A 336,318-nucleotide genomic window follows, 5' to 3' on the forward strand; every position below is an offset into this window, starting at 1 on the left:
CGCGGGTCGAGACGCTGTCCGAGGGGTCGTTCGCCGGGCGTGCCCAAGAGCTGCTGGCCCTGGTCGCCGACCATCCCAACTCCCTCGCCGGAACGTTTCCCGGGGATCCGCACGCCTTCACCGCGATGATGGCCCAGCGCCGGGGCCGGCAGGTGCTCTGGCGCACCTGGCACGCGTACCCGCAGGAGGGGCGGATGGTCGTCACACGGACCCGGGTCGGGGTGGCCGCCCGGGGCGCGGAGGTCGCCTGCTGCCCCGAGCAGGTGCTGCTCTGACCGCAGACACCGCAGACACCGCAGACACCGCGGAGCCACGGAGGCGCGGAGGTTCGGGGCGCGGAGGCGCCGGGACCGGGACCGGGACCGGGACCGCGGAGGCTCGGGCCCGGCGGCGCGTTCGTACGAGGAGCCGGTCACGGGTGTGGCGGCGGGCGCGTGCCGGTGTTGTGCGGTCGTAGTGCGGTCGTAGTGCGGATCCGTCCGGAGTGCGCGGCCCTCGCGCGCGCTCTTACCCGATGAGCCGGGAGCGCGAAAGACGGCGGGCCGCGTCCGTGCGCCGGATGCACACGTGTGGGTGACAGGATGCGCGCGATACGTGACGTAGCGTTACTGCATGATCGACCGGTCACCGCAGTTGTCCCCGCCGACGGCGGCACTTCCGCTGCCGGTGCGCCCGGACGCCGGCCGGTTCCTGGTGCTGCTCGGAGTCTTCGTCTGCGCCGCCTGCGGTCTGGTGTACGAGCTGGAGCTGGTGGCCCTCGCCTCGTATCTGATCGGCGATTCCGTCACCCAGGCTTCCGTGGTGCTGTCCCTGATGGTGTTCGCGATGGGGGTCGGCTCGCTGCTCGCGAAGCGGCTGCGCTGCCGGGCCGCCGTCGGCTTCGGTCTGCTGGAGCTGGCGCTCGCGCTGGTCGGCGGCTGCTCGGCGATGGTGTTGTACGCGACGTTCGCGTGGCTCGGCGAATCCCGGATGGTCCTGGTCGCCTTCTCCCTGGCCATCGGCGTTCTGATCGGCGCCGAGATCCCGCTGCTGATGTCGCTGATCCAGCGGATCTCCCGCCGGGACGCGGAGGGGACGGTCGCCGACCTGTTCGCCGCGGACTACGTGGGCGCGCTGGTCGGCGGGCTGGCCTTCCCGTTCCTGCTGCTGCCGTGGCTCGGCCGGCTCACCAGCGGACTGCTCACCGGCGCGGTCAACGCCCTGGTCGGCGGGGCCCTGGTGCTGTGGCTCTTCCGCCGCGATCTGACCCGCCGCTCCCGGAACTGGCTGCTGTTCGCCAACGCCCTCGTCCTCGCCCTGCTCGCCACCGCGACCGCCCTGGTCGGGGATTTCGAGCAGGCGGCCCGGCGGGCGATGTACGGGGACCGGGTGCGGGTCGCCGTACAGACAGGTGTCCAGGAGGTCGTGCTGACCGGTGACGGCGCCCGGCCGCTCGACCTCTTCCTCGACGGACGACTCCGGGTCAGCGGCGCCGACGAGTACCGCTATCACGAGGCCCTGGTCCACCCCGCGATGAACGGCCGCCACCGCCGGGTGCTGATCCTCGGCGGCGGCGACGGGCTGGCCGCCCGGGAAGTGCTGCGCCACCCCGGGGCCGACTCGCTGACGATCGTGGAGCTGGACCCCTGGATGGTCCGGCTCGCCCGGACCGACGCCGGCCTCTCCGCGCTCAACGACCGGGCGTACGAGGATCCGCGGGTCCGGGTGGTCACGGCCGACGCCTTCGCCTGGCTGCGGGACCCGGACAGCGCGGTGCCGGGGGGTTACGACGTGGTGATCGCCGATCTGCCGGACCCCGGCTCCACCGAGGGCGGCAAGTTCTACTCGCAGGAGTTCTACGGGCTGGTCGCCGGGATCCTGGCCCCCCAGGGGCGGCTGGCGGTCCACGCGGGCCCGCTGGAGGGCCGCCGCCGGGCGTTCTGGACGGCGGAGGCCACCCTGCGCGCCGCGGGGTACGGGACGAGCCCGTACCGCGTGGGCCCGGCCGATACCGCAGGCTCCGCCTCCTCCGGCGGCGGCCGGGACGCCCGGCTCAACGAGGACTTCGAAACGCTGGGCGCGGAGTCGGCCCCCGAGGACTGGGGGCTGCTGCTGGCCGCCCCCGGCCGGATCCCGCCGCTCGCCCTCGACCCGGACGCGCCCCCGCTGCGCTCGCTGACGGACATGCTGCTCGTGGCGGACGCCCGCGACGCCGAGCGGACCCGGATGACCGGTCTTCCGCCGTCGACGCTCGTCCATCCGCGCTACCCGGACTGATGCGACCGGCGCCCTGTGCGAACGGAAAGCCGCGGGTGGGGAGACGGTACGGGGCGCCCTGGGTAGGCTCGGTTGTCATGGACCATGAGGTGTTCGTTCCGGTTCCGGTCGAGTCCGTACGACGGGTGCTCAGGGACCCCGTACGGGCGGCCCGTTGCGTTCCGGGTCTCCAGCTCGACGCGGCCGGGGAGCCGGGAGAAGCCGGGAAGTCCTCGGAGTCCGGTGAGTCCGGTGAGTCCGGTGAGTCCGGTGAGTCCGGTGCGCCGGTGACGGGTCGGCTGAAAATCAGGGTCGGCAACCACACCATCACCTACCGGGGGCGGCTCTGGACCGTGGAGCGTGACGGCGTCTTCACCGTCGAGGGCGAGGGCGTGGAAGCGCGCGGCCCGGGTTCGGTGAAGGCCGCGCTGACCCTTCGGGTACGGGGCGATGCCACGGGCGGTACGACGCTGGACTTCACCGGTACGGCGCAGGCGGAGGGGCGGCTCGCGGGGCTGCCGGGCACTTCGAGGGAGCAGTCGGCGCGCCGTCTGCTGGACCGTTTCGCCGAGGCGCTGGCGGCGTACGCGGCCGAGGGCGCGGAGCATGCGGAGCACGCAGACGGCACAGAGGGCACAGACGGCACAGAGGGCACAGAGGATGACGAGGTCGACGAGGTCGACGAGGTCGACGGTGACGGCGAGGCGGAAGGGGCCGTATACGACTCGCCCGTACTGCCGCCGGGGTTCGGGGACGGCTTGGACGGACTCGACGCATTGAGCGGCTTGGACGGCTTGGGCGGCTTGGACGATGCGAGCGGCCTCGGCGGACCGGGCGCACCGGGCGTACCGGCTGCCGGGTCCGGTGACGAGCCGCCCGCGGAGGCGGCCCATGCCCGGCGCACGATGATCGGCCGCAGCGCGGAAGAGGTCGACCACGCCCCGCCGAGAGGCCGGTACGCGCCCCGCCCCGCACCCGACACGGGCGTCCGGAAGGTGCCGGTCCGCTGGGTCGCGGGTGCCGCGGCCGTGGGCTCCGCGCTGCTGCTGGCCCGTGCCCTGCGCCGCCGCCGGACCTGATCCGGCCGGCGGGCCCCGGGCCCGGTTCCGTACCCCCGCGGCGGTACGGCCTGCGGCGCCGTGATCGCCGCGCTCCCGTTAGGGTCGGGGCGTGAGCAGCAGCAAGGGCAGCGAAGAGGGCGTACGGCTCCGGGCCGGGGACGCCGAGTTGACCGTACGGCCGGACCACGGATGCCGGGTGTCGAGCCTGACCGTCGGGGGCACGGAGCTTCTCCGCCAGGGGGAGCGGTACGGCTCGTTCCCGATGGTCCCCTGGTGCGGGCGGGTGGACCACGGGCGCTTCCGGGACGGCGCCGTACAGCATCAGCTCCCCGTCAACGCCGATCCGCACGCGATCCACGGCACCGGCCGCGACACCGTCTGGCGGACCCGCAGGGCCGACGAGAGCGAGGCGGTGTTCACGTACGAACTCGGTGAACCGTGGCCGTACCCGGGTCTGGTGACCCAGGTCTTCGCGCTGACGGAGTCCTCCCTCACGCTGACCCTCGCCGTCGAGGCGCAGGAGGACTCGTTCCCGGCCCAGGCGGGCTGGCACCCCTGGTTCCTGCGGAATATCGGCGGCGAGGACGCCGTACTCGACTTCGCCCCCGCCTGGCAGGAGGAGCGCGGCGACGACCATCTGCCGACCGGGCGCCGGATCGACCCCCGCCCCGGCCCCTGGGACGACTGCTTCGGCATGCCCGACGGGGTCGCCGCCACCCTCACCTGGCCCGGACAGCTCGAACTGGAGATCACCGGCTCGGGCGAGTGGGTCGTGGTCTACGACGAGCAGCCCGAGGCGATCTGCGTCGAACCGCAGTCCGGGCCGCCGAACGGGCTGAACACCCTCCCCCGGCTGGTCACCCCGATCGACCCGCTGGAGACCTCGACGACCTGGAGCTGGCGCCGCCTGTGAGAGACGGCCGGTGGGGGTTCTAAGCTCGTGGGTATGACTGACGTACGCGCTGACCTGCTCCAGCAGATCAAAGACAAGGCCGTGGTGCACGGCAGGGTGACCCTCTCCTCGGGCATCGAGGCCGACTACTACGTGGATCTGCGGCGGATCACGCTCGACGGCACCGCGGCCCCTCTCGTCGGGCAGGTCATGTCGGAGCTGACCGCGGACCTCGACTTCGACTGCGTCGGCGGGCTCACCCTCGGCGCGGACCCGGTCGCGACCGCGATCCTGCACTCCGCGGCCGCGCGCGGCCGGAGCGTGGACGCGTTCGTCGTCCGCAAGGCCGCCAAGGCCCACGGTATGCAGCGCCGGGTCGAGGGGCCGGACATCAGGGGCCGCCGCTGTCTGGTCGTCGAGGACACCTCGACCACCGGCGGTTCGCCGCTGACCGCGGTCGAGGCGGTGCGCGAGGCGGGCGGCGAGGTCGTCGCGGTGGCGACCATCGTGGACCGGGCGACGGGCGCGGGCGAGAAGATCAGCGAGACGGCCGGGGTGCCGTATCTGTACGCGTACTCCCTCGACGAGCTGGGCCTGGGCTGACGGCACGGGCGGGGGACACCCCGTACGTATGCCCGCAGACCGGACGGCCGGGCCGGCCGGGAGGTCTGCGAAGATAGGGGCCGACGATGACGTCGCCCCAAGGTCAGGGCCCGTACATATCGCAGAACCGCAGACACGAGGAGCGGACAGATGCCCATCGCAACCCCCGAGGTCTACAACGAGATGCTCGACCGGGCGAAGGCAGGCAAGTTCGCCTACCCGGCCATCAACGTGACCTCCTCCCAGACCCTCCACGCCGCGCTGCGCGGCTTCGCGGAGGCCGAGAGCGACGGCATCGTCCAGATCTCCACGGGTGGTGCGGAGTTCCTGGGCGGCCAGCACAGCAAGGACATGGTGACGGGCGCGGTCGCCCTCGCCGAGTTCGCGCATATCGTGGCCGCGAAGTACGACGTCAACATCGCGCTGCACACGGACCACTGCCCGAAGGACAAGCTGGACACGTACGTCCGTCCGCTGGTGGCGATCTCCGCCGAGCGCGTCGCGGCCGGGCGCAACCCGCTCTTCCAGTCCCACATGTGGGACGGTTCGGCCGAGAACCTGGCCGACAACCTGTCCATCGCGCAGGAGCTGCTGCCGCTGGCCGCCGCCGCCAAGATCATCCTTGAGGTCGAGATCACCCCGACCGGCGGCGAGGAGGACGGTGTCACGCACGAGATCAACGACGAGCTGTACACCACCGTCGAGGACGCGCTGCGCACCGCCGAGGCGCTGGGTCTGGGCGAGAAGGGCCGTTACCTCCTCGCCGCCTCCTTCGGCAATGTCCACGGCGTCTACAAGCCGGGCAACGTGGTGCTCCGCCCCGAGCTGCTGAAGGACCTCCAGCAGGGCGTCGGTGAGAAGTACGGCAAGGCCGCGCCGTTCGACTTCGTCTTCCACGGGGGCTCCGGCTCCACCGCCGAGGAGATCGCGGTCGCGCTCGACAACGGCGTGGTGAAGATGAACCTCGACACGGACACGCAGTACGCGTTCACCCGGCCCGTCGTGGCGCATATGTTCCAGAACTACGACGGCGTCCTGAAGGTCGACGGCGAGGTCGGCAACAAGAAGGCGTACGACCCGCGGACCTGGGGCAAGCTGGCCGAGGCGGGTATGGCCCAGCGCGTGGTCGAGGCCTGCACGGCGCTGCGCTCCGCGGGCACGAAGCTGAAGTAGTTCCCCGGCCGGTCCATGCGGGCCGCATGGACTTGTGGTGGCCGGTGTTTTTATCGTACGGCGTCGTGGCGCGGGAGCGCCGCGGCGCCGTACGGCTTTCCGGCCGCCCTTCCGCGGTCCGGTGCCGCGTTGTCCACAGGCGGTTGTCCACAGGGGTCGCCGGGTCGGGGGTGCGCTGGGATCATCCCCTTATGGACGCGGATACGGGGGATACGGCCGCCGGAGGCGGTGCGAGGGGCCGGGACGGCCCGGAGACCGGCCCTGCAACGGGCACGGGCTCTGCGCCGGACACCGGGCCTGCGCCGGACACCGGTCTTGCAGCGGGTACGGGCTCCGCAACCGGCGCGGGCCCTGCGCCGGACTACGGCCCCGCGACGGGCGCGGGCGGCGGCTCGGGGCCCGGTCCGGGGCCGGGTTCGGATGCGGGTGGTGGGGTCGGACTGGCTTCCGCCACCGGGCGGTGGGTCGTGTTCACGACCGTGCTCGGCTCCAGCATGGCCCTGCTCGACTCGACGGTCGTCAATGTCGCCCTGCCGCATATCGGTGAGGATCTCGGCGCCGATCTGGCCGACCTCCAGTGGACCGTCAACGCCTACATGCTGACCCTGGCCGGGCTGATCCTGCTCGGTGGGGCGCTCGGCGACCGCTATGGACGGCGCCGGATCTTCGTCGTCGGGGTGGTGTGGTTCGCCCTGGGCTCCCTGCTCTGCGGGATCGCGCCCAACGCGGGGGTGCTGATCGCGGCCCGTGCCCTCCAGGGCATCGGCGGTGCGCTGCTCACACCGGGATCTCTGGCGATCATCCAGGCGAGTTTCCATCCCGACGACCGGTCGCGGGCGGTCGGGCTGTGGTCCGGATTCGGGGGCGTCGGCGCGGCGATCGGGCCGTTCGTCGGCGGCTGGCTGGTCGACGGACCGGGCTGGCGCTGGGTCTTTCTGATCAATGTGCCGCTGGCCGTGCTCTGTGTGCCGGTCGCCCTGCGGTACGTCCCGGAATCCCGGGATCCGGCGGCCCACGGCGGGCGCTTCGACATCCTGGGCGCGGTGCTGGGGGCGGGCGCGCTGGCCCTGGTGACCTATGCGCTGATCGCGGCGGAGTGGTGGCCCGGGGTGATCGGGGTACTGGTCGCGCTGGCCTTCGTGGTGGTCGAACGGCGGAGTCCGGATCCGATGCTGCCGCTGTCGATCTTCCGGTCGCGGATGTTCACCGTGGTCAATGTGGTGACGCTCTGTGTGTACGCGGCGTTCGGCGGATTCTTCTTCCTCGCCGCGCTCCAGCTCCAGGTCGTCTCCGGTTACTCGGCTCTCCAGGCGGGGCTGGCGCTGTTGCCGACGACGCTGCTGATGCTGCTGTTCTCGGCGGCGTCCGGCCAGTTGGCGGAGCGTACGGGGCCGCGGCTGCCGCTGACGGTCGGACCGCTGCTCTGCGCGGGCGGGCTGCTGCTGATGCTGCGGGTCGGGCCGTCCCCGTCGTACTGGGCGGATGTGCTCCCGGCGCTGCTGGTGCTGGGGGCCGGGATGGTGGCCCTTGTCGCGCCGCTCACGGCGACGGTGCTGTCGTCGGTGCCGACGGCGCGGGCGGGTATCGCCAGCGGGGTGAACAACGCGGCGGCGCGGGCGGCCGGTCTGGTGGCGGTGGCGGCGCTGCCGCTGCTGGTCGGGATGGGCCCGGAGGCGTACCGCTCGGCGGCGCAGTTCGATGCGGCCTTCGACCGGGCGATGCCGATCTGTGCGGGGGTGCTGGTGGTGGGTTCGCTGGTGGCGGCCGTGTGGATCCGGCGCCCGGGGGCGCCGTGCGCCGCGCCGGAGTGCCGGGTGAACTGCGGGGTGGGCGCGCCGCCGCTGGAGGCGGGGAAGGGTGGTGGGCGGTGAGCCGGAGCGGCACCGCCGCCGCTGATACGGGGCGGTGCCGAGGCGACCGGAACCGTGCCGCCTGCGGTGACCGGTGTTGCGGCGCGGTCGAGGGTGCGCCGTTGCTGCCGGGGTAACCGCACGGTCAGCGCTTCGCCTTGGCGGCGGCGGCCTGGTCCTTGGCGCGGGCCTTGTGCTGGCCGCTGTCGAGGAAGGTGACCACGGCCTGGCGGGTGCCGGCCTTGAGCGCGGCGTTTCCGGCGGCCTTCACGTACGTGCCGCCGTAGGAGACGATCCGGGCGACGCTGTTGCGGTCGTCCTTGTTGCGGGCGTTGTGCTGGCCGAACTCCAGGAAGTCGGCCAGGGCCTGGTGGCTGTCGGCCTTGAAGGCCGCGATACCGGCGGCCTTCAGCTTGGGGCCGCCGGAGGAGAAGATCTGGACGGTACGGACCCGGTCGTCCTCGTACTGGGCCTTGTACCGGCCGCTGTCGATGAAGTCGATCAGTGCCTGGTGGGTGCCGGCCCTCATGGCGGCCTTGCCGTCGCGCTGCACGGCGGGGCCGCCCCCGGAGATGATGCGGGCGACACGGACGCGGTCGTCCGTCTCCCGCTCCTTGTACTGGCCCTTCTCGATGAACTCGACCAGCGCCTTGCGGGTGTTGGCGTCCAGGGCCCTGTTGGCGCCGTCCTGCACTCCCCGGCCGCCCGTACCGATGAGCCTCGCGACGTGAACCCGGTCGTCGTCCATCCGGGCCTGGTGCTGGCCGGCGTCGAGGAAGCGCGCCCGGTCCTCGGCGGTGCCGTCCAGGGCCTTCTGAGCACCCTCGCGGACGCCCAGGCCCGACCGGGGATCGGCCAGGAGCTTCTCGATGGCGGCCCGGTTGGCCTCGTCGGAGGCGCCCTGGGCGGCCGTGGCCGCCGGAGCCTCGGCCGTGGCGGGGGAGGCGGAGGTGAGGGAGAACACCAGCGCCGGAGCGACGGCCAGGGACATGGCAATCGCGGACATGCGTATGAGCTTCAAAGAGAATCCGCCTTGCGGGAGAAAGTACTTGCTTGCAAGGTGCAATTTTACTGACGGCGGCCTTGTATGTCGCACTGATTGATGGTGATACGCGGTGATGTCCGGAGAGTTGACTGCCGATGTGCCGGAACCGGATCGCCATGGCGGCCCGGCACTTCGGCCGGCGCCTTGCCTGATCCGGGCCCCGGGGCACTGCGGGCGTTCCGGCGGCCGGCCGTGGCGCCGCCCCGATGGGGGAGACTGGGCGCATGTCCATTCATGAGAATCTGCTCGGGGGACCGCCCCCCACGCATCTGCCCGACGAAGCCGGACCGCGGGAGGCGCTCGCCGCCGGGCGCAGCGCGACGGAGGTCGCCGCCCAGTACCCCACCTCGTCGCTGGCCTGGGCGCTCCTCGCCGACGAGGCGTTCGAGGGCGGGCGGACCGTCGAGTCGTACGCGTACGCCCGTACCGGCTACCACCGCGGTCTGGACGCGCTGCGCCGCAACGGCTGGAAGGGCCACGGCCCGGTGCCGTGGGAGCACGAGCCGAACCGCGGCTTCCTGCGCGCCCTGCACGCCCTCGCCCGCGCCGCCGGGTCGATCGGTGAGAAGGACGAGTACGAGCGGTGCTCGACGTTCCTGCGCGACTCGTCGCCGCTCGCCGCCGACACCCTGGGCTGACGGACCGCTCGGCCGACGGACCGGCCGGGCCCGTCGTCGACGACGCCCGTGTCCCCTGGTGCGGATGTACCTGGAGGGGACACGGGCCTCGGTCTACTATGCGCGTGGGGACCGGAGCTCCCACCCACCAACAGGAAGGGGCGGACCGCTACCCGGACACACATCGAGGAGACGAGATGTCCCAGTCCGCTGCGCACGATTCCCCGGCGCGTGAAGCCACCGCGCCGCCCGCGGACCCCGCGGATCCCGCGCGCCCCCACACCGCCGGGCAGAGCGCCGAGCACGCCAGGCCCGCCGACGAGGCCCCCGACGCGCCGACCGTCGACTTCGCCGGCACCACCCCTTACGAGGACTACGTCCAGGCGGATGTCCTCACCCACCTCCAGCGGCCGCTCTCCGACGACCCCGGGGAAATGGTCTTCCTCGTCACCACCCAGGTGATGGAGCTGTGGTTCACCGTCATCGTCCACGAGTGGGAGACCGCGGCCGAGGCCCTGCGCCGCGACGACATCCCCGTCGCCATAGCGGCCCTGAAACGCTCGGTGCGCGAGCTGGAGGCCCTCAACGCCTCCTGGCGGCCGCTCGGGCAGCTCACCCCCGCGCAGTTCAACTCCTACCGCGGCGCGCTCGGCGAGGGCTCCGGTTTCCAGTCGGCGATGTACCGCCGTATGGAGTTCCTGCTGGGCGACAAGTCGGCGTCCATGCTGGTCCCGCACCGCGGCGCGCCCCGGGTCCACGCCGAGTTGGAGCGGGCGCTGGCCGAGCCGAGCCTGTACGACGAGGTGCTGGCGCTGCTGGCCCGCCGCGGCCGGGCCGTTCCGGAGGGCGTACTGCGCCGCGATCCGTCGCTCCGGTACGAGCCGGACGAGGGCGTCGAGGCGGTCTGGTCGGAGATCTACGGCGATCCGGACCGGGACGAGGAGCTGGTACGGCTCGGAGAGGCCCTGACCGACGTCGCCGAACTGGTGTGGCGCTGGCGCAACGACCATCTGGTGGCGACCCGCCGCGCGATGGGCGCCAAAACCGGTACGGGCGGTTCCGCCGGGGTGGCCTGGCTGGAGAAGCGGGCCCGCCGCAATGTGTTCCCGGAGCTGTGGACGGCGCGCAGCCATGTCTGAAGCGTCCGAGGCGTTCGAAGCGTCCGAAGCGTTCGAGACGTCCGAGGCATGGGAGGCATCCGAGGTGTCAGTGATGTCAGTGGTATCCGGTTTGCGGGCCCGCGCGGCCGCCCTCGACGCGGGCGACGCGCTCCGGCCCGTCCGCGGCCGCTTCACCCTCCCCGAGGGCGTCGTCTATCTCGACGGCAACTCCCTGGGCGCGCTCCCCGCGCATGTCCCCGGCCGGATCGCCGATGTCATCGGCCGCCAGTGGGGCGAGCTGGGGATCCGGTCGTGGACCGAGAGCGGCTGGTGGGAGGCGCCGGAGCGGATCGGGGACCGGATCGCGCCCCTGGTCGGAGCCGGGCCCGGACAGATCGTCGTCGGTGACTCGACGAGCGTGAACGTCTTCAAGGCCGTGGTCGGAGCGGTCCGGCTGGCGGGCACGGGGCGTACGGAGATCCTCGTGGACGCCACGACCTTCCCCACCGACGGCTATATCGCCACGTCGGCGGCCCGGCTGACCGGCTGTACGACGGTGCCGGTCGACCCGGCCGACGCGGAGTCGTTCCGGGCCGCGCTCGGGCCGCGGACCGCGGCCGTACTGCTGAACCACGTGGACTACCGCTCCGGCCGGCTCCACGATCTGCCCGCTCTCACGGCGGCCGCGCACGCCGCGGGCGCGTTCACGGTGTGGGACCTGTGCCACAGCGCGGGCGCGCTGCCGGTGGGGCTGGACGCGCACGGCGTGGACCTGGCCGTCGGATGCACGTACAAGTATCTGAACGGCGGCCCCGGCGCCCCCGCCTTCCTGTACGTCGCGGAGCGCCACCAGGCGGCCTTCGACTCACCGCTGCCGGGCTGGAACTCGCATGCGGAACCCTTCGCGATGGAACCGGAGTACGCGGCCGTGGCCGGGGCCCGGCGCGGCCGGGTCGGGACGCCCGACATCCTGTCCATGCTGGCGCTGGAGGCGGCGCTCGACGTGTGGGACGGGGTGGGCATCGAGGCGGTACGGGCGAAGAGCCTGGCGCTGACCGACTTCTTCCTGGAGTGCACGGCGGCGTACGCGGGGCTCGACGGGCGTCCGCTGACCCTGCTGACACCGGAGCGGCACCAGGAGCGCGGCAGCCAGATCGCGCTGGGGTGCGCCGGCTCCGCGGGGCCCGTGATGGAGCGGCTCATCGCCCGCGGTGTGGTGGGGGATCTGCGCAGGCCCGATGTGCTGCGGTTCGGATTCACCCCGCTGTACACGGGCTTTGCCGATGTGGAGCGCGCGGCCGCGGTCCTGGCCGAGGTGCTCGTGGAAGTGGGAGCGGGAGCGCCGGTGGAGCCGGGTTCGCGCTGACGTGGATCGGCGGGGGCGGTGTCCTGGTACCGTCCCCGCTGATCAGGTTGTTGCCGCGGGCAATTCCGCGCTTCCTCGGGAGGGTTGGAACCGCATGGCGGAACCCAGCGTGCCGGAATCTCAGGCTTCGGGTGCTTCGGGTGCTTCGGGTGCTTCGGGTGTTGCGGGTGTTGCGGGTCGGGCCGCCGGCGCACCGGCCCCGGGGTGCCTCGGGCTGCCGGTACCGGACTTCAGGGCCACCGCACTTCCGGACCCGGACCCGGATCGGGACGGGGGCTCGGTGCCGGACGCCTGCGCCGTCGCACGGGACGCGGCCGAGGAGGAGGCGGCGTTCGCGCACCCTCCCGTGGCGCCCGATACGACGTGGGCGTACGGCGACCACCCGGACCAGGTCGTCGACTTCTATGCGCCGCGCGGCCCGGAGGGGGAGAGCGCGCCGCTGGTCGTGGTCTTCCACGGGGGCGCCTGGCGGGCCCCGTACGACCGTGTGCACATCAGCCCGTTCGCTGACTTCCTCGCGCGGCGGGGTTTCGCGGTGGCGAGCGTCGAGTACCGCCGCGGCCGGGACATCCCGCAGCCGCGTGCCTCCGCCTCCGGCACGGCGGACACCGCCGCGCCGGTCGCCGGGCGCTGGCCGGAGACCTTCGACGACGTGGCGGCGGCCATGGACGCGCTGCCGGAGGCGGTGGCGCGGCTGCTGCCCGGCGCCGACCTGCGGCGCACGGTTCTGACCGGCCACTCCGCGGGCGGCCATCTCGCGCTCTGGGCTGCGGCCCGCCATGTCCTTCCCCGGGGCTCCGCCTGGCGTACCGAAGCCCCCGCGAATCTGCGCGGGGTGGTGGCGCTGGCCCCTCTCGCGGATCTGGCCAGGGCCGCGGAGCTGGGGGTCTGCGGTGGCGCGGTACGGCAACTGCTGGGCGATACAGCCGGGTTCGCGGAGCGCTGCGCCCAGGCCGATCCGGCGCAGCTGCTGCCCACCGGGATCGCGACGGTCGTGGTCCAGGGGCAGCAGGACATCGTCGTACCCCCGGCGGTGGCGGACGCCTACGCGGAGGCGGCGGCGAAGGCCGGGGAGGCGGTGGGGCTGACCCTGCTGCCGGAGGTGGGCCACTTCCCACTGATCGACCCGGGGGCGGATGCCTGCGCGGTGGCGGTGGAGGAGATCGCGCAGCTCGCGTGGTGAATCAGGAATCAGCATGCCGGTCGGCTTGCGGACCGTAACCGTCCGCAAGTCTCCGTACCTTCTGAGCCATGACGAACCTCGTAGCAGGAGCAACCGGAACCGTCGGCCGCCGGATCGTGGCCGAACTGCTCGACCGGGGCCGGGCGGTCCGCGCCCTGACCCGTGATCCCTCCACCGCGGACTTCCCCGAGGGCGTGGAGGTCTTCGAAGGCGATCTGACGGATCCCGAGAGCCTGGTGGCCGCGTTGCAGGGGGTGACGGGTCTCCACCTGATCACCTTCGGCGGCCCGTACTTCACGCCCCTGGAGACCGGCCCCCGCATCCTCGCACTGGCCCGGGAGGCGGGCGTCCGCCGGATCACCGTCCTCAACGGCGGCGGGGACACCCCGCTGGAGACCGCGGTCCGCGAATCGGACTTCGCGTGGACCGTGGTCATGCCGGTCGAGTTCATGGCGAACGCGCTGTCCTGGGCGGATGCGATCCGCGAGAACGACGAGGTGCGCGAGCCCTTCGTCGACCGGCTCAGCGCGATGGTCCACGAGGGCGATATCGGCGCGGTGGCGGCGGTGGCACTGACGGAGGAGGGCCACGCCGGGCAGACGTACCTGCTCAGCGGCCCGGAGGTGCTGACGGTCAGGGACAAGACATCGGCGTTGGCCCGCGCGCGCGGCCGGGATATCGCGCTGGTGGAACTGAGCCGGGACGAGGCGGTCGCGCAGTGGCACGAGGCGGGACAGCCGGAGGACGTCATCGACTTCCTGCTGGAGGTGTACGGGAACACCCCGGAGGCCGGCCGCACCGTGAACGACACGGTGCAGCGGGTCACCGGCCGTCCGGCCCGCACGTTCGACGAGTGGGCGAGGGACCACGCGGCGGCGTTCACGGCGTGATCCGGGACGGGGACGGGGGCGGGGACGGGCGGCGTTTTCAAGGCGCCGCCACTCTGTCCGGCCCGACCTCGACATCGTTCGACGCCCGTGGCCGAGGGTGCCGGTGCCGCATGAACCAGAGAGTCGAGACGATCGTCCTGGACTGCCTCCGAGCGCCCCACTGCGAGGCAGACGGCGCGAGCCCTCCCGCTGCCCCTTACAGCTCCACCGGCAGTGCGTGGACGCCCCTGATCACATAGCCCGGCTTCCACTCCGGCTCCCCCGCCAGGCGCATCGTCGGGGCCTCGCGGAGCAGTTCGCCGAAGGAGGCCGCCAGTTCGATCCGGGCCAGCGGGGCGCCCAGGCAGAAGTGGATGCCCGCGCCGAAGGTGATATGCGGATTGTCGGTACGGGACAGGTCGAGGCGGTCCGGATCGTCGAAGCGCGCCGGGTCGCGGTTGGCCGAGCCGAAGAGCAGGGCCAGTTCGGCGCCGCGCGGGACGACCGTACCGCCGATCTCGATATCGTCGAGGACCCACCGCTCGAACATCTGGAGCGGGGTGTCGAACCGCATCAGCTCCTCCACCGCCGTCGGCAGCAGCGCATGGTCGGCGCGGAGGGCGGCGAGCTGCTCCGGGTGGCGGAAGAGCGTCCACCAGCCGTTGGCCGTGGTGTTGACGGTCGCCTCGTGGCCCGCGTTCAGCAGCAGCACACAGGTGGAGATCATCTCCTGTTCGCTGAGCCGGTCGCCCTCGTCGTAGGCCGCGATCAGCGCCGAGATCAGGTCCTCGCCCGGGTCGGTGCGCCGCTGGGCGATCAGCGTCCGCAGATACGCGGAGAATTCGGCCGACGCCGTCACCGCCTTCCGCGCGGTCTCCTCCGACGGGTTCAGCTCGAACATCCCGCAGATATCGGCGGACCAGGGCCGCAGCAGATACCGGTCCGGTTCCGGAATGCCCAGCATCTCCGCGATCACCGCGACCGGCAGCGGTTCCGCGACGTCCGCCAGCAGATCCCCGCCGCCGTCCTTCTTCAGCCCGGCGACCAGCTCCGCCGCCAGCCGCCGCACGGTCGGCTCCAGCGCGGCCACCGTCCGGGGTGTGAACGCCTTGGTGACCAGCCGCCGGATCCTGGTGTGGTCGGGGGCCTCCAGATCGAGGATCCCGTTGTCGTTGAGGGTGTGGAACGGCTCGTGCTCCGGCGGCGGGGCCGTCCGGCCGAACTCCTCGTGGCTGAAGCGGTGGAGATACGTCCGCCCCAGCCTGCGGTCCCGCAGCAGCGCCGACACATCGGCGTAGTGGGGGACCAGCCACTGCCGCGTCGGCTCGAACCAGTGCACCCGCCCGTCGGCCCGCAGCCGCTCGTAGGCGGGGTACGGATCAGCGACGAAAGCGGGTGACCATGGCTCGAAAAGTGCGTCCATAATCGGACGTTAACCGCCGGTAGGGGGTTCTGGCCAGGCCCCCACCAGCACGGATGCCGAAAAGCTATGAAGGTGTGACAAGCCGCGCCTCGTAGGCGAATACAGCGGCCTGGGTCCGGTCCCGCAGCCCCAGCTTCACCAGGACCCGGCTCACGTGCGTTTTGATCGTCGACTCGGCGACCACCAGATGCTCCGCGATCTCCGCGTTCGACAGCCCCTGGGCGATCAGTACCAGGACCTCCGTCTCCCGCTCGGTGAGATCACCGACCTGGGCCACGGCGCCCGCCTTCGGCGCCTGGGTGATCCGGGAGAACTCGGTGATCAGCCGGCGGGTCACGGTCGGCGCCAGCAGCGCCTCGCCCGCGGCGACGACCCGGACGCCGTCCGCGAGCTGCCGGGCGGAGGCGTCCTTCAGCAGAAACCCGGACGCCCCCGCGCGCAGCGCCTGGTACACGTACTCGTCCAGGTCGAACGTGGTCAGCACCAGCACCTTGGTGTCGGCGGACGAGGCGACGATCTCACGGGTGGCTTCGATCCCGTTCAGCTCCGGCATCCGGATGTCCATCAGGACCACATCGGGCGCCAGCTCGGCGACCTTGGCGACCGCCTCGCGGCCGTTGACGGCCTCGCCGACGACCTCGATGTCCGGCATGGCGTTGAGGAGGACGGAGAAGCCTTCCCGGACCATCATCTGGTCGTCGCAGATCAGGACCCGGATGGTGGAGGCGGTCACGAAGGCTTCTCCTCGGTGCTGGCAGGCGTGGTGGGCTTCTCCAGGATGACGGTCCGCCGCTCCGTCCCGTCCGCCGGGCCCGTACCGGGAATGCCGGGGTTCCCGGTGGCACGCGCCCGCTCCGCTCCCGCCGTCCCCTCCGGCTCGGGTGTCCGGCCCTGCTCCGGCGCCTGTTCCCGCTCCGTGAGCGCGACCGGGACGAACACGGTCACCTCGTACCCGCCGTCCTCCGTCGCCCCCGCCGTCAGCTCGCCGCCGAGCATCGCGATCCGCTCCCGCATCCCGGTGATCCCGTGCCCGGCGCCCGGCGACGGCCGCACCTGGCCCTGCGGCGCGGTGTTCACCACCCGCAGCCCGAGCCCCCCGAGGACATAGCTGACCTCCACCCGGGCGGTCGCGCCGGGAGCATGGCGCAGCACGTTGCTCAGCGCCTCCTGCACGATGCGGTACGCGGACAGCTCGACGCCCTGGGGAAGGGGCCGGACCGCTCCGGTGACGATCTTCTCCGCGTCGAGACCGGTCTCCCGGACATTGGCGACGAGGCTGTCGAGGTCGGCGAGGACGGGCTGGGGCGCGTCGGGCGCCTCGTAGTCCTCCGCGCGGACGACTCCGAGGATGCGGCGCAGTTCGGTGAGGGCGGAGACGGCGTTCTCGCGGATGGTGGCGAAGGCCTTCACCAGCTCCTCGGGCGGGTTCTCGACTCGGTAGGGCGCGGCCTCGGCCTGGATGGCGACCACGGACATGTGGTGGGCGACGACGTCGTGCAGTTCGCGGGCGATGGTGGTGCGCTCCTCCAGCACGGTCCGCTTGTCGCGCTCCACGGCAGTCACGGTCCGCTCGGCACGCACCTGCTGGTCGGCGGTCCTGCGGACACTGATCGCGACGGCCACCACGAGCACCATGGCCGAGCCCAGGAACATCTGCGGATTGTTCTGGAAGTAGTAGTCGCCGATGACGACCTCGGCGCCGACGCTGCTGATGGTGGTGAGCAGCCACATCCAGGCCGCGGCCCTGGGCCGGGACCGGACCGCGACCACGAACATGATCAGCAGATGGGCGACGAAGGCGCCCGGCAGCCAGTGGTAGGAGTCGTAGTAGCCGGTGAACAGCGAGGTCCAGGTGGGCGCGGTCAGGGTGAGCCAGAAGGCGCCGACGGGCCGGATCACGGCAAGGGCGATCAGCGCGGCCGGCAGCATGTTCTCGAAGAACATGTCGGCGTTCAGACCCTGGTAGACGAGTCCGGCGCCGCCGATGACGGCCGCGACGAAGAGCATGAAGGCGTGCGGTATCCACTGCACGCACTTCCGTATCGGGTCGGGCAGCCCTCCGAGCAGGGCCCCGTCGGTCCGCATCGGCGACAGGGGGCGGTAGGCGAAGGCATCGTGGATGAGGTCCTCGCGCAGGCCGTGGAGGACCCCGACGGCCAGGCGGAATTCGGGGCTGCGGTTCGTCTCGGTCACGACCATGACGGTACGGGGGCCGACCAGGCACGTCGTCCGTACGGATACGGATCCTGCGGTGTCCGCCTCAAGGACTACGGCCCCCTCCTCAGGACGGGCAGGCGCCCCGTGCCGTCAGGCACAGGGGCCTGGGGGCACTCCCCCTGGGCTTCGCCCGGAGGCACCCCCACCCACGCCGCCAGGCGTAGGGGTGGGGGTACCACCCACGCCGCCAGGCGTAGGGGGAGGAACTGCGCGCTCAGCCACGGACTGCCCGCAGTCGGCACCATGACAGCAACCCGCCCCCACCTGACCCGCCCCCCCCACCCCGCCGGACGGCTCACGGCAGGGTCAGGCCCCACGCCCCCGCCCTCAGCACCCACGTCCTGGTCCTGACCGGGCCCGTGACCGTGGTGTCCGCCCGATAGCGGAAGTCCGCTCCGGAGACCGTCACCGTCGACGCCTTCACGGTGACCGGCGGGCCCGGCGCGGGATGGTGCACGGTGACCACCGCACGGCCGTGCGCCGTACGGAGAGTGACTCCGGCCACTTCCTCGTGGAGATCGCACAGCAGCGCGCCGTCCGCCTCCACCCGCAGCCGGTGGCCGGGACCGGGCTCGGGAGCGGGTGCGGCCCGGCGCGCCCCCCGCCGCCCCCGGAACAGCGCCCGCCACGCGCCCCGCAGCGCCGTCCCGGCCCCGCCGCGGCCGCCCGGCGGCGCCGGGATCGCCACATCGCCGACCACGATCCCGTCGCTCTCGTCGACCAGCAGGTCGAACCGGCGCACCACCCCGTCCAGCACCGCACGCGCCGCCGCGACCGGCCCCGGCGGCACGCCCAGGGAGTGCGCGAGCCCCACCCCGGGCCCCACCGGGACCAGGGAGAGCGTGCCGTCGCCCGGCGGCCGGTCCCGGTGCAGCAGGGCGACCGCGCGCAGCAGCGCCCGGTCGTCACCGACGATCACGGGCCGCCGGGAGCCCCGCCTGGCCAGCGCCCTGGCGAACTCCTCAGGACTCTCCGGAAGGCAGATTTTCGCCCGCGATCCACCGCACAGCACATCTTTCGCGATCCGCACGGACTCGCCGTCATTACGGCGGGCGACCGGGTCGATGACCACCAGGAGCTGGTCGTGAGCCGACACCTCGGTCCTTCCTCGGGTAGCATCTTTGTGCAAGAGCCCCTTGCGCGATTGCGCCAGGGGCTTCGTCTATTCCGGGGCAACCGGTCCAATGGATCCAGGACGAACGAGGGACGCACTGATCCCCCTGACCTTGGACATGCCCCGCCCGGAAGGGGTGTACGCCTGTGCCCGCACTTGTGCTGCTCGGTGCTCAGTGGGGTGACGAGGGCAAGGGGAAGGCCACCGACCTCCTCGGTGGATCCGTCGACTATGTGGTGCGTTACCAGGGCGGCAACAATGCCGGCCACACGGTCGTCGTCGGCGATCAGAAGTACGCGCTGCACCTCCTCCCCTCCGGGATCCTCTCACCGGGGTGCACCCCGGTGATCGGCAACGGTGTGGTGGTGGACCCGGCCGTCCTCCTCTCCGAGCTGAGCGGGCTCAATGACCGGGGCATCGACACCTCGAAGCTCCTGATCAGCGGAAACGCCCATCTGATCACCCCGTACAACGTCACGCTGGACAAGGTGACGGAACGGTTCCTCGGAACGCGCAAGATCGGCACCACGGGCCGTGGCATCGGCCCGACCTACGCCGACAAGATCAACCGTGTGGGCATCCGGGTCCAGGACCTCTACGACGAGTCGATCCTGACCCAGAAGGTCGAGGCGGCGCTGGAGGCGAAGAACCAGCTCCTCGCCAAGGTCTTCAACCGCCGGGCCATCGAGGCCGAGCGGATCGTCGAGGAGATGCTCCAGTACGCGGACCGGATCCGGCCGTACGTCGCGGACACCACGCTGATCCTGAACAACGCCATCGACGAGGGCAAGGTCGTGCTCTTCGAGGGCGGCCAGGGCACCCTGCTGGACGTCGACCACGGCACGTACCCCTTCGTCACCTCGTCGAACCCGACGGCGGGCGGCGCGTGCACGGGTGCGGGCGTCGGCCCGACCAAGATCAGCCGGGTCATCGGCATCCTCAAGGCGTACACGACCCGTGTCGGCGCCGGCCCGTTCCCGACGGAGCTGTTCGACGAGGACGGCGAGGCGCTGCGCCGGATCGGCGGCGAGCGGGGTGTGACCACCGGCCGTGACCGCCGCTGCGGCTGGTTCGACGCGGTGATCGCCCGTTACGCGACCCGGGTCAACGGTCTGACGGACTTCTTCCTCACCAAGCTGGACGTCCTCACGGGCTGGGAGCAGATCCCGGTCTGCGTGGCGTACGAGATCGACGGCAAGCGGGTCGAGGAGCTGCCGTACTCGCAGACCGACTTCCACCACGCCAAGCCGGTCTACGAGATGCTGCCGGGCTGGTCGGAGGACATCACCAAGGCGAAGACCTTCGCGGATCTGCCGAAGAACGCGCAGGCGTACGTGAAGGCGCTGGAGGAGATGTCGGGCGCGCCGATCTCGGCGATCGGTGTCGGCCCCGGCCGTACCGAGACCATCGAGATCAACTCCTTCCTCTGATGCGTGACCCCGGGCACTGAGCCCGGGGGCCGGAGTGCCGGACGGCGCCCCGGGCGGGACCCCGCGGTCCTGCCCGGGGCGCCGTCGTATGCGCTCCGCGTACGCCCCGGGTGTGCTCATCCGTCTATTGGCGCGTTGCAGCGACACCCCGCATGACCGCCCCCACCGCAGGTTACGTATGGCGACGATCAGTAACCCACTGTGAGTGAAGGGATGGTTGTCCGATGCGTTCTGTGCTGAAGGCGAGTGCCGCTGTTGTCGCGGCTGCCGGTGCGCTGGCCCTGGGGATGTCCGGTACGGCGGCGGCGGGTGCGCCGGTGCCGGTGACGGAGGGCGCCGCGGCTGCCGCGGTGAACGTCCAGAGGGTCACGCTGCGGCTGGCGAGCGACCCGGGCCAGACCGCCGACGTCAGCGGTGCGTCCACCCAGAACGGCGCGAACGTCATCCAGTGGGCGCTCTCGCGGAACGCCAACCAGCTCTGGGAGCCGGAGGCGGTCGGCGGCGGCTACTACCGCTTCAAGGCGGTCCACAGCGGGCTCTGTCTCAACGTCCGCGGCGGCGGCAACCAGGACGGCGCGGAGATCATCCAGTACACCTGCGGCAACGCCGCCAACGAGCAGTGGAAGTTCGTCGCGAAGGGCACCGGCTACCAGCTCGTGGCCCGCTCCAGCGACAAGTGCCTCAACGTCCGGGGCGGGGTCGGCCAGGGCCGCAACCTCATCCAGTACACCTGCACGGCCGACGGCGCGGCCAATGACGTCTGGCTGCCGGTCTGGGAGACCGTCTGACGGTGACGGCGGGGGCTGCGGCACCCGTCTTACGGTGACGGCCGGGGGCCGCCGCCGGGCGCTCGGCCCCGGCGGCGGCCCCGCGGGCGTTCTGGGGGGGGCGCCCCCGACCGGTGTGGACGAGCCCCGCTCGGTGACGGCCGGGCCCAGCCCGCCGCCCCCGCCCCGGGAGCCCCTCGGCCCCGGGCAGCCCCCGGGAACCCGGCAACGACCGGGCGTCTCTAGACCGCCGCCCGCGCCCCGTCCCCCGCGAAGCCGTCCGTGAATCCTTCCGCGAGGCCCTCCGCGAGGCCTTCCGCGACGTTCTCCGCAAGGCCCTCCGCGCCGCTCTCCGCGAACTGCGTGTCGTGCAGCTCCGCGTACCGGCCTCCCGCCGCCAGCAGCGCATCGTGCGTCCCTCGTTCCACCACCCGGCCGTCCTCGACCACCAGGATCTGGTCCGCCGCCCGGACCGTGGACAGCCGGTGCGCGATGACCAGGGCCGTACGGTCGGCGAGCGCCTCCGCGAGCGCGGCCTGGACCGCCGCCTCCGAGGTGTTGTCGAGGTGCGCGGTCGCCTCGTCGAGGATCACCACCCGCTGCCGGGCCAGCAGCAGCCGGGCGATGGTCATGCGCTGCCGCTCGCCGCCGGAGAGCCGGTATCCGCGTTCGCCGACGACGGTGTCGAGACCGTCCGGCAGGGCGCGTACGAGCGGGGCCAGCCGGGCCCGTTCCAGCGCGGCCCACAGCTCGTCCTCGGTCGCGTCCGGCCGGGCGAGCCGGAGATTCGCCCGTACGGACTCGTGGAAGAGGTGCCCGTCCTGGGTGACCATGCCGACGGTGGCCCGCAGCGATTCCGCCGTCAGCTCGCGGACGTCGACCCCGCCGATCCGGATCGCCCCGGAATCCACGTCGTACAGCCGCGGCAGCAGTCCCGCGATCGTCGACTTGCCCGCGCCCGAGGTGCCGACGAGGGCGATCGTCTGCCCCGGTTCGGCGCGGAACGAGATGCCCTTGAGGACCTCGTCGCCGCCGCGGGTGTCCAACGCGGCGACCTCCTCCAGCGAGGCGAGGGAGATCTTGTCGGCGGACGGGTAGCCGAAGCGCACCTCGTCGAACTCCACCGACAGCGCGCCACCGGGCGTCCCGCGGGCGTCGTCCGCCTCTTCGATGAGCGGTTTGAGGTCGAGTACCTCGAAGACCCGCTCGAAGCTGACGAGCGCGCCCATCACCTCGACCCGGGCGCCCGCCAGCGCGGTCAGCGGGGCGTAGAGCCTGGTCAGCAGCAGGGCGAGGGCGACGACGGCCCCGGGTTCCATGCTGCCGCGCAGCGCGTACCAGCCGCCGAGCCCGTAGACCAGGGCCAGTGCGAGTGCGGAGACCAGGGTCAGCGCGGTGATGAAGACGGTCTGCGCCATCGCCGTACGGACACCGATATCCCGTACCCGGCGGGCCCGTTCGGAGAACTCGCGCGACTCCTCATCGGGCCGTCCGAACAGCTTCACCAGGGTGGCCCCGGGCGCGGAGAACCGTTCGGTCATCCGCGTACCCATCTCCGCGTCGAGCCGGGCCCCTTCCCGCTGGAGGGCGGCCATCCGGGTGCCCATACGCCGCGCGGGCAGCACGAACACCGGCAGCAGGACCAGCGCGAGGAGGGTGATCTGCCAGGAGAGGGTGAGCATCACGACGAGCGTGAACAGCAGCGTCACCAGATCCCCGGCGACCCCGGACAGGGTGGTGCTGAAGGCCCGCTGCGCGCCGATGACGTCGTTGTTGAGCCGGCTGACCAGCGCGCCGGTACGGGTCCGGGTGAAGAAGGCGACGGGCATTTTCTGTACGTGGTCGAAGACGGCCGTCCGCAGGTCGAGGATGAGCCCCTCCCCGAGCCGTGCCGACAACAGGCGCTCGACCAGGCCGAGTCCGGCCTCGGCGACGGCGATGACCGCGATCAGCACCGCGATCTTCACGACGGTCCCGGTGTCTCCGCCGCTGACGATCGTGTCCACGACCCGCCCGGCGAGTACGGGTGTGGCGACGGCGAGCAGCGCGGTGGCGACGCTGAGCGCGAGGAACTGGACGATCCGTCTGCGGTGCGGCCGGGCGAACTCCCCGATCCGCCGCAGGCTCGCGCGGTTGAAGGGACGCCGGTCCTGTTCGGCGTGCATGGCGCGGTAGGCCTGCACCCAGGCCGTGGTCTCCATACTCATAACGGGAACCGTAGAACCTCAACCAATCTTGAGGTCAACTGTGGCGGCGGCGTCCGGCCCGGCGGTCCCGGACGGGCGCGACGCGCGGGGCGGGGACGAAGGGCGTCGACGCGGAGGTGTCCCCGATGTCAGCATGTGCCGCATGACGAATATCCCCAAGGGCGCGAATGTCCATGTGCCGCATGCGCCGTTGCGTGTCCTGATGGGGTACACGCCCACTCCGGCCGTTCCCGTCATCGAGTCGCTCGCGCTGCTGCTGGACGCCGGGGACCGGGCCCGCTCGCGGTACGACCTGCTCCATATACCCGACCAGGCCCGGCACCCCTCGGGGGCGGTTGCACACCTCGGGCGGACGAATGTCCTCGGGATCCTCGGCTACGAGGACCAGGTCGTCCAGTGGGATGTGATTCTGCCGGTCGTGGAGCCGGAGGTGGGACGCATCCTGATCCTCGCCACCGCGGACGGGCTCTCCGGCGGCCCGGTGCTCGGCCAGGTGCCGGGGCTGTACATCCAGGTGCGGACGGTGGAGGGGGCCCCGGTCGCGCGGTACGACGTGACCGACGCGGGCAGCGAGAAGGTGCTGCTGATGGGCGAGTTCTACCGGCGGGACGGCGGCTGGAAGTTCCGGGCGGTGGGGCAGGGGTACGCCTCCGGGCTCGCGGGGATCGTCGCGGACTACAAGCGGCTGGGCGGGGACTCCGGGGCGGCCCCGGCCGGGGGTTCCGTACCGCAGTTCGCGCCGCCGCCGTACCAGGCGCCACAGCAGATGCCGCAACAGGTGCCGCAGCAGCAACAACAGCACATGCCTCCCGGCCCGTACCACCAGCAGTACGGGACCCAGCACGGGCAGCAGTCCGGGCAGCAGTACGACCCCTACGCTCCGCCCGCCGCACCTCAACAACCCGCTGTCACAGGACACATGAGGGCACCCCTGCCCGGACGCTCGTACGCCCCCGGCCATCGCATCGTCGACCCGGTGGCCCCGGCGGCGGCGCCCGCTCCGGCGCCCCCGTTCCAGGTCCCGCAGCCGCCCCACCAGCATCAACATCAGCAGCCTTACCAGCACCAGCACCAGCACCAGCACCAGCCCCCGGCTCCGTACCCGCACGACCCCTTGTTCGGACCGGTCGCGGATCTCTACCGGGCCCAGGCCCAGCAGCCCCCGGACCCGACCGCCCACGACACCGCCCCCGCCGACCCCTTCGCCCGCTTCCCCGCCTTCGCGCCCCAGTCCGTCCGCGGTTCGGGCGACGGCGCCCCGCTCTTCCCCGGCCCCTTCCCGCCCGGCCCGATCCTGCTGGAGATGGTCTTCCGCGACCGGGACACGGACTGGCCGGTGGTGCATCAGCTCAACCAGCGCCGTGAACCGGCGAATCTGCTGCTGGGCGGCGAGTGCGAGGGCGAACTCGTGGCCCGGGCGCCCGCGGTGGCGCCCGACAGCTACCCCCTGGGCGTCAAGGTCATGTCCTCCGCGGCCTGGACGATCACCGCGCTCCCGCTCTCGGGGACCCGGCGGCTCGGCGCGCGGGTGCCGGCCCACGGCGAAGGCTCGGACGTCCTCTCGTACCACGGCCCGGAGGCCCGGCTGGAGATCGACTACCGGGCCGATCCGCGCGACCACGAATCGTCGATGAGCCTGATCGCGATGGGCCTCGACGAGATCGACATGGCCGAGGCGGACTTCGTCGATACCGACTACCTCCTCACCTCGGCCGTCGGCCCGTTCCGGCAGACGGTTCATCTGCCCGGCGGCACCCGGCTGATCCAGGTATCGGCCAAGGGGGGATGGACGCTCACGGCCCACCCCCACCACTGACCCACCGGTACCAGTACCGGGTACCGCCGCCCGCGGACCGTCAGTCGGCGTAGGCGTCGGCCGCCGAAAGCGCTGCGTCCAGCGCCTCCAGACCCTCCTTGGCCTCGGCCGGAGTGATGGTGCACGGCGGCACCACATGCGTGCGGTTCATGTTGACGAACGGCCAGAGCCCGTTCGCCTTGCAGCCCGCGGCGAAGCCCGCCATGGCCACGTTGTCGGCCGGACTCGGGTTGTACGGCACCAGGGGCTCCCGGGTCTCCTTGTTCCGTACGAGGTCGAGTGCCCAGAACACGCCCGTACCGCGGACCTCGCCGACGCTCGGATGCCGTTCGGCCAGTTCGCGCAGGCCCGGTCCGATGACGGTCTCGCCGATCGCGGCCGCGTGCTCGACGACGCCTTCCTCCTCCATCACCCGGATCGTGGCGACGGCGGCGGCGCAGGCCAGCGGATGGCCGGAGTAGGTGAGCCCGCCGGGGTAGGGGCGCTTGTCGAACGTGGCGGCGATCTCCGCGGAGATCGCGACCCCGCCGAGGGGTACATAACCCGAGTTGACGCCCTTGGCGAAGGTCAGCAGATCGGGTACGACGCCGAAGTGTTCGGCCGCGAACCACTTGCCCGTCCGTCCGAAGCCGGTCATCACCTCGTCGAGGACGAAGACGATGCCGTGCCGGTCGCAGAGTTCGCGGACGCCCGCGAGATAGCCGGGCGGTGGAACCATGATCCCGGCCGTGCCGGGGATGGTCTCCAGGACGATCGCGGCGATCGTGCCCGGCCCCTCGAAGGCGATCGTGTCCTCCAGATGCTTCAGCGCGCGGGCGCACTCCTCGGCCTCGGTCACGGCGTGGAACGGGGAGCGGTAGAGGAACGGCGTCCAGAAGTGGACGACCCCGGCGGTGCCGGTGTCGGACGCCCAGCGGCGCGGATCGCCGGTGATGTTGACCGTGGTGTGGGTGCCGCCGTGGTACGAGCGGTAGGCGGCGAGGACCTTGGGGCGGCCGGTGTGCAGCCGGGCCATCCGTACGGCGTTCTCGACCGCCTCCGCACCGCCGTTGGTGAAGAAGATCTTGTCGAGGTCGCCGGGGGTGCGCTCGGCGATCAGCCGGGCCGCCTCGGAGCGCGGTTCGACCGCGAAGGCGGGGGCGAAGGTGACGAGCTTCGCGGCCTGCTCCTGGATCGCGGCGACGACCTTCGGGTGCTGGTAGCCGATGTTGGTGTAGACGAGGCCGCTGGTGAAGTCGAGATAGCGGCGGCCGTCGTAGTCCCAGAAGTACGAGCCCTCGGCACCGGCGACGGCGAGGGGGTCGATCAGGCCCTGGGCGGACCAGGAGTGGAAGACGTGCGCCCGGTCGGCGGCCTTCACGGCGGCACCGGCGGCCCGGGACACGGCCGCGAGGGTGTCGTCCTGGGTGCCGTCGGTCGGGGAGGAGGCGGTGGTTCGAGGGGTCATGCGCGTCAGCGTAAGGAGGGACTGCCCCTCCCCGGCAGCGGCACGTTGTCTGCGATGCGCCCCTGAGCTGCGGCGTTCTGTCGCTCCGACGGGGTTGTCCATCAATTGATTGACAGCATGCTGTCATCATGACAGCTTTCTGTCATGACAGCGGCCAGGGAGCAGCAGAGCAACGGCAAGGGCACCGACCGGACCGGTGGCACCGACCGCATCGTTCACCTCGCGGTCTACGACACCTGGGCGGACTGGGAGACGGGCCATGCCGCCGCCGTCCTCGCCCGGCACGGCTGGACCGTGCGCACGGTGGGCCCCACCACCGATACCGTCACCACCATGGGCGGCCTGAGGGTCCGGCCCGATCTCGCCCTCGCCGATCTCGCCCCGGCCGACAGCGCGCTGCTGATCCTGGCGGGCGCGGGAGCCTGGGACGCGGGCGACGCTCTCGCGCCGTTCGCCGCCAAGGCGCGGGAGTTCCTCGGCGCGGGCGTGCCGGTCGCCGCGATCTGCGGAGCCACGGCCGGGCTCGCCCGCGAGGGGCTGCTGGACGACCGGGACCACACGAGCGCGGTCTCCTTCTATCTTGCGGCGACCGGCTACGGGGGCGGGGAGCATTACCGGGAAGCGGACGCGGTCACGGACGGCGATCTGATCACGGCCGGTCCGACCGAGCCCGTCGCGTTCGCCCGGGAGATCCTGGCCCGGCTCGGGGTCTACGAGGGCGAGCAGCTCGACGCCTGGTACCGGCTCTTCCACGACTCCGACCCCTCGGCGTACGCGGTCCTGGAAGGCGAGCCGGCGTGAGCGGCCCCGGCGATGCGGCGGAGACCCCGGACGAGCGCCGGCGGCGGCTGGAACAGCAGGCGCTGCTGACGCGTACCGCGCTCGGGGTGTTCCGGCTCAACGGCCACTTCATCGCGGTCTCGGAGCGGATCGCGAAGGCGGGCGGGCTGACGGCGGCCTCGTGGCAGGTGCTGGGCGCGGTGGCCCGGGTCCCGCAGCCGGTCTCGGCGCTGGCCCGCGCAATGGGCCTGACCCGCCAGAGCGTCCAGCGGACGGCGGACCTCCTGGTCGACCAGGGTCTGGCGGTCTACCGCCCCAACCCGGCCCACCGCCGCGCCAAACTCCTCTCGGCCACCGCCGAGGGCCGGGCCGCCCTGGGCCGTCTGGGCCCGGGCCACGCGACCCTGGCGTCCCATCTGGCGGAAACGCTGGGCCCGGAGGCCTTCGCGGAAACGGCCGAGGTCCTGGAACGCCTGTCGGAGGCCATGGCAACGGCGGAATCACCGGACACCTGACAGGGGCGGTACGGGCGGGAAGGGGCGCTGGGGGCACTCCCCCTGGGCTTCGCCCGGAGGCACCCCCACCCACGCCGCCAGGCCTAGGGGTGGGGGTACTTCCTACGCCGCCAGGCGTAGGGGTGGGGGTACTTCCTACGCCGCCAGGCGTAGGGGTGGGGGCACCTCCCACGCCGCCAGGCGTAGGGGGAGGCTGCGCGACCAGCCGCCCGCAGACGGCCCGCGTTCGGCCGCGCATCCGCCACCACCACCAACGGCGCTTCCCGCACCCCTTCCCCGGGCCCCGAGGCCCTACGGCTGAAGACGTTCGATGGCGAACGTCTGGCTCTCCTTCGCCAGCTCGCACTCCGTCTGCACGATCGGCGCCCCCGCCGCCTCACTCCCGCCCTTCACATCCAGGCACTTCCCGGCGAACGTCTCGATGGCATAGCCCTCGCCGCCCGGCACCACACGGAACCGCTGGTTCGGCTGTCCGCCGCACTCGTAGCCGATGACCGGCGCGTCGGCCGCGGTGCTGGCTTCCTTGACGTCGAGGCACTGGTTGGTGCCCAGTTCCCGGATCTCGTACGCGCCCCCGCCGACCGACTTGAACTCGAACTGCTGGTCGGCAGCGCCCGTACAGTCCGACTGGACCAGCAACTTGTCGGCGGCCCGGAGTTCGAGGCAGAGGCCCGCGAACGATTCGGCCGTGTAGAGGGTCGCGGCCGCGGCGGCCTGGGCGCCGGGCGCGCCGAGCAGTCCGGTCGCCGCCGCGCCCGCGATCACCGCGGCCGCCAGGGTCTTCTTCCCCGCACGCACAAACATGGGAGCACCTTTCGAGAGTTTCGGGCGTCGCGCTGGAGGCGACAGGAGGGGGCCGGGGCAGTGCCCCGGCCCGCCCAGTCTTCGGCCGCGCGAGATCACCGGGAAAGGGCGACCGGCGATCTTCCCGCCTTCGGGTGAACCCCGGCGCACGCCCGTGACGCCGGTCGGCGCAACCCCCGCCCCGGCCGCGGTCCGCAACCGCTCCCGGCGGGTGGTCAGGGGCGGGGCACGGCCTGTGCCGGGCGCGGCCTATCCTCATGGAATCCAGCGACGGGGATGACGGGGCCAGGGGGAACGATGGAGATGCTGGCGCCTGGGGATCCGCGCCGGATTGGCTCGTACCGGCTGCTCGCCCGTCTCGGCGCGGGCGGTATGGGCCAGGTGTATCTGGCCCGCAGCGACCGGGGCCGTACGGTCGCGGTCAAGCTCGTCCGGGCCGAACTCGCCGCCCAGGAGTCCTTCCGGGAGCGCTTCCGGCTGGAGGTGAACGCGGCCCGCCGGGTCGGCGGCGAGTGGACCGCGCCCGTTCTGGACGCGGACACCGAGGCGGCCGTGCCATGGGTGGCCACCGGCTATGTCGCGGGCCCGTCGCTGAGCGACGTGGTTGCCAAGGGGCACGGCCCGCTGCCGGAGCGTTCGGTGCGCATTCTGGGCGCCGGTCTGGCGAACGCCCTGCGCTCCATCCACGGCGCGGGTCTGATCCACCGCGATCTGAAGCCGTCGAACATCCTGGTCACCATCGACGGCCCGCGGGTCATCGACTTCGGCATCGCGCGGGCGCTGGAGGCGGCGGACGCGGGTATCACCCGTACCGGGGCGGTGGTCGGTTCGCCCGGTTTCATGGCGCCCGAGCAGGTGCGGGGCCTGCGGGTGACGGCCGCGAGCGACGTGTTCTGCGTCGGCTCGATCCTGATGTTCGCGGCGACCGGACGGCTGCCGTTCGGCGGTACGGAGAACAGTCACGCCGTCATGTTCCGGATCGCGGAGGAGGAGCCGGACCTCGGCGGGCTCCCGGCCGGTCTCGTGGAGCTGGTACGGGACTGTCTGCACAAGGACCCGGTGCGGCGGCCGTCGCCGGACGAACTCCTCGCCCGGACGGCGGGACCGGCGGCGGAGTCGGACGGCGAACCCTGGCTGCCGGGGGCGCTGGTGGCACAACTGGGTCGGCACGCGGTCCGGTTGCTGGAGGTCGAGCACAGCACGGGTCCGCAGCCGCGGGTCTCGCTGCCGCAGCCGCCTGCGTACGGCCGCCACGGGGCACCCGCCCCGGCCACGGCGGTGGCGCCGGCCCCACCGGCACCACCGGCACCGGTGGTGCTCACGACCGCGGCGCAGCCCCCCGCTCCCCGGCGCCGCCGGATCGGAACCTATCTGGCCCTCGCGTTCGTCCTGCTGGTCGCCGTCCCCGTGGTGGCCGGACTCGTCTACACGAATTTCCTGGCGGACGACGGCGACGACGGCGCGAAGGTCTCGGGCCGGGAGACAACACCGGTTGCCACCGGCCGGAACTCCCCTGCGCCGGAGGGAGACGGGCAGCTGAAACCCGGTGATATCACGCGAGATAACGGAAACAGCGTGCCGGAGCCATATATTGGCACGTGGCGTGCGACATCCACGTCTGCGCAGGGGGAGCGCGTGCACACGATGACCATCGAAGGCGGTACGTCCGGCGAGAAGGTCATGAGACTGGTTGAGACAGCGCCCGAGTACGAGTGCGTCTGGTCGGCCACGCTGAAATCCGCGGGCACTCCGCTCGAACTCGGCCCCAGCAGAGTCGAATCGGGGGAAGCGAAGTGGTGCGGGCCGGGTGCGTGGAGCAGGCTGGAGATGCCCGGCGGCTCGACGATCGTCCGCGAACTGGTCGGATCGGATAAAACTCCGCTCCGGTATACGAAGCAGTAGCAGTATGTCCCGCGGCGGCCCGCCGGCCGCCGCAACCCTGTAACGCCTGTCATGTCCCGCCCATTCCTCAAGGAAGCCTTTTCATGCAGACCGCCATTGTCCGCCGTGGTGCCGTTGCCGCGTCCGCCGTCTCTCTCGCCCTGCTGCTCGCCGCCTGCGGCGGGGAGGACGGGACGAAGGACTCCAAGGGGGACAAGGCGGGTGGTGAGGGGACGAAGCAGTCGGCTCCGGCCAAGTCGCAGGCCGAGCTGGACAAGCTGATCGTCGCGCAGACGGATCTCAAGGGCCACAGCGTGAAGACCCCGCTGCCCGCCGAGCTGAAGGACGCGAAGACCGCCACGGTCGACAAGAACGAGTGCGCGCCCCTGAACGAGGTCCTCGTCATCGGCGCCCCCGGCACCGAGGGCGCCCTCGCGGCCCGGCAGACGTCGCGGATGCCGGGAGAGAAGCCGACGTCCGGCACCGAGGACGAGAAGGCCCAGGCCGCGCTGGAGGCACTCAAGAGCGCGTCCATCAACCTGCTCACCCTCGGCTCGTACGCGGACGCCGACGCCGCCGGGAAGGCCATGGCCGACCTCAAGAAGTCCGCGGAATCCTGCGCCTCGGGCTTCACCAACACGGTGACCACCGAGAAGACCAAGTTCACCAAGATCGCCCCCGGCTCCTACAAGGGCGGCGACGAGGCCCTCGCGTACACCGTCACGGCGGAGACGGGCGAGGGCCCGGTAGAGAGCGAGGTCGTCGTGGTCCGCAAGGGCACGGAGATCGTCTCCGCACACTCCGTCAGCTTGAGCGGCAAGGCCGCACAGCCGCTGGACATTATCGAAGCCCAGCTCAAGAAGCTGGGCTGACCCGGTCCGGGTCGGCGGGTACGGCGGGCAACAACCGCCGTACCCCTTCCTTCCGCCCCCTCGGTGGGGCCGCGGCGGGACCGGTTCCCACCGGCGGATCAGGGCGCGTACCGGGTTCTCCCCGGGGGTGCCCTGATCCGCCGTTTGCGTGGTGGTGGCATCCTTGCCCGGTGTCCTCATCCGATCATGCGAGCGCGGTGTTCTTCGATGTCGACGGCACCCTCGTCGCCACACGAGTGGGGCCGGATCCCCGCTCTTGCGGAGCTGTCGGGGACAGCCGCTCCGACTTACCGCTGTTCGCTCCCGTCGGGTTGAGTGTGGCGTTCAACGCTTCCGCGGGAGCGCCCGAGACGGCCACTGTCGCCGTCGACGGTGACGATCTGCGGAGCGTGCTTCCGTTCCTGAGCCGTCTGGTCGCATCCACTCTTTGACGGCCACCACGAGAGGGCGCCTCGCGCCCGTGAGCGGGTTCGCCGCGTGCCGACGCGCGGACACCGGCGGCATCGTACGGCCGCACCGCTCGAAATCCGGAGCTGCCCGAGGCCTCGACGGTCGTCCGCGAACCGGTCGGGTCGGGGGAACTCCGCTCCGCTCCACTCAGCAGTAACAGCAGGTCCCGTGGCGGCTCGTCCGTCCCGGCCCTGTACCGCAACTCATGCCCAGCCATTCCTCAAGGAAGCCCTTTCATGCAGACCGCCATTGTCCGTCGTGGTGCCGTTGCCGCGTCCGCCGTCTCCCTCGCCCTGCTGCTCGCCGCCTGCGGTGGTGACGACAGCAACAAGGACACCAAGGGGGAGAAGGGCGGAAAGGAGGAGGTGAAGCAGTCGGCTCCGGCCAAGTCGCAGGCCGAGCTGGAAAAGCTGATGTTCGCCAAGACGGACCTCAAGGGGTACGAGGTGGATACTCCGACTCCCGCGGAGCTGAAGGATGCGAAGGCCGCCACCGCCGACAAGAAGGAGTGCGCGACGCTGAACGAGGCCCTCGCCGTCGGAGCCCCCGGCCCCGAGGTCGCCTTCGCCGCGCGCCAGGTGGCGCACTCGCCGGGTACCCCCGAGAAGGCGACCGGCACCATCGACGAGAAGACCGAAGCAGCGATCCAGGCCATCAACAACGTGACGGTGAACCAGCTCTCGCTGGGTTCGTACCCGGACGGCGAGGCCGCCGGGAAGGCCATGGCCGAACTGAAGAAGTCGGCGGAGTCCTGCGCCTCGGGCTTCACCAGCACGGTGGCGGCCGACAAGACCAAGTACACCAAGGTCGCCCCCGGCTCCTACACCGGCGGCGACGAAGCCTTGGCTTACACCGTCACGATGGAACTCGATGGCGAGCCGATGAAGAGCCGGCTCGTCGTGGTCCGCAAGGGCACGGAGATCTTGAACTCCCACAGCCTGACGTTCAGTGGCGAGCCCGCGCCGTCGAAGGACGTCATCGACGCCCAGCTCAAGAAGCTCGGCTGACCCGGTCCGGGTGACCGGATCCGGCGGACAGCAACTGCCTTAGCCCGTCTCACCCACCTGACCAGCCGGATGTCCGGCGGGGGCCTGGGTGACGACCCCTTTCAGCATCCGGGCCGGAGCCCCGGGGCCGCGCCTTTCGCGTGGTCACCCGGGGCTCCGGTGGGTCAGCGTTCGAGGAGGGCGATGCGGATGGCGCGTTCGACGTGGGCCGCGGTGTTGGCGTAGCCGGCGGCGTTGGGGTGGACCAGGGTGACGCGCTTGCCGATGAGACCGCAGTTCAGCAGCGTGCCGGGAAGGCTCTTGGGCCAGTAGTCCGCGGCGGTGCCGCAGAGCCCCTCGACCCACTTGGTGTCCGCGGGCTGGCAGGCGTCGTGCCCGATGCTGGAGGAGTAGACGTCGGTGTACCGGTCGCCGAAGAAGTCCGTGACGCGCTTGATGGTGCTGTTCAGCGGCTTGAGGACGTCTTCACGCAGCCAGTCGATGTCCGCGTGGTTGATCGGACCCAGCTCGGTGAGGGAGAGGCGGTTGCATTCGCTGCCCGTCTCCGGCAGGACGGCCGGGTAGCCGACCGTGATCACCTTGGCGTTGGGTGCGGCCTGGTGCACCTTGGCCAGCATCTCGATGTACTCGTCCTGGACGCGGGCGAGCTTGTCCTGGATGCTCTCCTCGCCCTCGGGCGGGTTGGTGTAGAAATCGCGACAGTTCTTGCCCACCGCGCCCTGTTCCAGGCACTTGAGGAGAATGCCGCCGAAGGGCAGGCTGTTGCCGCCGACGCCGACGGTGACGACGTCGGTCCCGTCGCCGAGCCGGGCCCGCTGGATCTGCGGGTCCACCGCGGGCCAGCCGTCCGCGGGAGGCTCGACCGGGCTGATCGGCTTCTGCTTCTCGTTGGCGATATCGGCGATGGTGGCATTGCCGCAGCTGACGTTGGTCAGGTTGACGGGCTTGCCGGGCGGGAACTCGGCCAGCTCGCGGTCGACGACGTCGGGGTAGGCGTTGGTGGTGCGGTCGCAGCCGTCACGTGAGGGGTCACCCAGCGGGGGCTGCGGGTCTCCGACGAAGCCGCCGGCGGTGTACGAGTCGCCGAGCGCGGCCCACTCGTACTGGTCGGCCGCCCCGACGGACCCGGAGGGCACCAGTACGGACGCCGCCAGCGCGAGCCCGACGGCCAGTGCGCGCATACGCGGGCGGGAGACAGGGTGTCGCATGAATCCTCCGTGATCTGGGGGAAGGCGCCCGGGGCCGGAATGCGGCCCCGGGTGGAAGGGCACCTCGCCCAAGATCATCTACGCTGCCACCCCGCATTTCCGAGGGATCGGACCTACCGCCTCCGATTGGGGTAAATGGTCAGATCTATCGTGTCCCCGCGCTCCGGCGCCACGGGTGGATGTCAGTGGCAGCGGGGAGCATGGGCGCCATGACCGACGAACGGCTCTCCCGGCTCGCCGCCGAACATCTGCCCGCTGATCTCGCCGAGCGGTGGATCGCACTGCTGCGACCGTGCATACGTCTGCGCCGGTCCGCCCGGGGCGAGCGAACCGCCGCCGCCCTCGGCGGTGTACCGGAACTGCCCGCCGGGGTCGGCTGGCCCGAGTGGCAGGGGCACGGACCGCTGTCCTTCGTCGCGTCGGTGCGGTGCGCGGAGCTGCCGCACGAGGGGCTGGCCGAGGAGTTCCCGTACGACGGGACCCTGTTCTTCTTCTGCTACGACGGCTGGGCCGACACCGACGGCGAAGGGGCCTTTGTCTCCGTCTACGACCCCGAGTCGCGGCCCGGGGCCCAGGTGCTGTACGTCCCGGAAGGCACGCCGGTCTCCCCGGCGGAGGCACCGGAGGGGCTGAATCCCTACCCGCGACTGGACCTGACCGCGGCCCCGGAGCCGAGTGCCCCTGACCTCTGGCTGCCTCAGGTCCGGGAAGCCCTGCTCGGAGACCGCAGACCGTGGCCCGAACTGCGTGAGACCCCCGCCGGGATCCGTTCGTTCCGCCGTGCTTTGATGCGGTTGAACGACCGAGCCGGCCACCGGATCGGCGGCCACGCCGTACCCGTCCAGGGCCCGGTGGAGTACGAGGTCGCGAACGCGGAGACCGGTGTCGAACGCCCCTGGGGTGACGCACTCCTGGACGAGGAAGCCGGACGCTGGTTGGTCCTCGCCCAGTTCGACAGCGACAGAGAAGCGGACATGGTGTGGGGCGACGAGGGCACCCTGTACTGGCTGATCCGCCCGGAGGACCTGACCGCCCGGCGCTTCGGCGAGGCCCGACTCGTCATCCAGTGTTAGAGGGCTGGACGGGTATGGACCTCGGGGTGGCAGCCCGCAGCCTGAGCACCATCACCGCGTACACGGGAGAGTCCTCGGAGGGTTGTGCCTCGTCATACTTTACGTAACCCCACTTCTCGTACAGTGCCTGCACCTTGAGGTGGGCGGAGTCGACGAGGAGCGTTGCGAAGTCGGCGTCGGCCGACTGGATCAGCGCATCGTGAATCTGCTGTGCCCGTCCGGTGCCCTGCCACTGGGGGACCACCATGAGTTCGGACAGCGCGAAGATCCGGCCGCGCACGCTCCGGGGGCCGAACCGACCCCTTCCACCAGCCTCCGGGTTTGAACGCGGAGCCGTACGCGTACCCGGCCGGAATGCCGCTCTCCCATCCCGAGACACACCGCCAGTCCGGACGTCCGGACCACAGTTCGACGAAGTACGAGAATCTCTCGCGAGAGTGGAACGGGTCGGGATCGCCCTTGTACACCTCATCGTGCAGGTCCAGAAGCAACGAGCGCACGTCCCGGGCATCTGCGTGCGTGTACCACTTCAGGTCCATCGGCGGGACTCCTCGATCCAGCGCACAACGTCAGGTGTCTTTTTCCCCGAGGTTCGACGACATATCGCGTTGCGGGACCTGTTGGCTCCCGCACTGTGATGTTTGCGCTGTGTACAAAGGCTGGCAGAGGTACCCGTCCGACCCGTTGCCTGAACATGTGTGGGTCCCCTCCGGATGGACAGTGCGGCCCCGGGTACTTCGCTCAGACCGGTGGCGTGCCGGGTGGGGACTTGGGAGTGGGCTTGGGCGGATGGGGCCCGGGGTCCGGTGGGAGTTGAGGCTTGGGCTTTCCGTGTTTGCCCATGTCGAGCCGGCGCTCGGTAAGCCGGTAGATCCCCAGAGGCGGGAAGAGCACGACCCTGGGAGGGTTGTCGGCGAGCGCGCACGGCGTGCAGAGGAGGTCGCGTCCTTCGGGGGTGATGCGCGCGGTGGTGACGGGCTCGCGCCAGCAGGCCTCGCAGTGAGTGACGTCGGTGGGGCTGCGCGGTAAGTCCAGGCTGAGGATCATGTCCGGTCTCCGAGTGGGCTGAGGGCGTCGGTGATGTGATCGGGGCAGGTGATCTGCCCGGGGTGCACCTCGACGGGCGCGGCCGTGTTCCGCCCGCAGATGCAGCAGTGGGCGGTGACGGTCTCCGGGGCTCGGACGAGGAGTCCTTCGAGGGTCACCCGACCCACGTCCAGGCAGGTCCGGGCCGGGAGGCGCGTACGGCGACGGGCTGAGCGAGCCGGATCCCGTACGGCGCGATGACCAGCCGCCGCCGGGGTGGGCGCGGGGTGTTGGCCTGGTCCCGGAGGATGGCCTGGGCCTGTTCCTTGGTGGGGCTGGTCCAGGGCCGGGTCCACGGATCCGGGCGAGCCGGTGCGGCCACCAGGACGACCACGGTCCGATTCGGGCGCCGGTCGAGGAAAGCCCAGAGACGGGCGAGGGCCGTGACGATAGGGTTCCGCATACGACGGATCAGCTCCTCTGCAAGCTGGTCGGTTGAGCCCCGACGGACCGTTGCACCGGTCTCTCGGGGCGTTTGTGTCTACGTGGCTTGGGTGGTCCCGGCCCCGTGCCGGGGGTCGTCTGCGAGGCCGGGACCGGTGTCCCGTACGCGGGGCATTTGGGGCTGCGGCGCGTACGGGAGCCTTCAGCGCCTCGCGCGAACTCTGCGGGGGCGGGGGCACTCGGGGTGCGCATACAGGGAGGGCCGCGCGCCGGACGCGGAGAACCCGAGCATCACGAGGTTCTCCTCGGACCGCTCGACCGGCCGGTCGCAGTAGACGCAGTACTCCGACATTGAACCGGGCACGGAGCCCGGACTATTGGCCATGATCGTTCCCGTTACCGGGGCCGCTGCCGGTACACCGGTTCGGGGCGTGCGACGGAGGCGGCGATCGTGGAAGGCGCAGGCACCTCCACCGCCGGCCCGGGGGGTGTTTCGGTGCGAATCGGGTCCGGGCATACCGGCCGGCCGCACTCGCACGGCGGCCAGGCTTCCACCGGAGCGGCCGGGTCCAGCGTCACCCCGGGGCCGGGACTGCTCAGCCCGGTCCGGTCGTCAGTACGATGCATGCGTCGACTCCGTTTCAGTCGGCCAGACCCCCGAGCCCTGCACGGCTGCGGGGGTCTCGCATTGTCTATATATACCGCAGTTCACCGCGGTTAACCGCAGTTAATGGCAGTCGACCGCGGTCGCGCGGTCTGCTGCGGTTACCTAGCGTCAAGTACATGAAGCACGAACTTGATCGCACCCGGCCCATCTGGAGACAGATCGCCGAGATCATCACCGACCGGATCGCGAGCGATACCTATCCGGTCGGAAGCCGAGTGCCACCCGTCGTCGAACTGTCTGCCGAGTTCGGAGTGGCCACGTCGACCGTGCAGAAGGCGTTCCTTCACCTGAAGCAGGAGGGGATCCTGCGGGGCGAGGTCGGGCTCGGCACCTTCGTGACTGCCCTGCCCGAAACCCCGGGCCGCTGACCGGACGAGGTCGATCAGTGCGGTGCGGCGGGCCGAAGAGCCCGTCGTATGGCGCAGGTACCCATGGGCATGGACCTCACCGGCCTCACGATGCTCCGTGATGCGTTGTTCCATGCACTGAGCGTCCCGGCAACCGCGCGGCCTCGAAATGACCTTCTGTTGCACTTTCGTTGCACTTCCAGCCCCTCAGGTACGCCCGGCGTGCTTCGATACGCGACGGAGGGAGGCAGCCCGTGGTCAGTGTGCAGCAGTGGACCGGCCGAGAGGCCAAAGCTCTGCGCTCGGCACTCCGGATGAGCACCCGTGCCTTCGCGGAGCATCTGGGCGTGGCGCTGCGTACTGTGGCCAAATGGGAGAAGCACGGAGCAGACACCCACCCGCGCCCAGACACGCAGGCCATCCTCGACACGGCTCTCGCTCGCGCCGACGAGGCTTCGCACGCGCGCTTCGAGGAGGCGTTGCACGGTCGGCGGAGTATCCCTTCCGTCGACCACGAGGCATGGGCAGAGGATCTCGACCGTGCCATTGTTTGTCTTAGTCACCAGCGGTTCGCCTTCGCCTCGGAGCTGCTGAACCGATGGCTCAGCCGTCACGATCCGCGCGTCCTCGACGACAAGGATGTCTATCTCTACGGCCGTTCTCTCGTCCTCTTGGGAGACTTACAACGCGACCAGGGTGCCATCTTCGGTCCGCTCTCGGCACGCCAGTCGTACCTGCGCGCGCACAGCCTGTTCCTTGACCTGGCCATCCCCCGTCGTACGGCTCAGGTTGAGCTCTCCCTCGCCGTGGTTACGGAAATGGCCGGACAGCTTGAAGCCTCGGCCCGCCAGTACGAGCAGTTGGCCACGGACGAGCGCCTCAGCCACCGAGACCGGGCCCGCGCCCGTCTCTGGGTGGGAACGGCCCTCAGCAAACGCGGCGACAACAAGTACGCCACCCAGGTCATGCAATCCGCTATCAGGGACTTTGAGGAGCTGGGAGAGCCCGAGGACTGGTCGGTCGCCCACCAGAAGCTCGCCCTCGCCCATCGTGGGGTGGGCGACCTCGGCCAGGCCCTGCACTACATCGACACCGCCCGCTCGACTGGATCCGTCGACTCCCCCATGCAGCGCGTCAGGCTGGACACCGCGTTTTCGCACATCCTTCTGTCCGACCCGGCCACCCGTGATGATGGGCTGACCGTCCTCGACAACGCGGCGTGCATGGCATCCCAACACGGCCTGAGCCACCAGTTCCGCAGTATCGAGGGGATCCGGCGGTCCTACGACGACCCGCGGGCCCTCGTGTCGAGGCGAAGGCAGCCATGACCGAGGGAGTCCCCGTGCCGGACCGCGCAGAGCGCACCATCACCGACGAGCAGTGGAACGACGCCGTGCTGATCTGGCGCTATCACCTGATGGGCCACGAGGTCCGGCCCTGCTCGGCGGCCATCGGCCTGGGCAGCCATGACCTCGGTGTCGCCACCGCCACCGCCGGCCTCTACCGCGCCGGCCTCTTCCCCGTCGTCGTCTTCAGCGGCGGAAACAGCCCGACCACGGCGGCCCGTTTCCCGCGCGGTGAGGCAGTGCACTACCGGGAGCACGCTCTCGACCTGGGTGTTCCCGACGCGGCGATCCTGCTGGAGCCCAGGGCCGGGAACACCGGCCAGAACATCGCCCTGTCCCGCGAGGTGTTGTGCAAGGCCGGTGTGGAGGTCGAGTCGCTGCTCCTGATTTCCAAGCCGTACATGGAGCGCCGGTCCTACGCCACATGCCGCAAGCTCTGGCCGGAGGCCGAGGTCGTCTGCGCCTCCGAGCCGCTGGAGTTCGACGACTACATCAAGTCCATCGGGGACGAGAAGCTCGTCGTCGACATGCTCGTGGGCGATCTGCAACGGGTCATCGAGTACCCGGCACTCGGCTTCGCCGTCGAGCAGGAGGTACCGGGAGATGTCCATGATGCGTACGAGCGACTCCTGCGCGCCGGCTTCGACAGCAGGCTCATCGGCTCCTGACTGCCGCCCCACCAGGAACGGCTACCCGTCCCCCAGCTCCTCCTCCAAATACCTCTGCACCGGCTCGAAGAGGCCGTACGGGACGTACTCCGGGATCTCCTTCAGGCCGACCCACGCCAGCTCCGCCAGGTCCTCCGGGTCGCCCACGCGTTCCGTGCCGCCCAGGACGCCGCAGGCCGTGTAGGTCATCAGGCGGCCCGTCGCCGGGTGGACGCGTTCGCCCAGGGGGTGGAGTGCGGAGACGTCGAGGCCCGTCTCCTCGCGGGCCTCGCGGAGGGTCGCCTCCGTGGGGGATTCGCCCGGTTCGATCTCGCCGGCCGGGAACTGCCAGGACAGCGAACCCTCACTTCGGCGGCGCCTGACCATCAGGACCCGGCCCTGGTGGACGATGACCGCCGCCGCGATGCCCGGTCGGATATCGGGCTCCTGTTGCGTCATTTCGGTTCCTCCAGGACGGCAAGAACGGGTGGGAAGATCGTATGGGCGGGAATGAACCGGGGCACTGAAATGATCGGCACCCACATGACGTCGACGTTTTCGTCGGCGTCGGAGTTCGTGGCCTCGCCCGCCAGATATTCACAGAGGAAGTATTCACAGAGCACGCTCGTCACGGGATGCAGCCGGTCGCCGAGCCGTCGGCGGACCGCGCAGTGCACTCCCGTCTCGTCGAGTGTTTCCCGTACCGTCGCCGTCTCCGGACGTGCTCCGGGTTTGACGACACCCGCCGGGAATTGCCAGGTGATACCACTCGCATCCGTGTCCCTCCGGCAGACCAGCAGTACCTCCTGATCGCGAATGACCACCGCGATCGCCACCCGCAGCGCCTGCGCCCCGGAAGGGCCCGGCACATGGCTGCCACGTTCCCGGGAGATCAGCAGGGCAAACCGCTGCCGCACAGTCGATACGGCCTTCTCGTGAACCGTGTCGAGAAGCTGCTGCATTTCCCGGCGGGGTACCACATGGGGATCCGAATGCCAAGAGGCCACCGTCCGCACGCCGATGCCCAATTGCGCGGCGAACTGCTCATTCGTGAGCCTCAGTGACGCCTGTAAGAGACAGGCGTACCGGCCGTTCCAGACGTCGATCACATCCATCGCCGCCCCCTCCGCCCCCTGGGTGTTCCCGCTGCGGGAACATCCGCACTGAAGGTGCACTACGGCTGCACCGGCGCTGCATGGTGGGGCCGGAGGCGTATCGGGAAGAATGGCGGTCAGCGGGACGGGTGATCGTGTGGGATGCCCGTCCTGGAAACCCTCCGGAAGATCTTCCCCAAAGCGAACAAGAACGCCTGGCGGCCTGTAACGCCAGTAACGGTAAAGAGTTTAAAGGAGTACCCATGGACGGTGGCCCGTCCGGTGCACAGTGGCCGGAACGGGCTCCCCGTTCGCTCCGGTATTCCACTGCTTCGATCATGGGATATCGCGCGAACGGGTGTTGACTCGGTCGACAGTTCGGGTGAGGTTCCGCCGGTAGCCTCGATACCGGACGGTCGTCCTCCGGCCGTCATCCGCAAGGTGCTGGAAATCGAAGGGACACCCATGCCCCAGGATCGGGAACATTCCGTCGAGCGCACACTCGTTCTGCTCAAGCCCGACGCACTCGCACGCGGAGTCGCGGGACGCATCTTCGCGCGATTCGAGGACGCCGCATTGAAGATCGTGGGCACCAAGATGGTCTGGATGGACGAGGAGTTCACCCGTCGCCACTACTTCGACCTGGAGGAACGGCTCGGCCCCGAGGTCTACCGGCTGACCGATGCCTTTATGCGGCAGGGGCCGGTGATCGCCCTGGCCCTCGAAGGGTTCGACGCGATCGCCACCGTACGGAAGCTCGTCGGAAGCACTTACCCGAACGAGGCGCCCGCGGGCACCATCCGCGGCGACTTCTCGCACTACAGCTCGGCCGCCAGCATCGCCTCCGGAAAGGCCGTGGCCAATCTCGTGCACGCCTCCGGCAACAGGGCGGAGGCGGAGCAGGAGGTCGCCCTCTGGTTCGGGAAGGAGGAGCTGCACGACTACCGGACGCTGGCGGAGATCTACACGTACTGACCGGTCGCCTCCGGCCGTCACCCCCGGGGCGCCGGAGCGTTGAGCCGCATCGGTGAACACCCCCGCTGACGTCCGAGAGGGACCATGAGCGACCAGAGAAACCGTCCGGCCTCCACCGCCGGGCTGGAGGCCGTCTTCCGGCGCGAACTGCCTGCCGACCGGTGGGCCGCGGCCGAGACCGCCTACGCCCTGGCCGTGCTCCACCGCGAGCAGGGCGACTGGGCCGCGTCCCGGACATGGGTACGTCAGTGCCTGAGGCTGCTGGACGGCTTCCCGGAGGAGACCGAGGAGCAGATCGCCACCCGCCGGACCGCGGTCGGCGGCGTACCGCTTCCCGGTCTTCTGCACGAGGGCGTGGTCCGGGCCCGCTTCGGCGACCCGGACTGACCCCGCGTACGACCCGTACGACACAGCCCCGCCCCGCCCGACGCACACCCGCCGCACCACCCCATTGGCGCCTGCCGGACCGGCTCCGGACCCCGCACCACCCCCGAGCCGGCCCGGTGGCCCGTCATGCCCCAACGAGGAGGCGATCACACCGTGCCCGTCGAGATCGAAATGCGCGCCCGCTTCAGCCCCCACGCCCATGACCGGCTCGTCGGCCGGCTGCGGCGCGACGGCGAGGATCTGGGCCCCGACGACAAGCGCATCCACTTCTACGTACTCCCCGACCGGCTGCTGAAGGTCACCGAGAACGTGTCCGTCCGCACCGCGAAGGTGAGCCTGAAGGACAGCCGGATCGGCCGTGGCCCCGCCTTCACGGAGACCGAGTTCGCCATCGCCCCGGCGGACGTGGACACCGCCGTACGCCTGCTCGACGGCCTCGGCTTCGCCGCCGCACGGCACGAGGCCTTCACCCGGCGCCACAACTTCCGCTACGACGGCGTCGAGATCGCGGTCAAGTGGAGCGAAGCGTGGGGGCATCACGCCGAGTTCGAGGTCCTGCTCGAAGACGACGCGCCGGAGGCCGCCCGTACCGCGGCGGTGGAGCGCATCACGGGCGTGGCCGCCGGACTGGGCGTCGAGCTGATGACCGAAGCAGAACTGGCCGAGTTCACCGCCGCCTTCGAGGCCCGGGAGCAGGAGCGCAAGGAGAGCGAGCGGTGGCCCGCAGGCACCTGACGACCGACCCCACGACCGCGTACGACCACCGCGAGGGTACGCCCGCCGGGGCACCCGCCTCACCGGGCCTCCGGGAGGGTACGCCCGCCGGGGCACCCGCCTCACCGCCCGACAGCCTCGTCGCCCTCGCCGCCCGCGGACAACTGCCCCCGCACCAGTACCCGGACCGGCCCACGCTCGACTGGATGGCCGCCCACCGGCCCCGCCCCGGCCCGTCGTCCCACCCGGTGCCGCGACCCGCGACCCGGGCCCTGATACGGCGGTCGGCGACGCCCCCGCACTGGACCGCGGAACCCCGGCTCGCCGACTCCCTCCACGGCATCCGCCACGCCATGCGGACCGCGGCCATCGCGGGCGTCCTCGCCGAGGCGAACGGCCTGGACGCCGCCGATACCGCGATCGCCGTCGTGGCCGCCGCGGTCCACGACTGCCGCCGCCGCCACGACCGGGACGACCCCGGGCACGGCGAGCGGGCGGCCCACTGGCTGACCGCCCGCGCCGGCGAGGTGTGGGCCCACTTCGGCCTCCCGGCCCCGGCGCCGCACGCCGTCGTCCGGGCCGCCACCGCCGTACGGCTGCACGACGTCCCGTACGAGGACTTCGCCCCCGGAAGCGGCGACAGCGGCCGGAGCCCGTACAACAGCACCCCGTACGAGGAACACCGCGCCGTCTGCGACCTCGTCAAGGCCGCCGACGCGCTCGACCGCTACCGGCTGCCGAAGGCCTCCTGGTGGCCCGACACCCGCCGGGTCCGGCAACCCGCCTTCGACACCTTCCGCGCCCTCGCCTTCGATCTCGTCATCGGCTCCGAACGGGCCCGGCTCGCCGGAGCGGACAGTGCCGACGCCGTCCTGTCCGTGCTCGCGGAGAAGGACATCGCCTGATATGACCGACTCCACGATCAGGACCATGAAGAAGACGACGCATACGGACCCGCACCCGGCGGCCGGGCCGGAACTCCTGGACGCCTACCGGCCGTGGGCCGATGCCCACGTCTTCTTCGACGCCGCCGGAATCCCCTTCACCGGCCCGGTGGACGGCCCGCTCGCCCGCCGGTCCGCCGCCTGGGAGCGGCGGCTGCACGAAACACCCAACGGCCATCTGCTCCGCCGGAACGCACTCTTCGACGCCCTGCGCGGCAGCAGCCGGCTGCATCTCCTCCACGTCACCCACGCCCTGGAACAGATCAGCCGCCAAGGCGTCCTCTACCCGTCCGGCGGCTGTCTCGTCGGCAGCGTCTACTGCGCGCCGCTCACCCCAACCGATCGCGGTTACCGGATGCACAACCTCGCCGAGTACATCCTCACCAAGGAGGCGCCCGCCGGACTCGCCCGGCTCGGCGTCACCGACCGGGCCCCCACCCCGCTGATCTTCGAAATCGACCTGCCCCCGCAGGCCTACCGGGGGCTCGCCGGGGTGGACTACCTCCGGCTCGGCCTGATCCATCTGGGGATCTACCGGCATCTGGAGTATCTGCTGAGCGCCGCCGAACGACACCGGCTGCGGGACGCGGTGGTCGCCCGGGTCCGTAACTCCGCGGTCTTTCTGGCCACCGCGGCGGCCGTCGCCCACCAGGGGTTACGGATCGGTGCGGCACCGTTTCTGCGGATGCTGGTCGACGCCGTACCGCGGCTGCCCATCCTCGGCTACCTCTACTTCGAGGCGCTGTCGGAGTATCTGATGCTCCACTCGACGTCCCGGCAGACCCGGCACCTCGCCGACCTCGGCGAACTCAACAACCGGCTCTACAAGGACGTCCTGTTCGCCTCGTACCCGGGCACGGCCGGGAAGTTCGACCTGGCCGTCTTCCACCCCGGGCCGGAGCAGCTGCCGGGTCTGCTCCGCCCGATCGACCCGACCGTCGACCCCGGCCACGCCGCCGACTACCTCGTCGAACGCATCAGCCATCTCGTCGCGGCCCGGCTGATCGCGCCCGGTGAGGTCCCCGGCGCCTGGCACCACACGCGCTGGGAGTTCGACGCCCTCACCCCCCGCTTCGGTCCGCTGCTGGGCCATCTGATCCACCGCGAGCTGCGCACCTTCGGCCGCTATCCGGACTTCTACTTCTACTTCGACCAGTACAAGGCGCTCCAGGCCTGGAACTACTGGAACCACATGGACATCGTCGCGCCGTTCAACGGCACGATGCCCAAGGGGGAGGTGGGCATCAATCCGGCCTACCCCCACCTCGGCCACCGCGTCTGGCGGGCCGAGCGGGACGACACCGGGCACGTGCATCCGGTCGAACAGCTTCCGCTGACGATCGCGCCCCGGCTGGTGGACATCAAGTACACGCTCATGCGGAACAACCAGTGGGCCGCTCCGGCGTCCAGCGCGGCCTGAGAACACGGCGCCGTCCGCAGCCGAGAGCCCCGGCGCGCCCCGGCACCGCCACATACCGGCACCTTCACCCACCGGCACCTTCACCCACCGGCACCTTCACCCATCGGTATCGACTCCTTCCGGGAGAACCCTCATGCGCTCCTTCGGCACACCCGCGGCCGACGGCCTCGGCGAACAGATAGCCGCCACCCTCGCCGACCCGGCCACCACCCACGGTCTCGCCCGCGCCCTCCGCGCCACCGCCCGCGAGCTGGAACTCCACCGCCACCACCTCGCCGGACGCCGCTCCCGGCCCGACGGCCGGATCGCGCACCGGCCCGCCCGGGTCCAGATCGGCGGCGGCGGACACCGCATCGGGGGCTTCTTCAACATCGACGCGGCCCCGCCCGCCGATCTCCTCTGGGACGTCCGCGAAGGGCTGCCGCTGTACGACGACTCCGTCGAGCTGCTCTTCTCCGAACACTTTCTGGAGCACATCGACTACCCCCGCTCGGCCAAGCGCTACGCGGCGGAGGCGCACCGGGTGCTCGCGCCGGGCGGGCGGATCGTCACGGGGGTCCCGGACGCGGCGTTCGCGCTCGGCGGCTACTACGGGCCGCTGGACCCGGTGGCGGAGACCATGCGGCGCTGGTACGGCCGCCGGGACTGCCGGCCGCATATCAACACCCGGCTCGACCTGGTGAACCTGGTCTTCCGCGATCAGGACGACGATCCCCACTACACCCCGCATCTGTGGGCGTACGACCACGAGAAGCTGGTGCAGCTCTTCACCGAGGCCGGGTTCGGGGCGGTGGAGCCGTGGGACTTCGACGAGGCGCTCGCGAATCCCAAGCGGCGGTGGGGGAGCGTGTATGTGACCGCGACGAAGTAGCGGTACGGGGCGGGGGCCGCCCCCTCGGCTCCGTACCGCTCCCTCGGCTCCGTACCGCCCCTTCGGCACACGCTGCTACCCGAGCGGTTCCACCTCCACGAACCGCCGCCCCCGCTCCCCTCGGTACAGCAGCGCGTCCCAGCCGCCCGCCGCGTCCAGGGCCGCCACGCAGGCCCGCAGCCGGGCGCCCGCCTCCGTCGGGGCGCCGCTGCCGGGCGGGCCCAGCCACTCGATGTGCGCGGTGCCGGGGCGGGGGCCGGACGAGACCCGGTAGCCGGTGGCGGCGCGCTCGCCCGCGGGGGTCAGCGCGGACGGCGGGATCCCCGCCGCCTCCAGGGTCAGGGCCACGGCCCGGACCGGCTGCCCGCGTTCCCAGGCGGCCGGGGCGGAGCCGCTGATCCGGCGGATCTGGAGCAGCCCCGCATAGGCGGTACGGACCTCCTCGGCCCGCGCCACCTCGGCATTCGTACCGCCGGCGGTTCCGGAAGCCACGACGCCGTCACCGGTCGCCGGTTCGAAGACCTCACCCATCGTCCACCACGACCCGCTCACCTCTTCCTCACCCGGGGCTGGCCTATCGTTGCCGCAAACCCCCGTGAAGGAGAAGCCCACGATGCCCGGTTCCGGCGGCACCCCGGTCACCCGCAGCACCCTGCGGCAGCAGATCGCGGACGCGTTGCGCGACGAGGTGCTCGCCGGACGCCTTCAGCCGGGGCAGGAGTTCACGGTCAAGCAGATCGCCGACCAGTACGGAGTCTCCGCGACGCCGGTACGGGAGGCGCTGGTCGACCTGTCGGCGCAGGGGCTGCTGGAGTCGGACCACCACCGCGGTTTCCGGGTCCACCAGTTCACCGTCGACGACTACCGGGACATGGTGGAGACCCGGTCGCTGGTGATCGACGGGATAGTCCAGCACGCCCGCCGCGCGGGCCGTACCCGGGTCAACGCGGCGACCGTCGCGCCGGTGCGGCGGCGCGCGGAGGAGGCGGACCGGGCCGCCCGCGGCGGGGATCTCGACATCCTGATCGGCTACGACCTCCGGTTCTGGCGTGAGCTGGGCACAATAGTTTCCAACCGCTACATTTCGGACTTTCTTCACCAGTTGCGGGTGCAGATCTGGGTCTTCGCGATGCCGCATCTGCGCATCGAACCCGAGGTCCGGCGCTGGCTGTTCACGGGGTACGAGGAGTTGGTCGACGCGCTGGTCTCGGGGGAGGTCGACGCGGCCCGCGAGGTGCTGTGCGCCTACAACGACCTGTCGCTGAGCTGGGCGGCCCGGTTGGACGAACGGTTGTCGTCATGAAGGACAGCGCGAGGGACGGTACAAGGGACGACAGCGCGAGAGGCATCGAAAGAGACAGCGCGAGGGACAGCGCGAGGGGCATCGATAAAAACAGCGCGAGGGACAGCGCGAGGGACGGTGTGGTGACCGCCGCCGAGGGGCCCCGCGACACCGCCGCCGACCGTGGAACGCTGCCCGCCCAGGGCCGGCGCAGCGCCGACGGCGGGATCCGGCTCAGCGTCGTCGTCCCCGCCTACAACGAAGCCGAACGCCTGCTGCCCACCCTCCACGCCGTCCGCGACCATCTCGACGCCGCCCCCGGCCGCTGGGGCTCCTGGGAGCTGATCGTCGTCGACGACGGCTCCACCGACGACACCGCCGCCGTCGCCCGCGAAGCCGCCGCCGGCGACCCCCGCATTCATGTCGTCACCAGCCCCGAGAACCGCGGCAAGGGCCATGCCCTGCGCCAGGGCGTCCTCGCCTCGTACGGCAGCCGGGTCCTCGTCACCGACGCCGATCTGGCCACCCCCGTCGAAGAACTGGACCACCTCGACACCCTGCTCACCGACCGGGACGCGTCCGCGGTCATCGGCTCCCGCGCCCATCCCGACTCCCGGATCGACGTCCACCAGTGGCGCGGCCGCGAGTGGCTCGGCCGGGCCGGGAACCTGCTGATACAGGCCGTCGCCGTACCCGGGCTGCGGGACACCCAGTGCGGCTTCAAGCTCTTCGACGGCGAACGTGCCCGCGCGGCCTTCGCCGCCTCCGTACTCGACGGCTGGGCCATCGACGTCGAAATCCTCCGCCACTTCCGCCGCTCGGACTGGCCCGTGGTGGAGGCGCCCGTGCGCTGGTCGCACCGGCCTGGATCCAAGGTGCGGCCGCTGGACTACGCCCGGGTCCTCGGCGAACTCGTCCGGCTGCGGGCCGCCGCGCCGGACCGTACCGGCCTCCGTACCGACTCCCGTACCGGCCTCCGTACCGGCCTCCGTACCCGTCTCCGCACCCACCTCCGCACCGACCTCCTCATCGGGCTGCTGTTCTGCCTGGTGTCCCTGGTCCTCTACCAAGACCTCTGGGCCGATCTCGACCGCGGCTATCTCGCGGACGCCGGCCAGGACCAGAACCAGTGGGAGTGGTTCTTCGCGGTCACCGCCGACAACGTCGTCAACCTCCGCAACCCCCTTTTCAGCCATGCCCAGAACGCCCCCGACGGGGTGAACCTGATGGCGAACACGGTGATGCTCGGTCTCTCCCTGCCGCTCACCCCCGTCACCCTCCTGCTCGGCCCCACCGTCACCTGGGCCATCGTCCTCACCTTCGGCCTCGCCGCCACCGCCATCGCCTGGTACTGGCTGATCGTCCGCCGGATCACGGGACCCGCGGCCAGAGCCCGGTCCGGATACCGGGCGGGTTCCCGGGAATCCCGGGCGGGTTCCCGGGAATCCGGGGCGGGTTCCCGGGAATCCGGGGCGGGTTCCCGGGCAGGGGCACAGGGAGCAACAGGAGGGAACGGCCACCGCTGGGCCGCCGCCCTCGGCGCCGCCGTCGCCGCCTTCGCGCCGCCGATGATCTCCCACGGCAACGCCCACCCCAACTTCCTCGTCCTGTTCGTGATCCCCCTCCTCATCGACCGGGCGCTCCGGCTATGCGAGGGCCGCCGGGTGGTCCGCGACGGGATCGTGCTCGGCCTGCTGGCCGCGTACCAGATCTTCATCGGCGAGGAGCCGCTGCTGCTCGCCGCCATGGGCATGCTGCTCTTCGCGCTCTTCTACGCCCTGCTGGACCGCGAGGCCGCCCGCCGCTCCTGGCGCCCGCTGCTGCGCGGCACCGGGATCGGGCTCGCGGTCTGTCTGCCGCTGGTCGCCGGGCCGCTGGCCTGGCAGTTCTTCGGGCCGCAGAGCTATTCGGGGGTGCTGCACGGCTCCGAGACGTACAACAGCCCCCGCGCCTTCCTCGAATTCGCGGGCCGTTCGCTGCTCGGTACGGACGAGCGCGCCGACCCGCTGGCGATGAACCGCACCGAGCAGAACGCCTTCTACGGCTGGCCGCTGATCGCGCTGATCGCGGGCATCGTGATCCAGTGGTGGCGCCGCACCCTCGTCGCCGCGCTCGCCCTGACCGCAGGGGCCGCGGCGCTGCTCTCCCTCGGCGCGGAGATCCCGGTCCCGCTGACCGACCACACCGTGCCCGGCCCGTGGACACCGCTCGGCAAGGCACCGCTGTTCGAGGCCGTCATCGAGTCGCGGGTGGCGATGATCTGCGCGCCCGTGCTCGGCATGATCCTGGCCGTCGCGGCCGTACGGCTCGCCGGGCAGCCCCGCCGGGCGGTACGGATCCTGGGCGCGGCGGCCCTGGCCGCGGCGCTGCTCCCCATCGTGCCCACCCCCTATCCGGTACGGGAACGGAACACCGTCCCCGCCTTCGTCACCGACGGCACCTACCGCGACTACCTGGGGCCCGGCGAGTCGATGGTGATCGTGCCGCTGCCGAGCCCGGGGGATGCCGACGCCCTGCACTGGCAGTCCACGACCGGCTTCCGCTTCCCCATTGCCGGGGGCTACTTCATGGGTCCCTGGGGCCCGGACGACCTCGGGATCTACGGAGCCGTACCCCGCCACACCGCCAACCTCCTGAGTGATGTGCGCCATTCCGGAAAGATCCCGGACATCGGACCGCTCCAGCGCGAACAGGCCCGCGCCGATCTCCGGGACTGGCGGGCGGGCGTGGTCGTCCTGCCGCCGCAGTACAACGAGGATCCGCTCCAGGAAGCGCTGGAGACGCTGCTGGAACGGCCCGGCCGCTGGGTCGGCGGAGTGCTGGTGTGGGATGTGGGAGACCTGGTGCCCGGCGGACAGCGGCCCGGCTGAACGGGCCGGTGCGGCATGAGTGGGGGAGCGGGCGGGTACGGACTCGGTCCGGGGTACGGTTCCCGGCGGCCCCCGGGGCTCCGGCTCCGGACCGGTCCCGGGGCCGTACTGCACACCGGGCCCGGCGCCGCATAGTCTGGTGCGCCGCGCCGCCCCCGTTGTCTCTCGTCGTCCCTATCGTGGAGAGCGAGCCCTTCCTTGGCCTGTGACCTGTGGCTGGTCCCCCTCGTCGACGTGCTCTGTCACAGCCCCGACAACCCCTTCGCCGAAGAGCTGGCCTCGTACGACACGGCGCTGGCGGAGGCGGGGCTGCCGACCGTGCCGGTATTCGCGTATATGCCGGGGCTCGCCGGAGACGTCGCCCCCGTCGCCGGATTCGACTACGACGCCCTGCACTTCCTGCGCCGCGCCTATCTGCTCCAGCTCTGCGGACTCGCCGTCACCCCGGTGGACGAACTCGGCGGCGACTACGAACAGTTGCTGGAGATGTTCGAGCCGACGGCCCGGCAGTCGCATCTGGTCTGGCACTACGACCACGCGGGCGCCTATGTCCCGGTCGACTTCGCCGCCCCGCTGTCCACCGACGAACTCCTCGCCGGCGGGGGCCCGCTGGGCTCGTCGCAGGGGCTGCTGCGGGAGCTGGAGTACGTCGCCCCGGCGATCGGCATCGACCCGGCGAACCCGCCCGCCGCGCCCCGGGCTCCGGAGCGGGGCACGGAGCTGGAGGAGCCCGCCGGCCCGATTCCGTACGACGAAAGCCCCTTTGCGCGCGAGCGGTACGTCTGGCTGGGACTGCACGCGGCGGCCACCCGCAGCCTGGGCCAGGGTTCGATGATCGTCTTCAGCTAGGCCCGGTCCTTGCGCGGGTCCCTGCGCGGGTTCTTGCGCGGGTTCTTGCGCGAGCCCCGGAGCGGGTCCCGGAGCCGGCCTGTGAGCCGGTTCAGCGGGGCGGCTCCGGCGGGCGCTGGCGCGGCATGTTGGGGCGGGTGCCCGGAGGGAGTGCGGTACGGAGCCCGGGGGCGCCCGGCTCCGGACCGCGCGCCGAGGCGGTGCCGGGGCCCGGCAGCATGCCCGACTGGAGCACCAGTGCGTCCAGACCGCCGTGGAACGAGCGCATCCAGTCCGCGGTCTCGGCCCGTACCAGCTCCTGGATGTCCTCCGAGAAGCGCCGCAGCACCGCGAGACAGCGCTCAGCCGCCTCGCTCGCGGTGCCGTCGGTGGGGCCGAGGATCTCCCGTACGCTCTCCGAAGCCCAGTCGAATTGCAGTATCTGCAATCGCCGCTGCACGGCCTGCGCGGTCGCCATATTCCGCATCCACCCCGCGGTGACCCCGAAATAGCGGTCGCAGGCATGGCAGGCCGCGCCCAGGAGCAGCGAAAGATAACCCCACCCCGCGGCGCCCGCCAGCCGGCCGGTCAGATCCAGCAGGGGGAGGGCGGCCCCGGCGATGGTGCCCAGGGCCGTACCGAGCCGCAGCAGCCGTCCCGTACGCCGCTTCCAGACCCGGTCCGCCAGATACCAGTCCACCGTCCTCAGCGCGGCCGCCTCCACCCAGCGGTACAGCTCGTCGAGGCGTTCGGCGGGCTCGCCCCAGTCGCCCAGCGGGAAGGGCCGGCCGGTCAGATCACCGCGCGGCGGCTCGCTCCGTTCGCTCCGCTCCTCCGGGGCCGGGCCCCCGGGCTGCATCTCCGGCTGACTCACCGGGACACTCCTCTACGACGTGTACGGCGTTGCTCTGGGTTGCTCGGGTTGCTCGGGTTGCTTTGGGTTGCTTTGTTGCTCTGGTTTTCTCTGGCTCTGGCGCTTTTCAGGCTCTTGCGGGTGCTGCTGCCGTGGCCGGCGGCGTTCCCGTGTGCAGTGTTCCCGTATGCGGTGCGGTGCGGTGCCGTGCGGGCTGCGTGCGCGGTGATGCGCCTGCATACGGGAACGACATGTCCTTTCCTACCGCCGAATGGGTGGCCGTGTGGGGGAAATCCCGGTATTTCCGTCGGCGGAAGGCCCTGGCGAGGGCCCTGATCGGAAGACGGGCCCCGCAGCCTATCCCCTCCGGCGGCCGGACCGCCGCTCGGTGCGGCGCTCCGAACCGGGACCACGTAGGCTCGACGGAGTACCCGTTGTGATGTACGGCGTACCCGTTTGTGATGCCGAGATGCCAGGAGTGACCGTGTTCCCCGGTGGTGGCCAGCCCAATATGCAGCAGCTCCTCCAGCAGGCCCAGAAGATGCAGCAGGACCTTGCGCAGGCCCAGGAAGAGCTGGCGCGTACCGAGGTCGACGGGCAGGCGGGCGGCGGTCTGGTCAAGGCCACCGTGACCGGCTCCGGTGAACTGCGTGCCCTGGTGATCGACCCCAAGGCAGTCGACCCCGAGGACACCGAGACCCTCGCGGACCTCGTGGTCGCCGCCGTACAGGCCGCCAACGAGAACGCACAGCAGCTCGCGCAGCAGAAGCTCGGCCCGCTGACGCAGGGGCTGGGCGGGATGCCGGGTCTGCCGTTCTGATCCGGCATCCGGGCTGCTTCCGGGCATCCGGTCTTCTGGACGGGGCGGCTCAGCCACTACGGTGAGACGGGCCGCGGGATCCCGGGGCGACCGGTCGGCCGGGTGGCCGGGGTGCCCGGCGGCCGGTATTCCGGTCGTAGAGCAGTGGCCAGGAGCAGAGGAAAGGCAGTCCGTTGTACGAAGGCGTGGTTCAGGATCTGATCGACGAGCTGGGCAGGCTGCCCGGCGTCGGTCCCAAGAGCGCGCAGCGGATCGCCTTCCATATCCTCCAGGCCGAGCCGACCGACGTCCGACGCCTCGCCCACGCCCTGCTGGAAGTGAAGGACAAGGTCCGCTTCTGCTCCGTCTGCGGCAATGTCGCCCAGCAGGAGCAGTGCAATATCTGCCGCGACCCGCGCCGCGACCCCGCCGTCATCTGTGTGGTGGAGGAGTCGAAGGACGTCGTGGCGGTCGAGCGGACCCGTGAGTTCCGGGGCCGCTACCACGTACTCGGCGGGGCGATCAGCCCCATCGAGGGCGTCGGCCCCGACGACCTGCGGATCCGGGAGCTGCTGGCGCGGCTCGCGGACGGCACGGTCACCGAGCTGATCCTGGCCACGGACCCCAATCTGGAGGGCGAGGCCACGGCCACCTACCTGGCCCGGATGATCAAACCCATGGGTTTGAAGGTCACCCGGCTGGCCAGTGGTCTCCCTGTGGGGGGAGACTTGGAATACGCCGACGAGGTCACGCTGGGACGTGCCTTCGAGGGGAGACGACTTCTCGATGTCTGACGCCATGCTGCACGCCGTGAACCAGGACCCCGCCGATTTCGCGGTCCAGATCGCAGACTCGGTCGAGTCCTTCATCGTTGCTGTGACGGAAGTCGCGAAAGGTGACGAACCGGATAGCGCCGTACCGTTTCTGCTGCTGGAAGTCTCTCAGTTGCTGCTGACCGGTGGCCGACTGGGCGCACATGAGGACATCGTTCCCGACGAGCGGTACGAACCGGATACCGGGCCGGAGCCGGACGTGGACGAGCTGCGGGAGCGGCTCGCCCGGATGCTGGAACCGGTCGATGTGTTCTCCGAGGTCTTCGACCCCTACGAGCCCCGCAAGGCGCCCGTTGCGTTCCGTATCTCGGACAATGTCGCGGATATCGTCACCGATCTGCGGCACGGCCTCGCCCACTACCGGGCCGGGCGCACCACCGAAGCACTGTGGTGGTGGCAGTTCTCGTACTTCTCCAACTGGGGGCCGACCGCGTCGGCGACCCTGCGGGCGCTCCAGTCGCTGGTTTCGCACGTCCGGCTGGACCAGCCGCTGGCCGAGCTGGACGGGCTGGACACGGACGAGGACCTGGCCGAGGAAGCGCTGGCGGAGGAGGCCGGCCGGGTGATGGCGGCCGAGATCGCCGCGCCGCTGGGGCTGCGCAGCCCCTGACCCGTACCGCGGAACCGGTGGCGGCTTCGGCGGGACACGGCGCGTCCGTTCCTGTGAGGCCGCCCACATGGTGCGTACCGAGGTCCTCTCCGGGGCAGTAGGCCTGCCGGGCGGAACTGTTCATCAGGCGAGCCGGGCATCTCAGCATGTGATGTGCCGGAGGCCGGACCGGGGCCGCTCGTTAAACTGGGCCGACCGCAGACCACAGGACTGCGGCGGAAAGAAACCGAGCGAGGAGCGCACGTGGGCCTTGTCGTGCAGAAGTACGGCGGCTCCTCCGTTGCCGATGCCGAAGGCATCAAGCGCGTCGCCAAGCGGATCGTGGATGCCAAGAAGGACGGCCACCAAGTGGTCGTCGTGGTCTCCGCGATGGGCGACACGACGGACGAGCTGATCGACCTCGCGGAGCAGGTGTCGCCGATTCCTGCGGGCCGCGAGTTCGACATGCTGCTGACCGCGGGGGAGCGGATCTCCATGGCCCTGCTGGCCATGGCGATCAAAAACCTGGGCCACGAGGCCCAGTCCTTCACCGGCAGCCAGGCCGGCGTCATCACCGACTCGGTCCACAACAAAGCGCGCATCATCGATGTCACGCCGGGCCGGATCCGTACCGCGCTGGACGAGGGCAATATCGCCATCGTCGCGGGCTTCCAGGGTGTGTCCCAGGACAAGAAGGACATCACCACGCTCGGCCGCGGCGGCTCCGACACCACCGCCGTCGCCCTGGCCGCCGCGCTGGACGCCGAGGTCTGCGAGATCTACACGGATGTGGACGGCGTCTTCACCGCCGACCCCCGGGTCGTCCCCAAGGCCAGGAAGATCGACTGGATCTCCTTCGAGGACATGCTGGAGCTGGCCTCCTCCGGCTCCAAGGTGCTGCTCCACCGCTGTGTCGAGTACGCCCGCCGCTACAACATTCCGATCCATGTCCGCTCGTCCTTCTCCGGGCTGCGCGGCACCTGGGTGAGCAACGAACCGCAGGGAGACCAGCAGATGGAGCACGCCATCATCTCCGGAGTCGCCCATGACGTCTCCGAGGCCAAGATCACGGTCGTCGGGGTGCCCGACAAGCCGGGCGAGGCGGCGGCCATCTTCCGGGCGATCGCGGACGCCGACATCAATCTGGACATGATCGTCCAGAATGTGTCCGCGGCCACCACCGCTCTGACCGACATCTCCTTCACGCTGCCCAAGACGGACGGCGCCCGGGCTCTCGAAGAGCTGGAGAGGGCCAAGGGCCGCATCGGCTTCGAATCGCTGCGCTACGACGACCAGATCGGCAAGATCTCCCTGGTCGGCGCCGGTATGAAGACCAATCCGGGGGTCACGGCCTCCTTCTTCGAGGCGCTCACGGACGCCGGGGTGAACATCGAACTGATCTCGACCTCCGAGATCCGCATCTCGGTCGTCACCCGGGCCGACGACGTCAACGAGGCGGTGCGTGCCGTGCACAGCCGCTTCGGTCTGGACAGCGACACCGACGAGGCCGTGGTCTACGGAGGCACCGGCCGATGATCCGCAAGCCGGCGCTCGCGGTCGTCGGAGCGACCGGAGCCGTCGGTGCGGTGATGCTGGAGCTGCTCTCCCGCAACGAGGACGTCTGGGGCGCGATCCGTCTCGTCGCCTCCCCGCGCTCGGCCGGCCGCAAGCTGGCCGTGCGCGGGGAGGAGTGCGAGGTCGTCCCGCTGACGGAGGAGGCGCTCGGCGGGATCGACGTGGCGATGTTCCTGGTGCCCGCGGAGGTGTCCGCGCAGTGGGCGCCGGTCGCGGCCGCCAAGGGCGCGGTCGTGGTGGACGCGTCCGCGGCGTTCCGGCTCGATCCGGACGTGCCGCTGGTCGTCCCCGAAATCAATCCCCACGCGATACGGGTACGGCCACGGGGCATCGTCGCCGGACCCCATGACACCACCCTCGCGATGCTCCCGGCGGTGGGGGCCCTGCACGCCGAGTTCGGGCTGCGGCAACTGGTCGTCGCCTCGTACCAGGCCGTCAGCGGTGCGGGCCGGGACGCCGTCGCCGTACTGCGGGCGCAGACCGCGCTGGTCGCGGGGACCGGGCTGGGCGAGACGCCCGGGGACGTACGCCGCGCCGTGGAGGCGACGGCGGGCCGCGGCGCGGGCGGCGCGGACCAGGGTGTTCCGGGTGCGGGCTTCGGCGGCTCGGGTACGGGCCGCAGCGCTTCGGGTACGGGCTTCGGGGTGCCGGGTTCCGGGGCTCCGGCCACCGGTTTCGGGCCCTTCCCCGCGCCCGTCGCCCTCAATGTCGTGCCCTGGACCGGCGAACCCGCCGAGGACGGCTGGTCCTCCGAGGAACTGGGGCTGCGGGCGGAGGTCCGCAAGGTCCTCGACCTGCCGGGGCTGCATGTTTCGGCGACCTGCGTCAGGGTCCCCGTACTGACCGCGCACTCCCTCGCCGTGCACGCGCGCTTCGAATCGGAGGTGACGGTCGCACGGGCCCACGAGATCCTCGCGACCTCGCCCGGTGTGGTCCTCTTCGACGATCCGGCGGCCGGGGAGTTCCCGACGCCCGCCGATGTGGTCGGCACCGATCCGACCTGGGTGGGCCGGGTGCGGCGGTCGCCGGACGACCCCTGCGCCCTGGAACTCTTCGTCTGCGGGGACAACCTCCGCAAGGGCGCGGCGCTGAACACCGCGCAGATCGCCGAGGCCGTCGCACAGTCGCTGATGCCCTCCCACCCCGTCCCATGATCGGTTCGCGGCTTATTTCGGGCCCTTCGACCTGTCTAAATGGTGCCTACACTTTGTAGGATCTGTGAACGCCCCGTGAGTGCACCGCAGGTCAGTACCGGCTCGGCTCGGGTGCGAAGATGACCAACGGTTCCCTACTCCCTTACTGCAACCGTCAGTTGGGCGGGGAGCGTCTTTGCGGGCACCGCCGGTCGGCGCCGCGAAACAGGGGCATTGGGGAAGAGCGACGACGCATGGCTGCAGAGAAACCACGGTCGGAAGCCGAAGCATGCGCGTACAACCCTGAAGGGCGGACGCGGGTCCAACAGACGTGGCAGAGGTACTCGACTTCGCAAGGGTGGCGGCACCCGGTGTCTCGGTACGCCCTTTCCGCAGGCCACGCCTGCCGGGGGGCATGCCGGTGATCGCGCCCGTGCCGTCCACCCCCTCGACGCCGCCCGGAGCGGCGCTCTCCCCGGGCATCCCCGCGCAGCGGGAGAACGCCGCGGCCACGGCACCGGCCGTGGCCCTCGGCACGACCGTCGACCATCTGACGGAGACCTACCGCGCGCACTACCGCTCCCTGCTGGGGCTGGCCGCGCTGCTCCTCGACGACACCGCCTCCTGCGAGGACGTCGTCCAGGAGGCCTTCATCCGGGTCCACTCCGCGCGGAACCGGGTCCGCGACCCCGAGAAGACCCTCGCCTATCTGCGGCAGACCGTCGTCAACCTCTCACGCTCGGCGCTGCGCCGGCGCATCCTCGGCCTCAAGCTGCTCTCCAAGCCGATGCCCGATATGGCGAGCGCGGAGGAGGGGGCGTACGACCGGCTGGAGCGGGACGACCTGATCAAGGCGATGCGCGGCCTCCAGCGCCGTCAGCGCGAGGTCCTCGTCCTGCGGTACTTCGCGGATATGACCGAGGCCCAGGTCGCCCGGACGCTGGGCATATCCCTCGGCTCGGTGAAGGCGTACGGCTCCCGGGGCATAGCGGCCCTGCGGGTGGCCATGGGGGCCACGAAGTGAGCGGCGGGCACGGCAAGAACCCGGGTACCGGGCAGAACGAGCAGCCGGAGGGGCAACCGGACGGGCCGCTCGACAACCGGACGGAAAACGGAAACGTGAACAACAGGCCGGACAACGGATACGGCGCGGATGCGCCGGAGCCCTCGGAACAGCGGAACCCGCGGCCCGGACACCACGCTGCCCCGGGTACGGGCTCCGGACCGGGCGCGGGTACGGGTTCCGGACCTGGCGCGGGTTCCGGACCTGGCGCGGGCGCGGGTGCGGGCTCCGGCTCCGGCGGTGTACCGGATCCCGGACCGCTTTTCGGAGCGGCTTCCGGACCGGTCCCGGGACCGGACCGCGGCCCCGGCGCCGCCCCCGGATTCGACCTCTCGTCCGATCTGGGGCAGCTCTTCCACCACGCGGTCGACGGGCTCCAGCCCTCCGACGGCGCCCTGGACCGGCTGCGTACGGCCGTCCCCGCGCGGCGTGCCCGCAAGCGGCAGATGCTGGTGGGCGCGGTCGCCGCGGTCGTGCTGACCGGGACCGCGGTTCCCGCACTCGTCCATGTGGCCCGCTCGGGCAGCACCACCAGCACCAACACCGCCAACGCCGGACACGATCAGCCGACCGGCGGCGAGGGCGAACTCTCCGGTATCTCCGGCGGCCCGGACAATGCGGAGCGTCCCCGGCCGGGTTCCGGCAAGGGCCCGGACAACGAGACGGGCACCCGCTCCGGCGGCCCCTCGTCGGCCCCCACGCCCGGCGCCGACACGGCCAAGAACCCCGAGGCCACCGGTGGCAGCGGCGATGCCCCCGCCGACTCCTCCCCGGCCTGTGAATCCGCCCAGCTCGACGTCGTCTCGGCGGCGGCCGAGGCACCGGACGCGGACGGCAGGGTGTACGGCGCGTTCCGGGTCGCCAACGTCTCCGACAACGAATGCGCGGTCAAGGGCGAGGGCACGATCGCCTTCACCGTCAGCGGCGCCACCGACGAGTCGAAGATCAACGTCGTCGACCACACCGGCGGCGACGCGGCCCCGGGCCTGCCCGCCCCCGCGAGGGAGAAGCAGACCCCGCTGGTGCTGAAGCCCGCCTCGGCGTACGAGGTGCGGTTCGCGTTCGTCCCGGACGAGAGCTGTCCCACCGGCCAGCCGTCCCCGGACCCCTCCGCCACGGAGGGCACGACCAGCGGCGGCACCGGCAGCCCCGCGGGCCCGCCGCCCACCGGGACCGAACCGCAGCTGAGCGGCTCCGACCCGGCTTCCACCGAAGGCAGCGTCTCGGTCACCCACACCGCCGACCCCGGCGCCCCCACGGCCGAGGCCACCATCCCCAACGCCTGCTCCGGCACGATCTACCGGACCGGCGTCCTGGGCGGCTAGGTCCCGTCCGGGCGATCTTCGAGGATCAGCCCGCGGCGTCAGATGCACCGCACCTGGGGGCCCCACCCGGCCGCAGGGCCGGGGGAGCCGCGGGCCCACGGCAGACCTTTCCGGTCACAGCACTGGCAGCGGAGCGGACGGCTTCTCGACGACGGACGGCCGCCGGGTGAAGGGCGGATCATGAGGGAAGGACGGATCATGGGTGACGGGCTGCCCGCGGAAGACGCACCCTCTGCGGATGACGGTACGGAGACGCTCCGCGGCTATCTGCAAGGGTGTTGCGAGCGCGCCGACCGGGTCGGCTTCATGCTCCACGACGGCCGTCATTTCCAGGGCTGGGTTGCGGACCTCCACCCGTCCCCGGCCGGGGACGGCGAGGCCGGCGAGACCGATGACCGCGACCCGGACCTCCCGGAGCGCCCCGCGTCCATGACCGGTCCCTGCGCCCTGCTCAGCTGGGCCCCCAGCCCCTTCCACGTCCAGGCCTCCGCCGACGGCTCCTGGGCGCCCGACGACGAGTGGATCCCGCTGAGCACCGTCGTCCCGGTCTCCGCGTCCCGCTCCACCCGTACCACTCCCGGCTGGATTCCCTACCCCGGCTGAACACCGGGGCACACCGACCGGTCACCGGCAGGGCAGCGGTACGGCACCGGCAGGGGCGGCCGTGGGCGCCCGCGGGATCAGACCGAGGTGCGCCCGGCCGCCGATCCCGTACCCGAGCCTTCGGCCCGGCCCTCCGCACCGCCGGACCCCGGCACCGCGGCCACAGCCGCAGCCACGGGAGCCGCATCGGCTGCGCCCGCCGCATCGCCATCGACGGCACCGGCATCCCCGCCGCCTGCCACCGCCCCCGTCTCCGCTTCCAGGGCCGCACCCAGCTCCGCGTCCTTCAGCATCTCCACTTCACGCCGGAACAGCCGGACCCACATGAAGAGGATGAACGCCACGCCGGCGAACCACTCGCCCGAGTACCCCAGGTTCTGGAAGGCCTTCAGGTCCAGCCCGGCACCCTCCGGCAGGGTCGCCGGTACGGGCCGCAGGCCCGCGTCCGCCTCGGTGAGGGTGACCCACCCGTCGTACACCTGGTCCGGGACCACATTGACCAGCGACGCCGCACTGATCATGGCCAGCTGTCCCCGGGGCAGCCCGCCCGCCGCGTGCACCCCGTCCTTGCCGACGGTCTCGGACGCCTGGAGGGCACCCGCGACCGAGACCCGGCCCGCCGGTGCCGCGGGCGCCGCGGCCCCCTCCGGAAGCCAGCCCCGGACCACCGGGAGGGCCCGGCCCCCGTCGGTCTTCAGCAGCGTCAGCACATAGGAACCGGTCCGGCCCTCCAGCTGCCGCCCCGGGACGAGGAACTGCTCGCCGTAGCTCCCGGAGGCCGTCGCCGTCCGGCCGGACGTCTCCTTGTCGACGGGCAGCAGCTCGTCCAGCGGCGTCGGCTTCAGCTCCTCCGCCGTCGGCGCCCGCTCCGCCTCCTTCTGGGCCTCGGCGCGATCCTCGAACCGGCCGAGCTGCCAGGTCCCCATGAAGATGCACAGCGGGATCGCCAGCGCGACGAAGACATTGATGCCCCACCAGCGGGGCGTCAGCAGGAACCTGTACACCCCTCCACGGTACGGAACGTCCTCCGGCTACTGCTGCGCGCCCCCCTCTCCGGCCGGGCCGTCCTGGCGCCCCGCGCCGCCTTCCGGGACCGGCAGATGCGCCGCCGCGAACGCGATCTCCATCGCCACCTGCTTGATTCGCTCCTCGACCACCAGAGAGCCGTGCCCCGCGTCGTACCGGTAGACCTCGTGGACCGCGCCCCGCGCGGCCAGCCGGTCGACGTAGTTCTCCACCTGGCGGATGGGGCAGCGCGGGTCGTTCACCCCCGCCGAGATATAGACCGGCGCCCGCACCGCGTCCACATAGGTCAGCGGCGACGACGCCGCGAACCGCTCGGGCACCTCCTCCGGGGTCCCGCCCAGCAGTGTGCGGTCCATCGACTTCAGCGCCTCGATCTCGTCGTGGTACGCCGTGACGTAGTCGGCGACGGGCACCGCGGCCAGACCCAGCGCCCAGTCCTCCGGCTGGGTCCCCAGCCCGAGGAGGGTGAGATAGCCGCCCCAGGAGCCGCCCGCCAGGATCAGCCGCTCCGGATCGGCCAGCCCCGACGCCACCGCCCATGCGCGGACCGCCGCGATGTCCTCCAGCTCGATCAGCCCGACCCGGTGCTTGAGCGCATCCGTCCACGCCCGGCCGTATCCCGTCGAGCCGCGGTAGTTCACCCGCACCACCGCATAGCCCTGATCGACCCAGGCCGCGGGGCCCGCCGCGAAGGAGTCGCTGTCGTGCCACGTCGGGCCGCCGTGGATCTCGAAGACCGTCGGCAGCGGACCCTCCGCCCCCGCGGGCCGCTGCACCAGCGCATGCACTCTTCCGCCCGGCCCTTCCACCCAGACGTCCTCCACCGGCACCGACTCCGGCGCCTTCGGACCCGGCGGGTCCAGCACGATCCCGCCCGCCGTCGACCGCACCTGCGGCGGCAGCGCCGCCGACGACCACAGATACTCGACCTCGCCGTCCGGGCGGGCCGTCGCCCCCGAGACCGAACCGGCCGGACTGTCGATCCGGGTCAGCCCGCCCGAAGCCAGGTCGTACCGCCACAGCTCACCGCGGGCCTCGAAGCTGTGCGCGATCAGCAGCCCGGAGCCGTCGGGATACCACTCGGCGTTCACATCGCCCGGCAGGTCGATCGCCAGCGGGGTCTCGGCCCCGGAGGCCACGTCCCAGATCATCGGCTCCCAGCGGCCCCGCCGCTGATGCCCCACGAGCAGCCGGGTGTCCCCGTCGACCGGAGCGAAGCCGAGGACCTCCAGCCCCAGCTCCTTGGTGCCGCCCTCGGTGTCGTCCAGCTCGGCGACCGTCTCACCGCCGAGGCCGACCACCCGCAGCGCCGAATGCATCGCATCGCCGTGCTCGGTGTGCTCGACGGCGATCAGCGTCCCGTCCCGGGACAGATCGCCCACCCCGGCCGACTCCCGGTGCCGGTAGATCTCCACCGGCGGACTGCACGCGGCCGCGTTCCGGACGATATGAATCGTCGTACCGTCCTCGTCGGTGGATCGCCCGATCACCGCGACGCCGTTCCGGCCGATCGCCAGCCCCGCCGGATACGACGGATCCAGCCCCGGCGCGGCCGGCACGTCCGGCCCGCCGCCGAAGGGCTGCCGCAGCCATATGCCGAACTCGTCCCCGTCCTTGTCCGAGAACCACCAGATCCACTCGCCGTCCGGGGACAGCACCCCGTCGGTCGTGCCGTTCGGCCGGTCGGTGACCTGCCGCTGCTCGCCGCTCGCCCGGTCCCACGCGTACAACTCGTACGTCCCCGTGGCATTGGAGACGAAGAGCGAACGGTCCGGAGCGTCCTGGGCCCAGTCCGGAAGCGAGACACGCGGCGCCCGGAAACGCTGCTCCCACAACGGGGACGACCCCTGAGCCGAGGGCCCTTGAGCCGAGGACCCCTCTGGTGAGGACCCCTGTGGTGAGGACGGCGACGAATGCTCCGGCGACTCCGGCGACTCCGTCAGGTCCGGCTGTGTGTTCTCAGTCATGACCCCATTCTGCGCCGGACGCCGACAAACCGTTCGCGCTGTCCGCAGCCTGTGGATAACGTCGGGAATCATGTACCTGCGCGAGATCCCCGAAGGCTGGCAAGAGACCAATAAATCCAACTGGGACGAGCGCGTCCCCATTCATATGACCGGCGACTTCTACGAGATCGACGCCTTCCTCGCGGGCAAGGATCTGCTGCGCGATTTCGAAGTTGCGGAGGTCGGTGACGTCAGCGGGCGCAGCCTGCTCCACCTCCAGTGCCATATCGGTCTCGACACCCTGGGATGGGCACGCCGCGGCGCCTCGCGCGTCGTCGGCCTCGACTTCTCCGCACCGGCCGTCCGGAGCGCCCGCACGCTCGCCGCGAAGATCGGCCTGGGCCCGGAGCGCGCCGCGTTCGTGGCCGCCGATGTGTACGACGCCGCGGAAGCCGTGCCCAAAGGGCCGTACGACATCGTCTACACGGGCGTCGGAGCCCTCAACTGGCTTCCCGACATCAAGCGCTGGGCCGAGACCGCGGCGTCCTTCGTGGCGCCGGGCGGATTCCTCTACCTCGCGGAGTTCCACCCGATCACCGATGTCCTCGACGACGAGACCGGTTCGCGTGTCGTCCACGACTACTTCGCCCGCGAGCCGTGGCTGGAGGAGGAGTCCGGAACGTACGCCGACCGGTCCGCCGAGACCGTCCACAACCGCACGGTGGAGTGGCAGCATCCGATCGGTGAGGTCGTCTCGGCGCTCTGCGCCACCGGGCTGCGGCTGGAGTTCCTTCATGAGCACGACGTATCGCTGTTCGACCGCTTCGACGCCCTGGAGAAGCGGGACGGCTACCTCCGCTTCCCGGCCGGGCAGCCGAGGGTCCCGCTGATGTACTCCCTGAAGGCGAGCAGACCCGCTGCCTCCTGACAACCGGCCGACCCGCCGGTCCCGGGTGCCCGCCCGCGGTCGCCGCGGGCGGGCACCGTACGGCTGCGAACGGTCCCGGCCGGCCCGGTGGGCAGGTGCGTACCGCCGTGATCCGTCTCAGCGGGTGCTGCCCCCGGCCGCCGCGGGCGGCAGCCGTACCACAGCCACCCCGCCGTCGAGATCCACGACGGAACGATTCGGCGGAGCGCCGTCCTCGTCGTCGTCCTTCATCAGCAGCGAACTCTGCCGCTCCTTCAGCTCCGTCGCCTTGCCCGGGGAGAAGGACGCGTGCAGTTGCTCGAAGCCGGTCGCGGACACCCGCCCGGTCCGTTTGCCCCGGCCCGTCGCCCGCATCAGATAGTCGACGAGGGCTATGACGGTGAGCAGGATCACCAGCCCCGGAAGCGTCATGAAGATGATGAACTGCATACGTCAGGCTCCGTGGGCGTCGGGGGACGGGCCGGGGGTTCGCGCAGTCGTTCCCAGCACGGCGACGGCGGCCGCATAGCCGGTCCCGGCGGGGAGATCGGTCAGGGCGCAGGGGAGTCCGGCCCCCATGGGCCGCTGCTGCGGCACCGGTCCCGCGCCTACGTGAATGCCGCTCACTCCTTCGCCCAGTCCGGCGCCGGTCGCCTTCAGCACGGACTCCTTACGGGTCCAGCAGCGGGCGAAGGCGAGTGGCCGGTCCGCCGGATGCAGCGCGTCCAGTTCGGTCCGCTCATGGGGGTGCAGCTGGCGGCTGACCTCGGCGACCGTCTGTTCGCCCGGGACCACTTCGACATCCACCCCCACCGCGGTGCGGGCGAGCGCGATCAGGACTCTGCCGTCCGTCGTACGGCTGGTGTGCGAGAGGGAGAAGTGCACCCGGTCACCGGGGATCGCGGGCCGCCCGTGGGGGCCTCCGCAGCGGGAGCAGGGGCGGCGCTCCATGGCGACGGCGCCGGGGGCGATGCCGAGATGTGTGCCCAGCAGCCTGCGCAGGGCCACGTGTGCCACCGCATAGGCATGGCGGTCCTTGGGGCGTAAAAAGGCGTCCAGCCGGGACGACTCCTCCGCGTCGAGGAGATGGCGGTGGGCCAGCGCCTCTTCGGTCAGCTCGGCCACTCGGCCGTACCAGACCAGGTCGACGCCCGGGGGTGGTGCGAGGTGCTCGGCGGTCGTGGCCATGTAAACCTCGTCTTGTCGCGGTTCTTCGGTTGTAGGGCAGAGCTGCGCGGCTGTACGGCGGAACGGCTGTGCAGCCGGGGGACGGCGTCGCCCGTCCGGTGTGCGCCGCCCGGTCCGCGTGGCGGGCCGGTACGGAGCCCGGCCGCTGATCCGGCGCCGGTCCGGGCCTCCAGTGGATCACCCGCTCCGGGAACCGGCAAGGGTCCGCCGCCCGAAGGCAGCGGACCCTGTGCAATCAGCGCGTCGGCACCGTCAGATGTTGACGCCGAAGTCCTGGGCGATACCGCGCAGGCCGGAGGCGTAGCCCTGGCCCACGGCACGGAACTTCCACTCCGCGCCGTGGCGGTACAGCTCGCCGAAGACCATCGCGGTCTCGGTCGACGCGTCCTCGCTGAGGTCGTAACGGGCCAGCTCGGCGCCGCCGGCCTGGTTGACCACGCGGATGAACGCGTTGCGCACCTGGCCGAAGGACTGGCCGCGGCTCTCGCCCTCGTGGATCGAAACGGGGAAGACGATCTTCTCGGCGTTGGCCGGGACGGCGGCCAGGTCGACCTTGATCTGCTCGTCGTCTCCCTCGCCCTCGCCGGTGAGGTTGTCACCGGTGTGCTCGACGGCACCCTCGGGGCTCTTGAGGTTGTTGAAGAAGATGAAGTGCTGGTCGGAGAGGACCTTGCCGCTGCCGTCGATCAGCAGCGCGCTCGCGTCGAGGTCGAAGTCCGTCCCGGTCGTGGTGCGGACGTCCCAGCCGAGGCCGACGATGACCGCGCTAAGGCCAGGGGCCTCCTTGGTAAGCGAGACATTGCCGCCCTTGGAGAGGCTGACACCCATGGAAATCCCTGCCCAATCCGGCGCGGGCCGCGCCTTTCTTGACGTTTCCTTTGCCCAATATGCCCAACGAGCCGCCCCCGGGTCCGGTTCCCGGATACGACAAAGACTTCTTGTCGGGTTAGTTCCCGGAAGGCCACCGCAGCGACCGCGACACCGGCTGCGATCCAGGCTGCGACCCCAGCCGTGACAACGGCTACCGGGAGGGCCCGGCCCTGTTTCGTACCCCTCCGGCCGCACCAGGGTTCACGCCCTCCCGACAACTTCCCCCGCGTTCCCCTCCTTCTTTCCCTTCCTCTCCTGCCTCCGCCTCGCGCTCTCCAGCAGATGCGCCGTCACGAAGCCGACGACCGCGCAGACCGCGATCAGCGGCATCTGGTTCGACGCGTCCGGCCCGAGCAGCAGCGCGGCCAGCACGGCACTGGTGACGGGCAGCCGGGTGACCACCGCCGTCGCGGTCACGATTCCGAGCGCGAGCCCCGCGGTCGTCCCGAGCCCCGGCAGCCCCGAGCAGGCCACCCCCATCGCCGCCCCGAGCAGCACAGCCGGGAAGATCGGCCCGCCCCGCAGCCCGCCGAGCGCGATGCCCCAGGCCAGCCCCTTGCAGACGACGAGCACCAGGAGCGCGGCGACCGGCCAGGCGCCCGGATCGGCGGCGAGCGCCCCGAGCGTGGTCTGCCCGGAGAGCGCAGCCTCGGCCGGGGACCGGCCGGTGATCAGGGCGTACGCGGCGATGAGCACCCCGACGGCGACGGCGCAGGCCACCGTGCGGGGCCCGGTGCGCAGCGCGGTCCACCGGGCGGTGACCGTACCGATCCGGTGGGCACAGAACACGATCACGGCGATCAGTACGGCGATGGGCAGGCCCCACAGGAAGTCCCCGGCGTCCGGCGTGGCGTCCGGCGGTACGGACGGCAGTTCGAGCGCGCCTGTGGAGAAGCCGGTCCACCTGCCGAAGCCGGTGAAGACGAGCGCGCCGACCCCGCTGGCCAGCAGACAGGGCAGCAGCAGGACGAAGAGCTGGGTACCGGCCAGCCCCGCCGCCTCGACGACCATCACGACCGCGACCAGTGGCCCGCCGAAGATCGTGGAGATCGCGGTGGTCGATCCGCTCATCGCCAGCACCAGTCCGGCCTTCGGGTGGGCGGAACGTTTCACGGCCCCGAGGGCGAGGAGGGCGAGACCGCTGCCGAGTGCCATCAGCGGGGCCTCGGGACCGAGCACCACGCCCAGCGGCAGTGTCGCGAGCGCCGCGATCACGACGCCCGGCAGGGCCGACGGCCCGAGCGGCGGGCCGCCGAGCCCGTCCACCGGGTGGTGACCGCCGCCGCCGGGGAGGCGGGTGACGACCGGCGCGAGGATCAGCCCGGCCAGCAGCAGCGCGGGCAGCGGCCACCACCAGGGGGCTTCGGTGTAGCCGACGGCCTCGGGCAGATCGGTCCAGACGGCGCGCTGGAGTTCGTGCTGAAGGCTGACGAAGAGGAAGGCGAGAAAGGCGATCGGGGCGCCGAGGACCGCCGAGAAGAGCAGCAGGGCCAGATAGCCGCGGCTCCGGAGAATGTCTCCCAGCGGCACCGCGCTGGCCGTCCCGGGCCCACTGGGCGCGGCGCCCCGACTCTCCGCGCCCGCACCCTGCCCCTCCGCCCCTGCTGCCCCCTGCCCACCCTCCGTCCCAGCGACTTGCCTCCCCGCGCCCTGTGCTTTCCCGCCCTTCCCCGGCGGCCCTCCGGCGGTGGATCCGGAACCGGAGTCGCCGCTCCCGCCCGGTGCCGCGCTTCCCTCGTCCGTACCCATGCCCCCACTCAAAGCCCCGCCGGTGCCGCCTGCGCGGGGACGGGCCCGTACGGGTGAGCTGGTTCCCGTACGGACCAGTGCGACTCGCCCGCGCGCCGCACCGCCGGTTCGCTGGCTGCACCGGTCCGTCCCGGCGGTGCGGCGCCGCGGCCGGACACAGGCCCTCGTACCCGGCACCCGGTACGACGGCGGCGGAGAGCGACAGCAACAGCGACAGCAACAGCGGCGGAGGCGGCGCATGGCACAGGAACCACCGGACGCCCCCGGCCCGTCCGCCGACCCGCCGGACGACCCCGGCAAAGTCCCGTCCGTCGACCCGCCGGACGACCCCGGCAAGGTCCCGCCCACCGGTCCGTCCGACGACTCGCCCACCGGTCCGTCCGACGGCCCCCGCAAGGCCCCCGGCCCCGGCACCCACACCCCCGATGAACTGAATCGACTGCGGGAGCGCGTCGCAGCGCTGGAGAGCGCGCAGCAGACCGCCGTACGCCCCGCACATCACCGGGCCCGCGCCTTCTTCTCCGCCCTGCTGATCGTCGTCGGCTGTGTGCTCGCCCCGCTGAGCGTGGTCGCCGCCTGGGCCGCCCAAGAGGTCGGGAACACGGACCGGTACGTGGCGACCGTCGCCCCGATCGCCTCCAACGGCGATGTGCAGAACGCGGTGGCGAACCGCGTCACCGACGCGGTGATGCAGCACATCGACCTCAACACCCTCCTGGAGGGCGTCGCTCCGGCCGACCGGCCCCGGCTGACGGCCGCGCTCGGCAAGGTGGGCGGCGCTCTGGAGAACGCACTCAGGAGCTTCGTCCACGACAAGGCCGAGCAGGTCGTCGCCTCCGACCGCTTCCACACCTTCTGGACGGAGGCGAACCGGAAAATCCACAGCGCTGTGGACAAGGCTCTGACCGGCAGCGGCGGGGGAGCGGTCAAGCTCACCGACAACGCCGTCCAGATCGACCTGGCGCCCGTGATCGACCAGCTCAAAGAGCGTCTGGTGGCCGATGGGCTGACCGCGGCCGGCAAGATCCCCGAGATCCACACCGAGTTCACGGTCATCAAATCCGATGACATCGGAAAGCTGAAGACCGGGTTCCGGCTGCTTCAGCTGGCCGGGTTCTGGCTGCCGGTCCTGGCGATCGTGCTGGTCGCGGCCGGAGTGCTGCTGGCCCTGCGCCGCCGCAGGGCCCTGGTCGCCGCCGCGCTCGGGGTGGCTTTCGCGACCCTGGTCCTCGGTCTGGGCCTGACCGTCTTCCGGGCGGTCTATCTGGACGCTCTGCCGGCGTCGGCCTCCCAGCCCGCCGCCGGGGCCGTGTACGACGCGCTGGTCAGGCTGATGCGTACGACCATCCGCATGGTCGTCGTCCTCGGGATCGTGGTCGCGCTGGCCGCCTGGCTGACCGGACCGGGCCGCCGCGCCGCCCTCGTACGGCGGCTCTGGCACTCCGGTATCCGGTCCGTCCGGTCCACCGCCGACCACTACGGCATGCGTACGGGCCCGGTCGGACCGTGGATCCACCGCCACCGCCGCTGGATCGTCTGGGCGCTGGTCGCGGTCGCGCTCGTCGTCTATCTGGTGTGGAGTTATCCCACGGCATGGGTCGTGGTCGGTATTGCCCTGGCCTTGCTGCTCGCCTTCGCGATCGTCGATTTCCTCGACGAGGACCCGGCTGCGGACATCACCCGAACGGGTGCATCCGAATAGCGGTACGAGAGGTCCGGTCCGACGCTCGAATCCGGACCCCGTATGCGTCGGGCGTACGGGACGACGAAGGAGAGTCCCATGACCCAGGCACCACAGCCGACCGGGACCCCGCCGCACAGGTCCGGGGCCCACGGCACCGGCCCCGGTTCATCGGGCAACAGCTCATGGGCGGTCGGCGGGGTCGTTTTCGCCGGGGTCCTGATGCTGTGCAGCGGTGTTCTCGCGATCCTCCAGGGCATCGCGGCCATCAACAAGGACGTGATCTACGGAACGGTCGGGGACTACGTCTACCGGATCAACCTCACCGGCTGGGGCTGGATCCACCTGATCATCGGCGTTCTGCTGGTGATCGCCGGCTACGGGGTGCTCAAGAACATGGAGTGGGCGCGCTGGCTGGGCATCTTCCTGGCCTCCATCAGCCTGATCGCCCAGTTCCTGTTCCTCCCCTATCTGCCGGTCTGGGCCCTGATCGTGATCGCGATCGACGTGTTCATCATCTGGGCACTGGCGGTGTACCGCTCGGAGGACAGGGAAGCCCCGCTGCTCTGATCCTTCCGCCGGTCACGGCGGTGGGTGCCCGCCCGGCACCCACCGCCGCTCCCTGCCGACCGGCCCTTGCCGGCCTCTCCCCCGCCCTTCACCGGGGCCGGGGCGTGCCGACGCTGAGGACATGCGGATCGGTGAGCGTGTACTGCGCCGAACTCGCGATGTGCACCGTCGTACCGTGCCGGGCCAGTGCCGTGGGATTCTGCAGCCCGTCCTCTTCGTCCAGTACGGGAACCCCCTCGCCGTCGCGGACCAGCAGCACCCGGCTGTCGGTGACCCCGGCGACCAGCAGGGCGTCGCCGTCGCCGGTGAACACCAGATCGTCGATCTCGCCCAGCCCCTCGGCCACCGTCTCGGGCCGCCCCGCGAGCGGCGCCGACCGCGGTCCCGTCACCGGAAACCGCAGCACGGTGCCGCGGTCGTGGTTGGTGACCCAGACCGCTCCGGCGTGCACCCTGATCCCGTTGGCCCCGGCGAAGCCCTCGGCATGGCGGGCGAGCAGCGGATCGGCGCTCCACACCACGGCCGGACCCCCCGCCGACGGCGCCCGCCACACCCGTCCGGCGAAGGAGTCGGTGATGTAGAGCTGCCGGGACCGGGCGTCCAGGGCGATCCCGTTCGGCAGACCCCCGCCGGGCAGTGCGACGATCCGGCGCGGAACGCCCCCGTCCGCCGCCACTCGCCAGACACCGGTGAGATCGTCGGTGCCGGTGGCGTACGTGACGTACAGCGTCCCGTCCTCGGACCGTACGATTCCGCCCGCGTACGGCTCACCGACCGCGGGCGTTTCGGCGTGCGGCGGCGGAGCCGGCAGTGTGGCCAGGACGCGCAGTTCGCCGGACGGGGTGATCCGGACGATCTGGCGGGTGGGTGCGAAGGTGACGACGACCGAACCGTCCGGTTCGGCGACGATGCCCTCCGGCTGCTGCCCGGAGTCGATGTTCAGCCGTGCGGGCACCCGGACCGGCGCGGCCACCCCTTCCGCGCTTTCCCTCGGGGCCTTCCCGTCGCCCGACCGCACGGAGGGCTCACCGGTATCCGCCGAGGGTACGGTGGCGACCCGGGTGGATGCCTGGGGCGCCGCCCCGGCCTGGGCGACGTACAGAGCGGTCAGAACGACGAGCGCGGCTGCACCGGTGAACCTGCGCGACGACGACGGGGACTTGTTCACGTGGGTCTCCAGAGCGGGAGCGCAGCTGCGGCGCACCCCCGGGGGAGGAGCGCACCGGACCGGCCAGAGGCGTCACCCTATGAGCTGATCCTGTGCGGAGCGCCCCAACCGGCCGAAGAACTCGTGGTTTTCCGCGCGTACGGTCCTTCCCCCGGCCTGCTTCCCGTCCCCTTCGCCGCCAAACCCGGACGCGTCCCCGTCCCCTTCGCCGCCAAACCCGGACGCGTCCCCGTCAGCGCCGAGGCTCTTCGGTTTCGTCGCTCCGCCGGTCGTGGTGGTCCAGCAGCCTGGCCAGAAGGCCGGTCAACTGCTGCCGCTCCGCGGACGACAGCGGCGCCAGCAGCGCGTCCTGGGCTTCGGCCAGGGGCTTCTCCAGCCGCCGGAGCTGCCGTCCGCCCTCGGCGGTCAGCGAGATGATGTTGCGCCGCCGGTCGGAGGGGTCGGGGGCCCGCTCGACCAGTCCGCGTCCGGCGAGTTCGTTGATCGCCGCGACCAGGTCGCTGACATGGATGCCGCTACGGCGGCTGAGCCCGGCCTGGCTGAGCGCGAGCACTGGCGCACCCGCTACGACTGGCGCGAGCACGAGAAGAGACTCAACGGACTACCGCACTTCACCACCGAGATCGACGGCCAGAACATCCACTTCGTCCATGTCCGGTCCGCCGACCCCGATGCCCTCGCGCTGATCCTCACCCACGGCCGGCCCGGCTCGTTTCTGGAACCGCCCGCCGTACCAGGCTCTCCAGGCCCTCACCCCGCAGACCATCGGCTACGCACTGACCGACTCGCCCGTCGGCCAACTGGCGTGGATCGCGAAACGCTTCGCCCAGTGGACCCGACCCCCGCGCCCCGATCGACGACGAACGGATCCTCACCAACGTCTCGCTGTACTGGCTCACGGCGACCGCCGCCTCCGCCGCCCGCCTGCACCACGATGCCCCGCGCCGGGCCGAACCGTGCCCCGTACCGCTGGGGGTGGCCGTCTTCGCGCACGACATCACCCGGCCGGTACGTCCCCTGGCCGAGCTGCGGTACGACATCAGGCACTGGTCGGAGTTCGACCGCGGCGGCCACTTCGCCGCCATGGAAGTGCCCGGACTCCTCGTCGACGACATCCGGAGCTTCTTCCGCGCCCGCATCGCGCCGCGGAGCGCGCACGGACCGGAACGACCCCGCGGCTCGTCGGGCACCGCCCCGGGAAGCCCGTTGCCACCGATGATCCCCGCTGGTTAGGTTCGGCCTCATGTCCGATGACGAACCCACGCGTGCAGCGCGACTGTTGAGTGCCCAGACGAAGGCGGTACGGCTCTTCGAGGCCATCGAGGAACGCGGTCTGGTCGCCCCGGGGCAGGGGGAGCGGGCGGTCAGCGACCGTATCCGCGATCTGGCGAACGAGCTGTTCGGCACCACCCGGCACTGGCACAAGAGGATCGTCCGCTCGGGACCGAACACCCTCATGCCCTACAAGGAGAATCCGCCGGACCGGATCATCGGCGCGGACGATATCGTCTTCGCCGACTTCGGTCCGATTTTCGAGGAGTACGAGGCCGACTTCGGCCGGACGTTCGTCCTCGGGGACGACCCGGTCAAACACCGGCTCTGCGCGGACCTGCCGAAGGTCTTCGCGGCGGCCAAGCAGCACTTCGCACGGCACGGCGACATCACGGGCAGACAACTCCACACCGAGGTGGCCCGGCTGGCGGGCGAGGCCGGCTGGGAACTGGGCGGATGGCACGCGGGGCACCTGGTCGGAGAGTTCCCGCACGAGTCGATCGAGGGTGCGGACATCGAGTCGTACATCGCCCCCGACAACGGAACCCCCCTCCGTCGCACGGACAAGGCCGGCCGCACCTGCCACTGGATTCTGGAGATTCACCTGGTACACGGAGAAGGAGAGTTCGGAGGCTTTTACGAGGAACTCCTCACCCTCGGCTGACCCGTCCCGGGTCCGCGGCACCCGGCCGACGGGACCGTACGCTGCTCAGCGTAGTTCTCCGGCTGCCGCCAGCCGGGAAATCTCGGCGGCCACGGCCTCAGGGGTCGGCGGTACGGTTGCACGGGCGACCCCGTCCAGGCCGGGATGCGCCCCGACCCGTACCGAATGCCGGGCACCGCGCAGCAGCTCCAGATCGTTGATGTCGTTGCCGAAGGCGTTGTACTCGTCGATCCCCAGCGAAGCCAGCGCCTCCCGCTTCGTCGTCGTACCCGGGGCGAAGTCGATGACGGCCTCGTCGAGGTGGTGGTTCACGGTCATCCCGAGCGCCCGCCCGGCCTCGGCCAGGGCGGCCATATCGGTGGCGTCGACGACCAGGAACTTCACCACCGCGGGCAGCTCGCCCAGCTCGACTCTGCGGGCCAGACCGCCCTGGTCGACACGGTTCAGAATGGGGTGGCCGGCGGGCCCGGTGTAGGCGTAGTCCCAGGGCCCGTCAGCCAGAAACCCGGCCCGGTACCGCTCGACCTCGCCCAGCAGCAGAGCCAACTCCGCACCCCCGAAGGCGGCCCGCGCCCGGACCCGGCCACCGACCGACACAAGACTTCCGTTCCCGCCGATCAACGTGGCGGAAGGAAAGGCTCCACCGAGCACGGGCAGCAGGTCACGGACGGGCCGTGCGGAGGCGAACACCAGCTCGTGCCCGGCACGCTCGCAGTCCCCGATCGCGGAGACGATCCGCTGGTCGATGGAGCGCCCGTCGAAACAGAGCGTGCCGTCGATGTCGAAAACGGTCGTACGCACGCTGGAACTGATCATCATCGGATGATATCCAGCCCCTTTATGCCTCCGAAGGGCCGCCCAGTGACCGCGCCGGTGGTGGCATCCAACCGAGACGGGCGGAACCGCGGCCGAGCGGACGATTCACGAGTCCAGCGCGGCAGCAACCTGCCGTGCCCTGTGCCGGGCGGGTTCGATCCGGGGGTCTTCCGGGTGGGCGCCCGGCCCGAGGATCTTCGAACAGACGAAGAGCGTCATCAGCTTGCCGTCCCGGCTGCCGAAGTCGTGCCGCCGCTCGCGTCGTACCCGGTCGGCCAGTGCGGGGACGGCGAGGGAGGCGGCCCAGAGGGTAGCGGCGTCGAGCCCCCGGGGAGCGTTCCCCCAGTCCTCCCAGTCGAAGAGGGAGAAGGCGGGCCCGCTCATATTGGCCCAGTTGAGGTCGGCGTGGGCCGGCACCCATCGTTCCACGGTGGTGTCGGTCACCTCGGGGAACACGCCCCGGATCGACGCGCTGACCAGCTCCTGCGTGATCGTGACGGTGTCCGGAGTGGCCACGCGCCCGGTGGTGTTCCGCGCGAGGGCATCGAGGGAGGCCCCGAGGCCTCGCCACCACTCCCCGGGCAGCGCCGGCTCCTGGCCCAGTACGGCGGCCCCGATCGGCGTACCGGGAAGGAGTCCGGTCTCGTCGGCCCGCCACATCACGGACCCGCCCGGATCCCGCCAGACCACGCACCCCTGCCACACCGGCTGAGCGACGCCTTCCAGACGGGCCGCGCTCTCCGTCCCGTTCCACCCCTGATCGTTGATCTTGCCAATCGGACGCCGCTCCACCCGCACCCAGGTGCCCCGATCCGTCCGGCCCCCTACGGACCGACGTTTGCGCACCACGGTCCCCGGATCCACCAGTGTCCCAAGAGCACGCTCGACCCGATCAAGAACCTTGTCGACCGGCTCGACCCGGAGATCGACAGCGCGAACAGCGGAGGCCGACTGCGTCATGCGGGGACCGTAGCAGCAGCCCGGAACACCACGGGGACGATGAGCGGCTACCGGACCCCGGCGGGCGCGGTCGGGCTACTGCACTCCGCTGCTGTACGGACACGCAGATGGCCCGGTGAGCAAGCTCACCGGGCCATCTGACCAGCGTCGGGGTGGCGGGATTTGAACCCACGACCTCTTCGTCCCGAACGAAGCGCGCTGCCAAGCTGCGCCACACCCCGATGTCGCCACGATCGCGGCGACATCGCTAACTTTAGCCCACCCGCGCCCCCACGCGAAATCCGCTTTCGGCCCGGTCGCTAGGGCCGCTCGACCAGGGTCAGGAGGGTGGCTTCGGGCGGGCAGGCGAAGCGGACCGGGGTGTAGCGGCTGGTGCCGCAGCCCGCGGAGACGTGGAGGTAGGAGGTGTGGTCCGCGGCGGTGTGGGTGGAGAGGCCCTTGACGCGGTCGGTGTCGAGGTCGCAGTTGGTGACCAGGGCGCCGTAGAAGGGGATGCAGAGCTGGCCGCCGTGGGTGTGGCCCGCGAAGATCATGGGGTAGCCGTCGGCGGTGAAGGCGTCGAGGGCGCGCAGGTACGGGGCGTGGACCACGGCCAGGGAGAGGTCGGCGGCCGGGTCGGGGCCGCCCGCCACGGACTCGTAGCGGTCGCGCTTGATGTGGGGGTCGTCCAGACCGGTGAAGGCGATCTCGCCGGCGTCGAGCTTCAGCTTGCCGCGGGTGTTGCCGAGGCCCACCCAGCCCGCCGTGTCGAAGGCGTCGCGCAGCTCTTCCCACGGGTTGTGGACCACGCCGACCGCGGGTGCGTTGCCGTTGAGGCCGTGGCGGCCCTGGGCCTTCTCCAGCAGATAGCGGGCGGGATTGCGGAGGGTGGGGCCGTAGTAGTCGTTGGAGCCGAAGACGTAGACGCCGGGAAGTTCCATCAGCGGGCCGAGCGCGTCCAGCACCTCCGGGACGCCCTCGGGGTCGGACAGGTTGTCGCCGGTGTTGATCACGAAGTCGGGGCGCAGGCCCGCCAGCGACTGGAGCCAGGCGCGCTTCTTGCGCTGGCCGCTGACCATGTGGATATCGGAGACCTGGAGGACTCTGAGGGGGCGCATGCCGTGCGGGAGTACGGGGACGGTCAGCCGCCGGAGGCGGAAGGAGCGGGCCTCGAAGGCGGCTGCGTAGGCGATTCCGGCGGCGCCGACCGCCGTGATGGCCAGGGGGACTCCATAGCGTGCGCGCATGGGTCCATCGTCGCAGACCCGCCGCGGGGTGCGCGTGGCGGAGTGATCATGAGGGGGCAATCGGCGGATTCATCCGGTGATGACCGTGGCGCGGAGGGTGACGGGCGGGCGAAATCGGCGGGCAGGAGCGGACCCGTACCTGTCACACTCTCTCTATGACCACGCTCAAGGCCAAGCTCAAGGACGACCTCACCGACGCGATCAGGGCGCGTGACGAACTGCGCTCGTCGACGATCCGCCTCACCCTCGCGGCCGTCTCCAAGGAAGAGGTCGCGGGCACGACCGCCCGTGAGCTCTCCGACGACGAGGTGCAGAAGGTCATCGCCCGCGAGGCGAAGAAGCGGCGCGAGGCCGCCGATGCCTTCAGCAAGGGCGGCCGGGCCGAGCAGGCCGAGCGGGAGCTGGCCGAGGGCGCGCTGCTGGACGAGTATCTGCCGCAGCAGCTGTCGGACGGTGAGCTGGAGGCGGTCGTGGCCGAAGCCGTCGCCGAGGCGAAGGCCGCCGGGGCCGAGGGGCCCCGGGCCATGGGCGCCGTGATGAAGATCGTGAATCCGAAGGTCGCCGGGCGGGCGGAGGGCGGCCGGGTGGCCGCGGCCGTGAAGCGGTTGCTCGCCGGCTGAGACCAGGCGAACACGGTCAAGAACACGGTGGGGAACACGGATAAGAGGAAGAGACAGTAAGCAGTGGAAGAGGGACCCGGGGCGGCGCGCCCCGGGTCCCCTCTTTCTGCTGCTTCAGGAGGTTCGTCGGTCAGGACTGGCCGGGTCCGCCGGGTCCCTGGCCCCGCTGCCCGCCGCCTCCGATGACACCCGGCGCCATGGAGATACCGGGGATCGGGGTGCCACCCGCGTCACCCTCGCCGCCGCCGTTCCCGGAGCCGCCGTCGCCACCCCAGCCACCGTTGTCCCCCCAGTTGCCGCCGTCTCCTCCGTCGTTCCCGTTGTTGCCGTTGTTGCCGTTGCCTCCGGTGTTGCCCCAGGAACCGTTGTCCCCACCGTCCCCGTTGTCCCCGTCACCCGGGCGTTCCCGTTCACCGTTGCCCGGAGTCTCGCCCGGTTCGGGCTTCTTCACATCCGGAATGGTGACCCGGTTGAACCTCGGGGCCACCTTGCCGTCCAGCGCACCGGTCATCGCCTTGCGCCAGATGGAGCCCGGTACCTCACCGCCGAAGACCTTCGGCTTGTACCGGCCGCCGATGGTGATGTTGAACATCTTCACCTGCTGGGTCGGGCTGCCGACCCAGACCGCCCCCGCCATGTTGGGGGTGTAGCCGACGAACCAGGCGTTGCGGCGGCCGTCCGTGGTACCGGTCTTGCCCGCGTTGTCCCGCCCCGCGAGCCCCGCCTTGGCACCCGTACCGGCGTCGGAGACCACCCCGCTGAGCAGTGAGCTGATGCTGTCGGCGGTGTTCTGGCTCATCGCCCGCCGGCAGGTGCTCTCCGGCACCTCCAGCTTGCGCCCGTCGGCCGTCTTGATGGACTCGATGGCGACCGGGGTGCAGTAGGTGCCCCGGTTGGCGAAGGTCGCATAGGCCGATGCCATGGTCAGCGGGGACATGCCCTCGGAGCCCAGGGTCATGCCGGAAGGGGTGAAGGCGAGGTTCTTGCCGTTGCCCACGATCAGGCCGAGCTTGTCGGTCATCTCCTTCACCGGGCAGAGCCCGATGTCCGCGACCATCTGGACGAAGTAGGTGTTGACCGACTTCTCCATCGCCTCCTTGAAGCTGTACGGACCGACCTCCGACTCCATCTCGTTCTCGACCTTGTCGTTCTCGGCGTTGACCCAGGGCTTGCCGTCACAGGTCTGGATGGGGCTCGGATACGGCATCTCGTACGGCGAGGGGTACGTCTGCGACAGCGGCGTTCCCTGCTCTATGGCCGCCGCGGCGACGAACGGCTTGAACGTCGATCCGACCGGGAAGCCGAAGTTCGACCCGTCCATCCTCTTGTCGACGGAGTAGTTGATCTGGGTCTCGTTCTTGCCGAAGCCGTACGGCCTCGACTGGCCCATCGCCAGGATCTTGCCCGTGCCGGGCTCGACCATGGTCACCGCGGTGGCGACCTTGTCGCCCTGGTAGACGTACTCCTTGATGGAATCCTGGGCGGACTCCTGCGACTGGGGGTCGAGGGTGGTGCGGATGGTCAGACCGCCGTGGTTCCACAGCTTGGCCCGGTCCTCGCGGGTCTTCCCGAAGACCGGATCCCCGAGGAAGACGTTCCGGACGTAGTCGCAGAAGAACCCGGCGCCGCTGACCGCGGTGATGCAGCCGTTCTTCGGCGTGCTCACCCTCAGCGCGACGGGGGTGGCCTTCGCCCGGTCCGCGTCGGCCTGGGTGATGTCACGGACGTCCGCCATCCGCTGGAGGACGATGTTCCGGCGCTTCTTCGCCTCTTCCGTGTCGTTCACCGGGTCGTAGCGGCTGGGGGACTGGACCAGTCCGGCCAGCAGGGCGGACTCCTGCAGATTGAGGTCCCTGGCCGCTTTGGAGAAGTAGCGCTTGGACGCGGCCTCGACGCCATAGGCCTGCTGTCCGAAGAAGGTGATGTTGAGGTAGTTCTCCAGGATCTTCTTCTTGCCCAGCTCCTCCTCGACCTGGATGGCGTACTTCAGCTCCTGGATCTTTCGGCCGAGCGTCTGCTGGGTGGCCTGGGCGACCTTGTCGGGGTCGTCGCCGGCCTCCTCGACGAAGACGTTCTTCACATACTGCTGAGTCAGGGTCGACGCGCCCTGGGCGACGCCGCCCGACTGGGCGTTGCGGTTGAGTGCCCGCAGCACGCCCTTCATATCGACCGCGCCGTGCTCGTAGAAGCGCGAGTCCTCGATGGCGATGATCGCCTTCTGCATGTACGGGGAGACGGCCGTGAGCGGGACGACGGTACGGTCGCGCGAGTAGACCGTCGCGATCGCGCCGCCCTCGGCGTCGAGGATGGTGGTCCGCTGACTGAGCGGGGGAGTCTTCAGATTCGCGGGGATCTCGTCGAACCCTTTGACGGTGCCTTTTGCGGCCAGTCCCAGCGCGCCCGCAGCCGGCAGGGCGATGCCCGCCAGTACGGCTCCGGCGAGCACACTGACACCGAGGAACTTGGCGGCTTGCTGGGTCCCTGACAGACCACCGCCGGAGCGGGTCTTTGGCATGGAGTCAGCCTACGTTCTCAATTGCCGGACACGGGGGCAGCCGTTGGCCTAAGCTGCTCCCAACTGTCACAGCAGTGCGGTTTTGCAACAAGGCAATCATGGATCGTTCCCGGAATTCACCGGAACTCCCCAACCGTCTTCCTGGCGTGTCCCGTAGTCATCGGGGCCTGGTGAACGAGAAAGTGGAGTTCGGCATTCCAGGACTGGCCGCTCGGCGGGCCGTCCGAAATCTTGCCGAATCTTCCCTATGTGCCGCGCATCGGCCCTGATGATCTGATGGTTCTGTCCCGGTTCGAGGGGTTGGGTTTATATGTCCCCGGCTCACTCCCCTGGGTGATCTGCCGCGTACGCATAGTCCGTTCGGGCCATTCGAGATTGGGCCCGCAGGGGGTGTTGCGCCGCGCCCGCCTTCCGTAACGTCCTCAACTGGCAGCGGTGAATATGCCGCTGCCGCCGTGGGGGAGCCTCGATTCGGGAGAGGACGGCAGCCGTGATGGGCTGGGTAACCGACTGGAGTGCGCAGGCAGCCTGCCGCACTACCGATCCGGATGAACTGTTCGTACAAGGGGCAGCGCAGAACAGGGCCAAAGCGGTCTGCACCGGATGTCCGGTGCGAACCGAATGTTTGGCCGATGCCCTCGACAATCGGGTGGAGTTCGGTGTGTGGGGAGGAATGACCGAAAGGGAACGGCGCGCGCTGTTGCGCAGGCGCCCCACGGTCACCTCTTGGCGCAGGCTTCTGGAGACCGCGCGGACAGAGTACGAGCGCGGCGCGGGCATGCTGCCGGTCGGGCTCGACGACGACGAGACGTACGCCGCGTACGCGGCCGTCGGATAGCCCCTCGCTCGCGAGCCGTATCACTCCACTGCTACGCCCCGGGGGTCCGCGTCCCCACGGTTACTGCCATGGGTGCCTTCCGTGATGCGTCCATGGCGGCGGATCCAGATGCCACCGTTCACCGGCGGACTTGCCGGGGCCGCAGCGGGAAACCTCCCCGCCTGCGGTGGAGCGGTCCGTTCGGCCCGTGGAGGACCGTCGCGTTACTGCTGCTGTATGCCCGCCGGGCCGGCGGCCTGCGTCGACGGTGGTACGGCACGGAGGGCCGCGCGCGTGCCTTCCCGCCAGCCGGTGCGGCCAGGTCCGGTGCGGCTAGGTCGCCGACCGCCGGTTGCCCGCGTCACCGGCCGCCAGCTGCTCACCGATCGCCCGCAGTCCCGCGAGATCATGGACATCTCCGGGCAGTGCGGCCACATGAGCCACCGCCACCTCGGGATGAAGCGCGGTGAAACGGTCCCGCATGCGCTGCTCACGCGCGAGCACCTGCATCCGTTCGGCATGCAGGCGCAGCAGACCAGCCGTCAGTTCTTCCGTGGTGTGTTCGTGGTGTGCCTCAAGAGGGGTGGGGTGCTCGGGGGCGTGGTCCACGGGCGGGGATTCGGGAGAGGCGCCCGTGGCCTCACGAACACCAGTCTTCCCTGCCCCATGATCCACAATGCGGGCCTCGGCAAGATTTTCTGAGGATTCCACCGGCAACTCATCCGACTGATCCGACTCATCTGATTCGTCGGACTCCTCCGACAGGTCCGGCGCATCGGATTCGTTCGACCCGCCGGAGTCGCGTCCCTCGCCGGGCCCGGGGGTGTCCCCGTACTCGTCGTGCTCGTCAGGCCCGTCGTGGTCGGGGCATTCCGTGCATTCTGTGTCGTCTGTGTCTTCCGTGTAATCCGGTTCCAGCGCTTCCGCCGCCGCCAGGGCGCGCTGCGCCGACAGCCTGGCGGCCCCGCTGCCGTGGACCCGGTTCAGCACCAGCCCAGCCAGCGGCATCTCCTCCTCCGCCAGCCGTTCCACGAAGTACGCCGCCTCCCGCAACGCGTCCCGCTCCGGCGCCGCCACCACGAGGAACGCCGTCCCCGGGGCCTGAAGCAGCCGATAGGTGGCATCGGCCCGGGTGCGGAAGCCGCCGAACATGGTGTCCATGGCCGTGACGAACGTCTGGACGTCCCGCAGCAACTGGCCGCCCAGCAGTTTGCCGAGGGTCCCTGTCATCATCGACATGCCGACGTTCAGGAACTTCATCCCCGCCCTGCCGCCCATCTTCGCGGGGGTCACCAGCAGTTTGATGAACTTGCCGTCGAGGAAGGACCCCAGCCGCTTGGGCGCGTCCAGAAAGTCCAGCGCGCTGCGCGACGGCGGAGTGTCGACGACGATCAGGTCCCACTCGTCCCGGGCCCGCAACTGGCCCAGCTTCTCCATCGCCATGTACTCCTGCGTACCGGCGAACCCGGCCGACAGGGACTGGTAGAAGGGGTTCTCCAGGATCGCGCGGGCCCGTTCGGCATCCGCATGGGCCTCGACGATCTCGTCGAAGGTCCGCTTCATGTCCAGCATCATGGCGTGCAGCTCGCCCGCCGGGCCCGTACCGTCCGGCTCTATGCCCTTCACCCGGCGCGGTGTGTTGTCGAGTGAGTCGATGCCCAGCGACTGGGCGAGCCGGCGGGCCGGGTCGATGGTGAGGACGACGACCCGCCTGCCGCGCTCGGCCGCGCGTACCCCGAGAGCGGCCGCGGTCGTCGTCTTGCCGACGCCACCCGAACCGCAGCACACGATGATGCGGGTGTTCGGGTCGTCGATGAGGGGGTCGACCTGCAGGGGGTCGGCCGCTGCGTCCAGGCTCATGAACCGGCTCCCGTTCCTTGCTGCTGCTGCTGTTGCTGGACGCGCAGTTCCTTCGAGAGCCGGTAGAGCCCGGCGAGGTCGACGCCTTCGCTGAGCAGCGGCAGTTCGTACGAGGGCAGCTCAAGACCGGCCAGCGCGGCCCGCTGCTCCCGCTCCAGCTCCACCCGCCGGGCATGGTCGGTCGCCTGCTCCAGCAGCGGGGTGACCAGGGAGCGCGCACCGCTGACCCCGGCGGCCGTGAGCGCCGCGGCGATCTCCGTACGGCGTCCGTCGGCGGCGCCCCGCACCGCCGCCTCGTCGAGCACATGGGGGCGGACCATGTTCACGATGACCCGCCCGACCGGAAGATCCGCCGCCCGTAGCTCGGCCACACCGTCCGCGGTCTCCTGGACCGGCATCTCCTCCAGCAGCGTGACCAGGTGGACCGCGGTCTGGGGGGACTTCAGCACCCGCATCACGGCCTGGGCCTGGTTGTATATCGGCCCGATCTTGGCGAGCCCCGCCACTTCGTCGTTCACATGGAGGAACCGGGTGATCCGGCCGGTCGGCGGCGCGTCCATGACCACGTAGTCGTAGGCGTACGCGCCCTGCTTCGTACGGCGCCGGACGGCCTCGCACGCCTTCCCCGTCAGCAGGACGTCCCGGACGCCGGGTGCGATGGTCGTCGCGAAGTCGATGGCGCCGAGCTTCTTGAGGGCCCGTCCGGCGCTGCCGAGCTTGTAGAACATCTGGAGGTAGTCGAGGAGTGCGCGCTCGGCGTCGATGGCGAGGGCGTAGACCTCGCCGCCTCCGGACGAGACGGCGATCTTCCGCTCCTCGTACGGCAGCGCTTCCGTCTCGAAGAGCTGTGCGATGCCTTGCCTCCCCTCGACCTCCACAAGGAGTGTCCGCTTGCCCTCGGTCGCGAGGGCGAGCGCGAGGGCGGCGGCGACCGTGGTCTTACCGGTTCCGCCTTTGCCGCTGACGACCTGGAGCCTGCTCACGCTTTCGAGCCTAACCAGTCGGACCGTGCCCTACGCACGAGGTCGTGTGCGGGCTGCGTCACGTGCCCACGGGACAGGTGTACGAGTACGGGTGGGAGACGGCGGGAGGTGCCGGGTGGATCCGGGTGGCCCCGGCGGGGCGGATACAGTCGGCTCCATGACCAAGAAGTGGGAATACGCCACCGTGCCGCTCCTCGTGCACGCGACCAAGCAGATCCTGGACACCTGGGGCGAGGACGGGTGGGAGCTCGTCCAGGTCGTTCCGGGCCCCAACCCCGAGCAGCTCGTGGCGTACCTGAAGAGGGAGAAGACCTCGTGACGACCGCCGGTGGCGGTGCCGTCGAGGCACGGCTGGCGGAACTGGGGCTGACGCTGCCGGCGGTCGTCCCGCCGCTGGCCGCGTACCAGCCCGCCGTCGTCTCGGGGCCGTACGTCTACACGGCGGGCCAGCTTCCGATGGTGGACGGCAAGCTGCCGATCACCGGCAAGGTGGGGGCCGAGGTCACCGCCGAGGAGGCCAAGGAACTGGCCCGGACCTGTGCGCTCAACGGCCTGGCCGCCGTGAAGTCGGTCGTCGGCGACCTGGACCGGATCGCCCGTGTGGTGAAGGTCGTGGGCTTCGTGGCCTCGGCGAGCGACTTCACCGGGCAGCCCGGTGTGGTCAACGGCGCGAGTGAGCTGCTGGGTGAGGTCCTCGGCGAGAAGGGCGTCCACGCGCGGAGCGCGGTGGGTGTCGCGGTGCTTCCTCTGGACGCGCCGGTCGAGGTCGAGTTCCAGATCGAACTGGTGCAGGACTAGAGCCTTTCTTTCGGATCGGGCCGGAGGCCGGCGGGATCCGAAAGGGAGGCCCGGCACCATCCGGCACCGGCGTTGCCGAGCAGGCGCGCCGGTGCGTGTGCAGGGATGGGAGCGGCCGGCGCGAGAACGCTCGTACGGTCCGCTCCGCTCCGCCACCGCCCGTCGCCGGAACGGTCCGGTGGTCCGCCCACCGAGGGCTGTTTGTGCCCGTGGCCGCTGCGTTCGTGGTCCGCTGCGTTTGTTCCGCCCGGGGCGGTGCGCAGGTGCGGACGGCCTTCGGGACGAGCGCACCCGCAGCACGGGCCTGTGGCCGCGCCCGGAAGCTCCGGCGGCCCCCGTTGGTCCGGTGCCGCCTCCGCGTCCCGCAGAGCGGCCGCCAGGTCCCGTGTAGGGGCCATCTTCGTTCCACGTGAAACAGCCGCCCCGCCCCCGGCGCCTCTCGAACATCCCGTCCGATCCGCATAGCATCCGGCCATGCCCGATGGTCAGTGGTACCCCCCGGAGTGGCCCGAGCGGATCCGCGCACTCGCGGCCGGTGAATTCGTCCCCGTCGTGCCCAAGCAGGCCGCAACCGTCATGTTGCTCCGCGATACCCCGGACGGCCCCGCCGTCCATATGCTGCGCCGCAGGGCCTCCATGGCCTTCGCCGGAGGCGCCTACGCCTATCCGGGCGGTGGGGTCGATGCCCGGGACTCCCGGCCCGTCGGCTGGGCGGGTCCGCCGGTCGCCGAATGGGCCCACCGACTCGGTACGGACGAAGCGACCGCCCAGGCCGTGGTCTGTGCCGCGGTACGGGAGACCTTCGAGGAGTCGGGGGTGCTGCTCGCCGGACTCACCGCCGATACGGTGCTGGGCGCCGTGGGCGGGGACGAGGTGTCCGCCCCCGGGGACGGTGGCGGCTGGGAGGCCGACCGGCAGGCGCTGGTCGACCGCGAACTGGCCTTCGCCGACTTCCTGGAGCGCCGGGGGCTGGTGCTGCGCTCGGATCTGCTGGGTGCCTGGGCCCGTTGGATCACACCCGAGTTCGAATCCCGCCGCTACGACACCTGGTTCTTCGTCGCAGCCCTTCCCGAGGGCCAGCAGACCCGCAACGCCTCCACCGAGGCGGACCGTACGGTCTGGATCCGGCCCGCCGAGGCGGCCGCCGGATACGACCGCGGCGAACTGCTGATGATGCCCCCGACCATCTCCACGCTGCGCGATCTCGGCCCGTACGAATCGGCCGCCAAGGCGGTTGCCGCGGCCGACGGCCGCGATCTGGCCCCGGTCCTGGCCACGGCCCGCTGGGAGAACGGCACCCTCGTACTGAGCTGGCCGGGGCACGAGGAGTTCACCAAACACATCCCTGCCTCGGGAGGTACCCGATGACGGAGGCGGCGGCCCTGCCCGGACAGCCCCGGGGCGGAGTGCTCTCCGGACCCGCCACCGCCCGTGCCGTGAACGTTCTCGCGCCCAACGCCTCGGCGATGACCCTCGACGGCACCAACACCTGGATTCTCGCCGAGCCCGGCTCCGGGCTCGCCGTGGTGGTCGATCCCGGCCCGCTCGACGAAACCCATCTGCGCCGGGTGATCGACAGCGCCGAACAGGCGGGACAGCGCATCGCCCTCACCCTGCTCACCCATGGCCACCCGGACCACGCAGAAGGCGCGGCCCGCTTCGCGGAACTCACCCGGACGAAGGTCAGGGCCCTTGACCCCGCCCTGCGGCTCGGTGACGAGGGGCTCGGCGCGGGGGACGTGATCGGTGTCGGCGGCCTCGAACTGCGGGTCGTACCCACCCCCGGCCACACCGCCGACTCCCTCTGCTTCCATCTGCCCGCCGACGCCGCCGTGCTGACCGGCGATACCGTCCTCGGCCGGGGCACCACGGTGGTCGCCCATCCGGACGGCCGTCTCGGTGACTATCTGGACTCCCTGCGCAGGCTGCGCTCCCTCACCGTCGACGACGGGGTGCACACCGTGCTGCCCGGCCACGGACCCGTACTGGACGACGCCCAGGGTGCGGTCGAGTTCTATCTGGCCCACCGGGCCCATCGGCTGGCCCAGGTCGAGACGGCCGTCGAGAACGGCTACCGCACCCCCGGGGAGGTCGTCGCCGCGGTGTACGCGGAGGTGGACCGCTCACTGTGGCCCGCGGCGGAGCTGTCCGTACGGGCGCAGTTGGAGTACCTGCGCGACCACGGGCTGATCTGACACCCGGACCGGCCGGTCGGGAGGGGCTGGTCGGGAGCGGCCGGCCGGGAGTGGTCGGGAGCGGTGGGTCGGTCGAGAGCCGGTCCGTGGCGAACCGGACCCTGCGAACCGGTCCGTGGCGAACCGGTCTGTTGGAGAACAGCGGAAGGGGCGTCCGGAACCGAACGGTTCCGGACGCCCCTTGCCGTGTTGCGAGTACCTCGTACGGCTCCGGGCCTCAGCGGGAGCGCTTCGCCAGCCGCTCGACGTCGAGCAGGATCACGGCACGCGCCTCCAGGCGCAGCCAGCCGCGCTGGGCGAAGTCGGCCAGGGCCTTGTTCACGGTCTCGCGGGAGGCGCCGACCAGCTGGGCCAGCTCTTCCTGCGTCAGGTCGTGGACGACGTGGATGCCCTCGTCCGACTGGACGCCGAAGCGGCGCGACAGGTCGAGCAGGGCCCGCGCCACCCGGCCCGGCACATCGGAGAAGACCAGGTCCGACATCTGGTCGTTGGTCTTGCGCAGCCGGCGGGCGACGGCACGCAGCAGCGCGGACGCCACCTCGGGCCGGGCGTTCAGCCAGGGCTGGAGGTCGCCGTGGCCCAGACCGAGCAGCTTGACCTCGGTCAGCGCCGTCGCGGTCGCGGTACGGGGACCGGGGTCGAACAGTGACAGCTCACCGATCAGCTCACCGGGGCCGAGGACGGCGAGCATGTTCTCGCGGCCGTCGGGCGAGGTCCGGTGGAGTTTGACCTTGCCTTCGGTGACCACGTACAGGCGGTCACCGGGGTCGCCCTCGTGGAAGAGCGCGTCACCTCGGGCGAGCGTCGCCTCACTCATCGAGCCGCGCAGCTCCGCCGCCTGCTCGTCATCGAGCGCCGCGAAGAGCGGGGCGCGCCGCAGAACGTCGTCCACGAGTTCTCTCCTTGTCGACCTGCTCAGGGACCGTGGTCCCCCATGATGCCGGACCGCACCGTGCCCGTCCGGGGGACACCGCGGGCGGGACGCGTAGGACAGCTTCGCCGCGGCGGACCTGGCAAGTAAATATTCGTGCGATCAATCACAACAAGTTTGACGCACTGGAGCAGGTGTTCGTGCTCCAGGGGCCCGATTGGGTCCGGATCGGCGGTGGCCGGGGCGGAGGAAGGTGGTGGACCGTAGGGTGGCCGGGTGTCCAAGTCGCCGGTGACAGCGCAGGCCAAGGGGGCCGGAAGAGTGTCCGGAAAGCAAGATTCCGCTATGGGCGAACAAGCTCCCATCGATACCCGAAATGCCGCAAAGTCGGGCAAATCCAAGGGTGGGGCTGCTGCGCCGGGAGCGCGGAAGCGCACCGCGCCCGGAGCCGGAACCCGGACCGAGTCCCGGCTCGCCATGGTCCGCCGCGCCCGCCGGATCAACCGCGAGCTGGCGGATGTCTATCCGTACGCCCATCCCGAGCTGGACTTCCGCAACCCGTTCGAGCTGCTGGTCGCCACCGTGCTGTCGGCCCAGACGACCGATCTCCGGGTCAACCAGACCACGCCCGCGCTCTTCGCCGCCTACCCCACTCCGGAGGAGCTGGCCGCGGCCGTTCCCGAGGAGCTGGAGGCGATCATCCGCCCCACCGGCTTCTTCAGGGCCAAGGCCCGCTCCCTTCTCGGGCTCTCCGCCGCACTCCGCGACGTATTCGGCGGAGAGGTGCCGGGGCGGCTGGAGGACCTGGTGAAACTGCCGGGAGTCGGGCGGAAGACCGCCTTCGTCGTCCTCGGCAATGCCTTCGGGGTCCCCGGCATCACGGTCGACACCCATTTCGGGCGGCTCGTCCGCCGCTGGAAGTGGACCGAGCAGGAGGACCCGGAGAAGGTCGAGGCGGAGATCGCGGAGATCTTCCCGAAGTCCGAGTGGACCATGCTGTCCCATCGGGTGATCTTCCACGGGCGCCGGATCTGCCATGCCCGCAAGCCCGCGTGCGGCGCCTGCCCGATCGCCCATCTCTGCCCCTCCTACGGCGAGGGCGAGACCGATCCGGAGAAGGCGAAGAAGCTGCTCAAGTACGAGATGGGCGGTCAGCCGGGGCAGCGGCTGAATCCGCCCGCGGACTATCCGGGCACCCCCGCGCCGCCCCTCGGTACCTCCGGACAGGTCTCCGCATAGGTGCCGGCCCTCCGGTCGCGGCGGGCTGGGACCGCCGGGGTGCTCACAGGGACGCCCCGCGGACGGTCCGGCGTTTTCGGATGGATCCGATGGTTTCAGGCGGGTTCGGTGGTACGGGGCCGGACGGGACGGATCGGGTTGGCCGGGTATGCGTTACGGGGGCCGGCCGGGCGTCCCCGACCGGTGTCCGTCTGCCGTGGAGCGGTCGGAACGATCCGTGCGGCCCGGTGCGTTGTGAGACGAGGGGGTGCCCATGCGCGCACAAGAGACGAGAACCGGCGGTGGCGGTGAGGCCGAGGTGCACAACGGTCAGCCGGACGGCGACGGCGCGGCCCGCCCCGGCCGGTTCCCGGGCGGGTACGGCAGCGACGATTCCGCCCGGACCGGCCGTATGACCGGCCGTGACGGCTCCGAAGACCCCGGGCGGTCCGCTGCGGGAGCCGCAGGCGGTTCCGGCGGTCCCGCCGGTCGAGGTAGGGCCCGGGGCCCCGCCGACCGCGCTGCGCCCGCCGGTATCGATGGTGTCGGAGATGTCAGTGGTCCCGGAGGCGCCACCGGGACCGTCACCGTCTCGACCAGCGGCCTGCCCGGTTGGCTGGATCCCGTCGTCACGATCCTGGACACCGTCCAGGGCCGTCAGCTCAGCCGGTTCCTGCCGCCCGCCGGCGGCCGCGGCAGACCGTCGGCCGTCCTCGTCCTCTTCGGGGAGGGCGCGACCGGCCCCGAACTGCTGCTCATGGAGCGCGCGGGTGGTCTGCGGTCGCACGCCGGACAGCCTTCGTTCCCCGGCGGCGCCCTCGACCCCGAGGACGGCGATCCGGAGACCACCGGTCCGCTGCGCGCCGCGCTGCGCGAGGCCGAGGAAGAGACCGGACTCGACCCCGAGGGCGTCCAGGTCTTCGGCACCCTGCCCAAGCTCTACATCCCCGTGAGCGGTTTCGTCGTCACCCCCGTCCTGGGCTGGTGGCGGGCGCCCAGCCCGGTCGGCGCGGTCGACCCGGCCGAGACGGCCCGCGTCTTCACCGTCCCCGTGGCGGATCTCACGGACCCGGCCAACCGGGCCACGGCTGTTCACCCGCGCGGCCACCAAGGCCCCGCATTCCTGGTCGAATCGGCCCTGGTCTGGGGTTTCACGGCCGGGGTGATCGACCGCATCCTGCACTTCGCGGGCTGGGAACGGCCCTGGGACCGGACCCGGCAGGTCCCCCTGGACCGGCGCGCATGACAGGCTGATTTCTTCGCGCCCGATGCGCCGACCCCGTACCCCCCCGGATGCCCCGGACACCCCGGACACCTTCCGACCCCAGCGGCCCCGATCCGACCGAGCGGAGCCGGAGCCGAGACAGCGACTGCGAGGCAAATGACGGTGAACGTGCTGGACATCCTGCTGCTGGTCGCGGCCGTATGGTTCGCGATCATCGGCTATCGGCAAGGTTTCGTCGTCGGCATCCTCTCCGTCATCGGCTTTCTCGGCGGTGGCCTGGTCGCGGTCTATCTGCTGCCCGTGCTCTGGGACGAGCTGATGAACGGGACCGAGGCGTCCACCACCGCGATCGTCGTCTTCGTCGTGGTCGTGATCGTCTGTGCCTCCGTGGGCCAGGCCTTCACCACCCATCTCGGCAGCCGGCTCCGCCGCCAGATCACCGGGGGAGCCGCCCGAGCGCTGGACGCCACCGGTGGTGCCCTGGTCAATGTGGTCGCCATGCTCCTGGTCGCCTGGCTGATCGGCTCGGCGCTCACCGGCACCACGCTGCCCACGCTCGCCAAGCAGGTCCGGACCTCCCAGGTGCTTCAGGGCGTCGACCAGGTGATGCCCGAATCGGCTTCCGTCTGGTTCAACGACTTCTCGGGAACCATGGCGCAGAACGGCTTCCCGCAGGTCTTCAGCCCGTTCTCGAACGAGCCCATCAAGGAGGTCCGGCCGCCGGACCCGGCGCTCGCCGGCAGCCCGGTCGTCGCCCGCGCCAAGAAGTCGATCGTGAAGGTCGTGGGTACGGCGGACAACTGCGGAAAGGTCCTCGAAGGCACCGGCTTCGTCTTCGGCGAGCGCCGCGTCATGACCAACGCCCATGTCGTCGGCGGTGTCGACGAGCCGACCGTGCAGATAGGCGGCGAGGGCAAGCTGTACGACGCCACGGTCGTCCTCTACGACTGGCGGCGCGATATCGCCGTACTCGACGTACCCGGACTCGACGCGCAACCGCTGCAGTTCGCCGACGCCGACGCGCGCAGCGGGGACAGCGCGATCGTCGCAGGCTTCCCGGAGAACGGCGCGTACGACGTCCGCTCCGCGCGCGTCCGGGGCCGTATCAACGCCACGGGCCCCGATATCTACCGCCGCGACACCGTCCACCGCGATGTGTACTCGCTGTACACAACGGTCCGTCAGGGCAACTCCGGCGGGCCGCTGCTCACCCCGGACGGCAAGGTCTACGGCGTTATCTTCGCCCGCTCCCTCGACGACAAGAACACCGGCTACGCGCTGACCGTCGACGAGATCGCCGACGACATCACGACCGGCCTCGCCGCCAACCAGGAGGTCAGCACGGAGAGCTGCGCGCTCTGACCGACCCGTACGGACACTGTCCCGTAAAGACCTACTGGCCCCGGACCGACCGTCCCGGACCGGCGCCCTCAGAGGGCGACCGTCACCGACCGGGCGCCAGGGGCGCAGGCCGGCACGGGCCTCCGCGGCAGGAAGCGGCCGGTGTCAGCCGCGGGTGTGCCGGAGCCGGGCCGACACCCAGCGCGCCCGCCGCCGCAGGATCCGGGGAATCCCGATGCCCTGCCCCGAGTGGTCATGGCTCCGGCCCCGGGGGCCATCGCCGTCATGAGAGCCCGGCCCACTGGCCGGGCGGCGGTCACGTGCCACGTCGCCATAGTCGTACGTCCAGCCCATACCGGGACGTCTGCCCGGGGCCCAAGGTCGGTAACCGTACGGAGGGCCGCCAATTGGCCTATGCGCCGGGCACATGGCCGTTCCCGTACTTTTCGTACAGAACAACCGTGCCCCACGACCGGCGGTCACCGCACTAGCGGTCCGGTTCCGGGTCCTTCAGCCAGTTGATCAGCTCCGCGGAGAAGGCCACCGGGTCCTCCTCGTGCGGAAAGTGGCCGAGCCCGTCGAACAGGCGCCAGCGGTACGGTGCCTCCACGTACTGACCGGAACCCGCCGCGCTGCGCGTCCGCATCGCCGGATCGAGCGACCCGTGCAGATGGAGTGTCGGCACCCGCAGCGGGCGCTTCATCCGGCGGTTGAACTGGATACCGTCGGGCCGGGCCATCGACCGCACCATCCAGCGGTACGGCTCGATGGAGCAGTGCGCCGTCGACGGGATGGACATCGCGCGCCGGTACGTCTCCAGAACGGTCTCGTCCGGCGGCTTCGGCCCCCACCAGTCGCTGATCAGCTCGCCCACCAGCGCAGCGTCGTCCGCGACCAGCCTGCGCTCCGGGATCCAAGGGCGCTGGAAACCCCAGATGTACGAACCGGCGCGGGTCTGGGCGAAGTCGGAGAGCATCGCCGAACGCCACCGCCGGGGGTGCGGCATCGAGGAGACCGCCAGCCTACGCACCAGCTTCGGCCGCATCACCGCGGCCGTCCACGCCAGATATCCGCCCAGATCGTGTCCCACGAGGGCGGCGTCGGGTTCGCCGAGCGACCGCACCACACCGGTGATGTCGAGCGCGAGGTTCGCCGGGTCGTAGCCCCTCGGCGTACGGTCGCTGCCGCCCACCCCTCGCAGGTCCATCGCCACCGCACGGAAACCGGCGTCGGCGAGCGCGGGCAGTTGATGCCGCCACGCCCACCAGAACTGCGGAAAGCCGTGCAGCAGCAGCACCAGGGGACCGTCGCCCATCTCGGCGATGTGGAAGCGCGCGCCGTTGGCCGCCACATCGCGGTGGGTCCAGGGGCCGTCGATGCGTACGGGGCTTCCGGAGCCGGGGCCGGAGTCAGGGGCCGTCATGTTCACGAGCGTGCCATACCGGCCGCGGTGGTGCGGCCCGCGGTCATCACTCGTACGGGTGTACGGGGCAGGGGAACCGTTTCCGTGACGGCCCCTGCCGGAGCCCGGCGTCCGGCCGCACCGGGACCGGAGCCTCCGGGTCCGGCACCCCGGCGCCCCGAACCGCCGAACCGGATTCAGCGCTGCGACAGCTCGCGCTCCACGGCCGCCGGAAGCTGCGGGCGCCGGTCGGCCTCCGGACGGGGGTGCGGTTTGACGTTCTGAAGGACGGCCGCCGTCTGCTTGGCCGACGCGATCGTCTTCTCCGGCGGCTTGACCTTCTTGAACTTCGCGATCGCCAGCACCGACAGCAGTGCCGCGAGGACGACGAACGCCCCGCCGACGATCAGGAACGACCAGGCCAGCCCCAGTCCTAGATTATGGATGCCGTACGCCGCGGCGAAGCTGAACACGGGCAGCGAGAACAGCAGGAAGACACCGGCGATGACAAAGGCGATGGCGCCGGTGGCGCCGCGCTTCACATCCTGGCGGAGTTCCGCCTTCGCCAGTGCGATCTCATCGTGCACCAGCGCCGACATCTCCGCCGTCGCCGATGCGACCAACTGGCCGATGCTGCGCTCGGCACCGCTGCCGGGGTCGCTCATGGCTGCTCCCTCTCGTACTTCCGTGTGTTCCCGGATGTCCGGACCGGGGACCGGACCGAACCAGGCCGAACCGGACCGGATGGTTCGGGCCGGGCCGGATCGTCCGAACCGGACGGGACCCGGGCCGGATGGTCCGGGGTCCGCCATCAGATCATGCCGGACCCCGGCCGTCAGTGCGCGACGCCCCCGTCGGTGCCCCGGTCGGCGCCCTGCGCGGCGGTGACCGCCAGCTTCCGGTGTTCGGCGGCCTTCCGCTCGTAGATCTCCGCCATCCGCAGGTGGTACGCGGGGTTGTCCTGCTCGTAGACATCCGGGATGCCGTCCTGGTCCTCGTCGCGCTCCTCCTCCTCGTACAGCGCCTGGTACCTGCGGACCCGCAGCTTCAGCAGGACACCCGCGAGGACGGCGGCTATCAGCGAGCCGACCAGTACCGCTGTCTTGACCGAGTCGGTGAGCGCCGGCTCGTCGGCGAAGGCGAGTTCGCCGATGAGGAGGGAGACGGTGAAGCCGATACCGGCGAGCGTGGCGACGGCGAACACATCGGGCCAGGCCAGCTCGTCGTTCAGCTCCGCGCGGGTGAACCTGGCCGCCAGCCAGGTGCCGCCGAAGACACCGAGGGCCTTGCCGAGGACCAGCCCGAGGACCACTCCCAGGGCCTCCGGCTCGGTGAATACCCGGCCCAGGGCCCCGCCCGAGACCACGACCCCGGCCGAGAAGAGGGCGAAGAGGGGAACGGCGAGACCGGCGGACAGGGGGCGTACGAGGTGTTCGATGTGCTCCCCGGGGGACTGCTCCTCGCCCTCGCGGCGGGTGCAGCGGAGCATCAGACCCATGGCGACACCGGCGATGGTGGCATGGACACCGCTGTTGTACATCAGGCCCCAGATCACCAGCGCCAGGGGCACATAGACGTACCAGCCCCGAACCCCCTTGACCAGCAGCAGCCGGAAGACGACAAGACCGATCACCGCACCGGCCAGCGCGGCGAAGTTCAGTTCACTGGTGAAGAAGATCGCGATGATCATTATCGCGAAGAGGTCGTCGACGACGGCGAGCGTCAGCAGGAAGGCGCGCAGGGCCGAGGGCAGCGAGGTGCCGATGACCGCGAGGACCGCGAGGGCGAAGGCGATGTCCGTGGCGGTGGGGACGGCCCAGCCCTTGGCGGAGCCGCCGCCGATGGTGACGGTCGCGAAGTAGACGAGTGCGGGGACGGCCATACCGCAGATCGCGGCGATGACGGGGAGCGCGGCGGCCCTGCGGTCCCGCAGCTCACCGGCGACGAGTTCCCGTTTGAGTTCGATACCTGCGACGAAGAAGAAGATCGCGAGGAGTCCGTCGGCGGCCCAGTGCTGAATCGACAGGTCGAGGCCGAGGGACGCGGGGCCGAGATGGAAGGAACGTATCGCCTCGTAGCTGTCCCGCAGGGGCGTATTGGCCCAGATCAGTGCGATCACGGCGGCGAGCAGCAGCAGGACGCCGCCGACCGTCTCGGTACGCAGGGCGTCCGCCACGAAGGTGCGCTCGGGCAGCGAGAGCCGTCCGAGGAACTTACGGGGCGTGGATACGGGCGCGGGCATGGCGGGAAACCTCCGGCGGTCGGTCGGGCAGGGCGAAGCACATGCCGACCAGACTTCCCGGCGCACCTAGGTTTTCTTGTTGCGTCTTTGACGCGGTCCTTACTTTACCTAAGTGGGCAAGGGGGCATCCGGCGTCCTCTCACTCTAGGACCTCGCGGACTTTTCGCATGTCGGAGGGGGTCGGGGCGGACCGCAGGGGGAGAAGCGGTACGGGCGGTGGCCCGCGCCTCACCGAGAGGCGCGGGCCACCGCCCGTACACATACCGTGGGGGGAACGGTCCGGGACCGCCCCCCTTCCGGTCAGTCCTCCGAGGCCGCGCTGGGCAGCTTCGACTGGATGAGGTCCATGACCGAGGAGTCGGTCAGGGTGGTGACATCACCGAGCTGACGGTTCTCGGCGACATCGCGGAGCAGCCGGCGCATGATCTTGCCGGAGCGGGTCTTCGGCAGCTCGCCCACCGGCAGCACCCGCTTGGGCTTGGCGATCGGGCCGAGGGTCGTTCCGACGTGGTTGCGCAGCTCGGCGACGAGATTCTCGTCCTCGGACGCCGAACCCCGCAGGATCACGAAGGCGACGATGGCCTGGCCGGTCGTCTCGTCCGCTGCGCCCACGACCGCCGCTTCGGCGACCTTCGGGTGCGAGACGAGGGCGGACTCGACCTCGGTGGTGGAGATGTTGTGACCGGAGACGAGCATGACGTCGTCGACCCGGCCGAGCAGCCAGATATCGCCGTCGTCGTCCTTCTTGGCGCCGTCACCCGCGAAGTACTTGCCCTCGAACCGGGACCAGTAGGTGTCGATGAAGCGCTGGTCGTCGCCCCAGATGGTGCGGAGCATCGACGGCCACGGCTCGGTGAGCACCAGATAGCCGCCACCGCCGTCCGGCACCTCGTTCGCCTCGTCGTCGACGACGGTCGCGGAGATACCGGGCAGCGCGCGCTGCGCGGAACCGGGCTTGGTCTCGGTGACACCCGGCAGCGGGGAGATCATCATCGCGCCGGTCTCGGTCTGCCACCAGGTGTCCACGATGGGGGCCCGGCCGCCGCCGATGTGCTCGCGGTACCAGATCCACGCCTCGGGGTTGATCGGCTCGCCGACCGAGCCGAGGACCCGCAGGCTCGACAGGTCGAACTTGGCGGGGATGTCGTCGCCCCACTTCATGAAGGTCCGGATCGCGGTCGGCGCGGTGTAGAGGATGGTGACGCCGTACTTCTGGACGATCTCCCAGAACCGGCCCTGGTGCGGAGTGTCGGGCGTGCCCTCGTACATGACCTGCGTCGCACCGTTGGCCAGGGGGCCGTAGACGATGTACGAGTGGCCGGTCACCCAGCCGATATCGGCCGTACACCAGTAGACGTCGGTCTCGGGCTTGAGGTCGAAGACGGCGTGGTGGGTGTAGGCCGCCTGGGTGAGATAGCCGCCGGAGGTGTGCAGGATGCCCTTGGGCTTCCCGGTGGTGCCGGAGGTGTAGAGGATGAACAGCGGCTGCTCGGCGTCGAAGGCCTCGGGGGTGTGCTCGGCCGACTGGCGGTCCACGATGTCGTGCCACCACACGTCGCGGCCCTCGGTGACGGCGGTGTCCTCGCCGGTCCGCCGGACCACCAGCACATGCTCGACCTGCGGGCACTTGGTGAGTGCCTCGTCGATGGCGGGCTTGAGCGCGCTCGGCTTGCCGCGGCGGTAACCGCCGTCGGCGGTGATCACCAGCTTGGCGTCCGCGTCCTGGATCCGGGAGGCGACCGCGTCGGCCGAGAAACCGCCGAAGACCACGGAGTGGGCGGCGCCGATCCGGGCACAGGCCAGCATCGCGACCACGGCCTCGGGGATCATCGGCAGATAGACGGCGACCCGGTCGCCCTTGCCGACTCCCAGCTCGGTCAGCGCGTTGGCGGCGCGGGAGACCTGGTCCTTCAGCTCCGCGTAGGTGACGCTGCGGCTGTCGCCGGGCTCGCCCTCGAAGTGGATCGCGACCCGGTCCCCGAGGCCCGCCTCGACATGGCGGTCGACGCAGTTGTACGCGACGTTGATCCTGCCGTCCGCGAACCACTTGGCGAAGGGCGGGTTGCTCCAGTCCAGCGTCTCGGTCGGCTCGGTGGCCCAGGTGAGCCGGCGCGCCTGCTCGGCCCAGAAGCCGAGCCTGTCGGCCTTCGCCTGCTCATAGGCGTCAGCCGTGACATTGGCGTCCGCGCTCAGCGCGGCAGGCGGCGCGAACCGCCGCTCCTCCCGCAGCAGGTTGGCCAGGCTCTCGTTGCTCACGACATCTCCCTTTCCCAGGGCGTCCTCAATACCTGTGTGTCCCGGGCCATAGCTCATCAGCCGGAGGCCCGGGTGACAAGAGCCTTCGGGTAAATGGTTTAGACCTGTCGTGGGTTTTGCCCCGTGATGGTGAACCGCTGCGGCTGTCGGGGGAGAAGTACCAGGTGGCGGCGGGCGTGTCGGCTGGTTTCCGGACGGTCCCTCCTCCCCGGGCGGCGGGGAGGAGGGACCGTCACCCCTTTGCACGGGCCCCGGACGGCTTTGGTTCACCCCGTCTTTGCGGTGGGTGTTTCCGGCTTGGGGCCCGGGCCCGGACGGATCGGGTGCCGGACGGCGGAACGGTCAGCTCCGGGCTCGGACGGACCGGGCGCCGGACGGCGGAACCCGGTGGAAGACCAGGCCGAACGCGGGCCCCGCAGCCGTATCCGGCTCTTCGTCCGCCCTTCCTTCCGTCCTTCCTTCCGTCCTTCCGCCCGGCTCTCTGTCCGGCTCTCTGTCCGGCTCTCCGTCCACGGGCTGTTTCCCCGCCGGCTGCCCTTCGAGCCGCCCGGACGGCTCCGGCTGTGCCGGTCGCGCGGGGCCGCCGCCCGTTCGGCCGTCCTCCTCCGCGAGGAGATAGGCCTGGGCCTCTCCGACGTGGAAGTACATGCCGTGCAGCTTCAGGGTGCCGTCGGCGAGTCTTCGGGCCACCGTCTCGTACGACCGCAGATGCTCCAACTGCTGCACCACATTGGTCAGACAGAGCTGCTCCACCGCGTCCTTCGGCGGCCGTCCCGAGAGGCGCGCCATGGCGCCCCGGCCGTCGGCCATCCGCTCCAGGCTCGGCAGCCCGTGTCGCAGCCACCGCCGGAGCGGGGTCTGTTCACCGTCGGGCTCCAGCCCGATCAGGGACTGCATCGCACCGCAGCCCGAATGCCCGCAGACCGTGATGGAGCCGACGCCGAGCACCTCGACCGCGTACTCGATGGCTGCGGCGACCGAATCGTCGCCGCTCTCCTCGCCGGGCAGGGGGACCAGATTCCCGATGTTCCGTACGGTGAAGAGGTCGCCGGGGCCGCTGGCCGTGATCATGCTGGTGACCAGGCGGGAGTCGGCGCAGGTGAGGAAGAGCTGGGAGGGGCGCTGCCCCTCGCGGGCCAGCCGCGCCAGCTCGTCACGGACCAGCGGAGCCGTATCGCGCTGGAAGGAGCCGAGGCCGTCGGCCAGCTCCCGGCCGGACCGCTGTCCGGGGGAGCTGTGGCAGTGATGATTGCGCCAGGGGGTCCAGGGGCGGCAGCAGTTCTGCGACTCCGAGGCGGGCCCGCTGATCCTGCCGCCCGCCCGGCCGGTGAACTCCACCGTCCCACCGTGGGCCACATGCGCGACCTGCCAGTCGTGCAGCGCCTCGTACGCCGCATGGTCCATAAAGGAGCCGTCCAGCTCGACCACGCAGTCCGCACCGCGGGGAACCAGGCCGAGCGCCCGGGTCAGCCGGGGCACCGCGAGGAACGTCAACTGGCCGCGCACCCGCACCCGGCGGACGCCGTCGTACTCCTCCTGGGAGATCCGGGTCCTGGTCAGCCGGTGCAGGGAGACGGCGACCGCGGCGGCGATCCCGATGGCCACGCCTTGCAGCACGCCCGTGGCGACGACGGAGAGCAGGGTCACCGCGTAGACCAGCATCTCCCGATTCCGCCGGACGGTCCGCAGATGGGTGATGCTCACCATCTGCACGCCGACGACCATCACCAGGGCGGCGAGCGCCGCCAGCGGGATGAGGTCGAGCAGCGGAACGAACAGCAGGGCGGCGAGCACGATCCACAGCCCGTGCAGCATGGTGGAGTGACGGCTGACGGCGCCGGCCGAGACATTGGCGACCGTTCTGACGGCGACTCCGGCCACCGGCAGTCCGCCGAGGGCACCGGAGACGATATTCGCCGCGCCCTGACCTGCCAGCTCGCGGTCCAGATTCGAGCGGGGGATCCGGGACTGGGCCGCACCCTCCGCGGTCTCCACCCGCTTGGCCAGCAGTTTGTCGACGGCGACCGCCGACAGCAGGGACTGGACGCTGGTCACCAGAGCGATGGTCACGACGGCGGCGGCGATTCCGAGCACCGGATCCTGCGGCAGCTGGGGGAGGGCATGGCTGCTCCACGACGGCAGGTCGACGCGGGGCAGACCGTCGAGCCGGGCGACGACGGCGAGCGCGGTGGCCGTCGCGACGGCGGCGAGCGCGGCCGGAATCCGTCGTACCGCCCGTCCTGTACGGCCGGGGATGCGGGGCCACGCCAGCAGTACGGCGACGGTGACGGCGCTGACCGTGACGGCGTCGGTGTGCAGCGCGGCCAACTGGCCCGGCAGGGCGAGGACGTTGTCGAGGGCGGCGGAGCGTGGGGTGCCGCCGAGCACGATATGGAGCTGGGCCAGGGCGATCGTGACCCCGATGCCCGCGATCATGCCGTGGACGATCGCGGGGCTGACCGCGAGGGCCGATCGCGCCACCCTCAGGGCGGCCAGACCGAGCTGGGTGAGACCGGCGAGAACGGTGACGGCGCAGGTGGCACGCCATCCGTACTGCTGGATGAGATCGGCTGTGACGACGGTCAGGCCCGCCGCGGGACCGCTCACCTGGAGGGGCGAGCCGCCGAACCGGCCGGCCACGATCCCGCCGACGGCCGCGGCGACCAGCCCTGCCTGGAGCGGGGCTCCGGTGGCGAGGGCGATGCCCAGCGAGAGCGGCAGCGCGATCAGAAAGACCGAGATGGAGGCGGACAGATCGGCGCCGGCGATCCGGAAGCCGCCGGGGGGCGGGCTGTGGGGCAGGGGAGAGCCCTCGGGCGGCTCGGGTGGGGAGTCGGTGCGGGTGGGGACGCAGGCGGACATGGTTCCCGTCTCCTCCGGGGCAGCGCGGTCGCGGAATGTGGGGGCGCGGCCGTGGGTCACGGCGTGCAGCGGCGGGATACGTGCAGAGACTCAACTCTCAGTAAATTGATCGTAATGGAGAGTAAAGACCGAGGTCGGGTACTCCGGGCATATAGGTCAACGTTTCACTCCTTCCAGTGATTAATGCGGTTAATGCGGCCCGCCATCGGCGGCTCCCCCCTGCTGCGGTGCGACTTTGTCGAATCGGTACTACCGGTCGGAAAAACACAAAGTCATATGAAAGTGGGTGGACGGATGAAGGCCGCCGTCGCACAGAGGGCCGCCGTCGGCGCGGTGGCCACGGCACTGCTCGCGGGGCTGGCGGGCTGCTCCCTTCCGGGTGACCGGTCCGCACAGGAGGGCGCGCCGGGTGCCAAGAAGGCGCCCTTGCCCAAGGCCGCGCCGCAGCTGATCGGGGACGGCTCGACCGCGTACACCGGGACGCAGCCGAACCAGCTGAAGCCGCGGAAGCTGAAGGCGGGCCAGAAGCCGCCCCAGTTCGTCGTGTTCTCGTGGGACGGCGCGGGCGAGGACAGCCAGAAGCTCTTCTCCCACTTCCGTTCCGTCGCCCGGAAGTACGACATGACGATGACGTACTTCCTCAGCGGGGTCTATCTGCTGCCTGAGGAGAAAGCTTCCCTCTATCTACCGCCGAAGCACTCAGCCGGGCGCTCCGACATCGGCTTCAACGATGTCCAGGGCATCCGTGACACCGTGCGCGAGCTGCGGGCCGCCTGGCAGGAGGGCAATGAGGTGGGTACCCACTTCAACGGTCACTTCTGCGGGCCGGAGGGTGGCGACAGCTGGTCGGTCGAGGACTGGAAGAGTGAGATCGGCCAGGCCAAATCCTTTGTGAAGAACTGGCGGACGAACTCCGGTCTGAAGGACGAGAAGCCGCTGCCGTTCGACTACGACAAGGAGCTGATCGGCGCCCGTACCCCCTGTCTGGAAGGCCGCAAGAACTTTGTGAAGGCCGCCGGTGAGCTGGGCTTCCGCTATGACACCAGCGGTATCAACGACCAGATCTGGCCGGAGAAGGAGGGCGGGGTCTGGGACCTAGGGCTCCAGATGGTTCCGTTCCCGGGCCGCGGCTTCGAGACGCTCTCCATGGACTACAACTTCATGGTCAACCAGTCCGGGACGGTCAAGGGCGACCCCGCGCAGCACGACTACTGGGGCCGCCAGATGCGCGACGGGCTGATCCAGGCCTTCGACCGCGCCTACGACGGGAACCGGGCGCCGCTGATCATCGGCAACCACTTCGAATCATGGAACGGCGGAACGTATATGCGGGCCGTCGAGGACACCATCGCCACGGTCTGTGTGAAGAAGGATGTCAAGTGCGTCTCCTTCAAACAGCTCGTGGACTGGCTGGACGCGCAGGATCCCAAGGTGCTCGCCAAACTGCGGACGCTGAAGGTCGGCGAGGCCCCGAAGGCGGGCTGGGCCGCCTTCCGGAGCGGGGTGCCGGCCGGTCCGGCGGGTGACCCCGCCGGGTCGGCGGCCGAGACGTCGGACCGGGCGGTGCCGCCCGCCGGAGACGGGGCGGAGGAGGACGGGCCGGCGGCCGTCGCGGCCGCCGGCCCCGCGGTCAGGCCGGAAGCGGAGCGCTGATTCCGGCGGCGGTCTCGCCGAGAACGAAGGCGGGGTCGACCTGGGCCGCCAGGTCGGCACCCGTCTTCGCGTTGCCCCAGCTCTCGGCGTTCCGCAGATGGAAGTGGACCATCTGGCGGGTGTACCGCTCCCAGTCGCGCCGCTCGTAGGTGTCCATGACGGCTGCCAGCAGGGTCCGCAGAGCAGCACGGTTCGCCGGTTCCAGCAGGCCGTACGGCTTCGGGCGGCCCTTCTCCATCGCCCGTACCCAGTCCGAGTGGCCGACGGTGACCAGCAGGTCGTCGCCGACCTCCGCGCGCAGGAAGTCGAGGTCGTCCTCGCCCTGGACCTTGTTGCCGACGACCTTGAGCGCGACGCCGAAGTCCCGCGCGTACTCCTTGTACTGGCGGTAGACGGAGACGCCCTTGCGGGTCGGCTCGGCGACCAGGAACGTCATGTCGAAGCGGGTGAACATGCCGGAGGCGAAGGAGTCCGACCCGGCGGTCATATCGACCACGACGTACTCGTCACGTCCGTCGACCAGATGGTTCAGGCACAGCTCCACCGCCCCGACCTTGGAGTGGTAGCAGGCCACACCGAGGTCCGACTCAGTGAAGGGGCCGGTCGCCATCAGCCTGACCGAGGCGCCGTCCAGCCGGACCGGGCGGGCGCAGGCGTCGAAGACGGGATTCTCCTCTCCGACGCGCAGCAGCCGGGAGCCCTCGCCCGGGGGCGTGGTTTTGATCATGGTTTCGGCGGAGGCGATCCGGGGGTTGGTGCCGCGCAGATAGTCCTTGATGAGGGGCAGTTGGGCGCCCATGGCGGGCAGCGCGGCGGCCTCGTCCTCGTCGAGGCCGAGGGCTGCGCCCAGATGCTGGTTGATATCGGCGTCTACGGCGACGACCGGGGCCCCGTCCGCGGCCAGATGCCGGATGAACAGCGAGGACAGCGTGGTCTTACCGCTGCCGCCCTTCCCCACGAAAGCGATCTTCATGTTCACCTAGGGTAGTGCTGATATTGCCCTGTGTTGTCAAGTGAGGTGAAGAAGACCACTCCAAAGGGGGACGTACGCCGGGGGCGCGTAGCCTCCATGGCATGAGGACGAACGCCGTGCCCGCCCCCTCCGCCGATCCGCTCGCCGCCCTGGGTGAACTGCCTGGGGTGCCCGAAGCCGTTGCCTCCGTACGGACGGCGGTCGACCGGGTCTACGGTCACCGGATCATGCGGCGGCGCGGTGCCGAGGTGACATCGGAGGCCGCGTTGCGCGGGGCCCGTGGGTCGGCGGCGCTGTCCGGTGCCGACTGGGCGCTGGAGGAGGTCCGCAGGCGTACGGACTTCGGCGCCGAGGACGAGGCGCATACGGTCGGGGCGGCGCTCAGGCTCTCCGCCGAGGCCGGTCAACTGCTCTCCGTCTGGCGGCAGTCGCCGCTGCGGGTGCTGGCCCGGCTGCATCTGGTCGCGGCCGGGGGGACCCCGGCCGATGGTGCGGTGGGACGGCCGCGGCTGGCCGGAGAGGCGGTCGACGAGCCGCTGGTGACGGCGCCGCTGCCGGATGCCGCGGAGCTGAGCGGCCGGCTGGAGGGGCTGGCCGGGCTGATCGTGGCGGGCAGCGCCGCCCCGGCGCTGGTGAACGCCGCCGTGGTGCACGGCGAACTGCTGGCCCTGCGCCCCTTCCGTTCGTACAACGGGCTGGTGGCGCGGGCGGCGCAGCGGATCGTGCTGATCGGCAGCGGGCTGGACCCGAAGTCGATCTGCCCGGCCGAGGTCGGTCATGCGGAGCTGGGGCGGGAAGCCTACACGGCGGCCCTGGAGGGCTATCTGTCGGGTACGGCGGAGGGTATGGGCGCCTGGATTGCCCACTGCGGGCGGGCGGTGGAGCTGGGGGTGCGCGAGTCCACGGCAGTCTGCGAGGCGCTCCAGCGCGGCGCGGCCTGAGCCGGCGCGGGGGTCCGCTTCGGTCGGTTGCCCGATGCGCTGGAAGGTCCGCCCCGGTCGGTTGCCCGATCCGGCGAAAGGGCCGGGGTGGTGGAAGGGCCGGAGCGGTGGGACGGGCGGTCCGGTCGAAGGCCCGGGGTGGTGGAAGGGCCGGAGCGTCGGGCGTGGGGCACGGCCTCCGGAGGCGGTGGGATGTCGGGCCGGGGCCCGGCACCGGACAGGGTTGCGGCGGTACCGGTTCCGGTACCGCCGCTGGCATGTCCGCCGAGTTACCAAGCGTCCTCGATGATGCGCCCATCAGGCCGGGAACTCTGCCCTTCACCTGGTGCGGCTGGCCCGTATTCGACGGGTCGACGTCGCGTGGGTGCCCGGTTTTCATGCTCGGTCCGTGGGGCCTTTTATGCGTGTACTAGGTGATCCTCTCGGATGTCCTTGGTCTCGCGGGCCGTTGAATCCTTTGTACTCCTGCGGACAGAGAAGCGGAACCCCTACCCCCACTTCTTTACTTTTAGCTTCAAATACGGAGGAAACGGTCGGTGGGGCGGCTGATGAGACGGCCGGTGGTGCGCCGGGTGCTGCCGGAGTTGCCGACCGCGGCGCCCGCGGCCCCGGCTGTTGTACGGATGGCCTGCACGACGACGCGGGCCGGCCCGGTCCCCGAGGCGGCACCGGTCGCCGCGGTCCCGGAGGCGGTACGGGCTGCTGCGGCACCGCTCCGGCGGCGCGCGGCGTACCAGACCAGGCCGGCGGTCGCTGCCGCCGCGCCCACCGCGGCCGCCGCCATCAGCGCGGGGCGCGGCGGCATCGAGAGGGCGGGCAGCCGCTGCTTCAGCCGGACCGGCCGGTTGAAGACCAGAACCGGCCAGTCCCGGGCGCCCGCTTCCCGGCGGAGTGCCCGGTCGGGATTGACCGCGTAAGGATGTCCGACGGACTCCAGCATCGGCACATCGGTGATGGAATCGCTGTATGCGTAGCAACGGGAGAGGTCGTATCCCTCGGACTCGGCCAGTTCCCTGATGGCTTCCGCTTTTGTCGGCCCGTAGGCGTAGTACTCCACTTCGCCGGTGAAACAGCCGTCGTCGCCGACCACCATGCGGGTGGCGACCACCCTGTCGGCTCCCAGCAGTTCGCCGATGGGCTCGACGACCTCGGAACCCGAGGTGGAGACGATGACGACATCGCGGCCCGCGGTGTGGTGCTCCTCGATGAGAGAAGCGGCTTCGTCGTAGATGATCGGGTCGATCAGGTCATGAAGCGTCTCGGCGACGATCTCCTTCACCTGTTGAACGTTCCAGCCCTTGCAGAGGGCCGAGAGATACTTGCGCATCCCCTCCATCTGGTCGTGGTCGGCGCCGCCCGCGAGAAAAACGAACTGGGCATACGCGGTCCGCAGTACGGCCCGGCGGTTGATCAGGCCGCCGTGGTAGAAGGACTTGCTGAAGGTCAGCGTTGAAGACTTCGCAATGACCGTCTTGTCCAGGTCAAAGAACGCGGCTGTGCGGGGCAAGGAGTGGTTTTCCACGCCCCGAGCATAGGTGGCCTCCATTCGGCGTACGCGCGGGCGTGTGGGTTTGCTTGCGAAGGCTCTCGGGTACACCATGGAAGTCACGGATCGTTCGCGACCGTGCTAACCCGGTCCGGCTCCTCCCCCCCCCGAGCCGGCCGGAGAGGCGACCCCCGCTCTCCCCCCCGGCGGGGGTCGTCGCATGTCCGGACGGGTTTTCTGTCCACCGCAAGATCCACCGGACTCGACCTCCCCTTTGTGCGGCTCTCCGGGCCTGCCTCTCCGAACACTCTGCATCGTCACTGTGTGTGATGGAAGGGGTGCGCAGGGGGAACCACTGGTATGGGCGACCAAGTTATTCACAAGTGGTCGGTTGTCCACAGTTTTTCAGCAAGATCCACACGATTTTCCGGTGCGCTGCACCGTGATTCCACCCGCGTAGTTCGCGGGCCTCTGGAATCACCGATCCCGTTTCACCGCGGGATCGCGGCAAACAAGGGGTGGAGAGTGTGGCTGGATCCCTCACATCGCTGCGGGCGACGACCGGGGAAGGATGCGGGCGGGGCCCGCTGATCCTCACCGAGGACATGGAACTGCTCGACGATCTGCTGAGGCTGTGCGCCGCCGCAGGAGCCGAGCCCGAGGTCCGGGCCCGGATGCCCGAGCGCCGGGAGAGCTGGGAGGACTCCCCGCTGGTTCTGGTCGGCGACGATGCCGCGGCGTACTGCCGGGGCGCCGGCCGCCGTAGCGGGGTGCTGCTCGTGGGGCGGGACCGGGACGGGGAAGGGGTGGCCGGTTCGGTCGATCCCGTCCTCTGGCGGCATGCGGTGGAGATCGGCGCCGAATCGGTGGTGCGGCTGCCCGATGCGGAGAGCTGGCTGGTCGGCCGGATCGCCGATGTTGTCGAGGGCGCGGGACAGCAGGCGCTGACGGTCGGGGTGCTCGGCGGCCGGGGCGGCGCCGGGGCTTCCACACTGGCCTGTGCCCTGGCCGTGTCGGCAGCCGGAGCCGGGGTGCGCACCCTGCTCGTCGACGGCGACCCCCTCGGCGGCGGTCTCGACATCCTGCTCGGCGGGGAGCGGGCCGAAGGGCTCCGCTGGCCGGATTTCGTCGGCACCAGGGGGCGGCTGGCGGGCGGCGCGCTGGAGGAGTCCCTGCCCGAGCTGCACGGTCTGCGGGTCCTGAGCTGGGACCGGGCCGATGTGGCTGTTCCGCCGGAGGCGGTGCGGTCCGTGCTGGCGGCGGCCCGCAGGCGCGGTGGGGCCGTCGTCGTGGATCTGCCGCGCCACTTTGACGACGGCACGCGCGAGGCGCTGGTCCAGGTGGACATCGGTCTGCTGGTCGTCCCCGGCGAGCTGCGGGCCGTCGCCGCGGCCGGCCGGGTGGTGGCCGCGGCGGGCCCGGCCCTCAAGGACCTCAGGGCCGTACCCCACGGCCCCTATGCCGCGGGGCTCGACGAGCAGTGGATCGCCGCCGCGCTGGGGCTGCCGCTCGCCGGTGAGCTGCCCCGGGAGCCCGCTCTGCGGCGCGGCCGGGACGAGGCCTTTCCGCCGGGCGGTGGGGACGGACCGCTGGCGCGTTTCTGCGCGGCCTTCTGGGACCGGGCCCTCGGCGGGGACGTGGTCGTATGAGCGCCGTACTGCTGGACGCGGTGCGGCGGCGGCTCGCGGAGAGCGGAGCCGAGCCCACCCCGGCGCGGGTCGCGGCCGCCCTGCGCGCCCAGGGGCGCCTGCTGGGGGATACGGAGATCCTCGGCGGCACGGAGTCCCTCCGCTGCGAACTGGTCGGCACCGGACCGCTGGAGCCGCTGCTGGCCGACCCGGCGGTGACGGACGTGCTGGTATCGGCGCCCGACCGGGTCTGGGTCGACCGGGGCCACGGCCTGGAGCGGGCGGGAATCACCTTCACCGACGCGGCCTCCGTGCGCCGGCTGGCCCAGCGGCTCGCCGCCGTGGCGGGCCGTCGGCTGGACGACGCCAGGCCATGGGTGGACGCCCGGCTGCCCGACGGTACCCGGATGCATGCCGTCATTCCGCCGGTCGCCGTCGGATCGACTTGTCTGTCGTTACGGGTGATGCGGCCCCGGGCCTTCACACTCCCCGAGCTGATGGCCGAGGGCACGGTGCCGCCCGGCGGCGACCGGCTGCTGACCGCGCTCGTCGCGGCGCGGGTCTCGTTCCTCATCAGCGGTGGAACGGGCAGTGGGAAGACCACTCTGCTGGCCGCACTCCTCGGCCTCGTCGGGAAGCACGAGCGGATCGTTCTCGCCGAGGACTCCGCGGAACTGCGGCCCGACCACCCCCATGTGGTCCGGCTCGAATCCCGCCCCGCCAATCAGGAGGGCGCGGGCCTGGTCACCCTGCGGGATCTGGTCCGGCAGGCGCTGCGGATGCGTCCCGACCGGATCGTCGTCGGGGAGGTCCGCGGCTCGGAAGCAGCAGATCTGCTCGCCGCTTTGAATACCGGTCACCAGGGCGCCGGAACCGTCCATGCGAACGCGGCGGCGGATGTGCCCGCCCGCCTCGAAGCCCTCGGCACCGCCGCCGGTCTCGACCGGGCCGCCCTCCACAGCCAGCTCGCGGCCGCGCTGGACGTGGTGATCCACCTCGTCCGGGGCCCCGCCGGACACCGCCGGATCGCCGAGATCCATGTACTGGAACGCGGTCCGGGAGGACTGGTGACCACAGTGCCCGCAGTGCGGCACCGCGGCGACTCCTTGGTATACGGGCGCGGCCGGGACCGGCTGCGGGATCTGATCGGAGACGAGTGGTGAACCCGGTCGAGCCGGTGCATGCCGCGCTGCTCGGCGCGATGGTGGCCGCCGTACTGCTGATGGACGGCCGGGGCCGCGGGCGGCGGGCGAAGCTGGTCCTTGCCGGGTGCGCCGCGATGCCGCCGCCCCGGCCGCGGTGGCGGTGGCCGGTCCCGGAGCTGCGGGCGCGGGGCGAATGGCTTTGCGGGGCGGGGGCGCTGACGGCCGCGGTCCTGGCGGAGTCGGTGGTGCCGCTGCTGGTCGGGGCCCTGGCCGTGCCGCTGCTCCGGCGCGCCCGGCGGGCTCGTGAACGGGAGCGGGCGAGGGTCCGGCGGGCGGAGGAGGTCATCGCCCTGTGCGGCTCCCTGGCGGCGGAGTTGAGAGCGGGTCTCCAGCCCGGACCGGCGCTGGCCGCGGTCGGGGCGGGGCGGGCGCTGGGGGCCGCCGAGCCCGCGGTGCTCGCGGCGGTCCGCTTCGGCGGAGATGTGCCCCGTGCCCTGCGGGACGCGGCGGCGGAGCCCGGTGCCGAGGGGCTGTCCGGGATCGCCGCCTGCTGGAGCGTGGCCGTCGGCAGCGGCGCGGGGCTGGCGGACGGCCTGGACCGGCTGGAAGCCGCGCTCCGTGCGGAACACGACCAGCGGGAGGACCTGGACGCCCAACTGGCCGGCACCCGCTCCACGATCGTTCTGCTGGCCCTCCTGCCCCTGGTGGCCCTCGGTCTGGGGTCGGCCCTGGGCGCCGATCCGCTCCGGGTGCTGCTGCACACCCCCGCGGGCCTTCTCTGCCTGCTGGCCGGTGCCGTGCTGGAGGCGGCCGGGCTCTGGTGGGCCTCGCGGATCGTCCAGCGGGGGCGGTTCCGGTGAGCCCGGCCGCTTTCGGCCGCCCGGAACTGATGCCCGTGGTGGTGCCGGGGTTCGTGGTCATGGCCGTGCTGGTCCTGACTGCTCTTGCGGACTGTCGCCGGGAGCGCCGGACGAGGCTGCGTGCCGACCGTCTGCTGGGCCGGGAGCGGACCCGCCCGCGGCGGCGGGCCCGGCCGGAGTGGGCCCGGAGCTGGGTGCCGCCACTGGCTGCCTTCGCCGGAAGCTGCCTCCTGGTCGGCGGGCTGCCCGGCTGCGCCGTAGGGGCGGTGGCGGGCTGCGCGGTCCATCTGTGGCGGCGTCACCGGCCGCCGGGAGAGCGGGTGGAGGATTCGGCGGTGGCCCGCGGGCTCCCCCTCGCCGCGGATCTCCTGGCCGCGTGTGTGTCCGCCGGCGCCGGGCCGCGCGAGGCGGCCGAGGCTGTCGGCGAGTCCCTGGGCGGTCCGGTCGGCGAGCAGCTCGTCCGTACCGCCGCCGAACTGAGGCTCGGCGGTGAACCCGATCCGGCGTGGGGCGGATTCGCCCGGATACCGGGTGCCGGGGAACTGGCGCGCTGTCTGGCCCGCGCGGATGCCACGGGCGCTCCCGCGGCGGAGCCGGTCGCCAGGCAGGCGGAGCGTCTCCGGGCCGCCCGCGCCCGGACCGCGACCGCCCGCGCCCGCCGGGCCCAGGTTTTGGTCACCGCGCCCGTGGGGCTGTGCTTCCTGCCCGCGTTCCTCGCGGTGGGGGTGGCACCCGTGGCCATCGGTCTGGCGTCCGGGCTGCTCGACCGCACCTGACAAGGGCGGCGCGCGGCCGCAGATCTCGTCAGCGCCTGGTCCGTTCCGTCCGGGCGCCAGGACGGACCGTCCAGGAACGTCCGCACTGAATCCGACCGGATCCGTCTGAACACGACTCAATTCCGCTGAACCGGACCGGATCCTTCGAACCCGAGGAGTTTTCGATGACCGAGAAGCCTTTGACGGAGCACGACGACGCAGATGCTGGTGCCGGAAAGGCCCCGGGGGAGCATCCGAGGGGCGCCGCGCGACAACGGCCGCGCCGGACGCTTCCTCTGCACGGGGACCGGGGGATGGCCACCGCCGAGTACGCGGTGGGAACCGTCGCCGCCTGTGCCCTGGCGGCGGTCCTCTACCGGGTCGTCACCGGGGGAAGCGTCACCCGCGGCCTGGAGTCACTGATCGGCGAGGCCCTCAGTGCGCCGTTCTGAGCCGGGCACCGGCGTCCGGGACCGGGGTGCGGTGACGGCGGAGGCGGCGGTGGCGATCCCCGCCTTGGTCGCCCTGGTCGCGGCGTTCCTCTGGGCGCTGACGGCCGCGGTGGCACAGATCCGGTGCGTGGACGCCGCCTATGCGGGGGCTCGGGCGGCCGCACGGTCCGAACCGCGCTCGGTGGTCGTGGAAACGGCCCGGTCGGCGGCGCCCGCCGGGGCACGGATCCGGGTCCACCGCGCGGGCGAGTTCTGGCGCGTCCGGGTGGAGTCCCCGTCGCCGGGCCCCGGGAGCCTGGCACTCACCCTGAGCGCGGAAGCCGCGGTCCGTGCGGAGGAGACGGCGGCGGAGGTGGCGGGGTGGTGAGGACGGCGTTCCCCCGGGCCGTACGGGGTGCCCCGCCGCACCGGATCACCGATGGCCCGCGTGCCTGCTCCCCGCGGTCCGTGCGGGCGCCCGCACGGCGGGACGGCGGCTCGGCAACGGTCTGGGTGGCACTGGCCGCGACCGTGCTCTGCGCCCTCTTCGGCACGGTGCTGGCGCTGGGACAGGTGGTGATCGCGCGTCACCGGGCGGCCGCGGCCGCCGATCTGGCCGCGCTCGCCGCGGCCGACCATGCCTTACGGGGCGAAGCCGTGGCGTGCACCCGGGCGGCGGAGGCGGCCCGTGCCCAGGGTGCGGTGCTGCTCCGGTGCCAGCTGCTCGGGGAGACCGCCGATGTGGAGGCGGCATCCCGGCTGGGCCCTTTCACCCCCAGGGCCCTCTCCCGGGCGGGCCCCGCGCGTCCCGTGCCGGTTCCGTCCGCGCGTTGGCCTCCTGCCTCCGCGCCGGGCTCTCCGGAGCTGTTCTCTTCGGAGCCGTCCTCGTCGGCCCGTCCCGGGCCCGCGCCCCCTGTGCCGGCGCCGCTCGTGCCTCCGGTGTCCGTGCCCTTCGCACCCGGAGGTGGTTGATCCGGGCCCCTGGGCCTCGGGCCCCGGCCGTGGTCCCGGGTCCCGGGTCCCGGGTCCATGGGCCTTTGGTCCCTGGTCCCTGGTCCTGGTGTCTTCGCCTGGTCGGCGGATACGGGCCGGTGCGGTGCACGGCCGTCGGACCGCCGGTGGTCGGGGGTTCGGGGCCGCCCGGGGGGTTCAGGGACGGGTCGGGCCGGCGGCGAGGAGCTGGGTGAGGAGACGGATCGCGGCCCGTTTGTCGAGGGGGTCGTTGCCGTTGCCGCACTTGGGGGACTGGATGCAGGAGGGGCAGCCCGCGTCGCATTCGCAGGACGCAATGGCCTCCCGGGTGGCCGTCAGCCAGGCCTGGGCGGTGTGGAAGGCGCGTTCCGCGAAGCCCGCGCCGCCCGGGTGGCCGTCGTAGACGAAGACCGTCGGAAGGAGGGTGTCGGGATGGAGCGGGACGGAGACTCCGCCGATGTCCCAGCGGTCGCAGGTGGCGAAGAGCGGCAGCATGCCGATGGAGGCGTGCTCCGCGGCGTGCAGCGCGCCGCCGAGCTGTTCGGGGGTGATCCGGGCGGCATCGAGCTGGTCGTCGGTGACGGTCCACCAGACCGCCCGGGTCCGCAGGGTGCGCGGCGGCAGGTCGAGCTTGGTCTCGCCGAGCACCTCGCCCGTGATGAGTTTGCGGCGCAGGAAGGAGACCACCTGATTGGTGACTTCGACGGATCCGTAGCACAGCCTGCCGTCCCCCCAGGGCACTTCGGTGTCGGTGCCGAGGACGGAGATGGTGGTGGTGTCGCGCGCGGTGGTGGAGTACGGGGGTACGGCCTCCTCGACCATGGCGACCGAGTCCTCCAGGTCCAGCCGCCGGACGAGATAGGTCCGGCCCTGGTGGAGGTGGACGGCCCCTTCGTGGACGGAGGTGTGCGCGGCGGATTCGTCGACCGTGCCCAGGAGCCGGCCGGTGCCCTCCTCCACGATCTGTACGGGCCGCCCGCCCCCGCCGCGGATATCGGCCAGGTCGGCGGCGCGCTCGCGCCGGGTCCAGTGCCAGCCCGATGCCCGGCGGCGCAGCAGCTTCGCCGCCTCCAGCTGCGGCATCAGCCCCGGGGCGGCCGGGCCGAAGAGGCTCAGGTCCGACTCGGTGAGCGGGAGTTCGGCGGCGGCCGCGCAGAGGTGGGGTGCGAGGACGTACGGATTGTCCGGGTCGAGCACGGTCGACTCCACGGGCTGTGCGAACAGCGCCTCGGGGTGGTGGACGAGGAACGTGTCCAGAGGGTCGTCCCGGGCGATCAGCACGGCCAAAGCGCCCTGCCCGCCGCGTCCCGCGCGGCCTGCCTGCTGCCACAGCGAGGCCCGGGTGCCCGGATATCCGGCGATCAGGACCGCGTCCAGGCCGGAGACGTCGATCCCGAGTTCCAGGGCGGTGGTGGCGGCGAGGCCGAGGAGTTCACCGGAGTGCAGGGCGCGTTCCAGGGCCCGGCGCTCCTCGGGCAGATATCCGCCCCGGTAGGCGGCGACACGCCGGGGCAGCGTGCGGTCGACCTCGGCGAGCCGCTCCTTGCTGATCACGGAGATCAGCTCGGCGCCCCGCCGCGAGCGGACGAAGGCGACCGTACGGACCCCCTGCACGGTCAGATCGGTGAGGAGGTCGGCGGTCTCCGCGGTGGCGGTACGGCGCACCGGGGCGCCCTTCTCGCCGTGCAGTTCCGTCAGCGGCGGCTCCCAGAGGGCGAAGACCAGTTCGCCGCGGGGCGAGGCGTCGTCGGAGACCTCGTGGACGGGAACCCCGGTGAGCCTCCCGGCGGCCTGTGCCGGGTCGGCGGCGGTGGCGGAGGCCAGAAGGAAGACCGGGTCGGCGCCGTACCGCGCGCATATCCGGCGCAGCCGGCGCAGTACCTGGGCCACGTGCGAGCCGAAGACGCCCCGGTAGGTGTGGCACTCGTCGATGACGACGTAGCGCAGGGCGCGCAGGAAGGAGGACCAGCGGGGATGGGAGGGCAGGATGCTCCGGTGCAGCATGTCCGGGTTGGTCAGGACATAGCCGGCGTACTGGCGTACCCACTCCCGCTCCTCGAAGGGGGTGTCACCGTCGTACACGGCGGGCCGTACCCGGTTGCCCAGCGGGGCGGCGAGCGCCTTCACGGCCCGGCACTGATCGGCCGCCAGTGCCTTCGTCGGGGCGAGGTACAGCGCGGTCGCGCCGCGGCCGTTGGGGGCCTCGGCGCCGTCCAGAAGCGCGGTGAGGACGGGCGCGAGGTATGCCAGCGACTTGCCGGACGCCGTTCCGGTGGCGATGACGACGGATTCCCCATCGAATGCATGTTCGGCGGCGGCCGTCTGGTGGACCCACGGATGGTCGATCCCGGCCTGCTGGATTGCGTCGATCACTTCCGGCCGGACGCGGTCGGGCCAGACGGCATGACGGCCCGGTCGCGGGGGCAGGTGCTCCGTATGAGTGATGCGCGCAGCCCGGTTCGCCCCTGCGGAGAGGCGGTCGAGGACCGCCTGGGGGGTGGGGCGGGCGTCCCCGCTCTCGTGGGGTCGTCGGGGGCGAAGATTCTTGGCCATCGGCACCGAGTGTGTCACCGGCGTGACGGACAATGGTCCCAAGGCGTCGTGCATGGTTGCAGGTAAGTGATTGAATGCCATCGCGGCTGGCGACCGTCCTCCGGCTCCGCCGGGGAGACCTGAGGGGGCGGCCGCTCGATAGCAAGGTGCTGGAGGATCCGTGGACCTGTCCCTGTCGACTCGCGTTGTGCCCGGTCCGAACGGCGACCGTACGGTCGTCGAGGTCGGTGGCGAGATTGATGTGTATACCGCGCCCAAGCTGCGCGAGCAGTTGGTCGAGCTGGTGAACGACGGCAGTTATCACTTGGTCGTCGACATGGAGGGCGTGGACTTCCTCGACTCCACCGGACTGGGGGTGTTGGTGGGTGGCCTGAAGCGTGTGCGTGCACACGAGGGTTCGCTGCGTCTGGTCTGCAACCAGGAGCGCATTCTCAAGATCTTCCGGATCACCGGACTCACCAAGGTGTTCCCGATCCACACCACGGTCGACGAGGCCGTCGCGGCCCCGGACTAGGCCGTTTCCGTCCCTCTCACCGCCCCGTCCGGCGTCCGCCGGATCTTCCCGCGCCGCGGCCGTCCGGTTTCCCGGTCGGCCCGGTCCGGGACCGTGTCCGGAGGTCCGGTACGCCGGGCGGCCGGGTGTCCGGTTGTCCGAGTGCTGGTCCGGCTGTCTCCGGTCGGGCCGGTGTGCGGCTCACGGGCGCCCCGGGAAGCCCGGGGGTACCGGACTGTCCGGTGTCGGCGGGCGGAGCGGTGAGAGGGGCCGGGAGCGGGCTTGTCGCCGCCTTCGGTACGGGAGCCTGCCCGGTTCCCGCGCCGGAGAGGGTGCCGGGCCCTGTGGGGGTCGGCCGATCGGCCGGAAGAAACAGCAGTACCAGGGGGGAACCGGGCCGCCAGTCCGGTGCCCCCGCACGTATGCCCGTACGTCCGAGGGGGATCGCATGACCACCGTCGAACTTCGATTCAGCGCTCAGCCCGAGCATGTCAGGACCGCCCGGTTGGTGGCCGCTGCCGTGGCGCGCCGGGCCGGGGTCGACGAGGCCGTGCTCGACGAGGTGAGGCTCGCCGTGGGCGAGGCCTGCAGCCGGGCCGTCGGACGGCATCGTTCCCATGGCATCACCTCACCCATCGAGGTCGTGCTGACGGAGGAGGACAAGACCTTCTCCATCGCGGTCGGGGACGAGGTCCCCGCCTCCGGTTCCGACGGTTCCCCGGGTCCGGCCGACGGCCGGGGCGGCGACCACCGGGATACGGGCGACACCGCTGGGGAGGGCGAGGACGATATGGGCCTCGCGGTGATCAGCGGGCTGGTGGACGATATGGAGGTGTCCACCACCGAAGAGGGTGGTGTGATCCGGATGAGCTGGCCGAAGTCCCAGATCACCGCACTGCCGTAAGGCTCCCGCCGGTCCGTCCGCCGAGGTCTGCCCGGTCCGCCGGGTCTTGTCGAGGTCCGGCCCGGACGGGCCGGGTCCGACGCGGCCCACGCCCGTCCGCTCTGAGGCTCCGGGCGGCTCCAGGTGTCTTCGGGCAGCTTTGCGCAGGTGTCCGAGGATGCGCCCGAGGTCGCGCCCCACCGTGCGGCCCCGGCGCTCCGGGCCCGGCCTGTCGGGTGGCCCCGGCTCGGGAGGGGCCCGCTCCGATGCGGGGTACGGGTCCCGCCGTTCGCGGTCTTCACGCCCTGCTCGGCACCCCGGCGCGACCCGTACCCCGTACCCGGTGCCTGTTCCGTACCCGCTGCCCGCCGTCTCGCGGGCCCGGGCGCAGGGCCGGAAGCCCCGCGCGTGCTCTCCCCGTCGGCACCCGATCCGCCCCGATCCGCCCCGATCCGGTCCGTGACCCCGGGCGGGCCACGCCCGGGATCCGTTTTTGAGACCTTCGGCGCGGCGCTCTCCCCGGCCGTGGTCGCCCCGGCCGGGCGTACGGGTGGGCGATTCCCCCGGCCGGCCCTACGGGCACGATCTTCACGGACGCTCCTCCCGAGCCGTCCCCACCGGCTCCGCAGCACTTCAAGAACCGTGCTGAGCAGGCCCTTCTCGTATTTCTGCGATCACATCCCGGCCGCGTTCCGATCATTTCCGGATCACTTTCTCCGTGATCGACCGCTTCGGTGATCACGGGTCAATGCCCCCATCCCATTACTTCTTTCGGGTGTATTTACGGAACGCGATCATTTGCCAAGGGCAGCAAAGGTCACTTTGCATTTGTCGTGCTCTGTTTTGATCAGGGTCCGCTCCCTAGACTCCGTCCACATCTTGAGCTCTGAACGACGTCAAGGAGGACGAATGGCGGGGCTCTTCCATCAGACAGATCAGGAAATGATCAATCAGTCCATCTCTCTGTCGGCCGCGGTGCTCACCGATGACAACCGGGTGATCGTGGTTGTCATCGCCGTGGTCGCCCTGGCCGCGCTCGTCGTCGCCCAACTGCTGGTGCGTCAGGTACTGGCGGCCGGTGAGGGCACCGATTCCATGAAGAAGATCGCGGCCGCGGTGCAGGAGGGCGCGAATGCCTATCTCGCGCGTCAGCTGCGCACCCTCGGGATCTTCGCGGTCGTGGTGTTCTTCCTGCTGCTGCTCCTTCCGGCGGACGACTGGTCGCAGCGCGCCGGGCGTTCCGTGTTCTTCCTGGTGGGTGCCATTTTCTCGGCAGCCACCGGTTACATCGGCATGCGGCTCGCGGTACGGGCGAATGTCCGGGTCGCGGCCGCGGCGCGGGAAGCGAGCCCGGCCCCTGGTGAACCGCAGAAAGACCTGACGGATGTAGCCCACAAGGCCATGAAGATCGCCTTCCGTACGGGTGGCGTGGTCGGAATGTTCACTGTGGGCCTCGGACTGTTCGGCGCCTCCTGCGTCGTTCTCGTCTATGCCGCCGACGCCCCCAAGGTGTTGGAGGGTTTCGGTCTCGGCGCCGCGCTGATCGCCATGTTCATGCGGGTCGGCGGCGGTATCTTCACCAAGGCCGCGGATGTCGGTGCCGATCTCGTCGGCAAGGTCGAGCAGGGCATTCCGGAGGACGACCCCCGCAACGCCGCCACCATCGCGGACAACGTGGGCGACAACGTCGGCGACTGCGCGGGTATGGCCGCCGACCTCTTCGAGTCGTACGCGGTGACCCTGGTAGCGGCCCTGATCCTCGGCAAGGCGGCCTTCGGCGACGCCGGGCTCGCCTTTCCGCTGATCGTCCCGGCGATCGGTGTGGTCACCGCGATGATCGGTATTTTCGCCGTCGCTCCGCGGCGCACCGACCGCAGCGGGATGACGGCGATCAACCGCGGTTTCTTCATTTCGGCCGTGATCTCCCTCGGCCTCGTCGCCGCCGCCGTACTGCTCTATCTGCCCTCTTCCTATGCCGACCTCGACGGGGTCACCGAAACGGCCATCAAGGCCCACGACGGCGATCCCCGGATCCTCGCCCTGGTCGCCGTCACCATCGGTATCGTGCTGGCCGCCCTGATCCAGCAGCTGACCGGCTACTTCACCGAGACCAGCCGCCGGCCGGTCAAGGACATCGGCAAATCGTCGCTGACCGGTCCCGCGACGGTCATCCTCGCCGGGATCTCCATCGGCCTCGAATCCGCCGTCTACACCGCGCTGCTGATCGGTCTCGGCGTCTACGGGGCATTCCTCCTCGGCGGTGCTTCGATCACCCTCGCGCTCTTCGCGGTGGCGCTCGCGGGCACCGGCCTCCTCACCACCGTCGGTGTCATCGTCGCCATGGACACCTTCGGCCCGGTCTCCGACAACGCCCAGGGCATCGCCGAGATGTCGGGCGACGTCGAAGGCGCGGGTGCGCAGGTGCTCACCGACCTCGACGCGGTCGGCAACACCACCAAGGCCATCACCAAGGGGATCGCCATCGCCACGGCAGTGCTGGCGGCGGCGGCGCTCTTCGGCTCGTACCGTGATGCCATCTCGACGGCAGCCCAGGACGTCGGCGAGAAACTCGGCGACAGCGCTCCGACGAACCTGGTGATGGACATCTCCCAGCCCAACAACCTCGTCGGGCTGATCCTGGGCGCGGCGGTGGTCTTCCTCTTCTCCGGACTCGCCATCAACGCGGTCGCGAGGTCGGCCGGATCGGTGGTCTACGAGGTGCGGCGGCAGTTCCGCGAACACCCCGGGATCATGAACTACACGGAGAAGCCGGAGTACGGGCGGGTCGTCGACATCTGCACCAAGGACGCCCTGCGCGAACTCGCCACGCCCGGTCTGCTGGCCGTACTGACCCCGATCGCGGTCGGCTTCTCCCTGGGTGTGGGTGCGCTCGGTGCGTTCCTGGCGGGCGCCATCGGCACCGGCACCCTGATGGCGGTCTTCCTCGCCAACTCCGGCGGCGCGTGGGACAACGCGAAGAAGCTGGTGGAGGACGGTCACTACGGCGGGAAGGGCAGCGAGGCGCATTCCGCGACCGTGATCGGCGACACCGTCGGCGATCCGTTCAAGGACACCGCCGGCCCGGCGATCAACCCGCTGCTGAAGGTGATGAACCTGGTGGCACTGCTGATCGCCCCTGCCGTGGTCCAGTTCAGTTACGGGGACGACGCCAGTGCTCCGGTACGGGCGCTGATCGCCGGGCTCGCGATCCTGGTCATCGTCGGGGCGGTGTATGTGTCGAAGCGCCGCGGAACCGTCGTGGGCGACGACGAACCGGGCCCGACGGAAGCGGAGCGGAACGCTTCGTCCCCCGACCCCGCGGCGGTGTCCTGACCGACTCGTCCCGGAACGCGTTACACGTCACACGTCACACGTCAGTTCATCGGTTCTCGGAGTTCAGGATGCGGGCGGTCGGTGTGCTCCGGCGCACCGGCCGCCTTCCGGCGTCCGGGCCGGTGCAGGTGGGCGTTCCCGTGCATCTGGTGAGGCTTCTCTCCCCTTCATCCTTGGTGCAAATGGCTTCAATGGCACATGAACCGGTCGGTTGGCGGGCGGTGAGTAGCGGCCCGGCGTGTATGTTCCGGGGCGCAAGGAGCCTCGGAAGGGACCGATCCGGTGAACAAGAAGCTTGCGGCTGTGCTGTCCGGCGGCGCGGTACTGGTACTGGCACTGTCCGGGTGCAGCAGCGAAGAGAAGGCCAACCCGGTCGACGACTGGGCCAGGAAGTACTGCGATCAGGTCAAGACCCAGTTCAAGATCAAAGCGGAGGCGGATCAGCTGATCGCCGTGACCGCGATCGACGGTAAGCCGGCCGACCTCCAGGCGGCCGACTCGAAGGCCTTCCAGGACCTTGCGAACGTCAACAAGGCGCTGGCCGCGGCCTTCCGTACGGTGGGTACGACCCCCGTCGAGGACGACGAGCAGCTCGTCCGCGCGGCGGCCGCCGAGCGCGACGCCAGTGCCGCGTTCTATCTCGACCTGAAGAAGCAGGTCGACGCTCTCGACACCGCCGACCAGCAGGAGTTCGCGGACGGCCTGATGGTCGTCTCCGAGGGTTTCGCCAAGGCGGAGGCGAACGAGAAGGCGTGGAACAAGCTCCGGGCCAGTGAGACGGGCAAGGCGATGGGCAAGTTCGAGGGCTGCCGGACGGTGAAGGCGAAGCCGCCGGCCGCGGCGGGCCCCTCGCCGTCGGCCTCCTCCTGACGGCCCGCGCCGCCGCGGCGGCGCGGCCACCCGAGTACGCCGTACGGTCCCCCGAGTCCGTACGGCGTTCCGCTTTCCGGGCCGCGTTCCGTTGGTCCGGGGCCGTGTTCCCCTGTCCGGGCGGCGGCCCGTTTCCGTAGGGTCCGCTCGTTTCCGTGCGGTGCCCGGGTCTTCGTACGGTGGTGCCCGGGTGTCCGTACGGTGCGGACCCTTTCCGCGCGGTGCCCGGTCTCCGTACGGTGCGATTCCTTTCCGTACGTGCCCGAGCCTCCGTACGGCCCACACCGCACCCGCCGTATCGCGTCCCGGCCGCCCGGTGTCACCGCCGACGGGGACAATGGGCGGGTGAGTACGACCGGCGTCACCCCGCCCATCCCCGCCCCCGACCACGCGCCCCGGCTTCGCGATGCGCTCATCGCCGCCGACTTCACCGCCGACGGGCTGCTCGAACGGCTCGGGGCCGGCGCCTATGCCGCCCTCGCCCGCAGCGAGACGGTCCCCGCGCTGCGGGCGACCCGAGGTGACGGCCCTCTCGACGAACTCGTCCGGCTCTTCCTGCTCCAGCGGTCCGCCGCATGCGACCGGGTACGGGACCTCCTCCCCCTCGACCTGTGCCTGGCCGACGGGTGGCTGGTCCGCGACGGCGACACGGTCCGGGCCACCGTGGACGTGCGCCCCTACAGCGGGCCCGCGGGCGAGGACTGGTTCATCGTCTCCGACCTCGGCTGCGCGGTCGGCGGCGCGGCGGGCGCCGGCGGGCAGGGCGAGGCCGTGGTCCTGGGCGTCGGCGGCGCCTCGACGACCCTCGCCGGGATCACCGTACGGACCCCCGTCGCCTCCGCCCTCGACCTGGGCACCGGCTCCGGCATCCAGGCCCTGCACGCCACCCGGCACGCGACCCGGGTCACCGCCACCGACCTCAACCCGCGCGCCCTCGCCTTCACCCGGCTCACCCTCGCGCTCTCCGGCGCGCCCGGAGCCGAGCTGCTGGCGGGCTCCCTCTTCGAGCCGCTGCCGGCCGCGGAGACGTACGACCTGATCGTGTCCAATCCGCCGTTCGTGATCTCGCCCGCGGCCCGGCTGACGTACCGCGACGGCGGTATGGGCGGCGACGACCTCTGCCGCACGCTCGTCCAGCAGGCGGGGGAGCGGCTGAACGAGGGCGGGTACGCCCAGTTCCTGGCCAACTGGCAGCACGTCGAGGGCGAGGAGTGGCAGGACCGGGTCCGTGCCTGGGTGCCCGCGGGCTGCGACGCGTGGATCGTCCAGCGCGAGGTCCAGGACGTCACGCAGTACGCGGAGCTGTGGCTGCGCGACAGCGGCGACCACCGGGGGGACCCCGAGCGTTACGCGGCCCGGTACGAGGAGTGGCTGGACGAGTTCGCGGCGCAGCACACGAAGGCGGTCGGCTTCGGGTGGATCACCCTGCGGAAGTCGGCCTCCGAGCGGCCTTCGGTCGTGGTGGAGGAGTGGGCGCATCCGGTGGAGCAGCCGCTCGGAGCGACGGTCGTCGCCCATTTCGCCCGCCAGGACTATCTGCGCGAGCACGACGACGCGGCACTGCTCGCCGACCATTTCGTCCTCGCGGCGGAGGTCGTCCAGGAGCAGGTGGGGCCGCCGGGCGCGGAGGACCCGGAGCATCTGGTGCTGCGGCAGAACCGCGGTATGCGGCGGGCGACCCGGGTGGACACGGTGGGCGCGGGCTTCGCCGGGGCCTGTGACGGGACGCTGAGCGCCGGGCGCATCCTCGACGCCATCGCCCAGCTGCTGGGCGAGGATCCCGTACTGCTGCGGGACCGCACCCCGGCGGCGCTGCGGGTGCTGGTGGGGGAGGGGTTCCTGGAGCCGGTGGGGGTGGGGAAGCTTTAGCGGCGGGCGGAGGTACGGAGGTACACAGAGGCCTTGGCGGCGGGCGGGTCCCGTCTCCGGCCTCGTTCCCGGTGCCGCCCTGACCCCGTCCCGCTCCGCGGCAGCTCCGGAGCCCGCCCCACGGCAGCTCCACAGCAGCTCCGGGGCTCCTCCGGGGCTCCTCCGGGGCGGGGGGAATCGGCCAATGTTCGTTCTCCGTGACGGTTTGCTTCCCCTCGGTCACCCCCCGCCGGTCGGAGCGGGTACGAGAGCGGCCGCGGCCGCTCCGCCGAGCTCCCGCCCCCGTCCGCGGCCGTCCACCGCCACCCGGGTGAACCCCCGCGCCGTTCACCCGGAATTCGCAACTCCGCCGCCCTGAGCTGTCAGCCTCGGAAGACCGGTGCCGGAGACGGCTCCGAAGGGTTACAGAAGGGCGGGAAACGGGCATGGAGAGCGGTCCGGCGATTTTCGCGGCGGTGGCGTTCGGCCTGTTCGGAGCGGCATTGCTGGTGTGGACCGGGGTGCGTACGGCACACCGTTCGCCCGTCGCCGCGGGAGTGAGTCCCGCCACGGCCGCCGCCCTCACGACCCTCACCGGCGTGGTCTCCCTCGCCCTCGGGGTGTGGTGTCTGACCCGGGTGTGAACCCGGTGGGAACCCGGCCGGGATCCGGGCGGGCATCCGGTGGCGCAGCGGGCCCGAACATGTCCCCATCAGGAATCCGGCCCTCACCCGCGGCCTCGGCCCGGGGGCGGGCTCCAGGGGGCCGCCGGAGGGTTCCGGCCCACCGTCATACCGGTCCGGGCGGCAGGAACAGCCGGTCTCGGGTTACCGTTCGAGTGGCCGTTGCGGGCTTTTGCCGTTTGACACGGGGGCGGGTTGTACCGTCACACTCCGCAGCGACGGCACCGGCGCGCCGCGCCGGACCGTGCCGTGCCGGGCAGTGCGACCCCATCCGGGGCCGCCAAGGCCCGGGTGCCGCCCAACCGAACACCGAAGCACCGAGCACCGAACGCCGACGTACCGAGCAGCGCAGCACCGCACGGCACCACCGACCACCACGCCGTATCCGCCGCGCACCGAGCGCCGACCGGAGAGAAGAGCCACGTTGTCCCCGACCAGCGAGACCGCACAGGGCGGCCGCCGACTCGTGATCGTCGAGTCGCCTGCCAAGGCGAAGACGATCAAGGGCTACCTCGGCCCCGGCTATGTCGTCGAGGCAAGTGTCGGGCACATCCGCGACCTCCCCAACGGCGCGGCCGAAGTGCCGGAGAAGTACACGGGCGAGGTCCGTCGCCTCGGTGTCGACGTCGAGCACGACTTCCAGCCGGTCTATGTCGTCAACGCCGATAAGAAGGCCCAGGTCAGAAAGCTCAAGGAGCAGCTGGCCCAGAGCGACGAGCTGTACCTCGCCACCGATGAGGACCGCGAGGGCGAGGCCATCGCCTGGCACCTCCTCGAAGTGCTCAAGCCCAAGGTCCCGGTCCACCGGATGGTCTTCCACGAGATCACCAAGGACGCGATCCGCGAGGCCGTCGCCAATCCGCGCGAGCTGAACCAGCGGATGGTCGACGCCCAGGAGACCCGCCGCATCCTCGACCGGCTCTACGGCTACGAAGTCTCTCCGGTGCTGTGGAAGAAGGTCATGCCGAAGCTGTCGGCGGGCCGTGTGCAGTCCGTGGCGACCCGGCTCGTCGTCGAGCGGGAGCGCGAGCGCAGGGCGTTCCGCTCCGCCGAGTACTGGGATCTGACGGGTATGTTCGCCACCGGCCGCGCCGGTGATCCTTCCGACCCCTCCTCCCTCTCCGCCCGGCTGGCCGCGGTCGACGGCCGCCGGGTCGCCCAGGGCCGTGACTTCGGCCCGGACGGGCAGCTCAAGGGCGCCGCCGCCGGTCAGGTGCTGCACCTCGACGAGGCGAACGCGCGGGCGCTGGCCGCCGCGCTGGAGAACGCCGCGTTCTCGGTGCGCGCGGTGGAATCGAAGCCGTACCGCCGCTCCCCGTACGCCCCCTTCCGTACCACCACGCTCCAGCAGGAGGCCTCCCGGAAGCTCGGCTTCGGGGCGAAGGCCACCATGCAGGTCGCCCAGAAGCTGTACGAGAACGGCTTCATCACCTATATGCGTACGGACTCCACGACGCTCTCCGATACGGCGGTCGCGGCGGCCCGGGCGCAGGTCACCCAGTTGTACGGGGCCGACTATCTGCCGGACCGGCCGCGGACCTACGCGGGCAAGGTGAAGAACGCCCAGGAGGCGCACGAGGCGATTCGCCCTTCGGGTGATCGTTTCCGCACTCCGGCCGAGACCGGTCTCAGCGGTGATCAGTTCCGTCTCTACGAGCTGATCTGGAAGCGGACCGTCGCCTCCCAGATGAAGGACGCGGTCGGCAACTCGGTCACCGTCCGGATCGCGGGCACCGCCTCCGACGGCCGGGACGCCGAGTTCACCGCCTCCGGCAAGACGATCACCTTCCACGGCTTTATGAAGGCGTACGTCGAAGGTGCCGACGACCCGAACGCCGAGCTGGACGACCGCGAGCGGCGGCTGCCGCAGGTCGGCGAGGGCGACGCGCTGCGCGCCGACGAGATCACCGCCGACGGCCACGCCACCAAGCCGCCCGCCCGCTACACCGAGGCGTCGCTGGTCAAGGAGCTGGAAGAGCGCGAGATCGGCCGCCCGTCGACGTACGCCTCCATCATCGGGACCATCCTCGACCGCGGGTACGTTTTCAAGAAGGGCACGGCCCTGGTGCCGTCCTTCCTCTCCTTCGCGGTCGTCAATCTGCTGGAGAAGCACTTCGGCCGGCTCGTCGACTACGACTTCACCGCCAAGATGGAGGACGACCTCGACTGCATCGCGCGCGGCGAGGCGCAGGCGGTGCCGTGGCTGAAGCGTTTCTACTTCGGCGAGGGTACGGCGCACGAGGGTTCGGCCGCCGAGGCCGGGAACGGCGACGGCGATCATCTCGGCGGGCTGAAGGCGCTGGTCACCGACCTGGGGGCGATCGACGCCCGGGAGATTTCCAGCTTCCCCGTCGGCGACGGCATCGTCCTGCGCGTCGGCCGCTACGGCCCGTACATCGAACGCGGTGAGAAGGACACGGAGGGCCACCAGCGCGCCGACGTGCCCGATGATCTGGCGCCCGACGAGCTGACCGTGGAGTACGCGGAGGAGCTGCTCGCCAAGCCGAGCGGTGACTTCGCGCTGGGCAAGGACCCCGCCTCGGGCCACGAGATCGTCGCCAAGGACGGCCGCTACGGTCCGTACGTCACCGAGATCCTCCCCGAGGGCACCCCGAAGACCGGCAAGAACGCGGTCAAGCCGCGGACCGCCTCCCTCTTCAAGTCCATGTCCCTCGACACGGTCACCCTGGCCGACGCGCTGAAGCTGATGTCGCTGCCGCGGGTCGTCGGCGCGGACGCCGAGGGCGTGGAGATCACCGCACAGAACGGCCGCTACGGCCCGTATCTGAAGAAGGGCACCGACTCCCGTTCGCTGGAGACCGAGGACCAGCTCTTCACCATCACGCTGGAGCAGGCGCTGGCGATCTACGCCCAGCCCAAGCAGCGGGGCCGGGCCGCGGCCAAGCCGCCGCTGAAGGAGCTGGGGACGGACCCGGTGAGCGAGCGGCCGGTGGTGGTCAAGGACGGCAGGTTCGGTCCGTACGTCACCGACGGCGAGACCAACGCGACCCTGCGGACCGGCGACAGCGTGGAGACGATCACGCCGGAGCGCGGCTATGAGCTGCTGGCGGAGAAGCGGGCGAAGGGGCCCGCGAAGAAGACGGCGAAGAAGGCCGTGAAGAAGGCACCCGCCAAGGCGGCCGCGAAGAAGACCGCCGCGAAGAAGACCACGGCGGCCAAGACGGCTGCGCAGAAGACCACCGCGAAGAAGACCGCCGCGAAGAAGACGGCGGCCACGAAGGCGGCGGCCGCGTCGAAGACGGTCGAGGAGTAGCGGCCGGAGCGGCGGTCGCGGACCGGACGGACAGCGGGCTCGGGCCCGGTGCGCCCTGTACCCCCACCGGGTACGGGGCGCATTCGTTCGCGGCCCCGTACGGTGCCCCCGGTGAGCGGCCCCGTACACCGCGTAACGCCTGGTAACGCCCTCGTATCAAAGGGGTAAGGCACTCGCTGCAACGTACCGCCGTCCGTTCGGAGGGGCCTCCGGCAGCGGTGGCGGTCCGGCTAGGCTGGGCGGATGACGCGAGCCGAGCAGCCAGACGAGCCGAAGGCGGTCGTGAGCGCCGTCTCAGAGACTGCCTCAGACTCCGCCGGAGCCACCCCCGCCCCCGGCACCGGCCCCGACGAGGCCCTCGCCGCCGACTCCCGGGAGCGCGCCCTGCGCTCGCTGCTCAGAGTCCCGTCGCTGCGACGGCTGTGGAACGCGCAGGTCGCCGGGGGTGTCGCGGATACGGTCGGACTGCTCGTCCTGGTCCTGCTCACCCTTCAGGCCGCGGTCTCCGACGCCACCTTCGGCGACGGCTACCGCGGGGCCGCCTTCGCCGTGGCCGCCGTGCTCGGTGTCCGGGTCGTCACGACGGTCCTCTTCGGCGCCGTTCTGCTCGGCCCGCTGACCTCGCTGACCGCGCCGTCGGGCCCGCTCGACCGCCGCTGGACGATGATCGGGGCGGACGGGCTGCGGCTCGCGCTGCTGATCGTCGCCCCCCTGTGGATCGACTGGACACCCGCCAACGCCACCCTGCTGCTCCTGGTGACCGTCTTCGTCACCGCTGCCGCGGAACGCCTGTGGACGATCGCGCGCGACGGTGCGGCCCCGGCGCTGCTGCCCGCGCCGCCGCCGGAGGGCGCGGCCGTGCGCCCGCTGCCCGACCATCTGGACGCCCTGCGCCGTCTCTGGCTGCGGACGTCGTTCGTGGTGATCCCGGCGGGCGCCGCGGTGCTGCTGGCCGCCGTACTCGTGAGCGAACTGCTGGGCACCGGCGTCGAATGGTTCCAGCTCCACCAGGCGGCCCTCGCCTCGTACATCGCCGCCGGGCTGTTCGCCGCATCGGCTTCCCTGCTGTGGGCGGTCCAGCTGCCCGGCGGCGGGACCCCGCGGCCGCGCTCCCCGCTGGAGGGCCTGCGCAGGCCGCTCCTGGCGGGCGGTCCGGACGGCGGACGGGCCGTCGACAAGGGCCGCACCGGCTCGGTGACGCTGTTCGTCCTCGGCTGTGCCGCCGTCGCCGCTGCGATCGCCGCGGCCGTCGCCGTCTCCGTACTGCATGCGTACGACCTGGCGGGCGGGCCCGCCGCGTACGCCCTCCTCGTCCTCGTCCTCACCGGCGGTACGGGGATCGGCATCCGGGCGGCCACCGCCGTCCTGCCCGCCCTGTCGCGCCGCCGGCTCCTGGCCCTCGCGCTCGCCGTGACCGGTGTCGCGCTGCTGGCCATGGGGCTGGTGCCGGATACGGCGACCGTCCTGTTCATCGCCGCGACGGCCGGATTCTCGGCCGGTGTCGCGGCGGCCACCGGGCATGCGCTGCTCGACCAGGAGACCGAGGAGCCCCGGCGGGCCCGGATGACGGACCATCTCCAGGCCGTGGTCAGGGTCGCGATCGCGCTCGGCGCGCTGGTGGCACCGCTGCTGGCGGCGGCCATCGGACCGCACCGGCTCGCGGGCGGCGACTTCGTCTTCGCACACGGCGGCGCCGCGTTCACGCTGATGCTGGCGGGCGCGCTGCTGCTGCCCGTCGCCGCGATCGTGCTGGCCAAGACCGACGACCGGGCCGGCGTACCGCTCCGGCGCGACCTCGGGGACGCCCTGCGCCGCGGCGCCGACCCGCAGCAGGCCACCGCCCCGAACGGTTTCTTCATCGCGATCGAAGGCGGCGACGGAGCCGGGAAGTCCACCCAGGTCGAGGCGCTCGCCCGGTGGATCCGCGACAAGGGCCACGAGGTCGTCGTCACCCGCGAACCGGGTGCCACCCCGGTCGGCAAACGGCTCCGTTCGATCCTGCTGGACGTCTCGTCCGCCGGTCTGACCAGCCGTGCCGAAGCGCTGCTGTACGCGGCCGACCGCGCCGAGCACATCGGCTCGGTGGTCCGCCCGGCGCTGGAGCGCGGCGCCGTGGTGATCACGGACCGCTATATCGACTCGTCCGTCGCCTACCAGGGCGCCGGCCGGGACCTCTCGCCGACGGAGATCGCACGCATTTCGCGCTGGGCGACGGAGGGGCTGGTTCCGCATCTGACCGTCCTGCTGGACGTCTCCCCGGAGACCGCGCGGGAACGGTTCACCGAGGCGCCGGACCGGCTGGAGTCGGAGCCGCTGGAGTTCCACCAGCGGGTACGGTCCGGTTTCCTCACGCTGGCCGCCGCCGACCCCGGACGTTATGTGGTCGTGGACGCCGGACAGGAGCCGGAGGCCGTCACCACCGTCGTACGGCACCGGCTCGACCGGATGCTCCCCCTGTCCGCCGCCGAGATCCGGGCGCGGGAAGAGGCCCGCAAGGCGGCCGAGGAGGAGGCGCGGCGCAAGGCGGAGGAGGAAGCCGCCCGCAAGGCGGAGGAGGAACGGCTGGAACGCGAGCGGCAGGAGCAGCTCGCCAAGCTGCGCGCCGAGGAGGAGGCGCGGCGCAAGGCCGAGGAGGAGGCCGCGCGGCAGCGCGAGGCCGAACGGCAGGCGGAGGAGGCGCGGCAGCGCGCCGAGGAGGCCCGCCGGCTCGCCGAGGAGGAGCGCCGCAAGCGGGAGGCCGAGGAGCAGGCCCACCGCGAGGAGCAGGAACGCCTCCGCAGGCTCGCCGAGGAGCAGGCCCGGCTGCGGGCCGAGGCCGAGGAGCGGCGGCTGGAGAAGCAGCGCCTGGCGGAAGAGGCGCTGCTGCGGGCCGAGGAAGTGCGCCGGCAGGCGGAGGAGGCCAGGCTGGCCGCCGAGGCGGAGGCCGCACGGCTGGCGGCGGAGGCCGAGGAGGCACGGCTGGTGGCGGAGGCCGAGGAGGCGCGGCGCCGGGCCGAGACCACGGTGACGACGGAGCTTCCGGCACCGCCGGTACGGGACGCGGGCGCGGGCTCCGCCCCGGACTCCGCTGTGGAGTCGGCGAACGAGATCACCGTACCGACGCCGATCGTCCGGCCGGACGACGAGACGCACGAGATTCCCCAGCTCACGCCGGAGCAGATGAGGGAGGCGGAGGAGACCGCGGTCCTGCCGCCGGTGCGGGACGCCGACGAGACCGCGGTCCTGCCTTCCGTACGGGACGCGGACGAGACGGCCGTGCTGCCTCCCGTACGGGGCGAATCGCCCGCCGACCGGGTGCCGCAGAGCATCTTCCGCGACGACGACGCCGATGAGAACGATGCCCGCGGTGTCGGTGAGGGTGGTGTCGGGCCGAACGACCGTACGCGCGAGCTGCCCCAGGTCGACCCGGAGACGGGCGCCCCGCGGCGGCGGTCCGACTGGGCGGAGGAGACCCCGCTGGACGATCTGCCGACGCTCGCCGACGAACTGTTCGGGTCCCAGGACGACGGGGACCGGCGGGACGGGCGCGGCGGCGGCCGGGGCGGGCCGCGTCGCGGCAACTGAGCCCGCGGCGGTACGGATCCGGGGTGTACGGATCCGGGTGGCAGGGGTCCGGGGCGGTCGGGGGTGGATACGGCCCTGACGTGCGCGTTCTCGCGTTGTCGTACCCACCCCTCACAATGGGGACCACGCGGCACGGTTCCGGACCACCCCCCCCGGGACCGGCGCCGTGGCCAGGGCCCGGCGCTTCGGGGCCGGGGACCGGGGATCCGAGAAGGAGGGGTGACGGCATGACGGTCTGGGACGACCTCGTCGGTCAGGACCGGGTGCGGGAGCAGCTCGAAACCGCCGCGCGGGACGCCGATGCGCTGGTGACTGCCGAGGCGGCGGGGACCGCGCCGCCGGAGGCGTCCAAGATGACGCATGCCTGGCTGCTCACCGGCCCGCCCGGTTCCGGGTCGGCGACTGCGGCGAGAGCCTTCGCGGCGGCGCTGCACTGCATCAGCCCCGACCGTGCGCTCGGCGGAGTGCCCGGCTGCGGCTTCTGCGACGGCTGCCACACCGCCCTCGTCGGGACCCACGCCGATGTGGAGGTCGTCCGTACGGATGTGCTCTCCATCGGCGTCAAAGACACCCGGGAACTGGTCCGCCGGGCCCAGCTCTCGCCCGCCGGGGGCCGCTGGCAGGTGATCGTCCTGGAGGACGCCGACCGGCTCACCGAGGGCGCGGGCAATGTGCTGCTGAAGGCCGTCGAGGAACCCGCGCCGAGAACGGTGTGGCTGCTGTGCGCACCCTCCCAGGAGGATGTGCTGCCGACGATCCGCTCGCGCTGCCGCCATCTGACACTGCGGACGCCCCCGGTCGACGCGGTCATGGATCTGCTCGTACGGCGCGACGGGATCGAGCCCGAGGCCGCTGCGGCTGCCGCCCGCGCCACCCAGGGCCATATCGCGCGGGCCCGGCGGCTGGCGACGGACGAGGGGGCGCGCGCCCGGCGTGCGACGGTTCTGAAGCTGCCGCTGCGCGTGGGTGATGTGGGCGGCGCCCTGAAGGCCGCCCAAGAGCTGATCGACGCGGCGGCGGAGGACGCCAAGCAGGTCGCGGACGAGGTCGAGACCAAGGAGACCGAGGAGCTGAAGGCCGCGCTCGGCGCCGCCCAGGGCGGCCGGATGCCCCGCGGGACGGCGTCGGCGATGAAGGAGCTGGAGGACCGGCAGAAGAAGCGGCGTACGCGTACGCAGCGGGACAGCCTGGACCTGGCGCTCAGTGATCTGACCGGCTTCTACCGCGATGTCCTGGCGCTGCAGTTCGGCAGCCGGATCGCCCTGGCCCATACGGACGTCCAGGACGCCGTCGACCGGATCGCCCGCGAGTCGACCCCGGAGGGAACACTGCGCCGGATGGAGGCGATCCGGCAGTGCCGGGAGGCCCTGGGGGCGAATGTGGCCCCGCTGCTGGCGGTGGAGGCGATGACGATGGCGCTGCGGGCGGGCTGAGCGGGCGGGGTGCACGGTCGCAGGGCGGTCCTGTGCGGCCCGACGGGAGTCCGCACCGGCGACGCCCACCCCTTGTCCGCCACCCTTCTCCCCTCCCATCCACTCGTATCCCATTCACTCGTACGAGCCGGGAGTGGGGGAAATAAGGAGGTAAAGGGGTTGTATGCGGGATGCTTCGCCTAGGCTCCGGGGATGGACCGACGCCGTTTGCTCCGCAGTTCCGCTCTCGCGCTGGCAGCCACGGGCCTGCTGCTCTCCGGCTGCACCGGCGGGGGCTCCTCGTCCAGCGCCTCGGCAGCGCCCTCGAAGGGCGGTTCGGGCCAGGGCGCGCGGTCCGCTCCCACGGCGGAGCTGAAGCCGTACTACACACAGAAACTGTCGTGGCGGAAGTGCGGCACCTCGGGCTTCGAGTGCGCCACCCTCAAGGCACCCCTGGACTACGCGAAGCCCGGCGGTGACTCCGTCGAGCTGGCGGTGGCCCGAAAGAAGGCGACCGGCCCCGGGGCGCGGCTGGGCTCCCTGCACGTCAATCCGGGCGGGCCGGGCGGTTCCGCGGTCGACTTCCTCCAGTCCTACGCGGGCATCGGCTACCCCGCGCCCGTCCGAGCCCGCTACGACATGGTCGCCATGGATCCGCGGGGAGTGGCCCGCAGCGAGCCCGTCGAATGCCTCGACGGCAAGGGCATGGACGCGTACACCCGGGTCGACCAGACCCCGGACGACCAGCGCGAAGCGGGCGAGCTGCGCACGGCGCTGAAGGGCTTCGCGGCGGGCTGCGAGAAGAAGTCCGGCACGGTCCTGCCGCATGTGTCCACCGTGAACGCGGCCCGTGACATGGACGTCTTCCGGGCCGCCCTCGGCGACACCGAGCTGTCGTACGTCGGCGCTTCGTACGGCACCTTCCTGGGCGCGACGTACGCGGAGCTGTTCCCCGCACGGACGGGCCGGCTGGTGCTCGACGGGGCGATGGACCCCTCGCTTTCGGCGCGGCAGCTCAACCGGGACCAGACGGAGGGCTTCCAGACGGCGTTCCAGGCCTTCGCCACGGACTGCGTCAAACGGAAGGACTGCCCCCTGGGCCGTACCTCCGCCGCCGACGCCGGGTCCCGCCTCAAGGCGTTCTTCGACCGGGTGGACGGCAAGCCGGTGGCGACGGGAGAGAGCCGGGAGCTGACCGAGTCGCTGGCGACGACGGGCGTCCTGGCCGCGATGTACGACGAGGCGGCGTGGCCGCAGCTCCGGGTCGCTCTCACCGACGCGATGGCCGGCCGGGGCGCGGGGCTGCTGACGCTCGCCGACGCCTACTACGAGCGCGAAGCGGACGGTACGTACTCGAACCTGATGTTCGCCAACGCGGCCGTGAACTGCCTGGACGCCCCGCCCGCCTTCCCGGACGAGCACGAGGTCCGGGCGGCGCTGCCCGACTTCGAAGAGGTGTCGCCGGTCTTCGGCCGCAACTTCGCGTGGGCGGCCCTGAACTGCGCGTACTGGCCCACCCCCGCCACCGGCACCCCCCACCGCATCGAGGCGAAGGGCGCGGCCCCGATCCTGGTCGTCGGCACCACCCGCGACCCGGCGACCCCCTACAAGTGGTCCCGCTCCCTCGCGTCCCAGCTCACCTCGGGCCGGCTGCTCACCTACGACGGCGACGGCCACACGGCGTACGGCCGCGGCAGCGACTGCATCGACACCGCGATCAACACCTACCTCATCGAGGGCACCCCGCCCCAGGACGGCAAACGCTGCCGCTGACACCGGCCGGGGCCGGTCCCGGGCCGCCGGAACCGGCCCCGGTGCTGGTCGGAGGGGCGATGGTCGGGAGCACCCGCCGTAACCCTGTAGACTCAGCTCCGCTGCTGATGCGAACGTTCTCTCACGAGAAAGTTGCTTCGGTGCAAGCGCCGCCTTAGCTCAGTTGGCCAGAGCAACGCACTCGTAATGCGTAGGTCTCGGGTTCGAATCCCGAAGGCGGCTCTGAAGAACCTCAGGACTCACTCGCCGTGACCTGGGGTTTTTCGTTTTTCGGGACGGTCGGCGGTCCGGGCGGGGGTGCCGCGAGACGGTCTGCGTGAGCGATGCGTGAGCGGTGGGGCTTCGGCACTACTCCTTGAGCTTCTTCCGGCGAGCCCTCTTCTTGCCCTCGGCCTGGGCCGTCTTGGCGCGCTCGGCTTTCTTCCGGGCCTTCTCCGCCTTGCGCCGCTGAAGCGGAACCAGCTTGGCCGTGGCCTCGGCGGCGCTCTTGCCGACGTGGGGGAGGACGCTCTGGTAGATGTCCCGCGTGATCCGGGTGTCGCTGTGCCCGAGAGTGTCAGAGACGATCTTCACGTCGATGCCGGCGGCGAGCATAAGGGTGGCCGCGCCGTGGCGGAGGTCGTGCAGCCGGATCGGCGGGAGGCCGGAGGCGGCGACGAGGCGTTCGAAGAGGTCGGTGACCTTGCCGGGGTGGAGCCAGGTGCCGTATTCCTGGGTGAAGACCATGCCGGTCTCGACCCAGGCCGTTCCCCACTCCTCGCGGTCCGCGTTCTGACGTTCGCGGTGTTCCTTGAGCACGTTGACCGTGTCGTCGTCGAGTGCGATGACGCGGAAGCCGCTGTCCGTTTTGGGCTCGGAGGTCTCGACAGCCCAGCCGTCCTGGACGAGCTGCGAAGACACGGTGAGGGAGTGGGTGTCGAGGTTGGTTTCCGACCAGGGCTGGCCGCATGCCTCGCCCCGTCGCAGGCCGCGGAAGGCGATGAGGTGCCACATGGCGTACAGCCGGTCCTCAGCAACGGAGTCGACGAACGCGCCGGTCTGCGCGGTGTCCAGACCATGACGGGGGACGGCCTCTCGCCGTCTGCTCCCAGACAGCGACGCGCTCGTCCGTCCAGACGAGGGCCTTGGGCTTGCGTGCTGGGTCGATCTCGACGTGCGCGGTCGGGTTGAAGGTGATGATCTGCTGGCCGATGGCGTCGTTCAGGGCGGCGCGGAGGGTGGCCTTGACGTGCTGGCGGGTGGCGGGGCCGGTGACGCGGTGGAACGGTGGCATCGTGTCGATCGCGGCCTTCAGAGTCTTACGGTGGGCCCGGTGCTCCGCGCCCTTCCACGGGATGGTCGCGAGTTCGTCGATCGCGGCGCGTCGTTGGGCGTTCTGTTCGAGGAGCTCGGCGTTGGCGTCTTCCGCGACGGTGAGGCTGCCGACGAGGTCCTGGCCCGCGTTGAGACGGCGGCGGGTCTCCTCCACGTCGGGGAGGGGTGCCTTCTCGTCGCCGATCTCCTCCAGCATGGCCGCGATCAGCGTCATGCCCTCCGGGTCGTCGGTGTCGGTGAGGCCGAGGAGTGCGCGGACGTGGTCGAGGTCGGCCTGGGCGGCTTTGAGGGTGTCGTAGCCGGCGCGACTGAAAGAGCGGCGGGTGCCGTCTTCGCGGGGCGGGAGGCGGCGGTTCTGGTGTCGAAGCGGGCCTGCTTCTCCTCGTCGAGTGCGGCGAGTGCGGTGCGGATGAGGAGAGTGTGGTGCTCGAACTCGGGCACCATTCCGGGGTCGTTCTCGAAGACGTCTTCCTCGCCGGTGAAGCGGCGCAGGGCGTCCCAGGTGGGGACGAGTTCCTGGAAGGGGAGTTCCTGGGTCTCCTCGAGGTGGCCGACGGGGAAGATCAGGCAGACCGGGTAGGTCTCCAGGGCGGCGGCCAGGATCATGACGTCTACCAGGGGCAGGGTGGCGGGCGGCCGGATTCCATATTGGCGATCACGTTGCGTGGGATCGGGTGCCCCAGCTCCTCGCAGCGGTCGGCCAGGTCCTGCGCGCTCTGCGCAGCGCCGCACGAGCAATGCTCCGGCAGCCCCCGCGAAAGGATGGAGCCTTCCTGGCGATGCTTCTCGACGCCGCCGTCCTCGTCGTCATCGCCGCAGCTCGCTGGCATCAGCTCCGCCATCACGACCAACAGGTCGAAGCCGCCCACCAGGCTCTGCTGCATCTCCAAGTCGCCTACGACCAGGCCGCCGTCGCTCCATTGACCGCCCTCGCCCAAGGCCGGCCATCCCAGCAGATCGTGGAACGGCACATCCACCGCGTACGTCGTGCCGTCCCCAGCCAGGCGGAGCGGGTCCTCGCGGACCCTGCTTTCGACGCCCTCGTTGCCGTTCTGTCCAAAGTCGAGGCCGCTGGCCATGATCCGGATCAGCTGCTGCGACAGGCCACCGATCAGCGTGCCCTGGATGATGCCCGCCACCCCGCCCGAGTGCTGACATGGCGCGTACAGGTACTCAGCACAGGCCAGGCGCCCAGTAGCCGAGACCGTGTGGCTCGGGTACGCAGTACCGCCAAACCGAATAGCGCTCCGTCTCGTCAAGCAGAGTTCACGCCGCCACAGCCTTCGGCGCCGGGGCGCCGACGCTGATCATCAGGGCACGAGGCTGTCCCGGATCACCTTGTCGCTGGCGCGTAGGGCCGCCGCCAGTTCGCCGTGCAGATGATCCGGGATGGCCCCGGCCCCCAGCGCGCAGGCCCTGACCAGGGCACGGTAGTCCTGCGCTTCCCGATCTGTGGCCAGGGCAAGGAAGAGGGGGTGGGCCAGGACTTCGCGGGCCGCGTAGCCGTCCTCGGCTTCGGCCGTCCTGCGGTGGAGGTCTTGCACCATGCGCTGCGCGGCGGGTGTTTCGGCGGGACCGACCGCTTCGAGAATGGTGAGGCCCAGTCGGATGTCGAAGACGGTCATGCCAGGTTCCGGTGACCGTTGAAGGTAGGCCGCGATCAGTTCTGCCAGGTGGTCGCCGCATGGCTCCTGGGCGTCGCGGCGGCACAGGACGGTCAGGCACGCCGTGACGTGTTGTTCCCAGGGGTCGCCGGGCGTCGTGTCGTGGAGGAGCGCTGCTGCCGAGGTCGTGTCGCCGGAGACGAGGGCGGACAGTACGGCGACCTGGCGGCCGTCGAGCATCCGCCGGCCGACGCCCCGGTGCGACTCGATGTGCTTCAGGGCATCAACCCAGCGGCCTGCGGTGGTGAGAGTGCGGGTGCCGTCGGCGAGGAGTACGCGCCAGAGCCAAGCACGGACCTCTTGGCGGTCGGCTTCGGTCGCCGTGAGGTCCGCCGGTATCCCGACGCCGTCGAAGCTGGCATGCGCGCCTGCTTCGACGGCTCCGTACAGGTCGAGCAGTCGTTGCCGTCCCTCGTCGGCCTGGCCGGCGCGGATCTGGAGGCGGGCGAGGTTGACGACGGGTTCGAGTGCGCGGATCGTGCTCATCCCGGGCAGCGGACAGGCGTGGAGGTACGCGGCGGCGTGCTGGTGGCACAGCTTGCGCGCCAGGTCGGGAAGGCCGAGGTCGGAGGCGATGAGCGCGGCCTGGTTGTAGACGGCCGACGCCAGGCCCTGGTCGGCCTTCCGTACCGCGGTGTCGGCCAGGTCGACGAGCGCGCGGATGCGTTGGGGCAGGGGTAAGCAGGCGGGGCGGAATCGGGCGACGAGTGGAAAGCGCTGGGCGGTGGGTCCGTGCGGGTCCATGAGTCCCCCGGGGCGTGGTTTGGCGACGGTGCCCGCCCGCCGTGGGCCGACGGGCACCGTCCTCGATCTGTCGGTTGTCACCGCCAGTCGACGACGATCCGGTTCAGCGGGGTGTCGAGGGCGAAGAGACCGGGGCGCTGTTCGATGGACGGGGCGTCGAGGTGCTGGATTTCGAAGGTGGCCTCCCGGCCGCGGTACTCCCGGTCCCAGGTGCGGACGGCGTCGGCGACCGTCGCGGTCAGCTCCTCGCTGCCGGGGCCGTGGCCGATGACGCCGAACTCCCAGAGCTTGCCGCCCTCCGGGGTCCTCTTCTCCAGCAGTCGCCGGGCCAGGTAGGTGACGGCGCCCTTCTCGACGGCCGCGGTGGACGAGGGGTACGGGTCTTCGGCGAGCAGCCCGCCCTTGGCGCTCTGGGGGAAGAGCATCCGGATCAGCCCAGAGGGCAGGGAGCAAGTGAGGAACAGCTCCATCCATTCCGGCGACTCCATGGCGCGGACCGTCATACCGGTCCACTCCTCGGTGCGCGGCTGCTCCAGCACACGGGCGACGGCGTCGGCGTCGATGTACTGGCCGGCGGGTGCCTGGAGCCGGACGGTTCCGTCGGCACTGAGCGGGATGACACGGCGGTCGTCGTCGGCGATGCCCCGCCGGAGCGGCATGAAGGTGTTCATCTCGCTGCCGAGCGACGTCCACCGGCCGTCGCGCTGTTCGTACGCGATGGAGCGGGCGACGCTGCCCTTGAGGCGCTGGGGGACGAGGAGCCGTCCGCCGGGGGCGAGCTGTTCCAGCCAGGCGTGCGGCACACCGTGCGCGCCGACGGTCGCGATGATCCGGTCGTACGGTGCGCCCTCGGCGTATCCGAGGGCTCCGTCCCTGGTCACGGCCTCGACGTTGGTGACCCCGGCTGCGGCGAGGTGGGCACGGGCACCCTCCACGAGGTCGTCGTCGACGTCGAGGGTGATGACGTGACCGGTCTCGCCGACCAGGTGTGCGAGAAGTGCGGCGTTGTAGCCGCTTCCGGCGCCGAGTTCGAGGACGCGGTCACCGGGACGGACATCGAGCTGGTCCAGCATGAGGGCGACGACCCCCGGCTGGGAGGCGCACGAGATGGAGGTGCCTTCGGTGTCGTACTTGATGTGCACCGGCGCATTGGCGTACGCATCTTCGAGTGACGCGTCAGGCACGAACACATGGCGGGGGACGGCCCGCAGGGCGGTCTCGACGGCTGCGGTGCGGGCGTGTCCGTTCGCCCGGATCTGGTCGACCAGGGCGTTCCGGAGGCGCTCGGCCTCCGCCGAGTCGGTGGTGATCGTGTCGGTGTTCACCGCGCCGACGCTGTCGACGTCCGTTGCTGCTCCGCTGAGGGACGCGGTGTTGTCACTGGTTCCCATGACTACCTCTCGTGCGATGTTGAACAGAGCGCTCTGGTCGTCCCGAAGGAGACCGGCGCGGTTGGCGTGGAAGATCACGTGGTGGGCGAGCACCGCCCGCAGGCCACGGGTGAGACCACCGTGGTCCGCGAGATCGGCGAGCGCCGCCCCGGCCCGATCGAAGGCGGTGACCCATTCGTCATGCCTGTGGAACGGGCCGCCCGGGTGGCAGAGACCGCGGGCGTCGGCCGTCATCAACTTCCGTACGGCGGGAGCAAGCTCGGCAGCCCGTTCGGCCGGCAGCGGATCGGTGGCCGCTCGAAGGGCGGCGACCTTTGACCAGACGTCCCCCTGCTCGAACCAGTCGAGCCCGGCACCGCGCAGCATGGCGCTCACCAGCAGGACGACGGTCTCCCGCCGCCCAAGGCGCTTCGGTCCCGGCTGGTACGTCAGCAGGTGGCGGGAGTCGCTGTGGAACAGTTCGTGGGCCGCGTCCATGGCTACCCGGCCGCCGAACGCGTCGGTCTCCGGCTCGTACATACCAGGCCGCCACGATACGACTGAACCCTCACCGACCAGGTCGTCCAGCAGCGACTCCACGACTGGGGCCGATTCGTCGGCGCGGTACCGCAGGGGCCAGGGCTGCTTGTTCATGAACCACCAGCCGGAGAGCTGCCCGGCCGCCTCAGCGGTGATCAGCGCGGGGGCGAGGTGTTCGGTGATGACCAGCTGGGCGCGCGAGCGGTCGACGAAGGTGATGTTGTGCTGGTGCCAGCGGTCGGAGGGCATTGGGGTCCTTCGGTCAGGCGGATCAGGCGATGAGAAGGCAGGAGTCCCAGGAGGATCGGGCCGGGGTGCTGGTGCTGGGCGCGATGAGCGCCAGGGCGAAACCGGCGGCACCGTCGAGCAGGCCAGGATCTCCGCTCCCGACCGCTGCGCCTGGTGGGTGGATCTTGTCTAGGAGTGCCGGGATGGCGGCGCGTATCCGGTCCGCGGTCGTGGCATGGGCGTCCTCCGCGACACGGGCCGCCAGGTGGGCGAGCCCCGCAAAGCCGTGGCAGAGGCCGTTGTCTGTGGTGTCCTTGAGCTGATCGGAGTCGGTGAGGGCGGCCACAAGAGCGCTCTCCGCCCGGATACGGCGGTCGGTGTCGCTGAGGGCGAGCGCTGCGAGCTGCTGAGCACGGGCGAGGCCGGCGGTCCCGTAGCACCAGGACGGTCGCCGGGGCGCGGACGAGGTGACGCGGCCGGTCCGTAGTTCGTCGCGGGTGATCCAGTACGGCCACGCCGAGCTGTCACCGGTCTCCCAACGGTCCAGCCACGACAGGATGGTGCGCATCGCCGCGTGGTGGCCGCTGACGACGGTGCCGTGCCGGGCGGCCAGGGCCAGGAGGGCGAGTACGCCGCCGATGCCGTGCGCCATGCCGTGGTTGGCGTGGCCGCCGGGGAAGCGGTCATCCGGGTTGCCCGAGGGGCCGGTCTCCGTCCACCAGCCGGGCAGGGTCTCGTCCTGGTCGATCAGTGGTTCGGTGAGGCGTACGCAGTAGTCGAGCACGGCACGAGTCGAGGGGCCGTCGGGGCTGCGCCGCAGAAGATGGGCCCCATACCCGGTGAGCCCTCGGATGCCGTCGAACTCGGCGAGCTGCGGTAGCCGTCCGGCGTCGATGCGGCGATGGGCGGCCTCCAGACGGCGTCGGACGTCGATCACGATCTGTCGGTCCAACGAGTCCAGGGCACTCTGATAGGCCCCGGGGAGTTGGTCCGCCGCGCAGGCCAGGGCATGGGTGAGGGCGGGAGCGCCGTAGAAGGGGTGGCTGTCGTGACCGCTGGTGAGGGGTTGCCGGGAGGCGGCGGCGAGCCAGTCGTGAGCGCGTTGCCATGGCCCGAGGCCGCACGCGGCCCGTTCGATGTGCAGGAGTGCGATGCCGGGAGGGCCATAGGCCAGATGTTGCCCGTACGCGGGCACGGCCCAGGACCGGGGCACATCGGGATCGGCGAGTTGGGACGAGATGGCGTCGACCAGGTCGAGGGTCGGGCGTGTGGTCATGACGACCTCCCTTTTGTACGGGCGATCCAGGCGAGAGCGGCGGCGCGCGCCAGGTAGAGGCACACCTCCTCCTTGGGGAAGTTCACCGCGACATGCCGCACGAAGTGGACATGCAAGAGGGACGTCAGAACGTCATCGACGGCGATTCCCTGGGTGTCTGGGCCCGGGAGATGCGGCCGATAGGCGGCAAGGGCCGCGTCCCGTTCCGCCCACCCGGACACGATGGCGTCCCCGCCCGGTGCTCCGCGCAGCGCCGCCCAGTCGCCACGGGAGTCGGCCAGCCGTACAGCCTCCGTGAATTGCGGGCGCGGTACAGGTGCGGGAGCCGTTGGTGGAATGTGGTCGATCAGCCACCGCATCCCGGCTTCCGTGCTGCCGAGGAAGGCAGAGGCGATGGCGACGGTGTGCGCCGCCACCAGGGCGCGTTGGCGGGGACGCTGCCGCTGCGCGAGCTGCGCCACCACGGCGCGCGAGTCAGCCCGGAAGACATCCTCGGCAGCGTCCCACGCCGCTCCGGAACCCCAGCGGCCCATCTCGCGGTACGAGGTGGGATAGCGCAGATCGGCCAGCAGGCCGTCCCGTCGCAGTTCGTCGGCCCACTCGCTCACGGCACGGGCAGTCTTGGCGAAGACGTCCGGATGGGGGAGGGCGATACGGAGGCGGAGATGCTGGGCCGGGTCGCGGAAACGGATGAACCACCAGGGTGGGTTGCCGAGCCGTTCCAGCAGGCCGGGTAGGTGCTGGGTGAGCACGGTGTTCTGGCGGCGGCCGTCTCCGTACAGGGTGGCCAACAGTACGGAGGAGGTGGCTGGCGGCTGCATCTGTGCTGGTGAGAGTGCACGAGCCGGGGTGGGGGCGGGCAGGGGCGGCCACGCCGTAGGCCGTACCGCCTTGAGGGGCACGACCACCTCGTGGGCTCGACCGCCGCACCAGCCGTATGTCTCCGAGGCTTCGACGAGCACGGCGGTGTGCGCACGGTCGAGGTGCTGGCGGAGCAGCGTTCGGTGACCGGCCTCGTCGAGGTCGAGGAAGAGGTGCTGGTCCCCCTCCACGAGATAGACCTGCCGCGGCAGCCGCCGCCGAACCCGCCAGTCGGCCAGGGCCGCGTCCCACTTGGCGCCGCTGGCCAGCTCCGACGACTCCAGCCGCCAGCGCGCCGGGGCCAGCACCGTACGTCCGTAGCGGAGGCGCGGAAGGAACGGCATCGCTGCGGCGACGCCCCAATCGAACACGGTGACCTGCGCGCACTGGGCCCGGGACAGCTCGGTGAGAAACCGCGCCAGCGGCGGGGTGTGGGTACGCAGGTTCAGCGCGTTCATCCCCACGGCTTCGACGCGGTGGCCCCGCTCGGGGGCGGCCAGGTACATCCGGCGTCCGTCGCACGCGACCGCGAGGTCGTCGAGGGTGAGAACGCCCGGGTCGGGGGCCCGATGCTCCTGGAGGCTGATCACGGTGGGCAGAACCTGAGGTGTGCGAGTGACGTGAGCGCTCTCGGGGAGCAGCGGCGGGAAGGAGAGCTGCGCGGGCACGGTGTCGCCGTCCGCAGTCGGCAGATCGGCCAGCTCCGCGCTCAGCGCCTCCCGATCACCGGGCTCCAGCACACCGAGGAAGCGGCCCGTGGAGACGCCTGCCCCGCGTGACACGCTCACGACCTCCAGCCGGAACCGCCCGCGCCGCACATCGTCCAAGCCGGCCGAGTGCACCCGTACGCCTACTTCCAGGTGCGGCGGAACCCGTGGTTCGTCGGGGCCCACATCGAGAGCGGCGATCAGTTCGTCGGTGAGGACGACCTCCTCCTGGCCTTCGAGCGCGGCCGTCTGCGCCAGGCCTACGAGTACGTCGTCCCGAGCGGAGACCTGAGGTCGACGCGCACCGGCCGGAGTGCCTGGGTAGCCGTCGGGATAGCCGATGCCGCTGTCCGCCACGACCTCTTTGAGGGGCACCATCGTGCCGATGCCGTACCGCTCGTAGAACCGCTGGTGATACTCACCCCACGCGGCGGTTCCATACGGGCGGGCGCTCAACCGGGTCAATACGAGCGCGGCACGTTCGACTTCCCGGGCCACCGCCTCCGGCAGTACGAGCTGGGCTTTCAGCCGTAGGTCGAACGCGATGGGGTGGCCATTCCCGTCCGGCACGAGCTCCCGCATCCGCGCGGCGGCTCTCTCCCGACCGTCATGCGTGGGGCACTCCCTCAAGGCTGCCCGGATCGCGCGCAGCTCGGCCACCGTCTTCGAGATCGGTGCAATGCTCTCGGCTTCGACGGCGTCGAGCCGGTCGACGAGGTGCCCGAGAGCGTCGGTCTCCGTGCTCGGGGCGTGCAGGCTGGTGATCAGCACTCGCCGTCGAATCAGCTCCGCCAACAGCCGACGAGTCTTCTCCGGCCCGGCCCCGGGGAACTCTGCCCGGAGCTTGCTCCGAAGTGTGCCCACCCTGATCGGCGCCTCGGCCGCAGTGAGGGCCGCCTGCACTGGTGCGGTAAGGGTCAGCGATGCCTCGACAGCGCGGGTCTCGTCGCCTTGGTCATCAGACTGAAACGGCACGATGAGCCGGTCCCCACGGACCGACGCGGTGCTGTTGGCAACAACGGGCAGCCGTTCGAGCAGCTCCGCGCACGACTCCAGCCGCTGTACGACCGTGGCCAGCCACTCTGCCCCGGCTCGGCCGACGAGCACGTGCTCCTCGCCCCACTCCGAACTCGCCCGCGATCCGAATGATGCGGCGGCCACACCGGCGAACAGCCCAAAGGGAGTCGCCCGATGCTGGGCCCGCAACAAATACCGGACCACGGAAAGCACCGCACGCCGGAGAGCCCGCGGATCGGGCCGTTGACCTGTGCACAGACTCTGCACTTGCGTGGCCAGCGCCGGACTAGAGTGCTGCAAGGTCTCGACGAGGTCCTCGTTCGCCCAGACCGCACGCAGCCACATTGCTTGAGCTGCTGCGGCACCGGGCAACCCGCCGTCCAGGTCGGGCCACGGAGGGACCGCCAGCGGCGGCAAAGCGACGGCGCGCACGAGGACGGTTGTTCCGGCGCGGAACGCCGCGGTCGTGGTAACCACCGATTACCTCCGTAGGGTGTGGGAACGGGTGGCTGGTGCCGCCGCACGGAGGCGGCGGCACCAGCCGAACTGGCCACAGACAGGTCAGGCGACGTTGGTGGTGCAGGCTCCGCAGGTGGTGCCGCAGTTGTCGTCGGTCAGGTTGACCAGCCCAGCGGGGTCGGCGATCTCGACGAGGGAGACGTCCAGGTCGAAGCCGTCCGACGCCTCCCGCGCCTGGGGGCGGACCTGGGTGAGACTGGGGACCACGATGTTGCGCGTCATGGTGACTACCTCCTTGTTTCGTGGGTTCACTGGTTGATGCAGCCGACGGGTCGTTCATCCGTCGCTGGTGAGCTGAAGCTCGGCCCAGACCTCCTTGCCCCATGGACACCTGTCCGAGCCGTACAGGTCATAGCCCCAGCAGTCCGACACCGCGTCGATGAGAAGCAGGCCGCGGCCCGACTCATCACCGTGGTCCGCGTGGCCGGCGGCGGGCAGACGCTCCGGATCCCAGTCCACGACCCCGACACGGACTCGCGACGCGCTCGGGCGTCCCACGGTCAGACGGATGTCGTGGCACGAGGTGTGCTTCGAGGCGTTCGCGATCAGCTCCGTGACGATCAGCACGGCACCGTCGGCGAGCTCATCGAGGCACCACGCACCGAGTACACGCTGGACGAGCTTGCGGCAGGTCTCAGCAGTGGACGGCTGGCACGGGATGGTCTGGCTGTAAGCGGGGCGCCCGACACGGGCGGCATGAACAGGTGTGTTGAGACTCGTCATGGGGATGGAGCCTTCGGGTTGTCTCGGCGCCCAGTCCGCCCCTTGCGGGATATGAGCGTGCGGACCGGGCCGTCAACAGCCGCCCGGAATGGTGGGCGGCCGACACCCAGATAACCCCGGCTTCCGTTCGGCTGGTTAGGACCATCAGGCATGCGCTCAACGGGTCGACCTAGGGCGATTTGACCTAGCGTTTACCTGACGACTGGGCGACGCGAGCGCTACCGTGCCGGGATGGATGCCACGCGCAACACCGTTCTTGAGGGGTGGATGGCAGAGCACGGCTACAGCTCCAACAGCCTCGCCGACGCTGTGAACAGGTCCTTAGAGCAGTTGACCGGAAGGTCCGGAGGGCTCGACGGATCATCGGTCCGGGGCTGGAAGGCCGGCCGTGTGAAGTGGCCGAAGTCGGCCACCCGCAAGGCGCTTGAGGAGATCGCCGGTCTGCCCGCCACCGCTTTAGGGTTCGTTCCACGGGGCAGGACTCCGTCGGCCCTGGTTCCACCGCAGCAGGAGGACCCTGACATGAAGCGCCGCACACTCGTCGGCGGGATCACGGCGGCCGCCGTCGCCGCGGCCTCACCCGGCACCGCGTCGCCACGCAGGATCGGCATGAGCGACGTCGACCGTCTCCAGAAGCGCTTCGCCGAGATCATCGCCAGCGACCACCGCCACGGCGGACGGCTCGGTATCGAACAGCGCGCCGCTGCCCTCGCCGACGAGGCACTGAACCTCCAGAACGCGGGAACCGCCACCCAGCGCGTACGCAGCAGCCTCTACGCCTCCGCAGCGGCGTTCCGCTCCTCCGCGATGTGGGCCGCGATCGACGGCCGGCGCTACGACGACGCCAAGACCCACATGCGGGAGGCTCAGACCCTCGCCGAAATGTCCGGTGACCAGGCGATCAAGTTCCGCATCTGGAGCCACACGGGAACCATGTACCGGCACCTCGGCCGTCCCGCCGACGCACTCGCCGCGAACGACGTGGCCCGGAACCTGTTCCTCACCCGGCGCGACCCCCTGTTCGCGTCCCTCGGCCTGGCCCGGCAGGGGGCCATCCTGGGCACAGCCCAGGACCGCAGCGGCATGCGCCGAACCTTCGACCAGGCACAGGAGGCCATGCTGCGTTCCGACCCCACGGACTACCGCCCCGTGTGGATGCTCGCCTTCTACGACCAGGCCGAGCTGGACTCGCTCGCCCTGTCCGCGAACCTGGCCCTGGGCGACTACCCGACCGCCGAGTACCACGCCCACCGCTGCCTGGCCGCACTCCGCCCCCACATGATCAGATCCCGCGCCATCGCGACGACCCGCCTCGCCCACGCCCAGCTCGCCCAAGGAGCCGCGGACTCCGCGACGGCCACCGCGATGAAGGTCCCCACCGACGTCGCCACCCACCACGCCCGGGTAGCCCGCATGCTCCAGGAGTTCGGCGCCGCCCTGCGCGCCACCGCCCCCGGCAGCACCACCGCGCAGACCTGGACCGAGCACGCCGCCACCTGGAGGACCACCGCATGACCACCGCCCCCACCATCGAACTGCGCACCTTTACCACCCTCGACCCCGTCCGCGGCGACCTCCTCGACGTCTACGCCGACGTCCGCGCCCCGCTCCTCCACCTCCCGAACTACGCGGTCACCGCCTTCGGCGAACGCCTGGACCGCCACGGCACCGAACCGGGCTTCGTCGCCGTCCTCGCGTACGCCGGTGACGAACCGGTCGGCTACGCCTATGGCAACACCATCGAACGCGGCGACCGCTACTGGCAGCGCACCACCCCGGAGCCGACCGAGAAGTACATGGAGCACCCAGCCCTGGCCCTCAAGGAGATCGGCGTCCGGCCTGCCTGGCGCAAGACCGGCACGGCCCGCCGCATCCACGACGCCCTCCTCGCCGCCCGCGAGGAGCCGTACGCCACTCTGATGGTCAACCCAGCTGCCGGCGAGGGTAAGGTCCGCGCGCTCTACAGGACGTGGGGATACGTGGACATCGGGCAGAGCCAGCCTTCACCGACCTCGCCAGTCCTCACGGTGATGATCCACGCGATTCCCGCTAGTTCGGTGTTGGGTCTGGCACCTCACTGACGCACTATCCTCCGCTGTCGGCCGTGGCTGGGTGGGGGAGGAAGCCAGCTGAGGTGATGGACTCTCGCGGCGGAGCCGTCCAGCTGGTTGAGGAGAGGAGAGGGTGTGCGGCCCGGTGACCCCTCTGCCCTCCGAATACGAGGTGAGCGCCCTGCTTGGCGAATGAAGCGAACTCCTCTGGCTGGCTCGAAGTCGCCGCCCAGTGCGCGGGCCCGCGCTGTCCTCAGCTAGTCGATGCCAGTGCCTTTGAGGCTGTCGGGTCCGCCGGGGGCCGTGTTTCCGCAGGTGAGACAGCCGAACTGGACCCTATGCCAAGGGCTTTGAGGCTGGTCGAGTTAAATGTCAACTCCCCGTCGGAACTGAGGAGTATGTCAACAGCCTTGTCATGAAGGCTTGTTACTGCGATATCCTGATCTGTCACCCGTTCCGCTCAACCGTCCGGGACGGGGCCGTCTGCCCAGGATGAGGGGGAACGGTTGTCTGCCAGAAGTGATCGCGTCGGCCGCAGCGGAGCCCGCACCTACAGCAAGCATGAAGTGCTTAACCGGTTTGTCGGAAAAGAGATCGCGGTCATCAATACTCCGCGGATAGCACAGCTGCCGGAGCCTCTACGCCGCTTGGTGTGGATTGACCTCACTGCCGGAGATGCCGCTCTGCAGGCTGAGACGGACGACTGGCGAAAGAGCTGCTCGCCCGGCATCCTTGCCTACCACGCTTCATGGGCCCGTAACACCAAGCCCGTCGAAGTTCTTCTCGTAGAGAAGAATCACGATACGTACGAGATACTTCTTGACAACCTTACAGTGCGCCTCCTCGAGCTTGGATACGAACAGATCAAGCCGAACCAGTGGGTGCATGTGGGCCAGCGTGGTGGCCGGGTGACTCTCCAGGTGTTGCGCTGCAACAGCCTTGAACTGCCGGTGTCCTTTCTGCGGCGTAGCGACGCGGTTCTGCTCCTCAATGACCCCAACGGTGTTCCGACGTGGGCCATGCGGGATTCACTTCCGGCGGAGATCAGCGAACGCACCACATTCTTTCGTAGCTTCTCCACCCTTGGTTGGAATGTTGCCGGCGCCAAGGCGTGGGCCACGCGCGAAGATCGAATACAGCGCTACGACCTTATTACGCCCCAGATTGACAATCTCGGTGCCAGGCGGGATCTGTGTTTGGCTTGGACCGACCGAGACGATGCCCAGTGGTCCTACCTGCTGGAGACTCCGCGCGTGTGGCGGGATCAGACTGACGAGGAGATTCGCTCTGCTTTCGGTCGCAACGCCCTCGATGTGGAGATTGCATGGTATGGGCAAGATCCCAATCGTTTCCGCCATGCCAGGATGCGGATGGCGCTCACTAAAGTCGAGTACCGCGCTGTCCGCGGACGCGCAGCCGAGTGGGACGCAGCCGACTATGAGCGCAGATACGAACTCCTGGGGCCAGAGGTGAAGCCAGCTCCGAAGCCCCGCCAGCCGACCCAACTCGGCACCTTGTTCGACCTCGACTGATCCTATGCAAGGACCAAGGTAGATGAACCGACTCGGCCCATTTGAGGTGCACCCCTTTGCCGAACTCTTCCCCCTCATCGAAGGTGAAGAGTTCGACGAGATGGTACTCAATGTCAAGGAGCATGGACTTCAAGATCCAATCCTGCTCAATCACGAGCGTACCGTTCTCATCGATGGCCGCAATCGATACCGCGCCTGTCGAGCGGCTGGTATCGAGCCTACCTACAAGACGCTGCCCGAGATCTATACGGATATGATGATCACCGATCTCATTGTGTCCAAAAACGTTACCCGTCGTCAACTCACCACCGGGCAACGCGCCTTTATCGGGCTTGCCTATAAGGAACGCTTTGCGAAGGACGCTGAGCGGCGGCGAATGGATAACCTGGGTCATCAGAAGAAAATTTCTATCCCTGATGGGGATTCGCGAGAGATGCTTGGCGGCAGTGACTCGGAAAGCCTCGACAGGCTGCCTGGTGGCTCCAGCGAAAAAGCGGGAAAGATCGTTGGGGCGTCCAAAGACTCTGTAACGCGAGCTCACGCTATCGCGAAGCGGGCCCCTGAGCTTGGCGAGAAAGTCAAGGCCGGGGAAATGTCGTTGACGGCGGCCTATGGCGAGCTTAAGCACAGGGAAGCAGGGAAGCCGAAGCCGGAAGCAGCTCCCAAGGCGTCCCCAATCATGCTCACCCTGCGTACTCATAGGGGCGAGGAGGTTCCCTACCCGAAGCCAGAAGGGAAGGCCACGTTCAACCAGACGAGCGGTGATGGGATTTCCTGGGCGCGCTGGTCATGGAATCCTGTCACAGGTTGCCTGCACGGCTGTGACTATTGCTATGCTCGAGAAATTACTTCCCGCTTTAAGGACGTCTATCCAGCTGGCTTCACTCCGCTTTTTCATGACCAAAGGCTTGAAGCGCCAGCCAACACTAAGGTCCCTGGGAAGCACCAGGATGACCCAGCCTGGCGGCGAGTGTTTGTCTGCTCAATGGCAGACCTTTACGGTCGATGGGTCCCGGATGAGTGGATTCTCAAGGTGCATTCCGCGATGCTTGCCGCACCTGAATGGGAGTATTTGCTGTTGACGAAGTTTCCAGCCCGCTACGTGGGACTGGACTTGCCGCCGTCGGCCTGGGTGGGGACGAGCGTGGATGAGCAGAAGCGTGTGCGGATCGCGGAAAATGCCTTCCGGGAAATCGATGGTGTGAAGGTCAAGTGGCTATCTCTTGAGCCGCTGAAAGAGCCACTTGAGTTCTCCGACCTCTCAATGTTCGACTGGGTGGTCATCGGAGCTCAGACTGAGACTAACCAGGCGGGAGAAAAGGTCCCTGCTTTTGCGCCTCCATTTGATTGGGTGGCTCGATTGGTGGTTCAGGCACATGAGGCTGGCTGTCGGGTGCATTTGAAGCCAAATTTGTTCAATGGGCGACCTGGGATGCAAATTCCTGACGAGTACCCCGTCTGAGGTGGGAGATTTAGGCCACTCTCCTTTCTGGCTTGAGATCTGCGAGCGGCTTTTGTCGGCGAGCCGCATCGCAGGTTCATGACGTTGGCGGTAGACGTTTGCTGTGGGGCAGGTGGCAAATCCCGGTGCAATCGGTGCTGCGGGTACGGTCGCTTGGACGGCGGACTGGAGCGTGTCGAGCAGGGTTATGTTGTGATGGGAATTTGTGTGGACTTGGATCGCAACTTCGTGTCGCACAGGGAAGCTCAGGCAGGGGTCCCGCGACTGCCAGTCGGGGACTTGATTGGCGCACAACGGAAGTTGTAGCACGAAACGGGCAAAGCGGGGCCGCGGATTGCCATGCCGAGGTTAGTGGGAGTAGTTCGGGGGCGGCTTCGGTCTGGTGTGAATGACAGGTTCGCGTGAGCGATGCGTGAGCGGACTGCACGGCATCCATTGGATTAGGAGTCATGTTTGCAGAGCTGGCAGGCTTCTGACCTTGGGAAACGGGATTCTGTGTAATGGTCAGGCATCACCTGTCACGATCTTGCAGGCCCTCGTAATGCGTAGGTCTCGGGTTCGAATCCCGAAGGCGGCTCAGTCGAAAAGCCAGGTCAGACTTAGTCTGACCTGGCTTTTTTATGATCCCGGGAGGCTTGGGCGGCGACTGTGAGGGGCCGGGAGTGCCGGCCGGTCGAGGTGTGGTGGCCCCTGCTGGGGGCAGGGGCCGGGTGGGTGGTTCGGTGGGTCAGGTGCAGGCGCTGACGTGGACGGTTCTGGTGGAGGAGGTGTCGCCCCAGGGGCCGGGCGGGTTCCAGGTGGGGCTGTCGCCGTACTTGCGGTGGGCCGAGGACTGTTCGAACTTCCAGTCGCCCACGACACAGGGCACCTCGGGAGTGCCGTAGTTGTCCCAGTAGGAGCCCGTGCCGTCGGGCATGGAGCCGTTGTGGACCGTGCCGTTCGGGTCGGTGAGGCGGAACCGCAGGTCCTTGGAGTCGCACTGGGACGGCGCCCAGCCGAAGTTTCCGTTGAACTTGCACTCCGAGGTCTGGGTCGGGGTGAGCTGCCCGAACTTCTCGCCCAGGCAGAGGAGCGTGCGGACCTCGAAGGTGCTTTGCGGGTAGTGCCATCCCGACTCTCCGGCACAGTGCCAGGCGAAGTCGGCTGCCTGCGCCGGCGCGGTCTGGGCGGCGGCCGGGAGGCCCAGGGCCATGGTGCAGGCCAGCGCACCGGCCCCGGCAGCCAGCCCGGAAATCAACTTCGTACGGCGACACCCCATGGTGGTCATCACTCCTCGCGGTCGAACCTGCCGGGACCGCCGGTCGCCGAGAGCGAGTTCTCACGGTCCGGGGTCCATCCGGGAGGAGCGCTCCCCGTCCGGGGTCCGCCGCAACCCGCGGAGCCCGGAACTTCACTGCTTTGCACGTACGGGCAGGGCGCGGCCCGCGTTGCCGGGGGGCCGGTTCCGGTCGTTCTCGGGGGCCGGGGAGAGGGGAGTGGAGCGGTTCCCCTTGGTGTGCGCGGGGCGGCGGGCGGACGGCCGCGGAGCCCAGGGATACGGGGCTGGGGCATGGGCTCCGGGGCGGTCCGCCGTTCGGGCTGCTGGCGCCGAGTGCGGGCAGTGGGGGCGATCGTTCCGGATGCGGGCGGAGTCTCGGCGGCGTCCCGGAAGCGCGGGAAGCGCGGACTTCCCGGATCAGGGGGGTATGCGCCATTCCGTCTCTGTGCGAGCGCAGGGGACTGTCTGTTCGATTTTCGGTGAGGGCGGGGTGTGGTCGACTGTGCCCGGCTCGGCATGACCGTTTCTTTACCCGCTTTCTGTACAGCGGCTGTTCCTGCCCGGCACTCCCCCCTTCGCTCATGCTTCAGGGCGGGGTCACTGCTGGAGAGCGGCATGCCGGTCCGCGGACTTCACCTTCTCTGAGAGGAGTACGGGTCATGGGGTTCATGCGCTACAAGGCGACGGCTTTCAGCTGGGTGCTGGCGGTTCCGGCGGGCAGTGAGTGGCGGCTGTTGTTCGCAGAGGGCAACGAGGGCGCCCTGATCAACGAGCAGCAGCGGATCGGCTCGGATTGGCTCACCGGGCTGGCACCCCAGCTGTACAACTTCCCGAACCGGGGTGGGGCGCTCAGCGCGCTGCTGCTGTCCCGGCCGGGGGAGCCGCAGCAGAGCCTCTTCTTCCACGGCAACACCTACACCTGGTACGACTGGGAGCAGGGCGGGCGGGTCCTCAGCGAGGGGCCGTGGACGACGCTGGCGAACTGGGGCACGGCGCTTCCGGCCGGCTACCGCACCCAGGTAGATGCCCTGTTCCAGGCTCCCCACGCGGCGGACGGCTCGCGGCAGACGTACTTCTTCAAGGGCAACCGGGTCCTCACCCTCAACTGGTCCACCGGCGTCGTACGCGAGGCACTGATCACCGACGGACCGGACGCATCGGGCTGCGCGGGCTGGGCGCAGTTACCCGAGGACTTCCGCTCCGGGCTGGACCATGTAGCGCCGTACAAGCCCGCGGCCGACGGCACCCGGCAGAGCCTGCTGATCAAGGGCGCCCAGGGCGTGCTGCTGAACTGGAAGAGCGGGGTGCTGGCCTCCGGCGCCCTGGACCGGCTCGGTGTGCCGGGGCTGGCCGCGCTCCCCCAGCACTACCGTACGGCCCACCGTCCGTTCACCGGCCGCTGGTCGGGCACCCTCGGCAACCAGCGGGTCAAGGTGCGGGTCGATATGGAGGGCGAGCGGACGCTGGGAGTCATCAGCGGCGACCTGTTCACCGGCGGCACCTGGACCGACTCCTTCCGTACCACCGCCGAGCTGTCCGTCGTATCGGGATTCGGAATGGTCAACGTGTCCACTACGGGCCTCTCCTGGGCCAACAACTCACCATGGACACAGCTCGTCTTCCACGCGTCCCGGGTCGCCGTGAACAGCCCCATGCCCACGGCCCACTTCGCCCTGCTGACCCGCGACAACAGCACGTCACTGCAACTCTCCTGCTCCTACGTGGGTCCGGCGCTGCGGTCGGTGGAGCTGGAGACCGATGCCCTGGCGGGCGAGACCGTCTTCCAGAGCTACGACACCTCGCGCCACGAAACGCCACGCGGCTACCGCAACCGGGTGCTGACCATCGCCTCCGCCTACGCAGAGGCAGGCATCGAGCTGAGGAACGCCGGCCAGGTGAACGCCGTGGCCGACACCTCCGGCGCAGACCTCCAGTGGTCCATAGCCGAGCTGCACGCCGCCATGACCGCCAACTTCAGTCTCCACCGGGACGTGGAGCAGTGGCGCATCTGGACCTTCGTCACCTCCCGCAGCTCCGACAACCCCAATATGGCCGGATTGATGTTCGACGGCACCGGCAGTCAGCGCCAGGGCATGGCCGTCTTCAACAGCAATATGCGGGACCAGAACAACATCGGCGACGCCTTCGAGCTGTTCAACTACGTCCATGAGCTGGGGCACGTCTTCAATCTGGTCCACTCCTGGGAGAAACACCTCACAGCTCCCCCCGGCCTACTGGGGCCGAACAACGGCTACGGGGACCTCTCCTGGATGAACTATCCCTCGTACTACGCCAACGGAGAGCGCGCGAAGGCCCAGCACTTCTGGCAGGACTTCCCCCTCGCCTTCACCGACGACGAACTGCGCCACCTCCGCCACGGCTTCTACCGCAATGTCGTCCCCGGCGGGGACGGATACGGCTACAACGCGGCGCTCATCAACCCCGCGCAGCCCCCGGCCGCGCTCGTCCTGCCCGGCGCCCCCGAGGACCCCGGCCTGGCGCTCTCCCTGGGCGGGAAGCTGATCTTCGGCTACGGCGAACCGGTCATGGTCGAACTGAAGCTCTCCCGGACCGGGGTACGCGGTGATGTGACCGTGGCCGGGAACATCGGCCCGCAGGCCGAGCGCACCACCGTCGTCATCACCGACAACTACGGCCGTACCCGGGCCTTCCGCCCCGTCGCCCGCGGCTGCTCCGGACACGGTGCGGCGGAGTGGACCGTCACCCTCACCGAGGCGAACCCGGCCGTCTACGAGACCGCCTATCTGGGCTACGGCAGCGACGGCCTCTATTTCGCCGAACCCGGCACCTACCAGCTGACCGCCGTCCACACCGGCCTCGACGGGGCCCGAACCGTCGCGCCCACCCGCACCATCCGGGTCCGTACCCCGCTCGACCGCGCCGACCAGGAAGTCGGCGAACTCCTCACCGGCGACGAACAGGGCACCCTGCTGGCCTTCCTCGGCTCCGACGCACCCCATCTCACCAGCGGCAACGACGCCCTCCAGGAGCTGATCGAACGCCACGGCGACCATCCGCTCGCCGCCTACGCCCGGCTCGCGCGGGGCGCCAACGCCGGACGCCACTTCCAGAGCATCGGCGACGGCCGCCTCCAGGTCCGCGGGCCCGATACCAAGACCGCCGTCTCCCAGCTCACCGAAGCCATCACCGTCTCCCGTACCGACCAGGACACCGGTCTGGACAACCTCACCCTCAACGCGGCCTTCCGCCGGCTCGCCACCGTCCACGCCAAGGCGGGCGACCTCGAACGCGCCGAGGCCACCCTCGACACCCTCGTCACCCACTTCCAGGATCAGGGCGTCCCCGCCGCCGTACAGCGGCGTATCCAGGAACAGGCGGACACCGCCCGTGCCGGGATCCGTGAGACCGCCGGGGAGCAGCAGCAGGACTCCTGACGCCCAGGGCATACCTGCCTCTGCCCGCCGGAACCACCGTCGGCGGGCAGAGGCAGAAGGGGGCTCAGGCGTCCGCGGCGAGTGGCGGCTGCGGGTCCACCGGGTGGGTGGCCAGGGCGTGGACGGTGACGTCCATCCACGGCCAGACCGGGAGGGAGGAGATGATCGCGTGCAGTTCGGTGGGGTCGGCGGCCCGCCACAGGCCCCAGTTCTCGGTACGGCCGGGCACCCGCCACATGCGGACCAGATGACCGGCGGCGGCCAGTTCGGCGGCATGCGCGCGTTCGGCGGTGGACACCGCTTCTTTACGGGCCGGGTCCATGTCCTCGGGCCATCCGATGCGGATGTTGACCAGGAATTCCATGATGTCCTCCGTTTTGGGGCAGGGAATGGGTCAGCGGGCGAAGGGGTCGGCCGGGGTGCCGTATTCCGTCACCACCGACTTCGTCTGGAGGAATTCGCGTACGGCCTCCACGCCGTTCTCCCGGCCGAGCCCGGACTGCTTGTGGCCGCCGAACGGGACCGACCAGTGCAGCAGCCGGTAGGTGTTGACCCACACCACTCCGGCCTCCAGCCGGGACGCGACCCGGTGGGCCCGGCTCGCGTCCCGGGTCCACAGGCCCGCGGCGAGCCCGTACTCCAGGGAATTGGCGAGCGCGACCGCCTCGTCCTCGCCGGAGAAGGGCTGGACGGTGGCGACCGGCCCGAAGACCTCCTCCCGGCAGACCGCCATATCGGCGCGCACACCGGCCAGGACCGTGGGCCGGTACCAGAAACCGCCGTCGTTGCCGGGGCGCCGTCCGCCCGTCAGTACGCGGGCGCCGTCCCGTACCGCGCCGGCGACGTACGACTCCACCCGCTCCAGCGCCGCCGCCGAGGCGAGCGGGCCGACGTGGGTGCCCGGATCGCGCGGGTCACCGACCCGCAGCTCCTCCACCGACGCGGCGAACCGGGCCAGGAACTCGTCGTACACGGATTCCTCGACGAGCAGCCGGGACCCCGCCACACAGGTCTGCCCGGCGGCGGAGAAGGCGCCCTGCCGGGCGGCGGTGACGGCCGCGTCGAGATCACCGTCCGCGAAGACCAGATGGGCGGACTTCCCGCCCGCCTCGCAGACGAACCGCTTCATCCGGGCCGCGGCGAGCGCCCCGAGGACCCGGGCGACGGCCGTACTGCCGGTGAAGGTGACCATGGCGACGTCCGGGTGCTCGGTCAGCCGCCGGGCCTCCGCCGCACCGCCGATGACGGTGGTGACGACGCCGGGCGGGAAGCCGGCCTCCAGCACCAGTTCGGCCAGCCGGACCGAGGAGGCCGGGGCCTGGGGCGGCGGTTTGAGGACGACCGTATTGCCCGCGGCGAGGGCGGGGGCCAGCTTCCACGAGCCCAGGGAGAGGGCCCCGTTGAAGGGCGTCAGCGCGGCGACCACCCCGAGCGGCTCCTCGCGGATCACCGCGCTCGCGGTGGCGCTCAGGGCGCGGGACCGGTCCTCCAGGGTCTCGGCGACGGCCGCGAAGTAGCGGTACCAGCGCACCAGCGCGGCCACCTCGCCGCGGGTCGCGGCCAGGGGTTTGCCGTTGGCGCGGGTCTCCAGGGCGGCGAGTTCGTCGCCGTGGGCGGCGAGCACATCGCCGAGGCGGTACAGCAGATCGGCACGGGCGTGCTGGGGCAGCCCCGCCCAGGACGGTGAGCGCAGCGCGCCGCGGGCGGCGGCCACCGCCTGGTCGACGGCGGCCGGATCCTGCCAGGCGGTGCCCCAGCGGGCGCCGGTCGCCGGGTCGATGAGCGGTACTTCGCTGCCGCCGGGGGCCGACCGGCGGTCTCCGGTGAACGAGGTCCACTCGGCCGGCGGCGGGGTCCCGGGAGACGGGGACGGGGGCGGGGGCGCTGCCGCCGGGCCGCCGGCGGTGGTCGGGGTCATGACGTCGTGGTCCTCTCGGTGGTGCGTGCGGCGGGCGCGGTGAGCGCGGCCCGTACGCCGGGTGTGTCGTGGTGGTGGCAGGCCACGGTGTGCTTCATGGCCCCGGTCTCCTCAGCGGTTCCGGCCGGTACGGCGGTCTGCGGGGGAGCCTCGGTGCGGCACACCTCCGTCGCGAAGGGGCAGGCCCGCTGGAAGCGGCAGCCCGGCGGCGGGTCGGCCGGGTCCGGGGGTTCGGCGCGGGGCCGGGCCGCCGCGCCGGTGCCGGGGGCGGGGGCCCGCGGATCGGGCACGGGCACGGCGGCCAGCAGGGAGTGGGTGTACGGGTGGCGGGGCGTGTCGAACACCTCGGCGCACGGCCCGCTCTCCATCACCCGCCCGCCGTACATCACCACGACCCGGTCGGACAGATGCCGGACCACGCTCATATCGTGGGAGATGAACAGGAAGCCCACCCCGCTGTCCCGGCACAGGTCCTTGACGAGATTGACGATCTGGCCCTGCACGCTGACGTCGAGGGCGGAGACGATCTCGTCGCAGACGATGAAGCGGGGTTCGACGGCCAGGGCGCGGGCGATGGCGGCGCGCTGGCGCTGGCCGCCGGAGAGTTCGTGCGGGTAGCGGTCGGCGAGTTCGGGGGCGAGACCGACCTGGGCGAGGAGTTCGGCGGCCCGGTCGGCGGTCCGGTCCCGGGGGACCGTGCGGTGGACCTGGACGACCTCGCGGATCATCGCGCCGATCGTCATCCGGGGGTTGAGACTGGCGTACGGATCCTGGTGGACGATCTGCGCGACGCGCGGCAGCGACCGGTCGGCCCGGAGCCGGTCCAGGGGGCGGCCCTCGATGAGGATGCGCCCGCCGGCGACCGGGGAGAGGCCGACCAGGGCGCGTCCGGTGGTGGTCTTGCCGCTGCCGCTCTCCCCGACCACGGTGACGATGGAACGGGCCGGGACGGTGAAGGAGACCCCGTCCACGGCGCGGGCGGTACCGGTCACCCGGCGCAGCACACCGGTGCGCAGGGGGAAGTGGACCCGGAGGTCCTCGACGGTGACGGCGTCCGGGGGGCGGGCGCCGGTTTCCGTGCCGGTGCCGGTGCCGGTGCCGGTGCCGGTGCCTGTGTGGGTGTGGGTGCGGGTGCGGGTGCGGGTGGTCGTGTCGGTGCCGGTCGTCTCGTGGCTCGGGCGGGCGCTCATACGGGTGCTCCTGCGGGATGCGGCGCGTCGGCGGCGGACGCGGGGTACGGGCAGCGGACCGTGTGCGCGGCATCGGCCCCGGGCAGGCGGCGGAGTTCGGGTACGGCGTCACCGCACTCCGGGCGGGCCTCGCCGCAGCGCGGCTGGAAGGCGCAGCCGGGCGGCGGGTCGGCCGGGTGCGGCGGGAAGCCCGGGATGGCGGGGAGCCGGTCCACCCGGCTGTCCATCCGGGGCACGGCGGCCATCAGGGCACGGGTGTACGGGTGGCCGGGGGCGTCGAACAGCGCCGTGGTGGGCGCGGTCTCGATGATCCGGCCGCCGTACATGACCGCTATCCGGTCGGTGACCCCGGCGGCCACGCCCAGGTCATGGGTGATCAGGACGAGCGCCATGCGCAGTTCGCGGCGGAGCCGGTCGATCAGGCCGAGCACCTGGGCCTGGATGGTGACGTCCAGGGCGGTGGTGGGTTCGTCGGCGATCAGCAGCCGGGGCTCCCGGCTGACCGCCATGGCGATGAGGACCCGCTGGCGCATTCCGCCGGAGAGTTCGTGCGGGTAGTTGGCGAGCCGGTCGCGGGCGCCGGGGATGCCGACCAGGTCCAGGAGTTCGGCGCACCGGTCCCGGGCGGCGCGGCGGCTGAGGCCGTCGTAGCGGACGAGGGGTTCGGCCATCTGGGCGCCGATGGTCATGGCCGGGTTGAGCGCGGACAGGGCGTCCTGCGAGACCAGGGCGATACCGCTGCCCCGTACCTCCCGGAACTGCTTCGGGCGCAGCCCGGTCAGATCGCGCCCGTCGAAGGTGATCCGGCCGTGCACCTCGGCGCCCTCGTGGCCGAGCAGGCCGAGGACGGCCAGCATGGTCTGGCTTTTGCCGCAGCCCGATTCGCCGACCACGCCGAGGGACTCGCCTTCGGCGACCCGGAACGAGACGTCGCGGACGGTCTCCACCCGGCCCGGCACGGGGCCCGGTCCGGCGGCCGCGGCGGCCGGCCGGGCGCGGTCGGGATAGGCGACCCTGAGATGTTCCACTTCGAGGACGGACACGATGGTGCCTCCCGCTACGCGAGTTTGATCTTGGGGTTGAAGTACGCCTGGACCACGTCGACAAGGAAGTTGATGAGGACGAAGGCGATGGCGATCATCAGGATTCCGCCCTGGACGAGGGGGATGTCCCGGGTGGAGATGGCCTGGTGCAGCGCGAGTCCGATACCGGGCCAGGAGAACACCGTCTCCGTGAGCACCGCCCCGCTGAGCAGGAAACCGGCCTGGAGCCCGATGACGGTGACGACCGAGGGCATCGCGTTGGGCAGCACATGGCGGGTGACGACCCGGAGTTCGCCGACGCCGCGCGAGCGGGCGGTGCGGACGTAGTCGTGGCCGATGACTTCCAGGACGGCCGAGCGGGTCATCCGGGCGATCACCGCGAGCGACCAGGCCGACAGGGTGATCACCGGGAGCACCATATGCGCCAGGACGTCCAGGATCCCGCCCCCGCCGCCGATGGAGGTCATCCCGGTGGCGGGCAGCATCCGGAGCTGGAGGGAGAAGACCACGATGAGGACGAGCCCGAACCAGAACGACGGTACGGAGTTGAGGAAGAGCACCCCGACGGTCAGTCCCCGGTCCCGCGCGGAGCCCGGCTTCATGGCGGCCCAGGTGCCGATGGCGACCCCGGCGACGGCGGCGACGACGACCGCGGTCCCGGACAGCAGGAAGGTGTTGAGCAGCCGTTCGGACAGCACCTCGGAGACGGGGCGGCCGAAGGAGAGGGAGCGGCCGAGGTCGCCGCCGAAGAGGTTGCCGAGATAGGTGAAGTAGCGGGAGATCGCGGACTCGTCGAGCCCCAGATCGGCGCGGAGCGCCTGCCGGTCCTCCTCGGACGAGGTGGGGCCGAGCAGGGCGGTCGCCTGGTCGCCGGGGATGATCTGGCCGAGCGCGAAGGTGGCGACGGTCACCCCGAGGACGACGGGGATCATCTGGAGCGCCCGGCGCAGGGTGAAGGTCAGCATGGCGCCCCTCCTGGGCTGGTGTCGGTGACGGGGCCGTGGGTGCGGTGGGCGGCCCTCATGACCGGCTCCGGCGGCTGCGCGGGTCGAGCCGGTCCCGTACGCCGTCCCCGAGCAGGTTGAAGCCGATCGCCAGGACGACGATGACCAGGCCCGGGATGGTCGCCACATGCGGCGATGTGACCAGCAGGGCACGGCCGCCGCTGAGCATCTGCCCCCAGTCGGGGGCGGGCGGCTGGGCGCCCAGGCCGAGGAAGGCGAGGCTGGCGCCGAGGATGACGTTCCGCCCGGTCTGGAGGGTGGCGAAGACGGTCAGCCCGCCGAGGAGGTTGGGGACGATATGGCGCAGGGCGATCCGGCGGTGCCGGTAGCCGAGTACGGCGGCGGCCTCCACGTACTGCTCCTGGCGCAGCGAGACGACGCTGCCGCGCACGATCCGGCCGAACTCGGGGACGGTGACCACGACCATGGCGATCACCATGGAGGTCAGTCCGGGGCCGAGGGCGACGCCGATGCCGAGGGCGAGCAGGATGCCGGGGAAGGAGAACATCACGTCGAAGACGCGCATCAGGACGCTGTCCAGCCAGCCGCCGGCATAGCCGGAGACCAGGCCGATGAGCCCGCCGATCAGCAGTGCGAGCAGGGTGGGCACGACCGCGACGAGCAGGGCGAGCCTGCTGCCGTGCATCAGCCGGCTGAGGATGTCCCGGCCGACCTCGTCGGTGCCGAGGAGATGGCCGCCGCTGAAGGGGGCGAGGCCGATGGCCGACGGATCGGTGGCGAGCGGGTCGGCGGGGGCGATCCAGGGGGCGAGCAGGGCGACCAGCACGGTCAGGGCGACGATGCCGCCGCCGATGGCCGTGGTGGCGTTGCCGCCGCCCGCGGTGCGCAGTCGTTCGCGCAGGCGGGGCCGGGACACGGTACGGGGCACGGGTGCCGCAGTGGCGTTCATGACGGGGACCTCCTCCTCACCCGCGGCGGATGGTGGTGTAGTCGATGTAGACGGACGGCGCCGCGGTGACGCCTTCGACCTTGAGGCTGAGCAGCCGGGGCAGCCGGTCCTGGTAGAGGAAGACCCAGGGCGCGTCCCCGGCGATGGTGTCGGCCGCCCGGCGGTACAGCTCCATCCGGGTCTCCTCCCCGGGTTCGGCGCGGGCCCGGTCGAGGAGGGTGTCGACGGCGGGGTTGCGGTACCAGCCCCGGTTGACGCCGTTGGGGGGATGCAGTTCCCCGCTGAACATCCGCTCCAGGAAGTCGCCGGAGTCGGCGCCGGTGGTCCAGCCGTTGAAGGAGCCGTGGACGCCGTTCTTGTATCCGCCGCCCTCCTCGGCGACGAGTGAGGCGAACTCCATGTACTGGACGTCCAGCCGGACGCCGACCTTTTTGAGGTCCTGCTGGATCAGCGACATGATCTCGGTGGCCTGGGAGAAGCCGGGGCCGCTGTCGGGCGCGAGCAGCCGGAGCGTCACGGGGGTGCGCACTCCGCTCTCGGCGATCAGCCGCTTGGCGAGGGCGGGGTCGTGGGCGTAGCCGCCGGTCCCGCCGGTCCCGCCGGTCCCGGTGGTGTCGGTGGGTTTGGTGGTTTCGGCGGGTTCGGTGGTTTCGGCGGGGGCCTGCCGGTAGGCCTCGTTGCCGAGGGGCAGCGGGCCGTGCGACGGGACGACCTGGTCCGCGGTGAGGGTGGCGATGGCCTCCCGGTCCACGGCGTGGTTGAGGGCCCGGCGGAAGAGCGCGTTGTCGGTGGGGGCGGTACGGGTGTTGAGCCGCAGGAAGTACTGGTTGGCGGGCTCGGGGTACTGGACGGTCATGGTGTCCTGCCCGGCGAGCTGGCGCACCTGCTGGGCGCCCGCGCTGAGGATGGCGTCCACCTCGCCGGTCTGGGCGGCGATGGCGAGGGTGGTCGGGTCGCTGACCGATTCGACGATGATGGACGGGGTCTTGGGGACCCCTCCCCAGTACGCCGTGTTGCGCTTCAGCTCGACCCGTTTGCCGTGGTCGGCGCGGTGCTGGCGGAAGGGGCCGGTGCCGACGGGGTGCAGGCCGACGTCGTCCGGGGCGTGGGCGCGCAGTACCGCGGGGCTGATGAGGGACATCCGGCGGTCGGTGAGCACACGGGGGAGTCCGGTGTACGGCTTGGTGAGGCGCAGGGCGACGGTGTGCGGGCCGCGGACCTCGACCCGGTCGATCCAGCGGGTCAGGAACTTCATGTTGCCCGCGGCGGTGGCGTCGTAGACCGGCGACTCCTTGACGGAGATCCGGTCGAAGTTCAGCTTCACGGACGCGGCGTCGAAGGGGGTGCCGTCGGTGAAGGCGACGTTCTCGCGCAGGGCGAGGGTGTAGGTGAGGGCGTCCGGGGACACCTTCCACGAGGTGGCCAGGGCGGGGCGCAGCGCGGGCGCCCGGTCGGTCCTGGTGGCGAGGTCCTCGCGGATCAGCGGGTCGAAGAGCGCGTCCACGACCCGCAGTCCCACGGTGCCGGAGAGCCGCTGGGGGTCGAGTACGGGGATCTCGCCCTCGGCGCCGACGACCAGGGTGTCCCGGTCGCGGCCGAAGGAGGGCGGCGACGCGCAGCCGGTGAGCGCGCCGGTGAGCAGGACTGCGGTGGCGACGAGGGGGGCGAGGGCGCGGCGCACGGTGGCGCCAGCCGGTCCCGGTGGCCCGGTCGGGTGGGAGAACCTCATGGATGCGGCCTTTGTTCGAGTACGGATGGGCGCGGGTCCGCGGGCGTGTGGTGGAGATCGCGCAGGACGGCGGCGGCGGCGTTCCTGCCGGGCGTACCGGTGACGTAGCCGCCCGGCCAGGTCCCGCTGCCGCCGGTGTAGAAGCCGGCGAGGGGGGTGCGGTAGGCGGCGAGGGCGGGGTGCGGGCGGGTGCCGAAGAGGTCGGTGGGAAGCATGTCCCCGTGGGTGATGTTGCTGCCTTCCAGGCCGAGTTCGGCCGCCATCTCCACGGGGTTCATGAAGCGGTGGTCCACGATCCGGTCGGCGAGGCCCGGCATCAGCAGACCGAGCTGTTCGATACAGCGCCGCCCGAACCGGTCCGTCCGTTCGGCGTCCCAGGGCCCGTCGTGCGGGTGGTAGGGCGCGTGCCAGGCGTTGACGCTGATCAGATGGGTGCCGCCGGGAGTGAGCCCGGGGGAGGTGAGGGTCGGTGTCAGCCCCCACATCAGGATCTCGTCGCCGGTGCGGCCCGCCAGCGCGGCGGTGATCGCCGCTTCGACGGACCCCGGTGAGGAGCCGAACCGGAACTGGCAGGCGCGCACCGCCCCGGGGTCGGCGCCTTCGGGCAGCCCGGCGTACGGCGGCAGGGCGTCGACCTCCAGGACCACTTTGAAGGCGGAGCCGCGCATCGGTTTGCCGAGGACGGCGGTACGGATCCCGGGGTCCATGGCCTCCGCGTCCAGCAGATCGCGGAAGAGGTGGTGCGGGTTGACGGTGGAGATCACCCGCCGGGCGGTGAACTCCTCGCCGGTGGCGGTGACGACACCCCGTACCCCGTCGGGCCCGTGCAGCACCCGGGCCACCGGGGTGCCGGTCCGCAGCTCCACGCTGTGGGCCCGGCAGGCCCTGGCCAGGGCGTCGACGATGGCGCTCATCGAGCCGACCGGCAGCCCGGTGGAGCCGCGCAGCGCGAGCCGTGCGGCACCGTCGGGCTCCGCCCCGGCGGCCAGCGCGAAGGGGCGCATCATCAGCCCCACGGCGCTGCCCGGCGCGGACGGCGGTACGAGCTGGGCGTTGAGCGCGAGCAGCATGAGCAGCGCCTTGGCCCGGTCGGAGCGGAGGTGGGTGTCGAGCAGATCGGTCAGACCGCCCTCGAAGACCGCGTCGAAGAGGCGGAGGTCCGCCGGGTCGGACAAACGTTTCTTCAGGGTGGGGAGTCCGGGCGGCGGAGCGTCGAGACGGACCCCGAGCCGGGCGCCCAGCCGCTCCAGCCCGCTGATCAGGCCGCGGTAGCGGGCGGCTTCGCCGGGGGCGAAGGCGTTCAGCTGCTCGTCGACCCGGGCGGGGTCCCGCCAGCCGATGAAACAGCCTTCGTCGAACCGGTGGACCACGGTCGGATCCACCCTGACGAACCGCAGTCCGTGCCGGGCGAGTTCCAGTTCGGCGACGACGGCCGGATTGAGCGAACCGGGCGAGTTCGTGAAGGAGAGCCGGCGGCCGGGCAGGAACTCGTACGCCCCGCAGGGTCCGCCGAGCCCCGGCCGTGCTTCCAGGAGCGCGACCTTCAGCCCCGCGCGCCCGAGATAGGCGGCGGTCACCAGCCCGTTGTGGCCACCGCCGACGATGACTGCGTCGTAACGGTTCATCCCGGCTTCGTCCTCCTGGTGTCGGTGCGCCGGCCGTGTTCCGGCGCGCGCGGGGGTTCGGGTGCGCGAGGTGCGCCGGACCGGATGGGCGAGGGGCGCCGGTCGGGGTGCGCGAGAGGCACCGGTCCGGCGCGATCCGGGGGTGCGGACCCCGGCGCACGGGGGCGCGGTCCCCGGCGGGTCTCAGGCAGGGGCGGCGGCGGTGAAGCCGTCCTCGAACAGGTCCACCCAGTTGCCGCCGGTGATCCGCTCGACCTCGACGGCCGTGAAGCCCCGCTCCAGCAGCCGCTCCCGTACCGCCGTGTAACCGAGCCCGCCCGCGTACCAGTCGGGGAATTCGACCGGGCCGGAGATGGGGACCATCGGGCTGCGGCTCCACCGTCCCTGTCGCCACCAGTGCAGTTCCTCGTCACCGTGGCCCGCGTAGTAGTCGGAGCCGAGGCCGACGTGTTCGACGCCGATGAGGTCGGCGGTGTAGGCGACCATGTCGCAGAAGCGGTCGACGGTGCAGCCGACCCCGTCCGGGGCGATCCTCGGGTACATGCTCAGACCGACCACCCCACCGGACTCGGCGGTCTGCTTCAGCACGGTGTCGGACTTGTTGCGGAGCGCCAGTTCGACGTCCTCGCCGACGAACGCGCGGGGGTTGGCGTGGGTGACCGCGACGGGCCGCTCGGAGGCCGCGATGGCCTCCAGGGAGGTGCGCTCGTTGCAGTGGGAGATGTCGACGACCATGCCGACCTGGTTCATCTCGCGGATGAGGTTGATGCCGTAGGTGCGCGAGAGCCCGGCGTCCTCACCCTCCCAGCAGCCCGCCCCGGCGGAGTTCTGGGTGTTGTACGTGAGCTGGGCGATCCGGACCCCCGCCTGGTGGAAGGCGCCCACCAGGTCCAGGTCGTCCTCGAACGGGCTGCTGTTCTGGAAGCCCAGGACGACGGCGGTACGGCCCTGCTCCTTCGCCCGGCGGATGTCGTCGGCGCTGCGCCCCTCGCAGAGCAGATCGGAGTTCTCGGCGAGCAGGCGCTGCCAGCGGCCCACTTCGCGCATGGTCTCGGTGGAGTCCTCCCAGATGGCGACGGTGGCGTGGATGGCGTGGATGCCGGCCACGTGCCACTCCTCGAAGCGTTCGCGGGAGGGCTTGACGAATTGCAGGGCGTCGACGAGCACGGGATGTTCTCCTCGGATACGGGGGAGGGGGAGTCGGTGGCCGGCGCTCTCAGTACTCGGCGATCGCGCCGAGCCGCCCGAGGGCCGGGATCTCGTCGCGCAGGCCGAGACGGCGCAGGGCCCGCCACAGGGATGCCTGGTTGCTGGTGACGACCGGTACCCCGGTGTCCAGCTCCAGATAGGGCAGGACCTCGAAGGTGCGGAAGGTGCCGCAGGAGATCAGGAGCGCGTCGGCGTCGGGGGCGGCCCGGTGCAGCCTGCGGCCGAGCCGGTAGGCGCTGTCGGCGTCATGGACGCTGGCCTCGTAGGGGTCGGTGATCTGGAGGCCTTCGATCACGGGGACCTCGAAGCCGACGGCGGTGAGATAGACCCGCAGCGCCTCGTTGACCTCGTCGGTGTAGATGCTGCCGACGGCCACGGACCGGGCGCCGACCGCGCGCAGGGCGTCCACCTGCGCCTGCATCATGGTGATCGCCGGGATGCCGGTTTCCGCCTCGATCTCGGCGGTCACCTTCTCGTCGGTGCCGGGGCCGGGGATGAAGGTGCCGGGGGCGCCGCACTGGACGATGAGGTCCACCTTCGCGGTGGCCAGTTGCCGGGACGCCTCCAGGACCTGGGACATCATCTCCTTCAGCCCGTCGGCGTCGACGCGGGGGACGATGGTCCGCGCGTCGGCGAAGGCGACGCCGGTGGGGGCGACGGAGCGCCATTCCTCGGCACCTTCGATGGCCGTTGCGGGACGTATCTGCCCAATACGGGCACGCCAGCCGAGCAGCATGGACCACACCTCTTTCTGGTGGCGGAGGGAAGGGCCGCCGGGCCGGATTCCGGCCGTCGGCGCGCCCTTCGATCAATCTGGGACAGTGGACCAGATCGGTTGGGACAACGTACCCACGGGTGCGGAGGTGGGTCAATGGGGTGAAAGAAAGCACTGAACGCGCCATACGGACATCGCGTTCCGGCCAGACGGCTCGGGAGGCCGTACGGCGGTGAAAAGGAGGGAGCCCGTGGGGGCGGCCGTAGGCGGGTGGGGGAGGCGGGTCGCCCGCCGGGCGGTGATCCGCTCGTCACGGGGCCTGGCGGCCCACGGGCGCGGCCCGGAGAAGGAGAGCTGCGGAGGAGGCGGCCCGGACCGTCAGGCGGGCTGGCGCCAGCGCACGGTGATCTCCGCGGCGGCGGCCCGCAGTACGGGCACCAGCTCGGCCGTCCGCTGGTCGGTGAGCCGGGCATCGGGCCCGTAGATGCTCAGCGCCGCGACGATGCTGCCCTGCGTCCCGATGGGCACGGCCACTCCGCAGCCGCCCGGGATCCACTCCTGGTGGCTGATGGCGTACCCCTGCTCGCGCACCGCGTCGATCCGGGCCCTGACGACGGACTCGGACTCGGCTCCGGACCCGGACTCGGCTCCGGATTCGGACCCGGATCCGGACTTGGGCTCGCCGCCCGCTCCCGTGTGCTCGCGCACCAACTGGTCGACCCGCTCGTCCGGCAGCATCGACAGCAGGACCCGGCCGGTCGCGCCGGAGAAGAGGGAGTAGGGGCGGCCGACGCCCGTGATCAGCCGCAGCGGCTGGGGGCTCTCGGCCTCGTAGACGGTGACCCGGCGCCCGTCGACGACCGTGGAGACACAGGCCGTCTCCCCCGTCATGGCCGCGATCCGGGACGCGGTGCCGGAGGCGGCGCCGACGAGGTCGCTGTTGGCGGTGTGCTTCCAGGCGAGGGTGAGGGCGGCGGGCCCGATGACGTATTTCCGGGTCTCGTCGGCGACGGCGAGCCCCTCGTGCTCCAGCGATACCAGGATGCGCTGCACGGAACTCTTGCTGATCGCCAGATCCCGGCTCAGCTCCCGCACCCCGCGCGGCCGGTCCGCCTCGGCGATGGCCTTGAGCACCTGGAGGGCGTGATCGACGATCTGCACCGTGCCCACGGGGCGTGCCCCGGCACCGGGCGCGCCGCCGGTGCCGGCGGAACGGTGCCCCGCTTCTCCGGGGGCCGCGGAATCAGGTGCAGTCGCCATGGAAAGCGGAAATCTCCCTCATAGGCACGGGCGGAACACGGCCGAATGCGCCGTGACGACGGACGCGAGCGACCCGCCGACTCCGTGCGGGGCCTGCCCGACGGGGTCGTCGATTCACCAAAACGGCAGTATCACACAGGGGGCCGCGGGCGCCGCAACGCCGTCCGCCGGCCTCTCCCCGACGAGGGCGGCCTTCGGCCCGGAGAAGGGGAGCGTGTACGGGCCGTCCGGCGGCGGCAGCGGGATCACCGGCCCGCCCGGAGGCTGATTTCGGCCATCAACTCCGGTCCGGACAACGGGAATCACCGCCGGCCACTCTTTCCGGCCAGGAGCGGGGAGCGGGGACCGTTCCCGGCATCTTGTCGACCGACCCCGCAGGGCAGGGAGTCACCTTGTTCTTCACCACACGTCAGGGCCGTGGGGCGGCGACCGTCACCGCCGCCGTTGCGGCAGCGGCGCTGGCCGCCGGGCTGACCAGTACGAACGCCGTCGCGGATACCGGCGGGTCCGGTAAGTCCGGCGAGGGCACGACCGCCGGGAGCCCCGGGACGCGCTGGATCACGCTGATCACGGGGGACCGGGTCGGGGTGGACGCCCGCGGGCAGGCCGTCACCGTCGACCGGGGCCCGGGGCGGGAGAAGATACCCGTCAGAAGCTGGACCGAGAAGGGGCGTACCTATGTGGTTCCGGCCGATGCCGAGAAGCTGATCGCGCGGGGGACGCTCGACCGGCGGCTCTTCGATGTGACCACGCTCGGTACACCCGAGAGCCGGCGGGCGTACCGCAAGGGTCTGAAGGTCGTCGTCGTGTACGGGGGCGCTTCGGGTCCGGCGGCCCGTAAGGGGGTACGGGCGGATGCCGAGGTGCAGCGGTCGCTGCCGTCGCTCAACGCGGACGCGGTGACCGTGCCGGAGCGGGACGCGGGGGCGCTGTGGGAGGCCCTCACCCGGCGGGCCGAGGGGGACGGCGACGCCGTGGCGGCGCGGACCGCGCCGGGGGTCGCCAAGGTCTGGCTGGATGCCGTGCGCACGGGCAGCCTGGACAAGAGCGTGGCGCAGATCGGCGCCCCGAAGGCATGGCAGTCCGGTTACGACGGGACGGGCGTCACCATCGCCGTCCTGGATTCCGGTGTGGACGAGACCCACGCCGATCTGAAGGGGCAGGTCAAGGGCGAGGCCAACTTCTCCGACTCCCCGGACACCGAGGACCGCAACGGGCACGGCACGCATGTCGCGTCCACCGCGGCCGGGACCGGCGCCGGAGCGGGCGGCCGGTTCAAGGGCGTCGCCCCCGGGGCCAAGCTGCTCAACGGCAAGGTCCTCGACGACTACGGCAACGGCACCGACTCCGGGGTCCTCGCGGGCATCGACTGGGCGGTGGCCCAGGGCGCGGACGTCATCAATATGAGCCTCGGCGGCAGGGACACCCCGGAAGTGGACCTGCTGGAGGCCCATGTCAACAAGGTGTCGAAGGAGAAGGGGGTCCTCTTCGCCGTCGCCGCGGGCAACGAGGGGCCGCTCTCCGGCACCATCAGCTCCCCGGGCAGCGCGGACGCCGCCCTGACCGTCGGCGCGGTCGACGACGCCGACAAGATGGCCGACTTCTCCAGCGTCGGGCCGCGCATCGGCGACGGCGGCGCCAAACCGGACCTCACCGGACCGGGTGTCGACATCACCGCCGCGTCCGCCCCCGGCAGCGCCCTCGCCCAGCGGTTCGGCGAGAACCCGGCCGGCTACCTCACCATCTCCGGCACCTCGATGGCCACCCCGCACGCCGCGGGCGCCGCCGCCCTGCTCAAGCAGCGCAACCCGGACTGGTCCGGCGACCGCATCAAGTCCGTGCTCACCGCCTCCGCGAAGGACGGCGGCCACGGAGTCTTCCAGCAGGGCACCGGCCGGCTCGCCGTCGACCGCGCCCTGGAGCAGACCGTCGTCTCCGACGAGACCAGCCTCTCCTTCGGCCACCAGCAGTGGCCGCACACCGACGACACCCCCGTCACCCGGCAGATCACCTACCGCAACCTCGGCAGCCAGGACGTCGAACTGGACCTGGCGGTCCGCGGTCTCGACCCGAAGGGGCAGCCCGCCGCGGCCGGGTTCTTCACCCTCGGCGCGACCCGGGTCACCGTCCCCGCGGGCGGTACGGCCTCCGTGCCGCTGACGGCCGACACCCGGATCGGCGGCGACAACAACGGCGCCTACACGGCCACCGTCACCGCGACCGGCGGCGGCGGGACCGTGCGGACCACCGCCGCCGTGGACCGCGAGGTCGAATCGTACGATCTGACCCTCAACTACACGGGCTCCGACGGCAAGCCCAGCAAGGACTTCATCAGCTACGCGGGCCAGCTCGCCGGGGTCGCGGAGGGGCACTTCTTCGACGACAGCGGCAAGTCCAACGTGACGTACCGGCTGCCGAAGGGCGACTACGTCCTCAACGCGATACGGCTCACCCAGACCGGGGCGGGCACCGCGCAGGACCGGCTGACCCATCCGAAACTGGCACTGGTGAAGGACACCACCGTCGAGGTCGACGCGCGGCTCGCCAAGCCCGTGCGGATGAGCATCCCGGACACCCGGGCCGCGCAGACCAATGCCCGTGCCTCGTACACCGTCGACAACGGCCGCCGTTCCATCGGCTCCACCGAGCTGGTCGGCTCCTTCGACCTGTACCAGGTCGGGCAGCTCGGCCCGAAGCGGCCCAGCGGTGTTGTGATCGACGAGTCCTTCAACGCCCAGTGGGAGCGCGGGGCCGTCCAGTACAACGGCGCCGCGGGCGGCCGGGTGAAGCAGCTCTCCAACGGCCACACCACGAAGTTCAAGGCCACCGACTTCGCGAAGATCACGCCGACGACCGGCGCCTCCGTCAAGGGCAAGAAGGCGCTCTCCACGCTGGTCAACGCGCTGGACGGCTGGTCGTCCGACTCCGAGACCGCGCCGTACGCCCTGCCCGGCTCCCGGACCCACTACGCGGCCACCAACGGCAGGACGAACCGCTGGTCCGTGGAGGTGGAGCAGCTCGACGCCCAGGGTTCCGGCGAGACGTGGTACGCAAGCCCGGAACGGGACTACCGGCCCGGTACGGCCCACCGCATCACGGTCGGCACCGCCGTCCACTCCCCGCTGATGACCCCTTACAGCGGGGTCTTCCGCCGGGACGACGCCCTCTGGGCCGAGGTGCCGCTCTTCTCCGACAGCCGGGGCAACGCGGGCGTCTCCGCGTTCACCTCGGCGAAGACCACGCTCTACCGGGGCACCACCAAGATCGGTGACATCGCGGACGCGCTCCAGGGCGAGGACGGCTTCTACCTCGGTCCCGAGGATGCCCAGTACACCCTGACCACCTCGGTACGGCGGGACCCGGCGGTCTCCTCCGTCGGCACCCGTATCGACGGCTCCTGGACCTTCCGCAGCGCGCAGACGGCCCCGGACGAGATGGTGCGGACACCTCTGTCCACCGTGCGGTTCGGCGCCCCGGTGGCACTGGACGGCACCGCTCCGGCGGGCCGCAAGGTCACCTTCCCGATCACCGTCCAGGGACCCGCGGCCGGCAAGGGGCTGAAGGGCCTCGCGGTCTCCGTCTCCTACGACGGCGGCAGGACGTGGCAGCGGGTGGCCGTCACCAAGGGCAAGGTCACTGTCAAGAACCCGGCCAAGGGGAAGACCCTGGCACTGCGGGGCCAGGTCGCCGACACCAAGGGCGGCAAGGCGAGTGTGACCGTGTACGACGCGTACCGCGGGAAGTAGCCGCGGCGGCAGTCGGCTGGCCGTGCCGCCCGTCCCGCTGTACGGGGCGGGCGGCGCGGCCTTCCCCGGTGCCGGCCGCCGATGGGGGCGGCTTTCTCCGGCGGCCGTGTGACCGGGTCGGCGGGTCACCGGGCGGCCGTGTGACCGGGTCGGCGGGTCACCGGGCGGCCGTGTGACCGGGTCCGCGGGTCACCGGGCGGCCGTGTGACCGGGTCCGCGGGTCACCGGGCGGCCGTGTGACCGGGTGATGTGCCGGTGTCGGTGACGTGCCCGGCGGGCCGGGTGTTCCACGCTTGCCGGTGTGACAGGTGCCGAGGAACGGGCGGGCGGCGGTACGGCGGGTCTTCCGGGGCCCACCGCGGTGCTGCCGGGGCTGAGCGACGAGCAGGTCCGGGCGCTGCGCCGGGTGGGCCGGGCCTGGGGGCGGGTGTCGTCGCCGCCGGAGGTCTGGCACCGGGCGCTGCCGGTGGAGCCGGATCTGGGCGCGTTCCCGGCGCGGGCCGAGGCCGGTTCGGCGTGGTTCGGGCGGCTGGTGCCCCTCTCCCCGCTGCGGGCCCGGTCCCTGAGCGGACGGCGGGCGGTGGAGCCCGCGGCCGGGGCCGGGTCCGGGGCGGAGGCGGGCGCGGGGGCGGTCCCGGCGGACGCGGGCACGGCAGGGGCGGGCGCGGGCGGGACGGTCCGCAGGCTGCTGCTCGGCGCCCCGCTCGCGAGTTCCGCGTTCGTCACCGAGCGGATGCGGAAGCTGGTGGCGCTGCCGGTGCTCTCCGCCGACGCGCTGTCCTCGGTGGCGTACGGGCCCGAGGCGATGATCACGGTCCTGGTCCTGGCGGGTGCCGCCGGGCTCGCGTACTCCTTCCCGGTCGCCGCCGTGATCGTCTTCCTGATGCTCGCGGTGGGGGTGTCGTACCGCCAGACCATCCGGGCCTATCCGCACGGCGGCGGCTCCTACATCGTCGCGGGCGAGAACCTCGGACCGACCGCGGGACTGGTGGCGGCGGCCGGGCTGATGACGGACTACGTCCTCACGGTCGCGGTCTCCATCGCCTCCGGGGTCGCCGCGATCACCTCCGCCCTGCCGGGCCTGGTCCCCTGGACCGTACCCCTGGGCGTGCTGGTCGTCGTGGTGCTGCTGGCCGGGAATCTGCGGGGCATCCGGCAGGCGGGCGCACTGTTCGCCGCCCCCACCTACGCCTTTGTCATCGCGATGTTCGCCCTGATCGGCGCCGGGCTCGTGGACGCCGCGGAGACCGGGTTCCGGCCGGTGGCGCCGCCCGCGCTGCCGGTCACCGAGACCGTCGGACTGCTGCTGATCACCCGGGCCTTCTCCTCCGGCGCCACCGCGATGACCGGTATCGAGGCGATCTCCAACGCCGTCCCCGCCTTCCGGCCCGTGGAGTGGCGCAACGCCCGCACCACCCTGAGCTGGATGGTCGGCCTGCTGATCGCCATGTTCGCCGGGATCGTCGTACTGATCCACCTGACCGGCGTGGTGCCGCACTCCCAGGAGACCGTGCTCTCCCAGCTGGCCCATCTCTCCTTCGGCGGCGGCTGGATGTACGTCTACATCCAGGCGGCGACGGCCGCGGTGCTGCTGCTGGCCGCCAACACCGCGTACAACGACTTCCCCCGTGTTCTGTCGCTGCTGGCCCGGGACGACTACGCGCCCAAGACCTTTCTGCGCCTCGGGGACCGGCTCGCCTACAGCCGCAGCATCGTGCTGTTGTCGCTGGCCGCGGCCCTGGTGTACATCGCCTTCGAAGGCCGTACGGACGCCCTCATCCCGCTCTACGCGGTCGGCGTCTTCCTCGCCTTCACGCTGTCGCAGAGCGGGATGGTCGTCCACTGGTGGCGGCGGCGCGATCCGCACTGGCGCAAAAGCCTCGTGTTCAACGCGGTCGGAGCCGTACTCTCCGGACTCGTCCTGCTGACCGCCGGGGTCAGCAAGTTCACCTCCGGCGCCTGGGTCGCGCTGATCGCCGTTCTGCTGTTCCTGCTGGTCACCACCCGGATCAGAAGCCACTACACCGCCGCGCGGGCGTATTTGCGGCTCCGTCCGCACGCCGTTGAACTCCCCGCCCGCACCGGCGCCGGTCCGCTCGCCCCGGCGACCCCCGCCGGGGGCCCGCCGGCCCGCCGGGAGGCGAAGAAGGCGAAGGAGGCAGAGGAAGCCGAGGTGATCCCGGGGGAGATCCACCATCTGTCGGTGGTCGCCGTCGCCACCCTCGACCTGGCCGGAATGCGGACTCTCGCCTACGCCGCCTCCCTCGGACAGCCCGCACTCGCCGTCCACATCAGCACCACCGAGGACGAACAGCGCCGCTTCCGCGCCTACTGGAGTCTGTGGGGCGACCATCTGCCGCTCCAGACCGTTCTCTCCCCCTACCGGGCCGTCGTGGCACCCCTGGTGCACTACATCGAGACCCTGCACCGGCTCAATCCGGAACTGACGCTCACGGTGATCCTTCCCGAGATCGTCACCCGGCACCGCAGGCACCAGTTCCTGCACAGCCGCACCGCGGCCCGGCTGCGCCGCGCCCTGCGCCACCTCCCGAAGATCGTCATTACTACCGTTCCCTTCCATCTGCCCTGAGCCGCCCCGACGGCGGGCCCGTTCTCCCCGGCGGCGGGCCGCCGCACCGGCCCTTGTTAGCGTGGGCCCATGCCGTACCGCGACAGCTGTCTCCTACGCCGGCCCCAGGGCGGGGCGCGTAGGGAAGGACGACATGGCTCATTCACCGCACCGCCGCCGCAAGGGCTGCGGGCTGTGCCGGCCGCACAAACTCAGGGGCTACGGACGTTCCGTCCGTGACCCCTGGCCGGTCGCGAGAAAGCTCGGCAGGAAGCGCCGCTTCGGCCGCCGCGACCTGGGAGACCAGGACTGACAGGACTGAACTGACGGGACCGACCGAACTGACGGGACCGACCGAGCTGACGGGACCGAACTGACGGGACCGAACTGACGGGACTGACAGGACTGACAGGCTCTCGGGGCCGGGCTCCGGCCCGGCCCCGAGGCGTTTCACGGCCGAGGGCGGGCCCGGACGGTACGGGCCCACGCCCGCTACAGGTTCCAGTGGTCCAGCAGGGCGTCCGTCAGATCGGGTCCGCCGGACGGCGCACCGCCCGGACCCTGGAGGTTCTGCTCGGTCCAGATCGCCTTGCCCCGGGCCGTGTAGCGGGTGCCCCAGCGGTCGGCGAGCTGCGCCACCAGGAACAGCCCGCGGCCGCCCTCGTCGGTGATCGCGGCCCGCCGCAGATGCGGCGCCGTACTGCTGCCGTCGAACACCTCGCAGATCAGCGAGGTGCTGTGGATCATCCGCACGGTGATCGGCTGGGAGGCGTACCGGATGGCGTTGGTGATCAGTTCGCTGAGGATCAGCTCCGTGGTGAAGACGATCTCCTCCAGGCCCCAGGCCTGGAGTCTGGCGGCGCACTCGGCCCGTACCGGCGCGACGGCCGCCGTGTCGGAGGGAACCTGCCACTCGGCGATCCGGTCCGGGTCCAGCCGGTGGATCCGGGCCACGAGCAGCGCGATGTCGTCGCGGGGCTGGGCCCCGGGCAGCGCGGTCAGCACGGCCCGGCAGGTCTCCTCCGGATCGAGGCCGGGCCGGTCGGCGACGGCGTCGATCAGCAGTCCGAGCCCGGTGTCGATGTCCCGGTCGGGGCGTTCGACCAGACCGTCGGTGTAGAACACGATCCGCGCGCCCTCCGGCAGGGTGAACCGGATGGTTTCGACGGGGAGTCCGCTGCCGGTGCCCAGCGGCGGTGAGACGGGTACGTCGAGGACGACGACGCTGCCGTCGGGGTGCACCAGTACGGGCGGCGGGTGGCCGGCCCGTGCCATCACGCAGTCCCCGGTGACCGGGTCGTACACGGCGTACAGGCAGGTCGCCCCGGTCACGTCGGGCCCGTCGTCGCCGGGGGTGCGCTCCTGGTCCATCCGGTCGACGAGTTCGTCGAGGTGGCTCAGGATGTCGTCGGGCGGCAGGTCGAGCGCGGAGAAGTTGTGGACGGCGGTACGGAGCCGTCCCATGGTCGCCGCGGCGTGCAGCCCGTGCCCGACGACGTCGCCGACGACGAGGGCGACCCGGGCGCCCGGCAGCGGGATCACGTCGAACCAGTCGCCGCCGACGCCGGCCTGTGCGGGCAGATAGCGGTACGCGACCTCCACCGCCTCCTGGACCGGGAGATAGCGCGGCATCAGGCTGTGCTGGAGCGTGACGGCCATGGTGTGCTCGCGGGTGTAGCGGCGGGCGTTGTCGAGGGAGACGGCGGCCCGCGCCGCGACCTCCTCGGCGAGCGCCAGATCGTCCGCGTCGAACGGTTCGCGCGGCCCGGCGCGCCAGAAGCTGACGACGCCCAGCAGGGTTCCGCGGGCCAGCAGCGGGGCGGCGAGCAGGGAGTGGACTCCGTAGTCCAGGAGCTGCCGCGCGACCTCCGGGTCCTGGGACAGCCAGCCGGGGGCGTCCCTCAGGACCGGTTTCAGGACCGGGCGGCCGGTGCTCATGGCGCGGGCCTGCGGGGTGGCGGGCGCCAGCTCGATACGGGAGCCCTCCGAGTAGAAGGGGGCGCCGTCCCGGACCCCGGCGACGACGATCCGGCGTACGTCGCGCTCCGCGCCGTGCAGCTCCTCGCCCCGCAGTACCGCGTCCACGAGGTCGACGGTGACGAAGTCGGCGAACCGGCCGACGGCGGTCTCCGCCAGTTCCCGCGCGGTGCGCCGGACGTCCAGGGTGGTGCCGATACGCATCCCGGCCTCGTAGACGACGCCCAGCCGCCGCTGGGCGGCCTCGGCCCGCCCGGACAGTGTCAGCAGCTCCGTGGTGTCGCGTACGGTCGCCACCCGTCCGGGCTCCGCCGCGGGGCCGCCGTCCTCGGTGCTCTCGGTGGGGCGCTGACTGATCGCCAGGGTCCGGTCCCCGACCTCGTACAGCTCGTCGGTGGCCTCCCGGCCCGATACCAGCAGATCCGCGATGCCGGGCGGCAGGTCCAGCCCCGCCGCGGTCCGGCCCTCGGCGTCCTCGGGGAGCCGGAGCAGCCGCCGGGCCTCGTCGTTGACGAGCTGGAGCCGGCCGTCGCGGCCCACGATGACGACGCCCTCGCGGACCGAGTGCAAGACCGCGTCGTGGTGTTCGTACATCCGGGTGATCTCGGTGGGTCCGAGGCCGTGGGTCTGGCGCAGCAGCCGTCTGCTGAGCAGCGCGGCGCCCCCGGTGCTGAGCAGGACCGCGGCGCCCGTGGCCCCCAGCACGGCGGGGAGCTGTTCCCGGGCGGCGGACTGGATGCTGGCGGTGGTGACGCCCGCCCCGACCGCGCCGACCACGTCCCCGCCGGGCCCGCGGACCGGTACATACGCTCTGACCTGCGGTCCGAGCGTGCCCACCCAGTCCTCGACGACGGTCTTCCCGGCCAGCAGCGGTTTGATGTCGGTGGAGGTGTGCTTCCCGATCCGGTCGGGCAGCGGGTGCGTCAGCCGGATTCCCTGCCGGTTCAGCACCACTACGAAGTCCACTTCGGCGCCCTTGCGGGCGGCCTCGGCCCTCGGCTGGAGTACGGCGGTCGGATCGGGCGACACGATGGCCGCGGCGGTCCCCGGGGCCTGGGCGAAACCCTCGGCGAGCGCGAGGGAGCGGCTCCCGGCCTCCTGGTGGCTCTCCTGCCGGGCCATGAGCAGCAGCAGGAGGATCGCGCCGAGGGCGAGCAGGACCACGACGACGAGCTGGAGCACGAACATCTGCCCCACGACGCTGCGCAGCCCGAACACGGACCGAGCCCCGCCGCCGGTTGCTCCTCCGGAGGAGCGTTCGGATCCCGCCATGCCCCTTTTCTACATGGATGTCAGGGGTTGGCGCCTGGGGTGGGATGTGCGCGGGGCGGTCGCCCGACCGGCTCCTCCGGTGCCGTCGCCCCTGTTGCTTCCAGCGGTCCTGCCGGTCCTGCGGGTCCTGCGGGTCCTGCGGGTCCTGCCGGTCCTGCTGGTTCCGTCGGTTCCGCCGGTCCTGCTGGTTCCGTCGGTTCCGCCGGTCCCGTGGGTCCCGCCGGTTCCGTGGAGCAGGGGAGGAGAAGGCGGAAGACGGTGCCCCCGCCGGGGTGGCTGTCCAGCTCCATCCGGCCGCCGTGGGCGGTGGCGATGCCCGCCGCGATGGCGAGTCCGAGGCCGGATCCCGGTTCGGGGCCGCCGTTCCGGGGGCGGCCGCGGTAGAAGCGGTCGAAGACGTGCGGTGCGTCGGCCGGGTCGATGCCGGGGCCGTCGTCGGCGACCTCGACGACACAGACCGGGAGTCCGGGCGGCAGCGGCGGACCGGTTCCGGTACGGACACCGGTACGGGACCCGGTGCCGGTGCGGCCGTCCTGCCGCAGGCCGTGGCCGTCGCGCTTCCCGGGCCCCACGGGATGCTCGTGGCCCCCGTGGCCCCCGTGGTCGTCGGTGCGCCCGGCGCCGACCCGGATCCGGATCCGGCTGTCGGCGGGGGTGTGGACACAGGCGTTGGCGACGAGGTTGCCGAGCACCTGGGCCAGTTGATGGGGGTCGCCCGGCGCCTCGACGATATCGAGGCCGTCCCCCTGCCCCGCCGGGTCCGGCGGGGCTTCGCGGACCCGGCCCGGGGGCGCCGGGGACGGCAGGGGCTCCAGGGTGATGGTGCGGTCCGGGTGGCGCACGGCGGCGCCCGCGATGGCGTCCGCCGCGAGGGAGAGCAGGTCGACCGGTTCGCGGTGCGGACGCGGAACGCCGGGCCCGTCGCCGAGCCGGGCGAGGAGGAAGAGGTCGTCGACGAGGCGGCTCATCCGGTCGGCGTTGTGGACGATCAGCGCATGGGCCTCGCGGCGCTGCTCGCCGGTCGTACCGGTGCCGTCGAGGAGCAGTTCGGCGAAGCCCTGGACGGCGGTGAGCGGGGTGCGCAGTTCATGGCCGGCGTCCGCCATGAAGCGCCGCATGCGCCGTTCGGAGGATTCGGTACGGCGCAGGGCGGCGCGCAGCTGGTCCAGCATGGTGTTGAGCGCCAGGCCCAGCCGGCCGACCTCGGTGTCCGGGTCGTGGACCGGGACGTTCAGCTCCAGGGCGCCCTGGGTGATCCGCCGGGCGGTGCGTTCGACCCGGGTGAGCGGGCGCATACCGAGCCGTACGGCCCAGCCGCCCAGGGCGACCACCCCCGCGGCGACCGTGACGACGAGCGCGGCGCTGAACCAGAGGAGCCGGGTGGTGGCGCCGTCGACGGTGTCCAGGGGGAGCGCGACGACGGCGGACATCCCGTCGGGCCCGGGGTGGGCGATGACCCGCCAGTCCGTGTCCCCCGGCGTGCCCCCCGGTCCGTCCTCGGAGCCGATCGTGGTCGGTTCGGTCATGCCCGGGTCGAGGTCGGCCGCGTCCTGCGGAAGCCGCGGGCCGGGTCCTTCGCCGGAGCCCAGGGACGATGGCAGGCGCCGCCCGTCGGCCCCGTAGAAGAACACCCGGTACTCCGAGGGCAGGGCGTCGTCCGGGCGCGGGTGCCGGGGGATACCGCCGGCGGCGATGTCCCGGTAGGCGCCGGGCGGCGGCCGGAAGCCCACGAGCCGGTCGTCGACCTCGTCCGTCAGCCAGCTCCGCAGCACGGTCAGCCCGGCGAACTGGCACAGCACGACCGCGCAGGTCGCCAGCAGGCTGGTGATCAGCACCAGACGGCCGCGCAGGGAGCGCGGGACGAGGCGCGGTGTCATGGGCCGACCGGGCGGTTCTCGTCGCGCGGCAGCCGCAGGCAGTAGCCGACGCCGCGCACCGTGTGGAGCAGCGCGGGCGGTTCGGTTTCGATCTTGCGCCGGAGGTTCTTCACATAGGTGTCGACGATCCGGGTGTCGCCGGAGAAGTCGTAGTTCCAGACCTGCCGGAGGATCTCCCGCTTGTCCAGCACGTGTTCGGGATGGGAGAGGAAGCAGGTCAGCAGCCGGAACTCGGTGGGCGACAGCTTCAACAACCGGTCCTTGCGCCGTACCTCGTGGGCGGTCCGGTCCAGGGCGAGGTCGGCGTAGCGCAGGGGCGGCAGGGGCCCGGAGGCGGCGGCGGGCGCGTTGCCCCGGCGCAGGATCGCACGGATCCGCAGCAGGACTTCCTGGATGTGGAAGGGCTTGGTGACGTAGTCGTCGCCGCCGGAGCTGAGGCCGATGATCCTGTCCTCGACCTCGGTACGGGCGGTCAGGAACAGCACGGGGGTGTAGATACCGCGGGTGCGCAGTTCGCGGATGAGGCGGAAGCCGTCGGTGTCGGGCAGCATCACGTCCAGCACGATCAGGCCGTGCCGGCGGCTCCCGGCCGCCGCGGCGGCCCGCGCTCCGTCGGCCGCGCTCTCGACGGCGTACCCGGCGGCGGTGAGTGCGGAGGTGAGCAGGGTGCGGATGCTGGGATCGTCCTCCACGACCAGGACGGTGGTGTGTCGGTCCATGACGTACGGGCACCTCGGAAGGGAGGGGGAGGGGCGGCCGATGGTAGCCGGGGAAACTGTGCGGCCCGTTCAGGGGGCGCCGTGGTCCGATGGGCGCCCGGCCCCGGTCTCACGCTCGGCCTGCTGCCGGCGTCTTCACCGTGGCGGCGGTCGGCCATGCCCGCCGTTCACCCGATGGGCGAGGAGCGGCTCATGGCGATGGACGCAGGCTTGACGGGGCAGAGGGGCCGGCCGGGGGCGGGCACAGGTGCTCGTACGGGCGCAGGTGCTCGTACGGGCAGGCGGAACCGGGTGCGGCCCGATGGTGAACTCGTGGCCGACCCGGGGCGGGGACTGTTCTGGGGGAACCGGGGTTCGCTGCTCGGCGCCGCCGGTCAGCCGACCCGCAAGCCGTCGACGCGGGCCTGGGTCTGCTGTGTGCTGGAGTTCAAGGGCCGGTGGCGGGTTCAGTGGCAGCCGGGCCGGCTGACGGAGCTGTACTTCCTCGACGAGGCGACGGCTCTCGCCGCCGGTCATCGGCCCTGTGGACTGTGCCGTGTTCCGGACTACCGGCGGTTCCAGCGCGGTTGGGCGGACGCCCTGGGCGGCGGTCCTCCCGGTGCGCCGGAGATGGACCGCAGACTGGAGACGGACCGGCGAACCCCCGACGGGTGCCGGCGCACCTTCCGGGCGGCGGTCGGCGACCTGCCGGACGGTGTGTTCGTCCGCCTGGACGGCGAGGCCGGGCTGCTCCGGCAGGGGCGCCGGCTGCCCTGGTCGATGGCCGGGTACGGCGCGGCGCGGACGGTCGCCGCGGACCTTCGGGTGGACGTGCTCACTCCCGCGGTGACGGTGCAGGTACTGGCCGCCGGGTACACGCCCGTCCTGCACCCGTCCGCCGGGTGAACGGGACCGGCTGCGGCCCGTGCCGTGCCGGGTCCCGCACCGGGAGGCGCGGCCGGGTCCGGGCCGCGCCGTCCCGGGTTCCGCGTGCGTGGTCCGTCCTCGGCGGCGGCCGTCCGGGACGTGCCGGCAGCACCGCCCTCCCGGCAGGCCGGGGGAGTGTGTCCGGGCGGCTGGAATCCGGATCTCACATTCACGCCTCCCGCACCGTCTTCCCCGTGAGACAGCAGGCGGAGAAGGCGGCAGGGCCCGACGGAGGCTCGAAGACCGAGCGGGAGCCGCCGGACCCGGAGTGCCGGGGCCGGCTGCGGTCGGCCGGTTGTCTCGGGAGTTCGAACACATCGGTTCGCAATCAAGGTCTACGGCAGGGCGAGGATGAGGGAACCATTCGAGAAGGCGGTCGAGCGGCACGGCGCGACCGTGCTGCGGGTGTGCCGGGCGCTGCTGGGGACGCACGATGCCGACGATGCCTGGTCGGAGACGTTTCTGGCGGCGATGCGGGCCTGGCCGGGGCTGCCGGAGACGGCGAACGTGGAGGCGTGGCTGGTGACGATTGCGCGGCGTAAGGCGATCGACGTGCTGCGTGCGGCCGGCCGCCTGCCGCTGCCGGCCGAGGAACTGCCCGAGGTGCCCAGTGCGCTGGGGGTGCCGGGGGCCGGCGACGGGGAGCTGTGGGAGATGGTGGGGCGCCTTCCGGACAAACAGCGGCAAGCGGTCACGTTCCGCTATCTGGCCGGGATGTCGTACGACGAGATCGCGGCGGTCCTGGGCGGGAACACCACGGCGGCACGCCGGGCGGCGGCGGACGGTCTGAAGAATCTGCGAAAACACTATCCGGGCGCGACTTCGAGAGGAGCATCTACATGAGCGGCACCCGACCCCACGATGACGTCCTGAGCATGCTGTCGGCTCCCGTCGACGCCGGGACGATGGCCCGGCTGCACCGCCGGCTGGAGGCCGAGGCACAGGCCGCCGACCTGGTCGACATCGCCTACACCGTCGTCGACTCCCCGGTCGGCCCGCTGCTGCTGGCGGCCACCGGCCGGGGCCTGATCCGCGTCGCCTACGCGGTCGAGGACCACGACAAGGTCCTGCAGGCCCTGGCCGACAAGGTCAGCCCGCGGATCCTGCACGCCCCCGGCCGGCTGGACACCGCCGCCCGGGAGATCGACGAGTACTTCGAGCACCACCGCCGCGTGTTCGACCTGCCGCTGGACCTGTCCCTGTCCAAGGGCTTCCGGCAGCTGGTCCAGCAGCACCTGCCGGAGATCGGCTACGGCCAGACCCGCAGCTACCGCCAGGTCGCCGAGCTGGTCGGCAACCCCAAGGCGGTGCGCGCGGTCGGCACCGCATGCGCGACCAACCCGCTGCCGGTGGTCGTCCCCTGCCACCGGGTGCTGCGCACCGACGGCACCCTCGGCGGCTACATCGGCGGTCTGGAAGCAAAGACCGCACTCCTGGAACTGGAGGCCGCAGCATGAACACCACCACCGTCACCGGGACGAAGCCAACGGCTCCCGGCGCGGACACCGCCGCCGGAGCCGGGCCGTGGGCCGGCCGGGTCGGGGCCGCCGACTGGGACGCGGTGGCCGCCGAGCTCGACGCGTTCGGAGGCGCGCTGCTGCCGCGGCTGCTCACCCCGGACGAGGCCGCGGTCCTCCGGGATCTGTACGCGCGGCCCGAGCTGTTCCGGTCCACCGTCGACATGGCCCGCCACCGGTTCGGGTCCGGCGAGTACAAGTACTTCCACGCCCCTTACCCGGAGCCGGTCGAGCAGCTGAAACAGGCCCTGTACCCGCGGCTGCTGCCCATCGCCCGCACCTGGTGGGAGCGGCTGGGCCGCACCGCGCCGTGGCCGGACACCCTGGACGAGTGGCTGGGCATGTGCCACGCGGCCGGACAGTCCAAGTCCACGGCGATCCTGCTGCGCTACGGCACCGGGGACTGGAACGCGTTGCACCGCGACCTCTACGGCGATCTGGTGTTCCCGCTCCAAGTCGTGATCAACCTGGACCGGCCCGGCACCGATCACACCGGCGGGGAGTTCCTGCTGGTCGAGCAGCGCGCCCGTGCCCAGTCCCGCGGCACCGCCACCCTGCTCCCGCAGGGCCACGGCTATGTGTTCACCACCCGCGACCGCCCGGTGCGCTCCGTGCGCGGCTGGTCGGCCGCCCCCGTCCGGCACGGCGTCTCGGCGATCCGCTCCGGCCACCGGCACACCCTGGGCCTGGTCTTCCACGACGCCGCCTGACGTCCTCGGCGGCCGACACCGCCGGAAGCCCACGGCCGACCGCCGCGCCCGCAGGCGGGGCCGACGCCGCGGTAGCCCGCGAGGTACTGCCCAGGCCCCTGCCGACCAGGGAAGACCGCTGAAGAGGGAGGCATCCCATCAACGTACGAGGAAGACATCCCATCGACCCCTTGACCAGCCCCCTGCTGGCCGACCCGCCACGGCCGGGCCCGGACCGGGCGGTCACCGGCACCGAAGTCGCCGCGCTGGTCGAGCTGGCACGGGCCCGCGGGGCCCGGAGCATCGCCGTCGGATCCGGCCGGACCCCGGCCGCTCTCGCCGCCGCCGACGCGATCACCCGGGCCTGGCACACCGCCGGCGGCGTCGTGGCCGCCACGACCACCTGGCCGGAGACCGCGGCCTCCTGGCTGTGCCAGGCCCGTCGGTTCGCCGACGCACCGGCCGACGTATGGGTGATGACCGGCCCCGAGGCCGGCTGGGCCCAGGTGGCCCGGCGGCTGCTGTGGTCCACATCCTGGCGGCCCGACCGCACCCTGGCCACCGCCGCCGTAGGCCGGCCCGCCACGCTGGCCCTGGTCGGCGCCCGGCGACTGCGCGGCCTGGCCGGAACCGGTGCGGACGGCGCCCTCTGGACCGTCACCGACGACGGCAGCCTGGTGATCACCGGACCCGGAACGTCACCATGACCGCGCCGCCGGACCCGCCGTGAGTGCCCCGCGCCCCGGTGAACCCCATTCCTCGCCGCCCTGCCGGGACGGCCGTGACCGGAACGCATCTCACGTTTCGGGCGCTCGCACGTCTTCTCCCCGTACAGGCAGCAGACACAGGCAGCAGGCACAGACAGGAGATCGGCATGGACGTCCGACACGCGCACGTGGACAGCCCGGTGGGGCCGCTCCTGGTCGTCGCCGACGGGGATGCTCTGGCCGGGCTCTACTTTCAGGGCTACCGGTACACGCCCCCGCCCTCGGCATGGGGCCGGCGCACCGACATCTCGGCTGACGCGGTCCTCGCGCAGGCCCGCAGTGAACTCGACGAGTACTTCGCCGGAAAGCGGCAATTGTTCGACGTTCCGGCGGTGACCAGCGGCGACGAGTTCCAGGAACAGGTCTGGGCGCAGCTGCGCCGGATCCCGTACGGCGTGCGGATCACCTACGGCGACATCGCGGCCGGACTGGGCGGCAAGGAGCTGTCGCAGTCAGTGGGCCAGGCTGTGGGGCGTAACCCGGTGAGCATCGTCATCCCCTGTCACCGGGTGGTGGGCGCGGGCGGCAAGCTCACCGGGTTCGGCGGAGGGCTGGAGCGCAAGCAGCTTCTGCTGGACCTGGAGGAGCCGCCCGAGTCCCGGGCCGGACGGCTGTTCTAGGCCGTGTCGTCAAAATCCCGCCTGGCCCGCGACGCCCGGCACGACCCCCTCCCCCCGGCGCCCCGGCCCGGCAGGACTGTTCGGCCTTGAAGCCGACATCGTCGCCACGGCCGAACACCGGTGTTCCTGGCGCAGCTACGCCGGGCCCCGGCTCCGGGCCGCGGCCCGGAAGAAGCGCTCTCGGGATTTCCCGCCCCGGCATCTCACATGCGCCGGCCGGGGCACGTCTACCGACTGTGGGACCGAGAGACGGTCCGGAAGGAGAACCCCCGCATGTCCACCACCCTCCAGCAGAAGCGCGCCGAACTGTTCCGCGGTCTTCACGACGACTTCCTCGTGCTGCCCAACGCCTGGGACGCCGGCAGCGCCCGCCTGGCCGCCGAGGCCGGTGCCACCGCCATTGCGACTTCCTCCGGCGCGCAGTCCTGGTCCCAGGGCATCGCCGACGGCCGTTCGCTGGCCAAGGCGGACGTGCTCGCCAACCTGGAGCGCATCGTGGCAGCCACCGAACTGCCGGTCAGCGCCGACATCGAGAACGCCTACGCCGACGATGCCGATGGTCTGCACGCGACGATGGCGCAGTTCCTGGCCACCGGCATCGTCGGCATCAACCTGGAGGACTCCGGCGCCACCCGCAACGGTCCGCTGTACGGCACCGAGGTCGCCGCCGGGCGCATCACGGCCGCCCGCGCTGCGGCCGACGACGCCGGAATCGACCTGTTCATCAACGCCCGCACCGATGTCTTCCTCCTCGGCGTAGGCGACGAGAACGGCCGTCTCGCCGACGTCGTCGCACGAGGCAACGCCTATCGGGAAGCCGGTGCCTGCGGCCTGTTCGTCCCCGGCCTGCTCGACCTCGACGCACTGGCCGTCATCGCCCGCGACACCGGCCTGAAGATCAACGCCATGTGGCTGCCCGGCGCCCCCACCCCCGGGCAGCTGCGCGAGGCCGGCGTCTCCCGGTACTCCGCCGGAACCGCGATCGCCCAGGTCGCCTACACCGCCGCCGCCGAGACCGCCCGCGCCTTCCTCACCGGACAGGACACCGCCATGGCCGCCTCCATCGACTACTTCGCCTTCAACGACAAGTTCGCGAAGTAGCCCCGGCCGGGGCGGGTGGCCAGCGCCCGGGCCACCCGCCCCTATCAGCAGCAGGGCCGGCACATGCGTGCCGCCGGTGGTGACGCTGAGCGTCGTCCGGGGCCGGCCGGGCCTCTCAAGGCTCCGCGTTCATCCCGTTGCCCTTTGACCCGTATCCCGGTCGGAGCCCACCTTCTCCTTCAGCGCCGCCGTCCGGTCCGCGACCGTCTTGGCCAGCCGTGTCACGGTGGTGTCGAGCTGCCCGGAGCCGGCGCCCGCGGCCTCGGCCCGCTCCGCGAGGTCGCGCAGGTCCCCGGCGGCGCTGCCCGACCGGTAGAACTTCTCGTAGAGCGTGCGGTACGTCTCCTGGTAGCGGGCCTTGAAGGCGTCGGACTCCAGGAACCGGGTCTTCAGCGCGTGCCCCATGGCGGGTCCGCCGCGTCCGCCGTCGGCGCCGGGAGGTTCCCCACCGGGCGGCCCGCCGCCGGGAGCTGCCCCGGGAGCTGCCCCGCCGGGAGGCTGCGGCGCCCCCTCCGGTATCCCCTCCGGCATTCCTTCCGGGGCTCCTCCGGGCGTTCCCCCCGGCGCTGTGCCCGCCCCGCCCGCGCCCTGCCGTTCGCCCGGGAACGGGCCCATGGCGGCGGAGTCCTCGGGGCCCGCCGTCGCGTCCCCGCTGAAGGCCAGGTTGTAGTCCCAGCCGAGCACGGAGAACTTCCGGGTGCCGAGGTCGTACCAGAGCAGGTAGTTCTTCCCGGGGCCCGCCATGTCGTCGAAGTTCATCAGCAGGTTCTGGGTCGCCAGATAGGAGGCCAGTGACCCGACGTCCACGTACTGGTCCAGTTCGCGTTCGAACTCCTCGTCCGAGGCTCCGTCCACCCACCGGATCAGCCTGATCAGCGGTTCCAGATCGCGGCTGCCCTTCTTGTTGAGCTGCTCGAAGGAGGTGGTGTACTCCGTCGGATCGTCGCCCCGGTAGGCGAAGCTGCCGCCTGCCTTGGCCTTGTACAGGACCCCGTTGCCGTCGCCGATGGACTCGGCGTAGTCGGTGTCCGGGCTCTCGACCATGAGCCGGGTGGCCGTCGGCCGGTTGTTCACGGTGACCTTCGCGAAGCCGTACCGCTCGGTCTTCTGCCCGCTTTGCGCGGTCAGGGAGAGCGACAGGGCTTCGTTGAGCGGGACCGCGTCGCCGCTGCCGGGGCGGAGGGAGATCTCCCGTTCCCCCTGGTAGGCGCGGCCTTCGACAAATTCGTCGATCTTGATGAGCCAGGGGAGTTCCTCGGGTTTCGAGGCGGAGAGGTCGTAGCGGACCATCCCGCCCATCCCGCCGGGTCCTCCGGCGCCGCCGGGAGCCCCCTGGTTCCGGGCCCCGCCGCCCGGTGCCGTACCGGCTCCGTCTGTGGCTCCACCGGCCCCGGCACCCGCACTCGTACCGGCTCCGCCTGTGGCGCCGCCGCCACCGGCTCCGCCTGCGGCCGTGCCGGGGCCGCCGCCGGGGAGTTCCCCGCCGCCGGCCGGTATCTCCCTCCCGGTCTCCCTGCCGGTCTCCCTCTCGCCGGGCATACCCCTCCCCCCGCGCAGGGACGACAGCGTCGAGTTGCCCTTGAGCCGTATCCCGACATCGTCCAGGCGTACCCCGTCGATGACGAGATCCGCCTCGATGTACTCCTTGCCGCCCTCGTCGGTGAACTCCTTCATCATCTTGTCGAAGTCGGTCTGCCGGTAGCTGAGCCGGACGGTGTGGGTCACCGAGGGGTCGTACAGCTTCACCGGACCCTGTACATCGTGGGTGATGGGGTCCGCTTCGACCTGTGAGGCCGAGGTGACGTACGGGGCGATCCGTGCGTCGCCCAGGAAGTGGGCCATCGCGGCCAGCCCCACACCGACCGCCGCGACGGGTTTCCAGTGGTGGCGCAGCCGTACGGGGAGCCGGTCCCGCAGCCTGCGGCGCCGGGGCGCCGGGCCGGAGGGTGCGGACATCACAGGTCGGTGGTGTCGTAGCCGGTCAGGACCGTCACCCGCTGGCCGGAAGTCCGTTCCTGGAGCGCGTTGACCAGATCGCCGGGTTCGGAGCCCTTCTTCAGCCGGACCGTGTAGAACACCTCGGTGAGCGCACCGCCGCGGATCGTCTCCGTACTCACCAGCTCGAACTCACTCGTGTACTTGATCAGTACGTCACGGATCCGGGGCGTGTAGTCCTCACCCGCGGGCACCTGGACCTTCACGACCTGCCGCTGCACGTTCAGCGCAAACCAGTTGAAGGAGAACATCACCACGACCACGGCGCAGATCACCACGGTGCCGACCGCGGCCAGGGTGTAGAAGCGGGCGCCGCAGGCCATGCCGATCGCCATCGCGAGGAAGATGAAACCGACGTCCCTGGTCTCTTTGATCGCGTTCCGGAAGCGGACCACGGACAAGGCGCCGACCAGGGTGAACGCCCGCGCCAGATTGGACCCCACGACCAGCATGATCAGGGCCACGATCATGCCGACGATCACCAGGGTCTGGACGTAGGACTGGCTGTAGGAGATGTTGCGGTGCGTGTAGCGGTAGACGTACCCGATCACCGTGGAGAGGACGAACGACAGCACCATCGCCGCCACCACGTCGGCCACGCTGAAGGTGCCGCTGAGTTCCTGGAGTTCGAAGTCGCCGAAGTTCATGCCGCTCCTGCGGTCGTGGGGGTGGATTCGGGGAGGGGGGCGCCGGAAGGAGAATCCGGGGCGGGCGGCGGCCAGTCCGCCGTATCGAGGTGGAAGACCGAACGCGGCGCCCGGCCGAACGCCTCGACGGACTGCACGTACTTCGAGATCCGGACGAGGGCGAGATTGCGGCGCGCGGTGAGATCGGTGATCCAGTGCGGGGTGCGCTCGTTGACCTTGACCTCCATCACCGCGAGGTGCGGTGGGACGGTGAACCGGTTCTCCGGGGTCGCGGTCCCGAAGTGGAAGTCCCGGTCCCGGCCGCGGACCCGGCGGTCGAGCGTGACGCGCAGCCCGGTGTCCGCGCCCCGGCCGACGAGGGCCTCGCGCTGGTAGCCGGTGATCGCGGTGGGCCGCAGATTCAGCCGTACGATCAGTTCGAGGACCTCCTGGACGAAGGCGCTCTCGCGCGGGGCGTGCGGCACCAGCTCCCGGCCGTCGCACAGCTGCCGCGCGGTGCCGTAGGGGAGGGTGATGCGGCGCTTCTGCGTGACCCGGTTGACCCGCTGTTTGATCTCCACGCAGACCGGTGAGTCGTCGGTGATCCCGTCGAGGGTGCCGTAGTGGCGGATCCGGAGCTTGCGGCGGAACTTCAGCCCTTCGATCTTCTCCCAGTAGAAGCGGAGCTGGGGGGTGTCGTAGTAGAGGCTCCAGACGCCGTAGCCGCCGACCGGGCTGTGGACGTCCCGGTCCATCCGCTCGGCCAGCTCGTCCCGGATCGCGGCGGCCTCCTCCACGCGCACCAGGTACTTCAGCTCGAACCGGTTGAAGGCGTGCAGCCGGCTGGCCACGTGCAGGGGCGGCTCCTCGGGCCGGGGCGCGGGCCCTTGTGCCCCGGGTGGTCCGGACGGCCGGGGAACCGGCCCGGCCCGCCCTCCCCCCGCCGCGGCTGCCTTGGACAGGGACACCATGCGCCTCCTCCTCGTTCCGGATGCTGCGAGCGGGCCCGGCCGGTCGGCCGGGCCCGCGCCCACGCAACCAACGCCGTCTGAGGCGGGGATGAGAATCAGGAGTGGATTCCAGGAGTCCTGCCGGGGGCGGAAAGGGAGACGGGAACACGGCCGGTGTGGGCGTCGAGGATGTGTTCCGGGCAGGCGAGGGCGCCGGGTCTGGCTTCCACCGGGGCAGTGGTGATCCGGCCGCAGACGCAGCAGACGGCGGTGTCCGGCGGTGTGTTCTCGGCGAGCAGTCCCTCCGGCGTCATCGGGGCAGCCGCTCCACGGGCGGCCCCGGGGCTTCTGCCGGGACGGCGAGGACACACCAGGTGGTCTCCCCGCCGGAACTGGTGCCCCACTCCCGCGCGAGTGCGGCGACCAGCAGCAGACCGCGCCCGCCCTCGTCCTCGTTCCCTGCCGTCCTGGCGACGGCCCGGCCCGGGGTGCCGTCCGCCACTTCGATGCGGAGTTCGCGGGCACGGTGCTCGACGCGAAGGGTGATCCGGTGGCCGTCTCCGTACCGGATCGCATTGCTGACCAGCTCGGAGACGATCAGTGCGGCATCGTCGGCGAGGTCGTCGAGGTGCCAGTGGCGGAGCCGGTCCGCCGTGAGATGCCGTATGGGCCGGACCCGGGATTCGTCGGGGGAGAAGCCGATCTCGAAGGCATGGCGCACGGCCGGTTCCGTCTCGGCCGGGAACAGCCCGTCGGTCGTCGAGGTCATCGGCGTTCTCCCAGGGGGGTGCGTCCGGGAGGCGATCGCCCGGAGGCTGGTGACTGGCTGACGCACTCCGCCGCGGGCGGCCCAAATGCCGCACGGGGGAGTGCGCTGCGGAGATCGGCTACTTCGCCGAACCGCTCAACTACCGTGCGCCCTGTGCGATTTACTGTGCAAGGACATCACTAGAGGTGCCGAAAATGGCACATGCCACGGCACCGGACACGGAGTTGCCCAGTGGGTGACAGGGGCGGAGCCGACCGGAACAGAGTGCGTTGCGGTACCGGACACAGCCCATGTTGAGCACCGGCAGGACCGGGGAAAGGGTGAGACAGTGGCAGCGAAGCGCGGAGCGACTTTTCGGCGCCGGGAGTTGGGCAAGGAGCTGCGAAAGCTCCGGGAGGAGAGGGGGCAGACCCTGCAGGAGGTGGCCGAGGCCCTGGGCTTCTCCCATACGAAGCTGGCGCGCGTCGAGATCGGGGAGAACGATCTGCCGCGCGTGACCGATCTACAGCGGCTGATCGACCTGCTCGGCCCGGAGATGCCCGAGGAGGATCAGGAGACTCTGCTCCAACTGCACCGGGAGTCCCTCAGCAAGGAGCCGTGGACTCCGTACAAGGCGTATATGCCGTCACGGATGCCGACGTTCCGCGGGCTGGAGCAGGACGCGACGGTCATGCGTGCCTGGCAGCCGTCATTTGTCTATGGACTCCTCCAGACCGAGGGTTATGCGACGGCGCTCTACCAGATCGCCAAACCGGTCGACGAGACGAAGACCGAGTACGTCGAACAGAACGTCCGGCTGAGGATGGAGCGGAAGGAACTGATCACCCGTACCGAGGATCCGCTGGAGCTGCGGGTCATCATGGACGAGACCGCCGTGCGCCGCGTGGTGGGCGGTCCCGAGGTGATGCGGGCGCAGTACCGGGAGATCATCGAGCTGTCGGAGCTGGACCATGTGACCGTCCAGATCCTGCCGCACGATGTCGTGACCTATCGGGCGGAGAGCAACTTCACGCTGCTGGACTTCTCCGAGACCCTCGCGCCAGTGGTGCAGACCGATATGTGGAGCACGGTCAGCGTCACCGACGAGCGGCGCGAGGTCCAGCGCAATATCCGCCGCTTCGACGCGATGCGGGACAGCGCGCTGCCGCCGGCTCGTACCGCCGGATTCCTGGAACAACTCACACGAGAGCGGGCTTAGCCATCACTACCCACGAAATGGCCCTTGGACTGGCCTCCGCAGCGACCTGGTTCAAGTCCTCCTACAGCAACGACTCGGGCGGTAACTGTGTCGAGATAGCGGAGTTGACCGGCCGGGTCGGTGTCCGGGACTCCAAGGTCCCGGGCGGGCCCGTGCTTCTCTTCGGTACCGCCGCGTTCGCCCGCTTCCTCGCGGGCGGGGACGTGACTGACCCGAACGCCCCCGGCGGGCGGGGCCCGGGGTGACATGCTGACCTCATGGCGACCCTCGACGACCGGCCCGCGACCGCCGATGACCTGCTGCCGCTCGCGCTGACCTCGTACGGCCACTTCACGACCCTCCGCATCGAGGCCGACGGCAGTGTCCGGGGGCTCGCCCTGCATCTGGAGCGGCTGGTACGGGACGCCCGGACGCTCTTCGGTACGGACGTGGACACCGGCCGGGTACGGGAGCTGATCCGGGCGGCGACGGCCGGGCGGGAGCTGCCGTGCACCGTCCGCGTCACGCACTACGACCCGGCGCTGAGCCTGGTCCGCCCGGCGGACGCCACCGGTCCGCGGTTCCTGGTGACCGTCCGCCCCGCCGGGGAACTGTCGCCGCCGCCGCTCGTGGTGATGAGCGTGGTGTACGAGCGCGATCTCCCCCTGGTCAAACACTGCGGGCTCGTCGGCGCGCTGCACGCCCGCCGTACCGCGCAGCTCGCGGGCTTCGACGACGCGCTGCTCGTCGGCCGGGACGGACTGGTGTCCGAGGGCGTGACCTGGAACGTCGGCTTTGTCGACGCCGACGGCCGGATCGTCCGCCCCGAGGGCCCGGCGCTGCCCGGGGTGACGGAGGCGCTGCTCCCGCGGGGCACGTCCGAGCCGGTCACCCTGGAACGGGCCAAGGGCATGCGGGCGGCCTTCGCGACCAACGCGGCGATCGGCGTCCGGGCCCTGTCCTCGGTGGACGGCACCCCGATGGATACGGCCCATCCGGTGCTGAGGGAGCTACGGGAGGCGTATCTGCAGGTGGCGGGGGAGGAGTTGTAGCCCGGAGTCACGTGGGCGCCTCGTCGATGCCTGTCCTCTCTCCACCGGTCTGGCAGCGGCCGGTCCGGATTCCCTGCGAAAGGCCCGTTGAGACGTCTCGTTCCGTGACATACATCTGGGCTTCGGAGGTCGCTCACCCGGCAGGCGGACGGGAGTTCATTCCGGCGGCTGACGTCTGCCCACCACGTTTGAAGGACCGTTGGGCACATGACCAGTGCGGAACGGACGACGAAGGCACCGCGGAGCGCCCGACGGCCGCGTTGGGTGGCCTGGGCAACAACGCTGTGGGCGGTGCTGTACGCCGGTTTCGGCCTGGCGGCCGCGCTGAGCGGGACCTCCCTGCTTCCCTTCGGCGGTGACTCAGCTGCCCCGGTGCTGGGGTGGGCCGTTGTGGCGCTGGGGGTGCTGGCGGTGCTGGTGAGCGCGGCGGTGATCCGATACGGGCCGAGGCCGCTGTTACGGGTGCTGCTCCAGGTGGCTTGTGGGCTGGCCGGGATCACCGCGTTCAGCCTGTTGATGGACGTGATCACACTGATGGTCGGTCAGGGAGTGGACAGCCGGGCCGCGGCGGTGAACAAGGCCCTCGCGGCGGTGGGCGCGGTGCTGCTCGCGGCCATGGCCCGTCGAGACCATCGGGACGCCGGTACCGATACCCGGGGGCCGTCCGCTGCACCGCGGCACGACCGGCTCTCCGCCTGGGCGGGGACGCTGGCCTTCGTTCCGTACGCGGTGATGAAGCTGATCTGGGCGTTCGGTGGCACGTTCGCGGGGACCACGGGTGCGGAGATGCTGGCGGTCTCGGAGCGGAACGGCGCCTCGGGGACCTTCCTCACCCTGGCGTCCTGGGGCCTGGACCCCACCGTGCTGCTGGCCGTGCTCGGTGTCTTCCTGCTCTGGGGCCTGGTCCGCCCGTGGGGGCAGGTCTTCCCGGGCTGGACCCTGTTCCTTCGCGGCCGGCGGGTGCCACGCTGGCTTCCGCTCGCCCCTGCCCTGCTCGGTGCCGCGACGCTCGTTCCGTACGGTGTTGTGGGGGCCGGTTATCTGGCCTTGGTCACGGCCGGTGCGGTGACCATGGGGCGCGGCGACTTCCCCTCCCCGGGCGACGCGTTGCTGGTCGGCTGGATCGGCATCTCCGCCTTTGCCGTCTACGGAATCGCGCTGACCGTCGCGGCCCGCTCGTACTGGCTGCGGACGCGTGCCTTGCCGACGGGGGTTCGGCAGGGCGCGCACCAGGATGCGTGAACGCCCCCGTGCGCGCACACGCCGTTCCGTCCGGGGACGCCGTGGGAGCCGGGCTCTTACGATGGGCCGGCACGAGACCGCGGGTGTACGTAGAGAGAAGCCGGGATGACGGCGTCGTCGAAGCATCATCTGACCATGCACATGACCGCGGGGCCGTGCAGGTGCCGGCCACCATCCAAGGGGTGCATGAGGCACTCCCCGACGAACTCCGCGCGCAGTTCACCGCCGAGATCGAGACTGTTCCGGCCGATCAGCTCCAGGTCGTCCTGGTCCGGTGGGCGATGACCATCCCCACCGTGCACGACGAGGCCGAGGAGGCCCTGGTCGCTCGCGTCAGGTCCGGGGACTTCACCGAGGTCACTTTTGCCGAGGACCTCGGGGACGACGAGTACCGGAGCGCCGGATGAGCTACCGCATTGCGTACTCCGACCCGGCCAAGGCCGGACGGGCAACTCAGCTGACGACGGCCGCCTGCCGCTCCCCGTCCGGCGCCCGCTCACTCTCGGGCTCCGGCCGGGCCGCGGTGTCGGCAGCGGGCCGCCCGGCCCGCCGCACCGCCGTTGCCGCCGACAGGACCACCGGGACCGCGGCCAGGGCGAAGCACAGCCACAGCGGAAGGCGGCCCACCAGCAGGCCCGTGGCGGCCGTCGCGCCCGCCGAACCGGCGTTGAACGCCGTGTTGACCCAAGCGCCCGCCCTGGTGCGGTTCGCCGGGTCGGCGCACTCGTCCGCGATCAGATAGGCCGTCGTGATGGCCGGGGCGATGAACAGGCCGCCCAGCGCCGCCCAGACGATGAGTACGTACGGATGGGGCGAGCCGCCCGCCGCGGCCAGGGTCAGCCCCAGCGGCACCGTGAGGAACACCAGCCGCAGCCGGTTCGAGGCGCGCCACGGGAGGGCGCCGTAGACCAGGCCGCCGATCGCACTGCCGCCGCAGAGCGCGGCCAGCACCCAGGCGACCGCCTGCGGCTCGTGGTGTGCGTCGGTGAAGGCGATCACCAGGAGTTCGAACGCGCCCAGGCAGATGCCGACCGCGGCCGAGACGGTGATCGCCTGGCGCAGCCCGGGGTTACCGCGCAGGACGGGTTCCCCGGAGGACCCCGCCGGTCCGGCGGGCGCCTTCTCCCGGACGGTCCAGGCGCGGGCCGCCGGAGAGGTGACCAGGGCGAGCGTTCCGGTCAGGACGAGTACGGCGCTCACCGCAAGACCGGCGGACGGTGCCGCGATCTGCACCAGCAGCCCGACCAGCAGCGGACCCGCGACGAAGAGGAGTTCCTCCGCGACCGAGTCCAGGCTGTACGCGCGCTGGAGCAGCCGCCGGTCGGGCAGCAGGTCGCTCCACAAGGTCCGCATCACCGGTCCGAGCGGAGGCGTACAAGCGCCCGCGGGTGCCGCCAGGAGCCCCAGCAGCACCCCGGACGCCTCCGGCCACCAGGTCGCGAACGCCAGCCCGGTCAGGAGCAGCGCATAGGCGGTGGCCATGGGGAGCAGGGCCCGGCGCGGCCCGTACCGGTCGACCAGACCGGCCCGGGTCGGTGAGAGGAAGACACTGGTCAGCGCGAACAGCGCCATGACGGTCCCGGCGACGGCATAGGAGCCGGTGGACTCCTTGACCGCCAGCACCAGTGACAGGGAGACCATGCCGTAGGAGAGCCGGCCCAGCAGGGCGGCGCCGAAGGTACGGCAGGCATGGCGAGTACGCAGCACAGCGGTGTACGAAGGCGTGGTGGAAGACGAAGACATGATGATGTCCCTCGGAGACAGCGCCGGTTCAACGGCGCTCAAAGCGTGCATGGGCAGCGAGAGGCACGCCCGGTGGGCGCGGGCGGCGCTGACTCCTATGCACGGAAGAAGGACATGCGGGGACCGTAGCAGAACAGGGGTTCGGCCAGGACGTTCCCGTCCATACGGATGTTGGTTGCCACCGGGCTCAGATCAAAGACGGCACGGCCCCTGTCGGCCGGCGGCCGAGCCAGAACGCGGCGGTTGAGGGCTTGTCCTGGCCTTTGTGGGAGCCGTAGTTCAGCAAGTACGTTTCCAGTGCCCTCGCCAGATGCACCGGACTCTCCTGGTCAGCCGTCTCCGATAGTCATGTCGAGTTCGTGCACGAGGGCCTTGGCAAGGTCCGTCTGCTGCCCCGTTTCGATGCGGACCCTGGCCAGGTTGGCGGCACCTCGGATCTGCGAGAGGTCGTTGCCCCGCAGGTCGGTGTCCTGGTACCGTCCGCCGCCGAACTCGGTCAGCCGGAGTCCGCAGTCCGAGAACACGGCGCCGGACAGGTCGCAGTCGGTGAATACGGCCTCGGTGAAGGCGCAGCCGGCAAACGCGACGGGGCCGCCGACACGCACATTCCCGAAGCCGGCGTAGTCGAAACGGCACTTCTCGAACAGCACGTCGTTCAGGACCATGCCGTCCATCGCGGCGCCCATGATTTTGCAGTCGCGGAAGTGCACCCGGGTGAGCTTGCTCCCGCTCCAGCGGGCCGACCCGAGGTCACTGTTGGTGATCTCGACACCGTGGAGATTCAGCGCGTCGAGTTCGACGTGCTTCGCACGGACGTTGCAGATCCTGCCGGTGACGAGCTGGATTCCCATGAGGGCGAGCGTGCGCAGTTCCACGTCTCTGTATGTGAAATCCTGCACGGCACCGCGGGGACTGTCCAACGACTTGACCACGGACAGGTACAGGCCGGGCTCATTGAGATCGGGCGTGGTCACGGTGGTGTGGCCGAAGGTACGGCTGGCCATGGTGCTCCTTCAATGTGGTGGCTGGGGTGGCGCTCGCCGAGGCCACCCGGAAGGCGTTCGACGCCTGACCGCTGCTATCGCCAGGGACCCCCATGGCTGTTCCTCCAGCTAGGTCAGGGCGACCGGAACCAATCGGACGCCGCCATCAGCGGTGTTGCGATCATCCGGTACGAGGCCCGGCCCGGCGTTGCTACTGTCACCAACCCGAATGTGTTTCGAATCCTGCCGTGCCACTGCCCGGGTTCTTGCAGACTTGTCCACGTCCGCATCCGGTCAATGTTCCCGGCCTCCGTCCAGGCATGAGATGCCGGAAGAAACAGGTGTTCTCATTACCCGGCACCTTTCTGGCCGGCGCCGGAAACCATCCCTCTGGCGCGTGTGAAGATGGTTCGCCATCATGACGAACCCCAATCTCTACGGGAGGTAGTCATGGGCAAACACGAGAAGCCCCCACCGGATCTGTCCCAGGGCAAACCACCACCCGGCAACGCCGATGGACAGGTTCCTCCTCCACCACCCTCCGACGGGAAGCACAAGAAGAAGTAGGACATGGACAGGCTGGACAGGCTCGACGCAAGGCGCGCGGAACTCGACCGGGTCATGGAAGAGCGCGGGGCCTGGCCCGACCGGGCGCCGTGGATCCGGGAGGCCGTACGGGCCCTGCCTCGTGACCGCTTCGCCCCGGAGCGGCTCTGGCGATGGGACGGCCATACCTACGTTCCCGTGGACCGTGCCGATGAGCCCGGAGGGTGGGCGGACCTTCTCTTCTCGCATCCCGACGCGGCTGCGGTCACCCAGATCACCGGGGGACTGCCCACATCGAGCCTGTCCTGTCAGGGCATCGTCGTCGACATGCTCGACTCCCTCCTCCTCGAACCCGGGCACCAGGTGCTGGAGCTGGGGACGGGGACGGGCTGGAACGCGGCGCTTGCCGCGAGGCGGGCCGGGGTCGGCCGGGTCGTCTCGGTCGAGATGGACCCGGAGGTGAGGGAGACCGCTCGCGCCCGGCTCCTGACCCATGCGCCCGGCATCCGGGTCGAATCAGGTGACGGCGCCCTGGGCGCGCTCGGCAACGCTCCGTACGACCGGATCATTGCCACCTACGCCGTTGAACGCGTCCCGTGGTCCTGGGTCGCGCAGACCCGCCCCGGTGGGCGGATCGTCTTTCCGTGGGGTCGTCTCGGGCACGTCGCGCTCGACGTCGCGGACGACGGTGCTTCGGCACACGGCTGGGTCCAGGGCCTGGCGCAGTTCATGCCCGACCGCGCCATGGGGTCCGGAACCGAGCCGGGTTTTACCGAGGTCCGCGGTACGGGCGAGCCCGACGACGAACGGCCCTGGACACGGGACCTCGCCCCGTTGCGGGACGACTGGGACCTCCGGTTCGCGCTGCGCGTCGCCGAGCCCGGGCTCCAGTACACGGTGGCGGAGGACGCCGACGGCTGGAACGCCTGGCTCCATGACCAGGACGCCTCCTGGGCGGTGATCGCCGCTCAAGGGGACGCCACGGCGATCGCCTCCCAGGGCGGGCCCCGGCGCCTGGCCGATCTCCTTGACCGGGCGTGGGGCGAGTGGACGCGACTGGGCTCTCCCGACCGCTATGCATACGGGCTGACCGTCACTCCCGACCGGCAGTACGCCTGGGCCCTGGACCCCGGGACCGGGGCTCGCTGGTACCGGCCCGCGGGCCCGTGGGACGAGCGCGCCTGACCGGTTCACGGTGCTGGGCCAGGGGCGGCCCCGGATGCAGGCCGGGGCCGGCCGAAGCACGGGGCCGGTGCGCGGCCGTTTCCGTCGATAGCGGGGGCGGTACGGGAACGGCCCCCGTCGCGAGGAACCTGTGGAGGGACGACCTCAACGAGCGCAGGCTCTGGCCCGGTTCTCCGGTGGCGCTGTCGGTGCGGACGGCTAGCCTCACCGCATGTCTCTCACCATTGAACAACTGACCGGGTACGTGGAGCGGGATCTGGACGGAGATCTGGCGCGCTGGTTCCCCGACGCGCCGCGGGTCGGCATCCCGGCGGCGACGCGCCCGGTGGAACCGTTCCTCGCCAGGCTCCCGGCCGCCGCCGCGGCCGCGCTGGCCGGCTACGACCGCAGGGTCCGGGCCGGATCGCTGCCGCAGTGCCTCGATATCCACGACTGGTCCTACGCCTTCGAGTTCGCGGCCAACGACTGCCGGATCCTCGACTCCGACTACGAGACGGAGCTGTCCGACGAGGACGTGTGGTCCATAGGCGCCGACGGAGGGGGCAACTACTACGTGGTGCTCACAAGCGGGCGGGTCGCGGTGTGGTTCCACGAGGAGGACGTCATCGAGGACGGTACGCAGTTCGACAACCTGGACGTCTTCGTGTGGTCGCTCGTCCGGTACCACGCCGTACGCGCCGGGGTCCTCGACCTGGCGGCGGTCGAGGCCGACTTCCACGCGCTCGGCCAGCCCGGAGCACTGGCACCGGGGCTCGGGCTGCTCGCCATGATGTCCTGATGCCGGAGCGCCGGGAGCGGGGCCTCCGGAACGGCCCTACGCTGCCGCCATGCCGAAGATCAGGTTGAACAACGAGACCGGCAAGGTGCTCGGTGTCTGGGTCGAGCCGTTGGGTGAGGACTTCTGGATGAACCCCGAGGACCGGTTCACCCTCGCCACCGTCACCCCGGAGAGCGAGGACTCGGACGAAGCGCCCTTCGAGGTCGTCTTCCACGACAGCGGTGTCAGCGTCTGCGTGAACGTCGGCTACGAGGCCGTCGTCCACGACCGGTCGGGCGCCCGAGTGGACTGCGGGCACCAGCGTCCCGTCGAAATCCGGCAGCGGTGGGCCGAGGCGGCCGAGCGGGCGCAGGAGCGGCCACCGGCACCATGACCGGACAGCCGGACAGCCGGACAGCCGGACAGCCGGACAGCCGGACAGACGGGTCGGGCGGGTGGGGCGGTCAGGGGGGCGGTGGGGTCCGCAGGGATTCGACCGCCAGCCGGGCCGCCGTGCCGATCACCGCGTCCGCCGCCGGGAGTGTCGCCGCCGGGCTGGCCGCGCGGGTGAAGACCGCCACCGCATAGCGGCCGCCGTCGGGGTAGGCGACCACCCCGACCTCGTTGCGGAGCGTCGGCGCGCTGCCCGTCTTGCCCGCGACCTGGACATCGTCGAAGGGGAAGCCCGAAGCCAGTCGGTGCGGCCAGACCTGGAGGCCGAGGATCCGGCGCATCGCCGCGCAGTGGTCGGGGGTGCCCGCCTCGTTGCGCCAGACGGCGGCGAGCAGGGCCGTCATATCGCGGGGTGTGCTGCGGTTCGTCCGGGCCGGGTCCAGCGCGCGCAGGCCGGCGATCACCCGGGGATCGGCGAACGCCCTCGGCCCGGCGGGGCCCGCGTCCTTGCGGAGGCTGCCGAGGAAGGAGCCGAAGGTCTCCACCGCCTCCGTGCGCGGCATGCCCAGACGCCGGGTGGTGGCGTTGACCGCGTCGAGGCCGACCCGTTCCAGCAGGACGTCGGCCGCCGCGTTGTCGCTGACGCTCATCATCAGGAACGCCGCGTCCCGCAGCGAGAGCCGGGCCCCGTCGAGCATGGCGCCCAGACCCGTCGGCCCCGGGGTGCGGCCCCGGGCGGGGATCTCCGTCTGCTCGGTGAGGTCCAGCCGACCGGCCGCCGCCGCCTCGTGCAGCGCGACCAGCAGGCACAGCTTGTGGACGCTCGCGGTCACCACGGGATGGTCCGCGCCCGCATCGACCTCGGCTCCGGTGTCGATGTCACGGGCGTGCAGCCAGCCCGTGACCCCGGCCCCGGTGAAGGCCGCGGCGATCCTGGCCCCGGCGCCGGGCGGCGGGGGCGTACGGGGGTGCGATGTCGGCTCGGTCAAATCCAGTACTCCGCGGCGGGACGCAGGTGCAGGGGGTGCGAGGGCGGCGGTACGGCCGCGTCGGAGTCGGATGCGGCGGTACGGCCGAGGGCCTCGGTGACCGTATCGGCGAACGCCCGTACCCCGGCGTCCTCGCCCCGGCCCCGGGGCCAGGCCGCCGAGTGCCGCCAGGCCAGCGGGGCCCCGGCCAGCGGTCGCCACACCGTTTGCGGGGAGGGGGCGGGGGCGGATTCGGTACGCGGCGCGAACGCCACCGCCCGCCGCGACAACAGCAGGCCCCGGGTAAAGCTCGCCCCCCGGCCGTGGCGGACCGCCTGCGGGGTGAAACCGTGCCGGGCACACGTCGTCAGCAGATCGTCGTAGACCGCCGGGCCCAGCTCCCGCGGGAACAGGATCAGCTCGTACCCGGCCAGCGCGGCCAGCGGCACCGCGTCGAAACCGGCCGCCGGGGCGTCGTGCGGCAGCAGGACGCCCAGATCGTGGCGGAGCACCGGGCCCAGTTCGAGTCCGGTCACATCGCAGGGGTGGCGGATCAGGCCCGCGTCCAGCTCGTGCCGGGCCAGCCGGTCCACCTGCTCCGCCGTCGACAGCTCGTGCAGTTCCAGTTCGACCCCGTGCCCGCGCCCGGTGAAGCCGCCGAGGACCGCGGCGACCGTCTCTCCGGCGATATCCGGGGGCAGCGCGGCGCGCAGCAGCCCGCTGCGGCCTTCCCGGACGCGCCGGGCCGTGGCCGTCAGTGCCTCCGCGGACGCCAGCAGCTGCCGGGCATCCTCCAGCAGCAGCGTGCCGCTCTTGGTGAGCGTGACCTGGCGGGTGGTCCGGTCGAAAAGCCGTACCCCCAGCTCCCGTTCCAACCGCTGGACGCGCTGGGACAGCGGCGGCTGGGCCATGCCCAGTCGCTGGGCGGCACGGCCGAAATGTAACTCCTCTGCTACAGCGACAAAGCACTGGACATGCCGGATCAGGTCCACGAACAGCAACGATATCTGTTCTTGATGAATCTGTGACTGATATCGGTCTTGGACGTAACGCCGGAGCCGCTGGTCTGCTCGGGGTGTCGAACAGCCCCTCGGCAGAAGCTGTGAAAGGTGTGGAATATGGTGAAGAAACATGACTCCGTCGACGGCACGGAGTGGGAGCCGGGGTGGGGACGTCCCGCCGACGCTTCCGCCGCGCCCCCGGGCCGGTTCCCCCGCCGTGCCGCGCTCGCCGCCCTCGCCGGTCTGGCGGCCGTACCGCTCACCGGCTGTGCCGGGCGGAACGGACCCGGGGAGGGTGCCAAATCCTCGGTGGCGGCGAGCGGGCCCGTTCTCGCCGCCGCTGACACGGGCCGTGCCTTCGCCGCGCTGGAGAAGGAGTTCGCCGCCCGGCTCGGTGTCTTCGCCGTCGACACCGGCAGCGGCCGCACCGTGCTCCACCGGCCCGACGAACGTTTCGCCTACGCCTCCACCTGCAAGGCGTTCATCGCCGCCGCCATGCTCCGGAAGCTCTCCCTGCGGGAGATGCAGCGGCGCGTCACCTACGGCCGGGAGGTCCTCCAGCCGCATTCGCCGATCACCGAACGGCATGTCGGCAAGGGCAAGGGCATGACCCTGAGCGAACTCTGCGACGCCACCGTCCGCTACAGCGACAATGCCGCTGCCAACCTTCTCTTCGACGAACTCGGCGGACCCCGCGGGCTCCAGACCGAGCTGCGGTCCGTCGGTGACCGTGTCACCCGCTGCGACCGGTACGAGGTCGAGCTGAGCGACGCCGTTCCCGGCGACCCCCGGGACACCAGCACCGCCCGCGCCCTCGCCACCGATCTGCGGACGTACGTCCTCGGGAACGCCCTGCCGCCGGAGAAGCGGGCCGTCCTCACCGACTGGCTGAAGCGGAACACCACCGGCGACAATGTGATCCGCGCCGGTACGCCGGACGGCTGGCAGGTCGGGGACAAGACCGGCACCGGAGGCTACGGCACCCGCAACGACATCGCGATCGTCTGGCGCCCCGGCGGCGCGCCGATCGCGATCGCGGTCCTGTCCCGCAAGGACGTCAAGGGCGCCAAGCACCAGGACGCCCTGATCGCCCGCGCCGCCGAGGTGGCGCTCAACGCCTTCGCCTGAGTGGGCGTCATGGATAGAGCCGTAAGAGGTACTTAGCCGCTATTTATCCGATGAAATGATCACACATGGGGGAGTGAGCAGTCCGTGGACCAAGGTTCGGTGATCACGGAAGGCACCACTCATGAGACGCATTCCTGGGCGACGGCCCGCCCCGGGCCGTCGGCGCGGCCGACGCGAAAGCGGTCTGACTGCAGTCTGCTGCGCGCTGGGAGTGGGGTTCTTCGCACTGACCTCACCCATGAGCGCGAGCGCCGCGAGCGTCGCGGATATCGCGAACGTTGCGGATATCGCGGACGCTGCGAACAGGACTGACGGGGCGGAGGCCGCCGAGGCCGGTGCGGTGCCGCCGTCGGGGGCCTCGGGGGCCTCCGGCAAGCGGCCGGATTCCGGAGCGGACAGGGCCGGGGGTACGGACAGGGCCGGGGGTACGGAAGGGGCCGAGCGCGGCGCCGAGAAGTCCCGTACGGGCAAGGACGGTACGGGTAAGGGCCGTACAGGTAAGAGCCGTACAGGTAAGGAACGTACCGGCGGAGACCGTGCCGGTAAGGGCCGTAACGGCAACGGCCGTGCCGAAGCCACCCGCACCGGCCGCGCCGACCTCGCCGTCCGCTGGGAAGCCGCCACGGAAGCCACCGCCACCGCCACTGTCACCGCCGCAGAGGCGGGCGACGGCACCGCCACCGCCCGGCTCGGCGACACCACCGCCACCGCCGGGGCCGCGGGCGCCGAGGCCCCCGGCCCCCATCCGGACGGCCCCGAGCCCGTCGGGCCCGAAGCCGACTTCACCTACACCTACCGCATCTCCGTCGTGAACCACGGCCCCTCCCGGGCCGTGGACGTCGTCGTCACCGATCTGCTGCCCGACTCCCTCGTCTTCGTCTCCTCCTCCGACGGCTGTACGGCCGACGGGCAGACGGTCACCTGCGGCCCGCTCGCCGGCCTCGCCGTCGGCGAGACCCACACCTGGCTGCTCACCGTCCGCCCCGCCGACGACTACACCGGCGACGGCTCCGACATCACCAACACCGCCACCGTCACCTCCGACACCGAGGACCCGGACGAGGAGAACAACACCGCCGTCCACACCGGCGTCCCCGTCCCCGGCGGCACCGGCAAAGCCGACCTCTCACTGACGAAGACCGCGCAGCTCCCCCGGGGCCGCGACACCGTGGCGCCCGGCGAGACCTTCACGTACCGCATCACCGTCTACAACAACGGCCCCTCGACGGCCGCCGGGGTCCGCGTCATCGACCCGCTGCCCGCCGTGCTGGCCTTCGTGTCCTCCCCGGACGGCTGCCGGATCTCCGACGAGGACGACCGCACGGTCGTCTGCCCGGTGCTGGACCGGCTGCCCGCCGGGGAGTCCGTCACCTACGACCTCGTCGTCCGGGTCCGTGAGGACGCCACCACCCGCGGCGGAGGCGGCGGCGGGGACCACTCCGGGCACAGCCGCTGCGCCCTGGAGAACACCGCCTTCGTCACCGCCCTGACCCGAGACCCGGTGCCCGCCAACAACGGCAACCGGCCCGGCACCACCGGCCCCGACGGCGGACCCCTCTACCTCGAACACCCCGGCCACCGGCCCGACGAGCCCCGCCCTCCGCAGGAGCCCCACAAGCCCCCGCACCAACCGCACCAGCTCGCCCACACCGGCAAGGACCTCCCGGGCTGGCTGCCCTGGTCCGCCGGGCTCACCCTGGCCACCGGCGGCGCCCTCGTCCTGCTCTCCCGCAGACACCTCCGCGCCCCCGTACTCCCGGGCGACCCGGAGGAGGCCCCGCGCCCATGAGACTCCACCCCCGCCGGCTCCTGGCCGCACTCTCCCTCGCCCTGGCCACCACCCTGGCCCTGCTGCTCGCCCCGCCGCCGACTCAGGCCGCGGCCCGTGCCGCGGCGCCCCGCGCCATGCTCAGCTTCCCCGTCCACGAGCCCTTCGACAGCGCCGTCGGCAACCTCGGCAGCCTCACCGGCAACGCCAGCTATGTGAGCGGCGGCTGGCTCCGGCTCACCAGCGCGGCCACCACCCAGGCCGGCGGCTGGGAGATGAACGACACCTTCTCCACCGGTCTGGGCATCGTCGCCGAGTTCACGTACGCCACCTACGGCGGCACCACCTTCGACGGGAAACGCGGCGACGGCCTCACCTTCTTCCTCGCCGACGGCTCCGCCGCCAACGGCACCGGCGCCCCCGGCGGCAGCCTCGGCTACGCCTGCGGCGGCGGTCCGCCCTGCAACCGCTCCGGTGTCCCCGGCGCGTTCCTCGGCATCGGACTCGACGAGTTCGGCAACTTCTCCTCCAACGGCGTCGGCAACGGCGGCCCCGGCGCCCAGGCCAACCGGATCGTGCTGCGCGGCGGCGGCAACGGCACCACCGGCTACCGCTTCGGCACGTCGGCCGCCGGGCCCGGCGGCACGGTCGAGACCCAGGGCCGCGGCGACTACCGCACCGTCAGGGTCACCGTCACCCCCAGTGGCGGCCGGACCCTCGTCTCCATCTGGTCCGACACCGGCCCCGGCACCCCCCTCAACCAGATCGTCACCGATTACAACGTCTCCGGCATCGCCAACCAGCCCGCCCTCCCCTCGACTCTGAAGGTCGGTTTCTCCGGCGGCACCGGACTGGCCACCAATATTCACGAGATCGGCGACCTCAAGATCAACGTTCCGGCGGATCTGTCGGTCACCAAGACCGGCAGCCCCGCCACCGCCCGCGCGGGCACCCCCGTCACCTACACCGTCACCGTCGCCAACAGCGCGGCCAACGACGTCACGGGCGCGGTCCTGCGGGACGCCGTACCCGGGCTGACCAATGTGACCTGGACCTGTACCGCGACCACCGGCAGCAGTTGCGTCCAGACATCCGGCAGCGGCAACAGCATCACCGCCTCGTCCGATCTGCTGCGCAACGGCTCGGCGACGTACACCATCAAGGGCACCGCGCCACCCGATGCCGGCACCCTCACCAACACCGCCACCGTCTTCCCGCCCTCCGACCGCACCGACACCAACTCCGCCAACGACAGCGCGTCCACGACCACCACGGTCACCGCGGTCGCGGACGTGGCGGTGATGAAGACGGGCATCGGCACCGGGCCCATCACCCCCGGGCAGACCTTCGGCTACCGGGTCACGGCGGGCAACGCGGGCCCCTCCGCCACCACCAATGTCAGGATCACCGACACCCTGCCCGCCGGGCTGACCTTCGTCTCCTCCCCGGACGGCTGTACGGCCTCCGGACAGACCGTGAGCTGCCCGGCGGCGGCCACGATGGCCGCGGGCGGTTCCCAGTCCTGGACGTTCCGGGTGAAGCTCGCCGACACCTACACCGGTGACGGCAGCGATCTGGGCAATGTGGCGACCGTCAGCCACGACGTGGCCGACCCGAACCAGGCGAACAACACCACGGGCGCGGTCACCCCGCCGGGCGGAGTGACGGCGCCGCAAGCCGATCTGAGCACCGTGAAACAGCCGGTGACCAGCACGCCCGTCTCTCCCGGGCAGACCTTCGACTACCGGGTCACGGTCACCAACAACGGCCCTTCCGTGGCCCGGGGCGTCAAGATCACCGACACCCTCCCCACGGCTCTGACGTACGTCTCGTCCGCCGACCCCTCCTGCTCGGCCGCCGGGCAGACGGTCGACTGCTCCTCGGCCGCGGCGCTGGCCGTCGGCGCGTCCGTGAGCTGGACTTTCCGGGTCCGGATCGACCCGGGGTACACGGCGGACGGTACGGCGCTGCGCAATACCGCCACCGCGTCCGCGACCACCGCCGATCCGGTGCCGGGCAACAACAGCGGCACCGGGGGTGTGCCGGGCGGCCGCGTCACCCCGCCCACGGCCGATGTGACGCTCGCCAAACGGGCCGACTGACCCGGGACCGTACCCCCGCAGCCCCCCGCAGCCCCCCCGCAGCCCCCGGGACCGGCCCTGCTTCCGCACCCCCGGCTCCTTCCACCACCCCGACCCTCCGACCCTCCGACTCTCCGACGAATGGACCCGATACGCGATGAGACCGAGCAGCAGACGAGGGCGGCGGTGCCCGCGACCCGTGGTGCGAGCCGTGGTCGCCGCCCTTCTGGCCGGCGCGGCCGTACCCCTGTGGTCCGGCGCCGCCGCGGCAGCACCCCTGATGCCCGCCCGTGTGGTGACGCAACTGGCGGCCCCGGCCGCCACCCCGCCCGGCGGGCTGGTGACGTACACCCTGACCGCGACGAACAACGGCCCCTCGGTCGCGCGCGACGTGGTGGCCACGGACACCCTGCCGGAGGGCCTGGAGTTCGTGTCCTCGGCCGACGGCTGTACGGCGGCCGGACTGACCGTCACCTGCGGTCCCGAACCGGAGCTGACCGTCGGCGAGACCAAGAACTGGACCTTCGTCGTCCGGATCAGCCCGTCCTACCAGGGCAACGGTTCCGACCTCGGGAACACCGCCACCGCCACCTCCGAGGCGGTGGACCCCGATCCGGACAACAACAAGACCGGCCCGGTGACCCCGCCCGGTCCCTTCGACCCGGTCTCCGACCTCAACACCGTCAAGACGGCTATCGGTTCCGGTCCGACCGTGCCCGGCGAGGAGTTCCAGTACCGGGTCACCGTCCAGAACACCGGCCCCTCCGACGCCCGGAATGTCACCGCGACCGACAATCTGCCCGCCGGGCTGAGCTTCGTCTCCTCCGGCGACCCCTGTACGGCCTCCGGGCAGCGGGTCACCTGCGGACCGCTCGGGGTGCTCCCCGCCGGGGACAGCGTCTCCTGGACCTTCAAGGTCAAGCTGAGCGACGCCTACACCGGCGACGGCACCGACCTGCGGAACACGGCGACCTCCACCTCCGACTCCGAGGACCCGAACCCCGAGGACAACACCTCGCCGCCGGTGCTGCCGCCCGGCGGGGTCAGCGAGCCGCAGGCCGATATCTGGGTCACCAAGCGGCCGACGACCTCCACGGTCATCGCGCCGGGCCAGACCTTCCAGTACGCGGTCACCGTCACCAACGACGGTCCGTCACGTGCCGTGAACGTCAGGGGATCCGACGTCCTCCCGGCCCCGCTGGCCTTCGTCTCCTCACCGGACGGCTGCACCGCCTCCGGGCAGACGGTGAGCTGCGGACCGCAGCCCGCCCTCGCCCCGGGTGCGTCGAAGACCTGGCTGTTCACGGTCCGGCTGGACCAGAACTACCGTGGTGACGGCTCCGACATCCAGAACGTCGCCGTCGTCGACAGCGATACCGACGACCCGGTCCCGTCGAACAACACCAGCCCGGCCGCCGGACTCCCCGGCAGCGCGGTCAACCAGCCGTACGCGGACCTCGCGGTCACCAAGGAAGCCGTCGGGACGGTGTCCCCGATCCCCGGCCAGACCTTCGACTACCGGATCACGGTCACCAACAACGGTCCGTCGGCGGACGCGTTCAACGTCCGGATCAGCGACGAACTGCCCGCCGGACTGACGTACGTCTCGTCGTCGCCCGCCGGCTGCACCGTCTCCGGACAGGCCGTCAACTGCCGCCGGGCCACCCCGCTCCAGGTCGGCCAGAGCGTCGAGTACGTCCTCACGGTCCGCGTCGACCCCGCGTACAAGGGCGACGGCAGCGACCTGCTGAACACCGCCAAGGTCACCGCCGACAACATCGACCCGGCGAGTGAGAACGACACCGACACGGCCACCGTCCCCGGCGGCACGGTCGCGGCCCCGTCCGCGGACCTCGGCATCGTCAAGCGGCCGGTCACCTCGGCGCCGGTCGCGCCCGGTGAGACCTTCGAATACCAGGTGACGGTCACCAACAACGGCCCGTCGCAGGCGGAGGACGTCGAGGTCGAGGACGTACTCCCGACCGCACTCACCTTCGTCTCCTCCGACGACGAGTGCATGTCGGGCGATTCGGTGGTCTGCGGACCGCTGCCGACGCTCGCCCCCGGCGCCTCCACGACCTGGGTCTTCCGGGTCAAGCTGGCACCGGACTACGAGGGCGACGGCTCGGACATCCGGAACACGGCGACGGTCGACTCGTCGACGCGGGACCCGGTGTCCTCGAACAACAGCAGTACGACGGGAACGCCGGGCGGCACGGTCCGCAAGCCGACGGCGGACCTCCAGATCACGAAGAAGACCCCGTGACCTCGTGATCCCGTGATCCCGTGATCCCGTGACCGGGCCGGGCCCGTACCGCCGCCGAAAGGGTGGTGGTACGGGCCCGCGGCATATCGTACGGAGGTCAGGTGCGGGGGCGTATCCGGCGGGCGGCCGCCCCCTGCGGGCCGCGCCGCTGCTCCTTCGCCCGCAGGTCCTCCAGCAGCTGGGCCTGGTCGGTGAGGAGACCGGTGAGGATGGTCCGGGCGACCCGGAGCAGCTCGGCGACCTCGGGGCTGGCGAGCGCGTAGATCACGGCGGAGCCCTCGCGGCGGGTGGCGACGAGCCGGGCCCGCCGCAGCACGGCGAGCTGCTGGGAGAGGCTGGCGGCCTCGACCCGGACCTCGGGGAGCAGCTCCGACACCGCGTGCTCCCGCTCGCTGAGCAGCTCCAGGACGCGGATCCGCACCGGGTGGCCCAGGGTTTTGAAGAACTCCGCCTTCAACTGGTACAGCGGCGCGCTCATCGGCCCGGCCCCGCCGGACGGGTGCGCACCGTGAGCACCGTGAATCGCGTCCCCTGAGAACTCTTCGCCATGCGCTCATCATCGGGCATGGCCCCGGGTCCGTGGGCGGGGCGGCACGTCGTCGCCCGTTCGGCACGTGCGCCGCCGGGCGACTGCCGGAGGGGAGCTTCAGAGAGGGAGCGTGATCCAGACCGTTTTGCCGCTGCCCGCTTCGTCGGGGAGGACGGACGCGGTGCCGCCGAGACCGAGGGTCAGCTCCATGACCGTCGCCAGCCCGCTGCCGGGGGCCGGTTCGGCGGCCGGGCGGAGGGTGCCGAGACCGGGCCGGTCCGGGTGCCGGTCGTGGACGCCGAAGGCGAAGCTGTCCGGGCCCGCCCCGAGGATGACCGTGAGGGTGGGGGAGAGGTCCGCCGCGTGCCGGACGCTGTTGGCGACCAGTTCGGTGAGGATCAGCAGGGCCGGGTCGGCGACCGGGTGGCGGAGCCCGATCCGCCACTCCACCAGGGCCTGTTCGGCGGTCTCGCGGGCGGTGCGGACGGACTGGCCCGTGGTGGGGAGGGTGAGGACGAGACGGCGGGGCAGGGTCCGGAGTTCGGCCAGCCCGGGGAGCGACACGGTTCTCGGATCCCCTCGTACGGCCGGTTCGGCAGCAGCTCCCGATTCGGCGTTTCGGTTCGGTACGGCGTTGCGGCATAAGGCGGTTGTGCCCGTGGCCAGGCGTCGGCTGCGGGCACAGCCGATCCGACGGTCCAGCATCCAGCGGATTGCAGGTTTTTGCAATTCGCCAGCCTGCCGGACCGGCGTACGGCGGGAACCCCCGGGCCGCCACGGGGCCGGGGGTTCCCGGCGGCCGCCGCATCGTGATCTTCTGTCGGTGCAGCGTTCCGTTCTCTCCGGCCCGGACCATCTCCAGTCCCCTGCCGGTTCCTGCTGGTCGCCGGCTGGTCTCCGCCCGACTCCCTTCCGGCGAGGTCGCCGTCTCCATGAGCACCGATGTCAAGAACTTCGCCGTCGCCAACCTCCGCCGCCAGGTCTCGGGCCCGGGGTAGCCGTCGGCGTTCGCGCCCCCGCCGCGCCCCGGCCGGGTCCCGGCGCTCCGGATTATCCGTGTTTATTGCTTTTCACCACATATGGTTGATAGCAGGACTTTCACCCCATTCGGACGATCGTCTTCGAACATTTCTTCGAAAAGGTCTATCGTGGGCCCCACCGATATGGGAGGGAGAGTTGTGGCTGGTGAGAGGAGGTACGGATGTCCTTTACGCATCTCCGTACCGCCTCGGGCTACTCCCTCCGCTACGGCGCCAGCCATGTTCACGACCTGGCCCGCCGCGCCGCCGAACGCGGACTCGACGCGCTCGCGCTGACCGACCGGGACAGCCTCGCGGGCGCGGTACGGCACGCCAAGGCCTGTGCCGCCGCCGGGGTACGGCCACTGTTCGGCGTGGACCTCGGGGTTCCCGCCGTACCGCGGCCCGGCGCCTTCGGGGTCGGTGACCCGCACCGGACCAGGACACCCGCGAAGGGTGGCGTCTTCGTCGCCGAACCCCGGCAGCGGGCCGTCTTCCTCGCCCGCAGCGCGCCCGGCTGGGCGGCGCTGTGCCGGCTGGTGTCCGCGGCGGCGGGTTCCGCGGCGGGCTCCACGGCCGCAGGCCCCGGCGAGGGCGAGGGCACGGGTACGGGCGAGGCCTGGTCCGCCGGGTCCGACGCGGCGGCCTGGGCGGCCCTCGACCGTGCGGCCGCCGGTCCCGGCCGGGACGGCCTCTTCGTGCTGCTCGGCGCCGACTCCGAACCGGGCCGGGCCCTCGCCCGCGGCCGCCCCGACCAGGCCGCCCGGCTCGTCGGCCCCTGGCGCGACCGCTTCGGTGACGCCCTGCGCATCGAGATCGCCTGCCACGACCGTCCGGGCTCCGGCCCCGGGTCGCTCCGGCTCGCCGCCCGGCTGCTCGGCTTCGCGGCGGAGCAGGGCATCACCCCCGTACTGACGAACGCCGTCCGCTACGCCGACCCCGGCCAGGGCGAGATCGCCGACATCCTGGACTCGGCGCGGCTGCTCGTGCCCGTCGACGCCCGCGACGGCAGCGCCCTCGACGGCGGCGAACGCTGGCTGAAGGACGCCGGTGACATGGAGCGGATCGCCGAACGCGTCGCCGAGGCGGCCGGTGGTACCGATGCCGTCCGCCGGGCCCGCGCCCTGCTCGCCGCGACCGGGGAGACCGCCGCGGCCTGCGTGGTCGACCCGGGCGAAGCCTTCGGCCTCGGCCGGCTCCATCTGCCCGAGCCGCACCTCATCGGTGCCACCCGCGATTCGGCCGACCGCGAGCTGGCGGCCCGCTGCGCCGGCGCCATGATGCACCGCGGCCACCACCGCGACCCCGACCGCTGGGACCGTCTTGAGGGCGAGCTGCGGATCATCGCGGGCCTCGGCCTCGCCGGGTACTTCCTCACCATGGCCGAGATCGTCCGGCTGGTGAAGGACATGGGGGTGCGGATCGCGGCGCGTGGCTCCGGCGTGGGCTCCCTCGTCGTCCATCTGCTGGACATGAGCCCGGTCGACCCCGTCGAACACGGGCTGGTCATGGAGCGCTTCCTCTCCCCGTACCGCACCGCCATGCCCGATATCGACCTGGATGTGGAGAGCGCCCGGCGCGTGGAGGTCTACCAGGCGGTGCTGAAACGTTTCGGCAGTGAGCGGGTGGCGACCCTCGCGGTCTATGAGACCTACCGCGCCCGCGGCGCCATCGAGGCCGTCGCCCGCGCCCGCGGTATCGAGCCCGACGAGGCCCGGCGGCTGGCCAAGGCGTTCCCCCAGATCCGGGCCAAGGACGTCCGGGCGTCCCTGCGCGAACTGCCCGAACTGCGGGAGGTCGCGGGCGAGGACCACGGCCGGCTGTGGACCCTCGTCGAGGCGCTCGACGGGCTGCCGCACGGTATGGCCATGCACCCCTGCGGACTGCTGATCTCCGACGACGGGCTGCTCGACCGCACCCCGACCGTCCCCACCACCCTCGACGGCATCGCGATGGCCCAGTTCGACAAGGAGGACGTCGAGGACACCGGCCATATCAAGGCCGATCTCATCGGTGTCCGGATGCAGTCCACCCTCGCGCACGCCGTCGCCGAGATCGAACGCGCCACCGGCGAGCACCTCGACATCGACGACCCCGCACAGGTCCCGCTCGACGACCCGGCGACGTACGAACTCATCCGCTCCGCACAGACCATGGGCTGCTTCCAGATCGAATCGCCCGGCCAGCGCGATCTGGTACGGCGGCTGCGCCCGCGCACGATCGACGACATCACCCTCGACATCAGCCTCTTCCGGCCGGGACCGGTCGCCGCCAATATGATCGACCCGCTGATCGCCGTGCGCGACGGGCGGGCCGCGGTCGGCTATCCGCACGCCGATCTGCGGGACATCCTCGCGGAGACCGGCGGGCAGGTCGTCTTCCACGAGCAGGTCATCCGGATCATGAAGGCGATGACCGGCTGCGACCTCGGCCAGGCGGACGAGGCCCGGCGTGCCCTCTCCGACCGCGACCGGCAGGGGCGGCTGCGCGCCTGGTTCGCCGACCGGGCCCGGCAGCACGGCTACTCGGCGCAGGTCGTACGGGACGTCTGGAAGGTCCTGGAGGGGTTCGGCGCGTACGGCTTCTGCAAGGGGCACGGCGCGGCCTTCGCCCGGCCCACGTACCAGTCCGCGTGGCTCAAGACCCACCGGGCGGCGGCCTTCTACGCCGGGCTGCTCACCCACGATCCGGGGATGTACCACAAGCGGGTGTTCGTCGCGGACGCCCGGCGGCGCGGGGTGCCGGTGCTGCTGCCGGAGGTGAACAGGTCCCACGCGGATACCAGGATCGAACTGGTGTCTGGCGGAAAGGTTGACAAATGGGGTGTACGGCTGGGGTTGGCCCATATCCGGGGTATCAGCGAGGCGGAGACCGCGCGGATCGTCGCGGGCCATCCCTATGTCTCCCTCACCGACTTCTGGCGCCGCGCCCACCCGAGCCGCCCGGTCGCCGAACGCCTGGCCCGGGTCGGCGCCCTGGACGCGCTGGGCACGGGTGACCGCGGCGGCCGGCGCGAACTGCTGCTGGAGATCGCGGAACTGCACCGCCAGGGGCGGACGGCGCTGGACCCGGGGCAGTTGCCGCTGGGGGAGGAGGCGGGGGTCGGGGCTCCGGCGGGGACCGCGGCTCCGGTGGGTTCGTCGGTCGTGCGGGACGGATCGGATCCGGCGGGTTCGTCGGTTGTACGGGACGGATCGGCTCCAGTGTCGTCGGTCGTACGGGACGGATCCGCTTTGGTCTCGTCTTCGGTCTCGGCGGTCGTGCGGGACGAGTCCGTCGCCGCCTCTGCCGACGTACGCGAGCCCCCGGCCCCGACGGTCACCACCGCCCCCTCCCTCACTCCCTCCCCCTCCCCCGCCCCGGACACCGGGCGGACCGGCGGGCTGCCCGCCATGGACGACTGGGATCAGCTCGCCGCCGAACTCGACGTCCTCGACATGGACATCACCCGCCACCTCCTCGACGACCACCGCGCCCTGCTCACCGATATCGGCGCCACGCCCGCCGCCCGGCTCGGCGAACTGCCGCACGGCACCACCGTGCTGGTCGCCGGAGTGAAGACGGCGACCCAGACACCGCCGATCCGCGGCGGCCGGCGGGTCGTCTTCGCCACCCTCGACGATCCCACCGGCCTGTCCGACCTGGCCTTCTTCGAGGACAGCCACGACCGGTGCGCGGCCACGGTCTTCCACAGCGCGCTGCTGCTGGTCCGCGGCACGGTCTCCCGCCCCCGCAACCGGCCGGGCAGCCTCAGTGTCACCGGCGAGGCGGCCTGGGACCTGGCCGAGCTGATCGAACTCCACCGGGACGGCGGCCCGGCGGCGGTCGCGGACCGGCTGACCCGGCGGCAGCCGGGCCCCGGTCACGGTGACCGGCAGCGCCGGGGCCGTACCCTCACCGAGCCCACCGGCTATGTGATGAACGCCTGGGCGGATCTGCGCCCGCCGGGCGTGCCGCTCGTCGGCGGCCGCGCCCTCCACCACGCCAGCCGCGGAAGCGCGGGGTGACGGGCATGATCCTCTATGTGCACTTCGGGCTGCGGGCCGTCGCCGGACTCGGTGATCCGGAGCCGGTCTACCGCAGGCTGGTCGGCCTGGTCGGCGGCGTCACCCCGCTGGTGCAGGCGCTGCCGCCGGACGCGCTGCTCGCCGATGTGGCCGGGGCCCGGCGGTACTTCGACCGGGACGCCCGCGATCTTGCGGCGCTGGTCCGGATGCGGGTGGCGGCGGTCCACGGCATCGACTGCACGGTCGGCGTCGGCCCGAATCCGCTGCTCGCCCGGATCGCGGCCCAGTCGGGCCCGCCGAACGCGATCCGCTGCGCGCCGGCCGGGCCCGGGGAGATCGTGGCCTACCTGGCGCCGCTGCCGGTGGCCGTGCTGCCGGGCGCGGGCCCCGCGACGGTCCGTACGCTCGCGCCGTACGGCCTGGTGACCGTCGGGGACCTCCAGCGGGTCCCGGCCGCGACGCTCCAGCGGATCCTGGGCGGTCCGGCGGCCCGGCGGCTCCAGGAGTACGCGCGGGGTGCGGATCAGGCCAGGGTGGTCGCGGCCGCCCCGCCGGAGACGGTGACCGTGGTCCGGGAGTTCCCACGCGACGAGCTGGATCCCGTACGGCACCGGCAGGCGCTGCTGGGGTGCGTGGAGGAGCTGGGCTGGAAGCTGCGGCGCGAGCACCGGGCGGCGGGCGCGCTTGTACTGACGGTGGGTTACGCGGACCGTTCCAGTACGGTCCGCACCCGGGCCCTGCGCGAACCGACGGCGCATTCGCGGGCGCTGGCGGCGGAGGCGGACCGGATGTACGGGGCGCTGGCGCTCCAGCGGGCCCGGGTCCGCGGTATCGCGCTGCGCGCGCAGGACATCGCCCCGGAGGACCGGGCCGCCCACCAGCTGACCTTCGATCCGTCCGACGACCGGGCCCGCCGCCTGGAGGCGGCGGCGGACCGCGCCCGCGCCCGCTTCGGCCCGGACGCGGTCCATCCGGCGTCGTCCGCGCCGAAGACCGGCCCTGGACGCCCTTGATCCCCTTGATCCCCTTGATCCCCTTGACCTCAAGTTTGGTCGAGGTTGTGGACTGTTCTCATCGGCGCCGACCACCGGCGCCCCGGGCGGCGCCCGGTTGTCGAAGGAGCAGTCATGACCAGCGATGTTCTTGTCGTAGGAGAGGTGCCGGAGTCGGTTCGGGCGGCGGTGGCCGGGGTGGTGAAGGCACTGGAGCGGGCCTTCAACGAGAAGGACCCCGTCGCGCTGAGCGAGCAGTTCGCGGAGCGTACGTCGTGGTCGAACGCGCGGGGACTGCGGCAGGACGACCGGGCGGCGATCGCGGAGTTCAGCGGCCCGGCGCTGAAGAGCTTCCTGCGCGACTCGTACGCGCGCTACGACATCGTGAAGCTGCTGGAGCTGGCTCCGGGGGTGATCGCGGTGAATGTGGTGCAGACCCCGACCGACGCAGCGGGCGAGCCGGTGGAGGGTCTGCACGGAGCGACGCTGTACGTGATCTCCGAGCAGCCGGACGGCTGGAAGATCGTCGCGGGCCAGAACACCGCGGTCGACGCACCCGCTGGATGACCGGGAGACGGGCTGCTCGCGGACCGGGCGCGCGGGGCGCGCGGGGCGGGCAGGGCGGACGGGGCGGACGGGGCGGACGGGGCGGACGGCGGCGGTGTCTGCGGGGGGCTGTCGGACCCCGTGCGTACTGTGCGCCCATGGCTAATTTTGTACTGGTGGCAGGCGCATGGCTCGGATCGTGGGCATGGGACGAGGTGGTGCCCGCGCTGCGCGGGGCGGGCCACGGCGTGCACCCGTTGACCCTGTCCGGCCTGGCCGAGAAGCAGGATGTGCCGGTGGGGCGGCAGACCCACGTCCGGGACATCGTCGACGAGATCGAGCGCCTCGACCTGCGGGATGTGGTGCTGGTCGGCCACAGCTACTCGGGTATCCCGGTCGGCCAGGCCGCCGAGCTGATCGGCGACCGGCTGGCGCGGGTGGTCTTCGTCGATGCGAACGTCCCGGCGGACGGGGAGTCGTTCGTCTCCACCTGGTGGGAGGGCCCGGCGAAGCTGGCGGCGGCCCTCGCGGAGAACGGCGGCCTCTGGGCGCCCCTGACCGCGGCCGACTGCGAGGGCCAGGGCCTCACCGACGACCAGGTCACCAGGTTCGTGACGGGCTCGACCCCGCACCCGGGCGCGTCCCTGGCCGATCCGGCCGTGCTGCCCCGCCCGCTGGGGGAGCTTCCGGCGACGTACATCACATGCCTGCTGGACGGCCCCGAGCCGAACGCGGACGTGGTGGAGCTGCTGAAGAGTGAGCGGTGGCGGCTGGTCGAGCTGGACACGGGCCACTGGCCGATGTTCTCCCGGCCGGCCGATCTGGCGCGGATCCTGCTGGACTGCGCGGGTTAGGCCGCGGGCGGCCGGATTTTCCCCTTGGGCAGCTTGGGCAGCTTCAGCAGGAGATGTTGCCGCCGCCGACGTCGGTGCCGAGGACGCCGACGAACTGCTTGAAGAGGTTGATGCGGTCGTTGCGCTCGTCGGGGTTCTTGCCGTCGCACTCCAGGGCGCCGTTGATGCTGCGGATGGTCTCGCCGAAGCCCTTGCCGTTGACGATGGCGTTGTGCGGGGTCATCGTCCCGGCGCCGGACTGGGTGTTCCAGAACCAGAGCCCGGTCTTCCAGGAGGTCGCCGGGTTCTGCTCGACCTGCCAGGGGTTGTTCAGCAGGTCGATGCCGAGGGCGTCACCGGCGGCCTTGTAGTTGAAGTTCCAGCTCAGCTGCAGCGGCCCGCGCCCGTAGTAGGCGGACTGCCCGGCGGGACAGCCGTACGGCTGGGACTGGTCGCAGTAGTGCGGGTAGTTGGCGGTGTTCTGCTCGACGACGTACCTGAGACCGCCCGTCTCATGGCTGACGTTGGCGAGGAAGGCCGCGGCCTCGCGCTTGCGGACGGCCTCGCTGCCGGAGTTGGCGAACTGCGGGTACGCGCCGAGGGCGTCGGTCAGGCCCTGGTAGGTGTAGAAGGAGTTCCGGTTCGGGAACATCTGGTTGAACTGGGCCTCGCTGACCACGAAGGAGGCGGCGGCGGCCGGTGGCGTCTGGACGGCGGCGGAGAGGGTGCCGAGGACGGCGGCCGAGGCAAGCGTCGACAGGGTGCGGCGGAGCTTCATCGTTCCTCGAATCAGCAGGGGGCGAGTGGGCGTTGCTTCGGAGCCGAAGCAACGGAGCCATCATGATCATTTGGTATCCGAATAACCGCTGGTATCTGCTGAAACCACCCGTAGTGGCGGTAGGCGGTCAACTCGCTGACCGCGATTCACTCCATCGCCCGCCTCTCCCGTACCGTCCATGGCTCTCGGCGGGACGGCCCGCGTCGGCGACACGACGGGGCCTGCACGGCGGCAGCGCACGGCAGGGGGATTTACGAGCCCGCGACCGCTGGTATGCGCCCCCGATGCGCCATGGACGGTACGCGTGCCCGACAGGACGATCGGCAGTACGCCGACGCGATGTCTGCCGTGGTGCCTGCCGTGACCCACTGCGATACCGCCTCGGCCCGAAGCGCCACCCCTCATCCCGTACCTGCCGTTCGAGAACCGGAGTGCCGTGGATCTCAACCTCGCTGCGAAGACGGCGGTCGTCACCGGTGCCGGACGGGGCATCGGACTCGCCACCGTCCGGGCCCTGACCGCCGAGGGCGTCCGTGTCGTCGGTGCCGCCCGTACCCTCACCCCCGAACTGAAGGACACCGGCGCGCACACCGTGTCGGCCGACCTGAGCACCGCCGAAGGCGTCGCCGCCCTGATGGACGAGGCCTTCGACGCACTCGGCGGCATCGACCTGCTGGTCAACAACGTCGGCGCCGGGGACGATATGGACCCCTGCGGATTCCTCGACACCGACGACGGGCACTGGTCCCGGATCTTCGACCTCAACCTGCTCAGTGCCGTCCGCGCCACCCGCGCCGCCCTGCCCAGCCTGATCGAGCGGCGTGGGTCGATCGTCAACGTCTCGTCCATCAGCGCCCGGCAGCCCACCACCGGCCCGGTCGCCTACAGCGCTGCCAAGGCGGCCCTCACCGCGCTGGGCAAGTCGCTGGCGGAGGAGTTCGGACCACTGGGGGTACGGGTGAACACCGTGTCCCCCGGAGTGGTCCGCACCCCCGTCTGGGCGGACCCCGACGGCTTCGGCGGCAAGGTCGCGGCCCGAGCCGGAATGGACCACGCCGCCTTCCTGGAGCAGATGCCACCGGCCTTCGGCATCACCTCGGGCCGCATCACCGAACCGGAAGAAGTCGCGGCCCTGATCGCCTTCCTCCTCTCGGACGTCGCCGGCAATATCACCGGCGCCGACCACATCATCGACGGCAGCACGGTCAAGACGGCCTGACCGGTATCCGGGAGCAGACCGGCATCCGGGAGCAGGTGCGGCCCGGGTCCCCCGGCGGAGCCGGATCGACGTGCCGTACCGCCCGCCCGTCCGCCCGGAGTTCCGCCCCGGGCAGGCGGCCCGCGCGCCGGGGGAGTGCGCGGGCCGCCCGCCGTACCCGCTACTGCTCCGCGGGCTCCGGCTCGTACGCGTACTGCTCCGACTGGACCCGGTACATCCTCCGGAACGTGCCCACCGCGTCCGGGGACATCAGGTCGGTGAAGGAGCCTTCCTCCACCACCCGGCCGCGTTCCAGCACATAGATCACGTCGGCGTGGCGGACGCTGTGCAGCCGGTGGGTGATCAGGACGACGGTCTGGCCGTCCGCCGCCATGTTCCGGATCTGGTCGAAGACCCGCTGTTCGGCCTCGGCGTCCAGGGCACTGGTCGGTTCGTCGACGACCAGGATGCGGGCGTCGCGGTGCCGGGCGCGGGCGATGCCGAGGCGCTGCCACTGGCCGCCGGAGATCTGGTGGCCGCCGCGGTAGCCCCGGGCCAGCAGGGTGTTCCAGCCGCGGGGGAGGGATTCGACCGTCTCGTCGGCGCCCGCATAGGCCGCCGCCTCGTCGAGCAGGGCGTCGTCCTGGGGGGCCGAGGCGCGGCCGATGGCGACGTTGATACGGGCCGTGAAGGGCCACCGGTAGAAGTCCTGGGCGACCAGCGCGATCCGGTCGAACAGCTCCGCCCGGTCGGCCTCCGTCGCGTCGACGTCGTCCCACATCACCCGGCCCGAGTCGGGTGCGTACAGCCCGCACAGCAGCTTCGCCAGGGTCGACTTGCCGCTGCCGTTGTTGCCGACCAGGGCGATGATCCGGCCGGTGGGGATGGTGACGTCGACCCGGTCCAGTGCGGGGGTCTCCTGGTCGCCGGGGTAGGTGAAGCTGACGTCCTCGAAGCGGATGGACCGGAGCTGCGCGGGCAGCGGGCGGCCGGTCTCCGGGATCAGCCGTTTGTCGGCCTCCTTGCAGAGGGTGTCCAGATCGGAGACGAAGAGGCTCTCCTCGTAGAGGTAGTTGAGCTGGATCACGAGCGCGTCCAGATTGGAGGAGCCGGTACGGATCGCGATGACCGCCGTGCCCGCGACCGCCAGGTCCATCGTGCCCGTCCACAGCAGCAGTCCGAGGGTGGTGTAGGTGGCGGCGGTGGCCAGCCCCGTCCAGCCGGAGGCGACCAGTCCGGTACGGGCGGCGAGCCCGGCCAGCCGGGTCTGCTCGCGCTCCCCGGTCTCGGCCATCATCCGGAAGTGCCGCAGCAGGAACGGGCCGATGTTGTGGACCCGGACCTCCGGCGCCGCCTGGGCGTCGATCAGCAGCCGGCCGAGGAGCTGACCGGCCCTGGCGTGCTGCACCCAGGTGTGGAACGACACGTACCGGCGGCGCGCGATCGTCAGCGAACTCCATGCGCTGGGCAGCGTCATCAGCATCAGCAGCGGCAGCAGCGCCGGGTGCAGGACGGTGAGCACCCCGGCCGCGGCGGCCAGCGAGATGCTCGCGCTCACCACCGACGTACAGAACCGGATCATCCGGCGCGCCGATTCCGCGCCCCACTGCGCCGAGTCCAGCAGTTTGTGGAACTGCTCGTCCTCGACGGCCGACAGTTCGACCCGGGCGACCCGCTCCAGATACTCCTCGGTCGCCACCCGGAACACCTTCGGTTCCAGCCGGCCGGTCCCGGCCGTGGAAGCGGACCGCAGCAGCGCGCCGATCACAGCCGTGACGGCGACGACGGTCAGCGCCGGTACGGCGGCGACCAGTCTGTCGACGGTCGCTCCGCCGCCGAGGAGGTGCACCAGGACCTGGTTGACCGCGATCAGCCCCATGGCCTGGGCGATCCCGCCGCCGATCTCGGCGCCCGCGACCTGCCGCAGCGCCCGCCGGTCGGCGCGGTGGGCGAGGCGGATGGTGGCGGCGATCAGGCCCGGCATCCGGGCGATCATGGCGCGCAGATTCAGTTCGAGGAAGGAGCCGTCGTGGGTGCTCCAGCCGGCTTCGTAGCGCAGGGGCCCGCCGAAGAGGAGGCGTTCGGACTCCGACACCTCCTCCTCCGCTTGGTGGTCGCGGTTTCCGCCGGGGCGCGGCGGCGGGGGCGGGGCAGTGCCGGGACCGGCCGCTGCGGCTCCGGTACCGGCCGGTGCGGCGCTGTGGTCCGCCGCCGCCGTGGGTCCGGGGCCGGCCGGTGCGCTGCTGCTGTTCTTCGGTACGGATCCGGAGTCCGTCGGCGTGGGTCCGGAGTCCGCCGGGATCTTCCCGAGGCTCCTCGGCGGGGAGTTCTCCCTCCGGGGGTCGGGCTGTACGGGTGCGGACGCCGGACGCGGGGTCCGCGCGGTCTTCATCCGCAGCCGGTTCCGGCGATTCTGAAGGTTCTGCCGGTGGTTCTCGGTCTTCCCGGGTTTCTCCGGGGGTGTGGTTTCTGGGGTCTCCGTGGTTCCGGTATCCCGCTGTGTCATACGAGCCACCCGTCTCGGTCAGTGGATACATCCCCCCTGCCCACACCCTGCTCCGCCGGGTGCGTCCGGCGGAGATAAAGGGCCGTTTCCACCCCGGGACGGGCCCGTCTGTGCCATGGGGCATGCACACCGGGCATATACCTGTGGCTACTACATCTGTGGCTGTTGCACCTGCGGCTGCTGTGCCTGTGGCTACGGCACTTGCGGCCGGTGCAGCTGTGGCTGCTTCACCTGCTTCTGATCCGGCGACAACCGCACGGGACTCCGGTGAGCCGGACGCCCCCGGGCCGGTCAGCGGGACATCTTCGCCGGGCCCGACCCCCACGACGTCCGCCGGACCACCAGCACCGCCACATCGTCGTACCCCGGCCGGGCCGGACCGTCCGACACCAGGCTGTCCGCCAGCGCCTCCAGATCCGACGCCCGGTCGCCGTCGCCGTGCTGCGGGCGGGTCATCCATGCGGAGAGCCGTTGGGAGACCGCTGCCACCGCCTCCTCGTACGACCGGTCCGGGGTGTCCACCAGACCGTCGGTGTACAGCACCAGCACCGAACCCGGTTCGAGCTGCCCGTGGTGCACGGGGTACCGGTCGGCGGGGGAGTAGCCGAGTGGCAGTGCGCCGGGGACCTCCAGTTCGCGGACCGTGCCGTCGGGCTCGGCCTGGAGCGGGACGGGGTGTCCGGCGCGGACGATCTGGAGGTGGCCCGCGCGCGGTGACACGTCGACGATGCAGCAGGTGGCGAAGCGGTCGGTGTCCAGGCCCCAGAGGGTGCGGTTGCCCCGGGCCATCAGATGTTCGGCGCGGTAGCCGTCGTCGGCGTGCGCCCTCAGGGCCGTACGCAACTGCCCCATCACACCCGCGGCCTGGGCGCTGTGGCCCTCCACGTCCCCGATGACCAGGGAGGCGCCGCCGTCCTCGCGGGGCAGCAGGTCGAACCAGTCGCCGCCGACCTGCATGCCCTCCGCCGCCGGTACGTAGCGGGCGGCGATCTCGAAGCCGGGCAGCCGGGGCAGGGCGCGCGGCATCATCAGCTCCTGGAGGTCGGTCATCCGCCGCCGGAAGAGGTCGGAGAGCCGGGCCCGGGCCAGGGACTGGGTGAGGATGCCCGCGATGGCGGCGGTGACGATCTGGTCGTCGGAGCCGAACTCACGAGGGGACGCATAGGAGATCAGACAGCTGCCGACCGTGCCGTCCGCCGAGGTCAGCGGGATGAAGACATAGGCGCCATGGGCTTTCGCGGGCCGGAATCTGGGGTCGGGGAACCGGGCCTCGTACTCCGCGCGGTTGCGGAAGAAGAGGGGGTGCCCGGCGCGCAGTGCCTCCGCCATCGGGTTGTCGTCGACGGAGCCCATCACCCGCAGCCGGTCCAGCGTCTCGCGGGGATAGCCGACCGCGCCCGCGAGCAGCAGTCTGCCCTCGTGCTCCAGGTGGATCGCGAGCGCGTTGGCGCCCAGTTCGGGCAGGACGGTCTCGGTCATGGTGTCCAGCACGTCCTGGGTGGTGAGCGCGGCGGCGAAGGAGTTGGTGACGTTCAGGACGAACTCCCGCCGGCTCTCGCGGCGTTTCGCCCGCTCCCGCTGGGCGGTGGTGTCCCAGATGACACCGATCAGCAGCCGGGGTTCGCCGGTCGGGGTGTGCTGGACCGTGCCCTTGGACTCCAGCCAGTGGACCGAGCCGTCGGGCCAGACCACGCGGTGCGCGGCGTGGTGCTCGCCGGTCCGGAGGCTCTCGTCGAGGACGGTGCGGATCCGCTCGACATCGTCGGGGTGGATGGTGCGCAGGAAGGATTCGGCGAGGGAGTCGAAGCGGTCGGGGTCGAGACCGAAGAGGCGGATGGTGCGCTCGTCGGCGATGACCGTGCCGGAGGGGATGTCCCATTCGTACGAGCCGATGTTGCCGCTGGACATGGCGAGGTCGAGCCGGGTGCGGCCGCTCTTGCTGCGGCGCCGGAAGTCATGGAGGTCGGCGTCGTGGCGGGCGTCCCGGGAACCGGGTGCGGTGCTCCCGTCCCGTACCCCCGGCTCGTCCGCCCGTTCCGCCCGTTCCGCCTGCTCAGCCCGCTCCCGGGTCCGCAGATGCTCCAGCCGGTGCGCGTACACCTCCGCGACCAGGGTCAGCAGCCGGCCGTCGGCGGGCGGCAGCGGCAGTGGGCCGTCGTACTGCACGACGAGCGCGCCCAGTGCCCTTTCGTCCACCAGCAGGGGTACGACCGCGAAGCGGACCGCGTCCCGCAGGACGGGGAGGTCCGGGTAGCGCTCCGCGAGATCGTCGGAGAAGCCGTAGACGATCCGGCGCTCGCGTACGGCGACGGCGGCGGGGAGCGGGGAGTCGGGGGCGACCACGGGGAAGCGGTGGACGGCCTCCTCGTCCATGCCCTCGTAGCCGGTGAGCCGGAGCCAGCCGTCGTCGTCGGTGAGGAAGGCGGCGCCGCCGTACGCGCCGATGCCGGTCCGGCAGATCCGCAGGGCGGTGGTCAGGAGGGAGTCGGCATCGGGGCAGGCCAGCAGGCGGAGCACGCCCTCGCGGACCGGGTCCCCGCCGGCCGGGCCGGTGCGGGCGCCCGCCTCCGTACTCGTACCGAAGTCCTCCGCCGTCATCGGCGGCCACCTCCCCTCCTCGCGGAGAAGGTCGTTCCGTGGACCCAGTCTCCCCGGGGACCGGGGAACTGTCCTCACGGCCGCCGTCGCCGGGCGGGTGGCGGCCGTGCCCCCCAAGAGGGGGTAAAAAGTCTGGTTCTGTTGGTTTATTTACCATATAGGACTTTTGGCCTTTCTTTGTGGTCGAGGGGGCGGCGACGCTGGTAGGGACCACCCTCCGCCCGCGGCGGGGCCCGGTGAGGCCCCGGGGCGGGCGCCCCCCAGCAGGAAGCGGAACGCCGTGGCCCCCACACCCGTGGCACCCCCCGAGGCGGCCCCCCTCGACGAGACGCTGATCGCGTCCCTGGTCGAGGACGCGACCCTGGCCCCCTCCCTCCACAACGCCCAGCCGTGGTTCTTCCACTACGACCCCGGTGACCGCAGGTTCCGGATCCGCGCCGACCGTGCGCGGGAGCTGCCGCTGGCCGACCCCGACCGGCGGGCGCTGCACATCAGCTGCGCCGCCGCCGTACTCAATCTGCGGGTCGCGGCGGTCCACGCGGGGTGGGATCCGGTGGTCGGACTGCTGCCCGACCCCGCCGATCCGGATCTGCTGGCCGAGATCACGCTGCTGCCGAGGCGTCCGGAGTCGTACGAGGAACTCGCCGAGCTGTATCCCGCGCTGCACCGCCGCCACACCAGCCGCGCGCCCTTCGGGGCGGAGCGCATCGAGGAGTCCCTGCTCGACGTGCTGAGCCGGGCGGCCCTCCTCGAAGGCGCGCACCTCGCCTTCCCCGACACCTTCCACCGGCGGACCGTCCTCGACCTGAGCAGCGAGGCGCTCGTCCGGGAGCAGGAGGACGCGGGCCACCGGGCGGAGATCGCCCGCTGGGCCGGTGACCCGCCGGAGGCCGCGGGAAGGGACGACGGCATTCCGCGGTACGCGTTCGGGCCCAGGTCACGGGGCGGCGGGGCGCCGGTCCGCGATTTCGGGCCGGAGCCGGGGGCGGGCGAATCCGCTACGGCCCCGGGGGCCCCGCTGCTTCCCGACCCCGATTTCGTCCGGGAGTCCGCGGTCTTCGAGGAATCCCCGCAGCTCGCGCTCCTCGGCACGGTCCGCGACCACCCGGCCGACTGGCTGCGGGCGGGCCAGGCGATGGAGCGCGTGCTCCTCGAAGCCACCCTGGACGGGCTGGCCACCTCCGTCGCCTCGCAGGCGCTGGAGTGGAGCGACCTGCGGTGGGCGATCCGGGACCCGGCGTCGGCGATGGGCCATGTCCATATGGTCATCCGGCTGGGTTACGGCCCGGCGGGCCCGGCCACGCGGCGCCGCCCGGTCGGAGACGTCCTGTCGATCGGCGGCGAGGGTTAGGGCCTTGACGGGGCGGGGGCGGCCTGCCGGACCTGCGGGAGCCCGTACGTACTACCGCACCTCGTAGCCGCGGCCGGACGGCCTTCCGCCGGGACCGTGCCGCGCCGGGGTCCGCCTCCGGCGGCCGGGCAGTGGATACGCTCCGTCGGGGACGTCGGCGGGTGGCGCACGGACCATCGGCGGCGTCCCGACAGGCCGCGAAGCCGGCCGCCGCGATCACCGCATGTACCGCATGGACCACTCGTACCGCATGGACCCGAGGAGACCTCCCATGGCCGCCACCCCGCTGACCGCCGCCCAACTCGACGAGGCCCTGACCGCGCTCCCCGACTGGACCGCCGACGGCGGCAGGCTCACGGCCGCTTTCAAGCTGGACCGCGCCGATGTCCCGGCCCTCTACGCGGCCGTGGCCGCCGCCGAGGACGAGGCGAACCACCATGCGGAGGTGACCATCCTCTACGGCACGATCGGCTTCGCGCTCTCCACGCACGACGCGGGCGACGCGATCACGGCTCTCGACACCACCACGGCGGCCCGCCTCACGGCCCTGGCCCTGGCCCACGGCGCCCGCCCGGCGAACGGCTAGACAGGGCCTAGCGTTGTGCCGGACGTCGTGGGCCGGTGAACCTTCCGGTCACACCATCAGCCACCGGCGCCGTCCGTGGTCGACCGCCCGGGAGTGTGGAAACCGGGCGCCCGCCGTGGACACAGCCGCAGGCTCGCCCTACCGTCGCTCCCGGCATGGCCGACGACTTCCCGAGGACGGCTCAGATGCGCTTGGACGGTGAGGACTGGCGCCGGTTCTTCGATGCCTTCGGGCAAGAGGCATGGCGTTTCGAGGCGCAGCCCGTCTGCACGATGCCCAGGGAGCAGGAGAACGTCGCCCGATTCCTCCGGGGTGAGGCGAAACCCGCAGAGCACAACGCCCGGTGGCACGAGCGGGTGCATTCCTATGCGCGGTCCGGGCGGACCATCGGCCGGGTTCGCATCGTCAGGCAGCCGCTCACCGACTATCAGCGGTACCAGTTCGCCTGGGGAATCCCCGGCAATATCGCCGCCGGTGAGGACATCCGCGTCCTGGACGTGACCTCGTACGACTACGGTCTTCCGCTCTCCGGCGGGCGGGACTGGTGGATGTTCGACCGGGCCCGGATCGTCCATCTCCACTTCAGGGCGGACGGTACCCAGATCAACCGTGAGGTGCACGAGGGCGATCCCGCGCCCTACCGCGAGTGGCAGCGCATCGCCTGGGAACACGCGGTGCCCTTCGCGGAGTACATGCACGACCGCGACGAGTGACCCGGGTCGGCAGGGGCATACGGCAGGGCCGGTTCCGTTGCCCCGCGGCCGTCGGCGGCCGGGGTCACGCGGCTGTCGTGTACGGGATCGGGGCCCGTTCGGACGGGGCCGTGGAGCGGGGGGTCGGTCGGTCGTTCGGTACGGGCTCCGCGCGGGCCGCCGCCTCCCGCAACTGGCGGTCGATCGCCCGGTCGCGAGCCGCTCCGAGCAGGGACGGGAGGGTGACAAGGCCGGTCAGCGCGGCCACGAAGAGGTAGCTCCAGAGTGTGTTCATGTCCTCTACTGTCCCCGTGCGCGCCGCTCGACAGCAGTGGCAGAACTGTCATGAATCTTCGATTTACTGCCACTCCGCCGAGGTGCCCGTGGCACACTGGCGAGCATGCTGAGCAATGTGGCGGTACCACTGCTCGACACGGTCCACCCCTTTGAACTCGGGGTGCTCTGTGAGGTGTTCGGCCTCGACCGCAGCGACGACGGCATGCCCGTCTACGATTTCGCCGTCGTCTCCGCCGAAGGCCCCACGCTCTCCACCCACGCGGGGTTCACCATCACCACCCCGCACGGTCTGGAGCGCCTGGAAGAGGCCGATCTGATCGCCGTCCCGACCGGCGGCTCCTATCCCACCCGCGGCTATCCCGAAGAACTCCTCGCCGCGCTGCGGCGCGCCGTCGACCGGGGTGCGCGGGTGCTGAGCGTATGTTCCGGCGCCTTCGTCCTGGGGGCGGCCGGTCTCCTCGACGACCGGCGGTGCACGACCCACTGGCGGTACAGCGCCGCGCTGGCACGGCGCTTTCCGCGGGCCGTGATCGACCCCGATGTGCTGTACGTGGACGCCGGACCGGTCGTCACCTCCGCGGGTACGGCCGCGGCCATCGACGCCTGCCTGCACATTCTGCGCCAGGAGCACGGCCCGGAAGTCGCCAACTACATCTCGCGCCGCATGGTCGTCCCGCCCCACCGCGACGGCGGGCAGGCGCAGTACATCACGCACCCCCTGCCGCGCAGCCGCTGCGACACCGTGGCCGGGACCCTCGACTGGATGGAGCGCCATCTCCGGGACGACATCACGGTCGACCAGCTCGCCGAACGCGCCCATATGTCCGCGCGGACCTTCGCCCGCCGCTTCCTCCAGGAGACGGGCACCACCCCGTACCGCTGGCTGCTGCGGCAACGCGTCCTCAAGGCGCAGGAGTTGCTGGAGTCGACCGACGAGACGATGGACGTCATCGCCGACCACTGCGGTTTCGGCAACGCGGCCGCGCTCCGCCACCACTTCCTGCGCACGCTCGACACGACCCCGAACGCCTACCGCCGGACGTTCCGCGGCGACCCGGGCGCGAGAGACGCGAAGCACGCGAGGGACGTGAGAGACGTGAAGGACGCGAGGGACACAGTCCGCAACGCCACCGTCTGAGCGCCCCCGGCCCGCGGTGTCATTTCGCGTCCGCGTAGCACTCCACCGCCGCCGTTGTGAACGGAAAGCGGACCGGGGTGTCGCCGAAGGCGATCCGGCCCGCCAGCGCGCCCGCCTCCCGGATCGCCTCCGCCACCGCCTCGGCCTCCTCCGCCGGGCAGTGCACCACGACCTCGTCGTGCACGAAGAACACCAGCTCGGCGCGGAGCCCGGCGGTCGCCCGGCGCAGGGCGGCGAGCATCAGCAGGGCCCAGTCCGCGGCGGCGCCCTGGACCACGAAATTACGGGTGAAACGGCCGCGGGCGCGGGCGTCGGAGCCGCCGGAGCCCGGGGTGCCGCCCGCGTCGTCCTGCGGCAGCCCCGCCTCCTCCGCGTCCGCGGCGCCCGAGACCGGGGGACACGTACGGCCGAGGTACGTCCGGACCAGCCGGCCCTCCTCGCCCGCACGGGCCGCGTCGTCCACATACGCGACCGCGGCCGGGAAGCGGCGCCGCAGCGCCGCGAGGTTCTTCAGGCCGTCGCCCGACGTCTGCCCGTAGACCGCGCCCAGCAGCGCCAGCTTGGCGTGCTCCCGGTCGCCCGCGAACGCGCGCGTCGACAGCAGGGAGTACAGATCGCCGTCATGGCCCGCGACCTCCATCAGACCGGGATCGCGGGAGACCGCCGCCAGCACCCTCGGCTCCATCTGGTCCGCGTCGGCGACCACCAGCCGCCAGCCCTCGTCCGCGACCACCGCCCGCCGGATGACCCGGGGGATCTGGAGCGCGCCCCCGCCGTTCGTCGTCCACCGCCCGGAGACCGAGCCACCGGGCAGATAGCCGGGCCGGAACCGGCCGTCCCGCACCCAGTCCGCCAGCCACCCCCAGCCGTGCGCCACCCAGATCCGGTACAGCTTCTTGTACTCGACGAGCGGCTTCACCGCCGGGTGGCCGATCTCCTCCAGCTCCCAGCGCCGGGTCGACCGCAGCCTGACACCCGCCTCCGCGAACGCCTTGATCACATCCGCCGGCAGATCCGGCCGCACCCGGCGCCCGAACGCCGCCGACACCTCGTCCGCGAGCTGCGCCAGCCGCCGCGGCTCCCCGCCGCCCGCGTACCGCTCGCCGAGCAGCTCCTGGAGCAGCCGCCGGTGCACATCGGCCCGCCACGGCAGCCCCGCCCGGTTCATCTCCGACGCGACCAGCATCCCCGCCGATTCGGCGGCCGTCAGCAGCCGCATCCGGCCCGGGTGTACGGCCGCGTCATGGCGGCGCTGCTGCTCCGCGTACACCTCCAGCAGGGACTCCAGCGACACCGGCACCGGCCGCGGCTCGAACAGCGACGACTGGGCACCCGGCTCGGCCGCACGCTGCGGCGGATCGGGCGGCACGGGCTGCCGCCGCAGCCGGGCCAGCGCGGCCGCGGCCGACCGGGGCTCCCCGAACCGGCCCTCGTGCCCGAGGAGCAGCAGTTCGGCGTCCTCGATGTCGTAACACCGCTCCACCGGGACCCCGGCCGCCAGCAGCCGGGGGTAGACGTCGAACGTGGACCGCCACACCCAGCGGCCGGCCTCGGGCCGAGACCGGACCGCCGCGACGAGATCCGGCTCCTCGACCACCGGCCCGGCGGGCAGCCCGTCGGGGCGGAGGGGGACGAGCCGTGCCCCGTCGCCCTCCTCCGCCGCCGCGATCGCCCACCGTTCCGCCATAACGGGAAGTCTGTCAGGAGGGTCCGACAGCGACCCGGTCGCCGGCCGGGTCACCGGTCCGGTCGGCGATTCCGTTGCGCGGCTGTGACCTGCTCTTTTATTCATACGGGTGCGATCGCGGCGACCCCTTAGGATCAGCCCGTTCCAGCGGCGCCACGAGGTGCGCCGCGGCAAGGCACAGGGGGCTTCATGGGTGGTTCCACCGCAAGGCGCGGGAGACGTCGCGGGTGCGGGAGAGCGCGGCGGACGGGGTTCGCCGCGGGTGCGGCACTGCTCGGTGTGCTGGCGACCGGCTGCGGTGGAGGGGGCGGCGCGGACGGTGAGCCGGACCGGAAGACGGCCGGCAAGCCCGCCACCGCGTCGGCCACCGCGTCGGACCCGGCCGCTGCCCCCCGGCCCGACCCGGCCGTGAAGGTCAGGCAGATCGGGGGCAAGGGCGGAATCTGCGCCCTCCCCTTCGCCTTCGACGTCGCCGCCGACTGGAAGGCCACCCCGGTGAAGGTCGCCAAGGGGAACGAGTTGGCCGAGGCCTTCGGTATGCAGGGCGAGGCCGCTATCCTCTGCGAACTCGACGCCCGCCCCTCCGGCAACACGGGTTTCATCCGCTTCTGGGAACCCGTCGCAAACGGCTTCGCGAACCAAACCCCGAACACCGCCTCGGCCCGCGACGCCCTGGACGACTTCGTTGCGGACAGCGGTCTGGAGAAGCTCGCCAAGGTCAAATACCGCGAGGTGAAGGCGGGCTCCCAGCAGGCCGTCGAGGTGAGCTACGAGGGTTACGACGACTTCTGGGAGGAGACCGAGAAGGAGCGCCATCTGGCGGTCGTCACCCCCGACGGGATCATCGTCATCGAGGTCGGCGCCCAGGACGACACCGACCACGACGCGCTGCTGCCCGAGTACGAACGGATCAAGGAGACCCTCCGCACACCGTGACCCACCGGCCGCGTGCCCCGAGGTGAGCGCCGGGCCGACGTACGTCCGGTGCACCCGGCCGCGCCCCGCATCATGGAGGGATGAGCACCGCCCCCACACCGCAGGCCACCGTCGAGCGGGCCCTGGCGACCGCGCTGTACGCCCAGGACTCCGGGGCCCGGGACCGGTCCGTCGAGACCGCGCTCGACACCGCGGCCTCCCTCGTCGCCGCCGACCCCGGCGCCGCCGCCGAGCTGGCCCGGCGGGGCGAGGAGTTCGTCCGCCGGGCCTGGGAGCGTGGCTGGCAGCCCGCCGACGTCGTCCGGATCGTCCGCCGCGAGCTGGGTGACCCCCAGGTACGGATCGCGGCCGAGCTGATCCGCACCGAATCCCGCCGCTACCCGGAGGCGACCCTTCCGGCGCGCTGGGCGGGGCAGCTCGCGGCCCTCGGCCCCGACTCCGTACCGCCGTGGCAGCCCACCGACCGCTTCTCGTACGCCACCGCCGCGCTGGAGCTGTACCGGCTGCTGCTGCGGCTGCCCGCCATCGAACCGGTCGGCCCGGTGCCGGGGGAGTCCCCCGCAACCGCGCCGCCCTCCGTACACGAACCGAAGGCACTCACGCGGATACGGGCGCTGCTCGCCAAGGCCGAGGCCACCGACTATCCGGAGGAGGCCGAGGCGCTGTCCGCCAAGGCCCAGGAGCTGGCCGCCCGGCACAGCATCGACGCGGCGGCGCTGGACGCGGGCGGCGACGGGCGGACGGTCCCCGGCGCCTGCCGGATCGGCGTCGAGCCGCCGTACGAGACCGCCAAGGCGATCCTGCTCGACGCCGTCGCCGGGGCGAACCGCTGCCGCGCCGTCTGGAACAGCGCCTTCGATTTCTCGACGGTCGTCGGTTACGCCCCCGACCTCGACGCCGTCGAGCTGCTGTACACCTCGCTGCTGGTCCAGGGCACCGCCGCGATGACCCGTGCCGAGGCGTCGCAGCGGGCCGGCGGCCGGAAGCGGACGAAGACGTTCCGGCAGTCGTTCCTGATGGCGTACGCGTCCCGGGTCGGGGAGCGGCTGACCGCGGCGGCCGAAACGGTGTCGGGGTCGGCCCCCGCGGGCCTGCTGCCGGTGCTCGCGACCCGCGAGGTCGCCGTCGGCGCCCGTACCGACGAACTGTTCCCGCGGACGACGGCCACCCGGGTCCGCGGCGTCGGCGACGAGGCCGGGTGGACCGAGGGCCGCGCGGCGGCCGACGCGGCCCGCGTCCACCCCGAGCGCCGCGGGGTACGGGGACCCGGCCGGGACGGCGGTTGAGCGACGGGGCTGGGCGGGGCAGGGTGTGGCGCGGTCCGGGCGGCGGTCGAGCGACGGGGCGGAGGCAGGGGCGGGTAGGACGGGGCGGCGGGGCAGGCAGGGTGTCGCACGGTCCGTGCCGTGGGGCCGGGCGCCGGACGGTCCGGGCGGCGGTCGAGCGACGGGGCGGGGGCGGTTCGGCGGCGGGTACGGCCGGGCGGACAGGGTGGGTCGAGGCCCCGGGCGCGGCCTCGGCACCCCCCGGCCGCGGTCCGCTCCCGCCCGAAACTTCCCGCGGCTCCCCGGGAACTCGCCCGGCTTGCGATACGACTACTCGGGCGACGGGACGCGACCGATCCCCACCCGGTCCCCCACCCCGGTCCGGCCCGCGCCCCCCTTCGCCCCCACCGGAGGACCCCACACCATGCCCGTTCCCGTCCCCCACTGCCCCGAGCAGGCCCCCGCCGTCGTCCACGAGCACATCACCGACGCCCTCAAGGACCCCGCCTTCGTCCGGCTCACCCCCACCACCGTCCTCGCCCGTTTCGAGACGATGAAGGTGTACGCCGCCCTCGGCGCCGTACGCACCCTGCTGGAGTCCGGCCGGATCGGACCCGGCCACACCGTCGTCGACAGCTCCAGCGGTATCTACGCGCTGGCTCTCGCCCTCGCCTGCCACCGCTATGGGATCCGCTGCCATATCGTCGCCTCCACCACGGTCGACGCCACCCTCCGCGCGCAGCTCGACGTCCTGGGCGCGACCGTGGACCAGATGCCCCCGTCGCACAGCCTCCGCCTGGACCAGGAGCGGCGGGTCCGCCGCGTCCGCGCGCTCCTCGCCGGGCGGCCGGACGTCCACTGGATGCGGCAGTACCACGACCGGGTCCACCACGCGGGCTACCGCGAGTTCGCCGGGCTCGTCGCCGCCGCGCTGCCGCCCGGACCGCTCACCGTCGTCGGCGCGGTCGGCACCGGCGCGTCCACCGGCGGGCTGACGGCGGCCCTGCGCGAAAGCGGCCGCCGTGTGCGGCTGGTCGGTGTCCAGCCCTTCGGCAGCGTCACGTTCGGCAGCGAGGGCTTCAGCGACCCGGAGGCCATCATCGCCGGAATCGGCAGCTCGATCCCGTTCGGGAACGTCCGGCACGAGCTGTACGACACCCTGCACTGGCTGGACTTCCGGCACGCCATGGCGGGCACGGTGGAACTCCTGCGCCGCCACGCCGTCTTCGCGGGGCTCTCGACGGGGGCCGCGTATCTCGCCGCCCGCTGGGAGGCTGCCGGGGGCCGCCGGGACCGGGGCCCGGACGCCCCGGCCCCCGGCACCTACCTGGTGCTGGGCGCCGACACCGGCCACCGCTACACCGAACGCGTCTTCGCCCGCCACACCGAGGCCCTCGATCCCGCCGCCCTGCGCCCGCGACGGATCACCGGCCTCGGTGAACTGCGGCCCCCGTGGACGGTCATGGAGTGGGCGGGCCGCGCCGCCCCACCGGGCGCGGTGGCCCGTACGGACCCGGCGGACCCGGCGACCCGTACGCAACCCGCGGACCATGTGGCCCGTACGGACCCGGCGGACCGTGTGGACCCGGCGACCCGTACCGAGCCGGCCTGTACCGACCGGCCGGCCTGTACCGACCCGCCGGCCCGTACGGACCCCGTGACCTCCGGAGGCCCCCGATGACCATCGCCGCCCTCGAAGCCCTCTCCTTCGGACTCGAACGCCTCGCGCTCGCCGCCGCCGTCGCCGGACACCGGCTCGTCCTCCTCACCTCCGACCGCACGGTCTACCGCCACGAACTGGCGGCCATGCCCGACGGCATCCTCGACATCGTCGACACCGACACCACCGACCAGGCCGCCGTACGCCGTGCCCTCGCCGCCCTCCCCGATCTCGCCGGGCTGGTCAACACCACCGACACCTGGAGCGTCCCGGCCGCCGATCTCGCCGCCGAGCTGGGGCTGCCGGGACCCGATCCGGCGGCCGTACGCGTCCTGCGCGACAAGGCCCTCGTCCGGCAGCGGCTGTACGCGGCCGGACTCAGCCGGGGCACCGCCACCGGGGACCTCGACGCCGTCGAACTGCCCGCCGTACTGAAGGACTCGGCGGGTACCTCGTCGCGGGCGGTGTGGATCGTCCACGACGAGAGCGGGCTGCGGGCCGCGCTCGCCGAGGCGGCGTCGGGCCGGGCGGGCCTGAAGGGACGGCTGTTCGCCGAGCCGTTCCTCGCCGGGCCGCTGTACAGCGCGGAGACCCTGAGCTGGAAGGGGGAGACCCGGCTGCTGGGCGTCGCCAGCAGGCTGACCTCGCGATCACCCGCCGTACGGGAGGAGGGTGCGGCCTTCCCGGTCGCCCTGCCGCCCGGCGAACGCGAGACCGTCGCCCGCTGGGTCGCCGACGTCCTCGCCGCCGCCGGACACGACCGGGGCTTCGCCCATGTCGAATACGTCCACACCGCCCACGGCCCCGAAGTCGTCGAGATCAACCGGCGGATCGGCGGCGCGCTGATCGGCGAGGCGCTCTGCCGGGCCCTGGGCGCGGACGTCTACGACGCGCTGGTCCAAACCACCCTCGGGCAGCGGCCCACCCTGATGGACGGCCCCCTGGCGGCCCCCTTCGAGGGGCCCGCCGTCGCGTTCGTCCTCGTCTACCCGGACCGGCCCGGGACCCTGACCGGATGGCAGGGGCTCGACGGGCTCGCCGCGTTCCCCGGCACGGTGGAGTGGTATCCCGTACGCGCCCCGGGGGACACCGTCACGGACCTCGGGGACCAGCGCGGCTGCACCGGCATGGTGCTCGCGGAGGCGCCCACGGCCGAACTGGCGCAGCACCGGGCGTGGTGCGCGGCGACGACCGTACGGCCGCTGATGGCGGATGGCTGAGCCCCGGGCCTCCGGCGGACCGGACGGGCCTCCGGCGGACCGCACCGGTCCGCCGCCGTGAGGCCCGGACGGCCCGGCGGGCGGGGAGGCGGGGCAGGGCACCGGGGGGCGCCGCTCACCCGCCACCAGTTGCTCCTCCTGGGCGCTTCGTTCCTGATCACGGTCGGCAGCTTCGCCGTCCTGCCGTATCTGTCCGTCCTCCTCCACCAGCGGTGGGGGCTGGGGCTCGGCGCGGTCGGCGCGGTACTGGCGGCCGCCTCCCTCATCCAGTTCGGCGGGGGAGTGTTCGGTGCCGCGCTGGCCCGCCGGATCGGACTGCGGGCCACGATGCTGACCGCGCTGACGGTCCGTACGGCCGGCTTCGCCTGTTTCGCCCCGGGCGGCGGCGGACCGGTGCTCGCGGTGGTGGCGCTGCTGCTGGTGGCGTCCGGTGCGGCGCTGTACCTCCCCGCCAACAAGGCGTATCTGGTCGCGGGCCGGCCGGAGGCGGAGCGGCCGAGGCTGCTGGCGCTCAGCGGCTCGGCGTTCACCACGGGCATCGCGCTGGGGCCGGTGGCGGCGGCGCCGTTCGTCCTCAGCGAGCCGACGGCGCTGTTCGGTGCGGTCGCGCTGCTGTTCGCGGCGGTGTGCGGGGCGCACGCGCTGCTGCCGCCGGTACGGGACGAGGGCCGGGCCGGCGGGACGGGCCCGGAGACCGGGGCGCGGGGCCGCCCGCCGCGGGAGCCCTTCGCGCCCGCGGAGCGTGCCCCCTTCGCGTACGCCCTCCTCTCCGTCTACGTCTTCATGTACTTCCAGCACTATCTGGCGCTGTACGCGATCCCGCGGATGTCCGCCGCCTCCTACGGCTTCCTGCTGATGGCGTACGCGCTGCTGCTCGCCGTGCTCCAGCCGCTGCTGGCCCGGTGGACGGCGGAGCTGCCGTACGGGCGGGCGCTGCGGCTCGGCTTCGGCGCGATGGCACTGGGCACGGCCGGGCTGGCGACCGGCGGGCCGGTGGGGATCGCCGCGGGGGCCGCGCTGATGTGCTGGGCCGAGGCCGTGCTGTTCCTCCGCAACGAACTGGAGGCGCTCGCCAGGTCGGCCGCCCCCGCCGCGACCGTCTTCGGCCGGCAGCGGCTGGCGGCGGGCTTCGGCGCGGCGGCGGCGGCCCTGTTCGGCGGCCCGCTGTACGGGGCCGCCGAACAGGCGGGTGACACCGGCCTGTTCTGGCTGGCGGTGGCCGCCCAGAGCCTGCTGCTGCCGGTGGCGGGGTGGGCGGTGGGCCGGACCCGCAGGGATCAGGCGGCCGCGAGAAGCACGGCCCCGGCTTCTGCCCCGACACCCGCCCCGGCCCCGGCACCGGCCCGAGGTCCGGAACCGGCCCCGACACCCGCCCCGGCTCCGGCTCCGGAACCGGCCCCTGGCTCCCCTCTCCCTCCCGCTGCGCCTCCCACTCCCGCCTCCCCTTCCGGTTCGGGGAGCTGATTCAGCCAGACTCCGGCCAGTTCGCGTCTCGCCCTGGCCACCCGGGACCTTATGGTCCCCACCGGGCAGCCCAGCAGGTCGGCGGCCTCCGCGTACGAAAGGCCGAGGAGCCGGGTCAGTACGAACGCCTGACGGCGCCCCGGCTCCAGTGCGCACAGCGCGTCCCGGAACGCCACGGACTCCTCGAAGCCGGACGTCTGCCGGAGCTGCTGGGCGTGTTCGGCCGCGCCCAGCCAGTCGTCGGCGGTATCGGCGATCCGGGGCCGGGCCGCGGCCCGGCGGATCCCGTCGACGACCACCCGGCGGGCGATCGTCAGCAGCCAGGTCCGCGCCGAACTGCGTCCGGCGAATCCGCTGAGGCTGGTCAGGGCGCGGGCGTAGGTCTCCTGCGCCAGATCGTCGGCGCCGCCGGGCGTGTCGAGGGAGCTGCCGCCGTACGTCAGACGGCTGACGAAGCGTCGTACATCCTCGTACGTCGCCTCCACGAACAACTCCGTGGCCCGGCGGTCGCCGGAGCCCGCGGCCAGGGCCCAGTCGGTGATCTGGGCGTCCCGGCGGCCGGAGCTGCGGTCCCGCGCGGCACGGATGTCAACAGGTGAGTAGAGCATGACAAAAAGTCCTTCGCGTCCGAGCTGTCCCCGGGGAGGTGGGGGAGGGGGAAAGGGGGAGTCAGGACGGGAGGAGCGGGGGCCCGCGGCGGGTGACCGCCCGCAGCAGGAGCAGGGATTCGGGGAGGCGTACCCGCTGCGGGCGGGGCCGGGGCGGGCGGACACCCTCCGGCGGCAGTACGGCGTACGCGCAGCAGAGCGCCGCACGGGCGAGGCGCAGCCGCCCGCGCAGAAAGAGGTGGAGTGCCAGAGCGATCCGGGTGAGGGCGCGTTGGCCGTGCCAGAGCCACCAGCCGCAGACGGCTCCGGCGGCGAGGTGCGCGGCGGTCATCCCGGCGGTCGGGACCGAGGTGAACGCGGCCGTCCACCCGGAGGTGAGCCCGGAGGCGGAGGCGGAGGCGAATTCGGAGACCGAGGAGGGCGAGGAGACCGCGGAGAGCGCGGACGTCATGGCGGACGCGCTGTCGGGCGGCGGACCGGACAGCGGCCCGGAGGCGGAACCGGGAGCCGGGAGCGGCAGTTGACCGGCCGTACCGTACGGAGCGGTGTGCCCGGTCGCGTGATGCGCTCCGCCGGATCCGGCGCCGTGCGGTACGGCCCCGAAGAGCAGGTGCAGCAGGGCTTGGACCGCCGCACCGACGGAGACGACGACCCCGGCGGAACGTTCCTTTCGGGTCAGCCGCCAGCCCAGTAAGCAGACCGGGGGGACGGCGACGCCATAGGCGACAGGGGGCAGTGAGGTGCCCGAGGCCAGGGCGTGTCCGGTTCCGGACACCGCGACGCACACCGCGACGAGTACCGCGGTGTGCGCGAGGCGGAGTCCCGATCCGGCTCTCATGCGGCTCATGGTGCCAGCGCGGCGTGAGGCTTCGGGAGTGTCGGCACCACGGTGATATCGCTGCGGGGAGGGCTTTCACGCGACCGGCGAATCTGTGACATACATCATAGGAGGGGGTCGGGAACTCGAACACTCGTCGGGACGACCACTAGGTGGACGAGCACCCTTTTGAGCCAAGGAGCGGATCCGATGCAGCCCCCGCCGGAGCGCACCGCTCCCGACGCCGAGAACGCGCCCCCGACCGGTCCCGGGCGGGAGCGCACCCGCGGGCGGGGGGCCGCGGCGGGAAACGCGCCCGGGGATGCCCGCGCCGCCGGGAGTGCACTCCCCGCCGAGGGCGCCCCCGTGCCGGGCCCCCGGACCGGACCGGGCGGAGCCGGCCGGGTGACCCTCCGCTCCGACCTCCGGGCCAGTTGGCCCGACGGGCTCGCGGCCCTCGCCGTCACCGCCGCCCTCTCCGCCCTGATCTGGGCCCGGATCAACTCCCGGGCCTCGTCGACGGCCACCGTCATGCCGTTTATGGCCGACGACCCCGACGCCTTCCTGCTCTACTTCCTCAGCCAGGCCTTCGGCTGGTCCGCGCTGCTGTGGGCGTGGATCACCGTCGTCCTCGGGCTGCTGCTGTCCGGCCCCCGGCCCGCCCGGCTGCCCCTCTCCGGCCCCCGGCTGGAACGCCTCCACCGCACCACCAGCCTCAACACCATCGCGCTGATCGCCGCCCACGCCCTGCTCTTCGCTGCGGAGCTGATCCGGCACGACGACAACGACGCCGCCGACGCCTGGTACGTGCCGGTCCGGACCGCCCTCGTCGAGACGTTCGTCCCCGGCGGCTACGGTTCCGGCACCGGCCGGATCGCGATCCCCGTCGGCCAGGCCGCGCTCTATCTCGCGATCCCGCTCGGCCTGCTCTTCTACCTACGCCACCGCATCGGCCCGAAGACCTGGCGGGTCCTGCACCGTTTCGTCCTCGTCGTCTACGTCCTGAGCGTCTGGCACACCCTGCTGTACGGCACGAACGTCTGGTACGACGGCTGGTTCCGCACCTCCGTCTGGCTGCTCCAGCTCCCGATCGCCGCGCTCTTCCTGGCCCGGCTGCTGTCCCCGGCCCGCCGCTCCGAGCGGCTCCCCGCGCTCGCGGCGACGCCCGGCGGCGGCAGGCTGCCGTGGACGGCGCGCGCGGCGGGCCGGGCGGTCGCCGCGGCGGTCCTCGTGGCCCTGGTCGCGATCGTCGTCACCGGCCGCGACGGCGGCCGGGAGGAGCCCCCGGCGGACACCACCTCCACCCACCACCACGACTGACCCTCGACGGCACGCCCCCTGCCCCCCGGGCGGCCCGGGTCCACCGCAAGCTCCCCCCGCGCCCGGATCCCGGACGGCCCCGTGAAACCGGCCTGCGGTCCGGGCCGGGGGCTTTCCGCACCCCGGACCTCATCCGCCCCGCACCGCCGGTCCTACCGCCCCTCGTCGGCGGCCGGGCCGAACTCCTTGAACAGATGGACGTCCTCGGCCCCGCCGGGAATGCCGAGCGTGCGGCCCGTCTCCCGGTAGCCGTGCCGCTCGTAGAAGCCCGGAGCCTGGAAGGTGAACGAGGAGACGCAGGCCCGGTCGCAGCCGCGTCGCCGGGCCTCCTCCTCGGCGGCCAGCAGCAGCTTCCCGCCCCAGCCGCCGCGGCGGCTGTCCTCGCGGATCCACAGCATGTCGATCCCGAGCAGGCCGCCCCAGGTCCAGCCGGTCAGTCCGCCGATCAGCCGGCCCTCGCCGTCCACGGCCTTCACGGACAGGCTGGTCTGATCGGCCGAGGTGGTCCCGGTCGCCGGGAAGTTGACCTCGTCGAGCCCGTCCGAGAGGCTCTTGCTCAGCTCGGCGTCCCGGTCTCCGACGCTCAGCACGGCGCCGCTGTGGTGATCATGTGACATAGCGGGAAGTCTCCGATCGGCCCACCCCACCGTCAAACGATTACTCCGGCGATACGGCCCGGGGTGACGACGCGCCCAACCCTCAAGGGCAAACCGGTCGATATAGCCTCAGAGCATGACCTGGTACCGGGCGTTGAAGGAGACGGCGCGCTCCGGACTCACCATCGACCGCACCGGCTTCGAACCCCTTCTCGCCCTCCGCGGCGCCCTCGGTCTGGCCCTCGTCGTCGTCGGCACCCTCGCGCTCTTCGGCCCGCTGGCCGCCGTCAGCTCCGCCTTCGGCGCCTTCCAGGCCGTCATCGCGACCTTCCAGCGCAGCTGGCGGCCCCGGCCCGTACTCGCCCTCGCCTCCGGCGGCTCCCTCGCCGTCTCGACCTTCGTCGGCTATCTCACCGTCGGCCATCTCCCCCTGTTCACCGTCCTGATCGCGGTCTGGACCCTGGCCGCGGGGCTCGCCTGGGGACTCGGCCCGACCGTCGGCATCATCGCCTCGTCCAATGTGGCGATCATGCTGGTCACGATCACCCTGCCGACCTCCGTCGCCACCGCCGCCGGACACGCCGCCGTGATCGCCGCGGGCGGGGTCGTCCAGGCCGCGCTGATCGTGCTGCTGCCCGTCCGCCGCTGGGGCGCCCAGCGCGACGCCCTGGCCGACGCGCTCGCCGCCGAGGCCGACTACGCCCGCAGACTCCGCCGCGACCCGACCGCCGCCTTCGACCCGGAGCCGCTGATGCGGGCCCGCAGCGCCGCCGCCGTCAGCGCCCGGCAGGCCCGCCGCCGCCCCGCCGAACTCCACGGCGCCCGGGGCGTGGCGGAGAAGCTCCGGCCCGTTCTCGCCTCCCTCGCCGATCCGGCGTTCGGCGTCCCGGAGCAGGGGCCGGCGCGGGAGCGGGTACGGGAACTGCTGGCCGCCGCCGCGACCGTACTGGACGCCGCGGCCCAGGCCGTACGGCACGGCGAACCGCCCCGGCTGCCCGCCCCCGCCCTCGCCGCCCTGCGCACCCCCGACACGGGCGCCCTGCTGACCGGCCCGCCGCGCCGGGCCGCGCTCCGCCTCTCCGCCCTGCTCGCGGACGTCACCGAGACCGCCCGCGGCGAAGGCGCAGCCGCGGACCACCGCGACCGGCCCTCCCTGCTGAAGCTGCTGCCCGGCGCCCTGCGGACCGTCCGTTCCGAACTGCGGCGCGGCTCACCCGTACTGCGGCACGCCGTCCGGGTCGCCACCGTCGTCGTCGCGAGCTATCTCGCGGGCACCGCCCTGCCCCTCGGCCACGGCTACTGGGCGCCCATGACCGCGGTGATGGTGATGCGGCCCGACTTCTCCCAGACGTACGCCCGCTCCGTCGCCCGCTTCGGCGGCACCCTGGTCGGCGTCGGGGTCGCCACGGCCGTCGTCGAGACCGTGAACCCGGGCGCGTACGCCGCCGCCGCGCTCGCCGTGCTCTGCGCCTTCGGCACGTATCTGGTGCTGCGCACGGGATACGCGGCCGCCAACGTCGGCATCTCCGCCTATGTCGTCTGTCTGCTGTGGATGGGCGGCGAGGAGGCCGGACAGACCGTGCCGGAACGGATCGTGCTGACCCTGATCGGCGGACTGCTGGCGATGCTGTCGTACGCGGTCTACCCGGCCTGGGAGACACCCCGGCTGCGCAACCGGCTCGCGGACTGGCTGCTCGCCGACTGCCGTTACGCCGCGGCCGTCGTCGACCACTACGCCAGGCCCGGCGAACCCGACGACGCCGGACAGGACATCCGGCAGGCCCTGCTCGCGGCCCGCGATGCCCGGCTGGCCTGGCAGGACGCCCTGAGCCGGGCCGCGGACGAGCCGGTACGGAATCGGGGCCTGTCCCATGCGGCGGCGGACGCGGCCGGGGAGGCCCTCGGCAAACTGGGCCGGGGCGCCATGCTGATGGAGGCCCATCTGCCCGCGCACGAGGACGCCCCGGTCCCGGCGGCGGCCGGCCTCGCGAAGGCCTTGCGCGCCGACGCGGAACGGGCGGCCAAGGCGGTCCGGGAGCGCCGGCGGCCCGAGTGGCAACGGGTCGAGGAGGCGCTGGCCGCCTGGGAGGAGAGCCACGAGATCATCGACCCCGGCGCGGCCCTCGTCGGCGAGGCGCTCGCCGAACTCTCCGACGCGCTGCCGCCGAGGACGGGACCGGCCCCGAAACCCCCGCGGCCCCGGCCGGACGGCCCTTAGGAACCCGGACCGGTGTACTGCGGCAGGTCCTTCAGCTTCTCCAGATCCTTCAGCTCCTTCGGCAGCGTTCCGCCCGCGACCTTGGTGAAGGTGTCCTTGATTCCGCCGCCCCAGACCACGGTCAGTTCGCCGTTCGCGACCGCGACCGTTCCCATCGTGCGCGTCTTCGAGCCGTCGGCGCACTTCAGGGCGAGCATCAGCGAACCGTGGTCGGCCAGTTCGCCGGTGCACGCCGCGCCGTCCGCCATCAGGACCGCCTTCCCCCGGGTGACGGCCAGACTCAGCGTTTTGCCGTCCGTGACCCCGGTCCAGGCGCCCTCGGCATCGGCCGCAGCGGTCTTGCCGCCGTCCGCGCCCCCATCCGTGCCGCTGTCCGTGCCGCCGTCGCCCCCGGGCTCCGCCGGGCCCGATGCCGCCGGTCTGTCCCCGCCGCCGGAACCACCGGCCTTCTCCGGCGACGACTTCCCGTCGTCGCTGCTGCAACCGGTCAGTACGAGCGCCGCGCCGAGCGCGGCCGCGGCCGCCGCGGCTGCCTTGGACACGGACGTCCTTGCACGCATCTGGGGTCCCCCGGGGTGTCGGATGGAAAGTGCGCGCCAAGGTAGCAGGCACCGAACCGTCCCACTGTTCGGACTGTTACCTGAAAACGGGAGCCTGACAGCTCGCTTACGCGTCTTTCCCTTATGTACGAGGGGAGTTCGCCCGTACGACCCACCCCCTGGGACCGAGGCCGTCCGAGGCCGTGCCACGGCCGGCCGGCACCGGGAGGCCCTTCATCGTGTAACCGCAGCACCACCCCGCGTGCACGTGCATCTGCTCGTGCGAATGCTCATGCAGATGCACGCGAAACACAGCTATGATCCCCGACAGTTGACACATGCACCTTGTACCTCGGGAGCTACTCGTGCACCACGCGTACAACGGCATGGCGGCCGCGGAGCTTCACGGGGTCGTCTGGCAGAAGAGCAGGCACAGCAATTCCCAAGGATCGTGCGTGGAATTCGCCAAGCTGCCCGGAGGGGGCGTGGCGGTACGCAATTCCCGGTTTCCGGACGGTCCGGCGCTGGTCTACACGCCCGCCGAGATCGAAGCGATGCTGCTGGGCATCAAGGACGGGGAGTTCGACCATCTGATCGCGGAGAACTGACGGCCCCTGCCGCACCCGTCCGGGAACGCGGGAGCGGGCCCGCCCGCAGGCGGACCCGCTCCCGTGGCCCGGCCGCGCTCGCCCCGGAGTCCTCGGACCCCGGGGGCGCGGCCCGGCCCTCCCCGCTCAAGCCAGCCTGAACAGCGCCCACACGACCTTGCCGTGCAGCGCTCCGGCGAGCGGATGCCAGCCCCAGCTGTCGGCATAGGCGTCGACCAGGAAGAGCCCCCGGCCGGACTCGGCCGTACCGTCGGGATCGGGGAAACGTCCCCCGAGCCGCTCCAGGCCCCCCAGCCCCTCAAAAGGGCTTTCGGTCCGCTCCAGGACATCCACCCGGCCCGGCCCGCCGCGCCCGTCCATCCGGCCCGGCCCGTCCATCCGGTCGATTCCGTCCACGCGGTCGAGACGGTCGATCCGCTCGGCGCCGCCGCGCCGGTCGGTGCCGCCGGGACCCTCCGCGCTGGGATCCCGTACCGCCACCACCAGCCGTCCGGGCCACCGCATCAGATGCAGGCGTACGGGAGGGAGGAAGGTCTCACGGGCCGGCTCGTCCGGCAGGGCGTGCCGCAGCGCGTTGGTGACCAGCTCCGAAACGACCAGGGCGATATCGTCGAAGTGGTCGTACAGATCCCATTCCTTCAGCGTCGTCCTGGTGAACTGCCGGGCCCCGCGCACCGCTTCGTAGCGGGCGGACAGGGAGCAGGCGGCCGAGCTGAGGGCCTGTGCGGGATCAATCGGGGGAAGCCCTTGCCTTAACGGCTCTAGCATGGTCGATCCATTCGTCCCCATGCGAGGCACTCCCGGGAATCGCGGCTGTGACGCTTCAGTGACGCTTCAACACGAACGAGCACGCAGGTGCGCGGGGACCATGGTTCCCAATGCGTAGGGCAGATGCAAGGGCAGATGCACGTGCACGCAGGACCGCTGTCCGCTCTTGTGGTCATTGAGGCGGATATCTTCCTCTCATCTGTTCCATGGGCTCCCCAAGTGCTTCCCATTTCAGTAACCGGATGAGTACGGCCCGGAGTGATTTGGTGGCAGAATCCGGCACTTGGGGTTCCGGGGGTACTCCACGTCGAGGTGAAGAACCTGTAGAGATGAGGCAGTGGGGAGCGGCGCCGGCGCCGCCGGCCGCGATTTCCGCCGGGAGGCGGACCGCTCGGGGCACCCCGAAGCGTCGGACGACAGGACGGACGGGACAGAAGGATGGGGAGGGTCGAGTCGTGACCGCAGGTGAGTCCTGGGCCCAGGGCCCGGGTGGCGGATCCGTGGTGCGGCGCATCCTGCTGGGCTCTCAGCTCCGGCGGCTGCGGGAGTCGCGCGGCGTCACCCGCGAGGCGGCCGGCTATTCGATCCGTGCATCGGAATCAAAGATCAGCCGCATGGAGTTGGGTCGTGTGAGTTTCAAGGCGAGGGACGTCGAGGACCTGCTGACGCTCTACGGAGTGGCCGACGAGACCGAACGGGAAGCACTGCTCGGACTGGTCAAAGAGGCCAATATCGCCGGCTGGTGGCAGCGGTACGGCGATGTGCTGCCCGGCTGGTTTCAGACATATGTCGGACTGGAGGCCGCGGCCTCCCTGATCCGTATCTACGAGGTGCAGTTCGTCCACGGGCTGCTCCAGACCGAGTCGTACGCCCATGCCGTCGTGATGCGCGGCACCCCCGATGCCACCCGGGCCGACGCCGACCGCCGGGTCGCCCTGCGGCTGGAGCGCCAGAAGGTGCTGGTCTCCGAGCGCGCCCCGCAGCTGCACGCGGTCCTCGACGAGGCGGCGCTGCGCAGGCCGTACGGTGACCGCGCGGTGATGCAGGGACAGTTGAGGCATCTGATCGACATCTCGGAGATGCCGAACGTCACCCTCCAGGTGATGCCGTTCAGCTTCGGCGGCCACTCCGGCGAGAGCGGCGCCTTCACGATGCTCCGCTTCCCGGAGTCCGACCTCTCCGACATCGTCTATCTGGAGCAGCTGACCAGCGCGCTCTACATCGACAAGCCCGAAGAGGTGCAGCAGTACGAGAAGGCGATGAAGCGGCTCCAGGAGGACAGCCCCGATCCCGCCGAAAGCCGGGACATCCTGCGCGGGCTGCTCCAGCTCACCTGACCCCCTCTCCCGCGACCCCGCCCGCCCCGTATTTCCCTCCCCCCTCCGCCTCTTCCCCCTTTCTCTCGTCCTTCCCCCCTTCCGCCGGTCCTTCCCGGCCCCTCCTCGCGTCCGGTGCCGCCGCCCGGACGCCCTCGCTGACCGTCCGCCCCCGGTCCCGGCCTGCCCATGGACCGTTTTTTGCCGACGTGGTCTACGCCAACTCCGAGTGGGCGAACGTATAGTGACGTCACATCAGTGACCCGACCAGTGATGCGATTCAAGGGAACCCGAGGGTAAGGATTCGACTCACCATGTCCTTGTTCACCGAGCTGGCCCAGCAGTACATCGACGGCGAGTGGAGGCCCGGGACCGGATCCTGGGACATCATCGACTTCAACCCTTTCAACGGGGAGAAGCTGGCCTCCATTCCGGTCGCGACCGCCGCCGAGGTGGACCAGGCGTACCGCGCCGCGGAACGGGCCCAGGCGGCGTGGGCCGAGACCAATCCCTATGCGCGCCGCGCCGTCTTCGAGAACGCTCTGCGGATCATCGAGGAGCGTGAGGCCGAGATCACCGAGGCGATCATCGCCGAGCTGGGCGGTACGCATATCAAGGCCGGATTCGAACTCCACCTCGCCAAGGAGTTCCTGCGCGAGGCCATCCAGCTCTCGCTGCGGCCCGAGGGCCGGATCCTGCCCTCGCCGGTGGACGGCAAGGAGAACCGGGTCTACCGCCTCCCCGTCGGGGTCGTCGGGGTGATCAGTCCCTTCAACTTCCCCTTCCTGCTCTCCATCAAGTCCGTCGCGCCCTCCCTGGCGCTCGGCAACGCGGTGGTCCTCAAGCCCCACCAGAACACCCCCATCTGCGGCGGCTCCCTGGTCGGCAAGGTCTTCGAGGACGCCGGTCTGCCGCCGGGCCTGCTCAATGTCGTGATCACCGATATCGCCGAGATCGGTGACGCGCTGATCGAGCACCCGGTGCCGAAGGCGATCTCCTTCACCGGCTCGGACAAGGTGGGCCAGCATGTGGCGATGGTCTGCGCCGCCAACTTCAAGCGGGCGATCCTGGAACTGGGTGGCAACAGCGCGCTGATCGTCCTGGACGACGCGGATATCGACTACGCGGTCGACGCGGCCGTCTTCAGCCGGTACGTCCACCAGGGCCAGGTCTGCATGGCCGCCAACCGAGTCCTGGTCGACCGCCGTATCGAGCAGGAGTTCACCGAGAAGTTCGTGGCCAAGGTGCGCACGCTGAAGGTCGGGGACCCGGCCGATCCGGCCACCCATATCGGCCCCCTGATCAACTCCCGCCAGGCCGATGCCGTCACCTCCCTGGTCGAGCAGACCGTCGAGGCCGGCGCGACGGCGCTGCTGCACGGCGGCGCGGACGGCAATCTGGTCGAACCGTCGGTTCTCACCGGAATCGCCACCGACTCCCCGGTCCTCGGTCAGGAAATCTTCGGCCCGGTGGCCCTGATCATCCCGTTCGACGGCGAGGACGAGGCCGTACGGATCGCCAACGACACCCCGTACGGGCTCAGCGGGGCGGTCCACACCGCCGATGTGGAGCGCGGGGTCGCCGTGGCCAAGCGGATCAACACCGGCATGATCCACATCAATGACTCCACGGTCCACGACGAGCCGATCGTGCCCTTCGGCGGCGAGAAGCACTCGGGCAGCGGACGCCTCAACGGCGAGTCGATGATCGAAGCGTTCACCACCCAGAAGTGGATCTCCGTTCAGCACGGCAGGTCCCGCTTCCCCTTCTGACCGACCGGCAGCCGACCGGACCCCGCGGATCCCGGAGACCCGCGGATTCCCTTCCGCCACGGGCCATCGAGGACAGCCCTTGTCCTCGATGGCCCGTAGCGTTTGCGGTGTCGGAAGGAGGGCGGGAGCCTCTCCTTGAGAGCGGTCGGAAGGCGATGCCATGGTTATCCACGTTCCCTCGGGCGATCCCGGTGACGAGCGGGGCACCCTGCTCTCCTTCGTCGAGGCCCAGCGCGGTGCGCTCCGCCGCTCGGTGCTCGGACTCGGCCGTGAGCAGGCCGTCAGCAGGCCGAGCGCCAGCGAACTCACCCTCGGCGGGCTGCTGAAGCATGTGGCGGAAGTGGAGCTGAACTGGCTGCGGCTGGCCCAGCAGCAGGAGAACGAGCGGGCCCGCACCCCGGAGACCTGGGGCGAGGCCTTCGTCCTCCAGGACGGCGAGAGCGTCGAGGAGACGCTGGAGTTCTGGGCGGGGATCGCCGCGGAGACGGAGGAGTTCATCCGGGCCGTACCGTCCATGGACGACACCTTCCCGCTGCCGGAAACGCCCTGGTTCCCCAAGGGGGAGCGGGTGTCGATGCGCTGGTTCCTGGTCCATCTGGTGGAGGAGTTCGGTCGGCACGCGGGCCATGCGGACATCGTCCGCGAGTCCCTCGACGGGCAGACGGCCTTCGCGCTGGTGGCGCTGGAGCAGGAGGCGGCGGAGGCGAAGGCGGCGGGGGCCGCCTGACGGTCCCGCGGGGCGCCGGGAGGGGGGAGCCCCCGCCCGGCGCCCTTAAGCCTTCCTGCCGCCCTTAAGCCTTCCGGCCACCCTTGGCCGTCCGCCCGTCCGCCCGTCCGCCCGTCCGCCCGTCCGCCTGGCCACCCTTGGCCACCCTTGGCCGCCCGTCCGCCCGTCCGTCCGCCCGCCCGCCCGGCGCCGCGCCTCCGGCTGCCCCCGTTGCTCAGCCCGCCGCGTCCGTCAGCTCCGCGAGCCGGGCGAGGTCGTCCCGTACCGCTTCCCGCTCCTCCGCGGACAGCGGCACCGCACCGGCCCGGGCCAGCAGCTCCCGGGCCGCCGCTCCGTCCCCCTGCCGCTGCGCGATATCGCCGCCCAGGACCAGCAGTTTCAGCAGCTGTACGGCCGTGGGGGTACGGTCCGTGCGGTCCAGCGCCCGGCGGACGACCCGCGCGGCGGCCGGCAGGTCCTCCTTGGAGTCGGCGAACAGCACCGCATGGTGGAGCGCCCGCTCGAACGGCTCCTTCGGTGCGGGCGGAATGGTGCCGTCCGCGCCCTTCTCGCCCGTCAGCTGCCCGATCCGCAGGCTGTTTCCGGTCGGATCCGTCACCAGGAACTGCCGTACCCCGTACGACATGTCCTTCACGGGCCCGATGCGCGGCAGGCCCCGGGCGGGGATCCGGCCGTACGCCGCCTTGAGCCCCGCGCGGAATGCGCTGTGCATACCGTCCACATCGCCGGTCAGGACATAGGCCCCGGAGTACGAGGCGGCGGGGTCGTACTCCTTCATCCCGAAGAACTGGAGTTCGACGTCGTCGCGTTCGACGACGGCATAGGCGTAGGGGCTGGTCTGGCGGAGTGTCGTGACGAAGCCGAGGGCCTCGTAGAAGGCGACGACGTCCGCCATGAGAGGGGAGTGACACGGGAGGAGTGGGATCGTCTTCTCGGCCATGGACGCAGAGTATTCAAAATTGAGTACTCTAGTCAAAGTTGAAGAGTCTTCCGTCGACGAGGAAGGCCGGGAAACAGAGAAAGAGGTGGTCCCGTCATGTCGGCGATCCGGCTGCTGGTCCTCGGCTCCGTACGCCAGCACGGACGGGCGCACGGCTACCAGGTCCGCAACGATCTGGAGTACTGGGGCGCCCACGAATGGTCCAACGCCAAACCCGGGTCGATCTACCACGCCCTCAAGCAGATGGCGAAGCAAGGGCTGCTGCTCGCCCAGGAGATCGCCCCCTCCACGGCGGGCGGCCCGCCGCGCACCGAGTACGAGATCACCGACGCCGGCACCGAGGAATTCTTCTCCCTGCTGCGCGAGTCGCTGGTCAACTGGGAGCAGAAGATGGACTCCCTCTCCGCGGGTCTCGGCTTCATGGTCGAGCTGGAGCGCGCCGAAGCGGTCGGCCTGCTGCGGCGGCGGATCGACGCGATGGAGGGCTGGAAGGCCGCGACCGCCGAGTACTACGACCCGGAACAGGGGCCGGAGCAGCTCGGTCATATCGGCGAGATCATGAACCTCTGGATCTCCTCCGCCGACTTCGGCCGGGAGTGGACGCTCGCCCTGATCGCCCGGATCGAAGGCGGAGCGTACGTCTTCGCGGGTGAGGGGGAGCCGTTCCGCGGGATTCTCGGCGAGGGCGAGGAGAACCCGTACGCGACGGGCGTTCCGCACCGGGGCGACGAGGAGTAGCCCACGTGCCGTGCGCAACCGTTCCGGGCCGTCCGGCGTCGTTTTGATCAAGAACGGCAGCCGCCCGGTGCGCCCCGGGCGCAGGGACGGAACGGGGTCGGGGACGTATGGAGGAGCTGGGAGGCGCCGTGGTGCGCACCGTCGGCTGGGTCGGCCGGAACGTGGTGACGATCGTGGAGGCGGTCGTCATCGCCTGCGACGTCAAGGGCGCCGTAGCCGACCGCCGTGAGCGGAAGCGCCGCCGCCGCGGCAGCCGCTGAGCCGGATGTCCCCGTATGTCCACTGCCTGACCTGCGTGAAGACCGCTCCGACGGCTTAGTGTGAGTGGTCGGAACCGAGGTCGGGGGGCAGGTCATGGAGGAACTGATCGGCGCGGTCGTGCGCGGCGCGAGCCGGATCGGCCGCGGAGCCGTTTGGCTGTACGAGCTGGTGGGTCCGACGCCGGACGAGGACCGGGACCCGGGCCGCCCGCGCCAACGCCACCGGGACGGCGGCGGACCGCGGCTCACGGAGGACGAGATCCGCGAGGCCGAGGCGGAGTTCGGCATCACCTTCCCCGCGGAGTACCGGACGTATCTCCTCGAACCATTCGGTGTGCGTGGGGTCAACCCGCTGCGCCGGACCCCCGAGGGCTGGCGCTGGGAGACCTCGTACACCATCGACTACCACCTCCTGGCCGACGATTTCCCGCATCCCGACACGGATCCGGACGCCCGCATGCCGTCCCGGGACGACTTCTCCGACGCCGCGGCCTTCGAAGCGGCGTACGAGGCCTGGGACGCGGAGCTGAACGCGTACACGGACCGGATGACGGACGGCTGCGTGGTGATCCAGGACGGCGGCTGCGGATTCTCCACCCTGCTGGTCGTCACCGGCCCGCTGGCGGGAACCGTGTGGTTCGACGCCACGGCGACGACCGAACGGATCATGCCGCTGAAGTCCGGCGGCCGGTCGTGCACCTTCGGCAACTGGGTGAGGGGAAGGACCCGGAGCACCCCCTTCTGACGGCCGGTGCCGGGCCCGCCGCTCCGCGCCTCAGTGGTGGAACGCGGTCGCCTTCCCCCGGTCCCGCGACAGCGGTCCGCTCTGCGCCCGCAGCTCCGGCAGCAGCCGGGCCAGGTCCTCCGCCAGCAGCTCCGCCAGATCGGCCGAGAAGCCGTTGCGGCACACCACCCGGAGCACGGCCAGATCCTCCCGGTTCTTCGGGAAGGTGTAGGCGGGCACCAGCCAGCCGGACTCGCGCAGCCGCCGGGAGACGTCGAAGACGTCGAACGCGGTCACGTCCGGTGCCGTGGTCACCGCGAACACCGGCAGTTCGTTGCCGTGCGTCAGCAGCCGGAAGTCGTCGTGCTCGCCGAATTTCGCGGCCAGCCCGGTGGCGATGTCCCGCGCCGACTGCTGGACCGCCCGGTAGCCGTCCCGGCCCAGCCGCAGGAACGTGTAGTACTGGGCGACGACCTGCGCCCCGGGCCGGGAGAAGTTCAGGGCGAAGGTCGGCATATCGCCGCCCAGGTAGTTGACCCGGAACACCAGCTCCTCGGGCAGTTCGGCCGCGGACCGCCACAGCGCCCAGCCGACACCCGGATAGACCAGCCCGTACTTGTGGCCGGAGGTGTTGATGGACGACACCCGGGGCAGCCGGAAGTCCCACACCAGGTCCTCGTCGAGGAACGGCGCCACCATCGCGCCCGACGCGCCGTCCACATGGACCGGGATGTCGAGGCCGGTCCGCCGCTGGAGTTCGTCGAGCGCCGCGCAGACCTCGGCCACCGGCTCGTACGAGCCGTCGAAGGTGGAGCCGAGGACGGCGACCACCCCGATCGTGTTCTCGTCGCACAGTTCGGCCGCGGCCTCCGGGTCGAGATGGAACCGTTCGCCCTCCATCGGCACCAGCCGCGGCTCCACCTCCCAGAAGGTGCAGAACTTCTCCCAGCACACCTGCACATTGACGCCCATCACCAGATTGGGCCGGGCGGAGGACGGATAGCGGTCCGGGTTCCGCTGGGCCCAGCGGCGTTTGAGCGCCATTCCGGCCAGCATGCAGGCCTCACTCGACCCGGTGGTGGAGCAGCCGACCGCGGCGGCCGGGTCCGGCGCGTGCCACAGGTCCGCGAGCATCGCGACGCACCGCTTCTCCAGTTCGGCGGTGCGCGGGTACTCGTCCTTGTCGATCATGTTCTTGTCGCGGCACTCGTCCATCAGGACGCCCGCCTGCGGCTCCATCCAGGTGGTGACGAAGGTGGCGAGGTTGAGCCGCGAATTGCCGTCGAGCATCAGCTCGTCCTGGACGATGCGGTACGCGGTCATCGGCGGCAGCGGCCCGTCGGGGAGCCGGTGCGTGGGCGGCGCCTCCTCCATTCCGCTGACCGGGTTGGCCTCTCCGTAGAACGGGTTCAGCGACAGCTCGCGCCGCCGGTGCTCCTGCCGGGAGTCGCCGCCGGAGGTGTCCGCGCCCTTGTGGAGTGCCATCAGCGTCTGCCGCCTTTCGCACGTGTGTGCGCCGCGCGGCCCCGGCGGGGCCGTCGGACCCAGGCTGGTACGGGGGCGGGGGGCTCGCAACGCGAGCCGTACCGAAGGGCGTAACCGGAAGAACGCCGTCCGGCGGATGTCGAGGAGACGACGCGCCGGCGGATCTCGACGTACGGCGCAAGGGGAGGGCCGGGGCAGCGGCCTACACCGTATCGGCGGGTTCGATCACCACGGCCGTGCCGTAGGCGCAGACCTCCGTCCCGACGTCCGCCGCCTCCGTCACATCGAACCGGAACATCAGCACCGCGTTCGCCCCCCGCGACCTGGCCTGCTCCACCAGCCTTTCCATCGCCTGGTTACGGGTCTCCACCAGCGTCTTCGTCAGTCCCTTCAGCTCGCCGCCGATCATCGACTTCAGACCGGCGCCGATCTGGCTGCCCAGATGGCGCGAGCGCACGGTCAGCCCGAAGACCTCCCCGATCACCTGTCGGACCCGGTAGCCCGGTACGTCGTTCGTGGTCACGACGAGGACGTCCGAGGACGGGGCCTGGCCGCCGCCGTAATCCGTGATGCCCATGTTCGTTCACCTTTCGTCCGGCGGTCCGCCGCCGGGCCGTCCGCCCGGACACCGGCCCGTACCGCACAAGCTTTCCCGTGCGGAGTGCAGCGTGCATCCCGGGAAGGCCGGAGGAACGCCTTACGGGGCCGATGCGTTGATAGCTTTGGCCGAACGGCAGTTGTCGCGCCCCGTTCGACGCGCGCGATCCCGTCCTCCTCCTACTCCGACGACTCTCACAGGAGCCCGGACCTCGTGACTACCCTTTCGCTCGGCCCGAGCTGGCTGGACCCGGACTATCTGATCGGTACCTTCGGCCTGATCGGTGTACTGATCATCGTCTTTGCCGAGTCCGGTCTCCTCATCGGCTTCTTCCTGCCGGGCGACTCCCTGCTCTTCACCACCGGCCTGCTGGTGACCAGCGGCAAACTGGACACGCTGCCGCTGTGGGCGGTCTGCACCCTGATCGTCCTCGCGGCCGTCATCGGCGACCAGGTCGGCTATCTCTTCGGGCGCAAGGTCGGCCCGGCGCTCTTCAAGAAGCCCGACTCCCGCTTCTTCAAACAGGAGAACGTGGAGAAGGCGCACGACTTCTTCGAGAAGTACGGGCCGAAGTCGCTGGTCCTGGCCCGCTTCGTGCCCATCGTCCGGACCTTCACCCCGATCATCGCGGGCGTCTCCCGGATGAACTACCGCTCGTTCATCACGTACAACATCGTCGGCGGTGTGCTGTGGGGCGCGGGCGTCACCCTGCTGGGTGCGGCCCTCGGCAATGTGGCGTTCGTCCACCAGAACATCGAGGCGATCCTGATCCTGATCGTCGCGCTCTCGGTGCTGCCGATCGTGATCGAACTGCTGCGGGCCCGTAAGCAGGGCAAGAAGGCGCGCGCCGAGGGGCTTCTCCAGCCCGAAGGCCCGGCGGTCGACACTCCCGGCACCCCCGACGCCCCCGGACCGCACGGCCGCCACGCCAGGCGCTGACGCCGGGAGGGAACGGCAGATCCGGCAGTACGGCGAGAGCCGCGCCCGTGGACGTACGGGCGCGGCTCTCGCCGTCTGCGTACCGGTACGGCGCCGTACCGGTACGCAGACGGACCGTCGGCACCCATCCGAAGCCCACCCCGAAGCCAACCTCGGATCCTGCCCGGACCGGTCACAGCACTCTAGAAGCCCCTCGTCCGCTTCGCCGCGCGGCGGCGGAGGGACGGACCCGGGAGGCCGGCCGCGACCGCCGGAACCCGCAGGAAGAGCCGGGACAGCTCGCTTCCCAGATTCACCCCGATCGCGATCGCCAGCGCCAGCGCCACGGCTTTCGACAGCGACGCGAGCCCGGTGTTCAGCTCGCCGCGGGCCATTGCCAGCAGCGCGAAGTACGTGGCGCTACCGGGCAGCAGCGGACCGATGGCCGCCGTGATGTACGGCAGGGCCGAGGCGTGCTGGGAGCGTGACAGCATCTGCCCGAACAGGCCCACCAGCCCCGCCGCGATCGCCGTCGCCGCGACCGGCGGTACGTCGGCGGTCAGCGCCAGCGCCCCGTACACCGACCAGGCCACCCCGCCGTTCAGGGTCACCAGCAGCACGGTGTCCCGGTCCTGCTGGAGCAGGATTGCGAAACAGAACACCAGGGCCATCGCCGCCAGCAACTGCACCGCGGGCCGCTCCACGGTGTGCAGCGCCGTCTCCGGGGTCAGCTCGGCGCCCAGCGCGATGCCCAGATAGAGCACGCTCAGCACGCCCGTGACGATGCCGACGACCAGATACCCGACCTCCAGCAGCCGGGCGGCGGCCGTGATGTAGAAGCCGGTCAGCCCGTCCTGGACGCCCGCCACCAGCGCCCGCCCCGGGATCAGCGCGAACAGGCCACCGGTGATGACCGCGGAGGCCCGGACGTCCAGCGAGGAGAGCGACAGCGCCACCCCCATCGCGGCCGGGGGCATCGCCGCCACCACGAACTGGTAGAACTCCGGCAGTCCGCGCCCGGCGCAGAGCCACGCCAGCCGGTCGCCCAGCATCGCCGAGATCGCCGCCGCGACGAACACCAGATAGCCGCCGCCGACGAGGACGGACGCCGCCCCCGCCAGCAGTCCGCCCGCGAGGGTGAGCGCCCAGCCGGGGAAGGGGTGCCGGTTCCGGCGGATCTCCGCGAGCCTGCGGTACGCCTCCTCCAGCGACACCTCGGTGTCGGGCGTGCTGATGTCGTGGACCAGCTTGAAGACCGCCGACAGCCGGGTGTAGTCGGTGCCCCGGCGCCGCACCGTCCGGTTCGCCGTCACCGGATCGTCGACCAGGGACGGCTGATAGGTGATCGACAGCAGGGTGAAGGTGACCGTGGGCTCGCAGCGGTCGAGCCCGTACGAGCGCGAGATCGCGAACATGGCCGCCTCGACGTCCTCGGCGCCCTCCCCGCCCGCGAGCAGCAGCTCGCCGATCCTCAGGGTCAGGTCGAGGACCCGGGGCACGGCGGGCCCGGACTCGTCGTGCCGCTGTACGACCTCCGGAACGGGCCGTTCCCCGACCGGCATCCGCAGCATCGTGCGCATCCGGTCCTGCCAGGGCGCGTCCTTCGTCAGCGTGACCTTGGGGATGCCGTCAGCGGGCGTGAAGGCGGTCGGGGAGCGGCGGGCCCGGTAGGTGGACGGCGTGGCGAAGGCGGAACCTTCCTGCTCCGGTACGGCGGGCTCGGCGACCCCGGTGGGCACGGCGAACTCGGACGTCGTGTGCTCCTCCTCGGCCCCCTCGGGCGGCGCGATGCCGTCGGGGACGGAGAACTCGGAGGAGGGGTGGTCGTCGGCGGGCGGCGCTTCGGAGGGCCGGGGGCGGTAGGAGTCGGCGGCGGATTTCGCCGCACCGGACCCGGACCCGGAGCCCGGGCCGGTACCGGCGTCCGCACCGGCCCCGGAACCCGGGCCCGACCCCGTACCCGCGTCCGTACCGGCCCCGCCCGGCCCACCCGCGTCCGTACCCCCGCCACGGTTCCCGTCCCGGCTTCCGCCACGGTTCCCGTCGCGGGGATCCCCGTCACCGTTCCGGCCCGTGCCCTTGCCTGTGCCCTCACCCGTGTCACGTGCCGCTCCGGACTCCTCGGCCACGCCCCTTCCCTTCCTTCACTCCTCGTTCCGATCAGTATGTGCGGGGATCGCGCAGGCGACGACCCCGGGACGGCGCCTGCCCCTTCCGCCGTCCGGGACACCTCCGGACACAGCAGTGCGGGCGGGACACCCCCGAGGGTGTCCCGCCCGCACGCGCCGGTTGTACGGCTCGCGGTCAGTGGCCGCCGTGCGCCTCGAAGCGCTTGTACGAGGCCTCGATCTCGGCCTCGGCCTCGGTGCGGCCGACCCAGTCGGCGCCCTCGACGGACTTGCCGGGCTCCAGGTCCTTGTAGACCTCGAAGAAGTGCTGGATCTCCAGGCGGTCGAACTCCGAGACGTGGTGGATGTCGCGGAGGTGCTCGACGCGCGGGTCGGACGCCGGGACGCACAGCAGCTTGTCGTCGCCGCCGGCCTCGTCCGTCATCCGGAACATGCCGATGGCCCGGCACTTGATGAGGCAGCCCGGGAAGGTCGGCTCGTCGAGAATGACGAGCGCGTCCAGCGGGTCGCCGTCCTCGCCGAGGGTGTTCTCGACGAAGCCGTAGTCGGCGGGGTAGCTGGTCGAGGTGAAGAGCCTACGGTCCAGGCGGATTCGGCCCGTCTCGTGGTCGACCTCGTACTTGTTCCGCGAACCCTTCGGGATCTCGATGGTGACGTCGAACTCCACGGGTGGCTCCTCCATGATCAACACATACGTCTGGTACGTCAGGGTGGTGCTGTGCCCTTCCGGGCAGTAAACCCCGGACCCCCGGCCGGGCGGTCTCGGCCGCCGACCGGGGTGCCGTGTTCGCGGCAAGACGCAGTTCTGGTGATTAAGTGTCTCTCACGCAGGTGTGTGATCGCGAAAGGGGCTGGTGCGAGGTGCCGGACATCCGAACGTGGCAGCTCACGACGGGTGCCGCCGTGCTGGGACTGGTCCTGGCCGCCGGAGTGGTCACCGCGGCGGGACCCTGGGAATCCGGCCGGCGTACGGCGGAGCTGGACCGGGCCGCCGAGGCCCGCACCGAACCCGGTGGCGGCCACCGCAGACCCGCGGGCCCGGCACCCGCGCCCAGTGCCCCGCCCGTCCTCACCGCGCTCGGCACCGCACCCGTGCCCGCGACCGCCGGCCGCGGCGAAGCCGCCGGGAACCCGGCCCGGGAACTCGCCCGCCGCCTCGAACCGCTGCTGCGCGACCGCGGGCTCGGGCCGCGGCCCGGAGTGTCCGTCGTCGATCTGACGACCGGACGGGAGCTGTACGGACGCGATGCGGGCCGGACGATGATCCCCGCCTCCACCGTCAAGATCGCCACCGCGGCGGCGGCGCTCTCGGCGCTCGGGCCGTACCACCGCATCCCCACCACGGTCAGCGCCACCCCCGACGCCCGGACGCTGACGCTGGTCGGCGGCGGTGACGCCACCCTCGACCGGGCCGGGCTGCGCACGCTCGCCCGGCGGACCGCCGGAGACCTCCGCGCCCGCGGGGTCACCGCGGTGACCCTCGGCTACGACACCTCCGCCTACCGGGGCCCCGATCTGCACCCCATCGGCGTCAACGGGAACATCGCCCGGGTGACGCCGCTGATGGTCGACCAGGGGCGGGCCGACCCCGGGTCCACGGGCGCGGCGGACCGTGTCGCGGATCCGGCCGGGGACGCCGCCAGGGCCTTCCGGGACCTCCTGGAGAAGGACGGCATCACCGTCGACGGGGCCACCGCACCCGGCCGCCCGGCCGCAGGCTCGAAGCCGCTCGCCGAGGTGCTCTCACCCCCGCTGGCCGATGTCGTCGAGCAGATGCTCACCCGGTCCGACAACGACATCGCCGAATCCCTCGCCCGGCAGACCGCGATCGCCCGGAACGAGGAACCGAGCTTCGCCGGAGCGGGCCGGGCGGTGCGGCAGCAGCTCGCCGTGCTGAAGGTGCCGCTGGCGGGGGCCCGGTTCGCCGACGGCAGCGGACTGGACCGGGCGGGCCGGGTCACGCCCCGCCTGCTGACGGCCCTGCTGACCCGGGCGGCCGAACCGGCCCACCCGGGTCTGCGCCCGGTCCTCACCGGCCTCCCGGTCGGCGGTTTCACCGGCACGCTGGAGTCCCGCCACACCGGTACGGCGCCCGGCAGCGGCCTGATCCGGGCCAAGACGGGCACGCTGACGGGCGTCAACGCACTCTCCGGCACGGTCCCGTCCCCGGACGGCACGCTGCTGGGCTTCGCGTTCCTGGCGAACGAAACGCGCTCCCCGGCGGAGGCCCAACCCTCCCTGGACCGCCTGGCCGCCGCCCTGACCTCCTGACCCCGGTACGGCCGACGCCCCTGCGGCCCCGGGTCCGGCGATGCCCGAGCGCCCCGGGGCAATCCGGTACCCCCTTCGCCCGGAGTGGTAATGCCGTGTGCGACTGCAGCCCGCCCGCGGCTTGTCGCAGCCACAGACGGCGTGCAGACGCGTCGCAACATTCCTCCGCCGGGCGCTCCGCGCCGCAGGGGGCCTTCCGCACCCGGCGCGGCGCCAGTGCGTCACCGCCCCCCCCACGGACCCGAGGCCCTGGCGCGGGCGCCCGCCCAGGGACGCCCGGGGACTCCCGGGGCCCAGGGCCCCGGGGTTGATCCGCGACCTCCCCGGAGGGGACCACGTACCGTTGACGCCATGACGCGCATCGGTGGAACCGAGATGGTCGACTGGAATCTCGCCGTGGCGACCGCGACCCGCTTCGTACGCCCCGGCCCCGACGTGAGCAAGGACGAGGCCCGCGCCGTCGTCGCCGAGCTGCGACGGCACGCCAAGGCTTCGGAGGAGCACGTCAGGGGGTTCACCCGGATGATCCCCGTGACGCACGAGCCCGAGGACACCCCCGTCCTCGTCGTGGACCGGGCCGGCTGGATCCGGGCGAACGTCGCCGGGTTCCGCCAGCTTCTCCAGCCGCTGCTGGCGAAGATGCAGGACCGCAGGCCGGGCGGCCCCACCGGCGCCGTACTCGGCGCCGTCGGCGGCAAGGTGACCGGCGTGGAGCTGGGCATGCTGCTGTCGTTCCTGGCGTCCCGGGTCCTCGGCCAGTACGAGACCTTCGCACCGCCCACCCGCGACCTGCCCGCGGGCAACGGCGGCGGACGCCTCCTGCTGGTGGCGCCGAACATCGTGCACGTCGAGCGGGAACTGGACGTCGACCCGCACGACTTCCGGCTCTGGGTCAGCCTCCACGAGGAGACCCACCGCACCCAGTTCACCGGGGTGCCGTGGCTGCGCGACCACCTCGAAGGGGAGATCCAGTCGTTCCTGGACCAGACCGAGGTCGATCCGATGACCGTGCTGGAGCGGCTGCGGGAGGCCGCCCAGTCGCTGGCGGGCGCCCGTCCGGAAGGCGAGGAGAACGACAGCGGCAGCTCCTTCGTGGAACTGGTGCAGACACCCGCGCAGCGCGAGACCCTCGCACGGCTGACGGCCGTGATGTCCCTCCTGGAAGGCCACGCCGACTTTGTGATGGACGGCGTCGGCCCCGCGGTCGTCCCGTCCGTGGCCGAGATCCGGGAGAAGTTCCAGCAGCGCCGGGCGCGCGGGGCGAGCAGACTGGACGTGGCACTGCGCAAGCTGCTCGGGCTGGACGCCAAGCTGCGGCAGTACCGGGACGGCGAGCGGTTCGTCCGGGCCGTGGTCCAGGAGGTCGGCATGGACGGTTTCAACCGGGTCTGGACCTCCCCGAACACCCTCCCCACCAAGGCGGAGATCGCCAAACCGGCTGAGTGGGTCGCACGGGTGCACGGGAAGACGGAGTCATGAGCGCACCGGGGCCGTACGCCGTCAGGGGGGTGGGAGCCGCCCCCTGGAGGGCACAGCATCACCCGTCCGAGGGACCGTAGGGCCGGGGATAGGCGTGCGATGCTCGGAGAACGGCCCGCTTCTGTCACCATCGACGCACTCTGAGTGACGATTTCTGAGTCGGCAGCGCAACGCCAGCCGGAGGCGCCCCCAGAGGCCCCCTCCCGAAAACCTCTCCACGAAGGGCACCGGATATGGGTCCCCATCCAGCGGTCGCGGCGATACGCCTGGCGGTCCGCCGCGTACTCCACGACATTCTTACCGAATACGCCGCAAACCAGGCGAGCGCGGCAACGGCCACGACAACTCCCCAGGCAACCGCCACGGCCACCGCGGCGACGGCACCCGGCACGGCAGCCACCACGGCAACAGGCTCCGGCATCGCGGCCGGAACACCCGCCGGAGTCGGTGCCACGGCCGGACCCGGCACCGCCCGGTCACCCGAGCCGGGCACCGGAGCGGCCGGGACCACCACGGCCCCCGGCGGGACCGGCGATCAGGGCCGCCCCGCCCCGGCGCCCCGCCCCGGGCGGCCCCTGCGCCTCGACCACCCCCCGGCCCCCTCGTCCCGGCTCCCCGAGACCGCCGCGCCCGCGCCCGTATCGGCGCTGCCGCGCCCCGCGACCCCTGCCTCCCACGCCGCGGCCACCGCCGCCACGGGCCCGCTGGTGCTCGTCGCCTGCTCCGGCGGGGCCGACTCGATGGCGCTCGCCTCCGCGCTCGCCTTCGAGGCCCGCAAACTCAATATCCGCGCCGGCGGCATCACCGTCGACCACGGTCTCCAGGACGGCTCCGATCTGCGCGCCGCCGAGGTCGCGAGCCGGCTTGCCGCCATGGGCCTCGACCCCGTCGAGGCGGTCTCCGTCCGGGTGGGCCGGGACGGCGGCCCCGAGGCCGCGGCCCGCGACGCCCGCTACGGCGCGCTCGACGCCGCCGCCGAACGCCACGGCGCGGTCGCCGTACTGCTCGGCCACACCCGCGACGACCAAGCGGAAACCGTCCTGCTGGGACTCGCCAGGGGCTCCGGTATCCGGTCGCTCTCCGGAATGGCCGCCGTCTCCGGCCACCGCCGCCGCTACCGCCGCCCCTTCCTGGAGCTGGACCGGCAGACCGCCCGCAAGGCGTGCATGGTCCAGGCGCTGCCGGTCTGGGACGACCCGCACAACGCCGACCCCGCCTACACCCGCTCCCGGCTGCGCCACGAAGGCCTCCCGGCGCTGGAGAAGGCGCTCGGCAAGGGCGTTGTCGAGGCCCTCGCCCGTACCGCCCAGCTCTCCCGCGACGACGCCGACGCCCTCGACACCTGGGCGGCCGACGCGGACGCCGCCGTACGGGACGAAACCGGGCATCTGGAGTGCGCCAAGCTGTACGCGCTGCCGCCCGCCGTCCGCCGCCGGGTGCTGCGCCGCGCCGTCATCGACGCCGGTTCGCCCGCCGGTTCGCTCTTCGCCCGCCATATCGAGGAAGTCGACCGGCTGATCACCGGTTGGCGGGGCCAGGGTGCCATCAATCTGCCGGGCCGCGTCGAGGCCCGCCGGCAGAGTGGCAGACTTGTCATCCGGCAAGGCTGACAAGGCCCGCGGCCGACCAGGCCGAGGCGCCCCGGCGTCCGGGGTCACCAGCGCCTCCCCCCGGCGAGAGAGAAAGCGACCGCGTGAACGAGAAGGACATGGGTACCGACCTCCAGTCGGTGCTCATCACCAAGGAAGAGATCGACGCGAAGCTGGCGGAGCTGGCCGCGAAGATCGACGCGGAGTACGCGGGCAAGGACCTCCTGCTCGTCGGTGTCCTCAAGGGCGCTGTGATGGTGATGGCAGATCTGGCACGGGCCCTGTCCAGCCCGGTCACCATGGACTGGATGGCCGTGTCGTCGTACGGCGCGGGCACCCAGTCCTCCGGTGTCGTCCGGATCCTCAAGGACCTCGACACCGATATCAAGGGCCGTCATGTCCTGATCGTCGAGGACATCATCGACTCCGGACTGACGCTGTCCTGGCTGCTGTCGAACCTGGGATCGCGGGAGCCCGCGTCCATCGAGGTCTGCACCCTGCTGCGTAAGCCGGATGCCGCAAAGGTGTCGATCGACGTGAAGTGGATCGGCTTCGACATCCCGAACGAGTTCGTCGTCGGTTACGGCCTCGACTACGCCGAGAAGTACCGCAACCTCCCGTTCGTCGGCACCCTCGCGCCGCACGTCTACGGCGGCTGACACCTTTCGTCGCCCCCGCCCGGTTCCCGCCGGGAAACCCGGTGGGAACCAACCGGCCCCTCTCGCCGTTGATGCGTGGGAGGGCGGGTTTGTCGCCGTACCGTGCGGTCACGGTTGTCAAGCTGGGGTACCTTCCGAAGAACAGTCTTTTCTCACAGCAGCATTTACCTACGGGCAGGAGGAACGGGGCGAGTCCGCCCCGTATGGATGGACGTGAAGCGATACTTCCGTGGGCCGGTCATGTGGATCGTGCTGGTCGTCCTTGCCGTGGTCGTGGTGATGCAGGTCGTCGGCTCCTCGGGCGGCTACAAGACGGTGGACACCGGCCAGGTCATTCAGGCGATCGACAAGAACCAGGTCGACCAGGTCAAGCTGACCACCGGAGACGACCAGATCATCAAGGCCGAGCTGAAGGACGGCCAGAAGATCAAGGGCAGCTCCAAGATCCAGGCGAGTTATATCGGGACCCAGGGCTCCGATCTCGCCGCGAAGCTCCAGCAGAAGTTCGAGGCCGGGGACATCTCCAAGGGCTACACCGTCTCGCCCTCGAAGCAGAGCCCGTTCGTCTCGATCCTGCTCTCGCTGCTGCCGTTCGTGCTGATCGTGCTGGTCTTCCTCTTCCTGATGAACCAGATGCAGGGCGGCGGCTCCCGAGTGATGAACTTCGGGAAGTCCAAGGCCAAGCTGATCACCAAGGACACCCCCAAGACGACCTTCGCCGATGTGGCGGGGTCCGACGAGGCCGTCGAGGAACTCCACGAGATCAAGGAGTTCCTCCAGGAGCCGGCCAAGTTCCAGGCCGTCGGTGCCAAGATTCCCAAGGGTGTGCTGCTGTACGGCCCGCCCGGCACCGGCAAGACCCTGCTGGCCCGCGCCGTCGCCGGTGAGGCCGGGGTCCCGTTCTACTCGATCTCGGGCTCCGACTTCGTCGAGATGTTCGTCGGTGTCGGCGCCTCCCGGGTCCGCGACCTCTTCGAGCAGGCCAAGGCCAACGCACCCGCGATCGTCTTCGTCGACGAGATCGACGCCGTCGGCCGGCACCGCGGTGCGGGCCTCGGCGGCGGCCACGACGAGCGCGAGCAGACCCTCAACCAGCTTCTGGTCGAGATGGACGGCTTCGATGTGAAGGGCGGCGTCATCCTGATCGCCGCCACCAACCGGCCCGACATCCTCGACCCGGCGCTGCTCCGTCCGGGCCGCTTCGACCGGCAGATCGCCGTCGACCGCCCCGATATGCAGGGTCGTCTGGAGATCCTCAAGGTCCACCAGAAGGGCAAGCCGGTCGCCCCGGACGTCGATCTGGGCGCCGTCGCCCGTCGCACCCCGGGCTTCACCGGTGCGGACCTCTCCAATGTGCTGAACGAAGCCGCGCTGCTCACCGCGCGCAGCGACAAGAAGCTGATCGACAACCACGCGCTGGACGAGGCGATCGACCGGGTGGTCGCGGGCCCGCAGAAGCGGACCCGGATCATGTCGGACAAGGAGAAGAAGATCACCGCGTACCACGAGGGCGGTCACGCCCTGGTCGCGGCGGCCTCTCCGAACGCCGACCCGGTCCACAAGATCACCATCCTGTCGCGCGGCCGGGCCCTCGGCTACACGATGGTCCTGCCGGACGAGGACAAGTACTCCACCACCCGCAACGAGATGCTCGACCAGCTCGCGTACATGCTGGGCGGGCGCGCGGCGGAGGAGCTGGTCTTCCACGACCCGACGACCGGCGCGGCCAACGACATCGAGAAGGCCACCGCCACCGCCCGCGCGATGGTCACCCAGTACGGCATGACCGAGCGCCTCGGCGCGATCAAGTTCGGCGGCGACAACACCGAGCCCTTCCTGGGCCGGGAGATGGCGCACCAGCGCGACTACTCGGAAGAGGTCGCCGCGCTCGTCGACGAAGAGGTCAAGAAGCTCATCGAGACCGCGCACAACGAGGCCTGGGAGATCCTCGTCGAGAACCGCGACGTCCTCGACAACCTGGTTCTCGCGCTGCTGGAGAAGGAGACTCTCGGCAAGGAGGAGATCGCCGAGGTCTTCGCGCCGATCGTCAAGCGCCCGGCCCGCCCCGCGTGGACCGGATCCTCCCGCCGTACCCCCTCCACCCGGCCGCCGGTCCTCTCCCCCAAGGAGCTGGCCCTGACGAACACCGCCGGAGCGAACGGCACCCCCGACACCACCACGGGCCCCGGCCTTGAGGTGGCTCCGGAGGACCGCCCCGAGCCCAGCTGACGGCAAAGGTGAACGGGCTGTGTCGCCCGTGTCACACCCTGCCCCGGGATGGCTGCCGCGTCCCCCCAGGTTTTAGCCTGGGGGGACGCGGCATTTCGCACGCCCGTGCGGAGCAACGAGGAACGAGGCACTGATGACCGACCCGGTGACGCTGAACGGCGACGCGCATCCGATCGGCGAGTTCGACGAGAAGCGGGCCGAGAACGCGATCCGCGAGCTGCTCATCGCGGTTGGTGAGGACCCCGACCGGGAGGGCCTGCTGGAGACCCCGGCGCGGGTGGCCCGCGCGTACCGCGAGATATTCGCCGGGCTCTGGCAGCGCCCGGAGGACGTTCTCACCACCACCTTCGACCTGGGTCACGACGAGATGGTCCTGGTCAAGGACATCGAGGTGATGAGTTCCTGCGAGCACCACCTGGTGCCGTTCGTGGGCGTGGCCCATGTCGGGTACATCCCGTCCACCGACGGCAAGATCACCGGCCTGTCGAAGCTGGCCCGCCTGGTCGACGTCTTCGCCCGCCGCCCCCAGGTCCAGGAGCGCCTGACCACCCAGATCGCGGACTCCCTGATGGAGATCCTCGAACCGAGGGGCGTGATCGTGGTCATCGAGTGCGAGCACATGTGCATGACGATGCGGGGCGTCCGCAAGCCCGGCGCGAAGACGATCACCTCCGCGGTCCGCGGCCAGCTCCGCACCCCGGCGACCCGCGCGGAGGCGATGAGCCTCATCATGGCCCGCTAGATCGCTGGTGCTCAGCCCAGGGCGGTCTTGAGCACTTCTTCGAGGGCTTGGGCCGCCGGGACGGGAACGTCCGGAGCGACCCCCACCCCCTCCCAGTTGGTGCCCGTGACGGTGCTGATGGTCCGTGCCGTCGGTACCGTCACGAGGATGTGCTCGGTGATCGGGTGGCGGTCCGTGGGGTGGGCGCCGCCCCGGGTGGTCGCGCCGACGACGACGGCCCGGCCGTGGGCCTGGAGGGTGTAGGCGATGTCCTCGGCCGCGGAGAACGTGGCCTCGCCGGTGAGTACGTGCACCGGGCGGTCCAGGTAGCGCGGTGCGGGAAGGTGCCCGGCCGTCCAGAGCTGGCGGGTCGTGTCCGTACACCGGTCGTAGATATCGTTCAGATGCACCTGATCGTCAGGGAAGAAGTAGCTGCACCACATCGCCGCCCCTTCCGGGGACCCGCCGCGGCAGGCCCGCAGGTCCAGCACCAGCGCGGAGGTGCCCGCGACCAGCTCCATGGCCGCGCCGATCGCCCTCGCGCCTTCGACGGCGGTCGCGATCCGCCGCAGCTCGATAAGCCCGATGTTCCCCTCCAGCCGCTCGACGCGGCGGATCCCCTGCCCCTCCGCCCGGAGCAGCGCGCGGAAGGCGGCGTCCCCTCCGTCGTCGTCCACGGGCTTCAGCGACCGCGGCTCCTCGGTCCAGAGCAGCCGCAGATGCTTGTCCGGACAGGCGCCTTGGAGATCTTCCGTCACTGCTTCGCAGAGTGCGGGACCGTCCAGCTCCTCGTAGGCGCCGGCCGCGAGACGGCTCCGGATCATGTCCTCGATGGCGGCGGTCTTCTCGGGAAAGACATAGCCCGCGCCGATCCGCTCCAGGGCCTGCTCGACTATGTGCACGTTGGTGAAAGCCATAGCGGATCATGCTAGGCACCGGGTCCCCGTGGTCACAGGGGTTTTCCCGGGGGTGGGCCAGGCCGGCCCGGCGGTCCCCGCGTCCTCGGCGCCGTGCGCCGCTGCTCGCCTCCCGTGCGGCGGGTCCGGCAGATCAGAAGCAGAAGCGGCCCCGTCCGGCGCCTGGCCGAACGGGGCTGCCTGCTACCGAGACTTAGCGGATCTCGTCGGCCGGGGAGGGTCCGGCGCCGTACCTCACCGCGTCCTCGGGGCATGCGTACTGGACCAGTGGGGCGCTGCTGCCGTGCTCCATGACCCCGACTTCAACAGGGGCGGACGTCCGGCGTCCGCAGTGTACGCACCAGGCGGTGAGTGGTTCCGGGGTGTCGTTCACGAGGGCGTCGCGGGTCATGCGGCCACCCCCCTCGTGACCTGATGGACGCCTTCGGCGACGTACGGATAGTCGACACCCGCGAGGGCCAGGGCGATGGCCAGGCGGCGTTCTCGTTGCTTCCATGCCTCGCGCCGCCGTTCGACATGGCCCGGGTCCATATAGGGCGGGATGCGGAACGGGTCGGGTGCGGGCAGGGTCCGGGCGAGGACATGCACCGGTACGGGGGCGCGGGGTGCGCAGATGACGACCGGGTCGGGCGGCTCGGGGGCTCGGTGCCGGCCGCGAGCGGGTAAGCAGAGATGCAGCACCCATGCGAAGGCACGGGCGATAGAGTCGCGCATGTCGGTTCAGCTCCTATACAGCTGATCGGCGGAGCCCCGAGCGGACCGGTCCTAAGCGGTCCCTCGGGGCGTTTTCATGTGTGACGCTAGACCAACCTGTATAGGTCCGTCTAGGCCTGTTCAGCTCTGTCTAGTCGGGTGACGGTCCAGGGTGGTGGCTACGCTCTGCGGTATGGCAGCGCGTGAAATCGACCCCCGGGCTCCGGAGCCCCCTTATCGGCAGATCGCTGCCGACTTGACCGCCGAGATCGCGCGAGGTGACTTGGCTCCGGGCAGCCCTTTGCCGTCCGAGAAGGAACTCACCGAGCGGTACGGAGTCGCGCGGAACACGGCGCGGAGCGCGCTCGGCGTTCTCCGGGAAGCGGGCCTCGTCTACACGGTTCCGGGGCGGGGCACGTATGTGACCGACTCGTCCGAGGGTGACGGCCGGGGCGACGCGTAGCACCGTCCGCCTTCAGCGGACCAGTACATGGGCCGACGGGATGCCTACGCGGCTTCAGCCAGCAACGTCTTGTGGATTTCCCGCATCGTCGGGCGGTTGCGCGGGTCGTACTCCAGCATGTCGTCGATGAGTCGTCCGAGAACGCCCCCTACGTTCACGGGTCGGTGGGCGCCGTCCACGATCGCTTTGCGCTGGTCCGCGCGCGATCCGTCATCGGGATATTCGACGTGGCGCCACCCGGTCGCAGCCATGAACAGCGACGCGCCGAACCCGTAGACGTCGGCCTCCCGCGTAGGCACTGTCTCCCCCTCGCTCAGTACGCTGCGGGAGATCTCCGGCGCTTCGTAGTGAACGAGACAACCCTGGTACGGGAAGTCGAAACCCTGCGGGACTTCCACACCACGCGCCAGGGCAAGGTCAATGAGGACCGCACTGGCCGGCTCGGCCGTGACAAGGATGTGCGCGGGTTGGACATCGCCGTGCGCAACCCCCAAGTCATGCAGATCGGCAAGAGCCCGGGCACCCGCGAGAGCACCGGCAAGGGGCGGTCGGGACACCCCCTCGCGGGTTCGGTGCGGTGCCCAGAGCTGATGCAAGTCGGTCCCCGAGTGCCATGGCTGCGCGTTCCACGTGCCGTGCTCCCACTGCCCGTAGATCGTCCTGGTCGAGCCGAGGTCTCGCAGGATCACGCCCTCGCGCGCGGGGGCCAGTGCCGTCCAGGTCGCGGCAGCCCACTCGGGGGAGGCTTCGATGGGGTAGCCGAGTTTTACCGCGTACTGAGCCCGAGGAGTCCGGACCCGCCACACGGTGGAGCCCCGCCGATGGAGAACCAGAGTGGCCCCTGTCGGCTCCAGCATCGTGGCTACGTGGCTCGGGATCTCATGGGGAACGGGAGATGTCACGTACGTCCTTTCAGCAGGCGGAGCCGGTCCGCGCACTCCCGGATCGGCTCCGCCGCGGAGGGCCGGACACTACTCCGGCGGTTGGTCAGTGCCGGCCGTACGGGCGACCGCAGTCGGAATCGCACTGCGCGGCATTCTCGCCGTTCACGGTCCACAGGTCGTCGTGAACGACGAACCCGGCTGACTTGATTGCGTGGGCCGATGCGGTGACCGCTTCGACTGTTCGACCACCGCCGCCGGGGCGCGGGTTGTGGTGAAGCTCCTGCAGGGTGACGTCTAGGTCTGGCCCGGGGGCGGCATCCTGCGACGCGGAACCCCGTCCGCCACGGTCGGACGACGATGACGGACGGGGCAGTGGGACTGCTGTCAGCGGTTCATGTTCCGTGACTCTCGCAGGACGCGGAGTCCGGTCGTGAGTCGTGGCAGGGCCCCCGTGCAGGTGGGTTTCTGCGGCAGCGTCCACATGAGCCAGCAGGAGAGGCAACATCGCGTTCGGGTGTGCTCAGGGTCGCTTGCTGACGCGCCACCGCAACGCGGGCACTCCTGCATGGACACTCCTACGCCGACAGGTCGAACTCTCCCAGCTTGGCACCGGTCAGGAAGTCGGTCCATTCCACGGCGGTGAAGGCCACCGCGTCCCCGGTCTTGCTGTTGCGGACTGCTACAACGCCGGAAACGTTGGTGGCAACCTCGACACAGCGGGGATTGCTGTTGTTGTAAGTGCACGCACTCGATGCGCGGAACTCGAACTCGGGTGTGGCGGTCATGCTCTACCCCTTCTTCAGTGCTGCGGAGAGTCGGTCCCCGCTGCCGCCTTGCAACCCGCCCGGCTCCCGTGCTGCCGGACAAGGCTTGTGGCCCGTCTCACGGGGTGTGTTCTCCAGGCGGTGCCGTTCCTCCTGGGGCGGGCGGCCGGATTGCATGTGGCGATCCGGTGTCCGGGTTGCTACTGGTCCTTGGGGCCGTTTCGGCCGAGAAAGTAGGCCGCGCCTGCGGCTGCGAGGAAAGAGGCCTGTTCGTCGATCGGTTCGTACGAGTGCCCCGGGTCGTGGCCCTCGTACAGACCGCAGTCGGTTCCTCTGCCGGGGCAGTTGGGGCAGCGCGGACGGGCGTGCATACCCCACTCGAAGCCACTGCCGACGCGCCACCACGTCAGCCAGACGTGCCCTCGGTCCGGTTTCACCAGTTCCCACACCAGGCCGGTGTGTCGGCCGCTGTGACGAGTGCCGAGCGGACACTGGATCCGTGCCTTGAACCGTGCAGGGTCCTCACTCGGGAAGCACGGGATCACCAGTTCCCGTATCTCTTCGCACACCATCAGCTCTTCCCCGCAGACACGGGAGGCCTCCTCCTCCGGGGCAGTCACGGTTGCCCGAGGACGGCGAGGACGATCATGATGACGGCGGCGATGATCTGCACGGTCGTCCACACTGCCTCCACCACTGCTGCCCGCCGGTCGATGATCTTCATAGAACTCCCTGCTGCTGCGCTGGTTTGCTTCAGCGCCCGCGGCCGTACCCTCTCCGGTGCCCCTACCTTCGACGTGTCGACAGGGGCCGCGTAGGGGCATCTGTGGGGGCAAGTAGTCCTCGGTCGCCCTCACACGTCCGTCAAAGGGCTGCGGCAGGGGCAGGATGGGCCTATGGCCATCGGGGAACTCATCAGGGATCTGCGCAAGGCTCGCGGCTGGTCACAGGGACGACTGGCGTCTGAGATCAACGGCGCTTTCGCGGCGAACCTTGATCGGGAGTACGTCAGCCGCTGGGAGCGTTCCAAGGTGACGCCCGGACCCTACTACCTCCGGTGCCTCTCGGCCGTCCTGGAGGTACCCCTAGCCGTACTTGAGGGTGAAGTGAAGCGCCGTACCTTACTCAGTGATGTTGCGGCCACCGCCATAGCGCCCATAGTGGCCTCCGACCTGCTCAGCGCGGGATTCGCGGCCCGACTCGCCAAAGGGCCGACAGGGGACGACTGGGAGGCCAAGCTGGCGACGTACGGAACGGAGTACATGAGCCTTGGGGCTTCCGACATCCAGCGGCGGGTGTCGGGTGAGCTGGTGGTGGTGCAACAGCAACTCGACACCCCACAGCTCTGGTCTGTCGCGGCAAGGCTGATGACGCTCTATGCCAAGACTTTCCCCGGTTCCGACGGATCCAGGGCCGTGGGCTGGTACCGCATGGCAGCCAGAGCCGCTGACGAATCAGGCGACGAACAGGCACGGGTATGGGTCCGGGGCCGTGCAGCCATCGCGTTGGGCTACGAGGGGGCGTCACTCGGGGTCGCCGACGTACTTGCCGATCAGGCCATGGCGATCAGCGACAGGCCCTCTCTGGGGCTTCTGAACGCCATCATGGGCAAGGCCCATGCCTCAGCGATCCGAGGCGACCACGCAACAGCGCGGAAGCTCATGGAGCAAGGCCGCCGCGTGTTCGATGCCGCCGGATCGTATGAGCAGACCTCTGACTACGCTGTGCCCTGGTGGCGTATGAACGTGTTCGTCTCGCTGCTCGCCGCCCGCCTGGGAGACGAGAACACGGCGGTGGAAGCCCAGGAAGCGGCCCGCCAAGAGCTACCCGTCACGCTGCCGCGGTTCGCCACGCATCTCGAAATCCACCGTGGTCTCATGCTGGCCCGGGCCGGCGATCAGGCCGGGGGCACGGACTACGCATGGGCAGCACTCCATGAACTGCCACCGGAAAAACACTCACTGACCCTGCGGCTGCTCATGTCCGAAGTGGAACGTTCGTGACGACCACGACCACCCCGAAACCGGTGCCCACCCGAAGGGCCAGGCCCCTCAGAGGGAGGCGTTACGCCGGGGCGTGGCCCTTCGGGTGGGTGCCGCCCTCCGGGTCGTCCGGGAGTTTGCAGACCCGCTCCAGGAACAGCGCCGCCGCCACCACCGCAGCACCGGCGAGGACCGACGCGCCCGCGTAGATCGCCTGGTCGCGGCGGGCCGGGACGTCCAGGGAGGCGAGGAGGAAGACGCCCACGCCTCCGTACATCCCGCTGATGAGCGCGGCGACCAGCGCGCTGGCCTGGCCGAAGACCAGCGCCCGCGCGGCCATCAGCGGTTCGACGCCCTTCGCGCCGGGCCGCCGCTCGCGCTGGGCCTTGAGGCGGGAGCGCAGGGAGAGGGCCGTCGCGGTGAGGACCGCGGCGATCACGGCCAGCACGATCGGCGCGGCCAGCGGGACCGCGGGCAGGGTGCCCAGGGAGTCCCAGAGCCGGGCCGCCGCCCAGGAGAGCACCCCCGCCACGGCGAAGAGCCCGGCCAGCACCCCGAGGTGTAGCTGCTTCACCGGGCGCCCACGTCCTTCCGTCCTCCGTATGTCTGCACCGAGCCTAACGACTACTCGGGCAGCCGTAGTTCCAGATCGGCACGGACGGTGACGCCTTCCCGGCCCACCGCGGCCAGCAGCGCGTCGACCGCGCCCCGGCCCGGCAGTTCGGCGGCGGGTTCGACGTCGTGCCACGGGGCGAGCACGAAGGCGCGCTCATGGGCCCGGGGGTGCGGCAGGGTGAGTACGGGGTCGTCCGAGACCACGTCCGCGTACGCCACGATGTCGACGTCGATGGTGCGCGGGCCCCACCGCTCGTCGCGCACCCGGTCGTACGCCTCCTCGATGGCCTGGCCCCGCTCCAGCAGGGACTTCGGCGGGAGGGTGGTGCGGACCACGACGACCGCGTTGAAGTAGGCCGGCTGGGAGCCGGGGTCGACGCCCCACGGCTCCGTCTCGTAGACCGGGGAGACCGCCTTGACCCGGACGCCGGGCGTGTCCTCCAGCGCGTCGACCGCGCCCTGGAGGTTCTCCAGCCGGTTGCCCAGGTTGCCGCCGAGGGCGATGACCGCCCGGCGGGGGTTGGACAGGGTGGTGTCCGCCGCGTCGACCTGCTCGACGACGGACGCGGGGACCGGCTGCACCGTGGGGTCGCTCATACCCTGCTCCGCCTGATCGTGATCGTGACATCGTCGAAGGGCACGGTGATCGGCGCGTCCGGTTTGTGCACGACGACCTCCACCTCCTCGACGCCGTCGTACTTCAGACAGGCCCGGGCGATCCGCTCGGCGAGGGTCTCGATGAGGTCCACCGGATCGCCCTCGACGATCGCGACGACTTCCTCGGCCACGACCCCGTAGTGGACGGTCTTGGTGAGATCGTCGTCGGCGGCCGCGGGCCGGGTGTCCAGTCCCAGTTCCAGGTCGACGATGAAGGTCTGGCCCTCCTCGCGCTCCCGGGGGAAGACGCCGTGGTGCCCGCGGGCCTTGAGGCCGCGCAGCGCGACACGATCCACGCGAATCACTCCTGCTGTCGTCAAGTCGTCAAGCCGTCTGTTCTGCTGCTGTCGTCTTACTTCTGCTGTGGTGGCCGGCCGGCGAGCCGCGTACCGCGGGTGCCTTCGCCCGATTCGAATCTACCTGCGCCCACTGACAGCATTCGCCCCCGGGGGGTTCAGCGGCCCGCGGCCTCGTCGTCGTCCGGCGCCGGGCCCGCGTCGTCGGCGGTCTCCTCCATCAGCACCGGCGACCCGTGGTGCGACCAGAGACGCCAGCCTTCGGGGGTGCGGCGGAACACGTTCGTGGCGACGGCGTGCTGGCCGACCAGCGGCCCCAGCTCTCCGGCCGATTCCGCCGGCCCGCCGCTGAGGATGTTCTCGGTGCAGGTCACGACCGCGGTGTCCCCGGCGACCTGGGCCCGGACATCGGTGAGGAAGAACTGGATGTACTCCGTGTGCGCCATGATCAGCGCGTACGAGCGGAGCACCTCGCCCCGCCCCGACAGCACCGGCCAGCCCGGATGGACGCACGACACCCCGTCGTCGAGGAGCCACAGGTCGTCCATGGCGGCGTCGTCGCCGCGCTCCAGGGTCTCGTAGAAGGCGGCGTTCGCGGCCTCGACCTCGGCGGTCCGGGGATCCCGGGTCTCCTCGGGGCTCACCGGGCGGCCCCGACGGCGCGGGCGATCCGAACCGCGTCGGCCGTGGCCCGCACCTCGTGGACCCGGACCGCCCAGGCCCCTTCGTACGCGGCGATCGCGGAGACCGCGGCCGTGGCGGCGTCCCGCTCCCGGGCCCGCGGCGGCAGTCCGTTCCGGGTGTCCCCGGCCAGTACGCTGCCGAGGAATCGTTTCCGGGACGCGGCGACCAGCAGCGGGCGGCCCAGTTCCTTCAGGGCGTCGAGCCGGGCGACCAGCGCGAGATCGTGCGCGGCCTCCTTGGCGAAGCCGAGACCGGGGTCGATGACGATCAGCTCCGGCGGGATCCCGCCGTCGACGACCGCCTCCATCCGGGTCCGCAGCTCTCCGACGACCTCGGTGACCACGTCCGTGTAGACGGCCCTGCTGTTCATGTCGTGGCTGAAGCCCCGCCAGTGCATGACGACGAAGGGAACACCCGCGGCGGCGACCGCCGGGACCATCCCCGGGTCGGCGAGGCCGCCGCTGACATCGTTGACGAGGACGGCACCGGCGGCGACGGCACGGTCGGCGACGCTCGCCCGCATGGTGTCGACGGAGACCGTGACGCCCTCCGCGGCCAGCCCGCGCACGACGGGGACCACCCGCCGCAGCTCCTCCTCCTCGTCGACCCGGCTGGCGCCGGGCCGGGTGGACTCGCCGCCGACGTCCACCAGGTCGGCACCGTCCGCGACGAGGTCTATGCCCCGTTTGACGGCGGCGGTGGTGTCGAACCAGCGCCCGCCGTCGGAGAAGGAGTCCGGGGTGACGTTCACCACGCCCATGACCGCACAGCGGTCCCACTCCGGCAATCCGCGCAACGTACTCATGGGGCCAGCGTAGGCCGTGCGCCGGTGGATCACGCGGGGTGCGGTCCGGGCCCACCCGGCCTGCGTACGGTTCAGGCCGCCCGGCCCACCCCGGACGCGGCACGGGCGGCGACCGGGATCACATGGGTGCAGGGCCGCTCGGGCCGCGGCGGCCGGCGGGCCGAGAACGGGCGGGGCGGACCGGGCGGGACGAAACCTTCCGCCTGCATCGCCGCGAACCCGATCCGCGGCAGGTCGCCGCTCTTGCGGAAGACCACGAACCGCGGCTCCCACCGGGGCCGGAACTTGGCGTTGAACTTGTACAGCGACTCGATCTGGAACCAGCGCGACAGAAACACCAGCAGCCCCCGCCACAGCCGCAGCACCGGCCCCGCGCCGATCTTCTCACCGCGGGCGAGCGCCGAGCGGAACATGGCGAAATTGAGGGAGACCCGGGCCACCGAGAGCCCCGGCGCGGCTTGGAGGGCGGCCACGATCAGCAGCTCGTTCATACCGGGGTCGGCGGAGCGGTCGCGCCGCATCAGCTCCAGCGACATCCCGTCCGTACCCCACGGAACGAAGTGGATGATCGCCTTCAGATCGCCGTACGGGGAGTCCGGGCCGTCCTTGTGGGCGGTGGCGATCACCGCGTCGCCGTCCGCCGGGTCGCCGATCCGCCCGAGCGCCATGGAGAAGCCGCGCTCCGTCTCCGTACCGCGCCAGTCCTCGGCCGCCCGCCGGACCTGTGCCAGCTCCGCGGCGGACAGGTCACGGGCGCGGCGGACGCGGGTGGTGTAGCCGTTGCGTTCGATCCGTTTCACCATCTGGCGCACATTGCGCATCGCGCGGCCGCCGAGGGAGAAATCCGCGACGTCCACCACCGCCTCGTCCCCCAGCTCCAGGGCGTCGAGGCCGGTTTCCCGGGTCCAGACCTGGCCGCCGGTCTCGGAGCAGCCCATCACGGCGGGCGTCCACGAGTGGGCCTTCGCCTCGTCCATGAAGCGTTCGATCGCGCCCGGCCAGGCCTCGACGTCGCCGATGGGGTCGCCGCTGGCGAGCATCACCCCGGACACCACGCGGTAGCAGACCGCGGCTTTGCCGCTGGGCGAGAAGACGACGCTCTTGTCCCGGCGGAGCGCGAAGTGGCCGAGGGAGTCGCGGCCGCCGTGCTGGGCGAGCAGCTCGCGGAGCCGGCGTTCCTCGTCGTCGGTGAGCCGGGCCGTCGGGTGTTCGGGCCGGAAGGCGAAGTAGATGGTGGTGACGGCGGTCAGCAGGCCGAGCGCGCCCAGGGAGTAGCCGACGGTCCAGGAGTCGTCGCCGGTATAGGCGATGGGGCCCTCGAAGCCGAAGAGGCCGTAGAGGGTGTGCTCCAGCCGGTCGGCCAGGCCGGGGCTGCCGATCTCGCGGCCGGAGTGGGTGCTGACGACGACCAGTCCGAGGCCCAGTGAGCCGCCGCCCATCAGGACGAAGTTGGCCAGCGCCTTCCAGCGGCTGCGGGGGTCGGGCAGGGCGGAGAACTGGCCCCGGTGGAGCAGCAGCAGGGCCAGCACCGCCAGGGAGACGACCGTGCCGATGACGGACTGCCGGTAGGCGAACTGGACGAATGCGCCGAGCGGCAGCAGGACCACCGCGGCCCGCCAGGCCCGCCGCTTGTGCCGTTTGAGGCCGTGGGCGAGGAGCAGCAGCAGGACGCCGACGGAGAGGGAGAGCGCGGCGGCGAAGGGGCCGGTCGCGCCGGGGAGGACCTCGACGAGGGCGTGGGCGGAGCTGTGCCGGAAGCGGGGGAGGACCCCGGAGGCGATATCGATCAGGCCGACGAGGGTGCAGGCGGTTCCGACGAGGGCGGGTACGGATTCGGGGCGGGGGCCGCGCAGGATCCGCCGGACACCGGTCGTGGCCCGCTGTATTCGTTCCCTCATCATCCGTTTCCGTTCCTTCTTCGTTCTCCGCGCCGGCGTCCGCCCGGTGGTCCGAGCTGTTGTCCGCCCCTTGTCCCGGGCCGCCGCCCGTCCGGTGCTCCGGTCCGCCGTCCGTCCGGTGCTCCGGGCCGCCGTCCGTCCGGTGCTCCTGGCCGCCGTCCGTCCGGTGGTCCCGGCCGCTTCCCGGCCCCGGTGCCCCTCCGTACCGCCGATCGGGTCCGCCGCTGGGGAACCAATGATGATTTGTCACCATCTAGGGGGTTGGACATGGCAGTGCTGTGCTCCGGTGCGTCTCGTGTTCCGCGAGAGGTTGCTGTGCCCGGGGGCCGCTGGTCGGACGGCACGGGCGATGTGCGCTCTGTAGGACGGAAGTCCTTCTGGCCGGGTTCCTTCCCGGAAGGGGATTTCTGATCGGATCGACAGGTCCCGGTTATCGACAGGTCCCGGTTTCCGGGGCCCGGACAAGGAAGGCCGAGTTCATGGGGCTGACCAGTACCCCCGTCCTGGCCCTGGCGGTCACGGCGGCCGTGCTGCTGTTCGCGGTGACGATCTGGCAGTGGCCGCGCCTCGCGGGCCCCGGCCTGCGGGCGCTGACCGGCCGGATCGGCCTCTTCCTCGCCGCCCAGGTGGCCGTCTTCGCCTCCGTCGGCCTGGCGGCGAACAACGCGTTCCTCTTCTACGGCTCCTGGGCGGACCTCTTCGGCCGGGAACAGGACCTGGGGGTCGTCGTCGACCATGCGGCGGGCGGCAAGAGGGTCAAGGTGTTGGGGGTCCGGTCGCTCGACGTCCCGGGCGGCGGGCGGCCCGAGCAGGGCGGCCAGATCCAGAAGGTCGCGGTGGAGGGCGAGAGGTCGGGCATCAGGAGTCCGGCGTACGTCTATCTGCCGCCCGAGTACTTCCAGCCCGGGTACGCGAAGAAGCGCTTCCCGGCGGCGATCGTCCTCACCGGCTACCCGGGCACCGCGGAGAACCTGGTCAAAGGGCTGAAGTATCCGCGGACCGCCCATGAGCTGGCGGCGAAGGGCCGGATGCAGCCGATGGTCCTGGTGATGCTGCGGCCGACCGTGGCACCGCCCCGGGACACCGAATGCGTGGACGTCCCGGGCGGCCCGCGGACCGAGACGTTCTTCGCGTCCGATCTGCCCGCCGCGGTCTCCGGGGCCTACCGGGTCGGTACCGGGCCCGCGAACTGGGGCGTCATCGGCAATTCCACCGGCGGATACTGCGCCCTGAAGATCGCACTCCACCATCCGGACCGGTTCGCGGCCGGGGCCGGACTGTCCGCGTACTACAAGGCCGCCGAGGATGCCACGACCGGTGACCTCTTCCATGGCAGGCAGGAGCTGCGGAACCACGCGAACCTGCTGTGGAGCCTCGACAACAAGCCGCAGGGGAAGACGTCCTTCCTGGTCGCCACCTCCAAGAAGGGCGAGTCCAATCTGAAGGACACGCTCCGGTTCATTGAGAAGGTGAAGGCGCCCGCCCGGGTGTCGTCGATCACCCTGGACAGCGGCGGGCACAACTTCACGACCTGGCGGCGGGAGATCCCCCCGGCGCTGGAGTGGCTGAGCGGCCGGCTGACGGCGGGGTGACCGCTCCCGGGCGACCCCGGGCGCCGGTACGGCCCCGGCCCCGGCCCCGGGCCCGGGGCCGTACCGCCGTCCTTCTAGGCCCGGTCCGGGAGGCTCTCGACCGATTCGAGGGCGACCTCGGTACGGGGGACGGCCCGCTCGTCCGCGTCGATGGACCGCCGCAGCGCCTCGTGCAGCCGCGCCGGGGTGAGCACCCCGAGGAATCGTCCCTTCTCCTCCTTGTCGATCACCGCTATCCACCCCGCGTCGTGCTGGAGCATCGTGGCGAACGCCTGCTTCAGGGAGGCGCCCAGCGGCAGCCAGGCGTCCATCCGGCGGGCGTGCTCGCGTACGGTGCCGGGCCCGCCGGTGCCCGACGCGCCCGGCTGCCGGGCGTGTTCCGCGGCTATCCAGCCGTGGAGGTTGTCCTGTCCGTCGAGGACGACGGCCCAGCGGGCGCCCAGATCGCGGGGGAGGGGGTCGTCGAGGTGGACCACCGGCGGCTGCTCCAGATCGCCCTCCTCGATGGGGGTGACCGAGAGCCGCTTCAGCCCGCGGTCCGCACCGACGAAATCGGCGACGTACGGGGTGGCGGGGGCGCCCAGAACGGCGGCGGGCGCGTCGAACTGCTCGATCCGGCCCTGGCCGTAGACGGCGATCCGGTCGCCGAGGCGGACCGCCTCCTCGATGTCGTGGGTGACGAACAGGACGGTCTTGCGCATCCGCTGCTGGAGGCGGAGGAACTCGTTCTGGAGGTGTTCGCGGACCACCGGGTCGACCGCGCCGAACGGTTCGTCCATCAGCAGCACCGGCGGGTCCGCGGCGAGCGCCCTGGCCACCCCGACGCGCTGGCGCTGACCGCCCGAGAGCTGGTCGGGGTAGCGGTCGCCGTGGACGGCCGGGTCCAGGCCGACCAGGTCGAGGAGTTCGGCGGCCCGCGCGCGGGCCTTCTTCCGGGGCCAGTTCAAGAGGTGCGGGACGGTCGCGGTGTTGTCGAGGACCGTACGGTGCGGGAAGAGCCCGACCTGCTGGATGACGTAGCCGATCCGGCGCCGCAACTGCACCGGGTCGACCGTGGATATGTCCTCGCCGTCGAGGAGGATGCGCCCGCTGCTGGGCTCGATGAGCCGGTTGACCATCTTCATGGTGGTGGTCTTGCCGCAGCCGGACGGGCCGACGAGCGTGATCAGTTCGCCCTCGTTCACCTCGAACGACAGATCGTCGACGGCCGTCGTGCCGTCCGGATACCGCTTGGTGACGTGCTCGAAACGGATCATGGTTCCCCATTGTGGCGGGTGGTGTGTGAAGCCCATGTTGCCGTCGCATGGCACCCCGGGGCGATTGTCGGTGGCGGGAGTTAGGGTCTTTCCAGGCGGCGGACATATGTTCGCCGGCGCGGGGGAGATGGGGGATATGAGCATCGGCGCGGCCGCGCGGCAGAACTGCCTGACGGCCAATGACTGGGTCTGCGGGGAGTATCTCCGCACCCGGAGCGAAGAGCTGACCGAGGCGACGGTCCAGCATGTGTGGATCACGGTCGTCTCGGTGCTGATCGGTCTGTTCGTCGCCTTTCCGCTGGCCCTGCTCGCCCGTTCCAGGCCCGGATTCGCGGGCCCGGTCCTGGGTCTGACGACCCTGCTGTACACGATTCCGTCGCTGGCGATGTTCTCACTGCTGCTGCCCGTCTTCGGGCTCTCCGCGGCGCTGGTCGTCACCGGCCTGGTGCTGTACTCCCTGACCATCCTGGTGCGGAACATCATGGCCGGACTCGACGCGGTGCCCGCCGAGGTGCGGGAGGCCGCCCGCGGTATGGGTTACGGGACCTGGCGGCTGTTCCGCGAAGTGGAACTGCCCCTGGCGCTGCCCGCCCTGATGGCCGGCCTCCGGATAGCCGCGGTGTCGACGATCGCGCTGACCACCGTCGGCGCGCTGGTCGGCAAGGGCGGTCTGGGCAATCTCATCGACGAGGGCGTGCAGACCACCTTCAAGGCCCAGGTGCTCACCGCCTCGGTGATCTGTGTACTGCTGGCGGTCGCCGCCGATCTGCTGCTGCTCGGGGCGCAGCGGCTGCTGACGCCCTGGACCCGGGTGCCGAAGGCGGCAGGCCGGAGCCGCCGCCTTCCGATGCCCCGGATACCGGCGGCGGGGGAGGGGGCCTGATGGGGGTGCTGGCCGATGCCTGGACCTGGCTGGCCACCGGGTCCAACTGGTCGGGGGAGAGCGGTGTCTGGAACCGGCTGGGCGAGCATGCGTACGTGAGCGGAGCCGCCCTGGCGGTGGCCGCCGCGATCGCCCTGCCGCTCGCCTTCTGGCTGGGCCATATCGGCCGGGGCGGCGCCCTCGCGGTGAACATCTCCAACGCGGGCCGGGCGATCCCGGTGTTCGCCGTCCTCGCGCTGCTGATGCTCACCCCGCTGCGCAGCGAGGGCTATCTGCCGACGGTCATCGCCCTGGTGCTGTTCGCCGTGCCGCCGCTGCTGACCAACGCCCATGTCGGGATGCGGGAGGTCGACCGGTCCGTGGTGGAGGCCGCGCGCGGTATGGGCATGTCGGGCTGGCAGGTGTTCCGCCGGGTCGAACTGCCGCTGGCCTACCCCCTGCTGATGACCGGGATCCGTTCGGCGTCCGTCCAGGTCGTCGCCACGGCCACCATCGCGTCGATGGTCGGCCAGGGCGGTCTCGGCCGGATCATCACCGCCGGATTCGCCACCTACAACACCCCCCAGGTGGTGGCCGGGGCGCTGCTCGCGGCACTGCTGGCGCTGGTGGTGGAGGCGGTGCTGATCGCGGTGGACCGGCTGGCGGGCCCCGGGGCCGCACGCCGCAGGGCCCGGCGCGGAGAGGCCCGTCCGGTGCCTTCCGGGGCCGGTGCATGAGGCGTCCCCGTATCCCGTGCCGGACCGGTGTGCCCGGCACCGTCCCCGCCGGACCAGCCCCGGCTGTCCGCCGGACAGATCCCGGCTGTACGCCCCGCGGGGCCGCAGCCTTCCGAACGGAGAAACAGTCATGTCCCTGAGCTTCCGGCCGTCCCGGCCGCTGCGCGCCGCCGCTGCCGCACTGACCGCCGTCGCCCTCGCGGGCTCCCTCGCCGCCTGCGGCGACGGTGACAGCCTGGAGAAGTCGAAGAACGGGGCGGGAGGCGGATCGGACGGAAAGGGCTCCCTGGTCGTCGGGGCCGCGTCCTTCACCGAGTCCAAGATCCTCGCCGAACTGTATGCACAACTCCTCGCGGATAACGGCTATAAGACGTCCGTCACCACGGTGAAGAACCGCGAGCTGTACGAACCGGCGCTGGAGAGAGGCGAGATCGACATCGTTCCGGAATATGCGGCGACGCTCGCGGAATTCCTGAACGCGAAGGTGAACGGTCCGAAGGCGCCGGAGGAGAAGCCGGTCGCGTCCGGCGATGTGACGGCCACCGTCGCCGCCCTCACCGAGCTGGCCGGACCGCGCGGGCTGAAGGTCCTCCCCGCGGGCGGCGCGGTCGACCAGAACGCCTTCGCCGTCAGCGAGGAGTTCGCGGAGAAGAACAGCCTGAAGACGCTCTCCGATCTGGGCCGGGCCAAGCTGAAGGTGCGGATCGCGGCGGGCGACGAGTGCGCGGTACGGCCGTTTTGCGCGCCCGGCCTGAAGAAGACGTACGGCATCGACGTCTCGGGGATCGACCCCAAGGGTGTCGGCACCCCGCAGTCCAAGCAGGCGGTGAAGGACGGCGCGGCGCAGCTGGTGCTCACCACGACCACCGACGCGGTGATGGACGGTCTGGTCTTCCTCGACGACGACAAGAAGCTCCAGAACGCCGACAACGTCCTCCCGGTGGTGAACGCGAAGGACGCGGGCGACCCGGAGATAGCCGCCGCCCTCGACCGGCTGACCAAGGTGCTCACCACCGCCGACCTCACCGGACTGAACCGCAAGGTGGACGCCGAGCGGGCCAAGCCGGAGGACGTGGCGAAGGAGTACCTCCGGTCGAAGTCGCTGCTGAAGTAGTGCCGGCGGGACGGCGCTGAAGCAGTACCCGGGGGGACGACCCCGGGCGGGCGGCTCCGGCGGGCGGCGCGCTCCGGGCGCCGCCCCCCGGACCGGCGGCCGGCGGGGTGCCGCCCCGCGGCCGCGGCCCGGGTCCTTCGGGGGCGCCGTCCGCGCGGCTGTCCGGAGGCGCCGTCCGGGGGCGCTGTCCGCAGGGCGGTCCGGGGTGCTGTTCGCGGGTGCTGTTCGCGCGGTAGTCCGGGGGTGCAGCTCGGGGTGCTGTCCGCGGGGCCGCCCGGTCCGGCCGGAACATCGTCGGCCCCATCCGTCCCGGCTATCCCCGCCGTAACGCGCAAGGCGGTTCCCTAAGCGCCGTGGAGAGAAGGTGAAGAAGCGGCAGAACATCCCGCTCATGGCCGAGTTCGCCCTACACGGAGTTGCCCGTCCGGTGAATCGGAGGGCGCCGAGGACGGCGATCCGGGCTTAGCCGCGCGATATTTGCCGACCCGCCATGCCATTCCCGCTCAACGCACGGTAAATTTCGGGCCATGCCCCGTGGACGCCACCGCCATTCCCCTCCCCTGCACAGGCTGCTGCCGCCGTCGGCGGTGGCCGGAGCGTCGGTGCTGAGTGCCGCCGGCGCATGGCTGCTCACCGATCCGGTGCTGTTGCGGTCCCTGGCCGCGGTGGCCGCCGCGGCCGCCGTCAGCGGTGCGGTGCTGATGCGCCGCTGGGACCGGTCCGCGGGCCGCCGGGTGGCCGAGGTCACCCGGGGCCGGGCCAACGACGCCTGGCAGCACGAGGAGCGGGTGGCGGAGCTGGAGTCCGAGGTCGAAGAGGCCCGCGAGCTGCGGGCCAAGCTGGAGACCAAGCTCCGTGCCAAGCGGGTCGAGCTGGCCAAGCTCCGTAACGAACACGCCGAGCTGCTGCGCCGCTATGCCGCCGCGGAGACGGGCCGGGCGAGCGCCCTGGAAGGCCGCCGCAAGCTCGCGGTCGAGGCCACGGCGCCCCAGGACCCGAAGGAGCTCGCGGCGACGGGCGCGAGCCCCACCGCCGCAACGTATCTGCGCGCGGCGAAGGCGCTGGAGGCCCTCACCCGCAACGCCGAGGCCCAGGGGCGGCGCGCGGCCGGGGCGACGGCCCGTCCGGCCGGAAAGCCCGCGCTGGAGCCGGCCGCCGGGCCGGGGGCGAAGGACCGGACCGGTACCGGCGGCAACCCGGCGGGCCCCGGGCCCGGCGCGCACGCCCCCGCGGGCGTCGGGAAGGCCCCGGCAGGCAGCGGTGACTCCCCGGCGAACGGCACTCCCGACACCACGGCGAACACCGCTCCTGGCGCAGTCGCCCCGGCCGACGGCCCGTCCGACAGCGGGTCCGGCGGGAAGCCGGGACCGGACCGGGCCGAGAGTGCGGCCGAGGCCGCCGCGGGCCCGGTGCCCGGCCCGCGGCCCGACGGCACCCCGGACGGCGACGGCGACGGCGGTGGCAGCCGTACCCCCGCGAAGCCGGACGCCCCCGCCGCCCCGCAGGCAGCTCCCCGTACCACTGCGGCCACCGGCCCCCGTACGGCACAGGCCCCGGCCCAGGCACCGGCAGCCCCCGCGCCCGCACTTCCGGCCGGCCCCGCCGCCCGCGCCCTCCCCGCCGCCCCGGCAAACGCCCCCGCGCCCGCCGGGCCCGGTGCGATCGTCCCGTACGGCCCCCGCCGCGCCCCCGGCGCGACCGTGCGCAGGCCCGAGGGCGGGTTCGACTTCTTCGGCGCGAACACCGGCGCCCCGGCCCCCGGACAGCGCCCCGACGACACGGTCGCGGCGGACGACGGCGAGGCGGCGATCGCCGCCGCCCAGCGGGCGGACCTCGCGGACGTCGTCGGCGACGAAGCCCTCGCCGAGCACCAGCAGCACACCGGCCGTCCCCACCCGGCCCCGCACCCCGCTCCGGCGGGTGAGGTCATCGACCTCACCGCGCACGACGAGACGGAGAAGCTGGACATGTCCGGCCTGCGGAACGCCCTCAGCTCGTAACCCCGGCGGAGACACCACAAACGCGAGGCACCCGGCCCGGACCGCACGGTCCGCACCGGGTGCCTTCGAGTTCTCCCGCTGCTCGGCCCTGCCGGACGCAGCGTGTCGCTACTTGTCGATGTCGCCGACGACGAAGAACAGCGACCCCAGGATCGCCACCATGTCCGCGACCAGCGTCCCCGGCAGCAGCACCGCCAGCGCCTGGATGTTGTTGTACGACGCCGAGCGCAGCTTCAGCCGGTAGGGCGTCTTCTCGCCCCTGGAGACCAGGTAGTAGCCGTTGATCCCGAGCGGGTTCTCCGTCCAGGCGTACGTATGCCCCTCGGGCGCCTTCAGCACCTTCGGCAGCCGCTGGTTCACCGGCCCCGGCGGCAGTTCGGCCAGCCGGTCGAGGCAGGCGTCCGCCAGGTCCAGGGAGTTGTGCGTCTGCTCCAGCAGCACCTCGAACCGGGCCAGGCAGTCCCCGTCGGGCCGGGTCACGACCTTCAGGGTGTCCGCGAGTTCCCCGTACGCCAGATACGGCTCGTCGCGCCGCAGGTCGAAATCGACGCCCGAGGCACGGGCGATCGGACCGCTGACACCGTACGCGTGGACCGCGTCCGCGCCGAGCACCCCCACGCCCCTGGTCCGGCCCCGGAAGATCTCGTTGCCGAGCACCAGCTTGTCGTAGACGTCCATCCGGGACCGTACGTCGGCCACCGCGTGCCGCACCCGGCCCGCCCAGCCCGCCGGAAGGTCCTCCTTCAGCCCGCCGACCCGGTTGAACATGTAGTGCATCCGGCCGCCGGACACCTCCTCCATCACCGTCTGCAGCTCCTCGCGCTCCCGGAAGGCGTGGAAGACGGGCGTGATCCCGCCCAGCTCCAGCGGATAGGAGCCGAGGAACATCAGATGGTTCAGCACCCGGTTCAACTCGGCGAGCAGGGTCCGGAGCCAGACCGCCCGCTCCGGCACCTCCATACCGAGCATCCGCTCGACGGCCATCACGACGCCCAGCTCGTTCGAGAACGCGGACAGCCAGTCGTGGCGGTTGGCGAGCATGATGATCTGGCGGTAGTCGCGTGCCTCGAAGAGCTTCTCGGCGCCGCGGTGCATATAGCCGACGACGGGTTCGGCGTGCCGCACGATCTCGCCGTCCAGCACCAGCCGGAGCCGGAGCACCCCGTGGGTGGACGGATGCTGGGGCCCGATGTTGAGCACCATGTCGGTGCTTTCCGCGGTGCCGCCGAGGCTGAACGTCGTCTCCGTCATGGGCTCAGTATCTCCCGCTGTACGGCCCGCCGGATCGCCCGCCGGATCTCCGGCTGTACGGCCCGCCGGGTCCGCCCCCGCTCTCGCCGTTCCCCGCCGTCGCCGCGGTCCCCGCGCCCCGTCACCGTACGGGCTGGTGCAGCCAGAGGAAGTCGCCGAGACCGCCGCGGGCGAGCAGTTCCCCGGCCTCCCCGGCCGCCGACAGCGCCCGCAGATACGCCCCCGGATCGGTGGCGGCCAGCGCCAGCGGCGGCCGGGCGCCGGTGACGCCGAGCGCGGTCAGGGCCTCGCGCTGGGTGGTGAGCCGGGCCCCCGGCAGGGCGCAGGAGTCCAGGGCGACGTGCGAGGTCAGATCGCAGGTGCCGTCCGGTACGGGGGGTACCTCGCGCCCGCCGCGGAAGCCGGTGAGGGTGCCGTACGGGGGCCGGGCCCCCGCGAGGTGCCCGTAGTCGACGGCGACCGCGAGCCCGGCGCGCAGAGTGCCGACGGCCGCCGCCCAGGCCTCGTCGCGCGGCCGCCCGATCTCGGCCCGCGTCCCGGGCCCGTCCGGCGGCCACCAGCGGGCCAGCCACTTGGCGTCCGCACCGGCGACCGGCGCGCCGAGCCGTTCGCTGCCGTCGGCCCGGACCTCGACCAGCCGGGATACGCCCGCTTCGTCGGTCTCGGCGATGTCGACGGGCACGTTGTCGAGCCACTCGTTGGCGAACAGCAGCCCGCTCACCCCCTCGGGCGGTGCTGCCGTCCAGACGATGCGCTGGTCGAGACCGGCGGGCCGGGGCGCCAGCTCCACGGCGTACGCCCGGACCGGAAAGCCGTCGGGCAGGGCCGCCAGCACCCCGCGGACCAGTTCGCCCCGGCCCGCGCCCAGATCGACGAAGGCGGGCGGCCCGGCGGCGGGGTCCAGACCGGCGGCCGTCTCGACGAGCAGCCGGGCGACGGCGGCGGCAAAGAGCGGGGAGGCGTGGACGGAGGTACGGAAGTGACCTGCGGGCCCCTCGGGACGGAGATAGAACCCGTCCGGGTCGCCGTAGAGGGCCCGCTCGGTGGCCTCCCGCCAGCCGAGCCACCCGCCCCCGGCGGATCCCGGGGCGCCGGGCCCGTGCGCGGGTACGCCCTCATGGCCCGCGGCCCGGTGCTCGGGCACGCCCTCCCCGCCCCCGTGGCTCCTGCGGGCGGCGCCACCCGGGCCGGACGCCATCGGGCCACCCCCGGCTGGACCCCCGGATGAAACGTGTCGTACTTCACTTTCGTCCGGGTGACACCCGGCTTCGCCGCCGCTCACCATCAGGAGTTCCCTCCGGTCCCTTCCGTTCCCGCCGTCCGGACCGCCGAACCCCCGCCCCGCCCGCTCACCCATCCGCTGCTCAGGGCCCTGACCAGCGGACTCTCCCGCCACACCGTTGGTCTCCTCGTTCGCCACGCCCAGCAGTCTCCACCTTGTGGAGTATGCCCCCGCGGCCGGTATCGCTCTGACGGTTGACCTCTACACCTGTCGGCCTTCCCTACGCTGGGTTACGTGCAGCGTTTTTACGACTTCCTCCGCAGACACCCCACGGGCGTCGACTGCTTCTGGGCCGTCGTCCTCATGGGGTTTTCGGTCCTGGTGTGGGCCGAGCCGGCCGGCCCGGTCGAGCGGTCATGGGTCATGCTCCCGCTCGGTGTGGGGCTGAGTCTCGTCGTGGCGCTGCGCCGCAGGATGCCCGAGAAGATGCTGCTGCTGGCGGCCCTGATCGGGGTCGTCCAACTGGTGACCGATGTCGAGCAGGGTCCCGGCAACTTCGCCATGCTGGTGATCATCTACACCGTCGCGGCCCAGTCCACCTCGCGGTGGGCCTCGCGGTTCGCGCTGATCGGCGGGTTGAGCGCGGCCACGTTCTCGCAGATCCGCTGGCCGCAGCCGGATACCACCGCCCTCGGCCAGATCTTCATCACCATCATCCTGACCGTGCCCTTCGCCCTGGCCTGGGTCCTCGGTGACTCCATCAGGACCCGCCGCGCCTACTTCGCCGAGCTGGAGGAGCGGGCCCACCGGCTGGAGAAGGAGCGCGAGGCCCAGGGGAAGGTCGCCGTGGCCGCCGAACGCGCCCGGATCGCCCGCGAGCTGCACGATGTCGTCGCGCACAACGTGTCCGTGATGGTGGTCCAGGCCGACGGCGCCGCATACGTTCTCGACGCCGCCCCCGACCAGGCCAAACAGGCCCTGGAGACGATCTCCACCACGGGCCGCCAGGCGCTGGCGGAGATGCGGCGGCTCCTCGGCGTACTGCGCACCGGGGACGGCCCCGAGAGCGGCGAGTACGTACCGCAGCCCGATGTCCAGCAGATCGAAGACCTGGTGGAACAGGTCCGCAGATCCGGACTGACCGTCGACTTCAAGATCGAAGGGACGCCGCGGCAGCTCCCGAGCGGGGTGGAGCTGACCGCGTACCGCATCGTGCAGGAAGCCCTGACGAACACCCGTAAGCACGGCGGGCCGGAGGCGGGGGCCAGCGTCCGGCTCGTGTACTTCGACGACGGGCTCGGACTGCTCGTCGAGGACGACGGCCGCGGCGCGGCGCACGAGCTGTACGAGGACGGCGGTTTGGACGGGCAGGGCCACGGGCTCATCGGCATGCGGGAACGCGTCGGTATGGTCGGCGGCACGCTGGACGCCGGCCCGCGCCCCGGCGGAGGGTTCCGGATCAGCGCGCTGCTCCCCCTCCGTACCGCCTGACCGTCCGCCCCCGCCCCCGCCACGCACACGCCGGCTCACTACACAGATATGAGGAACCAGCAGACATGTCCATTCGGGTGATGCTCGTCGACGACCAGGTGCTGCTGCGGACCGGATTCCGGATGGTGCTCGCCGCCCAGCCGGACATGGAGGTCGTCGCGGAGGCCGGGGACGGCGCGGAGGCGATCGACATCCTCCGTGCCACGGCGGTCGACGTCGTCCTGATGGACGTCCGCATGCCGCGGCTGGACGGGGTGGAGGCCACCCGGCGGATCTGCGCCGAGCCGAACGCCCCGAAGGTGCTGATCCTGACCACTTTCGACCTCGACGAGTACGCGTTCTCCGGGCTGAAGGCGGGGGCCAGCGGGTTCATGCTGAAGGATGTGCCGCCCGGGGAGCTGCTGGCGGCGATCCGCTCCGTGCACAGCGGGGACGCGGTGGTGGCGCCGTCGACCACCCGGCGGCTGCTGGACCGGTTCTCGCCGATGCTGCCGAGCCACGGTACGGAGCCCGCCAACAAGGACATGGAACGGCTCACCGAGCGCGAACGCGAGGTGATGCTGCTGGTCGCGCAGGGCATGTCGAACGGCGAGATCGCCGCGAAGCTGGTGCTCTCGGAGGCGACGGTGAAGACGCACGTCGGCCGGATCCTGACCAAGCTGGGGCTGCGGGACCGGGTCCAGGTGGTGGTGCTGGCGTACGAGTCGGGGCTGGTGCGCGCGGGCGGCGGCGGTCCGGTCGGCGGGCGCTGAACCGGGCGGGCGGCTCGGCAGGGTCCGGCTCGGCAGGGCCGGGCTCGGTAGGGTCGGGCGCATGCTGCTGTGGATCAACGGCCCCTTCGGGGGCGGCAAGACCCAGACCGCACACGAGCTGCTGCGCAGGCTGCCCGGCGGCTTCGTCGCCGATCCGGAGCGGGTGGGCTTCGGGCTGCACGGTATGACCCCGAAGGCCCTCAGAACCGACTTCCAGACCTATCCGGCCTGGCGGCAGGGGGTTTTCGAGGCACTGGACCGTACGTTGCGGTCGTACCGGGGAGTGGTCATCGCGCCCATGACGGTGGTCGAACCCCGCTACTTCGACGAGACCGTCGGCCGGCTGCGGGAGGCGGGCCACGAGGTGCGCCACTTCGCGCTCCTCGCGGAGCGGGAGACGGTTCTGCGGCGGCTGCGGGAGCGCGGCCTGGGGCGCGGGCTGAAGACCGAAAGCTTCGCGGTGGGGATGCTGGACCGCTGTCTGGAGGGGCTGCGGGATCCGATGTTCGCGGAGCACATCCGTACCGACGGGATCGGGGTGCCGCAGGTCGCGGACCGGATCGCGGCCTCGGCGGGCCTGGCGCTGCGGCCCAACACGGACGGGCCGCTGACCCACCGGCTGCGGAAGGCATGGACGGGCCTGCGGCATATCCGCATCGTCTGAGCGGCCCGCCTGCCGGGGGGCTGTCAGCGGAGTACGGCCTCCAGGAAGTCGCTGCCGAGCCTGGCGACGACGGCGACATCGAGCTGGTGCAGTACGTAGCGGCCCCGGCGCCGGGTGGTGATCACCCCGGCCTTCTTCAGTACGGCCAGATGGCGGGAGACTTCGGGAGCGGTGATGCCGTGCGCCTCGGCCAGCTCGCTGGTGGTGTGCGGGGTACGCGCCAGATTGCGGCAGAGCTGGATGCGCATGGGGTGCGCGAGGGCCTCCATCCGGAGCTTCAGCAGCTCGACGGAGCCCGGGCCGGTGAACTCGGGACCGCCGCCGACCGGGTACAGGATCACCGGCCGCCAGCCGGGGGCGTGCAGCACCAGGAGATGGGGCCTGCCGAAGACCGAAGGGACGAGGGTCAGCCCGGTGCCGACGGCCGGATCCACCGCGGTGGTCCGGCCGGAGACGAGCTTGTCGACGGTGATCCGGGTCAGCCCCTCGTCCACGGAGACCGCGGGCGACACGGCGTGCAGCGCCTCGGTGAGGCCCTTGTGGCGCAGGATCTCCGCCTTGTGCCGGGCGTCGGCCGCGAGCTGCGGCGCGACCCGGCTCCAGGCGTCCGCGAAGAACGCCTCGTCGCAGTCCTCCAGGAGCCTGCGCAGCCAGGCGCGGAAGGCCGGAAGGTCCTCCAGGAGCTGCCGGGCGGCGGCCAGCACCTGGGGGCCGCGGGCGGCGGCCAGGGCCAGGGTCCGGTCGCGGTGCACCGGATCGCCCAGGACGTCGCCGCCCTTCCCGTACGACATACCGCAGGTGAAGTCGAGGGCGGCCGCGGCGAACCGCTCGTCGTCGAGCCGGTCCACCAGGTCCAGCTCCTCGGCGAGCGTGGCGCCCGGCCGCCGGGGGGACGACAGCAGCCCCGCGAAGGGCATGAGCACATCGGAGTGGGTGGTCTGCCAGAGGAATTCGCCCTCGTGGAGACGGTCCGCGAGATCGGGAGAGAGCCCGGCGGCGGTGGCGGTCGCCCAGCCGTGCAGCCCGGGGTGGTGCCCGGGCGTGGACAGGGCGTGCAGGGCCATCCCCAGCTCCGCGAGGGGGGAGATCTCGAAGGCGGTCTGCTCCCGGGGGAGCCCGGCGATGTCGATGGTGACGCTCACGCATCCCATTCTGCGGGCCCGCCGAGTCCGTCGGGACGACGGTTGACGGGGGTCGTCAATCGACGTGACGGAGCCGGAGGGCCGGGCGGAGCGTGAAGGACATGAACGCTCTCCACCAGCACATGATCGACAGCTACCGCGCCACGGCCCACGGCACCCGCCTCCCGCCCCGCCCCGGCACCCTGGACTGGCAGGCCACCCGCGAACTGGCCTCCCAGGCCCCCCTGGCCCGCCGCCGCAGACGCTCGCTGCGGGAGCGGTGGGCGGGAAGGGGCGGCTCGGGGGAGCGGGGGTGAGCACGGCCGAGCCCCGTACGGAACGGGTCCGTACGGGGCTCGGGGCGCGGGTCCTAGAGGTCGGCGCTCCGGGCGAGCGCGACGAGTCCGGCGAAGGCGTCGACGGAGACCGTGAGTATGGGACCGGTCGGGCATTTGCTGTCCCGGACCGGGACTATGCCGGAGGCGGTGGCGTGCGCCGGGGCCCACTCGATGCAGGAGCCGCCGTTGTTGCTGTAGGAGGATTTGACCCAGTGATGGTTTTTGCGTTCCGTCGTCACGGAGTGCCCCTTCGTAGCTGGTGAATCATGCCGACTGAATCTGCCTCTGACAGCGAGGTGGCCTGTAGCTGATGGTATGCCCTGACCAGCGGCAGAACGGAATTTGGTTCACGGTCCAGGTACCCCTGCGTCTGTGACTCAACGTACGACATCACCGATCTGTCGGGGAGGGTGAGCAGATTGACCAGCCTGTCGAACGGGCGTCGCTCACCAATGTCGAATGGGGCGATGTGGAACACGACATGTGGTAGCTCGGCAAACGCCGTCAGCCTTGCCAGCTGTTCATCCATCACGGCCTCCCCGCCAATAGGGCGGCGGATACAGCTCTCATCCAGCACCACGATCATGATGGGAGGCAGAGGGCGAACCAGCGCGGCTTGTCGGTCCAGAAGCACCTGCACTCGTCGGTCTGCTTGCTCCCGCGTAACGGTGCCTCGTCTCACTGCGCTGTCGGCCAAGGCTTGCGCGTACGCCCGAGTCTGAAGGGGGCCGGGGATCAGGCCTGACTCGAAGAGCCGGATCTCTGCGGCTCGCCCCTCGTGGGCCAGGTACTCCGGGAAGCCCTCCAACAAGACGCCGTACTTTATTTCTCGGTACTGCTGCTCGAAGGTGTCCACCACTCCAACTTGACCGAAGACCACATCCAGACTTCGCGAGAAACGTAAAGTTGGCATCTTGCGACCAGTTTCGACGTGCGAAATCAAGGCAGCCGAGCACTCCAATCGAGTGGCGAGATCTTGTTGCGTCCATCCTCGTGCCTCGCGCGAACTGCGCACTCGGGCACCGAAGGCAGCTTGGCGGCTTGCTTCGGGAGTCAAGATCTTCCGGTTGACCATGAGCGCACCAACTTTACTTACCTGGATGTCAGGTTGAACTGTTCTCCAACCGTAGGTCACGCTGACAGCCCTTGGTAGCAAAGCCGCTACAACGAGGTTCAGCCGCACCAAATGGCCTTGTTGACGCTGCCCTTTTGGCGAACGGCTCTGCTCCGTCCGAACAGACGCACCCATAGGGGCATCCGATGGACTGGACGCTGAAACGTGTACCGGCCGAGGACGTCCGAGCGCACATGACGTGCCTCTCGGGATCCCGGCCCTGCCGGGCGGAGCCGCCGGCTCGGCCCAGCCGAATGAGCGCCACCGATGTGGCGGATTGGGCCTGGAAACACACCCTCGCGACCGGGCATACGCGATTCGAACTGATCGTGTCGAGCCTTGTGGAATGCGAGGTCCGGGCCCGATGCGAGTGACCACCGCGATGCCGGACCCCGACCACGTCCCGCCGGTTGCCGCCGCCGTCATCACCCGGCCCATGGACGGGCGCATCGTGCTCGTCCGGCGCCGTGTCCCGGAGGGCGACCTCTCGTGGCAGTTCCCCGCCGGGAAGGTCGAGGCGGGAGAGAGCCCGGAAGAAGCCGCGGTACGGGAAGCCCGCGAGGAGGTCGGGCTGAATGTGTCGGGCCTGGTACGGATCGGGGCTCGCGATCATCCGCTGACCGGCCGCCGCATCGTCTACGTCGCCTGCGCGTTCGTCTCCGGCGCCGCCGGAGTCGCCGCCCCTCGGGAGATCGCCTACACGGCGTGGGTCCCGCCCTTTCTGCTCGACACCTTCGCCCCCGGCGTCTACGAGCCGGTCCGGCGATACCTCGGGCTCGGCAGGGCAAAGCCCGTTCCCGGGCCGTCGCGGCGACGGCGTAGTCCTCCCGGAGCCGACCCGGCCCGGGAAGGCATCACACCAACAGAGAGGTTCGGCAATGAATCCGTGGATTCTGAGTGAGTGTGACCACGAGTGGGTCAAGTGGAGCGGAGCGGACCGGTGCCGCAAGTGCGGGACCACGCAGCGCTGAGTCGATGACGAAAGAGGAGGCATCGGGTGGCCGGTGCCTCCTCCAGGACCGAATGAGGAACCGATGACCGAACGAGTCCGGTGGGAAGAGCTGCCGGCCGAACTGCGCGACACCATCCAGGCACACACCGGACCGGTGATCGCATCGAAGAGCGTGGCCAGTGGATTCAACTGCACCGTCGCGCTGGAGATGCACACCCGCGGAAGCGGGCGCCTGTTTCTCAAAGGTGTACGCACATCCGACAAGCGCGGGATGGACAGTCTGCTCCGCGAAGAGCGGATCAACAGCATGGTCGGCGGGATCGGGCCGACCGTCCGCCACCGTTTCGACGCGACCGGATGGCTTGCTCTGGCGTTCACTCATATCGACGGGCGACACGTCGACTACGGGCCGGGAACGAACGACCTGAAGGCCGTCGCGGACACCCTGAACCGGATGTACGACCTGCGAGCACCCGCATTCCCCGTTCCGCAACTGTCCGACCGGTTCGACGTGCCGTTGAAGCCCGGGGAAGCGGAAGCGCTCCATGGCACGCACCTCCTCCACACCGACACGAACCCGCACAACGTCCTGATCGACCGGGACAGTGGCACCGCGTACTTCGTGGACTGGGCCATGCCCGCACTCGGGCCCTCATGGGTCGATGCCGCCTACACGGCGACGTGGCTCATGTGCTTGGAGCAGTCACCCGCTGACGCGCTGGCATGGCTTGCGGGCATCCCCAGTTGGCAGCAGGCCGACCCACAGGCCGTGGAGGCCTTCGTCGAGGTCACGTGCCGCGAGTTCACGGCCGGTATCGGTGCGCAGGATGCCGCCGCGAGCAACGCCCGCTTCCGGCATCTGCTCACCGGCCTGCGCACGCAGCCCGGGCCCCACTCGTAGCCAACGAAGTCACCAACCGGACCGCAGCCCTGTGCTGCCGCGCGTCCGCGAACACAGAAGCGCCCCGAGCGGCCGGGCCTAATCGGTCACTCGGGGCTTGCCGACACAGCTAGTCAGAGAGCTGAACCGACATGCGAGACGTTACAGTTCGCGCCCTCGCCTGGGCGCTGCGCCTGTTACTGCCCGCCCGCGGCCGGCACCGTACCTCCGGACCGGCCGCACCTCCCGCACCCGCCCCCACTCCCGTATCACCGTGGGCCCGGCCCTGGACCGGGCCGAGCGCGGATACCGCCCGCGCGATCTTCACGGCGTACGAGGTGCACGCACTCACTCCCGAGCAGCGCGAGCGCTTCTACGCCACCGCCTGGGCGGAAATCGGCTGGGACTACCCCTACACCGCCGAGTACGTCCACCAGGTCAGGACGGGGGTCGCCGCATGACCCGCGAGGCGCTCCTCAACGACTCGTCCGAATCCTTCCGCACCTTCTGCGTCCGCTGCGGGCGCGAGACCGCCGCACCCGTCGTCGTCGGGACGGTGGAGCGCGCCAGCGGGCCACCGGCCGTCCAGTACGCCTGCCCGCAGGACGCGGTGAAGTACGGCGCCGGGCCGTCACCGGACGATCTGGTGACGTAGCCCCGTAGGGCGGGTGCCTGTCGGTGGGGGGTGGCATGCTGGCCGCCGCCGGGAACGGCAGGGCGAGGGGAGATACGGATGGGTGCCGACTACTACCGGGCCGACAGCGAGGACGGGGACCGGATCGACGATCCGTCGGAGGACGGGCTGTTCATGATGATCAGCGACCTCGACGACTCCGGCAACACCTTCCTCACCGTCCGGCCCGATGTCCCCGCCCCGCACTGGTCCGCCACCGTGACCCTCGTGGGCACGGTGGGCGGGAACGCCTACGAGGTCGTCCGCCGCGACAGTGCGAGGAACGAGCACGAGGTCACCGTCTCGTCCGATATCGACGGCATCGCCCGCGAACTCACCATCTGGATGGCCGCCCGCGGCCGCCCCGGCGCGCCCGCCTGAGCCGACCGACCCAGGGGAGGGACCCCGGGCCCGCCGTCTGAGCCGGCCCGGGGCGGGGCCCGGCACGGCCCAGCGCGCAGGCCCGGGTCGGCTCAGCCGTCCTTCCGCGCCGCGGCTTCCCTCACCACCCGCACCATGAACTCCGCCACCGCCTTCTTCACATCGCCCTCGGTCCATTCCAGGCCCGCCTCGGCGACCGTCACCTCCGACGCCGAGATCCCCGGGACCCGGGACTCCTCGGACCAGGAGTGGAAGAGCGTCGTCCCGGTCTCATCGGACAGGGCGAGGGACGCCGCCATCAGCACCTCCGGCGGATACGGCAGCCACACCAGGAACTGGTGCGTATGCGGTATCCCCGGGTGGACCCGGAACCAGGGCGCGGGGGACTCCCCGAACGCCTCCGCCATCGCCGCCGCGACCACCTTCGCCTGCGCCGCGTACGACGGGAGCTTCGGCAGCTCCCGCTCCAGGCCCACAAGCGCCGAGAGGACCGCGGGGAACTGCTGGAAGACCAGGCCCCCGTACCGGTGGCGCCAGGCGCGGGCCTCCGCGACCACATCCTCCGGGCCCGCCAGTGCCGCACCCGACAGACCGCCCAGCGACTTGTAGAACGACACGTACACACTGTCCGCGAGGGCCGCGATCTCGTGCAGCGGGCGGCCGAAGTGCGACGGGCACTCCCACAGCCGCGCCCCGTCGAAGTGGACCACCGCGTCCCGCTCGCGCGCCGCCTCCGTGACCTCGGCCAGCTCCTCCCACGAGGGCAGCACGAACCCCGCCTCCCGCAGCGGCAGCTCCAGCATCAGCGCCCCGAACGGCTCTCCGAAACCCCGGACCTCCTCGGCCGTCGGCAGCCGGGGCTCCGCCGTCGGATGCACCGTCCGCAGCCCGCTGACCGTGCCGAACGCACCCCGCTCGTGCAGCTCGGGATGGGCCAGCGGATGCAGCGCCACCGTCCGGCTGCGGGTCCGCTCCGCCCAGCAGCGGAGCGCGACCTGCTGCGCCATCGTGCCCGTCGGGAAGTAGACCGCGGCGGGCAGCCCCAGCAGCCCGGCCACCCGGCGCTCCAGCTCCTCGACCACCCCGCTCCCGTACCAGTCGGAGCAGGCGTCGAGATCGGCAACCGCGCCCGCCGCGGCCGTCAGCTCCGCGAGGCGCTCGCCCATCGTCAGGTCCGTCGGCCGCCGCCACAGCGTCCGCTCGGCCGCCCGCCAGACGGCCCTCCTGCCCGTCTGGAGATCCTCTTCTTCCGTCACTGCCGATTCCCCCGTCCCTGCCGCGCGAGGCCGTGCGGACGGACCCCGTCCGCACGGATCCCGGCGGATCCGCCACCGGTCCCTCCGCGATCACCCACGATCGTCCACCCGATCCACCCGATCCACCCGATCCACCCGATGATTCACCAGCCCCCGGCGGCCGTCCACGCCCTGTGGATAACTCGCCTGTGGACAACCGGAGGGGCGCCGACAGCCCTGGCGTAGCATGACGGAACATCGTCCGGTACCCACCGCGGACTGGAACGGAAGGCCCCACCGCGTGAACGCATCAGCCCCCCAGCAGCAACCGCCCGACCCCCGTGACCGCCCCGCCCGGCTGACCGTGGGCGTCGTCGGAGCAGGCCGGGTCGGACCGGCGCTCGCCGCCGCGCTCCGGCTCGCCGGACACCGTCCCGTCGCCGTTTCCGGAGTCTCCGACGCCTCCCGCCGCCGGGCCGCCGAGCTTCTTCCCGATGTCCCCTTGGTCCCGCCCGCCGAGGTGCTCGCGCGCGCGGAGCTGGTCCTCCTGACCGTCCCCGACGACGCGCTCCCCGCGCTCGTCGAAGGACTCGTCGGTACCGGCGCCGTCCGCCCGGGACAGCTCCTCGTCCACACCTCCGGCCGGTACGGTACGGCGGTGCTCGACCCGGCGACCCGGGCCGGCGCGCTGCCGCTCGCCCTTCATCCGGCGATGACGTTCACCGGCACCGCGGTGGACGTCCAGCGGCTCGCGGGCTGCTCCTTCGGGGTGACCGCGCCCGAAGAGCTGCGGCTGGCCGCCGAGGCGCTGGTCATCGAGATGGGCGGCGAGCCCGAGTGGATCGCCGAGCAGGCCCGTCCGCTCTATCACGCGGCCCTCGCCCTCGGCGCGAACCACCTGGTGACCCTGGTCGCCCAGTCGATGGAGTTGCTCCGCGAGGCGGGCGTCGCCGCCCCCGACCGGATGCTCGGCCCCCTCCTCGGCGCCGCCCTGGACAACGCCCTGCGCTCGGGTGACGCGGCCCTCACCGGACCCGTCGCCCGCGGCGACGCCGGTACGGTCGCGGCGCACGTCGCGGAGCTGCGCAAGCACGCCCCGGGGACGGTCGCCGGATATCTGGCGATGGCCCGTACCACCGCGGACCGCGCCCTGGCCCACGGCCTGCTCAAGCCGGAGCTGGCCGAGGATCTGCTCGGCGTCCTCGCCGACGGCCGTGACGGCCGTGACGGCAGAGAAGGGGGCCGCGACGGGCAGGAGGGCGACCGCCCATGAGCCGCGACCTCGACCACGCACCCGACCACGCGCCCGACCGGATGTCCGGCCAAGCGCCGGACCAAGCGCCGGACCAGGCGCCGGACCGGGCGCCCGACGTGCCCCAGGGCCTTGCCCTGCTCCGTACCAGAACCGAACTGCACACCTGGACCACCGCCCCCGGCCAGGCGGACCCCGCGGCCCGTACCGCCGTCGTCATGACCATGGGCGCCCTCCACGAGGGCCACGCCGGCCTCGTCCGCACCGCCAGGGCCCGGGCCGGAGCTGCCGGCCGCGTCGTCGTCACCGTCTTCGTCAACCCCCTCCAGTTCGGCGCGGGCGAAGACCTCGACCGCTATCCCCGCACCCTCGCCGCCGACCTCGTCGTCGCCGCCGACGCGGGCGCCGACGCGGTCTTCGCCCCCTCCGCCGCCGAGATGTATCCCGGCGGGCAGCCGCAGGTCCGGATCACCGCGGGCCCGATGGGCGAACGCCTCGAAGGCGCCAGCCGGCCCGGACACTTCGACGGCATGCTGACCGTCGTCGCCAAACTCCTCCAGCTCACCCGCCCCGACCTCGCCCTCTTCGGCCAGAAGGACGCCCAGCAGCTCGCGCTGATCCGGCGGATGGCCCATGACCTCGATTTCCCCGTGGAGATCGTCGGCGTCGACACCGTCCGGGAGCCCGACGGGCTGGCCCTGTCCAGCCGTAACCGCTATCTGTCGACGGCCGAGCGGCATACCGCGCTCGCCCTGTCCGCCGCCCTGTTCGCCGCCCGCGACCGGCTCGCCGCCCAGCAGGCGCTCTACGCCAGAGCGGCCTCCGGCAAACACCCCCAGGCCCGCGCCGAAGCGCTGTCCAAGATGGGTGAGGCCCGTGCGGCCGCCGATGCCGCTGCCGTCGCCCTCGCGGGCCCCGGCGGCGCCGACGCGGTCCGGGCCGCCGCCCGTACCGTCCTCGACGACGCGACCCGCGCCACCCCGCCGCTGACCGTCGACTATCTGGCCCTCGTCGACCCAGCCGACTTCACCGAGGTCCCCGACGGCCACCGGGGCGATGCCGTCCTCGCCGTCGCCGCCCGAGTCGGCACGACCCGGCTGATCGACAACATCCCGCTGAGTTTCGGAGCCACGCCGTGACCGCCCGCCCCCGCCACCCGGCCCCGGTGCCCCCCGCCCCCGGGATACGGCTCGACGCGCCCGCGCCCGGCTGGGCGATCGACGCCGACGTCGTCGTGGTCGGCTCCGGCGTCGCCGGACTCACCGCCGCCCTGCGCTGCGCCGCCGCCGGTCTCTCGACCGTCGTCGTCACCAAGGCCAGGCTCGACGACGGCTCCACCCGCTGGGCCCAGGGCGGCATAGCCGCCGCCCTCGGTGAGGGCGACAGCCCCGAGCAGCATCTCGCCGACACCCTGGTCGCGGGCGCGGGCCTCTGCGACGAGGAGGCCGTACGGCTGCTCGTCACCGAGGGCCCCGGCGCCGTCCGCAGGCTCATCGCCACCGGCGCGCACTTCGACACCTCCCCCGAGACGGGCGAGATAGAACTGACCCGCGAGGGCGGCCACCACCGCCGCCGGATCGCCCACGCGGGCGGCGACGCGACCGGCGCCGAAATCTCCCGCGCCCTGGTCGAGGCGGTCCGTACCGCCGGTCTCCGCACCATCGAGAACGCCCTCGTGCTCGACCTCCTCACCGACGCCGCCGGGCGCACCGCGGGTATCAGCCTCCATGTCATGGGCGAGGGCCAGCACGACGGCGTCGGCGCCGTCCGCGCCCCGGCGGTCGTCCTCGCCACCGGCGGTATGGGCCAGATCTTCTCCGCGACCACCAACCCCGCCGTGTCCACCGGCGACGGCGTCGCGCTCGCCCTGCGCGCCGGGGCCGAGGTATCGGACCTGGAGTTCGTCCAGTTCCACCCCACCGTGCTCTTCCTGGGCACGGGCTCGGAGGGCCAGCAGCCGCTGGTGTCCGAAGCGGTACGGGGCGAGGGCGCCCATCTCGTCGACGCGTCCGGCACCCGCTTCATGCTCGGACAGCACGAACTGGCCGAGCTGGCGCCCCGGGACATCGTCGCCAAGGCGATCATGCGGCGGATGCGGGAACAGGGCGCCGACCATATGTACCTCGACGCCCGGCACTTCGGCGCGGAGATGTGGGAGCACCGCTTCCCGACCATCCTCGCCGCCTGCCGGGCCCACGGCATCGACCCCGTCAGCGAGCCGATCCCCGTCGCCCCCGCCGCGCACTACGCCTCCGGCGGCGTCCGGACCGACTCGTACGGCCGGACCACCGTCCCCGGTCTGTACGCCTGCGGGGAGGTCGCCTGTACGGGGGTGCACGGCGCGAACCGCCTCGCCTCCAACTCCCTCCTCGAAGGGCTGGTCTTCGCCGAGCGCATCGCCGCGGACATCGCCCGAGTCGGCGCCGACGGTGCTGATGGTGACGGTACGGCTTCCGGCAACGCCCCGGCCCCCGTACCGGCCACCGCGCCCACCGTCCTCCCGCTGATCGACCCCGGCGCCCGCGCCCGTATCCAGCGGACCATGTCCCTCGGCGCGGGTGTCCTGCGCTCCGCCGAGAGCCTCGCGGAAGCGGCCCGCGCCCTGGAGGCGATCCGCGCGGAGGCCGAACCCGCGCCCGCCCCCACGGCGCCCGCACCCACTACGCCCGGACCCGCCCCGGCCCCCGATACCGTCTCCGGTACGGCCAAGCCCGCCGTCCCCGGTGTCGACGCCTGGGAGACCACCAACCTCCTCTGCGTCGCCCGCGTCCTCACCGCCGCGGCACTGGAGCGCGAGGAGACCCGCGGCTGCCACTGGCGGGAGGACCGTCCCGACCGCGACGACCGGGCCTGGCACCGCCATCTGGTGATCCGTCTCGCCCCCGACCGGACGCTCGTTGTCCACCGCACCGAGAGCACCGCCTTTCCCCCGACATCCTCCAGGGAGCACCAGCCGTGAGCACGCCCGAAGAACGTCCGGTCCCCGTGGACGTACCCCTGATCCAGATCGGTGTCCCCGCCGCGGGCGGGGGCTGCGGGGACTCCTGCGGCTGCGGTGGCGCGGCGGACGGCGGAGCATCCGACGACGAGCTGTACGAATGCGGTCTCGACCCCGCCCTCGCCGTCCTCCTCGCCGAGGCCGGTCTCGACCCCGTCCAGGTCGAGGACATCGCCCACCTCGCGCTCAGCGAGGACCTCGACGGCGGCGTGGACGTGACGAGCGTGGCGACCGTCCCCGGCGACGCCGTCGCCACCGGCGACTTCACCGCCCGCGAAGCGGGTACGGTCGCGGGCATCCAGATCGCCGAGGCCGTCCTCTCCATCGTCGCCACCGACGAGTTCGAGGTGGAGCGGCACGTCGCCGACGGCGACCGCGTCGAGGCGGGGCAGAAACTGCTCTCCGTCACCACCCGCACCCGCGAACTGCTCACCGGCGAGCGCAGCGCGCTCAACATCCTCTGCCGTCTCTCCGGTATCGCGACCGCCACCCGCGCCTGGGCCGATGCCCTGGAGGGCACCGGCGCGAAGGTCCGCGACACCCGCAAGACGACGCCCGGACTGCGCGCCCTGGAGAAGTACGCGGTGCGCTGCGGCGGCGGGGTCAACCACCGGATGTCCCTCTCGGACGCGGCCCTGGTCAAGGACAACCACGTGGTCGCGGCGGGAGGTGTCGCCGAGGCGTTCAAGGCGGTACGGGACGTCTTCCCCGGCGTGCCCGTGGAGGTTGAGGCCGACACCCTCGACCAGGTCCGGGAGGTCATCGAGGCGGGCGCGGACCTGATCCTGCTCGACAACTTCACCCCCGGGCAGACCGCGGAGGCCGTGGCGCTGGTCGCGGGCCGCGCGGTCCTCGAATCCTCCGGCCGGCTCACTCTCGACAACGCCCGCGCCTACGCGGACACCGGCGTCGACTATCTCGCGGTCGGCGCGCTCACCCACTCGTCGCGCATCCTCGACATCGGCCTCGACCTGCGCGCACCCGATCCCGCAGGGACCGGCGGCGGCGCGGCGGACCCCCGCGAGGGGACTGCCTGATGCTGCTCACCATTGATGTCGGCAACACCCATATGGTCCTGGGGCTCTTCGACGGCGAGGAGATCGTCGAACACTGGCGGATCTCCACCGACGCCCGCCGCACCGCCGACGAGCTGGCGGTCCTCCTCCAGGGGCTGATGGGAATGCACCCCCTGCTCGGGATGGAGCTGGGGGACGGCATCGAGGGCATCTGCATCTGCTCCACGGTCCCCGCGGTCCTCCACGAACTGCGCGAGGTCACCCGCCGCTACTACGGCGACGTGCCGGCGATCCTGGTGGAGCCGGGCGTCAAGACCGGGGTGCCCGTCCTCACCGACCACCCCAAGGAGGTCGGCGCGGACCGCATCATCAACTCGGTCGCGGCGGTCGAGCTGTACGGCGGCCCGGCGATCGTCGTCGACTTCGGCACGGCCACCACGTTCGACGCGGTCAGCGCGCGCGGCGAGTACGTGGGCGGGGTCATCGCCCCCGGTATCGAGATCTCCGTCGACGCCCTCGGCGTCAAGGGCGCCCAGCTCCGCAAGATCGAACTGGCCCGGCCGCGGAGCGTGATCGGCAAGAACACGGTCGAGGCGATGCAGTCGGGCATCGTGTACGGCTTCGCGGGCCAGGTCGACGGCGTCGTCCACCGCATGAAGCGCGAGCTGAGCCCGCAGGACCCCGACGAGGTCACCGTGATCGCGACGGGCGGTCTGGCGCCGATGGTGCTGGGGGAGTCGTCGGAGATCGACGAGCACGAGCCGTGGCTCACGCTGATCGGCCTCCGGCTGGTGTACGAGCGCAACATCACGCGCCTCTGACGGTCCGGGCGCCCCACCCCGGGCCGCCGGGGCGCCCGGTCGCGGTCCGCTCCGGGCCCCGTACTCCCCGGACCCCATGCCCTCCGCAGCTGCGCCGAGGGGACGCGCCCGGGGAATAGGAATAGCCCGATATTGCCGAAAAATGCGCCTATCGTCGGGCCATGCCCACGCCTTACGGTTCCCGCGGCGGTATGGCCTTCAGCGCAGACGAGCTGCGTGTGCTCCGACGCGCCCTCGCCGTTGCCCTTCATCCCGTCCCACTCGCCGACGAGGACGTCCAGGACTGTCTGCGGCTCGCAGGCTCCGTGGACGAGGCGGCGCTGGAGGCGGGGCGGCTGCGCGCGTTCCTGCTCGCCGATCTCGACCGGTACCGCTCGGCGCTGCCCGGCGCCACCGCCGGATATCTGGAGCTGCTCCAGGACGCGCTGGCCGCCGGATACGATCCCGGCCCGGAGGATCTCGCCGCCCTGCGCGGACTGCGCGGGCATGCCGTCGCCGAAGCCGTACTGGACCGGTGCCAGATCCTGGCCGAGCGTTCGGTACGCGCCCGGCTCGCCGGGCGGCGGGTCACCACCCCCGCGCCCCGCACCCGGCTGCTCGCCCTGCCCGGCGGCCGGGCCGAGGCCGCCGGATCCGACGAGGGGCCGGAGGAGAAGCCCGCACCGCGGCCGGTCCCCAAGCCCAAACCCAAGCCCGCGCCGAAGCCCGCGCCCGAACCGGCCGCGCCGCCTGCGCCGGGAGAGCGCCCGGTGCCCAAACCGTCCGAAGTCTTCCCGCCCCGCCGGCGGCCGGCACCTCCGCCGGAGCAGCTGGCCACGGCCTGAGCGGAGTTCCGCGCCGCCTCCCCCGGGGCGACCCGGCCCCCGGCGGTGGCGCGGAACGGCCCTTGGCTACTCTGAATCCATGGACTACGTATCGGCGCTCGTGCCTCCCGTGGTGATGGCCACCTTCTTCACGATCCTGATCGTGACGATCGTCAAGAGCCAGGGCGGCCCGAACAAGACCAAGGAGGACGCCTACGTGGACGCCGCGCTGGCGCGATCCGCCGCGGGCCCCCGGTCCTCCGCGGGCGACGGCACCACCGTCCCGGCCGCGGCCAGCGGCGACTGACCTCCGCAGCCCCGCCCCACCCCTCTCGTCCACGCACACCGCGCACCTGCGGGACGGACGGGACGGGCACGCGAGCACAGGACGTACGGATGGGTCACAGCTCCCACCGTGCGTCCTTTTTGTTCCAGTATTGCGAAATGTATAGATTTCTCCATAGTTTTTGAGGTTTCCACCGCTATGGTGGCAATGTGCCCCGTCAATTGGGAGAGCTCGAAGACGCCGTGATGACACGCGTCTGGCAATGGAACCGACCGGTCACCGTCCGGGAAGTCCTGGAAGACCTTCAACAGGATCGTTCCATCGCCTACACGACCGTCATGACCGTCATGGACAATCTCCATCAGAAGGGCTGGGTCCGCAGGGAAGTCGAAGGCCGCGCCTATAGATACACGGCGGTCTCCACCCGCGCCGCCTACTCGGCCGCTCTGATGAACGAGGCCTGGGCCCAGAGCGACAACCCCGCCGCCGCGCTCGTCGCCTTCTTCGGGATGATGTCGCCGGAGCAGCGGGAAGCCCTTCAGGCGGCCGTCCGCATGGTGCAGACCGAACCTTCTCCGGCCCCGGAACAGAACCCGGAACCCGCTCCGGAAGAAGCCCCCGAACCCGCCCCCGAACCCGAATCGCCACCCGAAACGAAGGCGGCGGAGGATGCGGACCCGGAAGCCGGAAGCAACCCGGAAGGCGCCTCGGCGCCCTCTGCGGAAGAGCCCGGCGGCAGCCCCGGAGAGGGCGCCGACGAGGACCGTTCCCCGGGGCGATAGCGTCTGGCCCATGTCGAATCCCGCAGCAAATGCCATCACGGTCCGCCGCGCCCGGACGGTCGATGTGCGCGCGGTCCGCCGGCTCCTCGACCCCTACGTGACTGCGGGCATCCTGCTCGACAAAGCGACTGTCACTCTTTACGAAGACATCCAGGAGTTCTGGGTTGCGGAAGGCGCGGACGGTACCGTCGTCGGCTGTGGCGCGCTCCACGTGATGTGGGAAGACCTCGCGGAAGTGCGCACTCTTGCCGTCGACCCCCGCCACAAGGGGTCCGGCATCGGCCATCGGCTGCTCGACGAGCTGTTGCACACAGCGCGCCGGCTCGGTGTCAGCCGGGTTTTCTGTCTCACCTTCGAAGTCGACTTCTTCAGCAAGCACGGCTTCGTCGAGATCGGTGAGACCCCGGTCGACGGAGATGTCTACACCGAGCTGCTGCGTTCCTATGACGAGGGCGTCGCCGAGTTCCTCGGACTCGAACGCGTGAAGCCGAACACCCTCGGCAACAGTCGCATGCTTCTCCAGCTCTGATCCGACTCCGATCCGACTCCGATCCGGCTGCGATCCGGCTCCGATCACCCGTCCGCGTGACCCCGCCGAGGCATCACCGAGACATCGGCGGGGCATCAGCGAAGCGATCCCTATGTCCGAATCGCGCACGTTTCCCGCCCTCTCCGCCTTCTGAACCTGTCCCAAGGGTTTGAGTTTTTCAGAGAAAAGCGGTTTCCTTTCCGCGTACTGCATTTTCGATGAAAGGAAATCCGGTGGCACAGAAGGTTCAGGTCCTTCTTGTCGATGACATCGACGGCGGCGAAGCGGACGAGACCGTGACGTTCGCGCTGGACGGCAAGACGTACGAGATCGACCTCACCACCGCCAATGCGGACAAGCTCCGCTCGCTGCTGGAGCCGTACGCCAAGAACGGCCGCCGCACCGGCGGGCGCGCTTCCACGGGCCGCAGCAAGGGCCGGGCCGCGAGCGACAACAAGAACACCGCGGAAGTCCGTGCCTGGGCCAAGGCGAACGGTTACGAGGTCAACGACCGCGGGCGCGTCCCCGCGACGGTCCGCGAGGCCTACGAGAAGGCCAACGGCTGACAACGGCCCGCCAGGGCCGGTCGGCGGGCGCCGGCGCCCGCTAATCGGCCGCGTATTCACAGGCTGCGCATTCGTACACGTATCCGGTTCCGGTGGGCGGTCCGGTGCGGGTATTCGTCCGCAGCAATCGGGCCCGGTGGCATTCCGTCGCCGCCGTGTCCAGGAGTCTCACGAGATCGGGCCCCCGTACGCGTCCGGGGTGCCCGTCCGCTCCGGTGCCCGGCAGGCCCGGCAGCTCCGACTCCGGCTCGCGCCCCGGCGCGGGGGGTCGCAGCCATACGGCGGCCCCCCGGGGGCCCGTCCAGCCGGGCGGCAGGGGTGCGGGCATCCGGCCCCCCGCCCCGACGGCGACCAGGTCGAGCGCGATGCCGCCCCACTCCAGCCAGGACAGCAGCCCCGGCACCTCATCGGCGGAACCGGCGGCGACGAGCAGCCGCATCCGGTCCCCGTGCAGGGCGACCGGTCCCGTCCGCACGGCCCGCCGCAGCACCGCCGCACCCGCGTCGGCGGGCAGCTCCAGCACATCGAAGCCGACCCCCGTGAGCAGCTGCACCGGCTCCGAGGGCCCGGCAGGCCCGGCGACCGGCCACCCCAGCCGGGTGCCGTACCAGCGCGCCACGGCCGTCCGGGCGGCCACCGGACGCCCGCGGCGCCCGGAGCCGCCCGAAGGGCCGAGAGGTCCGCGCGGCGACGGCAGGACGGGCAGTACGGCCGGTTCCGGTCCGGGCGCCGGCGGCGGTGGAGGCCGTCTGCGGGACGCCCGGGGGGGAAGCGGAGGCGGTACGGGCGGCGCTGCGCTCATGAACCCGGGAACTCCCCGGAGCCCCCGGAGGTCACGCAGGGTGTTGATTCATGCGCGCTCCGTCGCCGATCGGCGGGCGATCACAGGCGTTCGGCCCCCGGGCCTTGTTCGCCCGTAGCTGAGGGAACCGGGGCGCGCCGCATGGAGTGTCAGTGCTTACGGGTAAGACATTCCTAGTGAGGAGGGGCGACACGCTCGCACGGAGGCCGTGCGTTCGCCATCGGCGTACAGATGGTGAGGGTAACTGCCTGGCCTGCGGGAACATCGTCTCGCACCATCGGGTTGGAGCAGGTGTCGGCGTTCAGGGGTCAGGAGGCCACAGACGGGTGTCGGCAGTTGGAATGAGCGGTCCCCGCTTGCGGGACTAAGCTGCGGAAGGACAGGGAGGGGACCGACCCCTTACTGCCTGACCGCTCTGAGGAGCGATTAACGATGTTCGAGAGGTTCACCGACCGCGCGCGGCGGGTTGTCGTCCTGGCTCAGGAAGAAGCCCGGATGCTCAACCACAACTACATCGGCACCGAGCACATCCTCCTGGGCCTGATCCACGAGGGTGAGGGTGTCGCCGCTAAGGCCCTGGAGAGCCTCGGGATTTCGCTCGAGGCGGTCCGCCAGCAGGTTGAGGAGATCATCGGTCAGGGCCAGCAGGCCCCGTCCGGGCACATCCCCTTCACCCCCCGTGCCAAGAAGGTCCTGGAGCTGTCGCTCCGCGAGGCCCTCCAGCTCGGGCACAACTACATCGGCACCGAGCACATCCTGCTCGGCCTGATCCGCGAGGGCGAGGGCGTCGCCGCCCAGGTCCTGGTGAAGCTGGGCGCCGATCTGAACCGGGTCCGGCAGCAGGTCATCCAACTGCTCTCCGGCTACTCGGGCAAGGAGGCCGCCACCGCCGGCGGCCCCGCCGAGGGCACGCCGTCCACGTCCCTCGTCCTGGACCAGTTCGGCCGCAATCTCACGCAGGCCGCCCGCGAGTCCAAGCTCGACCCGGTCATCGGGCGCGAGAAGGAGATCGAGCGGGTCATGCAGGTGCTGTCCCGCCGCACCAAGAACAACCCCGTGCTCATCGGCGAGCCCGGCGTCGGCAAGACCGCCGTCGTCGAGGGCCTGGCGCAGGCCATCGTCAAGGGCGAGGTGCCCGAGACCCTCAAGGACAAGCACCTCTACACCCTCGATCTGGGCGCGCTGGTCGCCGGCTCCCGCTACCGCGGTGACTTCGAGGAGCGCCTGAAGAAGGTCCTCAAGGAGATCCGTACCCGCGGCGACATCATCCTGTTCATCGACGAGCTGCACACGCTCGTCGGCGCGGGTGCCGCCGAGGGCGCGATCGACGCGGCCTCCATCCTCAAGCCGATGCTGGCCCGCGGCGAGCTCCAGACCATCGGTGCCACCACGCTCGACGAGTACCGCAAGCACCTGGAGAAGGACGCCGCGCTGGAGCGCCGCTTCCAGCCGATCCAGGTCGCCGAGCCGTCGCTGCCGCACACCATCGAGATCCTCAAGGGCCTCCGCGACCGTTACGAGGCCCACCACCGGGTCTCCATCACGGACGAGGCCCTCGTCCAGGCCGCGACCCTGGCCGACCGGTACATCTCGGACCGCTTCCTGCCGGACAAGGCGATCGACCTCATCGACGAGGCCGGCTCCCGGATGCGCATCCGCCGGATGACCGCGCCGCCGGACCTCCGCGAGTTCGACGAGAAGATCGCGGGCGTGCGCCGCGACAAGGAGTCGGCGATCGACTCCCAGGACTTCGAGAAGGCGGCTTCCCTCCGCGACAAGGAGAAGCAGCTGCTGGCGGCGAAGGCCAAGCGCGAGAAGGAATGGAAGGCCGGCGATATGGACGTCGTCGCCGAGGTCGACGGCGAGCTGATCGCCGAAGTCCTCGCCACGGCGACCGGCATTCCCGTCTTCAAGCTGACGGAGGAGGAGTCCTCCCGCCTGCTCCGTATGGAGGACGAGCTGCACAAGCGCGTCATCGGGCAGAAGGACGCCATCAAGGCGCTCTCCCAGGCCATTCGCCGGACCCGTGCCGGTCTGAAGGACCCGAAGCGCCCCGGCGGCTCGTTCATCTTCGCCGGGCCGTCCGGTGTCGGTAAGACCGAGCTGTCCAAGACGCTCGCCGAATTCCTCTTCGGCGACGAGGACGCGCTGATCTCCCTCGACATGTCGGAGTTCAGCGAGAAGCACACGGTTTCCCGTCTCTTCGGCTCCCCGCCCGGATATGTGGGCTACGAGGAGGGCGGCCAGCTCACCGAGAAGGTGCGCCGCAAGCCGTTCTCCGTCGTCCTCTTCGACGAGGTCGAGAAGGCCCACCCCGATATCTTCAATTCCCTTCTCCAGATCCTGGAGGACGGTCGCCTGACCGACTCCCAGGGCCGGGTCGTGGACTTCAAGAACACGGTCATCATCATGACGACCAACCTCGGGACCCGGGACATCTCCAAGGGATTCAACCTCGGCTTCGCCGCCCAGGGTGACGTCAAGACCGGCTACGACCGGATGAAGGCAAAGGTCAACGAGGAGCTGAAGCAGCACTTCCGCCCCGAGTTCCTGAACCGTGTCGACGACACCGTCGTCTTCCACCAGCTTTCCGAGGACGACATCATCCAGATCGTCGACCTCATGATCGCCAAGGTGGACGAGCGGCTGAAGGACCGCGATATGGGCCTGGAGCTGAGTTCCACCGCCAAGTCGCTCCTCGCCAAGAAGGGCTACGACCCCGTGCTGGGCGCCCGGCCGCTGCGCCGCACCATCCAGCGCGAGATCGAGGACATCCTCTCCGAGAAGATCCTCTTCGGTGAGCTGCGCCCCGGTCATATCGTGGTCGTCGACACCGAGGGCGAGGGCGAGGAGAAGAAGTTCGTCTTCCGCGGTGAGGAGAAGGCGGCTCTTCCGGACGTGCCGCCCATCGAGCAGGCGGCCGGCGGCGCCGGGCCGAATCTGTCGAAGGACGCGTAACAGCACCGCCGCGGGACAGCCCCCGCGGCGGTGACGACCGAGGCCCTGGCCCGTACCGAAGAGGTACGGGCCAGGGCCTCGGTCATGTCACGGGTCCCGGCGCCCGGGGCGGCCGGGGGTCAGGGCAGATCGGGGCCGGGGTGGGTGCGGCCGAAGTCGCTGGTGTCGCCGAGGTCGTCGTGGCCGACCAGCCAGGAGCCGCCGGTCCGGGGGTTCTGCGGTCTGAGGGTGAGGGCCACTCGGTGAGTGCGGGTGCTGCCGCGGGTGTGGTCGGCGCCCGCGTCCACGATCCAGGCCTTCACCCTGCCTCCGGCGGCGGTGTCGCGGCGCAGTTCGACGGTGAACTCCAGCTCGACATCACCGACCTGGAACTGGACGGCGGAGCCGTTGCCGCGGGCCGCGGCGGTGATGAGCTGGGCCCGGACGGCGTCGACCGCGTCGGCGAGGTCGATGAGGGGGGAGGAGGGGGTGGGGTCGGTGGGGGGCACGGTTCACCTCTGCGGGGTCGTGGAAGCGAGCATGGGGAACCTCAGCCGATCGCCCAGGTGTTCATGGCCGGTCAGCCGGAGGTCGGCGAGGTTGGTGCAGTAGATGTCGACGCGGAGCTGTTCCCCGGCGCTGTGCAGCGGGGTGAGGTCGAGTTCGTACGGGGGCGCTCCGACAGAAATCAGCCGAAGGGTTCTCAGCTCGGGGAAGGCGCGGACCATGATGTCCAGCTCGGCGGCTGAACGCGGGTCGTGGAGCTCCAGAAGGTTGATCCCGTCGGCGTGAGTGGAGGGATCGTCGAGTTCCGGCGTGTGGAGCAGCCGGAGGCTGCGCAGAGACGGGATCTGGTTGACCGCTTCGGTCAGCGCGGAGAGCCGTGCGGGTGCCTCCAGGATCAGGCTCTGGGACTGCCAGCCTTTCAGTGCGCGATGAGGCAGCTCCACGTCACCGACCACATGGAGCTGTTCGACCGTCGGCCGGGGACCGGGCAGATTCAGCACGCGGGCATCGGCCGCGAAGGTGGTGAGCCTGTGGCCCGACAGGGTGTCCAGCGAGGTCAGCGCATCACAGCCGACCAGGGTGAGGCCGAGGACGGACGGACGCTCGGCGATGGCACGCAGATCCGTGAGTGCGGAGTTTGCGTAGAGGGCGACTTCGGTCAGTCCGGCCTCCGGCAGGCCGCCGTGCAAGTCGGCCGACGAATGGTTTCCGAGTAGCGATACGGCGGTGATCGGACCAAGGCTTTTGAGCAGGGCGAGATGCTCCCGGGCCGAGGCGGGCACGGTCATATCGGCCAGCGAGACGTGCGACAGCACCTCGTGGGCGTACCGGCGCGCGGGGAAAGAGGACCAGGCTTCGATGAGGGCCATGCGGAGCCAGAGGTGATCGGTGTCGGTGAACTCGCGCAGCCGGGGGATCGCGGATTCGTCGCCCAGCACGGCGTACAGATCGACGACCAGCTGATCGGCTTGAGGGTTGCCCGAGGGACCCGGCAGCAGCGGCAGCACGTAGTCGCCCAGCTCGGCCAGGAGCTGGACCTCCCCCTGGTTCCTGGGCGGCATCATGCTCCGTACCGCCCCCTCCGCCCTCGCCCTCGTCCCGGCGTCCAGGAAGACGGCATGGGCCGCGCACTGGCCCGCGAGGATCAGCAGGGCGCGGCCCTCCGGGTCGCGGTCGGAGGGGGCCTTGTCGATCAGGCCGTTGACGAGGCGGCCCACCCTGCGGTCCAGATGGCCGACCGAGAGCAGGATGACGTCGCGCCACAGCTCGTCCCCGGCGCGGATCACGAGTTCGCCGACGCTGTCGGTCTCGGCCAGTTCCTTCGCCGCCAGATAGTCCTGGAAGGTGCGGTGGATGAACTGGACGGCATCGTCGGCGCGCTGCTGGAGGAGTCCGCTGCGGTTGATCAGATGGGCCAGGATCCGGCGGGCGTCGGCCTGCTCCCTGACCTGCGGCATATAGCCCGTGGCCTGGTCGATCCGCCGGACCGCCTCTGCGGGGGTGAACTGGGTCCGGCCGCAGCGCACCAGCCAGACGGCGATGTGCTGGAGCAGCAGCCGGTGCTCGTCGACGCCGATGTTCAGGCCCTCGGGGGCGTCGATGCCGCGGTCGCGGTCGCGTTTGCCCAGCAGCATGTCGAGGGTGGCGCGGTACAGCTCCCAGCGGGTGTGGGGGAGCCGGCCGCGGCGTTTGCGGTGCAGGGCGCAGATCACGGCGCAGAGCAGGGGGGTACGGGCGAGATCGCGCAGGACGCGGTTGCCGGTGAACTCGCGGGTGAGCTGCTGCCGCAGTTCGTCCAGGCGCCGGGCTTCGGCGGTGGCGCGGCCCTGGTCGAGTCCCGCGTATTCGAGGTGGGCGGCGCGGTGCCAGGCGGTGACGAAGGCGGTGATGTCGTCGTCGCTCATCGGCAGGAGCAGCAGATCGGTGAAGCCCTCGCCGGTCAGCCAGTCCTTCTCCACGGCGCCGGGGCGGACGGTGGCCAGGCAGCGGGTGTCGGGGTAGCGGGCCAGGAGCCGGGTCAGCCAGGCGCGGGCCCGGTCGCGGTCGCCCCGGGGCAGCTCGTCGACTCCGTCGACCAGGAGGAAGCCGCGGCCGGATTCGAGGATGCGTTCGGCCCAGCCGTCCGGGGCGCGGCCGACGGCGAGCCCGGCGACCTGCCCCAGCTCGTCGGGGGTGGGGAAGGCGGCCTTCTGGTCCGGGAGCCTGCGCAGGCTGCGCATCGGGACGACGAGGGGGACCAGGCCGTTCAGCTCGTCCAGCTCTCCGGGCAGGGTGCCGCAGGCGGCGTGGGCGGCCAGCCACCACACCAGGGTGGTCTTGCCCGCCCCGGCCTCCCCGCGCAGCAGGATGCGGTTGCTGCGGCCGAGTAACTGCTCCACGCGGCGTGGCCGGTCGTCGAGGGATGGTCCGGCCCGGACGCCCACGACGTCGTCGTGGGCGCGGAGGGTGACGGCGGAAGGGTCTTCCGGTGACGAGGCGCGCACCTCGGGCGGCAGCTTCCCGGGCCCGCGCCGCAGCTCCTCGTCCCGCCCCGTCGCCTCCAGGCTGAGATAGGCGGTGTCCAGGTCCCAGCTCGACTCGCTGACGCCCAGCTCGTCGATGCCGAAGATCTCCGTCTTGCCGTACTGGGCCTTCACCGCGTCCGCGTACCGCTCCTCGAAGGGGGCGTCCGCCGGGTCGAAGCCGGACATCCGCTCCAGGCGGGGGGCGGCCGGGAGGCTGCCGAAGGCCCAGTTCGCCAGGGCGTCGATGGGGACGGCTTCGAGCTGCTGGCCGTGGACGCCGCTGACCTTCGCGACGATGCCGAGGAGGACGGGGCCCGCGAGGACGGGAGCGCCGGAGAGCCCGGCGAGCGGCGAGCGGCCGTCGGGGCCCGGGGGGCCCGGGGTGTGGTCCAGCCAGAGGGTGAGGGCGCCGCGGGCCTGCCCGGCGGCAGGCAGGACGGTGCCCGTGTACTGGCCGAAGTCGAGCTTGTTGCCGCCGTAGCGCTGCTGGCCGGGGAAGCCGGTGGTCTGGATGTGGTGCAGGGGATCGTCCCTGGTCAGAGCGGCGATACGGAGGCGGCCGAGGCGGTCGGCGGAGACGATGTCCTCGCCCGCGCGCAGCAGGACCGCATCCCGGCCCGGCCAGACCTTCAGGACGTCGCAGGGGAAGGTCCGGCTGCTGGTCAGATGCAGGACGCTAGGCCCGCCGCGTTGCCCTTGGAGGACATGTGCGCAGGTCAGCACGTGTCTGGGGGTGAGGAGTATGCCGGTGCCCTGTTGATTGCCGAGGACGGCGACTACTCGCATGGAAGGGCCGTTCCGCACGCTTTCCACCCCCGTTTACGCCCCCGTTTTCCCCTCCGACATTAGTGGCGCGGGCCACAATGGCGCCGCCGAATCCGTGACAAGGCACACAGGCCGTTCCGGGCCTACTAGCCGTTTTAGGAGCGCGCTCCGGGCGGGCCCGGGGAGCCGGGGGCGGTGCGGGGCCCGAGGCGGCGCCGGTTTCGGGGGTACGGGCCGAGGGGCCGGGTTCCGGGGTGCGGGAGCCACCCCGGTGGACCGGGTGGGCATGCGGCTAAACCCCATTTCAGGGCGGAAATTCCGGGCTATTCGATCATGCGTGAAGTAAATGATCGAAAGGTGTCAATGGGCTGAATCACCACGTCGCCGCTACGACGGAATGTCGTAGTTGGGGGGTTTGAGGTGAAGTGCCGGGGTCGGTTACCAAGGGATGGCGACAACGCACCCCCGGCGCAATTCCGCGTCGGGTCACTTTCTGCCCGGAGGCATTTCTCTTATGACGCGCGTCACTTCCCGATTCCCCCGCCCGGCGTTTCTCCGTACCCGCGCCGGAATCCTGGTTGCAGGCCTGGGAGCAACCGCCGTGCTCGGAACGGGCGCCGCGTTTGCCGTAGAGGCCACCGGCTCCCCGTCCGCCGCCCCCGTGAAGGCCGCCGAGAAGGCGCCCGAGGCCGCCAAGGCCGCCGCGCCGGTCAAGGCCGTCCCGCAGTCCGCCCCCAAGGCCGCTGCCCCGGCCTGGGTGAAGCCCCTCGGCTCGTACACGCTGAGCGCCACCTACGGCAAGGCCGGCGGCATGTGGGCCAGCAACCACTCCGGCCAGGACTTCGCCGTCCCGACCGGCACCCCCGTCGTCTCCATCGGCGCCGGTACCGTCGTGAAGGCCGGCCCGAACGGCGCCGGTGACGGTCCCGCCTACGGCAACGCCGTCGTCGTCAAGCACAACAACGGCATGTACTCGCAGTACGCCCACCTCTCCACGGTGAACGTCTCCGCGGGCCAGACCGTCAAGGCCGGTCAGCTGATCGCCAAGTCCGGCAACACCGGCAACTCCAGCGGTCCGCACCTGCACATGGAGATCCGTACCACCCCGAACTACGGCAGCTCCGTCGACCCGGTCGGCTTCCTGCGCTCCGTCGGCGTCACCCTCTGACCGAGGCGTACGCGACCGTGTACCGGCTGTAACGGCCCGGTACCCCCCGTATGCCACGACCCCGAGAACGGCTTCCCGCCGTCCTCGGGGTCGTGGCGTTTCCACCGCGCCCCTGCCGGGCCGGGGCCGGTCCTGAGCCGCTCGGGCGGCCGGTGCCGGTGCCGGGACCGCTCAGGGGCGGCCAGGGGCAGGCCGGCGGCCCGGTCAGTGGCCCGGTCAGTGGCCGAGCGCCCGCAGCTCGTCCTCCGACAGCATCGGGAAGCTGCCCGTGTTCGTCGGAGCGTGCTCGGGCAGCCACAGTACGGCGATCGCGCCACCCGGCTCCCCGCCGGGACCGGCGCCCGCCGCGGCCTTCGAGTCCCGTCGGGGCCCGCAGTCCCGCCGGGCGCCGGATTCCGCCCCCGTACCGGATTCCGCCCCGGTACCGGGTCCGGCTCCCGTACCGGCCCCCGCCGCCTGCCGCGGCACCGGCCCGCTCGGCCCGGCGTTGCGGAACGTCAGCCGGGCGCCCAGCACCCGCGCCTGCCCCGCCGCGATCGTCAGCCCCAGCCCGTGGCCCGTCCCCGCCCGGTCGCTGGCCCCGGTGCGGAACCGGCTCGGACCGTCCCGCAGCAGCGCCTCCGGGAAACCGGGCCCGTGATCCCGTACCCGTACCACCCGGCCCTCGACCGTGACCTCCACCGGCGCCGCCCCGTACTTCACCGCGTTCGTCAGCAGATTCAGCAGGATGCGCTCCAGCCGCCGCGGATCGGTCGCCACCCACGACTCGTGCACCACCTGCACCCGGACCTCCGGATTGAGCAGGGCGACCCGGCGGCTGACGAACTCGCCGAGCGCGATCTCCTGAAGCTCCGCCCGCTCCGAAGCGCCGTCCAGCCTGGCCACCTCCAGCACGTCCTCCACCAGCGTCCGCATCGCCTGCGCCCGGTCCCGTACCAGCTCCGAAGGCCGCCCCGGCGGCAGCAGCTCGGCGGCCGTCAGCAGCCCCGTCACCGGGGTCCGCAGCTCATGCGCGATATCGGCGGTGACGCGCCGCTCGGCCTCGATGCGCTCGTGCAGCGCGTCCGTGAGCGCGTCCACGGCCCGCGCGAGATCATCCGTCTCGTCCCGGACGACGCCGCCGATCGCATCCCGGACCCGGACCTCCGTCCGCCCCGCCGCCACCGTCGCGGCGGCCGCCGCCGCCTTCCGCAGCCTGCGCGAGATCTGCCCGCCGACCAGCACCCCGAGCGCACAGCCGCCGAAGACGACCGACACCGAGCCGATGATCAGCGCCCGGTTGAGGTCGGCGAGGACGGTCGCCGTACGCCCGGTGAACTGAATCCGCAGGGAGAGCACGTGCCCGTCGGTGGTCGGGACCGCGGCCCACACCTCCGGCGGCCCGTCGCCGTCGTCCACGACATACGTCCCCTGGCGGTGCTGCGCCGTGAGCCGCCGCAGCTCCCGCGGCAGCTCCCGGTCGTCGATCTTGGCGCCGAAGCGGGGCTCCTTGGCCTTGGACGTCTCGTACCAGCGCTGCGCCAGCAGCACCCGGTCCATCTGGACATCACGGGTGTTGTCGAGCATGGAGACCCGGGCCGCGTTGTGCACCACCAGACTGAGGGTGACCGCGATCAGCGCGCCCACGGCCGCGATCGCGATGCTGATCTTCCAGCGGATGCCGGTACGGATCACGGGCCGCCGGAACAGCGGCAGCCGGGCCACCGTACCCGTACCGTCCGGCCGGGGATCCGGCACCCGCGCGGTGGCGGCGGACCCGGCGGACGCAGCGGGCTCGGCGGGCTTCTTCGGTGGCCGCTTCATGCCTTGAGCTTGTAGCCGAACCCGCGGACCGTTTCGATCCGGTCCTGACCGATCTTGACCCGCAGCCGCTGGACATGGACGTCCACGACCCGGGTGTCGCCGCCCCACCCGTAGTCCCAGACCCGCTCCAGCAGCTTCTCGCGGGAGAGCACGGTCCCGGGCGCCGAGGAGAACTCCAGCAGCAGCCGCATCTCCGTCGGCGTCAGCGCCACCGGCACCTCGCCCCGGCGGACCTCCATACCCTCCGTATCGACCACCAGATCGCCGAAGGTGAGCACCGGCCCCTGGCCCCCGGGGCCGTCGCCCGCCGCGCCGTCACCGCCGCCCGCATGGCCGAAACGGCGCAGTACGGCCCGGATCCGGGCGACGAGCACCGCGCCGTCGAACGGCTTCGTCACATAGTCGTCGGCGCCCGCCTCCAGACCGAGGACCACGTCGATGGAGTCCGCGCGCGCCGACAGCATGATGACCGGCACGGTCGACTCGTCCCGGATTCGGCGGCACAGGCTGACCCCGTCCAGCCCGGGGACCATCACATCGAGCAGGGCGATATCCGGCCGGTCCGCCCGGAACGCCTCCAGCCCGAGCAGCCCGTCGGGCATCGCCGTGACCGTGAAACCCTGCCGTTCGAGGGCGAGTTGGGTGGCTTCCCGGATGACGTCGTCGTCCTCGACGAACAGGACATGGGTCTCGGCCATCGGGTCTCTCAGCTCTTCTCTCGGCCGGCGGCCGGGGCCTGGGCGGCCATGGCCGGGGGGACGGCGGCATGGTTCGAAAACAGGGGCGCGGGATCCGCGGGCGGGGCGGTGACGGGCCCGGACCGGCCCCCCTGCACGACGGTGCGCCCCGGGGGAACGGGCTGCGAGCCGGGCTCGAACACACCGCCGTCCGCCGACGGCAGCCCGCCGTACTCGGTCCGGGTCCAGTGCGCCCGCGCGAACTGTCCGGAGGCGCCGCCGGACCAGCGGTACGTCGTCACCTCCTCGGCCGTCGGCGTGGCGACCGGATCGGACTTGCCGTACACCTGCTTGGTGACCACCAGCTCGTCCCGGTCGATCGACGAGTAGACGGCGAACTCCGACGTCCCGAACACCTGCACATAGCCGGTGCCGTTGGACCGGTACACGAAGGACCCGATGGCCACCCCGTCCCCGCAGGACGTGACGTTGACGACGACATCGGGCACGGAACCGCCGGTGAGATGGCCGAGCGCCACATCCACCGGGTACTGGTCCTCCACGCAGGGCTTGAGGCTCGCTTTGATCGAAGGATCCACCTTGGGGTCCTTCCGGAGCAGCGCGACCGCGTCGGGCGACTTCGCGCCGGTGCCCGGAGCGGCCGGACCCGGCGGCGAAGAGGCCGGCCCGCCCGGGTTCTTCGCCGCGTCGCCGGGTGCCGGGCCGCTGTCCCGCAGGCCCGTACCGCCCGCCGAACACCCCGCCGCGAACACGCCGAGGACGGCGAGCGCGGCCACTGCCTCAGCGCTCGCCGTCCACCGGCCCCTGCCGCGTCCTCTTCTCAGGCCGCGCACCGCTCCTGCCCCCGTCCGTCCTGCTGCTGTCCCGGCCGTACCGCCCGCCGCACCTGCCGCGGCACCCGCGGCTCCGCGGCGGCCGAAAGCTCCGCCCGGCCGCGGACCGGGGTCTCGCGGACCGCGGGGCGCTCCCGGCCGGGGCCGTCACCGCCGCCGGTCCGCACCGCACGCAGCGACCGCTCGCCGAGCCCCAGGTCCCGGCACTCCGCGGCCCGGCTCTCCAGCTCCTGACGGAGTCTGGCGAGCGCCCGGTGCAGGGTGCTCTTCACCGTACCGGTCGACATACCCAGCGCGGCGGCGGTTTCCTCCGTGCTCATCTGCTCCCAGTGCCGCAGCACGACGACGCTGCGCTGCTTGGGCGCCAGCACCTTCAGCGCGTCCAGCAGCATGGCGCGGTCCGCGCGCTGCTCGGTGCCGTCGTCGACGGAGGCGTCCGGGAGCTGCTCCGTGGGCACCTCGTCGAGCTTGCGGGCCCGCCACCACTCCGTCCGGGTGTTGATCATCACCCGCCGCAGATAGGCGTCGGCGAGCGACTTGTCGGCGATACCGTCCCAGCGGCCGTACGTCCGCACCAGCGCGGTCTGGAGCAGGTCCTGTGCGTCGACCGGATCCGGAACCAGACGGCGGGCACTGCGCAGCAGCGCATCCTGCCGAGTGCGTACGTACTCCTCGAAGCCGAGCACCTCACCCTGCGCCGTCATTCCGACCGCCTCCACCCCGTGTCCCGTCCCTCCGGCCCTTGCAGAACCGAAACTACGGAGCGGTTGTCACGGCACTGTGGTGTGCACCCGACGGCGGACGCACGGCCGTCCATCGGTTGTGTAACAGCCGAGGTTTCGGGGTGGGGTCGGTGGGGAAAGGCGCCTGGTCATGGCCGTTTCGGCGCTGTTTCAGGGGATCGGGCCGGGTGTGACGAACGCGGTCGCGGACGCAGCGGTCGCCACGGGCGCCGGACGGCCGGAGCCGTGGACGGTCCGGCGGTACGGGACGTTGGCCCGGCCGGTACGAACCGCCTGCCCCCGGCCGGTCCGGCGGCCGGTACGCATCGCGCGCCCCCGGCCGGTCCGGCGGCCGGTCCGGACCGGCTGCCCTGATCAGCCCGGCAGTCGGTACAGACCGCCGTCCAACGGCTCGACCAGCCCGTCCGCGACCAGCCCGTCCAGCGCCCTGGCCCGCTGCACCGGCTCGTGCCACACCGTGTCCAGCGCCGCCTGCGGCACCGGCTCGCGCGATGCCCGCAGCACCGCCAGCAGCTTGCCCCGCACCTGACGGTCCGTACCCGCGTACGTCTGCCCGCGCCGGGCCGCGCCCTGGTGTGCGGGCTTCCCGGCCAGCCGCCAGGCGCACTGCGCGGCGATCGGGCACCGTCCGCAGTCCTCGCCGCGCGCCGTGCAGACCAGCGCGCCCAGCTCCATGGAGGCGGCGGCCCAGCGCGCCGCGGTCGCCTCGTCGTCCGGCAGCAGGGCCCGGGCCAGCTTCCGCTCGGCGGCGGTGGTCGCCGTCGGCGGGTACTGGATACCGGTCGACGCGCGGGCGAAGACCCGCCGCACATTGGTGTCGAGGACGGCATGCCGCTGGCCGTACGCGAAGGAGGCCACCGCGGCCGCCGTGTACTCGCCGATCCCGGGCAGCGCCAGCAGCTGAGCATGGTCGCTCGGTACGTCGCCGCCGTGCCGCTCCGCTATCGCCTGCGCCGCTCCGTGCAGTCGCAGGGCACGGCGGGGATAGCCGAGCCGGCCCCAGGCGCGGACGGCCTCGCCCGCGGGGTCGGCCGCGAGATCGGCGGGCCGGGGCCAGCGGGCCAGCCACTGCTCGTACACCGGAAGCACCCGGCTCACGGGCGTCTGCTGGAGCATGAACTCGGAGACCATCACCCCCCACGCGCCCGCGTCGGGGCGGCGCCAGGGCAGATCGCGGGCGTGCTCGTCGAACCACGCGATCACGGGGCTGTGGAGGGACGCGGCGTCGGAGGCGGAGGGCTCGCCGGCGGGCCCGGCGGCGGGGGCGGGGGCAGTCGTCGTGTCAGTCATGGCCCTTCGATCCTGACACGTCGCCGGGGGTGGTCACCGCAACTGCCCCGGACCGTCGGCCAAGCGGTGCCGGGGGTCCGGCCGTGTGGCGCAGTGCCTTGGACCAAGTGGTCCACCCGCCCCGCTCCGGCCGCCACCGGTCGGAGCAGCGGGCGGGCGGGCGGGTCGGCCGTTCGTCCGGAACGTACGGCGGGCCGGCCGCCGGGGCCGGGCCCGGTCCACAGGGCGGGAGGGCGGTCGGGGCCGGTTCGCAGGCCGTGCGGGTCCGGTTCACAGGCCGTGCGGTGGTCGGGGCCGGTCGTGCGACGGCCGGGGCCGGTCGTGCGGTGGTCGGCATCGGTTGTACGCCGGTCGGGGGCCGGGTCGTACAGCGGTACGGCTCCGGCCCCGCCCGGTTCAGCGGCGGTGGGACGCCCCCGACCGGCCCCGACCCCGACCCCGCCGCCCGGCCGCGGCCGTGCCGTCTCCGGCCGCGGGCCCCGGCCCGGCGAACCAGGCGATCACTCCCGTACGGCTCGTCCGCATGCTCGTCAGCAGGGCCGTCGCGGGCCGGGTCAGCACCCGGACGAACACCACGGTGACGAACCCGCCCAGCACCAGCCCGACCGCCACGTCATGCGGGTAGTGGACGCCGACGAAGACCCGGGAGAACGCCATCAGCAGCGCCATCGGCACCACCAGCGCCGCGATCCTCGGCCAGGCCAGCACCAGGGCGACGGCCGCGGCGCCGGCTATGGAGGCGTGGTTGCTGGGGAAGGACCAGTCCCCGGTCGGCGGGCACTCCACCAGGGACGCCGCCGCGTCCTTGACCGTACGGCAGGGGCGCTCCTCGTCGAACAGCGACTTCAGCGATTCGCTGACGACATATCCGGTGGCGGTGGCGAGCGGCGCCAGGACGGCGACGGCGACGGCACGGGCGGGGCCCGTACGCTCCCGCCACCAGGCGACGACGAAAAGCACACCGAACAGCAGCAGCCCGGCCTCGGTCCACACCTCGGCGGCGTGCTGGAGCCACGAGGGCGAGTCATGGGCGAGGTCGGTGATATCGCGGTAGAGGCCGCGGGTGAGGGAACTGTCCATGACGGTGACCGTATCGAGCGGGCCCGGCCGGTTCCCCGGCCGATCGGCAATGACCACCCCCGACGAAAGTAAGGGGCAGCCCTGCAAGGAGGGGGCGGGCGGCCCCGTACCGTCTCCGCAGGCCCCTCGGGCTGCCGCTGCGCCCTCTCCGGACGTCCCGCCGCTGCCGTCCGGGCGCCCCCTCCGGGATGATGATCCGTAGAACTTCGGACGAGTGCGGCGGGTGGGACGGGAGTTGGGCCCGACCTCTCGTAGAGTTTGACCCGTGGGATCTCTGCGCAATCCGATCGGGCCGCTTCCCTCCTCCATCTACTGGCGACGGAGGGCGGTGGCGTTCGCGCTGGCCGCGGTACTCCTCCTGCTCGCCTTGTGGGTGTTCACCTCGGGCGGAGGTGACGGTGACAGCAGCGACGAGGCCAACAAGAGTTCCTCACCCGCGTCTTCGATCACCCCGGGGCCCAAGCAGTCGGGTCCGGCGATCAGCCGGCAGCCCGGCGGCCGGGACGAGCCCGGTGCCCCGGGCGGTGACAGCGCGGGTGGCGACTCCGCCGGAAGCGAGGGGTCCGGCGGTACGGAGGGTTCCGGCGGAGACACCGCCGGCACGGACGGCGGTACCGGCCAGACGTCCGGCTCCGGCGGCGGTACGGGTGGTCCGGGCGGGACCGGCGAACGCGTCCCGGCCGGATCTGCGCTCCCCGACTGCCCCTCGGACGCTCTGGCGTTGAGTCTGGCACCCACCCAACTCACCTATGCCATCGGGGAGAAGCCCGGGTTCCGGCTGACCGCCCGGAATTCTTCCGCCGCGGACTGCAAGGTGGACCTGGGCCGTTCCTCCGCCGTGCTGACGGTCACCGACTCGGCGGACGAGGAGGTGTGGTCGTCCGACGACTGCCCGCGGGACCAGGCCAGTGTGCTGCTGAAGGTTCCGGCGGGTACGACGATCAGCCACACCTACGAGTGGGATCGCGCCCGCAGCACCGGCCGGTGCGCCACCCCGCCCGCGGGCCGCGTCGGCGCCGGTACCTATCTGCTGGAGGCGAAGTTCACGGGCGAGACGGTCAGCCCGGCGTCCTTCGTCCTGGCGAAGGACTGAGCGGCCGCAGGCCCGGCGCCCGGGGCTCCGGGCCCGGCCGGGGCCCGTAGGGCAGACGCCCGGCCGCGGCCCGTAGGACAGGCGCCCGGCCGGGGACCTCAGACGTACCGCTCCAGGATGGAAGACTCCGCCAGCCGCGACAGGCCCTCCCGGACGCTCCTGGCCCGCGCCTCGCCGACACCGTCGACCGTCTGGAGATCGTCCACACTCGCCGCGAGCAGCTTCTGCAGACCGCCGAAGTGCTCCACGAGCCGCTCGATGATCGCCCCCGGCAGTCTCGGCACCTTCGCCAGCAGCCGGTAGCCGCGCGGCGAGAGCGCCGAGTCAAGGGTCTCGGGCGAGCCGCTGTAGCCCAGGGCACGCGCCACATTGGCCAGTTCCAGCAGCTCGGGGTGGGTGAGCGCATCCAGCTCGGCCAGCGCCTCGTCGACCGTGCGGGGCCGCTGGGCCCGGCCCGCGGCGGCCCTGGGCGAGGTCGGCTCGGGCACATAGTCCCGGACCACCAGCTCCCGCTCGGGCTCCACGCCCGCGATCAGCTCGTCGAGCTGGAGGGCGAGCAGCCGGCCGTCGGTGCCCAGCTCCACCACGTACTCCGCGATCTCGGTCGCGATCCGGCGGACCATCTCCAGCCGCTGCGCCACGGCCGTGACGTCCCGGACCGTGACCAGGTCCTCGATCTCCAGGGCCGAGAGGGTGCCCGCGACCTCGTCCAGCCGGAGCTTGTACCGCTCCAGGGTGGCCAGCGCCTGGTTCGCCCGGGACAGGATCGCCGCGGACTCCTCCAGCACCCGCCGCTCACCGTCCACGTACAGCGCGATGAGGCGCATGGACTGGGAGACGGAGACCACGGGGAAACCGCACTGCTTGGAGACCCGGTCGGCGGTGCGGTGCCGGGTGCCGGTCTCCTCGGTGGGGATCGACGCGTCCGGGACGAGCTGCACCCCGGCGCGGAGGATCTTGGTGATGTCCTTGTCGAGGATCAGCGCGCCGTCCAGCTTGCACAGCTCGCGCAGGCGGGTCGCGGTGAACTCGACGTCCAGCACGAACCCGCCCGTACACATGGAATCGACGGACTTGTCCATGCCGAGGACGATCAGACCGCCCGTATTGCCGCGGAGGATGCGCTCCAGACCGTCGCGCAGGGCGGTGCCGGGCGCGACCGAACTCAGGGCGGCGCGGATCTGTGCTTCGGTGCCGGAGCCCGCGCCGGACTTTCCGGGTGCTGCTGCCCGGTCGTTGGCTGCCACTGCACTCCTCCGGCTCGTACGGATGGGCGAGACCAGGGCAAAGTCTACCGGCGCGTGTCCGCGCCCCGTGGGCTGTCCGCGCGCTCTGTGCGCCGGGGGCCGTCACCTGGCTGCCTCGGAAGGGTTCGCGGTGCTTCCTCAGAAGGGCTCGCGGTCCTCGTCCCGGGCGGTACCGCGGCCGCCGCCGCGTGCTCCGCCGCGGCCGCTCCGCGCGGCGGCTTCCCCGGCCCCCCAGGGTGCGCTCTCCGGGCCTTCTGCGGAACCGGCGCCGCTCCGGCGGCGGCCGCGCGGGAGGACCCGCAGCGCGTCGCCCATGTTCGCCACCTCGGTGACGGTCATTCCGGCCGGCACCTTGCCCGGATCGGCGGGCACCAGTGCATGGGTGAAGCCCAGGCGGTGGGCCTCGGCGAGCCGCCGCTGGACACCTGTGACCCGGCGGACCTCGCCCGCCAGCCCGACTTCGCCGATCGCGACCAGGTTCTTCGGCAGCGGGGTGTCACTGGCGGCCGAGGCCAGCGCCAGCGCGACCGCCAGATCGGCGGCGGGCTCGGAGAGCTTCACCCCGCCGACCGTGGCGCTGTAGATGTCCCGTTTGCCGAGGGCGCTGATCCGGCCGCGCTGCTCCAGCACCGCCAGCATCATCGACACCCGGGAGGTCTCCAGACCGGAGGTGGTGCGCCGGGGCGAGGGGATCTGGGATTCGACGGTCAGCGCCTGCACCTCGGCCACCAGCGGCCGGCGGCCCTCCAGAGTGACCGTCAGACAGGTACCGGGCACGGGTTCGTCGCGCCGGGTCAGGAAGAGTCCGGAGGGGTCGGCGAGACCGGTGATGCCCTCGTCGTGCAGTTCGAAGCAGCCGACCTCGTCCGTCGCCCCGTACCGGTTCTTCACGCCGCGCACCAGACGCAGCCGGGCATGCCGGTCGCCCTCGAAGTGCAGTACGACGTCGACCAGGTGCTCCAGCAGCCGGGGACCGGCGATCGCGCCGTCCTTGGTGACATGCCCGACGAGCAGCGTCGACATGCCCCGCTCCTTCGAGGCCCGGATCAGCGCCCCGGCGACCTCCCGCACCTGTGCCATCCCGCCGGGCGCGCCGTCGATCTCCGGGGAGGCCACCGTCTGCACCGAGTCGAGGATCAGCAGGGACGGCTTCACCTCGTCGAGATGGCCGAGAACAGACGCGAGATTGGTCTCCGCGGCCAGATACAGATGGTCGTGCAGGGCGTTGATCCGGTCGGCCCGCAGCCGGACCTGGCCCGCGGACTCCTCGCCCGTCACATACAGCGTCGGATGCTCGGGGCCGGCCGCCTTGGCCGCGACGTCCAGCAGCAGCGTCGACTTGCCGACGCCCGGCTCCCCGGCGAGCAGCACCACGGCGCCCGGGACCAGACCGCCGCCCAGCACCCGGTCCAGCTCGGGCACACCGGTGGAGCGGGCGGCCGCCTGCCGCCCGTCGACCTGGCCGATCGGCAGCGCGGGCGCGGAGACCCGTCCGGCGGCCGTGGTACGCACGGCGGGCGCGGCGCCGTACTCCTCGACGGTCCCCCAGGCCTGGCACTCGGGGCAGCGGCCGAGCCACTTGGCGGTCGTCCAGCCGCATTCGGTGCAGCGGTAGGACGGACGGTCCTTCGCGGATTTGGTACGGGCAGCCATGGGGAAACCGTAGCCGCCGCCACCGACAGCCACGGCCACGGCAGCGCGGACCGGGCCCCGGCGGTGCGGGGCGGCGCCGGGGTGCCGGGGGTGCGGTGGGGGTGCCTGCCGGTTGCGCGGGCCCGCGGCGCGGCGGATCCGGTCCACGAATCGGCCCCCATGCCCAAGAAAGAGTGGGTGGAATGAACGATTCCTGTCCCCTTTTGAGCGAACTGTTCACCCGTAAGAATTAAAAGCTGGAAAGCGGTAAGAACGCCGTGGACGGGGTGCCTACGGTCACCTGATGACGAGCAGCTGGCCGAACCAGAGCAGTTGGCCGAATCAGGCCTCCCGCGCCCCGCGCGGCACCGGTGCCCACCGGTCGCGCCGCCGCACTCCCGGCGCGGCGCAGCAGCCGATGCCGCCCGCGGGCCCCGGCCGCGCCGGGCCGCAGCTGCCCGCGTCCCCGGTGGAGTCCCGTGACCCGGGACGGCCCGCGGGGTGGGCCGGTGCCCCGGGCAGCGACCTGCACGGTGATCCGGAGCGTGATCTGCACGGTGATCCGAAGGCCGATCCGAAGGGTGTTCCGGACGGTCTCCTGAGCAGGGACGCGAACAGCGGCCCGAGTGGGGGCTCGAACGGTGGCCGGCACCGTGGGCCGGGCAGCGGTCCGCACGGTGCGCACGCTGCTCCGGGCCGCGGCACCGACGGCGTCCCGCCCGGCGGACACGACGGGGGTGCGGGCCGCGGTCCGGATCCCGGCCGGGACACGGCCCGCGGCCAGGGCCTCGACCCGATCCGGGACTCCGACCCCATCCGGGACTCCGGCCCGATCCGGGACTCCGGCCCGATCCGGGACTCCGACCGGGGCCAGGGCTCCGACCGGATCCGTCCCCCGGGCCGGGCGCGTTACGGGCAGCGGTACGAGCCGTATCTCGACGGCCTGTTCACGTACTGCCTCTCGGTGCTCTGCGACCACGACGCCGCCACCGCCGCCCTCGGCGAGGTGCTCGCCGCCGCCGAACGCCACCACGGACGTGCTCCCGGCGAAAGCCCCGAGGACCGGTCCGGCGCCCCGCCGGGCGACGGCCGCGCCGCGGACCACGATCCCGCGCCCGCCCGGAAGGCCTGGCTGTACGCCCTGGCCCGCTGGACCTGCCGGCGGCGCCTCGCCGAACAGCGGCGGGCCCGCCACGGAGCGCACACCGGCAGGCGCGCCCGGGTGTTCCGGACCTCCACCGCACCCCCGCCCGCCCCCGCCCCGGCCTCCGGAGCCGATCAGGGCACCGGCCCGGCCGCGGAGACCGGCACCGCCGCCCGCCACCGCGCCCGGCTGGCCCTCCTCGCCTGGCCCGAGGCCGCCGGCACCACCCCCGAACAGCGCGAAGCACTCGAACTCTCCGTCCGCCACGGTCTGGGCCCCCGCGAGATCGCCGCCGTCCTCTCCCTCGACCCGGCCCGAGCCCGCGAACTGCTCGCCACCGCCGTCTGCGAGCTGGAACGCACCCGCGCCGCCCTCGCCGTCGTCGGCTCCGGCGACTGTCCCGCCGTCGCCGGACTCGTCGCGGACGAACACGTCCTGCTCTCCGCCGCGCTCCGCACCGAACTCGTCCGCCACGTCGACGACTGCCCCCGCTGCCGCCGCGCGGCCGAACGCGCCGAGGCCCACGGCCCCTGGCCCGGTGCCGCGCCCCGCCCCGGGGCGCTGCCGATGCCGGCGGCCGATCGCCCGGCGGCGTACGCGGCGATGCGCACCGCCCGCGCGGGCCGCACCCGCGCCGCGACGCCCCGCTTCGGGCCCGGCGGCTTCCCCCGCGACCCCAAGGACCACGCGGCCCGGCGCGAGAAATTCCGTGCCCGCGCCCTGACCACCACGGTCGTCGCCACCGTCGTCGCGGCGCCCGTCCTCGCCCTGTGGGCCGCCTACCGCGGCGCACCGCTCACGGGCGAGCCCCACGCCGCGCCCGCCGTCACCGCGTCCGAAGAGGCCGACGACGCGCACCGGGGCGGCTCCGGCCACCCGTACGCCCCCGGCGATCCGTACCGCCGCCACGAGAACACCGGCAGTGCCGTGCCCGGCAGCCACCGCGGGGTCTCGGTGGAGGTCGTCAGCAGCGGCACGCCCGTACCCCCGGCGCGCCCCGGCGCCCCCGCCCGTCTCGGACTGACCGCCAGGGCGTACGGCGACACCACCCGGCTCACCCTCACCGCCTCCGGCGCCGCCCCCGTCGTCTGGTCGGCCCGGACGGGCGTCTCCTGGCTGCAACTCAGCCGCTCCTCGGGGGTACTGCACCCGGGGGAGTCCGTGACCGTGCTGGTGACCGTCGTACCGGACCGCGAACCGGCCGGCCCGTGGCGCGCGTACCTCCGGGTCGAGCCGACGGGCGCCGTGCTCCGCATCGACGGCCGGGGCGCCCCGGAACACTCACCGGACCCCCACCCCCAGCCGACACGGCCGACACCGCCGACCGGACGGCCCTCGTCACCCGGCCCGGACCCGAGCCCCACGGCGCCCCCGAGCCCGACGCCCACCCCGACCCCGTCGCCGAGCGAACCGCAGGCATCCCCGTCGTCCACCCCCAGCCCCACCGACCCGGAGCCGGGTGCCACGCCGTCCGACGGCACCCCGGCCCCGTAGACCAGCAGGCCCGGAGCCGGGGAACCGGGACGGTCAGCCCCCGGAGCAGCCCCCGGCGCCCGCGGGATCGGCCGGATGCGGTGCCAGCAGCGGCAGCTGCGACGCCAGCCGCGCCTCGCACAGCTCCACCAGCACCCCGTACGCCTCCTTGCCCATCAGCTCCGTCAGCTCGGGCCGGTACGACACGTAGACCGGATCGCCCGCACCGTGCGCAGAGGTCGCCGACGTGCACCACCAGTGCAGATCGTGGCCGCCGGGGCCCCAGCCCCGGCGGTCGTACTCACCGATGGAGATCTGGAGCACCTTGGTGTCGTCGGGCCGCTCGATCCAGTCGTACGACCGCCGGACCGGGAGCTGCCAGCACACGTCCGGCTTGGTCTCCAGCGGCTCCCGCCCCTCCTTCAGCGCCAGGATGTGCAGCGCACAGCCCGCGCCCCCGGCGAAACCGGGACGGTTCTGGAAGATGCACGACCCCTTCCAGCGGCGGGTCTGCCGCGCCCCGTCCTCCCCGTCCTCCCCGTCCTCCCCGTCGTCATCGGGGGCTTCCTCCACCCAGCCCGTGGCCGTGCCCTCACCGTGGAACTGCCACAGCTCCGGCGTGAGCCTGGCCACATGGCCCGCGACCCGCTCCTCGTCCTCCTCGTCCGAGAAGTGCGCCCCGAGCGTGCAGCAGCCGTCGGCCGCGCGACCCGCCTGGATGCCCTGGCAGCCGCTGCCGAAGATGCAGCTCCAGCGCGAGGTCAGCCAGGTCAGATCGCAGCGGAAGACCTGTTCGTCGTCGGCGGGATCGGGGAACTCCACCCAGGCCCGCGGAAAGTCCAGTCCGACCTCGTCACCGGGGGCCGTGGCCGGGGCGCCGGAGCGCTCTGCTTTGCCCGGCTTCGCCTTTTTCGTCTTTGGCACAGGTCAAGGGTATGTCCGCGACCGCAGTAGCGTTCGTACTCATGAGACTCGGAGTCCTCGACGTCGGTTCGAACACAGTGCACCTGCTGGTGGTGGACGCCCACCCCGGCGCCCGCCCCCTGCCCGCCCATTCCTACAAGGCGGAACTGCGCCTCGCCGAACTGCTCGACGAGCACGGCGCGATCAGCGCCGCCGGGATAGAGCGGCTGATCGGCACCATCGGCCGGGCGATGCAGACCGCCGAGGACCAGGGCTGCCAGCAGGTGCTCTCCTTCGCCACCTCCGCGGTGCGCGAGGCCAGCAACGCCGATCTCGTCCTCGGCCGGGTCAAGGCGGAGACCGGGGTCGAGCTGGAGGTCCTCACCGGCGCCGACGAGGCCCGCCTCACCTTCCTCGCCGTCCGCCGCTGGTTCGGCTGGTCCGCGGGGAAGCTGCTGGTCCTCGACATCGGCGGCGGGTCGCTGGAGATCGCCTACGGCATCGACGAGGAGCCCGACGCGGCCGTCTCGCTGCCCCTGGGCGCCGGACGGCTGACCGCCGGAATGCTGCCCGGCGACCCGCCGGACGCCGAGGCGGTACGGGCGCTGCGCCGCCATGTCCGCGCCGAGATCGCCAGCACGGTGGGCGAATTCAGCCGTTTCGGGCGCCCCGACCACATCGTGGCGACATCCAAGACCTTCAAGCAGCTGGCCCGGATCGCGGGCGCCGCCCGGGACGCCGACGGGCTCTACGTCCACCGTGAGCTGAGCCACAAGGACCTCACGGACTGGGTCCCCAAGCTGGCCGCGATGACCGCCGACCAGCGCGCCGGACTGCCCGGGGTCTCCGTGGGCCGCGCCCGCCAGCTGCTGGCCGGGGCACTGGTCGCGGAAGGCGCCATGGACCTCTTCGGCGCACAGGAGGTCGAGATCTGCCCGTGGGCGCTGCGCGAGGGCGTCATCCTGCGCCGTCTGGACCATCTCCCGGCGGCCCCCGCGGTGGGCCCGGCGGTCCGCTCGTAAGCACCCGGCCGATACCCGCCGATACCCCGCCGATGCCCCTTCGGCACCCGGCCCGCATCCCGACCCGCCTCGCCGGGCCGCAGCTCGCGCCGTCCGGGGCCGGGGCCCGGGCCCGTACCCTGTCTCCGTGGCAGAAGTGGCGACAGGGACGGGCGCGGACGGGACGGCGGACCGCGCCGCACGGTCGGACCGCGCCCCGCGGGCGGACGGCGCCCCGTGGACGGACCGCGCCCCGCGGGCGGACGGCGCCGGGCGCCGGGACCTCCTCCGGGCGCCCGGCCCCCAGGTGCTGCTCTCCACCGCCTCCGTCTATCCGGAGTCCACCGCCACCGCCTTCGAGATCGCTGCCCGCCTCGGCTACGACGGTGTCGAGGTGATGGTCTGGACGGACCCGGTCAGCCAGGACGTGGAGGCGCTGCGCCGCCTCGCCGACTACCACGCGATGCCGATCCGGGCGGTCCACGCGCCCTGTCTGCTGATCACCCAGCGGGTCTGGTCCACCGATCCATGGGTCAAGCTCCAGCGGGCCCGGGCCGCCGCCGAGACCCTGGGCGCGTCGACCGTCGTCGTCCACCCGCCGTTCCGCTGGCAGCGGCAGTACGCCCGCGACTTCGTCGAGGGCATCTGGCGGATGGCGGACGAGACGGACGTCCGGTTCGCGGTGGAGAACATGTACCCGTGGCGCTACCGGGACCGCGAGATGCTCGCGTACGCCCCGGAATGGGACGTCACCAAGGACGACTACCGCCACTTCACGATCGACCTCTCCCATACGGCGACCGCCCGGACCGACACCCTGGCCATGGTCGACCGCATGGGCGACCGGCTCGGCCATGTGCACATGGCCGACGGCAAGGGGTCCGCGAAGGACGAGCACCTGGTTCCGGGCCGCGGCGACCAGCCCTGCGCGGAGCTGCTCCGGCGGCTCTCCGGCAGCGGCTACGCGGGTCATGTGGTCATCGAGGTCAACACCCGCCGGGCGATGTCGTCGGCCGAACGCGAGGCCGATCTCGCGGAGGCGCTGGCCTTCACCCGGCTCCATCTGTCCGCCGCGGCGGCGGAGCACCCGGACCCGGGCGCGGGCCTCCCGGACGGCGGCGCACCGGGCCGGGAAGCGCACCGCGCATGACCGACTCCCCGGACACCCCTCCCGGTTCCTCCCCTCCCGGTTCCTTCCCGGCCGGTTCCTCCGAGCCCGGCCCGTCCGATCCTTCCCACCCGTCCGGCCTGTCCGATCCTTCCCACCCGTCCGGCCCGTCCGACCGGTCCGGATCATCCGGATCCGGGGGTACGGCCGCTTCCGCGGGAGCGCCGCCCCGCCGCGGCCGCGGCCGCCCGGCCCGTACCAAGGCCCCGGAGGGCCCCGGCGCCCGGGAGCGGATCCTGTTCGCGGCCCGGGAGCAGTTCGCCGAGCGCGGCTACGACAAGGCCACCATGCGCGGGATCGCCCGTGCGGCGGGCGTGGACGCGGCCCTGGTCCACCACTACTTCGGTACGAAGGACGACGTCTTCGCCGCGGCCGTCGAGGTCTCCTTCGAACCCGCGGTGGCGCTGGCGGCGGTCTTCGGTGACGCACTGCCCGGGGGCCCCGCGGCGGGAGCGGTCCCGGACCTGGACGGTGTCGGGGAGCGGCTCGCCCGCTTCTACCTGGGGGTATGGGAGAACCCCGACTCCCGCGCCCCGCTCCTCGCGATCGTCCGGTCGGCCCTCACCAACGAGGCCGCCGCGGCCGTCTTCCGGGATTTCGTACTGAACAGGCTGCTGGCGCGAGTCGCGGACCGGCTGCCGGTCCCGGACCCGCGGCTGCGGGCCGAGCTGGCGGCGGCACAGATGATCGGGGTCACGATCCTGCGGTACGTGCTCCGCACCGAGCCGCTCGCGTCGGCCGACCCGGAGGAGGTCGTCCGGCTGGTGGCCCCGGCCCTTCAGCGCCATCTGACCGGGGAGCGCCCGGCCGGGCCCTGAGCGCACGAGCCGCCGCCCGGTGCGATGCCGTGAACCCGTACCCGTACCCCGTCCCGTATCCCTTCCGTGGCCGATCCGTAGGCGAGATGGGATCCCGTATTCCGGACAGAATGTCCAGATCTTGGAGTCCGGGCGTAGGATTTCTCCATTGACCGACCTACCGAGGAGCGAGCGACGATGCCCGAGCTGAGGTCCCGCACAGTCACCCACGGCCGCAATATGGCAGGGGCCCGCGCCCTGATGCGCGCCTCGGGCGTAGCGAGCGCGGACATCGGCAAGCCGATCATCGCCGTGGCGAACTCCTTCACCGAGTTCGTTCCCGGGCATACCCACCTCCAGCCGGTCGGCCGGATCGTCAGCGAGGCGATCAAGGCCGCGGGCGCGGTCCCGCGCGAGTTCAACACCATCGCGGTCGACGACGGCATCGCCATGGGCCACGGCGGAATGCTGTACTCCCTCCCCTCCCGCGATCTGATCGCGGACAGTGTGGAGTACATGGTCGAGGCGCACTGCGCCGACGCCCTGATCTGCATCTCCAACTGCGACAAGATCACCCCGGGCATGCTCAACGCCGCCCTGCGCCTGAACATCCCGACGGTCTTCGTCTCCGGCGGCCCGATGGAGGCCGGCCGGGCGACCCTGGTCAACGGCACGGTCCGCAAGCTCGACCTGATCAACGCCATGGTCGACGCGGTCGACGAGAGCGTTTCCGACGAGGACCTGCTCCGCGTCGAGGAGAACGCCTGTCCGACCTGCGGCTCCTGTTCCGGCATGTTCACCGCCAACTCGATGAACTGCCTCACCGAGGCCATGGGGCTCTCCCTGCCGGGCAACGGCTCGGTCCTCGCCACCCACACCGCCCGCCGCGCGCTGTACGAGAACGCGGGCCGTACGGTCGTCGAGATCACCAAGCGGTACTACGAGCAGGACGACGCGAGCGTTCTGCCCCGGAACATCGCCACCCGCGCCGCCTTCGACAACGCCATGGCCCTCGACATCGCCATGGGCGGTTCGACGAACACGATCCTCCATCTGCTGGCCGCCGCGCAGGAGGCCGAGCTGGACTACGGTCTCGACGATATCGACGCCGTTTCGCGCCGGGTGCCGTGCCTGGCGAAGGTCGCGCCGAACGTCGCGCCCCAGGGCACGTACTACATGGAGGACGTCCACCGGGCCGGTGGCATCCCCGCCATCCTCGGCGAGCTGTACCGCGCCGGACTGCTGAACCAGGACGTCCACACCGTCCACTCGCCCTCCATCAAGCAGTGGCTCGACACCTGGGACGTCCGCGGCGGCTCCCCGTCCGCCGAGGCCGTCGAGCTGTGGCACGCGGCCCCCGGCTGCGTCCGCTCCGCCGAGGCGTTCTCCCAGTCCGAGCGGTGGGATTCCCTCGACACCGACGCGGCGAACGGCTGCATCCGCGATGCCGCCCATGCGTACAGCAAGGACGGCGGTCTCGCCGTACTGAAGGGCAATCTGGCGGTCGACGGCTGTGTGGTGAAGACCGCGGGCGTCGACGAGTCGATCTGGACCTTCGAGGGTCCGGCCGTGGTCTGCGAATCGCAGGACGAGGCCGTCGACAAGATCCTCCGCAAGGAGATCACCGCGGGCGATGTCGTCGTGATCCGCTACGAGGGCCCCCGGGGCGGTCCCGGGATGCAGGAGATGCTCTACCCGACGTCCTTCCTCAAGGGCCGGGGTCTGGGCAAGGTCTGCGCGCTGGTCACCGACGGCCGGTTCTCCGGAGGTACGTCGGGCCTGTCCATCGGCCATGCCTCGCCCGAGGCGGCTTCGGGCGGCACGATCGCCCTGGTCGAGGACGGCGACCGGATCCGTATCGATATCCCGGGCCGTTCGATCGAACTGCTGGTGCCGGAAGAGGAGCTGACCGCCCGCCGGGAGGCACTGGGCGGGGTGTACGCGCCCAAGTCCCGGGAGCGGAAGGTGTCGGCGGCGCTGCGGGCGTACGCGGCGATGGCGACGAGCGCGGACAAGGGCGCGGTGCGGGACGTCTCCCGCCTGGGCTGACCGCGGGGGCGCCCCCGCGCGGGTCCGTCGCTGTCCGGCCGGTGGCCGGGACCCCTGACCGGGGGTCCCGGCCACCGCCGTATCCGGCGCCCCGGCGGGACCGGGTCCGCCGACCAGAACCGTGCCGGGTCCGCCGTTCAGAACCGTGCCGGGTCCGACGACTCCATTGCGTAGACCGAGCCGTCCGGGGCCGTACCGAACACGCGGTTCCCCGTGGCGGCCGGGGCGGGCAGATAGGACGTGTAGGTACGGGCTCCGCCGTCCATCCGGGGGTCGGTCTGGCCGATCAGCCGGCCGCGGTCCGCGTGCACCGCGAGCAGCCGGCCGTCCCCGGCGCTGACGAAGACCGCGGGCCCGCCGGTGACCGGCCGCGACAGATGCGTCGCCCCGGTCTCCAGCCGCCACGACTGGCCTGCCGCCGGTCCGCCGGTCCGCCCGAGCCGTACGGCCACCAGGGACCCGCCCGCCCCGCTGAGGTACACGGCTGTGCCGGAGACCACGGCCTGCGCCTGCGGGACCGGCGCGTCCAGTGCAATGCGCTCCACGGTGCGCCCGCGCGCACCGTCCCCGGGAGTGAGCCGGACGACCGTGTCCGTGCTTCCGCTCGCGTCGACGGTGATCAGGAGGAGTGCGCCGGACGCGTACCCCGCCGGTCGCAGGGTGCCCTCCAGCCGGTGCTGCCGCAGCAGGCGCCCGGTGTCCGGGTCGACCGCGCGGACGGTGGTGCCCGCCCCGGTGGTCTCCGGTTCCACGGCGTAGACGGTACGGCCGCCGTCGACCCACTCGGCGACACCGCCCGAGCCGTACCGGGCCTGCCACCGCTCGCGGCCGGTCCGGGCGTCCAGGGCCCGTACCCGCCCGTCGTTCCGGACCAGCAGCACCAGATCACCGACGTGGCGCACGGCTTCGTACGGCCGGACCGGTGTCGACCAGCGCGGCGTACCCGTCGCCGGGTCGAGGGCTTCGGCGGGCCCGCCGCCGGGAGACCGGATGTGGAGCAGGCCGCCCGCGAAGACCGGGGCGCGCGGTCCGATGTCCGCCGTCGCGCCCTTGCCCGCGGGCCGGGACCACACCGTCCGGCCGGTCGCCGGGTCGAGCCGGGCGGCCCGTACTCCGGGTGCGGCACAGAAGAGCGCCCCGGTGTCGGGCGCGAGCGTGCACGCCGGAGTACGTTCCTCACCGCGCGCCTGCCCGAGCCGGACGCTCCACTTCTCCGGGGCACCGGCCGCCGCCTCCGACCGCGCCGCGGCCGTACCGGACCGGGCGGCGGACCCGGAACCGGACTCCGGACCCGGCCCGGAGCCGTCCCCGGCGGTCCGGGCCACCACGGCACCGGCCGCCATGAGCACGACGAGCGCGGCAGCCCCGACGGCCCACCGCCGCCGCTTGCCCCGCGGCCGGGTGGTCGCACCCCCGGTCGCACCCCCGGTCGCGCCCCCGGACGGAGGCCCGCCCGGCACGCTCTCGCACGGATCCGGCGACCTCGGCACCGGCACATACGCCTGGGTGTCGTACGACGCCGAAGGCGACGCCTCCCGCAACGCCACCATCAGCTCGTACGGTGTCGGCCGCGCCGCCGGATCCTTCGCCAGACAGCGCCGGATCAGCGGTACGAGACCCGGCGGCACCCCTGCCAGATCGGGCTCGTCGTGGACGACCTGGTAGGCGACGATGTACGGACTGTCGGAGTCGAAGGGCCCCCGCCCGGTCATCGCGTGGACCAGCACCGCGCCCATCGCGAACACATCGGCGGCGGGCCCGACCTCCCGCGGCCGCTGGAACTGCTCGGGCGCCATGAACGACGGCGTACCGATCAGCTTCCCCGTCTCGGTCCGCAGGTCGCTGTCCACGGGCCGGGAGATCCCGAAGTCGATGACCTTCGGCCCGTCCGGCGCGAGCAGCACATTGCTGGGCTTCAGATCGCGGTGGACCACCCCCACCCGGTGGATGTCGCGCAGCGCCTCGGCCAGCCCGGCCCCTGCCCTGCGGGCCTCCTCGGGGTCCATCGGACCGTTCCGCTTGACCCGTTCGGAGAGGGTGGGGCCGTCGATGAAGAGGGTCGCCATCCAAGGCCGCCCGGCCTCCGGGTCGGCGTCGACGACCGGGGCGGTGAAGGCCCCGCTGACCCGTCTGGCCGCCGCGACCTCTTGCCGGAAACGCGCCCTGAACTCGGGGTCCGTCGCATGCTCGGCATGAATGACCTTGACCGCGAGCCGCAGCCCCGACGCGGAGGTCGCCAGATGGACCACTCCCATGCCGCCGGTCCCGAGAGAGGCTTCGAGCCGGTACTGGCCTGCGTATTCCGGTTGTCCGGATTCCGACGCCTGACCGGTGCTGCGCAGCGGTGGCATCCCCACCCCCGATGGTCGATCGTGCGCACGCGCGAAGTTCGGAGCCTAGTCGATGGTGAGTACGACACCGCAGTGGTTGGGCGCCGGGGCGGGGCGTACCGTACCCGTACGCAGATACACCAACGGGGGAGATTTCCATGGCAATCGACGAAGCACGTCCGGAAACCGACGTTCCGCCCGCCGGACCGGCCGTCCTCGCCGAGGCGGGTGCGGTGGCCTCCGACGTCGCGGCGGCGGTCCGCTACTACCCGGTCGCCCCGGGCGTCGCGCTCCACGTCCGGACGGGTCCCGGCACCCAGTACGACCTCATCCGCACCCTGCCCGTCGGCTCCCGGGTGCCGATCTTCTGCCAGAAGCCGGGGCAGGCAGTGAAGGGCCCGTACGGCACGTCGAGGATCTGGGACAACATCGGCAACGGCGAGTTCGTCTCGGACGCCTATGTCCGGACCGGCAGCGACGGCTATGTCGCCATCCGCTGCTGACAGCCGCCGTCCGGCCGCCGGACCCCCGGCCCGAGGGGGACGGCTGCCCGCGGGGGATAATCGGGCCTGTGAGCGAGCAGCAGAAGACCACCGGTGACGGGGCGACCCCGAGCGGTCCGCAGCCCGAGCCCATCCGTTTCTTCGGTACGACGTGGGTCGACCACGACGGCGGGTACGGGCTGCGCCGTGCGGGCGTGGCCCTGGGCGCGGCCGTCGCGGCGGCCGTCGGCGCCCTCGCCCTGCGCCTGGGCTACCAGGGCCTGACCATCGCCGATGTCGGGGGCATTCTGAACGCCCTCGTGATCGTGATGTTCGCGGTGTGCAGCGCGATCGCGTTCCGTAAGACCTGGGAGGGCTTCACGCGCCGTCCGTCGGGCGCCGTCGGCCCCGATGCGCTGCGCAGCGTGCGGACGGTCGGCTTCGTCGGCGTGCTGCTCGCCTGGTGCTTCCGGGCCCTGAAGGAGGCGCCGGGGGAGGGCCTGCACCGCCGGGAGTACGAGACGGCCCGCGCCCAGTACGACAAGCGCCGCCGCACCCGCACGGGCAACCCGGCCGCCCGCGGCTCCACCGAGTCCCCGGGCAGGTCCGCCCGTCCGAAGCGCAAGCGCTGAACGTCCGGCCCGGACGGCGCGGACGGCCCGGACGCGGCACGAGCGGGGCGTAGAACCTCCGCTTCCCGGCCAGGATCCTCACCATGACGAACTCCCCGCCACAGCAGCCCCGTCCACCCCGACAGGCATCGCAGGTCCCGGCTCCCGCGCCGGATGCCCGTCCCGTCCCGGTCACGTCCGCCGGACCGCTCGCCGGTTCGCCGCGCGCCCGCTCCTTCGACGCCGCGGCTGCCCAGTACGCGGCCGCCCGGCCGGCTTATCCGCCCGCGCTCTTCGACGCGGTCGAGGAGATCACCGGCCGGCCGCTGCGCGGAGCGCGGGTCGTCGACGTCGGAGCGGGCACCGGGATCTCCAGCGGGCTGCTGGCCGGGCGCGGGGCCCGGGTCACCGCCGTGGAGCCGGGCGCGGGCATGGCGCGGGAGTTCCACCGGGCGCGTCCGGAGATCCCGCTGGTACGGGGCGTGGGCGACGCCCTTCCGCTGGCCGGCGGCTGTGCGGACCTGGTCACCTACGCACAGTCGTGGCACTGGACGGACCCCGCACGCTCCCTCCCCGAGGCCGTCCGGGTCCTGCGGCCCGGCGGCTCCCTGGCGCTGTGGTGGAACGCCGCCGACTACGGTGTGCCCTGGCTCGCCGCCCAGGGAGCCCGCTTCCGGCAGTGGATCCCCGAGTGGACGAACGGTTCACCGGGGACGGCCCGCGAACTGCCCGCGGCCTTCCGCGCGGTGCACCGCACCCTCCGCTGGACCCGTTCCGTACCGCTCGCCACCCATCTCGACAACATCGGCAGCCACTCCCTGCTGCTGACCCTCGGCCGGGACCGGGCCGCCGAACTGCTGGACCGGGAGCGGGCGGAACTGCTGAAGGTCTTCCCCGGCGGAACGGTCCCGGAGGCGTACACGGTCGAACTGACGGTCACCACCACCGAAGCCGCCCAGCGGCACCGCATCCGGAATCCGTAGCCCGCAAACCCACGAAACCTGAGGACCGGGGACATGGCCGAGCTGTCCGAGTTCGAGAAGCACCGCCGTCGACTGTGGGCCATCGCCTACCGCATCACCGGCTCCGTCGCGGACGCCGACGACGCCGTACAGGAGACGTGGCTGCGCTGGCAGAGACTGCCGGACGGTACGGCGGACTCCCCGGGCGCCTTTCTGACCACCGTGGTCAGCCGGATCTGCTACGACCAGCTCACCTCGGCCCGCGCCCGGCGCGAGACGTACATCGGAACGTGGCTCCCCGAGCCGCTGGTCACCGTCACCGAGGGCGGGCCCGAGGAGCGGGCGACGCTCGACGAGTCGGTGGGCACCGCCCTGCTCACCGTCATGGAACGGCTCAGCCCGCCCGAACGGACCGCGCTCGTCCTCCACGACGTCTTCGCCGTACCGTTCGCCGAGATCGCGGACGTGGTGGGCCGCAGCCCCGACTCCGTACGGCAACTGGCCTCCCGGGCCCGCCGCCGGGTCCGGGACGAGGAGCCCCGCCGCTCGGTCGACCGCGCCGAGCACCGCCGTACCGTCGAAGCCTTCCTCGCCGCCGTCACCGGCGGCGAACTGGAAGAGCTTCTGGAGATCCTCGACCCCGAGGTGGTCTGGCGCTCCGACGGCGGCGGCAAGGTCATGGCGGCCAGGATCCCGGTCGTGGGCCGCGAGAAGGTCGCCCTCTTCATCAGCAAGGTGGTGCGCAGGTTCGTCCCCGGCCGCTCCTGGATCGCGGTCCGCGAAGTCAACGGCGCCCCGGGCCTGGTCGCCGCCGACCCGGTCGAAGGCTGGGCCGTCGTGTACTCGTTCACGGTCCTCGAAGGCCGCGTCGTCGCTGTCGACGCCATCCTCAACCCCGATAAACTCGCCCACCTCGATCTGGCCGCCCTGCGCGGAGAGCCCATCGGCGATACGACGGCCGGCGAGGAGTGACCCGGCGGCAAAAAGACAGGTGGCCGATCTGTCACATCGGCCGCCGCCGTGTCGTCACCCGGGCATGACGACGACACAGCAGCAGCGCAGCTCTCTCGACCAGCCGCAGGTGACGGTGCTGGGAGCCGGGTACGGGGGGCTGCTCGCCGCACTGCGGCTCGCCCCGCACGCCCGGGTCACCCTGATCGACCCCGCCGACCGCTTCACCGAGCGGGTCCGCCTCCATGAACGCGCCGCGGCCCGTACCGATATCAGCCACCCCCTGGCCGGGCTGCTGCGCGGTACCGGGATCCGGCACGTGGCGGCCCGGGCCACCGCCCTGGCCCCGGCGGCCCGGACGGTCACCACCGAAGACGGGCAGCCGCTTCCGTACGACTACCTGGTCTACGCCCTCGGCAGCCGTACCGGCACCCCGGCACCCGCCACCTCCGCATCCGCCCCTTCGGCTGCCGCCCAAGCCGCCCAAGCCGCCGACGCCGCAGCCGAATCCCATGGCCGCCTCCACACCGCGGAGTCGGCTGCGGCCCTGCGCGACCGGTTGCGCGGAGGTCCGGGGTCGGTGGCCGTCGTCGGCGGCGGGCTGACCGGTATCGAGATGGCCGCCGAACTGGCCGAGACCTACCCCGACCGGTCCGTACGCCTCCTCTCCTCGGGCCCCGTCGCCGCCGGACACTCCGCCCGCAGCCGCGACCACATCCGTACGGTCCTCTCGGGTCTCGGCGTCCGGATCGAAGAGGGCGCCACCGTCCCCGGCCCCGAGGCGGTCGACGCCGATACCGTCGTCTGGTCGGCGTCGATGGTCCCCAACACCGGCCTTGCGGCCGCCGCCGGACTGACGCTCGATCCCACGACCGGCCGGATCGCCGTCGACGAGACCCTCCGCTCCGTCAGCCATCCCGGGATCTACGCCGCCGGGGACGCCGCCGCCGCCCACAACGCGACCGCGGGCGCCCTCCGCATGGGCTGTGCCACAGCCCTCCCCACCGGCTCGCGCGCGGCCTCTTCGATCATCTCCGCGATCCGGGGCGAACAGCCCGGACCGCTGAAGTTCGCCTATGTCATCCAGTGCGTGAGCCTCGGGCGCCGGGACGGGGTGGTCCAGTTCGTCAGAGGGGACGACTCCCCGCGCTCCCGTTCCCTCACCGGCCGCACGGCGGCCCTCTTCAAGGAGCAGATCGTGCTCTCGACGATCCGCACTTTCCAGCTGGCCCGCCGCACCCCCGGCCTGATCCCCGCCATCCCCGGTATGAGCTGACCCCGTCCGCCCCCGTCCGCCCCTTTCCTCGGATACCCCCGGACGCTTGACGGCCGGCACCCCCGGGAGCAGTATTCATCAAATGATGAATAAACCGGGGGGTGCCTCCGGGGGTGCCCCGGGCATCGCCGTTCTCGCGCGCGGCCTCACCGTCGCCCGCGGCAACCGCACCGTCCTCCACTCACTCGACTTCACCGTCCCGCCCGGCCGTATCACCGGCCTCCTGGGCCCCTCCGGCTGCGGAAAATCCACCCTGATGCGTACGCTCGTCGGCGCCCAGGCCCGAGCCACCGGCACCCTCGACGTCCTCGGCCGACCTGCGGGAAGCGCCGCCCTCCGGTCCCGTATCGGCTACGTCACCCAGGCTCCGTCCGTCTACGACGACCTCACCGTCCGCCGGAACCTGGAGTACTTCGCCGCCGTCCTCCGGCCGGGCCGCCGCCACCGCGCCATCCGCCGGGACGATGTCGCCCGCGCCATCGCCGACGTCGACCTCAACTCCCACACCGACACCCTCGCCGGACGCCTCTCCGGCGGCCAGCGCAGCCGGGTCTCCCTGGCGGTCGCCCTCCTCGGCACCCCCGAGCTGCTCGTCCTCGACGAACCCACCGTCGGCCTCGACCCCGTGCTCCGCCGCGATCTCTGGACCCTCTTCCACCGCCTCGCCGCCGAACGCGGCACCACGATCCTCGTCTCCTCCCATGTCATGGACGAGGCCGAACGCTGCCACCGCCTCCTCCTGATGCGCGAAGGCCGGATCCTCGCCGAGGACACCCCCGACGGCCTCCGCGAACGCACCCGCACCCGCTCCGTCGAAGCGGCCTTCCTCCACCTCGTCGACGAGACCACCGCCCGCACCCACCCCGGCGAGCCGAACCGCTCGCGAACACCGCAGCAGCACCACAGCCGTCACGGCAGCAACGGCACCGATGGCGGCACCGACCAGGAGGCCACCCGATGAGCACCGCCCGCACCCTGGCCACCGCCGCCCGTGTCCTGCGCCAACTGGCCCACGACCGCCGCTCCATCGCCCTGATGCTGCTCGTCCCCTGTGTGATGCTCCTGCTGCTCCGCTATGTCTTCGACGGCAGCCCCGACACCTTCGACTCCATCGGCGCCTCCCTTCTGGGCGTCTTCCCCCTGATCACGATGTTCCTGGTGACCTCCATCGCCACCCTGCGGGAACGCACCTCCGGCACCCTCGAACGCCTCCTGGCCATGCCCCTGGCCAGAACCGACCTCATCGCCGGCTACGCCCTCGCCTTCGGCCTGGTCGCCGCCGCCCAGTCGCTCCTCGCCACCGGCCTCGCCCTCTGGGGCCTCGGCCTCGACATCACCGGCTCCCCGTGGCTCCTCCTGGTCGTCGCCGTTCTCGACGCCCTCCTCGGCACCGCACTCGGACTCTTCGTCTCCGCCTTCGCCACCTCCGAGTTCCAGGCCGTCCAGTTCATGCCGGCCGTGATCTTTCCCCAACTGCTGCTCTGCGGACTCCTCGCCCCCCGCGCCTCCATGCAGCCCGTCCTCGAAGCGGCCTCCACCGCCCTGCCCATGTCGTACGCCGTCGACGCCATGCGCGAGGTCCAGCGGCACTCCGAAACCACCGGAGCCTTCGTCGCCGATGCCCTGGTCGTCGCGGGCTGCGCCCTCCTGGTCCTCGCCCTCGGCGCGGCCACCCTGCGCCGCCGCACCCCCTGAACCGATCACAGCCGCACCGCCCGGCCCGCCGGTGCGAGGATGGGGCCAGAACCCCCCAGCGGCGAGGTGAACAGAGCCATGACCCAGACAGTCGCAGTCCTCGGTACGGGCAAGATCGGCGAGGCCCTTCTCAGCGGCATGATCCGCGGGGGCTGGCGCCCGGCCGATCTGCTGGTCACCACCCGCCGCACCGACCGTGCCGAAGAACTCCGCAGCCGCTACGGAGTCGAGCCCGTCACCAACCTCGAAGCCGCCAAGCGGGCCGACACACTCATCCTGGCCGTCAAGCCCCAGGACATGGGCAGGCTCCTCGACGAGCTGAGCCCCCATCTCACCCCCGACCGCCTGGTCATCAGTGCCGCCGCGGGTATCCCCACCTCCTTCATCGAGGACCGCCTCGGCGCCGGCACCCCCGTGGTCCGTGTCATGCCCAACACCCCCGTACTCGTCGACGAAGGCATGTCCGTCATCTCCGCCGGGCACCACGCCTCACCCGGACACCTCGCCCACACCGAGGAGATCTTCGGCAGCGTCGGCAAGACCCTCCGCGTCCCCGAGTCCCAGCAGGACGCGGCCACCGCCCTCTCCGGCTCGGGCCCCGCGTACTTCTACTTCCTCGTCGAGGCCATGACCGACGCGGGCATCCTCCTCGGCCTGCCCCGCGCCCAGGCCCACGACCTCATCGTCCAGGCCGCCATCGGCGCCGCGGTCATGCTCCGCGACAGCGGCGAGCACCCCGTCAAACTCCGTGAGGCGGTCACCTCCCCCGCGGGCACCACCATCAGCGCCATCCGCGAACTCGAAAACCACGGTGTACGCGCAGCCCTGATCGCCGCCCTCGAAGCCGCCCGCGACCGCAGCCGCGAACTCGCCTCCGGCAACGGCTGACCACTCACCCCCACCGGTGGCCGTGTAGCCCCACGGCCACCGGTGAAGAAGGCATGTACGCGCCGTCATGGCCCGGAGCGCAGGGCATACGACCCCGGGTTTGACAGTGGGCACGGCGACTCCGTAGTGTTCTCCGAGTTGCCCGACGAGAGCGCCGACTCCGGTTGGTCCCCGGGCAGTCATTCCGCACCACCACACGACGAACGAGCGGCAGTCTCTGCCGCCCGCTTTTCGATGTGTTTTTACGGAATGAGGAATCGCGTTCGACAGGACGCAGACCCGATTAGCTTCGGAGAAAAGATTCCGCTAGAGTTTGAAACGTCGGAACGGCCGAAGGGCCGGAAAGACAAACCCGAGTTTCGACCGGGAATCAGGCCCGAAAGGATCTGATAGAGTCGAGAAAGTCGAAAGACAAAAGGCCGCTTCAACAGGCCGCTGGATTCGAAAGTCCGGACCGGAAACGGAACGGGAAAAGGATCTGGTAAGGTTGGAAACGCAAGACCGAAGGGAAAAGCCCGGAGGGCCTCGTGAAAAGGGCCTGAAGGAAGCGTCCGTTCCTTGAGAACTCAACAGCGTGCCAAAAATCAACGCCAGATTAGTTGATACCCCGTTCCCTGGCCCTTGTGGCTCGGGGATGAGGTTCCTTTGAAGAAACACATACAGCGAGGACGCTGTGAACGGTCGGATTATTCCTCCGGCTGTTCCGCTCTCGTGAT

The 336,318-nt window shown here is 71.6% G+C and carries 290 protein-coding genes, 2 tRNA genes and 6 pseudogenes (1 of these 298 only partly in view); 177 read left to right on the forward strand and 121 right to left on the reverse strand.

The window, feature by feature from the left end:
• The 7 genes from ACIQ9E_RS09390 to ACIQ9E_RS09420 form a co-directional block, all read left to right on the forward strand.
• Window positions 1-275: the 3' portion of a DUF2617 family protein gene (locus tag ACIQ9E_RS09390; RefSeq protein ID WP_403704463.1), read on the forward strand. The gene continues 274 nt to the left of window position 1, outside the view; the window shows 275 of its 549 coding nt (coding positions 275-549); its start codon lies off the left edge, out of view; the stop codon is at window positions 273-275.
• A gap of 337 nt (window positions 276-612) precedes the next feature.
• Window positions 613-2,256 (forward strand): polyamine aminopropyltransferase, encoded by a 1,644-nt coding sequence (locus tag ACIQ9E_RS09395; protein ID WP_403704466.1) that lies wholly within the window; start codon window positions 613-615, stop codon window positions 2,254-2,256.
• A 77-nt stretch (window positions 2,257-2,333) separates the two neighbouring features.
• Window positions 2,334-3,314, forward strand: a complete 981-nt coding sequence (locus ACIQ9E_RS09400) for a carbon monoxide dehydrogenase (RefSeq protein ID WP_403704469.1) — start codon at window positions 2,334-2,336, stop codon at window positions 3,312-3,314.
• Window positions 3,315-3,405: 91 nt separating this feature from the next.
• Window positions 3,406-4,209 carry an aldose 1-epimerase gene (locus ACIQ9E_RS09405; protein WP_403704472.1) on the forward strand — a complete coding sequence of 268 codons (804 nt, stop codon included), beginning with the start codon at window positions 3,406-3,408 and terminating at the stop codon, window positions 4,207-4,209.
• Between the two features lie 33 nt (window positions 4,210-4,242).
• On the forward strand, window positions 4,243-4,791 hold the full coding sequence (pyrE, locus tag ACIQ9E_RS09410; RefSeq protein WP_403704474.1) for an orotate phosphoribosyltransferase: 549 nt from the start codon (window positions 4,243-4,245) through the stop codon (window positions 4,789-4,791).
• Window positions 4,792-4,941: 150 nt separating this feature from the next.
• Complete coding sequence (gene fbaA, locus ACIQ9E_RS09415) at window positions 4,942-5,964, forward strand: class II fructose-bisphosphate aldolase (protein ID WP_403704477.1); 1,023 nt, start codon at window positions 4,942-4,944, stop codon at window positions 5,962-5,964.
• Between the two features lie 191 nt (window positions 5,965-6,155).
• A complete protein-coding gene (locus tag ACIQ9E_RS09420) occupies window positions 6,156-7,835 on the forward strand; it encodes an MFS transporter (protein ID WP_403704480.1) in 1,680 nt (559 codons plus the stop codon).
• 124 nt (window positions 7,836-7,959) lie between these two features.
• Here ACIQ9E_RS09420 and ACIQ9E_RS09425 read toward each other — a convergent pair whose 3' ends face one another.
• Entirely contained in the window at window positions 7,960-8,820 is an 861-nt protein-coding gene (locus ACIQ9E_RS09425; RefSeq protein WP_403704483.1) for an ALF repeat-containing protein, read from the reverse strand.
• Between the two features lie 263 nt (window positions 8,821-9,083).
• Between ACIQ9E_RS09425 and ACIQ9E_RS09430 the strand changes: the two genes are divergently transcribed.
• The 5 genes from ACIQ9E_RS09430 (at window position 9,084) to ACIQ9E_RS09450 (ending at window position 14,015) form a co-directional block, all read left to right on the forward strand.
• A complete protein-coding gene (locus ACIQ9E_RS09430; RefSeq protein WP_403704486.1) occupies window positions 9,084-9,497 on the forward strand; it encodes a DUF3151 domain-containing protein in 414 nt (137 codons plus the stop codon).
• 176 nt (window positions 9,498-9,673) lie between these two features.
• The gene (locus ACIQ9E_RS09435) at window positions 9,674-10,615 is read left to right on the forward strand and encodes a tryptophan 2,3-dioxygenase family protein (RefSeq protein WP_403704489.1); all 942 of its coding nucleotides are present in this window, start codon (window positions 9,674-9,676) and stop codon (window positions 10,613-10,615) included.
• A gap of 73 nt (window positions 10,616-10,688) precedes the next feature.
• A complete protein-coding gene (gene kynU / locus ACIQ9E_RS09440; RefSeq protein ID WP_403704492.1) occupies window positions 10,689-11,942 on the forward strand; it encodes a kynureninase in 1,254 nt (417 codons plus the stop codon).
• A gap of 280 nt (window positions 11,943-12,222) precedes the next feature.
• Entirely contained in the window at window positions 12,223-13,125 is a 903-nt protein-coding gene (locus ACIQ9E_RS09445; RefSeq protein ID WP_403704495.1) for an alpha/beta hydrolase, read from the forward strand.
• Between the two features lie 68 nt (window positions 13,126-13,193).
• Window positions 13,194-14,015: an NAD(P)H-binding protein gene (locus ACIQ9E_RS09450; RefSeq protein ID WP_403704498.1), complete on the forward strand. Its 822-nt coding sequence runs from the start codon at window positions 13,194-13,196 to the stop codon at window positions 14,013-14,015.
• Between the two features lie 196 nt (window positions 14,016-14,211).
• Here the strand turns inward: ACIQ9E_RS09450 and ACIQ9E_RS09455 are convergent, their stop codons facing one another.
• The 4 genes from ACIQ9E_RS09455 to ACIQ9E_RS09470 form a co-directional block, all read right to left on the reverse strand.
• Window positions 14,212-15,417, reverse strand: a complete 1,206-nt coding sequence (locus tag ACIQ9E_RS09455; protein ID WP_403704501.1) for a cytochrome P450 — start codon at window positions 15,415-15,417, stop codon at window positions 14,212-14,214.
• A gap of 64 nt (window positions 15,418-15,481) precedes the next feature.
• Entirely contained in the window at window positions 15,482-16,150 is a 669-nt protein-coding gene (locus ACIQ9E_RS09460) for a response regulator (protein ID WP_403704503.1), read from the reverse strand.
• The gene (locus tag ACIQ9E_RS09465; RefSeq protein WP_403704506.1) at window positions 16,147-17,616 is read right to left on the reverse strand and encodes a sensor histidine kinase; all 1,470 of its coding nucleotides are present in this window, start codon (window positions 17,614-17,616) and stop codon (window positions 16,147-16,149) included. Before ACIQ9E_RS09465 ends, ACIQ9E_RS09460 begins: the two co-directional genes overlap by 4 nt.
• A gap of 313 nt (window positions 17,617-17,929) precedes the next feature.
• Window positions 17,930-18,730: a diacylglycerol kinase gene (locus ACIQ9E_RS09470; RefSeq protein ID WP_403704509.1), complete on the reverse strand. Its 801-nt coding sequence runs from the start codon at window positions 18,728-18,730 to the stop codon at window positions 17,930-17,932.
• A gap of 164 nt (window positions 18,731-18,894) precedes the next feature.
• Here ACIQ9E_RS09470 and ACIQ9E_RS09475 point away from each other — a divergent pair, with 164 nt between their 5' ends.
• Complete coding sequence (locus tag ACIQ9E_RS09475; protein WP_403704512.1) at window positions 18,895-20,178, forward strand: adenylosuccinate synthase; 1,284 nt, start codon at window positions 18,895-18,897, stop codon at window positions 20,176-20,178.
• 224 nt (window positions 20,179-20,402) lie between these two features.
• On the forward strand, window positions 20,403-20,966 hold the full coding sequence (locus ACIQ9E_RS09480; protein ID WP_403704515.1) for an RICIN domain-containing protein: 564 nt from the start codon (window positions 20,403-20,405) through the stop codon (window positions 20,964-20,966).
• A 221-nt stretch (window positions 20,967-21,187) separates the two neighbouring features.
• Here ACIQ9E_RS09480 and ACIQ9E_RS09485 read toward each other — a convergent pair whose 3' ends face one another.
• Window positions 21,188-23,152 (reverse strand): ABC transporter ATP-binding protein, encoded by a 1,965-nt coding sequence (locus ACIQ9E_RS09485; protein WP_403704518.1) that lies wholly within the window; start codon window positions 23,150-23,152, stop codon window positions 21,188-21,190.
• Between the two features lie 142 nt (window positions 23,153-23,294).
• Here ACIQ9E_RS09485 and ACIQ9E_RS09490 point away from each other — a divergent pair, with 142 nt between their 5' ends.
• On the forward strand, window positions 23,295-24,968 hold the full coding sequence (locus ACIQ9E_RS09490) for a TerD family protein (RefSeq protein ID WP_403704521.1): 1,674 nt from the start codon (window positions 23,295-23,297) through the stop codon (window positions 24,966-24,968).
• Between the two features lie 40 nt (window positions 24,969-25,008).
• On the opposite strand, the gene ACIQ9E_RS09495 is transcribed toward ACIQ9E_RS09490, so the two are convergent.
• The gene (locus ACIQ9E_RS09495; protein ID WP_403704524.1) at window positions 25,009-26,415 is read right to left on the reverse strand and encodes an aspartate aminotransferase family protein; all 1,407 of its coding nucleotides are present in this window, start codon (window positions 26,413-26,415) and stop codon (window positions 25,009-25,011) included.
• A 144-nt stretch (window positions 26,416-26,559) separates the two neighbouring features.
• On the opposite strand from ACIQ9E_RS09495, the gene ACIQ9E_RS09500 reads away from it, so the two are divergent.
• Both ACIQ9E_RS09500 and ACIQ9E_RS09505 read left to right on the forward strand, forming a co-directional pair.
• Complete coding sequence (locus ACIQ9E_RS09500; protein ID WP_403704527.1) at window positions 26,560-27,216, forward strand: type 1 glutamine amidotransferase family protein; 657 nt, start codon at window positions 26,560-26,562, stop codon at window positions 27,214-27,216.
• Complete coding sequence (locus ACIQ9E_RS09505; RefSeq protein ID WP_403704530.1) at window positions 27,213-27,710, forward strand: MarR family winged helix-turn-helix transcriptional regulator; 498 nt, start codon at window positions 27,213-27,215, stop codon at window positions 27,708-27,710. Before ACIQ9E_RS09500 ends, ACIQ9E_RS09505 begins: the two co-directional genes overlap by 4 nt.
• Window positions 27,711-28,001: 291 nt before the next feature.
• On the opposite strand, the gene ACIQ9E_RS09510 is transcribed toward ACIQ9E_RS09505, so the two are convergent.
• Window positions 28,002-28,514 carry an RICIN domain-containing protein gene (locus tag ACIQ9E_RS09510; protein ID WP_403704532.1) on the reverse strand — a complete coding sequence of 171 codons (513 nt, stop codon included), beginning with the start codon at window positions 28,512-28,514 and terminating at the stop codon, window positions 28,002-28,004.
• A gap of 297 nt (window positions 28,515-28,811) precedes the next feature.
• Between ACIQ9E_RS09510 and ACIQ9E_RS09515 the strand changes: the two genes are divergently transcribed.
• The 4 genes from ACIQ9E_RS09515 to ACIQ9E_RS09530 all read left to right on the forward strand — a co-directional run bounded on the left by ACIQ9E_RS09515 (window position 28,812) and on the right by ACIQ9E_RS09530 (window position 32,724).
• The gene (locus ACIQ9E_RS09515) at window positions 28,812-30,416 is read left to right on the forward strand and encodes a serine/threonine-protein kinase (protein ID WP_403704535.1); all 1,605 of its coding nucleotides are present in this window, start codon (window positions 28,812-28,814) and stop codon (window positions 30,414-30,416) included.
• Window positions 30,417-30,499: 83 nt separating this feature from the next.
• Window positions 30,500-31,267: a sensor domain-containing protein gene (locus ACIQ9E_RS09520; protein ID WP_403704538.1), complete on the forward strand. Its 768-nt coding sequence runs from the start codon at window positions 30,500-30,502 to the stop codon at window positions 31,265-31,267.
• Window positions 31,268-31,437: 170 nt separating this feature from the next.
• Window positions 31,438-31,698: a hypothetical protein gene (locus tag ACIQ9E_RS09525; protein WP_403704541.1), complete on the forward strand. Its 261-nt coding sequence runs from the start codon at window positions 31,438-31,440 to the stop codon at window positions 31,696-31,698.
• A gap of 255 nt (window positions 31,699-31,953) precedes the next feature.
• Window positions 31,954-32,724, forward strand: a complete 771-nt coding sequence (locus ACIQ9E_RS09530; RefSeq protein WP_403704543.1) for a hypothetical protein — start codon at window positions 31,954-31,956, stop codon at window positions 32,722-32,724.
• Between the two features lie 164 nt (window positions 32,725-32,888).
• Here the strand turns inward: ACIQ9E_RS09530 and ACIQ9E_RS09535 are convergent, their stop codons facing one another.
• Window positions 32,889-33,932: an SGNH/GDSL hydrolase family protein gene (locus ACIQ9E_RS09535; RefSeq protein ID WP_403704546.1), complete on the reverse strand. Its 1,044-nt coding sequence runs from the start codon at window positions 33,930-33,932 to the stop codon at window positions 32,889-32,891.
• Window positions 33,933-34,141: 209 nt separating this feature from the next.
• Between ACIQ9E_RS09535 and ACIQ9E_RS09540 the strand changes: the two genes are divergently transcribed.
• Window positions 34,142-35,005 carry a YwqG family protein gene (locus tag ACIQ9E_RS09540; RefSeq protein ID WP_403704549.1) on the forward strand — a complete coding sequence of 288 codons (864 nt, stop codon included), beginning with the start codon at window positions 34,142-34,144 and terminating at the stop codon, window positions 35,003-35,005.
• On the opposite strand, the gene ACIQ9E_RS09545 is transcribed toward ACIQ9E_RS09540, so the two are convergent.
• The 3 genes from ACIQ9E_RS09545 to ACIQ9E_RS09555 all read right to left on the reverse strand — a co-directional run bounded on the left by ACIQ9E_RS09545 (window position 34,992) and on the right by ACIQ9E_RS09555 (window position 36,494).
• Window positions 34,992-35,285, reverse strand: coding sequence for a GNAT family N-acetyltransferase (locus ACIQ9E_RS09545; RefSeq protein ID WP_403704552.1), 294 nt, complete (start codon window positions 35,283-35,285; stop codon window positions 34,992-34,994). The two genes, ACIQ9E_RS09540 and ACIQ9E_RS09545, sit on opposite strands and share 14 nt — an antisense overlap.
• A gap of 763 nt (window positions 35,286-36,048) precedes the next feature.
• Window positions 36,049-36,210: a hypothetical protein gene (locus tag ACIQ9E_RS09550; protein WP_403704555.1), complete on the reverse strand. Its 162-nt coding sequence runs from the start codon at window positions 36,208-36,210 to the stop codon at window positions 36,049-36,051.
• Window positions 36,207-36,494, reverse strand: coding sequence for a hypothetical protein (locus ACIQ9E_RS09555; protein ID WP_403704557.1), 288 nt, complete (start codon window positions 36,492-36,494; stop codon window positions 36,207-36,209). Before ACIQ9E_RS09555 ends, ACIQ9E_RS09550 begins: the two co-directional genes overlap by 4 nt.
• Before the next feature lie 764 nt (window positions 36,495-37,258).
• Between ACIQ9E_RS09555 and ACIQ9E_RS09560 the strand changes: the two genes are divergently transcribed.
• The 3 genes from ACIQ9E_RS09560 to ACIQ9E_RS09570 all read left to right on the forward strand — a co-directional run bounded on the left by ACIQ9E_RS09560 (window position 37,259) and on the right by ACIQ9E_RS09570 (window position 39,503).
• Window positions 37,259-37,510 (forward strand): GntR family transcriptional regulator, encoded by a 252-nt coding sequence (locus ACIQ9E_RS09560; protein WP_403704560.1) that lies wholly within the window; start codon window positions 37,259-37,261, stop codon window positions 37,508-37,510.
• 233 nt (window positions 37,511-37,743) lie between these two features.
• Window positions 37,744-38,817 (forward strand): helix-turn-helix domain-containing protein, encoded by a 1,074-nt coding sequence (locus ACIQ9E_RS09565; RefSeq protein ID WP_403704563.1) that lies wholly within the window; start codon window positions 37,744-37,746, stop codon window positions 38,815-38,817.
• Window positions 38,814-39,503, forward strand: coding sequence for a YdcF family protein (locus tag ACIQ9E_RS09570; protein ID WP_403704566.1), 690 nt, complete (start codon window positions 38,814-38,816; stop codon window positions 39,501-39,503). Before ACIQ9E_RS09565 ends, ACIQ9E_RS09570 begins: the two co-directional genes overlap by 4 nt.
• Before the next feature lie 21 nt (window positions 39,504-39,524).
• Here ACIQ9E_RS09570 and ACIQ9E_RS09575 read toward each other — a convergent pair whose 3' ends face one another.
• Both ACIQ9E_RS09575 and ACIQ9E_RS09580 read right to left on the reverse strand, forming a co-directional pair.
• Window positions 39,525-39,941, reverse strand: coding sequence for an NUDIX hydrolase (locus tag ACIQ9E_RS09575; RefSeq protein ID WP_403704569.1), 417 nt, complete (start codon window positions 39,939-39,941; stop codon window positions 39,525-39,527).
• Entirely contained in the window at window positions 39,938-40,597 is a 660-nt protein-coding gene (locus tag ACIQ9E_RS09580) for an NUDIX hydrolase (protein WP_403704572.1), read from the reverse strand. The genes ACIQ9E_RS09575 and ACIQ9E_RS09580 overlap by 4 nt, the downstream gene beginning before the upstream one ends.
• Window positions 40,598-41,041: 444 nt before the next feature.
• Between ACIQ9E_RS09580 and ACIQ9E_RS09585 the strand changes: the two genes are divergently transcribed.
• The 6 genes from ACIQ9E_RS09585 to ACIQ9E_RS09610 all read left to right on the forward strand — a co-directional run bounded on the left by ACIQ9E_RS09585 (window position 41,042) and on the right by ACIQ9E_RS09610 (window position 45,887).
• Window positions 41,042-41,551, forward strand: coding sequence for a nucleoside-diphosphate kinase (locus tag ACIQ9E_RS09585; RefSeq protein WP_403704575.1), 510 nt, complete (start codon window positions 41,042-41,044; stop codon window positions 41,549-41,551).
• 84 nt (window positions 41,552-41,635) lie between these two features.
• Window positions 41,636-41,938 (forward strand): hypothetical protein, encoded by a 303-nt coding sequence (locus tag ACIQ9E_RS09590; protein WP_403704577.1) that lies wholly within the window; start codon window positions 41,636-41,638, stop codon window positions 41,936-41,938.
• A 153-nt stretch (window positions 41,939-42,091) separates the two neighbouring features.
• Window positions 42,092-42,673, forward strand: coding sequence for a hypothetical protein (locus ACIQ9E_RS09595; RefSeq protein ID WP_403705200.1), 582 nt, complete (start codon window positions 42,092-42,094; stop codon window positions 42,671-42,673).
• The gene (locus tag ACIQ9E_RS09600) at window positions 42,655-43,557 is read left to right on the forward strand and encodes a hypothetical protein (RefSeq protein WP_403704580.1); all 903 of its coding nucleotides are present in this window, start codon (window positions 42,655-42,657) and stop codon (window positions 43,555-43,557) included. Before ACIQ9E_RS09595 ends, ACIQ9E_RS09600 begins: the two co-directional genes overlap by 19 nt.
• A gap of 25 nt (window positions 43,558-43,582) precedes the next feature.
• The gene (locus ACIQ9E_RS09605) at window positions 43,583-45,016 is read left to right on the forward strand and encodes a hypothetical protein (RefSeq protein WP_403705202.1); all 1,434 of its coding nucleotides are present in this window, start codon (window positions 43,583-43,585) and stop codon (window positions 45,014-45,016) included.
• A gap of 133 nt (window positions 45,017-45,149) precedes the next feature.
• Window positions 45,150-45,887: a class I SAM-dependent methyltransferase gene (locus ACIQ9E_RS09610; RefSeq protein WP_403704582.1), complete on the forward strand. Its 738-nt coding sequence runs from the start codon at window positions 45,150-45,152 to the stop codon at window positions 45,885-45,887.
• Window positions 45,888-45,962: 75 nt separating this feature from the next.
• Here ACIQ9E_RS09610 and ACIQ9E_RS09615 read toward each other — a convergent pair whose 3' ends face one another.
• Window positions 45,963-46,418, reverse strand: a complete 456-nt coding sequence (locus ACIQ9E_RS09615) for a hypothetical protein (RefSeq protein ID WP_403705205.1) — start codon at window positions 46,416-46,418, stop codon at window positions 45,963-45,965.
• A gap of 82 nt (window positions 46,419-46,500) precedes the next feature.
• Between ACIQ9E_RS09615 and ACIQ9E_RS09620 the strand changes: the two genes are divergently transcribed.
• The 3 genes from ACIQ9E_RS09620 to ACIQ9E_RS09630 all read left to right on the forward strand — a co-directional run bounded on the left by ACIQ9E_RS09620 (window position 46,501) and on the right by ACIQ9E_RS09630 (window position 50,888).
• A complete protein-coding gene (locus ACIQ9E_RS09620) occupies window positions 46,501-47,190 on the forward strand; it encodes a GntR family transcriptional regulator (RefSeq protein WP_403705208.1) in 690 nt (229 codons plus the stop codon).
• Between the two features lie 170 nt (window positions 47,191-47,360).
• On the forward strand, window positions 47,361-50,039 hold the full coding sequence (locus tag ACIQ9E_RS09625; protein ID WP_403705211.1) for a glycosyltransferase: 2,679 nt from the start codon (window positions 47,361-47,363) through the stop codon (window positions 50,037-50,039).
• Window positions 50,040-50,237: 198 nt separating this feature from the next.
• Window positions 50,238-50,888: a hypothetical protein gene (locus ACIQ9E_RS09630; protein WP_403704585.1), complete on the forward strand. Its 651-nt coding sequence runs from the start codon at window positions 50,238-50,240 to the stop codon at window positions 50,886-50,888.
• Window positions 50,889-50,979: 91 nt separating this feature from the next.
• Here the strand turns inward: ACIQ9E_RS09630 and ACIQ9E_RS09635 are convergent, their stop codons facing one another.
• Window positions 50,980-51,741: an SLATT domain-containing protein gene (locus tag ACIQ9E_RS09635; protein ID WP_403704588.1), complete on the reverse strand. Its 762-nt coding sequence runs from the start codon at window positions 51,739-51,741 to the stop codon at window positions 50,980-50,982.
• Between the two features lie 463 nt (window positions 51,742-52,204).
• On the opposite strand from ACIQ9E_RS09635, the gene ACIQ9E_RS09640 reads away from it, so the two are divergent.
• The 8 genes from ACIQ9E_RS09640 to ACIQ9E_RS09675 all read left to right on the forward strand — a co-directional run bounded on the left by ACIQ9E_RS09640 (window position 52,205) and on the right by ACIQ9E_RS09675 (window position 59,640).
• Window positions 52,205-52,540 (forward strand): YbaB/EbfC family nucleoid-associated protein, encoded by a 336-nt coding sequence (locus ACIQ9E_RS09640; protein WP_078902221.1) that lies wholly within the window; start codon window positions 52,205-52,207, stop codon window positions 52,538-52,540.
• Window positions 52,541-52,713: 173 nt separating this feature from the next.
• Window positions 52,714-53,313, forward strand: a complete 600-nt coding sequence (gene recR, locus ACIQ9E_RS09645) for a recombination mediator RecR (protein WP_403704590.1) — start codon at window positions 52,714-52,716, stop codon at window positions 53,311-53,313.
• The gene (locus ACIQ9E_RS09650; protein ID WP_366261632.1) at window positions 53,306-53,962 is read left to right on the forward strand and encodes a DUF5063 domain-containing protein; all 657 of its coding nucleotides are present in this window, start codon (window positions 53,306-53,308) and stop codon (window positions 53,960-53,962) included. Before recR ends, ACIQ9E_RS09650 begins: the two co-directional genes overlap by 8 nt.
• A 243-nt stretch (window positions 53,963-54,205) precedes the next feature.
• On the forward strand, window positions 54,206-55,477 hold the full coding sequence (locus tag ACIQ9E_RS09655; RefSeq protein WP_403704594.1) for an aspartate kinase: 1,272 nt from the start codon (window positions 54,206-54,208) through the stop codon (window positions 55,475-55,477).
• Window positions 55,474-56,670, forward strand: coding sequence for an Asd/ArgC dimerization domain-containing protein (locus tag ACIQ9E_RS09660; RefSeq protein ID WP_403704597.1), 1,197 nt, complete (start codon window positions 55,474-55,476; stop codon window positions 56,668-56,670). Before ACIQ9E_RS09655 ends, ACIQ9E_RS09660 begins: the two co-directional genes overlap by 4 nt.
• 310 nt (window positions 56,671-56,980) lie before the next feature.
• Window positions 56,981-57,673: a SigE family RNA polymerase sigma factor gene (locus ACIQ9E_RS09665; protein WP_403704600.1), complete on the forward strand. Its 693-nt coding sequence runs from the start codon at window positions 56,981-56,983 to the stop codon at window positions 57,671-57,673.
• Window positions 57,674-57,768: 95 nt separating this feature from the next.
• Window positions 57,769-59,037: a hypothetical protein gene (locus ACIQ9E_RS09670; RefSeq protein WP_403704603.1), complete on the forward strand. Its 1,269-nt coding sequence runs from the start codon at window positions 57,769-57,771 to the stop codon at window positions 59,035-59,037.
• Window positions 59,038-59,217: 180 nt separating this feature from the next.
• Window positions 59,218-59,640, forward strand: coding sequence for a hypothetical protein (locus ACIQ9E_RS09675; protein WP_403704606.1), 423 nt, complete (start codon window positions 59,218-59,220; stop codon window positions 59,638-59,640).
• 77 nt (window positions 59,641-59,717) lie between these two features.
• Here ACIQ9E_RS09675 and ACIQ9E_RS09680 read toward each other — a convergent pair whose 3' ends face one another.
• Window positions 59,718-60,644, reverse strand: a complete 927-nt coding sequence (locus ACIQ9E_RS09680) for an SURF1 family protein (RefSeq protein ID WP_403704609.1) — start codon at window positions 60,642-60,644, stop codon at window positions 59,718-59,720.
• 27 nt (window positions 60,645-60,671) lie between these two features.
• Complete coding sequence (locus tag ACIQ9E_RS09685; protein WP_403704612.1) at window positions 60,672-62,633, reverse strand: S9 family peptidase; 1,962 nt, start codon at window positions 62,631-62,633, stop codon at window positions 60,672-60,674.
• 70 nt (window positions 62,634-62,703) lie between these two features.
• On the opposite strand from ACIQ9E_RS09685, the gene ACIQ9E_RS09690 reads away from it, so the two are divergent.
• On the forward strand, window positions 62,704-63,540 hold the full coding sequence (locus ACIQ9E_RS09690; RefSeq protein WP_403704614.1) for a class I SAM-dependent methyltransferase: 837 nt from the start codon (window positions 62,704-62,706) through the stop codon (window positions 63,538-63,540).
• Between the two features lie 117 nt (window positions 63,541-63,657).
• Here the strand turns inward: ACIQ9E_RS09690 and ACIQ9E_RS09695 are convergent, their stop codons facing one another.
• The 4 genes from ACIQ9E_RS09695 to ACIQ9E_RS09710 form a co-directional block, all read right to left on the reverse strand.
• Window positions 63,658-63,969 carry a DUF6191 domain-containing protein gene (locus ACIQ9E_RS09695; protein ID WP_403704617.1) on the reverse strand — a complete coding sequence of 104 codons (312 nt, stop codon included), beginning with the start codon at window positions 63,967-63,969 and terminating at the stop codon, window positions 63,658-63,660.
• Between the two features lie 3 nt (window positions 63,970-63,972).
• Window positions 63,973-64,707, reverse strand: coding sequence for a 4'-phosphopantetheinyl transferase family protein (locus ACIQ9E_RS09700; RefSeq protein WP_403704620.1), 735 nt, complete (start codon window positions 64,705-64,707; stop codon window positions 63,973-63,975).
• Window positions 64,708-64,959: 252 nt separating this feature from the next.
• Window positions 64,960-65,535, reverse strand: coding sequence for a TerD family protein (locus ACIQ9E_RS09705; protein WP_403704623.1), 576 nt, complete (start codon window positions 65,533-65,535; stop codon window positions 64,960-64,962).
• A gap of 243 nt (window positions 65,536-65,778) precedes the next feature.
• Window positions 65,779-67,107 (reverse strand): chloride channel protein, encoded by a 1,329-nt coding sequence (locus ACIQ9E_RS09710; protein WP_403704625.1) that lies wholly within the window; start codon window positions 67,105-67,107, stop codon window positions 65,779-65,781.
• Between the two features lie 457 nt (window positions 67,108-67,564).
• Here ACIQ9E_RS09710 and ACIQ9E_RS09715 point away from each other — a divergent pair, with 457 nt between their 5' ends.
• Both ACIQ9E_RS09715 and ACIQ9E_RS09720 read left to right on the forward strand, forming a co-directional pair.
• Window positions 67,565-69,028 (forward strand): hypothetical protein, encoded by a 1,464-nt coding sequence (locus tag ACIQ9E_RS09715; protein ID WP_403704628.1) that lies wholly within the window; start codon window positions 67,565-67,567, stop codon window positions 69,026-69,028.
• A 78-nt stretch (window positions 69,029-69,106) separates the two neighbouring features.
• Window positions 69,107-69,577, forward strand: coding sequence for a hypothetical protein (locus ACIQ9E_RS09720; protein WP_403704630.1), 471 nt, complete (start codon window positions 69,107-69,109; stop codon window positions 69,575-69,577).
• An 88-nt stretch (window positions 69,578-69,665) separates the two neighbouring features.
• Here ACIQ9E_RS09720 and ACIQ9E_RS09725 read toward each other — a convergent pair whose 3' ends face one another.
• Both ACIQ9E_RS09725 and ACIQ9E_RS09730 read right to left on the reverse strand, forming a co-directional pair.
• Window positions 69,666-70,745, reverse strand: coding sequence for an SMP-30/gluconolactonase/LRE family protein (locus ACIQ9E_RS09725; protein ID WP_403704633.1), 1,080 nt, complete (start codon window positions 70,743-70,745; stop codon window positions 69,666-69,668).
• A gap of 232 nt (window positions 70,746-70,977) precedes the next feature.
• Window positions 70,978-71,298 carry a MarR family winged helix-turn-helix transcriptional regulator gene (locus tag ACIQ9E_RS09730; protein ID WP_403704636.1) on the reverse strand — a complete coding sequence of 107 codons (321 nt, stop codon included), beginning with the start codon at window positions 71,296-71,298 and terminating at the stop codon, window positions 70,978-70,980.
• Between ACIQ9E_RS09730 and ACIQ9E_RS09735 the strand changes: the two are divergent.
• Window positions 71,251-71,978, forward strand: a pseudogene (locus ACIQ9E_RS09735) (epoxide hydrolase N-terminal domain-containing protein). The gene ACIQ9E_RS09730 and the pseudogene ACIQ9E_RS09735 sit on opposite strands and share 48 nt — an antisense overlap.
• Window positions 71,979-71,988: 10 nt before the next feature.
• Window positions 71,989-72,681: a M24 family metallopeptidase gene (locus ACIQ9E_RS09740; RefSeq protein ID WP_403704638.1), complete on the forward strand. Its 693-nt coding sequence runs from the start codon at window positions 71,989-71,991 to the stop codon at window positions 72,679-72,681.
• A gap of 45 nt (window positions 72,682-72,726) precedes the next feature.
• On the opposite strand, the gene ACIQ9E_RS09745 is transcribed toward ACIQ9E_RS09740, so the two are convergent.
• From ACIQ9E_RS09745 to ACIQ9E_RS09760, 4 genes are all read right to left on the reverse strand, one after another.
• Window positions 72,727-73,497, reverse strand: a complete 771-nt coding sequence (locus tag ACIQ9E_RS09745; protein ID WP_403704641.1) for an HAD hydrolase family protein — start codon at window positions 73,495-73,497, stop codon at window positions 72,727-72,729.
• A 105-nt stretch (window positions 73,498-73,602) separates the two neighbouring features.
• Window positions 73,603-74,457 (reverse strand): hypothetical protein, encoded by an 855-nt coding sequence (locus ACIQ9E_RS09750; protein WP_403704644.1) that lies wholly within the window; start codon window positions 74,455-74,457, stop codon window positions 73,603-73,605.
• Between the two features lie 147 nt (window positions 74,458-74,604).
• Window positions 74,605-74,678 (reverse strand) — tRNA-Pro (locus tag ACIQ9E_RS09755).
• A gap of 78 nt (window positions 74,679-74,756) precedes the next feature.
• Window positions 74,757-75,683: a metallophosphoesterase gene (locus ACIQ9E_RS09760; RefSeq protein ID WP_403704647.1), complete on the reverse strand. Its 927-nt coding sequence runs from the start codon at window positions 75,681-75,683 to the stop codon at window positions 74,757-74,759.
• A gap of 155 nt (window positions 75,684-75,838) precedes the next feature.
• Here ACIQ9E_RS09760 and ACIQ9E_RS09765 point away from each other — a divergent pair, with 155 nt between their 5' ends.
• A complete protein-coding gene (locus ACIQ9E_RS09765; protein ID WP_403704650.1) occupies window positions 75,839-76,303 on the forward strand; it encodes a GatB/YqeY domain-containing protein in 465 nt (154 codons plus the stop codon).
• Between the two features lie 130 nt (window positions 76,304-76,433).
• Here ACIQ9E_RS09765 and ACIQ9E_RS09770 read toward each other — a convergent pair whose 3' ends face one another.
• A complete protein-coding gene (locus ACIQ9E_RS09770; RefSeq protein ID WP_403704654.1) occupies window positions 76,434-78,818 on the reverse strand; it encodes a transglycosylase domain-containing protein in 2,385 nt (794 codons plus the stop codon).
• Between the two features lie 493 nt (window positions 78,819-79,311).
• Between ACIQ9E_RS09770 and ACIQ9E_RS09775 the strand changes: the two genes are divergently transcribed.
• Window positions 79,312-79,656 carry a WhiB family transcriptional regulator gene (locus tag ACIQ9E_RS09775; protein ID WP_040915279.1) on the forward strand — a complete coding sequence of 115 codons (345 nt, stop codon included), beginning with the start codon at window positions 79,312-79,314 and terminating at the stop codon, window positions 79,654-79,656.
• A gap of 312 nt (window positions 79,657-79,968) precedes the next feature.
• On the opposite strand, the gene ACIQ9E_RS09780 is transcribed toward ACIQ9E_RS09775, so the two are convergent.
• On the reverse strand, window positions 79,969-81,495 hold the full coding sequence (locus ACIQ9E_RS09780) for an ArsA family ATPase (protein ID WP_403704657.1): 1,527 nt from the start codon (window positions 81,493-81,495) through the stop codon (window positions 79,969-79,971).
• On the reverse strand, window positions 81,492-82,478 hold the full coding sequence (locus ACIQ9E_RS09785; RefSeq protein ID WP_403704659.1) for an ArsA family ATPase: 987 nt from the start codon (window positions 82,476-82,478) through the stop codon (window positions 81,492-81,494). The genes ACIQ9E_RS09780 and ACIQ9E_RS09785 overlap by 4 nt, the downstream gene beginning before the upstream one ends.
• Before the next feature lie 157 nt (window positions 82,479-82,635).
• Here ACIQ9E_RS09785 and ACIQ9E_RS09790 point away from each other — a divergent pair, with 157 nt between their 5' ends.
• From ACIQ9E_RS09790 to ACIQ9E_RS09805, 4 genes are all read left to right on the forward strand, one after another.
• Window positions 82,636-82,797, forward strand: a complete 162-nt coding sequence (locus ACIQ9E_RS09790) for a hypothetical protein (protein ID WP_403704662.1) — start codon at window positions 82,636-82,638, stop codon at window positions 82,795-82,797.
• Entirely contained in the window at window positions 82,794-83,276 is a 483-nt protein-coding gene (locus ACIQ9E_RS09795; RefSeq protein ID WP_403704665.1) for a RidA family protein, read from the forward strand. Before ACIQ9E_RS09790 ends, ACIQ9E_RS09795 begins: the two co-directional genes overlap by 4 nt.
• Window positions 83,277-83,750: 474 nt before the next feature.
• Entirely contained in the window at window positions 83,751-84,644 is an 894-nt protein-coding gene (locus ACIQ9E_RS09800; RefSeq protein ID WP_403704668.1) for an NUDIX hydrolase, read from the forward strand.
• Window positions 84,641-85,471, forward strand: coding sequence for an MBL fold metallo-hydrolase (locus ACIQ9E_RS09805; RefSeq protein ID WP_403704671.1), 831 nt, complete (start codon window positions 84,641-84,643; stop codon window positions 85,469-85,471). Before ACIQ9E_RS09800 ends, ACIQ9E_RS09805 begins: the two co-directional genes overlap by 4 nt.
• A gap of 217 nt (window positions 85,472-85,688) precedes the next feature.
• Here ACIQ9E_RS09805 and ACIQ9E_RS09810 read toward each other — a convergent pair whose 3' ends face one another.
• Complete coding sequence (locus tag ACIQ9E_RS09810) at window positions 85,689-86,363, reverse strand: Crp/Fnr family transcriptional regulator (RefSeq protein ID WP_361542708.1); 675 nt, start codon at window positions 86,361-86,363, stop codon at window positions 85,689-85,691.
• Window positions 86,364-86,663: 300 nt separating this feature from the next.
• Here ACIQ9E_RS09810 and nth point away from each other — a divergent pair, with 300 nt between their 5' ends.
• The 3 genes from nth (at window position 86,664) to ACIQ9E_RS09825 (ending at window position 90,147) form a co-directional block, all read left to right on the forward strand.
• The gene (gene nth, locus ACIQ9E_RS09815) at window positions 86,664-87,581 is read left to right on the forward strand and encodes an endonuclease III (RefSeq protein WP_403704674.1); all 918 of its coding nucleotides are present in this window, start codon (window positions 86,664-86,666) and stop codon (window positions 87,579-87,581) included.
• Between the two features lie 391 nt (window positions 87,582-87,972).
• The gene (locus tag ACIQ9E_RS09820; protein WP_403705215.1) at window positions 87,973-88,806 is read left to right on the forward strand and encodes an NUDIX hydrolase; all 834 of its coding nucleotides are present in this window, start codon (window positions 87,973-87,975) and stop codon (window positions 88,804-88,806) included.
• A 141-nt stretch (window positions 88,807-88,947) separates the two neighbouring features.
• The gene (locus ACIQ9E_RS09825; RefSeq protein WP_403705218.1) at window positions 88,948-90,147 is read left to right on the forward strand and encodes a MarP family serine protease; all 1,200 of its coding nucleotides are present in this window, start codon (window positions 88,948-88,950) and stop codon (window positions 90,145-90,147) included.
• A gap of 144 nt (window positions 90,148-90,291) precedes the next feature.
• Here ACIQ9E_RS09825 and ACIQ9E_RS09830 read toward each other — a convergent pair whose 3' ends face one another.
• From ACIQ9E_RS09830 to ACIQ9E_RS09855, 6 genes are all read right to left on the reverse strand, one after another.
• Window positions 90,292-90,480, reverse strand: coding sequence for a hypothetical protein (locus ACIQ9E_RS09830; protein ID WP_366261716.1), 189 nt, complete (start codon window positions 90,478-90,480; stop codon window positions 90,292-90,294).
• Window positions 90,481-90,613: 133 nt separating this feature from the next.
• Window positions 90,614-91,549, reverse strand: coding sequence for an alpha/beta fold hydrolase (locus ACIQ9E_RS09835; RefSeq protein ID WP_040915253.1), 936 nt, complete (start codon window positions 91,547-91,549; stop codon window positions 90,614-90,616).
• 176 nt (window positions 91,550-91,725) lie between these two features.
• A complete protein-coding gene (locus ACIQ9E_RS09840) occupies window positions 91,726-92,193 on the reverse strand; it encodes a phage holin family protein (RefSeq protein ID WP_403704678.1) in 468 nt (155 codons plus the stop codon).
• A 170-nt stretch (window positions 92,194-92,363) separates the two neighbouring features.
• The gene (gene nhaA / locus ACIQ9E_RS09845; RefSeq protein ID WP_403704680.1) at window positions 92,364-93,770 is read right to left on the reverse strand and encodes a Na+/H+ antiporter NhaA; all 1,407 of its coding nucleotides are present in this window, start codon (window positions 93,768-93,770) and stop codon (window positions 92,364-92,366) included.
• 300 nt (window positions 93,771-94,070) lie between these two features.
• Entirely contained in the window at window positions 94,071-96,026 is a 1,956-nt protein-coding gene (acs, locus tag ACIQ9E_RS09850) for an acetate--CoA ligase (RefSeq protein WP_403704683.1), read from the reverse strand.
• A 342-nt stretch (window positions 96,027-96,368) separates the two neighbouring features.
• Window positions 96,369-98,888, reverse strand: a complete 2,520-nt coding sequence (locus tag ACIQ9E_RS09855; RefSeq protein WP_403704686.1) for a SulP family inorganic anion transporter — start codon at window positions 98,886-98,888, stop codon at window positions 96,369-96,371.
• A gap of 276 nt (window positions 98,889-99,164) precedes the next feature.
• Between ACIQ9E_RS09855 and ACIQ9E_RS09860 the strand changes: the two genes are divergently transcribed.
• Window positions 99,165-100,541: a hypothetical protein gene (locus ACIQ9E_RS09860; RefSeq protein ID WP_403704688.1), complete on the forward strand. Its 1,377-nt coding sequence runs from the start codon at window positions 99,165-99,167 to the stop codon at window positions 100,539-100,541.
• Here the strand turns inward: ACIQ9E_RS09860 and ACIQ9E_RS09865 are convergent.
• Window positions 100,519-101,514, reverse strand: coding sequence for an ATP-binding protein (locus ACIQ9E_RS09865; RefSeq protein ID WP_403704691.1), 996 nt, complete (start codon window positions 101,512-101,514; stop codon window positions 100,519-100,521). The genes ACIQ9E_RS09860 and ACIQ9E_RS09865 overlap by 23 nt on opposite strands.
• Window positions 101,515-101,615: 101 nt before the next feature.
• Here ACIQ9E_RS09865 and ACIQ9E_RS09870 point away from each other — a divergent pair, with 101 nt between their 5' ends.
• On the forward strand, window positions 101,616-102,455 hold the full coding sequence (locus tag ACIQ9E_RS09870; protein ID WP_403704694.1) for an oxidoreductase: 840 nt from the start codon (window positions 101,616-101,618) through the stop codon (window positions 102,453-102,455).
• Between the two features lie 700 nt (window positions 102,456-103,155).
• Here ACIQ9E_RS09870 and ACIQ9E_RS09875 read toward each other — a convergent pair.
• Window positions 103,156-104,001 (reverse strand): annotated as a pseudogene (locus tag ACIQ9E_RS09875) (HAD family hydrolase); the annotation flags it as partial.
• A gap of 467 nt (window positions 104,002-104,468) precedes the next feature.
• On the opposite strand from ACIQ9E_RS09875, the gene ssd reads away from it, so the two are divergent.
• The 7 genes from ssd to ACIQ9E_RS09910 all read left to right on the forward strand — a co-directional run bounded on the left by ssd (window position 104,469) and on the right by ACIQ9E_RS09910 (window position 109,732).
• Window positions 104,469-105,590, forward strand: coding sequence for a septum site-determining protein Ssd (gene ssd, locus ACIQ9E_RS09880; RefSeq protein WP_403704697.1), 1,122 nt, complete (start codon window positions 104,469-104,471; stop codon window positions 105,588-105,590).
• On the forward strand, window positions 105,587-106,732 hold the full coding sequence (locus ACIQ9E_RS09885; protein ID WP_403704700.1) for a TadA family conjugal transfer-associated ATPase: 1,146 nt from the start codon (window positions 105,587-105,589) through the stop codon (window positions 106,730-106,732). Before ssd ends, ACIQ9E_RS09885 begins: the two co-directional genes overlap by 4 nt.
• A 38-nt stretch (window positions 106,733-106,770) precedes the next feature.
• A complete protein-coding gene (locus ACIQ9E_RS09890; RefSeq protein ID WP_403705221.1) occupies window positions 106,771-107,574 on the forward strand; it encodes a type II secretion system F family protein in 804 nt (267 codons plus the stop codon).
• 29 nt (window positions 107,575-107,603) lie between these two features.
• Window positions 107,604-108,350, forward strand: coding sequence for a type II secretion system F family protein (locus tag ACIQ9E_RS09895; protein ID WP_403705224.1), 747 nt, complete (start codon window positions 107,604-107,606; stop codon window positions 108,348-108,350).
• A gap of 293 nt (window positions 108,351-108,643) precedes the next feature.
• Window positions 108,644-108,781, forward strand: coding sequence for a DUF4244 domain-containing protein (locus ACIQ9E_RS09900; RefSeq protein WP_403704703.1), 138 nt, complete (start codon window positions 108,644-108,646; stop codon window positions 108,779-108,781).
• Window positions 108,768-109,148, forward strand: a complete 381-nt coding sequence (locus tag ACIQ9E_RS09905; protein ID WP_403704706.1) for a TadE family type IV pilus minor pilin — start codon at window positions 108,768-108,770, stop codon at window positions 109,146-109,148. Before ACIQ9E_RS09900 ends, ACIQ9E_RS09905 begins: the two co-directional genes overlap by 14 nt.
• Before the next feature lie 80 nt (window positions 109,149-109,228).
• Window positions 109,229-109,732, forward strand: coding sequence for an Rv3654c family TadE-like protein (locus ACIQ9E_RS09910; RefSeq protein ID WP_403704709.1), 504 nt, complete (start codon window positions 109,229-109,231; stop codon window positions 109,730-109,732).
• 177 nt (window positions 109,733-109,909) lie between these two features.
• On the opposite strand, the gene ACIQ9E_RS09915 is transcribed toward ACIQ9E_RS09910, so the two are convergent.
• The gene (locus ACIQ9E_RS09915) at window positions 109,910-112,366 is read right to left on the reverse strand and encodes a DEAD/DEAH box helicase (RefSeq protein ID WP_403704712.1); all 2,457 of its coding nucleotides are present in this window, start codon (window positions 112,364-112,366) and stop codon (window positions 109,910-109,912) included.
• A gap of 79 nt (window positions 112,367-112,445) precedes the next feature.
• Between ACIQ9E_RS09915 and ACIQ9E_RS09920 the strand changes: the two genes are divergently transcribed.
• The 11 genes from ACIQ9E_RS09920 to ACIQ9E_RS09970 all read left to right on the forward strand — a co-directional run bounded on the left by ACIQ9E_RS09920 (window position 112,446) and on the right by ACIQ9E_RS09970 (window position 130,640).
• Window positions 112,446-112,799, forward strand: a complete 354-nt coding sequence (locus ACIQ9E_RS09920) for an STAS domain-containing protein (protein ID WP_006347640.1) — start codon at window positions 112,446-112,448, stop codon at window positions 112,797-112,799.
• A 427-nt stretch (window positions 112,800-113,226) separates the two neighbouring features.
• A complete protein-coding gene (locus ACIQ9E_RS09925) occupies window positions 113,227-113,682 on the forward strand; it encodes an ATP-binding protein (RefSeq protein ID WP_403704714.1) in 456 nt (151 codons plus the stop codon).
• Window positions 113,683-114,603: 921 nt separating this feature from the next.
• Window positions 114,604-116,994 carry a sodium-translocating pyrophosphatase gene (locus tag ACIQ9E_RS09930; protein ID WP_403704716.1) on the forward strand — a complete coding sequence of 797 codons (2,391 nt, stop codon included), beginning with the start codon at window positions 114,604-114,606 and terminating at the stop codon, window positions 116,992-116,994.
• 282 nt (window positions 116,995-117,276) lie between these two features.
• Window positions 117,277-117,864, forward strand: coding sequence for a small secreted protein (locus ACIQ9E_RS09935; RefSeq protein ID WP_403704718.1), 588 nt, complete (start codon window positions 117,277-117,279; stop codon window positions 117,862-117,864).
• Between the two features lie 345 nt (window positions 117,865-118,209).
• Complete coding sequence (locus ACIQ9E_RS09940; protein WP_403704721.1) at window positions 118,210-119,733, forward strand: methyltransferase; 1,524 nt, start codon at window positions 118,210-118,212, stop codon at window positions 119,731-119,733.
• Window positions 119,734-120,158: 425 nt separating this feature from the next.
• On the forward strand, window positions 120,159-120,356 hold the full coding sequence (locus ACIQ9E_RS09945) for a hypothetical protein (protein ID WP_403704723.1): 198 nt from the start codon (window positions 120,159-120,161) through the stop codon (window positions 120,354-120,356).
• Window positions 120,357-120,819: 463 nt separating this feature from the next.
• A complete protein-coding gene (topA, locus tag ACIQ9E_RS09950; protein WP_403704726.1) occupies window positions 120,820-123,669 on the forward strand; it encodes a type I DNA topoisomerase in 2,850 nt (949 codons plus the stop codon).
• Between the two features lie 243 nt (window positions 123,670-123,912).
• Window positions 123,913-127,233, forward strand: coding sequence for a dTMP kinase (tmk, locus tag ACIQ9E_RS09955; protein ID WP_403704729.1), 3,321 nt, complete (start codon window positions 123,913-123,915; stop codon window positions 127,231-127,233).
• A gap of 227 nt (window positions 127,234-127,460) precedes the next feature.
• Window positions 127,461-128,666: a DNA polymerase III subunit delta' gene (locus ACIQ9E_RS09960; protein WP_403704732.1), complete on the forward strand. Its 1,206-nt coding sequence runs from the start codon at window positions 127,461-127,463 to the stop codon at window positions 128,664-128,666.
• 192 nt (window positions 128,667-128,858) lie between these two features.
• A complete protein-coding gene (locus ACIQ9E_RS09965; RefSeq protein WP_403704735.1) occupies window positions 128,859-130,418 on the forward strand; it encodes an alpha/beta hydrolase in 1,560 nt (519 codons plus the stop codon).
• A gap of 148 nt (window positions 130,419-130,566) precedes the next feature.
• Window positions 130,567-130,640: transfer RNA gene (locus tag ACIQ9E_RS09970), tRNA-Thr, on the forward strand.
• 126 nt (window positions 130,641-130,766) lie between these two features.
• Here ACIQ9E_RS09970 and ACIQ9E_RS09975 read toward each other — a convergent pair.
• Both ACIQ9E_RS09975 and ACIQ9E_RS09980 read right to left on the reverse strand, forming a co-directional pair.
• Window positions 130,767-132,084 (reverse strand): annotated as a pseudogene (locus tag ACIQ9E_RS09975) (tyrosine-type recombinase/integrase); the annotation flags it as partial.
• A pseudogene (locus ACIQ9E_RS09980) lies at window positions 132,072-132,562 on the reverse strand (hypothetical protein); the annotation flags it as partial. The pseudogenes ACIQ9E_RS09975 and ACIQ9E_RS09980, both read right to left, overlap by 13 nt.
• On the opposite strand from ACIQ9E_RS09980, the pseudogene ACIQ9E_RS09985 reads away from it, so the two are divergent.
• Window positions 132,443-133,039: pseudogene (locus ACIQ9E_RS09985) on the forward strand (mobilization protein); the annotation flags it as partial. The pseudogenes ACIQ9E_RS09980 and ACIQ9E_RS09985 sit on opposite strands and share 120 nt — an antisense overlap.
• A gap of 3 nt (window positions 133,040-133,042) precedes the next feature.
• On the opposite strand, the gene ACIQ9E_RS09990 reads toward ACIQ9E_RS09985, so the two are convergent.
• From ACIQ9E_RS09990 to ACIQ9E_RS10015, 6 genes are all read right to left on the reverse strand, one after another.
• Entirely contained in the window at window positions 133,043-134,140 is a 1,098-nt protein-coding gene (locus ACIQ9E_RS09990; RefSeq protein WP_403704738.1) for a hypothetical protein, read from the reverse strand.
• A 77-nt stretch (window positions 134,141-134,217) separates the two neighbouring features.
• Window positions 134,218-136,299 (reverse strand): methyltransferase, FxLD system, encoded by a 2,082-nt coding sequence (fxlM, locus tag ACIQ9E_RS09995; RefSeq protein ID WP_403704741.1) that lies wholly within the window; start codon window positions 136,297-136,299, stop codon window positions 134,218-134,220.
• Window positions 136,300-136,321: 22 nt separating this feature from the next.
• The gene (locus tag ACIQ9E_RS10000) at window positions 136,322-137,554 is read right to left on the reverse strand and encodes a lanthionine synthetase C family protein (protein WP_403704744.1); all 1,233 of its coding nucleotides are present in this window, start codon (window positions 137,552-137,554) and stop codon (window positions 136,322-136,324) included.
• Window positions 137,551-140,484, reverse strand: coding sequence for a lantibiotic dehydratase (locus tag ACIQ9E_RS10005; RefSeq protein WP_403705227.1), 2,934 nt, complete (start codon window positions 140,482-140,484; stop codon window positions 137,551-137,553). Before ACIQ9E_RS10005 ends, ACIQ9E_RS10000 begins: the two co-directional genes overlap by 4 nt.
• Window positions 140,485-140,700: 216 nt before the next feature.
• Window positions 140,701-140,880 (reverse strand): FxLD family lanthipeptide, encoded by a 180-nt coding sequence (locus tag ACIQ9E_RS10010; RefSeq protein ID WP_347726181.1) that lies wholly within the window; start codon window positions 140,878-140,880, stop codon window positions 140,701-140,703.
• A gap of 54 nt (window positions 140,881-140,934) precedes the next feature.
• The gene (locus ACIQ9E_RS10015) at window positions 140,935-141,381 is read right to left on the reverse strand and encodes an ATP-binding protein (protein ID WP_403704748.1); all 447 of its coding nucleotides are present in this window, start codon (window positions 141,379-141,381) and stop codon (window positions 140,935-140,937) included.
• Between the two features lie 231 nt (window positions 141,382-141,612).
• Between ACIQ9E_RS10015 and ACIQ9E_RS10020 the strand changes: the two genes are divergently transcribed.
• The 4 genes from ACIQ9E_RS10020 to ACIQ9E_RS10035 all read left to right on the forward strand — a co-directional run bounded on the left by ACIQ9E_RS10020 (window position 141,613) and on the right by ACIQ9E_RS10035 (window position 146,426).
• Window positions 141,613-142,896: an XRE family transcriptional regulator gene (locus ACIQ9E_RS10020; protein ID WP_403704751.1), complete on the forward strand. Its 1,284-nt coding sequence runs from the start codon at window positions 141,613-141,615 to the stop codon at window positions 142,894-142,896.
• The gene (locus ACIQ9E_RS10025; protein ID WP_403704754.1) at window positions 142,893-143,462 is read left to right on the forward strand and encodes a GNAT family N-acetyltransferase; all 570 of its coding nucleotides are present in this window, start codon (window positions 142,893-142,895) and stop codon (window positions 143,460-143,462) included. The genes ACIQ9E_RS10020 and ACIQ9E_RS10025 overlap by 4 nt, the downstream gene beginning before the upstream one ends.
• A 476-nt stretch (window positions 143,463-143,938) precedes the next feature.
• Complete coding sequence (locus ACIQ9E_RS10030; protein ID WP_403704757.1) at window positions 143,939-144,964, forward strand: hypothetical protein; 1,026 nt, start codon at window positions 143,939-143,941, stop codon at window positions 144,962-144,964.
• Window positions 144,965-144,986: 22 nt separating this feature from the next.
• Window positions 144,987-146,426, forward strand: coding sequence for a DUF5131 family protein (locus tag ACIQ9E_RS10035; RefSeq protein ID WP_403704759.1), 1,440 nt, complete (start codon window positions 144,987-144,989; stop codon window positions 146,424-146,426).
• Window positions 146,427-147,153: 727 nt separating this feature from the next.
• Here ACIQ9E_RS10035 and ACIQ9E_RS10040 read toward each other — a convergent pair.
• Entirely contained in the window at window positions 147,154-147,693 is a 540-nt protein-coding gene (locus ACIQ9E_RS10040; protein ID WP_403704762.1) for a hypothetical protein, read from the reverse strand.
• 650 nt (window positions 147,694-148,343) lie between these two features.
• Here ACIQ9E_RS10040 and ACIQ9E_RS10045 point away from each other — a divergent pair.
• Complete coding sequence (locus ACIQ9E_RS10045; RefSeq protein ID WP_403704765.1) at window positions 148,344-151,100, forward strand: hypothetical protein; 2,757 nt, start codon at window positions 148,344-148,346, stop codon at window positions 151,098-151,100.
• Window positions 151,101-151,164: 64 nt separating this feature from the next.
• Here ACIQ9E_RS10045 and ACIQ9E_RS10050 read toward each other — a convergent pair whose 3' ends face one another.
• The 11 genes from ACIQ9E_RS10050 to ACIQ9E_RS10100 form a co-directional block, all read right to left on the reverse strand.
• Window positions 151,165-151,464, reverse strand: a complete 300-nt coding sequence (locus ACIQ9E_RS10050; RefSeq protein WP_403704768.1) for a muconolactone Delta-isomerase — start codon at window positions 151,462-151,464, stop codon at window positions 151,165-151,167.
• A gap of 30 nt (window positions 151,465-151,494) precedes the next feature.
• Window positions 151,495-153,018 carry an aldehyde dehydrogenase gene (locus ACIQ9E_RS10055; RefSeq protein ID WP_403704772.1) on the reverse strand — a complete coding sequence of 508 codons (1,524 nt, stop codon included), beginning with the start codon at window positions 153,016-153,018 and terminating at the stop codon, window positions 151,495-151,497.
• A complete protein-coding gene (locus ACIQ9E_RS10060; protein ID WP_403704775.1) occupies window positions 153,015-154,208 on the reverse strand; it encodes an oligopeptide/dipeptide ABC transporter ATP-binding protein in 1,194 nt (397 codons plus the stop codon). The genes ACIQ9E_RS10055 and ACIQ9E_RS10060 overlap by 4 nt, the downstream gene beginning before the upstream one ends.
• On the reverse strand, window positions 154,205-155,251 hold the full coding sequence (locus ACIQ9E_RS10065; protein WP_403704778.1) for an ABC transporter ATP-binding protein: 1,047 nt from the start codon (window positions 155,249-155,251) through the stop codon (window positions 154,205-154,207). Before ACIQ9E_RS10065 ends, ACIQ9E_RS10060 begins: the two co-directional genes overlap by 4 nt.
• 14 nt (window positions 155,252-155,265) lie before the next feature.
• Window positions 155,266-156,216 carry an ABC transporter permease gene (locus ACIQ9E_RS10070; RefSeq protein ID WP_403704781.1) on the reverse strand — a complete coding sequence of 317 codons (951 nt, stop codon included), beginning with the start codon at window positions 156,214-156,216 and terminating at the stop codon, window positions 155,266-155,268.
• A gap of 55 nt (window positions 156,217-156,271) precedes the next feature.
• A complete protein-coding gene (locus ACIQ9E_RS10075) occupies window positions 156,272-157,165 on the reverse strand; it encodes an ABC transporter permease (protein ID WP_403704783.1) in 894 nt (297 codons plus the stop codon).
• Window positions 157,166-157,181: 16 nt separating this feature from the next.
• Window positions 157,182-158,894 carry an ABC transporter substrate-binding protein gene (locus ACIQ9E_RS10080; protein WP_403704786.1) on the reverse strand — a complete coding sequence of 571 codons (1,713 nt, stop codon included), beginning with the start codon at window positions 158,892-158,894 and terminating at the stop codon, window positions 157,182-157,184.
• The gene (locus tag ACIQ9E_RS10085; protein WP_403704789.1) at window positions 158,891-160,519 is read right to left on the reverse strand and encodes a phytoene desaturase family protein; all 1,629 of its coding nucleotides are present in this window, start codon (window positions 160,517-160,519) and stop codon (window positions 158,891-158,893) included. The genes ACIQ9E_RS10080 and ACIQ9E_RS10085 overlap by 4 nt, the downstream gene beginning before the upstream one ends.
• A gap of 183 nt (window positions 160,520-160,702) precedes the next feature.
• Complete coding sequence (locus ACIQ9E_RS10090; RefSeq protein ID WP_403704792.1) at window positions 160,703-161,686, reverse strand: membrane dipeptidase; 984 nt, start codon at window positions 161,684-161,686, stop codon at window positions 160,703-160,705.
• 49 nt (window positions 161,687-161,735) lie between these two features.
• Window positions 161,736-162,464, reverse strand: a complete 729-nt coding sequence (locus tag ACIQ9E_RS10095; RefSeq protein ID WP_403704795.1) for an aspartate/glutamate racemase family protein — start codon at window positions 162,462-162,464, stop codon at window positions 161,736-161,738.
• Window positions 162,465-162,821: 357 nt separating this feature from the next.
• Complete coding sequence (locus ACIQ9E_RS10100) at window positions 162,822-163,703, reverse strand: IclR family transcriptional regulator (RefSeq protein ID WP_403704798.1); 882 nt, start codon at window positions 163,701-163,703, stop codon at window positions 162,822-162,824.
• Between the two features lie 392 nt (window positions 163,704-164,095).
• On the opposite strand from ACIQ9E_RS10100, the gene ACIQ9E_RS10105 reads away from it, so the two are divergent.
• From ACIQ9E_RS10105 to ACIQ9E_RS10115, 3 genes are all read left to right on the forward strand, one after another.
• Window positions 164,096-167,449: a S8 family serine peptidase gene (locus tag ACIQ9E_RS10105; RefSeq protein WP_403704800.1), complete on the forward strand. Its 3,354-nt coding sequence runs from the start codon at window positions 164,096-164,098 to the stop codon at window positions 167,447-167,449.
• Between the two features lie 301 nt (window positions 167,450-167,750).
• Window positions 167,751-170,039, forward strand: coding sequence for an APC family permease (locus ACIQ9E_RS10110; RefSeq protein ID WP_403704803.1), 2,289 nt, complete (start codon window positions 167,751-167,753; stop codon window positions 170,037-170,039).
• A 133-nt stretch (window positions 170,040-170,172) separates the two neighbouring features.
• Window positions 170,173-170,331 (forward strand): hypothetical protein, encoded by a 159-nt coding sequence (locus tag ACIQ9E_RS10115; protein ID WP_006347595.1) that lies wholly within the window; start codon window positions 170,173-170,175, stop codon window positions 170,329-170,331.
• 179 nt (window positions 170,332-170,510) lie between these two features.
• Here the strand turns inward: ACIQ9E_RS10115 and ACIQ9E_RS10120 are convergent, their stop codons facing one another.
• Genes ACIQ9E_RS10120 through ACIQ9E_RS10130 form a run of 3 tightly spaced genes read right to left on the reverse strand, consistent with a single transcriptional unit; the run spans window position 170,511 to window position 175,863 of the window.
• On the reverse strand, window positions 170,511-173,267 hold the full coding sequence (locus ACIQ9E_RS10120; RefSeq protein ID WP_403704806.1) for a SpoIIE family protein phosphatase: 2,757 nt from the start codon (window positions 173,265-173,267) through the stop codon (window positions 170,511-170,513).
• Between the two features lie 20 nt (window positions 173,268-173,287).
• Window positions 173,288-175,144, reverse strand: coding sequence for a sensor histidine kinase (locus tag ACIQ9E_RS10125; protein ID WP_403704809.1), 1,857 nt, complete (start codon window positions 175,142-175,144; stop codon window positions 173,288-173,290).
• Window positions 175,141-175,863 (reverse strand): response regulator transcription factor, encoded by a 723-nt coding sequence (locus tag ACIQ9E_RS10130; RefSeq protein WP_403704813.1) that lies wholly within the window; start codon window positions 175,861-175,863, stop codon window positions 175,141-175,143. The genes ACIQ9E_RS10125 and ACIQ9E_RS10130 overlap by 4 nt, the downstream gene beginning before the upstream one ends.
• Before the next feature lie 312 nt (window positions 175,864-176,175).
• Between ACIQ9E_RS10130 and ACIQ9E_RS10135 the strand changes: the two genes are divergently transcribed.
• The 7 genes from ACIQ9E_RS10135 (at window position 176,176) to ACIQ9E_RS10165 (ending at window position 181,463) form a co-directional block, all read left to right on the forward strand.
• Window positions 176,176-176,748, forward strand: coding sequence for a hypothetical protein (locus ACIQ9E_RS10135; RefSeq protein ID WP_403704815.1), 573 nt, complete (start codon window positions 176,176-176,178; stop codon window positions 176,746-176,748).
• Window positions 176,749-177,120: 372 nt separating this feature from the next.
• Window positions 177,121-177,612, forward strand: a complete 492-nt coding sequence (locus tag ACIQ9E_RS10140) for an RNA polymerase sigma factor (RefSeq protein ID WP_403704818.1) — start codon at window positions 177,121-177,123, stop codon at window positions 177,610-177,612.
• On the forward strand, window positions 177,609-178,226 hold the full coding sequence (locus ACIQ9E_RS10145; protein WP_403704821.1) for a methylated-DNA--[protein]-cysteine S-methyltransferase: 618 nt from the start codon (window positions 177,609-177,611) through the stop codon (window positions 178,224-178,226). The genes ACIQ9E_RS10140 and ACIQ9E_RS10145 overlap by 4 nt, the downstream gene beginning before the upstream one ends.
• Window positions 178,223-178,996: a 2OG-Fe(II) oxygenase gene (locus ACIQ9E_RS10150; RefSeq protein WP_403704824.1), complete on the forward strand. Its 774-nt coding sequence runs from the start codon at window positions 178,223-178,225 to the stop codon at window positions 178,994-178,996. The genes ACIQ9E_RS10145 and ACIQ9E_RS10150 overlap by 4 nt, the downstream gene beginning before the upstream one ends.
• A gap of 170 nt (window positions 178,997-179,166) precedes the next feature.
• Window positions 179,167-179,682 carry a hypothetical protein gene (locus ACIQ9E_RS10155; protein ID WP_403704827.1) on the forward strand — a complete coding sequence of 172 codons (516 nt, stop codon included), beginning with the start codon at window positions 179,167-179,169 and terminating at the stop codon, window positions 179,680-179,682.
• A 167-nt stretch (window positions 179,683-179,849) separates the two neighbouring features.
• Window positions 179,850-180,362, forward strand: coding sequence for a methylated-DNA--[protein]-cysteine S-methyltransferase (locus ACIQ9E_RS10160; RefSeq protein WP_403704830.1), 513 nt, complete (start codon window positions 179,850-179,852; stop codon window positions 180,360-180,362).
• Between the two features lie 273 nt (window positions 180,363-180,635).
• On the forward strand, window positions 180,636-181,463 hold the full coding sequence (locus tag ACIQ9E_RS10165) for an isocitrate lyase/phosphoenolpyruvate mutase family protein (protein WP_403704832.1): 828 nt from the start codon (window positions 180,636-180,638) through the stop codon (window positions 181,461-181,463).
• Between the two features lie 129 nt (window positions 181,464-181,592).
• Here ACIQ9E_RS10165 and ACIQ9E_RS10170 read toward each other — a convergent pair whose 3' ends face one another.
• The 5 genes from ACIQ9E_RS10170 to ACIQ9E_RS10190 all read right to left on the reverse strand — a co-directional run bounded on the left by ACIQ9E_RS10170 (window position 181,593) and on the right by ACIQ9E_RS10190 (window position 185,803).
• The gene (locus tag ACIQ9E_RS10170; protein WP_403704835.1) at window positions 181,593-183,419 is read right to left on the reverse strand and encodes a CotH kinase family protein; all 1,827 of its coding nucleotides are present in this window, start codon (window positions 183,417-183,419) and stop codon (window positions 181,593-181,595) included.
• Window positions 183,419-184,105, reverse strand: a complete 687-nt coding sequence (locus ACIQ9E_RS10175) for a DUF4956 domain-containing protein (RefSeq protein WP_403704837.1) — start codon at window positions 184,103-184,105, stop codon at window positions 183,419-183,421. Before ACIQ9E_RS10175 ends, ACIQ9E_RS10170 begins: the two co-directional genes overlap by 1 nt.
• A complete protein-coding gene (locus tag ACIQ9E_RS10180) occupies window positions 184,102-184,935 on the reverse strand; it encodes a polyphosphate polymerase domain-containing protein (RefSeq protein ID WP_403704841.1) in 834 nt (277 codons plus the stop codon). Before ACIQ9E_RS10180 ends, ACIQ9E_RS10175 begins: the two co-directional genes overlap by 4 nt.
• Window positions 184,936-185,150: 215 nt before the next feature.
• Window positions 185,151-185,348, reverse strand: coding sequence for a hypothetical protein (locus tag ACIQ9E_RS10185; RefSeq protein ID WP_403704843.1), 198 nt, complete (start codon window positions 185,346-185,348; stop codon window positions 185,151-185,153).
• The gene (locus ACIQ9E_RS10190) at window positions 185,345-185,803 is read right to left on the reverse strand and encodes an ATP-binding protein (RefSeq protein WP_403704846.1); all 459 of its coding nucleotides are present in this window, start codon (window positions 185,801-185,803) and stop codon (window positions 185,345-185,347) included. The genes ACIQ9E_RS10185 and ACIQ9E_RS10190 overlap by 4 nt, the downstream gene beginning before the upstream one ends.
• A gap of 328 nt (window positions 185,804-186,131) precedes the next feature.
• Between ACIQ9E_RS10190 and ACIQ9E_RS10195 the strand changes: the two genes are divergently transcribed.
• The 5 genes from ACIQ9E_RS10195 to ACIQ9E_RS10215 all read left to right on the forward strand — a co-directional run bounded on the left by ACIQ9E_RS10195 (window position 186,132) and on the right by ACIQ9E_RS10215 (window position 189,681).
• Window positions 186,132-187,001, forward strand: a complete 870-nt coding sequence (locus tag ACIQ9E_RS10195; protein ID WP_403704848.1) for a helix-turn-helix domain-containing protein — start codon at window positions 186,132-186,134, stop codon at window positions 186,999-187,001.
• Window positions 187,002-187,018: 17 nt separating this feature from the next.
• Window positions 187,019-187,246: a DUF397 domain-containing protein gene (locus ACIQ9E_RS10200; protein WP_403704851.1), complete on the forward strand. Its 228-nt coding sequence runs from the start codon at window positions 187,019-187,021 to the stop codon at window positions 187,244-187,246.
• Window positions 187,247-187,258: 12 nt separating this feature from the next.
• Window positions 187,259-188,032 (forward strand): aminotransferase class IV, encoded by a 774-nt coding sequence (locus tag ACIQ9E_RS10205; RefSeq protein ID WP_403704854.1) that lies wholly within the window; start codon window positions 187,259-187,261, stop codon window positions 188,030-188,032.
• 207 nt (window positions 188,033-188,239) lie between these two features.
• Window positions 188,240-189,274 (forward strand): hypothetical protein, encoded by a 1,035-nt coding sequence (locus tag ACIQ9E_RS10210; protein WP_403704857.1) that lies wholly within the window; start codon window positions 188,240-188,242, stop codon window positions 189,272-189,274.
• 182 nt (window positions 189,275-189,456) lie between these two features.
• Window positions 189,457-189,681, forward strand: coding sequence for a hypothetical protein (locus ACIQ9E_RS10215; RefSeq protein ID WP_403704860.1), 225 nt, complete (start codon window positions 189,457-189,459; stop codon window positions 189,679-189,681).
• Between the two features lie 46 nt (window positions 189,682-189,727).
• Here ACIQ9E_RS10215 and ACIQ9E_RS10220 read toward each other — a convergent pair whose 3' ends face one another.
• Entirely contained in the window at window positions 189,728-191,017 is a 1,290-nt protein-coding gene (locus ACIQ9E_RS10220; RefSeq protein ID WP_403704863.1) for an MFS transporter, read from the reverse strand.
• A 329-nt stretch (window positions 191,018-191,346) separates the two neighbouring features.
• Window positions 191,347-192,021, reverse strand: a complete 675-nt coding sequence (locus tag ACIQ9E_RS10225) for a pentapeptide repeat-containing protein (protein ID WP_403704865.1) — start codon at window positions 192,019-192,021, stop codon at window positions 191,347-191,349.
• Window positions 192,022-192,570: 549 nt separating this feature from the next.
• Here ACIQ9E_RS10225 and ACIQ9E_RS10230 point away from each other — a divergent pair.
• The 3 genes from ACIQ9E_RS10230 to ACIQ9E_RS10240 all read left to right on the forward strand — a co-directional run bounded on the left by ACIQ9E_RS10230 (window position 192,571) and on the right by ACIQ9E_RS10240 (window position 194,882).
• Complete coding sequence (locus ACIQ9E_RS10230; RefSeq protein ID WP_403704868.1) at window positions 192,571-193,731, forward strand: methyltransferase domain-containing protein; 1,161 nt, start codon at window positions 192,571-192,573, stop codon at window positions 193,729-193,731.
• 211 nt (window positions 193,732-193,942) lie between these two features.
• Window positions 193,943-194,509, forward strand: a complete 567-nt coding sequence (locus tag ACIQ9E_RS10235; RefSeq protein ID WP_403704870.1) for a hypothetical protein — start codon at window positions 193,943-193,945, stop codon at window positions 194,507-194,509.
• A 49-nt stretch (window positions 194,510-194,558) separates the two neighbouring features.
• Window positions 194,559-194,882, forward strand: coding sequence for a hypothetical protein (locus ACIQ9E_RS10240; protein ID WP_403704873.1), 324 nt, complete (start codon window positions 194,559-194,561; stop codon window positions 194,880-194,882).
• Window positions 194,883-194,952: 70 nt separating this feature from the next.
• Here the strand turns inward: ACIQ9E_RS10240 and ACIQ9E_RS10245 are convergent, their stop codons facing one another.
• Together ACIQ9E_RS10245 and ACIQ9E_RS10250 are read right to left on the reverse strand one after the other, a co-directional pair.
• Window positions 194,953-195,870: a serine hydrolase gene (locus tag ACIQ9E_RS10245; protein WP_403704876.1), complete on the reverse strand. Its 918-nt coding sequence runs from the start codon at window positions 195,868-195,870 to the stop codon at window positions 194,953-194,955.
• A complete protein-coding gene (locus ACIQ9E_RS10250) occupies window positions 195,867-196,841 on the reverse strand; it encodes a LysR family transcriptional regulator (RefSeq protein WP_403704878.1) in 975 nt (324 codons plus the stop codon). Before ACIQ9E_RS10250 ends, ACIQ9E_RS10245 begins: the two co-directional genes overlap by 4 nt.
• 126 nt (window positions 196,842-196,967) lie before the next feature.
• Here ACIQ9E_RS10250 and bla point away from each other — a divergent pair, with 126 nt between their 5' ends.
• The 4 genes from bla to ACIQ9E_RS10270 all read left to right on the forward strand — a co-directional run bounded on the left by bla (window position 196,968) and on the right by ACIQ9E_RS10270 (window position 204,093).
• Window positions 196,968-197,978: a class A beta-lactamase gene (gene bla, locus ACIQ9E_RS10255; protein ID WP_403704881.1), complete on the forward strand. Its 1,011-nt coding sequence runs from the start codon at window positions 196,968-196,970 to the stop codon at window positions 197,976-197,978.
• 238 nt (window positions 197,979-198,216) lie between these two features.
• On the forward strand, window positions 198,217-199,767 hold the full coding sequence (locus tag ACIQ9E_RS10260) for a DUF11 domain-containing protein (RefSeq protein WP_403704883.1): 1,551 nt from the start codon (window positions 198,217-198,219) through the stop codon (window positions 199,765-199,767).
• Window positions 199,764-201,848 (forward strand): hypothetical protein, encoded by a 2,085-nt coding sequence (locus tag ACIQ9E_RS10265; protein ID WP_403704885.1) that lies wholly within the window; start codon window positions 199,764-199,766, stop codon window positions 201,846-201,848. Before ACIQ9E_RS10260 ends, ACIQ9E_RS10265 begins: the two co-directional genes overlap by 4 nt.
• A 190-nt stretch (window positions 201,849-202,038) precedes the next feature.
• Window positions 202,039-204,093 (forward strand): hypothetical protein, encoded by a 2,055-nt coding sequence (locus ACIQ9E_RS10270; RefSeq protein ID WP_403704888.1) that lies wholly within the window; start codon window positions 202,039-202,041, stop codon window positions 204,091-204,093.
• 97 nt (window positions 204,094-204,190) lie between these two features.
• On the opposite strand, the gene ACIQ9E_RS10275 is transcribed toward ACIQ9E_RS10270, so the two are convergent.
• Together ACIQ9E_RS10275 and ACIQ9E_RS10280 are read right to left on the reverse strand one after the other, a co-directional pair.
• Window positions 204,191-204,571 (reverse strand): ArsR/SmtB family transcription factor, encoded by a 381-nt coding sequence (locus ACIQ9E_RS10275; RefSeq protein WP_403704891.1) that lies wholly within the window; start codon window positions 204,569-204,571, stop codon window positions 204,191-204,193.
• 168 nt (window positions 204,572-204,739) lie between these two features.
• On the reverse strand, window positions 204,740-205,186 hold the full coding sequence (locus ACIQ9E_RS10280; protein WP_403704893.1) for an ATP-binding protein: 447 nt from the start codon (window positions 205,184-205,186) through the stop codon (window positions 204,740-204,742).
• A 637-nt stretch (window positions 205,187-205,823) separates the two neighbouring features.
• On the opposite strand from ACIQ9E_RS10280, the gene ACIQ9E_RS10285 reads away from it, so the two are divergent.
• The 4 genes from ACIQ9E_RS10285 (at window position 205,824) to ACIQ9E_RS10300 (ending at window position 212,040) form a co-directional block, all read left to right on the forward strand.
• On the forward strand, window positions 205,824-209,648 hold the full coding sequence (locus ACIQ9E_RS10285) for a DNA polymerase III subunit alpha (RefSeq protein WP_403704896.1): 3,825 nt from the start codon (window positions 205,824-205,826) through the stop codon (window positions 209,646-209,648).
• Window positions 209,645-210,661, forward strand: a complete 1,017-nt coding sequence (locus ACIQ9E_RS10290; protein ID WP_403704899.1) for a DNA polymerase thumb domain-containing protein — start codon at window positions 209,645-209,647, stop codon at window positions 210,659-210,661. Before ACIQ9E_RS10285 ends, ACIQ9E_RS10290 begins: the two co-directional genes overlap by 4 nt.
• 114 nt (window positions 210,662-210,775) lie before the next feature.
• Window positions 210,776-211,207 (forward strand): SgcJ/EcaC family oxidoreductase, encoded by a 432-nt coding sequence (locus ACIQ9E_RS10295; protein WP_403704900.1) that lies wholly within the window; start codon window positions 210,776-210,778, stop codon window positions 211,205-211,207.
• A 137-nt stretch (window positions 211,208-211,344) separates the two neighbouring features.
• Window positions 211,345-212,040: an alpha/beta fold hydrolase gene (locus ACIQ9E_RS10300; RefSeq protein WP_403704903.1), complete on the forward strand. Its 696-nt coding sequence runs from the start codon at window positions 211,345-211,347 to the stop codon at window positions 212,038-212,040.
• 43 nt (window positions 212,041-212,083) lie between these two features.
• Here ACIQ9E_RS10300 and ACIQ9E_RS10305 read toward each other — a convergent pair whose 3' ends face one another.
• Entirely contained in the window at window positions 212,084-212,797 is a 714-nt protein-coding gene (locus tag ACIQ9E_RS10305; protein ID WP_403704905.1) for a chitinase, read from the reverse strand.
• A 436-nt stretch (window positions 212,798-213,233) separates the two neighbouring features.
• Here ACIQ9E_RS10305 and ACIQ9E_RS10310 point away from each other — a divergent pair, with 436 nt between their 5' ends.
• Window positions 213,234-214,016, forward strand: coding sequence for an oxidoreductase (locus ACIQ9E_RS10310; protein ID WP_403704908.1), 783 nt, complete (start codon window positions 213,234-213,236; stop codon window positions 214,014-214,016).
• A 160-nt stretch (window positions 214,017-214,176) separates the two neighbouring features.
• On the opposite strand, the gene ACIQ9E_RS10315 is transcribed toward ACIQ9E_RS10310, so the two are convergent.
• Window positions 214,177-215,991 (reverse strand): ABC transporter ATP-binding protein, encoded by a 1,815-nt coding sequence (locus ACIQ9E_RS10315; RefSeq protein ID WP_403705230.1) that lies wholly within the window; start codon window positions 215,989-215,991, stop codon window positions 214,177-214,179.
• A 220-nt stretch (window positions 215,992-216,211) separates the two neighbouring features.
• Between ACIQ9E_RS10315 and ACIQ9E_RS10320 the strand changes: the two genes are divergently transcribed.
• The gene (locus ACIQ9E_RS10320) at window positions 216,212-216,412 is read left to right on the forward strand and encodes a hypothetical protein (RefSeq protein WP_403704911.1); all 201 of its coding nucleotides are present in this window, start codon (window positions 216,212-216,214) and stop codon (window positions 216,410-216,412) included.
• Window positions 216,413-216,792: 380 nt separating this feature from the next.
• Here the strand turns inward: ACIQ9E_RS10320 and ACIQ9E_RS10325 are convergent, their stop codons facing one another.
• The gene (locus tag ACIQ9E_RS10325; protein WP_403704914.1) at window positions 216,793-219,099 is read right to left on the reverse strand and encodes a SpoIIE family protein phosphatase; all 2,307 of its coding nucleotides are present in this window, start codon (window positions 219,097-219,099) and stop codon (window positions 216,793-216,795) included.
• Window positions 219,100-219,379: 280 nt separating this feature from the next.
• On the opposite strand from ACIQ9E_RS10325, the gene ACIQ9E_RS10330 reads away from it, so the two are divergent.
• From ACIQ9E_RS10330 to ACIQ9E_RS10340, 3 genes are all read left to right on the forward strand, one after another.
• A complete protein-coding gene (locus ACIQ9E_RS10330) occupies window positions 219,380-220,450 on the forward strand; it encodes an Acg family FMN-binding oxidoreductase (protein WP_403704916.1) in 1,071 nt (356 codons plus the stop codon).
• A gap of 271 nt (window positions 220,451-220,721) precedes the next feature.
• Window positions 220,722-221,036 carry a 4a-hydroxytetrahydrobiopterin dehydratase gene (locus tag ACIQ9E_RS10335; protein ID WP_403704919.1) on the forward strand — a complete coding sequence of 105 codons (315 nt, stop codon included), beginning with the start codon at window positions 220,722-220,724 and terminating at the stop codon, window positions 221,034-221,036.
• A gap of 185 nt (window positions 221,037-221,221) precedes the next feature.
• Complete coding sequence (locus ACIQ9E_RS10340; RefSeq protein WP_403705232.1) at window positions 221,222-221,749, forward strand: DUF6879 family protein; 528 nt, start codon at window positions 221,222-221,224, stop codon at window positions 221,747-221,749.
• Between the two features lie 64 nt (window positions 221,750-221,813).
• On the opposite strand, the gene ACIQ9E_RS10345 is transcribed toward ACIQ9E_RS10340, so the two are convergent.
• A complete protein-coding gene (locus tag ACIQ9E_RS10345) occupies window positions 221,814-222,023 on the reverse strand; it encodes a hypothetical protein (RefSeq protein ID WP_403704922.1) in 210 nt (69 codons plus the stop codon).
• Between the two features lie 105 nt (window positions 222,024-222,128).
• Between ACIQ9E_RS10345 and ACIQ9E_RS10350 the strand changes: the two genes are divergently transcribed.
• Window positions 222,129-223,163 (forward strand): GlxA family transcriptional regulator, encoded by a 1,035-nt coding sequence (locus tag ACIQ9E_RS10350; RefSeq protein WP_403704925.1) that lies wholly within the window; start codon window positions 222,129-222,131, stop codon window positions 223,161-223,163.
• Window positions 223,164-223,182: 19 nt separating this feature from the next.
• On the opposite strand, the gene ACIQ9E_RS10355 is transcribed toward ACIQ9E_RS10350, so the two are convergent.
• Window positions 223,183-224,850 (reverse strand): bifunctional 3'-5' exonuclease/DNA polymerase, encoded by a 1,668-nt coding sequence (locus ACIQ9E_RS10355; RefSeq protein ID WP_403704928.1) that lies wholly within the window; start codon window positions 224,848-224,850, stop codon window positions 223,183-223,185.
• A 279-nt stretch (window positions 224,851-225,129) separates the two neighbouring features.
• Here ACIQ9E_RS10355 and ACIQ9E_RS10360 point away from each other — a divergent pair, with 279 nt between their 5' ends.
• From ACIQ9E_RS10360 to ACIQ9E_RS10380, 5 genes are all read left to right on the forward strand, one after another.
• Entirely contained in the window at window positions 225,130-225,786 is a 657-nt protein-coding gene (locus tag ACIQ9E_RS10360) for a lipoprotein (RefSeq protein WP_403704930.1), read from the forward strand.
• Window positions 225,787-225,866: 80 nt separating this feature from the next.
• Window positions 225,867-227,072: a DUF2786 domain-containing protein gene (locus ACIQ9E_RS10365; RefSeq protein ID WP_403704933.1), complete on the forward strand. Its 1,206-nt coding sequence runs from the start codon at window positions 225,867-225,869 to the stop codon at window positions 227,070-227,072.
• 403 nt (window positions 227,073-227,475) lie between these two features.
• Window positions 227,476-228,732, forward strand: a complete 1,257-nt coding sequence (locus ACIQ9E_RS10370; RefSeq protein WP_403704936.1) for a pyridoxal-phosphate dependent enzyme — start codon at window positions 227,476-227,478, stop codon at window positions 228,730-228,732.
• Window positions 228,729-229,931 carry an ATP-grasp domain-containing protein gene (locus ACIQ9E_RS10375; protein ID WP_403704939.1) on the forward strand — a complete coding sequence of 401 codons (1,203 nt, stop codon included), beginning with the start codon at window positions 228,729-228,731 and terminating at the stop codon, window positions 229,929-229,931. Before ACIQ9E_RS10370 ends, ACIQ9E_RS10375 begins: the two co-directional genes overlap by 4 nt.
• A gap of 129 nt (window positions 229,932-230,060) precedes the next feature.
• Window positions 230,061-231,395 carry an MFS transporter gene (locus ACIQ9E_RS10380; RefSeq protein ID WP_403704941.1) on the forward strand — a complete coding sequence of 445 codons (1,335 nt, stop codon included), beginning with the start codon at window positions 230,061-230,063 and terminating at the stop codon, window positions 231,393-231,395.
• Between the two features lie 77 nt (window positions 231,396-231,472).
• On the opposite strand, the pseudogene ACIQ9E_RS10385 reads toward ACIQ9E_RS10380, so the two are convergent.
• Window positions 231,473-232,003, reverse strand: a pseudogene (locus ACIQ9E_RS10385) (sigma-70 family RNA polymerase sigma factor); the annotation flags it as partial.
• A gap of 61 nt (window positions 232,004-232,064) precedes the next feature.
• Window positions 232,065-232,841 carry a hypothetical protein gene (locus ACIQ9E_RS10390; protein WP_403704944.1) on the reverse strand — a complete coding sequence of 259 codons (777 nt, stop codon included), beginning with the start codon at window positions 232,839-232,841 and terminating at the stop codon, window positions 232,065-232,067.
• Between the two features lie 345 nt (window positions 232,842-233,186).
• Between ACIQ9E_RS10390 and ACIQ9E_RS10395 the strand changes: the two genes are divergently transcribed.
• A complete protein-coding gene (locus tag ACIQ9E_RS10395; RefSeq protein WP_403705235.1) occupies window positions 233,187-234,140 on the forward strand; it encodes a ferric reductase-like transmembrane domain-containing protein in 954 nt (317 codons plus the stop codon).
• Between the two features lie 152 nt (window positions 234,141-234,292).
• Here the strand turns inward: ACIQ9E_RS10395 and ACIQ9E_RS10400 are convergent, their stop codons facing one another.
• A complete protein-coding gene (locus tag ACIQ9E_RS10400) occupies window positions 234,293-234,757 on the reverse strand; it encodes a GNAT family N-acetyltransferase (RefSeq protein ID WP_403704946.1) in 465 nt (154 codons plus the stop codon).
• Between the two features lie 115 nt (window positions 234,758-234,872).
• Here ACIQ9E_RS10400 and ACIQ9E_RS10405 point away from each other — a divergent pair, with 115 nt between their 5' ends.
• Window positions 234,873-236,954, forward strand: a complete 2,082-nt coding sequence (locus tag ACIQ9E_RS10405; RefSeq protein WP_403704949.1) for an FUSC family protein — start codon at window positions 234,873-234,875, stop codon at window positions 236,952-236,954.
• On the opposite strand, the gene ACIQ9E_RS10410 is transcribed toward ACIQ9E_RS10405, so the two are convergent.
• On the reverse strand, window positions 236,951-237,496 hold the full coding sequence (locus tag ACIQ9E_RS10410) for a hypothetical protein (RefSeq protein WP_403704952.1): 546 nt from the start codon (window positions 237,494-237,496) through the stop codon (window positions 236,951-236,953). The genes ACIQ9E_RS10405 and ACIQ9E_RS10410 overlap by 4 nt on opposite strands.
• Window positions 237,497-237,858: 362 nt before the next feature.
• Between ACIQ9E_RS10410 and ACIQ9E_RS10415 the strand changes: the two genes are divergently transcribed.
• Window positions 237,859-238,101, forward strand: a complete 243-nt coding sequence (locus tag ACIQ9E_RS10415; protein ID WP_006347533.1) for a DUF397 domain-containing protein — start codon at window positions 237,859-237,861, stop codon at window positions 238,099-238,101.
• Between the two features lie 126 nt (window positions 238,102-238,227).
• On the opposite strand, the gene ACIQ9E_RS10420 is transcribed toward ACIQ9E_RS10415, so the two are convergent.
• Window positions 238,228-238,869, reverse strand: coding sequence for an ATP-binding protein (locus tag ACIQ9E_RS10420; RefSeq protein WP_403704954.1), 642 nt, complete (start codon window positions 238,867-238,869; stop codon window positions 238,228-238,230).
• Window positions 238,870-239,372: 503 nt separating this feature from the next.
• On the opposite strand from ACIQ9E_RS10420, the gene ACIQ9E_RS10425 reads away from it, so the two are divergent.
• The 3 genes from ACIQ9E_RS10425 (at window position 239,373) to ACIQ9E_RS10435 (ending at window position 242,684) form a co-directional block, all read left to right on the forward strand.
• Window positions 239,373-240,206 (forward strand): helix-turn-helix domain-containing protein, encoded by an 834-nt coding sequence (locus ACIQ9E_RS10425; protein ID WP_403705238.1) that lies wholly within the window; start codon window positions 239,373-239,375, stop codon window positions 240,204-240,206.
• 293 nt (window positions 240,207-240,499) lie between these two features.
• Window positions 240,500-241,957, forward strand: coding sequence for an aldehyde dehydrogenase family protein (locus tag ACIQ9E_RS10430; RefSeq protein WP_403704957.1), 1,458 nt, complete (start codon window positions 240,500-240,502; stop codon window positions 241,955-241,957).
• Window positions 241,958-242,117: 160 nt separating this feature from the next.
• Window positions 242,118-242,684, forward strand: coding sequence for a DinB family protein (locus ACIQ9E_RS10435; RefSeq protein WP_403704960.1), 567 nt, complete (start codon window positions 242,118-242,120; stop codon window positions 242,682-242,684).
• 214 nt (window positions 242,685-242,898) lie between these two features.
• Here the strand turns inward: ACIQ9E_RS10435 and ACIQ9E_RS10440 are convergent, their stop codons facing one another.
• Window positions 242,899-243,624 (reverse strand): bleomycin resistance protein, encoded by a 726-nt coding sequence (locus tag ACIQ9E_RS10440; RefSeq protein WP_403704963.1) that lies wholly within the window; start codon window positions 243,622-243,624, stop codon window positions 242,899-242,901.
• 96 nt (window positions 243,625-243,720) lie between these two features.
• Here ACIQ9E_RS10440 and ACIQ9E_RS10445 point away from each other — a divergent pair, with 96 nt between their 5' ends.
• The 3 genes from ACIQ9E_RS10445 (at window position 243,721) to ACIQ9E_RS10455 (ending at window position 245,367) form a co-directional block, all read left to right on the forward strand.
• Window positions 243,721-244,362 carry a PadR family transcriptional regulator gene (locus tag ACIQ9E_RS10445; protein ID WP_403704966.1) on the forward strand — a complete coding sequence of 214 codons (642 nt, stop codon included), beginning with the start codon at window positions 243,721-243,723 and terminating at the stop codon, window positions 244,360-244,362.
• A 107-nt stretch (window positions 244,363-244,469) separates the two neighbouring features.
• Complete coding sequence (locus ACIQ9E_RS10450) at window positions 244,470-244,622, forward strand: hypothetical protein (protein WP_403704968.1); 153 nt, start codon at window positions 244,470-244,472, stop codon at window positions 244,620-244,622.
• A 94-nt stretch (window positions 244,623-244,716) separates the two neighbouring features.
• The gene (locus ACIQ9E_RS10455) at window positions 244,717-245,367 is read left to right on the forward strand and encodes an SMI1/KNR4 family protein (RefSeq protein ID WP_403704971.1); all 651 of its coding nucleotides are present in this window, start codon (window positions 244,717-244,719) and stop codon (window positions 245,365-245,367) included.
• A gap of 30 nt (window positions 245,368-245,397) precedes the next feature.
• Here the strand turns inward: ACIQ9E_RS10455 and ACIQ9E_RS10460 are convergent, their stop codons facing one another.
• Window positions 245,398-246,831, reverse strand: coding sequence for a glutamate decarboxylase (locus ACIQ9E_RS10460; RefSeq protein ID WP_403704974.1), 1,434 nt, complete (start codon window positions 246,829-246,831; stop codon window positions 245,398-245,400).
• Window positions 246,832-247,033: 202 nt separating this feature from the next.
• A complete protein-coding gene (locus ACIQ9E_RS10465) occupies window positions 247,034-247,408 on the reverse strand; it encodes a YbjQ family protein (protein ID WP_403704977.1) in 375 nt (124 codons plus the stop codon).
• 234 nt (window positions 247,409-247,642) lie between these two features.
• Here ACIQ9E_RS10465 and ACIQ9E_RS10470 point away from each other — a divergent pair, with 234 nt between their 5' ends.
• Window positions 247,643-248,368, forward strand: a complete 726-nt coding sequence (locus tag ACIQ9E_RS10470) for a DedA family protein (RefSeq protein ID WP_403704980.1) — start codon at window positions 247,643-247,645, stop codon at window positions 248,366-248,368.
• A gap of 182 nt (window positions 248,369-248,550) precedes the next feature.
• On the opposite strand, the gene ACIQ9E_RS10475 is transcribed toward ACIQ9E_RS10470, so the two are convergent.
• On the reverse strand, window positions 248,551-250,476 hold the full coding sequence (locus tag ACIQ9E_RS10475) for a threonine/serine exporter ThrE family protein (RefSeq protein ID WP_403704983.1): 1,926 nt from the start codon (window positions 250,474-250,476) through the stop codon (window positions 248,551-248,553).
• A gap of 175 nt (window positions 250,477-250,651) precedes the next feature.
• Window positions 250,652-251,143, reverse strand: coding sequence for an inorganic diphosphatase (locus ACIQ9E_RS10480; protein ID WP_006347521.1), 492 nt, complete (start codon window positions 251,141-251,143; stop codon window positions 250,652-250,654).
• Between the two features lie 194 nt (window positions 251,144-251,337).
• Between ACIQ9E_RS10480 and dacB the strand changes: the two genes are divergently transcribed.
• The 6 genes from dacB to folE all read left to right on the forward strand — a co-directional run bounded on the left by dacB (window position 251,338) and on the right by folE (window position 259,445).
• Entirely contained in the window at window positions 251,338-252,747 is a 1,410-nt protein-coding gene (dacB, locus tag ACIQ9E_RS10485) for a D-alanyl-D-alanine carboxypeptidase/D-alanyl-D-alanine-endopeptidase (RefSeq protein ID WP_403704986.1), read from the forward strand.
• 351 nt (window positions 252,748-253,098) lie between these two features.
• Window positions 253,099-254,226 (forward strand): zinc-dependent metalloprotease, encoded by a 1,128-nt coding sequence (locus ACIQ9E_RS10490; RefSeq protein WP_403704989.1) that lies wholly within the window; start codon window positions 253,099-253,101, stop codon window positions 254,224-254,226.
• Window positions 254,227-254,459: 233 nt separating this feature from the next.
• Window positions 254,460-255,836: a tRNA lysidine(34) synthetase TilS gene (gene tilS / locus ACIQ9E_RS10495; protein WP_403704992.1), complete on the forward strand. Its 1,377-nt coding sequence runs from the start codon at window positions 254,460-254,462 to the stop codon at window positions 255,834-255,836.
• Window positions 255,837-255,934: 98 nt separating this feature from the next.
• Complete coding sequence (hpt, locus tag ACIQ9E_RS10500) at window positions 255,935-256,474, forward strand: hypoxanthine phosphoribosyltransferase (RefSeq protein ID WP_006347516.1); 540 nt, start codon at window positions 255,935-255,937, stop codon at window positions 256,472-256,474.
• Between the two features lie 207 nt (window positions 256,475-256,681).
• Entirely contained in the window at window positions 256,682-258,703 is a 2,022-nt protein-coding gene (gene ftsH, locus ACIQ9E_RS10505; protein WP_403704995.1) for an ATP-dependent zinc metalloprotease FtsH, read from the forward strand.
• 133 nt (window positions 258,704-258,836) lie between these two features.
• Window positions 258,837-259,445: a GTP cyclohydrolase I FolE gene (folE, locus tag ACIQ9E_RS10510; RefSeq protein ID WP_403704998.1), complete on the forward strand. Its 609-nt coding sequence runs from the start codon at window positions 258,837-258,839 to the stop codon at window positions 259,443-259,445.
• Between the two features lie 11 nt (window positions 259,446-259,456).
• Here the strand turns inward: folE and ACIQ9E_RS10515 are convergent, their stop codons facing one another.
• Window positions 259,457-260,341 carry a S41 family peptidase gene (locus tag ACIQ9E_RS10515; RefSeq protein WP_403705001.1) on the reverse strand — a complete coding sequence of 295 codons (885 nt, stop codon included), beginning with the start codon at window positions 260,339-260,341 and terminating at the stop codon, window positions 259,457-259,459.
• Window positions 260,342-260,728: 387 nt separating this feature from the next.
• Window positions 260,729-261,055 (reverse strand): hypothetical protein, encoded by a 327-nt coding sequence (locus tag ACIQ9E_RS10520; protein WP_403705004.1) that lies wholly within the window; start codon window positions 261,053-261,055, stop codon window positions 260,729-260,731.
• A gap of 172 nt (window positions 261,056-261,227) precedes the next feature.
• Between ACIQ9E_RS10520 and ACIQ9E_RS10525 the strand changes: the two genes are divergently transcribed.
• On the forward strand, window positions 261,228-261,497 hold the full coding sequence (locus ACIQ9E_RS10525; RefSeq protein WP_403705006.1) for a GntR family transcriptional regulator: 270 nt from the start codon (window positions 261,228-261,230) through the stop codon (window positions 261,495-261,497).
• Window positions 261,498-261,541: 44 nt separating this feature from the next.
• On the opposite strand, the gene ACIQ9E_RS10530 is transcribed toward ACIQ9E_RS10525, so the two are convergent.
• From ACIQ9E_RS10530 to ACIQ9E_RS10540, 3 genes are all read right to left on the reverse strand, one after another.
• The gene (locus ACIQ9E_RS10530) at window positions 261,542-262,354 is read right to left on the reverse strand and encodes a lipopolysaccharide kinase InaA family protein (protein WP_403705008.1); all 813 of its coding nucleotides are present in this window, start codon (window positions 262,352-262,354) and stop codon (window positions 261,542-261,544) included.
• Window positions 262,355-262,956: 602 nt separating this feature from the next.
• Window positions 262,957-263,166: a DUF397 domain-containing protein gene (locus tag ACIQ9E_RS10535; RefSeq protein WP_403705011.1), complete on the reverse strand. Its 210-nt coding sequence runs from the start codon at window positions 263,164-263,166 to the stop codon at window positions 262,957-262,959.
• 179 nt (window positions 263,167-263,345) lie between these two features.
• A complete protein-coding gene (locus ACIQ9E_RS10540) occupies window positions 263,346-263,765 on the reverse strand; it encodes a hypothetical protein (protein ID WP_403705014.1) in 420 nt (139 codons plus the stop codon).
• Between the two features lie 276 nt (window positions 263,766-264,041).
• Between ACIQ9E_RS10540 and ACIQ9E_RS10545 the strand changes: the two genes are divergently transcribed.
• Complete coding sequence (locus ACIQ9E_RS10545; protein WP_403705016.1) at window positions 264,042-265,148, forward strand: helix-turn-helix domain-containing protein; 1,107 nt, start codon at window positions 264,042-264,044, stop codon at window positions 265,146-265,148.
• A gap of 61 nt (window positions 265,149-265,209) precedes the next feature.
• Here the strand turns inward: ACIQ9E_RS10545 and ACIQ9E_RS10550 are convergent, their stop codons facing one another.
• From ACIQ9E_RS10550 to ACIQ9E_RS10575, 6 genes are all read right to left on the reverse strand, one after another.
• Entirely contained in the window at window positions 265,210-265,701 is a 492-nt protein-coding gene (locus ACIQ9E_RS10550) for a DUF3180 domain-containing protein (protein ID WP_403705019.1), read from the reverse strand.
• 50 nt (window positions 265,702-265,751) lie between these two features.
• On the reverse strand, window positions 265,752-266,339 hold the full coding sequence (gene folK / locus ACIQ9E_RS10555) for a 2-amino-4-hydroxy-6-hydroxymethyldihydropteridine diphosphokinase (RefSeq protein ID WP_403705021.1): 588 nt from the start codon (window positions 266,337-266,339) through the stop codon (window positions 265,752-265,754).
• The gene (folB, locus tag ACIQ9E_RS10560) at window positions 266,336-266,695 is read right to left on the reverse strand and encodes a dihydroneopterin aldolase (RefSeq protein WP_403705024.1); all 360 of its coding nucleotides are present in this window, start codon (window positions 266,693-266,695) and stop codon (window positions 266,336-266,338) included. Before folB ends, folK begins: the two co-directional genes overlap by 4 nt.
• Before the next feature lie 158 nt (window positions 266,696-266,853).
• Window positions 266,854-267,339, reverse strand: a complete 486-nt coding sequence (locus ACIQ9E_RS10565; protein ID WP_403705026.1) for a nuclear transport factor 2 family protein — start codon at window positions 267,337-267,339, stop codon at window positions 266,854-266,856.
• The gene (gene folP / locus ACIQ9E_RS10570) at window positions 267,336-268,184 is read right to left on the reverse strand and encodes a dihydropteroate synthase (RefSeq protein ID WP_403705029.1); all 849 of its coding nucleotides are present in this window, start codon (window positions 268,182-268,184) and stop codon (window positions 267,336-267,338) included. The genes ACIQ9E_RS10565 and folP overlap by 4 nt, the downstream gene beginning before the upstream one ends.
• A 71-nt stretch (window positions 268,185-268,255) precedes the next feature.
• Window positions 268,256-270,085 carry a phosphatidylglycerol lysyltransferase domain-containing protein gene (locus ACIQ9E_RS10575; protein ID WP_403705032.1) on the reverse strand — a complete coding sequence of 610 codons (1,830 nt, stop codon included), beginning with the start codon at window positions 270,083-270,085 and terminating at the stop codon, window positions 268,256-268,258.
• A 476-nt stretch (window positions 270,086-270,561) separates the two neighbouring features.
• Here ACIQ9E_RS10575 and ACIQ9E_RS10580 point away from each other — a divergent pair, with 476 nt between their 5' ends.
• On the forward strand, window positions 270,562-271,674 hold the full coding sequence (locus ACIQ9E_RS10580; RefSeq protein ID WP_403705035.1) for an alpha/beta hydrolase: 1,113 nt from the start codon (window positions 270,562-270,564) through the stop codon (window positions 271,672-271,674).
• Window positions 271,675-271,748: 74 nt separating this feature from the next.
• Here the strand turns inward: ACIQ9E_RS10580 and ACIQ9E_RS10585 are convergent, their stop codons facing one another.
• Window positions 271,749-272,930, reverse strand: a complete 1,182-nt coding sequence (locus ACIQ9E_RS10585) for an ABC transporter ATP-binding protein (RefSeq protein WP_403705038.1) — start codon at window positions 272,928-272,930, stop codon at window positions 271,749-271,751.
• 136 nt (window positions 272,931-273,066) lie between these two features.
• Between ACIQ9E_RS10585 and ACIQ9E_RS10590 the strand changes: the two genes are divergently transcribed.
• From ACIQ9E_RS10590 to ACIQ9E_RS10605, 4 genes are all read left to right on the forward strand, one after another.
• The gene (locus ACIQ9E_RS10590; protein ID WP_403705041.1) at window positions 273,067-273,813 is read left to right on the forward strand and encodes an ABC transporter permease; all 747 of its coding nucleotides are present in this window, start codon (window positions 273,067-273,069) and stop codon (window positions 273,811-273,813) included.
• The gene (locus ACIQ9E_RS10595) at window positions 273,813-274,529 is read left to right on the forward strand and encodes an ABC transporter permease (RefSeq protein ID WP_403705043.1); all 717 of its coding nucleotides are present in this window, start codon (window positions 273,813-273,815) and stop codon (window positions 274,527-274,529) included. Before ACIQ9E_RS10590 ends, ACIQ9E_RS10595 begins: the two co-directional genes overlap by 1 nt.
• A gap of 130 nt (window positions 274,530-274,659) precedes the next feature.
• The gene (locus tag ACIQ9E_RS10600; protein WP_403705046.1) at window positions 274,660-275,643 is read left to right on the forward strand and encodes an ABC transporter substrate-binding protein; all 984 of its coding nucleotides are present in this window, start codon (window positions 274,660-274,662) and stop codon (window positions 275,641-275,643) included.
• A gap of 527 nt (window positions 275,644-276,170) precedes the next feature.
• On the forward strand, window positions 276,171-277,643 hold the full coding sequence (locus tag ACIQ9E_RS10605) for a coiled-coil domain-containing protein (RefSeq protein ID WP_403705049.1): 1,473 nt from the start codon (window positions 276,171-276,173) through the stop codon (window positions 277,641-277,643).
• Between the two features lie 108 nt (window positions 277,644-277,751).
• On the opposite strand, the gene ACIQ9E_RS10610 is transcribed toward ACIQ9E_RS10605, so the two are convergent.
• Window positions 277,752-278,894, reverse strand: a complete 1,143-nt coding sequence (locus tag ACIQ9E_RS10610) for an NADH-quinone oxidoreductase subunit D (protein WP_403705052.1) — start codon at window positions 278,892-278,894, stop codon at window positions 277,752-277,754.
• Between the two features lie 121 nt (window positions 278,895-279,015).
• Entirely contained in the window at window positions 279,016-280,038 is a 1,023-nt protein-coding gene (locus ACIQ9E_RS10615; RefSeq protein ID WP_403705055.1) for an SAM-dependent methyltransferase, read from the reverse strand.
• 372 nt (window positions 280,039-280,410) lie between these two features.
• Between ACIQ9E_RS10615 and ACIQ9E_RS10620 the strand changes: the two genes are divergently transcribed.
• The 3 genes from ACIQ9E_RS10620 (at window position 280,411) to ACIQ9E_RS10630 (ending at window position 283,023) form a co-directional block, all read left to right on the forward strand.
• The gene (locus tag ACIQ9E_RS10620) at window positions 280,411-281,607 is read left to right on the forward strand and encodes a sensor histidine kinase (protein WP_403705058.1); all 1,197 of its coding nucleotides are present in this window, start codon (window positions 280,411-280,413) and stop codon (window positions 281,605-281,607) included.
• A gap of 65 nt (window positions 281,608-281,672) precedes the next feature.
• Window positions 281,673-282,359, forward strand: coding sequence for a response regulator (locus tag ACIQ9E_RS10625; RefSeq protein WP_403705061.1), 687 nt, complete (start codon window positions 281,673-281,675; stop codon window positions 282,357-282,359).
• A 61-nt stretch (window positions 282,360-282,420) separates the two neighbouring features.
• On the forward strand, window positions 282,421-283,023 hold the full coding sequence (locus ACIQ9E_RS10630) for an AAA family ATPase (protein WP_403705064.1): 603 nt from the start codon (window positions 282,421-282,423) through the stop codon (window positions 283,021-283,023).
• Between the two features lie 23 nt (window positions 283,024-283,046).
• Here the strand turns inward: ACIQ9E_RS10630 and ACIQ9E_RS10635 are convergent, their stop codons facing one another.
• Window positions 283,047-284,174 (reverse strand): DUF5937 family protein, encoded by a 1,128-nt coding sequence (locus ACIQ9E_RS10635; RefSeq protein ID WP_403705066.1) that lies wholly within the window; start codon window positions 284,172-284,174, stop codon window positions 283,047-283,049.
• A 92-nt stretch (window positions 284,175-284,266) separates the two neighbouring features.
• On the opposite strand from ACIQ9E_RS10635, the gene ACIQ9E_RS10640 reads away from it, so the two are divergent.
• Window positions 284,267-284,461, forward strand: coding sequence for a hypothetical protein (locus ACIQ9E_RS10640; protein ID WP_403705069.1), 195 nt, complete (start codon window positions 284,267-284,269; stop codon window positions 284,459-284,461).
• 53 nt (window positions 284,462-284,514) lie between these two features.
• Here the strand turns inward: ACIQ9E_RS10640 and ACIQ9E_RS10645 are convergent, their stop codons facing one another.
• Both ACIQ9E_RS10645 and ACIQ9E_RS10650 read right to left on the reverse strand, forming a co-directional pair.
• Window positions 284,515-284,721 (reverse strand): DUF397 domain-containing protein, encoded by a 207-nt coding sequence (locus ACIQ9E_RS10645; protein WP_403705072.1) that lies wholly within the window; start codon window positions 284,719-284,721, stop codon window positions 284,515-284,517.
• Entirely contained in the window at window positions 284,718-285,557 is an 840-nt protein-coding gene (locus ACIQ9E_RS10650; RefSeq protein ID WP_403705075.1) for a Scr1 family TA system antitoxin-like transcriptional regulator, read from the reverse strand. Before ACIQ9E_RS10650 ends, ACIQ9E_RS10645 begins: the two co-directional genes overlap by 4 nt.
• Window positions 285,558-285,960: 403 nt before the next feature.
• Here ACIQ9E_RS10650 and ACIQ9E_RS10655 point away from each other — a divergent pair, with 403 nt between their 5' ends.
• From ACIQ9E_RS10655 to ACIQ9E_RS10675, 5 genes are all read left to right on the forward strand, one after another.
• Window positions 285,961-286,497, forward strand: a complete 537-nt coding sequence (locus tag ACIQ9E_RS10655) for an NUDIX hydrolase (RefSeq protein WP_403705078.1) — start codon at window positions 285,961-285,963, stop codon at window positions 286,495-286,497.
• 133 nt (window positions 286,498-286,630) lie between these two features.
• A complete protein-coding gene (locus ACIQ9E_RS10660; RefSeq protein WP_403705081.1) occupies window positions 286,631-287,449 on the forward strand; it encodes a phosphotransferase in 819 nt (272 codons plus the stop codon).
• Window positions 287,450-287,580: 131 nt separating this feature from the next.
• A complete protein-coding gene (locus ACIQ9E_RS10665) occupies window positions 287,581-287,889 on the forward strand; it encodes a hypothetical protein (protein ID WP_403705084.1) in 309 nt (102 codons plus the stop codon).
• Window positions 287,886-288,083: a hypothetical protein gene (locus tag ACIQ9E_RS10670; protein WP_403705087.1), complete on the forward strand. Its 198-nt coding sequence runs from the start codon at window positions 287,886-287,888 to the stop codon at window positions 288,081-288,083. The genes ACIQ9E_RS10665 and ACIQ9E_RS10670 overlap by 4 nt, the downstream gene beginning before the upstream one ends.
• 78 nt (window positions 288,084-288,161) lie before the next feature.
• On the forward strand, window positions 288,162-288,482 hold the full coding sequence (locus ACIQ9E_RS10675; protein ID WP_403705090.1) for a hypothetical protein: 321 nt from the start codon (window positions 288,162-288,164) through the stop codon (window positions 288,480-288,482).
• 92 nt (window positions 288,483-288,574) lie between these two features.
• On the opposite strand, the gene ACIQ9E_RS10680 is transcribed toward ACIQ9E_RS10675, so the two are convergent.
• Window positions 288,575-289,738, reverse strand: coding sequence for a threonine aldolase family protein (locus ACIQ9E_RS10680; protein ID WP_403705093.1), 1,164 nt, complete (start codon window positions 289,736-289,738; stop codon window positions 288,575-288,577).
• Between the two features lie 280 nt (window positions 289,739-290,018).
• Between ACIQ9E_RS10680 and ACIQ9E_RS10685 the strand changes: the two genes are divergently transcribed.
• From ACIQ9E_RS10685 to ACIQ9E_RS10730, 10 genes are all read left to right on the forward strand, one after another.
• Window positions 290,019-290,990, forward strand: a complete 972-nt coding sequence (locus tag ACIQ9E_RS10685; protein ID WP_403705096.1) for a Rossmann-like and DUF2520 domain-containing protein — start codon at window positions 290,019-290,021, stop codon at window positions 290,988-290,990.
• Entirely contained in the window at window positions 290,987-292,108 is a 1,122-nt protein-coding gene (gene panC / locus ACIQ9E_RS10690) for a pantoate--beta-alanine ligase (RefSeq protein ID WP_403705099.1), read from the forward strand. The genes ACIQ9E_RS10685 and panC overlap by 4 nt, the downstream gene beginning before the upstream one ends.
• Window positions 292,105-293,928 (forward strand): L-aspartate oxidase, encoded by a 1,824-nt coding sequence (locus ACIQ9E_RS10695; protein WP_403705102.1) that lies wholly within the window; start codon window positions 292,105-292,107, stop codon window positions 293,926-293,928. Before panC ends, ACIQ9E_RS10695 begins: the two co-directional genes overlap by 4 nt.
• Window positions 293,925-295,004, forward strand: a complete 1,080-nt coding sequence (gene nadC / locus ACIQ9E_RS10700; protein ID WP_403705105.1) for a carboxylating nicotinate-nucleotide diphosphorylase — start codon at window positions 293,925-293,927, stop codon at window positions 295,002-295,004. The genes ACIQ9E_RS10695 and nadC overlap by 4 nt, the downstream gene beginning before the upstream one ends.
• Window positions 295,004-295,804, forward strand: coding sequence for a type III pantothenate kinase (locus ACIQ9E_RS10705; RefSeq protein ID WP_006347480.1), 801 nt, complete (start codon window positions 295,004-295,006; stop codon window positions 295,802-295,804). The genes nadC and ACIQ9E_RS10705 overlap by 1 nt, the downstream gene beginning before the upstream one ends.
• A gap of 191 nt (window positions 295,805-295,995) precedes the next feature.
• Window positions 295,996-296,628: a hypothetical protein gene (locus tag ACIQ9E_RS10710; protein ID WP_403705243.1), complete on the forward strand. Its 633-nt coding sequence runs from the start codon at window positions 295,996-295,998 to the stop codon at window positions 296,626-296,628.
• A gap of 79 nt (window positions 296,629-296,707) precedes the next feature.
• Entirely contained in the window at window positions 296,708-296,914 is a 207-nt protein-coding gene (locus ACIQ9E_RS10715; protein ID WP_403705109.1) for a hypothetical protein, read from the forward strand.
• Between the two features lie 200 nt (window positions 296,915-297,114).
• Window positions 297,115-297,675, forward strand: a complete 561-nt coding sequence (locus ACIQ9E_RS10720; protein ID WP_403705112.1) for a BlaI/MecI/CopY family transcriptional regulator — start codon at window positions 297,115-297,117, stop codon at window positions 297,673-297,675.
• 10 nt (window positions 297,676-297,685) lie between these two features.
• Window positions 297,686-298,204 (forward strand): amino-acid N-acetyltransferase, encoded by a 519-nt coding sequence (locus ACIQ9E_RS10725; RefSeq protein WP_006347476.1) that lies wholly within the window; start codon window positions 297,686-297,688, stop codon window positions 298,202-298,204.
• Between the two features lie 233 nt (window positions 298,205-298,437).
• Window positions 298,438-298,770 carry an Lsr2 family protein gene (locus ACIQ9E_RS10730; RefSeq protein ID WP_006347475.1) on the forward strand — a complete coding sequence of 111 codons (333 nt, stop codon included), beginning with the start codon at window positions 298,438-298,440 and terminating at the stop codon, window positions 298,768-298,770.
• 40 nt (window positions 298,771-298,810) lie between these two features.
• Here the strand turns inward: ACIQ9E_RS10730 and ACIQ9E_RS10735 are convergent, their stop codons facing one another.
• Entirely contained in the window at window positions 298,811-299,572 is a 762-nt protein-coding gene (locus ACIQ9E_RS10735) for an SCO3374 family protein (RefSeq protein WP_403705117.1), read from the reverse strand.
• A 432-nt stretch (window positions 299,573-300,004) separates the two neighbouring features.
• Here ACIQ9E_RS10735 and ACIQ9E_RS10740 point away from each other — a divergent pair, with 432 nt between their 5' ends.
• Window positions 300,005-302,530, forward strand: coding sequence for an ATP-dependent Clp protease ATP-binding subunit (locus ACIQ9E_RS10740; RefSeq protein WP_006347474.1), 2,526 nt, complete (start codon window positions 300,005-300,007; stop codon window positions 302,528-302,530).
• 119 nt (window positions 302,531-302,649) lie between these two features.
• Here the strand turns inward: ACIQ9E_RS10740 and ACIQ9E_RS10745 are convergent, their stop codons facing one another.
• Both ACIQ9E_RS10745 and ACIQ9E_RS10750 read right to left on the reverse strand, forming a co-directional pair.
• Complete coding sequence (locus ACIQ9E_RS10745; RefSeq protein ID WP_403705120.1) at window positions 302,650-303,018, reverse strand: trypco2 family protein; 369 nt, start codon at window positions 303,016-303,018, stop codon at window positions 302,650-302,652.
• Between the two features lie 3 nt (window positions 303,019-303,021).
• Window positions 303,022-306,306 (reverse strand): NACHT domain-containing protein, encoded by a 3,285-nt coding sequence (locus ACIQ9E_RS10750; RefSeq protein WP_403705123.1) that lies wholly within the window; start codon window positions 306,304-306,306, stop codon window positions 303,022-303,024.
• A 493-nt stretch (window positions 306,307-306,799) separates the two neighbouring features.
• On the opposite strand from ACIQ9E_RS10750, the gene ACIQ9E_RS10755 reads away from it, so the two are divergent.
• Window positions 306,800-307,453 (forward strand): M23 family metallopeptidase, encoded by a 654-nt coding sequence (locus ACIQ9E_RS10755; RefSeq protein ID WP_403705126.1) that lies wholly within the window; start codon window positions 306,800-306,802, stop codon window positions 307,451-307,453.
• A gap of 216 nt (window positions 307,454-307,669) precedes the next feature.
• Here the strand turns inward: ACIQ9E_RS10755 and cseC are convergent, their stop codons facing one another.
• The 6 genes from cseC to ACIQ9E_RS10785 form a co-directional block, all read right to left on the reverse strand.
• A complete protein-coding gene (gene cseC / locus ACIQ9E_RS10760) occupies window positions 307,670-309,256 on the reverse strand; it encodes a two-component system sensor histidine kinase CseC (protein ID WP_403705129.1) in 1,587 nt (528 codons plus the stop codon).
• Complete coding sequence (cseB, locus tag ACIQ9E_RS10765; protein ID WP_006347467.1) at window positions 309,253-309,954, reverse strand: two-component system response regulator CseB; 702 nt, start codon at window positions 309,952-309,954, stop codon at window positions 309,253-309,255. Before cseB ends, cseC begins: the two co-directional genes overlap by 4 nt.
• 8 nt (window positions 309,955-309,962) lie before the next feature.
• Window positions 309,963-310,730 carry a hypothetical protein gene (locus ACIQ9E_RS10770; protein ID WP_403705133.1) on the reverse strand — a complete coding sequence of 256 codons (768 nt, stop codon included), beginning with the start codon at window positions 310,728-310,730 and terminating at the stop codon, window positions 309,963-309,965.
• Window positions 310,731-310,774: 44 nt separating this feature from the next.
• Entirely contained in the window at window positions 310,775-311,491 is a 717-nt protein-coding gene (locus ACIQ9E_RS10775; protein ID WP_403705136.1) for a SigE family RNA polymerase sigma factor, read from the reverse strand.
• 393 nt (window positions 311,492-311,884) lie between these two features.
• A complete protein-coding gene (locus ACIQ9E_RS10780) occupies window positions 311,885-312,820 on the reverse strand; it encodes an A/G-specific adenine glycosylase (RefSeq protein WP_403705139.1) in 936 nt (311 codons plus the stop codon).
• 396 nt (window positions 312,821-313,216) lie between these two features.
• Window positions 313,217-313,900, reverse strand: a complete 684-nt coding sequence (locus ACIQ9E_RS10785; protein ID WP_403705142.1) for a phosphatase PAP2 family protein — start codon at window positions 313,898-313,900, stop codon at window positions 313,217-313,219.
• Window positions 313,901-314,165: 265 nt separating this feature from the next.
• On the opposite strand from ACIQ9E_RS10785, the gene ACIQ9E_RS10790 reads away from it, so the two are divergent.
• A complete protein-coding gene (locus ACIQ9E_RS10790) occupies window positions 314,166-314,993 on the forward strand; it encodes a hypothetical protein (protein ID WP_403705144.1) in 828 nt (275 codons plus the stop codon).
• Window positions 314,994-315,091: 98 nt separating this feature from the next.
• Here the strand turns inward: ACIQ9E_RS10790 and disA are convergent, their stop codons facing one another.
• Together disA and radA are read right to left on the reverse strand one after the other, a co-directional pair.
• Window positions 315,092-316,240, reverse strand: coding sequence for a DNA integrity scanning diadenylate cyclase DisA (gene disA, locus ACIQ9E_RS10795; protein ID WP_403705147.1), 1,149 nt, complete (start codon window positions 316,238-316,240; stop codon window positions 315,092-315,094).
• A 138-nt stretch (window positions 316,241-316,378) separates the two neighbouring features.
• Complete coding sequence (gene radA / locus ACIQ9E_RS10800; RefSeq protein ID WP_403705149.1) at window positions 316,379-317,893, reverse strand: DNA repair protein RadA; 1,515 nt, start codon at window positions 317,891-317,893, stop codon at window positions 316,379-316,381.
• 283 nt (window positions 317,894-318,176) lie between these two features.
• Between radA and ACIQ9E_RS10805 the strand changes: the two genes are divergently transcribed.
• Window positions 318,177-320,510 (forward strand): hypothetical protein, encoded by a 2,334-nt coding sequence (locus ACIQ9E_RS10805; RefSeq protein ID WP_403705152.1) that lies wholly within the window; start codon window positions 318,177-318,179, stop codon window positions 320,508-320,510.
• A 33-nt stretch (window positions 320,511-320,543) separates the two neighbouring features.
• On the opposite strand, the gene ACIQ9E_RS10810 is transcribed toward ACIQ9E_RS10805, so the two are convergent.
• Window positions 320,544-321,413 (reverse strand): hypothetical protein, encoded by an 870-nt coding sequence (locus tag ACIQ9E_RS10810; protein ID WP_403705154.1) that lies wholly within the window; start codon window positions 321,411-321,413, stop codon window positions 320,544-320,546.
• 41 nt (window positions 321,414-321,454) lie between these two features.
• Between ACIQ9E_RS10810 and ACIQ9E_RS10815 the strand changes: the two genes are divergently transcribed.
• The 4 genes from ACIQ9E_RS10815 (at window position 321,455) to ilvD (ending at window position 326,407) form a co-directional block, all read left to right on the forward strand.
• Complete coding sequence (locus ACIQ9E_RS10815) at window positions 321,455-322,414, forward strand: Ppx/GppA family phosphatase (protein WP_403705156.1); 960 nt, start codon at window positions 321,455-321,457, stop codon at window positions 322,412-322,414.
• 286 nt (window positions 322,415-322,700) lie between these two features.
• A complete protein-coding gene (locus tag ACIQ9E_RS10820) occupies window positions 322,701-323,543 on the forward strand; it encodes a sugar phosphate isomerase/epimerase family protein (protein ID WP_403705245.1) in 843 nt (280 codons plus the stop codon).
• Between the two features lie 98 nt (window positions 323,544-323,641).
• Window positions 323,642-324,379: a TetR family transcriptional regulator gene (locus ACIQ9E_RS10825; protein ID WP_403705248.1), complete on the forward strand. Its 738-nt coding sequence runs from the start codon at window positions 323,642-323,644 to the stop codon at window positions 324,377-324,379.
• A 177-nt stretch (window positions 324,380-324,556) separates the two neighbouring features.
• Entirely contained in the window at window positions 324,557-326,407 is a 1,851-nt protein-coding gene (gene ilvD / locus ACIQ9E_RS10830; protein ID WP_403705160.1) for a dihydroxy-acid dehydratase, read from the forward strand.
• A gap of 137 nt (window positions 326,408-326,544) precedes the next feature.
• Here the strand turns inward: ilvD and ACIQ9E_RS10835 are convergent, their stop codons facing one another.
• Window positions 326,545-328,758, reverse strand: a complete 2,214-nt coding sequence (locus ACIQ9E_RS10835; RefSeq protein ID WP_403705163.1) for a PQQ-binding-like beta-propeller repeat protein — start codon at window positions 328,756-328,758, stop codon at window positions 326,545-326,547.
• A gap of 137 nt (window positions 328,759-328,895) precedes the next feature.
• Here ACIQ9E_RS10835 and ACIQ9E_RS10840 point away from each other — a divergent pair, with 137 nt between their 5' ends.
• The 8 genes from ACIQ9E_RS10840 to proC all read left to right on the forward strand — a co-directional run bounded on the left by ACIQ9E_RS10840 (window position 328,896) and on the right by proC (window position 335,602).
• The gene (locus ACIQ9E_RS10840; protein WP_403705166.1) at window positions 328,896-329,240 is read left to right on the forward strand and encodes a peptidase; all 345 of its coding nucleotides are present in this window, start codon (window positions 328,896-328,898) and stop codon (window positions 329,238-329,240) included.
• A gap of 68 nt (window positions 329,241-329,308) precedes the next feature.
• The gene (locus ACIQ9E_RS10845) at window positions 329,309-329,851 is read left to right on the forward strand and encodes a hypothetical protein (RefSeq protein WP_403705169.1); all 543 of its coding nucleotides are present in this window, start codon (window positions 329,309-329,311) and stop codon (window positions 329,849-329,851) included.
• 83 nt (window positions 329,852-329,934) lie between these two features.
• Window positions 329,935-330,813, forward strand: coding sequence for a class I SAM-dependent methyltransferase (locus ACIQ9E_RS10850; protein WP_403705172.1), 879 nt, complete (start codon window positions 329,935-329,937; stop codon window positions 330,811-330,813).
• Window positions 330,814-330,846: 33 nt separating this feature from the next.
• Window positions 330,847-331,764, forward strand: a complete 918-nt coding sequence (gene sigJ / locus ACIQ9E_RS10855) for an RNA polymerase sigma factor SigJ (RefSeq protein ID WP_403705175.1) — start codon at window positions 330,847-330,849, stop codon at window positions 331,762-331,764.
• A gap of 64 nt (window positions 331,765-331,828) precedes the next feature.
• Complete coding sequence (locus tag ACIQ9E_RS10860; RefSeq protein ID WP_403705178.1) at window positions 331,829-333,019, forward strand: NAD(P)/FAD-dependent oxidoreductase; 1,191 nt, start codon at window positions 331,829-331,831, stop codon at window positions 333,017-333,019.
• Between the two features lie 82 nt (window positions 333,020-333,101).
• Complete coding sequence (locus ACIQ9E_RS10865; protein WP_403705180.1) at window positions 333,102-333,980, forward strand: ABC transporter ATP-binding protein; 879 nt, start codon at window positions 333,102-333,104, stop codon at window positions 333,978-333,980.
• The gene (locus ACIQ9E_RS10870) at window positions 333,977-334,714 is read left to right on the forward strand and encodes an ABC transporter permease (protein ID WP_403705183.1); all 738 of its coding nucleotides are present in this window, start codon (window positions 333,977-333,979) and stop codon (window positions 334,712-334,714) included. The genes ACIQ9E_RS10865 and ACIQ9E_RS10870 overlap by 4 nt, the downstream gene beginning before the upstream one ends.
• 78 nt (window positions 334,715-334,792) lie before the next feature.
• Window positions 334,793-335,602 (forward strand): pyrroline-5-carboxylate reductase, encoded by an 810-nt coding sequence (gene proC, locus ACIQ9E_RS10875; RefSeq protein WP_403705186.1) that lies wholly within the window; start codon window positions 334,793-334,795, stop codon window positions 335,600-335,602.
• Window positions 335,603-336,318: the final 716 nt, after the last annotated feature.

This window comes from Streptomyces sp. NPDC094448 (assembly GCF_044763775.1).
Lineage (GTDB): Bacteria > Actinomycetota > Actinomycetes > Streptomycetales > Streptomycetaceae > Streptomyces.

Excerpts from the sequence above, each read along its gene's own strand:
- ACIQ9E_RS09395 (WP_403704466.1), top strand. The coding sequence starts at position 613 with ATGATCGACCGGTCACCGCAGTTGTCCCCGCCGACGGCGGCACTTCCG.
- ACIQ9E_RS09400 (WP_403704469.1), top strand. The coding sequence starts at position 2,334 with ATGGACCATGAGGTGTTCGTTCCGGTTCCGGTCGAGTCCGTACGACGG.
- pyrE (WP_403704474.1), top strand. The coding sequence starts at position 4,243 with ATGACTGACGTACGCGCTGACCTGCTCCAGCAGATCAAAGACAAGGCC.
- fbaA (WP_403704477.1), top strand. The coding sequence starts at position 4,942 with ATGCCCATCGCAACCCCCGAGGTCTACAACGAGATGCTCGACCGGGCG.
- ACIQ9E_RS09420 (WP_403704480.1), top strand. The coding sequence starts at position 6,156 with ATGGACGCGGATACGGGGGATACGGCCGCCGGAGGCGGTGCGAGGGGC.
- ACIQ9E_RS09425 (WP_403704483.1), bottom strand. The coding sequence starts at position 8,820 with ATGTCCGCGATTGCCATGTCCCTGGCCGTCGCTCCGGCGCTGGTGTTC.
- ACIQ9E_RS09430 (WP_403704486.1), top strand. The coding sequence starts at position 9,084 with ATGTCCATTCATGAGAATCTGCTCGGGGGACCGCCCCCCACGCATCTG.
- ACIQ9E_RS09435 (WP_403704489.1), top strand. The coding sequence starts at position 9,674 with ATGTCCCAGTCCGCTGCGCACGATTCCCCGGCGCGTGAAGCCACCGCG.
- kynU (WP_403704492.1), top strand. The coding sequence starts at position 10,689 with ATGTCAGTGGTATCCGGTTTGCGGGCCCGCGCGGCCGCCCTCGACGCG.
- ACIQ9E_RS09450 (WP_403704498.1), top strand. The coding sequence starts at position 13,194 with ATGACGAACCTCGTAGCAGGAGCAACCGGAACCGTCGGCCGCCGGATC.
- ACIQ9E_RS09455 (WP_403704501.1), bottom strand. The coding sequence starts at position 15,417 with ATGGACGCACTTTTCGAGCCATGGTCACCCGCTTTCGTCGCTGATCCG.
- ACIQ9E_RS09465 (WP_403704506.1), bottom strand. The coding sequence starts at position 17,616 with ATGGTCGTGACCGAGACGAACCGCAGCCCCGAATTCCGCCTGGCCGTC.
- ACIQ9E_RS09480 (WP_403704515.1), top strand. The coding sequence starts at position 20,403 with ATGCGTTCTGTGCTGAAGGCGAGTGCCGCTGTTGTCGCGGCTGCCGGT.
- ACIQ9E_RS09485 (WP_403704518.1), bottom strand. The coding sequence starts at position 23,152 with ATGAGTATGGAGACCACGGCCTGGGTGCAGGCCTACCGCGCCATGCAC.
- ACIQ9E_RS09490 (WP_403704521.1), top strand. The coding sequence starts at position 23,295 with ATGACGAATATCCCCAAGGGCGCGAATGTCCATGTGCCGCATGCGCCG.
- ACIQ9E_RS09495 (WP_403704524.1), bottom strand. The coding sequence starts at position 26,415 with ATGACCCCTCGAACCACCGCCTCCTCCCCGACCGACGGCACCCAGGAC.
- ACIQ9E_RS09500 (WP_403704527.1), top strand. The coding sequence starts at position 26,560 with ATGACAGCGGCCAGGGAGCAGCAGAGCAACGGCAAGGGCACCGACCGG.
- ACIQ9E_RS09510 (WP_403704532.1), bottom strand. The coding sequence starts at position 28,514 with ATGTTTGTGCGTGCGGGGAAGAAGACCCTGGCGGCCGCGGTGATCGCG.
- ACIQ9E_RS09515 (WP_403704535.1), top strand. The coding sequence starts at position 28,812 with ATGGAGATGCTGGCGCCTGGGGATCCGCGCCGGATTGGCTCGTACCGG.
- ACIQ9E_RS09520 (WP_403704538.1), top strand. The coding sequence starts at position 30,500 with ATGCAGACCGCCATTGTCCGCCGTGGTGCCGTTGCCGCGTCCGCCGTC.
- ACIQ9E_RS09530 (WP_403704543.1), top strand. The coding sequence starts at position 31,954 with ATGCAGACCGCCATTGTCCGTCGTGGTGCCGTTGCCGCGTCCGCCGTC.
- ACIQ9E_RS09535 (WP_403704546.1), bottom strand. The coding sequence starts at position 33,932 with ATGCGACACCCTGTCTCCCGCCCGCGTATGCGCGCACTGGCCGTCGGG.
- ACIQ9E_RS09540 (WP_403704549.1), top strand. The coding sequence starts at position 34,142 with ATGACCGACGAACGGCTCTCCCGGCTCGCCGCCGAACATCTGCCCGCT.
- ACIQ9E_RS09555 (WP_403704557.1), bottom strand. The coding sequence starts at position 36,494 with ATGCGGAACCCTATCGTCACGGCCCTCGCCCGTCTCTGGGCTTTCCTC.
- ACIQ9E_RS09560 (WP_403704560.1), top strand. The coding sequence starts at position 37,259 with ATGAAGCACGAACTTGATCGCACCCGGCCCATCTGGAGACAGATCGCC.
- ACIQ9E_RS09570 (WP_403704566.1), top strand. The coding sequence starts at position 38,814 with ATGACCGAGGGAGTCCCCGTGCCGGACCGCGCAGAGCGCACCATCACC.
- ACIQ9E_RS09575 (WP_403704569.1), bottom strand. The coding sequence starts at position 39,941 with ATGACGCAACAGGAGCCCGATATCCGACCGGGCATCGCGGCGGCGGTC.
- ACIQ9E_RS09580 (WP_403704572.1), bottom strand. The coding sequence starts at position 40,597 with ATGGATGTGATCGACGTCTGGAACGGCCGGTACGCCTGTCTCTTACAG.
- ACIQ9E_RS09585 (WP_403704575.1), top strand. The coding sequence starts at position 41,042 with ATGCCCCAGGATCGGGAACATTCCGTCGAGCGCACACTCGTTCTGCTC.
- ACIQ9E_RS09590 (WP_403704577.1), top strand. The coding sequence starts at position 41,636 with ATGAGCGACCAGAGAAACCGTCCGGCCTCCACCGCCGGGCTGGAGGCC.
- ACIQ9E_RS09605 (WP_403705202.1), top strand. The coding sequence starts at position 43,583 with ATGAAGAAGACGACGCATACGGACCCGCACCCGGCGGCCGGGCCGGAA.
- ACIQ9E_RS09610 (WP_403704582.1), top strand. The coding sequence starts at position 45,150 with ATGCGCTCCTTCGGCACACCCGCGGCCGACGGCCTCGGCGAACAGATA.
- ACIQ9E_RS09615 (WP_403705205.1), bottom strand. The coding sequence starts at position 46,418 with ATGGGTGAGGTCTTCGAACCGGCGACCGGTGACGGCGTCGTGGCTTCC.
- ACIQ9E_RS09620 (WP_403705208.1), top strand. The coding sequence starts at position 46,501 with ATGCCCGGTTCCGGCGGCACCCCGGTCACCCGCAGCACCCTGCGGCAG.
- ACIQ9E_RS09650 (WP_366261632.1), top strand. The coding sequence starts at position 53,306 with ATGTCTGACGCCATGCTGCACGCCGTGAACCAGGACCCCGCCGATTTC.
- ACIQ9E_RS09660 (WP_403704597.1), top strand. The coding sequence starts at position 55,474 with ATGATCCGCAAGCCGGCGCTCGCGGTCGTCGGAGCGACCGGAGCCGTC.
- ACIQ9E_RS09675 (WP_403704606.1), top strand. The coding sequence starts at position 59,218 with ATGAGGGAAGGACGGATCATGGGTGACGGGCTGCCCGCGGAAGACGCA.
- ACIQ9E_RS09685 (WP_403704612.1), bottom strand. The coding sequence starts at position 62,633 with ATGACTGAGAACACACAGCCGGACCTGACGGAGTCGCCGGAGTCGCCG.
- ACIQ9E_RS09690 (WP_403704614.1), top strand. The coding sequence starts at position 62,704 with ATGTACCTGCGCGAGATCCCCGAAGGCTGGCAAGAGACCAATAAATCC.
- ACIQ9E_RS09695 (WP_403704617.1), bottom strand. The coding sequence starts at position 63,969 with ATGCAGTTCATCATCTTCATGACGCTTCCGGGGCTGGTGATCCTGCTC.
- ACIQ9E_RS09700 (WP_403704620.1), bottom strand. The coding sequence starts at position 64,707 with ATGGCCACGACCGCCGAGCACCTCGCACCACCCCCGGGCGTCGACCTG.
- ACIQ9E_RS09705 (WP_403704623.1), bottom strand. The coding sequence starts at position 65,535 with ATGGGTGTCAGCCTCTCCAAGGGCGGCAATGTCTCGCTTACCAAGGAG.
- ACIQ9E_RS09715 (WP_403704628.1), top strand. The coding sequence starts at position 67,565 with ATGGCACAGGAACCACCGGACGCCCCCGGCCCGTCCGCCGACCCGCCG.
- ACIQ9E_RS09720 (WP_403704630.1), top strand. The coding sequence starts at position 69,107 with ATGACCCAGGCACCACAGCCGACCGGGACCCCGCCGCACAGGTCCGGG.
- ACIQ9E_RS09740 (WP_403704638.1), top strand. The coding sequence starts at position 71,989 with ATGTCCGATGACGAACCCACGCGTGCAGCGCGACTGTTGAGTGCCCAG.
- ACIQ9E_RS09745 (WP_403704641.1), bottom strand. The coding sequence starts at position 73,497 with ATGATCAGTTCCAGCGTGCGTACGACCGTTTTCGACATCGACGGCACG.
- ACIQ9E_RS09750 (WP_403704644.1), bottom strand. The coding sequence starts at position 74,457 with ATGACGCAGTCGGCCTCCGCTGTTCGCGCTGTCGATCTCCGGGTCGAG.
- ACIQ9E_RS09760 (WP_403704647.1), bottom strand. The coding sequence starts at position 75,683 with ATGCGCGCACGCTATGGAGTCCCCCTGGCCATCACGGCGGTCGGCGCC.
- ACIQ9E_RS09765 (WP_403704650.1), top strand. The coding sequence starts at position 75,839 with ATGACCACGCTCAAGGCCAAGCTCAAGGACGACCTCACCGACGCGATC.
- ACIQ9E_RS09770 (WP_403704654.1), bottom strand. The coding sequence starts at position 78,818 with ATGCCAAAGACCCGCTCCGGCGGTGGTCTGTCAGGGACCCAGCAAGCC.
- ACIQ9E_RS09775 (WP_040915279.1), top strand. The coding sequence starts at position 79,312 with ATGGGCTGGGTAACCGACTGGAGTGCGCAGGCAGCCTGCCGCACTACC.
- ACIQ9E_RS09780 (WP_403704657.1), bottom strand. The coding sequence starts at position 81,495 with ATGAGCCTGGACGCAGCGGCCGACCCCCTGCAGGTCGACCCCCTCATC.
- ACIQ9E_RS09790 (WP_403704662.1), top strand. The coding sequence starts at position 82,636 with ATGACCAAGAAGTGGGAATACGCCACCGTGCCGCTCCTCGTGCACGCG.
- ACIQ9E_RS09800 (WP_403704668.1), top strand. The coding sequence starts at position 83,751 with ATGCCCGATGGTCAGTGGTACCCCCCGGAGTGGCCCGAGCGGATCCGC.
- ACIQ9E_RS09805 (WP_403704671.1), top strand. The coding sequence starts at position 84,641 with ATGACGGAGGCGGCGGCCCTGCCCGGACAGCCCCGGGGCGGAGTGCTC.
- ACIQ9E_RS09820 (WP_403705215.1), top strand. The coding sequence starts at position 87,973 with ATGACCGGCCGTGACGGCTCCGAAGACCCCGGGCGGTCCGCTGCGGGA.
- ACIQ9E_RS09830 (WP_366261716.1), bottom strand. The coding sequence starts at position 90,480 with ATGGGCTGGACGTACGACTATGGCGACGTGGCACGTGACCGCCGCCCG.
- ACIQ9E_RS09835 (WP_040915253.1), bottom strand. The coding sequence starts at position 91,549 with ATGACGGCCCCTGACTCCGGCCCCGGCTCCGGAAGCCCCGTACGCATC.
- ACIQ9E_RS09840 (WP_403704678.1), bottom strand. The coding sequence starts at position 92,193 with ATGAGCGACCCCGGCAGCGGTGCCGAGCGCAGCATCGGCCAGTTGGTC.
- nhaA (WP_403704680.1), bottom strand. The coding sequence starts at position 93,770 with ATGCCCGCGCCCGTATCCACGCCCCGTAAGTTCCTCGGACGGCTCTCG.
- ACIQ9E_RS09855 (WP_403704686.1), bottom strand. The coding sequence starts at position 98,888 with ATGTCCGCCTGCGTCCCCACCCGCACCGACTCCCCACCCGAGCCGCCC.
- ACIQ9E_RS09860 (WP_403704688.1), top strand. The coding sequence starts at position 99,165 with ATGAAAGTGGGTGGACGGATGAAGGCCGCCGTCGCACAGAGGGCCGCC.
- ACIQ9E_RS09865 (WP_403704691.1), bottom strand. The coding sequence starts at position 101,514 with ATGAAGATCGCTTTCGTGGGGAAGGGCGGCAGCGGTAAGACCACGCTG.
- ACIQ9E_RS09870 (WP_403704694.1), top strand. The coding sequence starts at position 101,616 with ATGAGGACGAACGCCGTGCCCGCCCCCTCCGCCGATCCGCTCGCCGCC.
- ACIQ9E_RS09885 (WP_403704700.1), top strand. The coding sequence starts at position 105,587 with ATGAGCGCCGTACTGCTGGACGCGGTGCGGCGGCGGCTCGCGGAGAGC.
- ACIQ9E_RS09890 (WP_403705221.1), top strand. The coding sequence starts at position 106,771 with ATGGTGGCCGCCGTACTGCTGATGGACGGCCGGGGCCGCGGGCGGCGG.
- ACIQ9E_RS09895 (WP_403705224.1), top strand. The coding sequence starts at position 107,604 with ATGCCCGTGGTGGTGCCGGGGTTCGTGGTCATGGCCGTGCTGGTCCTG.
- ACIQ9E_RS09900 (WP_403704703.1), top strand. The coding sequence starts at position 108,644 with ATGGCCACCGCCGAGTACGCGGTGGGAACCGTCGCCGCCTGTGCCCTG.
- ACIQ9E_RS09915 (WP_403704712.1), bottom strand. The coding sequence starts at position 112,366 with ATGGCATTCAATCACTTACCTGCAACCATGCACGACGCCTTGGGACCA.
- ACIQ9E_RS09925 (WP_403704714.1), top strand. The coding sequence starts at position 113,227 with ATGACCACCGTCGAACTTCGATTCAGCGCTCAGCCCGAGCATGTCAGG.
- ACIQ9E_RS09930 (WP_403704716.1), top strand. The coding sequence starts at position 114,604 with ATGATCAATCAGTCCATCTCTCTGTCGGCCGCGGTGCTCACCGATGAC.
- ACIQ9E_RS09945 (WP_403704723.1), top strand. The coding sequence starts at position 120,159 with ATGGAGAGCGGTCCGGCGATTTTCGCGGCGGTGGCGTTCGGCCTGTTC.
- tmk (WP_403704729.1), top strand. The coding sequence starts at position 123,913 with ATGACGCGAGCCGAGCAGCCAGACGAGCCGAAGGCGGTCGTGAGCGCC.
- ACIQ9E_RS09960 (WP_403704732.1), top strand. The coding sequence starts at position 127,461 with ATGACGGTCTGGGACGACCTCGTCGGTCAGGACCGGGTGCGGGAGCAG.
- ACIQ9E_RS09965 (WP_403704735.1), top strand. The coding sequence starts at position 128,859 with ATGGACCGACGCCGTTTGCTCCGCAGTTCCGCTCTCGCGCTGGCAGCC.
- ACIQ9E_RS09990 (WP_403704738.1), bottom strand. The coding sequence starts at position 134,140 with ATGGACCCGCACGGACCCACCGCCCAGCGCTTTCCACTCGTCGCCCGA.
- fxlM (WP_403704741.1), bottom strand. The coding sequence starts at position 136,299 with ATGCCCTCCGACCGCTGGCACCAGCACAACATCACCTTCGTCGACCGC.
- ACIQ9E_RS10000 (WP_403704744.1), bottom strand. The coding sequence starts at position 137,554 with ATGACCACACGCCCGACCCTCGACCTGGTCGACGCCATCTCGTCCCAA.
- ACIQ9E_RS10005 (WP_403705227.1), bottom strand. The coding sequence starts at position 140,484 with ATGTGGCTGCGTGCGGTCTGGGCGAACGAGGACCTCGTCGAGACCTTG.
- ACIQ9E_RS10010 (WP_347726181.1), bottom strand. The coding sequence starts at position 140,880 with ATGACGCGCAACATCGTGGTCCCCAGTCTCACCCAGGTCCGCCCCCAG.
- ACIQ9E_RS10015 (WP_403704748.1), bottom strand. The coding sequence starts at position 141,381 with ATGACGAGTCTCAACACACCTGTTCATGCCGCCCGTGTCGGGCGCCCC.
- ACIQ9E_RS10020 (WP_403704751.1), top strand. The coding sequence starts at position 141,613 with ATGGATGCCACGCGCAACACCGTTCTTGAGGGGTGGATGGCAGAGCAC.
- ACIQ9E_RS10025 (WP_403704754.1), top strand. The coding sequence starts at position 142,893 with ATGACCACCGCCCCCACCATCGAACTGCGCACCTTTACCACCCTCGAC.
- ACIQ9E_RS10035 (WP_403704759.1), top strand. The coding sequence starts at position 144,987 with ATGAACCGACTCGGCCCATTTGAGGTGCACCCCTTTGCCGAACTCTTC.
- ACIQ9E_RS10040 (WP_403704762.1), bottom strand. The coding sequence starts at position 147,693 with ATGACCACCATGGGGTGTCGCCGTACGAAGTTGATTTCCGGGCTGGCT.
- ACIQ9E_RS10045 (WP_403704765.1), top strand. The coding sequence starts at position 148,344 with ATGGGGTTCATGCGCTACAAGGCGACGGCTTTCAGCTGGGTGCTGGCG.
- ACIQ9E_RS10050 (WP_403704768.1), bottom strand. The coding sequence starts at position 151,464 with ATGGAATTCCTGGTCAACATCCGCATCGGATGGCCCGAGGACATGGAC.
- ACIQ9E_RS10055 (WP_403704772.1), bottom strand. The coding sequence starts at position 153,018 with ATGACCCCGACCACCGCCGGCGGCCCGGCGGCAGCGCCCCCGCCCCCG.
- ACIQ9E_RS10060 (WP_403704775.1), bottom strand. The coding sequence starts at position 154,208 with ATGAGCGCCCGCCCGAGCCACGAGACGACCGGCACCGACACGACCACC.
- ACIQ9E_RS10070 (WP_403704781.1), bottom strand. The coding sequence starts at position 156,216 with ATGCTGACCTTCACCCTGCGCCGGGCGCTCCAGATGATCCCCGTCGTC.
- ACIQ9E_RS10075 (WP_403704783.1), bottom strand. The coding sequence starts at position 157,165 with ATGAACGCCACTGCGGCACCCGTGCCCCGTACCGTGTCCCGGCCCCGC.
- ACIQ9E_RS10080 (WP_403704786.1), bottom strand. The coding sequence starts at position 158,894 with ATGAGGTTCTCCCACCCGACCGGGCCACCGGGACCGGCTGGCGCCACC.
- ACIQ9E_RS10085 (WP_403704789.1), bottom strand. The coding sequence starts at position 160,519 with ATGAACCGTTACGACGCAGTCATCGTCGGCGGTGGCCACAACGGGCTG.
- ACIQ9E_RS10095 (WP_403704795.1), bottom strand. The coding sequence starts at position 162,464 with ATGCTGCTCGGCTGGCGTGCCCGTATTGGGCAGATACGTCCCGCAACG.
- ACIQ9E_RS10100 (WP_403704798.1), bottom strand. The coding sequence starts at position 163,703 with ATGGCGACTGCACCTGATTCCGCGGCCCCCGGAGAAGCGGGGCACCGT.
- ACIQ9E_RS10115 (WP_006347595.1), top strand. The coding sequence starts at position 170,173 with ATGGCTCATTCACCGCACCGCCGCCGCAAGGGCTGCGGGCTGTGCCGG.
- ACIQ9E_RS10120 (WP_403704806.1), bottom strand. The coding sequence starts at position 173,267 with ATGGCGGGATCCGAACGCTCCTCCGGAGGAGCAACCGGCGGCGGGGCT.
- ACIQ9E_RS10125 (WP_403704809.1), bottom strand. The coding sequence starts at position 175,144 with ATGACACCGCGCCTCGTCCCGCGCTCCCTGCGCGGCCGTCTGGTGCTG.
- ACIQ9E_RS10130 (WP_403704813.1), bottom strand. The coding sequence starts at position 175,863 with ATGGACCGACACACCACCGTCCTGGTCGTGGAGGACGATCCCAGCATC.
- ACIQ9E_RS10140 (WP_403704818.1), top strand. The coding sequence starts at position 177,121 with ATGAGGGAACCATTCGAGAAGGCGGTCGAGCGGCACGGCGCGACCGTG.
- ACIQ9E_RS10145 (WP_403704821.1), top strand. The coding sequence starts at position 177,609 with ATGAGCGGCACCCGACCCCACGATGACGTCCTGAGCATGCTGTCGGCT.
- ACIQ9E_RS10150 (WP_403704824.1), top strand. The coding sequence starts at position 178,223 with ATGAACACCACCACCGTCACCGGGACGAAGCCAACGGCTCCCGGCGCG.
- ACIQ9E_RS10160 (WP_403704830.1), top strand. The coding sequence starts at position 179,850 with ATGGACGTCCGACACGCGCACGTGGACAGCCCGGTGGGGCCGCTCCTG.
- ACIQ9E_RS10165 (WP_403704832.1), top strand. The coding sequence starts at position 180,636 with ATGTCCACCACCCTCCAGCAGAAGCGCGCCGAACTGTTCCGCGGTCTT.
- ACIQ9E_RS10170 (WP_403704835.1), bottom strand. The coding sequence starts at position 183,419 with ATGTCCGCACCCTCCGGCCCGGCGCCCCGGCGCCGCAGGCTGCGGGAC.
- ACIQ9E_RS10175 (WP_403704837.1), bottom strand. The coding sequence starts at position 184,105 with ATGAACTTCGGCGACTTCGAACTCCAGGAACTCAGCGGCACCTTCAGC.
- ACIQ9E_RS10185 (WP_403704843.1), bottom strand. The coding sequence starts at position 185,348 with ATGACGCCGGAGGGACTGCTCGCCGAGAACACACCGCCGGACACCGCC.
- ACIQ9E_RS10190 (WP_403704846.1), bottom strand. The coding sequence starts at position 185,803 with ATGACCTCGACGACCGACGGGCTGTTCCCGGCCGAGACGGAACCGGCC.
- ACIQ9E_RS10200 (WP_403704851.1), top strand. The coding sequence starts at position 187,019 with ATGGCCCTTGGACTGGCCTCCGCAGCGACCTGGTTCAAGTCCTCCTAC.
- ACIQ9E_RS10205 (WP_403704854.1), top strand. The coding sequence starts at position 187,259 with ATGGCGACCCTCGACGACCGGCCCGCGACCGCCGATGACCTGCTGCCG.
- ACIQ9E_RS10210 (WP_403704857.1), top strand. The coding sequence starts at position 188,240 with ATGACCAGTGCGGAACGGACGACGAAGGCACCGCGGAGCGCCCGACGG.
- ACIQ9E_RS10220 (WP_403704863.1), bottom strand. The coding sequence starts at position 191,017 with ATGTCTTCGTCTTCCACCACGCCTTCGTACACCGCTGTGCTGCGTACT.
- ACIQ9E_RS10225 (WP_403704865.1), bottom strand. The coding sequence starts at position 192,021 with ATGGCCAGCCGTACCTTCGGCCACACCACCGTGACCACGCCCGATCTC.
- ACIQ9E_RS10230 (WP_403704868.1), top strand. The coding sequence starts at position 192,571 with ATGGACAGGCTGGACAGGCTCGACGCAAGGCGCGCGGAACTCGACCGG.
- ACIQ9E_RS10235 (WP_403704870.1), top strand. The coding sequence starts at position 193,943 with ATGTCTCTCACCATTGAACAACTGACCGGGTACGTGGAGCGGGATCTG.
- ACIQ9E_RS10240 (WP_403704873.1), top strand. The coding sequence starts at position 194,559 with ATGCCGAAGATCAGGTTGAACAACGAGACCGGCAAGGTGCTCGGTGTC.
- bla (WP_403704881.1), top strand. The coding sequence starts at position 196,968 with ATGGTGAAGAAACATGACTCCGTCGACGGCACGGAGTGGGAGCCGGGG.
- ACIQ9E_RS10260 (WP_403704883.1), top strand. The coding sequence starts at position 198,217 with ATGAGCGCGAGCGCCGCGAGCGTCGCGGATATCGCGAACGTTGCGGAT.
- ACIQ9E_RS10265 (WP_403704885.1), top strand. The coding sequence starts at position 199,764 with ATGAGACTCCACCCCCGCCGGCTCCTGGCCGCACTCTCCCTCGCCCTG.
- ACIQ9E_RS10275 (WP_403704891.1), bottom strand. The coding sequence starts at position 204,571 with ATGAGCGCGCCGCTGTACCAGTTGAAGGCGGAGTTCTTCAAAACCCTG.
- ACIQ9E_RS10285 (WP_403704896.1), top strand. The coding sequence starts at position 205,824 with ATGTCCTTTACGCATCTCCGTACCGCCTCGGGCTACTCCCTCCGCTAC.
- ACIQ9E_RS10295 (WP_403704900.1), top strand. The coding sequence starts at position 210,776 with ATGACCAGCGATGTTCTTGTCGTAGGAGAGGTGCCGGAGTCGGTTCGG.
- ACIQ9E_RS10300 (WP_403704903.1), top strand. The coding sequence starts at position 211,345 with ATGGCTAATTTTGTACTGGTGGCAGGCGCATGGCTCGGATCGTGGGCA.
- ACIQ9E_RS10305 (WP_403704905.1), bottom strand. The coding sequence starts at position 212,797 with ATGAAGCTCCGCCGCACCCTGTCGACGCTTGCCTCGGCCGCCGTCCTC.
- ACIQ9E_RS10315 (WP_403705230.1), bottom strand. The coding sequence starts at position 215,991 with ATGATCGCCCGGATGCCGGGCCTGATCGCCGCCACCATCCGCCTCGCC.
- ACIQ9E_RS10325 (WP_403704914.1), bottom strand. The coding sequence starts at position 219,099 with ATGACGGCGGAGGACTTCGGTACGAGTACGGAGGCGGGCGCCCGCACC.
- ACIQ9E_RS10335 (WP_403704919.1), top strand. The coding sequence starts at position 220,722 with ATGGCCGCCACCCCGCTGACCGCCGCCCAACTCGACGAGGCCCTGACC.
- ACIQ9E_RS10340 (WP_403705232.1), top strand. The coding sequence starts at position 221,222 with ATGCGCTTGGACGGTGAGGACTGGCGCCGGTTCTTCGATGCCTTCGGG.
- ACIQ9E_RS10345 (WP_403704922.1), bottom strand. The coding sequence starts at position 222,023 with ATGAACACACTCTGGAGCTACCTCTTCGTGGCCGCGCTGACCGGCCTT.
- ACIQ9E_RS10350 (WP_403704925.1), top strand. The coding sequence starts at position 222,129 with ATGCTGAGCAATGTGGCGGTACCACTGCTCGACACGGTCCACCCCTTT.
- ACIQ9E_RS10355 (WP_403704928.1), bottom strand. The coding sequence starts at position 224,850 with ATGGCGGAACGGTGGGCGATCGCGGCGGCGGAGGAGGGCGACGGGGCA.
- ACIQ9E_RS10365 (WP_403704933.1), top strand. The coding sequence starts at position 225,867 with ATGAGCACCGCCCCCACACCGCAGGCCACCGTCGAGCGGGCCCTGGCG.
- ACIQ9E_RS10370 (WP_403704936.1), top strand. The coding sequence starts at position 227,476 with ATGCCCGTTCCCGTCCCCCACTGCCCCGAGCAGGCCCCCGCCGTCGTC.
- ACIQ9E_RS10375 (WP_403704939.1), top strand. The coding sequence starts at position 228,729 with ATGACCATCGCCGCCCTCGAAGCCCTCTCCTTCGGACTCGAACGCCTC.
- ACIQ9E_RS10390 (WP_403704944.1), bottom strand. The coding sequence starts at position 232,841 with ATGAGAGCCGGATCGGGACTCCGCCTCGCGCACACCGCGGTACTCGTC.
- ACIQ9E_RS10400 (WP_403704946.1), bottom strand. The coding sequence starts at position 234,757 with ATGTCACATGATCACCACAGCGGCGCCGTGCTGAGCGTCGGAGACCGG.
- ACIQ9E_RS10405 (WP_403704949.1), top strand. The coding sequence starts at position 234,873 with ATGACCTGGTACCGGGCGTTGAAGGAGACGGCGCGCTCCGGACTCACC.
- ACIQ9E_RS10420 (WP_403704954.1), bottom strand. The coding sequence starts at position 238,869 with ATGCTAGAGCCGTTAAGGCAAGGGCTTCCCCCGATTGATCCCGCACAG.
- ACIQ9E_RS10430 (WP_403704957.1), top strand. The coding sequence starts at position 240,500 with ATGTCCTTGTTCACCGAGCTGGCCCAGCAGTACATCGACGGCGAGTGG.
- ACIQ9E_RS10435 (WP_403704960.1), top strand. The coding sequence starts at position 242,118 with ATGGTTATCCACGTTCCCTCGGGCGATCCCGGTGACGAGCGGGGCACC.
- ACIQ9E_RS10440 (WP_403704963.1), bottom strand. The coding sequence starts at position 243,624 with ATGGCCGAGAAGACGATCCCACTCCTCCCGTGTCACTCCCCTCTCATG.
- ACIQ9E_RS10445 (WP_403704966.1), top strand. The coding sequence starts at position 243,721 with ATGTCGGCGATCCGGCTGCTGGTCCTCGGCTCCGTACGCCAGCACGGA.
- ACIQ9E_RS10450 (WP_403704968.1), top strand. The coding sequence starts at position 244,470 with ATGGAGGAGCTGGGAGGCGCCGTGGTGCGCACCGTCGGCTGGGTCGGC.
- ACIQ9E_RS10455 (WP_403704971.1), top strand. The coding sequence starts at position 244,717 with ATGGAGGAACTGATCGGCGCGGTCGTGCGCGGCGCGAGCCGGATCGGC.
- ACIQ9E_RS10460 (WP_403704974.1), bottom strand. The coding sequence starts at position 246,831 with ATGGCACTCCACAAGGGCGCGGACACCTCCGGCGGCGACTCCCGGCAG.
- ACIQ9E_RS10465 (WP_403704977.1), bottom strand. The coding sequence starts at position 247,408 with ATGGGCATCACGGATTACGGCGGCGGCCAGGCCCCGTCCTCGGACGTC.
- ACIQ9E_RS10490 (WP_403704989.1), top strand. The coding sequence starts at position 253,099 with ATGACGCGCATCGGTGGAACCGAGATGGTCGACTGGAATCTCGCCGTG.
- tilS (WP_403704992.1), top strand. The coding sequence starts at position 254,460 with ATGGGTCCCCATCCAGCGGTCGCGGCGATACGCCTGGCGGTCCGCCGC.
- hpt (WP_006347516.1), top strand. The coding sequence starts at position 255,935 with ATGGGTACCGACCTCCAGTCGGTGCTCATCACCAAGGAAGAGATCGAC.
- ftsH (WP_403704995.1), top strand. The coding sequence starts at position 256,682 with ATGGACGTGAAGCGATACTTCCGTGGGCCGGTCATGTGGATCGTGCTG.
- folE (WP_403704998.1), top strand. The coding sequence starts at position 258,837 with ATGACCGACCCGGTGACGCTGAACGGCGACGCGCATCCGATCGGCGAG.
- ACIQ9E_RS10515 (WP_403705001.1), bottom strand. The coding sequence starts at position 260,341 with ATGGCTTTCACCAACGTGCACATAGTCGAGCAGGCCCTGGAGCGGATC.
- ACIQ9E_RS10520 (WP_403705004.1), bottom strand. The coding sequence starts at position 261,055 with ATGCGCGACTCTATCGCCCGTGCCTTCGCATGGGTGCTGCATCTCTGC.
- ACIQ9E_RS10525 (WP_403705006.1), top strand. The coding sequence starts at position 261,228 with ATGGCAGCGCGTGAAATCGACCCCCGGGCTCCGGAGCCCCCTTATCGG.
- ACIQ9E_RS10530 (WP_403705008.1), bottom strand. The coding sequence starts at position 262,354 with ATGCTGGAGCCGACAGGGGCCACTCTGGTTCTCCATCGGCGGGGCTCC.
- ACIQ9E_RS10535 (WP_403705011.1), bottom strand. The coding sequence starts at position 263,166 with ATGACCGCCACACCCGAGTTCGAGTTCCGCGCATCGAGTGCGTGCACT.
- ACIQ9E_RS10545 (WP_403705016.1), top strand. The coding sequence starts at position 264,042 with ATGGCCATCGGGGAACTCATCAGGGATCTGCGCAAGGCTCGCGGCTGG.
- folK (WP_403705021.1), bottom strand. The coding sequence starts at position 266,339 with ATGAGCGACCCCACGGTGCAGCCGGTCCCCGCGTCCGTCGTCGAGCAG.
- folP (WP_403705029.1), bottom strand. The coding sequence starts at position 268,184 with ATGAGTACGTTGCGCGGATTGCCGGAGTGGGACCGCTGTGCGGTCATG.
- ACIQ9E_RS10575 (WP_403705032.1), bottom strand. The coding sequence starts at position 270,085 with ATGATGAGGGAACGAATACAGCGGGCCACGACCGGTGTCCGGCGGATC.
- ACIQ9E_RS10580 (WP_403705035.1), top strand. The coding sequence starts at position 270,562 with ATGGGGCTGACCAGTACCCCCGTCCTGGCCCTGGCGGTCACGGCGGCC.
- ACIQ9E_RS10585 (WP_403705038.1), bottom strand. The coding sequence starts at position 272,930 with ATGATCCGTTTCGAGCACGTCACCAAGCGGTATCCGGACGGCACGACG.
- ACIQ9E_RS10590 (WP_403705041.1), top strand. The coding sequence starts at position 273,067 with ATGAGCATCGGCGCGGCCGCGCGGCAGAACTGCCTGACGGCCAATGAC.
- ACIQ9E_RS10595 (WP_403705043.1), top strand. The coding sequence starts at position 273,813 with ATGGGGGTGCTGGCCGATGCCTGGACCTGGCTGGCCACCGGGTCCAAC.
- ACIQ9E_RS10600 (WP_403705046.1), top strand. The coding sequence starts at position 274,660 with ATGTCCCTGAGCTTCCGGCCGTCCCGGCCGCTGCGCGCCGCCGCTGCC.
- ACIQ9E_RS10605 (WP_403705049.1), top strand. The coding sequence starts at position 276,171 with ATGCCCCGTGGACGCCACCGCCATTCCCCTCCCCTGCACAGGCTGCTG.
- ACIQ9E_RS10610 (WP_403705052.1), bottom strand. The coding sequence starts at position 278,894 with ATGACGGAGACGACGTTCAGCCTCGGCGGCACCGCGGAAAGCACCGAC.
- ACIQ9E_RS10625 (WP_403705061.1), top strand. The coding sequence starts at position 281,673 with ATGTCCATTCGGGTGATGCTCGTCGACGACCAGGTGCTGCTGCGGACC.
- ACIQ9E_RS10630 (WP_403705064.1), top strand. The coding sequence starts at position 282,421 with ATGCTGCTGTGGATCAACGGCCCCTTCGGGGGCGGCAAGACCCAGACC.
- ACIQ9E_RS10635 (WP_403705066.1), bottom strand. The coding sequence starts at position 284,174 with ATGGGATGCGTGAGCGTCACCATCGACATCGCCGGGCTCCCCCGGGAG.
- ACIQ9E_RS10640 (WP_403705069.1), top strand. The coding sequence starts at position 284,267 with ATGAACGCTCTCCACCAGCACATGATCGACAGCTACCGCGCCACGGCC.
- ACIQ9E_RS10650 (WP_403705075.1), bottom strand. The coding sequence starts at position 285,557 with ATGGTCAACCGGAAGATCTTGACTCCCGAAGCAAGCCGCCAAGCTGCC.
- ACIQ9E_RS10655 (WP_403705078.1), top strand. The coding sequence starts at position 285,961 with ATGCGAGTGACCACCGCGATGCCGGACCCCGACCACGTCCCGCCGGTT.
- ACIQ9E_RS10660 (WP_403705081.1), top strand. The coding sequence starts at position 286,631 with ATGACCGAACGAGTCCGGTGGGAAGAGCTGCCGGCCGAACTGCGCGAC.
- ACIQ9E_RS10665 (WP_403705084.1), top strand. The coding sequence starts at position 287,581 with ATGCGAGACGTTACAGTTCGCGCCCTCGCCTGGGCGCTGCGCCTGTTA.
- ACIQ9E_RS10670 (WP_403705087.1), top strand. The coding sequence starts at position 287,886 with ATGACCCGCGAGGCGCTCCTCAACGACTCGTCCGAATCCTTCCGCACC.
- ACIQ9E_RS10675 (WP_403705090.1), top strand. The coding sequence starts at position 288,162 with ATGGGTGCCGACTACTACCGGGCCGACAGCGAGGACGGGGACCGGATC.
- panC (WP_403705099.1), top strand. The coding sequence starts at position 290,987 with ATGAGCCGCGACCTCGACCACGCACCCGACCACGCGCCCGACCGGATG.
- ACIQ9E_RS10705 (WP_006347480.1), top strand. The coding sequence starts at position 295,004 with ATGCTGCTCACCATTGATGTCGGCAACACCCATATGGTCCTGGGGCTC.
- ACIQ9E_RS10710 (WP_403705243.1), top strand. The coding sequence starts at position 295,996 with ATGGCCTTCAGCGCAGACGAGCTGCGTGTGCTCCGACGCGCCCTCGCC.
- ACIQ9E_RS10715 (WP_403705109.1), top strand. The coding sequence starts at position 296,708 with ATGGACTACGTATCGGCGCTCGTGCCTCCCGTGGTGATGGCCACCTTC.
- ACIQ9E_RS10725 (WP_006347476.1), top strand. The coding sequence starts at position 297,686 with ATGTCGAATCCCGCAGCAAATGCCATCACGGTCCGCCGCGCCCGGACG.
- ACIQ9E_RS10735 (WP_403705117.1), bottom strand. The coding sequence starts at position 299,572 with ATGAGCGCAGCGCCGCCCGTACCGCCTCCGCTTCCCCCCCGGGCGTCC.
- ACIQ9E_RS10740 (WP_006347474.1), top strand. The coding sequence starts at position 300,005 with ATGTTCGAGAGGTTCACCGACCGCGCGCGGCGGGTTGTCGTCCTGGCT.
- ACIQ9E_RS10750 (WP_403705123.1), bottom strand. The coding sequence starts at position 306,306 with ATGCGAGTAGTCGCCGTCCTCGGCAATCAACAGGGCACCGGCATACTC.
- ACIQ9E_RS10755 (WP_403705126.1), top strand. The coding sequence starts at position 306,800 with ATGACGCGCGTCACTTCCCGATTCCCCCGCCCGGCGTTTCTCCGTACC.
- cseC (WP_403705129.1), bottom strand. The coding sequence starts at position 309,256 with ATGAAGCGGCCACCGAAGAAGCCCGCCGAGCCCGCTGCGTCCGCCGGG.
- cseB (WP_006347467.1), bottom strand. The coding sequence starts at position 309,954 with ATGGCCGAGACCCATGTCCTGTTCGTCGAGGACGACGACGTCATCCGG.
- ACIQ9E_RS10775 (WP_403705136.1), bottom strand. The coding sequence starts at position 311,491 with ATGACGGCGCAGGGTGAGGTGCTCGGCTTCGAGGAGTACGTACGCACT.
- ACIQ9E_RS10780 (WP_403705139.1), bottom strand. The coding sequence starts at position 312,820 with ATGACTGACACGACGACTGCCCCCGCCCCCGCCGCCGGGCCCGCCGGC.
- ACIQ9E_RS10785 (WP_403705142.1), bottom strand. The coding sequence starts at position 313,900 with ATGGACAGTTCCCTCACCCGCGGCCTCTACCGCGATATCACCGACCTC.
- radA (WP_403705149.1), bottom strand. The coding sequence starts at position 317,893 with ATGGCTGCCCGTACCAAATCCGCGAAGGACCGTCCGTCCTACCGCTGC.
- ACIQ9E_RS10805 (WP_403705152.1), top strand. The coding sequence starts at position 318,177 with ATGACGAGCAGCTGGCCGAACCAGAGCAGTTGGCCGAATCAGGCCTCC.
- ACIQ9E_RS10815 (WP_403705156.1), top strand. The coding sequence starts at position 321,455 with ATGAGACTCGGAGTCCTCGACGTCGGTTCGAACACAGTGCACCTGCTG.
- ilvD (WP_403705160.1), top strand. The coding sequence starts at position 324,557 with ATGCCCGAGCTGAGGTCCCGCACAGTCACCCACGGCCGCAATATGGCA.
- ACIQ9E_RS10835 (WP_403705163.1), bottom strand. The coding sequence starts at position 328,758 with ATGCCACCGCTGCGCAGCACCGGTCAGGCGTCGGAATCCGGACAACCG.
- ACIQ9E_RS10840 (WP_403705166.1), top strand. The coding sequence starts at position 328,896 with ATGGCAATCGACGAAGCACGTCCGGAAACCGACGTTCCGCCCGCCGGA.
- ACIQ9E_RS10850 (WP_403705172.1), top strand. The coding sequence starts at position 329,935 with ATGACGAACTCCCCGCCACAGCAGCCCCGTCCACCCCGACAGGCATCG.
- sigJ (WP_403705175.1), top strand. The coding sequence starts at position 330,847 with ATGGCCGAGCTGTCCGAGTTCGAGAAGCACCGCCGTCGACTGTGGGCC.
- ACIQ9E_RS10860 (WP_403705178.1), top strand. The coding sequence starts at position 331,829 with ATGACGACGACACAGCAGCAGCGCAGCTCTCTCGACCAGCCGCAGGTG.
- ACIQ9E_RS10865 (WP_403705180.1), top strand. The coding sequence starts at position 333,102 with ATGATGAATAAACCGGGGGGTGCCTCCGGGGGTGCCCCGGGCATCGCC.
- ACIQ9E_RS10870 (WP_403705183.1), top strand. The coding sequence starts at position 333,977 with ATGAGCACCGCCCGCACCCTGGCCACCGCCGCCCGTGTCCTGCGCCAA.
- proC (WP_403705186.1), top strand. The coding sequence starts at position 334,793 with ATGACCCAGACAGTCGCAGTCCTCGGTACGGGCAAGATCGGCGAGGCC.